At 68.0% G+C, this 447,789-nt stretch carries 418 protein-coding genes, 6 tRNA genes and 3 pseudogenes (1 of these 427 only partly in view); 222 read left to right on the forward strand and 205 right to left on the reverse strand.

Annotated features, from left to right (window positions below):
- The first annotated feature begins 713 nt into the window (after window positions 1-713).
- Entirely contained in the window at window positions 714-2,720 is a 2,007-nt protein-coding gene (locus tag BBX35_RS20100; RefSeq protein ID WP_208979893.1) for a M23 family metallopeptidase, read from the forward strand.
- A 102-nt stretch (window positions 2,721-2,822) separates the two neighbouring features.
- Here BBX35_RS20100 and clpB read toward each other — a convergent pair whose 3' ends face one another.
- The 6 genes from clpB to BBX35_RS20130 form a co-directional block, all read right to left on the reverse strand.
- On the reverse strand, window positions 2,823-5,423 hold the full coding sequence (clpB, locus tag BBX35_RS20105) for an ATP-dependent chaperone ClpB (protein WP_067224744.1): 2,601 nt from the start codon (window positions 5,421-5,423) through the stop codon (window positions 2,823-2,825).
- Between the two features lie 242 nt (window positions 5,424-5,665).
- Window positions 5,666-6,460 carry a DUF4167 domain-containing protein gene (locus BBX35_RS20110; protein ID WP_083206485.1) on the reverse strand — a complete coding sequence of 265 codons (795 nt, stop codon included), beginning with the start codon at window positions 6,458-6,460 and terminating at the stop codon, window positions 5,666-5,668.
- A 405-nt stretch (window positions 6,461-6,865) separates the two neighbouring features.
- The gene (prmC, locus tag BBX35_RS20115) at window positions 6,866-7,747 is read right to left on the reverse strand and encodes a peptide chain release factor N(5)-glutamine methyltransferase (RefSeq protein WP_067224077.1); all 882 of its coding nucleotides are present in this window, start codon (window positions 7,745-7,747) and stop codon (window positions 6,866-6,868) included.
- The gene (prfA, locus tag BBX35_RS20120) at window positions 7,744-8,817 is read right to left on the reverse strand and encodes a peptide chain release factor 1 (protein WP_067224079.1); all 1,074 of its coding nucleotides are present in this window, start codon (window positions 8,815-8,817) and stop codon (window positions 7,744-7,746) included. Before prfA ends, prmC begins: the two co-directional genes overlap by 4 nt.
- Window positions 8,818-8,889: 72 nt before the next feature.
- Complete coding sequence (ptsP, locus tag BBX35_RS20125) at window positions 8,890-11,157, reverse strand: phosphoenolpyruvate--protein phosphotransferase (protein ID WP_067224081.1); 2,268 nt, start codon at window positions 11,155-11,157, stop codon at window positions 8,890-8,892.
- Between the two features lie 85 nt (window positions 11,158-11,242).
- Window positions 11,243-12,493: an aspartate kinase gene (locus BBX35_RS20130; RefSeq protein ID WP_067224082.1), complete on the reverse strand. Its 1,251-nt coding sequence runs from the start codon at window positions 12,491-12,493 to the stop codon at window positions 11,243-11,245.
- Between the two features lie 167 nt (window positions 12,494-12,660).
- Between BBX35_RS20130 and ubiG the strand changes: the two genes are divergently transcribed.
- Both ubiG and BBX35_RS20140 read left to right on the forward strand, forming a co-directional pair.
- A complete protein-coding gene (gene ubiG, locus BBX35_RS20135) occupies window positions 12,661-13,425 on the forward strand; it encodes a bifunctional 2-polyprenyl-6-hydroxyphenol methylase/3-demethylubiquinol 3-O-methyltransferase UbiG (RefSeq protein WP_067224084.1) in 765 nt (254 codons plus the stop codon).
- Window positions 13,426-13,472: 47 nt separating this feature from the next.
- Window positions 13,473-14,168, forward strand: a complete 696-nt coding sequence (locus tag BBX35_RS20140) for an alpha/beta fold hydrolase (protein ID WP_067224086.1) — start codon at window positions 13,473-13,475, stop codon at window positions 14,166-14,168.
- Window positions 14,169-14,184: 16 nt separating this feature from the next.
- Here BBX35_RS20140 and BBX35_RS20145 read toward each other — a convergent pair whose 3' ends face one another.
- From BBX35_RS20145 to BBX35_RS20155, 3 genes are all read right to left on the reverse strand, one after another.
- The gene (locus tag BBX35_RS20145) at window positions 14,185-14,661 is read right to left on the reverse strand and encodes a VOC family protein (RefSeq protein ID WP_067224087.1); all 477 of its coding nucleotides are present in this window, start codon (window positions 14,659-14,661) and stop codon (window positions 14,185-14,187) included.
- Between the two features lie 82 nt (window positions 14,662-14,743).
- Window positions 14,744-15,097 (reverse strand): DUF1428 domain-containing protein, encoded by a 354-nt coding sequence (locus tag BBX35_RS20150; protein ID WP_067224089.1) that lies wholly within the window; start codon window positions 15,095-15,097, stop codon window positions 14,744-14,746.
- 70 nt (window positions 15,098-15,167) lie between these two features.
- The gene (locus BBX35_RS20155; protein WP_341871226.1) at window positions 15,168-15,569 is read right to left on the reverse strand and encodes a VOC family protein; all 402 of its coding nucleotides are present in this window, start codon (window positions 15,567-15,569) and stop codon (window positions 15,168-15,170) included.
- Window positions 15,570-15,712: 143 nt separating this feature from the next.
- Here BBX35_RS20155 and BBX35_RS20160 point away from each other — a divergent pair, with 143 nt between their 5' ends.
- Window positions 15,713-16,162: a MarR family winged helix-turn-helix transcriptional regulator gene (locus BBX35_RS20160; RefSeq protein ID WP_067224092.1), complete on the forward strand. Its 450-nt coding sequence runs from the start codon at window positions 15,713-15,715 to the stop codon at window positions 16,160-16,162.
- A 22-nt stretch (window positions 16,163-16,184) separates the two neighbouring features.
- Here the strand turns inward: BBX35_RS20160 and BBX35_RS20165 are convergent, their stop codons facing one another.
- From BBX35_RS20165 to BBX35_RS20180, 4 genes are all read right to left on the reverse strand, one after another.
- Window positions 16,185-16,685, reverse strand: a complete 501-nt coding sequence (locus BBX35_RS20165; RefSeq protein ID WP_067224093.1) for a DUF1178 family protein — start codon at window positions 16,683-16,685, stop codon at window positions 16,185-16,187.
- Entirely contained in the window at window positions 16,682-17,548 is an 867-nt protein-coding gene (locus tag BBX35_RS20170) for a carbon-nitrogen hydrolase family protein (RefSeq protein ID WP_067224095.1), read from the reverse strand. The genes BBX35_RS20165 and BBX35_RS20170 overlap by 4 nt, the downstream gene beginning before the upstream one ends.
- Before the next feature lie 48 nt (window positions 17,549-17,596).
- On the reverse strand, window positions 17,597-17,866 hold the full coding sequence (gene grxC / locus BBX35_RS20175; protein WP_067224747.1) for a glutaredoxin 3: 270 nt from the start codon (window positions 17,864-17,866) through the stop codon (window positions 17,597-17,599).
- A 103-nt stretch (window positions 17,867-17,969) separates the two neighbouring features.
- A complete protein-coding gene (locus BBX35_RS20180; protein ID WP_067224097.1) occupies window positions 17,970-18,797 on the reverse strand; it encodes a ComF family protein in 828 nt (275 codons plus the stop codon).
- Window positions 18,798-18,994: 197 nt separating this feature from the next.
- On the opposite strand from BBX35_RS20180, the gene BBX35_RS20185 reads away from it, so the two are divergent.
- Entirely contained in the window at window positions 18,995-19,921 is a 927-nt protein-coding gene (locus BBX35_RS20185) for a methyltransferase domain-containing protein (protein WP_171901500.1), read from the forward strand.
- 61 nt (window positions 19,922-19,982) lie between these two features.
- Here BBX35_RS20185 and BBX35_RS20190 read toward each other — a convergent pair whose 3' ends face one another.
- The 5 genes from BBX35_RS20190 to BBX35_RS20210 all read right to left on the reverse strand — a co-directional run bounded on the left by BBX35_RS20190 (window position 19,983) and on the right by BBX35_RS20210 (window position 23,119).
- Window positions 19,983-20,198 carry a Flp family type IVb pilin gene (locus tag BBX35_RS20190; RefSeq protein WP_067224099.1) on the reverse strand — a complete coding sequence of 72 codons (216 nt, stop codon included), beginning with the start codon at window positions 20,196-20,198 and terminating at the stop codon, window positions 19,983-19,985.
- A gap of 55 nt (window positions 20,199-20,253) precedes the next feature.
- Window positions 20,254-20,652 (reverse strand): 8-oxo-dGTP diphosphatase MutT, encoded by a 399-nt coding sequence (gene mutT, locus BBX35_RS20195; RefSeq protein WP_067224101.1) that lies wholly within the window; start codon window positions 20,650-20,652, stop codon window positions 20,254-20,256.
- The gene (locus BBX35_RS20200; RefSeq protein ID WP_067224103.1) at window positions 20,649-21,509 is read right to left on the reverse strand and encodes a GNAT family N-acetyltransferase; all 861 of its coding nucleotides are present in this window, start codon (window positions 21,507-21,509) and stop codon (window positions 20,649-20,651) included. The genes mutT and BBX35_RS20200 overlap by 4 nt, the downstream gene beginning before the upstream one ends.
- A gap of 13 nt (window positions 21,510-21,522) precedes the next feature.
- On the reverse strand, window positions 21,523-22,755 hold the full coding sequence (gene argJ, locus BBX35_RS20205) for a bifunctional glutamate N-acetyltransferase/amino-acid acetyltransferase ArgJ (RefSeq protein ID WP_067224104.1): 1,233 nt from the start codon (window positions 22,753-22,755) through the stop codon (window positions 21,523-21,525).
- Between the two features lie 73 nt (window positions 22,756-22,828).
- On the reverse strand, window positions 22,829-23,119 hold the full coding sequence (locus BBX35_RS20210) for a putative antibiotic biosynthesis monooxygenase (protein ID WP_244271682.1): 291 nt from the start codon (window positions 23,117-23,119) through the stop codon (window positions 22,829-22,831).
- A gap of 272 nt (window positions 23,120-23,391) precedes the next feature.
- On the opposite strand from BBX35_RS20210, the gene BBX35_RS20215 reads away from it, so the two are divergent.
- Window positions 23,392-24,042 carry a TetR/AcrR family transcriptional regulator gene (locus BBX35_RS20215; protein WP_067224106.1) on the forward strand — a complete coding sequence of 217 codons (651 nt, stop codon included), beginning with the start codon at window positions 23,392-23,394 and terminating at the stop codon, window positions 24,040-24,042.
- 13 nt (window positions 24,043-24,055) lie between these two features.
- Here the strand turns inward: BBX35_RS20215 and BBX35_RS20220 are convergent, their stop codons facing one another.
- Window positions 24,056-24,961: a peptidylprolyl isomerase gene (locus BBX35_RS20220; RefSeq protein ID WP_067224108.1), complete on the reverse strand. Its 906-nt coding sequence runs from the start codon at window positions 24,959-24,961 to the stop codon at window positions 24,056-24,058.
- Window positions 24,962-25,260: 299 nt separating this feature from the next.
- On the opposite strand from BBX35_RS20220, the gene secA reads away from it, so the two are divergent.
- Both secA and BBX35_RS20230 read left to right on the forward strand, forming a co-directional pair.
- On the forward strand, window positions 25,261-28,038 hold the full coding sequence (secA, locus tag BBX35_RS20225) for a preprotein translocase subunit SecA (RefSeq protein ID WP_067224110.1): 2,778 nt from the start codon (window positions 25,261-25,263) through the stop codon (window positions 28,036-28,038).
- Window positions 28,039-28,134: 96 nt separating this feature from the next.
- Entirely contained in the window at window positions 28,135-29,319 is a 1,185-nt protein-coding gene (locus BBX35_RS20230) for an adenylate/guanylate cyclase domain-containing protein (RefSeq protein ID WP_067224112.1), read from the forward strand.
- A gap of 99 nt (window positions 29,320-29,418) precedes the next feature.
- Here BBX35_RS20230 and BBX35_RS20235 read toward each other — a convergent pair whose 3' ends face one another.
- Both BBX35_RS20235 and BBX35_RS20240 read right to left on the reverse strand, forming a co-directional pair.
- Window positions 29,419-30,042, reverse strand: coding sequence for a L,D-transpeptidase (locus tag BBX35_RS20235; protein ID WP_067224114.1), 624 nt, complete (start codon window positions 30,040-30,042; stop codon window positions 29,419-29,421).
- Between the two features lie 76 nt (window positions 30,043-30,118).
- A complete protein-coding gene (locus BBX35_RS20240) occupies window positions 30,119-31,048 on the reverse strand; it encodes a sugar kinase (RefSeq protein WP_083206487.1) in 930 nt (309 codons plus the stop codon).
- Window positions 31,049-31,214: 166 nt separating this feature from the next.
- Between BBX35_RS20240 and BBX35_RS20245 the strand changes: the two genes are divergently transcribed.
- Window positions 31,215-31,997, forward strand: a complete 783-nt coding sequence (locus tag BBX35_RS20245; protein ID WP_067224116.1) for an alpha/beta fold hydrolase — start codon at window positions 31,215-31,217, stop codon at window positions 31,995-31,997.
- An 83-nt stretch (window positions 31,998-32,080) separates the two neighbouring features.
- On the opposite strand, the gene ppa is transcribed toward BBX35_RS20245, so the two are convergent.
- The 4 genes from ppa to BBX35_RS20265 all read right to left on the reverse strand — a co-directional run bounded on the left by ppa (window position 32,081) and on the right by BBX35_RS20265 (window position 35,365).
- Window positions 32,081-32,617: an inorganic diphosphatase gene (gene ppa / locus BBX35_RS20250; protein WP_067224117.1), complete on the reverse strand. Its 537-nt coding sequence runs from the start codon at window positions 32,615-32,617 to the stop codon at window positions 32,081-32,083.
- Between the two features lie 147 nt (window positions 32,618-32,764).
- Complete coding sequence (thpR, locus tag BBX35_RS20255) at window positions 32,765-33,358, reverse strand: RNA 2',3'-cyclic phosphodiesterase (RefSeq protein ID WP_083206488.1); 594 nt, start codon at window positions 33,356-33,358, stop codon at window positions 32,765-32,767.
- Between the two features lie 178 nt (window positions 33,359-33,536).
- Window positions 33,537-34,589: an aldo/keto reductase gene (locus BBX35_RS20260; protein ID WP_067224119.1), complete on the reverse strand. Its 1,053-nt coding sequence runs from the start codon at window positions 34,587-34,589 to the stop codon at window positions 33,537-33,539.
- A 140-nt stretch (window positions 34,590-34,729) separates the two neighbouring features.
- Window positions 34,730-35,365 carry an arylesterase gene (locus tag BBX35_RS20265; RefSeq protein ID WP_067224120.1) on the reverse strand — a complete coding sequence of 212 codons (636 nt, stop codon included), beginning with the start codon at window positions 35,363-35,365 and terminating at the stop codon, window positions 34,730-34,732.
- 101 nt (window positions 35,366-35,466) lie between these two features.
- On the opposite strand from BBX35_RS20265, the gene BBX35_RS20270 reads away from it, so the two are divergent.
- The 4 genes from BBX35_RS20270 (at window position 35,467) to BBX35_RS20285 (ending at window position 42,093) form a co-directional block, all read left to right on the forward strand.
- Window positions 35,467-36,180: an ABC transporter ATP-binding protein gene (locus BBX35_RS20270; RefSeq protein ID WP_067224122.1), complete on the forward strand. Its 714-nt coding sequence runs from the start codon at window positions 35,467-35,469 to the stop codon at window positions 36,178-36,180.
- A gap of 2 nt (window positions 36,181-36,182) precedes the next feature.
- Window positions 36,183-38,765, forward strand: a complete 2,583-nt coding sequence (locus tag BBX35_RS20275) for an ABC transporter permease (RefSeq protein ID WP_067224124.1) — start codon at window positions 36,183-36,185, stop codon at window positions 38,763-38,765.
- A gap of 253 nt (window positions 38,766-39,018) precedes the next feature.
- The gene (locus BBX35_RS20280) at window positions 39,019-39,780 is read left to right on the forward strand and encodes a Bax inhibitor-1/YccA family protein (RefSeq protein ID WP_067224125.1); all 762 of its coding nucleotides are present in this window, start codon (window positions 39,019-39,021) and stop codon (window positions 39,778-39,780) included.
- Between the two features lie 252 nt (window positions 39,781-40,032).
- Window positions 40,033-42,093, forward strand: a complete 2,061-nt coding sequence (locus BBX35_RS20285) for a S8 family peptidase (RefSeq protein WP_083206489.1) — start codon at window positions 40,033-40,035, stop codon at window positions 42,091-42,093.
- A 222-nt stretch (window positions 42,094-42,315) separates the two neighbouring features.
- Here BBX35_RS20285 and BBX35_RS20290 read toward each other — a convergent pair whose 3' ends face one another.
- Window positions 42,316-42,738, reverse strand: coding sequence for a DUF2794 domain-containing protein (locus BBX35_RS20290; protein WP_067224754.1), 423 nt, complete (start codon window positions 42,736-42,738; stop codon window positions 42,316-42,318).
- A gap of 533 nt (window positions 42,739-43,271) precedes the next feature.
- Between BBX35_RS20290 and BBX35_RS20295 the strand changes: the two genes are divergently transcribed.
- Window positions 43,272-43,793, forward strand: a complete 522-nt coding sequence (locus BBX35_RS20295; protein ID WP_067224755.1) for a GNAT family N-acetyltransferase — start codon at window positions 43,272-43,274, stop codon at window positions 43,791-43,793.
- Window positions 43,794-43,823: 30 nt separating this feature from the next.
- Here the strand turns inward: BBX35_RS20295 and BBX35_RS20300 are convergent, their stop codons facing one another.
- Entirely contained in the window at window positions 43,824-44,402 is a 579-nt protein-coding gene (locus BBX35_RS20300) for an NAD(P)H-dependent oxidoreductase (protein ID WP_067224128.1), read from the reverse strand.
- A gap of 99 nt (window positions 44,403-44,501) precedes the next feature.
- Here BBX35_RS20300 and BBX35_RS20305 point away from each other — a divergent pair, with 99 nt between their 5' ends.
- The 6 genes from BBX35_RS20305 (at window position 44,502) to BBX35_RS20330 (ending at window position 49,024) form a co-directional block, all read left to right on the forward strand.
- Entirely contained in the window at window positions 44,502-45,116 is a 615-nt protein-coding gene (locus tag BBX35_RS20305) for a TetR/AcrR family transcriptional regulator (RefSeq protein WP_067224130.1), read from the forward strand.
- A gap of 143 nt (window positions 45,117-45,259) precedes the next feature.
- The gene (locus BBX35_RS20310; protein WP_067224131.1) at window positions 45,260-46,294 is read left to right on the forward strand and encodes a TRAP transporter substrate-binding protein; all 1,035 of its coding nucleotides are present in this window, start codon (window positions 45,260-45,262) and stop codon (window positions 46,292-46,294) included.
- A gap of 20 nt (window positions 46,295-46,314) precedes the next feature.
- Window positions 46,315-46,833, forward strand: a complete 519-nt coding sequence (locus BBX35_RS20315; RefSeq protein WP_083206490.1) for a TRAP transporter small permease — start codon at window positions 46,315-46,317, stop codon at window positions 46,831-46,833.
- Window positions 46,830-48,149, forward strand: coding sequence for a TRAP transporter large permease (locus tag BBX35_RS20320; RefSeq protein ID WP_067224133.1), 1,320 nt, complete (start codon window positions 46,830-46,832; stop codon window positions 48,147-48,149). The genes BBX35_RS20315 and BBX35_RS20320 overlap by 4 nt, the downstream gene beginning before the upstream one ends.
- A gap of 139 nt (window positions 48,150-48,288) precedes the next feature.
- Window positions 48,289-48,594 carry a type II toxin-antitoxin system MqsR family toxin gene (locus tag BBX35_RS20325; RefSeq protein ID WP_067224758.1) on the forward strand — a complete coding sequence of 102 codons (306 nt, stop codon included), beginning with the start codon at window positions 48,289-48,291 and terminating at the stop codon, window positions 48,592-48,594.
- A 1-nt stretch (window position 48,595) separates the two neighbouring features.
- Complete coding sequence (locus BBX35_RS20330) at window positions 48,596-49,024, forward strand: type II toxin-antitoxin system MqsA family antitoxin (RefSeq protein WP_067224135.1); 429 nt, start codon at window positions 48,596-48,598, stop codon at window positions 49,022-49,024.
- A gap of 6 nt (window positions 49,025-49,030) precedes the next feature.
- Here BBX35_RS20330 and BBX35_RS20335 read toward each other — a convergent pair whose 3' ends face one another.
- Window positions 49,031-50,716, reverse strand: a complete 1,686-nt coding sequence (locus tag BBX35_RS20335; RefSeq protein ID WP_083206491.1) for an acyl-CoA dehydrogenase family protein — start codon at window positions 50,714-50,716, stop codon at window positions 49,031-49,033.
- A 204-nt stretch (window positions 50,717-50,920) separates the two neighbouring features.
- Between BBX35_RS20335 and BBX35_RS20340 the strand changes: the two genes are divergently transcribed.
- A complete protein-coding gene (locus tag BBX35_RS20340) occupies window positions 50,921-51,778 on the forward strand; it encodes a YihY/virulence factor BrkB family protein (RefSeq protein WP_067224137.1) in 858 nt (285 codons plus the stop codon).
- Between the two features lie 15 nt (window positions 51,779-51,793).
- On the opposite strand, the gene BBX35_RS20345 is transcribed toward BBX35_RS20340, so the two are convergent.
- A complete protein-coding gene (locus tag BBX35_RS20345; RefSeq protein WP_208979895.1) occupies window positions 51,794-52,690 on the reverse strand; it encodes a DMT family transporter in 897 nt (298 codons plus the stop codon).
- A gap of 225 nt (window positions 52,691-52,915) precedes the next feature.
- Here BBX35_RS20345 and BBX35_RS20350 point away from each other — a divergent pair, with 225 nt between their 5' ends.
- Entirely contained in the window at window positions 52,916-54,877 is a 1,962-nt protein-coding gene (locus tag BBX35_RS20350) for a methyl-accepting chemotaxis protein (protein ID WP_083206492.1), read from the forward strand.
- Window positions 54,878-55,110: 233 nt separating this feature from the next.
- Window positions 55,111-56,295: an NAD(P)/FAD-dependent oxidoreductase gene (locus tag BBX35_RS20355; protein WP_067224140.1), complete on the forward strand. Its 1,185-nt coding sequence runs from the start codon at window positions 55,111-55,113 to the stop codon at window positions 56,293-56,295.
- 39 nt (window positions 56,296-56,334) lie between these two features.
- Here BBX35_RS20355 and BBX35_RS20360 read toward each other — a convergent pair whose 3' ends face one another.
- The 4 genes from BBX35_RS20360 to BBX35_RS20375 are packed head-to-tail and all read right to left on the reverse strand — an operon-like array spanning window position 56,335 to window position 58,162.
- Entirely contained in the window at window positions 56,335-56,772 is a 438-nt protein-coding gene (locus BBX35_RS20360; protein ID WP_067224141.1) for a metallopeptidase family protein, read from the reverse strand.
- Window positions 56,773-56,794: 22 nt separating this feature from the next.
- Window positions 56,795-57,046: a hypothetical protein gene (locus BBX35_RS20365; RefSeq protein ID WP_067224143.1), complete on the reverse strand. Its 252-nt coding sequence runs from the start codon at window positions 57,044-57,046 to the stop codon at window positions 56,795-56,797.
- Window positions 57,043-57,567, reverse strand: coding sequence for a disulfide bond formation protein B (locus tag BBX35_RS20370; RefSeq protein ID WP_067224145.1), 525 nt, complete (start codon window positions 57,565-57,567; stop codon window positions 57,043-57,045). The genes BBX35_RS20365 and BBX35_RS20370 overlap by 4 nt, the downstream gene beginning before the upstream one ends.
- Window positions 57,568-57,583: 16 nt before the next feature.
- Window positions 57,584-58,162: a YqaA family protein gene (locus tag BBX35_RS20375; protein ID WP_067224147.1), complete on the reverse strand. Its 579-nt coding sequence runs from the start codon at window positions 58,160-58,162 to the stop codon at window positions 57,584-57,586.
- A gap of 139 nt (window positions 58,163-58,301) precedes the next feature.
- Between BBX35_RS20375 and BBX35_RS20380 the strand changes: the two genes are divergently transcribed.
- A tRNA-Leu gene (locus tag BBX35_RS20380) sits at window positions 58,302-58,388 on the forward strand.
- A gap of 84 nt (window positions 58,389-58,472) precedes the next feature.
- Window positions 58,473-59,186 (forward strand): class II aldolase/adducin family protein, encoded by a 714-nt coding sequence (locus BBX35_RS20385; RefSeq protein ID WP_067224148.1) that lies wholly within the window; start codon window positions 58,473-58,475, stop codon window positions 59,184-59,186.
- Between the two features lie 2 nt (window positions 59,187-59,188).
- On the opposite strand, the gene BBX35_RS20390 is transcribed toward BBX35_RS20385, so the two are convergent.
- Window positions 59,189-59,737: a hypothetical protein gene (locus BBX35_RS20390; protein ID WP_067224150.1), complete on the reverse strand. Its 549-nt coding sequence runs from the start codon at window positions 59,735-59,737 to the stop codon at window positions 59,189-59,191.
- Between the two features lie 201 nt (window positions 59,738-59,938).
- On the opposite strand from BBX35_RS20390, the gene BBX35_RS20395 reads away from it, so the two are divergent.
- Entirely contained in the window at window positions 59,939-61,543 is a 1,605-nt protein-coding gene (locus BBX35_RS20395) for a CYTH and CHAD domain-containing protein (protein ID WP_067224152.1), read from the forward strand.
- Between the two features lie 51 nt (window positions 61,544-61,594).
- Here the strand turns inward: BBX35_RS20395 and BBX35_RS20400 are convergent, their stop codons facing one another.
- Entirely contained in the window at window positions 61,595-64,627 is a 3,033-nt protein-coding gene (locus BBX35_RS20400) for an AsmA family protein (RefSeq protein ID WP_067224153.1), read from the reverse strand.
- Window positions 64,628-64,799: 172 nt separating this feature from the next.
- Here BBX35_RS20400 and BBX35_RS20405 point away from each other — a divergent pair, with 172 nt between their 5' ends.
- The 3 genes from BBX35_RS20405 to asnB are packed head-to-tail and all read left to right on the forward strand — an operon-like array spanning window position 64,800 to window position 68,106.
- Window positions 64,800-65,288: a tellurite resistance TerB family protein gene (locus BBX35_RS20405; RefSeq protein ID WP_067224155.1), complete on the forward strand. Its 489-nt coding sequence runs from the start codon at window positions 64,800-64,802 to the stop codon at window positions 65,286-65,288.
- 49 nt (window positions 65,289-65,337) lie between these two features.
- Window positions 65,338-66,093 carry a glutamine amidotransferase gene (locus BBX35_RS20410; RefSeq protein ID WP_067224157.1) on the forward strand — a complete coding sequence of 252 codons (756 nt, stop codon included), beginning with the start codon at window positions 65,338-65,340 and terminating at the stop codon, window positions 66,091-66,093.
- A gap of 57 nt (window positions 66,094-66,150) precedes the next feature.
- Window positions 66,151-68,106, forward strand: a complete 1,956-nt coding sequence (gene asnB / locus BBX35_RS20415; protein WP_067224159.1) for an asparagine synthase (glutamine-hydrolyzing) — start codon at window positions 66,151-66,153, stop codon at window positions 68,104-68,106.
- Window positions 68,107-68,420: 314 nt separating this feature from the next.
- On the opposite strand, the gene alc is transcribed toward asnB, so the two are convergent.
- From alc to BBX35_RS20430, 3 genes and pseudogenes are all read right to left on the reverse strand, one after another.
- A complete protein-coding gene (gene alc / locus BBX35_RS20420) occupies window positions 68,421-69,434 on the reverse strand; it encodes an allantoicase (protein WP_067224160.1) in 1,014 nt (337 codons plus the stop codon).
- A gap of 96 nt (window positions 69,435-69,530) precedes the next feature.
- Window positions 69,531-70,061: pseudogene (gene uraD, locus BBX35_RS20425) on the reverse strand (2-oxo-4-hydroxy-4-carboxy-5-ureidoimidazoline decarboxylase); the annotation flags it as partial.
- A gap of 401 nt (window positions 70,062-70,462) precedes the next feature.
- Window positions 70,463-71,383 carry a LysR family transcriptional regulator gene (locus BBX35_RS20430; RefSeq protein ID WP_067224162.1) on the reverse strand — a complete coding sequence of 307 codons (921 nt, stop codon included), beginning with the start codon at window positions 71,381-71,383 and terminating at the stop codon, window positions 70,463-70,465.
- Window positions 71,384-71,615: 232 nt separating this feature from the next.
- Between BBX35_RS20430 and BBX35_RS20435 the strand changes: the two genes are divergently transcribed.
- The 4 genes from BBX35_RS20435 (at window position 71,616) to BBX35_RS20450 (ending at window position 75,766) form a co-directional block, all read left to right on the forward strand.
- Window positions 71,616-72,851, forward strand: a complete 1,236-nt coding sequence (locus BBX35_RS20435) for a urate hydroxylase PuuD (protein WP_067224163.1) — start codon at window positions 71,616-71,618, stop codon at window positions 72,849-72,851.
- A 214-nt stretch (window positions 72,852-73,065) separates the two neighbouring features.
- A complete protein-coding gene (locus BBX35_RS20440) occupies window positions 73,066-74,076 on the forward strand; it encodes a methyltransferase (protein ID WP_067224165.1) in 1,011 nt (336 codons plus the stop codon).
- Window positions 74,077-74,236: 160 nt separating this feature from the next.
- Window positions 74,237-75,064: a MipA/OmpV family protein gene (locus BBX35_RS20445; RefSeq protein ID WP_067224166.1), complete on the forward strand. Its 828-nt coding sequence runs from the start codon at window positions 74,237-74,239 to the stop codon at window positions 75,062-75,064.
- Window positions 75,065-75,103: 39 nt separating this feature from the next.
- The gene (locus BBX35_RS20450; protein ID WP_067224168.1) at window positions 75,104-75,766 is read left to right on the forward strand and encodes a DNA-3-methyladenine glycosylase family protein; all 663 of its coding nucleotides are present in this window, start codon (window positions 75,104-75,106) and stop codon (window positions 75,764-75,766) included.
- On the opposite strand, the gene BBX35_RS20455 is transcribed toward BBX35_RS20450, so the two are convergent.
- The 5 genes from BBX35_RS20455 to htpX all read right to left on the reverse strand — a co-directional run bounded on the left by BBX35_RS20455 (window position 75,767) and on the right by htpX (window position 82,640).
- Entirely contained in the window at window positions 75,767-76,174 is a 408-nt protein-coding gene (locus BBX35_RS20455; protein WP_067224169.1) for a YkvA family protein, read from the reverse strand.
- 184 nt (window positions 76,175-76,358) lie between these two features.
- Window positions 76,359-77,975, reverse strand: a complete 1,617-nt coding sequence (purH, locus tag BBX35_RS20460; protein WP_067224171.1) for a bifunctional phosphoribosylaminoimidazolecarboxamide formyltransferase/IMP cyclohydrolase — start codon at window positions 77,973-77,975, stop codon at window positions 76,359-76,361.
- Window positions 77,976-78,115: 140 nt separating this feature from the next.
- Window positions 78,116-79,855 (reverse strand): heparinase II/III family protein, encoded by a 1,740-nt coding sequence (locus BBX35_RS20465; RefSeq protein WP_208979896.1) that lies wholly within the window; start codon window positions 79,853-79,855, stop codon window positions 78,116-78,118.
- A 171-nt stretch (window positions 79,856-80,026) separates the two neighbouring features.
- The gene (locus BBX35_RS20470; protein WP_083206493.1) at window positions 80,027-81,433 is read right to left on the reverse strand and encodes an RsmB/NOP family class I SAM-dependent RNA methyltransferase; all 1,407 of its coding nucleotides are present in this window, start codon (window positions 81,431-81,433) and stop codon (window positions 80,027-80,029) included.
- Window positions 81,434-81,599: 166 nt separating this feature from the next.
- Window positions 81,600-82,640 (reverse strand): zinc metalloprotease HtpX, encoded by a 1,041-nt coding sequence (gene htpX / locus BBX35_RS20475; protein ID WP_067224174.1) that lies wholly within the window; start codon window positions 82,638-82,640, stop codon window positions 81,600-81,602.
- Window positions 82,641-82,790: 150 nt separating this feature from the next.
- On the opposite strand from htpX, the gene BBX35_RS20480 reads away from it, so the two are divergent.
- The 5 genes from BBX35_RS20480 to BBX35_RS20500 all read left to right on the forward strand — a co-directional run bounded on the left by BBX35_RS20480 (window position 82,791) and on the right by BBX35_RS20500 (window position 89,154).
- Entirely contained in the window at window positions 82,791-83,036 is a 246-nt protein-coding gene (locus tag BBX35_RS20480; RefSeq protein ID WP_083206494.1) for a DUF1674 domain-containing protein, read from the forward strand.
- 213 nt (window positions 83,037-83,249) lie between these two features.
- Window positions 83,250-84,482, forward strand: a complete 1,233-nt coding sequence (locus tag BBX35_RS20485; protein ID WP_067224176.1) for an aminotransferase class I/II-fold pyridoxal phosphate-dependent enzyme — start codon at window positions 83,250-83,252, stop codon at window positions 84,480-84,482.
- 3 nt (window positions 84,483-84,485) lie between these two features.
- Entirely contained in the window at window positions 84,486-87,311 is a 2,826-nt protein-coding gene (locus tag BBX35_RS20490; RefSeq protein ID WP_067224177.1) for an FtsK/SpoIIIE family DNA translocase, read from the forward strand.
- 134 nt (window positions 87,312-87,445) lie between these two features.
- Window positions 87,446-88,090, forward strand: coding sequence for an outer-membrane lipoprotein carrier protein LolA (locus tag BBX35_RS20495; protein ID WP_067224179.1), 645 nt, complete (start codon window positions 87,446-87,448; stop codon window positions 88,088-88,090).
- Between the two features lie 38 nt (window positions 88,091-88,128).
- Entirely contained in the window at window positions 88,129-89,154 is a 1,026-nt protein-coding gene (locus BBX35_RS20500; RefSeq protein ID WP_067224180.1) for a hypothetical protein, read from the forward strand.
- Window positions 89,155-89,717: 563 nt separating this feature from the next.
- Here the strand turns inward: BBX35_RS20500 and acnA are convergent.
- A complete protein-coding gene (gene acnA, locus BBX35_RS20505) occupies window positions 89,718-92,468 on the reverse strand; it encodes an aconitate hydratase AcnA (protein ID WP_067224767.1) in 2,751 nt (916 codons plus the stop codon).
- A gap of 393 nt (window positions 92,469-92,861) precedes the next feature.
- On the opposite strand from acnA, the gene ccmA reads away from it, so the two are divergent.
- From ccmA to BBX35_RS23725, 8 genes are all read left to right on the forward strand, one after another.
- Entirely contained in the window at window positions 92,862-93,512 is a 651-nt protein-coding gene (gene ccmA / locus BBX35_RS20510; RefSeq protein WP_067224182.1) for a heme ABC exporter ATP-binding protein CcmA, read from the forward strand.
- Between the two features lie 26 nt (window positions 93,513-93,538).
- Entirely contained in the window at window positions 93,539-94,198 is a 660-nt protein-coding gene (ccmB, locus tag BBX35_RS20515; RefSeq protein ID WP_067224768.1) for a heme exporter protein CcmB, read from the forward strand.
- Window positions 94,199-94,264: 66 nt separating this feature from the next.
- Entirely contained in the window at window positions 94,265-95,023 is a 759-nt protein-coding gene (locus BBX35_RS20520; protein ID WP_067224183.1) for a heme ABC transporter permease, read from the forward strand.
- Window positions 95,020-95,214 carry a heme exporter protein CcmD gene (gene ccmD, locus BBX35_RS20525; RefSeq protein WP_067224185.1) on the forward strand — a complete coding sequence of 65 codons (195 nt, stop codon included), beginning with the start codon at window positions 95,020-95,022 and terminating at the stop codon, window positions 95,212-95,214. Before BBX35_RS20520 ends, ccmD begins: the two co-directional genes overlap by 4 nt.
- Window positions 95,211-95,843, forward strand: a complete 633-nt coding sequence (locus BBX35_RS20530) for a DsbE family thiol:disulfide interchange protein (protein ID WP_067224186.1) — start codon at window positions 95,211-95,213, stop codon at window positions 95,841-95,843. Before ccmD ends, BBX35_RS20530 begins: the two co-directional genes overlap by 4 nt.
- Before the next feature lie 137 nt (window positions 95,844-95,980).
- Window positions 95,981-96,703 (forward strand): DUF1223 domain-containing protein, encoded by a 723-nt coding sequence (locus tag BBX35_RS20535; RefSeq protein WP_067224188.1) that lies wholly within the window; start codon window positions 95,981-95,983, stop codon window positions 96,701-96,703.
- A gap of 95 nt (window positions 96,704-96,798) precedes the next feature.
- Complete coding sequence (locus BBX35_RS20540) at window positions 96,799-97,686, forward strand: cation diffusion facilitator family transporter (protein WP_067224190.1); 888 nt, start codon at window positions 96,799-96,801, stop codon at window positions 97,684-97,686.
- Window positions 97,687-97,966: 280 nt separating this feature from the next.
- Window positions 97,967-98,773, forward strand: a complete 807-nt coding sequence (locus BBX35_RS23725; protein WP_171901501.1) for a hypothetical protein — start codon at window positions 97,967-97,969, stop codon at window positions 98,771-98,773.
- A gap of 96 nt (window positions 98,774-98,869) precedes the next feature.
- On the opposite strand, the gene BBX35_RS20545 is transcribed toward BBX35_RS23725, so the two are convergent.
- Entirely contained in the window at window positions 98,870-100,081 is a 1,212-nt protein-coding gene (locus BBX35_RS20545) for an ATP-binding response regulator (protein ID WP_067224192.1), read from the reverse strand.
- 126 nt (window positions 100,082-100,207) lie between these two features.
- On the opposite strand from BBX35_RS20545, the gene BBX35_RS20550 reads away from it, so the two are divergent.
- Entirely contained in the window at window positions 100,208-101,161 is a 954-nt protein-coding gene (locus tag BBX35_RS20550) for an AEC family transporter (RefSeq protein WP_067224193.1), read from the forward strand.
- 3 nt (window positions 101,162-101,164) lie between these two features.
- Here BBX35_RS20550 and gluQRS read toward each other — a convergent pair whose 3' ends face one another.
- Window positions 101,165-102,064: a tRNA glutamyl-Q(34) synthetase GluQRS gene (gene gluQRS, locus BBX35_RS20555; protein WP_067224195.1), complete on the reverse strand. Its 900-nt coding sequence runs from the start codon at window positions 102,062-102,064 to the stop codon at window positions 101,165-101,167.
- A 71-nt stretch (window positions 102,065-102,135) separates the two neighbouring features.
- Window positions 102,136-102,999 (reverse strand): pentapeptide repeat-containing protein, encoded by an 864-nt coding sequence (locus tag BBX35_RS20560; protein WP_208979898.1) that lies wholly within the window; start codon window positions 102,997-102,999, stop codon window positions 102,136-102,138.
- Between the two features lie 243 nt (window positions 103,000-103,242).
- On the opposite strand from BBX35_RS20560, the gene BBX35_RS20565 reads away from it, so the two are divergent.
- Entirely contained in the window at window positions 103,243-103,716 is a 474-nt protein-coding gene (locus tag BBX35_RS20565; protein WP_083206495.1) for a L,D-transpeptidase, read from the forward strand.
- Between the two features lie 473 nt (window positions 103,717-104,189).
- On the opposite strand, the gene BBX35_RS20570 is transcribed toward BBX35_RS20565, so the two are convergent.
- The 4 genes from BBX35_RS20570 to BBX35_RS20585 all read right to left on the reverse strand — a co-directional run bounded on the left by BBX35_RS20570 (window position 104,190) and on the right by BBX35_RS20585 (window position 108,031).
- Window positions 104,190-105,206 carry a patatin-like phospholipase family protein gene (locus BBX35_RS20570; RefSeq protein ID WP_067224197.1) on the reverse strand — a complete coding sequence of 339 codons (1,017 nt, stop codon included), beginning with the start codon at window positions 105,204-105,206 and terminating at the stop codon, window positions 104,190-104,192.
- Between the two features lie 93 nt (window positions 105,207-105,299).
- A complete protein-coding gene (locus BBX35_RS20575; RefSeq protein ID WP_067224198.1) occupies window positions 105,300-106,082 on the reverse strand; it encodes a 3-hydroxybutyrate dehydrogenase in 783 nt (260 codons plus the stop codon).
- Window positions 106,083-106,262: 180 nt separating this feature from the next.
- A complete protein-coding gene (locus BBX35_RS20580) occupies window positions 106,263-107,015 on the reverse strand; it encodes a hypothetical protein (protein ID WP_067224200.1) in 753 nt (250 codons plus the stop codon).
- 101 nt (window positions 107,016-107,116) lie between these two features.
- Complete coding sequence (locus tag BBX35_RS20585; RefSeq protein ID WP_067224201.1) at window positions 107,117-108,031, reverse strand: hypothetical protein; 915 nt, start codon at window positions 108,029-108,031, stop codon at window positions 107,117-107,119.
- Between the two features lie 193 nt (window positions 108,032-108,224).
- Between BBX35_RS20585 and ispG the strand changes: the two genes are divergently transcribed.
- From ispG to BBX35_RS20600, 3 genes are read left to right on the forward strand one after another with little or no spacing between them, the layout of a single operon-like run.
- Window positions 108,225-109,493 carry a flavodoxin-dependent (E)-4-hydroxy-3-methylbut-2-enyl-diphosphate synthase gene (gene ispG, locus BBX35_RS20590; protein WP_067224203.1) on the forward strand — a complete coding sequence of 423 codons (1,269 nt, stop codon included), beginning with the start codon at window positions 108,225-108,227 and terminating at the stop codon, window positions 109,491-109,493.
- Window positions 109,490-110,374, forward strand: a complete 885-nt coding sequence (gene pdxY, locus BBX35_RS20595; protein ID WP_067224205.1) for a pyridoxal kinase — start codon at window positions 109,490-109,492, stop codon at window positions 110,372-110,374. The genes ispG and pdxY overlap by 4 nt, the downstream gene beginning before the upstream one ends.
- A 20-nt stretch (window positions 110,375-110,394) precedes the next feature.
- Window positions 110,395-111,123 carry a DUF429 domain-containing protein gene (locus BBX35_RS20600; RefSeq protein ID WP_067224206.1) on the forward strand — a complete coding sequence of 243 codons (729 nt, stop codon included), beginning with the start codon at window positions 110,395-110,397 and terminating at the stop codon, window positions 111,121-111,123.
- A gap of 20 nt (window positions 111,124-111,143) precedes the next feature.
- Here BBX35_RS20600 and BBX35_RS20605 read toward each other — a convergent pair whose 3' ends face one another.
- From BBX35_RS20605 to BBX35_RS20615, 3 genes are all read right to left on the reverse strand, one after another.
- Entirely contained in the window at window positions 111,144-112,397 is a 1,254-nt protein-coding gene (locus BBX35_RS20605; RefSeq protein ID WP_083206496.1) for a L,D-transpeptidase family protein, read from the reverse strand.
- Window positions 112,398-112,681: 284 nt separating this feature from the next.
- On the reverse strand, window positions 112,682-113,635 hold the full coding sequence (locus tag BBX35_RS20610; RefSeq protein ID WP_067224208.1) for an acetyl-CoA carboxylase carboxyltransferase subunit alpha: 954 nt from the start codon (window positions 113,633-113,635) through the stop codon (window positions 112,682-112,684).
- A 205-nt stretch (window positions 113,636-113,840) separates the two neighbouring features.
- Window positions 113,841-114,722 carry a DUF3108 domain-containing protein gene (locus tag BBX35_RS20615; RefSeq protein WP_083206497.1) on the reverse strand — a complete coding sequence of 294 codons (882 nt, stop codon included), beginning with the start codon at window positions 114,720-114,722 and terminating at the stop codon, window positions 113,841-113,843.
- Window positions 114,723-115,324: 602 nt separating this feature from the next.
- Between BBX35_RS20615 and rpmB the strand changes: the two genes are divergently transcribed.
- Window positions 115,325-115,624 (forward strand): 50S ribosomal protein L28, encoded by a 300-nt coding sequence (rpmB, locus tag BBX35_RS20620; RefSeq protein ID WP_067224210.1) that lies wholly within the window; start codon window positions 115,325-115,327, stop codon window positions 115,622-115,624.
- Window positions 115,625-115,796: 172 nt separating this feature from the next.
- A complete protein-coding gene (locus BBX35_RS20625) occupies window positions 115,797-116,474 on the forward strand; it encodes a VUT family protein (RefSeq protein ID WP_067224212.1) in 678 nt (225 codons plus the stop codon).
- A gap of 510 nt (window positions 116,475-116,984) precedes the next feature.
- Here BBX35_RS20625 and folD read toward each other — a convergent pair.
- From folD to BBX35_RS20640, 3 genes are read right to left on the reverse strand one after another with little or no spacing between them, the layout of a single operon-like run.
- Entirely contained in the window at window positions 116,985-117,881 is an 897-nt protein-coding gene (gene folD / locus BBX35_RS20630; RefSeq protein WP_067224213.1) for a bifunctional methylenetetrahydrofolate dehydrogenase/methenyltetrahydrofolate cyclohydrolase FolD, read from the reverse strand.
- 40 nt (window positions 117,882-117,921) lie between these two features.
- The gene (locus BBX35_RS20635) at window positions 117,922-118,272 is read right to left on the reverse strand and encodes a DUF167 family protein (RefSeq protein ID WP_067224215.1); all 351 of its coding nucleotides are present in this window, start codon (window positions 118,270-118,272) and stop codon (window positions 117,922-117,924) included.
- Between the two features lie 21 nt (window positions 118,273-118,293).
- Window positions 118,294-118,584, reverse strand: coding sequence for a YggT family protein (locus BBX35_RS20640; RefSeq protein ID WP_067224216.1), 291 nt, complete (start codon window positions 118,582-118,584; stop codon window positions 118,294-118,296).
- Window positions 118,585-118,780: 196 nt separating this feature from the next.
- Here BBX35_RS20640 and BBX35_RS20645 point away from each other — a divergent pair.
- Window positions 118,781-118,856, forward strand: a tRNA-Ala gene (locus BBX35_RS20645).
- A 145-nt stretch (window positions 118,857-119,001) separates the two neighbouring features.
- On the opposite strand, the gene BBX35_RS20650 is transcribed toward BBX35_RS20645, so the two are convergent.
- Window positions 119,002-119,280: a hypothetical protein gene (locus BBX35_RS20650; protein WP_067224218.1), complete on the reverse strand. Its 279-nt coding sequence runs from the start codon at window positions 119,278-119,280 to the stop codon at window positions 119,002-119,004.
- Window positions 119,281-119,629: 349 nt separating this feature from the next.
- Here BBX35_RS20650 and BBX35_RS20655 point away from each other — a divergent pair, with 349 nt between their 5' ends.
- Window positions 119,630-120,799 (forward strand): GGDEF domain-containing protein, encoded by a 1,170-nt coding sequence (locus BBX35_RS20655; protein ID WP_067224220.1) that lies wholly within the window; start codon window positions 119,630-119,632, stop codon window positions 120,797-120,799.
- On the opposite strand, the gene BBX35_RS20660 is transcribed toward BBX35_RS20655, so the two are convergent.
- The 7 genes from BBX35_RS20660 to BBX35_RS20690 all read right to left on the reverse strand — a co-directional run bounded on the left by BBX35_RS20660 (window position 120,796) and on the right by BBX35_RS20690 (window position 131,845).
- Window positions 120,796-123,441 (reverse strand): hypothetical protein, encoded by a 2,646-nt coding sequence (locus BBX35_RS20660; RefSeq protein ID WP_141687900.1) that lies wholly within the window; start codon window positions 123,439-123,441, stop codon window positions 120,796-120,798. The genes BBX35_RS20655 and BBX35_RS20660 overlap by 4 nt on opposite strands.
- Before the next feature lie 29 nt (window positions 123,442-123,470).
- Complete coding sequence (locus tag BBX35_RS20665; protein ID WP_067224222.1) at window positions 123,471-125,159, reverse strand: carbamoyltransferase family protein; 1,689 nt, start codon at window positions 125,157-125,159, stop codon at window positions 123,471-123,473.
- Complete coding sequence (locus BBX35_RS20670) at window positions 125,159-125,410, reverse strand: acyl carrier protein (protein ID WP_171901502.1); 252 nt, start codon at window positions 125,408-125,410, stop codon at window positions 125,159-125,161. Before BBX35_RS20670 ends, BBX35_RS20665 begins: the two co-directional genes overlap by 1 nt.
- The gene (locus BBX35_RS20675; RefSeq protein WP_067224224.1) at window positions 125,403-127,586 is read right to left on the reverse strand and encodes a cytochrome P450; all 2,184 of its coding nucleotides are present in this window, start codon (window positions 127,584-127,586) and stop codon (window positions 125,403-125,405) included. The genes BBX35_RS20670 and BBX35_RS20675 overlap by 8 nt, the downstream gene beginning before the upstream one ends.
- Complete coding sequence (locus BBX35_RS20680; protein WP_067224226.1) at window positions 127,583-129,274, reverse strand: AMP-binding protein; 1,692 nt, start codon at window positions 129,272-129,274, stop codon at window positions 127,583-127,585. The genes BBX35_RS20675 and BBX35_RS20680 overlap by 4 nt, the downstream gene beginning before the upstream one ends.
- Before the next feature lie 24 nt (window positions 129,275-129,298).
- Window positions 129,299-130,858, reverse strand: coding sequence for a B12-binding domain-containing radical SAM protein (locus BBX35_RS20685; RefSeq protein WP_067224227.1), 1,560 nt, complete (start codon window positions 130,856-130,858; stop codon window positions 129,299-129,301).
- Between the two features lie 114 nt (window positions 130,859-130,972).
- The gene (locus BBX35_RS20690) at window positions 130,973-131,845 is read right to left on the reverse strand and encodes an EamA family transporter (RefSeq protein ID WP_067224228.1); all 873 of its coding nucleotides are present in this window, start codon (window positions 131,843-131,845) and stop codon (window positions 130,973-130,975) included.
- A gap of 309 nt (window positions 131,846-132,154) precedes the next feature.
- Between BBX35_RS20690 and BBX35_RS20695 the strand changes: the two genes are divergently transcribed.
- Window positions 132,155-132,817, forward strand: coding sequence for a hypothetical protein (locus BBX35_RS20695; RefSeq protein ID WP_141687901.1), 663 nt, complete (start codon window positions 132,155-132,157; stop codon window positions 132,815-132,817).
- 272 nt (window positions 132,818-133,089) lie between these two features.
- Here BBX35_RS20695 and BBX35_RS20700 read toward each other — a convergent pair whose 3' ends face one another.
- From BBX35_RS20700 to BBX35_RS20715, 5 genes and pseudogenes are all read right to left on the reverse strand, one after another.
- The gene (locus BBX35_RS20700) at window positions 133,090-134,277 is read right to left on the reverse strand and encodes an ABC transporter substrate-binding protein (protein WP_244271684.1); all 1,188 of its coding nucleotides are present in this window, start codon (window positions 134,275-134,277) and stop codon (window positions 133,090-133,092) included.
- A 160-nt stretch (window positions 134,278-134,437) separates the two neighbouring features.
- Window positions 134,438-135,673 (reverse strand): flavin-dependent oxidoreductase, encoded by a 1,236-nt coding sequence (locus BBX35_RS20705; protein ID WP_067224230.1) that lies wholly within the window; start codon window positions 135,671-135,673, stop codon window positions 134,438-134,440.
- Window positions 135,670-136,128 (reverse strand): cupin domain-containing protein, encoded by a 459-nt coding sequence (locus tag BBX35_RS23145; protein WP_083202380.1) that lies wholly within the window; start codon window positions 136,126-136,128, stop codon window positions 135,670-135,672. Before BBX35_RS23145 ends, BBX35_RS20705 begins: the two co-directional genes overlap by 4 nt.
- Window positions 136,129-136,179: 51 nt before the next feature.
- Window positions 136,180-137,010: pseudogene (locus tag BBX35_RS23150) on the reverse strand (alpha/beta hydrolase); the annotation flags it as partial.
- A 167-nt stretch (window positions 137,011-137,177) separates the two neighbouring features.
- Window positions 137,178-137,618 (reverse strand): cupin domain-containing protein, encoded by a 441-nt coding sequence (locus tag BBX35_RS20715; protein WP_067224233.1) that lies wholly within the window; start codon window positions 137,616-137,618, stop codon window positions 137,178-137,180.
- Between the two features lie 182 nt (window positions 137,619-137,800).
- On the opposite strand from BBX35_RS20715, the gene BBX35_RS20720 reads away from it, so the two are divergent.
- Together BBX35_RS20720 and BBX35_RS20725 are read left to right on the forward strand one after the other, a co-directional pair.
- Window positions 137,801-138,811, forward strand: coding sequence for an AraC family transcriptional regulator (locus tag BBX35_RS20720; RefSeq protein WP_067224234.1), 1,011 nt, complete (start codon window positions 137,801-137,803; stop codon window positions 138,809-138,811).
- Window positions 138,812-139,041: 230 nt separating this feature from the next.
- Window positions 139,042-139,118 (forward strand) — tRNA-Arg (locus BBX35_RS20725).
- Between the two features lies 1 nt (window position 139,119).
- Here BBX35_RS20725 and BBX35_RS20730 read toward each other — a convergent pair.
- Window positions 139,120-140,052 carry a LysR family transcriptional regulator gene (locus BBX35_RS20730; protein ID WP_067224236.1) on the reverse strand — a complete coding sequence of 311 codons (933 nt, stop codon included), beginning with the start codon at window positions 140,050-140,052 and terminating at the stop codon, window positions 139,120-139,122.
- Between the two features lie 129 nt (window positions 140,053-140,181).
- Between BBX35_RS20730 and BBX35_RS20735 the strand changes: the two genes are divergently transcribed.
- The 4 genes from BBX35_RS20735 (at window position 140,182) to BBX35_RS20750 (ending at window position 145,169) form a co-directional block, all read left to right on the forward strand.
- A complete protein-coding gene (locus BBX35_RS20735) occupies window positions 140,182-141,405 on the forward strand; it encodes an MFS transporter (protein WP_067224238.1) in 1,224 nt (407 codons plus the stop codon).
- A 36-nt stretch (window positions 141,406-141,441) separates the two neighbouring features.
- Window positions 141,442-142,122, forward strand: a complete 681-nt coding sequence (locus BBX35_RS20740) for a cupin domain-containing protein (RefSeq protein ID WP_067224239.1) — start codon at window positions 141,442-141,444, stop codon at window positions 142,120-142,122.
- 211 nt (window positions 142,123-142,333) lie between these two features.
- Window positions 142,334-143,749, forward strand: coding sequence for a lipopolysaccharide biosynthesis protein (locus BBX35_RS20745; RefSeq protein ID WP_067224240.1), 1,416 nt, complete (start codon window positions 142,334-142,336; stop codon window positions 143,747-143,749).
- Window positions 143,750-143,906: 157 nt separating this feature from the next.
- Complete coding sequence (locus BBX35_RS20750) at window positions 143,907-145,169, forward strand: GNAT family N-acetyltransferase (protein ID WP_067224241.1); 1,263 nt, start codon at window positions 143,907-143,909, stop codon at window positions 145,167-145,169.
- A gap of 22 nt (window positions 145,170-145,191) precedes the next feature.
- Here the strand turns inward: BBX35_RS20750 and BBX35_RS20755 are convergent, their stop codons facing one another.
- From BBX35_RS20755 to ccrA, 3 genes are all read right to left on the reverse strand, one after another.
- On the reverse strand, window positions 145,192-146,835 hold the full coding sequence (locus BBX35_RS20755) for an acyl-CoA synthetase (RefSeq protein ID WP_067224243.1): 1,644 nt from the start codon (window positions 146,833-146,835) through the stop codon (window positions 145,192-145,194).
- Window positions 146,836-146,848: 13 nt separating this feature from the next.
- The gene (locus BBX35_RS20760; RefSeq protein ID WP_067224245.1) at window positions 146,849-147,367 is read right to left on the reverse strand and encodes a CAP domain-containing protein; all 519 of its coding nucleotides are present in this window, start codon (window positions 147,365-147,367) and stop codon (window positions 146,849-146,851) included.
- A 217-nt stretch (window positions 147,368-147,584) separates the two neighbouring features.
- Window positions 147,585-148,880 carry a crotonyl-CoA carboxylase/reductase gene (gene ccrA / locus BBX35_RS20765; RefSeq protein WP_067224247.1) on the reverse strand — a complete coding sequence of 432 codons (1,296 nt, stop codon included), beginning with the start codon at window positions 148,878-148,880 and terminating at the stop codon, window positions 147,585-147,587.
- 467 nt (window positions 148,881-149,347) lie between these two features.
- On the opposite strand from ccrA, the gene BBX35_RS20770 reads away from it, so the two are divergent.
- Together BBX35_RS20770 and BBX35_RS23495 are read left to right on the forward strand one after the other, a co-directional pair.
- On the forward strand, window positions 149,348-151,384 hold the full coding sequence (locus tag BBX35_RS20770; RefSeq protein WP_083206500.1) for a methylmalonyl-CoA mutase family protein: 2,037 nt from the start codon (window positions 149,348-149,350) through the stop codon (window positions 151,382-151,384).
- A 142-nt stretch (window positions 151,385-151,526) separates the two neighbouring features.
- Window positions 151,527-152,741 carry a hypothetical protein gene (locus tag BBX35_RS23495; RefSeq protein WP_141687902.1) on the forward strand — a complete coding sequence of 405 codons (1,215 nt, stop codon included), beginning with the start codon at window positions 151,527-151,529 and terminating at the stop codon, window positions 152,739-152,741.
- Between the two features lie 70 nt (window positions 152,742-152,811).
- On the opposite strand, the gene BBX35_RS20775 is transcribed toward BBX35_RS23495, so the two are convergent.
- Entirely contained in the window at window positions 152,812-153,531 is a 720-nt protein-coding gene (locus BBX35_RS20775; protein ID WP_067224249.1) for a glycoside hydrolase family 25 protein, read from the reverse strand.
- Window positions 153,532-153,688: 157 nt separating this feature from the next.
- Window positions 153,689-154,126, reverse strand: a complete 438-nt coding sequence (lysM, locus tag BBX35_RS20780; RefSeq protein WP_067224250.1) for a peptidoglycan-binding protein LysM — start codon at window positions 154,124-154,126, stop codon at window positions 153,689-153,691.
- 252 nt (window positions 154,127-154,378) lie between these two features.
- Here lysM and BBX35_RS20785 point away from each other — a divergent pair, with 252 nt between their 5' ends.
- Window positions 154,379-155,182, forward strand: a complete 804-nt coding sequence (locus BBX35_RS20785) for an exodeoxyribonuclease III (protein ID WP_067224252.1) — start codon at window positions 154,379-154,381, stop codon at window positions 155,180-155,182.
- A 27-nt stretch (window positions 155,183-155,209) separates the two neighbouring features.
- Here the strand turns inward: BBX35_RS20785 and BBX35_RS20790 are convergent, their stop codons facing one another.
- The gene (locus BBX35_RS20790) at window positions 155,210-156,184 is read right to left on the reverse strand and encodes an NADPH:quinone oxidoreductase family protein (protein ID WP_067224254.1); all 975 of its coding nucleotides are present in this window, start codon (window positions 156,182-156,184) and stop codon (window positions 155,210-155,212) included.
- Between the two features lie 166 nt (window positions 156,185-156,350).
- On the opposite strand from BBX35_RS20790, the gene BBX35_RS20795 reads away from it, so the two are divergent.
- Complete coding sequence (locus tag BBX35_RS20795; protein WP_067224256.1) at window positions 156,351-156,902, forward strand: RNA methyltransferase; 552 nt, start codon at window positions 156,351-156,353, stop codon at window positions 156,900-156,902.
- A 27-nt stretch (window positions 156,903-156,929) separates the two neighbouring features.
- Here the strand turns inward: BBX35_RS20795 and holA are convergent, their stop codons facing one another.
- The 3 genes from holA to leuS are packed head-to-tail and all read right to left on the reverse strand — an operon-like array spanning window position 156,930 to window position 161,151.
- The gene (gene holA / locus BBX35_RS20800) at window positions 156,930-157,970 is read right to left on the reverse strand and encodes a DNA polymerase III subunit delta (protein WP_067224257.1); all 1,041 of its coding nucleotides are present in this window, start codon (window positions 157,968-157,970) and stop codon (window positions 156,930-156,932) included.
- 6 nt (window positions 157,971-157,976) lie between these two features.
- Entirely contained in the window at window positions 157,977-158,555 is a 579-nt protein-coding gene (gene lptE, locus BBX35_RS20805) for an LPS assembly lipoprotein LptE (protein ID WP_067224259.1), read from the reverse strand.
- Entirely contained in the window at window positions 158,542-161,151 is a 2,610-nt protein-coding gene (gene leuS, locus BBX35_RS20810; RefSeq protein ID WP_067224261.1) for a leucine--tRNA ligase, read from the reverse strand. Before leuS ends, lptE begins: the two co-directional genes overlap by 14 nt.
- 199 nt (window positions 161,152-161,350) lie before the next feature.
- Between leuS and BBX35_RS20815 the strand changes: the two genes are divergently transcribed.
- The 5 genes from BBX35_RS20815 (at window position 161,351) to rimM (ending at window position 165,391) form a co-directional block, all read left to right on the forward strand.
- Entirely contained in the window at window positions 161,351-162,049 is a 699-nt protein-coding gene (locus BBX35_RS20815) for a YggS family pyridoxal phosphate-dependent enzyme (RefSeq protein WP_067224262.1), read from the forward strand.
- Window positions 162,050-162,355: 306 nt separating this feature from the next.
- On the forward strand, window positions 162,356-163,906 hold the full coding sequence (ffh, locus tag BBX35_RS20820) for a signal recognition particle protein (protein WP_067224264.1): 1,551 nt from the start codon (window positions 162,356-162,358) through the stop codon (window positions 163,904-163,906).
- Complete coding sequence (locus BBX35_RS20825; RefSeq protein ID WP_083202341.1) at window positions 163,903-164,220, forward strand: chorismate mutase; 318 nt, start codon at window positions 163,903-163,905, stop codon at window positions 164,218-164,220. The genes ffh and BBX35_RS20825 overlap by 4 nt, the downstream gene beginning before the upstream one ends.
- Window positions 164,221-164,256: 36 nt before the next feature.
- Window positions 164,257-164,652: a 30S ribosomal protein S16 gene (rpsP, locus tag BBX35_RS20830; RefSeq protein WP_067224266.1), complete on the forward strand. Its 396-nt coding sequence runs from the start codon at window positions 164,257-164,259 to the stop codon at window positions 164,650-164,652.
- A gap of 181 nt (window positions 164,653-164,833) precedes the next feature.
- A complete protein-coding gene (gene rimM, locus BBX35_RS20835; RefSeq protein ID WP_244271685.1) occupies window positions 164,834-165,391 on the forward strand; it encodes a ribosome maturation factor RimM in 558 nt (185 codons plus the stop codon).
- On the opposite strand, the gene BBX35_RS20840 is transcribed toward rimM, so the two are convergent.
- Window positions 165,349-165,846, reverse strand: a complete 498-nt coding sequence (locus tag BBX35_RS20840) for a VanZ family protein (protein ID WP_067224269.1) — start codon at window positions 165,844-165,846, stop codon at window positions 165,349-165,351. The genes rimM and BBX35_RS20840 overlap by 43 nt on opposite strands.
- Window positions 165,847-165,952: 106 nt before the next feature.
- Between BBX35_RS20840 and trmD the strand changes: the two genes are divergently transcribed.
- Entirely contained in the window at window positions 165,953-166,648 is a 696-nt protein-coding gene (gene trmD / locus BBX35_RS20845; protein ID WP_067224272.1) for a tRNA (guanosine(37)-N1)-methyltransferase TrmD, read from the forward strand.
- 280 nt (window positions 166,649-166,928) lie between these two features.
- The gene (gene rplS / locus BBX35_RS20850; RefSeq protein ID WP_067224274.1) at window positions 166,929-167,393 is read left to right on the forward strand and encodes a 50S ribosomal protein L19; all 465 of its coding nucleotides are present in this window, start codon (window positions 166,929-166,931) and stop codon (window positions 167,391-167,393) included.
- Between the two features lie 117 nt (window positions 167,394-167,510).
- Here the strand turns inward: rplS and BBX35_RS20855 are convergent, their stop codons facing one another.
- The gene (locus BBX35_RS20855; RefSeq protein ID WP_067224276.1) at window positions 167,511-168,566 is read right to left on the reverse strand and encodes a cell division protein FtsX; all 1,056 of its coding nucleotides are present in this window, start codon (window positions 168,564-168,566) and stop codon (window positions 167,511-167,513) included.
- Window positions 168,559-169,218: a cell division ATP-binding protein FtsE gene (gene ftsE / locus BBX35_RS20860; RefSeq protein WP_067224277.1), complete on the reverse strand. Its 660-nt coding sequence runs from the start codon at window positions 169,216-169,218 to the stop codon at window positions 168,559-168,561. The genes BBX35_RS20855 and ftsE overlap by 8 nt, the downstream gene beginning before the upstream one ends.
- 244 nt (window positions 169,219-169,462) lie before the next feature.
- Here ftsE and BBX35_RS20865 point away from each other — a divergent pair, with 244 nt between their 5' ends.
- Genes BBX35_RS20865 through BBX35_RS20875 form a run of 3 tightly spaced genes read left to right on the forward strand, consistent with a single transcriptional unit; the run spans window position 169,463 to window position 171,474 of the window.
- The gene (locus tag BBX35_RS20865) at window positions 169,463-170,509 is read left to right on the forward strand and encodes an MJ0042-type zinc finger domain-containing protein (RefSeq protein WP_067224279.1); all 1,047 of its coding nucleotides are present in this window, start codon (window positions 169,463-169,465) and stop codon (window positions 170,507-170,509) included.
- Entirely contained in the window at window positions 170,506-171,048 is a 543-nt protein-coding gene (hpt, locus tag BBX35_RS20870; protein ID WP_067224280.1) for a hypoxanthine phosphoribosyltransferase, read from the forward strand. Before BBX35_RS20865 ends, hpt begins: the two co-directional genes overlap by 4 nt.
- A gap of 30 nt (window positions 171,049-171,078) precedes the next feature.
- Window positions 171,079-171,474 (forward strand): response regulator, encoded by a 396-nt coding sequence (locus BBX35_RS20875; protein WP_067224282.1) that lies wholly within the window; start codon window positions 171,079-171,081, stop codon window positions 171,472-171,474.
- A 130-nt stretch (window positions 171,475-171,604) separates the two neighbouring features.
- Here the strand turns inward: BBX35_RS20875 and BBX35_RS20880 are convergent, their stop codons facing one another.
- From BBX35_RS20880 to argH, 4 genes are all read right to left on the reverse strand, one after another.
- A complete protein-coding gene (locus BBX35_RS20880) occupies window positions 171,605-174,208 on the reverse strand; it encodes a TIGR02302 family protein (protein ID WP_067224284.1) in 2,604 nt (867 codons plus the stop codon).
- Window positions 174,209-174,348: 140 nt separating this feature from the next.
- Complete coding sequence (gene lysA, locus BBX35_RS20885; protein ID WP_067224285.1) at window positions 174,349-175,623, reverse strand: diaminopimelate decarboxylase; 1,275 nt, start codon at window positions 175,621-175,623, stop codon at window positions 174,349-174,351.
- Window positions 175,624-175,690: 67 nt separating this feature from the next.
- A complete protein-coding gene (gene lptM / locus BBX35_RS20890) occupies window positions 175,691-175,888 on the reverse strand; it encodes an LPS translocon maturation chaperone LptM (RefSeq protein ID WP_083206501.1) in 198 nt (65 codons plus the stop codon).
- A gap of 141 nt (window positions 175,889-176,029) precedes the next feature.
- Window positions 176,030-177,427, reverse strand: a complete 1,398-nt coding sequence (gene argH, locus BBX35_RS20895; RefSeq protein WP_067224289.1) for an argininosuccinate lyase — start codon at window positions 177,425-177,427, stop codon at window positions 176,030-176,032.
- A gap of 43 nt (window positions 177,428-177,470) precedes the next feature.
- On the opposite strand from argH, the gene tlpA reads away from it, so the two are divergent.
- On the forward strand, window positions 177,471-178,151 hold the full coding sequence (tlpA, locus tag BBX35_RS20900; protein WP_067224290.1) for a thiol:disulfide interchange protein TlpA: 681 nt from the start codon (window positions 177,471-177,473) through the stop codon (window positions 178,149-178,151).
- A gap of 89 nt (window positions 178,152-178,240) precedes the next feature.
- On the opposite strand, the gene BBX35_RS20905 is transcribed toward tlpA, so the two are convergent.
- The 9 genes from BBX35_RS20905 to BBX35_RS20945 form a co-directional block, all read right to left on the reverse strand.
- Window positions 178,241-178,441 (reverse strand): putative motility protein, encoded by a 201-nt coding sequence (locus BBX35_RS20905; RefSeq protein ID WP_067224292.1) that lies wholly within the window; start codon window positions 178,439-178,441, stop codon window positions 178,241-178,243.
- Window positions 178,442-178,533: 92 nt separating this feature from the next.
- On the reverse strand, window positions 178,534-179,415 hold the full coding sequence (locus tag BBX35_RS20910; protein WP_067224294.1) for a 3-hydroxybutyryl-CoA dehydrogenase: 882 nt from the start codon (window positions 179,413-179,415) through the stop codon (window positions 178,534-178,536).
- 218 nt (window positions 179,416-179,633) lie between these two features.
- A complete protein-coding gene (locus tag BBX35_RS20915; RefSeq protein ID WP_067224296.1) occupies window positions 179,634-180,575 on the reverse strand; it encodes an electron transfer flavoprotein subunit alpha/FixB family protein in 942 nt (313 codons plus the stop codon).
- A gap of 25 nt (window positions 180,576-180,600) precedes the next feature.
- A complete protein-coding gene (locus tag BBX35_RS20920) occupies window positions 180,601-181,350 on the reverse strand; it encodes an electron transfer flavoprotein subunit beta/FixA family protein (protein WP_067224298.1) in 750 nt (249 codons plus the stop codon).
- Window positions 181,351-181,559: 209 nt separating this feature from the next.
- Complete coding sequence (locus BBX35_RS20925; protein WP_067224300.1) at window positions 181,560-182,252, reverse strand: rhomboid family intramembrane serine protease; 693 nt, start codon at window positions 182,250-182,252, stop codon at window positions 181,560-181,562.
- Between the two features lie 87 nt (window positions 182,253-182,339).
- Window positions 182,340-182,915: a cob(I)yrinic acid a,c-diamide adenosyltransferase gene (locus BBX35_RS20930; protein ID WP_067224302.1), complete on the reverse strand. Its 576-nt coding sequence runs from the start codon at window positions 182,913-182,915 to the stop codon at window positions 182,340-182,342.
- A gap of 39 nt (window positions 182,916-182,954) precedes the next feature.
- Window positions 182,955-183,152 carry a twin transmembrane helix small protein gene (locus BBX35_RS20935; protein WP_067224303.1) on the reverse strand — a complete coding sequence of 66 codons (198 nt, stop codon included), beginning with the start codon at window positions 183,150-183,152 and terminating at the stop codon, window positions 182,955-182,957.
- A 45-nt stretch (window positions 183,153-183,197) separates the two neighbouring features.
- Entirely contained in the window at window positions 183,198-184,076 is an 879-nt protein-coding gene (locus tag BBX35_RS20940) for an SDR family oxidoreductase (RefSeq protein WP_067224305.1), read from the reverse strand.
- 43 nt (window positions 184,077-184,119) lie between these two features.
- Window positions 184,120-185,349, reverse strand: coding sequence for a ubiquinone biosynthesis hydroxylase (locus BBX35_RS20945; protein ID WP_088946134.1), 1,230 nt, complete (start codon window positions 185,347-185,349; stop codon window positions 184,120-184,122).
- A 119-nt stretch (window positions 185,350-185,468) separates the two neighbouring features.
- Here BBX35_RS20945 and tesB point away from each other — a divergent pair, with 119 nt between their 5' ends.
- Window positions 185,469-186,344, forward strand: coding sequence for an acyl-CoA thioesterase II (gene tesB / locus BBX35_RS20950; RefSeq protein ID WP_067224308.1), 876 nt, complete (start codon window positions 185,469-185,471; stop codon window positions 186,342-186,344).
- Here the strand turns inward: tesB and BBX35_RS20955 are convergent, their stop codons facing one another.
- Window positions 186,345-187,526 carry a CobW family GTP-binding protein gene (locus tag BBX35_RS20955; protein ID WP_067224782.1) on the reverse strand — a complete coding sequence of 394 codons (1,182 nt, stop codon included), beginning with the start codon at window positions 187,524-187,526 and terminating at the stop codon, window positions 186,345-186,347. It abuts the gene before it with no gap.
- Between the two features lie 102 nt (window positions 187,527-187,628).
- Window positions 187,629-189,041: a D-alanyl-D-alanine carboxypeptidase family protein gene (locus tag BBX35_RS20960; protein ID WP_083206502.1), complete on the reverse strand. Its 1,413-nt coding sequence runs from the start codon at window positions 189,039-189,041 to the stop codon at window positions 187,629-187,631.
- Between the two features lie 341 nt (window positions 189,042-189,382).
- Between BBX35_RS20960 and BBX35_RS20965 the strand changes: the two genes are divergently transcribed.
- From BBX35_RS20965 to ureG, 9 genes are read left to right on the forward strand one after another with little or no spacing between them, the layout of a single operon-like run.
- Entirely contained in the window at window positions 189,383-190,231 is an 849-nt protein-coding gene (locus BBX35_RS20965) for an urease accessory protein UreD (protein ID WP_067224310.1), read from the forward strand.
- 40 nt (window positions 190,232-190,271) lie between these two features.
- A complete protein-coding gene (locus BBX35_RS20970; RefSeq protein WP_067224312.1) occupies window positions 190,272-190,574 on the forward strand; it encodes an urease subunit gamma in 303 nt (100 codons plus the stop codon).
- Between the two features lie 11 nt (window positions 190,575-190,585).
- The gene (locus tag BBX35_RS20975; RefSeq protein ID WP_067224313.1) at window positions 190,586-190,891 is read left to right on the forward strand and encodes an urease subunit beta; all 306 of its coding nucleotides are present in this window, start codon (window positions 190,586-190,588) and stop codon (window positions 190,889-190,891) included.
- 29 nt (window positions 190,892-190,920) lie between these two features.
- Window positions 190,921-191,340, forward strand: a complete 420-nt coding sequence (locus tag BBX35_RS20980) for a lysozyme inhibitor LprI family protein (RefSeq protein ID WP_067224785.1) — start codon at window positions 190,921-190,923, stop codon at window positions 191,338-191,340.
- Between the two features lie 37 nt (window positions 191,341-191,377).
- Window positions 191,378-193,090, forward strand: coding sequence for an urease subunit alpha (ureC, locus tag BBX35_RS20985; RefSeq protein WP_067224315.1), 1,713 nt, complete (start codon window positions 191,378-191,380; stop codon window positions 193,088-193,090).
- Window positions 193,091-193,132: 42 nt separating this feature from the next.
- Window positions 193,133-193,741, forward strand: coding sequence for a glutathione S-transferase family protein (locus BBX35_RS20990; RefSeq protein ID WP_067224316.1), 609 nt, complete (start codon window positions 193,133-193,135; stop codon window positions 193,739-193,741).
- Window positions 193,738-194,358: an urease accessory protein UreE gene (locus BBX35_RS20995; RefSeq protein WP_067224318.1), complete on the forward strand. Its 621-nt coding sequence runs from the start codon at window positions 193,738-193,740 to the stop codon at window positions 194,356-194,358. The genes BBX35_RS20990 and BBX35_RS20995 overlap by 4 nt, the downstream gene beginning before the upstream one ends.
- The gene (locus tag BBX35_RS21000; protein ID WP_244271687.1) at window positions 194,348-195,082 is read left to right on the forward strand and encodes an urease accessory protein UreF; all 735 of its coding nucleotides are present in this window, start codon (window positions 194,348-194,350) and stop codon (window positions 195,080-195,082) included. The genes BBX35_RS20995 and BBX35_RS21000 overlap by 11 nt, the downstream gene beginning before the upstream one ends.
- Window positions 195,083-195,116: 34 nt before the next feature.
- Window positions 195,117-195,746, forward strand: a complete 630-nt coding sequence (gene ureG / locus BBX35_RS21005; protein WP_067224321.1) for an urease accessory protein UreG — start codon at window positions 195,117-195,119, stop codon at window positions 195,744-195,746.
- Between the two features lie 9 nt (window positions 195,747-195,755).
- On the opposite strand, the gene BBX35_RS21010 is transcribed toward ureG, so the two are convergent.
- Window positions 195,756-196,307 carry a gamma-glutamylcyclotransferase gene (locus BBX35_RS21010; protein ID WP_067224323.1) on the reverse strand — a complete coding sequence of 184 codons (552 nt, stop codon included), beginning with the start codon at window positions 196,305-196,307 and terminating at the stop codon, window positions 195,756-195,758.
- A 157-nt stretch (window positions 196,308-196,464) separates the two neighbouring features.
- Between BBX35_RS21010 and BBX35_RS21015 the strand changes: the two genes are divergently transcribed.
- Window positions 196,465-197,508, forward strand: coding sequence for a DUF2125 domain-containing protein (locus tag BBX35_RS21015; RefSeq protein ID WP_067224325.1), 1,044 nt, complete (start codon window positions 196,465-196,467; stop codon window positions 197,506-197,508).
- Between the two features lie 40 nt (window positions 197,509-197,548).
- On the opposite strand, the gene BBX35_RS21020 is transcribed toward BBX35_RS21015, so the two are convergent.
- Window positions 197,549-198,007: a GNAT family N-acetyltransferase gene (locus BBX35_RS21020; RefSeq protein WP_067224787.1), complete on the reverse strand. Its 459-nt coding sequence runs from the start codon at window positions 198,005-198,007 to the stop codon at window positions 197,549-197,551.
- Between the two features lie 188 nt (window positions 198,008-198,195).
- On the opposite strand from BBX35_RS21020, the gene yddG reads away from it, so the two are divergent.
- The 4 genes from yddG (at window position 198,196) to BBX35_RS21040 (ending at window position 201,629) form a co-directional block, all read left to right on the forward strand.
- On the forward strand, window positions 198,196-199,125 hold the full coding sequence (gene yddG / locus BBX35_RS21025; protein ID WP_067224326.1) for an aromatic amino acid exporter YddG: 930 nt from the start codon (window positions 198,196-198,198) through the stop codon (window positions 199,123-199,125).
- Window positions 199,126-199,167: 42 nt separating this feature from the next.
- Window positions 199,168-200,061: an HpcH/HpaI aldolase/citrate lyase family protein gene (locus BBX35_RS21030; RefSeq protein ID WP_067224328.1), complete on the forward strand. Its 894-nt coding sequence runs from the start codon at window positions 199,168-199,170 to the stop codon at window positions 200,059-200,061.
- Window positions 200,062-200,087: 26 nt separating this feature from the next.
- Window positions 200,088-200,294 (forward strand): DUF1737 domain-containing protein, encoded by a 207-nt coding sequence (locus BBX35_RS21035; protein ID WP_067224329.1) that lies wholly within the window; start codon window positions 200,088-200,090, stop codon window positions 200,292-200,294.
- Between the two features lie 84 nt (window positions 200,295-200,378).
- Window positions 200,379-201,629 carry an alpha/beta hydrolase family protein gene (locus BBX35_RS21040; protein ID WP_067224331.1) on the forward strand — a complete coding sequence of 417 codons (1,251 nt, stop codon included), beginning with the start codon at window positions 200,379-200,381 and terminating at the stop codon, window positions 201,627-201,629.
- A gap of 67 nt (window positions 201,630-201,696) precedes the next feature.
- On the opposite strand, the gene BBX35_RS21045 is transcribed toward BBX35_RS21040, so the two are convergent.
- The 6 genes from BBX35_RS21045 to BBX35_RS21070 form a co-directional block, all read right to left on the reverse strand.
- Window positions 201,697-202,341: a septation protein A gene (locus BBX35_RS21045; RefSeq protein ID WP_067224332.1), complete on the reverse strand. Its 645-nt coding sequence runs from the start codon at window positions 202,339-202,341 to the stop codon at window positions 201,697-201,699.
- Window positions 202,341-203,777 (reverse strand): signal recognition particle-docking protein FtsY, encoded by a 1,437-nt coding sequence (ftsY, locus tag BBX35_RS21050; protein WP_067224333.1) that lies wholly within the window; start codon window positions 203,775-203,777, stop codon window positions 202,341-202,343. The genes BBX35_RS21045 and ftsY overlap by 1 nt, the downstream gene beginning before the upstream one ends.
- Window positions 203,778-203,781: 4 nt before the next feature.
- A complete protein-coding gene (gene mtaB, locus BBX35_RS21055) occupies window positions 203,782-205,068 on the reverse strand; it encodes a tRNA (N(6)-L-threonylcarbamoyladenosine(37)-C(2))-methylthiotransferase MtaB (protein WP_067224334.1) in 1,287 nt (428 codons plus the stop codon).
- Window positions 205,065-205,973: a diaminopimelate epimerase gene (gene dapF, locus BBX35_RS21060; protein ID WP_067224336.1), complete on the reverse strand. Its 909-nt coding sequence runs from the start codon at window positions 205,971-205,973 to the stop codon at window positions 205,065-205,067. The genes mtaB and dapF overlap by 4 nt, the downstream gene beginning before the upstream one ends.
- Window positions 205,974-206,198: 225 nt before the next feature.
- A complete protein-coding gene (locus BBX35_RS21065; protein ID WP_067224338.1) occupies window positions 206,199-207,116 on the reverse strand; it encodes a pirin family protein in 918 nt (305 codons plus the stop codon).
- Window positions 207,117-207,269: 153 nt separating this feature from the next.
- Window positions 207,270-207,842 carry a L,D-transpeptidase family protein gene (locus BBX35_RS21070; protein WP_083206504.1) on the reverse strand — a complete coding sequence of 191 codons (573 nt, stop codon included), beginning with the start codon at window positions 207,840-207,842 and terminating at the stop codon, window positions 207,270-207,272.
- Between the two features lie 165 nt (window positions 207,843-208,007).
- Here BBX35_RS21070 and BBX35_RS21075 point away from each other — a divergent pair, with 165 nt between their 5' ends.
- Complete coding sequence (locus tag BBX35_RS21075) at window positions 208,008-208,691, forward strand: response regulator transcription factor (RefSeq protein ID WP_067224339.1); 684 nt, start codon at window positions 208,008-208,010, stop codon at window positions 208,689-208,691.
- A 151-nt stretch (window positions 208,692-208,842) separates the two neighbouring features.
- On the forward strand, window positions 208,843-209,352 hold the full coding sequence (locus BBX35_RS21080) for a cyclic nucleotide-binding domain-containing protein (protein WP_208986693.1): 510 nt from the start codon (window positions 208,843-208,845) through the stop codon (window positions 209,350-209,352).
- Window positions 209,353-209,364: 12 nt separating this feature from the next.
- Here the strand turns inward: BBX35_RS21080 and BBX35_RS21085 are convergent, their stop codons facing one another.
- From BBX35_RS21085 to BBX35_RS21105, 5 genes are all read right to left on the reverse strand, one after another.
- Complete coding sequence (locus BBX35_RS21085) at window positions 209,365-209,787, reverse strand: organic hydroperoxide resistance protein (protein WP_067224343.1); 423 nt, start codon at window positions 209,785-209,787, stop codon at window positions 209,365-209,367.
- A gap of 174 nt (window positions 209,788-209,961) precedes the next feature.
- Window positions 209,962-210,858, reverse strand: coding sequence for a protein-methionine-sulfoxide reductase heme-binding subunit MsrQ (locus tag BBX35_RS21090; protein WP_067224345.1), 897 nt, complete (start codon window positions 210,856-210,858; stop codon window positions 209,962-209,964).
- A gap of 646 nt (window positions 210,859-211,504) precedes the next feature.
- Window positions 211,505-212,110 (reverse strand): 3-isopropylmalate dehydratase small subunit, encoded by a 606-nt coding sequence (gene leuD, locus BBX35_RS21095; protein WP_067224346.1) that lies wholly within the window; start codon window positions 212,108-212,110, stop codon window positions 211,505-211,507.
- 29 nt (window positions 212,111-212,139) lie between these two features.
- Window positions 212,140-213,090, reverse strand: coding sequence for an N-acetyl-gamma-glutamyl-phosphate reductase (gene argC, locus BBX35_RS21100; protein ID WP_067224348.1), 951 nt, complete (start codon window positions 213,088-213,090; stop codon window positions 212,140-212,142).
- A 142-nt stretch (window positions 213,091-213,232) separates the two neighbouring features.
- A complete protein-coding gene (locus BBX35_RS21105; RefSeq protein ID WP_067224349.1) occupies window positions 213,233-213,820 on the reverse strand; it encodes a peroxidase-related enzyme in 588 nt (195 codons plus the stop codon).
- A gap of 244 nt (window positions 213,821-214,064) precedes the next feature.
- Here BBX35_RS21105 and BBX35_RS21110 point away from each other — a divergent pair, with 244 nt between their 5' ends.
- Window positions 214,065-218,861, forward strand: coding sequence for an NAD-glutamate dehydrogenase (locus tag BBX35_RS21110; protein WP_067224351.1), 4,797 nt, complete (start codon window positions 214,065-214,067; stop codon window positions 218,859-218,861).
- 140 nt (window positions 218,862-219,001) lie between these two features.
- On the forward strand, window positions 219,002-220,333 hold the full coding sequence (locus BBX35_RS21115; RefSeq protein ID WP_244271688.1) for an MFS transporter: 1,332 nt from the start codon (window positions 219,002-219,004) through the stop codon (window positions 220,331-220,333).
- Window positions 220,334-220,399: 66 nt separating this feature from the next.
- Here the strand turns inward: BBX35_RS21115 and typA are convergent, their stop codons facing one another.
- Window positions 220,400-222,223 carry a translational GTPase TypA gene (gene typA / locus BBX35_RS21120; protein ID WP_067224355.1) on the reverse strand — a complete coding sequence of 608 codons (1,824 nt, stop codon included), beginning with the start codon at window positions 222,221-222,223 and terminating at the stop codon, window positions 220,400-220,402.
- Window positions 222,224-222,392: 169 nt separating this feature from the next.
- On the opposite strand from typA, the gene BBX35_RS21125 reads away from it, so the two are divergent.
- The 4 genes from BBX35_RS21125 (at window position 222,393) to folK (ending at window position 225,852) form a co-directional block, all read left to right on the forward strand.
- Window positions 222,393-222,905 carry a MarR family winged helix-turn-helix transcriptional regulator gene (locus BBX35_RS21125; protein WP_067224357.1) on the forward strand — a complete coding sequence of 171 codons (513 nt, stop codon included), beginning with the start codon at window positions 222,393-222,395 and terminating at the stop codon, window positions 222,903-222,905.
- Between the two features lie 19 nt (window positions 222,906-222,924).
- Complete coding sequence (locus BBX35_RS21130; protein ID WP_208979901.1) at window positions 222,925-224,253, forward strand: multidrug effflux MFS transporter; 1,329 nt, start codon at window positions 222,925-222,927, stop codon at window positions 224,251-224,253.
- 217 nt (window positions 224,254-224,470) lie between these two features.
- Window positions 224,471-225,346, forward strand: a complete 876-nt coding sequence (folP, locus tag BBX35_RS21135) for a dihydropteroate synthase (protein ID WP_208979902.1) — start codon at window positions 224,471-224,473, stop codon at window positions 225,344-225,346.
- Window positions 225,343-225,852, forward strand: a complete 510-nt coding sequence (folK, locus tag BBX35_RS21140) for a 2-amino-4-hydroxy-6-hydroxymethyldihydropteridine diphosphokinase (protein ID WP_067224358.1) — start codon at window positions 225,343-225,345, stop codon at window positions 225,850-225,852. Before folP ends, folK begins: the two co-directional genes overlap by 4 nt.
- Window positions 225,853-225,900: 48 nt before the next feature.
- Here folK and BBX35_RS21145 read toward each other — a convergent pair.
- Window positions 225,901-226,857, reverse strand: a pseudogene (locus BBX35_RS21145) (prephenate/arogenate dehydrogenase family protein); the annotation flags it as partial.
- A gap of 27 nt (window positions 226,858-226,884) precedes the next feature.
- Complete coding sequence (hisC, locus tag BBX35_RS21150) at window positions 226,885-228,006, reverse strand: histidinol-phosphate transaminase (protein WP_067224362.1); 1,122 nt, start codon at window positions 228,004-228,006, stop codon at window positions 226,885-226,887.
- 315 nt (window positions 228,007-228,321) lie between these two features.
- Here hisC and metX point away from each other — a divergent pair, with 315 nt between their 5' ends.
- Together metX and metW are read left to right on the forward strand one after the other, a co-directional pair.
- The gene (metX, locus tag BBX35_RS21155) at window positions 228,322-229,551 is read left to right on the forward strand and encodes a homoserine O-acetyltransferase MetX (RefSeq protein ID WP_067224364.1); all 1,230 of its coding nucleotides are present in this window, start codon (window positions 228,322-228,324) and stop codon (window positions 229,549-229,551) included.
- Between the two features lie 125 nt (window positions 229,552-229,676).
- Complete coding sequence (gene metW / locus BBX35_RS21160; RefSeq protein WP_067224794.1) at window positions 229,677-230,240, forward strand: methionine biosynthesis protein MetW; 564 nt, start codon at window positions 229,677-229,679, stop codon at window positions 230,238-230,240.
- Here metW and BBX35_RS21165 read toward each other — a convergent pair.
- From BBX35_RS21165 to BBX35_RS21175, 3 genes are all read right to left on the reverse strand, one after another.
- Window positions 230,173-231,012: a class I SAM-dependent methyltransferase gene (locus BBX35_RS21165; protein ID WP_067224365.1), complete on the reverse strand. Its 840-nt coding sequence runs from the start codon at window positions 231,010-231,012 to the stop codon at window positions 230,173-230,175. The genes metW and BBX35_RS21165 overlap by 68 nt on opposite strands.
- A gap of 159 nt (window positions 231,013-231,171) precedes the next feature.
- Window positions 231,172-231,711, reverse strand: coding sequence for a MarR family winged helix-turn-helix transcriptional regulator (locus BBX35_RS21170; RefSeq protein WP_171901503.1), 540 nt, complete (start codon window positions 231,709-231,711; stop codon window positions 231,172-231,174).
- A 10-nt stretch (window positions 231,712-231,721) separates the two neighbouring features.
- Entirely contained in the window at window positions 231,722-232,222 is a 501-nt protein-coding gene (locus BBX35_RS21175) for a flavin reductase family protein (protein ID WP_067224798.1), read from the reverse strand.
- Between the two features lie 238 nt (window positions 232,223-232,460).
- Here BBX35_RS21175 and BBX35_RS21180 point away from each other — a divergent pair, with 238 nt between their 5' ends.
- From BBX35_RS21180 to acs, 14 genes are all read left to right on the forward strand, one after another.
- On the forward strand, window positions 232,461-233,507 hold the full coding sequence (locus tag BBX35_RS21180; protein ID WP_067224366.1) for a 2,5-dihydroxypyridine 5,6-dioxygenase NicX family protein: 1,047 nt from the start codon (window positions 232,461-232,463) through the stop codon (window positions 233,505-233,507).
- The gene (locus BBX35_RS21185) at window positions 233,504-234,307 is read left to right on the forward strand and encodes an alpha/beta fold hydrolase (RefSeq protein WP_067224368.1); all 804 of its coding nucleotides are present in this window, start codon (window positions 233,504-233,506) and stop codon (window positions 234,305-234,307) included. The genes BBX35_RS21180 and BBX35_RS21185 overlap by 4 nt, the downstream gene beginning before the upstream one ends.
- Window positions 234,304-235,575: an acyl-CoA dehydrogenase family protein gene (locus BBX35_RS21190; protein ID WP_067224370.1), complete on the forward strand. Its 1,272-nt coding sequence runs from the start codon at window positions 234,304-234,306 to the stop codon at window positions 235,573-235,575. The genes BBX35_RS21185 and BBX35_RS21190 overlap by 4 nt, the downstream gene beginning before the upstream one ends.
- Complete coding sequence (locus tag BBX35_RS21195; RefSeq protein WP_244271689.1) at window positions 235,572-237,110, forward strand: class I adenylate-forming enzyme family protein; 1,539 nt, start codon at window positions 235,572-235,574, stop codon at window positions 237,108-237,110. The genes BBX35_RS21190 and BBX35_RS21195 overlap by 4 nt, the downstream gene beginning before the upstream one ends.
- Window positions 237,111-237,141: 31 nt before the next feature.
- Entirely contained in the window at window positions 237,142-238,155 is a 1,014-nt protein-coding gene (locus BBX35_RS21200; RefSeq protein ID WP_067224372.1) for a TRAP transporter substrate-binding protein, read from the forward strand.
- Window positions 238,152-238,661 (forward strand): TRAP transporter small permease, encoded by a 510-nt coding sequence (locus BBX35_RS21205; protein ID WP_067224373.1) that lies wholly within the window; start codon window positions 238,152-238,154, stop codon window positions 238,659-238,661. The genes BBX35_RS21200 and BBX35_RS21205 overlap by 4 nt, the downstream gene beginning before the upstream one ends.
- Window positions 238,662-238,703: 42 nt before the next feature.
- Window positions 238,704-239,996: a TRAP transporter large permease gene (locus BBX35_RS21210; protein WP_067224375.1), complete on the forward strand. Its 1,293-nt coding sequence runs from the start codon at window positions 238,704-238,706 to the stop codon at window positions 239,994-239,996.
- 573 nt (window positions 239,997-240,569) lie between these two features.
- Window positions 240,570-241,982, forward strand: coding sequence for a 3-isopropylmalate dehydratase large subunit (leuC, locus tag BBX35_RS21215; protein ID WP_067224376.1), 1,413 nt, complete (start codon window positions 240,570-240,572; stop codon window positions 241,980-241,982).
- A 230-nt stretch (window positions 241,983-242,212) separates the two neighbouring features.
- On the forward strand, window positions 242,213-242,770 hold the full coding sequence (locus tag BBX35_RS21220) for an HNH endonuclease (RefSeq protein WP_067224378.1): 558 nt from the start codon (window positions 242,213-242,215) through the stop codon (window positions 242,768-242,770).
- Between the two features lie 208 nt (window positions 242,771-242,978).
- Window positions 242,979-244,379, forward strand: coding sequence for a pilus assembly protein TadG-related protein (locus BBX35_RS21225; protein ID WP_067224380.1), 1,401 nt, complete (start codon window positions 242,979-242,981; stop codon window positions 244,377-244,379).
- 266 nt (window positions 244,380-244,645) lie between these two features.
- Window positions 244,646-244,721 (forward strand) — tRNA-Thr (locus tag BBX35_RS21230).
- Window positions 244,722-244,911: 190 nt separating this feature from the next.
- Window positions 244,912-245,553: a hypothetical protein gene (locus BBX35_RS21235; protein ID WP_067224381.1), complete on the forward strand. Its 642-nt coding sequence runs from the start codon at window positions 244,912-244,914 to the stop codon at window positions 245,551-245,553.
- 30 nt (window positions 245,554-245,583) lie between these two features.
- Window positions 245,584-245,982, forward strand: coding sequence for a DUF1761 domain-containing protein (locus BBX35_RS21240; protein ID WP_067224383.1), 399 nt, complete (start codon window positions 245,584-245,586; stop codon window positions 245,980-245,982).
- Between the two features lie 153 nt (window positions 245,983-246,135).
- A complete protein-coding gene (gene acs, locus BBX35_RS21245; RefSeq protein ID WP_067224385.1) occupies window positions 246,136-248,076 on the forward strand; it encodes an acetate--CoA ligase in 1,941 nt (646 codons plus the stop codon).
- An 84-nt stretch (window positions 248,077-248,160) separates the two neighbouring features.
- Here acs and BBX35_RS21250 read toward each other — a convergent pair whose 3' ends face one another.
- Together BBX35_RS21250 and BBX35_RS21255 are read right to left on the reverse strand one after the other, a co-directional pair.
- Window positions 248,161-249,996 carry a heme biosynthesis protein HemY gene (locus BBX35_RS21250; RefSeq protein WP_067224386.1) on the reverse strand — a complete coding sequence of 612 codons (1,836 nt, stop codon included), beginning with the start codon at window positions 249,994-249,996 and terminating at the stop codon, window positions 248,161-248,163.
- A 61-nt stretch (window positions 249,997-250,057) separates the two neighbouring features.
- A complete protein-coding gene (locus tag BBX35_RS21255) occupies window positions 250,058-251,320 on the reverse strand; it encodes a COG4223 family protein (protein WP_141687904.1) in 1,263 nt (420 codons plus the stop codon).
- Here BBX35_RS21255 and BBX35_RS21260 point away from each other — a divergent pair.
- Window positions 251,289-252,257: a hypothetical protein gene (locus tag BBX35_RS21260; protein ID WP_067224389.1), complete on the forward strand. Its 969-nt coding sequence runs from the start codon at window positions 251,289-251,291 to the stop codon at window positions 252,255-252,257. The genes BBX35_RS21255 and BBX35_RS21260 overlap by 32 nt on opposite strands.
- On the opposite strand, the gene BBX35_RS21265 is transcribed toward BBX35_RS21260, so the two are convergent.
- Together BBX35_RS21265 and hemC are read right to left on the reverse strand one after the other, a co-directional pair.
- Window positions 252,235-252,942, reverse strand: a complete 708-nt coding sequence (locus BBX35_RS21265; RefSeq protein WP_067224391.1) for a uroporphyrinogen-III synthase — start codon at window positions 252,940-252,942, stop codon at window positions 252,235-252,237. The genes BBX35_RS21260 and BBX35_RS21265 overlap by 23 nt on opposite strands.
- Window positions 252,943-252,945: 3 nt before the next feature.
- Complete coding sequence (gene hemC / locus BBX35_RS21270) at window positions 252,946-253,881, reverse strand: hydroxymethylbilane synthase (protein WP_067224392.1); 936 nt, start codon at window positions 253,879-253,881, stop codon at window positions 252,946-252,948.
- A 137-nt stretch (window positions 253,882-254,018) separates the two neighbouring features.
- Between hemC and tsaD the strand changes: the two genes are divergently transcribed.
- From tsaD to leuB, 10 genes are all read left to right on the forward strand, one after another.
- Entirely contained in the window at window positions 254,019-255,110 is a 1,092-nt protein-coding gene (tsaD, locus tag BBX35_RS21275; RefSeq protein ID WP_067224800.1) for a tRNA (adenosine(37)-N6)-threonylcarbamoyltransferase complex transferase subunit TsaD, read from the forward strand.
- Complete coding sequence (locus tag BBX35_RS21280) at window positions 255,107-255,631, forward strand: NUDIX hydrolase (protein WP_244271690.1); 525 nt, start codon at window positions 255,107-255,109, stop codon at window positions 255,629-255,631. Before tsaD ends, BBX35_RS21280 begins: the two co-directional genes overlap by 4 nt.
- Window positions 255,628-256,647 (forward strand): NAD(P)H-dependent glycerol-3-phosphate dehydrogenase, encoded by a 1,020-nt coding sequence (locus BBX35_RS21285; RefSeq protein WP_244271691.1) that lies wholly within the window; start codon window positions 255,628-255,630, stop codon window positions 256,645-256,647. The genes BBX35_RS21280 and BBX35_RS21285 overlap by 4 nt, the downstream gene beginning before the upstream one ends.
- Window positions 256,648-256,761: 114 nt before the next feature.
- A complete protein-coding gene (locus BBX35_RS21290) occupies window positions 256,762-257,049 on the forward strand; it encodes a YciI-like protein (protein ID WP_067224394.1) in 288 nt (95 codons plus the stop codon).
- A gap of 3 nt (window positions 257,050-257,052) precedes the next feature.
- Window positions 257,053-257,475 (forward strand): EVE domain-containing protein, encoded by a 423-nt coding sequence (locus BBX35_RS21295; protein ID WP_067224396.1) that lies wholly within the window; start codon window positions 257,053-257,055, stop codon window positions 257,473-257,475.
- On the forward strand, window positions 257,472-258,137 hold the full coding sequence (locus BBX35_RS21300) for a class I SAM-dependent methyltransferase (protein WP_067224398.1): 666 nt from the start codon (window positions 257,472-257,474) through the stop codon (window positions 258,135-258,137). Before BBX35_RS21295 ends, BBX35_RS21300 begins: the two co-directional genes overlap by 4 nt.
- Window positions 258,138-258,282: 145 nt before the next feature.
- A complete protein-coding gene (locus tag BBX35_RS21305) occupies window positions 258,283-259,452 on the forward strand; it encodes a M20 aminoacylase family protein (RefSeq protein WP_067224399.1) in 1,170 nt (389 codons plus the stop codon).
- A gap of 71 nt (window positions 259,453-259,523) precedes the next feature.
- On the forward strand, window positions 259,524-260,309 hold the full coding sequence (locus tag BBX35_RS21310) for a sulfite exporter TauE/SafE family protein (RefSeq protein WP_208979904.1): 786 nt from the start codon (window positions 259,524-259,526) through the stop codon (window positions 260,307-260,309).
- A 40-nt stretch (window positions 260,310-260,349) separates the two neighbouring features.
- Window positions 260,350-261,309, forward strand: coding sequence for a threonine/serine dehydratase (locus BBX35_RS21315; protein ID WP_067224403.1), 960 nt, complete (start codon window positions 260,350-260,352; stop codon window positions 261,307-261,309).
- 94 nt (window positions 261,310-261,403) lie between these two features.
- Window positions 261,404-262,516 (forward strand): 3-isopropylmalate dehydrogenase, encoded by a 1,113-nt coding sequence (gene leuB / locus BBX35_RS21320; protein ID WP_067224404.1) that lies wholly within the window; start codon window positions 261,404-261,406, stop codon window positions 262,514-262,516.
- A 75-nt stretch (window positions 262,517-262,591) separates the two neighbouring features.
- Here leuB and BBX35_RS21325 read toward each other — a convergent pair whose 3' ends face one another.
- The 4 genes from BBX35_RS21325 to BBX35_RS21340 form a co-directional block, all read right to left on the reverse strand.
- On the reverse strand, window positions 262,592-262,795 hold the full coding sequence (locus BBX35_RS21325) for a Trm112 family protein (RefSeq protein ID WP_067224406.1): 204 nt from the start codon (window positions 262,793-262,795) through the stop codon (window positions 262,592-262,594).
- An 89-nt stretch (window positions 262,796-262,884) separates the two neighbouring features.
- Window positions 262,885-263,565, reverse strand: coding sequence for an LON peptidase substrate-binding domain-containing protein (locus tag BBX35_RS21330; protein ID WP_067224408.1), 681 nt, complete (start codon window positions 263,563-263,565; stop codon window positions 262,885-262,887).
- 148 nt (window positions 263,566-263,713) lie between these two features.
- Entirely contained in the window at window positions 263,714-264,706 is a 993-nt protein-coding gene (gene trxA / locus BBX35_RS21335) for a thioredoxin (protein ID WP_067224410.1), read from the reverse strand.
- 147 nt (window positions 264,707-264,853) lie between these two features.
- Entirely contained in the window at window positions 264,854-265,369 is a 516-nt protein-coding gene (locus BBX35_RS21340; RefSeq protein ID WP_067224412.1) for a prolyl-tRNA synthetase associated domain-containing protein, read from the reverse strand.
- Between the two features lie 258 nt (window positions 265,370-265,627).
- On the opposite strand from BBX35_RS21340, the gene BBX35_RS21345 reads away from it, so the two are divergent.
- Window positions 265,628-265,702 (forward strand) — tRNA-Gly (locus BBX35_RS21345).
- A 117-nt stretch (window positions 265,703-265,819) separates the two neighbouring features.
- Here the strand turns inward: BBX35_RS21345 and BBX35_RS21350 are convergent.
- Complete coding sequence (locus BBX35_RS21350; protein ID WP_067224413.1) at window positions 265,820-268,672, reverse strand: EAL domain-containing protein; 2,853 nt, start codon at window positions 268,670-268,672, stop codon at window positions 265,820-265,822.
- Between the two features lie 510 nt (window positions 268,673-269,182).
- On the opposite strand from BBX35_RS21350, the gene BBX35_RS21355 reads away from it, so the two are divergent.
- From BBX35_RS21355 to BBX35_RS21395, 9 genes are all read left to right on the forward strand, one after another.
- Window positions 269,183-270,337, forward strand: a complete 1,155-nt coding sequence (locus tag BBX35_RS21355; protein WP_067224415.1) for an ABC transporter ATP-binding protein — start codon at window positions 269,183-269,185, stop codon at window positions 270,335-270,337.
- Window positions 270,338-270,370: 33 nt separating this feature from the next.
- The gene (locus BBX35_RS21360) at window positions 270,371-271,507 is read left to right on the forward strand and encodes an ABC transporter substrate-binding protein (protein WP_067224417.1); all 1,137 of its coding nucleotides are present in this window, start codon (window positions 270,371-270,373) and stop codon (window positions 271,505-271,507) included.
- Between the two features lie 58 nt (window positions 271,508-271,565).
- Window positions 271,566-272,387, forward strand: coding sequence for an ABC transporter permease (locus BBX35_RS21365; protein WP_067224418.1), 822 nt, complete (start codon window positions 271,566-271,568; stop codon window positions 272,385-272,387).
- Complete coding sequence (locus BBX35_RS21370) at window positions 272,384-273,238, forward strand: ABC transporter permease (protein WP_083206510.1); 855 nt, start codon at window positions 272,384-272,386, stop codon at window positions 273,236-273,238. The genes BBX35_RS21365 and BBX35_RS21370 overlap by 4 nt, the downstream gene beginning before the upstream one ends.
- A complete protein-coding gene (locus BBX35_RS21375; protein WP_067224420.1) occupies window positions 273,235-274,272 on the forward strand; it encodes a LacI family DNA-binding transcriptional regulator in 1,038 nt (345 codons plus the stop codon). Before BBX35_RS21370 ends, BBX35_RS21375 begins: the two co-directional genes overlap by 4 nt.
- A 91-nt stretch (window positions 274,273-274,363) precedes the next feature.
- A complete protein-coding gene (gene gloB / locus BBX35_RS21380) occupies window positions 274,364-275,161 on the forward strand; it encodes a hydroxyacylglutathione hydrolase (RefSeq protein WP_067224807.1) in 798 nt (265 codons plus the stop codon).
- Between the two features lie 22 nt (window positions 275,162-275,183).
- Entirely contained in the window at window positions 275,184-275,630 is a 447-nt protein-coding gene (locus BBX35_RS21385) for a cupin domain-containing protein (RefSeq protein ID WP_067224421.1), read from the forward strand.
- Between the two features lie 166 nt (window positions 275,631-275,796).
- Window positions 275,797-277,017: an argininosuccinate synthase gene (locus tag BBX35_RS21390; protein ID WP_067224423.1), complete on the forward strand. Its 1,221-nt coding sequence runs from the start codon at window positions 275,797-275,799 to the stop codon at window positions 277,015-277,017.
- Between the two features lie 107 nt (window positions 277,018-277,124).
- Window positions 277,125-277,709, forward strand: a complete 585-nt coding sequence (locus BBX35_RS21395; RefSeq protein WP_208979905.1) for a ferredoxin — start codon at window positions 277,125-277,127, stop codon at window positions 277,707-277,709.
- A gap of 18 nt (window positions 277,710-277,727) precedes the next feature.
- Here BBX35_RS21395 and BBX35_RS21400 read toward each other — a convergent pair whose 3' ends face one another.
- A complete protein-coding gene (locus tag BBX35_RS21400; protein ID WP_067224811.1) occupies window positions 277,728-278,579 on the reverse strand; it encodes a polyprenyl synthetase family protein in 852 nt (283 codons plus the stop codon).
- A 269-nt stretch (window positions 278,580-278,848) separates the two neighbouring features.
- Here BBX35_RS21400 and mtgA point away from each other — a divergent pair, with 269 nt between their 5' ends.
- Window positions 278,849-279,568 carry a monofunctional biosynthetic peptidoglycan transglycosylase gene (mtgA, locus tag BBX35_RS21405; protein WP_067224424.1) on the forward strand — a complete coding sequence of 240 codons (720 nt, stop codon included), beginning with the start codon at window positions 278,849-278,851 and terminating at the stop codon, window positions 279,566-279,568.
- 167 nt (window positions 279,569-279,735) lie between these two features.
- Window positions 279,736-279,921, forward strand: a complete 186-nt coding sequence (gene rpmF, locus BBX35_RS21410; RefSeq protein WP_067224425.1) for a 50S ribosomal protein L32 — start codon at window positions 279,736-279,738, stop codon at window positions 279,919-279,921.
- A gap of 189 nt (window positions 279,922-280,110) precedes the next feature.
- On the opposite strand, the gene phbB is transcribed toward rpmF, so the two are convergent.
- A complete protein-coding gene (gene phbB, locus BBX35_RS21415; protein WP_067224427.1) occupies window positions 280,111-280,839 on the reverse strand; it encodes an acetoacetyl-CoA reductase in 729 nt (242 codons plus the stop codon).
- A 158-nt stretch (window positions 280,840-280,997) separates the two neighbouring features.
- Window positions 280,998-282,179, reverse strand: a complete 1,182-nt coding sequence (locus BBX35_RS21420; protein WP_067224428.1) for an acetyl-CoA C-acetyltransferase — start codon at window positions 282,177-282,179, stop codon at window positions 280,998-281,000.
- 346 nt (window positions 282,180-282,525) lie between these two features.
- On the opposite strand from BBX35_RS21420, the gene phaR reads away from it, so the two are divergent.
- Complete coding sequence (gene phaR / locus BBX35_RS21425) at window positions 282,526-283,125, forward strand: polyhydroxyalkanoate synthesis repressor PhaR (RefSeq protein ID WP_067224430.1); 600 nt, start codon at window positions 282,526-282,528, stop codon at window positions 283,123-283,125.
- Between the two features lie 53 nt (window positions 283,126-283,178).
- On the opposite strand, the gene BBX35_RS21430 is transcribed toward phaR, so the two are convergent.
- Window positions 283,179-283,613, reverse strand: a complete 435-nt coding sequence (locus tag BBX35_RS21430; protein ID WP_067224432.1) for a GlcG/HbpS family heme-binding protein — start codon at window positions 283,611-283,613, stop codon at window positions 283,179-283,181.
- A 208-nt stretch (window positions 283,614-283,821) separates the two neighbouring features.
- Here BBX35_RS21430 and ggt (BBX35_RS21435) point away from each other — a divergent pair, with 208 nt between their 5' ends.
- Entirely contained in the window at window positions 283,822-285,414 is a 1,593-nt protein-coding gene (gene ggt, locus BBX35_RS21435) for a gamma-glutamyltransferase (RefSeq protein ID WP_067224433.1), read from the forward strand.
- 91 nt (window positions 285,415-285,505) lie between these two features.
- On the opposite strand, the gene BBX35_RS21440 is transcribed toward ggt (BBX35_RS21435), so the two are convergent.
- The 5 genes from BBX35_RS21440 to BBX35_RS21465 all read right to left on the reverse strand — a co-directional run bounded on the left by BBX35_RS21440 (window position 285,506) and on the right by BBX35_RS21465 (window position 289,314).
- Window positions 285,506-285,847, reverse strand: coding sequence for a hypothetical protein (locus BBX35_RS21440; RefSeq protein ID WP_083202352.1), 342 nt, complete (start codon window positions 285,845-285,847; stop codon window positions 285,506-285,508).
- Window positions 285,848-286,018: 171 nt separating this feature from the next.
- The gene (locus tag BBX35_RS21445; RefSeq protein ID WP_067224436.1) at window positions 286,019-286,444 is read right to left on the reverse strand and encodes a hypothetical protein; all 426 of its coding nucleotides are present in this window, start codon (window positions 286,442-286,444) and stop codon (window positions 286,019-286,021) included.
- Window positions 286,445-286,689: 245 nt separating this feature from the next.
- Entirely contained in the window at window positions 286,690-288,033 is a 1,344-nt protein-coding gene (locus tag BBX35_RS21455) for an ammonium transporter (RefSeq protein WP_067224440.1), read from the reverse strand.
- Between the two features lie 23 nt (window positions 288,034-288,056).
- Complete coding sequence (locus BBX35_RS21460) at window positions 288,057-288,395, reverse strand: P-II family nitrogen regulator (protein WP_067224442.1); 339 nt, start codon at window positions 288,393-288,395, stop codon at window positions 288,057-288,059.
- 358 nt (window positions 288,396-288,753) lie between these two features.
- Entirely contained in the window at window positions 288,754-289,314 is a 561-nt protein-coding gene (locus tag BBX35_RS21465; protein WP_067224443.1) for a DUF924 family protein, read from the reverse strand.
- A 116-nt stretch (window positions 289,315-289,430) separates the two neighbouring features.
- On the opposite strand from BBX35_RS21465, the gene BBX35_RS21470 reads away from it, so the two are divergent.
- Window positions 289,431-289,664, forward strand: coding sequence for a sulfurtransferase TusA family protein (locus BBX35_RS21470; RefSeq protein WP_067224812.1), 234 nt, complete (start codon window positions 289,431-289,433; stop codon window positions 289,662-289,664).
- 13 nt (window positions 289,665-289,677) lie between these two features.
- Here the strand turns inward: BBX35_RS21470 and BBX35_RS21475 are convergent, their stop codons facing one another.
- Complete coding sequence (locus BBX35_RS21475; protein WP_067224445.1) at window positions 289,678-289,971, reverse strand: 4a-hydroxytetrahydrobiopterin dehydratase; 294 nt, start codon at window positions 289,969-289,971, stop codon at window positions 289,678-289,680.
- Between the two features lie 111 nt (window positions 289,972-290,082).
- Between BBX35_RS21475 and BBX35_RS21480 the strand changes: the two genes are divergently transcribed.
- Window positions 290,083-290,532 (forward strand): low molecular weight protein-tyrosine-phosphatase, encoded by a 450-nt coding sequence (locus BBX35_RS21480; RefSeq protein WP_067224447.1) that lies wholly within the window; start codon window positions 290,083-290,085, stop codon window positions 290,530-290,532.
- Between the two features lie 128 nt (window positions 290,533-290,660).
- Window positions 290,661-291,113, forward strand: a complete 453-nt coding sequence (locus BBX35_RS21485) for a baeRF12 domain-containing protein (RefSeq protein WP_067224448.1) — start codon at window positions 290,661-290,663, stop codon at window positions 291,111-291,113.
- A 30-nt stretch (window positions 291,114-291,143) separates the two neighbouring features.
- Here the strand turns inward: BBX35_RS21485 and BBX35_RS21490 are convergent, their stop codons facing one another.
- Window positions 291,144-292,352, reverse strand: coding sequence for a winged helix-turn-helix domain-containing protein (locus BBX35_RS21490; RefSeq protein WP_067224450.1), 1,209 nt, complete (start codon window positions 292,350-292,352; stop codon window positions 291,144-291,146).
- 7 nt (window positions 292,353-292,359) lie between these two features.
- Window positions 292,360-295,827 (reverse strand): pyruvate carboxylase, encoded by a 3,468-nt coding sequence (gene pyc / locus BBX35_RS21495; RefSeq protein WP_067224451.1) that lies wholly within the window; start codon window positions 295,825-295,827, stop codon window positions 292,360-292,362.
- Window positions 295,828-296,742: 915 nt separating this feature from the next.
- Here pyc and BBX35_RS21500 point away from each other — a divergent pair.
- The 8 genes from BBX35_RS21500 (at window position 296,743) to BBX35_RS21535 (ending at window position 305,926) form a co-directional block, all read left to right on the forward strand.
- Window positions 296,743-299,769 carry a helicase-related protein gene (locus BBX35_RS21500; RefSeq protein WP_067224453.1) on the forward strand — a complete coding sequence of 1,009 codons (3,027 nt, stop codon included), beginning with the start codon at window positions 296,743-296,745 and terminating at the stop codon, window positions 299,767-299,769.
- An 83-nt stretch (window positions 299,770-299,852) separates the two neighbouring features.
- Complete coding sequence (locus BBX35_RS21505; protein ID WP_067224814.1) at window positions 299,853-300,296, forward strand: RNA-binding S4 domain-containing protein; 444 nt, start codon at window positions 299,853-299,855, stop codon at window positions 300,294-300,296.
- 325 nt (window positions 300,297-300,621) lie between these two features.
- The gene (gene fdxA, locus BBX35_RS21510; RefSeq protein ID WP_067224455.1) at window positions 300,622-300,960 is read left to right on the forward strand and encodes a ferredoxin FdxA; all 339 of its coding nucleotides are present in this window, start codon (window positions 300,622-300,624) and stop codon (window positions 300,958-300,960) included.
- A gap of 412 nt (window positions 300,961-301,372) precedes the next feature.
- The gene (locus BBX35_RS21515; protein ID WP_067224457.1) at window positions 301,373-301,954 is read left to right on the forward strand and encodes a CarD family transcriptional regulator; all 582 of its coding nucleotides are present in this window, start codon (window positions 301,373-301,375) and stop codon (window positions 301,952-301,954) included.
- Window positions 301,955-302,294: 340 nt separating this feature from the next.
- Window positions 302,295-303,164: an RNA polymerase factor sigma-32 gene (locus tag BBX35_RS21520; RefSeq protein WP_083206513.1), complete on the forward strand. Its 870-nt coding sequence runs from the start codon at window positions 302,295-302,297 to the stop codon at window positions 303,162-303,164.
- A 154-nt stretch (window positions 303,165-303,318) separates the two neighbouring features.
- The gene (gene gmd, locus BBX35_RS21525) at window positions 303,319-304,398 is read left to right on the forward strand and encodes a GDP-mannose 4,6-dehydratase (RefSeq protein WP_067224460.1); all 1,080 of its coding nucleotides are present in this window, start codon (window positions 303,319-303,321) and stop codon (window positions 304,396-304,398) included.
- A 2-nt stretch (window positions 304,399-304,400) separates the two neighbouring features.
- Window positions 304,401-305,381, forward strand: coding sequence for a GDP-L-fucose synthase family protein (locus tag BBX35_RS21530; protein ID WP_067224462.1), 981 nt, complete (start codon window positions 304,401-304,403; stop codon window positions 305,379-305,381).
- Window positions 305,378-305,926: a class I SAM-dependent methyltransferase gene (locus BBX35_RS21535; protein WP_067224463.1), complete on the forward strand. Its 549-nt coding sequence runs from the start codon at window positions 305,378-305,380 to the stop codon at window positions 305,924-305,926. The genes BBX35_RS21530 and BBX35_RS21535 overlap by 4 nt, the downstream gene beginning before the upstream one ends.
- A 7-nt stretch (window positions 305,927-305,933) precedes the next feature.
- Here BBX35_RS21535 and BBX35_RS21540 read toward each other — a convergent pair whose 3' ends face one another.
- On the reverse strand, window positions 305,934-306,647 hold the full coding sequence (locus tag BBX35_RS21540; RefSeq protein ID WP_067224465.1) for a carbonic anhydrase: 714 nt from the start codon (window positions 306,645-306,647) through the stop codon (window positions 305,934-305,936).
- Window positions 306,648-306,829: 182 nt separating this feature from the next.
- On the opposite strand from BBX35_RS21540, the gene BBX35_RS21545 reads away from it, so the two are divergent.
- Window positions 306,830-307,888 (forward strand): MaoC family dehydratase, encoded by a 1,059-nt coding sequence (locus tag BBX35_RS21545; RefSeq protein ID WP_067224467.1) that lies wholly within the window; start codon window positions 306,830-306,832, stop codon window positions 307,886-307,888.
- Window positions 307,889-307,892: 4 nt separating this feature from the next.
- Here the strand turns inward: BBX35_RS21545 and xerD are convergent, their stop codons facing one another.
- Window positions 307,893-308,828 (reverse strand): site-specific tyrosine recombinase XerD, encoded by a 936-nt coding sequence (xerD, locus tag BBX35_RS21550; RefSeq protein ID WP_067224468.1) that lies wholly within the window; start codon window positions 308,826-308,828, stop codon window positions 307,893-307,895.
- Window positions 308,829-308,845: 17 nt separating this feature from the next.
- Window positions 308,846-308,989, reverse strand: a complete 144-nt coding sequence (locus tag BBX35_RS23730) for a hypothetical protein (RefSeq protein ID WP_171900725.1) — start codon at window positions 308,987-308,989, stop codon at window positions 308,846-308,848.
- A gap of 162 nt (window positions 308,990-309,151) precedes the next feature.
- On the opposite strand from BBX35_RS23730, the gene BBX35_RS21555 reads away from it, so the two are divergent.
- From BBX35_RS21555 to BBX35_RS21565, 3 genes are read left to right on the forward strand one after another with little or no spacing between them, the layout of a single operon-like run.
- Entirely contained in the window at window positions 309,152-309,772 is a 621-nt protein-coding gene (locus BBX35_RS21555) for a shikimate kinase (RefSeq protein WP_067224470.1), read from the forward strand.
- The gene (gene aroB / locus BBX35_RS21560) at window positions 309,769-310,923 is read left to right on the forward strand and encodes a 3-dehydroquinate synthase (protein ID WP_067224472.1); all 1,155 of its coding nucleotides are present in this window, start codon (window positions 309,769-309,771) and stop codon (window positions 310,921-310,923) included. The genes BBX35_RS21555 and aroB overlap by 4 nt, the downstream gene beginning before the upstream one ends.
- A gap of 58 nt (window positions 310,924-310,981) precedes the next feature.
- On the forward strand, window positions 310,982-312,337 hold the full coding sequence (locus tag BBX35_RS21565) for an HlyC/CorC family transporter (RefSeq protein ID WP_067224474.1): 1,356 nt from the start codon (window positions 310,982-310,984) through the stop codon (window positions 312,335-312,337).
- 21 nt (window positions 312,338-312,358) lie between these two features.
- On the opposite strand, the gene BBX35_RS21570 is transcribed toward BBX35_RS21565, so the two are convergent.
- A complete protein-coding gene (locus tag BBX35_RS21570) occupies window positions 312,359-312,661 on the reverse strand; it encodes a BolA family protein (RefSeq protein ID WP_067224816.1) in 303 nt (100 codons plus the stop codon).
- Between the two features lie 134 nt (window positions 312,662-312,795).
- On the opposite strand from BBX35_RS21570, the gene BBX35_RS21575 reads away from it, so the two are divergent.
- The 6 genes from BBX35_RS21575 (at window position 312,796) to ggt (BBX35_RS21600) (ending at window position 320,975) form a co-directional block, all read left to right on the forward strand.
- Window positions 312,796-313,422, forward strand: coding sequence for a J domain-containing protein (locus BBX35_RS21575; protein WP_171900726.1), 627 nt, complete (start codon window positions 312,796-312,798; stop codon window positions 313,420-313,422).
- A 294-nt stretch (window positions 313,423-313,716) separates the two neighbouring features.
- Complete coding sequence (gene cobS, locus BBX35_RS21580; RefSeq protein WP_067224475.1) at window positions 313,717-314,703, forward strand: cobaltochelatase subunit CobS; 987 nt, start codon at window positions 313,717-313,719, stop codon at window positions 314,701-314,703.
- A gap of 11 nt (window positions 314,704-314,714) precedes the next feature.
- Window positions 314,715-316,607, forward strand: coding sequence for a cobaltochelatase subunit CobT (gene cobT, locus BBX35_RS21585; RefSeq protein WP_067224477.1), 1,893 nt, complete (start codon window positions 314,715-314,717; stop codon window positions 316,605-316,607).
- 13 nt (window positions 316,608-316,620) lie between these two features.
- Window positions 316,621-317,673 (forward strand): esterase-like activity of phytase family protein, encoded by a 1,053-nt coding sequence (locus BBX35_RS21590; RefSeq protein ID WP_208979907.1) that lies wholly within the window; start codon window positions 316,621-316,623, stop codon window positions 317,671-317,673.
- Between the two features lie 337 nt (window positions 317,674-318,010).
- Entirely contained in the window at window positions 318,011-319,045 is a 1,035-nt protein-coding gene (locus tag BBX35_RS21595; RefSeq protein WP_067224481.1) for an aspartate-semialdehyde dehydrogenase, read from the forward strand.
- 154 nt (window positions 319,046-319,199) lie between these two features.
- Window positions 319,200-320,975 carry a gamma-glutamyltransferase gene (gene ggt, locus BBX35_RS21600; RefSeq protein ID WP_067224483.1) on the forward strand — a complete coding sequence of 592 codons (1,776 nt, stop codon included), beginning with the start codon at window positions 319,200-319,202 and terminating at the stop codon, window positions 320,973-320,975.
- 21 nt (window positions 320,976-320,996) lie between these two features.
- Here the strand turns inward: ggt (BBX35_RS21600) and BBX35_RS21605 are convergent, their stop codons facing one another.
- Window positions 320,997-322,250, reverse strand: a complete 1,254-nt coding sequence (locus BBX35_RS21605; RefSeq protein ID WP_083206514.1) for an MFS transporter — start codon at window positions 322,248-322,250, stop codon at window positions 320,997-320,999.
- Window positions 322,247-322,843 (reverse strand): GNAT family N-acetyltransferase, encoded by a 597-nt coding sequence (locus BBX35_RS21610; RefSeq protein WP_067224484.1) that lies wholly within the window; start codon window positions 322,841-322,843, stop codon window positions 322,247-322,249. Before BBX35_RS21610 ends, BBX35_RS21605 begins: the two co-directional genes overlap by 4 nt.
- A gap of 189 nt (window positions 322,844-323,032) precedes the next feature.
- On the opposite strand from BBX35_RS21610, the gene BBX35_RS21615 reads away from it, so the two are divergent.
- Entirely contained in the window at window positions 323,033-323,521 is a 489-nt protein-coding gene (locus BBX35_RS21615; RefSeq protein WP_067224486.1) for a hypothetical protein, read from the forward strand.
- 18 nt (window positions 323,522-323,539) lie between these two features.
- On the opposite strand, the gene BBX35_RS21620 is transcribed toward BBX35_RS21615, so the two are convergent.
- Window positions 323,540-323,959, reverse strand: coding sequence for a hypothetical protein (locus BBX35_RS21620; RefSeq protein ID WP_067224488.1), 420 nt, complete (start codon window positions 323,957-323,959; stop codon window positions 323,540-323,542).
- A 141-nt stretch (window positions 323,960-324,100) separates the two neighbouring features.
- Here BBX35_RS21620 and BBX35_RS21625 point away from each other — a divergent pair, with 141 nt between their 5' ends.
- Window positions 324,101-324,808 carry an SDR family oxidoreductase gene (locus BBX35_RS21625; RefSeq protein WP_067224489.1) on the forward strand — a complete coding sequence of 236 codons (708 nt, stop codon included), beginning with the start codon at window positions 324,101-324,103 and terminating at the stop codon, window positions 324,806-324,808.
- A gap of 15 nt (window positions 324,809-324,823) precedes the next feature.
- Here BBX35_RS21625 and BBX35_RS21630 read toward each other — a convergent pair whose 3' ends face one another.
- Window positions 324,824-325,897 carry a YeeE/YedE family protein gene (locus tag BBX35_RS21630; protein WP_067224490.1) on the reverse strand — a complete coding sequence of 358 codons (1,074 nt, stop codon included), beginning with the start codon at window positions 325,895-325,897 and terminating at the stop codon, window positions 324,824-324,826.
- 171 nt (window positions 325,898-326,068) lie between these two features.
- On the opposite strand from BBX35_RS21630, the gene BBX35_RS21635 reads away from it, so the two are divergent.
- The 3 genes from BBX35_RS21635 to BBX35_RS21645 all read left to right on the forward strand — a co-directional run bounded on the left by BBX35_RS21635 (window position 326,069) and on the right by BBX35_RS21645 (window position 328,728).
- Complete coding sequence (locus tag BBX35_RS21635) at window positions 326,069-326,986, forward strand: alpha-1,2-fucosyltransferase (RefSeq protein ID WP_171901505.1); 918 nt, start codon at window positions 326,069-326,071, stop codon at window positions 326,984-326,986.
- 65 nt (window positions 326,987-327,051) lie between these two features.
- Complete coding sequence (locus BBX35_RS21640) at window positions 327,052-328,002, forward strand: glycosyltransferase family 2 protein (protein WP_067224492.1); 951 nt, start codon at window positions 327,052-327,054, stop codon at window positions 328,000-328,002.
- Window positions 328,003-328,029: 27 nt separating this feature from the next.
- On the forward strand, window positions 328,030-328,728 hold the full coding sequence (locus tag BBX35_RS21645; protein ID WP_067224493.1) for an RNA ligase family protein: 699 nt from the start codon (window positions 328,030-328,032) through the stop codon (window positions 328,726-328,728).
- A gap of 74 nt (window positions 328,729-328,802) precedes the next feature.
- On the opposite strand, the gene BBX35_RS21650 is transcribed toward BBX35_RS21645, so the two are convergent.
- From BBX35_RS21650 to BBX35_RS21675, 6 genes are all read right to left on the reverse strand, one after another.
- Entirely contained in the window at window positions 328,803-329,267 is a 465-nt protein-coding gene (locus BBX35_RS21650) for a thiol-disulfide oxidoreductase DCC family protein (RefSeq protein WP_067224495.1), read from the reverse strand.
- Window positions 329,268-329,280: 13 nt separating this feature from the next.
- A complete protein-coding gene (locus BBX35_RS21655) occupies window positions 329,281-329,673 on the reverse strand; it encodes a GFA family protein (RefSeq protein WP_067224497.1) in 393 nt (130 codons plus the stop codon).
- A 34-nt stretch (window positions 329,674-329,707) separates the two neighbouring features.
- A complete protein-coding gene (locus BBX35_RS21660; RefSeq protein ID WP_088941687.1) occupies window positions 329,708-331,201 on the reverse strand; it encodes a M48 family metalloprotease in 1,494 nt (497 codons plus the stop codon).
- Window positions 331,198-332,040: a thermonuclease family protein gene (locus tag BBX35_RS21665; RefSeq protein WP_067224501.1), complete on the reverse strand. Its 843-nt coding sequence runs from the start codon at window positions 332,038-332,040 to the stop codon at window positions 331,198-331,200. The genes BBX35_RS21660 and BBX35_RS21665 overlap by 4 nt, the downstream gene beginning before the upstream one ends.
- A gap of 93 nt (window positions 332,041-332,133) precedes the next feature.
- Window positions 332,134-333,459, reverse strand: a complete 1,326-nt coding sequence (locus BBX35_RS21670) for an aspartate aminotransferase family protein (RefSeq protein WP_067224503.1) — start codon at window positions 333,457-333,459, stop codon at window positions 332,134-332,136.
- A gap of 128 nt (window positions 333,460-333,587) precedes the next feature.
- The gene (locus BBX35_RS21675; RefSeq protein WP_067224504.1) at window positions 333,588-334,199 is read right to left on the reverse strand and encodes a 2-hydroxychromene-2-carboxylate isomerase; all 612 of its coding nucleotides are present in this window, start codon (window positions 334,197-334,199) and stop codon (window positions 333,588-333,590) included.
- Between the two features lie 129 nt (window positions 334,200-334,328).
- On the opposite strand from BBX35_RS21675, the gene BBX35_RS21680 reads away from it, so the two are divergent.
- The 3 genes from BBX35_RS21680 (at window position 334,329) to BBX35_RS21690 (ending at window position 337,053) form a co-directional block, all read left to right on the forward strand.
- On the forward strand, window positions 334,329-335,207 hold the full coding sequence (locus BBX35_RS21680; protein WP_067224506.1) for a phosphatase PAP2 family protein: 879 nt from the start codon (window positions 334,329-334,331) through the stop codon (window positions 335,205-335,207).
- Window positions 335,208-335,477: 270 nt separating this feature from the next.
- Window positions 335,478-336,161: a YdcF family protein gene (locus BBX35_RS21685; protein WP_208979908.1), complete on the forward strand. Its 684-nt coding sequence runs from the start codon at window positions 335,478-335,480 to the stop codon at window positions 336,159-336,161.
- A 106-nt stretch (window positions 336,162-336,267) separates the two neighbouring features.
- Window positions 336,268-337,053 carry a lysophospholipid acyltransferase family protein gene (locus tag BBX35_RS21690; RefSeq protein WP_067224509.1) on the forward strand — a complete coding sequence of 262 codons (786 nt, stop codon included), beginning with the start codon at window positions 336,268-336,270 and terminating at the stop codon, window positions 337,051-337,053.
- Window positions 337,054-337,060: 7 nt separating this feature from the next.
- On the opposite strand, the gene BBX35_RS21695 is transcribed toward BBX35_RS21690, so the two are convergent.
- The 3 genes from BBX35_RS21695 to BBX35_RS21705 all read right to left on the reverse strand — a co-directional run bounded on the left by BBX35_RS21695 (window position 337,061) and on the right by BBX35_RS21705 (window position 339,639).
- Window positions 337,061-337,522, reverse strand: a complete 462-nt coding sequence (locus BBX35_RS21695; RefSeq protein WP_067224512.1) for a hypothetical protein — start codon at window positions 337,520-337,522, stop codon at window positions 337,061-337,063.
- Between the two features lie 3 nt (window positions 337,523-337,525).
- Entirely contained in the window at window positions 337,526-338,776 is a 1,251-nt protein-coding gene (rlmN, locus tag BBX35_RS21700; RefSeq protein WP_083206516.1) for a dual-specificity RNA methyltransferase RlmN, read from the reverse strand.
- Window positions 338,777-339,129: 353 nt separating this feature from the next.
- The gene (locus BBX35_RS21705) at window positions 339,130-339,639 is read right to left on the reverse strand and encodes an invasion associated locus B family protein (protein WP_171900728.1); all 510 of its coding nucleotides are present in this window, start codon (window positions 339,637-339,639) and stop codon (window positions 339,130-339,132) included.
- A 430-nt stretch (window positions 339,640-340,069) separates the two neighbouring features.
- Between BBX35_RS21705 and BBX35_RS21710 the strand changes: the two genes are divergently transcribed.
- Window positions 340,070-340,642, forward strand: coding sequence for a sigma-70 family RNA polymerase sigma factor (locus tag BBX35_RS21710; RefSeq protein ID WP_244271692.1), 573 nt, complete (start codon window positions 340,070-340,072; stop codon window positions 340,640-340,642).
- A gap of 100 nt (window positions 340,643-340,742) precedes the next feature.
- Here the strand turns inward: BBX35_RS21710 and BBX35_RS21715 are convergent, their stop codons facing one another.
- The 5 genes from BBX35_RS21715 to mnmE all read right to left on the reverse strand — a co-directional run bounded on the left by BBX35_RS21715 (window position 340,743) and on the right by mnmE (window position 346,730).
- A complete protein-coding gene (locus tag BBX35_RS21715) occupies window positions 340,743-341,639 on the reverse strand; it encodes a ParB/RepB/Spo0J family partition protein (RefSeq protein ID WP_088946145.1) in 897 nt (298 codons plus the stop codon).
- Window positions 341,640-341,691: 52 nt separating this feature from the next.
- On the reverse strand, window positions 341,692-342,519 hold the full coding sequence (locus tag BBX35_RS21720) for a ParA family protein (RefSeq protein ID WP_067224518.1): 828 nt from the start codon (window positions 342,517-342,519) through the stop codon (window positions 341,692-341,694).
- Window positions 342,516-343,199 (reverse strand): 16S rRNA (guanine(527)-N(7))-methyltransferase RsmG, encoded by a 684-nt coding sequence (gene rsmG, locus BBX35_RS21725; RefSeq protein WP_067224520.1) that lies wholly within the window; start codon window positions 343,197-343,199, stop codon window positions 342,516-342,518. The genes BBX35_RS21720 and rsmG overlap by 4 nt, the downstream gene beginning before the upstream one ends.
- Window positions 343,196-345,115 (reverse strand): tRNA uridine-5-carboxymethylaminomethyl(34) synthesis enzyme MnmG, encoded by a 1,920-nt coding sequence (gene mnmG, locus BBX35_RS21730; protein ID WP_244271693.1) that lies wholly within the window; start codon window positions 345,113-345,115, stop codon window positions 343,196-343,198. The genes rsmG and mnmG overlap by 4 nt, the downstream gene beginning before the upstream one ends.
- Before the next feature lie 244 nt (window positions 345,116-345,359).
- Window positions 345,360-346,730, reverse strand: a complete 1,371-nt coding sequence (mnmE, locus tag BBX35_RS21735) for a tRNA uridine-5-carboxymethylaminomethyl(34) synthesis GTPase MnmE (protein ID WP_067224523.1) — start codon at window positions 346,728-346,730, stop codon at window positions 345,360-345,362.
- A gap of 114 nt (window positions 346,731-346,844) precedes the next feature.
- Here mnmE and BBX35_RS21740 point away from each other — a divergent pair, with 114 nt between their 5' ends.
- Complete coding sequence (locus BBX35_RS21740; protein WP_067224525.1) at window positions 346,845-348,938, forward strand: thioredoxin domain-containing protein; 2,094 nt, start codon at window positions 346,845-346,847, stop codon at window positions 348,936-348,938.
- A gap of 17 nt (window positions 348,939-348,955) precedes the next feature.
- Here BBX35_RS21740 and BBX35_RS21745 read toward each other — a convergent pair whose 3' ends face one another.
- The 4 genes from BBX35_RS21745 to hemE form a co-directional block, all read right to left on the reverse strand.
- Entirely contained in the window at window positions 348,956-349,552 is a 597-nt protein-coding gene (locus BBX35_RS21745) for a GNAT family N-acetyltransferase (RefSeq protein ID WP_067224526.1), read from the reverse strand.
- Window positions 349,553-349,692: 140 nt separating this feature from the next.
- Window positions 349,693-350,958: a transcription termination factor Rho gene (gene rho, locus BBX35_RS21750; protein WP_067224528.1), complete on the reverse strand. Its 1,266-nt coding sequence runs from the start codon at window positions 350,956-350,958 to the stop codon at window positions 349,693-349,695.
- 341 nt (window positions 350,959-351,299) lie between these two features.
- Window positions 351,300-351,725: a protoporphyrinogen oxidase HemJ gene (gene hemJ / locus BBX35_RS21755; RefSeq protein WP_067224530.1), complete on the reverse strand. Its 426-nt coding sequence runs from the start codon at window positions 351,723-351,725 to the stop codon at window positions 351,300-351,302.
- A gap of 51 nt (window positions 351,726-351,776) precedes the next feature.
- Window positions 351,777-352,802 carry a uroporphyrinogen decarboxylase gene (hemE, locus tag BBX35_RS21760; RefSeq protein WP_067224532.1) on the reverse strand — a complete coding sequence of 342 codons (1,026 nt, stop codon included), beginning with the start codon at window positions 352,800-352,802 and terminating at the stop codon, window positions 351,777-351,779.
- A 430-nt stretch (window positions 352,803-353,232) separates the two neighbouring features.
- Between hemE and BBX35_RS21765 the strand changes: the two genes are divergently transcribed.
- The 5 genes from BBX35_RS21765 to dnaQ all read left to right on the forward strand — a co-directional run bounded on the left by BBX35_RS21765 (window position 353,233) and on the right by dnaQ (window position 357,047).
- Window positions 353,233-354,108 carry a pyruvate, water dikinase regulatory protein gene (locus tag BBX35_RS21765; protein WP_083206517.1) on the forward strand — a complete coding sequence of 292 codons (876 nt, stop codon included), beginning with the start codon at window positions 353,233-353,235 and terminating at the stop codon, window positions 354,106-354,108.
- Window positions 354,109-354,148: 40 nt separating this feature from the next.
- Window positions 354,149-354,745 (forward strand): Maf family protein, encoded by a 597-nt coding sequence (locus tag BBX35_RS21770; RefSeq protein WP_067224535.1) that lies wholly within the window; start codon window positions 354,149-354,151, stop codon window positions 354,743-354,745.
- The gene (locus BBX35_RS21775; RefSeq protein WP_067224537.1) at window positions 354,742-355,581 is read left to right on the forward strand and encodes a shikimate dehydrogenase; all 840 of its coding nucleotides are present in this window, start codon (window positions 354,742-354,744) and stop codon (window positions 355,579-355,581) included. Before BBX35_RS21770 ends, BBX35_RS21775 begins: the two co-directional genes overlap by 4 nt.
- A complete protein-coding gene (coaE, locus tag BBX35_RS21780) occupies window positions 355,578-356,165 on the forward strand; it encodes a dephospho-CoA kinase (protein WP_067224539.1) in 588 nt (195 codons plus the stop codon). The genes BBX35_RS21775 and coaE overlap by 4 nt, the downstream gene beginning before the upstream one ends.
- Before the next feature lie 177 nt (window positions 356,166-356,342).
- Window positions 356,343-357,047 carry a DNA polymerase III subunit epsilon gene (dnaQ, locus tag BBX35_RS21785; protein ID WP_067224540.1) on the forward strand — a complete coding sequence of 235 codons (705 nt, stop codon included), beginning with the start codon at window positions 356,343-356,345 and terminating at the stop codon, window positions 357,045-357,047.
- 55 nt (window positions 357,048-357,102) lie between these two features.
- Here the strand turns inward: dnaQ and BBX35_RS21790 are convergent, their stop codons facing one another.
- Window positions 357,103-358,089 (reverse strand): 2-hydroxyacid dehydrogenase, encoded by a 987-nt coding sequence (locus tag BBX35_RS21790; RefSeq protein ID WP_067224542.1) that lies wholly within the window; start codon window positions 358,087-358,089, stop codon window positions 357,103-357,105.
- 262 nt (window positions 358,090-358,351) lie between these two features.
- Here BBX35_RS21790 and BBX35_RS21795 point away from each other — a divergent pair, with 262 nt between their 5' ends.
- Window positions 358,352-358,981, forward strand: a complete 630-nt coding sequence (locus BBX35_RS21795; protein ID WP_083206518.1) for an SH3 domain-containing protein — start codon at window positions 358,352-358,354, stop codon at window positions 358,979-358,981.
- A gap of 106 nt (window positions 358,982-359,087) precedes the next feature.
- Here BBX35_RS21795 and fabI read toward each other — a convergent pair whose 3' ends face one another.
- The 3 genes from fabI to fabA form a co-directional block, all read right to left on the reverse strand.
- On the reverse strand, window positions 359,088-359,924 hold the full coding sequence (gene fabI, locus BBX35_RS21800; protein ID WP_067224544.1) for an enoyl-ACP reductase FabI: 837 nt from the start codon (window positions 359,922-359,924) through the stop codon (window positions 359,088-359,090).
- An 86-nt stretch (window positions 359,925-360,010) separates the two neighbouring features.
- On the reverse strand, window positions 360,011-361,228 hold the full coding sequence (gene fabB, locus BBX35_RS21805; protein ID WP_067224546.1) for a beta-ketoacyl-ACP synthase I: 1,218 nt from the start codon (window positions 361,226-361,228) through the stop codon (window positions 360,011-360,013).
- 187 nt (window positions 361,229-361,415) lie between these two features.
- Complete coding sequence (gene fabA, locus BBX35_RS21810) at window positions 361,416-361,976, reverse strand: 3-hydroxyacyl-[acyl-carrier-protein] dehydratase FabA (RefSeq protein WP_067224548.1); 561 nt, start codon at window positions 361,974-361,976, stop codon at window positions 361,416-361,418.
- Window positions 361,977-362,354: 378 nt separating this feature from the next.
- Between fabA and irrA the strand changes: the two genes are divergently transcribed.
- On the forward strand, window positions 362,355-362,774 hold the full coding sequence (gene irrA / locus BBX35_RS21815; RefSeq protein ID WP_341871105.1) for an iron response transcriptional regulator IrrA: 420 nt from the start codon (window positions 362,355-362,357) through the stop codon (window positions 362,772-362,774).
- An 85-nt stretch (window positions 362,775-362,859) separates the two neighbouring features.
- Here the strand turns inward: irrA and nth are convergent, their stop codons facing one another.
- Entirely contained in the window at window positions 362,860-363,648 is a 789-nt protein-coding gene (gene nth / locus BBX35_RS21820) for an endonuclease III (protein ID WP_067224551.1), read from the reverse strand.
- Between the two features lie 22 nt (window positions 363,649-363,670).
- On the opposite strand from nth, the gene BBX35_RS21825 reads away from it, so the two are divergent.
- A complete protein-coding gene (locus BBX35_RS21825; RefSeq protein WP_083206520.1) occupies window positions 363,671-364,240 on the forward strand; it encodes a DUF2244 domain-containing protein in 570 nt (189 codons plus the stop codon).
- Between the two features lie 43 nt (window positions 364,241-364,283).
- Here the strand turns inward: BBX35_RS21825 and BBX35_RS21830 are convergent, their stop codons facing one another.
- Window positions 364,284-366,122: a VHL beta domain-containing protein gene (locus tag BBX35_RS21830; RefSeq protein ID WP_067224552.1), complete on the reverse strand. Its 1,839-nt coding sequence runs from the start codon at window positions 366,120-366,122 to the stop codon at window positions 364,284-364,286.
- 227 nt (window positions 366,123-366,349) lie between these two features.
- Here BBX35_RS21830 and BBX35_RS21835 point away from each other — a divergent pair, with 227 nt between their 5' ends.
- A complete protein-coding gene (locus BBX35_RS21835) occupies window positions 366,350-367,246 on the forward strand; it encodes a methylated-DNA--[protein]-cysteine S-methyltransferase (RefSeq protein WP_067224831.1) in 897 nt (298 codons plus the stop codon).
- 7 nt (window positions 367,247-367,253) lie between these two features.
- On the opposite strand, the gene mutS is transcribed toward BBX35_RS21835, so the two are convergent.
- Entirely contained in the window at window positions 367,254-369,923 is a 2,670-nt protein-coding gene (gene mutS / locus BBX35_RS21840) for a DNA mismatch repair protein MutS (protein WP_067224554.1), read from the reverse strand.
- 312 nt (window positions 369,924-370,235) lie between these two features.
- Between mutS and BBX35_RS21845 the strand changes: the two genes are divergently transcribed.
- From BBX35_RS21845 to trpB, 3 genes are read left to right on the forward strand one after another with little or no spacing between them, the layout of a single operon-like run.
- Window positions 370,236-372,518, forward strand: a complete 2,283-nt coding sequence (locus BBX35_RS21845) for an NADP-dependent malic enzyme (protein WP_067224556.1) — start codon at window positions 370,236-370,238, stop codon at window positions 372,516-372,518.
- Window positions 372,519-372,532: 14 nt separating this feature from the next.
- Window positions 372,533-373,225, forward strand: a complete 693-nt coding sequence (locus BBX35_RS21850) for a phosphoribosylanthranilate isomerase (protein WP_067224558.1) — start codon at window positions 372,533-372,535, stop codon at window positions 373,223-373,225.
- Window positions 373,222-374,436 carry a tryptophan synthase subunit beta gene (trpB, locus tag BBX35_RS21855; protein WP_067224560.1) on the forward strand — a complete coding sequence of 405 codons (1,215 nt, stop codon included), beginning with the start codon at window positions 373,222-373,224 and terminating at the stop codon, window positions 374,434-374,436. The genes BBX35_RS21850 and trpB overlap by 4 nt, the downstream gene beginning before the upstream one ends.
- Window positions 374,437-374,518: 82 nt before the next feature.
- On the opposite strand, the gene BBX35_RS21860 is transcribed toward trpB, so the two are convergent.
- On the reverse strand, window positions 374,519-375,097 hold the full coding sequence (locus BBX35_RS21860) for a helix-turn-helix domain-containing protein (protein WP_067224833.1): 579 nt from the start codon (window positions 375,095-375,097) through the stop codon (window positions 374,519-374,521).
- A 304-nt stretch (window positions 375,098-375,401) separates the two neighbouring features.
- Here BBX35_RS21860 and BBX35_RS21865 point away from each other — a divergent pair, with 304 nt between their 5' ends.
- The 7 genes from BBX35_RS21865 to BBX35_RS21895 all read left to right on the forward strand — a co-directional run bounded on the left by BBX35_RS21865 (window position 375,402) and on the right by BBX35_RS21895 (window position 380,634).
- Entirely contained in the window at window positions 375,402-376,454 is a 1,053-nt protein-coding gene (locus BBX35_RS21865) for a TRAP transporter substrate-binding protein (protein WP_067224561.1), read from the forward strand.
- A 3-nt stretch (window positions 376,455-376,457) separates the two neighbouring features.
- Window positions 376,458-377,009 carry a TRAP transporter small permease subunit gene (locus BBX35_RS21870; RefSeq protein ID WP_067224562.1) on the forward strand — a complete coding sequence of 184 codons (552 nt, stop codon included), beginning with the start codon at window positions 376,458-376,460 and terminating at the stop codon, window positions 377,007-377,009.
- Window positions 377,006-378,370, forward strand: coding sequence for a TRAP transporter large permease (locus BBX35_RS21875; protein ID WP_244271694.1), 1,365 nt, complete (start codon window positions 377,006-377,008; stop codon window positions 378,368-378,370). The genes BBX35_RS21870 and BBX35_RS21875 overlap by 4 nt, the downstream gene beginning before the upstream one ends.
- Window positions 378,371-378,407: 37 nt before the next feature.
- On the forward strand, window positions 378,408-378,791 hold the full coding sequence (locus BBX35_RS21880) for a RidA family protein (protein WP_067224563.1): 384 nt from the start codon (window positions 378,408-378,410) through the stop codon (window positions 378,789-378,791).
- 8 nt (window positions 378,792-378,799) lie between these two features.
- A complete protein-coding gene (locus BBX35_RS21885) occupies window positions 378,800-379,366 on the forward strand; it encodes an MOSC domain-containing protein (RefSeq protein ID WP_083206522.1) in 567 nt (188 codons plus the stop codon).
- 3 nt (window positions 379,367-379,369) lie between these two features.
- Window positions 379,370-380,332 carry a PDR/VanB family oxidoreductase gene (locus BBX35_RS21890; protein WP_067224564.1) on the forward strand — a complete coding sequence of 321 codons (963 nt, stop codon included), beginning with the start codon at window positions 379,370-379,372 and terminating at the stop codon, window positions 380,330-380,332.
- A 225-nt stretch (window positions 380,333-380,557) separates the two neighbouring features.
- Window positions 380,558-380,634 (forward strand) — tRNA-Arg (locus BBX35_RS21895).
- 97 nt (window positions 380,635-380,731) lie between these two features.
- Here the strand turns inward: BBX35_RS21895 and BBX35_RS23500 are convergent.
- Window positions 380,732-381,052 carry a hypothetical protein gene (locus BBX35_RS23500; protein ID WP_141687905.1) on the reverse strand — a complete coding sequence of 107 codons (321 nt, stop codon included), beginning with the start codon at window positions 381,050-381,052 and terminating at the stop codon, window positions 380,732-380,734.
- 686 nt (window positions 381,053-381,738) lie between these two features.
- Window positions 381,739-383,664: a heavy metal translocating P-type ATPase gene (locus BBX35_RS21900; protein ID WP_208979920.1), complete on the reverse strand. Its 1,926-nt coding sequence runs from the start codon at window positions 383,662-383,664 to the stop codon at window positions 381,739-381,741.
- A 144-nt stretch (window positions 383,665-383,808) separates the two neighbouring features.
- On the opposite strand from BBX35_RS21900, the gene nikR reads away from it, so the two are divergent.
- From nikR to nikE, 6 genes are all read left to right on the forward strand, one after another.
- A complete protein-coding gene (gene nikR / locus BBX35_RS21905; protein WP_067224565.1) occupies window positions 383,809-384,339 on the forward strand; it encodes a nickel-responsive transcriptional regulator NikR in 531 nt (176 codons plus the stop codon).
- A 67-nt stretch (window positions 384,340-384,406) separates the two neighbouring features.
- The gene (nikA, locus tag BBX35_RS21910; RefSeq protein ID WP_067224566.1) at window positions 384,407-386,032 is read left to right on the forward strand and encodes a nickel ABC transporter substrate-binding protein; all 1,626 of its coding nucleotides are present in this window, start codon (window positions 384,407-384,409) and stop codon (window positions 386,030-386,032) included.
- 4 nt (window positions 386,033-386,036) lie between these two features.
- On the forward strand, window positions 386,037-386,981 hold the full coding sequence (nikB, locus tag BBX35_RS21915; protein WP_067224568.1) for a nickel ABC transporter permease subunit NikB: 945 nt from the start codon (window positions 386,037-386,039) through the stop codon (window positions 386,979-386,981).
- Entirely contained in the window at window positions 386,978-387,871 is an 894-nt protein-coding gene (nikC, locus tag BBX35_RS21920; protein ID WP_067224570.1) for a nickel ABC transporter permease subunit NikC, read from the forward strand. Before nikB ends, nikC begins: the two co-directional genes overlap by 4 nt.
- A complete protein-coding gene (nikD, locus tag BBX35_RS21925; protein WP_088946146.1) occupies window positions 387,868-388,680 on the forward strand; it encodes a nickel import ATP-binding protein NikD in 813 nt (270 codons plus the stop codon). The genes nikC and nikD overlap by 4 nt, the downstream gene beginning before the upstream one ends.
- A complete protein-coding gene (nikE, locus tag BBX35_RS21930) occupies window positions 388,677-389,492 on the forward strand; it encodes a nickel import ATP-binding protein NikE (RefSeq protein WP_067224572.1) in 816 nt (271 codons plus the stop codon). Before nikD ends, nikE begins: the two co-directional genes overlap by 4 nt.
- Before the next feature lie 87 nt (window positions 389,493-389,579).
- On the opposite strand, the gene BBX35_RS21935 is transcribed toward nikE, so the two are convergent.
- The 11 genes from BBX35_RS21935 to hmgA form a co-directional block, all read right to left on the reverse strand.
- Window positions 389,580-390,806 carry a lipase family protein gene (locus BBX35_RS21935; protein WP_067224573.1) on the reverse strand — a complete coding sequence of 409 codons (1,227 nt, stop codon included), beginning with the start codon at window positions 390,804-390,806 and terminating at the stop codon, window positions 389,580-389,582.
- A gap of 132 nt (window positions 390,807-390,938) precedes the next feature.
- Window positions 390,939-391,439 carry a hypothetical protein gene (locus BBX35_RS21940; RefSeq protein WP_067224575.1) on the reverse strand — a complete coding sequence of 167 codons (501 nt, stop codon included), beginning with the start codon at window positions 391,437-391,439 and terminating at the stop codon, window positions 390,939-390,941.
- 10 nt (window positions 391,440-391,449) lie between these two features.
- Window positions 391,450-391,836, reverse strand: coding sequence for a DUF6152 family protein (locus tag BBX35_RS21945; protein WP_067224577.1), 387 nt, complete (start codon window positions 391,834-391,836; stop codon window positions 391,450-391,452).
- A gap of 13 nt (window positions 391,837-391,849) precedes the next feature.
- Complete coding sequence (locus tag BBX35_RS21950) at window positions 391,850-392,488, reverse strand: histidine phosphatase family protein (RefSeq protein ID WP_067224840.1); 639 nt, start codon at window positions 392,486-392,488, stop codon at window positions 391,850-391,852.
- A 129-nt stretch (window positions 392,489-392,617) separates the two neighbouring features.
- Window positions 392,618-393,160 carry a VOC family protein gene (locus BBX35_RS21955; protein ID WP_067224842.1) on the reverse strand — a complete coding sequence of 181 codons (543 nt, stop codon included), beginning with the start codon at window positions 393,158-393,160 and terminating at the stop codon, window positions 392,618-392,620.
- Between the two features lie 121 nt (window positions 393,161-393,281).
- Window positions 393,282-393,506 carry a DUF2783 domain-containing protein gene (locus tag BBX35_RS21960; RefSeq protein WP_067224578.1) on the reverse strand — a complete coding sequence of 75 codons (225 nt, stop codon included), beginning with the start codon at window positions 393,504-393,506 and terminating at the stop codon, window positions 393,282-393,284.
- A 34-nt stretch (window positions 393,507-393,540) separates the two neighbouring features.
- The gene (locus BBX35_RS21965) at window positions 393,541-395,169 is read right to left on the reverse strand and encodes an FAD-dependent oxidoreductase (RefSeq protein ID WP_067224580.1); all 1,629 of its coding nucleotides are present in this window, start codon (window positions 395,167-395,169) and stop codon (window positions 393,541-393,543) included.
- A gap of 81 nt (window positions 395,170-395,250) precedes the next feature.
- Window positions 395,251-396,210, reverse strand: a complete 960-nt coding sequence (locus BBX35_RS21970) for an MBL fold metallo-hydrolase (RefSeq protein ID WP_067224581.1) — start codon at window positions 396,208-396,210, stop codon at window positions 395,251-395,253.
- A 68-nt stretch (window positions 396,211-396,278) separates the two neighbouring features.
- Window positions 396,279-396,818 (reverse strand): hypothetical protein, encoded by a 540-nt coding sequence (locus tag BBX35_RS21975; protein ID WP_067224583.1) that lies wholly within the window; start codon window positions 396,816-396,818, stop codon window positions 396,279-396,281.
- 38 nt (window positions 396,819-396,856) lie between these two features.
- Window positions 396,857-397,873 carry a fumarylacetoacetate hydrolase family protein gene (locus tag BBX35_RS21980; RefSeq protein ID WP_067224584.1) on the reverse strand — a complete coding sequence of 339 codons (1,017 nt, stop codon included), beginning with the start codon at window positions 397,871-397,873 and terminating at the stop codon, window positions 396,857-396,859.
- A 3-nt stretch (window positions 397,874-397,876) separates the two neighbouring features.
- On the reverse strand, window positions 397,877-399,202 hold the full coding sequence (hmgA, locus tag BBX35_RS21985; RefSeq protein ID WP_067224586.1) for a homogentisate 1,2-dioxygenase: 1,326 nt from the start codon (window positions 399,200-399,202) through the stop codon (window positions 397,877-397,879).
- 114 nt (window positions 399,203-399,316) lie between these two features.
- On the opposite strand from hmgA, the gene BBX35_RS21990 reads away from it, so the two are divergent.
- The gene (locus tag BBX35_RS21990; protein WP_067224588.1) at window positions 399,317-399,760 is read left to right on the forward strand and encodes a MarR family winged helix-turn-helix transcriptional regulator; all 444 of its coding nucleotides are present in this window, start codon (window positions 399,317-399,319) and stop codon (window positions 399,758-399,760) included.
- A 39-nt stretch (window positions 399,761-399,799) separates the two neighbouring features.
- Here the strand turns inward: BBX35_RS21990 and polA are convergent, their stop codons facing one another.
- The 3 genes from polA to BBX35_RS22005 all read right to left on the reverse strand — a co-directional run bounded on the left by polA (window position 399,800) and on the right by BBX35_RS22005 (window position 404,568).
- Entirely contained in the window at window positions 399,800-402,811 is a 3,012-nt protein-coding gene (gene polA, locus BBX35_RS21995) for a DNA polymerase I (RefSeq protein WP_067224589.1), read from the reverse strand.
- 62 nt (window positions 402,812-402,873) lie between these two features.
- Window positions 402,874-403,935, reverse strand: a complete 1,062-nt coding sequence (locus BBX35_RS22000; protein ID WP_067224591.1) for an acyltransferase family protein — start codon at window positions 403,933-403,935, stop codon at window positions 402,874-402,876.
- Between the two features lie 105 nt (window positions 403,936-404,040).
- On the reverse strand, window positions 404,041-404,568 hold the full coding sequence (locus BBX35_RS22005) for an FxsA family protein (RefSeq protein WP_067224593.1): 528 nt from the start codon (window positions 404,566-404,568) through the stop codon (window positions 404,041-404,043).
- A 333-nt stretch (window positions 404,569-404,901) separates the two neighbouring features.
- Here BBX35_RS22005 and BBX35_RS22010 point away from each other — a divergent pair, with 333 nt between their 5' ends.
- The 10 genes from BBX35_RS22010 to BBX35_RS22055 all read left to right on the forward strand — a co-directional run bounded on the left by BBX35_RS22010 (window position 404,902) and on the right by BBX35_RS22055 (window position 417,360).
- Window positions 404,902-405,615 carry a Tim44/TimA family putative adaptor protein gene (locus tag BBX35_RS22010; RefSeq protein ID WP_067224594.1) on the forward strand — a complete coding sequence of 238 codons (714 nt, stop codon included), beginning with the start codon at window positions 404,902-404,904 and terminating at the stop codon, window positions 405,613-405,615.
- 103 nt (window positions 405,616-405,718) lie between these two features.
- On the forward strand, window positions 405,719-406,780 hold the full coding sequence (mltA, locus tag BBX35_RS22015) for a murein transglycosylase A (RefSeq protein ID WP_067224843.1): 1,062 nt from the start codon (window positions 405,719-405,721) through the stop codon (window positions 406,778-406,780).
- On the forward strand, window positions 406,777-407,364 hold the full coding sequence (locus tag BBX35_RS22020) for a Smr/MutS family protein (RefSeq protein ID WP_067224596.1): 588 nt from the start codon (window positions 406,777-406,779) through the stop codon (window positions 407,362-407,364). Before mltA ends, BBX35_RS22020 begins: the two co-directional genes overlap by 4 nt.
- On the forward strand, window positions 407,361-407,732 hold the full coding sequence (locus tag BBX35_RS22025) for a helix-turn-helix domain-containing protein (protein ID WP_067224598.1): 372 nt from the start codon (window positions 407,361-407,363) through the stop codon (window positions 407,730-407,732). The genes BBX35_RS22020 and BBX35_RS22025 overlap by 4 nt, the downstream gene beginning before the upstream one ends.
- 161 nt (window positions 407,733-407,893) lie before the next feature.
- Entirely contained in the window at window positions 407,894-410,725 is a 2,832-nt protein-coding gene (locus BBX35_RS22030) for a [protein-PII] uridylyltransferase (RefSeq protein WP_067224599.1), read from the forward strand.
- A gap of 77 nt (window positions 410,726-410,802) precedes the next feature.
- Window positions 410,803-412,413 carry a murein biosynthesis integral membrane protein MurJ gene (gene murJ, locus BBX35_RS22035; RefSeq protein ID WP_067224845.1) on the forward strand — a complete coding sequence of 537 codons (1,611 nt, stop codon included), beginning with the start codon at window positions 410,803-410,805 and terminating at the stop codon, window positions 412,411-412,413.
- Window positions 412,414-412,682: 269 nt separating this feature from the next.
- Entirely contained in the window at window positions 412,683-413,687 is a 1,005-nt protein-coding gene (locus BBX35_RS22040) for a BMP family protein (RefSeq protein WP_067224601.1), read from the forward strand.
- Between the two features lie 84 nt (window positions 413,688-413,771).
- Window positions 413,772-415,328, forward strand: a complete 1,557-nt coding sequence (locus BBX35_RS22045) for an ABC transporter ATP-binding protein (protein WP_067224603.1) — start codon at window positions 413,772-413,774, stop codon at window positions 415,326-415,328.
- On the forward strand, window positions 415,325-416,419 hold the full coding sequence (locus BBX35_RS22050) for an ABC transporter permease (RefSeq protein ID WP_067224605.1): 1,095 nt from the start codon (window positions 415,325-415,327) through the stop codon (window positions 416,417-416,419). Before BBX35_RS22045 ends, BBX35_RS22050 begins: the two co-directional genes overlap by 4 nt.
- A complete protein-coding gene (locus BBX35_RS22055; protein ID WP_208979912.1) occupies window positions 416,416-417,360 on the forward strand; it encodes an ABC transporter permease in 945 nt (314 codons plus the stop codon). Before BBX35_RS22050 ends, BBX35_RS22055 begins: the two co-directional genes overlap by 4 nt.
- A 9-nt stretch (window positions 417,361-417,369) precedes the next feature.
- Here BBX35_RS22055 and BBX35_RS22060 read toward each other — a convergent pair whose 3' ends face one another.
- From BBX35_RS22060 to pcaD, 5 genes are read right to left on the reverse strand one after another with little or no spacing between them, the layout of a single operon-like run.
- Entirely contained in the window at window positions 417,370-418,713 is a 1,344-nt protein-coding gene (locus BBX35_RS22060; RefSeq protein WP_067224607.1) for a lyase family protein, read from the reverse strand.
- Between the two features lie 38 nt (window positions 418,714-418,751).
- Complete coding sequence (gene pcaG, locus BBX35_RS22065) at window positions 418,752-419,318, reverse strand: protocatechuate 3,4-dioxygenase subunit alpha (protein ID WP_067224608.1); 567 nt, start codon at window positions 419,316-419,318, stop codon at window positions 418,752-418,754.
- The gene (gene pcaH / locus BBX35_RS22070) at window positions 419,318-420,037 is read right to left on the reverse strand and encodes a protocatechuate 3,4-dioxygenase subunit beta (protein ID WP_067224610.1); all 720 of its coding nucleotides are present in this window, start codon (window positions 420,035-420,037) and stop codon (window positions 419,318-419,320) included. Before pcaH ends, pcaG begins: the two co-directional genes overlap by 1 nt.
- Window positions 420,034-420,444: a 4-carboxymuconolactone decarboxylase gene (pcaC, locus tag BBX35_RS22075; RefSeq protein WP_067224611.1), complete on the reverse strand. Its 411-nt coding sequence runs from the start codon at window positions 420,442-420,444 to the stop codon at window positions 420,034-420,036. Before pcaC ends, pcaH begins: the two co-directional genes overlap by 4 nt.
- Window positions 420,441-421,232, reverse strand: coding sequence for a 3-oxoadipate enol-lactonase (gene pcaD / locus BBX35_RS22080; RefSeq protein WP_067224613.1), 792 nt, complete (start codon window positions 421,230-421,232; stop codon window positions 420,441-420,443). The genes pcaC and pcaD overlap by 4 nt, the downstream gene beginning before the upstream one ends.
- Before the next feature lie 98 nt (window positions 421,233-421,330).
- Between pcaD and pcaQ the strand changes: the two genes are divergently transcribed.
- Complete coding sequence (gene pcaQ, locus BBX35_RS22085; RefSeq protein WP_067224614.1) at window positions 421,331-422,257, forward strand: pca operon transcription factor PcaQ; 927 nt, start codon at window positions 421,331-421,333, stop codon at window positions 422,255-422,257.
- A gap of 11 nt (window positions 422,258-422,268) precedes the next feature.
- On the opposite strand, the gene BBX35_RS22090 is transcribed toward pcaQ, so the two are convergent.
- The gene (locus BBX35_RS22090) at window positions 422,269-423,162 is read right to left on the reverse strand and encodes a MurR/RpiR family transcriptional regulator (protein ID WP_067224616.1); all 894 of its coding nucleotides are present in this window, start codon (window positions 423,160-423,162) and stop codon (window positions 422,269-422,271) included.
- 181 nt (window positions 423,163-423,343) lie between these two features.
- Between BBX35_RS22090 and BBX35_RS22095 the strand changes: the two genes are divergently transcribed.
- The 10 genes from BBX35_RS22095 to BBX35_RS22140 all read left to right on the forward strand — a co-directional run bounded on the left by BBX35_RS22095 (window position 423,344) and on the right by BBX35_RS22140 (window position 434,905).
- Entirely contained in the window at window positions 423,344-424,156 is an 813-nt protein-coding gene (locus BBX35_RS22095; protein ID WP_067224618.1) for an N-formylglutamate amidohydrolase, read from the forward strand.
- Window positions 424,156-424,752, forward strand: a complete 597-nt coding sequence (locus tag BBX35_RS22100) for a TRAP transporter small permease subunit (RefSeq protein ID WP_067224848.1) — start codon at window positions 424,156-424,158, stop codon at window positions 424,750-424,752. Before BBX35_RS22095 ends, BBX35_RS22100 begins: the two co-directional genes overlap by 1 nt.
- Window positions 424,752-426,074, forward strand: coding sequence for a TRAP transporter large permease (locus BBX35_RS22105; protein WP_067224620.1), 1,323 nt, complete (start codon window positions 424,752-424,754; stop codon window positions 426,072-426,074). The genes BBX35_RS22100 and BBX35_RS22105 overlap by 1 nt, the downstream gene beginning before the upstream one ends.
- A gap of 133 nt (window positions 426,075-426,207) precedes the next feature.
- A complete protein-coding gene (gene dctP / locus BBX35_RS22110; RefSeq protein WP_067224621.1) occupies window positions 426,208-427,257 on the forward strand; it encodes a TRAP transporter substrate-binding protein DctP in 1,050 nt (349 codons plus the stop codon).
- Between the two features lie 94 nt (window positions 427,258-427,351).
- A complete protein-coding gene (locus BBX35_RS22115; RefSeq protein WP_067224623.1) occupies window positions 427,352-428,719 on the forward strand; it encodes a glutamine synthetase family protein in 1,368 nt (455 codons plus the stop codon).
- 96 nt (window positions 428,720-428,815) lie between these two features.
- Complete coding sequence (locus BBX35_RS22120) at window positions 428,816-430,204, forward strand: aldehyde dehydrogenase family protein (protein WP_067224624.1); 1,389 nt, start codon at window positions 428,816-428,818, stop codon at window positions 430,202-430,204.
- A 51-nt stretch (window positions 430,205-430,255) separates the two neighbouring features.
- Window positions 430,256-431,419 (forward strand): iron-containing alcohol dehydrogenase, encoded by a 1,164-nt coding sequence (locus BBX35_RS22125; RefSeq protein WP_067224850.1) that lies wholly within the window; start codon window positions 430,256-430,258, stop codon window positions 431,417-431,419.
- A 184-nt stretch (window positions 431,420-431,603) separates the two neighbouring features.
- A complete protein-coding gene (gene trpA / locus BBX35_RS22130) occupies window positions 431,604-432,434 on the forward strand; it encodes a tryptophan synthase subunit alpha (protein ID WP_067224626.1) in 831 nt (276 codons plus the stop codon).
- 55 nt (window positions 432,435-432,489) lie between these two features.
- Window positions 432,490-433,473 (forward strand): acetyl-CoA carboxylase, carboxyltransferase subunit beta, encoded by a 984-nt coding sequence (gene accD / locus BBX35_RS22135; protein ID WP_067224627.1) that lies wholly within the window; start codon window positions 432,490-432,492, stop codon window positions 433,471-433,473.
- Between the two features lie 121 nt (window positions 433,474-433,594).
- A complete protein-coding gene (locus BBX35_RS22140) occupies window positions 433,595-434,905 on the forward strand; it encodes a bifunctional folylpolyglutamate synthase/dihydrofolate synthase (RefSeq protein WP_067224629.1) in 1,311 nt (436 codons plus the stop codon).
- 10 nt (window positions 434,906-434,915) lie between these two features.
- Here the strand turns inward: BBX35_RS22140 and coaA are convergent, their stop codons facing one another.
- From coaA to hisB, 7 genes are all read right to left on the reverse strand, one after another.
- Window positions 434,916-435,890: a type I pantothenate kinase gene (coaA, locus tag BBX35_RS22145; protein WP_244271695.1), complete on the reverse strand. Its 975-nt coding sequence runs from the start codon at window positions 435,888-435,890 to the stop codon at window positions 434,916-434,918.
- A gap of 98 nt (window positions 435,891-435,988) precedes the next feature.
- Complete coding sequence (locus BBX35_RS22150; protein WP_067224631.1) at window positions 435,989-436,312, reverse strand: phosphoribosyl-ATP diphosphatase; 324 nt, start codon at window positions 436,310-436,312, stop codon at window positions 435,989-435,991.
- A 52-nt stretch (window positions 436,313-436,364) separates the two neighbouring features.
- Window positions 436,365-437,144, reverse strand: coding sequence for an imidazole glycerol phosphate synthase subunit HisF (gene hisF, locus BBX35_RS22155; RefSeq protein ID WP_067224633.1), 780 nt, complete (start codon window positions 437,142-437,144; stop codon window positions 436,365-436,367).
- 99 nt (window positions 437,145-437,243) lie between these two features.
- Entirely contained in the window at window positions 437,244-437,975 is a 732-nt protein-coding gene (gene hisA / locus BBX35_RS22160) for a 1-(5-phosphoribosyl)-5-[(5-phosphoribosylamino)methylideneamino]imidazole-4-carboxamide isomerase (protein WP_067224634.1), read from the reverse strand.
- Window positions 437,976-438,006: 31 nt separating this feature from the next.
- Window positions 438,007-438,657: an imidazole glycerol phosphate synthase subunit HisH gene (hisH, locus tag BBX35_RS22165; RefSeq protein WP_067224635.1), complete on the reverse strand. Its 651-nt coding sequence runs from the start codon at window positions 438,655-438,657 to the stop codon at window positions 438,007-438,009.
- A gap of 64 nt (window positions 438,658-438,721) precedes the next feature.
- On the reverse strand, window positions 438,722-439,246 hold the full coding sequence (locus BBX35_RS22170; protein WP_067224637.1) for a DUF2628 domain-containing protein: 525 nt from the start codon (window positions 439,244-439,246) through the stop codon (window positions 438,722-438,724).
- Between the two features lie 21 nt (window positions 439,247-439,267).
- Window positions 439,268-439,861, reverse strand: a complete 594-nt coding sequence (gene hisB / locus BBX35_RS22175) for an imidazoleglycerol-phosphate dehydratase HisB (protein ID WP_067224638.1) — start codon at window positions 439,859-439,861, stop codon at window positions 439,268-439,270.
- Between the two features lie 166 nt (window positions 439,862-440,027).
- On the opposite strand from hisB, the gene pyrF reads away from it, so the two are divergent.
- Window positions 440,028-440,777 carry an orotidine-5'-phosphate decarboxylase gene (gene pyrF / locus BBX35_RS22180; RefSeq protein ID WP_067224640.1) on the forward strand — a complete coding sequence of 250 codons (750 nt, stop codon included), beginning with the start codon at window positions 440,028-440,030 and terminating at the stop codon, window positions 440,775-440,777.
- Between the two features lie 10 nt (window positions 440,778-440,787).
- Here the strand turns inward: pyrF and BBX35_RS22185 are convergent, their stop codons facing one another.
- From BBX35_RS22185 to BBX35_RS22195, 3 genes are all read right to left on the reverse strand, one after another.
- The gene (locus tag BBX35_RS22185; protein ID WP_067224642.1) at window positions 440,788-441,978 is read right to left on the reverse strand and encodes a pyridoxal-phosphate-dependent aminotransferase family protein; all 1,191 of its coding nucleotides are present in this window, start codon (window positions 441,976-441,978) and stop codon (window positions 440,788-440,790) included.
- A gap of 117 nt (window positions 441,979-442,095) precedes the next feature.
- Window positions 442,096-443,277, reverse strand: a complete 1,182-nt coding sequence (locus BBX35_RS22190) for an NAD(P)/FAD-dependent oxidoreductase (RefSeq protein ID WP_083206525.1) — start codon at window positions 443,275-443,277, stop codon at window positions 442,096-442,098.
- Between the two features lie 78 nt (window positions 443,278-443,355).
- Window positions 443,356-444,576 carry an acyl-CoA dehydrogenase gene (locus tag BBX35_RS22195; RefSeq protein ID WP_067224644.1) on the reverse strand — a complete coding sequence of 407 codons (1,221 nt, stop codon included), beginning with the start codon at window positions 444,574-444,576 and terminating at the stop codon, window positions 443,356-443,358.
- 188 nt (window positions 444,577-444,764) lie between these two features.
- On the opposite strand from BBX35_RS22195, the gene BBX35_RS22200 reads away from it, so the two are divergent.
- Window positions 444,765-445,688, forward strand: a complete 924-nt coding sequence (locus BBX35_RS22200) for a LysR substrate-binding domain-containing protein (protein WP_067224646.1) — start codon at window positions 444,765-444,767, stop codon at window positions 445,686-445,688.
- A gap of 267 nt (window positions 445,689-445,955) precedes the next feature.
- On the opposite strand, the gene BBX35_RS22205 is transcribed toward BBX35_RS22200, so the two are convergent.
- Window positions 445,956-446,327 (reverse strand): septal ring lytic transglycosylase RlpA family protein, encoded by a 372-nt coding sequence (locus tag BBX35_RS22205; RefSeq protein WP_067224648.1) that lies wholly within the window; start codon window positions 446,325-446,327, stop codon window positions 445,956-445,958.
- A 213-nt stretch (window positions 446,328-446,540) separates the two neighbouring features.
- On the opposite strand from BBX35_RS22205, the gene BBX35_RS22210 reads away from it, so the two are divergent.
- A protein-coding gene (locus BBX35_RS22210) for a putative bifunctional diguanylate cyclase/phosphodiesterase (protein ID WP_171901506.1) crosses the window boundary here: on the forward strand, window positions 446,541-447,789 show its 5' portion. The gene runs 779 nt beyond the window's last position; the window shows 1,249 of its 2,028 coding nt (coding positions 1-1,249); its start codon is at window positions 446,541-446,543; the stop codon falls past the right edge of the window.

Below are 447,789 nucleotides of genomic sequence, written 5' to 3' on the forward strand. Positions count from 1 at the left end.
CCAGGCAGTCACCGTGGGCGTCATCTAGTGGCTTTTTCCGGCCATTGCCCCCCGCATGCCCTCCCCCGCCACGGGCAAGGACGACGCACGGGCCGCATCGCACCGGCACCTCATCTGCCCGCAAGGCCTCCTCCACTGCGCCGCCCGCCGTCCGCCAGCCGGCCCGATTGGCCTGCAGATCCGGAAGTCGGCAGAGGGAGGCTTTGTCGCCGTCTCCCGGTTCGCAATCCTCAATCGTGCAGCGAGCTTCTATAAGCGCGCGCGTGTACGCGTGGGCGGGCGCCCTCAACGGAGCCCCAGCACAGACATCCAAGCACGGGCGCCCGATATCTTTGCGTGGCCGCGCCAGCGGGCCGGCCGGCAGCCGCCGGCATCCCGGTGCCGAATGCGACACCCCCTCGGCAATTGTGGCAGGGCATGTCACAAATACGCCAGATTGCTCTTGTCCTTCGGGGTTCCTATGATGCCGCCTGCGCCGTAACGGGATATCGGGCGCAGCACCGCTCTCGCCAAAGTGCGAAGTGCCGGTCGCTGCCCTTGCCGGGCGCGGATTCTTTTGAAAGGTTCGGGCTCGCCCGGGAGGTTTCCCGCGGCCCCCCTCAAGGACAGGCATCGCGCCGGGCGCCGGGGCAGGCGTATGGCTGCGAGAAGCAGGGACGGGCCGCAAACGCGACCCGCAAGAAGGAACGTAGCGGCTGCTGCGCCGATGGGCGATGGCGGTGGCTTTCGAGCACGACGAGAAGGACGGAATGCATCTCGGCGCGACACACCGCAACTCTCTGGACCTTGGCGACGAACCGCCCCTCATGGTCCATGACGAGCGCGATCAGCTTCCGGACCGTCGCAGGGTCAGCCTGCGTTGGCTGACCGGCTCGGTCCTGACCGGCCTCACCTCGGTGACCCTGATGGGCGGCGCGCTCTTCGCCGCGCTCGACGGGCAGTACCAGGTCTCGGCCGCCCCCTCGCGTGGCGACCAGCCGGAGGCGACGACCTCCCGCGTCGTCGGCGGCAACGGTTCGGCCAAGGGCGACCGCGTCATTCGCGCCGCCGCCCAGTATTCCAACAGGCACGTCATTCCGGTCTCGACGCTCAATCGCATCGACGGCCGCGATCACATCAAGCTGCGTCCCTACGCGCTGGTGACCGCGACCCTTGCGACCCGCGCATCGCGCGAGGCCTCCGAGGAAATTCCTCCCTTCAATCCGCTGCAGCTCTTCTCCGATGCCAACGTCATTCCGGCCCGCGCCGTCACCGACGCGGTCTATGATGCTCGCGTCGAAGGCGAAGTGACGATCAGCACCCGGGACTTTCCGGTCGACAATCCGCTCGCCACCAACGATGGCGGCTACGAGGAAATGGAGATCGAGCAGTTCGTGCGCCAGTCGGCGCACTTCCTGTCCGGCAATTCGGTGAGCGAGGCCAGCGGTCCGGTCATCGATCCCGGCCGGTTCGACTTCAACCTTGCCCAGCAGCCGGAACTGTCGCGCCTCACCGTGCGGATCACGCCGGAGAACGTCTCCTTCGTTTCCAAGAGCGAAGCATCCGACATCTATGCCGGCATGGAAGAGAAGATCGTTCCGGTCACGGGCGAGGAGAGCTTCCAGGAAGAGTTGATGGCGAATTACGCCACGGAGGAAGAGGCGGCCAGCATCGTCGACGCCTTCGTTCGCGAATTCGGCATCGAAAAGCTCGACACCGGCCAGCGGCTCCGCATCGCGCTTGCCCCGAGCCCCGACGAGACCGGCCGGTTGCAGCCGCAGCGCGTCAGCCTCTATGCCGATACCGAACACCGCGCCACGATCGCCCGCTCGGACACCGGCGAGTTCGTCGCCGCCCAGGCGCCGGACACGTTCCTGGCGGATGCCTTTGCCGAAGCCGACCGCGTCGGCTATGCCGGCACCACGCCGACGATCTACGACAGTCTGTACCAGACGGCTCTGGAACAGGAGATGCAGCCGGAGATGATCTCCGATCTGGTGCGCATCTTCTCCTTCGACGTCGATTTCAAGTCGCGGGTGAAGCCGGGCGATTCCTTCGAGGTCTTCTACGGGCTCGAGCAGGACAGCGACAATGTGCCGGCCGAGATCCTCTACACCGCGCTGACCACCCGCAGCACGGTCCGCCGCTTCTACCGGTTCCGCACGCCGGACGACGGTCTCGTCGACTTCTATGACGAGACCGGCAAGAGCGCGAAGAAGTTCCTGATGCGCAAGCCGCTGTCGGGCGGCCAGTATCGCTCGGGCTTCGGCATGCGCCGCCACCCGATCGTCGGCGTGATGCGCCTGCACAGCGGCGTCGACTGGTCGGCCCAGCGCGGCACGCCGATCATGGCCGCCGGCAATGGCGTCGTGACCAAGGCGCGGTGGGTCTCCGGCTACGGACAGCGCATCGAGATCCAGCACGCCAACGGTTACGAGACCACCTACAGCCACCAGACCAGCTTTGCCGACGGCATCCGCGAGGGCGTCAAGGTGCGCCAGGGCCAGGTGATCGGCTATGTCGGCTCCACCGGCCTGTCGACCGGCCCGCACCTGCACTACGAGGTCAAGGTGAACGGCCGTTTCGTGAACCCGATGCGTATCCGCCTGCCGCGCGGCCGCGTGCTGGAAGGCGACCTGCTGGCTGCCTTCAACCGCGAGCGCGAGCGCATCGACGCCCTGGTCGAGCGCGCCGCCGGCCCCTCGCGCATCGCCTCGGCTTCCGCCGCCGCCATCAACTGATGAGGACGCCGCGCCATCCGGCGCGGCATGTCGAGAACATGAAAAAGGCCCGGGCATCGCTGCCCGGGCCTTTGTCGTTGCGAGTGCGGAAAGTGCGCCCGGTCAGGCCGCGGCGCTTGCCGATCCCGCCACCTGGAAGAGCAGGCGGTCGGATCCGGCGCTCGCTTCCACCGTCTGACCGTCGGCAACGCGCCCGCCCAGGATCATCTCGGCAAGCGGATCCTGCACCTCGCGCTGGATCACCCGCTTCAGCGGCCTTGCGCCATAGGCGGGGTCGTACCCCTTCTCGGCCAGCCAGTCGCGGGCGCTCGCATCCAGCTTCAGGCTGATCTTCCGATCGGCCAGCAGCTTCTCCAGCCGCTTGAGCTGGATGTCGACGATTGCCGCCATCTGCGAGCGCTGCAGGCGATGGAACAGGATCTGATCGTCCAGCCGGTTGAGGAATTCCGGGCGGAACGACGAGCGGACCACGGCCATCACCTGGTCCCGCACCGCCGAGGAGTCCTCGCCTTCCGGCTGGGCCACCAGATATTCGGCACCCAGGTTCGAGGTGAGCACGATCAGCGTGTTGCGGAAGTCGACCGTGCGGCCCTGACCGTCGGTCAGGCGTCCGTCGTCGAGCACCTGCAGCAGCACGTTGAACACGTCGCCATGCGCCTTCTCGATCTCGTCGAACAGCACGACCTGATAGGGCCGCCGCCGCACCGCCTCGGTCAGCGCGCCGCCCTCCTCATAGCCGACATAGCCGGGAGGCGCGCCGATCAGCCGGGAAACCGAGTGCTTCTCCATGTATTCGGACATGTCGAGCCGGACCATCGCCGTCTCGTCGTCGAACAGGAACTCGGCCAGCGCCTTGGTCAGCTCGGTCTTGCCGACGCCGGTCGGCCCCAGGAACAGGAACGAGCCGATCGGCCGGTTCGGGTCCTGCAGGCCGGCGCGCGCCCGGCGCACGGCGGTGGACACCGCATGCACCGCTTCCTGCTGGCCGATGACGCGCCGTGCCAGCTCGTCTTCCATGCGCAGCAGTTTCTCGCGCTCGCCTTCCAGCATCCTGTCGACCGGAATGCCGGTCCAGCGGCAGACGACATGGGCCACATGGTCCGTGGTCACCGCCTCCTCGACCATCGCGCCGTCGGCACCGCCGCGGGCCTCGACCTCGGCAAGCGCCCGTTCGAGCCCCGGGATGACGCCATAGGCAAGCTCGCCCGCCTTGGCGAGATCGCCCTTGCGCTGCGCCTTTTCCAGGTCGATGCGCGCCTGCTCCAGCTGCTCCTTGAGCTTCTGTTCGGACGACAGCTTCTCCTTCTCGCCCTGCCAGCGGGTGGTGAGCGCGTCGGATTCCTCTTCCAGGTCCGCGAGCTCGCCTTCCAGCTTGTCCAACCGGTCGCGGGCCGCCGGGTCGGTCTCCTTCTTGAGAGCCTCGCGCTCGATCTTCAGCTGGATGATCCGCCGGTCGAGCTCGTCCAGTTCCTCCGGCTTGCTGTCGACCTGCATGCGCAGGCGGCTCGCCGCCTCGTCGATGAGGTCGATCGCCTTGTCCGGCAGGAACCGGTCGGTGATGTAGCGGTTCGACAGGGTCGCAGCCGAGACCACGGCCGAATCGGTGATACGCACCCCGTGGTGAAGCTCGTACTTCTCCTTGATGCCGCGCAGGATGGAGATCGTGTCCTCCACCGTCGGCTCGTCGACGAAGACGGGCTGGAAGCGCCGCGCGAGCGCTGCGTCCTTCTCCACATACTTGCGGTACTCGTCGAGGGTCGTGGCGCCGACGCAGTGCAGCTCGCCGCGCGCAAGCGCCGGCTTCAGCAGGTTGGATGCATCCATCGCGCCATCGGCCTTGCCCGCGCCGACCAGCGTGTGCATCTCGTCGATGAACAGGATGATGCCGCCGGCCGCCGACTGGACCTCGGACAGCACGGCCTTCAGCCGCTCCTCGAACTCGCCGCGATACTTCGCACCCGCAATCAGCGACCCCATGTCGAGGGCAAGCAGCTTCTTGTCCTTCAGGCTTTCGGGCACATCGCCATTGACGATGCGCAGCGCCAGCCCTTCGGCGATGGCGGTCTTGCCGACGCCCGGGTCGCCGATCAGCACGGGGTTGTTCTTGGTCCGGCGCGAAAGCACCTGCATGGTGCGGCGGATCTCGTCGTCGCGGCCGATCACCGGGTCGAGCTTGCCGTCCCGCGCGACCTGGGTCAGGTCGCGCGCATACTTCTTCAGCGCGTCGTACTGGCCTTCGGCCGAGGCGCTGTCGGCCTTGCGCCCCTTGCGCAGGTCGTTGATCGCCTCGTTGAGCCGCACGGCCGTGACCCCGCCGTCGGCGAGCGCCTTGCCGGCAGCGCTGTCCTTGATGATCGCCAGCGCGACCAGCAGCCGCTCGACGGTGACATAGGAATCTCCCGCCTTCTCGGCGAGCTTCTCGGCCTGGTCGAAGACCTGCGCCAGCGCCGGCGACAGATACAGCTGCCCGCCCCCGCCGGAGACTTTCGGCAGGGCGGCAAGGGCCTTTTCGGTTGCCGCAAGCACGTCGCGCGAACGACCGCCCGACCGGTCGATCAGACCGGCCGCGAGCCCCTCGGGATCGTCCAGGAGCACTTTCAGAAGATGTTCGGGCGTGAACTGCTGGTGAGACTGTCCCAGCGCCTGGGTCTGCGCCGACTGGACGAAGCCCCTCGCCCGCTCGGTGTATTTTTCGAAATCCATCATGACCTCCAGATCCGGCCGCCCCCCGCAGCGAAGCGGCCTTTTCGGAATGCGGACCCGTCATGGCATCCGCACGGCCCGTCAAGGACCGTACCCAGCATATAGTGTTGCATTTCGAGCACAAAAGAGGGGGAGAGTGCGGATAGGCGCAAGGCCAACGCAAAAGGGGCCGCAGCATCTGCCGCGGCCCCTTCTCGAAACTCTGCTCTGACGTCGAAGCGCCCTGCCGTGCCGGCGAGGGATCAGGCCTCGGACGCGGCCGGCTCGGCTTCCGCCGGCTTGCGGGCGCGCGGAGCGCGCCGGGCCCGCGGCTTCTTCTCTTCCGTCGCTTCGGCCGAAGCCTCGGCCTCGGCTGCCGGCTGGGCGCTGCCGTTCGCGGTCTCTTCGGCGCCATCGCCCTCGCCCTGGGCCGAGCGGCTGCGGCGCAGGCCCCGTCCGCGGGCGCCACGCACCCGGCGGCGGCTGCGGTCGTCGCCTTCGCCCTCGCCCTCGGCGCCGTCATCGTCGCTGTCTGCGCTCTCGCCCGGCAGCGACTTGGTGTTGATCACGGGAATGTCGTCGACAAAGGGCTGCGGAGCATCCACCGGCATCACCGACTTGCCCGAAGGGGCTGCCGCCTCACGATCCCGGTCGCGGCGCTCGCCGCGGTCATGACGCTCTCCGCGCTCGCCCCGCTCGCTGCGGTCATGGCGCTCGGCGCGTTCTGCGCGCTCGTTGCGCTCCTCGATCTCGTCCGCCTCGTCCTCTGCCTCGTCGCCGCGCGGCAGGACCACGGGCTGATGCATGCTCTGCTGAGCTGCGGCGATGATGCGCAGGTAATGCTCGGCGTGCTGGAGATAGTTCTCGGACATCACGCGGTCGCCGGCAGCGGCGGCGTCGCGCGCCAGCTGCTGATACTTCTCGGCGACGTGGTGCGCGGTCCCGCGGATCTTCACATCGGGGCCGTTGGACTCATAGGTCCGCGACAGCGGATTCGGTCCCTTGCGGCCACCACGACCGCGGATGCGCTTGTTGTTGCTCTGATTTCCTGGTCTCATTCTGCCGTTAACTCTCAAGAACGGCGACCGGCAAATCCGGTCAGGAGTCCGGTCCACCATCGGGACCGGCGCCATGAAACGCAACTGCACAAGGCCTGTGTTGCGTGGGCCGATCAAGACAGACCTTCGGCGGGACGCGAGACGACAGTCGCCGCTCATTCCCGCTGGATTTTAAGGGTTCATCTTGAACAGACCGATGCCGAGCAACCCCGGGACCATCTGGTCCACCGGGCATCTTTGCCGACGGTTAGTTCCGTCGTGCGATGCGAGATCTGGCCGGAACGAAAACTATCGTACTGCCTACCCGTGGCTTCGAACGCCACCCCCGTCGGGTCTCGGCGAGGTGAACCTAGCCCTTTCCGCCAGGTTTTCCAAGCGTCTTTTTCACAAGCCCCATATCTGCCGCTATTTTGCAACACATGCCGCGCGCACGACCCGATCCAGTCCGGCAAGATCTTGAAATACTTGCACATCTTCAAGACCTGCAGTTTTTGCCAGTCCGGCAACGGAGGCCGCCTGCGACGCACCGATTTCAAGGAAAAGCGGCGCGAATCGGTCAAGCACTGCACGCGTCTGAGGCAGGATCACCCGATAGGCATCGAGCCCGTCTTCGCCGGCAAACAGGGCCGCACGCGGGTCGTGTTCTCTTACCTCTCGGGAGAGCTGCGATTCTTCCGTAAGGGAAATATAGGGCGGATTCGAGACAAGGAAATCCATCCCCGGCGCAAGCATCGAGGCGAAGTCCCCCTGACACGGCACGAACCGCCCGCCGACGCCGTTGCGCAGGGCGTTGTCCCGCGCCGTCGCCAGCGCGTCCGCTGCCATGTCCGTGGCCACGGCAACCGCATTCGGCAGCTCGCTGAGCAGGGCGATGGCGATCGCTCCGCTTCCCGTGCCCAGATCCGCGAAGCGGTAGGGATGATCGCGCCCCTTCCCCGCGTCGCACCAGTCGAGGACCGCCTCCACCAGGCGTTCGGTATCGGGGCGCGGCTCCAGCACGTCGCGCGACAGGGCGAAGGTCAGACCCCAGAATTCGCGAAGGCCCAGGATGCGGCCGACCGGCTCGCCATCTGCCCGCCGCGCGATATGGCTGAGCGCCCGCGCGATCTCCGCATCGGTCATCTCGCGGTCGGGATCGGTAAGGGGAACGACCGGCTCCACGCCGGCAGCAGCAGCAACCAGAAGCCGCGCGTCCAGCGCCGCCGTCTCCACGCCCGCTGCGGCAAGGCGCGCCCGCGCCGCGCGGCAGAGCGACCCGATCCGCCGCTCGCCCGGCCCCGTGCTCACAGCCCTTCTGCCGCCAGCAGGGTCGCCTGATGGTCGAGCGCCAGCGGCTCGATCACATCGTCCAGCGCCTCGCCGCTGATCACCTCGGGGAGCTTGTAGAGCGTCAGGCCGATCCGGTGGTCGGTCACCCGGCCTTGCGGAAAGTTGTAGGTGCGGATGCGCTCGGACCGGTCGCCCGATCCCACCTGCAGCCGGCGCGCTTCCGTTCGCTCGTTCGCCAGCCTTGCGCGTTCCTCGTCGAAAATGCGGGCGCGCAGCAGCTGCAAGGCCTTGGCCTTGTTCTTGTGCTGCGAGCGCTCGTCCTGGACGGCCACGACGATGCCGGTCGGCATATGGGTGATGCGCACGGCCGAATCTGTGGTGTTGACGTGCTGGCCGCCGGCGCCCGAGGCGCGGAACGTGTCGATGCGCAGGTCCGCGTCGTTGATCTGCACGTCGACGTCCTCGGCCTGCGGCAGCACCGCCACCGTCGCCGCAGAGGTGTGGATGCGCCCCCCCGATTCCGTCTCCGGCACGCGCTGCACCCGATGGACGCCCGATTCGAACTTCAGCCGGGCGAAGACCTGGTCGCCGGTCACCGACGCGATCACTTCCTTGAAGCCGCCGACCTCGCCCTCGCTCGCCGAAACGATCTCGACCTTCCAGCCCTTCAGCTGCGCATAGCGCTGGTACATGCGGAAAAGATCGCCGGCGAAGAGTGCCGCCTCGTCGCCCCCCGTTCCGGCCCGCACTTCCAGGATGACGTTGCGGTCGTCCGCCACATCCTTGGGCAGGAAGCCGATGCGCACCTCCTGCGCCAGCGCCTCGACGCGCTCGCGCAAGGCGTAGAACTCGATCTCGGCAAGCTCGCGCATCTCCGCATCTGCGGACGGGTCAGCCAGCATCGCCTCGACGCCCGCCAGCTCTTCCTCCCCTTTGCGCAGGGCGGTGATGCGCGCGGCCAGCGGTTCGAGTTCGGCATAGTCGCGCGACAGGCGGACATAGGTCTGCGGGTCCGGATTCTGGCTCATCCGGTATTCGAGTTCGGCGACGCGCGTCAGCAGCGCATCGAGTTTTTCCGCCGGGATCATGGCGTTGCGATCCTCAAGGTTCGGGAAAAGACGCCCTCGCGGGCAAGGCGGGCCTTTGGGGAGGCAGCCTCGCTACAAGGCAACGTCCGTGTCGGACGCAAAGGCGCGCAGGAAGCCGCGAATGTCGGCGGCGGCTGCCGGCTCGTCGAGGCGGGGCAGCAGGCGTGTCGCCAGCCGTCCGACATCGAGCGTGCGCACCATCGCCTTGACCGGGCCGAGGGCGGACGCCGACATCGACAGGCTGCGATAGCCGAGCGCGGTGAGCGCCATCGCCTCCAGCGGCCGGCCGGCGATCTCGCCGCACAGCGTCACCGGCGTCGCATAGGCCTTGGCCTTGTCGACGATATGCTTCAGCGCCCGCAGGAAAGCCGGACTCATCGTGTCGAAGCGGCCGGCAACCCGGGTGTTGCCCCGGTCGACCGCGCTGAAGAACTGGAACAGATCGTTCGAGCCGATCGAGACGAAGTCCACCGCCTGGAACAGCTCGTCGAGCTGGTAGAGGAGCGAAGGCACCTCGATCATCACGCCGAGCATCAGTCGCTCGGGAACCGGATAGCCGTGGCGGCGCAGATGCTTCAGCTCGCGCTCGACCACGCCGCGGGCGCGGTGGAACTCGGCGACTTCCGTCACCATCGGGAACATCAGCTTCAAGTCGCGCCCGGCGGCCGCATGCAACAGGGCCCGGACCTGCGTGCGCAGGATCCCCGGACGGTCGAGGCCGAAGCGGATCGCCCGCCAGCCCATGGCCGGGTTCTCTTCCTGGATCGCCCGCAGGTAGGGCAGCACCTTGTCGCCGCCGATATCCAGCGTGCGGAAGGTCACCGGCCGTCCGCCGGCCGCATCCAGCACCTGGCGGTAATAGTCGCGCTGCTCGCTCATCCGCGGAAAGGCGGAGGCGACCATGAACTGCAGCTCGGTGCGGAACAGGCCGACGCCGCTCGCCCCCGATTCGGCAACGGCCGGCAGGTCGACCAGCAGGCCGGCATTCAGCTGCAGCGAGATGTCCACCCCGTCGCGGCTGATCGACGGCTTGTTGCGCAGCCGGCGGTACTGCGCCTGCCGGCGGGCCCGGAAGCGGACCTTCTCCGCATAGGCGTTCTCGATGTCGGGCGCCGGTCGCAGGTGCACCTGGCCGCTCTCGCCGTCGACGATGATCGGATCGCCGGCCTCGGCGAGGCTGACGAGATTGTCGGCAAGTCCCACCGCCGCGATGCCCAGCGCCCTCGCGACGATGGTGACATGGCTGGTCGGACCGCCCTCCTCCAGCGCGATGGCGCGGACCCGGTCGCGGCCATAGTCGAGCAGTTCCGCCGCGCCCATGTTGCGGGCGATGATCACCGCGTCCTGCGGCAGGCTCTCCGACAGCGGGCCGTGCTGGCGGCCCATGAGCTCGCGGATCAGGCGATGGGCGAGATCGTCGAGATCGTGCAGCCGCTCGCGCAGATAGGGGTCGGTCTGGCGCAGCATCCGGGCGCGCGTGTCCGACTGCACCTTCTCCACCGCCGCCTCGGCGGTCAGGCCGTTGTTGATCGCTTCCTCGATCTTCCGGATCCAGCCCCGGTCATGGGCGAACATCCGGTAGGCCTCGAGCACATCGCGATGCTCGCCGTGCTGGGCGAAGTCGCCGGAATTCAGCAGGTCGTCGAGCGAGATGCGCAGCCGGTTGATCGCCCGCTCCAGCCGCTCCAGCTCGGCGCCGGCATCCTCAGCGATGAGATTGGTGACGACGACGCGCGGTTCGTGCAGCACCACATGGCCAAGGCCGACGCCGTCGGACAGGGCAACGCCCTGGAAATGCATGGGACGGGTCAGGTCGAGCCTGGTGCCCTGCTGGACGATGGCTTCCAGTTCGCCGGCGGCAACCATCTCGGCGATCACCATCGCCGTGGTCTGCAGCGCCTCCACCTCGTCCTCGAAATAGGTCCGGTGCGACTGATTCTGGACGACGAGAACGCCCAGCGTCCGCCCGGCGCGCAGGATCGGCACGCCGAGGAAGGAATTGTAGGCCTCTTCCCCCGTTTCCGGGCGATAGGCGAAGGCGGGATGGGCCTGGGCGTTCGGCAGGTTCAGCGGCCGCGCATCGGCGGCGATGAGGCCGACAAGGCCTTCGCCGACCTTCAGGCTGGTCTTGTGGACGGCATCGCGGTTGAGGCCCTCGGTCGCATAGAGCTCGAGGACGCCATCGGCACGCAGGATATAGACCGAGCAGACCTCGGCCACCACGTTGGCCGCGATCAGGACTACGATCTTGTCGAGCCGCTCCTGTGCGTTGATCGGCTCCGCCATGACCTCGCGGAGGCGCCGCAACAGCACGCGCGGCCCGGCGAGAGTGCTCCGCATCACCCGTCAGATCCTTTCCGCACCACCGTCATGGGCCCGCGGGCCCGAAAGCCCGCGTCGCGACGCGGCAGGTGCCGCGGATCGCTTACCCGTCCAGATCGTATAGCGAATGGAGAGTCCGCACCGCAAGCTCGGTATAGGCGGAATCGATGAGAACAGAGATCTTGATCTCCGACGTCGTGATGGCGCGGATGTTGATTCCCTTCTCGGCGAGGCCCTGGAAACAGCGGGCGGCGATGCCCGCATGCGAGCGCATGCCGATGCCGATCACCGACACCTTGACCACGTCGCGCGCGCCCTCGATCGCCTGGTAGCCGATCAGGTCCTTCTTGTCGCGCAGCACCGCGAACGCCCGGTCGTAGTCGCTTTCCGGCACCGTGAAGGTGATGTCGGTGGTGCGCCCGTCCGGCGAAATGTTCTGGACGATCATGTCGACATTGATGTTGGCATCGGCCAGCGAGCCGAAGACGGCGCTGGCGACGCCGGGCTTGTCGGCCACGTTGCGGATGGAAATCTGCGCCTCGTCCTTCGCGAAGGCGATGCCGGTTACGACTTGCTGTTCCACGATCTCGTCCTCGTCGCAGATGAGTGTTCCCGGGGGCAGGCCGCCCGCGCCGAGCTGCGGCGCATCCGGGTCGTCGAAGCTGGAGCGCACGAAGGTGCGAACTCCGTGAACCATGGCCATCTCGACCGAGCGCACCTGCAGCACCTTGGCGCCGAGAGAGGCCATCTCGAGCATTTCCTCGAAGGCGATGCGCTCCAGGCGCCGGGCCTTCGAGACGATGCGCGGGTCGGTGGTGTAGACGCCGTCGACATCCGTGTAGATGTCGCAGCGATCGGCGCGGATGGCGGCGGCCAGCGCAACGGCGCTGGTGTCGGAGCCGCCGCGCCCGAGCGTGGCGATACGGTTGTCGGGCGCAACGCCCTGGAAGCCGGCGACCACCGCGACCTGGCCCTTTTCCAGCCGCTCGATCAGCTTGCTGCCGTCGATGTCGGTGATGCGCGCCGCGCCGTGCTGCGCGTCGGTCTTCAGCGGGATCTGCCAGCCCTGCCAGGAGCGGGCCTCGACGCCCATGTCCTGCAGCACGATGGCCAGAAGGCCGCTCGTCACCTGCTCGCCGGACGACACCACCGCATCGTACTCGCGGGCGTCGTGCAGCAGCGAGGCTTCGCGGCACAGGCCGACCAGCTTGTTGGTCTCGCCCGACATGGCGGAGACGACGACCGCCACCTGATGGCCGGCATCGACCTCCCGTTTCACATGCCGCGCCACATTGCGGATGCGTTCGAGATTTGCGACGGACGTGCCGCCGAACTTGAGAACCAGACGGGCCATGAGCTGTGTTGAGTCGTCTTCGAGAAGGTGAAGGTCGGCCGCCGGGACAGCGGGCCGGATCGGGCGCCATCCATACAGACTGCGGCCCGCCGCCGCAACTGCCACGCTTGACAAAGAGCCTGCGACACTCGACCAAACCTCTTAGGGAAAACCGAAAGGACAGCAGCATGAGCGCCGCAGAAACCGTCGCCGGCGGATCCGGCACCACGATCGACGACGCCGAGGTCGCCCGTTTCTCGGCCATGGCCGCCGAATGGTGGAACCCGGCCGGCAAGTTCCGCCCGCTGCACAAGTTCAATCCGGTGCGCCTCGCCTACATCAAACGGCAGGTCAGCGCCCATTTCGGCCGCGACGAAAAGGCGCCGGATGCCTTCTCCGGTCTGCGCCTGCTCGACATCGGCTGCGGCGGAGGCCTGCTCAGCGAACCGATGGCGCGCCTTGGGGCTTCGGTCACCGGCGCCGACGCCTCGTCGACCAATATCGAGGTGGCGAGAATCCACGCCGCCAGTTCCGGCCTTGCCATCGACTACCGCGCCACAACGGCGGAAGCCCTTGCGGCGGCCGGCGAGAAGTTCGACGTCGTCCTCAACATGGAAGTGGTCGAGCATGTCGCCGACGTGCCGCTCTATCTCGACGCCTGCGCGCAGCTGGTGAAGCCGGGCGGGCTGATGTTCGTCGCGACGATCAACCGCACGCTGAAGGCCTATGCGCTGGCAATCGTCGGGGCGGAGGTCGTCCTGCGCTGGTTGCCGCGCGGCACCCACACCTACGAGAAGCTGGTGCGTCCGCAGGAACTGCTGGAGCCGCTGACTGCGGCCGGCCTGCAGGAGATGGAGCGCTGCGGCGTTTCCTTCGATCCGCTGCGCGACCGCTGGCAGGAAACCTCCGACACCGACGTCAACTACATGATGCTGTTCTCGCGGCCGGCCTGACGCCGCGCCGCAGACCGCACGAACGCCCCGACACAAGGACACCGCCGATGGATCCCCTCGTTCTCGTTCCCGGCCTGCTCTGCACCGAAGCGCTGTTCGCGCCGCAGATCGGCGAGCTGGCCCGCGACGGGGTCCAGGTACAGGTCGCCGATCACCGGCAGGACGAGACGATCGCGGCCATCGCCACGCGGCTGCTGGCGGAGGCACCGCCCCGGTTCGCACTCGCCGGCCTGTCGATGGGCGGCTACATCGCGATGGAGGTGATGCGCCGGGCCCCCGAACGGGTGACGCGGCTGATGCTGCTGGACACCTCGGCGCGGGCCGATACCGCCGAGCAGACGGCGAACCGCCGCCGCCTGATCGGCCTTGCCGAAAGCGGCAAGTTCGACCAGGTGACGCCCTCGCTGTTTCCGCTCTTCGTTCACGAGGACCGGCAGGAGGACGCAGCGCTGCGCCAGCTCGTCATGCAGATGGCGCAAGCCACCGGTCCGGAGGCCTTCGTGCGGCAGGAAAAGGCCATTCTGGCCCGCGAGGATTCACGTCCCTCGCTGGGGAACATCGCCTGCCCGACCACCATCGTCGTCGGAGCAGGCGACCGGCTGACGCCGCCTGAGCTCGCACGCGAGATGCAGGGCCTGATCCCCCGCTCCCGTCTGGAAAGGGTGTTCGGCGCCGGGCACCTGCCGACGGTGGAGGCTCCCGATGCCGTGACCGCCCTGATGCGGACCTGGCTGAGCGCCTGACCGGCCGGACCGGGTCCTATTTGCCCGCGGCGGCAGCTTCCAGCCCGGCAATGTCCATCTTGACCATGGACATCATCGCTTCCGAGACCCGCCTCACGACCGCCTGGTCGGAATCGCTCATCAGTTCGGTCAGCCGGCGCGGCGTGATCTGCCAGTAAAGGCCCCAGCGGTCGCGCAGCCAGCCGCATTGCTGGATTTCGCCGCCCTGCGAGAGCCCCTCCCACAGGCGGTCGATCTCGGCCTGATCCTCGCACTCCACCATCACCGAGAACGTGTGATTGAAGCTCCAGGGCGCCTCCGTCTCGATGGCGCGGTAGCGCTGGTCGCCGAGCCGGAAGGCGGCGATCTTCACGCTGCCGGGCGGGCCCGACGGCGATTCCGCCTGCAGCGCCGATGTCCATTCGACGGCCGAGCCGGGAATGAGCCGGGTGTAGGTTTCGAGTGCCCCGGCCATATCCTCCCGGAACCACAGATGCTGGATGATGGTTGCCATGATCTCCTCCCGATCCTGGATTTGCGATGCCCTCTCGCCCGCACGGCTTCCGCCTGCGGGCGAGAGGCGCTCGTCTTGCCTGTCAGGCGTCGAGAATCGGTGCGAAGCCGCCGAAGATCATCCGCTTGCCGTCGAAGGGCATGGTCTCGCCTATCTCCTTCATCCGCGGGTCGCTCATCATCTTCTGGACCGCGGCGTCGCGGATCTCCTTTGACGGATATTCGATCCAGCTGAACACGACGATTTCGTCTTCCGTCGCCTTCACGGCACCCCGGAAATCCGTGACCTTGCCATCCGGCACGTCGTCGCCCCAGCATTCCACGACGCGGGTAGCACCGAATTCGCGGAACAGCGGGGCGACCTTCGCCGCCAGCTTCAGGTAGCTGTCCTTGTTGGCCGCCGGTACCGCGACCACGAAACCATCGACATACCCCATTGCACTCATGTCCGTGTCTCCCGATCTCTTGCTTGTGGGGGGAAGTCAGTCAGGGCGAACCGTCCGCCGGCTACATCTGCGCCAGTGCGGCCTGATCCATCCAGTAAAGCTCGAAAATATGGCCGTCGGGGTCCTCGCAGCTGCGGCCGTACATGAAGCCGTGATCCTGCACCGGCCCCGGATCTGCCCGGCCTCCGGCCGCGACCCCGGCCGCAACCAGCGCATCGACCTCGTCGCGGCTGCCGACGGACAGGGCGAACAGGCCCTGGACCTGGCTGCGGGCGTCGACGATCGCCTTGCCGGTGAAATCCGAGAACCGCTCATGCGTCAGCAGCATCACCACGATGCTGTCCGAATGGACCATCGCGGCCGACCGCTCGTCGGAAAACCGCATGTCCTGCGTCGCGCCCAGCGCCTTCTGGAAGGCGATGGCGGCATTGAGATCCGATACCGGTAGATTGAGAAACAACATCTTGGTCACGCAAAACTCCTTGGTCTGCCCCCACCCCGCCGCTCGCCCTGTCCCAGCTCGCCATTCTTGCGAAGCTTGTGAACAAGCCCGATCGAACGGCAGGTTCCCGTTGACAAAAAGGTTGATATCAACATATTTAGATCATGTCAAACAGGCTCCCTTTCGAAACGACGCTGGAGGTGCGCGACACCTGTCTGTGCCTGCACGCGCAGCGAGCAGCACGCGCCTTGGCGCGCCGCTTCGACGAGGCTTTGAAGCCCTTCGGCCTCACCAACGGACAGTTTTCGCTGCTGATGTCGCTGAACCGGCCCGATCCGCCGCCGCTCGGCCCGGTGGCGCGCCTTCTGGCCATGGACCGCACGACGTTGACCGCCGCGCTGAAGCCGCTGGAGCGCAACGGCCTGGTCGCCTCCCGTCCCGATCCGAAGGACCGGCGTAGCCGGCTGCTGATCCTCACCGAGAAGGGGCACGAGACCTTGATCGCCGCGGTCCCGGTCTGGCGTTCGGTCCATGCGGAGATCGACGCGGCACTGCCCGGCGACGGGCCGGATCAGGCGCGCAGGCTGCTGGGCGTCCTGGGAAACATCGGATAGGGGGAGAAAGGGCGGAAGAGCGTCAGTTCCGGTCTTCGGGCAGAACCGGCAGCGGCATCACGGCGATGCCTTCTTCCAGCAATTCGCCGACATCCTCGCGCGAGGCGGCGCCATAGATGCCGCGTGCCTCCGCCTCGCCGTAGTGGATCTTGCGCGCCTCTTCCGGAAAGGCCGTGCCGACATCCTCGGCATTGGCGGTCAGCTCCGCCCGCAGCGCCCGCAGCTTCTCCATCAGCGCCACCTGCTCCGGTGTGCGCGGTGCGGCAATCGCCGGCACCTGTGCCGGCTCCGCGGTCTCTCCCGCTCGAGCCTGGCGGACCGATGCCGCCGCCTTTTCGGCCCGCGCCTCCTTGCTGCGCGCGGTGGAGACCGCAGGCGCCATCAACGCCTTGTCGACCTCGCCGGAGCCGCAGGCCGGGCAGGCAAGAAGCCCGCTCGCCTTCTGCGTCTCGAAGTCCTCGAGCCCGCGAAACCAGCCTTCGAACCCGTGGCCGGCCTTGCAGCGCAGCGCGTAGCGGATCACTCGGCGGCCTCCGTGTCACGCAGCCCGGCAAGCGAGAACTCGCGCTGGTTGGCGATGGCGGGGATCCGCCGGCGAGCCTCGTCGGCCTTCGCGAGATCGAGTTCCGCCAGCGCATAGCCGGGCGCGTCGTTGTCGATCTCGGCGATCACCTCGCCCCAGGGCGCGACGATGAGGCTGTGGCCATAGGTCTCGCGCCCGTCCTCGTGGCGGCCTCCTTGCGCGGCCGAGACGACGAAGGCGCCGTTCTCGATGGCCCGCGCCCGCTGCAGCACGTGCCAATGCGCTTCGCCCGTCTGCCGGGTGAAGGCGGCCGGCGCGGTAAGCACGCGCGCGCCCGCGCCCGCCTGGGCCCGGAACAGCGCCGGAAACCGGATGTCGTAGCAGATACCGAGCCCGATCAGCGTGCCGGCGGCCTGCACCACCCGTGCCTCATCCCCCGGCTGGTATGTCGCCGATTCGCGCCAGCTCTCGCCATTCGCCAGATCGACGTCGAACATGTGGATCTTGTCGTAGCGGGCAAGCAGCGCCCCGTCGGTGCCGAACAGGAAGCCGCGATTGGCGGCCTTGTCCGCGCCCGTGCGGATCGCCAGCGAGCCGACATGCAGCACGATCTGCAGTTCGGCGGCCAGCGCCGCGAAGACCGCCACCGAAGGATCTTCCCTCTCGGTACGGATCTTGACGAACAGATCCTCCCGGCTGCGCTCCAGCAGGTTGGTCATTTCCGGCGTCTGGACATAGGTGGCGCCGTCCGCCGCCGCCTGCCGGATCAGCTGCGTTGCCGCGTCGATATTGGCCGCAACGTCCCGGCCGCTGCGCATCTGGATCACAGCCGCGACGAGTGTGCCGTCCGTTGCCTTGCTCATGACGTCCGCCTGTCTTTCCGTAGTCCGCTTGCCGGGCGCCCGTCCGACTCAGTTCGCAGCGAGCAGCGCGTCGAGCCGGCCTTCGCGCTCCAGCGCCATCAGGTCGTCGCAGCCGCCCACATGGGTGTCGCCGATGAAGATCTGCGGAAAGGTCGTGCCGCCGCGCCCGGTGCTGGCCCGCTGGATCATCTCCTTGCGCAGCTCCGGGCTGTAGGTCGCGTCGAACTCGCGAAACGCCACCTCCTTCTTCTGCAGGAGCTGCTTGGCCATGGCGCAATAACCGCACAGCTGCCGCGTATAGATCTCCACTGCCATGATATCCGTCCTGCCGTCCCGAAAGCCCGCACGCCGTCCCTGTCGCGAAGCCGGCGCGATTTCTCTTCCCTGCATATATTGACCATTTCGCCTTCGCCGCAAGTCGTCAGCCGAGCGGGGTATCCGCCCCCGCATGCGCGAAGACCATCACATCCACCGCCGTCGCACCCTCGCGCAGCAGGGCGCGGGTCGCCGCGCCGACCGTCGCCCCCGTCGTGTAGACGTCGTCGACCAGCACCACCCGCCGTCCGGAGATCGCCATCAGCCCCTGCGGCGTCAGCGTGAAGGCGCCGCTGACATTGCGCGCCCGCGCCGCCGCGTCCAGACCGACCTGCTGGCGTGTGCGCTTGCGCCGGATCAGTGCCTGCGGCGCGACCTCCAGCCCCGCGGCCCGGCCCATTTCGCGCGCCAGCAGGCCGGACTGGTTGTAGCGCCGGCCCCACAGCCGCAGGCGATGCAGCGGCACCGGCACGATGACAGGCGGCCCCGCCTCGTCTTCGCGCGGGACAAACAGCTCGCTGCCGGCCCGCGCCATCCACTGCCCCATCGCCCCGGCCATCGACGGCCGGTCGTAATATTTCAGTCGCGACACCAGCACCCGCGCCGGTCCTTCATAGGCGGCAACGGCGCGCAACCTGTCGAAGGCCGGCGGGCGGGCGATCGCCTGCGGCGACAGGGCACCGGGCCCCAGATCGTAGGCAAAGGGCAGGCCGAGACGCTCGCACCAGGGCGGCGCCAGGAACGGCATCCCGTCCCAGCACGCGGGGCAGAGCGTCGCCTCCTGTCCGACGATGGCATCGCAGGCAAGGCAGGTCGGCGGCAGCAGAAGGTCGAGCGCGCGCCGCCCGGCAGCCGCGAAGACGCGCGCCACAGCCTTGCCGCCGACCCGCCTGCCGATCCGGTTGCCGTCTGCTATCGCTTCGCTGCCCGCCATTCTCCCGCCTGCCTTGCCGCCCGAGCTTTTCTGGCACAAGTGAACGCGCAAGTGGCGCGCAATGCAATCGAAACGCGAAACGCCCCTTGGGTGCACCTGCGCGGGCACCCCGCCCCTTGATCCCGCGCCCCTCCCGGCGCTACCTGTGACGCGCCCTCATCGAGCGGCCGCGCACCCCGCACAGGACTGGAACAGACGTGTCACACAGCCAGCGACCCGAGATCTTCGACCGGCGCCTGTTCGCCCGGCGACGCACCCGCGCGCTGGAGCGTCTTGCCGCCACTTCGGGCGATGCGGATTTCCTGCTGGCCAATGCCGCGGCCGATCTCGGCGAGCGGCTGGCCGCGGTCAGCCGCGACTTTCCGCTGGCCGTCGATCTCGGCGGCCATCGCGGGCATGTCTCAGTGGCCCTTGCCGCTTCGGGCCGTGTCGGCACCGTGCTGCGCGCCGATCTCCTGGTCGAGGACCGCTCCGTGCCGGGCGCTACGCTCGTCGCCGACGATGCCTTCCCGCCCTTTGCCGACGCCTCGCTCGATCTCGTCGCCTCGGCCCTGTCGCTGCATCTCGTCAACGACCTGCCCGGCGCACTGATCCAGATCCGCCGGTCCCTGCGCCCGGACGGGCTGTTCCTCGCCAACCTGCTCGGCGGCGACACCCTGTTCGAGCTGAAGGACGCCTTCATGCTGGCGGAGCTGGAGACGCTGGGCGGGGCAACGCCCCATGTCGTTCCCTTCGCCGATACCAGGGCACTCGGCGCGCTGCTGCAGCGGGCGGGCTTCGCCCTGCCGGTGGCCGATGTCGACCGCCTGACGGTGCGCTACGGCGACATGTTCGCCCTCATGCGCGATCTTCGGGCGATGGGCGCGGCCAACATCCTGGCAGACCGCAGCCGCGCGCCGCTGTCGCGTGCAACGCTTGCGCGGGCCGCGGAAATCTATGCCGAGCGCCACGCCGACCCGGACGGCCGGATCCGCGCCACGTTCGATCTCGTCTCGCTGTCGGGATGGGCACCGCACGAAAGCCAGCAGAAGCCGCTGAAGCCGGGCTCGGCCAAGGCGAGCCTTGCCGACGCCCTGTCGGTCATCGATGCGGAGCGGAAAAACAACGACCCGCAGCCGGAGTGACGGCGCGGGTCTTCGGGCAGACTTGTTGGCCGCGCGACATCGCTGCGGCCGGCAATCGTGATCAGATATTGGAGAAGGCGGAGGCGACCACACCGAAGACGTCGTCGCCCAGAACGCCCTGAATGCTCAGCAGCGCACCGATGATCGCGAAGGAGACGAGCCCCATGATGAGGCCGTATTCGATTGCGGTGGCGCCCGCCTCGTCGCGGCGCATGGTGCCTGCGAGGTCGGCGAACTGGTCGCCGCGATCGCGCAACTTGTCGAACTGTCCGTGCATCTGCCGCGTCCCGTACTGACTGCGTCAACGGTGGCGGCTGCGGATCTTCCGCTTGTCAGGCCAGATCGATCAGATGCGGGATCAGGGGCTCGTCCGCAGCCGGCATCGGGTAGTCCCGTAGCCTCACCGCTCGCACCCACTTGATCGCCTGACCTTCCCGGCCCGCCACCGTGCCCGACCATCGTCGGCATACGAAAAGTGGCATCAGCAGGTGAAATTCCTCATAAGCGTGACTGGCGAAAGTGAGCGGTGCGAGGCACTCTTTCTTAACCGTGATGCCGAGCTCTTCCGCCAGTTCGCGGATGAGCGCATCCTCCGGTCGCTCGCCCGGCTCGACCTTGCCGCCGGGAAATTCCCACAAGCCGGCCATCGCCTTGCCCTCGGGTCGCTGGGCGATCAGGACGCGGTTGTCGGCATCGAGCAGCGCGCAGGCCGCGACAAGCAGAAGTTTCATCCGGTTCCCCGTTCCGTTTCGGGACGCTGCTGCAAGGTTTTGCTCACCATGCCGGCAGCTTCCTGCGGCAGGCGGTAGTGATATCCGTAGCCCGGGCGAAACCCGATCCGCCGGTAGAGCGCCCGCGCAGCCGCGTTTTCCGCCGTCACCTGCAGCCAGGCCAGGCGGCAGCCGCGCGCCGCGCCCTCGGCAAGGCAGCGGGTAACGAGCCGCGCACCGAGCCCCTGCCGGCGGGCATCGGGCCGCACCGCCAGGTCGTAGATGCCGAGCATGCCGCGCTCGGCGACCGCCAGCACCACGCCGAGCGGCGCGCCCTCTTCGTCCTCGGCCAGGAAGGTCAGCCGCTTGACGGCAACCCGCCCGAGCGCCTCGGCCAGCCGTTGCAGGGCGAGGATCGTCACCGCCTCCTCCCGCGTCCCGCCTATCGTCCCGAAGGCCGTGATGAAGGTTTCCAGATCGACGGGCCGGATGCCGTCGCTGCCGTCAGCAGCAATGGCCCCGGCCGTCAGGTCGGTCTGCTCGAGCACCCACACATCCGTTTCGCCGGTGCGCGTCCAGCCCTCCGTGTCGGCGATCTCGACAAGCTCCGGCGGCGTCAGGGGCGTATGCCGCAGATGGAACGGCACGCCGTTGCGGGCGAACAGCACCTGCATTTCGGCAAGCCGCTGCCGTGCATCCCGGCCGTCGAGCGGATCCATCACGTTGAGGGAGTTCACCCGCCGGGCCGGATTGCCGGGAGACAGCCGCGCCACCCAGGCCCCGTCGACGACGCTGCGCTCGCTCGGAAAGCCGTTGAGATTGGCTTCCTCGAGCGCCTTCAGCGTCGCGAGATCCAGCGAAGGGGCGTCGTCCGGCATCGGAGGCCGCGCCTCAGGACCGGTAGTCGCCGTTGATCGCGACATATTCCTTGGTGAGATCGCAGGTCCAGACGGTGGCCTTGCCCTCGCCCAGCCCCAGATCGACGCGGATCGCGATCTCCTCCTCGCGCATGGCGGCGGACGCGGCCGCCTCCGAGTAGCTGGGATCGCGCTCGCCGTCGACGGCCACGCGCACGTCGCCGAACCAGATCGCCAGCCGGTCGCGATCGGCCGGTTCGCCGGCCTTGCCCACTGCCATGACGATACGGCCCCAGTTGGCGTCCTCGCCGGCGATCGCGGTCTTCACCAGCGGCGAATTGGCGATGGAAAAGCCGATGCGCTTGGCCGAGGCATCGCTTTCCGCGCCCGTCACGGTGACGGAGACGAACTTGCGTGCGCCCTCGCCGTCCTTGACGATCAGCTGCGCCAGCTCGCGCATCAGCTCGCCGAGCGCCTGGCGGAAACCGGCAAGCCGGGGATCGTCCGCCCGCTCGACGCGCTCGCCGCCGGCCTTGGCCGTCGCGAACAGCAGCACCGTGTCGGAGGTGGAGGTGTCGCCGTCGATGGTGATGGCGTTGAAGGTCCCGCCGACCTGCTCAGACAAGAGCTCCTGCAGGACGGGCGCGGCAATCGGCGCATCGGTGAAGAGGAAGGAGAGCATCGTCGCCATGTCCGGCGCGATCATGCCCGCGCCCTTGGCGATGCCGTTGAGCGTGACGGTCTGGCCGCCGAGATCGATGGTGCGCGAGGCCGCCTTCGGGAAGGTATCCGTCGTCATGATGGCGCGCGCGGCGCCCTGCCAGTCGCCGGCTTCGGCCTCGCTGACCAGGGTGTCGACGACGCCGGCGAACTTCTCCGCCGGCAGCGGCTCGCCGATCACGCCGGTGGACGCGAGGAACACCTCGCCCATGGCGCAGCCGGCAGCTTCCGCCACATAGCGCGCCGAAAGCTCCGTCGCCTCGCGGCCCTTGCGACCGGTGAAGGCGTTGGCATTGCCGGAATTGACCAAGAGCGCACGGGCGCGGCCGCCGGCGAGATTGTCGCGGCACCAGTCGACCGCGGCCGACGGGCAGCGCGACTTGGTGAACACGCCGGCGACATCCGCGCCCTCGTCGAGCAGCACCATCAGGACGTCGGTGCGGCCCTTGTACTTGATCCCGGCCTGCGCCGTTGCGAAGCGCACGCCGGCGACGGCTGGCAGCGCCGGATAGGATTTCGGGGCGAGCGGCGAGACGGCCGTGGACATCGGTCACTCCCTTGAAAAGCGGGCCGGAAAGACTGCCGCGAGCCTTGCCCCATCGCTACCGCTCGCGCAAGTCCTATCCTGCCGCGGGCCCGCGAACCGGGTGCAGGAAGGCGGAAAACCGCCGGTGCAGGAAGGGGATGAGACCCCAGACCATGGTCACGACCACGATCGGCACGATCACCAGCGTCTGCTGCCAGAACGTCCAGCCGCGGGTCAGCGGCGCGACGAGATAAAGCAGCGCGGTCACCAGCGGATAGACCCCGGCGAACACCAGCATCGCGAAACGCGGCCGCGACAGGATGCGCGGGCCCGGCGCGGCGGCAGGGACATCGGAAGCAAGAGCGGAAGCAGCACGGGCGGACATGGATGTGTCTCCTCGTTCGCGGGCCGGCGGAAGTCCCCGGCGGCGAGAGCATGTCAGGTCGCAGCCCCCTTCCCGGAAAGACGCGACCCGAAAGCGTGATTTTCGGCCTCAATATACGAAACGGGCCGTTTCGTTTCGCATTATCTAAACGGGCCGTTTCGTTTAGTCAAGCCCTGTGCTAAGGCTGAACGCAACAAGGAAGCCGCATGGCACGGGCCTCGCGAGAGCATGTGCCGAAGGCGGCAGCAAACCTGGACCTTCGAGGAAACGCGATGCGGGACGACGACACCACGGAAGACGGCGCGGGAGATGCCGCGGCCGCAGCGCCCCTCGCCCGCCCCTCGACCGGGGCGCGGCGTAATCCGGCAAGCGCCGACGCGATCCGCCAGGCCGCGGCCGACATTCTCGCCGAAGACGGCTATGCGCGCTTTTCCATCGAGGCAGTCGCCCGCCGGGCGCGGGCCGGCAAGCCGACGATCTATCGCTGGTGGCCGAGCAAGGCGGCCCTGCTGCTCGACGTCTATCACCGCCAGAAGCACGGCGTCGTCACGCCCGATACGGGTGATCTGGTGGAAGATCTGACCGCCTTCCTCGACTCGCTCTTCCGTCACTGGCGCGACACGCCGACGGGTCCGGTGTTCCGTTCGGTCATTGCCGAGGCCCAGAGCGATGAGAGCGCTGCGGAAGCGCTCGGCGCCTATATGGAAGAGCGCTTCGCCCAGTCGGCGCAGATGGTCGAGCGGGCCCTCCGGCGCGGCGAGATCGCGGCCCATGTCGACCCGCGCCTCGCCATCGAGCTGGTGGTCAGCTTCGCCTGGTGCCGACTGCTGACCGGGCGGCTGGATATGGAAACGGCCGCCGTGAGGGCGGCCGTCTGCCTGTTCGTGGAAGGTTGGCGCGCGGCACCGGCAAGGCCGGCCTGACGCCAGATCCGGCTTACTCGGCCTTCGGCGCCTCGGCCGGGGTCTCGCCGCCTTCTGCCGGAGCGGCACCGGCATCCGCCGGGGCTTCCTCGGCCATCACCTCGATGGTGGTCTTGGCCTTCAGATCCGCCAGCACCTCGGCATAGCGGGCGCGCAGCAGCTGCTGGCGCAGCTGATCGCGCACATCGGCCAGCGCCGGCGCCGGCTGCTTGCGGGCCTCCTCGACCTTGATCACGTGCCAGCCGAACTGGGTCTCCACCGGCTCCTTGGTATAGGCGCCGACTTCCAGCGCGAAGGCCGCGTCCTCGAATTCCTTGACCATGCGGCCGCGGGTGAAATAGCCGAGGTCGCCGCCATTGGGGCCGGACGGACCGGTCGACTTCTCCTTGGCGACTTCCGCGAAGTCGGCGCCGCCGTCGAGCTCGGCGATCACCGCGTCGGCCTCTTCCTTGGTCTTCACCAGGATGTGGCGGGCCTTGCGCTCGTCCTCGCCCTCGAAGTTGGCGAATTCCTTGTCATAGGCTTCCTGGATCGCCTCGTCGGTGATCTTGCCCTCGATCTCGCGGGCGAGATAGGCGTTGCGCAGCGCGCGCATGGTCAGGAACTCGACCTGGCGCTTGAACGCCTCCTCGTCCTGGATGCCGGCTTCGCGCGCCGCATTGGCCAGGACGTTCATGTCGACGACCACGTCGGTGAGGATCTTGCGCCACTGGGTCGGCGGCACCTGGGAGAGCTGATCCGCGAAGTCCTGCGAGGCGAAGGCAATATCCGCCTCGGTCACCTCGGTATCGCCGACCTTGGCTACGACGTCGCCCGGCTCTTGCGCCAGCGCGCCGGAGGCCAGTCCACCAGTCAGGCCGCCGGCCAGAAGCGCGGCGAGCGCGGTGCGGCGCGCCGTTGCGGCAAAAAAGCGTGTCATGCTCTGTTTCCCTGTCATCTTGTGTTTCGGCAACCGCCTCTACGGCAGTCCGCCTGTCGCCGGTTACCTGTGCGCCCGCCGGCAAGCGGTTTGCGCGACGTTGACAACCTCCGGACCCCCTCTTATCTGTCGAGCGTCCCCCTTGGAAGGGCCGGACGCTCCCAGTCGAGCGTGCGTTCGTCTCGCCGCAATGCGGCGGTTGTGAGGCCTGCGCATGTCCGTACCGTCAATCCGATACCCGGGTTGCTGCCAGGACAGGATGCCCCGGCGCGGCCTGACCAAACGATAAGGACCGCCACATGGTCGGCCTCGGCGCACTCGCCAAGAAGCTTTTCGGTTCCGCCAACGACCGCCTGGTCAAGCAGCTGCGGAACCGCGTCACGGCAATCAACGCGCTGGAGGACGAACTCCGGGCCCTCAGCGACGACGACCTGCGCGCACGAACGGAGATGTTCCGCCGCCAGCTCGCCGACGGCGCCAAGCTCGACAGCCTGCTGGAGCCGGCCTTCGCCACGGTGCGCGAGGCGGCCCGCCGCGTTCTCGGCCAGCGCCACTACGATGTGCAGCTGATCGGCGGCATGGTCCTCAACGCCGGCCAGATCTCCGAGATGCGCACCGGCGAGGGCAAGACCCTGGTCGCGACCCTGCCCGTCTATCTCAACGCGCTGACCGGCAAGGGCGTCCACGTCGTCACGGTGAACGACTACCTCGCCAGCCGCGACGCGGAATGGATGGGCCGCGTCTACCGCTTCCTCGGCCTTTCCGTGGGCGTCATCATCCACGGGCTGACCGACGAGGAGCGCAAGGCCGCCTACGCCGCCGACGTGACCTACGGCACCAACAACGAGTTCGGCTTCGACTACCTGCGCGACAACATGAAGTATGAGCGCGGCTCGATGGTCCAGCGCGGCCACAACTACGCGATCGTCGACGAGGTGGACTCGATCCTGATCGACGAGGCGCGCACGCCGCTCATCATCTCCGGCCCGCTCGAGGACCGCAGCGAGTTCTACAACACCGTCGACGCTCTGATCCCGCACCTGACGGCCGAGGACTACGAGCTCGACGAGAAGCAGCGCTCGGCGACCTTCACCGAGTCCGGCAACGAGAAGCTCGAAGGCCTGCTGCGCGACCAGGGCCTGCTCAAGGGCGACAGCCTCTATGACGTGGAAAACGTCTCGGCCGTCCACCACCTGCAGCAGGCGCTGAAGGCGCACAAGCTGTTCCAGCGCGACAAGGACTACATCGTCCGCAACCGCGAAGTCGTCATCATCGACGAGTTCACGGGCCGCATGATGCCGGGCCGCCGCTATTCGGAAGGCCTGCACCAGGCGCTCGAGGCCAAGGAGAAGGTGCAGATCCAGCCCGAGAACCAGACTCTGGCCTCGATCACCTTCCAGAACTACTTCCGCCTCTACACCAAGCTTGCCGGCATGACCGGCACCGCCCAGACCGAGGCCGAGGAATTCGCCAACATCTACGGCCTCGAGGTTGTCGACATCCCGACCAATGTCGGCGTCAAGCGCATCGACGACGACGACGAGGTCTACCGGACCGTCGACGAGAAATACAACGCGATCATCGAGCTGATCGAGGATTGCCGCAAGCGCGCCCAGCCGGTGCTGGTCGGCACCACTTCGATCGAGAAGTCCGAGCTGCTCGCCGCCCGCCTCAAGGCCGCCGGCTACAAGCAGGCCGACGTCTCCTCGCCGGCCGCCTTCGAGCCGCTGTTCGCCGGCACCGGCAATGCCGAGCGCATCTTCACGGTGCTGAACGCCCGCTACCACGAGCAGGAAGCCTCGATCATCGCCCAGGCCGGTCTGCCGGGCGCCGTCACCATCGCCACCAACATGGCCGGCCGCGGCACCGACATCCAGCTCGGCGGCAATGCCGAGATGCGCATCGAGGACGAGCTTGCCGACATGCCTGCCGGTCCCGAGCGCGACGCCCGCGAGGCGGCGATCCGTGCCCAGGTCGAGGAGCGCAAGCAGCAGGCGCTCGCCGCCGGCGGCCTCTACGTCATCGGCACGGAGCGCCACGAGAGCCGGCGCATCGACAACCAGCTGCGCGGCCGTTCCGGCCGTCAGGGCGACCCCGGCCATTCCAAGTTCTTCCTGTCGCTGCAGGACGACCTGATGCGCATCTTCGGGTCCGACCGCATGGACGGCATGATGCAGAAGCTCGGCCTCAAGGAGGGCGAGGCCATCGTCCATCCCTGGATCAACCGGGCACTGGCCAAGGCGCAGCAGAAGGTCGAGGCGCGCAACTTCGACATCCGCAAGAACCTGCTGAAGTTCGACGACGTCATGAACGACCAGCGCAAGGTCGTGTTCGACCAGCGCATCGAGCTGATGGACGGCGAGGCGGTGGCCGAGGCCGTGACCGACATGCGCCACGACGTGATCGAGGATCTCGTCGCCAAGCACATTCCGGAAAAGGCCTATGCCGAGCAGTGGGACACCGAAGGCCTGCAGGCCGAGGTGCGCCGCCTGCTGAACCTCGACCTGCCGGTCGTCGACTGGGCCAAGGAAGAAGGCATCGCCGAGGAAGAGGTGACCGAGCGCCTCAAGAAGGCGGCCGACGAGGCCATGGCCCGCAAGGTCGGACAGTACTCGCCGGACATCATGCGCCAGGTCGAGAAGGCGGTGCTGCTGCAGACGCTCGATCACCTGTGGCGCGAGCACCTGGCCAATCTCGATCACCTGCGTTCGGTGGTCGGCTTCCGCGGCTACGCCCAGCGCGATCCGCTGCAGGAGTACAAGACCGAGGCCTTCACCCTGTTCGAGAGCATGCTGGTCAACCTGCGCCAGGCGACCACCGCGCAGCTGATGCGCGTGGAGCTGGTCCAGGAGCAGCCGCCGAGCCTGCCGGGCGACGGCGACCTGCCGCCGATGCATGCCGAGCACCGCGACCCGCTGACCGGCGAGAACGAGTTCGACGAGGCCTATCAGGCCGTCGCCGCCGGCACGCCGCGCGACCCGCAGAATCCCTCGACCTGGGGCAAGGTCGGTCGCAACGAGGTCTGCCCCTGCGGCTCGGGGAAGAAATACAAGCATTGCCACGGAGCCCTTGCCTGAGGAACTCTGGGCAGGGAACCGGGTGTGAACGCAAGAACGGCGGGCTCCTCGGCCCGCCGTTTTTTGTGGCCAGAAGCCCATCCTGGAGGTGAGGCGTTGAAAACCAATCCGACGCTTGAGGCGATCGAGGACTGGCTGATCCGCGAGGCGCTCGGCCAGCCTGACATCGGCGAGATGTTCTCCGGCTTTTGCGAACGCCTCGTCCACGCCGGCATGCCGGTCGAGCGCGCCATGCTCACCTGGGCGACCCTGCATCCGCTGGTCGAGGCCGAATCCGTCTTCTGGCTCACCGGTCAGGAAGCGCGGCTTTCGCAGTATCGTCACGACGACGAAGAGACCGACGACTGGCTGCGCAGCCCGATCCGCGCGGTGCTGGAAGGGCGCGAGACGCGCCTGCGCCGAAATCTTGCCGGCGCCAATGCCGCCACCGACGACTTCCCGATCCTGACGACGCTGAAGGCGGAGGGCTTCACCGACTATCTCGTGCTGTCGACACCGTTCGACCTGCCGACCTCGAAGGACTTCGGCCCCTCCGGCATGATCGTCACCTGGGCGACCCGCACGGAAGGCGGCTTTTCCGACGAGGCGGTGGAAGGGCTCGACTACCTGCAGATCCGCCTGGCGCTGGCCTGCCGGGCGACCATCCAGTCGCGGATCGCCCGCACCCTGGCCGAGACCTATCTCGGCGCGCGCGCCGGATCGCGGGTGCTGTCCGGCCTGATCCGCCATGGCGACGGCGAGCGCCTCGACGCAGTGATCTTCTATTCGGACCTGCGCGGCTCGACCGCCCTTGCCGACCGGCTGGCGCCGGACGTCTACATGACCCATCTCAACGCCTATTTCGACGCGACGGCGCGCACGGTGATGGCCCATGGCGGCGAGGTGCTGGACTTCATCGGCGACGCGGTTCTTGCCGTCTTTCCCATCGAGGCCGGCGGCTTCGATGCTGCCGCGACCCGCGCCCTGCAGGCCGCCGATGCGGTCCTCGCCCGGCTGGAGCAGGCGCAGGCAGCGACCGAGCACCCGCTTCTGTGCGGCATTGCGCTGTCTTCCGGCGACGTGATGTTCGGCAATATCGGCATTCCCGAGCGGCTGACCTTTTCGGTCATCGGCCGCACGGTAAACGCTGCCGCGCGCATCGAGGCGATGACCAAGACGCTGGGGCGGCCGCTGCTGGTGACCGCGGACATCGCCGCCCGCGCTCCGCAGGCCTTCGCTCCGCTCGGCCGCTTCCGGCTCGCCGGCTTCGGCGAGGAGGTGGAGCTGCACGCGCCGGTGTGAGAGGGCGCGTCGCATGACGAAAAAGGGCGCCGGACCTTTCGGCCACGGCGCCCTTTTGAAGATCATTTCGCAAAGATCGATGCGGCCGGCGAACCGGTCTTACATCACCGTGACCTGTGCCCCGACGGACACCCGCTCGTAGAGATCCTCGACATCCTCGTTGAGCATGCGGATGCAGCCCGACGACACGGCCCGGCCGATCGACCAATCCTCATTGGTGCCGTGGATCCGGTACTCGGTCGCCCCGAGATAAAGCGCGCGCGCGCCCATCGGGTTCTTCGGCCCGCCGGGCATGAAGGCCGGCAGCTTGCGGCCGTTCTTGCGCTCGCGGACGATCATTTCCGCCGGCGGCGTCCAGCCCGGCCACTTGGCCTTGCGCGTCACCTTTTCGGTGCCCGACCAGGAAAAGCCCTCGCGCCCGACGCCGATGCCGTAGCGCACCGCCTTGCCGCCCGGCAGCACGTAGTAGAGATAGCGGTCGTCCGTATCAATGATCACCGAGCCCGGCTTCTTGTCGGTGCGGTAGCGCACCTCGGTGCGCTTGTACTTCTCGCGCACGATCTTGCCGGCGGCCTCCGGCGTGATCCGGTAGGTCTGCCAGCTCCGGCTCACCGGATCGTAGTAGCGCTCCGTCTGCGCCTTGGCCGGGGCACCGCCCGCCACTGCCGCCGCCAGAACCAGCCCGGCCAGTCCCGCGAAAACCCGCCCAGAAAAGATCCGCATGTCGCCTCCCCATGCCGGCAGGACCGCGCCATCCGCGCTGCCGGCTGATTCGAACCGCGGTGAATTTACACGCCCCTCAGGCGCCGCGCTTCTGCTCATTGGCCAGCAGGGCAAGGACGTCGGCGCGATGTGGCAGGGGGGCAACAGCGCCGAACCCGCACACCGCGAGCGCTGCCGCCGCATTGGCGTGGCGCGCCGCCGCCAGCCCGTCGCCGCCGGCGAGGAACTCGGCGAGGAACGCCCCGTCGAACGCATCGCCCGCGCCGGTCGCATCCACCGCCTCGACCGCGTGCGGGGCGATCGTCTCGGTCCCTTCGGGACCTGCATAGAGCACGCCCTTGTCGCCGAGCGTCAGCGCCACCCGCGCGGCGCCCTTCGCCCGGTAGTGGTCGGCGATCTCCTGCGGGCTCTCCAGCCCCGTCAGCTTGCGCGCATCGTCGAGGCCGGGCAGCAGGATGTCGGCCATCGCCGCTGTCGCCTCGACCACCGCCCGTGCCCGCGCCAGCGGCCACAGCGCCAGCCGCAGGTTGGTGTCGTAGGAGATCAGCCCGCCCGTCGCCTTCACTTCCTCGATGGCCGCGAACACCGTGTCGCAGGCACTCGCCGAGATCGCCTGGCTGATCGCCGAGATGTGCAGGATCCTGGCCTTGCGCAGCAGCTCGAGCGGCAGGTCGACCGGGCGCATCAGGCTCGCTGCCGAGCCGGTCCGGCGATAGGAGAACATGTGCCCCGACGGCCCGTGCGTGACGAAATAGATGCCCGTCGGCGCCTGCTCCATCCGCAGCACGCCGGCGGTGTCGACGCCCTCGCCCCGCCACAGCCCGTCGAACAGGTCGCCGAACACGTCGCGCCCCGTCGCGCTGACATAGCCGACGCGCGCCCCCTGCCGGGCCGCGGCAATCGCCGCATTCGACGTGTCGCCGCCGAAGCCTTGCACATAGGGGCCGCCCGGCGCCGTCTGGTTGAACTCGATCATCGGCTCGCCGAGGCAAAGAAGCTCGCTCACTCTGGTGCGCTCCCGTCATTTAAATCGATTAAAGTCCATGCGACGCGACCCCGCGCCTGTCAAGTCCGCGCGGGCCACGGCGGCACCCGCCCAGCGCACCTCCCCTCTCGCATCCTCAGGCTGTGCATGCGAAAAGAGGCGAAAGACCATCAGCGGAGCAACGCCCATGTCCGAATTGCCGCCCTCGATCCTGCCCGTCACCGCCAGCGGCCCGGACAGCCCGGAGCCGGTGGTGCTGCTGCACGGGTTCGGCGGCGACGCGCGCGGTTTCGCAACGCTGCAGGGAGAGCTGTCGCGCAGCCGCCGCACGCTGGCCTTCGACCTGCCCGGCCACGGCCGCGCGCTCGGCTGGCCGAAGATCGGCGGCGCCGTCGTCGCCTCGCGCGCCGTGCTCGGCTCGCTGGAGGCGCTGGGGCTGACCCGCGTCCATCTCGTCGGCCATTCCATGGGCGGGGCGGCCGCCGCCCTCGTCGCACTGAAGGCGCCGGAGCGGGTGGCAAGCCTGACGCTGCTCGGTCCCGGCGGCTTCGGGCGCGAGATCAACTCGACCCTGCTGCGCCGCTATGCGGCGGCGCGCGAGGCGGTCGAGCTGGAGCTTCTGCTGGAACAGTTCTTCGGCCTCGGCTTCGACCTGCCGCGCCTCGTCGTCCGCCAGGCGGTGGAAACGCGCGCCCGTCCCGGCGTCTGCGAGACCCTGGGCGAGATTGTCGAGACCCTGCTCGACGGCAAGGACCAGAAGACCCTGCCGATTGCCGAGATCGCGGCGCTCGGCCCCCCGGTGCGGCTGATCTGGGGTGCCCAGGACCGCGTCCTGCCGGCCACCCACGCCCGCGGCCTGCCCGGCGACATCGCCGTCCAGGTGTTCGACGGTGTCGGCCACATGCCGCATCTGGAGATCCCGCAGCAGGTCGCGCGCGCCATCCGCGCCCAGACCGGCGACAGCGCCTGACACCCGCAAACGCCTGAGGCTTAAAACGCAAAAGGCCGCGTCCTTTCCGGACGCGGCCTTGAATTTTCAAGCCGAAGCGGTGCTCAGGCCTTGGCGGCCTTGGCGCGCTCGATCGATTCCTCGATGATGCGCTTGGCCTCGTCCGGGCCGCCGAAGCCGGTGATCTTCACCCACTTGCCCGGCTCCAGATCCTTGTAGTGCTCGAAGAAGTGCTTGATCTGCTGGATGGTGATGTCCGGCAGGTCCTCGTAGTGCACGACGTTCTCGTAGCGGCGCGTCAGCTTGTTGGACGGAACCGCGATAATCTTCTCGTCCTGCCCCGCCTCGTCTTCCATGAACAGCACGCCGATCGGACGGCAGTTCATGATCGCGCCCGGCACGATCGGGCGCTGGTTGGCCACGATCACGTCGACCGGGTCGCCGTCGCCGCACAGCGTATGGGGAACGAAGCCGTAATTGCCCGGATAGCGCATCGGCGTATAGAGGAAGCGGTCGACGTACATGGCGCCGGCTTCCTTGTCCATTTCGTACTTGATCGGCTCGCCGCCCACCGAGACCTCGATGATGACATTGATGTCCTCGGGCGGGTTCTTTCCGATCGGAACGGCGTCGATACGCATGGATGGGGGCTCCTCTTTGGATGTTGGCGGCTGTATCGCAAGCGCCGTGTCCAAAGGCAAGCCGGAACTTGTTGCACTGCAACTTAAGGCCAAGGGCGCGCCGGTCGCAGGCCCGCCGCTCGCCTCGCCGTCCTCAGCGCGGTGCCGTCAGCGGTACTGTCCGGCGAACTGCGCCGTCCCCTCCGGCAGGCCGTAGCCGCCGCCCTTGCGGTCCAGCGGATAGACCTCCTCCGCCAGGTAGGGACCGCCGCCGACGCTGGCGCGGGAGGAGAACAGCACGAAGCGCGTCGCCGTGAAGGTCTGGGAGTAGAAGTCGCCATGCTCGGCGAGCCAGCGCGCCACGTCCTGATTGCTGCAGGTGCGGCAGCGCGCCAGCGTCACATGCGGCACGTATTTGCGCCGCTCCGCCGGCAGCCGCAGCCGCTGCAGGATGCGTTCCTGTTCGCCCTGCAGCTCCATCAGCTCCGGCGTCGGCTCCACCCTTGCGAAGACCGCGTGCGGCTTGCCGTTGGCGAAGGCGCCGAGCCCCGTCAGCCGGATCTCCACCGGATCCCGGCGCACCCTGTCGAGCGCGTCGACCACCTCGTCGGCCATGCGGTCGTCGATGTCGCCGATGAAGCGCAGGGTGATGTGATAGTTCTCGGGATCTATCCAGCGCACGCCGCGCAGGCCGCCGCGCAACAAGGAGAGCATGAGGCCGGTCTGGGCCGGAATCTCAAGCCCGGTGAACAGTCGAGGCATGGTCCAACCCTCCTCTGTCGCCGAATGCTCTCATCAGGACGGGTTTTTCGCTGCACCGCAAGCAAAAACGGAATGCGCTGATTTGCCAGCGCATTCCGCCTCGTGCCGGCTCGTCTGCCGGGGTGGCCGGCCCGGGCTTCCGCCGCCCGGGCAGCCGGTCGTGATTCGCCTCGCCCCCTTACGGGCAGGGGCTGCCGTGGTGCTGGAACAGCGTGTTGATCCGCCCCTCGATCTCCTCGGTGATGTCGAGGTCGAGCGCGCCCAGATCGTGCTCCAGCTGGCCCAGAGACGTCGCGCCGAGGATCACCGAGGTGGTGAAGCCGCGCGACACTACGAAGGCGATGGCCAGCTGCGAGGGCGACACGCCGAGTTCCTCCGCAAGGTCGAGATAAGCGTTGATCGCCGGCTCGGCGCCCGGCTTCTCGTAGCGCTGCAGCCGGTCGAACAGGGTCTTGCGGGCACCGGCCGGCAGCGCGCCGTTGCGGTACTTGCCGGTCAGGTAGCCCTGGCCCAGCGCCGAATAGGCGAGCAGTCCTACCTGTTCCCGGTGCGTGATCTCGGCAAGACCGCCCTCGAAGGTGCGGTTGACGAGATTGTAGGCGTTCTGGATCGACACCACCCGCGGCCAGCCGTTGCGCTCGGCCAGCTCCAGAAAGCGCATCGTGCCCCAGGGGCTCTCGTTCGACAGGCCCAGCTGGCGGATCTTGCCGGCCTTCGCCAGCCGGTCCATCGCCTCCAGCGTCACCTCGATCGAGGTTTCATCGTCGCAGGGCTTGGGCTCCTTCCAGATCGTCGGATTGGAGCCGAAGCCGGAGACGTTCCGGTCCGGCCAGTGGATCTGGTAGAGGTCGATATAGTCGGTCTGCAGCCGCTTCAGGCTCTTGTCGACGGCTTCCTCGATCTGGGCGCGCGTCAGCCGGCCCTCGCTGCCGTCGTTGCGGAACCAGGTGTTCTCGGTGCGGCCCACGACCTTGGTGGCGATCACCACCTTGTCGCGGTTGCCGCGTGCCTTCAGCCAGGTCCCGATGATTTCCTCGGTGCGCCCCTGGGTCTCGGCCTTGGGCGGGATCGGATAGAGCTCGGCAGCGTCGAAGAGGTTGATGCCGCGGTCGAGCGAGAAGTCGAGCTGGGCATGGCCCTCGGCTTCGGTGTTCTGCTCGCCGAACGTCATCGTGCCGAGCGACAGGCTGGAGACATGAATGTCCGTGCGTCCGAGACGGCGCTTTTCCATGGGCGGATCTTTCTGCTGCGATAACTGTCGAAATTAAGGAGGGTGGCTGGACCTTGACCGCTCGCACGCGCGACGTCAACCGCCTGCGGCCAGGCGCGGGCCGGCAGCGGGCTGCCGCTCCCGACGCGCGCAGATCCGCCTCAGCCGCGCGCCGCGCCGGCCCGCTCGATCAGCTCTTCGACCTTCGGCAGGATGCCCTCGACGATGATGGCAACCCCCTTCTGCGTCGGGTGGATGCCGTCGGGCAGCACCGTCTCCGCCGAGATCGGGATGCCTTCGAGGAAGTTCGGATAGAGGATCGCGTCGTATTCGGCCGCGATCTCCGCATACATGCGCTCGAACTCGGCGACATACTCGTCGCCCATGTTGCGCGGCGCCGCGATGCCGGCGAGCAGCACCGGAATGCCCCGCTCGGACAGGCTCGCGACGATCTTGTCGAGGTTCGCCCGCGCCGAGGCCGTCGGCAGCCCGCGCAGCGCGTCGTTGGCGCCGAGCTCGACGATCACCGCGTCGGCGCCTTCGCCCAGCGACCAGTCGAGACGGGCAAGACCCGCCGCCGTGGTGTCGCCGGAGACGCCCGCATTGATCACGATTACGTCATGACCGCGCGCCTTCAGCGCGGCCTCCAGCTGCACCGGGAACGCCGCCTCGGGAGGCAGCTGATAGCCTGCAGTCAGGCTGTCTCCCAACGCCAGGATGCGCAGCGGTTCGGCCCGTGCGGGCAGCGCCGCAAAAATGCCGGCGAGGGCGATAAAAACTGTAACGAAACGTATCATGTCGGCTGATCCTCTGGACGCTCCCTGCGTAACCTCCCATATCGCGAGGAACGCGTGCAGCGCGGCATGCTGCGAATTCGAAACGTTCATATAGGCAGAGCATGACCGACGGAACAGTCCCGCCCCCCATCGTTTCCCTGTCCGGCGTTCACCTCAGCCTTGGCCACGACGCCGGCCGCGTGCACATTCTCAAGGGCGTGGACCTCGATATCGCCGCCGGTCGCCGGGTCGGCATCATCGGCCCCTCCGGCTCCGGCAAGTCGACGCTCCTGATGGTCATGGCCGGGCTGGAACGGGCCGACAAGGGCTCGGTCACGGTCGGCGGATCGGAGCTGACGGGCATGTCGGAAGACCAGCTCGCGCGCTTCCGCGGCGGCTCGGTCGGCATCATCTTCCAGTCCTTCCACCTCATTCCCAACATGACGGCGCTGGAAAACGTCGCCGTGCCGCTGGAGCTTGCCGGCGTGCCGCGCGCCTTCGAGGCCGCGCGCGAAGAGCTGGCCGCCGTCGGCCTTGCCGAGCGCACCTCGCACTATCCCTCGCAGATGTCGGGCGGCGAGCAGCAGCGCGTCGCCATCGCCCGCGCCCTCGTCACCCGCCCGCCGCTGCTTCTGGCCGACGAACCGACCGGCAATCTCGACGAGACCACCGGCGCCCAGATCGTCGACCTGATGTTCTCCGCCACCCGCGACCGCGGCATGACGCTGGTCATGGTCACCCACGATGCGGCGCTCGCCCGCCGCTGCGACGAGACGATCCGCGTGCGATCCGGCCGGATCGAGACGCTGGAAACCGCTGGCGCCGGGGGAGCGTGAGCATGCACGGTGTCCTGCCTGCCTCCTCGCAGCGCCGCTCCCGCCCGCCCCTCGGACTTGCCTTCCGCTTCGCCCTGCGCGAAATGCGCGGCGGGCTGAAGGGCTTCTACGTCTTCATCGCCTGCATCGCCCTCGGCGTTGCGGCGATTGCCGGCGTTGCCTCGGTCTCGCGCGCCCTTGTCGAGGGCATCGCCGCCGAAGGCACCTCGATCCTCGGCGGCGACATGTCGGTGCGCCTGATCCACCGCACCGCCGACGAGCAGGAACTCGCCTGGCTCGACAGCCTCGGCGACCTCTCGCGCATCGCCACCTTGCGCGCCATGGCGCGGGTGCCGGACAGCGGCGAACAGACCCTCGTCGAGCTGAAGGCCGTCGACAACGCCTACCCGCTCTACGGCCAGATGCAACTTTCCGGCGGCGAGGCGCTGGATACGGCCCTTGCCCAGCAGGACGGGCTTTACGGCGCCGTGGTCGAGCCGGAGCTGCTGGTGCGCCTCGGGCTGGAGAAGGGCGACACGCTGGTGCTCGGCCGCGCCAGCCTGCGCATTGCCGATACCATCGCCGCCGAGCCCGACCGTCTCAGCGACGGCATCAATTTCGGCCCCCGGATGATCGTCTCCGATGCGGCGCTGGAGCAGACCGGCCTCGTCCAGCCGGGAAGCCTCGTTCGCTGGCTCTACCGCATCCGCCTTCCCGAAGGCACCTCCACCGCCGCCATCGAGACCCTGGCGGAGGAGGCCAACCAGCGCTTTCCGCTCGCCGGTTGGCGCGTGCAGTCGCGGGCCAATGCCGCGCCCGGCCTGCAGCGCAACATCGACCGCCTCGCGCAGTTCCTCACCCTTGTCGGCCTGACCGCGCTGGTGGTCGGCGGCGTCGGCGTCGCCAATGCGGTGCGCTCCTATCTCGACACCAAGCGCCCGGTCATCGCGACGTTCCGCTGTGTCGGCGCGGACGGCGATTTCGTCTTCCGCGTCTATCTCATCCAGATCCTCTGCCTTGCCGGGCTCGGCATCGCCGCCGGGCTCGTCATCGGCGCCATCATCCCCTTCGTCGCCGCCGGCTTCATCACCGCGGTGCTGCCGGTCAAGGCCATCGCCTCGATCTATCCGGCCGAGCTCGGCCTCGGCGTGCTCTATGGCGGGCTGACCGCGCTCGCCTTCGCGCTCTGGCCGCTCGGCCGTGCCCACGACGTGCCGCCGAGCCTGCTGTTCCGGGACGATGCCTCCGCCACCCGCACCTGGCCGCGCAAGCGCTACATCGTCGCCACCGCCGCCGCCGTCCTGCTGCTCGCAGGCCTTGCCGTCGTGCTGGCCGGCGACCTGCGCATCTCGCTCACCTATGTCGGCGCGACGGCGGTGGTCTTCGTGCTCCTGATGCTGATCGCCCGCGGCATCATGGCCGCGGCCCGCCGCATGCCGCATCCGCGCGGCGCGGAGCTGCGCCTGGCGCTGGCCAACATCCACCGCCCCGGCGCGCTGACCCCCTCGGTCGTGCTTTCGCTCGGCCTCGGCCTGTCGCTGCTGGTCGCGCTGGCGCTGATCGACGGCAACCTGCGCCGCGAGCTCGGCACCACCATCACCCAGAACGCGCCGAGCTTCTTCTTCCTCGACGTGCAGCAGTCGGAGCGCGAGGCCTTCGACGCCCTGCTCGCCCGCGAGGCGCCGGGCGGCACCATCGACGGCGCGCCGATGCTGCGCGGCCGCATCGCGGCGGTCAACGGCGTGCCGAGCGACCAGATCGTCGCCCCGGAAGGCGGCGGCTGGGTCCTGCGCGGCGATCGCGGCATCACCTATGCCGCAGAAAAGCCCGCCAATGCCGAGTTGACCGAGGGCAGCTGGTGGGCGCCCGACCACAGCGGCACGCCCCTCGTCTCCTTCGAGGCCGATGCCGGCGCCGATCTCGGCCTGAAGATCGGCGACACGATCACCGTCAACGTGCTCGGCCGCGAGCTCACCGCCGAGATCGCCAATTTCCGAAGGGTCGAGTGGGAATCGCTGGCGATCAACTTCGTCATGGTGTTCTCGCCCAACACCTTCGCCGGCGCGCCGCACACCCACTTGCGCACCCTCGCCTATCCCGACGGCGGCAATGAAGCCCGCGAGCTGGCGCTGCTGAAGACCCTCTCGCAGGAGTTCCCGACCGTGACGGCGGTGCGCGTCAAGGACGCCATCCAGCAGGTCAACAGCCTCGTGGAGCAGCTCGCCGTGGCGATCCGCGCCGCCGCCTCCATCACCCTGGTCGCCTCGGTCCTGGTGCTGGGCGGCGCGCTTGCCGCCGGCCACCGCCACCGGGTCTACGACGCGGTGATCCTCAAGACGCTGGGGGCGACGCGCGGCCGGCTGATCGCCAGCTTCTCGATGGAATATGCGATCCTCGGGCTCGTCACCGCCGCCTTCGCGGTGATCGCCGGGGCGCTCGCCGCCTCCTTCGTGCTGGTGGAGATCATGGACGCGAACTTCACCTTCCTGCCCGTGACCGCCTTCGGCGCGGCCCTCGCCGCACTCGTTCTGACGGTCGGCTTCGGCCTGATCGGCACCTGGCAGGTGCTGGGGCGCAAGCCCGCGCCGGTGCTGCGCAACCTCTAGCCGGGTGCCGGCAGCCTGCGTTTTCCGGTTAACCCCCTGCCGGAAAATGACAGAACGGTAATGTTGGCCGGGCCGATTGCATCTTGTGGGTGGCCCGGCTTGTGCCCATATTCGGAGGGACGTGCGTGCGAGCAGCGTGAAACGCGACGTTCGCAAGACGGCACGGGGTTGCGCAAGGGGCAGGTCGTCTCTCGGCGCGGCCGGGAGACCGCCCCGAAAAGGGTAACCGTTTCAAGGGATAGAGAGGATTTCGATGTCGACCTTCGACCGCAATTCCAACATGAGGTACGCTGCGGCCGGCGCAAACGCACAGGCCGGCGTCTATGATGAGGGCCTGCGCGCCTACATGCTGGGCGTCTACAACTACATGGCCCTCGGCCTCGCCATCACCGGCCTTGCCGCGCTGGCGACCGTCTATTTTGCGATCGACCAGACCGCCGGCGGCATGGCGCTGACCTCGTTCGGCCAGGCGATCTACCTCAGCCCGCTTAAGTGGGTGGTGATGCTCGCCCCGCTGGCCATGGTGTTCTTCCTGAGCTTCCGCATCCAGTCGATGAGCGCCTCCACCGCCCAGACGACCTTCTGGGTCTATGCGGCGCTGATGGGCCTGTCGCTGTCCTCGATCTTCCTCGTCTATACGGGCGGATCGATCGCACGGGTGTTCTTCATCACCGCAGCCTCCTTCGGTGCGCTGAGCCTCTACGGCTACACCACCAAGAAGGACCTGTCGGGCTGGGGTTCGTTCCTGTTCATGGGCCTGATCGGCATCGTCATCGCCTCGCTGGTCAACATCTTCCTTGCCTCCTCGGCGCTGCAGTTCGCCATCTCGGTGATCGGCGTGCTGGTCTTCGCGGGCCTGACCGCCTACGACACCCAGCAGATCAAGGAAATGTACTACGCGGGCGACGGCTCCGAGGTTGCCAAGAAGAAGTCGATCATGGGCGCCCTGCGCCTGTACCTGGACTTCATCAACCTCTTCCTGATGCTGCTGCAGCTGTTCGGCAACCGCGAGTAATCGCCAGCCCGACACGCTTCAGTCGGTTCGACGAGGGCGCGGCGCAAGCCGCGCCCTTTTCGTTTGCGCGCCCCCGCCATATCGCCCGATGCCGCCGTGTTTGCAGAGCGTCCGCTCGCGCCTCCACTGCGTCCATTTTTGCAGGATGCAGCCGCAAACCGCTGTTTTTCAACGGTTAGGCCGATTGACGAAACCCGCCTCGTCGCGATTATCTCGCCCCGTTCTGATCTCCCCCCTTACGGAACGGATCTCATGTCCCGCGTTGCCAGAAGACTTGCCCGCGCTGTCCGGGCCTCTACCTGCCTGTCCGTCCTTCCCCTCGCCTTCGCCGCCACCCAGACGGCGGCCATGGCGGACGAATATTCCGCCCAGTGGGGCCTCGGCATGATCGGTGCCCGCATCGCCCACGAGCGCGGCTGGACCGGCCGCGGCGTCACCGTCGGCGTCGTCGACAGCGGCATCATCGCCGGCCATCCGGACCTTGAGCCCAACGTCACGCCGGAATCCTTCAGCGGCCACACCCTCGGCCCGTCCGACGGCGACGCCGTCGGCCACGGCACCCATGTCGCCGGCACCATCGCCGCGCTGGCCAACGGCGTCGGCATGGTCGGCGTCGCGCCGGGCGCGCGGGTGACCTCGATGCAGCTGTCCGGCCCGACCGGCGACATCGACGAGACCCGCCTCGACAGCATTGCCGCCTCGGCCATCTCCTTCGGCCTCGACCGCGGCATCGAGTTCTTCAACAACTCCTGGGGCTCCGACCCGATGATGCCGGCGGGCGGCATCGATCTCGAGACGGTCCGCACCTACTTCCTGAACGAACGCCCGGAAATGATGGCGACCTTCCGCCGCGTCGTCGACCAGGGCGCGGTGCTCGTGTGGGCCAACGGCAATGACGGCTTCCCGAGCGTTGCGCTGGAGCCCGGCCTGCCGCACCTTTTCCCGGAGCTGCAGGCGAACTGGCTGTCGGTCGCGGCGGTCGGGCGCGACGGCACGCTCGCCAACTATTCCAACCGCTGCGGCCTTGCCATGACCTGGTGCCTGTCGGCGCCCGGCGGCGGCGACGACGAGGATGCGGACGGCATCTACTCGACCTCCAACACCGGCGGCTACGTCAACATGTCGGGCACCTCGATGGCCGCCCCCCATGTGACGGCCGCGCTCGCCATCGCCCGCGAGATGTTCCCCAACGCCGCCGCCACCGATCTGGCGCAGCTGGTGCTGGCCACCTCGCGCGACGTCGGCGAAGCCGGCATCGACGCGGAATACGGCTGGGGCCTCCTCGACCTCGCCAACCTGACGGCGACCCGCGAGGGCACCACGGCGTCCGTGTTCAGCCAGTCGCAGGCCGCCCAGGCCTCGACCCTGTCGCAGATCGCCGGCACCATCTCGAACCTCGCCGCGTCGCACGGCTCGGGCAATGCCATGCCCGGCACCGTCAGCCTGTCGAGCCACGGCGCCGCCCCCGGCGAAGCCGCCCGCTACCGGCTGTGGGGCTCGATGCTCGGCAGCTTCTCCAGCACCTCGGCCAGCGCCACTTCGCCCGGCAGCATCAGCCGCACCGGCGGCATGCTGACCGGTATCGACGTCACCCTGGCGGACGGCATCGGCGGCGGCGTCGGCATCGGCTTCACCTCCGGCAACAGCCAGGGCGGCGGCAACACTGCCCGCGCCACCGGCCTGCATGCGGTTGCCTATGGCAGCTACTCGGCCGGCGGCTTCTTCGCCGACGCGGCCGGCGGCCTGACCCGCTTCGAGACGAGCCGCACCCGCAACGCCATCGCCGGCGCCGGCGGTGCCGTCGCCTTCACCGGCTCGAGCAGCGCCGTCGATGTCGGCGCCTGGTCGAATGCCCGCATCGGCATGACCTTCGAGACGGTCGGCGCGACCGTGCAGCCCTATGTGCAGGCCCGCCTCGTGCATCAGTGGCTGGGCAGCTCGACCGAGACCGGAGCCGGCGTCTTCTCGCTCGCCGCCCCGTCCGCCAATGCCAGCCAGTTCGACGCGGGCGCAGGCGTGCGCGTCGCCGCTCCGGCCATGGCGCTCGGCACCGTCGCGACCCTCGCTCCGGTGGTGGACATTGCCTATGCCCGGGCCATCGGCTCGCTCGGCGACAGCCGCAGCGCCACCATGCTGGGGGCTCCGGTCACCGCCACCGGCAACGGGATCGGCCGCGACATCGCCCGCCTGTCGGCCGGCGTCGAGGTCAATTCCGCGACCAGCGGCCTGTCCGGCACGCTCACCTATGCGGGCGAATACCGGGCACGCGCGCGTTCGCACGCGCTCGCTGCACGCATGTCCTACAAGTTCTGACGCTTGAACGGTTCCGTGCTCGCAATCCCTGCGGCACTGCCTTGCGGAGGCCGGCTCGCCGGCCTCCGCCTTTTATTGGCGACTGGGGGCCGGCCTGCCCGGCCTCCTTTTTTATGGGTTATTGGGGCCGTTTTATGGGTTATTGGGGCCGGCTCGCCGGCCTCCGCCTTTTCCTCGTCGGTTGGGACCGGCCTGTCCGGCCTGCGCCTTTTCCTCGCCGGGTCACACCAGGCTGAGGTGACGCTTCTTCTCGAAGACCTTGAGCACCTGGGCGAGATCGCCGCCGCGCTTGAGGATCACCCCGCCCGTGCCGACCACCGCATAGGCGCCCTGCCGCTTGGCGTTGCGCGGCACTTTCTCGACCCGGAACAGCGGCATTTCCGAGCTGCGGCGGAAGATCGAGAACACCGCCCGGTCCTTCATGTGGTCGATGGCGTAGTCGCGCCATTCGCCGGAGGCCACCCGGTGGCCGTAGACCCGCAGGATCAGATCGAGCTCGCGTCGGTGGAAGGAGACCAGCGCTGGTGCTGGTGTGGGTGCCGGAGCAGGGCTGCTCGGTGCGGCCGGGCTGCGGGCAGGCGCGAAACCGGAGATCGCCGCCGGCTCCGCTCCCGGCCTGGATGCCTCTTCATCGAATTCGCTCATCGCGCCGTCCGCCTCGCCGCCCAATGATCCATCTCGTCATCCCGCTGTCATGATGGGCCGCCCTGTCCGCCTTTTGCAAGTCCCGCCCGCCTCCGCAGCCCTCGGCAACGCCCGGCAAACGCCCGCAGCCGCACCTGTCCTCCCTTGATCAAACCCTTGGCAGAAATGACATATTTTGGAAATTCGGACTTGCGCGCCCGGCTTTTTGGCGGGGCCTGTCGATTTCATAGTTTCGCCCCATTGCAGCCCAGACGGTGCCATCTTGGCCGGCGAAATTGTCATCGTTGCATAAGGGACTGACGACAAGGCTTCGGTACGCAACAGCCCCCCAGCCCCCCGGGGTTTTGTCTCAGGCGTTCCCCGGCTCGCAAGGGCCGAGATTGCAACCGGAAGGGCCGGCTCCAATGCCGGCCCTTTTCCGTTTCTGCAGCCCTTTCCCCGCTTCTCCGCGTTTTCCACCCCCTCGGCGTCTCCTGTGACCGGGGCGTGCGCAACGGCTTTTGTCGGCCGGCGAAGGGCGCTATCATGCCTGCATGAGTATCGGCCTGACAGCCCTGCGCCCAGCGCGCCACGACGATGCCGAAGCGCTCGCCACCATCCATGAGGATGCCTGGCGGTCGACCTATCGGGGCATCATCGACGGCCTGGAGCTGGAGCGGATGATCTCCCGCCGCGGCCCGAAATGGTGGCGCACCGCCCTGTCGCGCGGCGTCCAGATCCAGATCCTCGAGGTCGCCGGCCTGCCCGCCGGCTATGCCACCTGGGGCCGCAGCCGCATGCGCGAGCTGCCCTTCGAGGGCGAGATTTACGAGCTCTATGTCCGGCCCGACCATCAGGGCCTCGGCTTCGGCAGCGAGCTGTTCACCGCCACCCGCGCCGCGCTGACCCGCGCCCGTCTCGACGGCCTGGCCATCCGTGTGCTCAAGGACAACGACGATGCGGTCCGCTTCTACCAGCGGCGCGGCGGCCAGATCCTGATGACCAGCCGCGAGCGTATCGCCCAGACGACGCTCGATCTCACCGTCTTCGGCTGGTTCGCCGAAGAGCGGTACTGACCGCCTCGCGCCGAGCGGCGCGACCCGGTGTCACGCCGCCTCCCCGTAGCGCTCCGCCTTGCCGATCCAGCCCTTGCGCTTTTTCTCGTCCGATCCATGCACCGGTGCGAAGGTGCGAAAGCGCACCGGCGAGAAGCCGCAAAACTCCAGGATCTGCTTGCGCATCGCCCGGTAGCCCGGCGTCCGCAGCAGAAAGCGCAGATACCAGGGCGGCGTGTCGGAGGTGACCAGCACCTCGGCCGAGCGCCCCTTCAACAGCTTGGCCGGCACCATCTGCCCCGGCTCGTAGCGGAAGGCGAAGCCCGGCAGCAGCACCCGGTCGATCAGCCCCTTCAGCTTGGCCGGCATCAATCCCCACCACAGCGGATGCACGATCACCAGATGCTCGCACCAGGTGAGTGCCGCCTGCACCTCGGCAAGGCACGGCTCCAGCACCTTTTCCGGCTTGAAGCCCGGCCCCATGTCCGGATCGAACTGCATCTGCGACAGGCGCAGCAGCTTCACATCGTGCCCGGAGCGGGTGGCGCCCCGCACATAGGCGGCGGCCAGCGCGCCGCACAGGCTGTCCGGGCCGGGATGCCCTTCCAGCACGAGAATACGTTTTGCCATTGTCGGCTTTCCTGTTCGGGGGCTAATATTGACCGCGGTCATTAATTGATGCCTCATTTTATGACCATGGTCAATAATTGAATCCGCAAGAAGGCGAAAATGGTCGGACGACCCCAGAAGCGCACGCGCGAAACCCGTGACAAGATCCTCGCCGAGGCGGTCCGCCTGTTCTCGGCCCAGGGCTTCGAGGCGACCAGCGTCGATGCGGTGGCGGAGGCGGCCGGCGTCGCCAAGGCCACCGTCTTCGCCCATTTCGCCGACAAGACCAGCCTGCTCATCGCCGCCCGCACGGCCGACCTGGAGCAGCTGGAGGTCGCCATGCGCGCCCATGTCGCCCGCACGCCGATCGGCGAGACCCGCGACTACATCGCCGGCGTGTTTCGCCCCTGGCTGGCGCTCTACCGCTCGGATCCGGACTTCGCCCGCCTGTACCTTGTCCAGTCGACCCTGCGCGACGGGCCCTGGACGCGGCTGTTTCTCGGCGTCTGCCAGGCGATGGAAGAGTGTGCGCTGGAAGCGTTTGCCCGCCTTGCGCGCGAGGGGCGCCTTGCCCCCGGTGCGGATCCCGATCTCCTCGCCCAGGGCGTGCTCGCCTTTTTCTATCACATGATCGTCGGCCACAGCCTCGGCGCCCTGCCCGGCGAGGACGAACAACTTGCCCTGTTCGACGGGCTGCTTTCCAATTGGCTTTCAGCCGGCGCCAGCGCGCGATAGCCCGGCCCTTTTCGGCCGCAGCTTCGCGTTGCCCGGCCCTCGCCTGCAACCGTCTTGACGTCGCGGCCGTTTCCTGAAAAGTTGCAAACGAAACTAATATCCGGCCGCGGCGACGTCCCCCGGCCGGGACATGGGAGGAAAACATGCGCTTCACGGTGAAATCCGCCGGGTTCGGCCTTGCCGCGCTCGCTTGCGGGCTCGTTGCCGGCCTTGCCGGTGCCCGCGCCGACACCACTCTGGTCATGTCGTCCTGGCTGCCGCCCAAGCACCCGCTGGTCGAGAACGCCATGAAGCCCTGGGCCGACGAAGTCGAGAAGGCGACGGAAGGCCGGGTCAAGGTGCGCGTGCTGGCCAAGCCGCTCGGCGCCCCGCCCGCCCATTACGACATGGCCCGCGACGGCGTTGCAGACATCACCTACGGCCTGCATTCCTTCACCCAGGACGACCGGTTCCTGCGCTCGCGCATCGGCCAGTTCTCCTTCCTCGGCAATGATGCGGTCACCGTCTCGAAGGCCTATTGGAAGGTCTATGCCGGCACGCTCGACGCGGCCGGCGAGCACGAGGGCGTCAAGCTGCTCTCCGTCTTCGCCCATGGCCCCGGCATGATCCACAACAACCAGCGCAAGATCGAAAAGCCGGAGGACTTCGCCGGCCTCAAGCTGCGCACGCCCGGCGGCTACATCGCCGACCTGATGCAGGATCTCGGCGTCGTCACCCAGTTCATGGGCCCGGGCGAGGTCTACGAGAAGCTGTCGCGCGGCGTCATCGACGGCGTCACCTTCCCGATGGAGGCGCTCAAGGCCTTCCGTCTCGCCGACCACCTCTCCTACACGCTCAAGGTCCCCGGCGGCATCTACAACACCTCCTGGTTCCTGGTCATGAACCAGGCCAAGTGGGACGAGATCTCCGACGCCGACAAGGCCGCCATCGAGAAGCTCTCGGGCGCTGCCTTCGCCGAAAAGGCCGGCGCGGTGTGGGATGCGGCCGATGCCGGCGGCGCGGAACTCGTCGCCGAGACCAAGATCGAGGTGCACGAGGCCAACGACGCCGTGCTGGCCGCCATCCGCGAGCATGCGGCCAAGCACGAGGCGACCTGGGCCGAGGCGGTCAAGGCGCAGGGCTTCGACGGCGCTGCCGCCCTTGCCGAGCTGCGCGCCGAGACCGGCATCTCCTTCTGAGCCGACAGGACGCAAGGACCATGTCGCCAACCGCAGACAAGGAGGGCCGGCCGCAACGCCGGCCCTTCGCTCATGGGCTGGAGCGGCTGCTCTCGGCAGCCTCCGGCGCGCTGCTGCTCGCCCTGACCCTCGTCACCTGCATCGACGTGGTCGCCCGCTACTGGTTCAACGCGCCACTGGCCGGCGCCTACGAGCTGACCGAGATCTTCCTCGCCTCGCTCGTCTTCCTCGCCCTGCCGGTGACCACCGGCCGCGGCGAGCATGTCGAGGTCGACCTGCTGGACGCGGTCGCGGGCGGGCGCATCACCCGCGCCGCACGGCCCCTTACCGGCCTGCTGGTCGCCCTCGTCCTTGCGGTCTTTTCCTGGCGGCTGTTCCTGCACGGACAGCGGCTCGCCGAAGATGGCGCTGTCAGCGATTCGCTGTCCCTGCCGCTGGCGCCGGTCGCCTTCCTTGCCGCTGCGGGCTGCGCGCTCGCCTGTCTTGCCGCCGCCTTGCGGGCGCTTCGCCCGGACGTCTCACGACGGGATCCGACATGACGGAATCGCTGATCGGCCTCGCCGTCCTGCTTGTCCTCATCTTCCTCAAGATGCCGGTGGCCTTCGCCATGGCGCTGGTCGGCATGGCCGGTTTCGCCTGGATGCGCGGGCTCGACGCCAGCCTCGCCATGACCGGCACGCTGGTCTTCGACGCCGGCCTTGCCTATTCGCTCTCGGTGGTGCCGCTGTTCATCTTCATGGGCAACGTGCTGGCCCGCTCCGGCGTTGCCCACGGGCTCTACGCGGTCGCCAACCACGCGACGGCGCGCATGCGCGGCGGCCTTGCCATGGCCTCGGTGATCGCCTGCGGCGGCTTTTCCGCCGTCTGCGGCTCCTCGCTCGCCACCGCCGCCACCATGTCGCGGGTGGCCATGCCCTCCATGCGCCGCTTCGGCTATGCCGACAGCCTGGCCGCCGGCTCCATCGCCGCCGGCGGCACGCTCGGCATCCTCATTCCGCCCTCGGTGATCCTGATCATCTACGGGCTGCTGACCGAGTCCGACATCGGCAAGCTGTTCATCGCCGGCGTGGTGCCGGGCATCGTCGGCCTGCTGTTCTATCTCGCCGCCGTTCAGGTCGCCGTGTGGCGCAATCCCGAGCTCGCCCCGCCGGCGACCGAGGCCGAACCGCTGACCCGGCGCGACGTGCTCGGCGTCGTCGCGCTGATCGTCCTGTTCGCCATCATCATGGTCGGCATCTATGGCGGCTTCTTCACCCCGACCGAGGCCGCCGGCATCGGCGCCGGTGCCGCCCTGCCGCTCTCGGCCCTGTTCGGCCGGCTCGGCTGGCGCGCCCTCGGCGAGGCCATCGGCGAAAGCACCCGCGCCACCGCGATGATCTTCGCCCTGATCATCGGCGCCGACATCTTCACCAATTTCGTGAATTTCGCCGGGCTTCCCGACGCGCTCTCCGACATGGTGTCGGATCTCGACGTCAGCCCCTGGCTGGTGATCCTGGCGATCGTCGCCGTCTACATCCTGCTCGGCTGCGTGCTGGAAAGCCTGTCGATGATCCTGCTCACCGTGCCGGTCTTCTATCCGCTGGTGACGACGCTGGACTTCGGCTCGGGCCTCCTCGCCGATCCCGAGCTGGTGCTGATCTGGTTCGCCATCGTCGTTGTGGTGGTGACCGAGATCAGCCTGATCACCCCGCCCGTCGGCCTCAACGTCTTCGTGCTGCGCAGCGTGCTGGAAGACGTCAGCCTGACCACGATCTTCCGGGGCGTCACGCCCTTCTGGATCGCCGACATCTTCCGCCTCGCCCTGCTCGTCGGCGTGCCGTGGATCTCGCTCTGGCTGGTCGTCGCCATGGGGTGAATGCGTCACCAGAAATGCATTTACAACCGAACACACCCTTTGATTGTATCACCACACTCATGACGCTACCCTCCGGCTGCACACAGCCGGGGGCAAGCGCTATGAGCCTTGAAAATACACCATTATGGTGTCATATCTGATGGAGAAACGGCGGCCTGCCTATCGTCTCTCCGCCATTCAGGACGCCTTCGACCGCCCGGATCGGCTGATGGCGACGACAACGGCGCTGAAAGGCGCGGCGGCTCTGGGCATGGGCCGCCAGGACATCGTCGATGTGATCCAGGCCCTTCGGCCGGGCGACTTCTACAAGTCGATGACGTCCCACCACGACCACACGGTCTGGCAGGACGTCTACCACGGACGCAGCTCGGCAGGCCTGGTCTATGTGAAGTTCACGGCCGGGATCGTCACCCAGTTCCTGTTGCTGTCGTTCAAGGAGAAGTGAGATGGAGCCTCTCACCTGCCCGGAAACCGGAAAGCCGATGGTGCGCGGGCTGCGTCCGGTGACGATTTCCTACAAGGGGCTCTCCCGAACCTTCGACATGCCGGGCTGGTATGCGGACGGAGTGGAGGACGGCATCCATTCCGGCGAGGACATGAAGGTGTCCGATCGCGAGCTGAACCGTCTGAAGGCCGAGGCCGAGCACCTGCTGACGCCGGACGAGGTTCGCGCGATCCGCCGCAAGCTGCGCCTGAGCCAGCGCGATGCCGGCCTCGTCATCGGTGGCGGGCCAAGGGCCTTCCAGAAATACGAATCCGGCGAGGTTCTCGTCAGCCGCGGCATCGCCTCGGCCCTGCGGCTGCTGGAGCGGCATCCGGAGGAGATCGCGACCCTGCGCTCGCTCACCCCCGATGCCGCCACCAGCTCTGCCTGACGCGCCTCAGCCGCGCTCTTCCAGCACCCTGCGGGCGATGACCTGCGCCTGGATTTCCGCCGCGCCCTCGAAGATGTTGAGGATGCGCGCGTCGCACAGCACCCGGCTGATCGCGTATTCCAGCGCAAAGCCGTTGCCGCCGTGGATCTGCAGCGCATTGTCCGCCGCCGCCCAGGCAACGCGGGCGCCGAGCAGCTTGGCCATGCCCGCTTCCAGGTCGCAGCGCCGGCCGGAATCCTTTTCCAGCGCCGAGAAATAAGTGAGCTGCCGCGCCGCCATCAGCTCCGCCGCCATCATCGCCAGCTTGTCGGAAACCCGCGGGAAGGCGATCAGCGGCTTGCCGAACTGCACCCGGTCCTGCGCATAGCGCAGCCCCAGGTCGAGCGCCGCCTGCGCGACGCCGAGCGCCCGCGCCGCCGTCTGAATGCGCGCGCCCTCGAAGGTCTGCATCAGCTGCTTGAAGCCCTGCCCCGGCACGCCGCCGAGCAGGTTCTCGTGCGCAACCTCGAACCCGTCGAAGGCGATCTCGTATTCCTTCATGCCGCGATAGCCGAGCACCTCGATCTCGCCGCCCGACATGCCCGGCGCCGGGAACGGATCGGCATCCGTGCCGCGCGGCTTTTGCGCCAGAAACATCGACAGGCCCTTGTAGCCCGGCTCCGACGGATCGGTGCGCGCAAGCAGGGTCATGACGTCGGCGCGCACCGGATGGGTGATCCAGGTCTTGTTGCCGTAGATCTTCCACACCTCGCCCTCGCGCACGGCGCGGGTCTTCAGCGAGGCAAGGTCGGAGCCGGTGTTGGGCTCGGTGAACACCGCCGTCGGCAACACCTCGCCTGAGGCGATCTTCGGCAGCCAGGTCTGCTTCTGCGCGTCCGTGCCCCCGCACAGGATCAGCTCGGCGGCGATCTCCGAGCGAGTGCCGAGCGAGCCGACGCCGATATAGGCCCGGCTCAGTTCCTCGGAGACGACGCACATGCTCTCCTTGCCGAGGCCGAGCCCGCCGTATTCTTCCGGGATCGTCAGGCCGAAGACGCCGAGCTCGGCCATCTCGCCGATCACCTCCAGCGGGATATAGGCGTTCTGCAGGTGCCACTCATGCGCATGCGGCACCACCTTGTCGGCGGCGAAGCGGCGCATTTCCTCGCGCACCTGCTCGTAGGTCTCCTCCAACCCGGAGGCGCCGAAGATCGAGTTGCCCTCCTGCTGGCGGATCAGCTCGGCCAGCCGCGCGCGCAGCGCCGGCGTGTTGCCGGTGGCGATCAGCTCCTCCACCGCCGCGCCGCGGAAGGAGGCGGCCGCCTCCGTCCCGAGCCCGAGATCGGCAAGGCGCACGACCTCGCCCTGGTTCATCGGGATGCCGCCGAAGACCTGCGCCAGATATTCGGCGAAGGCGAGGCGCACCTGGAGCTCCTCCGTCTCGCCGAAGCTGCCTGCATCCTCCAGCCGCCCGGCATAGGCGGCGAGCTGGCGCAGCGCCTCCACATAGGTCGCAAGCCAGGCGAGCCCGTGGGTCGCGCGCTGCTCGGCCTCCAGCTTCTCCCCCGACAGCCGGCCGTCGACCGAGACGCGGGCGCGTACGCTTGCCGCCGCCGCATCGAGCAGGGCACTGAGCGTCTCCACCGCCTCGCCCGTCAGCTCCGTCAGCCGCGTTTCCCGTGTCTCGTGACCGAATTCGCTCGCCAGGGACATGCATTCCTCTCCATTGCCGTTTCCCGCAGGCAGCCCGCCCCTCCCGGCGAGCATGCTGCAGCGCAAACAATATCGCGCCGCGTTCGCGAAGCAATGCTTCTTTTGAAGGAGGCGAAAAGCAATAATATTTCATGGATTTCGCGCCGCAGCATGAAACGCCGGCTGCACCTTGACCCCGGGCGATGCCTCCCGCAAAAGCGGCGGATGAACCCGTTCCGCCCGCTGCGCTCCGCGATCGCCATCATCTACGATGCCGTCATGCACATGACGAACGACGACGGCTTCGCGCTGGCGAGCCATGTCGCGCTGTCCTCGCTGCTGGCGCTGTTCCCGTTCCTGATCTTCGTGGCCGCGCTCACCGGCTTCCTCGGCATGTCGGACATGGCCGACCGCATCGCCACGCTGCTCTTCGACGTCTGGCCGGAAGAGGTCGCCCGGCCCATCGCCAGCGAGATCCACGTGGTGCTGACCCAGCCGCGCGGCGACATCCTCACCTTCGGCATCATCGCCGCGCTGTGGTTCGCCTCCAACGGCGTGGAGGCGCTGCGCGTCGCGCTCAACCGCGCCTATGGCGTCGGCGAGACCCGCAATTACTTCTACCTGCGCGCCCAGGCTCTGCTCCTGGTGCTGTTCGGCACTTTCGTGCTGATCAGCTTCGCGCTGCTGATCGTCTTCGCGCCGCTGGTCTGGCGCGCGGTGGTCGCCCATGCGCCGCTGCTCGAGCCCTTCACCGCCCGGCTCAACGTCTCGCGCTATGTCATCGCCACGCTGCTGACGCTCGGCGGCCTGTTCATCGCCCATGCGGTGCTGCCGGACGGCCGCCGCCGGCTGCTCGACACGCTGCCCGGCGTTGCCGCCACGCTTTTGCTGTGGCTCGCCTCGGGCGTCGCCTTCGGCGCCTGGCTCGCCGGCTTTGCCGACTACGTGTCGACCTATGCCGGCCTTGCCGGCGCCATGACGGCGCTGATCTTCCTCTATCTGATCTCGATCTGCTTCGTCTTCGGCGGAGAGCTCAACGCGGCGATCCTGCGCCGCCGCGCCCGCAAGCTCGCCAGCGCCTGAGCGAGGCGACCGGCCTCAGGCCGGCGTGCGCCGCGTGCCGATCCGCCGCTCGCGGATGATCAGCAGCGCGCCGATCACCAGCGCCGCGCCCAGGACCTGCACCAGCGACAGCGTCTCGCCGAACAGCAGGTAGCCCTCCACGGCGGTCGCCACCGGCGCCAGGTAGAACAGGCTGGACACCCGCGACGCGCTGCCCCGCTTGATCAGCACCATCAACAGCAGCACCGCGCCGATCGACAGCACCAGCACCAGCCAGGTCATGGCGATGATCAACTCGCCGGTCCAGTGGATCTGCCAGCCCTCCAGCATCGACAGCGGCATCACCAGCGCCAGCGCGCCGAAATACTGCACCAGCGTGCCGGGGATCAGGTCGATGCCGACGACGAACCGCTTCTGGTAGATCGTGCCGACGGCAATGCCGGCGGCGGCCGCAAGGCAGGCCAGCACATTGCCGGTCGAAAAGTCCGCCGCATCCGCCCCGCCGATGCGCGGTCCCACCACCAGCAGCAAGCCGAGCGCACCGACGGCAAGCCCCAGCCAGTGGCGCGGCGCCACCTTCTCGCCCAGCACCGGCCCGGCCAGCAGCGCCGTCAGCAGCGGCTGCAGACCCAGGAACAGCGCCGTGATGCCCGCCGGCATGCCGTTGTCGATGGCGTAGAAGATGCCGCCCAGATAGACGCCGTGGATCAGCACGCCCGCGATAAAGCAATGCGCCCACTCCGTCCCGCGCCGCGGCCAGCTCGCGCGCAGCACCATGGCCAGCGCCAGCATCACCGGCAGCACCAGCGAAAACCGGATCGTCAGGAAGACGAAGGGCTCGATATGCGGCGCCCCCAGCTTGGAGCCGATGAAACCGGTCGACCACAGCAGGACGAAGATGCCGGGAACGGCCTTGTCGAAGAACGAGCGCACGGGAGATCCAGTTCAAAACGTTGAGGAAGGCGGCAGTGGCGGGGACGAACCCTGCGGCATTTTATACCGGAGAGCAAAATATGGGCACCGCAGCACTGGCGGGTCAGTGGAATGTTAACTTTGCTGGTGGACTTTTGCGCAAGGTAGGGACGGACGAGTCGAGGTATGCCAGTGCCGCATTTTCGAGGGTTCGCGTCGGTATCGACCTTAGTCGGCCGACTATCCGTGCGCATCAGGATTTTTCTGCTGATCGCCGTCACCATGACGGGCCTCGCCGCCATCGGCGGCGTCTTCTGGTGGAGCCAGGCCAGCGTCGAAAGCGCCTTTGCCCGGTCCGAGGGCTTTTCCGACCTTGCCGGCACCGTCGCGGATCTCTCCACCACCTCGGCCAGCATGCGGGTCACCGAGAAGACCTATCTCGCCGCCCCGTCCGACGCCGCCTATCAGTCTTTCTCCTCGCAGATCGCGGCCGCACGCGGCCAGCTCGGCGCAGTGCGCGGCCTCACCGTCGCCGCGCCCTATTCCGCTGAAATCGACCAGGTCGCCCTTGCCCTCGACGACATCGAGGCGACCTTCCGCGACCTGCACGCGGTGCAGCAGCGGCTCGGCCTTGCCGGCGGAGAGGACGGCGCCCGCGGCGCGCTGACCGCCAATGGCGATGCGCTGGTTGCCGGCGTCCAGAAGCTCGCGCGCTTCCAGCGCGGCCCCGAGACGGAGCGCCTCGCCTTTGCCGGCGTCGACCTGCAGCGCAGCGAAAAGGCCTATCTGCTCGACCGCAGCGACGTGAACCTCGGCAATTTCGAGGTTGCCGCCGCCCGCGTCGAGCGCGCGCTGTCCCGGGCCAAGCTCGAGGAGGCGGCCAGCGCCGAACTCACCGGCTTCCTCGCCGCCTATCGCGAGGCCTTCGACACCTATACCGGCGCCGGCAGCGAGCACACCGCGCTCGTGGAGAAGCTCGAAGCCTTCTTCGACGTGCTGCCGCCCTATCTCGCCCAGCTTCAGGAGGCGGCCGAAAGCGGCCAGTCCGCGGCAGCGAGCGCCCTTGTCGACGGCCGCGCCCTCGCCGCCATGACCATGCTGGCGATCATGGGCCTGACGGTCGCCGTGCTGCTTGTGGCCGGCATCCTCATCGGCGCCTCGATCTCCGCCCCCCTTGCCGCCCTACGCCGCGCCATGGACCGGCTCGCCGCCGGCGAGACCGACATCGACCTGCCGCCGGTGCGCGGCCGCACCGAACTGGATGCCATGGCCGCCAGCGTCGCCGTCTTCCGCGACAACGCGCTGGAGCGCGGCGAGCTTGCCGCGACGCAAGAGGCGGAAAACGCGGCCCGCGACCGCCGCATGCGCCATCTCGACCAGCTGATCTCCGGCTTCGAGGCCACCGTCAGCGACGCGCTCTCCCGCCTCGACGGCGCGGCCGAGGAGCTCGCCGGTGCATCCGGCGCGCTCGACCAGGCGGCCGGACGGGCGGCCGAGGAAGCGGCGACCGCCGGCAATGCGGTACGGGTCGCCGCCGACAGCGTCACCTCGGCGGCCTCCGCCTCCGAGGAGCTCAACGTCTCCATCGCCGAGATCGCCGACCAGGCCAACCGCTCGACCCAGGTCGCGGAAACCGCCGTCGCCAGCGCCCGCGACACCGGCGCCAGCATGAGCGCCCTGTCGCGCACCGCCGACCGCATCGGCGAGGTCATGGGCCTCATCCGCGAGATCGCCAACCAGACCAACCTCCTGGCGCTCAATGCCACCATAGAGGCCGCCCGCGCCGGCGAGCACGGGCGCGGCTTCGCGGTCGTCGCCGCCGAGGTCAAAGACCTTGCCAGCCAGACCGCCCAGGCCACCCAGGACATCGCCCAGCAGGTGGAGGCGATCCAGCAGGCCTCGGCCGATGCGGTCATGGCCATCGGCGATGTCGAGCAGATCATCGTCCAGATGAACGAGATCGCCGGCTCGGTCGCCGCCGCCGTCGGCCAGCAAAGCATCGCCCTGCGCGAGATCACCGAGAATGTCGCCCGCGCCTCGGAGCGCTCCGGCACCGGGGCCGAGGCAATGGGACGGGTGTCCGGCGCCACCGACCATGCCCGCGGCACCGGCGCCATGGTCGGCGAGCTCTCCGGCACGCTCGGCGAGCAGGCCCGCCTGCTGCGCAAGGAGATCGCTTCCTTCCTGGAAGGTGTGCGCGCCGCCTGACGGCGCGCACCCCGCCTCTCCCCCTGACGGCCTCTCTCCCTGACGGCAATCCCCCTATTGCCACCACCGGCAATCTCGCCACATAACGCGTGCAGATCACACGACGGCAAGGGTGGTGAAACCATCGCTCTCGCCTCCCGCCAGCCACGCGCATGGGCCGCCGGCTCCCAGCCGGTCTCCTCGGAAAGCCCTGCCGTCGGCCAGCCGCACGCCAGATTGCCGAAGGAATTCCCATGCAGGACAGCATCGTCATCGTCGGAGCGGGCCAGGCCGGCGCCCAGGCCGTCCATTCGCTGCGCGCGGGCGGCTTCGGCGGCCGCATCGCCCTCGTCGGCGAGGAGCCGCATCCGCCCTACCAGCGCCCGCCCCTGTCCAAGAAGCACCTGTCCGGCGAGATCGACGACGAGGCGCTGCACCTGCGCCCGCTGAGCTTCTACGAGCAGAACGCCATCGACTGCCATTTCGGCAAGGAGGTCGAGGCCATCGACCGCGAGATGCGCGCCGTGCTGCTCGCCGGCGGCGAACAGCTTCCCTACGAGCGGCTGATCATCGCCACCGGCACCCGGCCGCGCGCCCTGCCGATCGCCGGCGCCGACCTGCCCGGCGTCGTGACGCTGCGCAAGATTTCCGATGTCGAGGCGATGCGCCCGCTGCTGCGCGCGCCCGGCCGTGTCGCCATCGTCGGCGGCGGTTATATCGGGCTGGAGGTCGCCGCCGTCGCCCAGACCATGGGCCACGAGGTCACCGTGATCGAGGCGCAGGACCGGGTGATGAAGCGGGTGGTCTCGCCCACCGTCTCCGCCTGGTTCCAGCAGTTGCACGCGGACAAGGGCGTGCGGCTGATGCTCGACACCGGCATCACCGGCTTTTCGGGGAGCGACCGCGTCACCGGCGTGCAGCTTGCCGGCGGCGGCGAGGTTCCCTGCGACATCGCGCTCGTTGCCGTCGGCGCGGTGCCCAACGACGAGCTGGCAGCCGCCTGCGGCCTTGCCACCGGCGACGGCATCCTCGTCGACGATAGCGCCCTCACCTCCGATCCGCTGGTCCATGCGGCCGGCGACTGCACCCGCTTCCATTCCGCGCTCTACGGCCGCTCGATCCGCCTGGAAAGCGTGCAGAACGCCATCGACCAGGCCAAGGCCGTCGCCGCTTCGATCCTCGGCCAGGAGGTGCATTACGATCCGGTGCCGTGGTTCTGGTCCGACCAGTATGCGGTCAAGCTGCAGATCGCCGGCCTGTCGCAGGACCACGACGAGGCGCGCACCTTCGGCGATCCCGCCTCCGGCTCCTTCTACGTCGCCTATCTCGGCGGCGGGCGCCTGCTTGCCGTCGACAGCATCAACCACCCGCGCTCGCACATGATGGCGCGCCGGGCGATCGGCAAGACCTTCGAGGACGGGCTGCTTCCCGCCGCCTGAACCGGATGGGTGTCTGAAACGATAGCGAAGGCCGGCGGCTCAGTCGTCGGCCGCCGCCTCGATGCTCTCCATGTCGTCGTCCGACAGGCCGAAATGGTGGCCGATCTCGTGGATCAGCACATGCGCGATGACGCCGCCCAGCGGCTCGTCATAGGCGCACCAGTAATCGAGGATGGCGCGGCGGTAGAGCCAGACGCGGTTCGGCATGCGGCCGCTGAAGGCCTCCGCCCCGCCCTGCGCCAGTCCGATTCCCTCGAACAGGCCCATCAGCTCGAACGGATCTTCGACGCCGACCGATTCGAGCGCGTCGTCCTCTGCGAAATCCGCCACGCGGATCTCGATCTCGCCGCACAGCTCGCGGAATTCAGGGGGAAGTTCGTCGAAGGCAGCAAGCGCGATCCGCTCGAATTCGGCAAGATCCGGCGCCACCGCGCCCGTCCAGCTGCTGCGTTCGTTCCCGGCCGCGCGTGACCCCATCCTGCCGCCTCACTCCTGATCGTTATGCCGGACCGATCACGTAGGTCCAGATCAGGTAGACCACAAGGCCCAGCGCGAAGACCATGCCGGCGCTGCGGCCGATCTTGCGGCCCAGCCGCTCGATGGGATCGTCTTCGTCGACAGGCGCGCCCGAGCGCTTGTGAGCGCCCTCGAAGGTGGTGCGCAGCACGGTTTCGCTTTCGCGTTCGGCCCGGTCGAGCACAGACTGCGCCTCGCGGCGCCGCTCTTCCTCGCGCGGATCCCTGCCGCTCACGCCGCGCTCCCGCGCCGCCAGATCCAGGCACCGGCCAGCGCCAGCACGGCAACCCCGGCCGAGATCACCGCGTTCCAGCCCGCAAAGGACAGGCCGAACATCCGCCAGCTCGCCTCGGTGCAGCTCACCACGCGGGTGGAGCGCAGCGCGTTCAGCATGTTGGCGGCCGAATCGGGCATTCCCCCGCCGCCGCCGCAATCCGCAGGTCCCGCCCAGAAGCCCCACTCGGCGCCGGCCTGATAGGCCCCGATGCCCGCGCCCCAGGCGAAGACGCCCGCGACCGCCAGCAGCAGCACGGTCACCACCAGCCGTCCCTGCGCGGGCGTTCCGCGCAGCATGACAAGTAGCGCCAGGAGGGCCAGCGGCAGGCCGACATAATAGGGAATGCGCTGTTCGAGACAGAGCTTGCAGGGCACATAGCCGCCGATCAGCTGAAAGCCCCACGCCGTCAGGATCGAGGCCAGGCCTCCTGCGATCAGCAGCAGCACCAGCTGCCGGGACGTTCTTGCGGGGTCGCTCATGGTCGCCGCCTCGGTTTCACAGGAAGCGGAGTAGCGCGAAGCCGCCGACAAGGCCAATCACGAAGATCGTGAACATCAGGCCGAGGCGCTGCTCGATGAAGGTGCGGATCGGCGGGCCGAACAGGTAGAGCAGCCCGGCAACGGCAAAGAAGCGCAGGCCTCGCGCCAGCACGCTCGCCACCATGAACACCGGCAGGCTCAGCCCCGTCGCGCCGCTGGCGATGGTGATGACCTTGTAGGGAAAGGGCGTCACGCCGGCGATGAAGACGATCCAGGCGCCGTAGTCGTTGAAATTGCCGCGAAAGGTCTCGAACTTGTCGAGATAGCCGTAGAAGGCGAGGATCGGCTCGGCCACCTGCAGGAACAGGAAGGCGCCGATGGCGTATCCCGCCGCCCCGCCCAGCACCGAGGTCACCGTGCACAGCGTCGCATATGCGAACGCCTTCGACCGGCGCGCGATCACCATCGGGATCAGCAGGATGTCCGGCGGGATCGGAAAGAACGAGCTTTCGGCAAAGGACACGGCTCCCAGCGCCGCCGGTGCGTGGCGGCCCGAGGCGAGCGACATTGTCCAATCGTAGAGGCGGCGCAACATGTCGCCTCATTAGCCGGAAGCGCGGCCCTTGTCATCCGACTTCCGCTGCGGCGCAGTGACCGCAATCCGGCACGGGACAGACGCCATGTTTCAATTGACGGGCCAAGCGCTGCGGCTATGATCGCGCCGTTTCCCGCGGGCCCCCGTGGCGGAATTGGTAGACGCGACGGATTCAAAATCCGTTTCCCTAACCGGAGTGTCCGTTCGAGTCGGACCGGGGGCACCATTTTCCCTTTCGCACTGCCTTCCGGTTGCCTCGCGAGCCCTTCTTCTGCACCTCTTGCGGGGGGATACCGACGAGGAGGACGCCATGCTTTCCCCCGAAGATCGAAGCAAAGACCTTGCCGCCCGCCGCGCGGTGATCGACGCCTGCCTGGCGATGAACGCCTCCGGCCTCAACCAGGGCACCTCCGGCAATATCAGCCTGCGCCATGGCGACGGGTTCCTGATCACCCCCTCCGGCATTCCCTACGAGGCGATGCAGCCCGAGCAGGTGGTGCAGGTCCACATGGACGAGAGCTATTCCGGCGACTGGCTGCCCTCCTCCGAATGGCGGATGCATTTCGACATCTACGCCACCCGGCCCGAGGCCGGCGCCGTGGTGCACACCCATTCCGTCCATGCCACGGCGCTGTCGTGCCTGCGCCGCGAGATCCCGCCCTTCCACTACATGATCGCCGTCGCGGGCGGCCGCACCCTGCGCACCGCCGATTACGCCACCTTCGGCACGCGCGCCCTGTCGCGCGCCATGCTGGCGGCGCTGGAGGGGCGCAGCGCCTGTCTTCTCGCCAATCACGGGATGATCTGCTTCGGCCCCGGCCTTGCCAAGGCGCTGTGGCTGGCCGGCGAGATCGAGACCCTGTGCCGGCAATACGCGCTCGCGCTGCAGGCCGGCGACCCGGTCATCCTCACCGATACGGAGATGGACGAGGTCATCGCCCGCTTCGCCAGCTACGGCCGCCAGACGGGCGAGCTGGCCGAAGGCGAGGTGCCCGCCGTCGAGGCCCCGCGCCGCCGGGTCTGATCCTACTGCGGTGCCGGCTGTCGCCCCTGCGGAGGCCCGTTCTGCGGCCCGTTCTGCGGACGATGATAGCCCGGCCCCACCGTCAGCGGCCCCTTGGGCGAGACGTCCTCGTCCAGCTCGCTGGTGATGGTCGTGTGCTGCACTTCCATCGGCTCGCGCCCGCCATAGTCGTAGAGCAGCAGATCCACCGCATAGGGCCTGCCCTTAACGATGCCGGTGAGCGGCGGCGTTTCCAGCCCGTAGCGCTGCTCGCCGTGGCGCAGCCGCGTCTCCACCTCCACCGGCGGACCGCCCGACGGGTTCTCGAACCGCGCCACCAGCCGCGATTGCGACGGCGTCGGCTTCTGCACGATCGCCGTGATGCCGGCGCGGATCTCGCCGAGCCGGTAGTAGAACAGGAAGCCGCCGCCGGCGATCCGCACATGGGTCAGCGCCGCCTGCCGCCGCTGGTTGTCGACGACCAGCGCCAGCGCGATGCCCGCCAGCACTACCGCCGTCACCACCGCCGTGATGCGGAACCAGCGCGTCTTCTCGAACTCAAGCACCGCCATCGCCGTCTCCTTTCGGGCCAGCCGGTCCTGCCCCCAACCAGACACCAGAACCCGTCGCTCCTCAAGCTTGCAAGAAGGACTGAGCCGGCAAACAAAGACGCACTGAGCGCGCTTTTGTGGACAGGCACCGGGAAACAAGCTAGTGGCATCGGGAAGGTTGCCGCACACTGGCGACCGCAAGGACACGGCACGGACGAGGCAATGGGCGCGAAACGGGAAGTCGAGCTGAAGCTGGAACTGGCCAGGGGCGGCCAGCAGAAGCTGAAAGGAGCGCCGGCGCCGGAGGGCTTTGCCGCCGAGCGCGCCGCGACGCGCGCCCTGCGCTCGATCTATTTCGACACGCCGGACCGGGCCCTGCGCAAGGCGAAATGGTCGCTGCGGGTCCGCCGGGTCGGGCGCAAATGGGTACAAACGGTCAAGGCCGGCACCGGCGTCACCGGCGGCATGTCGCGCCCGCGCGAGGCGGAAGTGGAGGTCGCCGGCCCCGCGCCCGATCTCACCCTGATCCTCGAACCATTGATGCGCGAAGGCCTGTGGCAGCTGATCGACGGCCAGCCCCTGGCGCCGGTCTTCGAGACCGCCATGCGCCGCACGATCCGCATGTTCACCCGCGAAAGCGACGGCAGCACCATCGAGATGGCGCTGGATGCCGGCGAGATCGTTGCCGGCGAACGGCAGCAACCCCTGTTCGAGGCCGAGCTCGAGCTGAAGTCCGGCGACCCCGCCGCGCTGTTCGAGCTGGCCGGCCGCCTTCCCGCGCTGGCCTGCGCCCGCTTCTCGCGCCTCAGCAAGGCCGGCCGCGGCTACCTGCTCGCCGCGGGCGAACGGGCCGACACCGGCCCGGTCAATGCCACCGAGGCCAGCCTTACGGCCGACACGGCCATCGCCCCGGCCTTCCGTGCCATTCTTCTCTCCTGCATGGACCAGATCGCCGGCAACCGCGGCACGGTGCTCGACAGCGACGATCCCGAAGGCCCGCACCAGCTGCGCGTCGGCCTGCGCCGGCTGCGCAGCGCGCTGAAGGTGCATCACCGCCTGCTGGATCCCGAGATCCGCAAGGAGCTGGATGCCGCCGCCCGGGACCTGGCGCTGGCCGTCGGCGAGCTGCGCGACCTCGACGTTCTGGTGGAGGAGATCGTCGAGCCGGCGATGGCGGTCGCCCGCCTCGGGCCGGACGCGGGTCTGCTCGACGATACCGGGCTCGTCCGCCGGGTCGAGGCCGCACGCCTTGCCGCCCGCAAGTCCCTGCGCGACCAGCTCTCCGGTCCCGCCGTCAACGAGCTGCTGTTCCGCCTCGGCGCGCTGGCGCATGGCACCGGCTGGCGCGAGGACGGCGAGCAGCCGGCAGCGACGACCACCGTCGGCACCTTTGCGGTGGACGCGTTGGAAAAGCGCTGGAAATCGGCGGCCCGGCTGGCCGCGCGCATGGACGAACTGACGCTGGAAGAACGCCACGACCTGCGCAAGGAACTGAAGAAGCTGCGCTATGCAGTGGAGTTCTTCCGCTCCGCCTTCCCGGCGCGCAAGGTCAAGCCGTTCCTCGCCCGTCTCAAGACGCTGCAGGACGTCTTCGGCTATCTCAACGATGTGGTGATGGCGGGCAAGCTCGCCGGCATGGTCGCTGCCGTCGACGCCAAGCCGCCAGTGGGGCCACAAGTGGGGCCAAAGGTGGGGCCGCGGGTGGAAACCGCCCTTGCAGCCGGCTTCGTGCTCGGCTGGCACGAGGCGCGCGCCGCCCACGCCTTCGAGAACGCCCGCACCCTGTGGGACGAGACGAAACGCGCCCGCCGCTTCTGGCGCGACTGACCCTGCCCGGACGGGTTTCCCGCGGCATCCCGCGCCGCGGGATGCCGTAAGTTACTGGATCGGCGCGCCCTGCTGCGGCGTTTCGCCATCCTGCGGGGCCTCGTCCAGCGGCAGCTGCTCTTCCTGCTGCTGGTCCTGCTGGGGCGCGGCCTCCGGCTGCTGCTGGCGGCGGCCGATGCCGAACGAGCCGAGGAAGCCGGACGGCAGGCCGAAGCCCTGCTCCACCGCTTCCAGCACTTCCTTGTCGTCGACCTCGCCGTCCAGCACCTTCTGCACGTCGATATTGGTGTTGCCGCCGGTCGCCCGGTTGATCGCCTCGTTGGCGATGCCGGTCAGCCCCTCTTGCGGGTTGCGCGCCTGCTGCAGCGACTTGAACAGCCCGCCGCCGAGATTTTCCAGCTGCTGCAGCGCCGCCTTCGGGTTCTCCAGGATGCCCTTGATGTCCGGATAGATCTGCGGCCGGTCCCAGGGCCCGCGCACGATCACCGGCACGCCGAGCCCTTCCAGCTCGCGCGCCTCGCCCTTGGCCAGCGGCACCGGCGCGCTGCCTTCCAGGCTCGCCACCACCCGCGGCTCCAGCCGCCAGTCGAGCATCCGCTCCGGCATGTCGACCCGGCCGGTGCCGCTCATGCGCACCAGGGGGCCGATCAGCGCCAGATCCTCCGTCGCGGCGATGCCGCGCGTGATGGTGAAGCTTGCGCCCAGCGCCGAGAAATCCGTCTTCTGCTCCGCGTTCTGCGCCCAGCCCAGCAGCGTGTCGACCGTCAGCCCGCGTACCATGCGCGGGATGTTGATGCCGCGGATCGCACCGTCGGCGAAGTCGAAGCGGGCCGTGCCGTCGAGCCCGGAGATCAGCTCGTACTGGCTGACGCCATGCGCCTTGACGTCGAGCGCCGTCGTCACCCGGCCCTCGATCCAGTCGAAGCCGGCCACCGCCGCCAGGAACGGCCGCGCGCTGAGGTCGGTGAGCGAGAAGCGGCCGGCCAGTTCCGGCACCTGCTGCGACCCGTCGAGCACCAGGAGGCCGTTGCCCTGCCCGCCATAGAGCGACATCTCGGCCAGCTCCGCCGACAGCCGCCCGCCTTCCAGCGTCAGCTCCAGCCGGCTCGGCCCGATCTCCAGCTTGTCGCGGACGATCTGCTTCGCCGACAGCGATAGCTGCGCGTCGACCGCCTTGAGGCCGGAGAGATCGATCGGCACCCGGCTCCACGAGCCGCGCTCCGCGCCCGGCACCCGGGCTTCGCTGCGCCCGTCGCTCGCCCGGTCCGTTTCCACCGCGTAAGGGTCGAGCCCCAGCCGGTCCAGCTCCAGCCGCGCCGTCACCTTCGGCCTTGCGCCGAGGCGCAATTCGCCTTCGCCGCGCCCGGTCGTGTCGTCGAGGCGGATCTCCGCCCCGGTGAAACGCACCGCATCCTCGCCCGCCGCCAGCCGGCCGGAGAAGGAGAAGGGCCCGAGCCCGCCGCCATCGGCCAGCGGCACGCCGAGCCAGCCCGCCAGCGCGCGCAGGTTCTGCGTTTCCAGCACCACGGCGCCGTCGACTGCACCGGCCGGCGACACGCTGCCGTCGTAACCGACTTCGACCCGCGAGCCGGCAAGCCTCAGCTTCAAGGGTGTCGGCATGCCGGCCATCGCCAGCGCCGGCGTCGCCGAACCTTCGATGCGGAAGGCATCGCCGCGCCATTTCAGGCCGCCGCTTACCGAGACCGGGGCGTCCAGCCCGGCGAAGTCGATGGCGACCGCCAGATCCTCGATCCGCCGCGCCGACGCGTCGTCGCCGATCGGCGAAGGCACCGGCAGGCCGGAAATGCCGCCGCCGGCCAGCGACAGCCGGCCTTGCGCGTCCATCGTTCCCATCAGGCTCGCCGCATCCGCGCCGCGCGCCGAAAAGCGCAGCGAGCCGCCCAGCGTTCCCTGCGCCTCCTCGCTGCGTCCGGCCAGCGCCAGCAGCGTTTCCAGCCGCGCATCGGCCAGCTCCAGCTGGCCCGTCACTTCCGGCTCGCCGGTCAGGACCACATTGGCGGTGGAGCGCAGGCTCGCCCCGGCGAGCTGCGCCTCGAGGCCGCGGACCTCCACGGCGCTCTGGCTTGCGGTCACGTCGCCGGTCATGCGGAAGGGGCCGGGCTCGCGCGGCAGGCTGGTGCCGAAGGCGGCCAGCGTCGCGCCCAGTTCCTCGCCTTCCACGGCAATGCGCAGGCGGCTCGCATCCTGCGGCGCCACATCGCCGGTGATCTTGGCGCTCGCCCCGGCGCCGCCCAGCGTCAGGTCGACCGCCGAGCTGCCGCCGCCGGCAAGGCGCATCGGCGCCTCCACCGTGCCGGCGACCGTCACCGCCACGCCGCCGTAGCCGAGCCCGCCCTCCAGCGACAGGGCGCCGGAGAGCGAGGGCAGGCTCAGCACCAGATTGACATTGTCCGCCTCGTGGCGCGTGCCGTCGCGGCGGTCGGAATAGATCAGCCGGCCGTTGGTGATCTCCAGCCGGTCGACGCCGATGCGTGCCAGCGCCATGCCGTCGGCGGCAACGCTTGCCGCCGTCGCCGCACCGTCCGGCGCCTCCGCCGGCACCCGCGCCTGGTCGGCCGCCCCGGCCGCGGGCTGGACGGGCGCCTCGCCGTTGCTGTCGGCGATCGCCTGCGTCGCCGCGCTCCAGCGGTCGGCCGGAAAGCCTGCGGCGGGGTCGTCGTTGGTCGCGATGGACTCGCCCGAGGCAAGGCCCGCGGTCCAGTTCGGCCGGCCGTTCTCGTCGATCTCGACGCTGACCACCGGCGCGTCGAGCCGCAGATAGGTCAGGCGGATGTCGCCGCCGAACAGCCCGCCCCAGGCCAGGCCGAAATCGACCGTTCCCGCGCGCAGGATCTCGCCCGTCTCGCCGGCCGACACGCCGACATTGTCCGCGCTCATCCGGAATCCGGGCAAGAGCGACAGCCCGACCGGCCCGTCGAGGCGCAGCCGCCAGCCGGTCCGCTCCTCGATCTGGCTGATCAGCTCGGCGCGGATCGCGTCCTTCGGCAGGAGCAGCGGCACCACGAAGAGCGCCGCGACGAGGAGGAAGAGCAGGCTGGCAAGGCCCGCGAGTGCGCGTTTCAAACCGTATCTCCAGAAGGACGAATCAGCGCCAGTCTACGCCAAAGCATGTCGACAGGATGGCGCGGGAGGAGCCTTCGCGAAAGCCGCCCCGACCGTCTTTCCGCACAGCAGCATGGACAATCGCGCCCGGATTGCGGATGCTGCCGCGGTTGCGGACGGCACCGGAGGGGATATGTTTTCTGCGTTGAAGCGGTTTCTGCGGACCGCGGTCACGGGCGAGAGCGGCGAATTGAGCTTCGCCGAGGACGACCACCGCCTCGCGGCGGCGGCCCTGCTCGTGCACATCATTTCCGTCGACGGCGTGGTCGACGACGTCGAGCGGGCGGCGCTGACGGAGGTCCTGCGGGCCAATTACAAGCTGACGCCCGAGATGACGGAAGAGCTGATCCGCGAGGCGACCCAGCGCGACAACGAGGCGGTCGACCTCTACGGCTTCACCTCGGTGCTCAAGCGCAGTCTGGAGCTGGACGAGCGGCTCAAGGTCATCGAGATGATGTGGGAGCTCGTCTATGCCGACGGCACCGTCCACGAATTCGAGGACAACACGATCTGGCGCGTCGCCGAGCTGCTCGGCATTTCCTCGCGCGACCGGCTGGCCCTGCGCCGCAAGGTCGCCGGCGAGGCCGCGACAAGCTCCGGCGACGCCCCGGACGAGGCCTGACCGTGCTCACCTCTCGACGTCGTATCGCGTTGCAATATAATCTGGTCCCATGATCCTGGATCCCAAAGAGCTGGCCGACAGGCCCAAGGTTCTCATCGTCCTGCATCAGGAAACCTCGACGCCCGGCCGCGTCGGGCAGGAGCTGGTGCGCCGGGGCTTCGCCCTCGACATCCGCCGCCCGCGCTTCGGCGAGCTGCTGCCCGAGACGCTGGAAGGCCACGCCGGCGCCGTCGTCTTCGGCGGGCCGATGAGCGCCAACGACACCGATGCCTTCATCGCCCGCGAGACCGACTGGCTCGACGTGCCGCTGCGCGAGGAAAAGCCATTCCTCGGCATCTGCCTCGGCGCCCAGATGCTGGCGCGCAATCTCGGCGCCCGCGTCTACGGCCATGACGACGGCCTCGTCGAGATCGGCTATTACGACCTTGCGCCGACCGATGTCGGCCGCGAGCTTATGCCGAAATGGCCCGGCAAGGTCTATCAGTGGCACCGCGAGGGCTTCGACCTGCCGCGCGGCGCCGAGCTGCTGGCCACCGGCGAGACCTATCCCAACCAGGCGATCCGCGTCGGCCCCTGCGCCTACGGCATCCAGTTCCATCCCGAGCTGACCTACCAGATGATGGTCCGCTGGACGACGCGCGGCGCCCCGCGCATGGAGCTGCCCGGCGCCCGCGACCGACGTGATCATTTCGCCGGACGCTTCGCCTTCGACCCGGCGGTGAAGGCCTGGCTCGACGCGTTCCTCGACCGCTGGATCGGCCGCGCCGACCTTGCCGCCTCCGCCGCTGCGGTGGCGGCCGAGTAGCGCGCAAGCCGTCCCCTTCTCGCGACCCTTTCGCGTTTCTCGCTGGAGCGCCTTCCGATGTGCGGAATTGCCGGCATCTATGCCCCTCTCGGCTCGCCCGCCCTCGAGCCTTCCGCGCTTGCCGCCATGGGCGAGGCGATCCGCCATCGCGGTCCCGATGCCGGCGACATCTGGCGCGACGTCGAGGCCGGCATCGGACTCGTCCATCGCCGCCTTGCGATCATCGACCTCAGCCCCGCCGGCGTGCAGCCGATGCACTCGCCCTGCGGGCGCTACGTCATCTCCTACAACGGCGAGATCTACAATTATCTCGAATTGCGCCGCGAGCTGGAGGAGGCCGGCCTTGCGCCCGAGTGGCGCGGCCATTCCGACACCGAGGTGCTGCTTGCCGGCATCCGCGCCTGGGGCATGGCCGAGACCCTGACGCGCACCGCCGGCATGTTCGCCATCGCCCTGTGGGACCGGGAGCGCCGGGTGCTGTCGCTCGCCCGCGACCGTTTCGGCGAAAAGCCGCTGCATGTCGGCCTGTTCGGCGGCGAGATCGCCTTCGCCTCCGAGATCAAGGCGCTGCGCACCCATCCCGCCTGGACCGGCGAGATCGACCGCCAGGCCATCGCCCTGTGCCTGCGCCACGGCTACATCCCCGCCCCGCGCACCGCCTTCACCCAGGCGGTGAAGATCGCACCGGGCACCATCGTCGAGATCGACGAGGGCGCGCTCACCCCCGAGACCTGGCGCGTCACCCCCTGGTGGGACACGCTGGAAGAGGCCCGCATCGCCCGCCGCAACCGCTTTACGGGCAGCGACCAGGAGGCCGTCGACCAGCTCGACGAGCTGCTGCGCGGCTCCGTCGCCCGGCAGATGATCTCCGACGTGCCGCTCGGCGCCTTCCTGTCGGGCGGCATCGATTCCTCCACCATTGCCGCGATGATGCAGTCGCTGAGCGCGGTGCCGATCGAGACCTTCTCCCTCGGCTTCCACGACAAGGCGACCAACGAGGCGGAGTTCGCCCGCGCCGTCGCGGGTCACCTCGGCACCCGCCACAACGAGATCTTCCTCTCCGGCGAGGAGGCGCGCGATCTCGTCGACGAGATGCCGGACGTCTACGACGAGCCCTTCACCGACCAGTCGCAGCTGCCGACCTACATGGTCGCCCGCTTCGCCCGCACGCGCGTCACCGTCAGCCTGTCGGGCGATGCCGCCGACGAATTGTTTGCCGGCTATGGACGCTACCATTCCATCGACCGGCAATGGCAGGGCACCTTGTCCGCGCGCATCGGCCGCGCCGCCCGCCGCGCCTATGTCTCGGCCCAGCTTGCCGGCATCGTCGCCCCGGCCGAGCGGCTCGGCCTGTCGCGGATCGGGCGCAAGAGCCCGGCCGGCCTGCGCCTGCGGCTGGAGGAAAAGCTCGCCAGCCTCACCGCCCGCTCGGCGGTCGCCGCCTATGAGCGCAAGTTCACGCTGATGGACACTGCCCACCGGCTGGTGCCGGGAAGCGCGCGCGAAACCCACCCGCTCGCCGACACGGTGGCGCAGGAAACCGGCTGGAGCGTGCTGGAACAGGCGAGCCTGCTCGACCTCGTCCACTACCTGCCCGACGACATCCTGGTGAAGGTCGACCGCGCCGCCATGGCGCATGCGCTGGAAACCCGCGTGCCCTTTCTCGATCCGGCCGTGGTGCGCTTCGCCCTCGCCCTGCCTGACCGGGTGCGGCTGATGGGCGGCCAGCGCAAGGGCGTGGTCAAGCAGGTGCTCGACCGCTACGTCCCCGCCTCCCTGTGGGACCGGCCGAAGCGCGGCTTCGGCATTCCCTGCGCCGACTGGCTCAAGGGCCCGCTGCGCCCGCTCGCCGAGGACATGTTCTCGCCCGCGCAGATCGCCCGGCTCGGCCTGCTGGACGAGGAGCTGGTGCGCCTGTTCTGGGATGACTTCCTGGCCGGCGACCGCCGCCGCGCCAACATGGTCTGGGCGATGTTCGTGGTGCAGCTCACCCTCTCGCGCCACACGCGCTGAAGGAGCGCGACAACACGCCGGCGGGAAACACGCGCTCCGCTGTCGTCCCGAACGGCTCGAGTGAGTCCCGGCGCTGCCGCGAATGCCCCTCGCCTACCCCCGCACCGCTCCCGACCGACACCACCACCGTGCCTCCCCGGTCCCGGATCTTCGGCCTACGGCCTCGTCCGGGAAGACGCGAGGAGAGGCGGAAGCGACAGCCTCCCGCTCCCGTCATGCCGGACCGCGGGGCGCGACAGCGCCATCGCGTGATCCGGCATCCAGATGTCAGTCGCGGGCGTCAGCCCGCGCCCCTCTCACCCGTCCTCGCCCCCTCAGGCGAGGCGGCCGAACAGCCGCAGCCGGCTGACGCCGCCGTCGGGATGGATGTTGAGGCGGACATGGGTGACCGGGCCGAGCGGCTTGACCGCCTCCTTGCCGATGTCGTGGATCGCGTCGGCGGAAAGTTTCGTGCGCCCGACCAGTTCCTCCCAGAACATCGAGGAGGTGACGATGGCCCGGTCGAGATCGCCGGTCATGCCGGCAAGATCGGCCGCCTGCATCGAGCAGCTTTCCGGGAAATTGCCCTTGTAGAAGGCCGTGTCGACGCTGGCCCGCTCGATGATGCCGCGCGCTCCCAGCTCGACGATGATCCAGTCGTGCCCCGGCTCGCGGCGCCGGCGGGTCTCCCACCCGTCGCCCATGTTGAGCCCGCGTCCCGGCGCCAGCATGCGGTGATAGGCGCCGTAATGCGCATCCGAGAAGGCGACGATCCGCGCGCCGTTCAGCGCCGAGGCAAGGTCCAGCTCCGCCGATCCCGCCGCCTGCCGGTCGAGCTCCGGGCGGCCATAGACGCGAAGGCGCGCAACGCCGCCATCGGGATGGATGTGCAGCCGCACATGGGTCCACACGCCGGCGTCGAGACAAGTGAAATAGTGATGGGCGCTCGGCCCCAGCGGCGACATCGGCAGCAGCTCGGTCCACTGGGTCGCAGCGTCCGGCTCGCCGGTGCAGGAGGCCGCCTCGATGCGGCAGGCCGGCGGGTAATTGCCGGTGAAATGCGAGGTGTCGACGTCGAAGCCGGTGATGCGGCCGCGCACGGCAAGGCGCACCACCGCGATGTCGTGGCCCGGCCCCCGGCGGCGGCGCGATTCCCAGCCGTCCATCCACTTGCCGTTGTCGTCGTAGCGGTCGGGATAGAACACCGCCGCATCGTCCGCGAGCATCCGCGAGACCTCGGCGAAGAAGTCGTCGGTGACCGACACCGCCGCGGCCCCAAGGCCGGCGGAGGCGAGATTGATGTCCTTGCGGGCGAAGTCCGGACGGCTGTCCGGCTGATGAGACGTCATGACAAGGTCCTTCAGGCTAAGGCGCGCAAACAGCGCGCCGGAAAGGGAGACACGGACGCGCGGGCGGCGCGCCGAAAAGGGCGACAGAAACCGGGCTCAGCCGGGAACGAGATCCTTCAGCCGCAGCAGCGCGATCCGCTCCACCTGGGCGCAGGCGGTCGAAAACTCGGCAGCCCGGTCGTTGCCGACGCGCGCCTCGAAAGTCTCCAGGATTTCCGCCTTGCTGCGGCCCTTCACCGCCAGGATGAAGGGAAAGCCGAAGCGGGATGTGTAAGCCTCGTTGAGGGCGGTGAAGCGGGCACGCTCCTCATCGGTCAGCGCGTCGAGCCCGGCGGAGGCCTGCTCTCCGGCGGACTCCGCCGTCAGGCGCTTCGCCGCCGCCAGCTTGCCGGCAAGATCGGGATGCGCCCGCAACACGCCGAGCCGCTCGTCCTCGCTCGCCGCGCGGAACTCCGCAACCAGCCGTGCATGCAGCCCCTCCGCCGTGTCGGCGTCGGGTCCGAGCCCTTTCGCAAGCGCCCGCTCGGCGATCCACGGCGAATGTTCGAAGACCCCGCCGAACCGGGCGAGAAAGGCAGCGCGGTCCATCACTGAGGGACGCGTCGCGGAAGACGGATCGGAATGCTCGCGTGCGGTCACGGATGGATCTCCGGATGGGTTCGTCTATTGGTAATCCAAAACAATGACCATCTCTTTCAAATTTTTCTTGAAAGAGATGTCCGCTCCGTACCGGCTTGCAGGCCTACGCAGGGCGCCCTCGCATTTGTCCCCGTTTGCGCGAAATTGATCAGGGTTTGCGACGGATTTTGCGCAGCATTCTCGAAATCTCGCAAAATCCGTCGCAAACTCGCGCAAATTCCGCCGATCTCCGCACGATTTTCAACCGGATTCCGGTTCTTTTCGGGACGAGCGGGGATAGTTTAGACCCCGATTTGCCCCCTTTCCGGCAGGAAAGCCGTCCGCGCAGCGAATTTGTGCCCGCGCCCTCACCGGTCCGGCATGCAGCCAATCCCCTCTCAGTCCCCTCCTCAGTTTCCGGCAAGGGCGGCATCGACCGCCGCCTTGCAGCGGGAGGTCACGAAGTCGATGAACAGGCGGATCTTCGGGTCCTGGTAGCGCTTGTGCGGGTAAAGGCAGGCGAGCTGCACCGGCAGCGGCGGCGTCGCCCGGCAGACCTCGACCAGCCGCCCGGCGCGCAGGTGATGCGCCACCTCGAACAGCGGCTTGTTGACGATGCCGCAGCCGGCAAGCGCCCAGTCGGTCAGCACGTCGCCGTCGTCCGATTCGAACGGCCCCGACACCTCATGGCGCACCGGCCCGTCCGGACCCTTAAGCGTCCAGTTGAACTCGCTGGTGCCGGGAAAGCGCAGCAGCAGGCAGTGATGGCGGCCGCGCACCAGGTCCTCGCCGCTCTCCGGCGTGCCGTGGGCGGCCAGATAGTCGGGCGCCGCGCACAGCACCCGCGCGCAGTCGACGACGGGGCGCATCTTCAGGGCCGAATCGGCCGGCTGGCCCAGCACGAAGGCGATATCCAGCCCCTCGCCCAGCACGTCGACCTTGCGGTCGGACAGCCGCAGCCGCACGTCGATATCGGGATATTCCGCCTTGAACGCCGGGATCAGCGGCGCCACCAGCCGCCGGCCGAGGCCGAGCGGCGCGGCCACGAAGATCGAGCCACGCGGATGGCGGGCGACATCGGCCACCGCCGCCTCTGCCTCCTCGATGGCGTCGAGGATCTTCACCGCGCCCTTGTAGAAGATCGACCCGTGCTCGGTCGGCGTCAGCTTGCGCGTCGTGCGGTTGAACAGGCGCACGCCCAGGTGTTTTTCCAGCTCGCCGATGCGGCTGGACACCACCGCCGGCGAGACCCGCTGGTCGCGTGCCGCCGCCGACATCGAACCGAGGTCGACAGCCCGCACGAAAACCCGGAGATTGTTCACATAGGACATGGGATGCCCTTATCGCTTTCAAGAAATTCTTGATAGTGATCGAAGCATATCGCGACTTTTTTGCAAATCGCGGATCTGCCAATCTCGCGCGAAATCCGGCAGCGCGGCCCAGAACGACCGGCGGACGGCTGGCCGACGACTGGCACGTTTCGTGATTGGCATTGACGCGGAGCCGGCGGGCGCGAACCCGTCGGGCGTCCGCCGCACCGTGAGTGCCCCAAGGAGGGAGAGAGTGATGGAAGTGGCTATCGCCTGGGACTGGCTGGCCTTCGCCTTGCGCTGGCTGCATGTGGTGACGGCCATCGCCTGGATCGGCTCGTCCTTCTACTTCATCGCCCTCGATCTGGGCTTGCGCAAGGCGCCCGACCTGCCCGCCGGCGCCCATGGCGAGGAATGGCAGGTCCATGGCGGCGGCTTCTACCACATCCGCAAGTATCTGGTGGCGCCGGCCACCCTTCCCGAGCACCTGACCTGGTTCAAGTGGGAGAGCTACGCCACCTGGCTTTCGGGCTTCGCGCTGATGTGCGTCGTCTACTATGCCGGCGCCGATCTCTATATGATCGACCCGTCCGTCATGGAGCTGTCGCGGCTCGGCGCCATTGCGCTCTCCATCGCCTCCATCGCCTTCGGCTGGATCGTCTACGATCTGCTCTGCCGCTCGCCGCTGGGGCGCAGCACCACCGGGCTGATGCTCTTGCTCTACGTCGTGCTGGTCGCCATGGCCTGGGGCTACACCCAGGTCTTCACGGGCCGCGCCGCCTTCCTGCACCTGGGCGCCTTCACCGCGACCATCATGTCGGCCAACGTCTTCATGATCATCATCCCCAACCAGAAGAAGGTGGTCGCCGCGCTTCTGGCCGGTCAGACGCCGGACCCGGCGCTCGGGGCCCAGGCCAAGCAGCGCTCGCTGCACAACAACTACCTCACTCTCCCCGTCGTCTTTTTGATGCTGTCCAATCATTATCCCCTGGCCTTCGCGACGCAGTACAATTGGGCGATCGCCTCGCTGGTTTTCCTGATGGGCGTCACGATCCGGCACTTCTTCAACAGCACCCACGCCCGCAAGGATGCGCCGTGGTGGACCTGGTTCGTCACCGCCGCTCTCTTCCTCGCCGTCGTCTGGCTGTCGACCCTGCGTCCCGGCGACGAAGCCAGCGAAACCGCGCAAAGCTATCGCCGGCTGCCGCCGCAGATCGCCCGCTTCGTCAACGACGAGCATTTCGAGGCGGCCCGCGACACGGTGCTGACGCGCTGCTCCATGTGTCATGCGGCGGAGCCGCTGTGGGAGGGAATGGCGGCGGCGCCCAAGGGCGTGCGGCTGGAAAGCGACGCGGAGATCGCCGAGCATGCCCGCGAGATCTACCTGCAGGCCGGCATCACCCACGCCATGCCGCCGGCCAACGTGACCTATATCGAGCCGGACGAACGCGCCGTTCTTGCTGCCTGGTATCGCAGCGCCACCCGCTGACCGGCCGCCTGCCGGCTGTGCACTTGCCCGAAAGACGAGCAATCTGTCCCCGCCCGGTGGATTGCCGGCCCGTTTCGTATTAAGAAGATCCCATCATCAACAGGGATCCGCTCTGGCCGAAACGTCATCGACGTTCTTCGGCGCGCCGACGTATTTTTCATACGGAATATCGCGATGCGCGGGTCCCGAACCTGACGGGAGGGACGACAGCACGATGACGGTTCTGACAGAGGCCGAGGAAATCTCGGATATCGCCTTCGGCTACATGGGATCGAAGGCGCTGTTCGCCGCGCTCCACTTCGGGGTCTTCACCGAGCTGGACGAAGGCCCGGCCTCCGCCGACGATCTCGCCTTCAGGATCGGCCTGCCGCGCGAACGCTGCCGCACCCTGATGACCGCTCTCACCTCGCTCGGACTGACCGGGATCCGGGACGGGCGCTACGCCAATTCTCCCGCCGCCGAGCGGTTCCTGGTCAAGGGCGCCCGCTACGACTTCGGCGACTATCTGCGCCTTCAGGTCGGCCAGCAGATGTACCCGCTGATGGACCAGATCGAACCGGCGCTGGCCGGCGAGCTGCCGAAGGAGGCGACCGCCTCCTATGACGACTGGTTCTCCGATCCGGACGAGGCAAGGCTGTATTCCGAGAGCCAGCACGCAGGTTCGCTCGGCCCGGCGCGCGGCCTTGCCAAAAGGGTCGACTTGTCGGCGGCGCGCAGCCTGCTCGATGTCGGCGGCGGCACCGGCGCCTTCGCCATCACCCTGTGCAAGGCCTTCCCGCAGCTCTCGGCAACGCTGGTCGAGTTTCCCAATGTGGCGGATATCGGCGAAGGCTTCGTCGCCCGCGCCGGCCTTTCGGAGCGCATCAGCTACCGGCGCGGCAACGCGCTGGAGGCCGACTGGCCGACCGGCCAGGACGCGGTGCTGATGTCCTATCTCCTGTCCGGCGTGCCGGACCATGCACATGACGATCTCTTCGCCCGCGCCTTCGCGCATCTGGCGCCCGGCGGCCAGCTGATGATCCACGACTTCGTCGTCGATGCGGACCGCAAGGGCCCGCGCAACACCGCCCTATGGCAGTTGCAGCACACGGCCTTCACGCCCGAGGCCCGCTCGATCGCCGACGACTGGCTGGCGAAACGTCTCACGGCTGCCGGTTTCGAGGATGTCTCGGTCGAGCCGCTCATCCCCGGCATGACCAAGCTGGCGCTCGGCCTCCGACCCTGATCCTGGGCTCTGCGTCACCCTGCAGGCGATGCAAGCCTGCAACAGGGTGGCGCAAGCCGGTCACATTGCTGCGAAATCGCTTCGCGGTAAGGGATCCGTCAGCTAAACCGGACTATACAAGACCAGACACAGACCGATTTCCGGAGCCGGCTGGACCGCCATGCGCAAGAACACCTTCGTTTCCGCCCTCACTGCCGCCGCCCTCGTGGCCGGCGCGAGCTTCGCTGCCCCGGCAGCCCTCGCCCAGGACGGCATGGCAGCCCCGCAGGACATGCCGCTGCCGTCCCGGCAGTACGTCATCGACCTCGGCGTCGGCGCGCTGGTCTCGCCGAAATACGAAGGCGCGGACAAGATGATGGTCTCGCCGCTGCCGATCATCTCGGTCGGCCGGTTCTATGTGCCGGGCTTCGGCCAGGTCAGCGACGGCGAGAAGACCACTCGCGGCGTGTTCTTCTTCCCCTCGTTCAACTTCGTGGGCGAGCGCAAGGCCTCCGACAGCGTCAAGCTGACCGGCACCAACAAGGTCGACTGGGCACTGGAACTCGGCCTCGGCGCCGGCTTCCGTTACGACTGGTTCAGCGCCTTCGTCGAACTGCGCCAGGGCATCAACGGTCACTCCGGCCAGGTCGGTCAGGTCGGCGCGGATGTCATCCTGAACCCGATGGAGCGGCTCGAGATCGCCTTCGGCCCGCGTGCCGACTTCGCCAGCGGCGACTACATGGGCACGTATTTCGGCGTCACCGCCGCCGAGGCGGCCGCCTCGCTGGGCAACCTGACCGCCTACAAGGCCAGCGGCGGCTTCAAGTCGGTCGGCCTTGCGGCACGCGCCAGCTACGCAGTGACGGACCAGACCGCGCTGCACCTGCAGGCCGGCTGGGACCACTATGTCGGCGATGCCCGCAACAGCCCGATCGTCCGCCGCGGCAACGAGAACCAGTTCACCATCGGAACCGGCATCACCTACCGCTTTTCCTTCGACCTGTTCTGATCGCAGTCGCCGTCGCACGAACAGGCCGGCGGCTTCCGCATGACAGGCGAACAACGCATTCCTGCGCGGATCGACGACGAGCACGACCTCGCCGCCGGTCTCGGCCAACTTCTGGCCATTGCGCCTGATCTCGGCCGCCTTGCCGCGGCCGGCGATCCCCTGCCGCTACGCCGCCATCCCGCGACCTTCGCTGAGCTTGCCCGCATCGTCACCGCACAGCAGGTGTCGCTGGCCAGCGCCGCCGCGATCTACGGCCGGCTTGAAGCGCTGATTTCCCCGTTCAAAGCCAAGACCGTCCTCAGCCTGAGCGATGACCAGCTCGGCCAGGCAGGCCTGTCGCGCGCCAAGATCGCCGCCTTTCGGGCAGTGGCGGAAGCCGTCGCCGATGGCCTCGACCTTGCGGACCTGACGCGCCTGCCGGCGGAGGACGCCCGCGCCCGCCTCGTCTCCTTGCGCGGCATCGGGCCATGGACGGCGGATGTGTTTCTGCTGTTCTGCGCCGGGCACCCGGATGTCTTCCCCGCCGGCGATGTCGCCCTGCAGGAAGCGCTGCGCGATGCCCTTTCGCTGGATGTTCGGCCGAACCCGCGCGAGGCGGAACGGCTGGCCCTGCGCTGGTCGCCCTGGCGCGGCGTCGCGGCGCGGCTTCTGTGGGCGCATTACCGCCGCCTCACCGGGCGCGGCACCGGCCTGCCGGTCTGATCAGGCCGCGCCGGCCTTGCCCGTCTTTCCGTCCTCGGCGTCGGTCTTGCCGAGCGCGGCACGCGCCGCCTCGCGGTGTTCCTCGCGCATGTATCGGCCGATCAGCGCCAGCACACCGAGCAGGATGCTGGCATCGTCCGTGAAGCCGATGCCGATGATGGCGTCGGGGATGATGTCGAAGGGCATGACGAAATAGGCAAGGCCGGCGAAGATCGTGCCGCGCACGCGCACGGGCGTTGCCGGATCGACGGCACAGTAGTAGGCGGCGACCACGTCCTCCATGAAGGGGATCTGCCGCGCTGCCTTGCGCGCCACCTTGAAGAGGCGCGCCCCGACCCGCTCCTCGCGGCCCTTCTCGGGGCCGAGGATTTCCGGATCGATGCCGAGATCGTCGTAACGTGCCGTCATGCCTGCCGTCTCCTTGCCGGACCTTGCAAAGGTCCTGCGGACAGCCCCCGTAACGGGCCGGAAAGGCCCGCTTCACCCCATGTCCGGGCCTGAACGGCCCGCGCCCGCCCCTAATGTGGGGCGGGCGCGGTGTATTTTCAAAGATGCGGCCAGAACGCGCCCGTGCGTGGCGCCATCACAGCCGTCAGTGGCGGAAGTGCCGCATGCCGGTGAAGACCATGGCGAGCCCGGCCTCGTCGGCCGCCGCGATCACTTCCGCATCGCGCATCGAGCCGCCCGGCTGGATCACCGCCGTGGCGCCGGCGGCGGCCGCCGCCAGAAGCCCGTCTGCGAAGGGGAAGAAGGCATCGGACGCCACCACCGAACCGATGGTGTTCGGCCGGGCGGCACCGGCCGCCTCCGCCGCGTCCTCGGCCTTGCGCGCAGCGATGCGGGCGCTGTCGATGCGGCTCATCTGTCCCGCGCCGATACCGGCGGTCGCACCCTCGCGCACATAGACGATGGCGTTCGACTTGACGTGCTTGGCGACGCGGAAGGCGAACTTGAGGTCGGCCATCTCCTGCTCGGTCGGGGCGCGCTTGGTCACCACCTTGAGGTCGAGATCCTCGACCGTACCGGTGTCGCGGTCCTGCACCAGCAGGCCGCCGGCCACCGACTTGACGATCCGCGCGCCGGCGCGCGGATCGGCGAGCCCGCCGGTGATCAAGAGGCGCAGGTTCTTCTTCGCCGCGACGATGGCGAGCGCCTCGTCGCTGGCATCCGGGGCAATGATCACCTCGGTGAAGATCTTGACGATCTCCTCGGCTGCGGCCGCATCCAGCTTGCTGTTGAGCGCGACGATGCCGCCGAAGGCCGAGACCGGATCGCAGGCCAGCGCCTTCAGATAGGCGTCCTTGAGGCTCGCGCCCGTCGCCACGCCGCAGGGGTTGGCGTGCTTGATGATGGCGACCGCCGGCGACACGCCCGGATCGAACTCGCTGACCAGCTCGAACGCGGCATCGGTGTCGTTGATGTTGTTGTAGGACAGCTCCTTGCCCTGCACCTGGCGGGCGGTGGCAACGCCGAAGCGGCGCTCCGGCGTCAGGTAGAACGCCGCCTTCTGATGGGGGTTCTCGCCGTAGCGCATGACCGAGGCAAGACGTCCGCCGAAGGCGACATGGGCCGGCGCATCCTCGCCGATGGCGGCGGCGAACCAGTTGGACACGGCCGCATCATAGGCCGCGGTGCGGGCGAAGGCCTTCTGCGCCAGCCGCTTGCGCAGCGCCAGCGGCACCTGCCCCTCGTGCTCGCCGAGCGCCTCGATCACCTCGGCATAATCGGCCGGATCGCTGACCATCGTCACATAGGCGTGGTTCTTGGCCGCCGCGCGGGTCATTGCCGGGCCGCCGATGTCGATATTCTCGATGGCGAGCGCGAAGTCGGCGCCGGAGGCGACCGTCTCCTCGAACGGGTAGAGATTGACGCAGACGAGGTCGATGCCGGTGATGCCGTGCTCCTTCATCGCCGAAGCGTGCTCGGCGTCGTCGCGGATGGCGAGCAACCCGCCATGCACGGCCGGATGCAGCGTCTTGACGCGCCCGTCCATGACCTCGGGAAAGCCGGTGACTTCCGAAATGTCGAGCACCTTCAGCCCGGCGTCGGCCAGCGTCTTGCGCGTGCCGCCGGTCGAAACCAGCTCGACACCGAGCCCTGCAAGCGCGGTCGCGAACTCGATGAGGCCTGTCTTGTCCGAGACGGAGAGCAGGGCACGCCTGACGGGAACGAGATCGGGAACGGGAATGCGTTTCGACACCACGGCCATTGCGGAGGGTCCTTCGGGTTTTCGGCGGGACAATGATGTGCGTGCGCCTAGCACGAAGCGCGGAAAACCGGAAGTCGAGGAAGGGGGATTGGGTAAAAAATGCGCAAGGCGCACAGGCTGCGCACCGCAGCAGGACGCCCTTAAAGGTCGAGCTCGCTGCTGGCCGTGTCGCTGACGCGGCGGCGTGTCGCCCGCCCCGCCGCGGTGCGGCAGAACTGCCAGGCCGCCTCGCGGCGATGGGTCAGCCGGCCGTAGAGCACGATCTGCTCGCAGCGCCGGTGCCCCGAACTGTCGGAAAGATAGATGGATTCCTCGATGCCCATCTCGCAGCCCGGCGCCGTGAACTCCCACGCCTCGCCGTCCGGCGCCACCAGCAGGATACCGGTGCCCGAGCGGATCGAGCTCGCCTTGATCGCAGGATGCAGATGGAAGCGGATGGCGAATTCGTGGTCGCGGCCGGTGCGCGCGGTCGGGCGGAACCGGTCGATGCCGTCGAGGACGCTGCCGTCCTGCGACAGCGTGATGTCGCGCTCGTGGATCAGGCGCAGATTGTCCTGGTAGCCGTTGTGGCTGGCGACGATGCGCACGCCGGACGGCCCCTCCTCCCGCTCCACCGGCACGCTGGTCGGGCCGGTGAGGATCGGCGCGCCGAGCCAGCCGCCGAAACGGTTTTCCGGCAGGAAGCGGGCAGAGGACGTGTCGTCGATCGTCGCGGTGGAATGGGCCGCCGTTGCCCGCGAGACCGAGCGCCAGGCGCCGCGCTCGCTGTTGGAGACGCCGCAATTGACGACGATGCGGTTGCGCCGCGACGACATCTCGAAGGACAGGCAGCCGGCATGGGCGGTCAGGCTGAGCGCCGGCTCCGGCGGCACGCCCGTATCCATCAGCATCAGGGTGTCGCCGCAGGTGACCCGCTGATAGCCCGAATGCGGCGCATTGCCCGGCGGGCCGCCGCGCGCATCGTCATAGGCAAGGATTGTCGCGACGAGGTCGACCGGAGTCGCCCCCATGCCGTTGAAATGCGCGAAGGTGCCGTCGCCGTGCCGGAAGAAGCGGATCATCGGCATCATCCGGTCGATCGCCTGCATCACGGTCGCCGAGGCCGGCATGCCCTGCACGGTCAGCGCCTGGCGCACCGGCAGCAGGTCGACGAGGATATCCAGCAGGGCGGCCGGGTTGCGCGAGATGTGACCGCCATCGGCGAGGATCTGGCGGGCGAGCTCCTGGTCCAGCCGGCGCAGGCTCTGGCGCACGAAGCGCCCCTGCCCCGACATGGAGACGATGGCCGCGGCAACGGCGATGGCTGCCTGCAGGCGCGGCACCCCGTCCGGCGTCTCGTTCATGGTGCGGCGCAGGTAGCGGACCTGGCGGGCGAGCGAGCGCAGGAAGCGGCGATAGAATTCGCGGTCGCAGCCCTCCAGGATCAGCGGCGACTGCGACAGCCAGGCCAGCACCCGGCGCGCCACCACCTGCTGCTCCCAGGCTGTGTCCTGCCAGTAGCCGCAGCTCCTTATCCAGTCGTCGACCAGCGCCCGCGCGTTCTGGCGCGCCACCACGGTTTCCGCCGCCTTGAGATGGCGCAACCAGCCGAAGCCGTGCAGCGCGCGGGCCCAGTCGGCGGACGGTGCAGGCACCTCGAAGGGGGATTGGCCGGAAGTCTCGACCAGCTGGCCGGCGAACAGGAAGCGCCCGGCATAGATGTCGGCCGCATTGGTGCCGTCGGCGGTGCGCAGATCCTGCGGGGCGATGATCAGGCGGGCGGGCGTGCTGGAAAACAGCCGCCAGCGGAACAGCGGGCCGCCATGCATCCATCTGAGCAGGGACTGCCAGGCGGCCTGCGCGAGGAGACGCCACACCCGTGCCCGTTCGGTCACCGACATTAGCGTCACCTGTGCCACCTTCCCTCCAGCCGCGCTGCCGTCGTGCCGAGCCCTTTCGCGAATCCGCTTCGCCTGCACATTTCAGTTTCCGGCAACAGGGTTAGCGATCCGTTACCGATTTCAGCACGATTCGAGGGATTCACAGCGAATGCAAGACGTCTTGAGGAAGGATCAGCGACGGACGAGGCGGGCGGCGAAGAAGCCGTCCATGCCGCCGTCCTGGCGCGGCTCGTGCGGCAGCGACACCGGCAGGGTCCGCAAGTCGCCCTCGGCCGTGACGAGACCCGCAAAGCCGGTCTCCCCATCGGTGATCGGCAGGCGCGCGAAATCTGGATTGGCGGCGAGGAAGCGCGCGACGACGAGCTCTCCCTCCGCCGGCTCCAGCGAGCAGGTGCAGTAAACGAGGCGCCCGCCCGGCTTCAGCCATCCGCTCACCCGCTCCAACAGGAGCGCCTGCGTGGCGGCAAGGCTCGCCACGTCCTCGGCCCGCCGGTTCCAGGCGACCTCCGGATGGCGGCGGATCGTGCCGGTCGCCGAACACGGCGCATCCAGCAGGATGGCGTCGAACGGCGCGGCGGGCTCGTAGTCGGCAAGATCGGCGGCCACCACCTCGGCGGCGAGGCTCAGCCTTGCAAGGTTCTGCGAGAGCCGCTCCAGGCGGCGGGCGGAAATGTCGATGGCGGTGACGCGGCCGCCGGCCGCGGCCAGCTGCGCGGTCTTGCCGCCGGGCGCCGCGCACAGGTCCGCAACCTGCATGCCCGCGACATCGCCGAGCAGCCGCGCCGGGATCGCGGCGGCCGCGTCCTGGACCCACCAGGCGCCGGCGTCATATCCCTCCAGCGCCTCGATGCGCCCGCCCGGACGGGCGAGCCGCACCGTATTGCCGCCGATGGCCGTCCCGCCGAGCCGTTCGGCCCAGCCTTGCGGGTCATCCTTGACGGTGAGATCGAGATTGGGCTCCAGCAGGTGCATGCCGGCAAGGGCGAGCGCCGTCTCCTCGCCATAGGCCTTCTGCCAGCCGGCGAAAAGCCAGACCGGCGTGTTGCGCCAGGGCTGCGCGGTGGCGGCGAGCAGGTCCTCGCGCTCGGCCACCATCCGCCGCAGCACCGCGTTGACCAGCCCCTTGTAGCGCCGCGAGCGGTTGTCGGCATCGGCCAGCGCCACGGCGATGGCGACCGCTGCCCGGTCCGGCACTTCCATGAACAGCACCTGCGCGGCCGCGACATGCAGGATGTCGAGGACGAAGCCAGTCTTTTCCGGCACCGGACGCTCAAGCAGCCGGTCGATGATCGCGGAGATCTGTCCGCGCCGGCGCAGCGCCGTGCCCAGCATCGCCCGCACCAGGCCCCGGTCGCGGGCGATCAGCGCGGCAAAGCCGGAGTGACCGCCGGTCTCCTTCAACTCGTCGTCGAGCGGCCGGCGGCCGGTCACGACGCGGCCGAGGATTTCCACCGCAACACGGCGCGCCGCCAGGCCCACCGTCGAGTGGTCCGGCTGGTAGCGGGTGCGCACGGGGCTGCCCCCCTGCCCCTTGCGGGGACGGGAATTGCGCTCGCGCTTGTCGGTCTTGTCGCTCACCGGCTCGGGTCGCCTCACGGGGCGGGCCGCGCGCGAAGCGCACGGCACCGCCGCATCAAAGAAAGGAAAGGCGGTATGCCCGCAAACGGCAGGCGACCACAACCCCTAAAGCAGAATGGCTCTAAAGCAGAGTGGCCGACGCTCGAAGGCGCGGCCGCAGCCGGCATCAGCCCCAGGGACCGTTCCGGCCCGAACCTCCATCCGGGCTTCCGCCCGTGCTGCCGTCGTCGCGGCGGCGCGAGCGTCCCCACGGGCCAGGAGGATCGCTGCGCGAGGTCCCCTGGCCGACCGGGCCGCGAGCCTGCGAGGCGCTGGATGCGTAGTCGGCCCCGCTGCTGCGGGAATAGCCGCCGCCCCCGCCGCCCATAGAGCCCGCCATCTCCTGCAGCGCGCGGATGCGGTTCTCGGTGTTGGGGTGGGTGGAGAACAGATTGTCCATCCGCTCGCCCGACAGCGGGTTGATGATGAACATGTGCGCGGTCGCCGGGTTGCGCTCCGCATCCGGATTGTGGACGCGCGCCGCGCCCCCGGCGATCTTGCCCAGCGCCGAGGCGAGCCAGATCGGGTTGCCGCAGATTTCCGCGCCCATGCGGTCGGCCGCGTATTCGCGCGTGCGGCTGATCGCCATCTGCACCAGCATCGCCGCAAGCGGGGCGACGATCATCGCGATCAGCACGCCGATGAAGCCGAGCGGATTGTTGTTCTCCCGGTTGCCGCCGAAGAAGAAGGCGAAATTGGCCAGCATCGAGATCGCACCGGCGATCGTCGCCGTCATGGTCATGATCAGCGTGTCGCGGTTCTTCACATGGGCGAGCTCGTGCGCCATCACGCCGGCGACCTCTTCCCGGGTCAGACTTTCCAGCAGGCCGGTGGTCGCGGCAACCGCCGCATTCTGCGGATTGCGGCCCGTGGCGAAGGCGTTCGGCTGCGGATTGTTGATGAGATAGACCTTCGGCATCGGCAGGTCGGCCCGCTCGGCCAGCTGCCGCACCATGTGGAACAGCTCCGGCGCCTGGCTCTCGTTGGCCTCCACCGCATGGTGCATGCGCAGCACCATCTTGTCGGAGTTCCAGTAGCTGAACAGGTTCATCGCCGCGGCGATGAGGAGCGCGATCATCATGCCCCCCTCGCCGCCGATCAGGAAGCCGACGCCCATGAACAGCGCCGTCATCGCGGCGAGGAGAAGTGCCGTGCGGAAGTAGTTCATCTCACCTGCCTGTGTCGTGGGGCCAGTATGGCGACAGCTGCATCTTTGACCCTATATGTTGGCGGCAGCGCGATTTTCTGCAAGAGAGCAACGCGAGCCCACCGCAGGAAGACGGCCGAAACGGCCGGCCCGGACCGGAGCACGACGACAATGACCGAGACCGAAGACACCGCCATGACCCCGCACGCGGTCGCCGCAAACGACGATACGGCCCCGCAGCGCCGTTTCGAGGACCTGCCGCCGGCCGCCCAGCGGGCGCTTCAGGAAGCCGAGGCGCGCCGCCGCGAGATCGACGCCAAGGTCGATGCCCTGCCGCGCGAGATCGATGGGCGCGGCGGACTGGAGCCGACCCGCTACGAGGACTGGGAAATCAAGGGGATAGCCTGCGACTTCTGACCAGTGCCGGCGCCCGGGCCCGCGCCGCCTGCCGGTCTCGCGCATGATCGCGGCTTGGTTAATGAGGGATTTACCATCGGCGAATAGGCTTGGCGCCACAGCCGGTCCTCCGTCCGCCGTGCCCCACGGGGCGGCGGCACGGTCGACCTGACGTCAACGGGCCGGGAGGGCCGCCGCAGGGCTGGCGGGATCCCGGTGAATGGTTCGAGCCGAATGTCTTCTGACGCCGCCCCCAAGGCCGCAAGGTCCGCTTCCCTGCCCTCCTCGAACCCGTTCGAGCGGCTGGCCGCGCTGATTGCCGATCTCGCACCGGGCATGGACCCGGTCGTGATGACCATCGGCGAGCCGCGCCATGCCGTGCCCGGCTTCGTCGCAGATGTCCTGGCCGGATCCATCGGCGACTTCAGCCGCTACCCCAACATTCGCGGCACCGATGCCTTCCGCGAATCGGTCGGGCGCTGGCTCGACACCCGCTACGGCCTCGGCGGCACGCTGGACATTGCCCGCGGCATCCTGCCGCTGAACGGCTCGCGCGAGGGCCTGACCTTCGCCGCCCTCGGCGCCCGCGATTATCTCGCGAAGGACACTCTCGCCAAGACGGGCGCCCGGCCGGCGGTCCTGATGCCCAATCCGTTCTACCAGACCTATGCCGCCGCGGCCCATGTCGCCGGCGCCGAGCTGGTCGCGCTCGATGCGCGCGCCGAGACCGGCTTCCTGCCCGATCTCGATGCGCTGTCGCCCGAGCTGCTCGACCGCACGGTGGCCTTCTACTACGCCTCGCCGGCCAATCCGCAGGGCGTTGCAGCGGACCTCGCCACCTGGCAACGGGTGATCGCGCTGGCCCGCCGCCACCGCTTCCTGGTGGTCGCCGACGAGTGCTACTCGGAGATCTACCGCGACGCACCGCCCGCCGGTGTTCTTGAGGCCGCCCATGCCATGGGCGAGGGCTTTGCCAATGTCGTCAGCATCAACTCGCTGTCGAAGCGCTCGAACCTCGCAGGCCTGCGCGTCGGCCTTGCCGCCGGCGATCCGGACTTCCTGGAAGCCTGGGCGCGCTTCCGCGGCCTTGCCGCGCCGCAGGTCTCCATGCCGCTGCAGGCGGTTGCTGCCGCCGCCTTTGCCGACGAGGCGCATGTCGCCGAGAACCGCCGGCTCTACAACGCGAAATACGACGTGGCGCAGAGCCTGCTGGCGCCGCTGTTCGGCCAGGTCGTGCCGCAGGCCGGTTTCTTCCTGTGGCTCGACGTCGCCCGCTGGGGTGGCGGCATCGAGGTCACCAGGCGGCTGTGGGCCGAGGCCGGCGTCAAGGTGCTGCCGGGCGCCTATCTGGCGATGGACGGGGCCTGCGGCAATCCGGGCGCGGACTATATCCGCATCGCCCTCGTCGACGACGAGACGACCATCGGACGGGCGCTGTCCCGCGTGGTCGCGACATTGGGAGACTAGAGGATGCGTCGCGCCACTCCCGTGAGAAGCGGCCGGGCCGCCGCGCTCGGCCTCGAGGATACCGAGGCACCGTTCAAGCGCTTCCTCAAGCGCAACGTCATCGGCGCGGCCGGGCTGTCGCTGATCGCCCTGTGCGCGGCGCTCGCCGCAGCGCTGGCCACCTGGTCGACGGGCGACCCGAGCCTCAGCCATGCCACCTCGGCACCGGTGCGCAACGCGCTCGGCCAGCCCGGCGCCATCATCGCCGACATGTTCATGCAGGCCATCGGCCTCGCCTCGGCCGTGTTCCTCATCCCCGTGGTCCTGTGGGGCTGGCGGCTGGTCGCGGCCCGCGCCACCCGCATCGCCACCCGCCGTATCGTCTTCTGGGGCCTCGGCACCCTGCTCGCCGCCGGCGCGCTCGCGGCCCTTCCCGTGCCGTCCGGCTGGCCGCTGCCGACCGGTCTCGGCGGCTTCCTCGGCGATTTCGTCCACCGCCTTCCGGCCCTGCTGACCAGTGAGCTCACCGACGGCATGGCAATGATCGTCGGCACGCTCGGCCTCGGCGTTCCGGCCGCGATCTGCATGCTGCGCGCTGCCGGCTGGCTCGGCCGCGAGCCGGAGCCGGTGCTGGCTCCGCTGCCCGAGCCCTCGCACCACGCCCGCTCCGTCGGCGCGGTGCCGGACTTCGACGAGGACGAGGAAGACGAGGATGCCGGCGAGAGCCGCTTCGGCGCGCTGAGGGGGGCCGTCACCCATTGGGGTCTGCTCGCCCGCGCCAATGCCCGCCGCCTGCTCGGCCGCCGCACCGCCCCGCGCCGCGCCTCCGACCCGTATGACGATGCCTTCATCGACGAGGACGGCGAGGAGTGGGACGAGGAGCGCGGCGCCCGCGCGCAAGGCCCGGCGCAAGACGAGGACGAGGATCCGGTCGGCCGCCGCGGCGGCTTCTCCGCGCTGCGCCGCCGCCTCGCCAGCAAGCTGCTGCCGAGGGAAGACGACGGCCTCGACGCGTTCTACGACACCTCCGCGCCGGCCGAGCCCGCCTTTGCCGACGAGTATGGCGAGGACTACGCGCCGGACGCCCACGACGCCGACGAGGATTATGCGGACGCCTCCGGCGCGACCATCGACGACCTGCCGGATCTCGACGAGGACGGGCCGCTGGACGAGCTGTCGACGCCGCTGCCGCGCGCCATCGCCGGCCCGGTCAGCCGCGGCCCGGCCGCCCAGATCCCGAGCCGCGTCGTGCCGCCCGCCGGCCGGCCCAAGCCCGGCCGCCGCGCCACCGAGGAGGCGCAGCCCTCGTTCCTGCGCAACCCGTCCGTCTACGAGCTGCCGCCGCTGCACCTCCTGTCCGAGCCGAAGGCGGCCGGCAAGCAGACGGCCGTCAACACCGACGCGCTGGAGCAGAACGCCCGCATCCTGGAAGGCGTGCTGGAGGATTTCGGCGTGCGCGGCGAGATCATCGAGGTCCGTCCCGGCCCCGTCGTCACCCTGTATGAGCTGGAGCCGGCGCCCGGCATCAAGTCGAGCCGCGTCATCGGCCTGGCCGATGACATCGCCCGCTCGATGAGCGCCATCTCTGCCCGTGTCGCGGTGATCCCGGGCAAGAACGCCATCGGCATCGAGCTGCCCAACCAGCGCCGCGAGATGGTGTTCCTGCGCGAGCTGCTGGCCGCCAGCGACTACGAGAAGACCAAGGCCAAGCTGGCCTTGACGCTGGGCAAGACCATCGGCGGCGAGCCGGTGATCGCCGACCTTGCCCGCATGCCGCACCTGCTGGTCGCCGGCACCACCGGCTCGGGCAAGTCGGTCGCCATCAACACCATGATCCTGTCGCTGCTCTACCGGCTGGAGCCGGAGCAGTGCAAACTGATCATGATCGATCCCAAGATGCTCGAACTGTCGATCTACGACGGCATCCCGCATCTCCTGACGCCGGTCGTCACCGACCCGAAGAAGGCCGTCGTCGCGCTCAAGTGGACCGTCCGCGAGATGGAAGAGCGCTACAAGAAGATGTCGAAGATGGGCGTGCGCAACATCGACGGCTACAACACCCGCGTCGCCCAGGCGATGGAGAAGGGCGAGGTCTTCACCCGCACGGTGCAAACCGGATTCGACCGCAACACCGGCGAGCCGATCTTCGAGAACGAGGAACTGCCGCTGGAGACGATGCCCTACATCGTCGTCATCGTCGACGAGATGGCCGACCTGATGATGGTCGCCGGCAAGGACATCGAGGGCGCGATCCAGCGTCTGGCGCAGATGGCCCGTGCCGCCGGCATCCATCTGATCATGGCGACGCAGCGCCCGTCGGTGGACGTCATCACCGGCACGATCAAGGCCAACTTCCCGACCCGCATCTCCTTCCAGGTGACGTCGAAGATCGACAGCCGCACCATTCTCGGCGAGCAGGGCGCGGAACAGCTGCTCGGCCAGGGCGACATGCTCTACATGGCCGGCGGCGGCCGCATCCAGCGCGTCCACGGTCCCTTCGTCTCCGACGAGGAGGTGGAGGACATCGTCAGCCACCTGAAGCGCCAGGGCACGCCGCAATATCTCGAGGCGGTGACCGAGGAGGACGAGGGCGGCGACAGCCCCTATGACGCGCTGGCCGGCGGTGGCGGCGGCGACGACGAGGGCAACGACCTCTACGACAAGGCGGTGGCCGTGGTGCTGCGCGACAAGAAGGCCTCGACCTCCTATATCCAGAGGCGTCTGTCGATCGGCTACAACCGGGCCGCCTCGATCATCGAGCGGATGGAGCGCGAGGGGCTGGTGGGCGCCGCCAACCATGCCGGCAAGCGCGAGATCCTGGTGCAGAACGGGGTCGAAGACGACTATTGACGGCGCGAGAAGCGCAGCCCGTGGCCCGTCGCAACTTTGCCACAGCTGCCTGATAGCGCAATTCTGACAATGGACGACAGGCGGCGCGCGCTTCCGCGAGCCGCCTTCCAGACCGAGCCGACGGAGCCGTTTCGATGACCAGCATCGCCCGCCGCACCCTGCTTGCCCTTGCTGCCGCTGCTGCGGTCGGCCTTGCCGGCCTCGCGCCGGCCGGCGCCGCCGCACTGAGCTCGGAACAGAAGACCAAGCTTGCCGAGGTGAATTCCTACTTCAACTCGGTGAAGACCATGCATGGCGACTTCATCCAGTTCGGCCCCAATGGCGAGCGGGCGGAAGGCAAGTTCTATCTCGCCCGCCCGGGCAAGATCCGCTTCTACTACAACCCGCCCTCCAAGGTGGACATCGTCGCCGACGGCAAGTCCGTCTCGGTCAAGGACCGCAAGCTCGCCACCCAGGACATCTGGCCGCTGAAGGAGACGCCGCTGCGCTTCCTGCTGGCGGAACGGATCAACCTGGAAGCGGATGCGGAAGTCGCCAGCGTCTCGGTCGAGCCGGATCTCGTCACCGTGGTGCTTGCCGACAATTCCACCTTCGGCACCGGCAAGCTGACGCTGATCTTCGACGCCTCGACCACCGAGCTGAAGCAGTGGACCGTCACGGACGCGCAGGGCTACGACACGTCGGTGGCGATCTACAACACTGCGGTGAACGGGCCGACCAACCCGAAGCTCTTCACCATCGACTACAACGCCAACCTGATGCAGCGCCGCGGCAACTGACGCCCGGCGCTTGGCCCCTTCCTTCAGGCGCATCCCGCGTGAGCACAGCCGAGGCGACGGCACGACGGCCGGTCTTCGTCGAGATCCTCGAGCGGCTCGCCGCCCGGCGCGGCGCGCGCATCGAGACCGAGCCGCTCTACGGCTATGCCGGGGCGGTGATCGATGCGACCGGCCGGCGGCATTTCTTCAAGGGTACCCATTTCGACATCAACCGGGCGGGCGCGGCAGCGCTTGCCCGCGACAAGGACTATGCCGGCCGCTTCCTGGCGGGTGCAGGGCTCGCGACGCCCCGCGGCGTGCTGCTGCACGGGGCGCGCCGCACCGTCCAGCTCTCCCTCAAGAATCCGTCCGTTGCCGCCCGCCTGCCGGACCGCGCCGCAGCCCACGCGTTCGCCCGTGAGGTCGGCTATCCCCTCTTCGCCAAGCCGAACGAAGGCTCCGAAGGCGACGGGGTAACCCGCGTCGGCGATGCCGCCGCCCTCGACCTTGCGCTCGACACGCTGCTGGCGCTGCACGACCGGGTGCTGGTGCAGCAGGCGGCGAGCGGCGAGGACCTGCGCGTCGTCGTGCTCGACGGACAGGTCAAGGCCGCCTTCGCCCGCCGCCCGCTGTCGGTCACCGGCGACGGCGCCAGCCCGCTTTCCGCGCTGATCGCCGCCCGGCTTGCCGAGTTCGCCAGCGAGGGCAAGGGCGCACGCATCGCCGCCGACGATCCCCGCATCCTCAGCGAGCTCGCCGCCTCGGGCTTCACGCCGGACAGCGTGCCGGCAAGGGGCGCGACAATCGCCCTGCTCGCCAACGCGAACCTCTCTACCGGCGGCAGCGCCAGCGACATCACCGACACGCTCGCTCCCGCCGCGGCCGACGCCGCGATCCGCGCCGCCGCCGCACTCGGCCTGCGCTTTGCCGGCGTCGACCTGCTCGTCGATCCCGCTGCACCGCCGGTCGTGCTGGAGGTCAACGCCGCCCCCGGCCTTGCCTATTTCCACCGCATGGGCGCGCAGGCCGCCACCCGCGTGGAGGCGATCTACGCCGACTTGCTGGACGCACTGCTGGCGTCCTGAGGGCTTTCCCCTTTCCCGCCATGAACGTCATCAGCTCATGGTGTCGAGCCAGCCTCCCGGTTCGGCTTTGAAGAGGGCGACGATCTTTGGCAAGTCGGCGGGGGAAAGCACATCGCCCGCCTCGCCCGCAGAGTGTCGTCCCGGTTTCGGCGCAGCCGAAGACCGGGAACCAGTAACCCCGAACGGTTCGGCTCAGGTCGCGAAGTTGCCGCCGCAAGGCCGCAGGTCGCTGCCTGCGCGCCGTCATCCGCCCCGGCGGATACTGGACGCCTGCCTTCGCAGGCGTGACAGCGCAGGAAGTGGCCAAGGCCGTCTCGCCTCACGCAAGCACGGCCCTCTCCTCTCGTCCTACCGGACGGCGCGAGGAAAGGCATCAACCTCCCCAAAAGCAAAAGGGCCGGCAATGCCGGCCCTTTCTTTTCGGATCACAGTGTCCGGGGAACGCGCTCTGGCGAGCCGGATGGTGTGGTTTTCGAGAACCGGAGCGCAGCGTACGTAAGGTACGTGAGCACCGGAAGCGCAGAAAACCGCACTAGACGGCCGTCAGAGTGCGTTCCTGCAGATCAAGACGTGACGAGGTTGCGCAGCACGTAATGCAGGATGCCGCCGGCGCGAACGTATTCCAGCTCGTCGACCGTATCGATGCGGCACAGCACTTCGATGGTCTTGGTCGTGCCGTCGGCGAACTCGACCAGGATGTCGACCATCTGGCGCGGCTTGAGATCGGCGACGCCCTTGATCGTCACCTTCTCGGTGCCGGTGATGCCGTGCGACTGCCAGCTCTCGCCGTCCTTGAAGGTGAAGGGCAGCACGCCCATGCCGACCAGGTTCGAGCGATGGATACGCTCGAAGGACTGGGCGATCACGGCGCGAACGCCGAGCAGGCGGGTGCCCTTGGCGGCCCAGTCACGCGACGAGCCGGTGCCGTATTCCTTGCCGGCGAAGATGACGAGCGGCGTGCCCGCCTCCTTGTAGTCCATCGCCGCGTCGTAGATCCACTTCTGCTCGCCGTCCTTCATGGTGACGCCGCCTTCGACGCCCGGCACCATCTGGTTCTTGATGCGGATGTTGGCGAAGGTGCCGCGCATCATCACATGGTGGTTGCCGCGACGGGCGCCGTAGGAGTTGAAGTCCTTCTTGGCGACCTGATGCTCGAGCAGATAGACGCCGGCGGGCGCCTCCGCCTTGATCGAGCCGGCCGGCGAGATGTGGTCGGTGGTGATGGAGTCGAGGAACAGGCCCAGGACCGCGGCGCTCTCGATATCCTCGAGCGGCTTCGGCTCCATGGTCATGTCTTCGAAATACGGCGGGTTGGCCACGTAGGTCGAGTTCATCGGCCACTTGTAGGTCATGCCGCCCTCGACCTTGATCCCCTGCCAGTGCTCGTCGCCCTTGAAGACGTCCGAATAGCGCTCGCGGAACATCTCCTCGGTGATCGAGGAGCGGATCAGGTCGGTGATCTCCTGGTTGGTCGGCCAGATGTCCTTCAGGTAGACCGGGTTGCCGTCCTGGTCCTCGCCGAGCGGATCTTCGGCGACGTTGATGTCCATCGAACCGGCAATCGCGTAGGCGACGACCAGCGGCGGCGAGGCGAGGTAGTTCGCCCGCACGTCCGGATTGACGCGGCCCTCGAAGTTGCGGTTGCCCGACAGCACCGAACAGACCACCAGGTCGTTCTCGTTGACCGCCTCGGAAATCGCCGGGTCCAGCGGACCGGAGTTGCCGATACAGGTGGTGCAGCCATAGCCGGCCAGGTTGAAGCCCAGCGCGTCGAGATCGTCCTGCACGCCGGCGCGCTTCAGGTAGTCGGTGACCACCTGCGAGCCGGGAGCCAGCGAGGTCTTCACCCACGGCTTGACCTTCAGGCCCTTCTTCAGCGCGTTGCGGGCGACGAGACCGGCACCGATCAGCACCGACGGGTTCGAGGTGTTGGTGCAGGAGGTAATCGCGGCGATCACCACGTCGCCATCGGCCAGGCCGTGCGACTTGCCGTTCACGTCGTAGCGCTGGCGGGCCTTGCCGGTGACGCCGGTGGCGCCTTCATCGACGAAGCGCGATTCGCCGGTCGAGGCCGGAACGGTCGACGGATCCTTGCCGCCGCCCTTGATCTCGCGCAGTGCGACGGCGAACTTCTCGGCCGCCTCGTCGAGGGCGACGCGGTCCTGCGGACGCTTCGGGCCGGCGAGCGAGGGCACGACGGTGGAGATGTCGAGCTCGAGCGTGTCGGTGAAGACCGGCTCGGCAGCGTCGGAGGTGCGGAACATGCCCTGCGCCTTGGCATAGGCCTCGACCAGCGCGACGCGGTCGGCATCGCGGCCCGTCGAGCGCAGGTATTCCAGCGTGTCCTCGTCGACCGGGAAGAAGCCGCAGGTCGCGCCGTATTCCGGCGCCATGTTGGCGATGGTCGCGGCGTCCTCGAGGCTCAGGTTGTCGAGGCCCGGGCCGTAGAACTCCACGAACTTGCCGACAACGCCCTTCTTGCGCAGCATCTCGACGACGCGCAGCACCAGGTCGGTGGCGGTGATGCCTTCGCTGAGCTTGCCGGTCAGCTTGAAGCCGATGACCTCGGGGATCAGCATGGAGATCGGCTGGCCGAGCATGGCGGCCTCGGCCTCGATGCCGCCGACGCCCCAGCCCAGAACGGCCATGCCGTTGACCATCGTCGTGTGGCTGTCGGTGCCCACCAGCGTGTCCGGATAGGCCAGCGTCTCGCCGTCCTCGTCCTTGGTCCACACGGTCTGGCCGAGATACTCCAGGTTGACCTGGTGGCAGATGCCGGTTCCCGGCGGCACGGCGCGGAAGTTGTCGAAGGCCGACTGACCCCAGCGCAGGAACTCGTAGCGCTCGCCGTTGCGCTGGTACTCCAGCTCGACGTTCTTGGTGAAGGCGTCCTGGGTGCCGAAATAGTCGATCATCACCGAGTGGTCGATGACCAGGTCGACCGGCACCTGCGGGTTGACCTTCTTCGGGTCGCCGCCGAGCTTCACAGCCGCATCGCGCATGGCGGCAAGGTCCACCACGGCCGGAACGCCGGTGAAGTCCTGCATCAGGACGCGCGCCGGACGGTAGGAGATCTCATGCTCGGAGGTGCGGGTGACCAGCCACTTGGCGACGGCGCGGATATCGTCCGCGGTCACCGTGCGGTTGTCCTCGAAGCGCAGGAGGTTCTCCAGCACGACCTTCAGCGAATAGGGGAGCCGGGACACGCCCTCCAGGCCGTTCTTCTCCGCCTCGGGCAGGGAGAAATAGGTGTAGGTCTTGTCTCCGACCTGGAGCGTCTTCCTGGCCTTGAAACTGTCGAGTGATTTGGTCACGCTGGCGGTCCCCTTGTTGTCCTCGGGCGGATGCGGCCCCACGGCCGCCTGTCGCCCGGAGAATTCGCATTCCCGGCGAAAGGCGTCGTCTTGGGATACGCCGCCGGCCGGGTTTGCCGTCTCGCGTCGGCGGACACTCGAGCGTGTCCGCGTGCGGGTTGGCGCCCGTATAGCGAATTTCCGCGCGCGGTGCCAGCGGTTAGCGGTGCGATCCCTCTCGTCAATATGGCGGTATGGCGAACCCTGCCAGGGGCCGGCAGCGACGCATTGCCGCTTGATCGCCGCTGGCCTGCATGCCATGCCTCGTCCTGCCGGACGCACGCGCCGTCCGGACGCGAAAAACCGCAGCAGCCGGCCATCCACCGCCCGGCGCCTGCAGCAGATCCGGGGCCGATGCGTCTTCTTGCCGAACAGCTTGCCTGCGACCGCGGAGGCCGCAGGGTCTTCGCCGGCCTGTCGCTCGCGATCTCCAGCGGCGAGGCCATGGTCGTCACCGGACCGAACGGCGTCGGCAAGTCCAGCCTGCTGCGCGTCCTGGCCGGCCTGGTGCCACCCGCTGAGGGCGCGATCCGGACAGAGGGCGGCGAGGCGGAAGCCGAACCTTTCGAGCACTGCCACTATGCCGGCCATCTCGACGCGGTGAAGCCGGCCTTGTCCGTCGTCGAGAACCTCGCCTTCTGGCGCGATTTCCTCGCCGGCCTGCCCGCCCTCGGCGGCCTGCCCCCGCGCGGCCCCGACGAGGCGCTGGAGTTGCTCGGCATCGGCCACGCGGCGGAGCTGCCGGCAGCCTACCTGTCCGCCGGCCAGCGGCGCCGGCTGGCGCTCGCCCGGCTTCTCACCATTCCCCGTCCCGTCTGGCTGCTCGACGAGCCGACCGCCGCGCTCGATGCCGCCTCGGAGGCGCAACTGACCGGACTGATGCGCGATCATGTCGCCGCCGGCGGCATCGTCATCGCTGCGACGCACCAGCCGCTCGGCCTGGACGGGCTGCTGAAGCTGCATCTCGAGGCGCCGGATGCGATGGCTGCGGAGGTCCCGGCATGAGCGCGGCCGACCGTCCGCGCGGCTGGGTGGCCGCACTGTTCTCCCGCGAGCTGCGCCTGTCGCTGCGCTCGGGCGGCGGCGCGCTGATCGGCGTACTGTTCTTCCTCGCCGTCGTCACGGTCATTCCCTTCGGCGTCGGCCCGGATCTCAACCTGCTCGCCCGCATCGGCCCCGCCGTGCTGTGGATCGGCGCCCTGCTCGCCACCCTGCTCGGCCTCGACCGACTGTTCCAGGCCGACCGCGACGACGGTTCGCTCGACCTTTTGCTGATGGCCGGCCGGCCGCTGGAGATCGTCGTGCTGATCAAGTGCCTCGCCCACTGGGCCGGCACCTGCCTGCCGCTGGTCGCCGCCGCACCTGTCCTGGCGATCTTCCTCAATTTGGAGCCGCTGGCCATCGGCGCAGTGACGCTGACGCTGGCCCTCGGCACCCCGGCGCTGACGCTGATCGGCGCGGTCGGCGCCGCGCTCACCGTCAGCCTGCGCCGCGGCGGGCTGCTGCTCGCCGTCCTCGTCGTGCCCTTCTCCATTCCGGTGCTGATCTTCGGGGTCAGCGCGGCCGGCGCGGCGGTCTCCGAGCCCGCCCCCTTCATGGCGCCGTTCCTCTACCTTTGCGCGGTGACGCTGATCACCGCCGTGGTCGGCCCGTTTGCCGCAGCGGCAGGCCTGCGGTTCTCGGCCGACTGACGCCCGCGCAAAGGTGTCGCATTCTCCCCGATTGAAAGCCGGCCCCTGCGACATTAGAACAGGTCCATGGGATTGATGGATCTTGCCAACCCGACGCGCTTCATGTCGTTCTCCGGCCGGCTTCTGCCGTGGCTGGCGGGCGCCTGCGTGCTCGCCTTCGCCGCCGGGCTCTACATGACCTTCTTCGTCGCGCCCGACGACTACCAGCAGGGCGCCACGGTCAAGATCATGTTCCTGCACGTGCCCGCCGCCTGGCTGGCCATGATGTGCTACTCGATCATGGCGATTTCCGCGCTCGGCACTCTGGTGTGGAAGCATCCGCTCGCCGACGTCTCGGCGCGCGCCGCCGCCCCCATCGGCGCGGCCTTCACCTTCCTGTCGCTGGTCACCGGCTCGCTCTGGGGCAAGCCGATGTGGGGCACGTACTGGGTCTGGGACGCGCGCCTGACCTCGGTTCTGGTGCTCTTCGTCATGTATCTGGGGCTGATCGCCCTGTGGCGGACGATGGAAGACCCGATCCGCGCCGGCAAGGCTGCGGCGGTTCTCACGCTGGTCGGCGCCATCAACCTGCCGATCATCAAGTTCTCCGTCGACTGGTGGAACACGCTGCACCAGCCCGCCAGCGTCATGCGGCTGGACGGCCCGGCCATCCACCCGACGATCCTCTGGCCGCTGCTGACCATGGCGCTGGCCTTCACCCTGCTGTTCCTCGTCATGCACCTGATGGCGATGCGCAACGAGATCCTGCGCCGCCGCCTGCGCACGCTGCAGCTGGGCGCTGCCAGCGCCCGCGTCGCCTCCGCCAGACCCCAGGCCGCCGAATGACCGAGTTTCTCGACCTCGGGCCCCATGCGGGCTTCATCCTCGCCTGCTACGCGATCACGCTGGCGACCATTGCCGGCCTGTTCGTCTGGCTCGCCGCCGACCGCAAGAGCCTGACCGCCTCGCTGGCGAAGCTCGAGGCGGATGGCGTGCGCCGCCGCTCGGGCGCCGCTTCCTCCGGAGAACGCGGATGAGCACCGAAATCGAAACCGGACCCGAAACCGGCGGCCAGCCGGAGGGCGCCGCGCCGCGCCGCCGCATTCCGCTGCTGGCCCTGCTGCCGCTGATCGTCTTCGGCCTGCTCGCCGTGCTGTTCCTGGTGCAGCTGCTCAGCGGCAAGGACACCTCGCAGGTTCCTTCCGCACTGATCGACAAGCCCGCACCGGAGTTCTCGCTGCCTCCGGTTCCCGATCTCGTCGACGGCGGCGCGCCCGTCCCCGGCGTGTCGCGCGCCGACCTGCTCGGCAAGGTCAGCGTCGTCAACATCTTCGCATCCTGGTGCGTGCCCTGCCGCCAGGAGCACCCGCTGCTGGAGGAGCTCGCCCGCTCCGGCAAGGCGCAGATGATCGGCATCAACTACAAGGACAAGGCGGAGAATGCCCGTCGCTTCCTCGGCACGCTCGGCAATCCGTATGAGCGTGTCGGCGCCGACGAGAACGGCCGCGCCGCCATCGAGTGGGGCGTCTACGGCGTTCCGGAGACCTTCATCGTCGATGCCGCCGGCACCATCCGCTACAAGTTCATCGGCCCGCTGTCGGAAGAAAGCTACCGCACCGTCTTCCTGCCGCAGCTCGAACAGGTGCTGGCGAGCCCCAACGGCTGACCGCGCGCACAGCCAATCCCGATTGCGTGATTTCAAGCCCTCGTGAGTGGCCTTCGCCCGCGACGCAACCTATTGTCGGGGCGCTCAGGCTGCGGCGACCGTCGCGGTCCCACTCACGAGAATGGTCAGAATCCCCGATGCGGGCACCGGCACACCTCATCCTGTCTGTTTTCCTGTCGCTCGCCGCGGCGCTTCCGGCCGCGCAGGCGGGCGAGCAGCGCGCCGTCGTCGAGCTGTTCACCAGCCAGGGCTGCTCGTCCTGCCCGCCGGCCGACAAGCTGATGGGCGACCTTGCCCGCCGGGGCGATCTCGTCACCCTCACCTATCCTGTGGACTACTGGGATTATCTCGGCTGGCGCGACACGCTGGCCTCGCCGGATTTCAGCGCCCGCCAGCGCGCCTATGCCGAAGCGCGCGGCGACCGGGCGGTCTACACGCCGCAGATCATCGTCAACGGCAAGGGCCATGTGGTCGGCAGCGACCGCCGTGCCTTGGAAACCGAGCTGGACAAGCAGACGGCGCTGCCGGTCAGCGTCGATCTGGAGATGGCCGGCGACCTGCTGGAGGTCCGCGTCGACGGCCAGCTTCCGGCCTCGGTGAAGATGGCGACCATCTATTTCGTCTTCGTCTCCCGCCCGGTGCAGGTGGAAATCGGCCGCGGCGAAAACAGCGGCCGCAAGGTCACCTATCACCACGTCGTGCGCGGCATCCGCGCCGTCGGCATGTGGGAAGGCGGCCCGGCCACCTACCGCCTTCCGGCCAGCGAAATGCGCAAGATGAAGGCCGGCCACTGCGCCGTTCTGGTGCAGGTGGAGCCCGGCGGCCGTCCGGGCATGATCCTCGGCGCGGCGATGCAGTGAAGGCGCCCCGCGGGTTTGTCTTGAGCGGAAAAAACGGTTAGGGCTTTGCCGCAACCGGGACCTCCCTCCCGCCTGACCTGCGAGGCAGCCCTGCCATGTCCCTTCGTCTGCGCGTCGCGCTCGCCAGCATCTTCGTCGGCATCGCCGTTCTCGGCTTGAAATACCTGGCCTATCGCTGGACCGGGTCCGTCGCGCTGTATTCCGACGCGCTGGAATCGATCGTCAACGTCGCCTCCGCGGTCGCGGCATTTCTCGCGGTCTGGTTCGCGGCAAAGCCCGCCGACAGCAACCACCCCTACGGCCACCACAAGGCCGAATACATGGCCGCCGTCCTCGTCGGCGTGCTGATCGTGCTGGCCGCCCTCTCGATCGCCCACGAGGCGTGGAAGAACTATATCGACCCGCAGCCGGTCGAGTTCACGCCGGAGGGCCTCGGCGTCAACGCACTCGCCACCGTTCTCAACGGCATCTGGGCCACCGTTCTGGTGCGCATCGGCCGCAGCCACCGCTCCCTGGCGCTGGTCGCCGACGGCAAGCATCTCTACACCGACGTCTTTTCCTCGCTCGGCGTGCTCGCCGGCGTCATCCTGGTCATGCTCACCGGCATCCGCGAGCTCGATTCGCTGCTTGCCGGCCTCGTCGCGCTCAACATCCTGTGGTCCGGCTGGAGCTTGATGAAGGAATCGCTCGGCGGACTGATGGACGAGGCCGTCGCCCCGGCCCTCCAGGACCGCATCCGCGAGGTGATCTCCGGCTCCGCCGACGGCGCCATCGAGGCGCACGACCTGCGCACCCGCTCGGCCGGTCATGTCATCTTCGTGGATTTCCACCTCGTCGTGCCGGCCGACATGACGGTCGAGCGCGCCCACGACATCTGCGACCGCATCGAGGCGGCGATCTCCAAGGACGTGCCGGGCGCCCGCACGACGATCCATGTCGAGCCCGAGCACAAGGCCAAGCATACCGGCATCGTGGTGATCTGAAGCGTTGCGCCGGGCGCAGCCGCCGGCTCAGCCCGCCCGCCCGGCGATCGCCCGGTCGAGGGCGGAAAACAGCGCCGCCGGCAGCACCGGCTTTTCCAGCAGCAGCTCGAAGCCCGACAGGCCCTCGCGCTCCTCCGAGGATAGGTTGAGTTGAGACCCGGAGTCTGTGCACTATACAAGCAGCTGTCATCGGCTGCTGTGGGCTTCTTTCACGCGAAAGTGCGAGTATTGGAAATTTTCATTAAATTCCCGTCGAACTAACATCTTCCGGGTACGAAAAATGATTGGAACCTTCGGAAAATATATTTCTATATTGAGTTTGTTCGCATTCTGCTTGGCTCTCCTTTCATGCTTAACAACAGATAATGTCGAGACTGTAGATGGAAATAAATATCAATTACCGACTCAAAAACAGAAAGAATTAAATTCGAAATTGGACTTGAGTTACATTCTCAGCAAATGTTCTGACGACAACAACGGATCCGTATTCGTTCGATTCCGTAGCGGGCGAGCCTTCGCAGCTCCCATAGATCGCATATCGATTTTCAAGCAGGAAATTGTAGAGCCGACCGTGATCCCAGCGAATACCTCCACTCCCCTCGGCTGCAAAAACAATCCACTTTACTTGAAACTAATTAATTTAATAATTAAGAGCGAGGAATTTGGTGACCGTACGGTAATATTATCGGACTCCCCAGGGATATTAATTCTTTACAAATCAACAGCCAGGGGATTTGAGCGCCTCTGCAGAAAATACCCCTCGAACAAGAAAATAATGAAAGGGATTACTGCGTGTTACGGGCCGGGGGAGGGGAATAGATCGGCGGCGTACTATAGGACGGACGTGGCTGTTCACGGTTCAAATTTAAAGCCAATCTATTGGAGTTGCCCTGCTGCTATGCATAAGGATGGCGCAAGGCTCCACTGTACCGTCTGGTACATGTATGATGAATATTTTGGTGTTCGCTATAGATATCATGAGACCAATATAACGCCAGATAAATTCATTGAATTCGACAAATACATTCAGTCGCAAGTTAGATCCATAAGATACCCCGAAATCGACATGACGAAACCACGAGATTAAAATCCTAGATTACACACGCGGAACTAGCAGAACTACGTCCCGGCGGATCATTCCCCGAAACGGACGCCGTTTCCGGCACAATTCTGAGACCGCGACCTAGCCCGCCCGCCCGGCGATCGCCCGGTCGAGGGCGGAAAACAGCGCCGCCGGCAGCACCGGCTTTTCCAGCAGCAGGTCGAAGCCCGACAGCCCCTCGCGCTCGCGCGCCGAGAGCGTCGCGGCGGTGATGCCCAGCACCGGCAGGCGGCCCGCGCCCTCGCGCGCCCGGATTTCCGCCAGCGTCTCGATGCCGTCCATGCCGGGCATGTTGATGTCCAGCAGCACTGCATCCACCTGTTCGCGCGCCAGCAGGTCGAGCGCCTCGCGCCCGCCGCTCGCCAGCAGCGTGTCGCAGCCGAAGGCGCCGAGCATCGCCTCCATCATCCTGCGGTTGGCCTCGTTGTCGTCGACCACCAAAAGCCGCCGGCGCACCAGGCAGCGGATGTTCGGCGCCTCGCGCCAGCTGCGCATCGTGCCACCCGCTCCGCGCACAGCCCCGCCCTCGAACGGGCGCAGCGGCAGGCGCAGGGAAAACCGGCTGCCCTTCGGCGAGCTTTCGGCCAGCTCCAGCCTCCCGCCCTGCGCGACCGCCAGCCGGCTGGCGCTCCACAGGCCGAGCCCGCTGCCCGTCGCCGTGTCGCGGGCGAGCTCCCCGCGCCGCCTGGCGCGGAACAGCAGGGGCCGCTCCTCGTCGGGAATGCCGATACCGGTATCGGCAAGGCTGAGCTCCAGCTCGCGCGCACCGTCTTCTCCCGCCACACGGGCCGTGAGCACCAGCCCGCCCTCGGCGGTGTATTTCAGGGCATTGTCGTAGAGCACCGACAGGATGCGGCGCAGCGCCAGCGGATCGGCCACCTGGTAGCTCGACAGCGCGGCGGCGACGTCGCGCCGCTCGGCAAGGCCGCGCACCCGCGCCTCGGCCGAGAACAGCTCGCACACGGACAGGATGTCGGCGGCCGCATCGCAGGCGTCTTCCCCCTCCGGCGCCTCGCCGGCGAGCCCCTGCGTCGTCATCGACAGCAGGGCGTCTATCGCCATTTCCAGGGTTCGGAGCGCAGAGGCCTGTCGCTGCGTCGTGGGATCGGCGCCGATCATCTCCGCCGCCGTGCGCATGGCCGCCAGCGGTGTGCGCAGGTCGTGCAGCAGCACCGCCACCCTGTCGACCTGCGGCACCTCGCCCGCGGCCGTCCCCGTGCCGTCGCCGGGTGCCGTACGGGTTGCCGATCCGGTGGTGAGCGCCTCGCCCTCCGGTGCGATCGTTCCGACCATGATGCCGAATCTCCTCGCGTCCCCTCGCCTGCCATGGTGCCCGACCTGCCGGGCAAATCAAGCGGACATGGCGGACATGCTTGACTGCGACTTGTCGGCGCACCCTGGGCGTGCGAAAGAGCCTCCATGGTCGACCAGATCCTCTCCATCGTTTTGCCGGTCTTTGCCCTGATCGGCATCGGCTATGCCGCCGCCCGCTTCGGCCTTCTCGATGCGAAGATCGGCGATGCCCTCGGCCAGTTCATCTACGTGATCGCCATTCCGGTGCTGATCTTCCGCACCCTGGCGACCAGCTCGCTCGGCGGCGTGTCGCCCTGGGGGTTGTGGATCTCCTACTTCACCGGCGTCGCCGTGGTCTGGACCATCGGCATGCTGACCGTCCGGCACCTGTTCGGGCGCGAGGCGCGCGCCGGGGTGATCGCCGGCATCAGCGCCGGGTTCGCCAACACGGTTCTCGTCGGCATTCCGCTGATCACCGCGATCTACGGCGACGAGGGGCTGGTGCCGCTCTTCGTGCTGATCTCCATCCACCTGCCGGTGCTGACGGTGGTCTGCGCCGTTCTGATGGAGCGGGCGGCCATGCTCGACGGCACCCAGGAGGCGAAACCGCTGGGCGAACTGCTGATCGGCATCGCCCGCAACCTTGCCACCAACCCGATCGTCATCGGCATCGTCGCCGGCGGCGTCTGGCGCATGACCGGCCTGCCGATCGAGGGCGTCCTTGCCGACGTGCTGTCGCGCATCGCCGGTTCGGCCATTCCCGTCGCCCTGTTCTCCCTCGGCATGAGCATCGTCGCCTACGGCATCCGCGGCAATCTGGTGCCCGGCCTGCTGCTCAGCGTGCTGAAGATCGCCGTCATGCCGGCGGTGGTCTACCTGATGGCGGCGCATGTGGTGCACCTGCCGCCGCTCTGGGTGTCGGTGGCCACCCTCACCGCCGCCTGCCCGACCGGCATCAACGCCTTCCTCTTCGCCAACCGCTACGGCACAGGCCATGCGATGTCGGCGAACTCGATCACCATGACGACGGGCCTTGCCCTCGTCTCCACCGTGCTGTGGATGGCCTTTCTCGGGCTCTGAGGTTCAGGGCGCCAGCCCGACCCGCCGGCGGATCTCCTCCGGCGTCACGCCCTTCGCCCGCAGCTCGGCCAGCGCGGTATCGCCTTGCGACTTCGACAGCTTGCGCCCGTCCTCGCCCGGCACCAGCCGGTGGTGGCGATAGAGCGGCTCGGGCAGGCCGAGCAGCACCTGCAGCAGCCGGTGCACCGCCGTCGCCTCATAGAGATCGCGCCCGCGCACCACATGGGTGATGCCCTGCACCGCGTCGTCGACGACCACGGACAGGTGATAGCTCGTCGGCGTGTCCTTGCGCGCCAGCACCACATCGCCCCAGCGCGCCGGATCGGCGGCAATGCGCGCAGGCGCCTGCCGGCCCTCGTCGTCGGGCAGCTCTTGCCAGGACAGCGGATCGGCACGCAGCCCGGTGCAGCGGGCAAGCGCTGCCGCCATGTCGAGCCGCAGCGCGAACGGCGCGCCTTGCGCCTCGCGCGCGGCGATCTCCTCCGGCCCCAGCACCGCCTCGTCGCCGGGATAAAGCGGCGCCCCGTCGGGATCGCAGGGCCAGGGTGCCCCGCGCTCCTCCTCCAGCTTCGCCACCGCGCGCGCGATCTCGCCGCGGGTCAGGAACGCCTTGCGCACCAGTCCCATGGCGGAAAGACGGTCGAGAGCCGCCGCATAGTCGTTGAAATGCTCGGACTGCCGGCGCACCGGCCGCTCCCAGTCGAGCCCCAGCCAGGCGAGATCCTCCAGCACCCCGGCCTCGAGCTCCGGCGTGCAGCGGGTGCGGTCGATATCCTCGATGCGGATCAGCAGCCGCCCGCCCAGCGATGTCGCCATGCGTGCATTCAGCAGCGCCGACAGGGCATGGCCCAGATGCAGGCGGCCGTTCGGCGAGGGGGCGAAGCGGAGGACGGGTCGGCTCATGCCGTGATCTTGTTGGCGATCCCCGCCGCCGCGTCAATGCGCGGCGCAGGATCGCCTTGCGGCGAACGGCCTCAGCGTTCCTTGTCGTCCATGTCGCTGCAGGTCTTGAGCGTGATGCCTGACGGAAGCTTCGTCGTCGCATCGCCGCAGGCCCCGACCATGCGCGCCCCGTCGAGGCCGCTGGCGCCCGAAAGATCCGCGCCCACCAGCCGTGTGCGGCGCATCAACGCCCCGTCGAGCCGGGCGCCCGACAGGTTCGCGCCGGTCAGGTCGGCGCTGGAGAAATGCGCGCCGGACAAGTCCGCATCGCTGAAGTCGGCCCCGACCGCGCTCACCCGGTCGAAATCGGCATTGGGCAGCCGCGTGCCGACGAATTTCGCCGACATCACGTTGGCGCGCTCCAGGTTCACGCCTTCCATCTTCGCCTTGCTGAAATCGGCGCCCGAGGCGATGGCGCGGATCAGCAGCGCCTGGCGCAGATCGGCGCCCTGCAGGCCGGCCCCCACCAGATTGGTCTCGATCATGTCGGCATTGCGCAGGTCCGCGCCGGCAAGGCTTGCCTCGCTCAGCACCGCCTTTTCCAGATCGACGCCGCGCATCGATCCCTTCGACAGGTTGGCGCCCGTCAGGTCCGTGCGCTCCAGCTCGGTGCGGCGCAGGTCCGCACCCGCAAGGTCGGCACCCACGAGCGAGGCCTCCTTGAGATCCGTCTCGCGCAGGTTCGCCCCTGCCAGCCTGGCATTTTCGACGATCAACCCGCGCAGTTCGGCCAGGCGCAGGTCGCAGCCCGCGCATTCGCCGGTGCGCTTCAGCCGCTCGACATCGCTTTCGGCAAGCACAGGCCCTGCGGCGGCGACAAGCGCGAGCACGGCGAGCGCCGCAACGCGTGTTCCGGCCCGCGCCTTGCGCGAAAAACTGGCAGCGATCATCACCATTTCGAACCTCTCCCGTCGGCCCGGCGCCTCTCCCTGTTTCACAGTTAGGGCCGTGGAGCGGGCAATTTAAGGGCCGCGCGGCGGGAAACGAGCGGAAATCGTAATCCCCTCTCGTCCGTCTTGCAGCTTCGGCCGGATCTGCTGTTAATATCCTGTGGAAAATACGGAGGGCGCGAGAGGACCGGCGCGCAAGTCGGCCGGCCTCGCACGCCCTGACCGACTGCGGGTGAACTGGGGGGTGACATGAACCGTTTCGATATCGCGCTGGCGCCCCGGCGCTGGCGGCAGCTCTTCGCCGCGCTGGCCTGCGCACTCGTCCTAACCCTTTCGCCAAGCCTTGCAAGGCAGGCGGAAGCCGCCGGCATCACCGCCCGCATCGACCTGTCCGACCAGCGCATGCGGGTCTACAGGGACGGCCGGCAGATCCACGACTGGCCGGTTTCCACCGCCCGGCGCGGCTATCGCACGCCCATTGGCACCTTCCGCCCCGGGCGCATGCACCGCCGCTACTTCTCGCGCAAGTATCACGGCGCGCCGATGCCGCATTCGGTGTTCTTCCTCGGCGGCTACGCCATCCACGGCACCAACGACATCCGCAATCTCGGCCGCCCCGCCTCGCATGGCTGCGTGCGGCTGCATCCCGACAATGCCCGCCGCCTGTTCGGTTTGATCAGCGACGGCGGCAAACAGAATGCGCGAATCGTCATCACCCGGTAACCTTTACCGGCGATGGCCGGCCCGGCCGGTTGCGCAAGCGACTGGAAATGGGGAATAATCACCGGACGTTGCCGCCGAGCTCTGCGCCCTGCGCAGCTTTCGGCAGTCGTCATCCGGCGCTTGCAGCATTTGCGGGGCCGGATGAGATGCTGGCGGGACGAAGGAAGACAGCGGGGTCGCATTTGCCGCCTTCCCTCGTCCGCCAATCGCTGACGACGCACAACCTGACTATCAGCGTGCCAATAATGCGGCAAAACCCTTGCCAAATCGTTGGCACGCTGATTTCGCAGATGTGGTGCGCACACCTCTTACAACCGCAAGATACTGGGGTCATTAACGGGTCGCTAACCGCCCCGTAATGCATTCTGCATGGCGAAGCGCAAACCGTGGTTAAGCGGCGTTAACGAAGCCTGCAAAACCCCGCCCGGGCGCGAATCACTTCGGCGAAAAACGAATCACCCGCCGCCCGCGCGTCACAGGAATTCGGCGCGCAGGTCGATGCTCGAACGCGTGCCGACGGCCTCGTAATTCTCGTCGGCCCAGTCCTGCGCCGCCTTGCGGCCGATGTCGCGCAGATGCGTCAGGAAACGCCACTCCGCATTGACCTTCGACGAGGCCTGCAGCGGGTTCAGCTCGGTGGCCGAGATCCGGTGCATGTGGACCTTCTGGTAGTGCCCGGCCTCCAGCTTGCCGTCCTCGATCAGCCGGGTGACGAACTCGATGGCGCGCATTTCGCGCAGGAGCGTCGAGTTGAAGGTGATCTCGTTCAGCCGGTTGAGGATCTCACGCGCCGTGCGCGGCGTCTCCTTGCGCTCCACCGGGTTGATCTGCACCAGCACCGTGTCGCTGCTGCCCGTGGTGCCGAACAGCGGAAACAGCGGCGGATTGCCCATGTAGCCGCCGTCCCAATAGGGCACGCCGTCGATCTCCACCGCCTGGAACACGTGCGGCAGGCAGGCCGAGGCCATCACCGCGTCGAGCGTGATCTCCCCGTCGGAAAACACCTTGATCTTGCCCGATTGCACGTTGGTGGCGCTGATGAAGATCTTCAGCCGGTCGCAGGCGCGCACCGCCTCGAAGTCGACCGTCGCCTCCACCACGTCGCGCAGCGGATTGATGTTGAGCGGGTTGAACTCGTAAGGAGAGGCGAAGCGCGAGGCGATGTCGAAGGCGAGGTAGCTCGGCGACATGTCGAGGCTCCACTGCCCCATGATGATGTCGATGGGCGAGCGCCGCAGCGGGCTCAGCCAGGCCTGGTCGCTGACCGCCTTCCAGAACCTTTCCAGCGCCTCGCGCGCCCCGTCCTCGCCGTCCTTGTGGAAGCCGTCGGCCAGCACCACCGCATTCATCGCCCCGGCGGAGGTGCCGCTGATGCCCTCGATGACGAACCGGCGGCTTTCCAGCATCCAGTCGAGCACGCCCCAGGTGAAGGCGCCGTGCGCACCGCCTCCCTGCAGGGCAAGGTTGATCGGCTTGGGAGCTTTGCTCATGGCTCGCCTCGGCTGTCGTCGGAAATGGGGGGAACGGCATCGCCCGGCGCGACGGCCGGGCGATCCGGATCCGGCGGTGCGGCTGCGGGGCCTTTACTGGGCGACCCAGCCGCCGTCCATCTGCAGCATTGTGCCGGTGATCGAGGTCGCCTGGTCGCCGGCCAGGTACAGGGCCAGCGAGGCCACCTGCTCGACCGTCACGAACTCCTTGGTCGGCTGGGCGGCCAGCAGCACGTCGCGCTTGACCTGCTCCTCGGTCATGCCCCGCGCCTTCATCGTGTCGGGGATCTGGCGCTCGACCAGCGGCGTCCAGACATAGCCCGGACAGATCGCGTTGACGGTGATGCCGCACTGGGCGACTTCCAGCGCGATGGTCTTGGTGAAGCCGGCGATGCCGTGCTTGGCCGCCACATAGGCGCTCTTGAACGGCGAGGCGACCAGCGCATGCGCCGAGCCGGTGTTGATGATGCGGCCCCAACCCCGCGCCTTCATGCCCGGCACCGCCGCGCGCGTCGTGTGGAAGGCGGAGGACAGGTTGATCGCGATGATCGCGTCCCACTTCTCGATGGGAAATTCCTCCACCGGCGAAACGTGCTGGATGCCGGCATTGTTGACCAGGATGTCGAGCGAACCGAACGCCGCCTCGGCCTCCGCCACCATCGCGGCGATCTCGTCCGGCTTGGTCATGTCGGCGGACGAATAGCGGCACTTGACGCCGAACTCGCTCTCGATGCCGGCGCGCTCCTTCTCGATCGCCTCGGCCTCGCCGAACCCGTTGATCGTCACATTGGCGCCGTTCGCCGCATAGATGCGGGCGATGGCAAGGCCGATGCCCGAGGTCGAGCCGGTGACGAGTGCGGACTTGTTGCTGAGCATGCGAAGGGATCTCCTGTCCTGGCGGACGCTGGAAACGGTCCGAAAATCGGTGCCGCCGGCGCCGGACCGGCGCGGCAAGACCACCGTTCGAGGCGGCCCGCCACATAGAACATGAGATCGCGCTGCGCTGCAACAAGGGGCGGGCCGCCGCCCGGGTCACCCTGTCGCAGGCCGTTCGCGTCAGTCGGCCGAAGGTGCCGCCGGCGGCGGCATCTCGCGTTCGCGCAGGATGTAGTAGCCGCCGGACAGGATGCCGATCTGCAGCGCGGTCATGGCGATCTGCAGCGCCAGCGACAGGATCAGCACCGCGATCGCGGCGAACACCGCTCCCCCGCCAATCGTGTTGGCCACGACAGACAGGACCATGTCCAAGGCGCCGATGCACAGGCCGGTGCCGACGGCGGCCAGCGCCATCGGCAGGCCCAGCCCCTCGCCGCGGGCGAAAGCCTCGGCGATGCCCAGCGGCTCGTCCAGCGCCGTTGCCGGCAGGATGAGGAACAGTCGCATCAGGGCCGGCAGGACGAATACGACCACGACGGTCATGGCGATGAAGAGGCTGGTCATGCCGTTCACCATCACGCTCACCAGGGTCACGAATACGAGCAGCGGCACCGCCGCGATCAAAGAAACCAGCAGCGTCTTGCCGAGATAGGCGATCTCGCGCCGGCCGAAGCTGAGGTTCACCGGGCCGGGCCGCTCGCCCAGCAGCAGATTGCGGTGCCAGGCGACGGCGATGGAGGCGGAGGAGCACACCCACACGCCCGCGACCACGAAGATGACGACGACGGAATTGGCGGCGAGCAGCGTGCCGAGCACGCCGAGCACGGCGACCAGCGCATACCAGGCCCAGACGATCCGCAGGAACCCGTCGAAATCGGAAAACAATGCCTTGAACGCACCGGTGAACAGCCGGGCGGTTGTCCTTGCAAACATGGAGCCCCCTTCAAAAGACCTTCCACTTCTGCGACAGGCGGGAGCCCCAGGCAAGCTGTGATCGTGCTGCGGATGCGAAGGAAGGCAGGGAAGATGCGGCCTCAGTCCCGGCGGGAGCGGCTCTCGATGACCGAACGCACCGCCTTGCGGGCCTTATCGCGGCCGGCCTGCGCCCGTCGTTCGGCCGCATGTTCGGCATCCGCGATCTTCAGGCCGACCCTCTCCACGAAGCGCTCGCGCGTCAGGGCATAGGCGGTGGCATGCAGCGAGGCGAACAGCCAGGTGACGATCACCATCACACCCATCGGCACCAGCGCCGAGCGCAGCTCCGCGGCAAGGCCCGTCGCAGGCACGAAGGCTTCGCCGACCAGCCAGACCAGGCCGACCCAAAGCCCCGAGACCAGCCCCGCCACCAGCGCCACGGCCAGGGCTGCGAGAACCAGCGCCCAGCCGATGCCGGCGGTCAGGCGCCAGGAGTCTCCCAGCGACATGCGGTCGTCCAGCGCGGCCGCCGGCAGCACCAGCGACAGACGCTGCACCAGCATCACCGTCAGGAACGGACTGGCCAGCAGCAGCACGAAGCCGGCCGGCGCGATCACCGGCAGCAACAGCCCGGCGACCAAGAGCATCGGCACGAAGAAGACGCCCGACAGCACGCCGAGCAGCAAGAGCTTCCAGGCGACGCGCAGGTTGCGCGCACCGAAGGCGAGCGGAAACGCCCGCTCGCCCAGCAGGATGCGCCGCAGATAGGCAACGGCGATGGAAAAGCCGGTGGCGATGTTGGCGAGCCCCGCCAGGATGCGCAGCGCCCGCTCGCGGTCGCCGCCTGCGGCCGCACCGGCGAGCGGCTCCATCATGTAGGAGCCGGTGGAAAAGCCCGTCGCCGGCATCAGCTGGCCGCTGATCGCAAGATTCAGCGCCAGCAGCAACAGCATGTAGCCCCAGCCGGCGGCGAACAGCGTTCCGAACCGGTCGCGGGCAAGCTCAAAGGTCCGGCTGAGAACGACGAGCAGCATGGGCGGGCTCCCTGCCCCCTTTTCGAGAGAAATGGCGCCCTTGAGATGCGACCTCGTACCGCCCGCGTCAAGCAGGCGCGGCCGCTGCCCCCTGCTGCGGCCTTGCGAAAGCACGTGGCGCGCCCTATTCAATCGGCGGTATCCTTGCAAGGCGGGGGCGCAGGCCTTCCGCAAGATCGGGACGATCGGCGACATGCAGAGCAACAGCCCCATCCGCGAAACGCAGGCCGGACCGGCCGCACGGCGCGTCTCGGTCCCGGTGAAGGTCGGCTCGGTCACCGTCGGCGGCGGCGCCCCGGTCGTCGTCCAGTCGATGACCAACACCGACACTGCCGATATCGACGCCACCGTCGCCCAGGTCTCCGCCCTGGCGCGGGCCGGCTCGGAGATCGTGCGCATCACCGTCGACCGCGACGAGAGCGCCGCCGCCGTGCCGCGCATCCGCGAGCGGCTGGAGCGGATCGGCTTGCATGTGCCGCTGGTCGGCGACTTCCACTATATCGGCCACAAGCTGCTGAACGACCATCCGGCCTGTGCAGAGGCGCTGGAGAAGTATCGCATCAATCCCGGCAATGTCGGCTTTCGCGACAAGCGCGACCGGCAGTTTTCCGAGATCATCGAGATCGCGCTGAAGCACGACAAGCCGGTGCGCATCGGCGTCAACTGGGGCTCGCTCGACCAGGAGCTGCTGACCCACCTGATGGACGAGAACGCCGCCAGCCCCGCGCCCGTCTCGGCCGCGGCGGTGATGCGCGAGGCGATCGTGCGGTCCGGGCTTCTGTCCGCCGCCCGGGCCGAGGAACTCGGCATGGGCCGCGACAAGATCATCCTCTCGGCCAAGGTCAGCCAGGTGCAGGACCTCATCGCCGTCTATGCGGATCTCGCCGCGCGCTGCGACTACGCCCTGCATCTCGGCCTCACCGAGGCCGGCATGGGCACCAAGGGCATCGTCGCCTCTGCCGCCTCCATGGGCATCCTGCTGCAGCAGGGCATCGGCGACACGATCCGCGTCTCGCTGACGCCGGAGCCCGGCGGCGACCGCACCCGCGAGGTGCAGGTGGCGCAGGAGCTGCTGCAGGTGATGGGCTTCCGCGCCTTCATCCCCGTGGTTGCCGCCTGCCCGGGGTGCGGCCGCACCACCTCCACCGTGTTCCAGGAGTTGGCCCGCGACATCCAGGACGACATCCGCCGCTCCATGCCGGTGTGGCGCGAGAAATATCCCGGCGTCGAGGCGCTCAACGTCGCGGTGATGGGCTGCATCGTCAACGGACCGGGCGAGAGCAAGTTCGCCGATATCGGCATCTCCCTGCCCGGCACCGGCGAGGCGCCCTCCGCCCCCGTCTTCGTCGACGGCAAGAAGGTCGCGACCCTGCGCGGCGCCGGCATTGCCGAGGAGTTCAAGGCGATGGTCGACGAGTACATCCGCAACCGCTTCGGCGGCGAACGGTCCGCCGCCGAATGAGCGCGTTTCCGCCCGCCGCGCCCGACGCGCGCGATGTCCTCGTCGTCAATTCGCAGGTGGTGCGCGGTTCCGTCGGCGGCCGCGTCACGCTCTTCGCGCTGGAACGGCTCGGCCACCAGGTCTGGTTCCTGCCCACCATCCTGCTGCCGTGGAACCCCGACGAGGGGCGCGGCCATCGCCATGTTCAGGACGATGCGGGCTTCGACGCCCTCGCCGACGACCTGATCGGGACCGACCGGCTGCCGCGCATCGGCGCGGTCGTTTCCGGCTATCTCGGCAGCCCGGGACAGGCCGCCGCCGTCGCCCGCCTCGTCGCGGCGGTGCGCAAGGCCAATCCGAACGCGCTCTATCTCTGCGACCCGATCAGCGGCGACGACGGCGACCTCTACGTGCCGCAGGAAACCGCCGCCGCCGTGCGCGACACGCTGCTGCCGCTCGCGGATGTGGCGACACCCAACCTCTTCGAGCTGCAATGGATGAGCGGGCGTCGCATCGAGAGCGAGGCCGACACCATCGCCGCCGCCCGCGCGCTCGGGCCGCAGCGCGTGCTGGTCACCTCCGCGCCCGCCATGCGTCGCAACTCCACCTGCAACCTGCTGGTGACGCCCCGCGCCATCATCGCCGCCGAGCACGGGCTGGTGCCCAACGCGCCGCACGGCACCGGCGACCTGATGGCCGCCATGTTCACCGCCGGGCTGATGGCCGGGCTCGACGACGAGGCCGTGCTGAAGCGCTCCGCCGCCACCGTGTTCGAGATGGTCGCCCGCTCGGTCAAGCGCCACGCCCGCGATCTGCTGCTGGCCGACGAGCAGTCCTCGCTGATCAACCCGATGGCGCTCATCTCCTGCCGCCGCGTGCTCGACGCGCCGCTGCGCGCCTGAGCGGCCGGGACCCAGCCGCCATGCTGCGGGTGGCCGGCATCGACGGCTGCCGCTCAGGGTGGATCGCGGTCCTGCGCGAGCGTCAGGCGCCGGATGCCCCGCCGTGCCACACGCTGCTGATGCTGCAGGCCTTCGGCGAGCTCCTCGCCGATCCGGGCATCTCCATCCTTGCCGTCGACATGCCCATCGGCCTGCCGGATCGTGCAGGCCTCGGCGGGCGCGGGCCGGAGCGCTGCGTGCGCCCGCTGCTCGGCCAGCGCCAGTCCTCGGTCTTTTCGGTGCCCTCGCGGGCCGCCGTGTTCTGCCAGGACTATGGCGAGGCATGCAGCACCGCGCTCGCGACCTCAGAGCCGCCGCGCAAGGTCTCCCGCCAGGCCTTCCACCTCTTCCCGAAGATCCGCGAGATCGACGCGCTGATGACCCCGGCGCTGGAGGCGCGGGTCTTCGAGGTCCACCCCGAGCTCGCCTTCTGGCGGCTCAACGGCGAACAGGCGATGAGCCTGCCGAAGAAGGTGAAAAGCGCGGCCAGCATGCCCGGCCTCGACGAGCGCATCGCGCTTCTCGGCCGCCATGGCTACGACGAGGCGTTCCTGCGCCAGCGCCCGCCCTCCGGGGCCGGCCGCGACGATCTGATCGACGCCTGCGTCAACGCGGTGATCGCCGAGCGCATCGCGCAAGGGCGCGCGGCATCCTTCCCGCCCGCGCCGGAGCGCGACGCGAGAGGCCTGCGGATGGCGATCTGGGCATAAACTTACGCTAGATCCAATGATCAGGGCTTGGCGGGGGGCACCGGCGCATCCGGATCCGGCGTGCCGTCGACAGCTTCCGTCTCCTGCGAACCGCCGCCAGAGAACAGCCGGCTGAAGAACCCGCCGGACGACTTCTGCTCCGTCGGGGCGAACGCCGTCTGCTGCGTGGCCGCATCGGCCGTCGCTGCGGGGGCAGCTGCTGCCATTGCCGTTGCCGCCGGAGCGGTTGCGGCGGCTGCCGCAGGCGCTGCACTGGTCGCGGCCACTGCGACGGGCTGGCTGGTGCCGGCCGCAGGAGCCGCCTCGCCCGTTGCCGTCTGCGTGCTCTCGCCGGCCTTGTCCGTCTCGCTGTTGCCGAAGATCGCGGCGATCTGCGCGCGGCGGCGCTCGGAGCGCTCTTCCGCCTCGGCGATCTCGATGATCTTCTGGTCGTCCGTGCGCTGCTTCTTGGCGACCGCCACCTTGATGCCGTCCGGCACGTCGAATTCCGGGCACTTGGCGGTGGCGCGGAACGGCACGCCCTCCACCAGCGGCACGGCGTCGAAGACGTAGCGCTTCTCGCAGACGTCGATCTTCGGCGGCTGCTTGGTGACCTCGAAATGGTCGTAGCCGCTCTTCAGCATCCGCCAGAAGTCGTAATGCTCGGACTTGCGGTGCTTGGCCATGTTCTCCGCGGTCATGCGGAAGGGGAAGGCCTGCACCTGGAACGAGCGCTGGCCGCCCTTGAAGCTCTCGCGCGCCAGGCCGTAGATGTCCTGCACCTGCTGGTCGGTCATCGCGTAGCACCCGCGCGAAGAACACGCGCCATGCACCATCAAATGCGTGCCGGTGCGGTTGTGCGAGCGGTCGAACTTGTTGGGATAGCCGAGGTTGAACGCCAGGTGATAGCTGGAGTTCGGGTTCATCAGGGCCGGGGTGATCTCGTAGAAGCCTTCCGGCGCCTGGCGGTCGCCTTCCTTGATCTTCGGGCCCAGTTCGCCGGACCACTTGCAGATCTCAAAGGTCTCCAGCAGGGCGAAGCGCCCCGAGCGCGTCTGCTTCCAGACCTCGAGCGTCGATTCTTCCTTGAAGATGCGCAGCATGATCGGGCTGGTCATCGACATGTCGAGGCCCGGCATCTTCTGCTTGATGCTGGCGCTGATCTCGCGCAGGTGCTTGGGCCCGGCGGTGATCATCTCGTCGGCCTGACAGCCGGCGAGCGCGCCGGCCAGCGCCAGCGCCACAAGCGTCCTGCGGGTGTTTTTGCGCAACCGCGCGATCCCCTGCACCATCATGCCTGTCTGCCTGAAGTCCTGCTCGAAAACGTGCCCGAAACCTTGTTCGAAATCCCTGCCGCGCGAACCCGTGCACCTGCCGGCCACGGCGTCAGTATCGGCGCGCGCGGCCTGCAAGGCCAGTCACTTGGGAGTTACCCAGCCAGTTCCTGTCCGGCGGCCGCGACCGGGACGCTGACGTCCCCGCGCTCCTGCCCTGCGGACGGATTTCGCAATGCTCGCGCCTTGCTGACGCAAGATTCTGGCGTTTTGGCGGCAGACCGCGGGCGCGTCGCCCGCAAGCCTTACAGCGACCGGCCGATGGCCAGGAACTTGTCGCGGCGATGGGCGCGGATCTCGTCGCCGCTCATGCCGTCGAAACGGGTCAGCGCCTTGTCGATGGCCGCGCCGGCGCGGTCGATGACGATGGCCTTGGCCCGGTGCGCGCCGCCCAGCGGCTCCTCGACGATCTCGTCGATCACCTTCAGCTGGATCAGGTCCTGCGCGGTGATCTTCATGTTGGTGGCCGCGTCCTGCGCCCGGGCGCTGTCGCGCCACAGGATCGAGGCGCCGGCCTCCGGCGAGATCACGCTGTAGATCGCATGCTCCAGCATGGCGACGTGGTTGGCCGTGGCGATGGCGATGGCACCGCCCGAACCGCCTTCGCCGATGATCAGCGCAAGATTCGCCGTGCCGAGCGCCAGGCATGCATCCGTCGAGCGGGCAATGGCCTCGGCCTGGCCGCGCTCCTCGGCGCCGATGCCGGGATAGGCGCCGGCGGTGTCGACGAAGGAGACGACCGGCAGGCCGAACCGCTCGGCCATGTGCATGATGCGCACCGCCTTGCGATAGCCCTCGGGCCGCGCCATGCCGAAATTGTGCTTGAGCCGCGACTGGGTATCGGCGCCCTTCTCCTGGCCGAGGATCGCCACCGAGCGGCCGCGGAACCGGCCGATGCCGGCGATGATCGCCGCATCCTCGGCATAGCCGCGGTCGCCGGCCAGCGGCGTGAAGTCCTCGATCAGCCCGGTGATGTAGTCGGCCGCGTGCGGGCGGTCCGGATGGCGCGCCACCAGCGTCTTCTGCCAGGGCGTCAGCCGCGAATAGAGGTCGCGCAGCGTCTGCTCGGCCTTCTTCTCCAGCCGCTCGATCTCGCCCGATATCTCGACCGCCTCGCCCGAACCCGCGACCGACCGCAACTCATGGACCTTGCCCTGCAGGTCGGCGACGGGTTTTTCGAACTCGAGGAAGCTGTGCATCGGTGTACCGGTCCAGAAAGTCTGCGGCGCGGCCTCATGCCACCGCCGGGTCATTTGCGGCGCGACACTGGCGAGGGAGGCTGCCGCTGTCAAGTTGCCCGCCGCGTCGACATGGCGTGCGCGAGGCGAAAATGCAAGCGCCGGCGGGAGAGATCCGCGCCGGCGCTTGCAAAATTCGGGGATCGACCCGCAGCGGTTTTTCGCCTCAGCGGGCGGCCTGGTCCCGCCCGGCCTTGAAGTCGAGCTGGCGCGGTTCCACCACCAGCGTGCCGCTGTTGGTGCCCATCTCGATGCGGTAGGGCACGAAGACGCGGCCCGAGCCGAGCGGTGCCAGCCAGGCTTCCATGCTGCGGTTCTCGGCCATGTACTTCACCGACTTGGTCGAGGGACGATGGCCGGCGACCGGGATCCAGCGCGCCGAGCAGACCACCACCTTGCCGTCGTAGCCCTTGCCCGACACTTCGCGGATTTCCTTGAAGCCGAGCTGGATGTCGAAGCGCGTCCAGCCGTCGAAGACCGGGATGCGGCGGTCGCAGACCGCGGCGTCCGGCTGGCCCTTGGCGGCCTTCACCGGCATCAGGATGGCGCTGAGCGGGTCGACCACGTTGCGCGTGTGCTTCTTGGTGACCTCGATCCGCTCCGGATTGGGTTTGAACTTCGGCGTCACGCGCATCGAGCGGACCTTGCCGGAGCCCTGCGCCAGGTCGACGAAGAAGTCGCGGTCGGCCGCGCGCGAGGCCATCTTGTAGCTGGACGGCACCACCTTCTTGCCGGACACCCAGCCGGAAGCCTCCGCCCCGCCCTTGCCGGCGGAAAACAGCGTGCCGATGCCGGCCGGCTCCATGCCGACCTTGGCCGAATAGGCATTGGCCTGCAGCACCAGCGACAGCGAGCCGCGGGCGATCTTGAAGCCCGCGACGGAGATATCGTAGACGCCGCCGAGCCGCGCGGTCTCCGCCTTCGCCGCGCCGGCGCCCAGGGGGGCGGCGAGCAGGGCAGCGGCGGCAAGGCCGGCGGGAAGCAGGCGGCGGATCTGGGCCCCGGAAGACGGCTGGGGCCTTGCAGACGAAAGGAAGAGCCTGGACATCGGAACCTCACACACCGCACGGCCGCGGCCGGCAGGACAACACACTCGACTTCGGCTTCGCCCTGTCTTTTCTTTTCCGCCTCTGCGCTCCTCCGTCACCCGGGCCCGCCGGGCGGGACGCGCGATGCTGTCGGGGAAGTGGCCGAGGCCGGATCGGGGCGAATGCCCGTCCCCGTACGGCCCGGCTTTTCTGCCGGGCAGTCCGCACGGGACGGCGAACCGTTCACGCATGCATTTTCAGGGAGCACGGTAACCGCATGGTTAACGGACTGCAAATGTCCTGCATGCCGCTTCGGCACATGAGGCCCGCCGCGTTGCGCCGGCGCCACGCTTGCGCTATCGCCATGCCTGCAGGTCTGCCCGCGCCATCGGCGGGCCGACGCGCAAGGCGCCCTGCCCCGCCGCTTTCGCGCGAATTCGCATGCAAGACGCCTTGACGGCGCGTCGCGCGCCCCGTATAGCAGGCCGACTTTTCGACCATTGCCGGACAATGGGCGCCGGGCCGTGCGGGTCCGCGAACGCCCCGGCAATCTCCAGCAGGGGCATCCGCCCCGTCTTGAAACGATCGGGGCTTGCTCCGAGAAGAAAGAAAAAGGTGTCCCATGGCACGCCGTTGCGAACTCACCGGCAAGGACGTGATGACCGGTAACAACGTCAGCCACGCCAACAACAAGTCGCGCCGCCGGTTCCTGCCGAACCTGTGCAACGTGTCGCTGATTTCCGACGCGCTGGGCGAGACCTACAAGCTGCGCATCTCCGCGCATGCGCTGCGCTCGGTCGAGCATCGCGGCGGCCTCGATGCCTTCCTTCTGAAGGCTGCCGAGAGCGACCTGTCGCCGAAGGCCCGCATCCTGCGCACCGAGATCAAGCGTCGCATGGCCGCTTCGGCTGCTGCGGCCTGATACGCGCGCTCGTCCGGCAGGCCCTGCCCGCCGGACAGGATGCGATCATCGACGATCGAGCTTGCAGGAGGCGCCATGGCGCCTCTTTTCGCGTTTCCCGGTCGCGGTTCCGGCATCGGCCGGGCCCGCACCGCACCCGGCCGGCATGCGGCCGCAGGTCAGGATGAGTGACATGACGCAGCCCCGCTTCGCACCGGCCCCCTTCACCCTCGCGCAGGCCGCCCCCGCGGTCCTTGCCATGGCGGTGGTCGTCGTCGCCTCCAACATTCTCGTCCAGTATCCGCTGGACGCGACGCTGGGCGGGCTGAACCTTGCCGACCTGCTGACCTGGGGCGCCTTCACCTATCCGGCCGCCTTCCTCGTCACCGACCTCACCAATCGCCGCTTCGGCCCGCGCGCTGCACGCAAGGTCGTCCTCGTCGGCTTTGCCCTCGCCGTGCTGCTGTCGATCTGGCTCGCGACCCCGCGCATCGCGGTCGCCTCCGGCTCGGCCTTCCTGATGGCCCACCTGCTCGACATCGCCGTCTTCGACCGACTGCGCCGCTTCACCTGGTGGCTGGCCCCGGCTGTCTCCTCGACGCTGGCCTCGATCCTCGACACGGTTCTGTTCTTCGGCCTCGCCTTCTCGATGGCCGCCACGCCGCTGCTCGGCTATGGCGACGAGTTCGCGACCTCGGCCGCGCCCTTCCTCGGCGTGTTTTCGCTGGAGCTGCCGCGCTGGCTGTCCTGGGCTGCCGGCGATTTCACGGTGAAGCTGCTGGTCGCCGCCGCCCTGCTCGTGCCCTACCGGCTGATGCTCGCGGTTCTGATCCCGGCCCCGACGACCGGCGAAAACGCCAACCGCGCCTGATCGGCGGACTTCCGCATTCAGACAAACAAAAAGCGCGCCCTCCGGCGCGCTTTTTCGTTTTCGGGGTAGTGTTGTTCAGGACGCTGTTTCGGAGCAGCCCCTCCCGTAAGGTCATCCCGATCAAGCGCAACGCAGAACCGGGAACCATTGGCACCCAGAGCGGCGACGAAGGCACGCCAGTGCGCACCCCACACACAAAGTGTCGTCCCGGTTTCGGCGAAGCCGAAGACCGGGATCCAGTAACCCCGTACGGTCGCGACTGAAGTCTCGGCGCTGCCGCCGGAACGCCAGGGGCTGCTGCCTTCGCGCCACCATCGGCCCCGGCGGATACTGGACGCCTGCCTGCGCAGGCGTGACAGCCGTGGAGACTGCGCTGCACCGCGCGCAAGCGCTCTTTCCGCTGACCTCTCCTGCGTCTTCCCGGGCAAGGCGGAGCCGCGACCCGGGACCGGAGAGCCGCCAACCTGTCGTCAGCGCTCACCCGCCTGCGGAGATCTTCGAAGCGCCGTCTTACAGCGCCGGCGCGGGCAGTCCCCGGCGTGCGCAGGCGGCCTGCACCGTGTTCGCCAGCAGGCAGGCAATGGTCATCGGCCCGACCCCGCCCGGCACCGGGGTGATCGCGCCTGCGACCTTCACCGCCTCGTCGAAGGCGACATCGCCGACGAGCCGCGTCTTGCCCTCGCCGCGCTCGGGCGCCGGCACCCGGTTGATGCCGACATCGATCACCGTCGCCCCCGGCTTCACCCAGTCGCCGCGCACCATCTGCGGCCGGCCGACGGCCGCCACCAGAATGTCGGCGCGCCGGCACAGCTCGGCGATGTCGCGCGTGCGCGAATGCGCCATGGTCACCGTGCAGTTGGCGTTCTGCAGCAGCAGGGCCACCGGCTTGCCGACCAGGATCGAACGGCCGAGCACCACCGCGTCGAGGCCGGAGAGATCGCCGCCATGCGCCTCGCTCGCCAGCATCACGCAGCCCTTCGGCGTGCAGGGCACCAGCCCCGGCCGGCCGAGCACGATCCGCCCGGCATTGGTCGGGTGCAGCCCGTCGACATCCTTGGCCGGGTCGATGGCCAGCACCACCTTGTCCGTGTCGATCTGCGACGGCAGCGGCATCTGCACCAGGATGCCGTCGACCTCCGGGTCGGCATTGAGCCGCGCCACCAGGTCGAGCAGCTCCGCCTCGGGCGTGTCCGCCGGCAGCCGGTGCTCGATGGAGCGCATGCCGCATTCCTCGGTCTGGCGCACCTTGTTGGCGACATAGACCTGGCTCGCCGGGTCCTCGCCGACCAGCACCACCGCAAGGCCGGGCGTCACGCCGTGGCCCGCCTTCAGCGCGGACACCGCCTCGCGCACGTCGCCGCGCAGGCGCGCCGCCCGCGCCTTGCCGTCGATCAGCTTTGCAGTCATGGAACCTCCGGGAACGCCGTCAAACTGGGGCAAAGTAGGGTCATTTTAGCTGCCCGCCGCCGGCGATGTCGGCAAGGCGAGCGGCAATCGCTTGCGCATCCGCGTCATCGCGGGCGGCCAGCAGAAACGTCTTGAGCCGGGCCGTCGACCCGGCAACGAGCCGCACATCGCTCTTGGCAAGGCCGAGCCCGGCGGCCAGCACGGCGGCGACGGCCGCATTGGCCGCGCCCTTGTCGGCGACGGCACGCACCCGCACGCAAAGCACGGCGCGCCCGTCGGACAGCCGCATCAGCCCGTCGATGCCGTCGCGCGCGGCGCGCGGCGTTGCCCGCACCGCAAGGCGCACCCCGTCCCGCGCCGTGCTCCAGGCCGTCTCGGCATCGCCGGTCATCGCGGCCACGCCGGCAATGCGTCAGAAGACGTTGGGATAGACGTAATAGGCCAGCACCCGCTGCAGCAGGAAGATGCCGAGCAGCAGGATGATCGGCGACAGGTCGAGCCCGCCCATCGACGGCACGACGCGGCGGATCGGCCGCAGCAGCGGTTCGGTCAGGTTGTAGAGCACCTGTCCGATCATCGCGACGAACTGGTTGCGCGCGTTGATCACGTTGAAGGCATAGAGCCAGGAGAAGATCGCACTGGCGATGATCACCCACGTGTAGAGATTGAGGATGAGGAAGATCACGTCGAGGATGGCGCGCATGGGCGGCGGGTCTCCGGCTAGGACCGACGGGGCTTGATTTCCCCTCATGTAGCCGCCGCACGCGCCCGCCGCAAGGCTCCTCGGGCCCGCGCGCCGGGCCGCGCGCACGGCTTGTCTACAGGCTGTCCCCGCCCGCCGGGGAAATGCTTGACAGCAGCACCTGCCCTCTCCTAAATGCCGCTCACGCTCGAAGAGCGGGGCCGTAGCTCAGATGGGAGAGCGCTGCAATCGCACTGCAGAGGTCAGGGGTTCGATTCCCCTCGGCTCCACCAAATTTTCCCAAACAAACTAAAATTGCGTCGAAGCCAAGACGTTTAGGCACGCCCCGCTATACAGGCGCCCCAGACTGACCGGTCAATAGGCGTCGCTGTGCTGATCGCTGCTGATAATAAGAACCGACAGATCCCGGATTCACACTCAGAGCATGTCAGCGAGAATGAAGCGGTAGTCCTTCGTCAGGGAGGTCTTTCCCTTGAAGGTCATTAATTTGCTTTTCCTCGCAACGCTCGATACGGAGCGGTTAAACCCAATCTGGGCCGCGTCGGTCGCGTATTGCTTCGCGATCTCGAAGACTTCTGCCTTTGACGCCCAGCTCTCGCAGTCGCGACAACCAAACTCTTCGTCATGACTCTCGGTTCGAGCGGTTACTGGCTGCCGACATTTGCCGCAGAGAATAGCGTGCTCCGACGTAGACATGAAAGTTCTCCTTTCGTTCCACTCGAGTAGATTGGGGTAAAACAAGAACAGAGTCGAGTCCTAATTCGTCACTGAGCACGTTCTAGTCATCTCCATCTGCAATGAGATGATTTGCCCGCAAGATCGCCCAATGGGCCCACAGAATCGCCGGAACGAACGCAAGGCTGGCAAAACTTACGGGCAAGATCAAAAATCATGATCCGCACGCGCCAACCGCAGCCATTTCCGGCAGCGTGTGGCACGCTCGCACCCGTTTCGCGTTGCCGGCGCCGATCCGTAAAATTGTAGCGATCCGGTTCAGCCGGCGTTCATCCGCCCTCTCCTACTGGGAGGCAACAGGATGACGCCGATGCCCGCTCTCGATTTCCAGACCCTCTTTATTCTGATCTTCCTCAACTCGCTGGCCGTGTCCGCGATCTGGGCGGGGGTCGCATGGGTGCATCGCCAGCACCTCGCCGCTCGCTGCTGGCTGGCTGGAACGCTGCTGTCGCTGGTCGGCGGCCTGGTTCTGGCGACGCAGGGCAATGCCGGCGCGCTGGTGCCCGCCGTGCTCGGCAACACCATCATCATCTTCGGCTTCTCGCAGTTCTGGATCGGCCTGCGGCGCTTCGCCGGGCAAGGCGGCGGACAGGTCGCAGCGCTCCTCTTCACGCTGGCCGCCGCGGCCGTGATGATCGCCCTGCACGACAGCGGCCGCGGCCGCGCCATCGTCTATGCCTCCGGCCAGTCGCTGGTGATGCTGGCCTGCCTTGCCCAGCTGCTGCGCAGCCGGATTTCCGGCATCGGCGCCATGATTGCCGCCATCGCCTTCGTCGTGGCGCTTTCCGGCCAGCTTCTCGTCGTCGGCTCCAACGGGGCGGTGCTCGCCGGCGCGCTGGACTACGAGGTCTATTACGCGCTCGCCTCCTACGCCCTGCTCTGCACGGTGTTCAGCGCCACCGTCTGGAACCTCGGTTTCGCGCTGATGGCCGTCGACGGTCTCCACCGCGAGCTGAAGGACCTTTCGGAAACCGACGCGCTGACGGGCCTTGCCAACCGGCGCGCCTTCGCCGCCCGCGCCGACCTGCTGCAGAACGAAGCCGGCGCCCGCCCCTGGTGCCTGATCCTGATCGATCTCAACGATTTCAAGCCGCTCAACGACCGTTTCGGCCATCTGGCCGGCGACCGGGCGCTGACGCATTTCGCGAAAATGCTGCAGGCCTGCGCAAGGCCCAGCGATCTGGTGGCGCGCCTCGGCGGCGACGAGTTCGCCCTGCTGCTTCCCGGCACGTCCCTTGCCGAGGCGGAGGCGCTGGCGAAGGCGATCCGCCGCACGGTCGCCGTGTCGCCGCTGCGTCTCGACGGCGAGACCGTGCCGATGTCAGCCGCCATCGGCCTTGCCGGGTCGCAGGAGGGCGAGGCCGGCCACGACCGGCTGTTCACCCTCGCCGACGCGCGGCTTTACGCGGACAAGGCCGCCTCGAAGGACCAGCGCCCGCGCGCCGCGCCCCTGCGGTTCCAGGTCGCCGCGCAAGGCTAGGGCGCTTCCGGCTCCCTCCTGGCGAACCGCAGGTCACTCCTCTTCAGCATGAGATAGCGATACATGACGGACGAGAAGTTCTGGTTGTCCGCCCCCGACGTCATGACGCCCGCAAGCAGGTCGAGATAGTCCTGCGCCCAGCGCGCGGACCATGTCGCGGTATCCTCTTCCGGCAAGGGGCCGGCCATGCGCCGCACGTCGACCCGCACCTTTGTGCCCGAGCGCAGGGCCTGCAGCCAGTAGATCGGCACCCCCAGTGCCTGGGCGACCTTCGGCACGGTGTCGAGCAGCGTGCAGCTCACCCCGAACAGGCTGCCGACCGCCTCGCTGCGAAAGCCGGGCCTGGCATTGGTCTCGGCGGGAAAGTCCGGGGTGGAAAAGACGCTCATCCCGCCTTTCAGGCATTTGACGATCCGCGCCGCCGCCAACCGGTCTGTCGTCCGGATGATCTCGTAGCGGTTGTTCAGCTCCTCGTGGCGGGTCACCGAACTCATCAGGAACGCGGTGTTCCGGAAATAGCTCTCGCGGAAAACCATATTGCCTGGTCCCAGATGCGTTCCGACGATCAGCGTGGGAACGCGCGATCGCATCCGCTCTTCCAGCTCGGCAGCGGCCTCGCTCCACTCGAACCGCAGGTCGATGTCGGGGCGCACATTGCGCGGACCGATGACCCGGTGCAGATAGGTCGCGTGCTGCGCGCGTGCGAGCCACGCTTGCCCGTCGGCGCTCGCCTCGCCCTCGCCCCTGCCTTGGAGATGCCACGCAACGACCCCCGCGGCCGTGGGCAGGCCCGGCTCGGCCTCGCCGCTCTCCGCCGCCGCGAACAGGTCGCGAAGGTCCTCACCGCCCAGCGGGCGGAAGCGCGGATAGGGCGAAGGCGCCTTCCCCGTCGGGTCGTCCTCGTATTGCCGGAAATAGTGCGCCAGCCTCGCGGCGTTGGACCGCTTCGGCTCGCCGTCCCCCGCATGGGCTGCGATCAATCGGGAGAGCCCGGGCGAAGGATCCAGGATCCGGAGGTAGCGCACCATCCAGATCCACCGCTCTTCGGGCAGCGCGCCGGAGCAGACCTGCTCGACGAGAAACGCCGCCCCGCCCTCGGCATCGCCGAACACGAAGAACAGTTCGTGGCGCAGCAACAGCGACGCGACATGGGCCGGATGACGCGCCAGCACGGCGCAGGTCGTCGCCAGCGCCCTGTCGAACCGGCCCGTCTCGAACTCCGCCCGCCCCTTCAGCGCCAACAGCAGCACGTCGCGGGGCGACTGGCCGCAGGCGCGCTCCGCACGCTCCGCCAGCTCCGCCCACGCGCTCGTGCCCATGGCGACATGCGCCCGCAAGACGTCGAGCGTGAATTCTGGAAGCCGGCTTTCGGCCTCGGCCAACAGGTGCTCGAGCCCTGCCATGATTGCCCGCGACGGCGCTGTCCCGAACCCCCATCGCCCGGCCGCCGACACCAGCCGCGTCACGTGGTCGAGGATCGAGGGCGCCTGCCGAGCGTCCTCGATGAGGAGATCGGCGAACGCCTCGACCTCACTGAGCGTCAGCTGCAGATGGGCCAGCACCCGCCTGACAGCCGTGTGCCGCTTCAGCTCATCGGACAGCCCGGCGGCAAAGGCTTTCGCCTCCTCGACGCGCTCGCCGGCAATGAGCCTGTTCAGGACCAGCGCCGCTCCATCGGGCGACGTCCTGTCCCGGTTCCAGTATGCCAGCAGCCGCGCATGGGCTTCCTCGTGGCGGCCCTCGCCCTGCAGCAGACGGATCGCAAGCCGCTGCAGCGCCGGGGTGATCTCCTCCCCTTTCGCGATCTGCGCGTCGAGCCGCTGCCGCGCGCGGTCGAAGCGGCGCAGGTCCAGATCCAGCCCGATCCACAGGTCCGCGTGCCGGTGGCGCGAGGCGGACAGCACCGCCTCGACGCCGCTCATGTCGCCCGCCTGCGTCAGCGTCACCGCCTTCTGCCGAACCAGACCCTCATCGTCCGGCCAGCGGGCCAGCGCCTCGTCGCACAGCAGCAAGGCCGCCGTATGATCGAGGGCGAGGCGCTCCAGCCCGATCGCCTGGAAGACAGCCTCGCGGCTGTCCGGCGCTTCCTCAAGAGCCGCCCGCACAGCCTCGAGCGCGGCCCGTGTCTCGCCAACATCAGTGAGACACCGGGACGCCTCCACCTGCAATTTCGCCCGCGCCTGCGGCGGGAGAGGGTCCGCGCGGGCCAGCACCCGCCCGATGATCTCGCGGGCCTGCTGCGGCTTGCCGGCACGGCGCAGCGCCAGGGCATGGCGCAGCTGCGCCTGCCACTCCGCCGGATAGGCTCGCGCCAGCACGGCTCCGGCAGCAGCCGCCTCCGCGAACGCCTTCATCTGCGTCAGGATCTCGACCCGGGCATAGAGCGCCGGCTTGTGCGCCGGCTCGGCCGCCAGCACCTCGCCGGTCAGGGCCAGACTCTCGGCATGCTCGCCGTTCCAGTGCAGCGACACCGCCAGCTCGTGCCGGATCGCAAGGCTGGCGGGATGCCGCAGCGCGCCATCGCGCAACACACGGATGCTTTCCGCCAGATGCCGGCCTTGCCGCAGCGCAATGCCTTTGCTGAGGACCGAGGCCGGGTCGTCGTCCGGCTCCCGCCCCGCGGTCTCTGACATGTCTGACATGGGCGTCTTCATGGTTTGGCTATCGCAGCTCAGCTCGCCGCGGTCTTCTCGATGAGCAGGTCCTCGATCAGCACCGCGTCGAGCCCCGAGGTCATGAACACCGCCAGCGCATCCTCGACCGAATGGACGATGGGCTTGCCCATGATGTTGAAGCTCGTGTTGAGGACGACGGGAACGCCGGTCCGCTCGCCGAAGCGCCGCACCAGCGTGTGCATCCACGGCGCGCTCGAGGAAGAGACCGTCTGCAGGCGGCCGGTGCCGTCCGCATGCACCACCGCCGGCACCTGCCGGGCCATCGCCTCGCGCCAGTGCAGCGTGATCGACATATACGGCGAAGGCTGGGCACGCTCGAACCAGTCCGCGACATCCTCCTCGCACAGCACCGGCGCGAAGGGGCGATAGGGCTCGCGGCCCTTCACCAGCCGGTTGATGCGGTCCTTCATGTCGGCCGGGCGCGGATCCGCCAGGATCGAACGGTTGCCGAGGGCGCGCGGACCGAACTCGGCCCGCCCGCGCATCACGCCAACGATCTTGCCCTCGGCCAGCAGCGCGGCAACCCGGTCCTCGCTGTTCGCGGAAACATCGCTCACCCGGGCAATGCCGGAGAGATTCTCCAGCCTCGCGAGGGCGTCCTTGCCCGCTACCGATCCGAGATAGGGCGTTGCCGGCAGCGCCGGCACGCGGCTTGTCTTCGCGGTCTCCATCCAGCTCAGCAGCGCCGCGCCGACGGCGTTGCCGTCGTCCGCCGGGGCCGGCGGCACGAACAGCCGGTCGAACGGCATGCGCCCGGCGATCGTGCCGTTGTAGGAGGAGTTCAGCGCGCATCCGCCGCCGAGGACGAGGTTTCCCTCCGACCCGTCGGCGATCCCCGACAGGATCCGGTCGGCAAGGGCCGCGTAGGCCGCCTGTCCGCTGGCGGCAAGGTCCGCCGCGCTCATCAACGGCGCATCCGCCGGGCGGGCGAACTGCCGGATGCGGGCGACGAGATCGGCGAGCCGCTCCTTGTCGGCAAAGCGCAACCGTCCCTCGTCCACCTCCAGCAGCGCGACCAGAGCATCGCGGATCTCGGGCCGGGCCGTCCCGTAGGCGGCGAGCCCCATCACTTTCCACTCTTCGCCGAGCCGCCAGTCGAAGCCGCAGAGCTGCGTCAGCCAGGCATAGAGCGTGCCGAGGCTCCCCGGCCCCCACGAGCGCCAGCGGCGCTGGAGCTCCCGGCCGCGAAGATCGAACATCGAAACGGCCCCCGCCTCCCCCTCGCCGTCGACGATCAGGCAGGAGGCGGTGTCGACGGGGGCGAAGGCGCAGGCCGTCGCCGCGTGGCACAGATGGTGGTCGTAGCGCCGCACCTCGGGCATCTGCTGCACGATGCCGAGCCGCAGCAGCGAGGCGCCGGCATGGGTGTTGATGCCCGCATGCAGTTCCCGCAGCCAGCGGGCATCGGTGACGGGCAGCAACTCGCCCATCAGCTCGACCGGCAGCTCCGCCTTGATCTTCTTCCACGAGGTCGCCACCGCCAGGCTGTCGGAGCCGAAGTCGAACCCGACCTGTTTCAATGCGGCTTCCAGATGCGGCACATGATCGGGGGCAATGCCCCAGGCGCGCTTGTCCTGCAGGAAACGTTCCGTCGCCTCGGCGAAGACGAGCTTGCCGTCGGCATCGACGATCGCCAGCGCCGGATCGTGCCCGGAGGTCGACAGCCCGAGGTGGAACAGCGCCATCAGGCGCCCGCGCGCTTCAGTATCGCACGGGCAAACTCGCCGAGCGTGTCGTGCTCGAAGATATCGGCCGGATCGACCTCGACGCCGAAGCGATCCTCCACCTCGCCGCAGACCAGCACCGCATCGATCGACTGGAGCCCCAGATCCGCGAGCGACATGTCCATGCCGATGGCGTCCGCTTCCGTCTTGGTGCGCTGCGCGACCCTGTCGCGGAGAAAGGAGAAAAACTGGGACTCGTCGATGTCACTCATCATGGAACTCTGTCTTGCTGAACCTGCACGGAAGTGTGCTGAGGGCGACGGTTTCCGACATGGCATGGTGGCGATGCGCCTTGGTGACCAGCGCCATGTCGGGAAAGCGTTGGAAGAGAGCGGGGATGGCGCGCTTGAGGACCATCACCGAAAGGGCCGCGCCGACGCAGCGATGCAACCCCTTGCCGAACGAGACATGCCCGTTGCCGCCGGGGGCCTGCCGGTTCAGCACGCGGATGTTCAGCCGCGCCGTATCCCCGGCCTTCATCGCCATCCCGCCGAGCGAAACGCCGGTGCGGGCGAGGCGATAGATGAATTTCGGGCCGCTGCAACGCGCGACCAGCTCGTCGATATTGGCCTCGGCCCACGCCGGATCGCGCGCCGCCGCCTGCTCCTCCGCCGGGCGCGAGAGGATCGCCAGCAGGGCGTTCGACAGCGTGTGCGAGAGATTGAAGCTGGCGCCGTAGAGCACCAGCACCACCGCCTTGAGATCTGCCTCGTCGAACCCCTCCGGCGCCTCGGTCGCCAGGATCTCGAGCAACGACGGCGGACCGTCGGAGGCGACGGGCACCTCCATCAGCGACAGCGCCTCGGCAAACACCGCCTGAACGCGCCGCAGGTTCCGCATCGACAGCCAGGGCTCCAGCACGTCCTGCAGATGCGGCGCGAGGGCGTCGAACCTTTCCGGATCGCGGCTGGAGATGCCGAGGATGCGCATCATCGTGCGCTTGCGCAGCGGATCGGAATAGCCCGAGACCAGGTCCGGCGCCTCCATCGCCGCGAGCGTCCCCAGCGTCGCGTCCAGCGCGGCATCGACGACGCCCTGCCAGCGCGCCAGCTGCGCGGTGCCGAGGAAGCGCATCAAGGCCTGCTTCAGCACCTCGTGCCGCGGCCCGTCCATGAAGAACAGCGCGTTGCGCGCGATCCGCGTCGCCTCGTCCAGGTCTTCGCCGCTCGCCTGCGACAGCAGCGCCAGGTGGCTTTCCATCGGCGGCGGCGAGAAGGCCTCGTTGTCCCGCAGGATCCGGTGGGCGCTGGCCATGTCGCGGATGTCCCACAGGCGCGCGCTCGCCCGCCGGGAGCGCTTGTCGATGTAGCACGGCAGGGCGGTCGGGGCCTGCATCATCGGCGTGACCACGAAGCGGCATTCGTCGGTTTTCAGCACCAGATCGGGCAGCGCGCGCGCCAGCATCGGGATGGCCGTCTCGACCAGGATCTCGCTGAGAAACACCCCGGGGCAGCGATGCGCACCGCTGCCGAAGCTCATGTGGGCGTGGCGCGTGCCCTCGCCGGCGCGCAGGCAGGCATTGGCCGCCACGATGTCGACGACGGCGGACTGGCCCTGGTGATAGGGGCAGCCGGCGACTTCGGTCGCCTCGCTGGCGACGCGCACCAGCGTGCGGGTCGACTGGTAGAGCCCGAGGATCTCCTGCGTCTGCCGCGCGCCCCATCCGGGCGCGCCGGCATCGGCCCACAGCTGCGCCGGCCCGCTCAGCAATCCGTAGAGCGCGAAGGCCAGCGACTGCGTCGCCGAGTTCGAGCCGACCAGCAGGCCGGCGACGAAATACTCCGGCTCCAGAAACTCCGGCAGCTCGTCCTTGCGGCGGCGCAGACAGGCCAGCAGGGTTTCCGGCCCCTCGTCCTCCCCGCCGTCGCCCTCTCCGACCGCGGGACACGTTGCCACCAGCAGCCGCGCCGCCTCGTTCAGCGCCCTAAGCGTCGGCAGCGACAGATACGGCTCCGTCAGGCGCTGCGCGGTCTCGGCCGCCTCGAAATGCTCCCGCGTCTGCGGCATATCGAGGCCGAGGATCTTCGGCATGATCTTCAGGAACAGCGGCACCGCCGCATGCCGCACGAGATCGGGATCGCTGGCACTTGCCAGGTCCTCGCATATCTCCCGGCAGGCCGCCTCGATCAGCGGCCGCCATGGCGCAAGCCCGGCCTGGCTGAAGAACGGCGCGATCAGGCGGCGGGTCTGCAGGTGCGCCGGCCCGCTCATCGCCACCAGCGTGCTCGCCGACAGGCGCCGCAATGCATCGAGGTCGATGCCCCCGCGCCCGGCGATCTCGTCGAGATAGCGGTCGATGCGCGGCAGGTCGAGGCTGCGCAGCACCGCGGCCGCCATGGCCGGCACCTTCACGAAACTGTCGGGGTCGGACCAGACGTGGCGGCTCACGCGGCGCCCTCCGTCATCCGCGCCATGTCGAGGCAGAGCGCCTGTTCGTGCAGGCGGGCCAGATCGCCCGCCGCCTGCTGCCGCCGGATCTTGCCGCTGCTGGTGCGCGGCAGCGCGCCCCGCGGCAGGAAGGCGATGCGCCCGAGCCGGACGCCGGTGCCGGCGGCAACCGCCTTGCGGATCCGCTCGGCAACTGCATGCGGGTCGGCGATCGGAGCGCATCCGGCCCGCAGCTCGATCAGGAGATCGGCATGGCCGGGCTCGGCCTGCAGGCCGTCGAACGCCGCCGCCGCCGAGGGGCTGAGATCGGCATGTTCGCGCGCCGCCAGCCATTCGACCTCCGCCGCCGCCACATTGCGACCGTTGACGATGATCAGATCCTTTGCCCGCCCGGCGATATAGAGGTGCTCGCCCGCGATGCCGCCGAGATCGCCGGTCCGCAGCCAGCGCACTCCGTCGGGCGCGTCGAAGAAGCTCTCCGCCTCCTCGTCGTCCGCCGCGCCGAGATACCGGTCGCAGACGGAGGGCCCGCTCAGCCAGATCTCGCCCGTCGCCCCGTCGGGCAGCGCCCGGCCGGTCTCCGGCTCGGCGATCCGGATGTGTTTGCGCGTCTCGGCGGAGAGAAGGCAGCCCTCGAAGCCGGCCCACGCCTCGGGTGTCGCCGCAGCCTGCCCCGCGCCTCCCGCCTCGCCGGCCGCGAACAGCGTACATTCCGCCATCCCGTAGCAGGCGAAGACCGCGTCCCTCGCAAGCCCGTTCGCCGCAAAGCGCTGGTGGAACCTTGCCAGCAGGCCGCTCGGCACCGGCTCCGCGCCGCAGAACGCCCTCTCCCACGAGCCGAGGTCGAGCCCTTGCGCCTCCTCCTCGGAGATCCGGTTCAGGCATTCGAGAAAGGCGAAGGTCGGCCCGCCGCTGATCGTGCCGCGCCACTCGGAGACCGCCTCCAGCCAGACGGCCGGCCGGCGGATCATGTCGAACGGGCTCATCTGCACCGAATGCGCGCCCGACAGCAGCGGATAGACGATGCAGCCCATCAGCCCCATGTCGTGATAGTGCGGCAGCCAGTTGACCATGACACTGTCGCGGTTCATGCCCCAGAGCGACTGGATCAGCCCGCAATTGTGGCGGATCTGGTCGGCCGTCACCGGCACCGCCTTGGGAAAGCGCGTCGAGCCGGACGTGTGCTGAATGATCGGAAAGGCGCAAGGCGCCGCCCCGCCGGACGCCGCATCCGGCACCGGTTCAGGATCGTCGACGGCCAGCACCGGACAGGCCGGTTCCTCGCCCTCGCCGATCAGCTGCTGCTCCACGGCTCCGCGGCTGTTGGTGGTGCACAGCACCGCTCTTGCGCCGCAGGTCCGCGCCATGCGCGCCAGCCGTCCCGGCGGGTCGGCGGCGCGGGGCGGGGCGACCGGCACCAGCGTGCCGCCGCCGAGCAGCGTCGCCACCAGCGCGATCAGGAACTCCTCGCCGGCCGGCAGCGCCGCCATCAGCACATGCGGCCCCTCGCCGAGGCATCGATCCCAGAGCGCCTGCATCTCCGTAGCGCGCGCCCCCAGCTCCGCCCCGGTCATCGTGCGATGCCGGCCGCGGCGCCCCAGCACGGTGATCAGCGGCGCGTCGTGGCGCTGCTCGAGCGCTGCCGCGATCTCGCGCTGAAGGCTGGTTTCGGTCGCACGCCTGGTCATCGGGTTGCTTGATCTGGTCGTCGGTCAGGCCGGTTGCGCGATGGGCTGTTCGCGGCTCAGGTGGACCTGCCGGCTGCCCTGCTGCGACAGCCGGTGCAGCGACGTGAAGGAATTGAGAAAGATGGAGAGGGCGAACGACAGGTCCCGCGCGATCTCGGGGCGCTGGTGCGACAGCTCGTTGACGGCGTCGATGACGCGGCGCGCCCGCGGGTCGCTTGCCGCCTGCCGGAAAAGCTTGAAGATTCCGAAAGCGCCCTTGCCCGGCGTCACCTTCCGGTCGCTCGCCCGCAGATGCTCCGGCGGCGGACCGAGGATCGCGGCAAGATGCTCGAAACGCCTGATCGCGTTGTCCGGCTCGTGCAGCGCCTCGACCAGCCAGATGGCGCCCTCGGCCAGCTGGCGGCGGGTCATCTGCCGCGGCTCGATATTGGTCCACAGGTCGCCGCCCGGAAAGCTCGTTTCCGTCCCGTCGGTGAACAGCCGGCCTTCGGCCGCCATCTGCTCGTAAAGCGGCGTGGCGATCGGCGCGACCAGCACCGACACCCGCAGGTTCACCACCGGCAGGGCCATGCCGAATTCGAACTGGCGCTCGAAACATCCCAGGTCGTCATGGTCGAAGCCGACCATCATGCCGCCGGTGACCGTCAGCCCGCCGGCGACGATCCGGCTGATCTCGGTCACGAGGTCCCGCCGCAGGTTCTGCCGCTTCTTGACCTCCTTGAGCGCCTCTTCGTTGCTGGTCTCGATGCCGACGAAGATGTCGCGCACCCCCGCCTGGTTGCACAGCTCGATCAACTCCGCATCCCGCGACAGGTCGATCGAGGCCTGCGTCGCGAACTGGACCGGCTCGCGGCCCTCGCGCCCGTTCCAGCCGGCAAGCCCTTCCAGCAGGACGCGGGATTTCTTGCGGTGGACGGTGAAGTTGTCGTCGGACAGGTTGATGCTGCGATAGCCGAGATCGTAGAGCACCTGCGCTTCGGCCAGCACGTTCTCGATCGGCTTGTGCCGCTGCACCCGGCCGAGATACTGGATCACGTCGCAGAAGCTGCATTCGAACGGGCAGCCGCGGCTGGTCTGGATCACGCCGCTGATCGCCCGGTCGTTGTTGTAGAGGTCCCAGCGCGGCACCGGCGCGCTTGCGAGATCGGCCTGGCCGCACAGGTATCGCGGCTGCAGGGTGTCGGCCAGCAAGTCGCGGCTCAGCGCGCTCGCGACGGTCTCGAACTCGCCGATGATCAGGCTGTCCGCCTCGCCGTCGAAATCGCCGGGCGCCAGCGACACATGCGGGCCGCCCATGATCACCCGCCGCCCCATGGCGCGGAACCGTCGGGCGATCTCGATGCCACGGGAGGCCTGGGCAACGTTCATGCTGATGGCGATGACGTCGGACGGATCGTCGAAATCGACATCCTCGGTCATCTCGTCGCACAGCCGGATGTTGAAATCGCCCTCCAGCAGGGCGGCAACGGTGGTGATCCCCGCCGATGCCATCAGGGCATAGCGCTCGTCGATGTTCAAAATCTTGTCGGCAATGAGGGCTTCGCTGCCGAAATTCGGCAACGGAGCGATAAGATATATGTCCATTCGTCCGATCCTTGCCGCCCCCTCGAGTGGCAGCGCGCACTATACACAACCCGTCCGGATTTCGTTACCGGTCTCAACAGGTTTCTCGCCCCTGCCCGTGCTTTTTTTGGCCCCTCACGAGGCCGAAAGCAGGATCACGCCCGCGATCAGCACCGCGCAGCCGGCCAGCCGCCACGGGCCGACCCTTTCGCGCAGGATCACCATGCCCATCAGGGCGCCGACCATCATCGACATCTCCCGCATGGGCGCGACGAGGCTCAGCGGCGCGCCGTCGCTCAGGGCCGCGAGCACCAGGATATAGGACGCCGGCGCCAGCAGCCCGACCCCGACCGCCGTCCACCAGTGGCCGCGCATCGCCGCCATCGCCTGGCGCGGCCGCGCCAGCACCACGGGCAGCAGCATGAAGAACCGCAACAGGTTCGACACCCATTCCAGCACCACCGGCGCGATGCCGAGCGATTTCACCGCCACCGCGTCGACCACCGTGTAGCCGGCTATGAAACCGCCGGTGACCGTCCCCCAGCGCAGGCCCGCCTGGCCGCCGGGACGGGTGAAGGCGGCGATCTTTCCTTGCGTCGAGATCAGCAGGATGCCGGAAACCACCAGCACCAGCCCGACGACGCCGGTGCCGGTCGGCACCTCGCCCAGCAGCACGAAGGCCCCGAGGCTGGAGAGCATCGGCCCGGTCCCGCGCGCCACCGGATAGACGACCGACAGGTCGGCCACCTGATAGCCGCGCTGCAGGCAGAGGCTATAGGCGAGATGGATCAGGCTGCTCAGCACGATGAAGGCGACGCCCATCGCCGTCCAGGCGATGCCGCCCTCGATCAGCAGGTAGATCACCCAGGGCGCATAGGCGATGCAGGCGACGACGTTGTAGGCGAGGACGAAGGCCGCGCCGGCATGGGCCGCCCGTTTCGCCAGGAGATTCCAGGTGGCATGGATGAAGGATGCGAGAACGACGAGAAGCAGAGAGGCAAGCGTCACTGAGACCCCCTTGCGCGGTGCGCGGTTGATCTCGACGTCTCCTCCCCTGGGCTTTTGTCCCTTGGGTGCAGCCGGGGAACTCCCCCGGTTTCTGCAACGCTCGGTCCTGCGGCGATGTGCCCGGATCCCTAGTTGCCACTCGGTCGATGGCCCATCCTAGCCCCGGCCCGCCCGCCATCGCAACCCGGCTAAGCAGTTTGCCACCGGAAGATGCGCACCCCTTGCAGGAAAGTTCCGGCTGGTTGCACCGATACCCTCTCGTATATGAAGACGGGAAATCTTGCGGACAACGGAAGCGGGAGAGACCTATTGGGCGCGGACGGCGGACACCCAAGGGAGCCGTGCATCTGGCTCGTTCAGGGCCACGGCATAGTGAACGCCCGTGGTTGGGTACCGCACGAAGAATTCGAGAATGGCGGAAAAACGCCGGAACCGATCCTGGAAGCGATGCGGCTGACCAAGGCTGGCTGGTTCCTGCCGCAGGACCGGTTTCCCACGGACAATTATCCGCTCCCGAACAGCTATCCGTCGGCACACGAAGAACGCGTACCGCAAATTTTTACCAACGGATTCATCTTCCTGGCGGGCGAAAGCGCCGAGGTGGTGCAGAGCTCCGACATGGGCGAAGGCGCGCTCTATCCCGTGCGCCTATGGCATCCGGACCGCAAGACCTTGATGCCGGGAGAGTTCTTCTATCTCAGCCAGGGCAACAGGAAGGACGCCTTTCTGCAGGAGCGATCCGACAAAGAGGGCATCGATGCGATGTCGCACGGGAGATGGCTTGTGCGCATCGTCCGCGCCCGGCCGCCGCTGCTGCTCTTCTCGGAAAGCGCGCTCCGCGGGCCGGACATCTGGTGGGACAAGTCGATCTACAAGCACTTCTTCATCAGCGACCGGTTGAAGCGCGCCCTCGATCAGCGACACCTGTCGAGGGACTGGCACCTCGTCCGTTGCCCGGTCGTCTTGGACTGAGACTGCGCTGCGCTGCGCGGGCGGCGGTCCCCCCAAAAAAAACGCGCGCAAGCCCCAGTGTGGTGAATTTGACATACGCCTCAGTCAGGCAGCGCCCACAGAGCGTATGTCAAATTCGAAAACCACACTGGAAACATATGCTTGCCAGTCATCCTGTCGAATCTGAAGTTCGTACGGCGCATGCCGTGAAACTTGACGAACTTCAGATTCGGATGACTGCCAGCTTGCGCGCGCCAGTCGCCATCCCCGCCGGAAGGGCCGGCGGAAGCTGCTTACATCTTGCAGTCCTGGGCCAGGCTGTCCTTGTAGTCCGAGACGACCTTGCGCACGAAGGACGTGGCGTACTTGCCGTCGTCCCGCTTCACCACCGTCAGCATGTGGAAGTCCTGGATCGGATAGTGATTGGTGTTGAAGGAGAACTTGCCGCGCACCGAGGCGAATTCGGCCGCCTCCAGCGCCTTGCGCATGGCCTCCTTGTCGTCCGTATTGCCGCCGGTCTTCTCCAGCGCGCTGGCGATCAGCAGCGCTGCGTCATAGGACTGGGCGGCATAGGAACCCGGCACATAGCCGTATTTCTCCTCGAAGGCGGCGACGAAGGCCTTGTTGGTCTCGTTGTCGAGATCCGGCGCCCAGGACCCGGCGGACAGGAAGCCGACAGCGGCGTCCTGCTGGCCCGGCAGCGTCGATTCGTCCGTGGTGAAGACCGACAGGAACTTCATCTTGTCCGAAAGGCCGGCCGCGTCGAACTGCTTGACCAGCCGCACGCCCATGCCGCCCGGCATGAAGGTGAACAGCGCGTCGGCGCCCGAGGTGGAGATGCGGGCGATCTCGGCCGAGAAGTCCTGATGGCCGAGCGGGGTGTAGACCTCGTCCGCCAGCGTGCCGTCGAAGCCCTGCTTGAAGCCCTCGACATTGTCCTTGCCGGCCTGGTAGTTCGGCACCATGGCGAAGACGTTCTTGAAGCCCTCCTCCGTCGCGATCATGCCGCTGACTTCGGCCGGCTGGTTGTTCAGATAGGAGGTGACGAAGAAATACGGGTTGCAGTTGCGCCCGGCGAAGGTCGAGGGGCCGGCATTCGGGCTGATCAGGAAGGTCTCGGCCTCGACCACCGGCTTGAAGATCGCCTGCAGCATGTTCGAGAACACGGTGCCGACGACGAAGTCGACCTGCTCGCGCTCGATCAGCGAGCGTGCCTTGAGCAGCGCCACGTCCGGCTTCAGCTCGTCGTCCTCGACGATCAGGCTGATCGACTGGCCGCCGAGCTGCCCGCCGTTCTGCTCCAGCGCCAGCTGGAAACCGTCGACGATCTGCTGGCCGAGCGCGGCCGGCGGGCCCGACAGCGTCACCACCATGCCGATCTTGATGTCTTCGGCCAGCGCCGCCGAGCTCATCAATGCGCCCAGCGCGACGCCCGCGGCAAGGCCGGTCAGTTTACGCGTCCACGTGCAAGTCATGGTCATTCCCCTCTTCTCGCCCCTTTGCCGGGGTCGATTTGCCTCTGGCGGCATCAAGGCACCCAGCGCCCCTGCCTGCCGTATCGTCCTGCCGGCCTCCCGTCCGCCGGTCTTCTTCTGTCGTCTCTTCTTGTCTTGTGTCTTCTTGTCGGTTCTGTCTCGTGCCTCAGCCCGCCCTGCGCGCCGCAAAGCCAGCCATCTTGGCATATCCTTCGACGATTGCCTTGCGGTCCTCGTAAGACAGCACATGGTCGATATTGTCGAAGCGGCGCGGGCTCAGCCGCTCCACCTCGTCGATCACCCGCTCCGGCCCGCCGCGCCGGTTGGTGCGCACCACCTCCGCCGTCTTCGGCAGCCGCTCTTCCTCGTAGCGGTACAGCGCCTCGCGCGGGTGCTCGGCCGCCGCCATGTGGTCGGCCAGGCACCGTGCATCGAGGATCGCCTGCGCCGCCCCGTTGGAGCCGACCGGATACATCGGATGCGCCGCATCGCCGAGCAGCGTCACCCGGCCATGGGTCCAGCGCGGCAGCGGGTCGCGGTCCGCCATCGGATATTCGAAGATCGTGCCGCTGGCGCGCACCAGCGCCTCCACGTCGAAGCCGGGAACCGTGAAGCGCCGCGCATAGGGCAGCACCCGCGACAGCGGCGCCTGGCGCGACCAGCTCTCGGGCGGCGGCGGCGACACCGAGCCGTCGGCAACGCGCACATTGACCACCCAGTTCATCAGCTGCCGGCCGTCCTTCGCCGGGGCGATCGGGTAGAGCACCAGCTTGGCGCCGAGACCGCCGGCGATCGCCATCGTCTCGCCGTCCTCCCAGACCGGCCATTCGGCCGCCCCGCGCCACATCACGACGCCGGCCCAGCTCGGCGGGCCCTCGTCGGGGTAGAAGCGCTTGCGCCCCATGCTGTGGATGCCGTCGGCGCAGATCAGCACTTCGCCGCGCAGCGTGCGCGACGTCACGCCCTCGGCCGCATCGGTAAAATGCACCGTGACGCCGGCCTCGTCCTGCACGAAGCCGGACAGCCGCAGGCCGGTCAGCACCGCATCCTTGCCCATCCGCTCCACGGCCGCGTCGTAGAGCACCTTCTGCAGCCGGCCGCGATGGATCGAGAATTGCGGGAACTTGTGGCCGGCATGCAGGCCGCGCAGCTCGCGCCACACTTCCTGGCCCTGGCGGGTCAGGTAGCGCAGCTCGCGGGTCCTCAGGCCCACCTCGTCCAGCCGGTCCAGCAGTCCCAGCCCCGCCAGCTCGGCGATGGAATGCGGCAGCGTGTTGATGCCGACGCCCACCTCGCGCACCTGCGGCGCCTGCTCCACCACCGTGGCCTTGATGCCGCGCTCGTGCAGCATCAACGCGGTGGTGAGCCCGCCGATGCCTGCGCCCGCGATGAGGACGGTCATTGTCCCGCCCCGCTGTCTTCCGGCGGCAGGAAGTCGATGGCATGGGCGGCGGAGACCGCGACGATCTCGGCCGGATCCGCGCCCGGGCCCATGTTGTGCAGCGCCCAGAACAGGTCGTAGAGCTGCAGGGTCGGCGTCACCCAGAACAGCGTCTTGATGGTGCTTTCGGACTTGTTGAAGATCCCGTGCGGGATGCCGCGCGGCAGCTTGACGAGGTCGCCCGGCTCGCCGATCACCTCCTGCCCGTCGAGCAGGAAGGTGAAGCGCCCTTCCAGGATGTAGAGGAACTCGTCCTGGTCCGGGTGGATATGCGGCGGCACGAAGGTGCCGGGCGGCAGCGAGGCATGCCAGGAAAAGCACTCCTCGGTCATCTGCTTGGGCACGTAGGTCTGGCCCAGGATGTTCCAGCGGATCTGGTCCAGGCTCTCGCGGGACTTGACGATTCCGGGCTCCATCGCGGTCTTTCTCCGTTCTGTCTTGCGCGCGCCAGCCGCTCCCGCCGGGGAGCCGACAAAGGCGTCGGTGATCGGCGATGCCGGGTCCTTCAGGGCCTCCAGCACCGTGAAATGATTGTGCTCGCCGTCCACATGGGCGCGCGCCGGCACGTCCAGCCCGCCCCAGATGTCGGCGAGCAGCTTCGCCTGGCGGATGAATTCGGGCCGCTCGCCGCCGCCCACCCAGCAGGTCAGGGGAGCGGCCAGCCCCGGCTCGGCGAGCGCGGCGCTTTCGGCCCGCGCCTCGGCAAGGTCGAGATGCAGCGTGTCGTTCATGGCCGTGTGCAGCAGCGGACGCAGGTCGTGCAGGCCGCTGATCGACAGCGTGTGCTCGATGCGGTTGCGCACGCCCGCCTCCAGCGGGCTGTCGGCGCAGACCATGCGGGTGACCAGATGGCCGCCGGCCGAGTGGCCCGACAGGCGGATCGGCCCGTCGACACGCGCCGCCGCATGGGCGATCGCCCGGGCGATCTGTCCGGTGATCTGCGAGATGCGGGCCTCGGGGGTCAGCGTGTAGCTCGGCAGGCACACGGCCCAGCCGCGCGCCCGCGCCCCTTCGGCAAAGTCGGTCCAGTAGGACTTGTCGAGCCGCATCCAGTAGCCGCCATGGACGAAGACGGCGAGACCGCGCGGCGTCCCTTGCGGCCAGACGATGTCGTAGGTCTCGCGCGGATGCGCGCCGTAGGCGATGTCGAGGTCGAGCCGGTGGCCGGCCGCCTGCATGGCGGCACGGTACTCGGCCGCACGCGCGGACCAGAAGCCGGGCAGCTCGTGCGAATTCGCCACATGGGCCATGTTGGCGAAGGCGTCGTCCCAGTCTCGGGCGGGGGGCAGCAGGGGCATGGGTCTCGCGTCTTGGATCTCGGGTGAAGACTGCGGCGGGCGCGGCGGCACCGCTTCACGCGGGCCGTCTGGCGCCGGGCCGATCAACCTGGCGATGAGGCGGCGCAGCACGCCGCCCGCTTCCCGGCCCGGCGCATCTGTGGTCACGCCAGCCGTCGGGCCTGTGGTCAGGCGCCCTCCGGCGGCGGCAGGAAGTCGACCTCGTGCAGGGCCGACAGGCGCACCAGCTCGGCCGGGTCCTTCACCCCGTCCAGCACGGTGAACAGCTCGTAGAGCTTGCGCGCCGGCGACACGCCGAAGACGCAATGCGCGGTCTTGCCCGAGCGGTTGAAGATGCCATGGGCGATGCCCATCGGCATGCGCACCGTGTCGCCCGGCCCGGCCCGCACCACGTCGGCGCCGAACTCGACCTCCAGGTTGCCGTCGATCAGGTAGATCCACTCGTCCTGGGTCGGATGGATATGCGGCGGCACGAAAGTCCCGTCCGGGATCGTCGCATGCCAGATGAAGGCGTCGTCGCTCTTCAGCTTGGGCACATAGGTGTGCCCCACCACGTTCCAGGAATGTCCGTTGAGGCCGGTCTCGGCCTTTGTGACGCCAGGTTCCATTGTGCAGGCTCCATCTGGATAGGGTTTTATGCGTTCTTGTTGCCCCGAGCCTGCACCCGAACCGCAAAATCCCTTATCCAGAAAACGAACGCGTGTTGCGGCGAACTATTTTAGACTTGAAATATAACGAGGAACTTGCGTTCATCTCCGACCAAGAGGCTTGCACAAGCCCGGGGAACGCCATGACCGCCGAACGGACACTGCCGACGAGGGAGTACTTCGCGAGCCATCCGGTGCTGCGCACCAGCGACCTCGACGAGGCCCGCCATCGGGTCGGCCAGAAATTCTGCGACCACCGGCTGGAGATCGGCAACCGCCGCGCCAGCCTGTCCGTGCGCCACAACGCCGTGCGCGGGCTGAACCTGTCGGTCAACTATCTCTCCTATGGCGCCGAGGTCAGCGTCGATCCGGGCCTGCTCGGCTCCTTCTACCTGTTTCACCTGCCGCTGGCCGGCAGCACCCGCATCCAGCATCGCGGCGAGGAGATGACGGCAACGCCCCGCGCGGCGGCGATCCTCAACCCGGACCGCACCGCCCGGCTGCACTGGAGCGAGGGCTGCAGCAAGGTGCTGGTGCAGATCGACCGCGCCCATCTGGAGACCGTCGCGCGCGATCTCGTCGGCGCGCCGCTGCCCGGCCCCGTCCGCTTCGACATGAAGGTCGACCTGACCTCGCCGCAGGGCCGCCAGCTGCACCGCATGGTCACCGCCTGCGTCGAGGCGGTGGAGAGCGGCCACCTGTTCCAGCGCCCGCTCGGCGGCGGCGACCTGCGCGCCGAGCACGATCTCGCCCACGCGCTCTTGATGCTCCAGCGCAGCAACATCACCCACATCATCGAGCGTGCCGACCATCAGGCGCGGCCGCGGGCGATCCGCCTGGCGCTCGACTACATCCATGCCAATCTCGCCGAGCCGATCACGCTGGCCGACATCGCCCGCGCCGCCGGCATCAATGTCCGCACCCTCCAGAAGGGCTTCCAGCGGGTCTTCGGCTTGTCCCCGATGCAGGTGCTGCGAAATGCCCGCCTCGACACCGCCCATTACCAGCTCCTCGCCCACCGCGACGCGCCCAGCGTCACCGAGGCGGCCTTCTCCTGCGGCTTCTCCCATCTCGGCCGGTTTTCGCGCGACTACAAGGAGCGGTTCGGCCACTCGCCGAGCGACCGGCAGGGCCTGCGCGCCGCCGGCAGCTGAGACCGGCCGTTTCGAGAGGCAAAAATCGAAATTTCGCGAAATTGAGACGGAATTTCGCAAAATCCTGCGCAAAATTCGAGACGGCGTCGACGCGCCCAGGCGCAGGGAAAGGCCCTGCCCTGTCCCCGCCCCTGCCGAAAACGCCCTGTACCAAGGAAATTGATTTTTCACGCCAGTTTGCTATCAAGCCCGGCAGGATGGCGCAGCTGTCCCCGCCGCACAGGCAGCATGGTCCCGTAGCTCAGCAGGATAGAGCATCAGATTCCTAATCTGAGGGTCACAGGTTCGAATCCTGTCGGGATCACCACCTATCCCCGCGCCGCCGTTTCGGCCTGCGGGGATAAGGCCGCCTCGGCCGGGCCGACCCGGCGGGCGATCTCCAGAAAGCCCTGGAGGTAATCGGTCGCAAGCTCGGCCCGCCGCACCCCGATATTGATGCTCTTGCCGAGCCCGTCCCGGCCGATCCCGATCCGGGCAAGGTCCAGACCGACCGCGCTTTCCGCCAGCAGCCAGTCCGGCAGCACCGTCACGCCGCGCCCCGCCATCACCATCTGCAAGGTCAGCTCCACGCTCTCCACCGTCACCCGGCGGCGCGGGCGATAACCCGCGGGAATGAGAAAACGGGTAAAGAGATCAAGGCGTTCGGCCGCAACAGGGACGGTCAGAAGGTCTTCGCCCAGCAGGTCTGCCGGCTCGATGAAGGCGCGCCGGGCGAGCCGGTGGTCTGCCCGCACCGCCAGCTTCAGCTCGTAGTCGAAGACCGGCTCGAACTCCAGGTCCGGCACGTTGACCGGGTCGGGCGTCACCAGCACGTCGATCTCGTGCGCCGCCAGCGCCGCCACGCCGTCGAAGCGGAAGGCCGTGCGGATCTCGATATCCACGTCCGGCCACGCCGCCAGGAACGGTCCCGTCGCCCGCATCAGCCATTTTTCGCAAGGATGGCACTCCATTCCGATGCGCATGGCCCCGCGCCGCCCCTGCGCGATGTCCCCCAGAACCTGCTCCGCATGGTCGAGTTCGGGCAGCAGGCGGTCCGCCAGCCGCAGCAGGTATTCCCCGGCCTGGGTCAGTTGCAGGCTGCGCCCCTTTCGGTGCCAGACCTTTACGCCGTAACGGTTTTCCAGCTTGGCGACCGCATGGCTGATGGCCGACTGGCTGAGGTTCATCCGCTCCGCCGCAGCGGTGACGCTGCCGGCGCGCATGACCTCGCGGATGAATTCGAGATGCTGCCGGTCGAGCATTTATGCGGAGCCTTCATGGACATGTGAAATATCATCATTTCTGTTCATATTCCCGGTCTGCTATGCGATGGTCAACGCCCGGTCCGGCGTTTTTCGTCCCGGACCGGCCCCACCAGTCAGGTTCCCCTCATGTCCGATGCTGCGGCGGCCCAGCCCGCTTCCTCCGAGCCCTCGTCCCTCTACCAGCACGGCCGCAGCAATGTCGTCCGCCTCGCCGTCGTCCAGGCGCTGGCCGGCGCCAACTCCGTCGTGGTCTTCGCCACCGGCGCGATCGTCGGGCATACGCTGGCGCCGACCCCGGCGCTGGCGACGCTGCCGATCACGATTTTCGTCGTCGGCATGGCCGCCTGCACGCTGCCGTCCGGCGCCATCGCCCAGCGTTACGGCCGGCGCGCCGCCTTCCTTGCCGGCACGGTCTGCGGCGTCCTGGTCGGCCTGCTGGCGGCGCTCGCCGTCGTCATCGGCTCGTTCTGGCTGTTTTGCGCGGCGACCTTCTTCGGCGGCGCCTATGCGGCGGTTGTCCTCTCCTTCCGCTTCGCCGCCGCCGACTGCGTGCCGGCCGACAAGCGGCCCCGCGCCCTGTCGCTGGTGATGGCCGGCGGCGTCTTCGCCGGTGTCATCGGCCCGCAGCTGGTCACCCACACCATGTATCTGTGGATGCCCTACATGTTCGCCGCCACCTTCCTGGCGCAGGCGGGCGTGGCGGCGCTTTCCGCACTTATCCTCGCCGGCATCCGCCTGCCCAAGCCGACCGCCGCGGAACGCGCCGGCGGCCGGCCGCTCGGCCTGATCGCCCGCCAGCCGCGCTTCATCGTGGCGGTGGCCTGCGGCGTCGTCTCCTATCTCTTGATGAACTTCCTGATGACCGCCGCCCCGCTCGCCATGCAGCTCTGCGGCCTGTCGCAGGAATCCGCCAATCTCGGCCTGCAATGGCACGTCATCGCCATGTATGCGCCGAGCTTCTTCACCGGCAGCCTGATCACCCGCTACGGCGCCACCACCATCGTCGTCACCGGTCTTGCGCTGATCGGCGCCTCGGCCGTCGTCGGGCTGACCGGCGTCGAGGTGACCCAGTTCTGGGTGACGCTTGTCCTCCTGGGCCTCGGCTGGAACTTCGGCTTCATCGGCGCCTCCGCCATGGTGCTGGAATGCCACCGGCCGGAAGAGAAGACCCGCGTCCAGTCGCTGAACGACTTCGTCGTGTTCGGCACAATGGCCTTCGGCTCGCTGCTCTCCGGCGGCCTGCTCACGGCCTATGGCTGGAGCACGGTTCTGTGGTTATCCTTCGTGCCGCTGACCCTTGCCTTCATCGCCATCGCCGTCTCGCGCAGCTTTTCCCCCGCGCGCGGCTGACCGGAAGGCAAGCCGCCTACGGACAGGAACGACGCGATGCGCCTCAACGACGATCTCGACCGGCCGGTAACGGTCCATTCGGCTGAGCTCGACTGGATCGCCAGTCCCGCCGCCGGCGTCGAGCGCAAGATGCTCTACCGGGTGGGCGGGGAAATCGCCCGCGCCACCTCCCTCGTGCGCTACGCGCCCGGCAGCGCCTTTCCCGCGCATACCCATGACGGCGGCGAAGAGATTCTCGTGCTGGAGGGAACCTTCCAGGACGAGCACGGCGACTATCCGGCCGGCAGCTACTTCCGCAATCCCCCGGGCACCGCGCACAGCCCCGCCTCGGCCGAAGGCTGCGTCATCTTCGTTCGGCTCTGGCAGTTTCGCGGGTCCGACACCGCCCAGATCGTCCACCGCCCCGGCGAGGGCGAGGCCGTGGCACCGCGAAACGGCGCGACATCGGCGCGCCTGCTGTTCGCCGATGCGGCGGAGAAAGTCCTGATCGAGGACTGGCCGGCCGACACGGGCATAACCATCGACAACCGGCAGGGTCTGGAGGTCCTGGTGATATCCGGCAGCCTGCTGATCGATGGCGAACGCCTCGCGACCGGCGGCTGGTGCCGCCTGCCGGCCGGCATGGACCTTGCGGCCACGAGCGGAGCGGACGGCGCGCGCCTGTGGCTCAAGGAAGCCCCGCTGCAGCATGCGGACGTGCTGACCATGCCGGAGTGAGGGTCCCGCCCCTCGCACCTCTCCGATCGCTGTTCCGTTCGCTGGTCCGTTCACCGGCCCGTTCACCGGCCCGTTCACCGGAATGTGATCCCGCGCCTGTCGCGCGCGGCTCCCGTAGCGTCCATACCCTTGCTCCCGCACGCAAACCGCACGGAAAATTAAGCCACTGCGGCTAGTTTCTGACGGTTGACCCGAGAAGGAGCTCCCGGCGTTGCGCCTGTCGCCAGTGACATGGGCCGAAAGGATTCTGCCCGCCGCCCTTTTCGCGCGCGCGCAGCCGTTGCTTGTCCGCTGCGAGCAGATTCTCAACGGCGAGCCGGACGCTTCGCGCGCCCAGCGCATGGCGCTGGCGGTGTTCGCGATCCGCGTGCTCGGCGCCGTGCTCGCCTATGTCATGCAGGTCATCCTTGCCCGGCTGATGGGCGGCCACGAATACGGCATCTACGTCGTCGTGTGGACGCTGGTCGTGGTGCTGGGCATCTTCGCGCCGCTCGGCTTCTCGTCTTCGGTGCTGCGCCTCATCCCCGAATACCGGACGCAAGGCCATCACGGCCGGTTGCGCGCCCTGCTCGTCGGCAGCCGGCTGGCCGGCGGCCTCGCCGCCACCGGCATCGCCCTTGCCGGCATCCTCGCCGTGTGGCTCGCCGGCGACCTGATCGCCTCGCACTACGTCCTCCCGCTGGCGCTCGGCGCCGTCTGCCTGCCGCTCTTCACCATCGGCAGCATCCAGGACGGCATCGCCCGCGCCCACGACTGGCCGCTTCTGGCCATGCTGCCGACCTTCATCTGGCGACCGCTGGCGATCCTCGCCGGCGTGGCCATCGCCATCTGGGCCGGCGTTCCGGCGACCGCGACCAATGCCTGCATCGTCACGATCCTCGCCACCTGGGGCGTGGCGCTGGCGCAGATGCTGGTGCTGTCGCGCTCGCTGCCGCGCGAGCCGGCAAGCCGCCCGCTCAGCGGCGACTGGACCTTTCGCGACTGGCTGCGGATCTCACTGCCGATCCTGCTGGTGGAGGGCTTCTTCCAGCTGATCACCAGCGCCGACGTGGTGATGGTCAGCCTGTGGGAGGACCCGCATCAGGTCGCGATCTACTTCGCCGCGTCCAAGACGCCGGCGCTAGCGCACTTCGTCTATTTCGCGGTGCGCTCCGCCACCGCCCACCGCTATTCCCGCCTCTATCACGCCGGCGCGCGCGATGAGCTCGGCGCCTTCGTCGCCGACACTGCCCGCTGGACCTTCTGGCCGACGCTGGCGATGTGCGCGCTGCTGGTGCCGGTGGGCCCGCTGCTGCTGTCGCTGTTCGGGCCGGACTTCACCAGCGGCTATCCCGCGATGCTGATCCTGCTGGCCGGCGTGCTCGCCCGTGCCTGCGTCGGCCCGGCGGATGCCCTGCTGACCATGGCCGACCAGCAGGGGCGCTGCGCCCGGATCTATGGGCTCGCCTTCGTGCTCAATCTGGCGCTCAACGTGACCCTGATCCCGCTGCTCGGTATCAACGGCGCGGCCATCGCCACGGCCGGCGCGATGATCTTCGAGGCCTGCGCCCTGCGCCATCAGGCCCGCCGCCATCTCGGCGTCGACCCGTTCATTCTCGCCCCTCGCGCGCCGCAGGCCGCGCCGTGACACTGGTCGCACGGCCCGCCGGCGGCCTGCAAAGGTTAACCAAACATCAACGAAACGCGTTCAATTGCCCGCATGCTGTGGCATCTTCCCTGCCTGAAACCGACGGTTGCCCCCGACAGGGATCGGGACCGGCAGGCCGGCGGGCGAAGGAGCCGCAATGGCAATCGCCGAAGACAGCAGGACGGACGATGCAGCCGCCACGGGACGTGCGCCTGAGCTGCGCTCCCGCCGCCGCAAGGATCCGCGCCGGCCGGCCGCCGCTCGCCGCGCCGTCGCTCGACGGGACCGGGCGATGACCGCCCTCGTCTTCCGCGCCGCCGAGGCGGGAGCCCATCTGGCGCAGTGGCACGCGCTCGCCGAGACCGCGGTGGAGCCGAACCCCTTCTTCGGTCCCGACTTCCTGCTGCCCTACCTTGCCCATATGGAAGCCGGCGATGTGCGCATCCTCGCCGTGCGCGATGCGGCCGACGGCAGCTTTCTCGCCCTTGTTCCGTTCCTGCGCCGCCGTGCCGGCCTGGCCGTTCCGGTGGTGAGCGCCTGCGCCGGCGACTACGGCCCGCTCGGCACGCCCCTGCTTGCTCCTTCCGCCGACAGTGCCGTCTTGTCGCTGCTGCTGGACACGGCGGCACGGGAATTCGGCACCCGGACTTTCCTGGTCCCTTATCTGCGCACCGACGGACCGGTCAGTGAGCTGTTCGACGATCTCGCCGAGGACGCCGGCTGGCAGGTCACCCGGACCGCCAGGGCCGTGCGCGCCGGCCATGCAGCGGGACCGACCGGCGAGGAGCAGTTCCGCCTGATCGGCACCCGCCGCCGCAAGGAACTGGACCGTCAGCTGCGCCGGCTGGAGGAGACGAACGCCTCCGCCGGCTTCGACAGCCTGTCGGAGCCGGCTGCGGTCGAGGCCGCCTTCGAGCGGTTCCTGTCGCTGGAGGCCTCCGGGTGGAAGGGCAAGCGCGGCACGGCGCTGGCGAGCAATCCGGAACGCGCGGCCTTTGCCCGCGCCTTCATCGCCTCGCTGGCCGCACGGGGACAAGTGCGCATCGACACCCTGGGCGAGAGCGATACCCCCGCCGCCATGCTGGTGACCGTGCGCGACCGCGACCGGGTATTTTCCTGGAAAATCGCCTATGACGAACAGCTCGCGCGCTTCTCGCCGGGCGCGCAGGTGGCCCGCCAGGCGATGCGCCGCAATCTCGACGAAGCCGGCTTTTCCGACGCCGATTCGCTTGCCATCCCCGACCACCCGATGATCGCGCCGCTGTGGCGCGGCTCGGTGCCCTTTGCCACGCTGGTGGTCTCGAAGGGACCGCGAGGCGCCCTGCACGGCGCGCTGGCCCGGCTCGACATCGCCGCCAACCGCCGGCTTCGCAAACTGGCGCGCGCGCTGCTGGCCAGGGTGCGCAAGGGCCGCGGCTGAACCGCTCGATCGGGAGGGAGGATTACTCCTCGGTCTCCAGGCCGCCGCGCACCGTTTCCTCGCGCAGCAGGCGGCGGATGACCTTGCCCGTCGTGGTCATCGGCAGTTCGTCCACGAAGGCGATTTCGCGGGGATATTCATGCGCCGAAAGCCGCGTGCGGACATGGTCGCGGATTTCCTCTTCGAGCGCGGCATCGGGCGCGACGCCCGTGGTCGGCACGATGAAGGCCTTGACGATTTCCGTGCGCAGCGGGTCCGGCTTGCCGACGACCGCCGCCAGCGCAACCGCCGGATGCGACAGCAGGCAGTCCTCGATCTCTCCCGGGCCGATGCGATAGCCGGCCGAGGTGATGATGTCGTCGTCGCGCCCGACGAAATGGACATAGCCGTCCTCGTCGACCACGCCCTGGTCGCCGGTGGTCATCCAGTCGCCGATGAACTTGCCGAGCGTTGCCTCGTCCTGCCCCCAGTAGCGCAGGAACATCACCGGGTCGGGCCGGCGCACGGCAATCTGCCCCTGCTCGCCCGGCGCCAGCACGCTGCCATCCTCGCCGATCACCGCCACCTCGTGCCCCGGCACCGGCTTGCCGATGGCGCCCGCCCGGCTGACGCCGAGGGTGGCGCAGGAGGCCAGGATCGCGTTGCACTCGGTCTGGCCGTAGAACTCGTTGACGGTGAGGCGAAGATCCTCGCGCGCCCAGTCGTAGGTCTCCCGGCCCAGCGCCTCGCCGGCGGAGCCGACGGTGCGCAGCGCCAGATCGAAGCGCGCGCGCGGATTGGCCACCGCGCGCATCATCTTCAGCGCCGTCGGCGGGATGAAGGCATTGCGCACGGCAAACCGCTCGAGCAGCGCGAAGGCGCGCTCAGGATCGAACTTCTCGAAACGGTAGGAAACGACCGGCACGCCGAGCGTCAAGGCCGGCAACAGCGCGTTGAGCAACCCGCCCGCCCAGGCCCAGTCGGCCGGGGTCCAGAACAGGTCGCCCGGCTGCGGCAGAAACTCGTGCGCCATCTGGATACCGGGCAGATGGCCGGCGAGCACCCGGTGGCCGTGCAGCGCGCCCTTGGGCTGGCCCGTCGTGCCTGAGGTGTAGATCATCATGGCCGGATCGTCCGGCCCGGTCGCTTCGGCCTCAAGGGAGGCCGCGCCTTGCGACACCAGCGTGTCGAAGCACAGGGCGCCGGGCGCCGCGCCGTCCGTCGACACGATCAGCCGCAGCGTGCCGAGCTCGTCGCGGATCTCGCACAGCTTGGCAAGCCCGGCCGCATCGGTGATCACCGCCGCCGCGCCGCTGTCGGCGAGCCGGTAGCGCAGCGCGTCGACGCCGAACAGATTGGCGAGCGGCACCGCGACGGCGCCGAGCTTGTAGACGGCAAGATGGCTGAGCAGCGTCTGCGGCGACTGCGGCAGCAGCAATGCCACCCGCTCGCCGCGGGTGATCCCTTGCGCCTTCAGCGCATTGGCAAGCCGGGAGGACGCCTCGTCGAGCCGGCCATAGGTCCAGCGCTCGATGCTGCCGTCCTCGCGAAGGTGCAGCAGCGCCTCGCGCTCCGGCTCACGGGCGGCGAAGGCGCTGCAGGCGACGTCGGCGATGTTGTAGCGCGCCGGGATCCGCCAGCGGAATCCGGAAACGAGAGCCTCGTAGCTGTCGGCGCACTCCAGCATCGTTCAAGCCGCCTCAGGGCTGCCCGGCCGGCCCGGCAAGCACCAGCGACCAGTAGACCTTGTGACGGGACCCGGGCGCATAGGCCGTGGCGATACCCATGCGGGTCGCCTTGCCGTCGAGCATCACCGCATTGTGCTTGGGCGAATCGCGCCAGCCGGAGAAGGCCTCCGCGACGGTCCGGTAGCCGGCGCTGACATTCTCGACCGCATAGGTCTTTTCCTCGCCGGCGGCGGCAAGACGCACCGCGAGGCTGTTGTCGCGCTGAAGCGAGGCCTGGATGTCCTGGGCGCGGGCCATGGCGAGCGCCTGCTTCTGCGCCACCTGCATCAAGGACGGATCGATGGAGAGCGAGCCTGCGCCGTTGGACTGGCGGTAGCTGGTGATCATCTGCTGCGCCGCGGCCGCATCGACGGAGGCGTCGACCCGGGCGAGGTCCTTGTAATAGGGCGGAACGACATTGCGCTCCGGCATGCAGGCGGCGGCAAGCAGCCCGAGAAGGGCGACACAGCCGATACGAAGCCGAAAGGTCATGGGGATCTCATAGCGTCCCGCGCGGCGCGGGGCGAGGAAAAATGAAAGGGCGGCGGCCGCGCGGCGCCCCTTTGACCATGCTGCCCGGCCCCTGCCGGCCATGGTCGCGGGCGCAAGGATAGGCCTCCTCCCTTGCGAAAGCGTTGATGGCCGGAACGCTTCGACCCCGCCGCGGAAAGCCTCCCGCGGCGGGGCCTGGAATCTCGTTATCGAGAGGTCAGCGTTCGCTTGCCGCCAAAACATCCTCGAAAGTGCGCAGGCCCGTGGTCGGCGCGCAGACCAGCACCGCCATGTTGCCGGGCGCATGCTGGTTCTTCCACATCTTGGTGTGGGCCCGCGGGATGTCCTCCCAGGGGAAAACCTCGCTCATGCACGGATCGATCCGCCGGTCGATGACCGCCTTGTTGGCCTCCGAGGCCTGCTTGAGATGGGCGAAGTGCGAGCCCTGGATGCGCTTCTGCCGCATCCAGACATAGCGGGCGTCAAAAGTCAGGTTGAAGCCGGTCGTGCCGGCGCAGAACACCACCATGCCGCCGCGCTTGACCACCAGGCACGAGACAGGGAAGGTCGCCTCGCCGGGATGCTCGAACACCATGTCGACATCGTTGCCCTTGCCGGTGACCTCCCAGATCGCCTTGCCGAAGCGCCGCGCCTCCTTCAGCCACTCGTTGTATTCGGGCGAGTTGACCTTGGGCATCTGGCCCCAGCAGTTGAAGTCCTTGCGGTTGATCACGCCCTTGGCGCCGAGCGAGAGCACGTAGTCGCGCTTGTCCTCGTCGGAGATGATGCCGATGGCGTTGGCGCCGGCCGCGGCTGCAAGCTGGATGCCGAAGACGCCGAGACCGCCCGAGGCGCCCCACACCAACACGTTCTGGCCCGGGCGCAGCTGGTGCGGCGCGTGGCCGAACAGCATGCGGTAGGCGGTGGCCAGCGTCAGCGTGTAGCAGGCCGCCTCCTCCCAGGTCAGATGCTTGGGACGCGGCATCAGCTGCTGCGACTGCACGCGGCAGAACTGCGAGAACGAGCCGTCCGGCGTCTCATAGCCCCAGATCCGCTGGGTCGGCGAGAACATCGGGTCGCCGCCGTTGCACTCCTCGTCGTCGCCGTCGTCCTGATTGCAGTGAATGACGACCTCGTCGCCGACCTTCCAGCGCTTCACCTTGGAGCCGACCGCCCAGACGATGCCCGAGGCATCGGATCCGGCGATGTGATAGGCCTCGTCATGCACCTTGAAGACCGAGATCGGCTCGCCGAGACCGGCCCAGATGCCGTTGTAGTTGACGCCTGCAGCCATCACGAGGACCAGCACCTCGTTGCTGTCGAGCTCCCAGGTGGGAACCACTTCCAGCTTCATCGCGTCTTCCGGCGGCCCGTGCCGGTCGGGCCGGATGGTCCAGGCATACATCGACTTCGGCACATGGCCGAGCGGCGGGATCTCGCCGATCTCGTAAAGGTCCTTCACCGGGCGATCCTCCGCCTCGCGATTGTCGTTTGCCTGCTGAGCATTGCCCATATCGCGCATGTCCTCCCGTTATGTCGCCGGCAGGTGCAGCAAGGGCCGAGACCGCCGCCGCACCGTCTTTCAGGTTTTCGCCCCCGCGTCCTCTCCGGCGCCCCGTCCGCCCGTCCCTGCGAACCCAAGGCCATGTTGCCGGCGCGAAGGCCGTCGGCCGCCCGTCCCTTGCGGCCGATTGCTGCGACGCATCATTCCGAAAACGGAAGATACGCCCCACTCACGAAACTATCATACCAAAAACAGGCGTTCCGCTATTGGACTATTGCTTAATTGGCGCGTTTGCCCAAGAGTGTTTTTGCATCGCACCTAGAAATAGTGCGTTGCGGGCGCGGGAGGCGCGCTTGATTTCGGGAGGACGGCTCCCCGTCGCAACACGGGGAGCTTGAGGAAAATCAGAAAGATGTCCGATCATGCGGCCCCGTTTGGGTGCCGCCGCGGACACGACGATTGCGAGGAGTGTTTCCATGGGCGACAGAGCGACCCCCGGCACGGAACCGGCGACGAAGAGCGCGGGCGGGGCGGCATCGGCCCGGCGCGACAGGCCCTGGATCTTCCGCACCTATGCCGGCCATTCGAGCGCGCAGGAGTCCAACGAGCTCTACCGCCGCAACCTCGCCAAGGGTCAGACGGGCCTGTCCGTCGCCTTCGACCTGCCGACCCAGACCGGCTACGATCCGGACCACCCGCTGGCGCGCGGCGAGGTCGGCAAGGTCGGCGTGCCGATTGCCCATCTCGGCGACATGCGGGCGCTGTTCGACCGCATCCCGCTGGAACAGATGAACACGTCGATGACGATCAACGCCACGGCCCCCTGGCTGCTGGCGCTCTACGTCGCAGCCGCCGACGAGCAGGGCGCCGACCGGGCCGAACTGGCCGGCACGACGCAGAACGACATCATCAAGGAGTACCTGTCGCGCGGCACCTATGTGTTTCCGCCCGCGCCCTCGCTGCGGCTGACCCGCGACGTCATCGCCTGGACCTACGGCGCCATGCCGAAGTGGAACCCGATGAACGTGTGCTCCTACCACCTGCAGGAAGCCGGGGCGACGCCGGTGCAGGAGCTCTCCTTCGCGCTGGCGACCGCGATCGCCATTCTCGACGAGGTGAAGGCATCGGGGGCGATCCCGCCGGGCGACTTCCCGCAGGCGGCCGGCCGCATCTCCTTCTTCGTCAATGCCGGCATGCGCTTCATCACCGAGATCTGCAAGATGCGCGCCTTCGCCGAGCTGTGGGACGAGATCTGCCTGACCCGCTACGGCGTCGAAGACGAGCGCTACCGCCGCTTCCGCTACGGCGTGCAGGTCAACTCGCTCGGGTTGACCGAGCAGCAGCCGGAAAACAACGTCTACCGCATCCTCATCGAGGCGCTGGCCGTGGTGCTGTCGAAGAACGCCCGCGCCCGCGCGGTGCAGCTGCCGGCCTGGAACGAGGCGCTGGGCCTGCCGCGCCCCTTCGACCAGCAGTGGTCGCTGCGCGTGCAGCAGATCCTTGCCTACGAGACCGACCTGCTGGAGTTCGAGGACATCTTCGACGGCTCCTCGGTGATCGGACAGAGGGTCGAGGCGCTGAAGAGCGAGGCGCGCGAGGAGCTCGCCCGGATCGAGGAGATGGGCGGCGCCGTTGCGGCGGTGGAATCGAGCTACATGAAGCAGGCGCTGGTCGCCTCGAACGCCGCCCGCCTTGCCGCCATCGAAGCGGGCGAGCAGGTGGTGGTCGGCGTCAACCGTTTCACCGAAAGCGAGCCCTCGCCGCTCGCCACCGGCGAGGACGGCGGCATCCTGACCGTGCCCGAGCATGTGGAGGCGGACGCCATTGCCACGCTCAAGGCCTGGCGGGAGGCGCGCGACCAAGGTGCCGTGGCGGGCGCCATTGCCGCGCTGAAGCAGGCGGCAAGCGAGGGCACCAACATCATGGAGCCGTCGATCGCGGCGGCGAAGGCCGGCGTCACCACCGGCGAATGGGGCGCGGCGCTGCGCGAGGTGTTCGGCGAATACCGGGCCCCGACCGGCGTCGGCAAGGCGGCGCGTGCCGACGCGGAGGACCTTGCCCCGGTGCGGGCAGCGGTGGAGAGCGTGTCGGCGAAGCTCGGCCGACGGCTGAAGTTCCTGGTCGGCAAGCCCGGCCTCGACGGCCATTCCAACGGCGCGGAACAGATCGCCGTGCGCGCACGCGACTGCGGCATGGAAGTCGTCTACGAAGGCATCCGCCTGACCCCGGCGCAGATCGTCAACGCCGCGCTGGAGGAGGACGTCCACGTCATCGGCCTGTCGATCCTGTCCGGCTCGCACCTTGCCCTGGTGCGCGACGTGATGGACCGCCTGCGCGCGTCCGGCATCGACGATATCCCGGTGGTCGTCGGCGGCATCATTCCCGAGGAGGACGCGAGCCAATTGCGCGCGATGGGCGTTGCCGCCGTCTACACCCCGAAGAACTTCCAGCTCACCGACATCATGAAGGAAGTGGTGGAGATCGTCGGCTCGCGCGCGGAAGCGGCTGCGTGAGGGGTCTGGGGCACCCCTGCGGTTAAGCCTGTCTGCACTATCTGCAACTGCACGCAAGGGATGTGACACCACACGTCTTGCGCGCATCGCTCCGGCACGGCATGAAGGAAGGAGTTCGCTCCACCGTCAGGCCGCCATGCCCTTGCAAGACAACCAGAAGACCAGACGCCCGCGCCTCGCTCTGCCGCCCCGTACGGTGGCCGCCCTAAGTCTTTCCGCCGTGTTGCTTGGCGCGGCGTGCACGCAGGATGATCCGCGATTTCCTGCCTACTTCCGGTACGCCGTGGATGTGAAAGTCGACGGCGTGCCTGTCACCATCGAGCGCGTCGTGAAATGCACTGGCACCCGTTCGTGGAATACCTCCGCAAACCCGGGAGGCTGGACCCACCACATCTACGTCAATCCTCCTGCAATTGGTCAAATTGTTCGAGGAAGCGACGCGGCCGTATATGTACGAGTGCCATCCGCTTGTGGGTGGGCTGCAGAATTCCAGGGCCGCCACTCGCGGGAGCCACCGCTCCAACCCGGCGACGTCGTGCCTGTGCTCTGGACCAGCAATTGGCGGCGCCTGGAGCAGATCGAGTACTACACAACCCCGACTAGCCTCTCAGGAACAGACAGTCATGTTGTGTTCGGTGGTCTTCAACCGATAACGCGCACTGATCGCAGGGCATTTGAGGCGTCTGAGGCGCGTGCAGCGCACGAAAGTCCCGATTTACGGGCCCTTGTCAATGTAGAAGCGAAAGGAAGCAATGGGGGAATTGCCCCTCCCAGCTGGGTGACAACTCTCTCGCCCCCTGTTGGAACGCGCGGGACAATAGGTTGTCATGCCGTCCTGTCTCTCAAGCGCGAAGACTGGGATCCATGGCCCGAGCTGAAACGGTGGGTAGAAAGCTTGCCGGACGACGGGAAGTTTTATGATGTCCGCTCCGCGCTAAACGATACCGCCACTAGTTTGCTTAGGGAAAGCGCGTTCTCTGCATTTCCAAAAATACTCTCTTATCCCCTCGTCAATAAAGGACTCGATCCCGAGCAGTATGCCAGGGCGATTGAAATGTTGAATTCGTTACATCCAATATTTCCGAGCCCTGGCGGGGCGTACATCGATAATACAAAAAGCGGAATCGCAGGATGCTCCTATGACATTTGGCATTACTCTTCTTCATATGCCTCATCCATTCGCAAGAATGAAGACAGATTAAATTATGAAAAAGAAATAATAATCTATTCAGACGCTAAATTTCACACCCCACTTGTCAATCCGAACAGGAGTGAGGTGAATTTAATTATCCCAATGGGAGGCTCTTATCCACGCTCCAATGAAGCGGTAACTATGAGAACTGTGACTAATTACTGATAATATTCACATCCAGTCCGTTACGGCGCGGGGGAGCAGCCTCTGCCGCCCTCGCCCTGTCCGGTCAGGCCTATTTCTGCAGCTCGCCCTTGAGCCAGCGGCGCCACTGCGAGCGGGTGCCGAAGAAGACGTTGCGGTCGACATTGCCCTTGATGCCGTCGACGCGACCTTCCGCCGTGTACTGCCAGAACACCCAGTTCTGCCGCTTCTCGTATTTGCGGTCCGGATGGCTTGCCACCGAGCGCAGCCAGAAATCGTAGACGTGCTTGGCATCGACCAGGCGGTCGCGGTGGAAGTCGACGGACGAATAGATCACCGGGCGCTTGCCGTAATGCGCTTCCACCCGCTCCAGGAAGTAGCGCATGTCGCGGATGACCTGCTCGCGCGGCGGGCGCTCGCGGCACGACGAATGGCCGTTCCACTCCATGTCCAGCACCGGGGGCAGCGCGTCGGGATCGACCGGCACGTTCTGGATGAACCAGGCGACCTGGTCTTCGACGGGCCGGCAGAAGAAATAGAAGTGATAGGCACCGCGCGGCACGCCTGCGGCCTTGGCCTGCACCCAGTTGTCCATGAACTTCGGATCGAGATAGTCGCCGCCCTCGGTCGCCTTGATCCAGGCGAACTCCGTGCCAGCCCGCTTCACCCGGTGCCAGTCGATATCGCCCTGGTAGCGGGCGACGTCGATGCCATGGATGGCGAAGTCCTCCGGAGTGGGATCCGGAAAATCGAAGGCCGCGCAGGACGCCATGAACAGGGTACAGAACAGGATCAGCACGCGCGCAATCATCGCTCTCTCTTTGGTCCAAAGCCCCCTTTCAACCGGGACTGGACACTATGACCAAAGCGTTAAGGAAGCGCTTAGCAATCGAGCGAAGCGAAAATGAGATGAGGCCGAACCTTACAGTTTGGCCTCACAAGATCGTGATCGAAACGGCCCGAAAGCCTCAGCCGAGCGGCGGGATGCGCAGCACCTGGCCCGGGTAGATCTTGTCCGGGTCCGACAGCATCGGCTTGTTGGCCTCGAAGATGGCGGTGTACTTGGAGCCGTCGCCGTAAGCCTTCTTGGCAACGGCCCAGAGCGTGTCGCCCTTCTCCACCGTGTGGAAGCCGGCCTCCGGCGCGCTGTTCGCGACCGCGATCTCCTCTTCGACCTTGGCGACACCCAGCACGTTGCCGGCGGCCAGGATCAGCTTCTCGCGCGCTTCCTGCGTCGGGGCCGCGCCGGCGATCTTCACCGTGTCTCCGGACACCTCGACCTTGACGTCACCGTCGAGACCGAGCGCCGCCACTTCCTTCTCGATGGCTGCAGCCGCATCGGCCTCCGGCTCGTCGCTGCCCCACAGGGACTTGCCCGCATCCTTCACGAAATCAAAAAAGCCCATGTGACGGCTCCCCTTATATCCTGCCTCGGCACGGCCGATGCCGTGCCCACTCAAACGACACGGCTCCTGCCGTGCCTTTCGACACCAGTGTCGGATGCAGTCCTTACCGCCCGCAAGCGCCAATTCATGTGACAGGCAGCACACAAATCCGCCTCGCGCCCGAAAGCCCGGCCTTGCACGCGGGGTCCGCAACTGGCAATCAGGCAGCAGGCCTCTCGGCCTTGCCCGTCCCTGCCCAGATCCGGATCGCCCATGACCGACCGCCTGACCATCGCCACCTGGAACATCAACTCGGTGCGGCTGCGCCTGCCGATCGTCGAGAAGCTGATCCTCGACCATGCGCCGGACGTGATCTGCCTGCAGGAAACCAAGTGCGCCGACGGCAACTTCCCGCTCTCCGCCTTCCGCAAGCTCGGCTACGAGCATATCGCGATCAAGGGCCAGAAGGGCTATCACGGCGTCGCGACGATCTCCCGCCGCCCCTTCCTCGACGAGGAGCGGATCGACTACTGTACCAAGGGCGACAGCCGGCATCTTTCGACCGGCATTCCCTTTGCCGGCGACCGCTTCACGCTGCAGAACTTCTATGTGCCGGCCGGCGGCGACGAGCCGGACCCGGAGATCAACGACAAGTTCGCCCACAAGCTCGCCTTTCTCGACGAGATGGCCGACCGCTTCGCCTCGATCTCCGGCAACGCCATGGTCGTCGGCGATCTCAACGTGGCGCCTTACGAGCACGATGTGTGGTCGCACAAGCAGTTGCTGAAGATCGTCAGCCACACGCCCATCGAATGCGAGAAGCTGGAGGCGGTGCGCACCGCCGCGGGCCTCACCGACGTGATGCGCGCCTTTGTGCCGCTGGAGGAAAAGCTCTACACCTGGTGGAGCTACCGGGCGAAGGACTGGTCGGCCGCCGACAAGGGCCGCCGGCTCGACCATGTGTGGGCCAACCCGGCATTGGCCGGCCAGGCGGTCTCCATGCAGGTGCTGCGCGATGCCCGCGGCTGGGAGCAGCCGTCCGACCACGCACCGGTGCTGGTGCGGCTGGAGGCGTGAAGCCGCCTCCAGCGCCCGACCTCAGCCTTACGGGCGGATGATCACCTTGCCCTGGACCTTGCGGTCGGCAAGCTCGCGCAGCGCCCTTGCGGTCTCCTCGATCGGATAGACCGCATGCAGGTGCGGCCGGATCCGCCCCTCGCGCATCCAGGCGAGCAGCTGCTCCATGTTGTCGCGATGCGCCTCCGGCTCGCGCACGATGGCATCGCCCCAGAACACGCCGAGCACGTCGCAGCCCTTCAGCATGACCAGGTTGAGCGGCAGCTTCGGGATCTCGCCGGCGGCAAAGCCGATGACCAGATAGCGGCCGCGCCAGCCGGTGGCGCGCAGCGCCGCCTCGGCAAGCTCGCCACCCACCGGATCGTAGACCACGTCGACGCCGCAGCCGTCGGTCAGCTGCTTCAGCCGCGCCTTCAGGTCCTCTTCCGCATAGTTGACCAGGATGTCGGCGCCATGGGCGCGGGCCAGCTCCAGCTTTTCGGCGCTGGAAGCGCAGGCGATCACCCGCGCACCCATCGCCTTGGCGATCTCAACCGCGGCAAGGCCGACGCCGCCCGAAGCGCCGAGCACGGCCACCGTCTCGCCCGCCTCCAGCCGCGCCCGGTCGCGGAACGCATGCAGCGAGGTGCCGTAGGTGACCGAAAGACCGGCCGCCGCCTCGTCGGAGACCTCGTCCGGCAGGGCGACAAGATCGTCCTCCGTGGCGATCACCGCGCCGCGCACCGCGCCCCAGCGGACATAGCCCATCACCCGGTCGCCCGGCTCGAAGGCCTCGATCCCCTCACCCGTCTCCAGCACCCGGCCGGCGAACTCGGCGCCCGGCGAGAACGGCAGCTCCGGGCGGAACTGGTACTTGCCCTGGATGATCAGCGTGTCGAAGAAGTTGAGCGCCGCCGCGCTCACCTCCACCAGCAATTCGCCCGGCCCGGGCGACGGCATCTCGATGTCCCGCAGGACAAGATCCTCGGGCGCGCCGAGGCGTTCGCACAAAACGGCTTTCACACAAGTTTCCCCCAATGTTTCCCCAAGGTTCGCCTAGCACGGGATCGGGGCCCGGGAAAGCCGCCAGGCTCGTCAATCTTGTCAGGGCGGCGCCCAGCCGCTATCTCCGGTCACCTACGGTTGCCCGGCCGTACGCGGGCACAACGACAAGGAGGTCGCAAGGACCATGCGCGGTTACTTCGCCGTCGGGGCGGAAGGCATTTCGAAGCAGATGAACCTGGGCAACCTGATGCGCTCGGCGCATGCCTTCGGAGCAAGCTTCTTCTTCACCGTCGATGCCGACAAGCGGATCCGCAAGGCTCCCGCGTCCGATACCTCCAAGAGCACCGGCCACCTGCCGCTGTTCCACTGGCCCTCCATCGCGGAAATGGACCTGCCGCAGGGCTGCCAGCTGGTCGGCGTCGAGCTGACCGAAGAAGCGGTCGACCTGCCGAGCTTCATGCATCCGCTGCAGGCGGCCTATATCCTCGGCCCCGAGCGCGGCTCGCTCTCGCCGGAATTGCAGGCGGCCTGCCAGCACATCATCAAGATCCCGACGAAGTTCTGCCTGAACATCGCGATTGCCGGCGCCATCGTGCTCTACGACCGTCACCGGGTGCACGGGCAATATGCCGAGCGTCCGCTCACCGCAGGCGGCCCGAAGGCCCCGCGTCCGGCACACAAGCACGGCGGCCCAATCATGCGCACGGGACGCAAGATCCCCGGCCAGACCGGCTGAACCGAACGGAAAAAGAGGGATAGGAGCTCAGCGCCGGGCGCGCGAGCGCGCCACCCGGCCGAGCGTCAGCAGCACGTCGCCGACCAGCGCCTCGGCCAGCGCCGGCGACTTGCGCGCCGCCGCCACCGCATCCGCCAGTCGTTCGCCGGCCTTGGCGAGGTCCTCTCCCGACCACAGCGACAGCTCGCGCGAGACGAGGTCCCGCCGCTTGTAGAAGATCGGCGGGCGCGCCTGCTCGACGACGCGGGCCGGCGGCACGCCGCGGTCGACCTCTGCCCTTGCACGGGCGAGAAACTGGAAATGGCGGAGCGCCGACGAGGCAATCATGTCCGCGCGCTGACCACTGGCCGAAAGGCGCTCCAACCCGTGGTCGAGCTTGCCGAGATCGCCGAGCGCAGCCGCATCGATCAACTCGTCGACGGCAAAGGCCGAGGCATCGCCGATCACCGCCTCGACATCGGCAAGGTCGATGCGCTCGCGGCCATAGGCATAGAGGCAGAGCTTGCGCACCTCGCCGCGGCTCGCCAGCCGGTCGGCGCCGAGCAATCCCATCAGCGCCTGCCGCGCCTCGCGGCTGATCGCAAGGCCGGCCTCGCGCAATTCGCCGTCGACGACGCGCTCCAGATCCCGCGCCTCGTCGCCGTAGCACGGGATCGCCACCGCCTTGCGGTCGCGCTCGAACTTGCCCCGAAGGCCTGTGCCCTTCTTGAGGTCACCCGCCTCGATGACCACCAGCGCACTTTCGGCGCGCTGCTCGCCGAACAGCGGGTCGACGGCCGGCGTCAGGTTCTTGCCCGCCCCGTCGCGCAGCCACACCACGCGGCGCCCACCGAACAGCGGCACGGTGGAGGCTTCGTCGATCAGCCGTGCCGGATCGGAGACCACCTCCCCGGCATCGAGACGGACGAGCGAAAAGGGATCGTCGACGCCGCCGGAGGCGCGGGTCACCAGCGCCTGGGCACGTTCGGACACGAGCCCGGTATCGGGCCCGAAGACGAGGATCAGGGAGACGTCGGCCGGCGGATCGGCGATGAAACGGTCGATCTCGCCGGCCTTGAGCGCCACCATCGCGGATCAGCCGCGGGACGCGAAGAAGCCGGCAAGCCGCGTCTGGATGTCGGCGGCAACCATCTTCGCCGCCCGGTCCTCCGCGTCGCGCTCGGCACGCAGGTTGGCGAAGCGCTGGCTGGAGAAGTCGAAGGAGGCGGAGCCGAAGGCGCGGCCCGTGGTGACCGTCCGGCCGGTGCCGATCTCGCTCAGGACGTAGGACGCGTTGACCGTGACCGTATAGGCGGACGGCACGTCGGCCAGCCGCTCGACACCGACCTCGTTCAGCGGCCGGTCGATCAGGATCCGCAGCCGGTAGCGCGGCTCCCCGCCCTCGCGACCCCGGCGGAAGCCGAAGATCAGCTCGTTGCGCAGCACCTGGCCGACCCGGTCGAGATCTTCCACCGAGGCGGTCTCGACCGTATCGATGTCGATGGCCGCCAGTTCGGTGGTCACGGCCGGCGTCGATCCGCCGGGGCCGCCGATCGTGCCGTAGAGCGGGCGGACCTGACAGGCGCCGGCCAGCAGCGCCGCCCCCATGACGAGAACGGCGAGCGTCCGCCGGCGGGCAGGCTGCTGCGGGTGCTGATGGTCACACGACGACATTCACGATCCTCTGCGGAACCACGATGATCTTGCGGGCGGGCTTGCCGTCCAGCGCGCGCTGCACGGCCTCGAGCTGCAGGGTAGCCGCTTCGACCTCCTCTTTGGAAGCCTCGCGTGAGACGACGAGGTCTGCGCGCTTCTTGCCGTTGACCTGCACCGGCAGGGTGACGGTCGCCTCGACCAGCAGGTCCGCCTCGATCTCCGGCCAGCCCTGCGTCGCCAGCATGCCCTCGTGGCCGAGCGCCTGCCAGCACTCCTCGGCCAGATGCGGTGCCATCGGCGCCATCATCTGCACCAGGAAGGCAGCCGCCTCGCGCTGCGCGAAGCGCATGTCCTCGCCGTGGTCCCCGCCCTGCGCTGCCCGCGACAGGGTGTTGACCAACTCGTAGATGCGGGCGACGGCGCGGTTGAACGACAGGGCCTCGATATCGGCCGAGATCGCCTGACACGCCTTGTGGGTGGCGCGGCGAAGGGCGATGGCCGCCTCGCCGAACGCATCGGGACGCGCCGTCTGCGGCACGCTCTCGCCGATCTCGGAGATCAGGCGCCAGACGCGCTGCATGAAGCGCCAGGCGCCCTGCACGCCGTCCTCGGTCCACTGCACGTCGCGCTCGGGCGGGCTGTCGGACAGCATGAACCAGCGGGCGGTATCGGCGCCGTAGGTCTCGATGATGTCGGTGGGGTCGACGGTGTTCTTCTTCGACTTCGACATCTTCTCGATGGAGCCGATGGCGACCTGATCGCCGCCCTCGATGAGGAACGCCTTGCGCTCCTCGCCATCGCCCTCGATGCGCACCTCGGCCGGCGAGACCCAGCCACCGCCCGGCGCCTTGTAGGTCTCGTGCGTCACCATGCCTTGCGTGAACAGGCCGCGGAACGGCTCCTTCACGCTCAGATGCCCGGTCACGCTCATCGCCCTGGCGAAGAAGCGCGAATAGAGCAGATGCAGGATCGCGTGCTCGATGCCGCCGATATACTGGTCGACCGGCAGCCACGCATCGGCGACGGCCTTGTCGGTCGGCGTCTTGGCGCGCGGATCGGTGAAGCGGGCGAAGTACCACGAGGAATCGACGAACGTGTCCATCGTGTCCGTCTCGCGCCGGGCCGGCTTGCCGCAGGTCGGGCAGGCGACATTGCGCCAGGTCGGGTGACGGTCGAGCGGATTGCCCGGCTTCTCGAAGTCGATGTCGTCAGGTAGCTGCACCGGCAGGTCGGCGACCGGCACCGGCACCACGCCGCAATCGTCGCAATGGATGACCGGGATCGGGCAACCCCAGTAGCGCTGGCGCGAAATGCCCCAGTCACGCAGGCGGTAATTGACCTGGCGCTGCGCCTGCGGCGCCCCGTCCAGCATCTCCGCCTCGAGCCGCGCGGCGACCGCTTCCTTGGCATCGGCGATCGCCATTCCGTCCATGAAGGAGGAATTGTAGATCGTGCCGTCGTCGGTATAGGCCTCGTCGCGGATCTCGAACGTCTCCGGATCCGCCCCGTTCGGCAGCACCACCGGGCGCACCGGCAGGTGATACTTGCGGGCAAAGTCCAGGTCGCGCTGGTCATGCGCCGGGCAGGCGAAGATCGCGCCCGTGCCGTAGTCCATCAGGATGAAGTTGGCGATGTAGACCGGCAGCGTGATCGAGGGATCGAGCGGATGGACGACCGTGAGGCCGGTGTCGACGCCGATCTTCTCGGCCGTCTCGATGGCCTCGGCGGACGTGCCGATGCGGCGGCACTCCTCGATGAAGGCCGCGATCTTCGGATCGCTCTCGGCGAGCTTGCGCGAGATCGGATGGTCCGGCGACAGACCCATGAAAGAGGCACCGAACAGCGTGTCCGGCCGGGTCGTGAAGATCTCCAGCGACGTGTCGCCGGTCGGCGCTGGCGTCGAGAAGGCGAAGCGCACGCGCAGGCCCTCGGACCGGCCGATCCAGTTCTTCTGCATCAGGCGGACCTTGTCCGGCCAGCGGTCCAGCGTATCGAGCGCCGACAGCAGCTCTTCCGACCAGTCGGAGATCTTGAAGAACCACTGGGTCAGCTCGCGCTGCTCGACCAGGGCGCCGGAGCGCCAGCCGCGCCCGTCGATCACCTGCTCGTTGGCCAGCACGGTCATGTCGACCGGGTCCCAGTTGACCTTGGAGTTCTTGCGATAGGCAAGGCCGGCCTTCAGGAAGTCGAGGAACAGGTGCTGCTGCTGGGTGTAGTACTCGACGTCGCAGGTCGCGAATTCGCGCTCCCAGTCGAGCGACAGGCCCATGATCTTCAGCTGGCCGCGCATCGTCGCGATGTTCTGGTAGGTCCAGTCGCGCGGATGCACCTTGTTCTGCATGGCGGCGTTTTCCGCCGGCATGCCAAAGGCGTCCCAGCCCATCGGATGCAGCACGTTGAAGCCGCGCGCCCGCTTGTAGCGCGCCACGACATCGCCCATGGCGTAGTTGCGCACGTGGCCCATGTGGATGCGCCCCGACGGATAGGGGAACATCTCGAGCACGTAATACTTCGGCCGGGGATCCTCGTTGCGGGTGGCAAAAACCTTCGCCTCGTCCCAGACCTTCTGCCAGCGGCTTTCCGCTTCGCGGGCGTTGTAGCGCTCCGTCGCCATGATCTCGTGTGCTTCGCTCGTTGCAGTGAAAAGAAATGATGTGGCGCGACTGTCACCAGAAATCGCCGGCCCGGTCAACCGGCAAGGCCCGCCCTGCGCATCCTGCCGGCCCGCGACCGGTCCGGGACTTGCATTCGCGCGGCGCCCGTCGCATGTCCATGGCAGCAACCCGCCCGCAAAAGCACGAAGAGGCAGCAAGATGTCCCCGCACGCCGCAGAACCGACCCCAACGGATGCCGCCGGACGGATCGCCGGGATCCGCGACAGGATCGCCGCCGCCGAGCAGGACGGCGCGCGCGCGGAAGGCTCCGTCACGCTGATCGCCGTCAGCAAGACCTTCGACGCCGAGGCCATCCGCCCGGTGATCGCCGCCGGCCAGCGCGTCTTCGGCGAGAACCGCGTGCAGGAAGCCCAGGGAAAGTGGCCGGCGCTGCGCGAGGAGTTTCCCGACATCGAGCTGCATCTGATCGGGCCGCTCCAGTCGAACAAGGCGAAGGACGCGGTTGCGCTGTTCGACGTGATCCACACGCTCGACCGGGAGAAGATCGCCCGCGCGCTCGCGGCCGAATGCGCCGAACAGCAACGAGACCTGCGCTTCTTCATCCAGGTGAACACCGGCGAGGAGCCGCAGAAGGCCGGCATCGCCCCCGGCGAGACCGACGATTTCGTCGCCTTCTGCCGGGACGAATTGCACCTCCCGCTGCTCGGCCTGATGTGCATCCCTCCTGTAGACGATACGCCCGGCCCGCATTTCGCGCTGCTGCGCAAGATCGCCGAACGCAACGGCCTTTCCGGCCTGTCGATGGGCATGTCCTCGGACTTCGAGAGCGCCGTGCGCGTCGGCGCCACCCATGTGCGCGTCGGGTCGGCGATCTTCGGCTCGCGCGACTACCCGTGAGCCGTCCTGCCGCGCATGCGACGTTTTGCGCGGGCCTGCCGCGCTTGCGGCGTTTTGCTCAGGAAGGCGCCGGCTCCCTTGACTTTCGCTGGCGTTTGCGGGTATCAGCCCGTCAACTCCGAAAGAGTGACGACAGTACGATCCGCCGCCCGGGACCCGCAAAGGTATAAAGAGATCCCGGAGGTTCACACCCGACAGCGCGATGCGCCCTCGGGTGCCACACCGCTTTGCGGATCGCGCTTCGTCCCGCCCGGGGGACACGGACGCGGCGGCAGCCGCTGCCTCGAAGACAGTTAAGGAGACGGCATGTTCGAAAGTCTGTCAGATCGCCTCAGTGGCATTCTCGACAAGCTGACGCGGCGCGGTGCGCTGTCGGAGGCCGATGTCTCCGAGGCGCTGCGCGAGGTCCGGCGCGCCCTGATCGAGGCCGACGTCGCGCTTCCCGTGGTCAAGTCCTTCACCGACAAGGTGCGGACCCGGGCCGTCGGCCAGGAAGTCCTCAAGTCCGTTACGCCGGGCCAGCAGGTCGTCAAGATCGTCCACGACCAGCTCGTCGAGATGCTGGGCGGTGCGGGCGAGCCGATCGATCTCAACGCGGCCGCGCCCTTCGCCATCATGATGGTCGGCCTGCAGGGCTCGGGCAAGACCACCTCGACCGCCAAGATCGCCCTGCGGCTCACGAAGAACGAGCGCCGCAAGGTGCTCATGGCCTCGCTCGACACCCGCCGCCCGGCGGCGCAGGAACAGCTGAAGGTCCTCGGCGAGCAGACCGGCATCGACACGCTGCCGATCGTCGCCGGCCAGTCGCCGGTGCAGATCGCCTCGCGCGCCATGACCGCGGCGCGGCTCGGCGGCTACGACATTGTCATGCTCGACACGGCCGGCCGCACGCATATCGACGAGCCGCTGATGGTCGAGATGGCCGAGATCAAGGCAGCGACCAATCCGCACGAGATCCTGCTTGTCGCCGACAGCCTGACCGGTCAGGACGCGGTGAACCTGGCGACCTCCTTCGACGAGCGTGTCGGCATCACCGGCATCGTCCTGACCCGTATGGACGGCGACGGCCGCGGCGGCGCGGCGCTGTCCATGCGCGCGGTCACCGGCAAGCCGGTCAAACTGGTCGGCACCGGCGAGAAGTCCGACGCGCTCGAGGAATTCCACCCGGCGCGCATCGCCGACCGCATTCTCGGCATGGGCGACATCGTCTCGCTGGTGGAGAAGGCGGCTCGCGAGCTCGACCAGGAAAAGGCGGCCAAGATGGCCGCCCGCATGCAGAAGGGCAATTTCGACCTCGAGGACCTTGCCGAGCAGCTTCGACAGATGGAGAAGCTCGGCGGCATGTCCGGGATCATGGGCATGATGCCCGGCGTCGGAAAGATGAAGAAGCAGCTCGACGCGGCGAATATCGACGACCGCGTGATCAAGCGCCAGGTCGCGATCATCCAGTCGATGACCCCGCAGGAGCGCCGCAAGCCCGACCTGCTCAAGGCCAGCCGCAAGAAGCGCATCGCCACCGGCTCCGGCGTCGATGTCGCCGACGTCAACAAGCTGCTGAAGATGCACCGGCAGATGGCCGACATGATGAAGCAGATGGGCAAGGGCAAGGGCCTGCTCGGCAAGATGATGGGCGGCATGGGCATGCCCGGCGGCGGCATGCCGAACATCGATCCGAAGGAACTGGAGCGCATGGCCCAGTCCGGTCAGCTGCCGGGACAGATGCCCGGCCAGATGCCGAGCCTGCCGGGCGGGCTGGGCGGTCTGGGTGGCCTTGGCGGCCTCGGCGGACTGGGCGGGGCAAAGCTGCCCGGCGGTCTCGGCGGCCTTCCGGGTCTGGGACGGGGGAAGAAGAAATGACCGACAGCGCCGAGGAAATCCTCGAACCGGCATCTGCCGCGATGGACGAGCTGCTGCGCCTGCGCGGCTCCATCGACAACATCGATGCCGCACTCGTTCACATGCTTGCGGAGCGCTTCAAGTGCACGCAGAAGGTCGGCCTGCTCAAGGCCACCCACAGTCTTCCGCCCGCCGATCCGGCGCGCGAGGAACGGCAGATTGCGCGGCTGCGCGCACTTGCCCGGGACGCCAATCTCGATCCCGATTTTGCGGAGAAATTCCTGAACTTCATCGTCAAGGAAGTGATCCGTCACCATGAAGCCATTCGCCGCTGATCCCGGCGTCGCACTGAAGTACCAAAGGAGACTACCATGGCCCTGAAAATTCGCCTCGCCCGTGGCGGCGCCAAGAAGCGTCCGTTCTACCGCATCGTCGTTGCCGACGTCCGCTCGCCGCGCGACGGCCGCTTCATCGAGAAGGTCGGCCTCTACAACCCGATGCTGCCGAAGGACAATGCCGACCGCATCGTCCTCGACGTCGAGCGCATCCAGCATTGGATGAGCCACGGCGCGCTGCCGACCGACCGCGTCCTGCGCTTCCTGGATGCCGCCGGCGTTCTGAGCCGCGAAGCCCGCAGCAACCCGAAGAAGGCCGAGCCGGGCACCAAGGCCAAGGAGCGCGCCGAAGCCAAGCGCCAGGCTGCCGAGGAGGCCGCTGCGGCCGAGGCCGAGGCTGCTGCCGGCGGCGAGGAAGCTGCTGCCGAGTAATCGGCGCACTGCCTTCATGCACCTTCAGGACCCGCGCCGTCTGCGGTGCGGGTCCGCCGGGTCCGCGTCGTTGCGCGGATCGGCCCGGCACGGGACCGCGGTGCCCTCATGAAGGGCGCCGGTCTCGAATGACATGTATCGGGGACTGCCGCCCCGCCTCCCCCGTCAGGAGCACTGCCGCGTGAGCGAGGATCGCATTCTCATTGCCCGCATCGGCGCCGCCCACGGCGTTCGCGGCGAGGTTCGCGTCAAGCCTTTCGGCGACGATCCCCTGTCCTTCTGCGATTACGGTCCGCTGGAAACCGCCGACGGCAAGCGCCGGCTGGTGGTGAAATCCGCGCGCCTGCAGAAGGCGATGGTCGTCACCCGCTTCGAGGGCGTCGACGACCGCAATGCCGCCGAGGCGCTGAACGGCCTCGATCTCTACATCCCGCGCGACGCATTGCCGGAGCTGGATGACGAGGACGAGTTCTACCACACCGACCTGCTCGGCCTCGAGGCCGTGACGCCGGAGGGGGAAACCCTCGGAAAGATCGTCGCCCTGCCCGACTTCGGTGCCGGCACGCTGGTGGAAATCCGCCCGAACGGTGCGCCGTCCTTCTACGTCCCCTTCACCCGCGAGGCGGTGCCGGAGGTCGATCTGGCCGGCGGCAAGGTGACCGTCGTGGTGCCGGAGAGCACGGGCGAGGAAGCCGATCAGGACGGGCGCGAGCGCCCCGAGGACGACGCGACCGGCTGAGCCTGCGCCGCATCCGCCGTCTCGTCATCCTGTTCGCCGGACGAAGGGCTGCCCGACAGTGCGGCATGCACCTCGAGGCGCAGCAGCATGATCGCGGCTACGACCAGCGTCACGCCGAGCATGTTCGCCGCGATGTCGCCCAGCGAAAACTCGCGATGGGGCACCAATGCCTGCACCAGCTCCGCCGTCAGCCCCAGCCCCGCGGCGATGCCGGCGGAGATGCGCAAGCGGCAGCAGAAGAAGGCGTGGATCGACAGCGTCAACAGGCCGAAGAAGACGAGATGCTGCAGCTTGTCCCAAGGATGGTCCATCCCCGGATTGTAGATGAAGCCGGCGACGATCCCGTAGACGACGAGGACGCAGAGCGGCCAGACGCGCGCCGCCGACAGGTCGAGATAGTGCCGCTGCACCAGGGCGCGGACGAGTTCGGCAAGGCGGGCAACCGGCTGCAACATGAAGATCTCCGGGGATCGGGCCTTCCTTGCTACACGGGAAAGCCTTAAGCGGGGGTTGCGAGAGTGATCCAAAAGGCCGACGGCCTGCCGATTCAGGGAGTATGCGATGACGTTCCGGGCGTCGATCCTCAGCCTTTATCCCGAGATGTTCCCTGGCCCCCTCGGCACGTCGCTGGCCGGGCGGGCGCTCGAGCGCGGCGACTGGGAGTTGGCGCTTCACCAGATCCGCGACCATGCGACAGATCGCCACCGCTCCGTCGACGACACCCCGGCCGGGGGCGGCGCGGGCATGGTCCTGCGCGCCGATATCCTTGCCCTTACCATCGACGCGGCGAGCCCCGCCGACGACACGAGGCCGCGCCTCTTGATGAGCCCGCGCGGCCGTCCGCTCGACCAGGCGCGGGTGCGCGACCTGGCGCAAGGGCCGGGCGCGGTGATCGTCTGCGGCCGGTTCGAGGGCATCGACCAGCGGGTGATCGAGGCGCGCGGCCTCGAGGAAGTCTCCATCGGCGACTACATCCTGTCCGGCGGCGAACTGGCTGCCATGGTGCTGCTCGATGCGGTCGTCCGCCTGCTGCCCGGCGTCATGGGCAATGCCGAGAGCGGAGCTCTGGAAAGCTTCGAGACCGGGTTGCTGGAGCATCCGCATTATACCCGGCCACGCGAGTTCGAGGGGCGCACCATCCCCGACATCCTGACCTCCGGCGACCATGCCCGCATCGACCGATGGCGGCGCGAGGAGGCCGAGCGGCTGACCCGCGAGCGCCGGCCCGACCTGTGGCAGCGCTTCACCGACAGCTGAAGCGCAGGTTTCTGCGCCGAACGGGCGCAAAAGGGCATGACAAACGCGACGAGTTGCGCTAGACAGCGGCCACTCGGGCGCCTGCCGGCGCGAGCCGTGCCGTTTGTCGTTTGCCTTTGCTCCGCTATCGGGCGCAAGCGACCGGCCTCTCGCACGCGGGATGCCTCGACCCGAATTCCGCGGCCGGATGCGTCCGGCCAGGCCAAAAACGCGGTGAATTCGCCCCTACGGCTCGACCGTCAGCGGACGCTCTGACCGACACGAACCAAAAGGTAGTGCCATGAACATCATCGAACAGCTCAACGCCGAGGAAATGGCGAAGGTCGAAGCCCAGCGCAAGCTGCCGAGCTTCTCTCCCGGCGACACGATCCGCGTGAACGTGCGCGTGACGGAAGGCAACCGTACCCGTACCCAGGCGTACGAAGGCGTGTGCATCGCCCGCTCCGGCGGCGGCATCAACGAGAACTTCACCGTCCGCAAGATCTCCTACGGCGAAGGCGTGGAGCGCGTGTTCCCGATCTTCTCGCCGATGCTCGAGGGCGTCGAGGTCGTGCGTCGCGGTAAGGTCCGTCGCGCCAAGCTCTATTACCTGCGCGGCCGTCGCGGCAAGTCCGCCCGTATCGTCGAGGCGACCAACGTTCGCGCCCGTCGCCTGAACGACGAGATCAAGGCCGATCTCGCTGCTGCCAAGGCCGCGAAGGAAGCCGAGCAGCAGGCTGCCGCTGCCAGCCAGAGCGCCGAATAAGACACAGGTCCGGCGCGGCCCCTTCGAGGCCCGCCGCTCCGCACGAAAGAAAAGCCCCGGCCGTCTGGCCGGGGCTTTTTTGTGTCCGATAGGCGTTTGCGGGAAGCCCCGCCCGCCCTATTCGATCCGGCGCAGATGCGCGCGCACCGCAAGGCGCGAGGTCGCGGCCGTCAGCACCGTGACGAGGAAGATGATGGCCAGCACGCCGAGATAGCCGCCGACCCCCACCGACACGCCGCCGAACATGTCCATGGAGCGCGCAAGGCCTTGCAGGCCGGTGCGCTCGTCGGCGAGAAAGCCCAGCACCAGAAACACGAGAATGGCGGCAACGCCACCGGCCAGGCCGCCCTGCAGGCCCAGCAGCAGGAAGTGGCGCTGGAACTCCCGGGCAACGAAACTGTCCTCCGCACCGACGAAATGCAGCACCTCGACCACGTCGCGATTGCCGGCCATCGCTGCCCGCGTCGCGAAGACGACGGACAGGACCATCGAGCCGAGCACCAGCGACAGCACCGCAAGGCCGCCCAGCACCACCGCGTTGGCCATGGCCGCCAGGCGGCTGGTCCACAGGCTGTGATCGTCGACGCTGGCCCGGCTCACCTCAGCGCTGATCGCGGCGCGCAGGTCGGCGAGATCGAAGACCGACGGCTGCGACACCTGCACCTGGATCAGGCGCGGCACCGGCAGGCTTTCCAGCTCCAGCCCCGCGCCGAGCCAGGGCTGCAGCAGCTCGCGCGTCTCCTGGTCGGACAGGGCGCGCACGGCGCCGACGCCGGCCTGCGCCTTTGCGGCGGCCGTCGCCTTCTCGATCTCGCGCAGCATATCGACCCCTTCCGCCGGGCGGATCTGGATCGTCACCTCGCGCAGCAGGTCGTTGGACCAGGCGCTCGCGGCCTCATGGATGATGGTCACCCCGCCCACGGTAAGGCAGGCGAGAAAGCTCATGATCGCCACCACCAGCGTCAGCGCACGCCCGGCGACGGCCTGCGGCGGCACGATCGGCGCCGACGGACGCAGCTCGTCCGGCGCGCCGCGCTTGCGCGTCTTGGCGCCGGCCTTGGGGCGACGGGATGCGGCAGGCCGGCCGCCGGCCGCCGGCCGGGCGCTGCGGCGCCCCTCGCCTCCTGCGCCCCCTGCCGGGCCGGCCCTTTGTGTCCTGTCGTCGTCAGTCATGGATCTGCAACCGTCCTTCGCCCAGTTCCATGCGCCGCGCGTCCACCTGCTCCATCAGGGCAAGGTCATGGGTGGCGATCACCACGGAGGTGCCGAGCCGGTTCAGCTCGATGAACAGCCGCAGCAGGCGCCGCGCCAGCGGCGGATCGACGTTGCCCGTCGGCTCGTCGGCCAGCAGCAGCTCGGGCCGGGTGATCAGCGCCCTCGCAATGGCCGCGCGCTGCTTCTCGCCGCCCGACAGGACCGGCGGCAGCACATGCATGCGCTCGCCGAGGCCCACCCATTTCAGCAGTTCCACCACGTCGGAGCGGTACTGGCTCTCCTCCTGGCCGATGACGCGCAGCGGCAGGGCGACATTCTCGTAGGTGGTCAGGTGCTCGAGCAGGCGGAAGTCCTGGAACACGATGCCGATGCGCCGGCGCAGCGCCGGGATCTGGCTTTTCTTCAGCGCCGATGTGTCCTTGCCGAAGGCGCGGATCAACCCGCGCGTCGGCGTCAGCGACAGGAACAGCAGGCGCATCAGGCTGGTCTTGCCCGCACCGGACGGACCGGTGAGGAACTGGAATGACTGCGGCCTGATCTCGAAGGTCAGGTCGCGCAGGACTTCCGGCCCCATGCCGTAGCGCAGACCGACATTTTCGAATCGGATCACGGCAACCTCTCGTTAACACGTTGGCCGGACACTATCGCTTTGGCATTAACGCTTCATTAACGATATCCGGGCGTCATGGGGTCGAAAACTCCGGCAAGCGGCCGGCGGGACAAAACAATGTCTCGCCGTTTGCGGCGTGTTTACGGTCTCGGGCCGACACTGCCCGTCTCGCGAGCCGGCTTCACCGGATGTCGACCATGCCTTTCCGGCCGGTATTTGTGGGCAAGACGAGGCCGCTTCCACAATGAAGATAACCTGTCCGGATTGCGCAACCGCCTATCGGGTCACCCCTGCGGCCCTTGGGCCGGAAGGCCGTGACGTGAAATGCGCGCGCTGCGGCACCCGCTGGCATGCGGTCCCCACGCCCGACACCGCCTCCATCGAGACCGAGCTGCCCGAGCGCGAGGAAGTCGCGGACCGCGAAGCCGCGCGCGCCAGGGCCCCGGCAATGGCCGAGGCCGGCGAGGCAGCCGGCGCCGATCCCGCCGACGAATGGGAAGACGCGCTGTCGGAGGCTGCCGGCGACGACAGCGAACCGGATGGCGACGAGACCGATACGGCGGAAGAGGACGAGGGCAAGGACGTTTTCTCCTCCATGCTCGACGCCGACGAAGCATCGACGGACGACGGCGACGGGTTTGCGGACGAGGACGCGGCATCGCCCGGCAGTTCGTCCCTGCCCGTGGCCACCGACGCCGCGGCCTCCGCCGAGGCGGACGCGGCCAAGACGATCGACATCGAGAGCCTTGCCCGCAAGCCGAAGATCCATATCAAGCCACGCTCCAGCGAGCCGATCCTTCGACGGATCCTGTCCGCCGCCGGCCAGCAGGTGCGCCGCGTGCGCCCGCGCCGCGTCGTCGGCATGATGATGTTCGCCGGCGCCATCGCCCTGTGCGCGCTGGCCGTCACGTTCCGCACGCCCATCGTCGCGCGCATGCCCGACCTCGCCGGCCTGTTCCAGCTTGCCGGCCTTGACGTCAACCTGCGCGGCCTCGAATTCCGCGACCTGCGCACCTTCCGGGAGATCGAGGACGGCTCGATCGTCCTGGTGATCGAGGGTACGATCGCCAATGTCGAGGGGCAGCCGATGCCCGTGCCCGCCATTCGCCTGGCCCTGCGCAGCGAGGATGCGCAGGAAATCTATGCCTGGACCATGGAACCGCGCTTGCGCCGGCTCGATGTCGGTGGCACGACGCGGTTTCGCACCCGCCTGTCGGCTCCGCCCGACCTGGCGGCGGACATCCAGGTGCGCTTCGTGGAGCGCGAACAACGGCAGGCCAGGCTGAAATGAGCGAAAGCGTCGAGATTCGTACCCTTTACGACGAGGCGGCCATTGCGGCCCGGGTCGAGGAGATCGCCCGGCAGGTTGCCGCCACCGAGCCGCGGCGACTGCTCGTGGTGGCGGTGCTGAAGGGCAGCTTCATGTTCGCCGCCGACCTGGTGCGCGCGATGCACCGGGCGGGTCTTGCCCCGGAGATGGAGTTTATCCATCTGTCCAGTTACGGCGCGGGCACTGAGTCAAGGGAAATCCGCGTTTTGCGCGACGTGGAGAGCGATGTGGCCGGCCGGGATGTGATTCTCGTGGATGACATACTGGAAAGCGGTCGCACACTGGCTTTTGCGCGAGACCGACTCATCGAACGCGGCGCAGGCTCTGTGCGCATCGCCGCCTTGCTCGACAAGCCGATGCGCCGCAAAACCGCCATTTCTGCGGATTATGTCGGGTTCGAGTGTCCCGACAAGTTCGTGGTCGGTTACGGGATGGACATGGGCCACAAGTGGCGCCAGCTCCCGTTCATCGGTCACGTCGTCCAGGACGCCCCGGCCTAGCACGCCGATGCTTGAAGAACGGAGAGGGACATGGCTCGCATTCTGATCGCCGAAGACGACGACGCCGTTCGCAGCTTCGTCAAGCGCGCGCTCGAGCTGGATGGCCATGCCGTGGTCGCCCAGGAAGACGGTGCGGCGGCGGCGGAGACGCTGGCGAAGGAAAAGGGTGCCTTCGATCTCATCCTGTCGGACATCAAGATGCCGGTGATGGATGGCATCGCCTTCGCCCTGATCGCGGCACGCGACCATCCCGAGATCCCGATCCTGCTGATGACGGGCTTTGCCGACCAGCGCGAGCGCGCCAACGGGCTCGACGCGCTGATCCACGACGTGGTGACCAAGCCCTTCTCGCTCGCCGAGATCCGCCGCGCCGTCAGCGACGCGCTGCTCGGCATCTGCCGCGAGGAAACCCGCCGCTACGCCTGACCGCGTGGCGGCGCGCGCCGGCCGCGCTTCGCCCTTCCCCGACATCGATAGCCTGACATGCAAAGGGCCCGCGCCTGTCCCGCGCGAGCCCTGTATCGTATCCGCACGCCCGCAAGGCGCCACGCGGGCGTCAATAGCGGCGCAGCAGCCGCTCGAGATAGTCGAGCTCCAGCATCGGCCGGCTCGGATCGGAGAACCGCCGGCGCAGCTCCTCCAGGATGCGGCGCGCACGCTGCACGTCGATCTCGTCGGGCACGCGCACCCGGTCGCCGAAGTCCGGGCCCTCCGTGCGGCGCGGACGCCCGAGCGGATCCTCGTCCATCGGGCTGCCCTGGCGGCCGGCCATGCCCGGCCCCTCGCCCTGCCCCTGACCCTGGCCGAACATCTGCTCCGCCATGCCTTGCGCGCCCCGGCGCAGCGCCTCGAGCGCATTGCCCTGCTGGCCGACGGCATCGCCCGGCTGCCCCTGGCCGAGACTGTCGCGGGCATTGCCCATCTCCTCGCCGGCCCGTCCCAGCTCCTCGTTCGACGGCATGCCGTTGCGCGCCATCTGGTCGAGCAGCTGCTGCAGCCGCTCGCCGAGCTGGCCCTGCCCTTCCTGCAGCTGCCGCAGCGCCTCGGCCAGCTCTTCCGGCGTCATCTGCCCCTGCTGGCCCTGTTGTCCCTGCTGGCCCTGCTGCTGCTGCCCCTGATCGAACCGGTTGGTCTGGTCCATCAGCTCCTGCTGCCGCTGGATCATCTGGCCGAGCTCGTTGAGCGCCTGCATCATCTCCTGCGTCATGCCGTCCGGCATCTGCTGCGGGCGGCCCGCCTGCAGGTTCTCCAGCATCCGCTGCATCTGGGCGAGAAGCTCGCGGGCGGCATCGCGCGAGCCGTTGCGGGCCAGTTCCTCGATCTGCGACAGCATCTCGTTGAGGTCCTGCGGCCGCAGGTTCTGCGCGTTGGGGTCCATCGGCTGCATGGCCTGCGGGTTCTGCCGCATCTGCTCGGCCAAGGCTTGCATGTATTCGTTGAGCGCCTGTCGCAGCTCCTCGGTCAGCCGGGCGATTTCCTCGTCCGATGCCCCCTCCTCGAGCGCCCGCCGCAAGGCCTCCTGCGCGTCGCGCAGGGCTCGCTCGGCGGTGGAGAGATCGCCGTCCTCGATGTTCAGCGCCAGCTCCCACAGGAGGTCGACCACGGACCGCAGCTCGTCGTCGGTCTGCGCCGCGACCAGCTCGCTGCGGGCAAAGCGCATGCCGAGATAGGTCCGCACCTTCTCGCCGAACACGTCCGGCGCCAGCATCAGGCCGTCCAGCGCATCGAGCACCCGCACCTGCGCATTGGCATCCAGCGCCAGATCCCGGCGCTGCTCGACGATGGCCCGCGCCAGCGGCTTGGCGAAGCGGCGCTGCGGCAGGGTGAAACGATGCGGCTCCGAATAGCCGGTCTGGCCGGCATGGTCGTTGGCGCTGAGCAACAGCTCGACCTCGGACCCGGCCCAGGGATGGCTGGTCAGATCGCGGATCGTCTCGCCGGAACCGGTGCGCCGCTCGCCGGCGGCGAGCGACAGCGGAAAGCTCGGCGCCTCGACCAGAGGGCGGATTTCCGCGCCGCTGTCCTGGTTGAGACGCTGCGCCGGGCGGATGTCGGCCTTCGCGGAGACGATGCCGTAATCGTCCTGCATCAGATAGGTCAGCTTGAGCGCGCCGCTGAGCTGCTCCTCGGGGTCGTCGAGCAGGCGGATGGTCGGCGCCTCGTCCGGCTCCACCGCGATCTGCCAGGCATGCAGCACCGTGTCGCCGTCGCGGATCTCCAGCGCTGCGGACGTCTCCAGCCGGCTGCGCAGCCCGTCGCCCGTGGTGTTTGCGGCAACGCGCGGCGCCTCCGCATCACCCTCGCCCTCAGCCGCTGCAGGCGGCGCGGCAAGGTCCACAGTCTCGTCGGGCGAGACCAGCAGCACGGAAAGGTTATCGACGCCCTGCGCCCGGACGATCACTTCGCTGCCTTCCGGCACGCTGATCGCTTTGCCGGGCTCGCGCAGCTCCGCCGTCGCCCCGGTCAGGAACACCGGCGCCCGGCCGGTATAGACCGGCGGCGTGATCCAGGCGTCGATCCGGGCCGGAACCGCAGCGACCTGCGGCCCCGCGCCTGCCACCGGCGACAGCCGCGTCAGATGGCTGCCCTCGGCGACGAAATAACCGACCACCAGCAGCATCACCGCCAGCACGCGCAGGGCGAAGGGATCGCGGCGGAAGGCCTGCGGGCTCGGCAAATCGGTGCGCACGCTGGCCAGCGCCGCGCTGGCGCGCCGGCGATGCACCTCCCAGAGCGCCCTGGTCTCGGGGGTTTCCCCGCCGCCGTCGAACAGCCGGTCGTCGAGCGCGGCGAGCGGGCGATGGCTCAGCCCCGACACCCGCTCGATCCGCGCCAGCGCCTCCGCCCGGCCAGGCAGGCGCAGATGCACCAGCGGCAGGCCCGCGCGCACGGCCGCCGCGAGGAAGCCGAGCGCGGCGATCACCGACAGCCAGGTCGGCAGCAGCGACCACAAGCCGAGCCAGGACAGGCCGACATACAGCGCGAGAATGATCAGGACGGATTGCAGGAGCGGCCAGGCCTGCTCCCAAAGAAGTGATAGGCGCGTGTGCAGGATCGCGCGCTCGAGGCGCGCCCGTGCGGCAGGGACATCGCCGTCCGGCCGGGACGCATCTTCCCCGGTGCCCCGCCCGGAGCCGGCAGGTTTCCTCGCGTCTGTCACTGTCTGCCTCCGCGGCCCGACCCTTGGGTCACACGCCCCCCGCACTCATCAAGGGTGGGGCGTTTTGCCCGCTTTGGCAAGGCCGGGCCGGGCAAAGGTGCCGGCCCGCCCGCTTCTCCGGCGCCGGCTATCGCCGCGGCTCAGTCCTCGCCGAGCCAGGACGGCAGCCGGTCGAGGCCGAGCAGTTCCTCGTAGGTCGGGCGCGGACGCACCACCGCATGGCGGTCGCCCTTCACCAGCACCTCGGGAACGAGCAGGCGGCTGTTGTAGGTACAGGCCTGCACGGCGCCATAGGCACCGGCCGAATGCACGGCGAGCAGGTCGCCCGGCTCGACCGCCGGCATGTCCCGATCCTGGCCGAGATAGTCGCCGGTCTCGCAGACCGGACCGACCACGTCCGCCTTGATCCGCGGATGGTCGGGCGCCTGACGCACCACCGGGCGGATCTCGTGATAGGCCTCGTAGAGCGTCGGGCGGATCAGGTCGTTCATCGCCGCGTCGACGATGACGAAGGTCTTGGCCGCGCCCTCCTTCACATAGACGACCCGGGTGACGAGGATGCCGGCATTGCCGGCGATCATCCGGCCCGGCTCGAAGATCACCTTGCAGTCGAGATGCTCGACATGCCGGCGCACCACCTGGGCATAGGCCTCCGGGTGCGGGGGCGGCTCGTTGTTGTCCTGGTAGGGGATGCCGAGACCGCCGCCGAGGTCGACGTGATCGATCGTATGGCCGTCGGAGCGCAGGTCCGCGATCAGCCCGCCGAGCCGCGAGAAGGCCGCGTCGAACGGCTCCAGATCGGTGATCTGCGAGCCGATATGCATGTCGATGCCGGAGACCTCGATGCCCGGCAGCGCCGCGGCATGAGCATAGACTTCGCGCGCCCGGCCCCAGGGAATGCCGAACTTGTTCTCGGCCTTGCCCGTCGCGATCTTGGCATGGGTGCGTGCATCGACGTCCGGATTGATGCGGATCGAGACGCGGGCGGTCTTGCCCTTCTCCACCGCCACCTGCGACAGCTGCGCCAGCTCGGGCTCGCTCTCGACATTGAAGCAGAGGATATCCTCGTCGAGTGCGTAGGCCTGTTCCTGCGCGGTCTTGCCGACGCCGGAGAACATGATGCGCTCACCGGGCACGCCGGCCGCGCGCGCACGCCGCAGCTCGCCTTCCGAAACCACATCCATGCCCGCACCGAGCCGCGCCAGCGTCGACAGCACGGCCTGGTTGGAATTCGCCTTCATCGCATAGCAGACGAGGGTCGGAATCCCGGCAAAGGCGTCCTTGAACACCTTGTAGTGCCGCTCCAGCGTCGCGGTGGAATAGCAATAGAACGGGGTCCCGACCTCGGCGGCGATCGTCTCCAGAGGGACGTCCTCGGCGAAGAGCCGGTCATCGACATAGTGGAAGTGGTGCAAGGCCGTATCCTGACCGTGGATGCGGGCGGGAGAGCCGCCCCTTCAGCCGGCGGAAAACCGCGACGGCTCAGATGATGCTGTCGAGAACGAAGGGCCGGTCCGGTTTCGCCGGTGCAGGCTCGGCGGCGGGAGCCGGCTCGCCCGGCGCTACAAGCGCGGGGTCGACGTCGCCCGGGCGGTCGAGCGCGCCGCGACGGCCGCAGCCGGCGAGCGTCAGCGCCAGCACGGCCACGATCAGCACGCCGCCATTCAGGACCCGAGACATGCCAGCTTTCGCCATTGTGAGCGTCGCTCCCCTGGAAGACCGTTCGAAGCGGGCCGGCATCGCCGACCCTTGCCGTTTCCTCGCATGCAGCGACGTTCGCTGCAAGCCTCCTGTCCGCCCTGCCGGCGAGGGCAGCGTGCGTCAGCGCCGCGCCGCCTCGCGCTCCAGCGCCTTCAGCCAGCGCTTGGCCTGCTTGCGGACATTGGCCGGGGCCGTGCCGCCATAGCTGGTGCGCGAACGCACCGACTTGTCGACCGACAGCACGGTAAAGATGTCCTCGGTGATGCGCGGCTCGATCGCCTGCAGGTCTTCCAGCGGCAGCCGGTGCAGCTGCACCCCGCGCTCCACGGCAAGGCCGACGGCGCGCCCGGTGACGTGATGCGCCTCGCGGAACGGCATGCCGATCACGCGCACCAGCCAGTCGGCCAGGTCCGTCGCAGTCGAGTAGCCCGAACCCGCGGCAGCCTTCATGGTCTTGGTGTTGGCGGTCAGGTCGCGGACCATGCCGGTCATCGCGGCGAGCGCCAGCGACAGGCTCGGCAACCCGTCGAAAGCCTGTTCCTTGTCTTCCTGCATGTCCTTGGAATAGGCCAGCGGCAGGCCCTTCATCATCACCAGCAGCGCCGTCAGCGAGCCGTAGATGCGGCCCGTCTTGGCGCGCACCAGCTCGGCCGCATCCGGGTTCTTCTTCTGCGGCATGATCGAGGAGCCGGTCGAGAAGCGGTCGGACAGGGTGACGAAGGCAAACTGCGCCGAACACCAGATCACGATTTCCTCGGCGAGGCGCGACAGGTGCATGGCGCAGATCGAGGCCGCACCCAGCGCCTCGATGATGAAGTCGCGGTCGGACACCGCGTCGAGCGAATTGGCCGTCGGCCGGTCGAAGCCGAGCGCTGCCGCCGTCATCTCCCGGTCGATCGGGAAGGACGTACCGGCCAGCGCGGCCGAGCCGAGCGGGCACTCGTTCATCCGCTTGCGGGCATCGCGCATGCGCGAGCGGTCGCGGGCGAACATCTCCACATAGGCCATCAGGTGGTGGCCGAAGGTCACCGGCTGAGCCGACTGCAGGTGGGTGAAGCCCGGCATGACGTCGCCGGCATGGGCGAGCGCGCGCGCGCTGAGCGCCTGCAGCAGGTCCGTCAGCTGCTCGTCGAGCGTGTCGAGCGTATCGCGCACCCAGATGCGGAAATCGGTCGCGACCTGGTCGTTGCGCGAGCGCGCCGTGTGCAGGCGGCCGGCGGTCGGGCCGATCAGCTCGGCCAGCCGCGCCTCGATGTTCATGTGGATGTCTTCGAGCGCACGCGAGAAGGCGAAGTCGCCCGCCTCGATCTCTGACCGGATCGTGTCTAGACCGTGAGCGATCTTCTCGGCATCGTCGGCGGCGACAATTTCGCGCGCCGCAAGCATGCGGACATGAGCCTTCGAACCCTCTATATCCTGCCGGTAGAGCTTGCGATCGTAGTCGATGGAGGCGTTGATCTCCTCCATGATGGCGTCCGGCCCATCCGAGAACCGGCCTCCCCACATGCGATTGCTCATGAACGTGCCTTTCTGGCGCCCCTAAGGAACGGGTAATGGATCGATGACCAACGGAACCAGGCCTCCCCGGCGCACGCTCCTCGTCGGGATCGCCGCCGTGGCCCTGATGGCAGGACTGGCGGGGATATACGTGATCGGCGGGGCGGATGGCAACCAGCAGCAGGCCGGCTCCTGCAGCGCCGCAGCCAGCCTTGCCTCGCAGATCGCCCCGCTCGCCCGCGGCGAGGTGGCGGCCTTCCTGCCCGCCAAGGCCCCTTCCCAGCTCTCCGAGCTTGCCTTCAGCAACGACGCCGGCGCGCCGCTCACCCTTGGCGACTTCCGCGACAAGGTGGTCCTGGTCAATCTCTGGGCCACCTGGTGCGCGCCCTGCCGCAAGGAAATGCCGGCGCTCGACCAGCTGCAGGCGGAGCTCGGCAGCGACGATTTCGAGGTGGTCGCCGTCAGCGTCGACCAGACCGGCGAGGAAAAGCCCCGCGCCTTCCTGAAGGAGATCGGCGTTTCCAATCTCGCCTTCTATGCCGATCCCACCATGAAGATCTTCCAGGACGTCAGGGCGCGCGGCCGCGCGCCCGGCCTGCCGACCACCCTGCTGGTCGACGGCAAGGGCTGCGAGATCGGCGCGCTCATGGGGCCGGCCGAATGGGCCTCCGAGGATGCCAAGGCGCTGGTGCGCGCGGCCATCGAGGCGCAGCGCAAGACCGCTGCGGCCGGGGCAGGCAGCTAGAGGGCCGGGGCCGAGAGGCCCGCAGAACGACAAAAGCGCCGGGCGGATGCGTCCGGCGCTTTGCGTTTCTGGGCAGCCCTTGAGAGCAATCAGGCGGTGATGTCGACCTTGCCGCCCACACCGGCCGGCGTCGGGGCCTTGGCCACGGCAGCCGCGTAGTCGGCGTTCTGCTCCAGCATGGCCGCGAGGGCGGCCGTCGCATCGGCGTTCTGCTTCATGAAGGTCGCGGCAAGCTGGTTCTGCGTCTGCGCTTGCGACATGCCCACCATGGCGGCGGCAACACTGGACATGGAAGCCTCCTGGTTCGAGCCTTCCCCATCCCTCGCACGACCAGCGTTAACGACAGGTTAACCCGAGCAACCTGCGCGGGTACCCCCCCGCCTCAGCGGGTGGGAACCGGCACGTCGCCACGATAGTCGTAGAAGCCGCGCTGGGTCTTGCGGCCGAGCCAGCCGGCCTCGACATACTTCACCAGCAGCGGGCACGGGCGATACTTGGTGTCGGCCAGGCCCTCGTAGAGTACCTGCATGATCGACAGGCAGGTGTCGAGGCCGATGAAGTCGGCCAGCTGCAGCGGGCCCATCGGATGGTTGGCGCCCAGCTTCATCGCCGTGTCGATGGCCTCGACCGAACCGACGCCCTCGTAGAGCGTGTAGATCGCCTCGTTGATCATCGGCAGCAGGATGCGGTTGACCATGAAGGCCGGGAAGTCCTCGGCGACGGCGATAGTCTTGCCGAGCTTGCGGGTGAACACCCGCGCCGCCTCGAAGGTCTCGTCCTCGGTGGCGATGCCGCGCACCAGCTCCACCAGTTCCATCAGGGGAACCGGGTTCATGAAGTGGATGCCGATGAAGCGCTCCGGCCGGTCGGTGGTCGCCGCCAGGCGCGTGATCGAGATCGACGAGGTGTTGGTGGCGAGGATCGCCTCCGGCTTCAGCAGCGGACACAGCTGGCTGAAGATCTTGCGCTTGATCTGCTCGTTCTCGACGGCGGACTCGATGACCAGGTCGACCTCGCCGAGCTCGTCCATGCTCTCGGCCGCCACGATACGCGACAGGGCGGCGGTCCGCTCCTCCTCGCTCAGCTGGCCCTTGGAGACCTGACGGGCCATGTTGCCGTTGATCGAGGCGAGGCCGGACTGGATCCGGTCCCGGGAAATGTCGTTGAGCTGCACGTCAAAGCCGGCCACGGCGCAGACATGGGCGATGCCGCTGCCCATCTGGCCCGAGCCGATCACGCCGACTTTCTTGATCTCGACCACCATCGTCCGTTCCGATTTCGTTTCGGTGCTGCCGCGTCGGCGCACGCCGGGAAATGTGAGGGGCTATTCATGGCAACTTCGCGAGCCCGCCGCAAGGACCCGCCCGCGCTTTTTCGCAAGGGGGTCACGGCCTGCCGCAAGGCGCTGCCCGCAAAGGGGAAGGGCCCGCGCATGGCGGGCCCTTCGAAAGTGTTCGGCGCACGCCGCAGCGCGCGCCCGTCTCAGCCCTTGGCGGCTTCGACGGCAGCCTTGAACTGCGGCAGGACCTCGAACAGGTCCGCGACGAGGCCGTAATCGGCGACCTGGAAGATCGGCGCTTCCTCGTCCTTGTTGATCGCCACGATCACCTTGCTGTCCTTCATGCCGGCAAGATGCTGGATGGCGCCCGAGATGCCGCAGGCGATGTAGAGGTCCGGCGCCACGACCTTGCCGGTCTGGCCGACCTGCCAGTCGTTCGGCGCGTAGCCCGCATCGACCGCCGCGCGCGAGGCGCCGACAGCGGCACCCAGGGCATCGGCGACCGGCAGCATCACCTCCTCGAACTTCTCCTTGGAGCCGAGCGCACGGCCGCCGGAGATGATCACCTTGGCCGAGGTCAGCTCCGGGCGGTCGGACTTCGACAGTTCCTGGCCGACGAAGCTGGAGAGATCGGACTGCGTCGCCGAGATCTCCTCGATCGAGGCCGAGCCGGTCTCCTCGGCGGCGGCGAAGCTCGCCGTCCGCACGGTCACGACCTTCTTGGGATCGTTCGACTTCACCGTCTGGATGGCGTTGCCGGCATAGATCGGGCGCTCGAAGGTCGACCCGTCGACCACGCCGGTCACGTCGGACAGCTGCATCACGTCGAGCAGCGCGGCGACGCGCGGCAGGATGTTCTTGCCGTTGGCGGTGGCCGGCGCGACGATCGCGTCGTAGCCCTCGGCCAGCGACACGATCAGCTCCGACATCGGCTCGGCCAACTGCTGGGCCAGGCCGTCGCCGTCGGCGAGCAGTACCTTGGCGGCACCGGCGATCTTGGCGGCCTGCTCGGCGGCAGCGCGCGCGCCCTTGCCGGCGACCAGCACATGCACGTCGCCGCCCATGGCGGCAGCGGCGGTCATCGCCTTGTGGGTTGCGTCGTTGACGGCGTCGTTGCTGTGTTCGGCAACAAGAAGGATGGTCATCTTCAGTATCTCCCTGTCGGTCCGATCAAAGCACGCCGGCTTCGTTCTTGAGCTTGGAAACAAGCTCGGCAACGTCGGCGACCTTGACGCCGGCCTGGCGTGCCGGCGGCTCGACGGTCTTCAGCACCTCGAGGCGCGGCGCCACGTCGACGCCGTAGTCCTCCGGGGACTTCTCGTCGATCGGCTTCTTCTTCGCCTTCATGATGTTCGGCAGCGAGGCGTAGCGCGGCTCGTTGAGGCGCAGGTCCGTCGTGACGATGGCGGGCAGCTTCAGCTTCACCGTCTGCAGGCCGCCGTCGACCTCGCGGGTCACGTCGACCGTGCCCTCGCCCAGATCGACCTTCGAGGCGAAGGTGCCCTGGCTCCAGCCGAGCAGCGCGGCGAGCATCTGTCCGGTCTGGTTGCAGTCGTCGTCGATCGCCTGCTTGCCCAGGATCACCAGGCCCGGCTGCTCGTCCTCGACCACCTTCTTCAGGATCTTGGCGACGGCCAGCGGCTCGGTGGTGGCGTCGGTCTTGACCAGGATGCCGCGGTCGGCGCCCATGGCCAGGCCCGTGCGCAGCGTTTCCTGCGCCTGCTGCGGACCGACCGAGACCACGATGATCTCCTCGGCCTTGCCGGCCTCGCGCAGACGGATCGCCTCCTCGACGGCAATCTCGTCGAACGGGTTCATCGACATCTTCACGTTGGCCAGGTCGACGCCCGAACCGTCCGCCTTCACACGCACCTTGACGTTGTAGTCGATCACCCGCTTCACGGGCACAAGGATTTTCATGGGTTTTTCAACCTCCCGCTCACGCGACCGCAAGATTCCGCCGCCGGTCGCCTTTCGTATCCGCAACGTCTCAGGACACCCGGGAACCGCAGCTTTCCGCAGGTTCCTTGTCGTCGGGCCGGGACCGTAATGACGCGCTCGATGGCTGTCAACGCCACGTAAGGGAAGCGGACTGCCGCAAAACCGGCATGCTCCCTTGCACGCGCCGGCTACAGTCTCCTGTCGAACAGCGGCACACCGCGCCGGCGCATCGGCACAACCAGCAAGGCCCCGGCGGCGGCGCCCGCGACATGCGCCCACCAGGCCACCTGATGGTCGCCGATGCCGAAGGCCATCACCACCTGAAAGGCGATCCACGCGCCCAGCACCCAAGACGCCGGCAGGCGCAGCGGCAGCCGGCCGAAGGCCAGCACCCAGACCCGGACCCTGGGATGCAGCACAAGATAGGCGCCGATGACCCCGGCGACCGCGCCCGAGGCGCCGATCAGCGGCACCACCGATCCCGGCTCGGTCAGCGCATGGCCGTAGCCGGCCGCCGCCGCGCAGAGCAGGTAGAAGACGAGGAAGCGGAGGTGGCCCATCGCATCCTCGACATTGTCGCCGAACACCCAGAGGAACAGCATGTTGCCGCCCAGATGCATCCAGCTGCCATGCAGGAAGGCATAGGTGATCAGCGCCGCCGGCTCGGGAAACACCACCAGCTCCGGCGCAAGGTCGCGCACATCGAACAGCACCGCCGGGATCAGCCCGTAGGACAGACTCGAGGCCTGCATCGCCGGATCGGACAGACCGCCCTGCTGGACCAGCAGGAAGATCGCCACATTGGCGACGATCAGCCCCCATGTGACAAATTGCCGCCGCACATGCACCAGCGGCTTGTGGTCGTAGAGCGGGATGAACATGGGGCGAGGCGTCCTGTTGTCTGGGGCAGCTTTCCGGCGGACAAGGCCCCGCGTCAAGTGCGGCGAGAATGCCCGGGGGCCGTGACCCTAACGGTTCTGCCCCGGCACCCACAGCACGTCGGCCGCGCCCTTGTCGTTCGCCCAGCGCGCGGCGACGAAGAAGAAATCGGACAGCCGGTTCATGTAGACCAGCGCCGGCCGGCTGACGGTCTCGCGCGCGGCCAGCTCCGTCATCAGCCGCTCGGCGCGGCGCGACACGGTGCGGGCGAGATGCAGCTGCGCCGCCGCCGGCGAACCGCCCGGCAGCACGAAGGAGCGCAGCGGCGACAGGTCCGCGTTGAACCGGTCGATGGCCGCCTCGATGGCCGAGACCTGGGCATCGGTGACGCGCAGCGGCGGATAGGCCGGCGGCTCGTCGCTCTCGGGCGTCGCAAGGTCCGCGCCCAGGTCGAAGAGATCGTTCTGGATCCGCGCCAGCACCGCGTCGAGCTCGGGATGGGCCGCGGCCGTCGCCTGGCGCGCCAGCCCGACCACCGCATTCGTCTCGTCGACCGTGCCGTAGGCCTCGACCCTGAGATCGTGCTTCGGCCGCCGTTCGCCGGAGGCCAGGGCCGTGGTGCCGGCATCGCCCGTCTTCGTGTAGATCTTGTTCAGCACCACCATGGCATGTCCTTCTCCGCAATCGGTGTCATCTTGCGCGCCTTACGGCCGCGTGCCCGTCAGATAGAGCACCGCCATCACGATGACCACGGCGAGAAACTGCAGCCCGACGCGCCAGCGCATCAGCATCTGCGAACGCGACGAGGGTCCCCCGCGCATCATGTTCCACAAGCCCAGCAGCAGCACGACCGCCACCGCCCCAACGGCAAAGGGGATCGACATGCGCAGGAAGTCGGCCATGGGAAGTCCTTTCTCAGCGACGGCCGCGGCTCATGCCTGCCGGCCCTATTCTTCGGATCGTGCCGCCCGCGACAGCACCCAGTCGAACCCGCGGGTCGGCAGCAGTCGTTTCAGTCCGGCCATCACCGTGGTCGGTATCGTCACCCGGTAGCGCGGGCGCGGGCGCGGTGCCTCCACCGCATGCACCAGATGCTTGACCACCGCCCGCGCCGGCAGCTTGAACAGCGATGGTTCACCGCCCCGCATACGGGCAAGGCGCCGCTCGTAGATCTCCCGATGGGGCGATACGACCGCCCCTTCCTCGCCGATCACCCTTTCGAAATTCGCCATCGCGTTCTGCGTGAAGCGGGTGGAGATCGGTCCCGGCTCGATCAGCGAGACTTGGATGCCGGCGCCGGCGAGCTCCAGCCGCAGCGTGTCGCTATAGCCTTCCAGCGCGAACTTCGACGCGTTGTAGGCCCCGCGATAGGGCATGCCGATGAAGCCGAGGATCGACGAGCACTGGACGATGCGCCCATGCCCCTGCCGGCGCATATGCGGCACCACGGCCCGCGTCAGCGTGTGCCAGCCGAAGAAATTCGCCTCGAACAGCCCGCGCAGCGCATCGGAGGGCATGTCCTCCAGCGCGCCGGGAATGGCATAGGCGCCGTTGTTGAACAGCGCATCGAGCCGGCCGGAGGTCCGCTCGAACAGCTCTGCGGCGCCCTCAAGGATGCTCGCTTCGTCCTGATAGTCGAGCCGGAAGCTCTCGAAGCCCGCGGCCCGCAGCCGCTCGACATCGTCCTGTCGCCGCGCCGTCGCGAACACGCGCCAGTCGCGGCCGCGCAGCGTGTGTGCCGCCGCGGCGCCGATCCCTGAGGAACAACCGGTAATCAGGATGATGCGTTGCGGCCGGACATGTTCGGCTGCCTGTGACCCGGCCATCTATCCGGTCTTCTCCCGTGCCCTGCAGCCCGTCCCGATGCCGTCAGATCGCCTCGCCGACCAAGAGCCGCGGCGACGGACCTTCCAGTCCCGCCGCCTGGCGGATGAAGAACCGCTTCAGCGAGGGCATGCGGTCGACGAGGCCGAGGCCGACGTCGCGGACCGCGCGCACGACATCCATATCGTTCGAAAAGAGCCGGTTCAAGACGTCGGTCACCACCCCCATGCGGAACGTGTCGAACCGCCGCCAGCGCTCGTAGCGCTCCAGCACGTCGAGCGCGCCGATATCCTCGCCGAGCCGCCGCGCCTCCACCAGCACCTCGGCCAGCGCCGCAACGTCCTTGAACCCGAGATTGAGGCCCTGCCCCGCGATCGGGTGGATGCCGTGGGCGGCATCGCCCGCCAGCGCCAGCCGCGGCTGCACGAAGGAGCGCGCCAGCGTCAGCCCCAGCGGGAAGGCATGTCTCGGGCCGTCGAGCGACAGCTTGCCGAGATGGTGGCCGAAGCGGCGCTCCAGCTCCAGTTCGAAGGTGAAGTCGTCGCCCTTCACCAGCCGCTCGGCATCGTCGCGCCGCTCGGTCCACACCAGCGACGAGCGGTTGCCGGTCAGCGGCAGGATGGCGAAGGGGCCTGAAGGCAGGAAATGCTCTTCGGCGCGGCCCTCATGCGGCCGCTCATGGGCAACGGTGGTGACGATGCCCGACTGGTCGTATTCCCAGCGCACCGTGCCGATGCCCGCCAGATCGCGCAGCTTCGAGCGCACGCCGTCGGCGGCGACCAGCAGCTTCGCCTTGCGCACCCCGCCGGAGGCGAGGCGGATCTCGACGTCCGACGAACTGCTGGTGAAGCCCGAGACCGCGTCCGGCGCGATCAGCTCCACGCCGAGCTCCTCGGCCCGGTCGGCGAGTGCGGCGACCATGCGCCCGTTCGGCACCATGTGGGCGAAGGGTTCGCCCGGCTCCACCTCGCCGTCGAAGGTCAGGAACACCGGACGCACCGCATCGCGCAGGCGCGAATCGGTGACGATCATCTCCATCATCGGCTGCGCATGCGGCGCGATCTGCGACCATACGCCGAGCCGATCGAGCATGCGGCTCGCCGCCGCCGCAACGGCCGAGGCGCGCGGATCCTTCGAAATCGCCTCGCGCGGACGCAGGTCCACCACGGCAACGCGGAGGCCGGGATCGGCCTGCTTCAGCGCCACCGCCAGCGAAAGGCCGACATACCCGCCGCCGCCGACCAGAACGTCGAGCTCGTCCATCTGGATGCCCATCCTGTCGCTCCCGTGTTCCTTGCGACCCATGAGGCATGTGCCCCTGGGTCAGTCTTGACATTGCCGCCCCGCGCCCCGAAGGCTCTCGCACCCTTTCCGTTCATGCGAACAGGTGCCGGATGCGCTCAGCCGTCGACGACCTTCTCTCGATACTCGATCTCGAGCCGCTGGAACACAATCTCTTCCGCGGCATGAGCCCGCAGGTCGGCTGGCAGCGCGTCTTCGGCGGCCAGGTGATCGGCCAGGCGCTGGTCGCCGCCTCGCGCACCGTGCCGCAGGAGCGCAGCGTCCACTCGCTGCACGGCTATTTCCTGCGCCCCGGCGATCCGGCCGTGCCGATCATCTACGAGGTCGACCGCATTCGCGACGGCGGCAGCTTCACCACCCGCCGGGTCGTCGCGATCCAGCACGGCAAGCCGATCTTCTCCGTCGCCGCCTCGTTCCAGACCTTCGAGGAAGGCCTCGACCACCAGGCGGTCATGCCCGACGTACCGATGCCCGAGGACCTGCCCGGCGAGGCCGAGCTGAAGGAAAAGTTCCTCGCCCACGCGCCAGAGCCGGTCCGCCGCTACTGGGAGCGCGACCGGCCGATCGAGCTGCGCCCGGTCGACATGACCCACTATTTCAGCCGCAGCAAGCTGACGCCCTCGCAGAATGTCTGGGTCCGCGCCAGCGCCGCCCTGCCGGACGACCCGCGCATCCATTCCTGCGTGCTGGCCTATGCCTCGGACATGACGCTGCTCGACACGTCGCTCTTCGCCCACGGCACCAGCGTGTTCGATCCCAAGCTCCAGGTCGCAAGCATCGACCACGCCATGTGGTTCCATCGCCCCTTCCGCGCCGACGAATGGCTTCTCTACGCGGAGGACAGCCCCTCGGCCTCGGGCGGGCGCGGCTTTACCCGCGGCTCGCTGTTTTCGCGCGACGGCCAGCTGGTCGCCTCCGTGGCACAGGAAGGCCTGATCCGCGTGCGCCGGGACAGCCCGAAAGCCTGATCAGCGAAAGCTGCCGCTGAAGCCGCGGATCGCGAGCGGGTTGTCCGACAGCGCCGCCGCATCCGGCGTATCCGTCGCCGGCGTGCTGGTGAAGGCGTCGAACAGCTTGCGCACGAAGGCTTCCGGCAGGTCGCGGGTGATGAACACCAGCCGGCTGCGATGGTCGTCGTCCGGCCAGGCCGGCAGCGTTGCCGGCGGGTGAAACACGTGCTGCACCCCGTGCAGCACCACCGGCCGGTCCGGATCCTCGGCAATCTGCACCACACCCTTCATCCGCAGCAGCTTCGGCCCATGCGCCGAGCGAAGCAGGTCGAGGAACATCTCCAGCGCCGCCGCCGGCACAGGCCGGTCGGTCGACAGCGAGAAAGCGCGGATCGAATCGCCGTGGCGGTTCACGTCGTGGGAATGGTCATGCCCGTGATGATGGTGATCATGGCCATGCCCGTGGTCATGATCGTGGTGCCCGTGCCCATGACTGTGACTATGACTGTGCCCGTGCGAATGGCCGTGGCCGTCGCGATAGGCTTCCTCGTTGAGCCAGCGCGAAACGTCCGCCGTCTTGGTCGCCGGATCGTAGAGCCCGGTGCCGATCAGCCGTGCAGCGCTCGCCTCGCCATTTGCCGCAATGATCACCGGCGCCGCCGGGTTGAGCCGTGCGATGCGCCGGCGCAGCGGGCTGTCCGGGTCGAGCGCTTCCGCGCCTTCCGCAAGATCGGTCTTGGTCAGCACGATGCGGTCGGCGACCGCCACCTGCTTCACCGCCTCTTCCTGGGCATCGAGCGTCGCAAGGCCGTTGACCGCGTCGACCAGGGTCACCACCCCGTCGAGCTGGTAGCGCATCACCAGATAGGGATGCTGCATCACCGTGTGCAGCACCGGGGCCGGATCGGCGAGCCCCGTCGTCTCGATCACCACCCGCGACAGCCGCTCGGTGCGGCCGTTGTCGAGCCGCCGCAGCAGGTTCTCGAGCGTCGTCACCAGATCGCCGCGAATGGTGCAGCACAGGCACCCGGAGGACAGCTCGACGATGCCTTCCTCGCCGCCTTCGACGAACAGGTGGTCGAGGCCGACTTCGCCGAACTCGTTGATGATCACCGCAGCGTCCGCAAGCGCGGGATCCTTCAGCAGACCGTTCAGCAGCGTCGTCTTGCCGGCGCCGAGAAAGCCGGTGATCACGGTCATCGGTATCGGCGGCTTCGGCCCGCGCGGGCGCTTTCCGGTCTGGTCGGTCTCGGTCACGTCGCTGTCCTCTGGCGGGCGCCGTCCAGGCGACGGCGCACCGGGCTACGGGCGGGGATTGGGGGTGGGCCGCGGCAGGATCACCAGCGGCTGGCCGCGAAAGATCGCGCCCGGCTTGGCTTCGCCTGCCGGCGCCTGCGTCGTGGCGGCCGGCAACAGGGCCGACGACCCCGCGCCCATCACCGCAACCGGCTTTTCCTTCGGCATCGGCACATTGGCGAGCGTTGCGATCTTCGCCTCCGAGGCCGGCGCCCGGCCTTTCGGCACGCCGAGACCGACCTGCACCGCCTGGTCGACGCGCGACCGCGGGCCGATGATCTCGTCCATCACCTTGCCCCAGTCGGTCTTGCCGTCGTCGCGAGTCGGCACGTCGTCGTCATCCGCCGACACCGCCTGCTGCGGCGCCTGGCCGACGATCGGCCGGCGCACGCCGTTGATCGACGGGTCGAGCTGGGCATAGGACAGGGTCGTGGTGCCGCGCAGGCCGCGCGACGTGCCGTAGGTGGCCAGCAGCTCGTCGGCCGTCGGCTTGGTATTGCGCTTGCAGTAGCCGTCGGCCGGCGGTGCGCCGGCAACGCCGGTCATCGCCTCGACATTGCGCCCGGACCGCTGACGAAAGCCGGCATCGACCAGCACCCGCGCCTTGGCGGCCCGTTCCACGCCCGAGGCCGCGCCCAGCACCACCGCCAGCACGGTGCGCCCACCGCGCGTCGCCGAGACGACGACGTTCAGCCCGGAATTGCAGATGTAGCCGGTCTTCATGCCGCTGGCGCCGGGCACCCGGGCCAGGAACTCGCGGTTGGCCGAGCGCAGCGTCTTCTTGCCGACCTTGATCGCCGGCAGGCCGTAATAGGCGTGGTACTGCGGGAATTCGCGCCACAGCACCCGCGCCAGCACCGCGAGATCGCGCGCGGAGGAGACCTGGCGGTTGTCCGGCAGCCCGTGCGGGTTGACGAAATGCGTGGCGCTCATGCCGAGCCGGCGCGCCTCGGCATTCATCATCTCGATGAAGGCAGGCTCCGAACCGGCGAGCGATTCCCCGACCGCAACGGCGATGTCGTTCGCCGACTTGACGATCAGCATCTTCAGCGCGCTGTCGAGCGTCAGCTGCGTGCCGGGCTTGAAGCCCATCTTGCTCGGCGGCTGCGCATGGGCATTGGCGCTGATCGCCACCGCGCTCTCCAGCGTCGCGCGTCCCTCGCGCACCGCCTTGAAGGCGAGATAGGCGGTCATCAGCTTGGTGATCGAGGCGGGATACCACTGGCGCAGCGCGTCCTTGTGGTCCAGCACCGCGCCGGTCTCCGCGTCGATGACGATCCAGGCGGCGACCTCCGCCCGGGCGCTCGCGCCCGTTTGCAGCAGGCCGGCAACGGCAAGGCTGGCCGCGACCGCAAGGCCGCACAGGCGCCCGCCCAGATGGCGTCCGGTAATCTTCAGCACGTCAGAAAGCCTCCGCATGTCCGGCCGCCGCGGCAATCCTGCGGCGATGGCGGACCCTCCCGCGTTGGGGCCGGGGTCCGTCGATGCTCCCCCTATGTAACCGATCCTGCGGGCAGAATGCAAAGCGTGCCCGCAGGCATCCCCTTTCGCAAACTGCCCACCAAGCAGGCAATTGCGCAAGTTTGCGGCAATTGGGTGGCCCGCCGGCGAAGCCGACGTCGCGCCTTTCGGGATCGAACCGACTGGCCCCTCTCTTGCTATGCTGGAGGAAGCAAGGGCGGCGACCCTCGTTCTCTCCCCCAGCCGATCCGGTCCAAACCCCGGATTCCCATCAGCATTCGAGCAAGACCGGAACCGGAATGACCGTTGAACCCGCCGCCCCGGCCACACCGATCCCCGCGATGCAGCGGGTGCGCGGGCATGCGCACGTGTCCTTTGCCCGGCAAGGCGAGACCACCCGGCTGAAGGAGCTTGGCCAGAGCGGCTCCGCCAAGATCCGCTTGCCGAAGACCCACGGCACCCCGCCGGTCGCCGTGTTCCTCAACACCGCCGGCGGCCTGACCGGCGGCGACCGGATCGAATTCGACGCCACCGCCGGCCCCGGCGCCCATGCGGTGCTGACCACCCAGGCGGCCGAGCGCGTCTATCGCAGCATCGACGGCGCGGCCGAGGTGGCGAGCGCCCTGCGCGCCGAAGAGGACGCAGTACTGGAATGGCTGCCGCAGGAAACCATCCTGTTCGACCGGGCCGCCCTGCAGCGCTCGCTTACCGTGGATCTTGCGCCCGGCGCCCGGCTGCTGGCCATCGAGAGCCTGGTGCTCGGGCGCGAGGCGATGGGCGAGGACGTGCATGCCCTCGGCTTCCGCGACCGCTGGCGCATCCGCCGCGAGGGCCGTCTGGTCTTCGCCGACGAGGCCCGTATCCAGGGCGATGCCACCGACATTCTCTCCGGCTCGGCGACCGCCGCCGGCAGCCGCGCCTTCGCCACGCTGGTGGATTGCCGCGAGGGCGTCTCCGGCCTGCTGGACCGGGCGCGCGAGGCAATGAGCCCGCTGCTCGGCGAGCGGCTGCGCGGCGGCGTCAGCGCCCTTCCGGATCTTCTCGTCTTCCGCTTTCTCGCCGACAGCGGCCAGGACCTGCGCGCCGGTCTCGTCTCATTCCTGGAGACCTGGCGCGGGGCGCGCCTGCCGCGCACGTGGTACTGCTGAGCCGGACGAAAGAACCGCAGACCAAGATGAGGACCAGGCCATGAAACTCACCCCGCGGGAAAAGGACAAGCTGCTGATCGCCATGGCAGCCGAAGTCGCCCGCAAGCGGCTCGCCCGCGGCGTCCTGCTGAATTATCCCGAAGCCGTGGCCCTGATCACCGACTTCGTGGTCGAGGGCGCCCGTGACGGGCGCACCGTCGCCGACCTGATGAGCGCCGGCGGCCAGGTGCTGACCCGCGACCAGGTGATGCCCGGCATCGCCGAGATGATCCACGACGTGCAGGTCGAGGCGACCTTTCCCGACGGCACCAAGCTCGTCACCGTCCACCAGCCGATCCGCTGAAGGAGCGCCAGATGATTCCGGGTGAACTGCTGCCCGCCGAGGGCGATATCGAGCTGAATGCCGGCCGCCGCATGCTGGAGATCGAGGTCGCCAACACCGGCGACCGTCCCGTCCAGGTCGGCTCGCACTATCATTTCGCCGAAACCAACCCGGCGCTCGCCTTCGACCGCGCCGCGGCACGCGGCCACCGGCTGGACATTCCCGCCGGCACGGCGATCCGCTTCGAGCCGGGACAAAAGCGCAAGGTCACCCTCGTTCCCTATGTGGGGGATCGCGCGGTCTACGGTTTCAATGGCAAGGTGATGGGCACGCTCTGACCAACCAAGGGAGTTCCCTCGTGACCCGTATTGCCAAACTCGCCGCTTCCGCCGCCCTCATCGCCCTGTGGCTGCCGGCCGCTCCCGCGACCGCCCAGCAGGACCCGGACATCGATTGCGACAACGCCGTCGTCCAGATGGAGCTCACTTACTGCGCCGAGAAGGAGTGGGACGCCGCCGATGCCGAGCTCAACACCGCCTATTCGGCGGCGATGAAGTCGATGCGCGCGATGGACGCCGAGCTGTCCGCCGACCTGAAGGGCGCCGCCGAAGCGCTGAAGGAAGCCCAGCGCGCCTGGATCCCCTACCGCGACAAGGCCTGCGCCGCGGCCGGCTTTCTTGCACGCGGCGGCTCGATGGAGCCGATGCTCATCTATTCGTGCCTTGCCGATCTGACCAGGCAACGCACCCAGCAACTCGAACAACTGACCGAGGGCCTGGGGAACTGATCCCCGCCCCGGTCGCCGCCGCGCCACGGAGACGCCGATGCCCTTCAAGATCAGCCGCGCCGCCTATGCGGACATGTTCGGACCGACCACCGGCGACCGGCTCCGCCTTGCCGACACCGATCTCGTCATCGAGATCGAGAAGGACTTCACCATCTACGGCGAGGAGGTGAAGTTCGGCGGCGGCAAGGTCATCCGCGACGGCATGGGCCAGTCCCAGCGCACGCGGGCGCAAGGGGCCGTCGACACGGTCATCACCAATGCGGTGATCATCGACCATACCGGCATCTACAAGGCCGATATCGGCCTGACCGGCGGGCGCATCTCGGGCATCGGCAAGGCCGGCAACCCGGACATCCAGCCCGGCGTCGACATCGTCATCGGCCCGGGCACCGAGGCCATCGCCGGCGAGGGCAAGATCGTCACCGCCGGCGCCCTCGACATGCATATCCACTTCATCTGCCCGCAGCAGATCGACGAGGCGCTGATGTCGGGCGTCACCACCATGCTGGGCGGCGGCACCGGCCCGGCCACCGGCACCAACGCCACCACCTGCACGCCCGGCCCCTGGCACATGGAGCGCATGCTGCAGGCGGCAGAGGCCTTCCCGATGAACCTCGCCTTCGCCGGCAAGGGCAATGCCGCGCTGCCGGCGGCGCTGGAGGAGCAGATCCTGGCCGGCGCCTGCGCGCTGAAGCTGCACGAGGACTGGGGCACCACGCCCGCGGCCATCGACTGCTGCCTTGCCGTGGCGGACGCCTACGACATCCAGGTGATGATCCACACCGACACGCTCAACGAGAGCGGCTTCGTGGAAAACACCACCGCCGCGTTCAAGGGCCGCACCATCCACGCCTTCCACACGGAAGGCGCCGGCGGCGGCCACGCGCCGGACATCATCAAGCTGTGCGGCGAGGCGAACGTCATCCCGTCCTCCACCAACCCGACGCGGCCCTACACGGTCAACACCATCGACGAGCATCTCGACATGCTGATGGTGTGCCACCACCTCGACAGCTCGATCCCCGAGGACGTCGCCTTCGCCGAAAGCCGCATCCGCCGCGAGACCATCGCGGCGGAGGACATCCTGCACGACATGGGCGCCTTCTCGATCATCGCCTCGGACAGCCAGGCCATGGGCCGGGTCGGCGAGGTGATCATCCGCACCTTCCAGACCGCCCACAAGATGAAGGTCCAGCGCGGCCGTCTGGCCGGCGAGCGCGGCGAGAACGACAATCTGCGCGTCCGCCGCTACATCGCCAAGGTCACCATCAACCCGGCCATCGCCCACGGCATTTCCGAGCATGTCGGCTCGGTCGAGGTCGGCAAGCTGGCAGACCTCGTGCTGTGGGATCCGGCCTTCTTCGGCGTCAAGCCGGAGCTGGTGCTCAAGCTCGGCACCATCGCCGCCGCACCGATGGGCGATCCCAATGCCTCGATCCCGACGCCGCAGCCCGTCCACTACCGCCCGATGTTCGGGGCCTACGGCCGCTCGATGACCGCCTCCAGCGTCACCTTCGTCTCGCAGGCCGCCTACGACGACGGCATCAAGGAGCGGCTCGGCCTCGACCGACTGGTGCTGCCGGTCTCCAACACGCGCTCAGGGATCTCCAAGGCCTCGATGGTGCTGAACGACGCCACCCCGGTGATCGAGGTCGACCCGGAGACCTACGAGGTGCGCGCCGACGGCGAGCTGCTGACCTGCGAACCGGCGGAAGTCCTGCCGATGGCCCAGCGCTATTTCCTGTTCTAGGGTCGGAAGCGGAGGAACCGTTACCGACCGGAGGATTACTGCATGTACACGCTGATCGGCTATCCGCGCACCCGCGCCATGCGCGTCCTGTGGATGCTGGAGGAACTGGGCGAGCCCTACGACTACATCCCGGCGGCGCCGCACGCCGCCGAGGTCAATGCGCTCAACCCGACCGGCAAGGTGCCGGTGTTCAAGGACGGCGACACCGCGCTCACCGATTCCGTCGCCATCTGCCAGTATCTCGCCGACAAGCACGGCAAGCTGACCTATCCCGCCGGCACGCTCGACCGGGCGCGCCAGGACGGGGTGACCCAGTTCACCGTCGACGTGCTGGAAGGCGCGCTGTGGACGGCCGCCAAGAACAGCTTCATCCACCCGGAAGAGCTGCGCGTGCCTGAGGTCAAGCGCGTGTGCGCGGCCGAATTCGCCGAAGGTCTACGCCATCTCGAGCATCTTCTCGGCGAAGGTCCCTTCGTCATGGGGGCGGAATTCACCGTGCCCGACATCCTGATCGCCCACTGCGCCAACTGGGCGAAGCTGGCGAAATTCGACCTGCCGGAGAGCGGCCCCGTCGCCGACTATCTCGAGCGGGTCTTGTCGCGTCCGGCGCTTGCCGCCGCCATGAAACGAGGAGCCGAGGCCATCGCATGATCCGGGTGCAGGAGATCCTCGCCGCCGGCAGCTGGGAAGGCGCGCCGGCCGACAGCGTCGTGCTCGACCGGGAAGACCGGCACCGCCGCCGCGCGGTGCTGGACTGCGCCGGCAGCACGCAGGTGCTGCTCGACCTGCCGCGCGCGGTGCAGCTGCATCACGGCGACGCGCTCCTGCTCGCGGACGGCCGCATCGTCGCGATCCTCGCCGCCGGCGAGGATCTCGTCGACATCGAGGCGGAGACGGCCGACGACCTGCTGCGCATCGCTTGGCATCTCGGCAACCGCCACCTGCCGACCCAGCTCCTGCCCGGCGCGCTGCGCATCCGCCGCGACCACGTGATTGAGGATCTGGTGGCCCGGCTCGGCGGCAAGATGACGCCGCTCGTCGCCCCGTTCGATCCGGAAGGCGGCGCCTACGGCCACGGCACGGTCGAGGGGCATGATCATGCCCATTCGCATCCCCACTCCCATCACGAGCATGGGCACGGGCATTCACACGCGCATTCGCATTCTCATGGCCATTCACACTCCCATGACGCCGGCCACCATCATCATGGCCACTCGCACTCCCACGCGCACGCGCACTCCCATGACACAGCTGCGGATGGCTCCTGAGACCGCCGCCGTTTCCGGCGCGGGACTGCACGCCCTGCTCGCCTGGATGTCGCCGTCCTTTCCGGTCGGCGCCTACACCTACAGCCACGGGCTGGAATGGGCAGTCGAGGACGGCACCTTGCGCGATGCGGCAACGCTGCAGGCCTGGGCCGCCGGCGTTCTGCGCCATGGTGCCGGCTGGAGCGACACACTGATGCTCGTCCATGGCATGCGGACGGCGACCCTCGGCGACGAGGCGGCGTTCCGCGAGCTGCTCGACCTTTCGCTTGCCCTGCAGCCGAGCTCGGAGCGCCGGCTGGAGGCGACCGCCCAGGGCGATGCCTTCATCGCCGCCATCGTCGGCGCCTGGCCGCCGTCCGGCGACACGGCGGCAACGCGCCTCTTCGCCCGCCTGACCCGGGGCGAGGCAGCGCTTGCGCGCGGCGGCTGGACCTATGCGCTGGCGCTTGCCGCATCCGCCGCCGCCTGGGGCCTGCCGGCCGGGCCCGTCGCCACCGCCTTCCTGCATGCCTTCGCCGCCAACCTCGTCTCGGCGGCGGTGCGCGCCGTGCCGCTCGGCCAGACCGACGGCCAGCGGGTCGTCAACGGTCTGGGGCCGGACGTCGTCGCCCTCTCCGCGGCCGCGCTGGAGGCGCCGCTCGACGAGATCGGCGGCTGCGCCTTCGCCGCCGACATCGCCTCCATGAAGCACGAGACCCAGTACACCCGGCTGTTCCGCTCCTGAGCGGCGCCGCAACAGCTTTTCGAAGGAGATCCCCATGCCCTCCCCCAACGGCCCCCTGCGCATCGGCATCGGCGGCCCCGTCGGCTCCGGCAAGACGGCGCTGATGGACGCCCTGTGCAAGCGGCTGCGCGACACCTACGACATCGCCGCCATCACCAACGACATCTACACCCGCGAGGACGCCGAGTTCCTGACCCGCTCCGGCGCGCTGGCGCCCGAGCGCATCCGCGGCGTGGAGACCGGCGGCTGCCCGCATACCGCGATCCGCGAGGATGCCTCGATCAACCTTGCCGCCGTCGCCGAGCTGGAGGCCGCGTTCCCCGCGCTCGACCTGATCCTGATCGAGTCGGGCGGCGACAATCTGGCCGCCACCTTCTCGCCGGAGCTTGCCGACCTGACGATCTACGTCATCGACGTCTCCGCCGGCGACAAGATCCCGCGCAAGGGCGGACCCGGCATCACCCGCTCGGACCTTCTGGTCATCAACAAGACGGATCTCGCCCCGCTGGTCGGTGCCTCGCTGGAAGTAATGGACCGGGACTCCCGCCTGATGCGCAAGGAGCGGCCCTTCGTCTTCACCAACGTGAAGGACGGCAAGGGCGTTTCCGACGTGCTCGATTTCATCGTCGCGCGCGGCGGTTTGGCGGCCTCGGCGGTCGCCTGACGCAGGCTCTCAGCCGGCGGATAGGGCCGGCGCCATCGACTGGCGCAGCCGCTTGCCCAGCGCTTCCAGCCCGTGGTCGCGGATGCCGATCTGCATCAGATGGTCGACCGTGTTGAGGACGTAGTCGGGATTGGCGCCGGACTGGCCGACGGCGCCGCTCACCAGCTCCAGCTGGCGCTCGGTCGTCAGCACGCCGGCATATTGCGGATGGGTGCGGTCGACCACATAGGTCAGCGCCGTTACCTGCCGGTCGGCGCGCCCTTCCAGCCGCACCCGGCGGTGGGCTTCCAGATAGACCATGGTCGCCTGCTCGCGCTCGCGTAAGTAAGCGATCACCTCGTCCCGCCGGCTGGCGGCAACACGATAGGCGACGCCCCGGCAGGCCCCGCCCCTGTCGAGGCCGAGCACCAGGCCGGGCCGCGTCTCGGTGCCGCGATGGACCCAGGAATAGATGCAGAGCGAGCGATGGGCGCCGTGCAGCACGCCTTGCACCGCCTCCTCGAACTCGAAGCCCGGCCGCCACATCAGCGACCCGTAACCGAACACCCAAAGATCCTGCATCGCTCGCATCCGGCCTCGTGTCGTTCCGTCCGGGTCAGAGGACCTAACAATCCTCATCGCCGCTGGCAACAGTGCCGAACGGCCTTGAATCCGCCTCCGGCCCGTGCTTTCAGGCATCACGGCGCCGCTCGGGGCGCAAAACCGCAGGACAGCTGACATGACCGACGACACGCCCCGTTCCCCGCTGATCCCAGGCAAGCCCCCGCGCAAACCCGGGTCGAAGCGCGGCTACATCCTGCTGGCGACGCTGGTGGTTCTGGTGATCGCCCTGTGGAGCGGCTACTGGACTGTTGCCCGCGGCATGGTCTCGGACCTGTTCACCACCATGCGCCTTGCGGCAAAGGCGGAAGGCGGCGAGATCGCCTGCACCGACCAGGATCTCGGCGGCTTCCCCTTCCGCTTCGAGCTGTCGTGCAAGCCGCTCGCCGTGACGGGCCTTGGCGGCGAACGCGCCAGCTTCGAGGGCTTTCGCGCCGTCGCCCTCGCCTACAATCCCTGGCATGTGATCGTCGAGGCCGACAGTCCGGCCGCCGTGGAAACGGACCGCCTGGTCCCTGGCCTCAAGGCCGCCTGGACCACCGCCCGCGCCAGCCTGCGCCTCGGCAACAGCGACCTCGACCGCGGCGACATCGAGATCGTCTCCCCGGTCTTCAGCCTTGCCGACGACAGCCTTTCGGCCTCCGCCGTGCTTGCCAACCTGCATCTGCGCAAGTCGCCGGACGTGGCGGGCGCCGCCGATGCCGCCCTGCGGCTCGACGAGCTCGCCCTGCCGGGAACGGCCGCCCCCGTCGACGTTCTGGCCAATGTCGGGCTTGCCGGCGGCGCGGCCTTGCTTGCCCCGCACGGCGCCGACGTGATCGCCCTGCTGAAAAATGAGGGCGCGCTCACCGTCCGCGAACTGCGCCTTGCCTCGGGCGGGGTCACCCTGTCGGCCAATGGCAGCCTCTGGCTGGACGAGGCCGGACGGCTCAACGGCACGCTGCCGCTCACCGTCGCCGGGGCCGCCGGCCTGCCGCCGCTGCTCGCCCCGTTCTTCCCGCAAGGCTCCAACGTGCCGACCAGCCTTGCCGGGGCGCTCGCCGCCTTCGGTCAGCCGACGACGCTCGACGGAGAGCCGGCGGTCACCGTGCCGCTCGCCTTTGCCGAAGGCACCGCGCGCGTCGGCTTCATTCCCGTCGGCACGCTCCCGCCGCTGCGCTGAGGCTGCGGCGGGCGCTCTTCAGGAAAGACCGGCGGCAGCTTCAGTTGCCGCCGCGGTCGATGGCCAGGATATAGCCCTTCCAGTCCGCCGGCTCGGCGATCTGGTCGTAGAGCGTCACGGCCGGGACATTCTTGCCCGGCACGATCCAGCGCAGCTCGTACCAGCCGCGCCGCGCGCCCTCGCCCACCAGCCACTCGATCATCCGCCGCGCCAGCCCGTTGTTGCGGGCGTCCGGATGCACGTAGATCTCGTCCAGTTGGCCGGTGCGCAGGCCGGAAATGATCTCCGGCAGGTCGAAATAGATGGCAAAGCCGACCAGCCGGCCCTCGAACTCGGCGCCGATCACTTCCGCCGTCCGGTCGCCGAGGATGCGCTCGGCGTAATACTGGTCGGGCCGGCGCGGCGCGCCGCGCTTCAGCGCCTGCGCGTATTCGGCGATCAGCGGGGCCAGCGCCGGCGCGTCTTCCGGGCCGAGCTTCTTGATGGCGATGGTGCTCATGAACACTCCGAGACAATTCAGGACTTGCCGGACGATACCGGACCGGGCCGCCACCTTGCCCCGAATGACGCGGCGATTTCAACTGCCTGATGCGCCGCTTGGTAACACCTCGTACGCGCACGATTGACGCGGTCGCAACCGGCTGCGAATAGTCAACGACCTCCCGTATTCCATCCGGAACCGACCCGATGTCCGAGATCAGCCCCGCAGCCACCGTCCGCCTGCGTGCCACCCTTGTCGGCCTCACCGCCGTCCTGATGTGGTCGACCCTCGGCCTGTTCGGCGCCGCCTCGGGCAAAGTGCCGCCCTTCCTGCTCAACGCCCTGTGCTTCGGCCTGTCCGGCATTGTCGCGACGCTCTGGCTCGGCCTGACCGGCCGCCTTGCGCGGATGCGCCAGCCTGTCGGGGTCCTCGCCTTCGGCACGCTCGGCCTCTTCGGCTTCCACTTCTTCTACTTCACCGCCATCCGCAACGCCCCGCCGGTCGATGCCAACCTGATCAACTACACCTGGCCGCTGCTGATCGTCGTCTTCTCGGCGCTGCTGCCGGGCGAAAGGCTGAAGGCCCATCACGTCCTCGGCACGCTGCTGGGCCTGGCGGGCGCCGCGCTGCTAGTGACAGGCGGCAAGGGGCTGACGCTCGACCCCGCCCATGCGCCCGGCTATCTCGCCGCCTGCGCCTCGGCCCTGTTCTGGTCCAGCTATTCGGTGCTGTCCCGCCGCCTCGGCAAGGTGCCGACGGAAGCGGTCGCCGGCTTCTGCCTCGGCACCTCGGTCCTGTCGCTCGCCGCCCATCTCGCCTTCGAGACCACCGTCTGGCCGGCAAGCCCCAGCGAATGGGGCGCGGTGCTGGCGCTCGCCGCCTTTCCGGTCGGCCTTGCCTTCTTCGTCTGGGACATCGGCGTCAAGCATGGCGATATCCAGGTGCTGGGCGCCGGCGCCTATGCCGCGCCGGTTCTCTCCACGCTGCTGCTGATCGCCTTCGGCTTCGGCGCCTTCACCATGGTGGTGGCGCTCGCCTGCGGCCTCGTCACCCTCGGCGCGGTGGTCGCGGCAAAGGACATGATCTTCCGCACTCCGACGAAAAGACGGCTGGCGAAGACAGAGCCGAGCGCCTAGAGGAAAGGCTCGCCCCGGACACCTACAGCAGACGAGGCCCCGATGACCGCACCTGCCACAATCCGCCCCCGCCGCAGCGTCCTCTACATGCCCGGCTCCAACGCCCGCGCGCTGGACAAGGCCCGCAGCCTCGATGTCGACGCGCTGATCCTGGACCTGGAAGACGCGGTCGCGCCCGACGCCAAGGAGACCGGACGCGAGCAGATCCGCGAGGCGCTGGCGCAGGGCGGCTACGGCCACCGCGAGGTGGTGATCCGCATCAACGGGCTTTCGACGCCCTGGGGCGCGGCCGATCTCGACATGGCGATCGCTGCTCGGCCGGATGCGATCCTGCTGCCCAAGGTGTCCTCCCCGGCCGATCTGGAACGCGTCGCGCACAAGCTCAATGCGGCACGCGTTCCCGGCAGCGTCCGCCTCTGGGCGATGATGGAAACGCCGCTCGCCATGCTGAACGCCGCCGCCATCGCCGCCGCCGCCGCAAATCCCGAGACGCGCCTTTCCTGCTTCGTCATGGGCACCAACGATCTCGCCAAGGAAACCCGGGCCGCCCTGGTGCCGGGCCGCGCGCCGATGCGTCCCTGGCTGATGACCTGCGTTGCCGCCGCCAGGGCCTACGGCATCGACATCGTCGACGGCGTCTACAACACGCTCGACGACGAGGACGGGTTTGTCGCCGAATGCCGCGAGGGCGCGGAAATGGGCATGGACGGCAAGACGCTGATCCACCCGAAGCAGATCGCTCGCTGCAACGCCGCCTTCACTCCGGCGGAGGCCGACATCGCCTGGGCGCGCCGCATCATCGCCGAGTTCGAAAAGCCGGAAAACGCATCGAAGGGTGCAATCCAGGTCGAGGGCCGGATGGTCGAGCGGCTCCACGCCGAAATGGGCGCCCGCCTCGTCGCCATTGCCGACGCCATCGCCTCGCGCAACGCGTGAACATCCCCCTGAAACGGACGAGATCCATGAAACTCTATCGCTTCATCACCGGACCCGACGACAGCGCCTTCTGCCACCGGGTCACCGCCGCCCTCAACAAGGGCTGGCAGCTCCAGGGCTCGCCGCAGCTGTCCTTCGACGCCGTGCGCGGCGTGACGATCTGCGGCCAGGCCGTGGCCAAGGAGGTCGAGGGCGTCGACTACCAGCCGGACATGAAGCTCGGCGACTACTGAGCCCCGCTCGCCTTCAAGACTATTTTCGCACATTCCGTGTACCGATGAGGCGCCCAAAAGAGGCCTCATCGGGGACCGGAAATCATGAAGCTTGCCCGCCTGTTGCCCTGCCGCGCGCTCGCCGTCCTGGCGCTCGTGCTCGCCGGCGCCCTTGCCGCACCCGGAGCCGGTGCCCAGCAATCCGCGGCCGCGCCGCTCGCGCCTCCCGTCGAGATCAGCTCCACCGTCAGCTACCAGCTGGTCGGCCGCCTCGACGTCGACGCGCTCAACACCATCCTCAAAGTCGACACGCCGAAATTCTTCGGCACCGAAGTCGCCTACACGCCGGCGACCAACGCCGTGCGCCTCTACCGCGTCACCTACGCCTCGGTCGTGCCCGAACAGGGCAACCGGCCGACTCGCGCCAGCGGCCTGCTGGCGGTGCCGGAGGTGGAGGCGACCCGCCTGCCGCTGGTCTCCTATCAGCACGGCACGGTCTACGGAAAGGAGCAGGTGCCCTCCTTCGCCGACCAGTCGCCCGAGACGCAGCTGATGATCGCCCAGTTCGCCGGCCAGGGCTATCTGCTGATCGGTGCGGACTACTTCGGTCTCGGCACCTCGGCCGAGCCGGAAGGCTACATGGTCAAGGCCAGCCACCAGCAGGCGACGCAGGACATGCTGGCCGCCGGCCGCACGGTGATCGCCCATCTCGGCCTTGCCGACGACGGGCTCTATCTCGGCGGCTGGTCGCAGGGCGGCTTCGTCACCCTCGCCATGCTGGAGCGGCTGGAGAAGTCCGGCACCCCGGTGAAGGCGACCGCCACCGCCAGCGCGCCGATCGACGTGTTCGCCGCGCTCAACGGCTTCCTCAGCTATCCGCGCGCGAACGACGCCGACTGGGTCAACAGCCTGTTCATCCTCTCCGCCTTCTCGTTCGAGAACTATTACGGCGTGCCGGGCCTTGCCCGTTCGCTGATCAGGGACGAGCACTACGAGATGGCGCGCAAGGCCTACGCCCGCGAGCCCGTCGATCCGACGAAGATCCCGACCGACCTGCACGAACTGCTGAACGCGGAGTATTTCGACGCGCGCTTCTTCACCGCCTCGGCCTATGGCCGGCTGGTCGCCGAAACGCAGGTCTATCGCTGGCTCTACCAGACGCCGGTACGCACCTATTACGGCGAGGCGGACGAAGCCATCGCGACCGGTCTCGGCCGGCTGGCGATGACCTATCAGCAGGCCATGGGCGCCGGAAATGCCAAGGTGGAGGCGGTCACCACCGGCCCCACCTCGCATCGCGGCACCTTCGCCAGCGCCGTGCCGGAATGGAAGATCTGGTTCGACAGCCTGCACTGACGGCAGGCAGAGGCGAAAAAAGGCGCGCCGCCGGTCCTGTTGCAGGCCCCGGCGGCCGTCGCCGTTTTCAGCCGGCGCGGTCCTGCTCGTCCTCCAGCGTGTGACGCTGGATCAGCGGCAGCTGGGACAGGGTGAAGGCGATGGTGATCGGCATGACGCCGAACACCTTGAACGACACCCAGAAGTCGGTGGAGAAGAACCGCCAGACCACCTCGTTGACGATGGCCAGGAAGAAGAAGAACACGCCCCAGCGGAAGGTCAGCTTGCGCCAGCCCTCGTCGTCGAGGCGGAACACGCTGTCGAACACGTAGCCGAGCAGCGACTTGCCGAACAGCAGGCCGCCGAGCAGCACCGAGCCGAACAGCACGTTGACGATGGTCGGCTTGAGCTTGATGAACAGCTCGTCGTGCAGCCACAGGGTCAGCGCGCCGAACACCAGCACCACGACGCCGGAAACGACCGGCATCACCGGCAGGCGCCGCGTCAGCGCATAGGACACGGCCAGCGACGCGGTGATCGCCACCATGAACACGGCGGTGGCGAGAAAGATCGGATCGCCCAGCTCCGCCAGGCCCGGAAAGTGGTCGTAGAGCACTTCGCCGCGCGCGTTGGCGAGGAAGAACAGGCCCAGCGGACCCAGTTCGAGCACCAGCTTGAGGAGCGGCGACAGCTCCTTGCGGTCCGGCGCGTTGGGTCCCTGCTCGAATTCCATCAGTGCTCCGTATGCTTTCCGGCAATGGCGGAGGCGAAATCCTCCGCGGTGAACGGCTCGAGGTCGTCGATGCCCTCGCCGACGCCGATGAAATGCACCGGCAGCGCATGTTTCGCGGCGATGGCGACGAGGATGCCGCCGCGGGCAGTCCCGTCGAGCTTGGTCATCACGAGGCCGGTGACCCCGGCCGTGCGGCCGAAGATCTCGACCTGGTTCATGGCATTCTGGCCGGTGGTCGCATCCAGCGTCAGCAGCACGCTGTGCGGCGCGGAGGGGTCGTGCTTGCGGATGACCCGCACCACCTTCTCCAGCTCCGCCATCAGCTCGGCCCGGTTCTGCAGCCGTCCGGCCGTGTCGATCAGCAGCACGTCGCTGCCGGCATCGCGCGCCGCCTGCATGGCGTCGAACACGAGGCCGGCCGCATCCGCGCCGGTGTCGCGGGCAACGACCGGCGCGCCGGTCCGCGCACCCCAGATCTTCAGCTGCTCCACCGCCGCGGCGCGGAACGTGTCGCCGGCCGCCAGCATCACCTTGCGCCCCTCGGCCGAAAGTTTCGCCGCCAGCTTGCCGATGGTCGTGGTCTTGCCGGTGCCGTTGACGCCGACCACCAGCACCACATGTGGCTTGTGCCCCGTATCGAGCACCAGCGGCTGCGCCACCGGCGCCAGCACCTTGGTCACTTCCTCGGCGAGGATCCGGCGCACCTCGTCCGGCGAGATCTGCTTGTTGAAGCGCCCTTCGGCGATGCGCTCGGTGATCGCCATCGCGGTCTCGACGCCGAGATCGGCCTGGATCAGGAGATCCTCCAGCTCTTCCAGCGTCGCCGCATCGAGCTTGCGCTTGGTGAAGAGCGAGGAAATGCCGCCCGTCAGCGAGGCGGAAGAGCGCGACAGGCCCGCCGTCAGCCGCGATAGCCAGGAGCGGCGCGGCGCGTCCTCGGACGCCGGCTCGCCGGCGGGCTCCGCGGCCAACTCTTCGACGGGTTCTCGGGAAGGCTCTTCGAAAGGCTGCTCGGCCAGTACGTCGGCGGGCGCATCGATAGGTGCCTCTGCCAAAACCTCCTGTGCCGGCACCGGATCGGGCTCGGCAACAGGGGTCTCGGCCGGCTTTGCTTCCAATGTCTCGGGCGCCGTCGGCTCCACGGACAGGCTCGGGACCTTTTCCGGCACCGAGGTCTCGGCCGTCTCGTCGGACGGCTCCGTCTCGGCAGGCGCGTGCCCTGCCGGCTCGCCCTGCGGCGCGCCGCTGTCCGCAGCATCCGTATCCCGGGCGTCCGTGTCCGGCGCGCGGGTCTCTGGCGTCGTCTCGGCTGCTTCAGATGGGTCTGGCGTTTCAGACTTTTCAGGCGTTTCCGGCGTTTCCGGCGTCTCGGGACGCGCCGGGGCCTGCCGGCCCCCGAACAGGCGTCCGAGGAAACCGCGTTTTTGCTCGCTCATGCCGTCATGCCGCCTGTCGACCGGTGGTTACGCCCAGAAGATGCCGCCCGGTATGCCCGGCAATGCGCAGCGTGACAAGGTCGCCGGCCTCCTTGCCGGCCGCGGCCTCGGGCGAGAATTCCACCTGGGTGAACTGTTCGCTGCGGCCGAGACCCTCGCGCTCGATCAGCACCTGGCGCTCGCGGCCCTGCTCGGCTTCCAGATGCGCCAGCAGCGCCGCCTCGCCCTTTTCGCGCAGCCGCGCGGCGCGCTCCTTCACCACCTGGCGCGGCAGCTGCGGCATGCGTGCCGCCGGCGTGCCCTTGCGCGGCGAGAAGGGGAAGACATGCAGATGCGTCAGCCCGCAATCGTCGACGATGGCGAGCGAATTGGCGAACATCGCCTCGGTCTCGGTCGGGAAGCCGGCGATGATGTCGGCGCCGAACACCACGTCCGGGCGCAGCCGGCGCACCTCCTCGCAAAAGCCGATCGTGTCGGCGCGCAGGTGACGTCGCTTCATCCGCTTGAGGATCATGTCGTCGCCGGCCTGCAACGACAGGTGCAGATGCGGCATCAAGCGCTCTTCCTCGGCGATGGCCCGCATCAGGGCCGGGTCCGCCTCGATGGAATCGATGGAGGACAGCCGCAGCCGGTCGAGCCCCGGCACCAGCTTGAGGATCTTGGCGACGAGATCGCCGAGCTTCGGCGTCCCCGGCAGGTCCGAGCCGTAGCTGGTGATGTCGACGCCGGTCAGCACCACTTCGCGGTAGCCGTTCTCCGCCAGCCGTGCGATCTGGTCGACCACGACGCCCATCGGCACCGAGCGCGAATTGCCGCGCCCGAACGGGATGATGCAGAAGGTGCAGCGATGGTCGCAGCCGTTCTGCACCTGGACGAAGGCGCGGGCGCGGCCCTCCAGCCCGTCGATCAGGTGCTCGGCCGTCTCGCGCACGCTCATGATGTCGTTGACGCGGATCTTCTCGCTGTCGTCGAGGCCGAACTGCGCGACACGTCCGTAGGAGGCGCGCTCCAGCTTCTCCGAATTGCCGAGGACGAGGTCCACCTCCTCCATGCCGGCGAAGGTCTCCGCCTCGGTCTGCGCGGCGCAGCCGGTGACGATGATGCGCGCGCCCGGATTGTCGCGCCGCGCCTTGCGGATCGACTGGCGCGCCTGGCGCACCGCCTCCGCCGTCACCGCGCAGGTGTTGATCAGGATCGCGTCCTTGAGGCCGGCAGCCTCCGCCTCGCGCTTCATCACCTCGGATTCGTAGGCATTGAGGCGGCAGCCGAATGTGACGACGTCGATGCTCACCGGACCACCTCGAGGATCGGCCGGTCGCCGGGGGCGGTCTTCTCGAAGGTCAGCGTCTCCGGGTCCAGCAGGCCCTCGAACTCCACCTCGGTGTCGCCGGTCATCAGGATGTGGTCGTCGCTCTCGCGCCACTCGATGTCGAGCGGCCCGCCCGGCAGGTGCACCCGCACCTTGCGCCCCGTGCGCCGGTCGCGCGCGGCGGCAACGCCCACGGCGCAGGCCGCCGTGCCGCAAGCTTCGGTCAGCCCGACGCCGCGCTCCCACACCCGCACCTCGACCTCCTCGTCCGACAGGACATGGGCGAGCGAGATGTTCGCCCGCTCCGGGAACATCGGATGGTTTTCCAGCATCGGCCCGATGCGCGAAAGGTCGTAGGCGTCCAGGTCGCGCACCCAGAAGATCGCGTGCGGATTGCCGACATTGACCACCGAGGGCGTGTGCAGGATCGGCGCGTCGATCGGCCCGATCTGCAGCTCGATCGCCCGCGTGTCGTGGAATTCCTCGGCCAGCGGGATCTCGTTCCAGGCAAAGCGCGGGCGGCCCATGTCCACCGTCACGCGGCGCGGACTGTCCGTCGCCGAGGCCTTCAGCAGCCCGGCATTGGTCTCGATGGTCGCCGCCGCGCTGCCGTTTTCCTCCATCAGGAGCCGGCCGATGCAGCGCGTGGCGTTGCCGCAGGCATCCACCTCGCTGCCGTCGCGGTTGTGGATGCGCATGAAGGCATCCGCCCCGCCGGGGCTGCGTTCCACCGTGATCATCTGGTCGAAGCCGATGCCGCCGTCCCGCGCGCCGATCTGGCGGATCGCGTCAGGGGCGAGGCGCACGGGGGCCTCACGGGCATCCCAGACAACGAAATCGTTGCCCAGCCCGTTCATCTTCAGAAAGGGAATCCTGCGCTCGCTCATCGCGAAAATCGTCCATCTCGCCGCCCGCCGCCTGTCGCGCGGGTCTGGCTGTCTGCGGCGCGCGCCTCGATATCGAGGAAGGCGCGACCGGCCGTTTCCCGACTATATGGCGGAAAAGGGCGTCCGGTTCCAGTGTTCGCGTGTTTTACAGCGCCGACGGGCCGCAGAATGCCGGGACGGGACGGCGGCGCGTCCGGGCGGACCTGCCGCCCGGACGCGCTTCGTTCAGCGCCTGGCGCCTTCGCGGATGAAGGTGCCCTTCTGCAGCTCGGTCACCGCCTGGATCAGCTCCTGGCGGGTGTTCATGACGATGGGCCCGTGCCAGGCGACCGGCTCGCGGATCGGCGCGCCGGAGACCAGCAGGAAGCGGATGCCGTTCGGCCCGGCGGTCACGGTCACCTCGTCGCCGGTGCCGAAGCGCACCAGCGTGCGGTCGCCGCTTTCGTCGCGCACATGCACCTCCTCGCCGTCGACCTCCTTCTCCAGCAGCACGCCGAAGGGCTGCGAGGCGTCGCGGAACGTGCCCGAACCCTCGAAGATATAGGCGAAGGCCTTGCGGTAGGTATCGACCTTGAAGCGCTTGGTGCGCCCGGCCGGCACGAAGATGTCGGCATAGCTGGGATCTGCGGCGATGCCGTCGACCGGCCCGCGCTTGCCCCAGAACTCGCCGCAGATGACGCGCACATGGGTGCCGTCGTCGTCGGTGATTTCCGGAATCTCGGTCGAGGGCACGTCCTGGTAGCGCGGGCTCGTCATCTTCAGCGAGGACGGCAGGTTGGCCCACAGTTGAAAGCCGTGCATCCGCCCCTTGGCGTCGCCCTTCGGCATCTCCTGGTGCATGATGCCGCTGCCGGCGGTCATCCACTGGATGTCGCCCGCCCCCAGCGTGCCCTGGTTGCCGAGGCTGTCGCCGTGGTCGACGGTGCCGGCCAGCACATAGGTGATGGTCTCGATGCCGCGATGCGGGTGCCAGGGAAAGCCGGCCTTGTAGTCCTGCGGCCGCTCGTTGCGGAAATCGTCGAACAGCAGGAACGGATCCAGCGCGGTCGGATCGCCGAAGCCGAAGGCGCGGTGCAGCTTGACGCCGGCACCTTCCAGCGTCGGCTTCGCCGTTTCCAGATGGGTCACGGGTCTGACGGACATGGGATCTTGCCTTTCTCCCGCCGCCAACGGGGCGGGCTGTCGCGCGCTGTCTTGCGCGCCGTTCCGCAAAAGATAAGCGGCCCGCCCCGCCGCACCAAGGCGCGCCGGCTGGACGCAGTGTTCAACGGAGGCCGAACAATCGCGCCCCGACGTTCAGCCGACCTCGATGGCGGCGCCCGGCCCGCAGGCCGCGAGCAGCAGCTCCATGTCCGCCCGCGCCACCGCCACGCAGCCTTCGGTCGGCGTGTAGCCGGGCCGGGCCAGATGGAAGAAGATGGCGCTGCCGAGCCCCGGCACCGCAGGATTGAGGTTGCAGTCGAGCACGACGACGATGTCGTAGAGCGGATCGTCCCGCCACAGCACCTCGTGCGAGGCGGCAAAGGGCAGCGGCACCAGCGTGTTGTAGCGCGGATGGCCGGGCGCATCGCACCAGCCGGCGCGCGGCAGCGGCGCCACCGGCAGGGCCGAGCGCGGCCGCACGCCCCGGTCGGGACGGTAATAGACCTGCAGCAGCTCGAAGCGTCCGGCCGGCGTTGCCCCGTCGCCCTCGCGCTTGAAGCGGGAAATCCCGCCCCGCCCGACCGCACACGCCGCCGTGAAGGAGCCGAGCTGCAGCACGCCGCGCGTCGCCCGGGGCGAAAGCGTGCGAACCGTCAGGGTTTCGCCCCGTTCCTCGCAGAGCGGCAGCGGAGGCCGGCGGCGCGGTGCGACAAGATCCAGCGTCATGGCGGCAGCCTCCTCACCCGGGGCTCAAGGTTGCGTGAGCAAGATTTGTTGGCGCAAGGCGGGCTTTGCGTCAATGCGCCCTCGCGCAATCGTGTCCGCTTGCTTATGTCAGGAAAACCGGTGCAGATTCCACAGCATGCCCTTCGGTAAGGAAAGGACACGACCATGCCAGCACGCAAAATCCTCATCGTCGACGACGACGACGATCTTCGCGAGGCGCTGGTCGAGCAGCTGTCGCTCTACGACGAGTTCGAGACCCAGGAGGCGCCCAACGCCGCCACCGGCATCAAGCTCGCCGAGGAAGGCCACACCGACCTTCTCCTGATGGATGTCGGCCTGCCGGACATCGACGGCCGCGAGGCGGTGAAGCTGCTGCGCAAGAAGGGCTTCAAGGCACCGATCATCATGCTGACCGGCCACGACACCGACAGCGACACGATCCTCGGGCTCGAGGCCGGCGCCAACGACTATGTCGCCAAGCCGTTCAAGTTCGCCGTGCTGCTCGCCCGTCTGCGGGCGCATCTGCGCAGCCACGAGCAGAGCGAGGACGCGGTCTTCACCATCGGCCGCTACTCCTTCCGCCCGGCGCAGAAGCTGATGACCGACGAGACCGGCGCCAAGATCCGCCTGACGGAGAAGGAAACCTCGATCCTGAAGTTCCTCTACCGGGCAGGCGAGAAGCCGGTGACCCGCGATGTGCTGCTGACCAAGGTCTGGGGCTACAATTCGGGCGTCACCACCCACACGCTCGAGACCCACATCTACCGCCTGCGGCAAAAGGTCGAGCGCGACCCGTCCAATGCCGAGCTGCTGGTGACCGAGGCCGGCGGCTACAAGCTGGTTCCCTGATCCGCGCGGGGGCTTGCCGCTCCGGCAGCCCCTGCCCGGCCGGGCGCGCTGTCCACCGGCAGTCCGCCCGCAGGCCCTCGCAAACGGTTTCCGGGCTTGTGCAAATCGCCGGCTTCGGCGTAATGCTCAAGGCATGAGTCTCGTCCGGGATATGGAATTGTTGCGCCAGGTGCCCTTGCTCGCCGAGTTCCCGGAGGAGCAGATGCGCCTGCTCGCCTTCTCGGCCGAGAATGTCACCTATCGCGATGGCGAGGTGCTGTTCATCGCCGGCGAGCGCGCCGATGCCGGCCTGGTGGTCGCCAGCGGCGAGGTGCTGCTGGAAGGCGGCGACGAGGAGCGCAAGGAGCTCGGCACTTTCGGTCCCGGCAGCCTGATCGGCGAAACCGCGCTGCTGGTCGAGACGCGCCGCCCGGCCCGGGCCGTCGCCGTCGGTCCGACCGAGGTGATCCGCATCCGCCGCGCGCTGTTCAAGCGCATGCTGCAGGAATTCCCCGATATCGCCAGCCGTCTGTTCGAATCGCGCGCCAATCGCTTCCGCGCGACCGCCGGGGCGCTTGCCCGTGTCGGCACCGTGCTGGAGCAGCTGGAACGCGAGCACACGGAGTTTCGCCAGTCCCGCCGCCGCGCCGACCCGCAGGACGGCGACAGCGGCGAGAGCTGAGGGCGCCCGGCCTTACTTCACGTTCAGGGTGACCGGGATGTTGCCGCGCGTTGCGTGGGAATAGGGGCATACCACATGCGCCTTTTCCACCAGCGCCTGCGCGTCCGCCTTGTCGAGGCCCGGAATGGTGATGTTCAGCGTCACGGCAATGCCGAAGCCGGTTCCGTCGTCGCGCGGGCCGATGCCCACATCCGCGGCGACCTGCGTCTCTTCCGACAGCTTCAGCTTCTGCTGGCCGGCGACGAACTTCATCGCGCCGAGGAAGCAGGCCGAATAGCCGGCCGCAAACATCTGCTCCGGATTGGTGCCGGCGCCGCCATCGCCGCCGAGTTCCTTCGGCGTCGACAGGGTCACTTCCAGGCGACCGTCGTCTGACTTGGCGTTGCCGGTGCGCCCGCCGGTCGCGGAGGCGTGAGCGGTGTAGAGAATGGCCATGTCGATCTCCTTTGCATGTGCAGTGTCGCGTCGAGCGCCTGTGGCTCGGTGCCGACCCCTATATAGGCGCAAATTAGATCGTGCACAATATAATTGTGTGCGATTTATTTTCATCCGCCTATGGTCCGCACAGCCTCGTCGGTGAAAATGGCGGAAATCTGCCGCTCGAGAGGATCAGCCGCGCCCTGCGGCGCCCTGCGCCACGGCCTCCCGCGCGCGGGAGCCGAGCCTCAGGACCAGCGGCAGGGCGGCAATAGCGAGCATTGTGCCGAAGACCCACCAGGCCGGGCGGATCGAGTAGCGGAAGTCGAGATTGGCGGCGAGCACCCGCTCCGCCGGCACGCCGGTCGCCAGCGCGTACCAGAGATATTCGATGCAGGCAGTGGCAAGGCCGGCTAAGACCGCGATCCCCGCCAGCACCAGCGGCGAGGTGAGCCTCAGGCCGATCTTCTGGACGATGCGGCAGGCGAAAAGCGCCACCAGGAAGCCCGCCATCAGCACGGCCTCGGTGACGTCCGCCTTCGACTGCAGGAAGAAATGGACCGCCGCCAGCACGGCGATCGGATAGGTCAGCCGGTGCAGCCGGTGCCAGTTCGGTCCCATCCGCCGGATCGCCCCGTCCGTCGAGGTCGCGGCAAGCGCCAGCAGGCCGACCAGCGCGACGAAACCGATGGTGAGATAGACGCGCAGCACGATCTCGCTCGCCACCTTGGCAAGGTCGAAGGACTGGTCGACGACATAAAGGGTGAGATGCGCCAGCGCGTATCCCGCCGCCGCAAGGCCGAGCATGCGACGGATGCCGATCAGCTTGCCCCAGCCGGACACCCGCCGCAGCGGGCTCACCAGCAGCGACAGCAGCAGGAAGCGGATTGCCCAGTCGCCGGTCCCGTGCAGCACTTCCGTCACCGGCTTGGCGCCCAGCGTGCCGGCAAGCAGCCCGTAGGCGAGATGCGCGCCGGGCGCGAGGATCGCCAGGAACACCGCAAGCCCCAGCGGCGAGAACCGCCCATTGCGCTCGCGCCACGGGATATAGGCCCGATAGGCCGGGGTCCTGGTTCCGGATGCCTGCATCTGTCCACTCACTCGGTCTGCCCCTTCAGCGCCGCCGTTACCGGACACATAGTCCTTCGCAAGGTGCAGGTCGCGGCACGCCTGTTCAAGCCTTGGTGAAGCCGCCGTGCACCGCCGTGAGGAAAAGCCCCGTTTGCGCCGGTCGAGAAGATCTGCGAGGGGGAGCGCAGGAACGGCGGAAACGGTCCTCCGACGGGACTCCCATCCGCAGGATGTCATCCCGGTTTCGGCAAAGCCGAAGACCGGGAACCAGTAACCCCGAACGGTTCGAGTGACGCTCTGGCGCTGCCGGCGGAATGCCAGTGGCGGCTACCTTCGCGTCACCATCCGCCCCCGGTGGATACTGGACGCCTGCCTGCGCAGGCGTGACAGCGGCGGGAGCAACGACCCCGCATCCCCTCTGTCGTCACCCCGGCCAAGGCGAAGCCGCGCGCCGGGGCCCATTCGCTCCCAGAGCGGAGGTAAGGACACACCACCCTCCCCGCGTTTTCCGGCACTCCGCCCTCTCCCCTCGCCATCCCAGGCAAGCGAAGCGCGACCCGGGACCGGAGAGCCGGGGGCCTCTCGGCAGCGCTCCAGAACACCACCCCAAAAACAAAAGGGCCGGCGCATTCGCCGGCCCTTGTCTCGTGAAAAACGATCCGCCTCAGATCCAGGGGCGCTCGCCGTCGACCTTGGTCTCGAAGGCACCGATCGACGGGGCCTTTTCCATGGTCAGGCCGATGTCGTCGAGGCCGTTGAGCAGGCAGTGCTTGCGGAACGGGTCGATGTCGAAGCTGACGGAACCGCCGTCCGGGCCGCGGATTTCCTGGGCTTCCAGGTCGACCGTCAGCGTCGCATTGGCGCCGCGCTTGGCGTCGTCCATCAGCTTGTCGAGGTCTTCCTGGCTCACCACGATCGGCAGGATGCCGTTCTTGAAGCAGTTATTGTAGAAAATGTCGGCGAAGCTGGTGGAGATCACGCAGCGGATGCCGAAGTCGAGCAGCGCCCACGGCGCGTGCTCGCGGCTCGAGCCGCAGCCGAAATTGTCACCGGCGACCAGGATCTGCGCCTTGCGATAGGCCGGCTGGTTCAGCACGAAATCCGGGTTCTCGGCGCCGTCGTCCAGCGTCCGCATCTCGTGGAACAGCGCGGTGCCGAGGCCGGTGCGCTTGATCGTCTTGAGGAACTGCTTCGGGATGATCATGTCCGTGTCGATGTTGATGATCGGCAGCGGTGCGGCGACCCCGGTCAGCGTGGTGAATTTTTCCATGGGCGTTTCTCCTGCGAAAACGGACGCGATCAGGCGGCGAGGCTCGTGGCGGCGTCGACACCGAGCATCAGGTTGAGATTCTGCACGGCGGCGCCCGAGGCGCCCTTGCCGAGATTGTCGTAGACGGCCATCAGCACCACCTGGGCCCGCGCGTCGTTGGCGAAGACATGCAGGCGCATGCGGTTGGTGCCGTTGAAGGTCTCCGGATCGAGGTCCGGCGCCTTGTCGGAGCCGCTGAGCGGCGCGACATCGACGAAGGAACCCTGCAGCGCGCCGTAATGGGCCTCCAGCGCGCCGTGAATCTCGGCCGCGCTCGGCGCCTTGGCGAGCAGGTCGAGGCGCAGCGGCACCGCCGTCACCATGCCTTGCGCGAAATTGCCGACCGCCGGCACGAAGATCGGCGTTCCGGCAAGCCCGGCAAAGCGCGTCATCTCCGGCAGGTGCTTGTGGTTGAGGCTGAGCGCATACGGCAGGAAGGCCGGCTTGGCGGCTCCTTCAGCCTCGTAGGCCTCGATCATCTGGCGTCCGCCGCCGGAATAGCCGGAGATGGCGTTGACCGTCACCGGATAGTCGGCCGGCAGCAGTCCGGCATCGATCAGCGGCCGCAGGCAGGCGATCACGCCCTGCGGATAGCAGCCCGGATTGGCGACGCGCTTGGAGGCGGCGATCGCCGCGCCCTGCCCGGCCGTCATCTCGGCAAAGCCGTAGTCCCAGCCCTCGGCCACCCGGTGCGCCGTCGAGGCGTCGATCACCCGCGTGGTGTCGTTCTCGATCAGCGCCACGCTCTCGCGCGCCGCATCGTCCGGCAGGCACAGGATCGTCACGTCGCAGGCGTTCAGCAGCTCGGCGCGCGCGCCAAGGTCCTTGCGCCGCTCCGGCGCGATGGACAGGAGTTCCAGGTCGCGGCGACGGGCAAGGCGCTCGCGGATCTGCAGACCCGTGGTGCCGGCTTCGCCGTCGATGAACACTTTCGCGACCATGGCTTGTCTCCGTCAAAAGAAAGACCCTGCCGGCGGGCGAAAACGGCTCCGCCGGCCGGCACGGGCTTGCGTTCTACACCAGGGCGGTGCCCCTTGTCATGTGGCAGGGCGCATCTCCGCGCATTCGCGCGCGCCGCTTGCCTCAGGCCTTGGCGGGCTGGCGCGCCATCGCGTGATATTCCGGATTGGGACGCATGTCGGTCGCCGCCGCCATCCGGTTCGACATGTTGAAGAAGGAAGCGACCGCCGCAATGTCCCAGATGTCCCGCTCGGAAAAGCCGGCATCGCGCAAGGACTGACGGTCGGCCTCCAGGATCTCGGCCGGCCGCTCGGTCAGCTTCACCGAGAAATCGAGCATCGCCCGGTGGCGCGGCGACAGATCGGCGACGCGGTAGTTCATCACCATCAGCTCGCCCAGTTCGGGATCGCCGGACAGCTGCCGCACCGCCGCGCCATGCGCCGTCAGGCAGTAGAAGCAGCGGTTCACCGCCGACACCGCCACGGCGATCATCTCGCGCTCCAGCTTGCTGAGGCCGCTGTCGGCCAGCATCAGGTCGTTGTACATCTGGGTGAAGGCGGAGAGCTTCGCCTCGCTGAACGCATAGGCGGAGAGCACGTTCGGCACCATGCCCAGCTTCTCGCGGCACTTGTCGAAATAGGCGCGCGTCGCCGCGCTGAGCTCGCCCTCGTCCTCGATCGCCAGCGCGATCGGCCGCTCCGTTGCGTTCATGTCATGCTCCTCCCTTAGATCTTGCGTCGCTACCGGTAAGCCCTTCCGAATTCGGACACCTTTGACCGATAGCGGTGAATCCGGTTCGGGAAAGGATTCCCTCGCGCCCCTACTCGCTCTAGCATGCCGTGCAACCGGCGGCGACCGCGGGATGCACCCCGCGCCAGCCATGCCCGGTGCAAACACGAGAACCGGGCGCGATCGAACGAGAACCGATCAACATGACCCGGATGGTGGGGGACCAATGCCCGAAGCACGTGAGCAAGCAAAAGCCCGACTGATCGAAACGGTGGTGGCAGCGCTCGAGCCCGACATCGGGGCCTTTGCCCGCGACCTGTTCGCCCGCGGCGCGGCCGAGGACGTCATCAGCTATCCGGCGGCGGATCTCGTCGCCATTGCCCGTACCGCCTGGGCCGAGATGGCGAGCCATCCGCTCGGCACCCACCGCATCCACATCTACAACCCCGCCGCCACCGGCGAGGGCAGCCGCGCCGACGAGATCACCGTCGTCGAGATCTTCAACGACAACATGCCGTTCCTGGTCGATTCGGTGATGGGCGAGCTGCAGGCGAACGGCCTGGAGGCGCGCCTGGTGCTGCACCCGATCCTCGCGGTCGAGCGCGACGCCGACGGCCGCCTCGTCGCCTGCCACGGCACGGCCAAGGCCAAGACCGAAGGCGCCCGCCGCGAAAGCGTCATCCACATCCATGTCGGGCGGATCGATGCCAGCATCGAGCGCGAGCAGCTCGCCGAGCGGCTCGACGCCGTGATGAAGGACGTGCGCGCCGCCGTCACCGACTGGAAGCCGATGCGCGACCGCCTCGCCGACGCCATCGCAACCTACAAGAACACCCCGCCGCCGGTGCCGGTCGACGAGCTGGCCGAAGCGATCCAGTTCCTGGAATGGCTCGCCGCCGACAACTTCACCCTGCTCGGCATGCGCGAATACTATTTCGAGGGCGGCGTCGCGGAAGGCGAGCTGTCGCATCGCCGCGGCTCGGGCCTCGGCCTGCTCGCCGATCCGGACGTGCGGGTCCTGCGCCGCGGTTCGGAATTCGTCGTCATCACGCCGGAGATCCGCGAATTCCTGATGAAGCCGGAGCCGCTGATCGTCTCCAAGGCCAATGTCAGGAGCCGGGTCCATCGCCGCGTCCACATGGACTATGTCGGCGTCAAGCTGTTCGACGACACAGGCGAACTCGCCGGCGAATTGCGCATCGTCGGCCTGCTCACCGCCACCGCCTATACGCTGTCCACCGGCAGCATCCCGTTCCTGCGCCGCAAGGTCGACAGCGTGCTGGCGCGCGCCGGCTACGATCCGGAGAGCCATTCGGGCCGCGCGCTCACCAACGTGCTGGAGAGCTATCCGCGCGACGAGCTGTTCCAGATCGACCCGGACCTGCTCTACCATTTCGCCCTCGCCATCCTGCAGCTCGACGAGCGCCCGCGCATCCGCGTGCTCGCCCGCCGCGACCGCTTCGACCGGTTCGTGTCGATCCTGTGCTACGTGCCGCGCGACCGCTACACGACCGAGGTGCGCCTGAAGATCGGCGCCTATCTGGCCAAGGTCTATGACGGCCGCCTGTCGGCCTGGTACGTCACCTATCCCGAAGGTCCGCTCGCCCGCGTCCACTTCATCGTCGGCCGCGACAGCGGCGAGACGCCCGATCCCTCCCAGGAGGATCTGGAGCAGGCGGTCGCCGGCATCGTCCGCACCTGGGCCGACGGCTTCCGCGAAGCGCTGCGCGCCGCCTATGGCGGCAACAAGGCGCTGGAACAGGCGACCCGCTATGCCGACGCCTTCCAGGCCGGCTACCGCGAGGTCTATGGCGGCGAGACGGCGCTGGAGGACATCCGCATCGTCGAGAAGCTGAGCGAGGCGTCCGACACCGCCCTCGCCTTCTCGCGCCGGCCGCAGGACGCGCCCAACCGCGTCGTCCTCAAGGTCTATCACCATCTGGTGCCGATCCCGCTGTCGGCCCGCGTGCCGATCCTGGAGAATATCGGCTTCAAGGTGATCAACGAGCGCACCTACCGCATCACCCCGGCCGACCGGCCGCTCGCCTATCTGCACGAGCTGTCGCTGGAGCCGGCGGGCGGCGGCGACATCGACCTCACCGACGACCTGCGCAGCCGGCTGGAGGCGATCTTCCTGGCGATCTGGCGCGGCCAGGCGGAATCCGACGGCTACAACGCATTGGTGCTCACCGCCGGCCTCGCCTGGCGCGACATCGCTATGCTGCGCGCCCTGTCGCGCTACCTGCGCCAGGCCGGCATCCGCTATTCCGAGGACTACATGTGGCGGACGCTGAACCGCTACAGCGATGTGGCCGCCCGGCTGGTGGAGCTGTTCCACCTGCGCTTCGATCCCGATCTCGACGGCGCCGACCGTTCGCTGGGCGCGGCCCGTGTCGAGCAGGAGATCACCGACGCGCTCGACAAGGTCGACAGCCTCGACGACGACCGCATCCTGCGCCGCTTCGGCAATGTCATCGCCGCGATGCTGCGCACCAACTTCTTCCAGCTCGACGCCCATGGCCAGCCGAAGCCGACCTTCGCCTTCAAGCTGGATCCGCAGCGCATCGAGGAGCTGCCGCTGCCGCGGCCGTTCCGCGAGATCTTCGTCTACAGCCCGCGGGTCGAGGGCGTGCACCTGCGCTTCGGCAAGGTGGCGCGCGGCGGCCTGCGCTGGTCCGACCGGGCGCAGGACTTCCGCACCGAGGTGCTGGGCCTCGTCAAGGCGCAGCAGGTGAAGAACGCGGTGATCGTGCCCGTCGGCGCCAAGGGCGGCTTCGTGCCCAAGCTTCTCCCCGAGGGCGGCAGCCGCGACGAGGTCTTCGCCGAGGGCACCAAGGCCTACAAGATCTTCATCTCCTCGCTGCTCGACGTCACCGACAACCTGTCCGGCGACAAGGTCTGGGCGCCCGAGCGCGTCGTGCGCCACGACGAGGACGACCCCTATCTGGTCGTCGCCGCCGACAAGGGCACCGCGACCTTCTCCGACACCGCCAACGGCATCTCCGAGAGCCGCAACTTCTGGCTCGGCGATGCCTTCGCCTCCGGCGGTTCGGCCGGCTACGACCACAAGAAGATGGCGATCACCGCGCGCGGCGCCTGGGAGGCGGTCAAGCGGCACTTCCGCGAGATGAACCGCGACATCCAGAACGAGCCCTTCACCGTGGCCGGCGTCGGCGACATGTCGGGCGACGTCTTCGGCAACGGCATGCTGCTGTCGAAGGAGATCCGCCTGGTCGCCGCCTTCGACCACCGCGACATCTTCCTCGATCCCGACCCGGATGCGGCCGCGAGCTGGGAGGAGCGCAAGCGCGTCTTCGATCTCGGCCGCTCCTCGTGGAACGACTACAACGCCGCACTGATCTCGGAAGGCGGCGGCGTCTTCTCGCGTCAGGCCAAGTCGATCCCGCTGTCGCCGCAGGTGCAGGACATGCTCGGCCTCGCCAAGGCCAAGGCGACACCCCAGGAGGTGATGAACGCCATCCTGAAGATGAAGGTCGACCTGCTGTGGTTCGGCGGCATCGGCACCTATATCCGCTCCGCCGAGGAAAGCGACGCGGATGTCGGCGACCGTGCCAACGACGCGATCCGCGTCACCGCCGGCGAGGTGGGTGCCAAGGTCATCGGCGAGGGCGCCAATCTCGGCATGACCCAGCGCGCCCGCATCGCCTTCAACCGGCGCGGCGGCCGCAGCAACTCCGACGCCATCGACAACTCCGCCGGCGTCAACTCCTCCGACATGGAGGTGAACATCAAGATCGCGCTCGGCGCGGCCGTGCGGGCCAACCGCCTGTCGGTCGCCGACCGCAACGTGCTGCTGGCGGCGATGACCGACGAGGTCGCGGACCTGGTGCTGCGCAACAACTACCTGCAGACGCTGGCGATCAGCCTGACGGAAGCGCGCGGCATGGAGGACTTCGGCTATCAGCGGCGGATGATGCGCCAGCTGGAGCAGGCCGGCCTGCTCGACCGCACCGTCGAGCAGCTGCCCGACGAGGCCGCCCTCGACGAACTCGCGGCCAGCGAGGCCGGGCTCACCCGCGCCGAGATCGGCGTGCTGCTCGCCTATGCCAAGATCACCCTGTTCGACCGGCTGCTCGACAGCTCGGTGCCGGACGACAGCTATCTCGCCCGCGAGCTCTTCCGCTACTTCCCGCCGGAAATGCAGGACGCCTATGCGGCGGAGATCGAGGGCCACCGGCTGCGGCGCGAGATCATCTCGACGATGCTCGCCAACTCGATGATCAACCGCGGCGGGCCGACCTTCCTCACCCGCATCGCCGACCAGACCGGCGCCGATCCGGCGCAGATCGCCCAGGCCTTCGCCGCGGTGCGCGACGCCTACGGCCTCACCGCCCTCAACGGCGAGATCGACGCGCTCGACACCGCGATCGACGGCCAGATCCAGCTCGGCCTCTACCGCGCCGTGCAGGACCTGGTGCTCGAACAGACCGTCTGGTTCCTGCGCAACGTCTCCTTCGAGGGCGGGCTGCAGTCCATCGTCACCCGCTTCGGCACCGGCATCGATACGCTGGCGCCGGTGCTGGCCAGCGTGGTGCAGCCGGCGCTCAAGGCCGAGATCGAGGCGGAGACGCAGCGCCTGTGCAATGCCGGGGTTCCCGATCCGCTGGCCGCCCGCATCGCCCGCCTGCCGGTCGAGGCCGAGCTGCCGGACATCGTGCTGATCGCCGAGCAGACCGGCCGCGATCTCTCCGATGTCGCCGAGGTGTTCTTCCGCGTCGCCGGCCACTTCCGCCTCGGCGCCATGGAAGCCAAGGCGCGCGGCCTGAAGATCTCCGACTACTATGACGGTCTGGCGCTCGACCGGGCACGGGCAACGCTGGCCGGCGCCCATCGCGACGTCACCGGCGAGGCTCTCGCCGCCGGCGGCTTCGATGCCTGGCTTGCCGCCAACGAGGCGCGCGTCGCGCGCACCGCGCGGGCGGCCGGCGAGATCATCGAGGGCGATCTCTCCGTGTCGAAGTTCTCCGTCGCCGCCGGCCTGCTCGCAGAGCTCGCCGGATGACGACACCCGGCGCCGGACATGCCCCGGGGGACATGACACAGACCGGAAACGACAAGGGAGCGCCCGCAACTGCGGGCGCTTTCCCGACGGGCGAGGACGCTTTCGGAGGGGGCCTTTTGCCGCCGCGCCGCGGTGCGGTCATGAGCTGGCTGTTCTTCGACTGGGCAGCCCAGCCCTTCTTCACGCTGGTCACCACCTTCGTCTTCGCCCCCTATTTCGCCTCAACGCTGGCGGCAACGCCGGCGGACGGGCAGGCTCTGTGGGGCTATGCCACCGCCGCCGCCGGGCTTTCCATCGCCCTGCTGGCGCCCGTGCTCGGCGCCATTGCCGACCGCACCGGCGCCCGCAAGCCGTGGATCGCCGCCTTCTCGCTGCCGCTGCTCGTCGGCTCTGCCGCCCTGTGGTTCGCGGCGCCCGGCGAGCCCTGGGCCATCGCCATCGCGCTCGCCGGCTTTGCCGTTGCCACGCTGGGCGCCGAGTTCGCCACCGTATTCACCAACGCCATGATGCCGGACCTGGTGCCCCGCTCGCAGCTCGGCCGCCTGTCGGGCAACGGCTGGGCGCTCGGCTATGCCGGCGGCCTTCTCTCGCTGGTCATCGCCCTCGGCCTGATGGCATCGAACCCGCAGACCGGGCTGACCATGCTGGGGCTCGAGCCGATCTTCGGTCTCGACCCGGCGACCCATGCCGGCGACCGCGCCTCCGGCCCGTTCTCGGCGATCTGGTATCTCGTCTTCGTGCTGCCGCTGTTCCTGCTGGTGCCCGACGTGCCGCGCCGACCCGTCGCGCTCGGCACCGCCGTGCGCCAGGGGCTTGCCGATCTTGCCGCCACCCTGCGCGAGGCACGCTCCGACCGCCGGATGTTGCTCTTTCTCGCCGCCAACATGATCTACAAGGACGGGCTGGTCGCGCTCTTCGCCTTCGGCGGCATCTATGCCGCCGGCGTGCTCGGCTGGTCCTCCATCGAGATCGGCACCTTCGGCATCCTGCTGACCATCACCGGCACGATCGGCGCGGTGATCGGCGGCCGGCTCGACGACCGGCTCGGGCCCAAGCCCGTGATATCGGGTGCCCTGTTCGTGCTGATCCTGTGCGGCCTCGGCCTTGTCTCGGTCGACCGCGACACGGTGTTCTTCATCATTGACACGAGCCCGGCCCAGCCGGGTGCCGGCCTCTTCGCCAGCCTGCCGGAACAGGTCTTCCTGGTGCTCGGCGGCATCCTCGGCGCGGCCGCCGGCCCCCTGCAGGCCGCCTCGCGCACGCTCCTGGTGCATGTCTCTCCGCCCGGCGCGATGACCCGCTATTTCGGCCTCTTCGCGCTTTCGGGCAAGGTCACGAGCTTTCTCGCGCCGCTGCTGGTCGGCCTCGTCACCGCCGCCACCGCCAGCCAGGCGGCCGGCATGGCGGTGATCCTGGTGTTCTTCGCCGCCGGCCTCGCCCTGCTGTCGCGGGTCGGCGACCGGCCCGCCTGATCCCCCAAAAGAAAACGGGCGGGGTTTCCCCCGCCCGCTCAAAAATCAACTCGACATTTCGAGGCGTCAGGCGCTCTGCTTGGTCGCCGCACGCTCCGCGCGCTTGCGGTCATGCGGATCGAGCAGCGCCTTGCGCAGGCGGATGGTCTTCGGCGTCACCTCGACCAGCTCGTCGTCGTTGATGTAGGAGAGCGCCGCTTCCAGCGACAGGCGGATCGGCGTCGTCAGGCGCACCGCCTCGTCCTTGCCGGCCGCGCGCACGTTGGAGAGCTGCTTGCCCTTCAGCACGTTGACCTCGAGGTCGTTGCCGCGCGTGTGCTCGCCGATCAGCATGCCGCGATAGACCTTGACGCCCGGATCGATCAGCATCGGGCCGCGATCTTCCAGGTTGAACAGCGCATAGGCCACCGCCTCGCCGTCGCCGTTGGAGATCAGCACGCCGGTGTGACGGCCGGCGATCTCGCCCTTGTACGGCGCATAGTCGTGGAACAGGCGGTTGAAGATCGCCGTGCCGCGCGTGTCCGACAGAAGCTCCGACTGGTAGCCGATCAGGCCGCGGGTCGGGGCGTGGAACACCAGCCGGGTGCGGCCGGCGCCCGACGGGCGCATTTCCAGCAGGTCGGCCTTGCGCTCCGACAGCTTCTGCACGACGACGCCGGAATGCTCCTCGTCGACGTCGATGATGACTTCCTCGATCGGCTCCAGCCGCTCGCCGTTCTCGCCGGTGCGGAACACCACGCGCGGACGGCCGACGCACAGCTCGAAGCCCTCGCGGCGCATGTTCTCGATCAGGATCGCCAGCTGCAGCTCGCCGCGGCCCGCGACGATGAAGGCATCGGCCTCGGTGCTGTCCTCAATCTTCAGCGCGACGTTGCCCTCGGCCTCGTCCATCAGCCGCTTGCGGATGACGCGCGACTGCACCTTGTCGCCTTCCGTGCCGGCCAGCGGGCCGTCATTGACGCGGAAGGTCATCGACAGGGTCGGCGGGTCGATCGGCTGGGCCGGCAGCGCATCGGTGTATTCCGGCGCGCAGATCGTGTCGGAAACGGTCGCCTCGCTCAGGCCCGAGACGGAGATGATGTCGCCGGCGACGCCCTTCTCGATCGGCTGGCGCTCCAGGCCGCGGAAGGCCAGCACCTTGGAGATGCGGCCGGTCTCGACCAGCTTGCCGTCGCGCGACAGCGCCTTGACCGCCATGTTCGGCACCGCCTCGCCCGAGACGATGCGCCCGGTCAGGATGCGGCCGAGGAACGGGTTGGACTGCACGGTCGTCGCCAGCATGCGGAACGCGCCCGGCTCGGCCTTCGGCGGCTGGATATGGGCGCGCACCAGGTCGAACAGCGGATCCATGGAGTCCTTCGGACCCTCCGGCTCGGTCGCCATCCAGCCCTGCTTGGCCGAACCGTAGAGCACCGGGAAGTCCAGCTGCTCCTCGTTGGCATCGAGCGCGGCGAACAGGTCGAACACCTCGTCCAGAACCTCTTCGGCGCGCTGGTCCGGCTTGTCGATCTTGTTGATCGCGACGATCGGGCGAAGGCCGAGCTTCAGGGCCTTGCCGAGCACGAACTTGGTCTGCGGCATCGGACCTTCGGCCGCGTCGACCAGCAGAACCACGCCGTCGACCATGTGCAGGATACGCTCGACCTCACCGCCGAAATCGGCGTGGCCCGGCGTGTCGACGATGTTGATGCGGGTGTCGCCGTGGGTCAGCGACGTGACCTTGGCGAGAATGGTGATGCCACGCTCCCGCTCCAGGTCGTTGGAATCCATCATCCGCTCTTCCGTGCGCTGATTGTCGCGGAAGGCGCCCGACTGCTTCAGCAGCACGTCGATCAGGGTGGTCTTGCCATGATCGACGTGCGCGATGATGGCGATGTTGCGCAAGTCCATGTTCGGGCTGCTCCGGAAATGACAACGCGGGCCCACCGGGACCCGCGGATTTTCGCGCCCTCTATAACCGCAGACCCCGATTCTTGCAACGCAGCATTACGCAGGGCCGCCTTGACAGATCCGCTGGACGGGCGCATTTGATAAGGCAACCATATTATCTGGAAAGCTTATGGAACCCGATCTTCCGACCCGGCCGATCGGCTTTCTCGTCGGCGATATCGCGCGCCTGTTCCGCCGTCGCTTCGAGAAGGCCCTCAACATTGCCGATACCGGCCTGACCGCCGGCGAGGCCCGCACCCTCGCCTTCGTCGAGCACTATCCCGACCAGCGCCAGGGCGCGCTGGCCGAGCGCTTCGGCGTCGAGCCGATGACCATGTGCGGCTTTCTCGACCGGCTGGAAACCGCCGGCCTCGTTGCGCGCCGCCCCGACCCGTCCGACCGGCGGGCCAAGCTGGTGGCGCTGACGCCCGAGGCCGAGCCGGTGCTCGACCGCATCCATGCCGAGGCGATCTCGATCCGCCGTTCCGCCCTTGCCGGCATGAGCCGCGAGGAGGTGGACACCGTCTACGCCCTGCTGGAGCGCATGCACGCCAACCTTCAGGCGCAGCACGATCCTCCCGCCGGCACGCCTCCCGGCACTGCCGCCGAACCTGCCCTTCTGGACACATCCGACACCCTTTGACGACCCAACCGGAGCGCTTATGAGCAGCACCGCCTCTTCCACCGTTTCCGACGCGATCGACGGCCTCCCGCCGTTCGACCCCGCCCTTGCCCCCGGCGCGCCGCGCTCGCAGACCCGGCGCCCGCCCCCGCCCGAGGGCGGCCCGATCATGAGCGAGATGCGCACCTCCCTGCTGGGCGCCGCGCTGGTGGCCATCGGCCCGATCACCATGGCGCTGTACACCCCGGCCATGCCCGTGCTGGCCGAGGCCTTCGGCACCTCCCAGTCGATGATCAAGCTGACGCTGACCGCCTATTTCGCCGGTTTCGCGCTGACCCAGCTGGTCTGCGGCCCGCTGACCGATGCCTTCGGCCGCCGGCCGGTGACCATGGCCTTCCTGCTGCTCTATCTCGCCTCCACGGTCGTCGCGACCTTCGCCCCCACCATCGAGTGGATGATCGTCGCCCGCACCCTGCAGGGCATCGGCGCCTCGGTCGGCGTCGCCGTCTCGCGCGCCATCGTCCGCGATCAGTTCACCGGCCAGACCTCGGCCCGCATCATGAACACCATCGCCATGATGCTGGCGATCGGCCCGGCGCTCGCCCCCACCATCGGCGGCGTCACGCTGGAACTGTTCGGCTGGCGCGAGATCTTCTGGGCCATGCTGATCTACGGCGTCGTGCTGATCATTGTGACGCAGGTCTGCTTCCGCGAGACCAACCCCTATATCGACCGCGCCAACCTGCGCCCGCGGGTGCTGCTGCACAATTACGCGACGCTGCTGCGCGATCCGCGCTACATGCAGCCCAGCATGCTGGTCGGCTTCGGCATCGGCACCATCTACACCCTCGCCTCGGTGCTGCCCTTCGTCCTGATCGACCATGTCGGCCTGACGCCCAGCCAGTTCGGCTTCGGCATGATGATCCAGTCCGGCTCGTTCATCTCCGGCACCATCGTCACCGGCATCGCCATGCGCCGGGTCGACGCCATGCGCCTCCTGCCCTTCGGCATGACCGGCATGGTCGTCGCCGCCTCCGCCCTGCTCGCCTCGCTGACCCTGATGCCGCCGACCTTCCTCGGGGTGATGCTGCCGGTCGGCCTCTTCGCCTTTTCGCTGGCAACGTCCCTGCCCTCGGTCACCAGCGCCGCGCTGCAGGGTTTCCCGCGCATGGCGGGCGCGGCCTCCGCGCTGATGGGCTTCCTGCAGTTCGGCGCCGGCCTGCTCGGCAGCCTGATCATCGCCGCCCTCGGCAATCCGCTGCTCGGCATCATCCTGGTGCCGCCGGCGATGCTGTTCATCGCGGTCGCCTCCTACCTGCTGCTCGGCCGGGTCAATGCCCGCCGGGCCGCCCCCCTCGGCGAAGGCTGAAATCCCTCGCTACCTTCACGCGATTGGGCCTTGACGCGGCCGGACGAACGGCGCAAGACCGCCACGGATACGGTTGCGCCGCCCGGGATCCTGCCCGGACGGCACGCCTGGGACGGCCCGCGATGTTCGGGCAGCCATTCCTCCGGGTCGGGTCATCGAGGTCGGGACATCCCGCTGGCCTTTCGACCAGACCGGGACACCAGGCCGGGGCAGACGCATGACACCACACCACGGGGACGCACCCCCTTCGCCGGGCCAAGACGCACGGGCGCCGCGCCTTCTGCGCCATAGCCACGGCGTGCTGTCGCTCGAGCGGCCGAAGGTGATGGGCATCCTCAACATCACCCCAGACTCCTTCTCCGACGGCGGCCGCTTTCTCGCCCGCGACGACGCGCTCTCCAGCGCCCGGCGGATGATCGCCCACGGCGTCGACGTGATCGATGTCGGCGCCGAAAGCACCCGCCCGAATGCCGAGCCGGTCCCGGCCGACGAGGAATGGCGGCGCCTCGCGCCCGTGCTTGCCGAGGTGATCGCCCTCGGCGCGCCGGTCTCCATCGACACCTACAAGGCCGACATCGCCGAAAAGGCCTGCGCCCTCGGCGCCGTCATCGTCAACGATGTCTGGGGCCTGCAGAAAGACCCGTCGATGGCCGAGACGGTCGCCGCCAGCGGCGCCGCGGTGATCATGATGCACAACCGCGAGCGCGCGGATCCGGACATCGACATCCTCGCCGACATCGACCGCTCCTTCGAGCGCTCCATGGAGCTTGCCGCCCGCGCCGGCATCCCGGCGGAGCGGCAGATGCTGGATCCGGGCATCGGCTTCGGCAAGACCCAGGACCAGAGCTACCAGGTGGTCAACCGGCTGGAGCACTTCTCCCGCCACGGCTTGCCGCTGCTGGTCGGCGCCTCGCGCAAGCGCCTGATCGGCGCGGTGCTGGACGTCGACACCGAGGACCGGCTCTACGGCTCCCTCGCCCTGCACACCATCGCCTTCATCAAGGGCGCGGCCATGGTCCGCGTCCACAATGTCCAGCCGCATGTCGATGCCGCCCGCATCGCCCATGCCACCATGAGCGAGCACGTGGGATGAGCACCGCACAGAGAAAGACCCTGGTGCGCGCCGCGCTCGGCCTGGGGTCCAATGTCGGCGACACGCTGGCCAATCTCGAAGGAGCGCTCGCCGCGCTTGCGGCCACGCCCGGCATCGTCGTCGTCGCCCGCTCCTCCGACTACCGCACCCCGCCCTGGGGCCCGGTGCCGCAGGACGACTACCGCAATGCCTGCACGGTGATCGAGACCCGGCTGTCGCCGCGCGACCTGCTCGACCGCTGCCTGGAGGTCGAGCGCAGCCTCGGCCGCGTCCGCGACATCCGCTGGGGCCCGCGCGTCATCGATATCGACGTGCTGATCTATGGCGAGGAGCGGATCGAGGAGGACGGCCTGACCATCCCGCATCCGCGCATGGGCGAACGCGCCTTCGTGCTGGTGCCGCTGGCCGAGATCTGGCCGGACGCGCCGGTCGGCGACGGGCGCACGGCCCGCCAGGCGCTGGCCACCTGCCCGGGCCGCGACGAGATCCGCCCCATTCGAGACTGATCCCGGCCGCAACCGATCCCTACACGGGAAACCGCCCGGAAACCCCGCTTATCGCTTGGCGTCGCGGCCGAAGTTCGGCGCGTCGGTCTCCTGCCCCGCCTCGACGATGGACCGGCGGATGCCGCGCGTGCGGGTGAACAGCTCGAACAGCGCCTCGCCGTCGCCCCAGCGCACTGCCCGCTGCAAGGCCGACAGGTCCTCGGAGAAGCGCGACAGCATCTCCAGGATCGCGTCCTTGTTGTGCAGGCAGACGTCGCGCCACATGGTCGGGTCGGAGGCGGCAAGCCGCGTGAAGTCGCGGAAGCCCGAGGCGGAATACTTGATCACCTCGGACTTGGTCACCGTCTCCAGGTCGTCGGCGGTGCCGACGATGTTGTAGGCGATGATGTGCGGCACATGCGAGACGATGGCCAGCACCAGGTCGTGGTGCTCGGCATCCATCGTGTCGACCATCGAGCCGCAGGCCCGCCAGAAGGCGGACAGCCGCTCCAGCGCCGCCGGATCGGTGTCCGGCCCCGGCGTCAGGATGCACCAGCGATTGCGGAACAGCTCGGCAAAGCCCGCATCCGGGCCCGAATGCTCGGTGCCGGCGATCGGGTGGCCGGGGATGAAATGCACACCCTTCGGCAGATGGGGCGCCATCTGGCGCACCACCGAGGCCTTGGTCGAGCCGACATCGGTGACGATGGCGCCGGGCGAAAGCGCCGGGGCGATCCACTTCGCCACCGCCTCGCTCGCGCCCACCGGCACGCACAGGATGACGAGATCGGCACCGTTCACCGCCTCGGCGGCATCCAGGTGATAGCTGTCGCCCAGCCCCAGTTCCTCGGCCCGGCGCAGCGTCTGCTCCGAACGGGTGGAAATGACGATCTCCTCGGCCAGCCCCTCGCGCCGCGCGGCATGCGCGATGGAGGAACCGATGAGGCCGATGCCGATCAGGGCAAGGCGGCGGAATTTCGGATCTGACATGAAACGGCCTGACAAACTGGCAGCGTCCGCGCGCCGTGGCGCGGACGCCGTCGCCGCCGCGCCTCAGCGCCCGGCGAGGAATTCCTTCAGCACCGAGACGACCTCGCGGTTGGCCTCCTCGTTGCCGATCGACATGCGCAGCGCGTTGGGCAGCCCATAGGCCCCCACGGCCCGCAACACGCATCCGCGCGCGCTCAGATAGGCGTCGGCCTCCGCCGCGGTGCGGCCCGGCTCCTCGGGGAAGTGGATCAGCACGAAGTTGCCGACGCTCGGCGTGACCTCAAGGCCCAGCGCCGCCACTTCCTGGCTCACCCATTCCAGCCACTTGTCGTTATGCGCGACGGCGGTCTCCAGGAACGCCCGGTCGCGCACGGCGGCGATGCCGGCGGCCTGCGAGGCGGCGGAGACGTTGAACGGTCCGCGCACCCGGTTCAGCGCGTCGATCACATGCGCCGGGCCGTAGCCCCAGCCGATGCGCAGCGCCGCAAGGCCGTAGATCTTGGAGAAGGTGCGCGTCATCAGCACGTTGTCGGCCGTCGCCGCCAGCTCGATGCCGGCCTCGTAGTCGTTGCGGCGCACATATTCGGCATAGGCCGCATCCAGCACCAGCAGCACGGTAGGCGGCAGGCCGGCATGCAGGCGGCGGATCTCGTCGAACGGCAGGTAGGTGCCGGTCGGATTGTTCGGATTGGCCAGGAACACGACCTTGGTGCGCGGCGTCACCCGGGCCAGCAGCGCATCCACGTCCGTGGTCAGGTTCTGCTCCGGGGCGACGACCGGCGTGCCGCCGGCGGCCAGGATCGCGATCTTGTAGACCAGGAAGCCGTATTCGCTGTAGAGCCCCTCGTCGCCCGGGCCGATATAGGCGCGGGCCACCAGTTCCAGGATCTCGTCCGAGCCGTTGCCGCAGATCATCCGGTCCGGGTTCAGGCCGTAGACGTCGGCGATCGCCTCGCGCAGGCCCGTCGAGCCGCCGTCCGGATAGAGCTCCAGATGGCCGGCGCAGGCGCTGTACGCTTCCACGGCGCGCGGGCTCGGGCCCAGCGGCGTCTCGTTGGAGGACAGCTTGTGGAGCTTCGCGCCGCCGGTCGACTTGGTCCGGCCGGGCACATACGGAGCGATCTCCATGATGCCGGGGCGCGGCTCGGGACGGGACGGGGAACGGGGATCGGCATTCGTCAGCATGGCCGAAATTTCCTGGCTGCAGCGGGCGTGGCCGGCATGTGCCGGCCCGGCGGAGAATGGCGGCCGACACGCATGCCGGCCTTGCGGAAAGACGGCCGGCACCCGCGGAAAACGGGGCGCCGGCCAGCGCATACTCATAGGCAACAGGCCTGTCGAAAGCAAAAGAAAACATTGACGTTGCCCGGACGGGCTCCTACGTCTGCTGGTCCCTGCGAACCGGCCCCTTTCGAGGAAAAACTGGCCGTCGCGAGAGAGTTTGACCCCAGGCGGTGCCGGAAGGCCGTGCCACCGCCGCCAGGAGGATGTCCGGCACAGATGAGCAAGGACACGACCGCCGAGGAGAGCCCGCCCGATCAGAGCCCGCGGGAGCTGCGGGCCGCGCCGGCCAGCGAGGCCGACACCCCGTCGAGCCGCGTCGAGAAGTTCGGCGGCGACAAGGCGCTGCGGCTCGATTCCGGCACCGTGCTCGATCCCTGGCAGATCGCCTACGAGACCTACGGCACGCTGAACGAGGACCGCAGCAACGCGATCCTCGTCTGCCACGCCCTGACCGGCGACCAGTATGTCGCCTCGCCCAATCCGCTGACCGGCAAGCCCGGCTGGTGGTCGCTGCTCGTCGGCCCGGGCAAGCCGGTCGACACCGACCGCTTCTTCGTCATCTGCGCCAATGTGCTCGGCGGCTGCCTCGGCACCACGGGACCGGCCTCCACCAACCCGGCGACCGGCCGGCGCTGGGGCCTCGACCTGCCGCTGGTGACCATCCGCGACATGGTCCGCGCCCAGGCGGTGCTGCTCGACCATCTCGGCATCGAGACGCTGTTTTCCGTGGTCGGCGGCTCCATGGGCGGCATGCAGGTGCTGCAATGGGCGGTGAGCTATCCAGAGCGGGTGTTCTCCGCCGTGCCCATTGCCGCCGCCGCGCGCCATTCCTCCCAGAACATCGCCTTCCACGAGGTCGGCCGCCAGGCGGTGATGGCCGATCCCAACTGGTGCGGCGGGCGCTATTTCGAGCGCGGCGTGCGTCCCTCCAAGGGGCTCGCGGTGGCGCGCATGGCCGCCCACATCACCTATCTTTCGGACCCGGCGCTGCACCGCAAGTTCGGCCGCAACCTGCAGGACCGCGAGGCGATCACCTTCGGCTTCGACGCCGATTTCCAGATCGAGAGCTACCTGCGCCACCAGGGCATGACCTTCGTCGACCGGTTCGACCCCAACTCCTATCTCTATGTCACCCGGGCGATGGACTATTTCGACCTGGCCGCCGATTTCGGCGGCTCGCTGCCGCGCGCCTTCCTGCATTCGCCGACCCGTTTCTGCGTCATGTCCTTCACCTCCGACTGGCTGTTCCCCACGGCCGAGAGCAAGGCCGTGGTCAAGGCGCTGAACGCGGCCGCCGCCAACGTCTCCTTCGTCGAGGTGGAGAGCGACCGCGGCCATGACGCCTTCCTGCTCGACGAGCCGGAAATGTTCCGCACCGTGCTCGGTTTCCTGACCGGCGCGGCGCATGCCCGCGGGATCGCCCCGCCGGCGGGAGGTGCCGCATGAGCGTGACGACCATCACCACACCCGAGGCCGCGGTGGACGCGCCGCCGGTGCCGACGACCGCGCCGCAGGCCGCCGCCCAGCCGGGCAGCGCGCGCGGCGACCACCGTCTCGTCGCCGATCTGGTCATGCCCGGCTCGCGGGTTCTCGACATCGGCTGCGGCGAGGGCGAGCTGCTCGACCTGCTGATCCGCGAGAAGCAGGTGGACGGGCGGGGGCTGGAGCTGTCCCAGGCCGGCGTCAACGCCTGCGTCGCCCGCGGCCTGTCCGTCGTCCAGGGCGATGCCGACCGCGACCTGTCGGACTATCCGGACAACGCCTTCGACTTCGTCATCCTCAGCCAGACCCTGCAGGCGACCTATGCGCCGCGCCGGGTGCTTGAGGAGCTGCTGCGGATCGGCTCCAACGTCATCGTGTCCTTCCCGAATTTCGGCTTCTGGCGCAACCGCCTGCAGCTTCTGTTCGGCGGCCGCATGCCGGTCACCGACTATCTGCCCTATTCCTGGTACGACACGCCGAACATCCACTTCTGCACCATCCGCGACTTCGTGCTCCTGTGCCAGGAGGCCGATGCCCGGATCGTCAAGTCGATGGCGCTGGATGCGGGCGGACGGCCGGTCGGCTTCACCGCCCCCTGGTGGGTCTGGAACCTGATCGGCGAACAGGCCCTGTTCCTGCTGAAGCGCTCGTAAGGCCGGATCGTCCAAGGCCCGGGCCCGTGCGCCCATTAATTCCGGGCGCCGCGCCTTCAGGCACGAAGACCGGCCGCAGCGCCTTCATCAGCCGCGTCTCGCCGCCGGCCGGCGCGCCGCGGAAGATCTGCTTCTCCGCCTCGATCACCAGCAGTCCGGCAAAGGCCGGCCACAGCCTGCGTCCGACCCGGTCCCAGGCCGGCGCGCTGCGCAGCACCAGCCGCGAACGGGTCGGCGGCAGGCACAGCGCCTCGTCGCTTGCCGACGGGCGGAACTGGCAGGCGCGGAGCAGCCCCTCGATCTGTCCGCGCGAGAACGGCCTCCCGTAGCCGAACGGGGATATCTCCGAGCGCGCCCACAATCCCCGCCGGTTGGCGACGACGACGATCATCCGACCGCCCGGCACCAGCACCCGCCAGATCTCGCGCAGCAGCGCTTCCGCGTCGCCGCAATGATCGAGGCAGTGGACCACCAGCGCGTTGTCGAAGACGTGATCGGGGAACGGCAGTTCGGTCTCGTCGACCAGCGTCGCCGAGTTGCGCCCGCCGCGCGGCCAGGCGACCACCCCTTGCGCCGCCGGCATCGCGGCGATGCACCGCTCCGCCTCTTCCAGATAGGGCCGCATGTACGGCGCGGCGTAGCCGACCCCGAGCAGGGCGCGCCCTTTCAGGTCGGGCCAGCGGGCCCGGATCCGCGCACCGACCAGCACCCGCATCATGCGGCCGAGCGGCAGGTCGTAGAAGGTACGCTGGTGCTGGACGTCGAGATACATGCTGACCCGCCTGAGGCAGACCCCGGCGGGGCGTGCGGGCTGATTGAACCCGTTGCGGCGTTTGGATGCAACAACGCAACTTTTCGGCATTTCGAGACGGAATTTTGCAAAATCCGTCTCAATTTCTGCAATAGCCGTCAGCGCATTGAATTTAAAGACCTATTTGCCGGAAAACCCGTCGAAATCGGTGACCGGGGCGCCCGGTCCCGCCCTTTCGATCAGCCGCAGCAGGGCGCGGCGCAGCGTCTCCGTTTCCCCCTCGCCGATCGCCTCGACGAGCCGCGCCTGATGCGCCTTCGCGTCGAGGATAAGCTCGTCGACATGCGCCTCTCCGGCCGGCGTCAGCCGCACCCAGACGCGGCGCCGGTCGTCCGCATCCGTCTGCCGCTCGACCAGCCCCTTGGCGACCAGCTTGTCCACGGTCTTGGAGATCGCCGGCTGGTTGGCAAGACAGCTCTTCGCGAGCTCGCCGACGGTCAGTCCCTCCCCCGTTCCCTTCAGGGAGGCGAGGATGCGCCACACCGCCACCGGCACCCCGCGGGCCCGCACCTGTTCGTGGAATTCCGCGCTTGCGACGCTGGAGGCCCGCGCCAGCAGATAGAGCAGGTAGCCGTCGACGAAGCGTCCGTCCCGGCCTGCGCTCGCGCTCTCCGGCTGGCTGCCGGCGGAGGGGCGGCTGGGTGCCGCGATATCGGTCATTGCACGCCTCTCATTCGGGCAGGACGGCCGCCGCGTCGGCATAGCTCGGGGTCGCGTAGCGCCCCGAATGATAGAGCAACGGCTCGCGGTCCGCATGGTCGAAGGCCTCGACCTTGCCGAGGAAAACCAGATGGTCGCCGCCCTCGACCCGGGTCGCGTTGAGGCACTCGAACACCGCGGTTACCCCCGCCAGCACCGGCACGCCGCATTGCCCCGGCTGCCAGGAAACTCCGGCGAAACGGTCCTCCACCGGCCGCGCGAACCGGTCGGACAGCGCCCGCTGATCGGAGGCCAGAATGTTGACCGCATAGTGCCGGGACCGCTCGAAAACGGCGAGATTCTGCGATTTCCTGGCGAGACTCCACAGCACCATCGGCGGATCGAGCGAGACCGAGTTGAACGAATTGGCCGTCAGCCCGACCGGCCGGCCGGCCTCGTCCAGCGTGGTGACGATGGTGACGCCGGTGACGAACCGCCCGAGGGCGCTGCGGAAGCTGCGGTGATCGCTCATCATGGCCTGTCCTCGTGCCTTCGGCTTGCGGAATGCCGGCGAGCCGCCGCCGGCAACAAGTTCATGCCTAAAAATATTCCTTTTCATACAATAACGAAATTGCTACGCTCCTCCAAGTTCTTTTCGCTTGCTGCGAAAATTGTCCGCCCGGCGCAACAAAACGTCGGACGGCACGGATCGGGCCGTGCCGGACGTCGGCGCGAAGCGATTGGCCGGGGCGGATCGGGAGGAGGATCTGATGCTCGCCGACAGGATCGAGGGAAAGTGGATCGACGCCTTCGCGGCCGTCTTCACCCTCTGCAAGGTGGCGCCGGGGGAGAGTGTCGCAATCCTCTCCGAAACCCAGTCGCGCGCCCTCAACGTCCACATCGCGGAACTTGCCCTGCAGCGCCTCGGCGCCCGGCCTTTCCATGTGGTCGTACCGACGCCCCCGCAAGATGCGCCGGTGCCGGTGCGCTCGACCGGTGCCTCGGCTGCACTGACCGGACAGGACGCGGCGATTGCCGCCCTTGCCGCCAGCGGCCTTGTCGTCGACCTGACGGTCGAAGGCCTGCTGCACGCGCCGGAGCTGCCGCGCGTCATCGCGGGCGGCGCCCGCATGTTGATGATTTCAAACGAACATCCGGACGCGCTCGAGCGCCTTCTGCCGCAGCCGCGTGACAAGGACCGGGTGCGAGAGGCCGTCTCCCGCATTCGTGCGGCCACCGAGATGACCGTCACCTCCGCTGCAGGCACGGATCTCAAGGTCGCCATGAAAGGCGCCTCGACCGTCGGCGTGTGGGGCTGGTGCGACCGCCCGGGTTCCGTCGCCCACTGGCCGGCCGGCCTCGTTGTCAGCTTCCCTGCCGCCCACAGCGTCAACGGCACGTTGGTGCTGGATGCCGGCGACATCAACCTGACCTTCAAGCGCTATCTCGAGCGCCCGGTTCGCCTCACCATCGTCGACGACTACGTGACGGAGATCGAGGGCGAGGGCACCGATGCCGAACTGACCCGCCGCTATCTCGCCGCCTGGGGCGACAAGGAGGCCTATGCGGTCGCCCATGTCGGCTTCGGCATGAATGCCGGGGCACGCTACGAGGCGCTGACCATGTACGACCAGCGCGAGACCAACGGAACGGAAGTGCGCGCCTATTCAGGCAACTTCCTGTTCTCGACCGGGGCCAACGAGTTCGCCGGCCGCTTCACCAAGGGCCATTTCGACATCCCGGTGCGCGGCTGCACCATCGCGCTCGACGGCGAGCCGGTGGTGGTGGACGGCGAGCTGATCGAGGCGCTGCGATGAACGGGACCGACCACATCCGCAGGACCGGGGGCGAGCGCGCCGTCGTGCTGCTACACGGCATCGGCGCCGGTGCGGAGATGTTCGCGCCGCAGATCGAGGGGCTCGGCCGGGATCACGACGCCATCGGCTGGAACCTTCCCGGCTACGGCGGCACCGCGCTGCTGTCGCCGATGACCTTCCCCGCATTGTCGCAGGCCCTGCTCGCCTTTCTCGACCGGCTCGGGCTCGACCAGGTCGACCTGCTCGGCCACTCCATCGGCGGCATGCTGGCCCAGGACTTCGTCGCCCGCCATCCGAGCCGCGTGCGCACCCTGGTCCTGTCCGCCACCACCGCCGCCTTCGGCAGCCGTGACGGCGAGTTCCAGAAGCGCTTCGTCGCCGAGCGGCTGGCCCCGCTCGATGCCGGACGCACGATCCCCGAGCTTGCCCGCGAATTCGTGCCGGATCTCGTCGGACCGGCCTCGGACCCGGCTGCCGTCCCGACGGCCACCGCCGCCATGAGCCGGGTGCCGGAGGCGACCTATCGCGAGGCGATCCGCTGCCTTGCCACCTTCGATGCCCGCGAGACGCTGGCCGATATCGCGGCGCCGGTTCTGCTCGTCGCCGGCGAGGTGGACCGCAACGCACCCGCCCCGACCATGCGCCGGATGAGCGAAAAGCTGCGCGACGCCCGCTACGTGGAACTGCCCGGCACCGGCCATCTGGCCCCGCTGGAATGCCCGCAGGCCTTCGAGGCCGCGCTCCGCGACTTCCTGAACCAGACCGAGACCACACCGCCGCAAGAGGGAGCAGGCCGATGACCGTCGCCGATCTCGAGACGCTCGACATGGACAAGCCGATCTTCGATCCCAAGGCCTTCCGCCTGACCGAGCAGGAGGAGGAACTGACCGCCCTCGCCCGCCGGGTGGCCAAGTCCCGCTTCGCTCCGCGCGCAGAGGCCATCGACCGCGACGCGGTGTTCCCGACCCAGAACTACCGCGACATGCACGAGGCCGGCCTGCTCGGCATCTGCGTGCCCAAGGAGGACGGCGGCCACGGCGCCCCCTTCCGCACCTACATGATGACGGCCGCCGAGATCGGCCGCTATTGCGGTGCGACCGCCCTGACCTGGAACATGCATGTGTGTTCCTGCCTGTGGACCGGCGCGCTGACCGACGACCTGGAAATCGAGGCCGGCGAGCGGGAGCTGCATCGCCAGCGCCGTGCCGTCCACTATAAGCGCATCCTCGAAGACGGGGCCATCTACTCCCAGCCCTTCTCGGAAGGCGGCGCCGCCGCGGCCGGCGCTGCGCCCTTTTCCACCTCCGCCCGCAAGGTCGACGGCGGCTGGATCATCAACGGCAAGAAGATCTTCGCCTCCCTGTCAGGCCATGCCGACTACTACGGTATCCTCTGCGGCGAGATGAAGGAGGGCGAGCGGCCCTCCCGCCGCGACACGATGTATATCGCCGTGCCGGCAACGGCGGAGGGCGTCGAGGTGGTCGGTCCCTGGGACCCGCTCGGCATGCGCGGCACCGTCTCGCGCACCCTGCTGTTCAAGGACGTCTTCGTGCCCGAGGACGAGGCATTGATGCCGCGCGGCGTCTACTATCAGGCCGCCAGCCGCTGGCCGCACATGTTCATGACCCTGTCGCCGACCTACATGGGCATCGCCCAGGCGGCCTTCGACTTCACCATCAAGTATCTGCGCGGCGAATGGCCGGGCCTGCCGCCGGTCAAGCGGCGCATGTTCCCCACCAAGCAGATGGGCGTTGCCCAGATGCACCTGATGCTGGAGCAGACCAAGGCCCTGTGGTTCCAGGCAATCACCGAGGCAGGCCCCGATCCCTCGCGCGAGCAGATGCTGCGCGCCTGGGCGGCCCATTACACGGTGATGGAAAACGCCAACGAGATCTGCCAGCTCGCCATCCGCACCTGCGGCGGTCAGTCCATGCTGAAGTCCCTGCCGCTGGAGCGCCTGTTCCGCGACAGCCGCTGCGGCGCCCTGATGCTGCCCTGGACGGCCGAGATCTGCCTCGACCGGATCGGCCGGGAAAGCCTCTACCTGCCGGGAGAAACCGACGAGTGACGTCGATCGACCACTGGATCGAGGCGCATGCGCGCTTCACCCCGGAGAAGACGGCGCTGGTCTTCGGCGACGAGCGGATCGATTACGCCGCTCTCGCCGCCCGCATCGGCCGTCTGGCCGGTGCCCTTGCCGCCCGCCACGGGATCACCCGCGGCGAGCGGATCGCGTATCTGGGCACCAATTCGCCCGACCAGCTGCTGCTGACCTTCGCCGCGGCCCGGCTCGGTGCCATTCTCGTGCCGCTGAACTGGCGCCTGGCCCCGCCCGAGCTTGCGCACGCCCTCGCCGACAGCGGCGCAAGGCTGCTGGTGTATCAGCCCGACTTCGCGGCAATCCTTGCCGCGATGGCGGCCATCGCCCCGCTTCCCGAGACGCTGGTCGCCGACCCGGCAACGGGCGGTCTCACCCGCCAGACGCTGGATGACGCACCGCTCGGCCATGGCGAGGGAGACGGTGCGGCGCAAGATCCCCTGCTCATCGTCTACACCTCCGGCACGACCGGCCGGCCGAAAGGCGCCGTCCTGACCCAGGCCGCCGTCGAGGTCAACGCGCTGAACGCCCTGCACATGCAGGAGATCACCGCTGCCGACACGGTGCTGACGGTGCTGCCGATGTTCCATGTCGGCGGGCTCAACATCCAGACGACACCGGCGCTCTATGCCGGGGCGACGGTGATCCTGCACGACCGGTTCCACCCCGGCACGACGCTCGCCGCGATCCGCGACCAGCGTCCGGACATCACGGTCCTGGTGCCGGCAACGCTGGCGGCGCTAATCGCCCATCCCGAGTGGAAAACGGCGGACCTTTCCTCCCTGCGCCTTGTCGCGACGGGCTCCTCCGACGTTCCGCACGCCCTGATGCGCGCCTTCGTCGACCGCGGCGTTCCGGTGCTGCAGGTCTATGGCGCGACCGAGACCGGACCGGTCGCGATCTACCAGCGCCGCGAGAATGTCGTCCCGGAATTCGGTGCCATCGGGCGGCCCGGCCTGCATACGAAGGCGCGCATCCGCATCGGCGACCGCGATGCCCGTCCCGGCGAGATCGGCGAGATCGAGCTCAAGGGCGGCAACATCACGCAAGGCTACTGGAACAACGAGACCGCGACCGCCGACACGTTCCGCGGCGGCTGGTTCCGCACCGGGGACCTTGCCCTTTGCGACGAGGCGGGCGTGTTCTGGTTCAAGGACCGGCTGAAGAACGTCATCATCTCCGGCGGCGAGAACATCTATCCGGCCGAGCTGGAGCGCGTACTCGGCGAGATCGCCGACTTGAAGGAAGCCGCCGTGGTCGGCATTGCCGATCCGCGCTGGGGCGAAAGCCCGGTGGCGGTGGTGGTTGCGGAACCAGGCCGGGAGGTCACCGCCGAGGCGGTGCTGGCAGGGTTCGACGGACGTCTGGCGCGTTACAAGCACCCGAAGTCCGTTGTCTTCGCACAGGAACTGCCGCGCAATGCGCTCGGCAAGATCCAGCTGGAAAGGGTCAGGAAAATAGCCGAGGATGCGCTCAATGCATCCGGCAAGAAGCAGAGCGCCTGACCGGAACAAGAACCAGACAGAGGGGACTGAAATGCGGAAATTCATCGGGATGCTGACCGCGGTCGCGGCACTTGGCCTTGCCACTGCCGCCTCCGCCGAGACCACCTTGCGCGTATCCAACTGGCTGCCGCCCTCCCACCCCATCGTCAAGGACATCCTCACCCCCTGGGGCGAGCAGGTGGCCAAGGCGACCGACGGGCGCGTCAAGGTCGAGATCATGGCCGCGCCGATCGGCAAGCCGCCGGCACAGTTCGACCTGATCCGCTCGGGCGCGGCCGATGTCGGCTATGGCGTCCACGGCTACACGCCCGGCCGCTTCAAGCTGACGCCGCTGGTCGAGGGGCCGTTCCTGTCCGACAGCGCCGAGGCGCTGTCCGTCGCCTACTGGAAGGTGCAGGAGGCGATGCTCTCCAAGGCGGACGAGCATGAGGGCGTCAAGCTGCTCACCGTCTTCACCCATGGTCCCGGCGGCATCTACACCACCACCAAGAAAGTCGCCTCGGTCGACGACCTTGCGGGCCTGAAGATGCGCATCGGCGGCGGCATCGTTGCCGAGATCGCCTCGCGGCTCGGCATGGTCGGCGTGCAGGCCCCCTCGCCGCAGGTCTACGAAATCCTCGCCAACGGCGTTGCTGACGGCATCCTGTTCCCGCCGGAGTCCGTGCCCTTCTTCCGCATCGACGAGGTGATCCGCAACGGCGTCTCCGTGCCGGGCGGCCTCTACAACACCTCGTTCTTCGTGGTGATGAATCGCGGCGCCTGGGACAAGCTGTCGGATGAGGACAAGGCCGCCATCGACGGCGTGTCGGGCGAGGCCATGGCCCGCATGGCCGGCCAGGCCTGGGACGCGGCCGACGCGGCCGGCGTCAAGGTGATGGAAGAAAAGGGCGTCGCCCAGACCACCGCCGACGACGCCATGACCGCGGCCATCGCCGAGAAGCTCGCCGGTGTCGAGAAGGGCTTCCTCGATGCGGCTTCCGCCGCCGGCATCGACGGCCAGGCCGCCATCGACATGCTCAAGGCCGAGATCGCCGCAGCGAAATGACCGGCGAAACCCGCGACGGCGCGACCGGCGGGGGCGCAAGCCCCTCCCGGCCGCTCGCCGCGGCGACGCGCCTTCTCCAGCTCGTCGCCGCGCTGCTGCTGCTGGTGATGATGGCGGTGACCTTCGTCGACGTCATCGGTCGCTACGTGTTCAACAGCCCGCTGCCCGGCGCCTTCGAGCTGACCGAGGTGCTGCTGGCGCTCGTCGTCTTCGTCGGCCTGCCGATCGTCACAGCACGGCGGGAGCATGTCACGGTCGACCTCCTGACCGGCCGGCTTCCGGGCCGTCTCCGGCAGGGGCTCGCCCGCGCAGCGCTGGCGGTGACCGCCGGCGTGCTGGCGGTCTTCGCTTGGCGGCTCGCGCTTCTGGGCCGCGACTACAGCTCCTATGGCGATGCCACGGTCTATCTCGGCATCCCGCTGGGGCCGGTCGCCATCGTCATGGCGGTGCTCGCCGGCATCTCGGCGCTCGTCGCCGCCCTGCTGATCCTGCGCCGGCAGCCCTGAACGGCCGCCCCGTCCACTTTCCCGAGGGACTTTCGCAAGACCATGGAAACCTGGCTTCCCGGCCTCGTCATTCTCGTCGTCGTGATGTTCGCCGGCGTACCGATCGCCATCGCCATGGCCGCCGTCGGCGGCCTCGGCCTGACGATGATCCTCGGCTTCGCCCCGGCCATGGCGATGGTCGGACAGACCACCTTCGACACCGGCCTGTCCTACCCGCTGTCGGTGGTGCCGCTGTTCGTGCTGATGGGCAATCTCGTCACCCGGGCGGGCCTGTCCGACGAGCTTTACGCCGCCTGCCACGCCTGGCTCGGCCATCGCCGCGGCGGCCTCGCCATGGCGACCGCCGTCGCCTGCGGCGGGTTCTCCGCCGTCTGCGGCTCCTCTCTGGCCACCGCCGCGACCATGGGCAAGGTCGCCCTGCCGCAGATGCGCCGCTACAAGTACGACGACGGGCTGGCGAGCGGCGTGATCGCCGCCGGCGGCACGCTCGGCATCCTGATCCCCCCGTCGGTGATCCTGGTGCTCTACGGCGTCACCGCCCAGCAAGACATCGCCAAGCTGTTCATCGCCGGCATCATTCCCGGCATTCTCGGCATCATCGGCTACATGGCCGCCGTCTGGCTGGTCTGCTGGCGCCGCCCGGAAGCCGGCCCCCCGGCCGAACGCCTGCCCTATCGCGAGCGCTTCCGCGCCCTTGCCGGCGTTGCCGGCATCACCGCGCTCTTCGTGCTGGTGATCGGCGGCATCTATGCGGGCGTCTTCACCGCCACGGAGGCGGCCGGCATCGGTGCCAGCGGCGCCTTCCTGATCGCGCTCGCCCGCCGCCGGCTGACCCTTGCCACCCTGCTGGAGACGCTGAGCGACACCGCCGCCACCACGACCATGATGTTCATGGTGCTGATCGGCGCGCTGATCTTCTCCAACTTCGTCAACATCGCCGGCCTGCCGGCGGCGCTCTCAGGAATGGCGGCGGCCTCCGACCTGCCGCCCTGGGCGATCCTGCTCGCCGTGCTCGGCGTCTATCTCTGCCTCGGCATGGTGCTGGAAAGCCTCTCCATGGTGCTGCTCACCGTGCCGATCTTCGCGCCGATGATGGCCGCCCTCGGCTATGACCTCGTGTGGTTCGGCATCGTCGTCGTCGTCGTCACGGAAATCAGCCTGATCACCCCCCCGGTCGGCCTCAATGTCTTCGTGCTGAAGACGGTGATGCCGGACGTGCCGCTCGGGCGGATCTTCCGCGGCATCGTGCCGTTCATCCTCGCCGACATCGTCCGACTGGCGCTGATCGTCGCGGTGCCCTCGCTGGTCCTGCTGCTGCCCAACCTGATGCGCTGACCCCGTCCGCTCCGGCCGCTCGGGGCGGCCAGCGCAGGCAATTGCGGCCTTGACCCGGCAAGGCAATCGGCGCAAATGAAAGGGAACGGGCACGACATCGGCAGGCGCGGTTCCATCGAACCGGGCGCCGCCGGCAGCGTGGCCCGTCATCGATCGACATGCCGGCCGCCGCTTCAGGCGGAGAGGGAACCGGCAGCGTCGGAAGCTGGAGCCGCTGGAGACCATGCCGGTCGCATCGTGTGACAGGACGCCCGCGCCAACGCGCGGCAGGACATCGCAGCCGGACGGCACCGTCCGGGGCGCGCTGGACTGTACGCGTCCGCGCCCGACCCGCACCCGCCGCTGGCAGCGTATCGAGATCGGCGACCGCCGCCGCCTGCCTGCGCGCTTTCACGCCCTTTTTGCATCGCCGGGCGATCCCGGCCTTACCACCGGCCTCGCGCCGGCTGGTACCCCCGCCGGCTGAGAGGCCCGCACTTTTCTTCGAAGACCGCCATTCGCCGCGCTCCGTGCGGCACCCGGCCGGAGGCCCGAAGGCCCCGTCCCGGACCTGCAGATTATCAGGAGAGACAGATGAACGCTCCGCGCACGCTCTACGACAAGATCTGGGACGACCACGTCGTCGAGACCCAGGAGGACGGCACCGTCCTGCTCTATATCGACCGCCACCTGGTGCATGAGGTCACCAGCCCGCAGGCCTTCGAGGGCCTGCGCATGACCGGCCGCAAGGTCCGTCAGCCGCAGCGTACGCTGGCCGTGGTCGACCACAACGTGCCGACCACCGACCGCAGCCACGGCATCGACGATCCGGAGTCCGCGCTCCAGGTCGAAACGCTGGCCAAGAACGCCGCCGAGTTCGGCGTCGAGTATTACAGCGAGACGGACCTGCGCCAGGGCATCGTCCACATCGTCGGTCCCGAGCAGGGCTTCACCCTGCCGGGCATGACCATCGTGTGCGGCGACAGCCACACCTCGACACATGGCGCCTTCGGCGCCCTCGCCCATGGCATCGGCACCTCGGAGGTGGAGCATGTGCTCGCCACCCAGACGCTGATCCAGAAGAAGGCGAAGAACATGCGCGTGACCGTCGACGGCATCCTGCCGGACGGCGTCACCGCCAAGGACATCATCCTGGCGATCATCGGCGAGATCGGCACGGCCGGCGGCACCGGCCATGTCATCGAATATGCCGGCGAGGCGATCCGCGCGCTGTCGATGGAAGGCCGCATGACCGTCTGCAACATGTCGATCGAGGGCGGCGCCCGCGCCGGCCTGATCGCCGCCGACGAGAAGACCTTCGACTACATCAAGGGCCGGCCGAAGGCCCCGCAGGGCGCCGACTGGGACAAGGCCGTCGCCTACTGGCAGAAGCTCTTCACCGACGAGGGCGCGCATTTCGACAGCGAACTGCGCCTCGACGCCGCCAACCTGCCGCCGATCGTCACCTGGGGCTCGAGCCCCGAGGACGTGATCTCGGTCACCGGTCGCGTGCCGGATCCGGAGGAGATCGCAGACGAGAACCGCCGCGCCTCCAAGCGCCGCGCGCTGCAGTACATGGGCCTGACCGCCGGCACCCCGATCACCGACATCGCCGTCGACCGGGTGTTCATCGGCTCTTGCACCAACGGCCGCATCGAAGACCTGCGCGCCGCAGCCTCGGTCATCCGCGGCCACAAGGTCCGCGAGAGCGTCAACGCCATGGTCGTGCCTGGCTCGGGCCTGGTGAAGGCGCAGGCCGAGGCCGAAGGCCTCGACAAGGTGTTCCGCGAGGCCGGCTTCGACTGGCGCGAGCCGGGCTGTTCCATGTGCCTTGCCATGAACGCCGACAAGCTGTCGCCGGGCGAGCGCTGCGCCTCCACCTCGAACCGCAATTTCGAGGGCCGCCAGGGCTTCAAGGGCCGCACCCATCTGGTGTCGCCGACCATGGCGGCAGCCGCCGCGATCGCCGGTCATTTCGTCGACATTCGCGAGTGGCCGCGCGGCTGACAGCCGTCGCTCCACGACTGAACACGAAGAGCGCGGGTCCCCCGGGGCCCGCGCTTTTTTCATGCCCGCACGCCGGCACGTCAAAGACCGAGCCATGCGCTTTGTCGGGCTTCACAAGACTGTCACTGTGGCTCTACACTATGGCCGCGTTCGGTCGACCGGCCGGGGAAGCGAATCGCGGTTGCGATGCGCCTTCGCTGGGCCGGCGAGCAGGCATGAGGAGCGAAGGTGTGACACTCGCCGTCTCTCCAGGTGCTCACCCGGCCCTGGTGCTCAATGCTGACTACCGCCCGCTGGCGTATTATCCGCTGTCGCTCTGGGCGTGGCAGGATGCGGTGAAGGCCGTGTTCCTCGACAGGGTCAACATTGTCTCCGAGTACGACATCACGGTCCGAAGTCCGAGCAGCGAGTTCAGACTTCCCAGCGTCGTCTCGTTGAAAAGCTACGTAAAACCGAGCCGCCACCCCGCCTTCACCCGCTTCAACGTCTTCCTGCGCGACCGGTTCCAATGCCAGTATTGCGGCTCGCGGGAGGAACTGACCTTCGATCATCTCGTCCCACGCTCCAAAGGCGGGCAGACCACGTGGGACAATGTCATCACGGCCTGCTCGCCCTGCAACCTCCGCAAAGCCAACAAGTCCTGCGCCGACATCGGCATGTGGCCGATGCACCTGCCCTTCCCCCCGACCGTCCAGGATCTGCACAACAACGGCCGCCTCTTCCCGCCGAACTACCTGCACGAAAGCTGGCTCGACTTCCTCTACTGGGACACCGAGCTGGAGCCCTGAGCCGCCCGATCCCTTTCGTCGCACCTGCAGATCCTGCGCAGGCCCGTTCCTGTGGATGCTGCCTTTCCGCTCGGCAGCTTTACCCTTCGTCAACCGACTCCTCGAAACCCCCGTCTTTACACGATCGGTTTAACCAACCGGTCGCTCCTTCGTGCCACTGTCCGGCCAGAAGGCACGCGCCGCCGTATCGGCGCGGGAGTGGGAAAACATGCTGTCTCGTAAATCAGGCAAGAGGTTTCAGGCCGCGCGGCGCCGGATCCGGCGCTTCGGCGAGGATCGCAGCGGGGCCATCCTGCCGATCTTCGCGATCGTCGTGATCCTCGCCATCGTCGTCGGCGGCACCGGCCTCGACTTCGCCCGCGCCATCAACCAGCGCCAGAGCATTGCCCGCGGCCTCGACGCTGCGATGCTGGCGGTGGCTCGCGAGCTGTCGATCCGCAACATGACCTCGGAAGAGATCCAGTCCTATCTCGACGCCAATTACGAGGCCTATTTTGGCGCCAACACCAAGGGCTCCGGCACGGAAAGCCCGATCGTCATCGATCCGCCGAAGATCGACACCGAAGCGCGGGTGATCGAGGTTTCTGCCCGCTCGCGCGTGCCCACCTACTTCATCCATCTCGCAGGCTTCGGTCCGAAGGAGCTGAATGTCAGCGTCGACGCGGAGGCGGTCTATCCGAAGAGCGTCGAGGCGACCCTCGTGCTCGACGTCACCGGTTCGATGGGCGGCAGCAAGATCTCAGCGCTGCGCAATGCCGCCACCAGCTTCGTCAACACGCTGGTCCCGCCGGACATCGCGCCCACCAACGAGAAGGTGCGGATCGCGGTGGTGCCCTATGCAAGCGGCGTCAACATCGGCACCATGCGTGCCACGCTCGCGACCAAGGGCGCGAACGCCACACGTACGTCCTACACGGATTGCGTGACGGAGCGGACGGGCGCACAGGCCTATACGGACGCCAGTTACATCACCGCCTCGGTAGGACCGGGGACGGCTCAGGCCGGCTACAACAGCGGCTACTACTGGAACGGTTCGCGCGCCTACAGCTCGTCGGGCTTCGTCTGCCCGAATGCCGAAGTGGTGCCCCTGACGCTCGACCCGGGCTCCTCGTCCAAGGCGGGAACGCCGCTCTACACGATCTCCCGCCTGTCGGCGAGCGGCAACACCGCGGGCCAGACCGGCGTGGCCTGGGGCTGGTACACGCTGTCGCCCAACTGGTCGACGATGTGGCCGTCCGAGAGCAAGCCCGCCGCCTATACCGACGAGCGCGTGCTGAAATACATGCTGTTGATGACCGACGGCGACTTCAACACCTGGTTCGACGGTCCCGTAAGGCTGGACAAGACCAACTACGACTGGATCGCGAGGCTCGACCAGAGTTCGAACTCGACCAACCGCGCCATCGAGCTGTGCGACAACATCAAGAAGTCCGGCATCAAGATCATCACCGTCGGTTTCCAGATCGGCAATCTCGCCAGCGCCAAGAAGGTCATGAGCCAGTGTGCCTCATCCTCCGGCGACTACTATCTCGCCGACAACGAGGCCGAACTGAACGCGCGCTTCCAGGCGATCGCCAACCAGATCAAGTCCACCTACCTGTCGCGCTGAGGTCGACGCGAACCGGTGCGGCGAAAGCGGGGACGGCGGGCGCAAACCCTCTTGCGCCCCGCCCGCTTGTCCGCTATCACACCGCCACCTGACGGACCGGTCGTCCGGCATCGCCTTTGTCGTTGTGTGGCCATTGCGGCCTTGTCGGAACGAAACGGCGAAACGGACCGATAGCGTACCGACCGGCAGGCGACCGGCTCGGCTTCCCGCCGCTGGTCAGGCGGGCAACCGCCGAACGCACGGGACGCTCTGTCCCGGTCTGGTACGCCGCTGTAGCTCAGTTGGTAGAGCACGTCATTCGTAATGATGGGGTCGGGGGTTCGAGTCCCTTCAGCGGCACCACTTTTTCTCTGACCTTCCCGAGATCCGCTTTTCTCCTGCCCTTCGAGGCAGAAACTGCGCGCGCCGCATCGCGGCCACGCCCGCTCCCCTTCGCTCGCGATATCTGCCGAGACGCCCGAGCCAATCGTGGCCACCGTATTGCCGCGCATTTGTGCTGGCAGGAGTTCACGATACGTTCTATCATGGCGGCATGACCGGTCCCGTTGCAACCCTGCCGGCCGGCACGCCCGCGGAAGACGGCGGGACTGCCGGAACGGAGCATCGCCCGCCTTCCCTTGCCCGGCCCTCCGCCACGAGGGGCGAAGCAGGTCCGCATGCTGCTGCATCAGCCGATGCGCAGACGGCGGGCAGTCACGCCGGCGAGGCGATCGATCTGCTCACGGCATCGCCCGTCGAAACCCCGATCGTACAGGACGCTCCCGCGCCGGCGGACGAGATCGTTCAGGCGCAGGCAGGTGCCCCGCGCGCGGCCGAGGAGCTTGGCCTTGGCGACCGTTACCGCTATCTCTCCGGGGCCTCTGGCAAACGCTACCTGTTTTCCGGTGTCGACCTCGACGCGCTGGAGGATTTTCGCAACGCGGTCGTGGTGATCGGCCTAGGTGAGGGGGCCAGCGACGGCGGTCACGCCCGCCGCGTCTGGATCGGCGAGATCGACCGCGACGGCGTGCGCCGCGGGCCCGCCCTGCCGCGAGCCCTGTCCCGGGCCGTGGAAGAAGCGCGCGGCGCCGTTCTGGTCCACCTCCTGGCGGGCCGGGCGGCGGAACGGCGCGAGGCGCTGGAGGATCTTGCGGCCGGTCTTGCCCGCGCCGGACTGGAAACGCTGATCGCCTGAGCGGCGGACAAAGAGGGACGGACCCAATTCATGATGTTCGACGGGATCGACCTGCTCGCCGTGCTGGCGGCAGCGGTGGCTTCCTTTGCCACGGGTGCGGCGTGGTACGCAGTGCTCGGCCGCGTGTGGATGCGCGCGGCGCGACTGAGCGAGGCCGACACTCGGCCGCGGCCGTTCCTGTTCATCGCCAGCTTCGCCTGCCAGCTGGTGATGGCATTGATCTTCGCAGGCATCATCTACCATGCCGGCCCGATGACGGTATCCAACGGCATCCTGTCCGCCGTGCTGGTCTGGACCGGTTTTCTCGCCACCACCCTCATCGTCAATCACAGGTTTCAAGGTGCCTCCTGGGCGCTGACCGTCATCGACGGCGGCCACTGGCTGGCGGTCCTTGTGATTCAGGGCGTCGTTCTCGGCCTGTTGGGCTGACGCGGCCAGCGGGCTGACGCAACGTCCTGCCCCGCCTACGAAAGAACGATTGCAGCGAAGTGGACGGCCCGGGCCACGATCCCCATAATGCGCGGCGACAACGAGCGGCACGCCGGCACGATGCGCGCGCCTCGAGATACTGGGAGGATCCGTATGTCCGAAAATCTCTATCCGGTTCCGGCTGCGATCGCCGCATCCGCCCTGATCGACGATGCGAAGTACCAGGAGATGTACGCCGCTTCGGTCTCCGATCCGGAGGCGTTCTGGGGCGAGCACGGCAAGCGGATCGACTGGATCAAGCCGTATGGCAAGGTCAAGAACACCTCCTACGACCCGCATAACGTCTCGATCAAATGGTTCGAGGACGGCACGCTGAACGTCTCGGCCAACTGCGTCGACCGTCACCTGGCGACGCGCGGCGACAAGCCGGCGATCATCTGGGAGGGCGACGACCCGTCCGATCACAAGGTGATCACCTACAGGGAGCTCGCCGGCGAGGTGAACCGCTTCGCCAACGTTCTCAAGGACCTGGGCGTCGCCAAGGGCGACCGGGTGACCATCTACCTGCCGATGATCCCGGAAGCCGCTTATGCGATGCTCGCCTGTGCCCGGCTCGGCGCCATCCATTCGGTCGTTTTCGGCGGCTTCTCTCCCGACAGCCTGTCGCAGCGCATCGCCGGCTGCGAGAGCAAGGTGGTGATCACCGCCGACGAGGGCCTGCGCGGCGGCCGCAAGGTGCCGCTGAAGGCCAATGTCGACAAGGCCGCCGACAAGGCGCCGGTCGACAAGGTACTGGTCGTGCGGCGCACCGGCGGCAATGTCGCCATGAAGGACGGCCGCGACGTTTGGTATCACGAAGCGCGCGAGCGCGTGTCCGACACCTGCCCGCCGGCCGAGGTGAACGCGGAAGACCCGCTCTTCATCCTCTACACCTCCGGCTCGACCGGCCAGCCGAAGGGTGTGCTGCACACCTCCGGCGGCTATCTCGTCTACGCCTCGATGACCCATCAATACGTCTTCGACTGCAAGGACGAGGACATCTACTGGTGCACGGCGGATGTGGGCTGGGTGACCGGCCACTCCTATATCGTCTACGGACCGCTCGCCAATGGCGCGACGACGCTGATGTTCGAGGGCATCCCGACCTATCCGTCCCCGGCCCGCTTCTGGGAGGTGATCGACAAGCACAAGGTGACGATCTTCTACACCGCACCGACGGCGATCCGCTCGCTGATGGGCGCCGGCACCGAGCACGTGAAGAAGACCTCGCGCGCCTCACTGCGGATCCTCGGCTCGGTCGGCGAGCCGATCAATCCGGAAGCCTGGATCTGGTACTACGAGAATGTCGGCGACAGCCGCTGCCCGATCGTCGACACCTGGTGGCAGACCGAGACCGGCGGCATCCTGATCACGCCGCTGCCCGGCGCCACGGCGCTGAAGCCCGGCTCGGCGACACGCCCGTTCTTCGGCGTGCAGCCGGCCCTGGTCGATGCGGAAGGCGCGATCCTGGAGGGCGCGGCCGAAGGCAACCTCGTCATCACCGACAGCTGGCCTGGCCAGATGCGGACGGTCTACGGCGACCACGAGCGCTTCGTGCAGACCTACTTCTCCACCTACAAGGGGATGTATTTCACCGGCGACGGCTGCCGCCGCGATGCCGACGGCTATTACTGGATCACCGGCCGCGTCGACGACGTCATCAACGTCTCCGGCCACCGCATGGGCACGGCCGAGGTGGAATCCGCGCTGGTCGCCCATCCCAAGGTCTCCGAGGCCGCGGTGGTGGGCTATCCGCACGACCTCAAGGGCCAGGGCATCTACGTCTATGTGACGCTGATGGCCGGCGAGCAGCCGAGCGAGGACCTCGCCAAGGAACTGCGCGCGTGGGTGCGCCAGGAGATCGGGCCGATCGCTTCGCCCGACTTGATCCAGTTCGCTCCCGGCCTGCCGAAGACTCGCTCGGGCAAGATCATGCGCCGCATCCTGCGCAAGATCGCCGAGGACAGCTTCGAGAATCTCGGCGACACCTCGACGCTGGCCGATCCGGCCGTAGTCGACGACCTGATCGAGAACCGCCAGAACCGCGGCGCCTGACGCAGACAAGAAGTCCTAGGCAGCAAGACAACAAAAAGGGCGCGGGAGATGATCCCGCGCCCTTTTGCATTCCCGTATCCGCCGTCAATTGAAGAAGCGATAGCCCGGCGTCTTCGGGGGCACCTCGTCGTCGCCCCCGTCCGGTCCCGGATCGTCCGGCATGTGCTTCAGCGGAAACTCGATGGGCCGCGACAGGTCCTTGCCACCCTTGGCGTCCTTGCCGTCCGGTTTCGCATCGCCCTTCGCCGGGGCAACCGGGACCGCAGCTGCAACGGCCGCTGCGGGAGCTGCCGCAGGCTTGGCCTCGCTCTTTTCCGAAAGGTCCTTTTCAGCGGCCGCCGGCTCGACCGGCTTTGTTGCCGGAGCAGGCGCAGGGGCAGGCTTCGCCTCGGCCACAGGCTTTTCCGAGGCCTTCTCGGTCGCCTTCTCCGGAGCCGTCTCCTCGACCTTGGCAACCGCCACTGGGGTGTCGACGGTCTTCGTTTCGGCAGCAGGTGCAGCCGGCGTCATCTCCATGACCGGCCCGTCGTTGAGCGCATCGATCTCGTCCGGCCGGGCCGGAATCGAAGCCGCAACCGCGGGAAGCGCCTCGAACATCGCCTCGTCCAGCGCCTCCAGAGAGGTGTCCTGGTGATCGAGCGCCGCCGGCGGCGAGGTCCACACGAAAGCATCCAGCCTGCCGTCGACCGGAGACACCGGCGCCCAAGCCTCGCTGACGACGCCATCGGCAACCCAGGCCGGATCGGCCGGCGCACGCACGGCGCGGGCGAGCCACTCGCGCACCCGGCCACGGTCGCCGTGCTGGGTTTCCTCCAGCTCCGCCATCAGCAGGAAGGCCCGGCGGGTCGGCTCCAGCGTCATCGCCGCCTTGAGCTGGGCGCGGGCCAGCGTGTAGTCGGAGGCCTCCAGCGCGGCACGTGCCAACGCCAGCGCGCCTTCCGCGTTGTGGGCGCGCAGCGCCGCCAGGGTCTTGATCCGCTTCAGCCGGTCGAGCGCGGAATCGCCGGTGCGCGCATGGGCATAGGCATCCGCCAGATCGGGATGCGGCGAGAGCTTCCAAGTGGTCTCCACCACCTTCAGCGCCTTGCGGATGTCGCCGCGCCGGGTGGCGAGCCGTGCCGCGACCACCGCGGCCGGCACCAGATCGGGCGCCAGCCCGTGCGCCTCCGAGGCCAGGCCCTTGGCCTGATCCGGATCGCGGTCCTCCAGCTCCAGCGCCTGCGCGGTCAGCAGCACCGCCTTGTGGCGACGGAAGGTCTTCTTGTCGACGAGCTTGGCCGCATAGTTGCGCTCCAGCGAACGGATTGCATCGGCCCAGTCGCCGGCAACCGCCTGATAGCCGAGCACAGCGCGTCCGGCCCAGGCAAGACCCGGCACCAGCTTCGCCGCTTCCTCGGCATAGTGCCGTGCGGCGACCGGCTCGCCGACGCGCTCCGCCTCCACGTAGAGCCCGTGCAGGCCCACCGGCTTCATCTGGGGATCCTCCAGCATCGCCTCGAAACGGCCGCGCGCCTCCTCATGACGGCCGGCCAGCTGGGCGCTTTGGGCGAGCAGCAAGGAGGTCGCCGGCTCATGACCGAGCAGCTTGGCCGCCTCGCCGCCATAGCGCGAGGCGCTGCTGGCATCGCCCACGCCCAGCGCCAGCATGCCCTTCGACAGTGCATCGTAGCCGCGGTCGCGGCGGCGACGGCGGAAGAAGCGGCCGACAAGGCCGGGCGAGCGCATCAGGAACAGTGCCAGGTTCCACAGGAAGATGCCGACGGCCAGCAGCGCCGCCAGCGCCACGGCCGCTGTCATCAGCCCGGTCTCGATCCGGTAGCCCTGCCAGTCGAGCGTGACGAGGCCGGGCCGGTCGGCAATCCACGCCATGCCGAGCGCTGCGGCGAAGACCAGGGCGATGAAAATCAGCAAGCGGATCATGTCGTCTCTACTCCCGGCGGCTCGTTACCCGGCGATTGGTGCGCAGCTGGCGCGGCGGTCGTCAGTTCGAGGCGGCCGGCGTCGCCGATCCGCCCATCGATTTCAGCACGTCGCCGGTCACCCGGTCCATCAGCTCGTCGGCGGCAAGCCGGGCCCTGGCATCCGCCACCCAGTCGGCGCCGGCGGCACGCACGGTCTCCGGCAGCTCCTCGTAGGCGGCAAGCGCACCTGCGAGATCGCCGCTGTCGACCCGCGCCTCCATGCGGCCGAGCGCGGCCTCCGGCGTTGCCGCGTCGCTTTCGCCGGGCTGACGAACCGAAACCAGCGAGCGGGCATTGGCCAGCAGGCTGCCGACCAGATCCCCGTCGGCCGGCGCGTCGATCTGTGCGGCCATGGCGCGCGCAGCGGCGGCAAAATCGGCCCGCAACGCAGCGCGGGTCGGAACGCCGCTTTCCGCACGCGCCGCAAGGGCGGAAAGATCCGTCCCCTCCGGCAGCGCCGAAGAGACGGCCGCCAGCTCGGTCGCGTAGGGCTCGCCCCGGTCCATCGCCGCGCGCAGCGACGAGACGGCAACGGCGCGCGCCGCCGTTTCCCGCGCACTGACATCGCCCATCTGCGCCTCGACGGGGGCAAGCCGCTCATCCAGCGCGGAAATGCGACCGGTCAGGCCCGAAAGCTCCTGCTCGAGTTTGGAGGCAAGCGCCGTCTGGCCCCCGGAGAGCGTGTCGAGATCGCCGCGCAGGCCGGACAGCTCCGACTTCAGCCCTTCGAAGTCCTGCCCGAGCGAGGCCGCACGGTCGCGCAACTCGGCAAGGCCGCCGGAAAGCTCCGAGGTGTCGGGAACCTTGGCGGCGAGCTCATCGAGACGCGTGGTCAGCGCCTGCTGGCCTTCCGAGATCTGTTTCAAGGTGGTGTCCAGCGCGCCCTGCGCCTCCTGCAGGCTGGCAAGGCCAGCCGTCTCGCCGGCACCGCCGGAGGACATAAACCGGCGCAGCTCGGCAAGGCCGGTTTCGATCTGGTCGATGCGCGTCGCCGCTTCGTCGGACAGGCTGCTTGCAACCGATCCGGACGAGAGGTCGCGCAAGGATGTTTCGAGGGCGGCGATGCGCTCCTGAACCGCATTCAAGTCTGCGTCGGCCGCCGGAGCCTCGCGCTCGGCGAGCCCTGCGATCTGCGTCTCCAGGCCGGTGATGCGGCTTTGCGCGGCAGCCAGCGCCGACTGCACCTCGCCCGAGGCGCTGCTGGAAGACAGAAGTCCTGCCTGATTAGCACCCCAGACACCGCCGAGGGCGATGGCGCCGCCGAGCAGCGAGGCGGCCAGCAATCCGCCGAACCCCGTCGAGGACTTCGCCTCGCTCGCTGTTGAAGAGGCCGCGGGCTTGTCCGTCTTGGCTTGCGAGGAGGCCGCGGATGACGACGGAGAGGCCGAAGAAGCGGGCTTGGCCGTTGCAGAGCGTGCTGTCCCCGGCGATGCGGAGGTGGAGGATGCCGAGGTGGAGGAAGTGGAAGACGGCGCGGCGGACGGGGAAGCCGCACCAGAGGAAGGTGTTGCCGTTGCCGGCTTGGCGGCCGCCGGACCGGAGGACGACGAGGTCGCCGAAGAGGCAGGCGAAGCACTTGCGCTCCCGGACGACGTGCTGCTCGCGGTCGAGGAGGAGGCCGGCGAGGAGGACCCGCCAGCGGTCGGCTTTGCGCCGGAAGCAGCAGCAGACGGAGAAGACGTGGAACCGGACGTCGAGCTGCTCGTCGAACCGGAGGCAGGGCTGGCGGAGGCAGAGCCCGTCGTCGTGCTGGCTGCCGGCTTGGATGCCGTTCCCGGCGTGGCCGAGGCCGCAGAGGAGGAAGAGGGAGACGACGCCGAAGACGAGGAACTGCCGGAAGACGCCGAAGCGGTCTTCGCAGCGCCAACTTCCTTGGCCTGCAGGTCGATGGTCACCGGCTTGCGCCCGGCGCCGGCCGCGCCCTTGGCGTCGGTCGCTTTCGGATCCCCCGCTTTCGGGTCAGCGGATTTCGAAGCGGTGCTCCTGGGGTCCGGCTTCTTGCTGTCGGCAGCCATGAACGGTCTCTCCCTTGGGTCCTTCACCGGGGCCGGATTTCGGCACGGGGCCAGTATAGCGCGTCCGGCGGCGTCCTTGCCCCTCACCCCTTTGTCTATGTTCGCCGCTCTTGCGGTGCAAAACAAATTTGCCCCCTGGCGGGTTTCGCCGCAGGCGAAAAAATCGTTTCAGCGCCCGCACATCACCCCGGCAGCAAGGCCATGAGGCCGGCTTCGTCCGGAGTTTTCGCGAGCTCTACAGGCCCCAGTCCCGCCAAAGGCTCGCCCGCTTCCGCAGAAATCGCAAGAAAGCGGAAAGCCGGCCGGTCACCCCAGGCGACGAGCGCATCGGCCAGCGCCTGCGCTGACCGGCGGGAATAGACCGGCGCAACGACCGGACCGGAGCCGGCCACGAGCGCGGCACGCACATCCTCCGGCAGGTGCCCCACCGGGTCCATTGCATAGAGCTCGACCAGCCGGCAGCCGATCCCGGCATCCTGCAAGAGCGCCGCGAGGTCGCCCGAGCGATCTCGCGGCGCAAGATGCAGCACCTCGCTTCCGCGCGGAAGCGCCGCCCGCAGGGCCGCGGCAAGGGCGATGAGATCCCCCTCGGCCGCGTGCGTGTCGGCAAAGCCCGCCGCCCGCGCAGCGCGAGCCGTCGCCTCGCCCACCGCATGCAACGGCAGGGCATAATGGGCGGGCGACAGAAACGGCCCCGCCGCCTCGATGCCGCGCGCACTGGTCGCCACAAGCGCCGCAAGACCTTTCGCCGGCGGCAGGGCGCCCGGGCCGGGATCGAGAGGTGCGAAGGCCAGCAGCGGCGCCACATGCACCTCATGCCCGGCCGCGCGGTAGCGGGCGGCGCTACGGTCGGCGGCAGGCGCCGGGCGGGTCACCAGCACACGGGCCATGGCTCAATACGCGAAGAAGTCCGGGCCGCCGCGGCGCTTCAGCTCGGCGCCGGCATCGCGGCCCATCGCTTCCGCCTCGGCCGCCGTGCCCTCGCGCCGGGTCTCGTGCACCGTGCGTCCGTCCGGCGTCAGGATCAGCCCCTCCAGCACCAGCTTGCCGCCGGACAGGCGGGCGAGTCCGCCGATCGGCGTACGGCAGGAGCCGTCGAGTTCACGCAGGAAGGCGCGCTCGGCCACCAGGCAGATCTCCGTTTCCGCGTCGTGAATCGCAGCGATCATCTCCCGCGTTGCCGCATCGTCGGCGCGCGCCTCGATGCAGATCGCCCCCTGCCCCACCGCCGGCAGGAACTCCTCCACCTCCAGCAAGGAGGTGATGACATGGGCGAGGCCGAGACGGCGCAGGCCGGCATTGGCGAGCAGCGTCGCGTCGACCACTCCGTCGGCCAGCTTCTGCAGCCGGCTCTGGACATTGCCGCGATAGGTCACCACCTCGATGTCCGGCCGCAGACGCTTGATCATCGCCTGGCGGCGCAGGCTCGAGGATCCGACCACCGCGCCTTGCGGCAGGTCGGTCAGCCGTGCCGCCTTCGGCGAGATGAAGGCATCGCGCACGTCTTCGCGCGGCAGGAACGCGATGATCTCGAGCCCGTCGGGAAGCACCGTCGGCATGTCCTTGGAGGAATGCACGGCGATGTCGATCTCCCCCTCCAGCATCGCCGTTTCCAGCTCCTTGGTGAAAAGGCCCTTGCCGCCCACCTCGGAGAGCGGGCGGTCGAGGATGCGGTCGCCGGAGGTCTTGATCACGACGATCTCGAAGGCCTCCTGCGGCAGGCCGTGGGCGGCCATCAGCCGGTCGCGGGTCTCGTGCGCCTGGGCAAGCGCCAGGGCGCTGCCGCGCGTGCCGATGCGCAAGGGAAGGCCGGAATGTTTTGTTTGCAAGAAACTCGTCCCTGGTGTTAGGCGGGGTGCGTCCGTTAGGCGGAACCGCGATGATAAGACCTGAAAGCGCTTCGGCCAATGCGGCCGGCTCAAGTTTCCCCCTTGGCAGTCCCGACCCCGGGGGGCCTGCCGGACCGCTGACGGTGCTGGGCATCGAGACCAGCTGCGACGAAACCGCCGCTGCCGTGGTGCGCGTGGCGCCCGATGGCAGCCGGCAGATCCTGTCGGACGTGATCCGTTCGCAGACCGGCGAGCACGAAGCCTTCGGCGGTGTCGTACCCGAGATCGCCGCGCGAGCCCATATCCGCATTCTCGATGGACTGGTGAGCGCAGCGCTCAAGGATGCCGGAGTTGGCTTCGGCGAGCTCGACGCGGTCGCCGCAACCGCAGGCCCCGGCCTGATCGGCGGCGTCATCGTCGGCCTGACCACGGCCAAGGCCATCGCCATGGCCGCCGGCAAACCGCTGGTCGCCGTCAACCATCTGGAAGGCCACGCGCTGACGGCCCGGCTGACCGACGGACTGCCGTTTCCCTACCTTTTGCTGCTGGTGTCGGGCGGACACACCCAGTTCCTGCTGGTCGAAGGCGTCAGCCGGTACCGGCGGCTCGGCTCCACCATCGACGACGCCTTGGGCGAAGCCTTCGACAAGACGGCGAAGCTCCTGCAACTCGGGTTTCCAGGCGGGCCGGCCGTGGAGAAGGCGGCGATGCGCGGCGATCCGTCGCGCTTCCAGCTGCCCCGACCGATGCTCGACCGGCCCGGCATCGACCTCTCGTTCGCCGGGCTGAAGACAGCCCTGCGCACCACCGCCGAGGCGAATGCGCCGCTGTCGCCGCAGGATGTTGCGGACCTGTGCGCCTCGTTCCAGCAGGCTGTGACCGACGTGATCGGCGAAAAGAGCCGGCGGGCTCTCGCCCTCTTTGCCGAAAGCCATCCGCAGACCTCGCCCGCGCTGGTGATCGCCGGGGGCGTCGCCGCCAACACGGCGATCCGGGCGCGGCTGGAGGCGGAGGCAGCAAAGGCTGGCGCGCGTCTCGTCGCCCCTCCGGGCCGGCTTTGCACCGACAACGCCGCGATGATCGCCTGGGCCGGCATCGAACGGCTTGCAGAAGCGCAGGCCGCCGGCAAGTCTCTGGACGAGCGCGACGCCCCGGCACGGCCGCGCTGGCCGCTGGATGCGGAGGCCGCCGCCGTGATCGGATCGGGACGCAAGGGAGCCAAGGCGTGACCGCAGACCCCCGCTTTTTCGAGGGCGTCCTGTGCGACGCCATGCCGGAGCGCTTCGACCGGCTCAAGCACAAGGCCTATATCTACCTGACGGCCGGACGCGAGGTTCTGGTCTTCCGCCAGCCCGACCAGCCGGAGGTCGGCCTGCAGGTCCCCGGCGGCACGGTCGATCCCGGCGAGAGCCATCTCGGCGCCGCCTGCCGCGAGTTTCGCGAGGAAACCGGACTGGAGGTCGCCCGCGCTCTCGATCCGCTTTGCGAGCAGACCGTGCTCTTCGACAATTTTCAGGGGCGCGACATCCATGCCCGCCAGCTCTATCACGGCCGCCTGCGCGGCGACGAGACACGCCGCCCCCGCTGGGAACACTACGAGATGACGCCCTCCGCCGGCGGCGATCCGATCCGCTTCGAGCTGTTCTGGATGGATGTCGGCGAGGCCCTGCGGCTCGGTTCGGAGCGGTTCTTCACCGGCTTCCATGCCCCGCTCGCCGAGCTGGCCCGCCGGCTGGGGATCGCCCCGTGAGCGCTGCGGCCAACAAGCCCGCCGAGATCCGCCGCATCGCCGTGATCGGCGGCGGCGCCTGGGGCAGCGCACTGGCGCTGACCGCAGCGCGGGCCGGACGCGACACGGTGCTGTGGGCCCGCGATGCCGAAACGGTCGCGGCCGTGGCCTCGGGCCGCGGCAATCCGGCCTATCTGCCAGACATTCGCTTCGATGCCCGCGTTGCCGCGACCACGGACCTTGCCGAGGCGCTGGACGGCGCGGACGCGGCGCTGCTGGTGACCCCGGCCCAGACCACGCGCACCATGGGCGCGGCCATCGCGCCGCTTGCCCGGCCGGGTCTGCCGGTGGTGCTGTGCGCCAAGGGCATCGAGCGCGAGACCGGACTGCTGCCGGCGCAGGTGCTGGCCGGAGCCGCCCCCCGCTGCCGGGCGGCGATCCTCTCGGGTCCGAGCTTTGCCGCGGATGTCGCACGCGGCTTGCCGACGGCCGTGACGCTGGCCGCCGAAGACGGCGATCTTGCCGATGCGCTGGCGCTGGCCCTCGCCGGCCGTCAGTTCCGCCCCTATGCCTCGACCGACCCGCTCGGCGCGCAGATCGGCGGCGCCCTGAAGAACGTGCTGGCGATTGCCTGCGGCGCAGTGGCGGGCAAGGGCTGGGGCGCGAGCGCGCTCGCCGCCCTGACCGCACGCGGCTTTGCCGAGCTGAGCCGGCTCGGCCTGACGCTGGGCGCGCGACCCGAAACGCTGACCGGCCTTTCCGGTCTCGGCGATCTGGTCCTGACCTGCTCCTCCGCCCAATCCCGCAACTTCGCCTTCGGCATCGCCCTTGGAGAAGGTCGCACGGTGGCCGAGCTTGCCGCGACCGGGAAGCTGGCGGAAGGCGTGCATTCCGCCGCCGTTGCCGTCGACCTCGCCGCCCGGCACGGGGTCGAGATGCCGATTGCCGCCGCAGTGGCCGACGTGCTGGCCGGCCGGCTCGGTGTCGACGATGCTCTGGAGCGGCTGATGACGCGCCCGCTGCGCCGGGAAACCTGACACGGATCCTCGGCAGCTTGCGGACAGCCGCGAACCGGGTATCTATGCCTCATGATCTCCGGTGCCCGAAAACGGGCCCCGGTACCACCTGAACCGATACGGGAGGCCCCGCCGATGCTTTATGCCCTGATCTGCACCGACAAGCCGGGCGCGCTGCAGACGCGTCTCGACAACCGCGCCGACCACCTCGCCTTCCTCAAGGCGATGGGCGACAAGCTGAAGGCGGCCGGCCCGTTCCTGGACGACGACGGCGGCATGACCGGGTCGCTGGTGGTGATCGAGGCGGCAAACCGCGACGAGGCGCTCGCTGTCGCCTCCGAGGATCCGTATGCCCGTGCGGGCCTCTTCGAGAGCGTCGAGATCCGGCCCTGGAACTGGGTCATCAAGAACCCGGAGGCCTGAAGCATGCGCTACTGGCTGTTCAAGTCCGAGCCGGACAAGTGGTCCTGGGAAAAGCAGAAGGCCAAGGGCGAAGTCGGCGAGCAGTGGGACGGCGTGCGCAACTATCAGGCCCGCAACAACATGCGCGAGATGAAGCTCGGTGACCGCGGCTTCTTCTACCATTCCAATATCGGCAAGGAGGTCGTCGGCATCGTCGAGGTCTGCGCGCTGGCGCATCCCGACAGCACGACCGACGATCCGCGCTGGGAATGCGTCGACATCCGTGCCGTTCGCGACATGCCGAAGCCCGTGACCCTCGCCGACGTCAAGAACGAACCGCGACTGGCCGACATGGCGCTCGTCACCTCCATGCGCCTGTCGGTGCAGCCGGTGACGGAAGAGGAATGGAAGATCGTCTGCGAAATGGGCGGCCTGAAGGACGCATGACCACGACCGTCGATCCGCGCGCTTTCGTGTTGGCGAACACGCGGATCCACCCGGTCCCGCATGCGCCGGAGATCCGCCTGCACCTGGCCGACGAGGCGGTGGCGCTGTGGCAGAAGACCGAGGACGATCTCGGTGCCATCGGCCTGCCGCCGCCGTTCTGGGCTTTTGCCTGGGCCGGCGGTCAGGCGCTCGCCCGCCATATCCTCGACGAGCCCTCGCTGGTCGCGGGCCGCAGCGTCTACGATTTCGCCACCGGCTCGGGCCTGGTCGCCATTGCCGCCGCCCGCTCGGGCGCAGCGCGCGTGACCGCCTGCGACATCGACCGCTTCGCGCTGGCCGCCGCCGGGCTCAACATGGAGCTGAACGAGGTGTCCTTCGCCCTGGAAGGCGAGGATCCGCTCAGTCTTGCGCCGCCCGATGCCGAAGTGATCCTGACCGGCGACGTCTTCTACGAAAAGCCGATGGCCGACCGGGTGCTGGCCTGGGCCGACCAGGCACTCGCCCGCGGTTCGCGCGTGCTGGTCGGGGATCCGGGGCGCGCCTATCTGCCGAGGGAACGGATCCGCCACCTTGCCACCTTCGACGTGCCGGTGAACCGCTCGCTCGAGGATTTCGAGGTCAAGCGCAGCAGCGTCTACGAGTTGCTGCCGCCGGCATCCTGACGCAGCGGCGAGGCGGAGCCTGCAAAAGTCGGCCGGCAAAATGGCGCCGGGACTTGCGCAAGTCCCCGTTTTCGGCGTCAGATACGCGCCTCTCCGCGGCCGCGCCGCAGCCTCGACAGCCTTTCGCCAAAACCAGAGGACCATCATGCCGATCATCAACCGCTTCGCCGATCTCGCCGAGGAGATCACCGAGTGGCGCCGTGACATCCATGCCCATCCGGAGCTGCTTTACGACACGCACCGCACCTCCGAGCTGGTCGCCGACAAGCTGAAGGCCTTCGGCGTCGACGAAGTGGCGACCGGCATCGGCCGCACGGGCGTGGTCGGCGTCATCAAGGGCAAGTCGAACGGCTCCGGCAAGGTGATCGGCCTGCGCGCCGACATGGATGCGCTGCCGCTCGACGAGATCACCGGCAAGCCCTACGCGTCCACCGTGCCGGGCAAGATGCACGCCTGCGGCCATGACGGCCACACCGCCATGCTGCTGGGTGCCGCCAAGTATCTCTCCGAGACCCGCAATTTCGACGGCACCGTGGTGGTCATCTTCCAGCCGGCCGAAGAGGGCGGCGCCGGTGCCAAGGCGATGGTCGACGACGGCCTGATGGACCGGTTCGGCATCCAGGAAGTCTACGGCATGCACAACATGCCGGGCGAGCCGGTGGGCAGCTTCCACATCCGTCCGGGCGCGATGATGGCCGCCGCCGACCGTATCCAGATCGACATCGAGGGTGTCGGCGGCCATGCGGCCAAGCCGCACGAGGTGGTCGACACGCTGCTGGTCGGCGCCCACATCATCCAGGCGGTGCAGTCGATCGCCAGCCGCAACGTCGATCCGCTGAAGTCGGTCGTCGTGTCGATCACCGCGTTCAACGGCGGCTTCACCGACAACGTGATTCCGCAGACCGCCCGTCTGCGCGGCACCGTGCGCACGCTCGACGCCGAGATCCGCGATCTCGCCGAAAAGCGCCTGAAGGAGATCGTCCCGACCATCGCCTCCGCCTTCGGCGCCAAGGCAGAGGTCAACTACCTGCGCGACTATCCGATCACCATCAACCACGCGGAGCAGACCGAGTTTGCCGCCGGCATCGCCCGCAAAATCGCCGGCGACGACAACGTGGTGACGGATGTCGCCCCGACCATGGGCGGCGAGGACTTCTCCTTCATGCTGCTGGAGCGTCCGGGCGCCTTCATCTTCGTCGGCAACGGCGACAGCGCCAACCTCCACCACCCGGCCTACGACTTCAACGACGAGCTGATCCCGGTGGGCTGTTCCTACTGGGTCAAGCTGGTCGAGACGGCAATGCCGTCCAGCTGATACAAGACCGGATGCGGGAGGGTTGAGATCCCCTCCCGCATCCACCTCGTCCCCCACCTGCGGGCCCTTCCTTGACCGCCCTTTTCGACACGCTTCAGCACCTTACTGCCGCTCCCGGCATGTCGGCCGCCTCGCAGATCCTGCTCATCGCCGTCAGCCTCGCCACATCCGCCGTTTCCGCCGCCTTCGGACTGGGCGGCGGCATGATGCTGATCGCCGTGATGGCGCAGGTCATGCCGATCCCGGCGCTCGTCCCGGTCCATGGCGTCGTCCAGATGGGCTCCAACGGTGGCCGGGCGCTGGTGCTGCTGCCGCATGTCAACTGGATCGCCGCCCTGTGGTACGCGCTCGGCGCAGTGGCAGGGGCCGCGCTCGGCGGTGCGCTGGCCGTCAACCTGCCGGCCGAGGTCGTCCGCCTCGCCCTCGGTCTCTTCATCCTCTGGATCGTCTGGGGCCGCATGCCGCGCTTCGAGCGTGCGCCGAAGCGGGCCATGGCCGGCGCCGGTTTCATCGCAACCGGTCTCAGCATGGTGTTCGGCGCCACCGGCCCGATCGGCGCGGCGGTGCTCGCAGCCCTGCGCCTCCCGCGCCAGACCTTCGTCGCCACGCAGGCGGTCACCGCCCTGTCGCTGCATGTGTTCAAGATCGCCGTCTTCGGCGTTCTCGGCTTCGCCTTTGCCCCCTGGACAGGGCTGATCCTGGCGATGATCGCCAGCGGTTTCATCGGCACGCTGATCGGCACGCGCCTGCTTGCCCGCATGTCGGAAGGCGCGTTTCGCTATGGTTTCCGCTTGCTCATGACCGTCCTTGCCGGCGGCCTCGTGCTGCGCGGCCTCGCCGGGTTCTTGCCGGCCTGAACGGCCGCCGCCCCCTCTCACCTCTCCCAAGGAGCCAGCCATGACCGCCCAGGCCGCATCGCCCCTTCCCGTCACCCCCGCCGATATCGAGGCCGCAGCCGCTCGGATCGCGGGACGGGTGCGCCGCACGCCGGTTGTGGAAAGCGGCGCCGGCAGCTTCGGCATCGACGCGTCGCTGTCGATGAAACTGGAGCTCGTCCAGCACACCGGCTCCTTCAAGGCGCGCGGCGCGTTCAACACGCTGCTCTCGTCCGACGTGCCCGCGGCCGGCGTCGCGGCCGCTTCCGGCGGCAATCACGGCGCAGCCGTCGCCTATGCAGCCCGTGCCCTCGGCCACCAGGCAGATATCTTTGTTCCCGAGACGTCGGCCCCGGCCAAGATCGCACGGATTCGTGCCGCCGGCGCGAGGCTGCACGTGGCCGGCACGCGCTATGCCGATGCGGCGGAAGCCTGTGCCCGACACCGCGAAGAAACCGGCGCGATGGACATTCACGCCTATGACGCGCCCGGCACCATCGCCGGACAGGGCACGGTCGCGATGGAATGGCTGGAACAGGTGCCCGATCTCGACACGGTGCTGATCGCCGTCGGCGGCGGCGGGCTGATTTCCGGCTGCGCGCTTTGGCTTGCCGGCAAGGTCCGTGTCGTGGCGGTGGAGCCGGAAGGCTCCTGCGCCCTGCACGCTGCACTCGAGGCAGGCGAGCCGGTCGATGTGCCGGTCGACAGCCTTGCCGCCGACAGCCTCGGCGCCCGGCGCTGCGGCGACCTGGTGCACACGATTTGCGCCGCCCATGTCGACCAGAGCCTGCTGGTGACCGACGAGGCGATCCGCAACGCCCAGACGCGGCTTTGGACGGAGCTGCAGGTGGCGGCCGAGCCCGGCGGGGCAACGGCGCTCGCAGCCCTGACCTCCGGCGTCTACCGTCCTGCGCCCGGCGAGCGGGTTGGCGTGCTCGTCTGCGGCGGCAATGTCGCCCTCGACAGCATCGTGACCGGTTGAGCCGGATGCTTGCCAAGCGACGCACGACGTTCTAGCAGAAACGCGAAAGATCATTCTCTCGGCCTTCCGAAAAACTCACGAGGAAACGCTCCCAATGACGACCTACAAGCTTCTGCTCCTGCCCGGCGACGGCATCGGCCCCGAGACCATGGGCGAAGTGAAGAAGGTGCTCGGCTGGTTCAACGCCCGCGGCACCGCCAGCTTCGAGACCGAGGAAGATCTCGTCGGCGGTTGCGCCTACGACGCCCATGGCAAGGCGATTTCGGACGAGGCGATGGACCGCGCCATGGCCTCCGACGCGGTGCTGTTCGGCGCCGTCGGCGGTCCGAAGTGGGACGGCGTGCCCTATGACGTGCGCCCCGAGGCCGGCCTGCTGCGCCTGCGCAAGGACATGGAGCTGTTCGCCAACCTGCGCCCGGCGATCTGCTACCCGGCGCTGGCCGATGCCTCCTCGCTGAAGCGCGACGTGATCGAGGGCCTCGACATCCTGATCCTGCGCGAGCTGACCGGCGGCGTCTATTTCGGCGAGCCGAAGGAGATCACCGAGCTCGGCAACGGCCAGAAGCGCGCCGTCGACACCCAGGTCTACGAGACCTACGAGATCGACCGCATCGCCCGCGCCGCCTTCGAGCTGGCCCGCACCCGTCGCGGCAAGGTCACCTCGATGGAAAAGCGCAACGTCATGAAGTCCGGCGTGCTCTGGAACGAGGTGGTGAGCCAGGCCCATGCCGACGGCTACCAGGACGTCGAGCTCGAGCACATGCTGGCCGATGCCGGCGGCATGCAGCTGGTACGCTGGCCGAAGCAGTTCGACGTCATCGTCACCGACAACCTGTTCGGCGACATGCTGTCCGACGTCGCGGCGATGCTGACCGGCTCGCTCGGCATGCTGCCTTCGGCCTCGCTCGGCGCTCCGGACCCGGAGACGGGCAAGCGCAAGGCCCTGTACGAGCCCGTGCACGGCTCGGCGCCGGACATCGCCGGCAAGGGCGCGGCCAACCCGATCGCGATGATCGCAAGCTTTGCCATGTGCCTGCGCTACTCCTTCGGCCTCGTCGAGGAAGCGGACCTGCTGGAGAAGGCGATCTCGTCCACGCTGGACAAGGGCCTGCGCACCCGCGACATCGCCGGCAAGGGCGAGAGCGCCATCGGCACCTCGGCCATGGGTGACGCCATCGTCGCCGAGCTCGACGCGCTGAGCGCCTGATCCGCGGCTTTGAAATGCGAAGGGCCGGCCCCGCGGGGCCGGCCCTTCTTGTTTGAAGAGGCGATTACCGCCCGATCAGGCAGCGTCGCTGTCGTCCAGGGGGCGCGCTTCGTCCGGCAGCATGATCGGAATGCCGTCGCGGATCGGATAGGCAAGCTTGGCCGCGCGCGAGATCAGCTCCTGCTTCTCCGCATTGTATTCCAGCGTCGTCTTGGTCAGCGGACAGACCAGCAGCTCCAGAAGCTTGCGGTCGAGTGCATGGGCGGGTTCGCTCGCCATCGCGGTATCTCCGTTCGTCGGCCGGTACCGGCCCTGTATCGCGCAGATTGCTGCCACGGCTGTCCGCGCAAAGCAACACAGGGCTGAAGCTACTGCAGCGTCACCCCGCCCTCGTCCCGGCTGCGCCGCGCCAGGTCGACCTCGGTCAGGGCAACCAGCGTTTCGGCTCGGGTGCGCAGGTCCGGCGCCTCCAGCAGCGCCTGCTTTTCGGCCGGACCATAGGGGCTCATCATCGCCAGCGCATTCACCAGGATCTCTGTCGAGGCACGGTCGATGCTGTCCCAGTCGGCCTCCAGATCGTTGGCATCGAGATAGGCCCGCAGCGTCTTCACCAGCCCGTCGCGGTCGACCTCGTCCTCGCCGAGCCCGGTGCCGAAATCCTCGGCAAAGCCCGCGGAGGCAATGCGCCCGATCCGGTACGGGGTGAGCGTTGCCAGTTCCTCCTCGAGGCGAAAGCGCGCGATGCCCGTCAGCGTCACCAGATAACGGCCGTCGCCGGTTTCCTGCACCGCGATGATGCGGCCGAGACAGCCGATGCCGACCAGCGGCGGCACCGGCTCCTCGGTCTTTCCGGAGGCGAAGTCGGGCTGGATCATGCCGATCACCCGGTCGCTGGCCAGCGCCGCATCGATCATTGCCACATAGCGCGGCTCGAAGATGTTGAGCGGCATCTGCGCCTTGGGCAGCAGCACGGCGCCGGCGAGCGGAAACAGCGGAACCGTCGCCGGCAGGTCTGAAAAGCTGGAATAGGTCGCGTTTCCGGCGCGCATGTCGGATCACCCGTTGGAAAGCGTTGCGGCGGGCTCGAGCCCGCCTTCTCTCTTTCTATATGGGCGCACCAACCGCCCGTGGCCAGCCGGAGGCGGCCACGGGATGAAAAAAGCCCTTCAGCTCAGGCAAATGCCCGGGCCGCAAAGATCAGCGGAACAGCACGGCGGAGAGGCGGCGCCGACCATAGGCGGTCGCCGGATCCTTGTGGCCCCACGCCTCGAAGAACTGCAGCAGCTGCTTGCGCGCGCCGTCCTCGTTCCACTCGCGATCGTGGCGGACGATCTCGAGCAGCTGGTCGACGGCCTCCTGGCGCCGCGCAGCGCTGGAGCCCAGCGCTACGGCCAGATCGAACCGCGCCTGATGATCGGACGGGTTCTCGGCGATGCGTGCCTCAAGACCTGCGAGATCGCCGAGGCTGCTCGCCTGATCGGCAAGGTCGAGCGCGGCGCGGGCGGCGGAAATCGCCGGATCGGAGGCGGTGCCCTCCGGTGCCATGGCCAGGACCTCGCGCGCCTTGTCGAGGGCTTCGGCCGCCACATAGCACTGGGCGAGCCCGCCGATGGCAGCAAGGTTTTCCGGCTCCATCTGCAGGGCGCCGGCATACAGCTGGGCCGCCTGGGCGAGATCGCCGGCCTCGCGCGCGGCATTGGCCTGCGCCAGCACCTGTTCCAGATCGCTCGGCCCGATCGGCCCGGCGATTCGCTCGATGAATGCCTTGACCTGGCTTTCCTGCTGAGCGCCCATGAAACCGTCGACCGGCTGGCCGTTCTTGAACGCAATGACTGCAGGGATCGACTGGATGCCGAGCTGGCCGGCGACTTCCGGATGGTCGTCGATGTTCATCTTGGCGAGGATCACGGCACCACGCGCATCACGCACCGCCTTTTCCAGCACCGGGGTCAGCTGCTTGCAGGGCCCGCACCACGGCGCCCAGAAATCGACCAGCACCGGCTGCTTGCGGGACGCCTCGATCACATCCGCCATGAAGGTCTGCGTGGTGACATCGCGAATGACGTCCGCCGCCGGCGCACCGCCGCCAGCCGGGGCGGCAACGCCTCCCGATGCGGCCGGTGTCCCGTAACCGCTACCGCCGAAGGACCCGCCGAAGCTGCCTCCGACCGAAAAACCGTCGTTGCTCATACCCTGTCGTCCCCGGTTGCGCGAACGGCTGCCACCAGCCTGTCCGCAGCGTGATTCGTCTGGTCACCCATGCTCGTCAGCCGGACGGTCCGGCTGCGGCAGGCTACCTGCATGTTGCGCCTAACATGGGCGCATCGGCGGCAAAATTCAAACCGCGGCTTGCTGTCCTGAAACCGCGATGACCTGCGCTTCGTGACCGCAAGCGCGCGCGAATGCCAACAGCCCTTCGCGCGAGATCGTCGTGGTCGCGGTGTTCTCCAGCGGATGGAAGTTGAGCGGCTCGACCTGCATCATCTCTGCATCGAAAATCGGCGTGACCCTTTGGCCTTCGCGGTCGTTGATCAGGGCGAAGGGCGTCACCGAGCCGGGCAACACGCCCAGCACCTCCATCAGGAGGTCCGGCTTGCCGAAGGAAACCCGCCCCTGCGCCCCGATCAGCTGATGGATCGACTTCAGGTCGATCTCCGCATCGTGCAGCGCGACGACGAGGAAAATGCGTCCCTTCTTGTCCTTCAGGAACAGGTTCTTGGTATGACCGCCTGGAATTTCATCATGAATTTCGGTGGATTCGGCAACCGTGAACACGGGCGGATGATCGCGGGTCGTGACCTCCAGACCGAGGTCTTCGAGAAAGGCGAGAAGGTCCTGGCGACTTGCCGGCATGGGGTCCTGTCCTGATCCTGCGGGCCGGAAGTCCGGCGGGAAGGCTCGACTTTTGCCTCGCAAATCGAGACCACACCGGTCTAACCGACCCGGCTGCCCGTGCACAAGACGGCGCCCGTGCAATGCGCGCAAGCGGCTGGAAATCCACTGCTGATCCACAGGCCGCGGCGCACAAAAAACACTGTTGCAATCCGCATCGCCTTGGTTCATATACAGCCCACCTCAGGCGCCGGTCGCAACCGGTTGCCACAAACTGATGCGGGCGTAGCTCAGGGGTAGAGCACAACCTTGCCAAGGTTGGGGTCGTGGGTTCGAATCCCATCGCCCGCTCCAGTTTCTCGAGGATACGCAAAGCCGTGGTTCGCCGCGGCTTTTGTCGTTTCAGGGCCAGGCGTTGCCGAGCGCCTGTCAACGCGGCTTTCGAAAGCCTCCTGCCAGACCGCAGTCCCGTCAGATGGCAAGCCTGCCGCTTTCGGCCGGTCCGTGCGGAGCCACCGACCACACGGGGTGCGGTGCTGGCCGCCCGATGAAGAAGCCTTGCGCGATATCGCAGCCGAGCTGGGCGAGAAACGCAAGCTGTTCCCCGGTCTCCACCCCTTCCGCGACCGTCGTCATACCGAGACTGTGCGCCAGACCGATGATCGCGCGCACGATGGCCACATCGTCGTCGGACTGGCCGATATTGCGCACGAAAGACTGGTCGATCTTCAGCCGCGACACCGGAAACCGCTTGAGATGGGTAAGCGAGGCATAGCCGGTGCCGAAATCGTCGAGTGCCAGGGAGATGCCGAGCTGCCTCAGCGCTCCTAGTGTTTCGGCGATCCGCTCGGCCGAACGGTCGAGCAGCACGGTTTCCGTCACCTCGAACTCCAGCTGTTGCGGCCGCAATCCGTACCGCGCCAGGGCCTCCGTCACATACTCGGGAAAGTGCGGGTCCTTGAGCTGCGAGGTTGCAAGGTTGATCGCGAGCTGGCCGGCATCGGCGCGCCCGGCAGATGCCTTCGAGAACGTTGCGAAGGCCCGCTCCATGATCGCGCGACCGAGCACGCCGCCGAGGCCGAGATCTTCGGCGATGCCGACGAACTCGAGCGGACTGATCGCCTGCCCCCCATATTGCCAGCGCGCCAGAACCTCGAACCCGACGATGCGGTGATCGCCGAACCCCAGCTGCGGCTGGAAGGCGACATCGATGTCTTCGGCGGAGATCGCGCCGCGCAGTGCATCGCCGAGCTCCTGGCGGCGCTCCAGCCGGCGCCGCAGCTGCGGATTGAACAGGGTCCAGCAGTTCCGACCCTGCGCCTTCGACTGATAGAGCGCGATATCGGCGTTCTTGATGATGTCGGTCGGCGTCTCGCCGTCCGCAGGGAACAGGGTCACGCCCATGGAGATGCCCGGCCGCATCATTCGGTCGCCGAGCCGGGTTCGTGCCGTCAGGGCCTTGTGCAGCTTTTGCGCCATCCGCTCGGCCGCCAGCTCGTCCGCAAGCCCCGTCAGCAGAACGGCGAACTCGTCGCCCCCCAGCCGCGCGACGACATCCCCACGCCGCAACAGCCGGCGCAGCCGCTGAGCCACCACCCGCAGCAGGGCATCGCCTGCGTCGTGGCCGAGCGTATCGTTGATCGACTTGAAGTGATCGAGATCGATGATGATGAAGACGCCGACCTGATCGCGAAGCCGCTTGCCCTGCAGCGCCTTGTCCAACTCCCGCGTCATCACGGAGCGATTGGCCAGTTGCGTCAACCCATCCGTCTCTGCGGTCCGGCGGATGGCCAGCTCTGCCTGCTTCAACGCCGTGATGTCCGCACGCACGCCGACGATTGCGCCGCTGGTCGAGCGCCTCTCGCTGACCTGCAGCCAGCGCCCGTCGGACAGCAACTGGATGCTCGGCTCGCTTGGCGGGTCCCGGTGGATCGCAATCCGGTTCCGGATCCAGGCTTCGCGCTGCTCGGGCGTCGAACCCGGGTCCATATATTGCCCTGCCGCCACGCCGTGGCGCAGGATGTCCTCGAACGGCGTGCCTTCCCGGATCAGCTTCGCCGAAAGCGCGTAGTAGTCGCGATAGGAGCGGTTGAAGAGGATCAACCTGTCCTCGGCATCGAAGGCCGCGATGGCATCCGGGATCGTCTCGATGACATCGTGCAAAAGCGCCCGCGCCTCGACGAGTTCCGTGACATCCGTCTGGACGCCGACGAAGCCCTCCGGTTCCGCGCCCTCTCCTGCGATCGGCCGGATGTCGAGATCGAGCCAGTAACGCCGTCCGGTCCGGGACTGGTTCAACACCTGCACCCGCACAGGCCGCCCTTCGGCGATTGCGGCGCTCATTTCGCGCACCGTCGCCGGATCGGTCTCCGAGCATTGCAGCACTGCGCCGGGTTTCTGACCGAGAACCTCGGCTTGCGTATAGCCGGTCAGGCGCTCGAATGCAGTGTTCACCCAGCGGACCCGTCCCGCCCGGTCGCACACCACCACCGCATTGTTCGTTGCCCGGATGACGATGTCGGACCGCCGCAACTGCTCCGCCATGGTCTCGCGCCGGGTCACGTCGCGCGTCACGCCGCGATAGCCGAGAAACCTGCCGTCAGTCGAAAAGCGCGGCCGACCGTTGACCTCGGTCCACATCGGCTCGCCATCCCCGCGCAGGGTGGAGAAGATGAAGTTGTCGATCGGGGCATGACGGGCCACCGTTTCCGCGTATCCGCGCCACAGCGGATCGGCCACAGGGTCTCCGTTGGCAACCTGCCAGCGGGTCCGGCCGATCCACCCGGCGAAGTCGAGACCGAGCCGCCCTCCGTCGCCGATCACGCTGGTGAAGCGATGTTCTTCATCCGTCTCCCAGACCCAGTCCGAGGACACGGCAACGAATTCCGCCAACCGTTGATGGGCCTCGTTGAGCCGGCGGACCGCATCGGTTCGGGCCGTCTGGTCCACCGAAACACCGACGCCGCCGATGATCACGCCGTCGACCATCACAGGTTCGATCGAGGTTTCGGAGACGACACGACCGCGTGAGGTCTCCATCTCGCGGCTGTAGTGAACGCGCTCTCCCCCGATCACCCTGAGATGCATCTGCGTCCAGGCCTGCCCTTCCTCGGGACCGAGGCCCGCCTCGCTCGGCAGCAGTCCAACGGCACTGCCATGGGTCTCGCGATCGATCCGGTTCTGAAACACATAGCGTCCGCTGCGGTCGAAGATCCACGCGGAATGAGGGAGACAGTCGAGCACGGCGGTCAGACCGCGGGTGCTTTCGAGAATCCCCGTCTCCTGGGCGGAGACGGGATCGGAGGAGAAACCGTCCCGATCCATCATGCTTCCCGTCAGGCGGATGTCGTCGCACCGATTGGAGAACCGGGCTGCAGCCGATCATCCCAATGGCAAGTCCGGCCAAGGTAAATCCGGCGGGCCGACCGCATGCGGCTCCCTCTCCCGAGCCTGGCTTCTGCCCTGCCGCATGCAGGCAGCGACCCGGGTCGGAGCTTGAACATGCCGAAGCGGACCGAAGGCTGGCGGCCAGATATCCGCGAATCGACCACCTGCCAAAAGTTGCATGACCTGCCGATTTCTCAAAGCGGCAAGTGGTGGGTCGCGGCATTGGCTCAGCTCCCAGGAGCCGCCGAAAACGCGACGGAAAGAGAGCTCCGGCGCCGACGTCATCGGACCGTTACACGCACCGCCTATCACTGGGCTTGGAAGTTTTGACGTGTCTGCGGCGTTGCGCCGCACGAAGCCCGAGGCTAACAATATGGAAACGCCGTTTCGTCGGCAGAAGAAAAACAGCGTGTATCTTGCGATGCACAGCTGTGCAAAGGGTGGAAAATGACGCAAGAGGGCTTCCTGAACATCGCGGGCCTGTCCGCGGGCTATGGCGCAACGCGTGTGCTCGAGGGGCTCGACCTCGCCATCGGCAAGGGAGAGTTCGTCGCGCTGCTCGGCTCGTCCGGCTGCGGCAAGACCACCCTGCTGCGCGCCATCGCCGGCTTCGTGAAGCCCTCGGGCGGCAAGATTTCCGTCGACGGCACGGACGTGACGCGCCAGCCGCCGGACAAGCGCGGCATGGCGCTGGTCTTCCAGTCCTACGCCCTGTGGCCGCACATGACGGTGGCGCAGAACATCGGCTACGGACTGAAGCTGCGCGGCCGGCCGAAGGCCGAGATCGCCCGACGCGTCGGTGAGCTCGAGGATCTGCTCGGCCTGTCCGGTCTTGGCGGCCGCAAGCCCGGCGCCCTGTCCGGCGGCCAGCGCCAGCGCGTCGCCCTCGGCCGCGCCCTGGCGATCGACCCGCAGATCCTGCTGCTCGACGAGCCGCTGTCCAATCTCGACGCCCGCATCCGCCTCAAGGTCCGCCACGACATCAGCGCGCTGCAGAAGCGCCTCGGCATCACCGCGGTGCATGTCACCCACGACCGCGAGGAAGCCATGGTGATGGCCGACCGCATCGTCATCCTCGATCGCGGCCGCATCGCCCAGCAGGGCACGCCGCAAGAGCTGTACAACCGTCCCGCCTCCCCCTTCGTCGCCGCCTTCATGGGCGCGGAAAACCGTATCGACCTCACCGGCCGGATCGCTGGCGACAGGGTCATCGTTGCCGCAGGTCCGGCCAATGCGGCAGCCGATCTGGCCGTGGACGGACGGCCGCTGGCCGACGGCCTTCTGGAAGGGCGCTTCCGCGCCGAGGCCGCATCCCTCCTTGCCGGCGAGGGCGACGGGACCGCCACCCGCGACGCGCTGGAATTGCCCGGCCGCGTCGAGGCGGCGAGCTATCCCGGCGGCGCCTGGCGCCATTCCGTGCGGGTCGGCGATGAGACCCTGCTCGTCGACAGTTCCGAACCTTTCGCGCTCGGCGCGGCGGTGCGCATCCGCATCCCCACCGAAGCGCTTTTCCTCTTCGTCCGGCAGGGCTTGCCCGCCGGCCCCGAAGGCTCCTTGAGCGACGGCACCAACGGCCGCGTCCTGGAAGCATCCGAGACCTGATCGTCAATGATGTCTAGAAAGCGGAGTACCGACATGAGGAAACTTCTTTCGGCGACGCTGGTGCTGGGCCTTGCGTCCACGCCGGTGACGGCGGCCGAGCTCACCGTGATCACGGCCGGCGACCAGAACATGGTCGACTACATCAACGAATATCTCGGCCCGATCTTCGAGGAGCAGAACCCGGGTCACACGGTCCGTGCCGTCGGCACCGGCCCCGGCGATGCCGGCTCGCAGAAGATCCTCGAGCGCTTCGAAGCCCAGAAGCAGGCCGGCAGCGAGACCTGGGACACGGACGTTGCCGTGGTTCACGAGAAGTTCGCTGGCCCGATGGTCTCGGGCGGCTATCTCGAGGCCTATCGCGACAACATCTCCTCCGGCAAGCTGGTGACGCGGGCGAATGCCGACATGGCGCTCGGTTCGAACGTCAAGGGCTACGTCATGCCGATGTTCAACAGCCAGACGGCGCTTGCCTACAACCCGGCCCTGCTGCCCAACCCGCCGAAGAGCTACGAGGAGCTCGCCGCCTGGGTGAAGGAGAACCCGAAGCAGTTCGGCTACAACGGCATCAAGGGCGGCGCCTCGGGCGTCAGCTTCGTGATGGGCTGGGTCTATGCCTTCGGCGACGGCGACGCCAACAAGCTGATGAACGGCCCGTTCGAGGAAGCCGAGACCACCAAGTGGGATGCGGCCTTCGACAGCCTGAAGGAATTCACCCAGAACGCCACCTTGACCCCGGGCAATGCCGGCACGCTCGACCTGCTGTCGCGCGGCGAGATCGCCATCGGGCCGGTCTGGGTCGACATGTTCTATTCCTGGCAGGCCAACGGCCAGCTGCCGCCGGAATTCAAGCTGGTGCTGCCGGCCCCCGGCATGCCCGGCCAGCCGATGCACTACGTGATCCCGGCCAAGGCTCCCAACAAGGACCTGGCGGAGAAGTTCGTCGAGCTCGCCACCAGCCCGAAGGTGCAGGCGGAAGGCATCGTAAAGCGCTTCAACTGGTACCCGGGCATCGACGCGCAGCATGTGCAGGCCGAGCTCGATGCCGAGACCTGGAACAAGCTGTTCACGGACGTGACGCCGGAAGACCTCGCCAGCTACGGCAAGCCCTTCCCGATCGCGCCGTACAACAACGCGATCCTGGAAGCCTACGAGGCCAAGGCCGCCAACTGACCTTCACCGCAAAGGCCGCCCGGATTCCCCGGGCGGCCCCCACCGGATCGACGCCACCATGCCACGACGCCTGCTCGGACTGCTTCTCGTCCTGCCCGCCCTGACGGTGATCCTGTTCCTGTTCGTGCTGCCGCTTGCCCTCTCGGTGATCGGCGCGTTCGAGACCGAGGCAGGCTACGGGCTGGGTAACTTCACGAAGTCCTTTGCCCTCTACAGCTCCGACATCCTCTTCACCGTGGTGATCGTCAGCCTGTCGACCTGTTTGATCGGGCTCTTCTCGATCGCCATCGGCGGCTATCTGACCCTTGGCGAGAACCCGCGCGCGGTGGCGATCCTGCGCTGGCTGTACCGCTGGCCGCTGTTCATTCCCTTTATCGTCGTCGGCCAGGTGTTGCGCACCTTCCTCGCCAAGAACGGCTTGATGAACAACATTCTCGTGGGCGCCGGCCTCATCACCCCGCTGCAGGCGGTGAGCTTCCTCGACTGGCGCGGCATCGTCATCGCCTTCGTGTGGAAGCAAACGCCCTTCGTGACGCTTCTGCTCGCCGGCGCCATGGCCTCGGTCGACCGCGGCACCATCGAGGCGGCCCGCAATCTGGGTGCATCGCGGCTGCGCATCCTGATCGAGATCCTGGTGCCGCAGGTCGCCACCACGCTGATGGTCGGGCTGGTCCTGTCCTTCGTCACAATGATGTCGGTGCTCTCGGTGCCGCTTATGATCAACGCCCAGTCGCCGACCATGCTGACCGCCGACATCGCCTTCCGCATCAATGCCTATGGCGATTATGGCGTGGCCAACGCGCTCGGTCTGATCTCGCTCGCCGCGACCGCTTGCGTCGCATGGTTCTACCTGCGCCAGAGCATGAAGGAGCGCGGATGAGCGCCTCGTCGACACCCCTGCCGCACAAGGCCGAGCCCGCGCGCATCCGTCCCGACCTGTGGTGGGTGCCGCGCGCCATCGTGCTCGGCCTCATCGCCTTCATCATCTTCGGCCCGCTGACGAACCTCGTCCTGTGGACTGTCGCGGAGCGCTGGTACTTCCCTCATGCGCTGCCGCTGGAATACGGCTTCAGCTACTGGGAACGGGTGTTCTCGCCGCGCGGCAATGCGATGGAGTCGCTCGCCAACAGCGTCCTGGTCGCGAGCCTGACGGTGGTGCTGGCGATTGCGCTGGCAGTGCCCGCCGGCTATGCGCTGGCGCGCCTGCGACTGCCCTTCCGGGCGCTGATCCTGCTGGCCTTCCTGATCCCCCAGGCCTTTCCGAACCTGCCCGTCTACGTCAACATCGCGCGCCTGTTCTACCAGATCGGCCTCAACGGCACGGTCATCGGCGTCGTGCTGGTGCATGTCACCCACGGGCTGGTCTATGCGGTCTGGATCGCGACGGCTGCCTTTTCCGCCGTCGACAGCGAACTGGAACAGGCCGCCCGCTCGCTCGGGGCCGGCGCTTTCCGTGCGTTCCGGGACGTGACGCTGCCGCTTGCAGCCCCCGGGCTGCTGGCCAGTGCGATCTTCGTCTTCCTGGAATCGCTCGACGAGTTCACCGGCAGCTATTTCGTCGGCGCACCCGACGTGAATCTGTTGCCGCTTCTGCTCTATACAGCGGGTGCTGGCGGAAACTATCAGGTGGCATCGATCACGGCGTTGTTGCTCCTGATACCCTCCATCGCTTTCATGCTCGTCGTCGAGCGTTTCCTCAGATCCGACGTGCTGTCGAAGGTTGGCCATTGAAACGGGACCAGGGCGACAAGACCCCCGCACGGCGCTTCATCAGCGCGCAGCAGGTGGCACAAAAGGCCGGCGTATCGCGCTCGGCGGTCTCGCGCGCGTTCACGCCGGGCGCCAGCATCGCGCCGGAGACCCGCGAGAAGGTCATGCAGGCGGCCGCCGAGCTGGGCTATCAGGTCAATGACCTGGCGCGCGGCCTGCTGGCCAATCGCAGCCGGCTCGTCGGTCTCATCGTCACCCGGCCCGAGGTGGGCTTTCGCGCCCATCTCGTCTCCGCCCTGACCCGGGCGCTGATCCTGCGCGGCAGCGTGCCGCTGATCATCAACACCGGCAGCCTCGAGCAGGAACTGCAGGCCGCACAGAACGCTCTGTTCGGATACCGCGCGGCGGCAACGATCATCCTGTCTGGCTCGCCCCCGGCCTCCTTCGTAGAGCTGGCCCGGCGCAACGGCCAGCCGCTGATCATGATCGGGCGGTCCGAACCCGACTGCGACCACGTGCGCATCGACAACACCGGCGCCGCCCGCACTGCTGCCCGCCTCTTCGTCGAGCGCGGTTTCACCCGCCTTGCAGTCGCCGGCGTCGCCTCGGCGACACCCAGCCTCGTCGAGCGCGAGGAGGCCTTCGCTGACGAGGCCCAGCGCCTCGGCGCGAGCGTGGTCCGCGCTCACGGCCAGGAAGCCAACTATGCCGGCGGCCAGAAAGCGGCCGATGCGCTCCTCGGGGGCGATGCAACAGCCGAACGGCCCCAGGCCGTCTTCTGCGTCAACGATCTCGTGGCCATCGGCCTGATGGACCGGGCGCGCAGCCGTTTCGGCCTCGATCTTCCCCGGGAGCTGGCGATGATCGGCTTCGACGACATCCCCGAAGCGTCGTGGGACGCCTACCGGCTCAGCACATTCCGGCAGGATCCGGAAAAGATGGCCGAAGGCGCCGTCGCCCATCTGGAGCGGCGGTTGACCGACCTGGATGCCCCGCCCTCGACCTTGCGGCTCGAGGCGACCTTCGTGGAGCGTTCGACCACGCCAGGGCGCTGACCGACTTCCAGAACCCGACCGGGTCTGCCACCGAGGGCAGAAAGATGCTACCTCCGGGGAACGCATGCTTCACCACACGGAGGACGACACCATGAGCGCTGACGACCGGCGAGCGATAATCCGCCAGTTCACCTGCCTCGACGACAATTTCGGCGTCCTTGTCCATGTGCCGGAAAGCGCAAGCGGGCCGGGCGGCACCATCGCCATCGACGTGCCCCATGCAGACCCCTACAGGGACGTCCTGAAGGAAACCGGCTGGACGCTGACGGACATTCTCGTCACGCATCATCACTGGGACCATGTCCAGGGGCTCGTGGAGCTGAAGGCCGAGACCGGCGCCCGAGTCACCGGCCCCGCCCTGTCGCGCGACAAGATCGCCGGACTGGATGTCTTCGTGGAGGATGGCGACGAGATCACGGTCGCAGGGGTCGCCTTCAAGGCGATCGGCACGCCCGGCCACACGCTCGACCAGATCTCGTGGTGGGCGCCGGAGCTGTCCTTCGCCCATACCGGCGACACGCTGTTCTCGCTTGGCTGTGGCCGCATCTTCGAGGGCGATCCGGCGATGATGTGGGCCTCGCTGGAAAAGCTCGTCCGCCTGCTGCCGCCGCAGACCTCCATCCATTGCGGCCATGAATATACGCTCTCCAACGCCCGCTTCGCGCTGACCGTCGATCCGGACAACGCCACCTTGAAAGCGCGCGTTGCCGAGGTGGAGAGCCTGCGGGAACAGAGGTTGCCGACGCTGCCGACGACGATGGCGGCGGAGCTCGCCGCAAATCCGTTCCTGCGACCTGGCGATGCCGCCATCCGCAAGCACCTTGGTCTCGAGGGCGCCAGCGACGCGGCGGTCTTTGCCGAGATCCGGCGCCGCAAGGACACGTTCTGACCGCGAGCTGGAGCCGACTGCCATGTTCGACGCCAACCTGACCGCCGCCCAGATCATCTCGATGCTCGGCCTCACCCCCCATCCCGAAGGCGGGCACTACCGGGAGACGTTCCGCGACAGCGAGACGGACGCCGCGGGACGCGCCCGGTCGACCGCCATCTACTACCTGCTGGAAGCGGGCGAGCTCTCCGCCTGGCACCGAGTGGATGCGGTTGAGATCTGGCACTGGCATGCCGGCGGGCCGCTCGCCCTGACCATCTCGGAAAACGGGCACGACGCCCGCGCCCTGCATCTGGGGAACGACCTTGCCGCCGGCCAGCGCCCGCAGGGGATCGTGCCCGCCGGCGCCTGGCAGACGGCCGAAAGCCTTGGCCGCTGGACCCTGGTCGGCTGCACGGTGGCGCCCGGCTTCGAGTTTGCCGGCTTCGAGATGGCGCCTCCCGACTGGCGCCCTGTTCCGCGCAGCTGAATTTCCGCGCGGAACCGCAGCGCTTCAGGGTTTCCCGGCTTGCGCTCCGGCGCCCAAGGGCTACAGTGCGCGCGGATTTCACCCACCGGCAAGCGTTGCCGGCCCATACCGGCGCGCGGATCGCCGCAACCCGCCTCAACCTGCCCAGGACTGGACTACGGACCCCATGGCACACAAAGACATCAAGAAGGTGGTGCTCGCCTATTCCGGCGGCCTCGATACCTCGATCATCCTGAAGTGGCTGCAGACCGAATACGGCTGCGAAGTGGTGACCTTCACCGCCGACCTCGGCCAGGGCGAGGAACTGGAGCCGGCGCGCAAGAAGGCAGAGCTGCTCGGCATCAAGGAAATCCACATCGACGATCTGCGCGAGGAATTCATCCGCGACTTCGTCTTCCCGATGTTCCGTGCCAATGCGGTCTACGAGGGCGTCTACCTGCTCGGCACCTCCATCGCCCGCCCGCTGATCTCTAAGCGGCTGATCGAGATCGCCCACGAGACCGGCGCCGACGCGATCGCCCACGGCGCCACCGGCAAGGGCAACGACCAGGTCCGCTTCGAGCTGTCCGCCTATGCGCTCGACCCGGACATCAAGGTCATCGCGCCGTGGCGCGACTGGACCTTCAAGTCCCGCACCGACCTCATCGAGTTCGCCGAACAGCACCAGATTCCGGTGCCGAAGGACAAGCGCGGCGAAGCGCCGTTCTCGGTCGACGCCAACATGCTGCACTCCTCGTCCGAAGGTAAGGTCCTCGAGGACCCGTGGGAGGAGCCGCCGGCATATGTCTACCAGCGCACCGTCGACCCGATGGAAGCGCCGGACGTCCCGACCGAGATCACTATCGGCTTCGAGAAGGGCGACGCCGTGTCGCTCAACGGCGAGACGCTGTCGCCGGCAACCCTCTTCGCCAAGCTGAACGAGTATGGCCGCGAAAACGGCATCGGCCGCCTCGACCTCGTCGAGAACCGCTTCGTCGGCATGAAGTCGCGCGGCGTCTACGAGACGCCGGGCGGCACGATCCTGCTCACCGCCCACCGGGCGATCGAGTCGATCACTCTCGACCGCGGCGCCAGCCACCTGAAGGACGAGCTGATGCCGCGCTATGCGGAGCTCATCTACAACGGCTTCTGGTTCTCGCCCGAGCGCGAGATGCTGCAGGCCCTGATCGACAAGAGCCAGGAAAAGGTCGCCGGCGAGGTTCGCCTCAAGCTCTACAAGGGCAACGTCATCGTCGTCGGTCGCCAGTCGCCCTACTCGCTCTACTCCGAGGAGCTGGTGACGTTCGAGGACGATCGCGGCGCCTATGACCAGAAGGACGCGGCCGGCTTCATCCGCCTGAACGCTCTGCGCCTGCGGACCCTGGCCAAGCGCGACCGTCTGAAGTGAAACCGCACCCGGCGCGGGATGCAGCCTGGATCGCCGGTCTCGGCGACAGGCTCGCTCGCGCCGGGTTTTGCCTGCTCGGCCGGTTCGCGCCCACCGCGGACGACGCGGTGCCCGACGCAAGAGCCGGACATGCTGCCCGCGCGGTGCTCGTCGTCGGCAGCCTCTCCAATCCACTCTTCGCCATTTTCGGTACCAGTCCGGAAGCAGCCGACGGCCTGCCGGATCCGCTGGACCGCTTCACCCGCCGGGTTCTGACCGGGCTGGCCGAGAGCGAAGGGCTCGGTATCGTCTTTCCCTTCGACGGTCCTCCCTACCATCCCTTTCAGCGCTGGGCTCTGAAGACTGGAGGCTTCTCGCGGTCGCCGATGGGGGTTCTGGCACATCGTGAGTTCGGCCCCTGGGCAGGCCTGCGCGCCGCGCTCCTGTCGCCGGAGCCGATGGCTGTGCCCGAAGCCTTGCCCGAACGAGGCCCCTGCCCGACCTGCCACGACGCACCCTGCATCTCCGCCTGCCCGGCCGGAGCCCTGTCGCAGACAGGATATGACGTACCGCGCTGCCTGGCCCACCTGCGGGCGAACCCTGCCGCACCCTGCCATGCCGGCTGCGTTGCACGGCATGCCTGCCCCTTCGGCCGCGCGCACGCGCAGTCGGAGGAAGCAGGCAGCTTCCACATGCGTGCTTTTCTGGGATGAAATCAGGTCGGCCCTGCCTCAGCGATCGCGGACGGCAACGAAGCGGGCAAGCCCGGCGAGTTCAGCCGCCCGGGCGCCATAGGGAGCCAGCAGCGTCTCCGCCTCGCCGACCAGACGGGACAGCTCCGCGCGCGTCCACTCGGCGCCCTTGAGCGCCACCAGGGTCGCCTTGCCGGCGGCTGCATCCTTGCCGGCCGCCTTGCCGAGCGCGGCCGCATCGCCTTCCACATCGAGCAGGTCGTCGGCGAGCTGGAACGCAAGGCCGATCACCTCGCCGAAGCGGGTCAGCCGCTCGATATCCTGGCTCGACGCCCCGGCAAGCCGCGCGCCGGTGCGCGCCGCATAGCGGATCAGCGCCCCGGTCTTCATCGACTGCAGCAGGCGGATATCCGCTTCGCCGAGCGAGCTGTGCTCGGCCGCCAGATCCAGCATCTGTCCGCCAGCCATGCCACCGACCCCGGCGGCGCGCGCCAGATCGCGCGAGGCCGCAAGCCGGACGCCCGCATCCGCGTGCACGCGAGGATCGGCGACGAGATCGAAGGCCAGTGTCAACAGCGCGTCGCCGGCAAGGATCGCCGTCGCTTCGTCGAACGCACGGTGAACGGTCGGCTGGCCACGACGAAGGTCGTCGTCGTCCATCGCCGGCAGGTCGTCGTGGACGAGCGAATAGCAGTGGATGCACTCAAGGGCGGCGGCTGCGACGAGCACGCCTGCGTCGTCGCGGTCGAACAGCCTCGCAGCCGCGATCATCAGGCCCGGGCGCAGCCGCTTGCCGCCGCCGAGCGCGGCATAGCGCATCGCCTCGATAAGTCGGCCGGGGCGTGCAGGCTCTCCGTCGGCCGGTTGCGAGGCAAGCAGCGTCTCGAGCATTGCCTCGAACCGCCCTGCATCGGCGGCAAGCTGGTCGGCGGCATCGACGGTCACGGGACAGCTCCGGAAAACCTTGAGGAACGGATGCCGGTCGCGATCCGCCGGCACCTCGCCTCAGTGTCGAAAAACCCGGCGAAGGTCAACCACCTCCAGAACGATCGGACGGGTGTAACCCGCCGTCTGTTGTCTCTAGCATCACCAGCCTGTATTCCGGCGCCGCGGTGTGGCACCGTGCGCGACAGGATCGGCACGGCGGACGGCGGGGGCGAATGAGCGAGGGCGAAGTCAGGAGCGAGACGCGGCGGCCGCGCCGATGGCGCTGGCGGCGGATCGTGCTGCGCACGCTTCTGGTCATCCTGCTGCTGCCGCCCGTCCTGACGCTGCTCTGGGCCGTCGTGCCGCCGATCAGCACATTGATGCTGGCCCGCTATGTCCAGGGGCTATGGGTCGAGCGCGACTATGTCTCCCTGGATGCGATCTCCCCTCATCTCGTGCGCTCCGTCGTCGCCTCGGAAGATGCCCGGTTCTGCCAGCATGGCGGCATCGACTGGGAGGCGCTGGAAAGCCAGATCGCCGCCCTGAACGAAGGCGACGGCGTGCGCGGCGCGTCGACCATCACCATGCAGGTCGCCAAGAACCTGTTCCTCTGGAACGACCGCAGCTATGTCCGCAAGGCGGTCGAGTTGCCGCTGGCGCTGATGCTCGACGCCATGCTGACCAAGCGGCGGATCCTGGAAATCTATCTCAACATCGCCGAATGGGGCGAAGGCGTCTTCGGAGCGGAAGCTGCGGCACAGGCTTGGTTCGGCAAGCCGGCCAAGGACCTCAGCCGCACGGAAGCGGCTCGTCTGGCCACCGCTCTGCCCAACCCGCTGGCCCGCAATCCGGCACGCCCGCGCCCCGGCCACGACCGGCTGGCGCGGATCAATCGCGGCCGGGCGGCGGCGATCGAACCGCATCTGGATTGCATCCCCGGTTTCGGCCCGTGATCGCGCGGGAAAGAATCGCCCGGACGCGACAAATTTTCTGACTTTCGGGCTGGCAAAGCGGCAAAAGGTCCGGTATAAGCCCGCCATTCCTGCACACCGTGTAGACCCACGCCCCGGGCTGACCCGGTCCGGGTTTCGCGGGATATTGCACGACGGAGAGTACGACAATGGCCGTTCCGAAGAGAAAAACCACGCGCATGAAGCGCGGCGCGCGTCGCTCCGCGGACGCCCTGAAGCAGCCGACCTATGTCGAGGACAAGGATTCGGGCGAACTTCGCCGCCCGCATCACGTCGACCTGAAGACGGGCATGTACCGGGGCCGCCAGATCCTGGCGGTGAAGGACGACGTGTGATCCTGCGGCGGCCGCAAAACGGCTGCCCGGGAAAACGCGAAAAAGAGGCCGGTGCGCAAGCGCCGGCCTTTTTCGTTTTGCGGTTCTTGAAGACCCGCGGCAGGCAGGCACCGACATGCCGACGCCAACGAAAAGGGCCCCTGTCGGAGACAGGAGCCCTCTCGAAATCCCGTTCGTCCACGCCGGCGATCAGCCGTTCGCGTAGTACTGGCCGCCGTTGATGGTCAGCACGGCGCCGGTCATGAACGCGGCTTCCTTCGAGGCGAGATAGGCGACCGCAGCCGCGATCTCCTCGGCCTGGCCGAGCCGGCCGACCGGAATGCCGGCGATGATCCCCTCCAGAACCTTCTCCGGCACCGCCGCCACCATGTCGGTGTCGATGTAGCCCGGGCAGATGGCGTTGACCGTGATGCCCTTGCGGGCATTCTCGGAGGCAAGCGCCTTGGTGAAACCGATCACGCCGGCCTTCGCGGCCGAGTAGTTGGTCTGGCCGAGCTGGCCCTTCTGTCCGTTTATGGACGAGATGTTGATGATGCGGCCGTGGCCGCGCTCGCGCATGCCGTCGATGACGGGACGGGTCATGGTGAACATGGAATCGAGATTGGTGCGGATCACGGCCGACCACTGCTCGAAATCCATCTTGTGGAACCAGCCGTCACGGGTGATGCCGGCATTGTTGACGAGCACCTCGACGGCACCGAGGTCGGAAACCACCTGCCCGACACCCTGGTTGCAGGCCTCAGCATCGGCCACATCCCACTTGTAGACATGGATGCCCGTCTCGGCCTTGAACGCTTCGGCCTTCTCGGTGTTGCCGGCGTAGGTCGCCGCCACCGTATAGCCGGCCGCCTTCAGGCCCTTGGAGATAGCGGCGCCAATGCCCCGCGTACCACCCGTCACGATTGCCACATTGCTCATTCATTTCCTCCCGTTCAGCTTGCGCTGCCGCGCCAGCCGCCGCTGACTGGCTCGGTCCGCCGGTTGCAGACAGGGTCCGATCCGGCCCTGCCCGCAATCCAGCCGATGACGGCCGCCCGTGCCTTGAGGGGCATCAAACGGCCACCATCAAATCGTAATCAGCGCTCCACGCAGAGCGCCACGCCCATGCCGCCGCCGATGCACAGCGTCGCCAGGCCCTTCTTCGCGTCGCGGCGCGCCATCTCGTGCAGCAGCGTGACGAGCACGCGCGCGCCCGAGGCGCCGATCGGATGGCCGATGGCGATCGCGCCGCCGTTGACGTTGACGATGTCCGGGTTCCAGCCCATGTCCTTGTTCACCGCGCAGGCCTGGGCGGCGAAGGCCTCGTTGGCCTCCACGAGATCGAGGTCCTCGACCTTCCAGCCGGCCTTGGCCAGCGCCTTGCGCGAAGCCGGGATTGGACCCGAGCCCATGATCGTCGGATCGACGCCGGCCGTCGCCCAGGAAGCGACGCGTGCCAGCGGGGTCAGGCCGCGGCGCGCGGCCTCGGCTGCGCTCATCACCACCAGCGCGGCAGCGCCGTCATTGATCCCCGACGCATTGCCCGCCGTCACCGAGCCTTCCTTGGTGAAGGCCGGGCGCAGCTTGGCCATGCTGTCGAGGCTGGCGCCGTGACGGATGTACTCGTCCTCGTCGACGATGCGGTCGCCCTTGCGTTCCTTGATCGTCACCGGGGTGATCTCGTCCTTGAAGCGACCGGCCTTCTGGGCGGCTTCCGCCTTGTTCTGCGAGGCGACGGCAAATTCGTCCTGCTGATCGCGGGAGATCTGCCATTTTTGCGCGACGTTCTCGGCGGTCTGGCCCATGTGGTAGCCGTTGAAGGCGTCCCACAGGCCGTCCTTGATCATCGTGTCGATCATCTTGTAGTCGCCCATCTTGTAGCCGGCGCGCATATGGGCGCAGTGCGGCGACAGGGACATGTTCTCCTGGCCGCCGGCAACGATGATGGAGGCATCTCCGGCAGCGATCTGCTGCATGGCGATGGCGACAGTACGCAGGCCCGAACCGCAGACCTGGTTGAGAACCCAGGCCGTCGCGCTGTCGGGAATGCCGGCGAGGATCGCTGCCTGACGGGCCGGGTTCTGGCCCTGGCCTGCGGTCAGCACCTGGCCGAACACGACCTCGTCGACATCGGCGGCGGCGACGGAGGCGCGCTCGAGTGCAGAACGGATCGCCACGGCGCCGAGCTCATGGGCGGGCGTGTTGGCGAAGGCACCATTGAAGGACCCGACAGCAGTGCGCGTTGCGCTGACGATGACGACGTCGGTGGATGCGCTCATTTCATGATCTCCCGAAAAACCGGACCTCCCGTGGCGCGAGCAATCCTCTGGATTGTTGTTTGGCTGCCTGCGCGTTTCCCGCAAACTAGAGACGCCCGCCCGCCAAGTGTCAACCGCAACACCCCGTAGCCCTCGGCGATTTTCCGGCTCACTGCGTCATCCTTTCGGTGCAGTCGGGGCGCTGCCTGACAAGTTTGACAAAACGGTGGTGCGCCCGCCCACGATTGGCTTATCGTGCGTCAGGACAAAGTCGCGGAAGAGGCAGGTTGATCTACCGCCGCGACCCAGGGAGGAATGCCGCAACGGCTTGCGGGCCGGGGCGCGAAGCCGGGATCTGAAAACCGATATGGCTACAAAGACCACCGAGCCGACCATCATTAAAAAATATGCAAACCGGCGTCTCTACAACACCGGGACCAGCACATACGTAACGCTGGAAGACCTCGCCCTGATGGTGAAGGACGAGGAGGATTTCGTCGTCTACGACGCCAAGTCGGGTGACGACATCACCCGCTCCGTGCTCACCCAGATCATCTTCGAGCAGGAGAACAAGGGGCAGAACCTGCTGCCGATCACGTTCCTGCGCCAGCTGATCCGCTTCTACGGCGACAGCATGCAGAACGTGGTGCCGTCCTATCTCGACTTCTCGATGTCCTCGCTGACCAGGGAGCAGGACAAGCTGCGCGAGCAGATGGCAAACGCCTTCGGATCCACCGCCTTCGACGCGATCGAGGACCAGGTGAAGCGCAATGCGGAGATCTTCGACCGCGCCATGCGCATGTTCCTGCCCTTCGGCCCGGGCAAGGATGCGGAGGGGCAGGCACGTCCGGTCGATCCCGCCAAGGGAGCGGGCCCGGCCAGCGCCGACGATCTCGACGCGCTGAAAAAGCAACTCGCCGACATGCAAAAGAAGATCGACGCCATCGCCGGCGGCGGCCGCGAATAACCGCTGCCAGGCAGGGGAAGATGATGGCCGGGCAAAACGCCCGGCCTTTTTGCTCAGCCGCGGTCGGCGCTGAAGCCGGCTCCCTCGATCCCCGCAACCGCGCAGGCCTCGTCATTGTCCGAAGTGTCGCCGCTGATGCCGACGGCGCCGAGGATCTCGCCGCCCTCACCGGCGCGAATCAGCACGCCGCCCGGCACCGGCACGATCGCCCCGCCCGCGACGCCGTTCAGCGCCTGAACGAAATGAGGGCGCGTCTTTGCATTCTCGTCGAGCCAGCGCGAACCGGCACCCACCGCAATAGCCCCGTAGGCCTTGCCGCTGGCCACCTGCGGACGCAGGATCGACGACCCGTCCTGGCGCTTGAGCGCGACCAGATGGCCGCCGGCATCAAGCACGGCGACGGTAAGCGGCTTGAGGCCGAGTTCGCCCCCCTTGGCGAGGGCCGTATCGACGATCTTCTCCGCTGCGGAAAGGGTCAGTTTGCTCATTTTCTATGGTCTCCGTGCCAGCATCCGATAATCTTGCCGAACAATGGCTAGCAGTGCCACCGCTTGCCACCAACGGACAAGAACGACAAGCACTCGTTCCCTGGGGACGAAAATCTTCCCGCCGCCCGGCGGACCTTCCAGAAAGACGCCACCTGCTGCCATGTCCCGCGGGACATGCGCATGAGCGGGACCAGACTGAGGACAGGCGATGCGCGACTTCCATGCACCGGGACGCTCCTGCGTCCATGCCACCACCGCGATGGCGGCAACCTCTCATCCGCTGGCGAGTGCAGCCGCGCTGGAGATGCTGCAGGCGGGAGGCAACGCCGTCGATGCCGCCGTGGCTGCCTCTGCGGTGCTTGCCGTCGTCGAACCGCAGATGACCGGCATTGGCGGCGACTGCTTCGCCATCGTTGCCCGCCCCGACGGTTCGATCCACGGCATCAACGGATCCGGTCCCGCTCCGAAGGCCGCGACACCGGCCCGCCTCGCCGAACTCGGCGTGACCAGCATCGATCCGCAAGGTCCGCATTCGGTCACCGTGCCCGGAGCCATTCGCGCCTGGCACGATCTTCTGTCCGCTCATGGCCGCCGCGGTTTCGCCGAAGTGCTCAAGCGCGCCATTGCCTATGCCAAGGACGGCTATCCGGTGGCGCCGCGCGTCGCGCACGACTGGGCGCAGGCAGTGCCGAAGCTTGCCGCCGATCCGGGTGCGCGAGAAAGCTACCTCTTCGGCGGCACCGCGCCAAAGCCGGGCGACATCGTCCGCCAGCCCGCACTGGCGCGCACCCTGCAGAAGATCGCCTCGGAAGGCCCATCCGGCTTCTACGAAGGGGAGGTTGCGCGCGACATCGTTGACACGCTGGCCGCACGCGGCGGCCTGATGAGCCTCGACGATCTTGCAGGCATGAGCACCCTGCCGATGCCGCCCGTGATCCGCTCCTATCGCGGCATCGACGTTGCCGAGCTGCCGCCCAACGGCCAGGGCTTCATCGCCCTCGTGATGCTCGGCCTTCTGGAGCGCTTCGATCTCGCCTCTCTCGACCCGCTCGGCACCACCCGCTTCCATCTCGAACTGGAGGCCGGCCGCCTCGCCTATTCGGTGCGCGACCTCTTCCTGGCCGATCCGGATCACATGCAGCACGGGCCGGACGCCTTCCTCTCTTCGAGCTATCTCGACAGACTGGCAGCCCGGATTTCGCCGACGGCCCGCATTCCCGAGATCCCGCCCGCCCTGCTGGGCCCCTCGTCCGACACGATCTATCTAACGGTGGTCGACGGCGACGGCATGGCCGTGTCCTTCATCAACTCTGTCTACAAAAGCTTCGGATCCGGCATCTGTGCGCCGAAGAGCGGTGTGATGCTGCAGAACCGCGGCGCCTGCTTCCGCCTGGAGCCCGGGCACCCGAACTGCATCGACGGCGGCAAGCGGCCGTTGCATACCATCATTCCGGCAATGGCGATGAAGGACGGCCGGCCGTATCTCTCGTTCGGCGTGATGGGCGGCGGCTACCAGCCCTGCGGCCATGCCCATGTACTCAGCAACATCGTCGATTTCGGCATGGATCCGCAGGAGGCCATCGACGCTCCGCGCATGTTCTTCGACGAGACCACGCACGTGCTCCAGGCCGAACGCCACGTGCCTCAGGACACCGTCGACGGCCTGCGGAAGCTCGGCCACCAGGTCGACCTCGTCCAGGAGGCCATCGGCGGCGGACAGGCGATCCTCATCGACCGCAGCCGTGGCGTGCTGATCGGCGGTTCCGACCCGCGCAAAGACGGCTGCGCTATCGGCTATTGAGCCGGCAAGCACAAGGCGGACGCAAAAAGGCCCACGCGACACATCGCGCGGGCCTTTTTCTTCAAGGCGCCCGGAATTTCAAAAGCGTGCGTCAGCGGCTGACGGCAAGGACCCGGCCGGGAGCGGCCATCCGAGGCTGGCGCTCGGCGACCCGATAGGCATCGACCGCCTGATCGGGAGCTGCCCGTCGCCGCACCCGCATTTGCGGAACGTGCTCGCGCATGGCGATCAGCTGAGCAAGGAAAGCGGCATTCGGCCGGTAGAGGCGGGCAAAGCGATCGCTGCGCACCTCGCCCACCGGCGCCACCGGGACGATCGCACGGGCAGCGGAGGCGGGCGCAGACGCGCTGCTGCCCGCAGAGGACACCGTGTCGGTGGCCCGCCGGCTTTCCCCCGGTCCTGCCGCGGGACGTCTGCCCTGCTCGATCCGCATTTCCGCCTCCCAGGCGTGCCAATTTGATACATTGGCGTTGTTCCTAGGGAATTTAGCGCAAATGCCGTGCCAGTCGATAACCTTTTGTTAACTTTTGACGGAGGGGAAGGTTGAAACGCGCCTGTGTCCCCGCATTTCGCGGCGAACGGCCGCAAGGAACCAAGCTTCAAATCAGCGGTAGTGATCGCCGTTGGAAACGCCGAAGTCGCGCCGCGCGCCGGTGATGGTGATCGAGAAGCCGGCAATGACATCGACCAGCGAAACGCACATCAGGATGAAGAACACGGATGTGGCCGCCTCGCGCACGGTCAGGAACTCCACAAGGTAGGCGATGAGCACGAGTGTCGAGAAGATGTGGTCGGTCAGGGCCGAGACACCGGTGCGGGTCGCCTTCAGGAGCTCCACGAAAAGCAGCAGCAGGGCGCAGAGGATCATCAGGTCTCCGCCGAGAAGCGAGAAGCTCGCTCCCGACACGAGATCGATGGTCATCACCGGCGTGGTCCAGGGGCTCGCTCCAGCCTCGAACAGGACGAAAGCCAGGACATTGTAGGCGATCAGCGGCACCACGGTGAGCGGGATCGAAGCGATGAGCGGCATGTCAGGTCCTCGTTGTGCCCGCGCGGGGAAATACCACCGGCGCCATCTGGCTGTCCCTTGCGCTGGAGACCAGGCAGGCGAATCGCGCAATCCGGTACCCGTCGAAGATGACCGGCGAGATCCCGCCAGGCAACTGCCCGCATCGGCCGAGCTCGCGCACGAAAAAAGCCCGGGGCACGGAGCCCCGGGCTTCGAGGTGCAACCGTCGGTCACGCCGGCTGCTTCGGGAGATGGGTCGGCAGGGTTCAGACGCGCTGGCTGCCCTGACCGAATTCCGGATAGGCTTCGATGCCGACCTCGGCCTTGTCGAGACCAAGGGCCTCTTCCTCAGCGGAAGCACGGATGCCGATCGTCGACTTCAGGATCAGCCAGACGACCAGGCTGATGACGAAGGCGAACACGCCATAGGCCACGATGCCGATGATCTGCACCGAGTAGGACGCATCGCTGTTGGACAGCGGCACGATCAGCGTGCCCCAGATGCCGGCCACAAGGTGGACCGGGATCGCGCCGACAACGTCGTCGATCTTCAGCTTGTCGAGCAGCGGCACGGTGAAGACCACGATCACGCCACCGACAGCACCGACGAAGACGGCCTGCCACACGGACGGGGCGAGCGGCTCGGCGGTGATGGAGACCAGACCGGCGAGAGCGCCGTTCAGGGCCATCGTCACGTCGACCTTCTTGTACAGAACCTGCGTCAGGATCACTGCCACGACGACACCGGCGGCAGCCGCCATGTTGGTGTTGGCGAAGATGCGCGAGACGTCGGTCACGTCGGCGATGGTGCCCATGGCAAGCTGCGAGGCGCCGTTGAAGCCGAACCAGCCGAGCCACAGGATAAACGTGCCGAGGGTCGCGAGCGGCATGGACGAGCCCGGCATCGGGTGGACGCCATTGGCCGTGTACTTGCCGTTACGGGCGCCGAGCACCAGGGCACCGGCGAGCGCGGCCCAACCGCCGACCGAGTGGACGAGCGTCGAACCGGCGAAGTCGGAGAAGCCCATGCCGTCGAGCCAGCCTGCACCCCACTTCCAGGAGCCGGCGATCGGATAGATGAAGCCGGTCAGGATGACGGTGAAGATCAGGAACGGCCACAGCTTGATGCGCTCGGCCAGCGTACCGGAAACGATCGAGGCCGTGGTGGCGCAGAAGACCATCTGGAAGTACCAGTCGGACGCGGTCGAGTAGCCGGTGTCGAGGGCATTGCCGCCCACCGCATCGAAGGCGTACGGACCGAAGGAGCCGAGGTAGCCGCCGTCGACGCCCGTGTACATCAGGTTGTAGCCGGTGATCCAGAACATCAGGCCGGCGATGGAATACAGCGTGATGTTCTTCAGGCACTGCATGGAAACGTTCTTGGCACGCACCATGCCGGCCTCGAGCATGGCGAAACCGGCCGCCATCCACATGACCAGGAAGCCGCCGATGAGAAACAGCAGCGTGTTGAAGATATAGGCCGTTTCAGAGGCCAGCGCGAACTGCGGAGCTTCGGGAGCCGCTGCCGCCGTATCCTGCGCGAGAGCCGTACCAGCCGCCGCGAGAAGCGCAAGCGAGGCCGTTCCGACAAGCTTCAGAGTTGTTTTCATTGGAATTCCCCTGCTCGAATGGATCAAAGCGCGGTGGCGTCGGTTTCGCCGGTGCGGATGCGCTGAACCTGGTCGAGCGCGTAGACGAAGATCTTGCCGTCGCCGATCTGACCGGTCTTGGCGGCGCTGGCGATCGCCTCCACGACCTTGTCGGCGAGCTCCGAGGTGACCGCGACCTCGATCTTCAGCTTGGGCAGGAAGCTCACGGCATACTCGGTGCCGCGATAGATTTCGGTGTGCCCCTTCTGCCGTCCGTAGCCCTTGACCTCGGTTACCGTCAGTCCCTGAACGCCGATGCTCGTGAGGGCGTCGCGCACCTCGTCGAGCTTGAACGGCTTGATGATGGCCATCACGATTTTCATGCTCGGTTCCGTTCCTTTCCCTGCTTCGCTTCCCCGGCCCGTTGCGGCAGGCGCGTTTCGGCTGGATCTTGGCGGACCGGAGGTTGTCGGCAGGGCCTGGCAACCGGGCGATCCGTTTAACGCCGGTACTCAGGTATCAAGGAGCGTGCCAACTCGTGTTGCGGCGCGAAAAATTGCAGATCAGACGCCGACGAAATTCAGAAATTAATATTTTAAATCAGTGACTTGATAGACATTGCACGAGACCCCTCCGCCCCCCTCGAACGGCTGTTTCAGCCAGCTCGAGACTGCACAAAAAATAGCCACACCCGCAAAGCGAATGTGGCTAAATTGTGTGCACAAGTTTTGAGCAGCGAGATCAGGCGCTGAACCCGCCATCGTCGAGATAGGCTGCCTCTGCCGCCGTCGTCTCGCGGCCCAGAGCGGGATTGCGATGCGGAAAGCGACCGAACCGCCGGATCACGTCCAGATGGATCAGGGCATAGAGATACGCCTGCTCATCGCCGTGCCGACGGAACAGGTCGACGCTGCGCTCCTGGTCGGACATGTCCTCGGAATGCTCGAACGGCAGATAGAAGAACGGGCGAGCCTCCCGGGGAAACGCGCGGTCGAAACCGGCCTCCACCGCCGCCCGGGCGATGCGCCGCGCCCACTCGTCCGACGCAAAGGCCAGGGCATCGCCGCGAAACAGATTGCGCGGGAACTGGTCGAGCAGGAGCAGCAGGGCAAGTGCGCCATGCGATGACTGCGCCCAACCGTCGAGGGCTCCCTCCCGGGCCTGTTCGACGAGTGGAGCGAACTTCTCCCGGATCTTGGCATCGAAGGCATCGTCGCGCGCGAACCACTTCGCGGGCCCCGCCGTCCACCAGAAATCCAGTATGTCGATCGCGCCGGGCTTGCCGCTGCTGGTCACGGGCATATTCTCCTGTCGGGTTGAAGTTCCGTCCATGTGGCCGCAGGCTCTCGATGGACAAGAGGTGGGAAGCGCGCCGACACGGTGCCGGCACGCCCCTTCATATCGGCGGGGAGCGCGAATTGGACAAGGTCGATCTGGAGCTGGACCTCAAGGGGCTGAAATGCCCGCTTCCGGTCCTCAAGACCCGCAAGGCCATCGCCGGCCTTGCGTCCGGCGCGCGGGTCCGCGTGCTGTCGACCGATCCGATGTCCGTGATCGATATCCCCCATTTCTGTCAGGAAGCCGGACACAAGCTGATCGCCCGGGAAACCGACGCGGACGAGGTGCACGTCTTCCTGCTGGAGCGCGGCTGAGGCGCGCATTTCGTCACTCTTGTGCGAAGGCATCCATCTTCCGCGCAAGCCGGATGTCGAGTTCGCTTAGACCGCCCGCATCGTGGGTCGAAAGCACCACGTCGACGGTCCGATAGACGTTGAACCACTCGGGATGGTGGTTCATCTTTTCGGCGACGAGGGCAACCCGTGTCATGAACCCGAAGGCGGCGTTGAAATCCTTGAAGAGGAAACTCCGGGAGATCGCATCGCGTCCGTCCACCTCGCGCCAATCCGGCAATGCGGCAAGGGCTTCGGCCCGGGCATCAGGCGAAAGTTTCTCGGTCATGGCGATCTCCTGTGATCCTGGCAGGCGCCCCCCGGCGACGTTCTCGCCTGCAGGGGACCACGGCTCGGCCGGCATGACAACCACCGCGCACCACTCCCGCATCGAGGCCCCATGACCGCAATCCTGTTCGTCTGTCTCGGCAACATCTGTCGTTCGCCATTGGCCGAGGGCATCTTGCGCCACCGGATCGAGGCTGCCGGCCTTTCCGCTACCATCTCGGTCGACAGCGCCGGCACGGCTTCCTGGCACACCGGCAGGTCTCCCGACCCTCGCTCCATCGCGGTCGCGGCCCGAAACGGCATCGATCTCACGAGCCAGCGCGCCCGGCAGGTGGCGCCGGCCGACTTCACGCGCTTCGACATGATCCTGGCCATGGACGCCGACAATTTGACAGAGCTTCGCGCCCGCTCTCCCGCCGGATCGCGCACGCAGCTCCGCCGCTTTCTCGGTCGTGACGTCCCGGACCCCTACTATGGCGGCCCCGACGGATTCGACCATGTCTTCCGCATGCTGGACGAGGGCTGTGCTGCCCTGGTCTCCGAGCTTTCGGCAAGTCGCTGACCGAAAAGCTATTCAAACCGACGAGTTGCATACCTAAGTGTCTTTTGGGGCGGGGATCCCGTTCGCAGGTCGGCGCACAAGCCGGTCACCGCACGGACGGGCCAACACGTCACGAAAGGAGGCCTGCGATGAGCGGTCTGCGCATCGAGCACGACAGTTGGGTTCTGGTCGGAGATGGCGAGAAGGCACTGTTCTTCCGCAACCAGGGCGACGCGGATTATCCGAACCTCGAGGTCCTGCGGGTCCTGGAGCAGGAGAACCCGCAAACCTCGGATCAGGGAACGGACGCGCCCGGACGGCGCAGCGACGGTCCCGGCCCGCATCGCAGTGCCATGGAGCCCACCGACTGGCATATGATCGAGAAGCATCGCTTTGCCAGCCGCATCGCCGAAACGCTCTACAAGGAGGCGCACAAGGGTCGCTTCTCCAAGCTCGTCGTCGTCGCCCCACCGGTGACGCTCGGCGACCTGCGCAAGGCCTTTCACAAGGAAGTGGCGAGCCGGGTGGTCGCCGAAGTCGACAAGACGCTGACCGGCCATCCGCCCGACGAAATCGAGCGGATACTCTCCACCAAGAACTGATCGAAGGCCTGTAGCGGCAGCGGTGGCGCGTCAGCCCGAGGGCTCGCGCCGCCAGCCGTCTGCGAAGACCACCCGCTCCATGCCGGTGAAGCGGGCCATGCGCTCGAACTCCGCCTCCAGGCGAGCAAGTCGCCCCTCGCCCAGCCGCACGCCCGGCTCCGGCCAGAACGCCGTTACGAGCAACTCTCCTTCCGCGCGCCGGCAGATCATGTCGACCCGCCCGATCATCCGATCCTTCTCCATCACCGGATAAACATAGTACCCGTAGGTGCGCTTCGGCGCGGGCACAAAGACCTCGATCCGGTAGAAGAAGCCGAACAGCCGCTCGGCCCGCTTGCGGTCGCGCAGCACGGGGTCGAACGGGCTCAGGGTGCGAATGCGCGCCGGCGGCTCCGGCGCCTCGGTCAACAGGGTGGCGATATCCGGCCGTGCGACGCTGGCGCGCGTCGGCTGACCGGGCCCGAAATCGATCTCCACCGGCAGGATGGACTTGCCGGTCTCCTGCGCGCACCAGGCTTTCGCCTCTTCCGGCGAAACGAGGTCGTAGAAGGCGGCGATCTCGCCGGACGTGCCGACGCCCAGCCTCTGCAAGGCCTCGCGGCAGGCCCAGTCGACGAAGTCCTCGTGGGCGACTTCCTGCTCGAAATGCTCGCGCGGAATCACCCGCTCCGACAGATCGTAGATCTTTGCGAAATTGTCCCGCGCCGTGACGGCGATCTCACCGGTCCGCCAGAGATATTCCAGCGCCGTCTTGCCCGGCTGCCAGTTCCACCAGCCGGGCTCCTTGCGGGTACGATCCCCATCGAAATCCCGGCCCCGCGAAGGACCGTTCACCCGCACGTGGTCGCGAACCCGGTCGATCTCGCCATGGAAGTCGTGCCCGTGCCAGTTGGTCCAGCGCGCCTTCAGCCGCTCCTTCTGACGCGCGAAGCGGTGGCGCCAATAGGGATAGGCACCGGACGGGATCACCGCTGCATCGTGCGTCCAGTTCTCGAACAATGCCCGGTCCCGCTCCAGCAACCGGGTCAGCTGCGGTTCCCGGTAGGTCTGGTTGCGGGAGAACAGGATCTGGTGATGCGCCCGCGTCACCGTATTGATGCTGTCCACCTGTACGAAGCCGAGCCGGTCGATCAGATCGCACAGCTCCGCCTGCCCGAGGCGCCGCGAGGGTGCTTCGGACAGGCCCTGCAGGTACAGGAAGACCCGGCGCAGGTCGGCAGCGGCGATCTTCAGCACCATTGGCGCATCAGCCCTCCGCCTCGAAGACCACCAGCAGGTCCTTCGCATCGACCTGCTGGCCCGGCGTCGCCAGCACCTCCGCCACCGTTCCCGCGCGGTCGGCATGGAGCGCCGTTTCCATCTTCATCGCCTCGATGGACACCAGCACGTCGCCCGGCGACACGCTTTGTCCCGCCTTCACCGCAACAGTCGAGATGACGCCCGGCATCGGCGCCCCGACATGGGCAGCATTGCCGTCTTCGACCTTGCGCCGCGCTGCGGCCCCGGCCGCTCCATGCGCCCGGTCCGGCACCTTGATGATGCGCGGCTGGCCGTTGAGCTCGAAGAACACCTTGCACTCGCCGTTCTCGTCCGTTTCGCCGATGGCCTGGGTGCGTACGACCAGCGTCTTGCCGGGCTCCAGATCGATCATCATCTCCTCGCCGGCCGGCAGGCCATAGAAGTAGACCGGCGTCGGCAGCACGTTGACCGGGCCGTAGCGATCCCTTGCGGCGGCAAAATCGGTGAAGACCTTCGGATACATCAGGTAGGAGGCGAGATCGGTGTCGGAGATCTCGCCGCCGATCTTTTCCGCCGCTTCCTTGCGGCGGGCGGCAAGATCGTCGGCCGCCAGCAGCGAACCGGGACGCACGGTGATCGGCGTCTCGCCCTTCAGCACCTTGGACTGGATGTCCTTCGGCCACCCGCCGGGCGACTGGCCGAGATCGCCGCGCATCATCTGCACGACGCTGTCGGGGAAGGCGACATCCTTCTCCGGAGCCATCACATCGGCCACCGACAGACCCTGCGCCACCATCATCAGCGCCATGTCGCCGACCACTTTCGACGAGGGGGTCACCTTGACGATGTCGCCGAACATCATGTTGACGTCGTGATAGGCCTGCGCCACCTCGTGCCACCGGGTCTCCAGGCCGAGCGAGCGTGCCTGTTCCTTCAGGTTGGTGAACTGGCCGCCCGGCATCTCGTGCAGATAGACTTCCGAAGCCGGCGCCTTGAGGTCGCTTTCGAAGGCCCGGTACTGCGCCCGCGCCGCCTCCCAGTAGAAGGAGATCTCGCGGATCGCCCGTGCATCGAGCCCGGTGTCGCGCGGCCCGTCGCGCAGGGCTGCGGCAAGCGAGCCCAGCGCCGGCTGCGACGTCAGTCCCGAGAAGGCGTCCATCGCGGCATCCACCGCATCGACGCCCGCCTCCACCGCGGCCAGTACCGTCGCGGCGGAGATGCCGGACGTGTCATGGGTGTGGAAGTGGATCGGCAGGCCGACTTCCTGCTTCAGGGCGGAGAACAGGCGCCGTGCCGCCTCCGGCTTCATCAGGCCGGCCATGTCCTTGACGCCGAGAATGTGGCAACCGGCCCGCTCCAGCTCCTTTGCCAGCTTCACGTAATAGGCAAGGTCGTATTTCGGCCGGGCCGCATCCAGCAGGTCGCCGGTATAGCAGATCGTCCCCTCGCACAGCTTGTCCGCCTCGATCACCGCATCGAGCGAGACGCGCATGTTCTCCACCCAGTTGAGGCAGTCGAAGACGCGGAACAGGTCGATGCCGTTCTCGGCGGCGCGGGCGACGAAATCGCGGACCACATTGTCGGGATAGTTGGCGTAGCCGACGCCGTTCGCACCGCGCAGCAGCATCTGCAGCAGGATGTTGGGTACGCGCTCGCGCACGGCCCTCAGCCGCTCCCAGGGATCCTCGGTGAGAAAGCGCATGGCGACGTCGAACGTGGCCCCGCCCCAGCATTCCAGCGAGAACAGCTGCGGCAGGCCGCGCGCATAGGAGTCCGCCACCGCGACGATGTCGAAGCTGCGCATGCGGGTCGCAAGCAGCGACTGGTGCGCATCGCGCATGGTCGTGTCGGTCACCAGCGCGCGCCGCTCCGCCTTCATCCAGTCGGCAAAGCCCTGCGGGCCGAGCTCGTCGAGAAGCTGCTTGGTGCCCTTGCGAATCTCGCCCTCGTAGACGGGCGCAGCAGGCGCCGGCGCATCCGCGAGGGGCTGCGGCCGGTTGCGGGTCTCCGGATGGCCATTGACCGTGACATCGGCGATGTAGGTGAGCAGCTTGGTGGCCCGGTCCCGGCGGGTGACCTGGTGGAACAGGGCGGGCGTCTCGTCGATGAAGCGCGTCGTGTAGCTGTTGGCCCGGAAATCCGGGTGCCCGATCACGTTCTCCAGAAACACCAGATTGGTCGCCACGCCGCGGATGCGGAATTCGCGCAAGGCGCGGTCCATGCGCTGCGCGGCCTCTTCCGCCGTCGGCGCCCAGGCCGTCACCTTTTCCAGCAAGGGATCGTAGAAGCGGGTGATCACCGCTCCCGAATAGGCGGTGCCGCCATCGAGCCGGATGCCGAAGCCGGTGGCCCCGCGATAGGCGGTGATGCGGCCGTAGTCGGGAATGAAGTTCTGCTCCGGATCCTCGGTGGTGATACGGCACTGGAGCGCGTGGCCGTTCAGCCGGATCTCCTCCTGCACCGGCACCCCGGAGGCCGGCTCGCCGATCATCGCGCCTGCCGCGATGCGTATCTGCGCCTTGACGATGTCGATGCCGGTGACCTCCTCGGTCACCGTGTGCTCGACCTGCACCCGCGGATTCACTTCGATGAAATAGAAGCGGCCAGTGTCGGCATCCATCAGGAACTCGACGGTGCCCGCCCCGCGATAATGCGCCGCCCTGCCGATGCTGAGGCCGTACTCGCTCAGTTCCGCGCGCTGATCCGCATCGAGATAGGGAGCCGGCGCCCGCTCGACGACCTTCTGGTGGCGACGCTGGATCGAGCAATCGCGCTCGAACAGATGCACCAGATTGCCATGCGCATCGCCGAGGATCTGGACTTCGACATGCCGCGCCCGCTCCACCAGCTTCTCGAGATAGATCTCGTCCTTGCCGAAGGCGGCCTTGGCCTCGCGCTTGGCCGCCGCCACATCGCGCAGCAGCGCCTCTTCGTCGCGAATGACACGCATGCCGCGCCCGCCGCCGCCCCAGGACGCCTTGAGCATCACCGGATAACCGATCTCGGCGGCAAGCCGGCGCACCTCGCCCATGTCGTCGGGCAGCGGGTCGGTCGCCGGCATCACCGGCACCCCGGCCTCGATGGCAAGGTTCCGGGCGGCGACCTTGTTGCCGAGCCGGCGCATGGTTTCCGGCGAGGGACCGATGAAGACGATGCCGGCTTCGGCGCAGGCTTCCGCGAATTCCGGGCTTTCCGACAGGAAACCGTAGCCGGGGTGAATGGCATCGGCCCCGGCCGCCTTGGCAACGCGCAGGATTTCCGGGATGGACAGATAGGCCTCGATCGGACCGAGCGGCTCGGGCAGATGCGGCCCCCGGCCGATCTGATATGCCTCGTCAGCCTTGAACCGGTGCAGCGCGAGCTTGTCCTGCTCCGCATAGACGGCAACGGTGCGCATGCCCAGCTCGTTCGCCGCGCGGAAAATCCGGATCGCGATTTCCGAGCGGTTGGCAACGAGAATTTTCCGAATAGCCAAGTCAGCCCCTCCTCCTGATGGACGACCCGCAGGGCCGTCCGTGCCTTAGCGTCACCGCGTTCTAGCTGTTGCACCGCAACAAGGGAAGACGGCAGGGCCAAGAGCTCCGATAGGCCCGACAGATGGCAGCCGGCAAATCGTCCCGGAATGAAACGAAGACGTTAATGCATGTCGGACAGGCTGCGAGGACACGCTCCGCGCATCGTCATCATCCAGTCCATGGCTCGCGCCGAGCCACAACATACATGAGGAACATATCAGGAACAATAACCGGTCAGCGATTCGGACAGGCTTCGTTCGCGGTTTCGTCGAGAGGTAAACTCATACCTTCGAATTTTAATATTCCGATTAACGAAATCGAAAGCCCTGGGCCAATCGGCGCAAATTCGACCGGATCCGAATCGACCGGCACAAATCCTTGAGGGGATTCACGATTTCGTCCCGCCACAGCGCTCTTACACAACATCTCGTAGGGAACGAAACCTGAATCAGCGCGAGTCGTCGATTCGGTCCGGCTTTGTTCAGGACTCGTTCTGTTCACCCTCTTTCGTCCCCCTGTCGGCCTCCATTTCGGAGCCCCTGCGGCGCCTGCCAGGGAGGGCGGCCGGATGCGATTCGCACGCCCTCGCGCCCCATCCGAAAACAGCAGGCGACAGCCGCGCGCGGTCTGTGCTACCTCTCTGTCCCACAGGTTTGCGGTCGCCTGAAGCTCCCACCGCAACACTTATCCGGACCCCGGCGCCTTCCCGCCGCGCGGTCTACTCAGCAACGGATCTCGGCGATTTTCGCCGTGGCACGGATCGCACAGCGCAGCTGCAGGCAATGCTTCATTCCGGACAATCGAGGCCGTTTTCGGCCGGGGGCTCTTCCGCCCCCACCTGGACCACGCTGCCACCGCAGGCGCGGGCCCGTACGGTGACGGCGGTCCTCGGCCCGACCAACACCGGCAAGACCCACCTCGCAATCGAGCGGATGATTGCGCGCGAAACGGGCATCATCGGCCTGCCGCTGCGCCTGCTCGCGCGCGAGGTCTACGGCCGCATCGTCGAGCGGGTCGGCGCCGACAAGGTCGCGCTGGTCACGGGCGAGGAAAAGATCATCCCCGCCGATACCCGCTACTGGGTGTCGACGGTGGAGGCCATGCCGCTCGATCTCGTCGTGGATTTCGTTGCCATCGATGAGGTGCAGCTCGCCGGAGATCTGGAGCGCGGTCACGTTTTCACCGACCGCATCCTCAACATGCGCGGATCGCTGGAGACGCTGCTTCTCGGCTCGGCGACGGCGCGCCCGCTGCTCGAACGCCTGCTGCCGGGCCTCAACGTGGTCACCCGCCCGCGCATGTCGATCCTGGCCTACTCGGGCCAGAAGAAGATCACCCGTCTGCCGGCACGCTCGGCCGTGGTCGCCTTCTCCTCGTCGGAGGTCTATGCGATCGCCGAGCTGATTCGCCGCCAGCACGGCGGCGCCGCCGTCGTTCTCGGCTCGCTCAGCCCGCGCACCCGCAATGCCCAGGTCGAACTGTTCCAGAACGGCGACGTGGAGCACTTGATCGCTACCGACGCGATCGGCATGGGCCTCAATCTCGACGTCGATCACATCGCCTTCGCCGGCATCCGCAAGTTCGACGGCTACCAGTACCGCATGCTGACGCCTGCCGAGATGGGGCAGATCGGCGGACGCGCCGGCCGCCACACCCGCGACGGCACGTTCGGCGTCACCGGACGGGTCGATCCTTTCGACGAGGAACTGGTGGAGGCGCTGGAAAGCCACCGCTTCGACGCGCTCAAGGTTTTCCAGTGGCGCAATCGCGCGCTCGACTTCGCCAGCGTCGAGAGCCTGCGCCGCACGCTGGACGAGCCCCCGCGCGAACAGGGCCTGACACGGGCCCCGCCCTCGGCCGATGAAACCGCTTTCGACCACGCCCTGCGCGACGAGACCATCCGCCGGGTCGCGGCGACGCCGGAGCGGGTTCGCCTGCTCTGGGATGTGTGCCAGGTCCCCGATTACCGCAAGATCGCGCCGGCGAACCATGCCGACCTGATCGCCGGGCTCTATGCCCATCTGACCCGCAACGGGGTCGTTCCCGACGACTGGTTTGCCCGCCAGGTCGCCTTCGCCGACCGGGTCGACGGCGACATCGACACGCTGGCGAACCGCATTGCACATATCCGCACCTGGACCTTCGTCGCCAACCGTGGTGACTGGCTTGCGGATCCCGCCCATTGGCAAGGCGTGACGCGCGGCGTAGAAGACCGTCTGTCCGACGCATTGCACGACAGGCTCACCCAGCGCTTCGTCGACCGGCGGACGAGCGTATTGATGCGACGGCTGAGAGAGAACGCGATGCTTGAAGCGGAAATTACATCGGCAGGGGACGTGCTTGTCGAAGGACAGCATGTCGGACAACTGCAGGGCTTCCGCTTTGCACCGGACCCCTCGGCCGATGGCCCTGACGTCAAGGCCCTGCGTGCGGCTGCCCAGAAGGCCCTGGCGAGTGAGCTCACCCAGCGCGCCGACCGGCTTTCGCGTGCCGCAAACGAGGACTTCGCCCTTGCCTCCGATGGCGCTCTGCGCTGGCAGGGCGAGATCGTCGGCCGCGTGATCGCGGGCGAGACGGTGCTGACCCCGGGTCTCATCGTTTTGTGCGAGGACAGCCTCGATGCCGCCGACCGCGAAAAGGTCGAGGCGCGCCTCGTCCTGTGGCTGCGCGCCCATATCGACACCGTGCTGAAGCCGCTGCGCGACCTGGAAACCGGCGAGGGCCTCGAGGGTCTTGCCCGCGGCATCGCGTTCCGTCTCGTCGAAGCGCTCGGCATTCTGGAGCGCTCGGAGATTTCCGAGGACGTCCGCCAGCTGGACCAGACCATGCGCGCCGGGCTGCGTCGCCTGGGCGTGCGCTTCGGTGCCTACCACATCTTCGTGCCGGCGCTGCTGAAGCCGGCCCCGAGCCGCCTGATCGCCCAGCTCTGGGCGCTCAAGCATGGCGAGCCGGACATGCCGGGCCTGTCCGAGCTGCCGCAGCTTTCGGCCTCGGGCCGGACCTCGATCACGGTCGATCCCGAGATTTCCAAGGCGCTGTACAAGGTCGTCGGCTTCCGTGTCTGCGGACCGCGCGCCGTGCGCATCGACATTCTCGAGCGCCTGGCCGACCTGATCCGCCCGCTTCTGGCCTGGAAGCCGCTGGACGCGGAAGTATCCCCGCCCGAGGGCGCGGTTGCCGAAGGCGGCGGCTTCACCGTAACGGTGGCGATGACCTCCCTGCTCGGCTGTGCCGGTGAGGACTTCTCCGCCGTGCTGAAATCGCTGGGCTATCGCTCCGAGACCCGTGAAGTCACCCGCCCGGTCGCCCCGACCGCGGAAGCTGCAGCGCCGGAAGCACCTGTAGTGGAGGCTGCTGCAACCGAGACGCCGGCAGAGGCGGAGGCGGAAGCGCCTGCGGCAGACGAGCAGTCGGCGGCTCCGGCAGAGGTCGAGACGGACACGGCAGAGACCGACGAGGCCCCCACCGAGACCACGACTGAAGCCCCCGCCGCGATGGCGGACGAAGCGGCAACGGAGCCGTCCGCGGTCGAAGCTTCGACGGAAACCGTCACCATCGAGATCTGGCGTCCCGGCCGGCGCGATCGGCGCCCTCAGGGTGCCCAGCGCGGTGGCCGGCGTCAGGATGCGGCAGGCGGCGAAGCGACCGAGGGACAGGGCCAGAAGCAGCGGACCAAGGGCCGCGGCTTCGGCAAGGGCGGCAACCGCCAGCAGGGCCAACAGGGTCGCCCCGACCAGCCGCGCGGCGGCGGAGGCAAGGGTCGGAACGAAGGCGCACGCGCCGACAACCAGCGTCCGCGCGGAGCCCGGCCGGACCGTCCGGCCCGCGAGATGGATCCGGATTCGCCCTTCGCGAAACTGGCGGCCCTCAAGGCCGATCTGGAGAAGAAGCCACGGTCCTGACCGGCGACGTTCGGGACTGACGGAGGATAGCGGCAAGGGTGAGCGACACCACGACCACCGGATCGACCACGCTGCCTGCGGACATGACGCCGCAGCGGCTCGACAAGTGGCTCTGGTTTGCCCGGATCGTGAAATCGCGCAGCCTTGCCCAAAAGCTGGTGAACGGTGGCCATGTGCGGGTGAACCGCGACAAGGCCCAAGCACCGGCCAAGGCGATCCGACACGGCGACGTCCTGACCATCGCCGTGGCAAACCGGATCCTCGTGCTGAAGGTGGTCGCGCCCGGCACGCGGCGCGGGCCGGCACCCGAAGCCCGCCTTCTCTATGAGGATCTGGCTCCCTCACCGGATCTTGCGCCCCTTTCCGCAGACGGCGACGACCCGGAGGAGGCCACCGGCACGCCGGGCGCTGCCACGGCGGCTCCGGCCGGCCGCGATGGTCCGGCGCCTGGCCGGCGCGAGCGCGGCAGCGGCCGCCCGACCAAGCGCCAGCGGCGCCAGATCGACCGGCTCACGGACAAGGCCTGAGCCGGCTCAGACGCTTGCATGCATCGCCCTGCGACACATGGTCCGCTCGCGCACCGCTTCCGGCAGAGAGAAAAATCTTCTCCGGGAGCTATCATCGGCAACATATTCCGAACTTGAAGCCCATCGCCAAACCCGGTACGCAGGCAGCAAGAACCGCCCGCACACCGGCCGGTGCCCTCCCGGCCTTGCGTCGGGGCCGGAGCCGGACCCCCGCATCGGACTGCTTCCGCGGAAACGGAGACCGGGCCTCGATCTGAAGGGCCGCGACACGGCAGCGGCATTGCCCGCCGGTCGGCGGCAGGAATGGCGCCGCGAGAGGATTGCGATGACCTATATCGTCACGGACAACTGCATCAAGTGCAAGTACACCGACTGTGTCGAAGTCTGTCCGGTCGACTGCTTCTATGAAGGCGAGAACATGCTCGTCATTCACCCGGACGAGTGCATCGATTGCGGTGTCTGCGAGCCGGAATGCCCGGCGGATGCGATCAAGCCGGATACCGAGCCGGGCCTCGAAAAGTGGCTGGAGCTGAACACGGAATACGCGTCCAAGTGGCCGAACCTGACGGTCAAGAAGGACGCGCTTCCCGAGGCCGAGGAGTTCGACGGCAAGCCGAACAAGCTCGAGGCCTATTTCTCGCCGGAGCCGGGCTCGGGCGACTGAGACGCAAAGGGCGTACCGTGTCCCTTGACATGGACCAATGCCCGGCCAGGCACGCCTGCGCCAAGCAACTGCGGACGACGACGGCGCCGGAATCTTCCGGCTGCCGGGTCGCGTTTTGAAATCCACAAGTTTTGTGATATAGTCTTTTCCTCAGTAGTCGAACCAGTGGTCTCCCCCTCCCACTCGGAGGTTTCTTATGGTTGCGAACCCTTCGCCGCATGCGAAGGGGGGCGGCATCCCTCCTAGAACTGATCCGGGACCAGAGTTCGGTCGGCTGATCATCGAATAACGAACTCCGGCGGGTTGTGGCGAGCCACAAGCTCGGTGGACGTGCGTTTTCTCCATGGACGGGCGACGTTTCACGCGCCGCCCCCGGCTTCTGGCCGCAACTGCGCAGGAGTAGCATAGGCGTATGGCAACAACGATGAAGAAGACCGCGCAGAGACAGGGTTTCAAGACTGGTGAGTTCATTGTCTATCCCGCCCATGGCGTCGGACAGATCACCGCGATCGAGGAACAGAATGTCGCGGGATATGCGCTTGAACTTCTGGTGATCAATTTCGAGCAGGACAAGATGACGCTGCGCGTCCCGGTCGCGAAGATCGCATCCGTTGGCATGCGCAAGCTGGCCGATGCTCCTGCCGTGAAGAAGGCGTTGGAGACCGTGCGTGGCCGGCCGCGCGTCAAGCGCACCATGTGGAGCCGCCGCGCCCAGGAATACGAGGCGAAGATCAATTCCGGCGATCTGATCGCCATTGCCGAGGTGGTTCGCGACCTCTACCGGTCCGAGAGCCAGCCCGAGCAGTCCTACTCCGAGCGTCAGCTCTACGAGGCCGCTCTCGACCGCATGTCGCGTGAGATCGCTGCGGTCAACAAGTGCTCGGACACCGAGGCGATCCGCCAGATCGAACAGAACCTCGCAAAGTCGGCCAGCCGCAAGGCCGCCGCCGCTGCGACCGAGGACGAAGACGGGGAACAGACCGAAGCCGCCTGATGGCGACAACGGACCCGTTCGATGCTTCGACGCCCGGCGCTCCCCAGCGCCGGGCGTTTTCTTTTGGCCCGCAGTCTTGCGCAGTCTGCCGCCATGAGGCCGACCTCCAATCAGGTAAACTTATCGCGATCTCGAGGAACTTCTATTGGTCCTGATCGTATGCAGGAGTCATGCTTGGACCAACCCACGCTGCTTCACTCGCTGATGCCGGCAGGATGAACCGAAATCGGTGTGGCAGCGTATCATATGACGATAGCAGACCAGGGCACCGACGTGGCGGCCGCATCGCCACTTGGGGCCCGGCCTCCGGATCAGGAGGCGGGACGCGGAGGGACACACCGTGAGTTATCTTTCGGGCAACCGGCGTCAGATTGTCAGGGCCGCGATGAACGCGCCCTATCTCAGCCGTGAAGAAGAACAGCAGCTTGCCATCGCCTGGCGCGATCAGGGCGATCAGGCCGCGCTCGACCGCCTCAGCCTGGCGCATATGCGCCTCGTCATCGCAGTGGCGGCGAAATACCGAAACTTCGGACTGTCGATGAGCGATCTCATCCAGGAAGGTCATATCGGCCTGCTGGAAGCCGCCTCCCGGTTCGAACCGGAACGCGAGGTCCGCTTCTCCACCTACGCCACCTGGTGGATCCGCGCTTCGATCCAGGACTACATCCTGCGCAACTGGTCCATCGTCCGCGGCGGCACCTCGTCGACGCAGAAGGCCCTCTTCTTCAACCTCCGCCGCCTGCGGGCGAAACTCTCCAGCGGCACGACGCGCATCAGCGAAGACGAGCTGGTGGAGAAGATCGCCGAGACGATGGGCGTAAAGGTGCAGGACGTGGCCACCATGAGTGCCCGGCTGTCGGGCCCCGACACCTCGCTCAATGCACCGGTGCTCGAGGTTGACGGATCCGGCGCCGACCGTCAGGATTTCCTGGTCAGCGAAGACCCCTTGCCGGAGGAGACCGTCGGCGGCGTCATCGACACCGAACGGCGTACGCGCTGGCTGGAGACCGCACTCGGGGTCTTGAGCGAACGCGAGCTGCGCATCGTCCGCGAGCGCCGGCTCAGCGAAGAAGGCGAGACGCTCGAGGCGCTCGGCCAGAAGCTCGGCATCTCCAAGGAACGCGTTCGCCAGATCGAAAGCCGCGCGCTCGACAAGCTGCGCGACGCGCTTCTGAAGGTCCAGCCGGACAAGCTCGCCTATTGCGGCTGACGCAACCGCGTCGCGCCATAGCGCTCATCGCCAGGGCCCTTCCGCCGCCGCACATCCCGCAAGGGAAGTCGGCGGCGGTTGCCCTTGTCCCTCGCGTGCAGTAGGAGGAACGACCGACAAGCCCGTTCTTCAGGCATCCGCACAGGGACTTCACATGACCGCACCCCGCGCGCTCATCACCGGCGTGACCGGCCAGGACGGCGCCTATCTCGCCCGCATCCTGCTCGACAAGGGCTACGAGGTGCATGGTCTGAAGCGCCGCTCCTCCTCGTTCAACACCGGCCGGATCGATCCCCTGATCCACGACCGGCACGAGGAAGGCGGCCGTTTCTTCCTTCACTACGGCGACCTTACCGACAGCTCCTCGCTGATCCGCCTCGTGTCCGAGATCCAGCCGGTCGAGATCTACAATCTCGCCGCCCAGAGCCATGTGATGGTCAGCTTCGAGACCCCGGAATACACGGCGAATGCCGACGCGACCGGCGTGTTGCGCCTGCTGGAGGCCCTGCGCATCCTCGGCATGGAGAAGTCCTGCCGCTTCTACCAGGCCTCCACCTCCGAGCTTTACGGCAAGGTTCGCGAGACGCCACAGAGCGAAACGACGCCGTTCTATCCGCGCTCTCCCTATGCCGTCGCCAAGCTCTATGGCTACTGGATCGCAGTGAACTACCGCGAGGCCTACGGCATCCACGCCAGCAACGGCATCCTGTTCAATCACGAGAGCCCGCTGCGCGGCGAGACCTTCGTCACCCGCAAGATCACCCGCGCGGTCGCCGCCATCGAGCTCGGCCTGCAGAAGCAGCTCTACCTCGGCAATCTCGACGCACGGCGCGACTGGGGCCATGCCCGCGACTATGCCGAAGGCATGTGGCGCATCCTGCAGCAGCCGGAGCCGGACGACTATGTGCTGGCGACCGGCGAGACCCACACGGTCCGCGAGTTCGTCGAGCGCGCCTTTGCGCGCGTCGGCCGAGAGATCGTCTGGTCCGGCAAGGACGAAGAAGAGATCGGCCGCGACCGGGCGAGCGGCGAGACGCTTGTCGCCATCGACCCCGCCTATTTCCGGCCGACCGAGGTCGACCTCCTGCTCGGCGACCCGACCAAGGCGCGCGAACGGCTCGGCTGGACCCACACGACCGGCTTCACCGAACTGGTCGACGAGATGGTCGATGCGGATCTCGAGCTGCTGCGTGTCGAACGCCATGCCCGCCGCGCCTATGGTCGCGAGGACTGACGATGACCGCTGAGAGCAGCACCGGCCCAGCGCGCCGGATCTTCGTCGCCGGCCATCGCGGCATGGTCGGCTCGGCGATCTGTCGCCGCCTTGCGCGGGAAAAGGCCGAGATCATCACCCGCACCCGGGCGGAACTGGACCTGACCGACCAGCGCGCCGTTGCAGGGTTCTTCGCTAGCGAACGGCCGGATGCGGTGATCCTGGCGGCCGCGCGTGTCGGCGGCATTCTCGCCAACGACCGCCAGCCGGTCGACTTCCTGCAGGACAACCTGCAGATCCAGACCAACGTGATCGCGGCCGCTGCCGATCACGGCGTCCGCCGCCTCGTCTTCCTCGGCTCGTCCTGCATCTATCCGAAGTTCGCAGATCAGCCGATCCGCGAGGATGCGCTGATGACGGGCGCGCTGGAGCCGACCAACCAGTGGTACGCGATCGCAAAGATCGCCGGCGTCTATCTGTGCCAGGCCTATCGCCGCCAGCACGGGCTGTCCTACGTCTCGGCGATGCCGACCAACCTCTACGGGCCGAACGACAATTTCGATCTCGCAACCAGCCATGTCTTGCCGGCCCTGATCCGCAAGTTCGTCGAGGCGCGCGAGACCGGCGCCGAGGCGGTGGAGATCTGGGGCAGCGGCACACCGCTGCGCGAGTTCATGCATGTCGACGACCTCGCCGATGCGATCGTCTTCCTGCTCGAGACTTATGACGGCGACGAGCCGATCAACGTGGGCTCCGGCCAGGAAGTCTCGATCCGCGATCTCGCCACGCTGATCGCCCGCGAGGCGGGTTTCGCCGGTGAGCTGCGCTTCGACGCAACCAAGCCGGACGGCACCCCGCGCAAGCTGATGGACTCCGAACGGCTACACGCGCTCGGCTGGCGCCCCCACGTGGCGCTCGAAGACGGCATCCGGCAGACGATCCGCTGGTATTTGGACAACCGCGCCGCTCTCGGCGCCGACGGCAGAACGGGCAGCACCCAATGAAAATCGAGAAACTCCACCTCGGCTGCGGCGTGAAGCACATTCCCGGCTTCTACCATGTCGATGCGCTCGACTATCCGCATGTCGACCGCATCGGGCCGGTCGAGGACCTGTCCTTCATCGCCGACGGCACCGTCGAGCTGATCTATGCCTGCCACGTGCTGGAGCATTTCGGCCGCAAGGAGTACCGCGACGTGCTCGCCGAGTGGTGCCGCGTGCTGGCTCCCGGCGGCGTGTTGCGGATCGCCGTGCCGGACTTCCGGGCGGCCGCCGAGCTCTATCTCGACACGTCGAACGACTTAGCCCTGCCGCAGGTTCTCGGCCTTCTGGTCGGCGGCCAGCGCGACCAGTACGACTATCACAAGATGGTCTTCGACGAGGAAACCCTGTCGGCGGCGCTGATCGAGGTCGGCTTCTCCTCCACCCGCCGCTGGGACTGGCGCACGACGGAGCATAGCGGCCTAGACGACTATTCGCAGGCCTACCTGCCGCATATGGCGAAGGACACCGGCCGTCTCGTCAGCCTGAACCTGGAAGGCGTGAAGTAGGCGGCCCTCAGCCTCCGGATGCAAATCCGGAGGCGAAGATGGTGGGCGCCGCGACGAAGCGCTCGCTTGCCGGGTCCAGCACCCGCAATTCGCCTGAGCCGATGTCGAACCAGGCGCCGTGCAGGGCAAGGCGCCCCCGCTCTTCCAGGATCTGCACGCAAGGGAAACTGCGCAGGTTCACCAGCGACTGGCGAATGCCGGCATATTCCATCGCCAGCTGCGGATCCTCGTCGCGCTCCAGCTTCAGGCACTGGAACTCGGCCGCCGGCTCGAGCAGCGTCATCCACTTGCCGATGAAGTCGCCCGGCGACAGCGGCACCGCATCCTGGTTCAGGAACGCCTTGACGCCGCCGCACTGGCCGTGGCCTAGCACGACGATATGCCGGACCTTGAGAGCCTGAACGGCGAACTCGAGCGCCGCGCTGGTCGAGTGGTAATCGTTGTCCGGCGCATAGGGCGGGACAAGATTGGCGACGTTGCGCACCACGAAAAGCTCGCCCGGTCCAGCAGCGAAGATGCCCTCCGGCGTGACGCGGCTGTCGCAGCACGAAATCACCATCACCTCGGGCTGCTGCCCGTAGATTGCCAGGCGCTCGTAATCGGTACGGTGCGGCCTGTGCGAATGTTCACGGTAGCTGCGATATCCAGCCAGCAACTCCCGCGGGAAATTGGGAAGGATTTCCGGCCTGCCGGCGCCCGGCTCCTGCTGCTCGTCTGCCATGATCTGGTCCCTCTGCTTTGCGGCGCCGGAAACATGGCTTCCGGGAGCGTCAGCCTTGTTAAGCCCTTGCGGCCGCCCCGGCAACCTGATCGTGAGCCTCGCACGCACCCAAGGTCGTGCTTGCGCAGCCTCCGTCCAGCCTGTCTTATTGCACCGCGAAAGGCGGATAGGGAGGACAAGGCATGAGCAACACCAAGACCAGCCCGGGCAACTGTTTCGAGGATTTCCGCATCGGCCAGGTCCTGCGCCACGCTACGCCGCGCACCGTGACCCGGGGCGACATCTCCCTTTACAACGCTCTCTACGGCTCTCGGTTCGCGGTGCAGTCCTCCGACGATTTCGCCGAGCGCATCCGCTATCCCGAAGCGCCGGTCGACGACCTGCTGGTCTTCCACATCGTCTTCGGCAAGACCGTCCCGGACATCTCGCTCAACGCGGTCGCCAATCTCGGCTATGCCGGCGGTCGTTTCCTCGCCCCCGTCTATGCCGGCGACACGCTCTCCGCGGTCTCCGAGGTGATCGGCCTCAAGGAGAACTCGAACGGGCGCACCGGCGTCGTCTATGTCCGCTCCACCGGCTACAATCAGGACGGCACCGAGGTGCTGGACTATGTCCGCTGGGTGATGGTCAACAAGCGCGACCCCGCCAGCCCGGCGCCGGAGACTGTGGTGCCGGAATTGCCCGAGGCGATCGCGCCGGACGCTCTTGGCGATGCCTGCCCCCTGATCGACGCCGAAGCCTGGGACAACGAGCTTGCCGGCTCCCCGCATCGCTTCGACGACTACGAGGTCGGCGAGCGCATCGACCATGTCGACGGAATGACCGTCGAGGAGGCCGAGCACCAGATCGCCACGCGCCTCTACCAGAACACCGCCCGGGTCCATTTCAACCAGTTCACGGAAGGCCAGGGCCGCTTCGGCCGGCGGCTGATCTATGGCGGCCACGTGATCTCGCTGGCACGCGCGCTGTCCTTCAACGGGCTGGGCAATGCCTTCCACATCGCCGGCATAAATGCCGGGCGCCATGTCGCGCCGCTGTTTGCCGGAGAGACCGTGTTCGCCTGGTCGCAGGTGGTGGAGAAGGCCGAGATTTCCGGCCGGCACGATGTCGGCGCCCTGCGCCTGCGGATGATCGCGACGAAAGACCGCCCCTGTCACGACTTCCCGCTCGCCGGCCCGGACGGGGCCTATGACCCGAGCGTCATTCTCGACTTCGACATGTGGGTGCTGATGCCGCGCTGAGACGTCAGTCGCGCCGCGACAACGGGTGGTGATTTTCGACAAGGGCCGCCAGCCGCTCGTCGAGCACGTGGGTGTAGATCTGCGTCGTGGAGATGTCGGCATGGCCGAGCAGCTGCTGCACGACGCGCAGATCCGCGCCGTTCTGCAGCAGGTGCGAGGCGAAGGCGTGCCGCAGCACATGCGGCGAGAGCGCTGAGGGATCGAGCCCAGCCGACACCGCAAGGTCCTTGAGATCGCGGGCGAAAGCCTGGCGGGTGAAATGCCCGCTCTCTCCATGCGAGGGAAAAAGCCAGCGGCTGGCCGGATAGACGCCCTCCGCCCGCCGGCACGCCACATAGGCGCGCATCGCCTCGCGCGCCGCCGGGCCGAGCGGCACCAGCCGCTCCTTGTTGCCCTTGCCCGTGACTGCGATCAGCCGCTCGTCGCGCAGGGCTGCCGAGAGCGGCAAGGACACCAGTTCGGAGACGCGCAGGCCCGTCGCATACAGCACTTCCAGCAGGGCATGCATGCGCAGCGCCCTGAGCCGCGCGGCCGCGGACAGGCCCTCGACCTCGCTCGCCTCGCGCGCAGCGGCAAGCAACCGGTCGACCTCCTCCTCGCCGAGCACCTTCGGAAGGGCGGCCCGCCGCTTGGGGGTAGAGATCGTCCGCGTCGGGTCGTCCGCCCGCAGCCCGTCGGCAAACAGATGCCGGTAGAACTGGCGCAGGGCGGACAGGCGCCGGGCCTGCGAGCTCGCCGCATAGCCGCGCCGGGTGAGGTCGGAGAGATAGGCGGCGACGTCCTCGCGCGACGCGGTAGACGCCGCAGCCTTGCGGGCGGCCAGGAAGCCGGCGAAGTCGTCGAGATCGCGGCGGTAGCTTTCCAGCGTGTTGTCTGCGGCGCCGCGTTCGGCCGACAACATCTCCAGGAAGCTCTCGATCAGCAGCGCGTCGCTGGCCATGCCGTCCTCCCGTCGACCTAGCGGCCGAAGCCGTCCATCGGTAGGCGCACCGTGATCTCGTGCGGTTCCGGCTCGATGAATGTGCCCAGCGCGAAGACCGTGCCGGCGACCGCGCCGGTCAGCACCAGAAGGACGAACAGCAGTCGGAAGATCGTGGGCATCGGCGTCGTATCGGACTGTGGAACGGCCAGCGGATGGGTTCCTTATCGGCCAGTCCCCGTCCGCGATGCAAGTGCCCGATGGTACGAGGCGCCGCAAGCGGACTTGACTAGGCAGGCAGGACAAGGGCAAAGCGATGGGTCACAAGGGGAGAGTGCCATCACATGTCCGTCCTGCCGAATCTCGTCGAGGAAGAGCGCGCCGCCCGCCTCGTGACCGGACTTGGCACGCGCTCCATCGTGCTGGTCGGGATCATGGGCTGCGGCAAGTCGAGCGTCGGCCGCCGCCTCGCCCAGACCCTCTCTCTGCCGTTCGTCGATGCGGACACGGAGATCGAGGCGGCTGCGAACCTGACGATCCCGGAGATCTTCGCCCAGCATGGCGAAGCCTATTTCCGCGCCGGCGAGCAGCGGGTCATCGCCCGCCTTCTGAAGAACGGCCCGCAGATCCTGGCGACCGGCGGCGGCGCCTACATGAACGCCGAGACCCGCGCGGCAGTGCGCGAGATGGGTTTGTCGATCTGGCTGAAGGCCGATTTCGCGCTGGTGATGAACCGGGTGCGCCGCAAGCCGAACCGGCCGCTGCTCAACGACCCGGATCCCGAGGGGGTGATGCGCCGGCTTTTGGCGGAGCGCGAACCGGTCTATGCGGAAGCCGAACTCACCATCCAGTCGCGCGACGTGCCGCATGAGGCCGTGGTCGCCGACATCGTTGCCGCGCTCGAAGCGCATTTCGGGTTCGCTCCCGCCGTGAGCGACCAGGCTGAAGGAGCATCACGCCCATGACACACCAGACCGCGACGGCCGAGACCGAGACTGGGGCCCCGTTGCGCGTTCCGGTCGCTCTCGGCGAACGCTCCTACGACATCCTGATCGGTCGCGGGCTGGTGGAAGACGCCGGCGCGCGCATTGCGGAGCGACTGCCGCGGTCCCGCGTCGCCATCGTCAGCGACGAGACGGTCGCCACGCATCACCTGGAACGCCTGCAGGCCTCGCTCGAGGCCGCCGGGGTCGGCTTTGCCACCATCCTGCTGCCACCCGGCGAGGCGAGCAAGCGCTTCAGCGTCTACGAGACGGTCTGCGACCGGGTGCTGGAAGCCCGGCTGGAGCGCAACGACGCCATCGTCGCGCTCGGCGGCGGAGTGGTCGGCGATCTTGCCGGCTTCGTCGCGGCCAGCGTCCGGCGCGGTATGCCCTTCGTCCAGATGCCGACGACACTGCTCTCCCAGGTGGATTCCTCCGTCGGCGGCAAGACCGGTATCAACGTGCGCCACGGCAAGAACCTGATCGGCGCCTTCCACCAGCCCGCACTGGTGCTGGCCGACACGGCGACGCTGGACACGCTGCCGCTGCGCGAATTCCGCGCCGGCTACGCCGAAACCGTCAAATACGGCCTGCTCGGCGATGCGAGCTTTTTCGCCTGGCTGGAGGAAAACCATGCCGCGGTGTTCGCCGGCGGGGCGGAGCGCGAGGAGGCCATTGCCGTTTCCTGCCGCGCCAAGGCCGCCATCGTCGCGGAAGACGAGTTCGAGACGGGCGCCCGGGCGCTGCTCAATCTCGGCCACACTTTCGGCCATGCGCTGGAGGCCATCGTCGCCTATGACGGCACGCGCCTCGTTCATGGCGAGGGTGTCGCCATCGGCATGCGCCTCGCCTTCGACTTCTCGGTTCGCCTCGGCCTGTGCCCGCCACAGGACCGCGATCGCGTCGCTGCGCATCTTGCCAGTGTCGGCCTGCCCACCCATATCAGCGATATCCCGGGACAGATGCCGCCGGCCGAGAGCTTCCTCGACATCATGGCGCAGGACAAGAAGGTGAGCCGCGGAGCTCTGACCTTCATTCTGGTTCGCGGCATCGGCGACGCCTTCATCGAGCGCGGTGTCGATCCCGCAGCGCTGCGCGACTTCCTGACGGACGAACTGGCGAGCCGGTCCTGATCGCCGGCGGCCCTTTCGGCCGCGAACCCGACGCCAACACGAGCGAGACGACAACAGAATGAGCGACGCAAGCCTCTGGCTTTCCATCCTCGCAATCATTGTCCTGCTGGTCATGTCCGGTTTCTTCTCGGGCTCCGAGACCGCACTGACCGCCGCCTCGCGGGCGCGCATGCTGCAGCTCGAAAAGACCGGCGACCGGCGCGCCACCGTCGTCAGCCGCCTGATCATGGTCCGCGAACGGCTGATCGGCGCGCTCCTGCTCGGCAACAACCTGGTCAACATTCTCGCCTCGGCGCTCGCCACCAATGTGCTGCTGAGCCTGTTCGGCGATGCCGGCGTCGTCTACGCCACGCTGGTGATGACCGCCCTGGTGCTGATCTTCTCCGAAGTGCTGCCGAAGACCTGGGCAATTTCCAATCCGGACGGCTTCGCCATCGCCGTCTCGCCGGTGGTCCGCGTCGTCGTGATCGTTTTCGGCCCGGTCGTCAGCGCCGTCGAGATGATCGTGCGTGCCCTGCTCCGTCTGTTCGGCGTCGATGTGTCGGAGAACCGCAACGTGCTCTCGGCCCACGAGGAGCTGCGCGGCACCGTCGACCTGCAGCATCTGGAAGGCGGCCTCGTCAAGGCGGAGCGCGACCGCATCGGCGGCCTGCTCGATCTTGCCGATCTGGAAGTGTCGGACGTGATGGTCCACCGCACCAAGATGAACACGCTGAACGCGGACGAGCCGGTCGACAGGCTGATCCAGGACGCGCTGGCGAGCCCCCACACCCGACTGCCGCTGTGGCGCGGGCAGACCGACAACTATATCGGCGTCCTGCATGCCAAGGACCTGCTGCGTGCGCTCGCCGCGGCCGGCGGCGACGCCTCGAGCATAGACATTGAGCAGATCGTCTCCCCGCCCTGGTTCGTGCCGGATACGACGAGCCTGCAGGACCAGCTCAACGCCTTCCTCAAGCGCAAGGCACATTTCGCCCTCGTCATCGACGAGTATGGCGAGGTGATGGGCCTGGTGACGCTGGAAGACATCCTGGAGGAGATCGTCGGCGAGATTTCCGACGAGCACGACGTGGAACTGGCGGGCGTCCGCCCCCAGCCCGACGGCTCGATCATCGTCGACGGCGGCGTGCCGATCCGCGATCTCAACCGCGCCGTCGACTGGCGTCTGCCGGACGACGAGGCGACCACCATTGCCGGCCTGGTGATTCACGAGGCGCGCATGATCCCCGAAGAGCGGCAGGCCTTCACCTTCCACGGCTACCGGTTCACGGTGCTGAAGCGCGAGAAGAACCGCGTGACGCGCCTGAAGATCACGCCGCTCTCGAAGGAGGTGGCCGGATCGGTCAAGGCCGTGTTCGCCGGTCAGGCAGCCGCGACCGCGCAGGCCCCTGCCCCCACGGTGCAGCCCGGCTGACCGGGCGAAGCGGAAGCGAATTCAGGAAAGAGAGGCCGGCCCGCCGCCGCGCGGGTCGCGCTCGTCGGGCGTGCGCACCTCGATTGCCAGCGCATGAAGACCGGCGTCGAACGCGGGCTTCAGGCAATCGTTGACGGCCCTGTGGCGCGCCACGCGGCTTTGGCCGGCAAGCGTGTCCGCCACCATGCGGATTCGGAAGTGGGTTTCGCCGCCCTCGCGCCAGCCGCCATGTCCGCGGTGCCGCTCGGATTCGTCGATCACTTCGAGGCTCTGCGGGGCAAAGGCCTCTCGCAGGCGCTGTTCGATCAGGTCCCGGATGCTCATGCCTTCCATGTGACAGACTTTTCGCCGCCGTCAAGACCTTGCCGAAGGCGGCCCCCTCCCCCTATTTATGCGGATCGCCGCGGCAAGAGTCGCGCATTCCCGCCCCGCAGATCACGGAAACTGGACCAGGACCGGTGGCTTCGGACATCTTCGACCGCATCCGCATCAGCCCGAAGCGCAGCCGCGCTGCGGAGGAGGAGTTCGTGTGCGAGCGGGCCTGCGACTGGGAAGGGTGCGACGAGCCCGGCACCCACCGGGCGCCGAAGGGGCGCCATGCCGACGGCCAGTACCATCATTTCTGCCTCGCCCATGTGCGGGAGTACAACAAGTCCTACAACTATTTCGCCGGGATGGACGACAACGAGACGCGCGCCTATCAGCGCGACGCCCTGACCGGCCACCGCCCCACGTGGAAGATGGGCGTCAATGCAAAGGCCGCGGGCGACGGCGCCCATGCCTGGTCCGACGTCGACCCGCGCCAGGCGGCCAAGGCCCGCGCAGAAGCCCGCCGGCGCACCGGCCCTGGCGGACGCACGGCAGGAAGCGGCGCCCGCGCGCCCAAGCTGAAGCAGCTGGAAGCGCGCGCCTTCGACACGCTCGGCCTGCCGCACCATGCCCGCGACGCCGAGATCAAGGCCCGCTACAAGGAGCTGGTGAAGCGGCTGCACCCGGACGCGAATGGCGGCGACAGGTCGCTGGAAGACCGGTTACGCGAGATCATCAACGCCTATTCGCTGCTGAAAAAGGCCGGCTTCTGCTGAAGCCGCTTGGCTGCCTTGTCCTTAAGCAGGCTTGCCAGTTGGTCCGGATAGGCTATGAAATCGTAGACCTCCCGGTTTTGACGACCGCATCCGGCCACCGCCGGCCTGCGGTCTCCCGTCGCAGGGAGATCCCTTTCCCGGCGCAATTCGCGCCAGCGCCGCCAGCGACGAGGCGTTTTCACTTGGCCGAACGGGGCTCTGGCAATAGGGTCTGGTTCGAATTTCGCGCCGTGGCGGCATCACGGTGCAGTGCGACATCGCGGATCCCGCCGCCGGCGGGCCAGCGGAGGAAAGATGACTGACAAGACCCTGCCCGTCGAAAACCTGCCGGATACCACCGTGTCCGTGCGCGAGACCTTCGGCATCGACAGCGACCTGACGGTTCCCGCCTACAAGGAGCCGACCTCGCATACGCCCGATCTCGATCCCGACTACCTCTTCGACCGGCAGACCACCCTGGCGATCCTCGCCGGCTTCGCCCACAACCGCCGCGTCATGGTCACCGGCTATCACGGCACCGGCAAGTCGACCCATATCGAGCAGGTCGCGGCGCGGCTGAACTGGCCCTGCGTGCGCGTCAACCTCGACAGCCACATCTCGCGTATCGATCTGGTCGGCAAGGACGCCATCGTCATCAAGGACGGTCGCCAGATCACCGAGTTCCGGGACGGCATCCTGCCCTGGGCGCTGCAGAACAACATCGCTCTGGTCTTCGACGAGTATGACGCCGGCCGTCCGGACGTGATGTTCGTCATCCAGCGCGTGCTGGAGGTCTCCGGCCGCCTGACCCTGCTCGACCAGAACCGGGTGATTCGCCCGCATCCGGCCTTCCGCCTGTTCGCCACCACCAACACGGTCGGCCTCGGCGACACCTCGGGCCTCTATCACGGCACGCAGCAGATCAACCAGGGCCAGATGGACCGCTGGTCGATCGTCACCACGCTGAACTACCTGCCGCACGACAACGAGGTCGAGATCGTTCTGGCGAAGTCCAAGCACTACCAGAACGAGGAAGGCCGCAAGACGGTGTCGCGCATGGTCCGCCTTGCCGACATGACCCGCAACGCCTTCATCAACGGCGACCTGTCGACCGTGATGAGCCCGCGTACGGTAATCACCTGGGCCGAGAACACCGACATCTTCAAGGATCTCGGCTTCGCCTTCCGCGTCACCTTCCTCAACAAGTGCGACGAGATGGAGCGCACGCTGGTGGCCGAGTTCTACCAGCGCTGCTTCGGCGAGGAGCTGCCCGAGTCCGCCGCCAACGTGGTGATGAGCTGACCGGCAGTCCCATGCGCAATCCGCCTTCCGAGAAGAGCAAGCCCTCGAGCGAACCGCTGAAGCGGGCGATCGGCGACACGATGCGCGCCATCGCCGCCGACGCCGAGCTCGAGGTGCTGTTCTCCTCCGACAAGCCGTCGCTGTCGGGCCACACGGCCCGCCTGCCGGAGCCCTCGCGCCGCCTTACCGCCGACGAGATCGCCGTCACCCGCGGTCTCGGCGACGCCATGGCGCTCAAGCTCGCCTGCCATGACCCCGGCCTGCACCGCAAGCTGGTGCCGCAGGGCGAGACGGCCCGCGCCATCTTCGACGCGGTCGAGCAGGCGCGTTGCGAGGCGGTCGGCGCCAACCGCATGCCCGGCGTTTCCGACAATCTCTCCGCCATGCTGGAAGAGCGCAGCCGCAAGGCCGCCTATGCGGACGTCGCCAGCCGCGAGGATGCACCGCTGGAAGAGGCGATCGCCTACATGGTGCGCGAGCGCCTGACCGGCCGGCCGGCGCCCAGGAGCGCCGAACCGATGATCGCCCAGTGGCGCGGCTGGATCGAGGAGAAGGCGGGCGACGCGCTCGACCTGCTCGCCGACCGGATCGAGGATCAGCAGGACTTCGCCAAGCGCCTGCGCAAGGTGCTCACCTCTCTCGAGATGGACGAGGACATCGGCCAGGAGAGCGAGGACGAGAACGGCGAGAACGAGGACGCCGAAGGCCGCAACGAGCGCGGCGAGACCTCCGCCGACGGCGAGGAGGAAAGCGGCGAGGACGAGGGCGCGCCGCAGGAGATGGAGCTCTCCGGCGAGGAGACCGAGGCGGGCGAGACCGAAGGCCTCGATGGCGACCTTCAGGAGCTCACCCAGGACGACCAGGCGGACCAGGCCGAGGAGCCGGGCGAAAGCCGGCGCCGCGAGCTGCCGTTCTCCAACCTGCCGCCGACCTCGGACTACAAGTTCTTCACCAGCCGCTTCGACGAGACGGTCCCGGCCGAGGAGCTCTGCGACACCGCCGAGCTCGACCGCCTGCGCAGCCATCTCGACAAGCAGCTGGTCAACCTGCAGGGCGCCGTCGCCCGGCTGGCCAACCGGCTGCAGCGCAAGCTGCTGGCCCAGCAGAACCGCTCCTGGTCGTTCGACCTGGAGGAAGGCATGCTGGACACGGCCCGCCTCACGCGCGTCGTCACCGACCCGATGCAGCCGCTCGCCTTCAAGCAGGAAAGCGACACTAATTTCCGCGACACGGTCGTCACGCTGCTGCTGGACAATTCCGGCTCCATGCGCGGCCGCCCGATCACCGTCGCCGCGACCTGTGCCGACATCCTTGCCCGCACGCTGGAGCGCTGCGGCGTGAAGGTCGAGATCCTCGGCTTCACCACCCGCGCCTGGAAGGGCGGGCAGTCGCGCGAGGCGTGGCTCGCCGCCGGCAAACCGGCCCAGCCGGGACGCCTCAACGACCTGCGCCACATTATCTACAAGTCCGCAGACGCGCCCTGGCGCCGCGCCCGACGCAATCTCGGACTGATGATGCGCGAGGGCCTGCTGAAGGAAAACATCGACGGCGAGGCGCTCGACTGGGCGCACAAGCGCCTTCTCGGCCGGCCCGAGGCGCGCAAGATCCTGATGATGATCTCCGACGGCGCCCCCGTCGACGACTGCACGCTGTCGGTGAACCCGGGCAACTATCTCGAGCGTCACCTGCGCTACATCATCGAGGAAATCGAGACCCGCTCGCCGGTGGAGCTCATCGCCATCGGCATCGGCCACGACGTCACGCGCTACTACCGCCGTGCCGTCACGATCGTCGATGCGGAGGAACTGGCCGGCGCAATGACGGACCAGCTCGCCGATCTCTTCGACGAACAGACGCAGGCATCGTCGCGCGGTAGCCGCGGACGGCGCCGCGCGGCCCGCTGACACCATGATCCGCGTGCCGGGACTTCGGCCTTCCGCACGGCGCGGCGTCGCGCTGGCGGCGTCCCTGATCGCGGCCGTGATATTGATGGCGCCGGCTCCCGCCCGCGCCCTCATGGACGTTCCCCCGCAGGACGTGACCATCCGCAGCAAGCAGATCGACGCGTTCCGCATCGGCCGCGCCGACGAGCCGCGCTTCGGCGCACTGACGTTTCTCGGCGGGCTGGAGCTGCTGTCGGGCAACCGCCACATGGGCGGCCTTTCCGGACTGGTGGTCAGCCCGGACGGCAGCGAGATGATCGCCATCGCCGACAACGGCCTGTGGCTCACCGCGACTATCGAAGCGGAGCCCGGCGGGCGCCCGCTCGCCATTCGCGACGCCCGCCTCGGCGCGATCGTCGGCCCCGACGGACGGCCGCTGATGGATCGCGACCGCGGCGATGCGGAGGCCCTGACCCTGCGCCGCAATCCGGACGGCACCGGCGAGCTCTACATGGCGACCGAGCGCTATCACGCGATCTACGCCTTCCCCTATCCGCTCGCCGATCTGCGCGCGCGGGGCCGCGAACTCGACCTGCCGGTCTCGATGACCAGCAACCTGCGGCACAACAAGGGCATGGAAGCGGTTGCCTTCGCCAATTCCGGCCCGCTTGCCGGCACGCTCGTCGTGGTGTCGGAACGCGGCAAGACCTTCAACTCGGACCTGCCGGGCTATTTGCTCGGCGGACCGACGCCGGGTACCTTCACCGTTCAGCGGCAAGAGTCCTACGACGCCACCGACGCTGCCTTCCTCGACACTGGAGACATGGTGCTGCTGGAGCGCCGCTTCACCTTGCGCCATGGCATCGGCATGCGGGTTCGCCTGCTGCCGGCAGCGGAGCTGAAGCCCGGTGCCATGGTCGTCGGCCGCGTGCTGCTGGCGGCCGGCTATTCCGAGCAGATCGACAATATGGAAGGCGTCGCCGTGCACCGGAATGCCGCCGGCGAGACCATCCTGACCATCATCTCCGACGACAACCGCTCGATCCTGCAGCGCACGCTGCTGCTGCGCTTCCGCATCGACGGCTGACCCCGCCGCGACGCGCATCCGCAAGGCCATGTTGACAATGGCCGCGCATGACGGCATCTAGACGCCGTCGAGGTCCGGGCAGCACCGTCCGGATCCGCGAGGGATCCCATGCCGAAGCCGTGCGCCCTTTTCAACGCCCCGTTCACCGCGACGAAAGCCGCGAACGGTGTCGCGTGCGCCGGCACGACCACGACGACGACGACCCGCAAAACGACCGCCTGACGGCCCTCTCGACCCGCGCTCCCCCGGGTCTGACGGGGGACCGAACGGACCTGAGGCTCCCGCAGGGATGGCGGCTTCGGGTTGGCGGGGAGCGGCAAGAGAGGACTGAATACCAATGGCTTACAAGATCGCAGTGGTCGGCGCGACCGGCAATGTCGGCCGCGAGATGCTCGACATTCTGGACGAGCGCGGCTTTCCGGCGCGCGAAGTCGTGCCTGTCGCCTCCCGCCGTTCGCAGGGTGTCGACGTCTCCTTCGGCGACCGGACGCTGACCTGCCAGGCCATCGACCATTTCGACTTCTCGGACGTCGACATCTGCCTGATGTCCGCCGGCGGGACCGTGTCCAAGGAGTGGTCGCCGAAGATTGCCGCCAAGGGCTGCGTTGTCATCGACAACTCCTCGGCCTGGCGCTACGACGCCGACGTGCCGCTGATCGTTCCGGAAGTGAATGCCGATGCCATCACCGGCTTCACCAGGAAGAACATCATCGCCAACCCGAACTGCTCGACCGCCCAGCTCGTCGTCGCGCTGAAGCCGCTGCACGATGCGGCCACCATCCGCCGCGTCGTCGTGTCGACCTACCAGTCGGTGTCCGGCGCGGGCAAGGACGGCATGGACGAGCTGTTCAACCAGACCCGCTCGATCTTCGTGAACGATCCGATCACCCCGGAGAAGTTCACCAAGCGCATCGCCTTCAACGTCATCCCCCATATCGATGTCTTCATGGAGGACGGCTACACCAAGGAAGAGTGGAAGGTGCTGGCCGAGACCAAGAAGATGCTCGACCCGAAGATCAAGGTCACTTGCACCGCCGTGCGCGTGCCGGTGTTCATCGGTCACTCAGAGAGCGTCAACATCGAGTTCGAGCGCCCGATCACCGCCGAAGAAGCACGCGACATCCTGCGCGAGGCGCCGGGCGTGCTCGTCGTCGACAAGCACGAGGACGGCGGCTACGTCACGCCTTACGAGAGCGCCGGCGAGGATGCGACCTATGTCAGCCGCATTCGCGAGGACGCCACGATCGAGAACGGCCTCAACATGTGGGTCGTCGCGGACAACCTGCGCAAGGGCGCGGCTCTCAACGCCGTGCAGATCGCCGAGGTCCTGGTCAATCGCGGCCTGATCACCCCGAAGAAGGTCGCCGCCTGAGGCATCCCTTCTTCCGATCCGTTCTCCGCGCGGCGCGGCCCCCCGGGCCGCGCCGTTTTGCATTCACTCCCGGCAATCCTGACAGGGCTGGCCCCGCCGGACAAAAGCCGACAGACTGCCCGTCCAGAACACCATACGGGGAGTGAGTGAGACGATGAACAGGACACCGCCACCGGCATCGGCGCGCAGGATCGCCGGCGCCGCCCTTGCCGCGTGTCTGCTTTGGGCAGGGCCCGGCCTTGCCCAGACGGCAGCCCCCTCCGCGCCGCAGCCCGCGCCGATCCTCTCCGGCTCGGACCGTTTCCACCCCGTACTCGCCCGCAGCGGCATGGTCGCCAGCCAGGAGGCGACGGCGACCCGCGTCGGCCGCGACATTCTCGCCGCCGGCGGCAATGCGGTGGATGCGGCGGTGGCGGTCGGCTTCGCCCTCGCCGTGACCCTGCCGCGTGCCGGCAATATCGGCGGCGGCGGTTTCATGCTGGTCCACATGGCCGACAGCGGCGAGACGCAGGCCCTCGACTATCGCGAGCTTGCCCCCGCCGCAGCCAGCCGGGACATGTTCCTCGATGCGGACGGCAATGCGGACAGCGAGAAATCCCGCTACTCGGGCCTCGCCGTCGGCGTTCCCGGCACCGTTGCCGGCTTCCACGCCGCCCATGCCCGCCATGGCAGCGGCCGCTTCAGCTTCGCAGACCTGATCGCGCCTGCCATCGCCCTCGCCCGCGACGGCTTCCCCGTTTCCGACGATCTCTCCGGGTCGCTGAAGCAGGCCCATCCGCGCCTGTCGAAGGATCCGGCCGCGCTCGCGACCTTCTACAAGCCCGACGGCGGCTTCTACGAGCCCGGCGAGACCCTGCGCCAGCCGCAGCTCGCCGAGACGCTGCAGAAGATCGCCGACGAAGGCCCGGACGGCTTCTACAAAGGGCCGGTCGCGGAGGCGATCGCGGCACGTGTCCGCGAGGGCGGCGGCGACATGACCGCCGACGACCTTGCCGCCTACGAGGCGAAATGGCGCACGCCTGTCTCGGGTACCTATCGCGGCTATGAGGTCGTCTCCATGCCGCCCCCCTCCTCCGGCGGCGTGCATCTCGTGGAGATCCTCAACATGCTGGAGCCCTTCGACCTTGCCGCATCCGGCTCCGGTTCGGCGGTAACGCTCCATGTCATGGCCGAGGCGATGAAGCGGGCCTATGCGGACCGCTCGGAGTTTCTCGGCGATCCGGACTTCGTCGACATTCCGGTGAAGGGCCTGACCTCCAAGACCTACGCCGCCTCGCGGATGGAGGGTTTCGACCCGGAGAAGGCGACGCCTGCCGACGGGCTCGCCCCGGGCAAGCCCGCACCTTACGAGAGCGAGGAAACCACGCACTATTCGGTGGTGGACGGCCAGGGCAATGCGGTGTCGAACACCTACACGCTCAACTTCTCCTACGGCGTCGGCATGATGGCCGGCGACACCGGCATCCTGCTCAACAACGAGCTCGACGACTTCTCCGCCAAGCCGGGCGTGCCGAACGCCTACGGTCTCATCGGCGGCGATGCCAATGCCGTCGCTCCGCGCAAGCGGCCGCTGTCCTCGATGAGCCCGACGCTGGTGTTCCGCGACGGCCGGCTGGTGCTGGCCACCGGCTCGCCCGGCGGCAGCCGCATCATCACCACCGTGCTGCAGATCATCCTCAACGTGGTCGACCACGGCATGAACATCGCGGAGGCGACCGCCGCTCCGCGCATGCACCATCAGTGGCTGCCGGACGAGATCCGCATCGAGGAAGGCTTCTCGCCCGACACGCTGGCGATCCTGCGCGAGCGCGGCCACACGGTCGAGGAACGCGCCACCATGGGCTCCACCCAGTCGGTGATGGCGGTCGAGAACGGCCTGGCCGGCGCCTCGGACCCGCGGGTCCAGGGCGCGCTGGCGGCCGGATACTGACCCCGGAAAGCGCCGGCGGGGTCAGCCCCGCCGGCGCGCCAGCGTCGCCGCCAGCAGCAGCACATAGACGCCGCCGAGCAGCAACGGCAGTCCGGTAAGGCCCACCATGTCGATGGCGAGGCCGGAGAGAGCCGGCCCGGTGAAACCGCCCACACCCCACATCACCGCAAAGCCGGCATTGCCGGCGATCAGCATGGCGCCGGTGAAGCGGCGGCCGAGCTCCATCAGCGCGATGGTGTAGACGCCATAGGCCGAGGATCCCCAGACGAACAGCATGGCCCAGAGCGGCCACCTGGTGTCGATCAGCACCGGCAACAGCATCGCGCCTGCGATGGTCAGCAGGCACAGCACCACCATGACCAGGCGCGGCCCCCAGCGGTCGGCAAGGGTCCCGATCGGCACCTGGAAGACGATATTGCCGACGATCAGAACGGCAAGGGCCGTTGCCACCGCGGCCTCGTCGAGGCCATGCCCGAGCCCGTAGACAGGGAACAGCGTCAGGATCGCCTGGTCGAAGGCCGCAGCGATGCCGGTGACGACCAGCAGGAACGGGATCAGCGGCGCGACGCTGCGGATCGAGCCGCTTTCTCCTGCGGCAAAGCGTGGCAGCCGATAGCGGATCGAGGTGATCAGCACCGCGCAGATCAGGCAGACCGCAATGCAGAGGAAGAACGGCGCAAGCGTCCGCGTTCCGGTGACCGCAAGCGTTGCCGGGCCGAGCGCGAAGCCGCCGGCCAGCGCCGTTGCATAAAGCCCCAGCATGCGCCCGCGGATCCGGTCCGGCGCCAGCTGGTTCACCCAGGTCTCGCTCGAGATGTAGAGCCCGTTGATGCCGACGCCAAGCAGGAAGCGCGCCGGAAACCACAGCCATAGCGCCTGGACCGTGCCGATCAGCGCGAACAGGACCGCCAGCAGCAAGGCGCTGGCGATCGCCAGCCGTGCCGCGCCGAAGCGGATCGCCAGCTGCGGCACGAGGGGGGCCGACAGGATCAGGCCCAGCGCCATCATCGCCGCATTGCTGCCGATCAGCCAGGCGGGCGTACCTTGCCGCTCCAGGATGAAGGACAGCAGCGGATAGGTCAGCCCCTGCGCGAGACCGAACACACCGACGAGCAACAGCACCACGGCAATCGCCGCGCGGTCGATCTCCTGCGGCGCGCCGGGCACATGCTCTGCCACCTCCGCCACCTGCGGCCGGTCGGGCACGGGCGCGGTCGGTGCCGGCAGCACGCCCGCCTCCGCCCTCTCGGCGGACGTGTCGTCGACCTCGCTCATGCGCCCGCTGCCGTACCGCCGAGGTGGTGGCGCATGGTGGTGACGGTGTTGAAGCCGAAGACGGGCCGCAACAGGTCGAGCCGCCGCTGTCCCTCCTCCACAAAGCCGCAGCGCAGGTAAAGCGCCTTTGCCCGCGGGTTGGTGTCGATCACGTCGAGACGCACGGCTCGTTTCCCGGCGCGCCTGGCGATCGCCAGGATCTCGGCGAGCAAGGCACGGCCGACGCCGGCCCCGCGCGCCTCCTGCGTCACCGCGATCCCGTCCATCGCCATCACGTCCTCGTCTTCCTCTTTCTCCAGAAGCGCCAGCCCTGCAACCCGGATCGCCGTGCCGAGCACGCTGAAACGCTCGCGGAAATGCCGCCATTTCGGCTCGAACAGCCCATGCCCGTCCAGCCGATAGCCGGCAATGCCGACGATCCTGTCACCGATCACCGCGCTGACGCCGCGGTCCCGCTGGAGATGCGGCGCGAGGAACTCCGCCGCCGCATCCGCCGTGCCAAAGAAGGGTCTCAGTTTCTGGATCAGCGCCTCGGCATAAATCCGCGTCGCCGAAAGCTCATCGCCGGGTCGCACATGGGAAAGCACGTTCATCGCCAGCTCCTTCGCCTCGCCGTAATTTCACCCTGAGGTTGATCGGACAATTCGAGACGTAATCGCCCTGCCGGGCCTTGCAAGGAAAATCGCCCCCGAAGCCGCGAAACCGAAAGGCTTGCGTCCCGCATTAACGAGAATCAGGCTATCGGGGAAAGACGACACCCGTTTGCGAAAGTGCTTCGCCACATGCCGGATATCGCCCCGCTCCTCGAATTTCTTGCCAGATCGCAGCTTGCCCGCGCCATGGCCGGCTCGGCAGACCTGCGCGAGGCCGCGGCGGCCACGCATCTGTTCGGAACATTGATGCTGGTCGGTGCGGTGTTGCCGCTCAATCTGCGGCTGATCGGATTCTGGCGTTCCGCCCCGCTTGCGGACCTTGCACGCGTGCTTGGCCAGACGGCGTTTGTCGGCCTTTTGCTGGCGCTTGCCAGCGGCATCGCGCTGATGTCGACACGGCCCATGGCGATTGCCGGCGACCCGGCCTTCCAGGCGAAGGCCGTCCTTCTCGCCGCGCTCGCCGTCAATGCGCTGCTGCTGCGGCTGGTCCCGGCCTGGCGCCTGCTGGACCAGGTCGACTCGCGCGGAACCATCTCGCGTTTCCGCCTTGCGGGCGTTCTGTCTCTGGTTCTCTGGGGCGGCGTGCTGGCGCTGATGCGCTGGCCCGGCCTGATCTGACGGCGTGAAAAGCCGGCCTTACTGGGCGCGGCGATAGATGCCGGTGTTCACCACCGAACCCTGCCCCGGCACCTCGACGCTCTGCTCCACTTCCAGGCTCTGCCCGTCGTCGGACAGGCGTCGCCGCGCCGTCATCAGGGTGAGATTGCCGCGCTTGGCCTCCGAGGTCAGCGTCTGCTCGTCCTCGAAATAGAGCAGCAGCCGGTCGGCGAGACCGCTTTCCGACAGCCGCGCCCCCGGCGCGCCCGGCACGCCGGTGATCTCGCCGGAGATTTCCTCGCCGCTCGCCGAGATGATCGACATGCGGATCGTCACCAGGCCGAATTCCTCGTCGATCCGGCAGGTCGCCGCCTGCGGCAGGTCGCTCTGGTCGAACTCGCTCTCGTCCAGATCGAGGATCCAGGTTCCGAGAAAAGGGCCAATCTGCTCGCTGCTCATCGCTGCATTCCGCTTTTTGACATTCGTGCCGGGATCGTGACCCGGCAGCCGCTTGCGCGACCTTGTAGCCGCGTTTACCACCCCTGTCATCGCCCCGCCCCTCCTCCGCCGCAGCGGAGCCTCTCCAGCCGGAGCCGTCCCATGACCTCGTCCGCCACCTCCACGCTCGTGCTTACCGGTGCCAATCGCGGCATCGGGCTGGAACTCGCCCGCCGTTTCCTCGCCGCGGGCGGATGGCGCATCCATGCCGGCTGCCGCGACCCGGAAAACGCCGATGCGCTTGCAGAGCTCGCCCGCACTCATCCGGACCGTCTGACCGTCCATCCTCTCGAGGTGACGGACGCCGCGTCGGTCTCCGCCTTCGCGCAGGCGCTCGGCGACACGCCGGTCGATCTGCTGCTCAACAATGCCGGCATGCTCAATCCGCACCAGACGCTCGACGATCTCGATTTCGACGCCTGGGAGCGCGAGCTTCAGGTGAACACGCTCGCCCCCATGCGCATGGCGCTGGCGCTGCGCCCGCAGCTGCGGCGCGCCGCCAACCCGCGCATCGTCACGATTTCCAGTCAGATGGGCTCCCTCGCTCGTCCGAGGAGCGGCAGCTACGCCTATCGCAGCTCCAAGGCTGCGGTGAACAAGGCCATGCAGGGGCTCGCGCTCGACCTTCACGGCGAAGGCATCTGCGTCGTCGTGATGCATCCGGGCTGGGTCCGCACGGATATGGGCGGCAGCAGCGCCGAGATCGATCCGCCGGAGAGCGCCGCCGGCATCTTTTCGGTCGCGACCAGGCTCACCCTGGCCGATACCGGCCGCTTCCTGCAGTGGAACGGCGAGGAGCACCCCTGGTAAGGCGGCCGGGCCGGCTCAGGCGGCGGCCGTCGCCTGCCGCTCCGCCATCCGGTCGACGACGAGATCCGTCAGGCCCGCCGCGGCCCACATGGCGAACAGCGTCGCCCAGGCGGTCAGCGCGAAGATCGATCCGCCGGTGACGCCCGCCCCCACGGCGCAGCCGCCGGCCAGCATGCCGCCGAACCCCATGAGGACGGCCCCGACGATATAGCGGCGCATCGAGTGGCCGTCATGGAAACCCTGCAGCCGCCATTCGCCGGCCAGCAGCGCGGCCAGCGCCGCCCCCGCAAAGACGCCCGGCACGAGGCCCGTATCGAAGTCGAGCGCCTCGCCCGGAGGCGTCAGCACCAGCATCAACGTGTCGGCGGACGGCCCGGTAAAGGTCATGCTCTTCACCGTCATCGGCTCGAAGGCCTGTCCCGCGAGCTGGTAGGTGAACCACCAGCCGGCCGCCACCGTTGCCCCCACCCCGGCCGCCCCGATCCAACCCGAGAGCGGCAGGCGGGCGCGAAAGGCGAAGACCGTCGTCCCGGCGATGAACAGCAGGCCGATCCACAGCCCCGCGTCCTGCGGCAACCTCAGCAGCAGCAGGAGATCAAGCGCCTCGCGCCCGCTGACGGTCCACATCCCGGCGACCTGCTCGCGCAGCGGCGAGAGGATGCCGTGGATCGAGGCTTCCGCCGCAACCGCGAAGATCAGCCCCGACAGCAGCGCCCGGAGGTTGCCGGTCGCCGACAGCACCAGCAGCCGGCTGGCACAGCCCCGCGCGAGCACCATACCGATCCCGAACAGCGCCCCGCCTGCGATCGCACCCGACAACGAGCCCCGCGCCGCGAACTGCCGCGCCTCGGAGACATCGAGCGCACCGGAAAAGATCAGCCACTGGGTTAGCAGGACCGCGCAGGAGAAGGTCACCAGCCACGTCGCGACCTTGATGCCGATGCTGCCGCGGGCGAACTCCACGGCCGCCGCCCGCAGGCAGAACCGGCTGCGCTGCGCAAAGGCACCGAAAGCCATCCCGATCAGCAGCCCGCCGAGCGCCGAGGTCTCCGCCTCGCCGAGGGTCTCCAGCACGCCGGTCATGTCCATTGCCGCATCTCCAGGTCGTCCGGACATCCGCCCGGCCTCTCCATATTCACATCAATGAATACATCGGCCGCGCCTCTCCCACCTTGACCTTACTCAAGCTTTCGCGCGCCGCGCTTGTCCGTTCCGGCGATGCCGACTAACAAGAGCGGATCAGCAAGGGCGGGGCGCGACATGGCAGCCGGACACGGGCAGCAGGCGGAAACGGGCAAGGCAGGCGGCGGCGATCCGGTCTGCATGCGCATCTGGGGCGGACTCGGCAACCAGATGTTCCAGTATGCCGCCGGCCATGCGTTGGCGAAGCGCCTCGGTGTCGAGCTGCTCGTCGACCCTCTCGACCTCGACTTCGCCCATGCCGCCTTCGGCCTCGACCTGTTCGGCCTGTCCCCGCGCATCTGGCAGCCGGACACCGGCTCGCTGAAGGCGCGCCTCCTAGGCGCACTCGGGCGCGGCGAAGGCAAGAAACGGCGGAAGCTCTGGCAGGGCCCGAGCTATTTCCAGAAGGACTTCTGCCACGGCGACGAGGTGTTCTCGCTCGGGGCCGGCACCTATCTTGCCGGCTATTTCCAGTCGGAACAGTTCTTCGCCGACTGCCGCGAAGAGATCCGTTCCCTGTTCTCGCTCGACCACGTCGCCGCGACCATCGACCCTGCCCGCCTGGCCCTTGCCGACGCCCCCACCAGCGTCTCGCTGCATGTGCGGCGCGGCGACTATGCCGCCAACGCCAAGACCACCGCCACTCACGGCCTGCTCGGCGCGGAGCATTACATGCGAGCGGCCGGACTGATGGCGCAGCTGGTGCCAGACGCGACGTGGCTGGTCTTTTCCGACGACATCGCGGCGGCCGACGAGCTGACGCGCGCCCTGCCCCGCCGCACCCTGGTCGAGGGGCAGAGCCGCGAGCAGGATCTGCACCTGATGAGCCGCTGCGCCCACCACGTCATCGCCAATTCCAGCTTCAGCTGGTGGGGCGCCTGGCTCGGCCGCAACCCGGACCGCCATGTCATCGCGCCGCGAAAGTGGTTCGCCCGCGACGAGCTACGCCGGGTCTATGTCGACGAACTCTTCCCCTCCGGCTGGATTCTCGTCTGAGAAACAGGTACTCCCCTCACGGAAACAGGCCTCTTGCGGGCCAGGATACGGGGACCTGCGCGCTCATGAAACTCTGCGTCGCCATCTGCACGAGAGAACGGCCGAAGATGCTGCGGGCGTGCCTTGCCTCCGTCTGCGCGCAGTCGGTTCCGGATTGGGTGCAGGCAGAGATCGTCGTGGTGGAGAACCACGACCGCGAGACCTCGCGCCATGTGGCGGAAGAGGTGGCGGCGGAGACCGGCTGGGCCATCCACTACGTGCTGGAACCCGAGCTCGGCATCCCCTTCGCCCGCGACCGCTGCGGCACCTTTGCCGAGAGCGCCGGTTTCGACCGGGTGCTCTATATCGACGACGACGAGATCGCCCATGCCGGCTGGCTGGAGACCATGGTCGAGGCGACCCGCGCGCTCCCCGCAGAGGTCCACTACGGCCGCGTTCTCTACACCTGGCCGCCCGAGACCCCCTCGTGGATGGTCCCCGAACAGGTCAACAAGCGCCCGTCCGGCACCGTTCTGACCAAGGCCGAGGGGCACAACACGCTGGTCGAGACGAAGGTGTTCCGCGCGCGAGAGGCCGGTGGCTTCGGCCTGCATTTCGACGGCTCGATGCGCTTTACCGGCGGCAGCGACACGGATTTCTTCACCCGCGTCCACGATGCGGGCGGGCGCATCGTCTGGATCCCGGATGCGCTGGTGGAGGAGCTTGTTCCGGTCAACCGCACGACCCTGCGCTGGCAGCTGAACCGCACCTTCCGCGTCGCCGGCAACATCTCGCGCCTGCATGAAAAGCGCGCCGGCAAGCGGAAAGCCGCCCTGCGCAGCCTGCTGAAGGGCCTCGGCCGCATCGTCGGTGGCACCGTCCTGTTCCTGCCTGCCGCGGCCAGCTTCGCCGTCTCGCCCGAGGGCGGGCGCCGTCGCGCCTTCAAGGCAGCCAAGCAGATCGCCTCCGGCCTCGGTTCCCTCGCCTATCTCGCCGGCCACCAGCAACAGCCCTACGCCAAGGTCGACGGCGGCTGACGCCACCACCGAAGACAAACCCCGGCCATGAGCGACTTCTTCCGTTTCCCTTCCACTCCGCACCTCGCATGGCTGGGCGACGCGAACGCGCTCCGCGATGACAAGCTGCTGAGTCCGGAGCAGGCGAATGCGCTGCTCTCCGGGCGTGTTGTCGTGGAGGAGAAGCTTGACGGCGCCAATCTCGGCCTGTCCCTGGATGCAGACGGCAACCTGCGCGCCCAGAACCGCGGTCAGTATCTCGCCGAGCCCTATGGAGGACAGTTCTCCCGCCTTCCGGCCTGGCTCGGGCAGCACGGCCAGGCTCTAAGGAGCGTCCTGAAACCGGATTTGATATTGTTCGGCGAATGGTGTGCGGCGCGGCACTCGCTCGACTACGGCGCATTGCCCGACTGGTTCCTCGCCTTCGATGTCTATGACAATGCCAACGGAACCTTCTGGAGCACGGAGCAGCGAAATTCGCTGGCTGCGGAAGCCGGGCTGACCGTCGTTCCTCGCGTCTTTGAAGGGCACACCTCGCTGTCCGACCTGCTACGCCTCGTCTCCGAGACCCCAAGCCGCTACCGAACCGGTCGGCCGCTCGAGGGGGTGGTGGTCCGACGGGAAACGGCGCTGATCTGCGAAGCAAGAGCCAAGCTGGTGCGAGCCGATTTCACCCAGGCTATCGACGAGCATTGGCGCAGTCGCGCCATCGAGTGGAACTCGGTCGACTATACCCTGCGCGATTGAAGCGACCGCCTGAGCAGCGATACGACCGTTTCGCTGGCACATCAGCCGACGGACAGCCGTCCGCAGGATCTTTCCTACCCCAACAGCCGCTTTCGAAACGCGGAATCCTGCAGGGCACACATGTCGCCGCGGCCGAACAGGGCATAGCGGTTGCGGGCCAGCCATCCATAGAGCCGGTCGCGCAGCGGCCGCGGCAGCACAAGGAAAACCGCCGTCAGCCGGCCCCAGCCACCGAAGCTGCGACCGGCATGGATGATGGCGTCGAAGTCCGCATGCGCGATGCCGCGATCGATGAAAAGCCATGTCGAGGGATCGTCGGGCGCGAGCCCGTAATGCTCCAGCAGGGCCGCGCCGAGCGGGGTCTGGACCGGGCAGATGCGAACCCGTCCCGAACGGTCGAGCCGGTGGATCATCCGTGCGCCCCAGCTGCAGACGGCGCATTCACCGTCCATCACCGCCAGCGGCACCGTATCGTCGAACGGTGGTACGCGAGGGTCGCTTCGGAAGGAAAACGGCTCTTTCGCCTCTCGCACCGTCATCCTCCGTACCCTGCTAGTCCTCGGTGCGGCGTTCGTCCGGGCGGTCGTGCTCGTAGCGGTGTTTCAGCGGAAACTCCGGCAACCAGGCTTCCCGGCGCACGGTCCACAATTCGTAGGTCGGCGCGAACTGGTCCGGCGCATCGAGCGCGCCGATATTGATCATCACCTCGTCGTCGCTGCGTCCGAAGACCGGCGATCCGCAACTCGGGCAGAAGAACCGGCCCTGATAGTCGCGGGCTTCGCCCTCGGTGGTCACCGCATCGGCCGGAAAGATCGCCGAGGCATGAAACAGCGTGCCGTGGTTCTTGCGACAGTCGAGACAGTGGCAGAGGCCGACGCGATAGGGGCGCCCCCTTGCCACGAACCGCAGGTCGCCGCAAAGGCATCCGCCGGTATGCTGTTCCATCGCCGTCTCCCGTGGTCTGCTCCGCGCGGGTTTTCTAGTCGACCACCAGCTTCAGCGGCGTGCCGGCCGGAATGACCTGGCCCGGAGGCGTCTGGTTGAGGATCGAGAACAGCTCCAGCCGGCGGGCCGGCTCCACCCCGCTCATGCCGACGGCCAGCCGTTCCGGCGTATCGCCCGCATCCGCGCGGATCACCTTGATCCGCAGCGGCCGCAACCGGGCGATCTCCGTCGGCGTCAGCTGGCGGAAGCTCTTCACCGTCGCCTCGTAGTCGCGGGTGAACTCCTCGCCGCCCGAGCGGGACGCGAAGATGAAGCGGTAGCCGGTGCGGCCGATGCGCACCACCGCGATGCGGAAGGACCAGCCCTCAGTCACGGCGGAGGCCGTGACCGCCGCCAGTCCGTTCACCGTCTCCTCGCGCACGCTGTCGCGGATGAGCCCGTTGATCCATCCGCTGGTCATGTAGGCGGTCAGCGAGGCGAAATCGGTCAGATCGGCGCCGTCGAAGCGCAGCGCCGTGCCGTTCGGATTGCTGGCGAGAACCGCTTCCGGAGAATTCTCCAGGATATAGCCCGGAGGCGCGGTGAAGCTGATGCCCAGCGCCTTGTGCAGGAACGACCGGCCGCGAATATAGCCCTCCAGCGGATCGTCGCCGTAGAGCATGCCGTCGATCTTGGTCAGATACGCGTCGCGGTCGCGCTCTCCGAGACCGGGCGCGCCGATCTGCCGTGCGGCCCGCACCGCCGTCTGCACGCGTTCCGGCGTCGTCGGGTGCGAGGACAGGAAGTCGGGGGCGCCCTTGCCCGCGCCTTGCGCGGACTGGAAGGCGGCGAACTGGCCCATGGCGGTCAGGAACCGCGCGGCGGCGAAGGGATCGTAGCGCGCCTTGGCGAGGGTCCGCACGCCGACGGCATCCGCTTCCAGCTCCTGGATCTGCGAGAAGCGCGCGAAGGACAGCTGCGAGGAGACGATGGCCGCCCGCTGCTGGTCCGGGTCGCGCACCACATTGCCCAGCACCCGGCCGGCAAGCTCCGTCGCCTCGGCCCGCTGCTGGCGCTTGATCGCGTGGCTCGCGGTGACATGCGCCATTTCGTGCGCCAGCACCGCCGCCACCTCGGACGTATCGGTCGCCAGCGCCAGCAGGCCGCGTGTCACATAGAGATAACCGCCCGGCAAGGCGAAGGCGTTGACCGCCGGCGAGTTCAGGATGGTGATGCGATAGCTCTGCGAGGGATCGTCGGACGCCTCGACCAACCGGCCGACCACCTGCGCCACGGCGCGTTCCGCGCCGCGATCCTCATAGACGCCGCCATAGGTCGCCACCACGCGCGGATGCTCGCGCGCGCCCAGATCGTTGGAGATGCCGGGCCGCAGCGTGCCGGGAGCCGGGGTGCCGATCTCGATCGGCGACGACCCGGAAAACTGGCAAGCGGAAACGACCAGCGCCGCGGCGAAGACCGCCGCCAGCCGGAGAGGACGCGCCGTCCGGCGCAGAACCGGACGCGCTGCTGTTCTGGACAAGCTCTTCACCGCTGATCGCCATTCCTGTCGAGCCGCTCGATCTGCGCGGGATGCACGAGTTCGATGGACGGTCCGCCCGCCTGCCGCACCATGCCGCGCAGGCGAATAGCTGCCCCGTCAAGGGACGTGACGTCAAGCCCGGCATCCGCGAAGGCTGCCTTGCGCTCGGCGCTGATCGTCGCAGTGAAGTCGCGGCTCCAGCGGCCGCCGAAATTCAGGTAGACCATCGAGCGGGTCTCTCCGACAGAAATCACCCGGCCGACCACCAGCGTGTAGCGTCCGGTGCGCTCGGACAGCGCATCCGGGTCGTGCGCCGACCACACCCGCTCCTGCGCCCAAAGGCCGGCCTTGCGCTGGCGCGCCCGGGTCTCTTCCTTCAAGAGGTGGGCAAGGCAGTCGGCTGCCGCAAGCCTAGGAGCGACGATCGCCTGCCCCTGTCGCACCAGCTCGCGGGCCAGCCAGCGATCGCCGGGCGACAGCATCACGTGTCCGGGACGGCGCTCCCAGCGGTCCGCCTCCTCGCCCAACGCCACGAACCGCACATCCGCAACGCCTGTATCGGCGTCAGCAGGACTGTCGGCAGGCAGCGACACCAGCTCGGCCTGGCGCAGCAACCCGCCGGTCGCGGTGCGCCACACATGCGGCTCGCCCGGCTCGGCGCGCGCCTGGAGGCGCTCCGCTTGCGCCGCGTTCAGGCAGGTTTCGGGAATCCCACTCTCACCGGCAGCGGCCGGCCTTGCGCTTGCCGGCAACCCGGCGAGCACCGCCAGCATCAGGACGCAGAAAACCCCTCCCGCGCCGTGAGGCGCGAGCCATGTCGCCATTGCACTGTCGGTGCGCGTCACCATGGTTGCGGGGCGTGTCCTCCCGAGGGTCGGTTCCGTTTGCGGGCTGGTTTCATCTTGCCGCAAATGGTGGCGGGAAAATGTCGCAGGCGCGTCTCACGCCGCCAGCGCATCGTCCAGGGCACCGGACAGCTTGTCGACGATCTCGCCGATCTGGGCGTCCTCCAGGATAAAGGGCGGCGCCAGCAGCACATGGTCGCCCTGCCGGCCATCCAGCGTCCCGCCCATCGGGTAGCAGACGAGGCCGCGCGCGAAGGCAGCCTTCTTCAGCACCGCGTTCAGTCGCCGCTCGGGCGCAAACGGCGTCTTGCTCTCCCGGTCCTCGACCAGCTCGAGACCGAGGAACAAGCCGCGGCCGCGAATGTCGCCGACATGCGGATGCTGACCGAACCGGTCGACCAGAGCGTCCATCAGCCGCTCGCCCATCTCGGCCGACCGTGCGACGAGCCCCCGGTCGACCAGCGCGCTGACCACCGCGTGACCCGCCGCGGCGGCGGCCGGATGGCCGATATAGGTGTGGCCGTGCTGGAAGAAGCCGGAGCCCTCCTCGATGGCGCGGTAGATGCGCCCGCTCGCCAGCATCGCACCGATCGGCTGGTAACCGGCACCGAGCCCCTTGGCGATGCACAGGATGTCCGGCGCCACCCCGTCGGCGTCGCAGGCGAACAGATGCCCTGTGCGGCCCATGCCGCACATCACCTCGTCGAGGATGAGAAGCACGCCGTACCGGTCACAGATCTCACGGATGCGGCGGAAGTAGCCCGGGACAGCAGGAACCGCGCCGAGCGTCGCGCCCACCACCGGCTCGGCGATGAAGGCTGCCACCGTCTCGGGACCGCGGGCCAGGATCTCGGCCTCCAGCTCGTCGGCGACGCGCAGGCCGTAGGCCTCTTCGCTCTCCCCTTCCTGCTGGCCGCGATAGGCGTAGCAGGGCGAGATATGCGACATGTCGACCAGCAGCGGCGCGAAAGGCTCCCGGCGCCACATGTTGCCGCCGGCAGACAGCGCGCCGAGCGTGTTGCCGTGATAGCTCTGCCGGCGGGCGATGATGCGCGCCCGCGACGGCTCGCCGTTCTCGATATGGAACTGCCGCGCCAGCTTGATCGCCGCTTCCGTCGCCTCCGACCCGCCGGAGACGAGATAGACCCGCTCCAGACCGGCCGGCGCATGGGCGATCAGCAGATCGGCGAGCTTCTCCGCCGGCTCGCTGGTGAAGAAGCCGGTATGCGCGAAGGCGATGGCATCGAGCTGCGCCTTCACCGCCTCCGTCACCTCCCGGTCCGAATGCCCGAGGCACGAGACCGCCGCCCCGCCCGAGGCGTCGAGATAGCGCTTGCCGGTCTCGTCGATGATGTAGCAACCGTCGCCGGCAACGGCGCGGGGCGGACGCATGGCGGTGTGGCGCGGAAAAATATGAGACATGGCAAGGCGTTCCCGACGGATCTATCCCGAATGCGGTCCGGCTGCCTGGCCCGTATCGAGACCGGCCGCGACCGTGTCACGACAATAGGAAGCCCGCATCGCCTTGGCCAGCCATTCCGACTGCCCAGTCACTGCGGTATGTGGGTCGCCAATGCGTGATCCATCGCCTGCTCCAGCCGGTCGTTGCCCCAGAACAGCTCGCCATCGGCACAGGTGACGCTCGGCGCCCCGAAGATGCCGAGCGCCTTCGCTTCCTCGACGCTGGCGCGCAGGCGCGCCTTCGCCTCGTCGCCCGCCGACAGTGTCAGGATTTCCTCCGCATTCGCCCCCGCGCGGGTGATCAGCGTCGCCAGCATCTTCTCGTCGTCGATCCGCCAGCCCTCGCCGAACTCGGCCAGATAGACGGCGCGCGAGAACAGCGGCACCTGCTCGGGGGCCAGCGCGGTGGCAATGCGCGCGGCCTTGAGGCCGTTCTGCGGAAACGGATCCGGCCGCGTGAACGGCAGGCCGGAGCTCGCGCAGATCCGCTCCAGATCGCGCCACATATAGGCGCCCTTCACCGGCAGCAGATTGAAGGGCGACGTCGTCCAGCCGGCCTCCGCAAAGATCGGCCCCAGCAGGAACGGTCTCCAGCGCAGCTCGACGCCGCGGCGCTCCGCCAGATCCTCGATCCGCATGGCCGCCGGATAGCTGTAGGTGGAGGCGAATTCGTACCAGAACTGGACGACCGGACGCGACATGGCGGTTTCCTCTCCTGAACGCGGCTGCGACCGGCAGCCGCACGCATGGGCCCCGACCCTTGGACTGCCGGGGCCGGATCGCTATAACCCCTCAACCGGCACCGGAAGACAACCGCAAACGCAGGTTCGATGACAGATACGCCCCCCTCGCCTGCGCCCTCCCCGGCTCCCTCGTCTCACGCAAAGCATGCGGGCTTCGCCGCGCGGCTCGCACGCGGAGAGAGCCGCGCTCTCGCCCTTGCTGCGACCGGCTGCCTGATCATCCTGTCGCTGTTCTTCCTCGCCTTTCCCGCTGTCGACATCGCCGCCTCGCGTCTTTTCCACGATCCGGCAAACGGCTTCGTCCTGTCGCAGAACCCGTTCCTGCAGCGGCTGCGCGAGCTGGGGCCCTTCCTGGTCAAGCTGGTCGCGGTCCTTTGCGTCCTGGTCCTCTTGTGGCCCTTCGTCGTTGCGCCCCTGTCGCGCCGCCTGTCGCTGCGCGCGCCGGTCTTCCTGCTGTCGACGCTGATCCTCGGGCCAGGTGTTCTGGTCAACGCGGTGCTGAAGAACAATTGGGGCCGCCCCCGCCCCAATGCGGTGGACCTATTCGGCGGCGATGCCCCTTACGTCCGCGTCTGGCAGATGACGAACCACTGCGACACCAACTGCTCCTTCGTCTCGGGCGAGGCCTCCTCCAGCCTGTGGCTGGTGACGCTGGCCTTTCTGGCCCCGCCGAGCTGGCGCCGCGCCATCCTCGCCGTCGTCCTGCCGCTCGCGGTGATCCTGTCGGCCAACCGCGTCGCCTTCGGCGGCCATTTCCTCTCCGACACGCTGATTTCCTGGTGCCTGACGCTGCTGGTGATCCTCGGCGTCCACCATCTTCTCTGGGGGACGAAGGGCGCGGAGACGCGCGCTGTCCGCTGGAGAGAAGGCTACGATCGCGTCGCCGATGCCGTCCGCGCCCACGCGGTCAGCCTGCGGCAGCGAATTGCCGCATCGCTGCGCACTTTCGCCGCGATGATGCGCTGACACCTGCCTCCCACACCCGGCCGCCCTCGGCGACGCCGCGTTTCCAACATCTTGCTGCCGCGAAGCTCTGGCATGGCAGTCTCACGGTACCGACCGGCCCGAACTCCGCCCTCCAGCCCGGCACCCGCCGATGCGCGCGGGGGTGGAAAATCCGGCCGGCTTGCGCCTTAGTTATCCGAGAGATGCATGCAAGCGATTCGCCCTCTTGCATCCGCCCGCCAGGCGGATACCAGACCGTGTGAAAGGAAGGCCGAGGGGCAGGCTCAGCCGATGACTTCGCAGGACGACCAGCACACCGCGGCCGAAGGAACGGCCGGGGCCGACCGGCCGATGTCCGGGCGGTCCCGTTCGCGCGGCCGCCGTCTGCTGCGCATCCTGGTTTCCGGGCTGCTCGTCGCCGGTCTCGCCTTCTATGCCGGCTCGTTCCTGCGGTTTGCTGCCACCGTCGCCGGCTACCAGAACAACGACGCTGCCCGTGCCGACGCCATCGTCGTCCTGACCGGCGGCAGCGAGCGCGTGAAGCACGCCCTGACCTTGCTGCAGGCCGGCAATGCCGAGCGCCTGCTGATCTCCGGCGTCCATCCCGAGACCACACCGCAGCAGATCGTCATTTCCACCGCCAGCAACCTGTCGCTGTTTTCCTGCTGCGTCGATCTCGACCGCAACGCCAACAACACGCTGGAAAACGCATCGGAAACCGCGAAATGGGCGCGGGAGAACGATTTCTCCCGTCTTCTCGTGGTCACCAGCGCCTACCACATGCCGCGCGCCCTGCTCGAGCTGAACTCGACCATGGCGGATTTCGATCTGGTCCCCGTGCCGGTGCAGACGGCGGATCTCGCCTTCGATCGCTGGTTCGAAGACCCCCGCACGACGCTGCTGCTGGCCCGCGAGCACCTGAAATATCTGCTTGCCTGGGCGCGTATCGCGGTTATGGAAACGTCGGCGCCCTGACGGCACCGGCCTCGCGGCTTGCCAGCGAAGCGGTCCGCGCGGCACCATGGCCGCAAGGCGCCCGCCTGCGGGCCCGGCCAGCCCGCCCCGCAACCGGTTGAGATCGATGCTGCTTCTTCGCTCGCTTGTGTTCCAGGTCCTGTTCTACCTCAGCACCTTCGTCCTGATGATCCTCGGCTCGCCGGTGTTCCTGCTGCCGCGCCGCCTCGGCTGGCCGCTGGTGCCGTTCTGGGCCCGGGTCGAGCTGTTCCTGCTGAAATGGATCGTCGGCATGAAGGTCGAGTATCGCGGGCTGGAGAACATCCCGCAGGGCGGCTACATCGTCGCGGCCAAGCACCAGTCGGCCTGGGAGACCTTCGCCCTGCTGCCGCTGTTCCCCTCGCCCACCTATGTCCTGAAGCGGGAGCTGCGCTACATCCCGATCTTCGGCTGGTACACGGCGAAGTTCCGCCAGATCCCGGTCGACCGGGGCAAGCGCTCGGCCGCACTGGCAGCGATGACGGAACGCGCCCGCGAGGCCGTCGCCGAGAACCGGCAAATCCTGATCTTTCCCGAAGGAACCCGCAGGGGTGCGGGCGAAGAGCCGCGCTACAAATACGGCGTCGCCCATCTCTACCGTTCGCTCGGGGCGCCGGTCCTGCCGGTCGCGCTGAACTCCGGCATCTTGTGGCCCCGTCGCGGCTGGTGCCTCTATCCGGGGACGGTGGTGGTGGAATTCCTGCCGCCGATCGCGCCGGGCCTCGACATCGAGACGTTCCATGCCCGGCTGGTCGAGGAGGTGGAGACCGCCACCGACCGGCTGATCGACGAAGCCGCCGCCGCAGCGCCGGCCTCGCCGGTGGTGCGCCGGGCGCTTCAGCGCCGCGCCGACCGCGATCTGCAATCTGCGTGAAGAATGATCAGGAGCGGGTCGAGGCGCCGGAAGACGGCGGCACGCGCCAGCATCCGGACTGGCGTCCGGCGATCAGCCAGTAGACGAAGCCGGCCATGAAGCCGGTCGCCGCGGCGATCAGCGTGCCGGGCCGGATATCCGCCTGCGGGCCCCCCAGGCCTTCGCCCGACCACCACAGAAAGATGGCGATGGCACCGCCCGCCGCCAGGTGGAAGACGATCCCGCGCAGCTGCATCAGCTCAGCGACGGCAATGGCAACCAGCGCCGGCACGAAGGCCAGGCCGCCGATCACGCTCGCACCCACCAGCGACCAGCCGAAGGTCATGCCGACCACCACCGGATCTCCGGACGGATCCGCGAGCCCGCGCAGCAGGCCGAAGGCAACGAAGGCCGCCGCCGCCAGAAAGGCGAGGATCAGCCCCAGCACGATGCGAATGGACTGGGCCAGCAGCTGCCCGCCGTCGACCATCGCCTAGCTCGCCGCCGCAGCGGTTTCGGCTGCGGCCCGGTCGCGGGCACGCATGCGCTCGGATTCCGACTTGAGCTGGCCGCAGGCCGCGAAGATGTCGCGGCCGCGCGGCGTGCGGATCGGCGAGGCATAGCCCGCCCTGTTGACCACTTCGGCAAAGGCCTCGATCTGCTCCCAGTCGGAGCATTCGTAGGGAGAGCCCGGCCAGGGATTGAACGGGATGAGGTTGATCTTCGCCGGAATGCCCTTGAGCAGGCGCACCAGCTCGCGCGCGTCCGCAAGGCTGTCGTTGACGCCCTTCAGCATCACGTATTCGAAGGTGATGCGGCGGGCATTGTTCAGCCCCGGATAGGCCCGGCACGCGTCCAGCAGCTCGGCGATGTTCCACTTCTTGTTGATCGGCACCAGCTCGTCGCGCAGCTCGTCGCGCACCGCATGCAGCGAGATCGCCAGCATGCAGCCGATCTCCGCGCCCGTGCGCTCGATCATCGGCACCACGCCGGAGGTCGACAGGGTGATGCGGCGCTTCGACAGCGACAGGCCCTCGCCGTCCGAGGCGATCAGCAGCGCCTTCTTGACGTTGTCGAAATTGTAGAGCGGCTCGCCCATGCCCATCATCACGATGTTGGTGACGAGGCGCCCCTCGCTCGGCACGGCGGCCCCTGCCGGCGTCTCGCCCTTCGGGAAGTCGCCGAGCCGGTCGCGGGCGACCAGGATCTGCGCGAGGATCTCTTCCGCCGTCAGGTTGCGCACCAGGCGCTGCGTGCCCGTATGGCAGAAGGTGCAGGTCAGCGTGCAGCCGACCTGCGAGGAGACGCAGAGCGTGCCGCGCCCCTCCTCGGGAATGTAGACGGTCTCGATCTCGACCGGACGGCCGGCGCCGCGCGGCGGAAAGCGGAACAGCCACTTGCGTGTACCGTCGCTGGAGATCTGCTCCGACACCATCTCCGGGCGGCGGATGCTGAAGGCCTCGGCCATCTTGGCGCGCAGGTCCTTGGCGATGTTCGTCATGTCCGCGAAATCGGACGCGCCGCGCACATAAAGCCAGTGCCACAGCTGGGCGACGCGCATGCGCAGCTGCCGCTCGGGCACGCCGATGCCGGCCAGCGCCTCGGCCAGCTCCGTGCGGTCGAGGCCGATCAGGACCGGCTTGTCGGCGGGAGCTTGCGCCACGGGGCGCGCCGCCGTGTCCGCGGACGCTGCCGGGGCGCTCTCGGGCGTGCTGGTTGCGGTATCGTGCTGCATCAGGCTCATGTCGTCGGTCCGTGATGACGTGGGTTCGCGGCGACGCCCTGCGGGATTGCGGCCTGCCGCCGTGTTTCCCTGCAAACGCCGAAAAGGCGGCGCCGATCTGGCTGCCGCCGGTGCTGTCCGGTCCTGACCTGCTTCCGTTCCCTGAGGGAGCCGAAGACCGCAGTCCGGAAACGCCCGAACCGTCCCGCCCCTTACCAGGGCGAGACGGTTCGCGTTTCGGGGGTCTTATACAGCAAGCCGGGACGTTTGTGAGCCCCAAAGCGCATGCACCCCGCGCGGAGCGGGGTCGCTCCGGAGGGCAGGCTGGCTGGGGCCATCCGGCTGCGGCCGGACGTCCTGGCTTGCCTCGAGTGCTACTGGCAGGCCCTGTCCGCGGCGGTGACCGCAGCGGTGATGCCCGACAGGGAGAACTCGTAGGTGGTCTGCGTACCGCGCGCCGAGACGCCGGTAACGACCATGCCACGACCGGCCTTCATCGCGGCGACGAGCTGACGCTCTTCGGTCGCGTTGGCCATCCAGGCGCCGTCGTTCTTCGTGAACATCGTGAACTTCTGACCGTCCACGTCGACGGAGACCGACGACTGTTCCTTGAAGGCGTAACCGACGATCACGCTGGGTTCGTTGTTGACGTTCTCGCCGGGCCGGTTCGACACGAAGAAGAACACATCTCCGTGATTACGATCGCTCGGCGCGAGCTTTGTCGGCTTGGACAAGGCATAGCAAACCTTGCCCTTGGATCCGCCATAGGAGTAGGCGTCCCAATTGTTGTGCTGACTGACAAGGGTCGGCGTCTGAGCGTGCGCCGTCGCGCCCGTGAGGACGAGTGCCAGAAGAGCCGGGAAGAGCGTTCTTGCTTGCATCATCTCCTAAACCGCTACTGCTAACTATCCGGAATGGATCGAATTTGCTGAGCAATCGTCACCTTGTCTTAAGGTTATCGCCCAGCAGGTTACGAAAGGGTTGATAAACTCGAAAAGCCGACAGGCGGCTTCGCAAACCCGCTACGATCACTGGATGGCGCACGCTGGCCGCACAAATCGGGCAAGAGTGTGACAGTTTTGCCAAGCCGGCCTTACTCCTTCCGGGGATTGACGAAACCACCCTGCCCGGTCTGATGTTAGGAGATGGCTCCGACCGGCTTATGCGCATCGACGGGATGCCTTACATCCGCTATTTGGACAGTAGCTACCCGAACACCCTGTCACAGCACCCAGATCCGGACGAAGAAAGACAGATGAGTCAGGCCAGACCGACATGGCGGATGCGTTTCTGCCGGATGGCGACGGGAGTAGCTTGAGCGTGGCTGCAGAGGACCGCTTTTCCCGGCTCATCGCCAAGGTTGCGCAGGATCGCGACCGTCAGGCCTTCGAAGACCTGTTCGATCATTTCGCGCCGCGCCTGAAGGCGTATCTGATGCGGCTCGGCTCCGATGCCGCGACCGCCGAGGAGCTCGCGCAGGAGGTGATGATCACCCTGTGGCGCAAGGCGGGACTTTTTGACGCAACCCGCGCCACCGCGGCCACCTGGCTGTTCCGCATCGCCCGCAATCGCCGGATCGATTCCCTCCGCCGCGACCGCTCAGCCCTTCTCGACGCCGAGGATCCCAGCCTGCGCCCGCCCGCGCCGGAAGATCAGGACGACGAGCTGGATGCCCGCATGCGCGAGGAGCGGGTGCGCGAGGCCATGAAGGAGCTGCCCGAGGAGCAGGCGGACCTGATCCGCCGCGCGTTCTTCTCCGGCCTCTCCCACAGCCAGATCGCCGACGAGACGGGCCTGCCGCTGGGCACGGTGAAGTCGCGCATCCGTCTCGCCTTCACCCGGCTGCGCCGTATTCTGGAAGCCGACGACGCGGTCGATACAGACTGACCTCGCGCACTGCTGCGCGAATCCTGTTTTTATGTAATGATATCAATTAGTTAGTCTGGATTAAGCTCTCCGGGCCCGGATCGGTACGTTGCCGAATCGATCAGCTCTGCACGCCGAGCAACCGGCAGATCTCGTCGAGCTGTTCGAGCGAGGCGTATTTGATCTTCAACTCGCCCGCGCCCTTCTCCTGCTTGTGGGCAATGGCGATCTTCAGGCCCAGCGTGTCGGTCAGCCGCTTTTCCAGCGCCTTGGTGTCGGCGTCCTTCTCCGGCTTTGCCGCCTTGCCGGCGGTGTTGCGGGTCAGGGCCTGCGGATCCTGCGCCAGCTTCTCCGCCTCACGGACGTTCAGCCCCTTCTCGACGATCAGCTCGGCAAGGGCGGCCGGATCATCGGCGGTGATCAGCGCGCGTGCATGGCCCGCCGTCAGCAGGCCTTCGGCGAGGTAGTCCTTGACGGAGTTCGGCAGCTTCAGCAGGCGCAGCGTGTTCGCCACATGGCTGCGGCTCTTGCCGATGACCTTCGCCAGCTCGCTCTGGCTGTAGGAGAACTCCTGCACCAGCTGGTCGTAGCCGAGCCCTTCCTCGATGGGGTTCAGATCGGCGCGTTGGACGTTCTCGATGATCGCCAGCTCGAGTGCTTCCTGGTCGGTAACCTCGCGCACCACCACCGGCACCATGTGCAAGCCGGCGCGCTGCGCGGCCCGCCAACGGCGCTCGCCGGCGATGATTTCATAGGCATTGTCGCGGCCCGCCACCGGGCGCACCAGGAGCGGCTGCACGATGCCCTTCTCGCGCACCGAGCTGGTCAGGTCTTCCAGGTCGCTCTCGGTGAACGTCTTGCGCGGGTTGCGCGGATTGGCGGTCAGGAACTCGATCGGCACGCGGCGCGTGTCGCGGGGCGGACGCGGATCCGCCGGCGGCTCCGTTCCCACTTCGCCGATCAGCGCGGCGAGCCCCCGGCCCAGCCGCTTCTTCTTTCCGCCGTCGTCATCCGCCATCGTCATTGCCTGTTCTTGTTGATCGCTGCCGAACCGTTGCGCATCCGAATCGTCATGCGGCAACGCCGCGCAGCGTACGCTCGCGCTGGATGATTTCCGAGGCCAGACGCAGATAGGCCTGGCTGCCCGAACATTTCAGATCGTAGAGCAGCGCCGGCTTGCCATAGGACGGCGCCTCGGACACCCGTACGTTGCGCGGGATGATCGTGTCGTAGACCGCATCGCCCATGGTCTCGCGCACGTCGGCGACCACCTGAGCCGAGAGGTTGTTGCGGCTGTCATACATGGTCAGGACGATGCCGTGGATCGACAGTTCCGGGTTCAGCGCCGCCTTCACCTGCTCCACCGTGCTGAGCAGCTGGCTGAGACCCTCCAGCGCGAAGAACTCGCATTGCAGCGGCACCAGGATCGAGTGGCTCGCAGACAGCGCGTTGATGGTCAGGAGGTTGAGCGAGGGCGGGCAATCGATCAGCACATAGGTGAAATCCGCGGGCGCTGCCTGGCGCCCCTGCCCTGCCAGCTCGGAGATCGCCTTGCGCAGCCGGTGGGCGCGGTCGGAGCGGCTGGCGATTTCCAGCTCGACGCCGAGCAGGTCCATCGTCGACGGCGCCACCCACAGCCGCGGCACCGCCGTGTCCTGGATCGTTTCGGCCAGCGAACAATCGCCGGTCAGCACGTCGTAGGTGGAAAGGTCGCGGTTGCGCCGGTCGATGCCGAGGCCGGTCGAGGCGTTGCCCTGGGGATCGAGATCGATCACCAGCACCCGCTCGCCGATGGCCGCAAGCGCCGTTCCCAGATTGATGGCCGTGGTCGTCTTGCCGACCCCGCCCTTCTGGTTGGCAAGCGCGAGGACGCGTGGAGACTGAGGAAGCATGCTCATCCGGTCTGGCCTTTCCCTGTCGCGCCGCGCGGCCGGAGCCCCGAGATCTTGAGGAGCCGGCTGTCGGGATCGATGAGGCTCTCCCTTTCTACCAGATCGAACTCCCAAGCGTGAGCGGCACGCGCGACCTCGTCGCGGAAATTTTTTCCTTTGTGGAAAATCGCAGGCGCGCCGTGATTCTGGAAGGGCTCCGTATAGGCCAGCAGCTCGGAAAGATCGGCCAGCGCCCGTGCCGACACCGCATCGATCTCGCCGGCCAGCTCTCCCGACACGTCCTCGATCCGCTCAGCATGCACCGTCGCCGGGCAGCCGGTCTCGCGGATCACCGTGCGCAGGAACGCGGCCTTGCGGCTGTTGCTCTCGATCAGGTGGACATGCGCCCCGGGCAGACGTTCCATCTGCACCATCGCCGTTACCAGCCCGGGAAAGCCGGCGCCGCTGCCCAGATCCGCCCAACGCGCTGCGTCGGGCACCATGGCCACCACCTGCAAACTGTCGGCCACATGCCGCCGCCAGGCCTCCGGCAGGGTCGAGGGCGCCACCAGGTTCTGCGCCTTCTGCCAGTGCAGGAGCAAATTCACGTAGGTGGTCAAGCGCTCCACTGTTTCACGTGAAACTTCGAAAATTCCGTGAAGCACTTCCGGGCCGTCCTCGACGGCGAGCCGCGCCGGCCGGCTCATGCCACGGCCTCCCGGCCACCGGCGCGCGACACCGCTTTCTCCGCCTTGCGCACATGCGACAGCAGCAGCGTCAGCGCTGCCGGCGTCACCCCGTCGATCCGCGCCGCCTGCCCCAGCGTCTCGGGCCGCGCAGCCTCCAGCTTCTGCCGCGCCTCATTGGACAGGCCCTTGACCAGCGCATAGTCGAGGCCCGCCGGCAGCATCAGGTCTTCATCCCGGCGCAGCGCATCGATGTCGGCCTCCTGCCGCTTGAGATAGACCGCATAGAGCGCGTCGATCGCCACCTGCGCGGCGATCTTCGGATCCAGCGCCCCGATCTCCTGCGGCCACACGCCGGCCAGCTTGTCGAGGTCGATATCGGGGTAGGACAGCAGCTCGAAGGCCGAGCGGCGCACGCCGTCCTGGTTGATCGGCAGGCCCGCGCGCCTCCCCTCTTCCGGGGTCACCACCAGACTGGAGAGCACCTCGCGCGCCCGCGCAAGATCCTTGCACTTCGCCTCGAAGCGCGATGCCCGCTCGGCTGACACGCAGCCGATCTCCATCCCCATCGGGGTCAGACGCTGATCGGCATTGTCCGCGCGCAGCGACAGCCGATACTCGGCGCGCGAAGTGAACATGCGGTACGGCTCGTTGACGCCGCAGGTCACGAGATCGTCGATCATCACGCCGAGATAGCCCTTGTCCCGGCCGAAGACGAGCGGCGCCTTGCCGCCGGCCTTCAAGGCCGCGTTCAGCCCGGCAACGAGGCCTTGCGCCGCCGCTTCCTCATAGCCCGTAGTGCCGTTGATCTGGCCGGCCAGGAACAGGCCGCCAACCCGGCGCGTCTCGAGCGTGCGGCCCAGCTCGCGCGGATCGATGTGATCGTATTCGATGGCGTAGCCCGGCCGCAGCACGGCGACATCCTCGAGCCCGGGGATGGTCCGCAGGAAGGCAAGCTGCGCGTCCTCCGGCAGCGAGGTCGAGATGCCGTTGGGATAGACCGTCGGGTCGTCCAGCCCTTCCGGCTCCAGGAAGACCTGATGGCCGTCGCGGTCGCCGAACCGCACCACCTTGTCCTCGATGGACGGACAGTAGCGCGGTCCCCGTCCGACGATCTCGCCGGAATACATCGCCGAGCGATGCAGGTTCTCGCGGATGATCTCGTGGGTGCGCAGCGTCGTGCGGGTGATATGGCACGAGACCTGCGGCGTGGTGATGGCCTCGGTCAGCTCCGAAAATGGTTCCGGATCCGAATCGCCCTTCTGCTCTTCCAGCCGGTCCCAATGGATCGTGCGCCCGTCGAGACGTGCCGGCGTGCCGGTCTTGAGCCGCCCCAGCTCGAACCCGTGCGAGAGCAGCGAGGCAGACAGCAGGTTCGAGGGCGCCTCGTCGGCCCGGCCGGCAGCGATCTTGCGCTCGCCGATATGAATGACACCGCGCAGGAAGGTGCCCGTGGTCAGCACCACGGCGCCAGCGAGGAGCCGTCGCCCGTCCGCCAGCACCACCCCGCCGACATGCCCGCCGGCCGTGGTCAGCTCGGCCGCCTCCCCTTCGACGACCTCCAGATTGGCGGTCTCGCGGATCGCCTCCTGCATCGCCTCGCGATAGAGCTTGCGGTCGGCCTGAGCTCGCGGCCCGCGCACGGCAGGTCCCTTGCGCCGGTTGAGCAGGCGGAACTGGATGCCGGCGCGATCGGCCACCCGGCCCATCAGCCCGTCCAGTGCATCGACCTCGCGCACCAGATGCCCCTTGCCCAGACCGCCGATAGCCGGATTGCAGGACATCACGCCGATTGTGGAGAAGCTGTGAGTGACCAGCGCCGTACGTGCGCCCATCCGTGCGCTCGCGCTCGCGGCCTCGCAGCCGGCATGACCGCCGCCGATGACGATCACATCGAAGACAGGCTCGGCGGCGGATCCGCCCTTCATCCTGGTCATGTATCTTGGCCTCTGCCCGAGCCGGAAAAAAATCGGGCCCGGGATTTCAGGGCGGCAGCGGAGAAGAAGGCCCGCGACCTCGCCCTTGCGTGGATAACTCGTGAGGCTGGTGATACCCGAAAACCGGCGTGCCGGTCAAAGACAAGCAGCGATGCAAGCTCCCTCCGGCCATCCGTTTCGGATGAGTCTTCATTACGGTTTTGAATCGATCCTCGATTCCTGCTGTTTCACGTGAAACGCTCGTTTACTTTCCGATACAAAATTCGCGGAAAATCACGTCCAGCAGATCCTCCACACCGACGCGACCGGCAATCCGACCGAGCGACTCCCCCGCCCGGCGCAGGTCCTCAGCGCGGATTTCCAGCGACCGCCGCTCGACCAGCGCGTCGGCCAAGGCCGCCAGACACGCCTCCAGATGGCGCCGGTGCCGCTCGCGTGCTGCCAGTGGCTCATCCAACCCACCTACATGGTCGGCTGCGAAAGCTGCCAGCGCGGACATCAATGCGTCGACCCCTTGGCCGCTGCGAACCGACAGGCGGAAGGCCTGCTCCTCGGTTCCGGCGTCCGGCCAGATCTCTCCCGCATCGGCCTTGGTCTCGATCCGCCACAGCTCGGTCGAGCCTTCCGGCGAACCCGTCACCGTATCCGCCGCATCCGTGTGCGGCGCCACCAGCCACAGCACCAGGTCGGCGTCACCGGCACGGGCCAGTGCCCGGCGGATGCCCTCGCGCTCGACCAGACCCGCCTCCTCGCGCAGGCCCGCCGTGTCGACCAGCGTCACCGGATAGCCGTCGAGGTCCATGTGCACCTCGATGACGTCGCGAGTCGTGCCTGCTTCCTCGGTGACGATGGCAACGTCCCTGCGCGCCAGCGCGTTCAGCAGGCTCGACTTGCCGGCATTCGGCGCGCCGAGCAGCACCACCTGCACGCCGCTGCGCAGCCGCTCGGCCCGCTGCGACCGCTCCAGGTGCCGCGCGATCTCGGCCCGCAGGCGCGCGACCTCTTCCCACACCGCGGCCGAAACATCGTCGGGCACATCGTCCTCGTCGGCGAAATCGAACTCCGCCTCGATCAGGGCCCGCGCCCGGGTCAGCCGGTCCCGCCAGCCGTCATAGATCGCTGCCAGCGCGCCGCCCGCCTGGCTCATCGCCAGACGCCGCTGGGCCTCCGTCTCGGCTGCAATCAGATCGGCAAGCCCCTCCACCTCCAGGAGATCCATGCGGTCATTGTCGAAGGCCCGGCGGGTAAACTCCCCCTGCTCCGCCATCCGGCATCCCGGCACCATGGCCAGCATCTCGAGAACGGCGGCAACCACCGCCCGTCCGCCATGGCAATGGAGCTCGGCAACGTCCTCACCGGTAAAGCTCGCCGGTCCGGGGAACCAGAGCACGAGCGCCCGGTCGACCACCGCGCCGTCCGCCGGTCGCCGGAGGTCGCGCAAGGATGCCCGGCGCGGGGGCGGACAGGTACCGCAGATCGTTTCGAGGACGAATCGTGTGCGCGAGCCGGAAAGCCGGATGACCGCGACGCCGGCCGGCACCGGCCCGCTGGACAGGGCGAAGATCGTATCCCCGCCCGCCCCGCTTCCAAGGGTTCGAATCCCTGCCTCATCCATCGGCTTTTCCTTGGCTCCCGGCATCGACTGACCTAGCTTTCCAGACAACGAGATGGCGAGTGCGCGTTAGACGTCCCGACGCGTCACCCTCATGCCCTGATATCGGAGAGGTCCATGACCGACAACCGTTTGGCCGACGCCACCAGCCCCTATCTGCTCCAGCACAAGGACAATCCCGTCGCCTGGCGGCCCTGGGGACCGGATGCGCTGGCCGAGGCCCGCGCCGCCGACAAGCCGATCCTCCTCTCCGTCGGCTATGCCGCCTGCCACTGGTGCCATGTCATGGCACATGAGAGCTTCGAGGATCCGCAAGTGGCGGAGGTGATGAACCGCCTCTTCGTCAACATCAAGGTCGACCGGGAGGAGCGCCCGGACATCGACCAGATCTACATGAGCGCCCTGCATGCCCTCGGCGAACAGGGCGGTTGGCCCCTCACCATGTTCCTGACCAGCGAGGCCGAACCCTTCTGGGGCGGCACCTATTTCCCCAAGACGGCGCGCTGGGGCCGGCCCGGTTTCGTCGACGTCCTGGAATCCATCGCCGGCATGTACCGAACGGACCGGGGGCGAATCGACACCAACCGCAAGGCCCTGATGGAGCATCTCGGCAAGGCGCCGACTGCGGGCGCCGGCCAGCTTCCGCCCGACCTGCCCGTCACCGCCGGACAGCGCCTTGCCGGTCTCTACGACAAGACCCATGGCGGCATTCGCGGAGCACCGAAGTTTCCCCAGGCCTGCGTCAGCGAGCTCGTCTGGCGCACCGCCTTGCGCACCGGCAGCGCCGACACCTTGCGCACCTGCCTCCTGACGCTGGAGCGCATGAGCAATGGCGGCATCTACGATCATATCGGCGGCGGCCTTGCCCGCTACTCCGTCGACGAGCGCTGGCTGGTGCCGCATTTCGAGAAGATGCTCTACGACAACGCGCAATACATCTCCCACCTCGCTCGGGCCCTCGCCCTCCCCGGCCTTGCTCCCGAGATTGCCGAACTGTTCCGGACCCGACTCGACGAGACCGTCGGCTGGCTCGAGCGGGAGATGATGAATGGCGCCGCCTTCGCCGCGAGCCTCGATGCCGACAGCGAGGGCGAGGAGGGCCGCTTCTACGTCTGGACGCCGGACACCGTCATCGAGGCTCTGGGCGAGACGGTGGAGTGCCTGCTCTTCTGCGAGGCCTACGACATCACCGTGCCGGGCAATTTCGAAGGCGCCAGCATTCCCAACCGCCTGATGCCGCCGGAGGACGATCCGGGCGACGCCCTTTCCCGCTTCGCCGAGACCCGCCGCACCCTGCTGGCGGCGCGGGAGACGCGCGTGCGGCCGGGTCGCGACGACAAGGTGCTGGCCGACTGGAACGGGTTGATGATCGCCGCCCTCGCCGAGGCGGAGTACATCTTCCGCATCGCCGGTGTTTCACGTGAATCGTGGCGCCGCCTCGCGCTCGGCGCCTACCGCTTCATCATGGACGAGATGCGTGACGAGACCGGCCGCATGGCCCATGCCTGGCGCGACGGCCGGTCCACCCGCCCCGGCTTCGCCAGCGATCTTGCCTCAATGATGAAGGCCGCGATCGCCCTCGCCGAAACCTCACCCTCCATATCGGAGGCGAATCGGTTCCTTGCAGATGCCGGAGAACTCGCCAGCCAACTGGAGCAGGACTTCGCGGCGGACGGCGGCGGGTATCACCTGACCTCCCGCGAAGCGAGCGACGTCATCCTGCGGCCCCTCTCCCCGATGGACGAGGCCGTGCCGAATGCCAACGGCGTGGCAGCGGAGGCGCTCCAGAGGCTTTGGCACCTGACCGGCGATGCCGATGCCGACGCACGGTCCCGCGCCATCATCACCCGCTTCGGATCGGAGATCGTCGGCAACGTCTTCGGCACGGCGAGCCTGCTCAGCGCCATGGACACCGGCGTCAATGCGCTGCTGGCCGTCCTGGTGGTGCCTGTCGAAGGCGATACATCGGATGCCTCCATGGCCCTGCGCCGCGCCGTCGCGAGCCTTGCCGATCCCGCTGTCATCCGCCTGGAAGTTCCGGCCGGACACGCCTTCCCCGACGCTCATCCCATGCAGGGCAAAACCGCGAAGGACGGCCGACCTGCGCTTTATCTTTGCCGTCAGGGCGCCTGCAGCGCGCCGGTCACCGACCCGGCAGGTGTCGAGGCCGCCCTGGTGCAGCTCATTGGGCGTGCTCCCGGCACGATCTAGGGCGGATCGCAGGGCAATCAGCTTGCCGTCTGCATCCGCCGCCAGTGCTCCGCCTTGAGCCGATAGAGGACATGGCGAACGAGCGGGTGCTCCGGGTCGAGAGCGGGATGATCGAAATCGCCCGCCTCGTCCCGCTCCATGCCGATCCGCTCCATCACACGCCGGGAGGGCGTGTTCGTCACGGTCGTGAACGAGACGATCTCCTCAAGCCCCAGGGTTTCGAAACCGAATCGAAGCCAGGCCCGCGCCGCCTCGCTGGCATAGCCGTGTCCCCAGGCATCGCGCGAGAGCCGCCAACCCACTTCCACGCAAGGCGCGAAGGGCAGCGCGTGTCGCGGCCGGTTGAGGCCGACAAAGCCGATGAACCTGCCGCTCTCCTTGATCGCAGCAGGCTGGAAGCAGAACCCGTCCTCCAGCACGCGCTGACGCGCGGTCTCGACCATCGCATCACTCTCCGCCCGCTCGAGCACGGACGGAAAGTAGCGCATCACCTGGGGGTCGCCGTTGAGCGCGGCAAAGGGTTCGCGATCCTCATCCGCCCACGGCCTGAGGATCAGACGCTCGGTCTCGATCACCGGCGCGCCCTCGCCCGCCCGCTCTATCGTGCCATTCATGATCGTTGCATCTCCGAATCGACCTGATTCACGTGAAACATCCAGCCTACGAAAAGCAACACCCGCGGACGCTGTTCGGCATCCGCGGGTGTTTCACGTGAATCTTCCAGGACAGAGCGAGGAAAGCCCTCGCCCCTCCGTCAGGTGTTCATGCTGTCGAAGAAATCGTCGTTCGACTTGGTCTGCCGTAGCTTGTCGAGCAGGAACTCGATGGCATCGACGGTCCCCATCGGATTGAGGATACGGCGCAGGACGAACATCTTCTTCAGGTTCACCGGCTCGACAAGGAGCTCCTCCTTGCGGGTGCCCGAACGCTGGATGTCGATGGCCGGGAACACGCGCTTGTCGGAGATCTTGCGGTCGAGAATGATCTCCGAGTTGCCGGTGCCCTTGAACTCTTCGAAGATGACCTCGTCCATGCGGCTGCCGGTATCGATCAGCGCGGTCGCGATGATCGTCAGCGAGCCGCCCTCCTCGATGTTACGGGCCGCGCCGAAGAAGCGCTTCGGGCGCTGCAGCGCGTTGGCGTCGACACCGCCGGTCAGCACCTTGCCCGAGGACGGGACGACGGTGTTGTAGGCGCGGCCGAGACGAGTGATCGAGTCCAGCAGGATGACCACGTCCCGGCCGTGCTCGACCAGGCGCTTGGCCTTCTCGATGACCATCTCCGCCACCTGAACGTGACGCACCGCCGGTTCGTCGAACGTGGACGACACCACTTCGCCGTTCACCGTACGCTGCATGTCCGTCACTTCCTCCGGCCGCTCGTCGATGAGCAGCACGATCAGGTAGCATTCGGGATGGTTGGTGGTGATGGACTTGGCGATGTTCTGCAGGAACACCGTCTTGCCGGTCCGCGGCGGCGCGGTGATCAGCGCGCGCTGGCCCTTGCCGAGCGGGGCGACCAGATCGATCACGCGCGAGGAGAAGTCCTTGCTGGTCGGGTTCTCGACTTCCATCTTCAGCCGTTCGTCGGGATAGAGCGGCGTCAGGTTGTCGAAATGGACCTTGTGGCGCGCCTTCTCGGGGTCTTCGAAATTGATCTTGTTGACCTTGAGAAGCGCGAAATAGCGTTCGCCTTCCTTGGGGCTGCGGATCTCGCCCTCGACCGTGTCGCCTGTCCGCAGCGAGAAGCGGCGGATCTGCGACGGCGAGATATAGATGTCGTCCGGGCCCGGCAGGTAGTTCGCATCCGGCGAACGCAGGAAACCGAAACCGTCCTGCAGCACTTCGACGACGCCCTCGCCGATAATGTCGACGTCCTGGGCAGCCAGCTGCTTGAGGATGGCGAACATCAGCTCCTGCTTGCGCATGGTGCTGGCGTTCTCGACCTCGTGTTCCTCGGCAAACGCGAGCAGCTCGGTCGGTGTCTTGATCTTCAGATCTGAGAGTTTCATTTCCCGCATGGGCAATGGATGGTCTTCTGCTAGAGGGGTGGAGAGGTAGATGCGTGTGATCCCGCGCCGCATATGGGCAACCCGGATCATCAGGAAAAGGGAATGGCTGCGGGTCGACAATCGGAGCTGTCGTTCCGACCTGGTGCTTCTCCAGTTCCGGTTTCGCACGCGGGTCAAGACCGCCGCTCCGGAACTTCGCCAACACCATGCCCGCAGGATGTGAGGTTGACGGAATCTACATTTTTAAATTCGTCAGGGCAAGCACCATTCGTCGAGTGCTCGCAATATTGTCACGTCGGGCGCAAGACTAACCCTCTCCGCCCGACGCAGGGTTATCACAGCTTAACCGCTCAAAACGGCTTGATCACCACCAGAATCACGATCAGCACCATAAGTACGGTCGGCACTTCGTTGACGATCCGATAGTGGCGAGAGCTGTGCGTGTTGGCATCCGCGGCAAATTGGCGCACGCAGCGCGCAAGGTAACCGTGCAATCCGCTCATCACGAAAACCAGCATCAGCTTGGCATGCAGCCAGCCCGACGAGAAGAACCCGCCCTCATAGGCAACCCACAGGCCGAAGATCCAGGACGAGATCATTGCCGGCGTCATGATCGCCTTGAGAAGGCGCCGTTCCATGACCTTGAAGGTCTCGCTCTGCGGCGTGCCCGGCACTGTCTCCGCGTGATAGACGAAAAGCCGCGGCAGGTAGAACATCGCGGCCATCCACGCGATGACCGAGATGATGTGCAGAGCTTTCAGCCAGAGATAGAGCATCGATCATCCGTTTCCAGAGGGAATTCTGCCAGGGCCAGGCCCTGGCAGCCGTCAGGACGCTTCGAGAGGATCGGGAGCCTGACGCACGCGTTCGATCATGCGCGCGACGTTCTCCGGATCCGCGTCCGGTGTCACTCCATGCCCCAGATTGAAGATGAGCGGACCCTGTCCAAGTGTCGCAAGCACCTGGTCGACGCCCTCGTCCAGCGCCCGGCCACCGGCCACGAGCCGCATCGGGTCGAGATTTCCCTGCACCGGAACCAGCTTCTGGATCTCGCGGGCAAGCCCGCCCGGCACGGTCCAGTCGAGGCCGACCGCGTCGACGCCCGTTCCCGCGATGTAATCCGCCAGCCGCGAGCTTGAGGCTTTCGGGAAGCCGATGATCTTGGCACCCGGCACCGCGGCACGAACGCCGTCGACGATGGCGCGCGTCGGGGCGATCGACCAGCGGCGGAAACCGGCATCGTCGAGAACGCCGGCCCAGGTATCGAAGATCTGCACCGCATCGGCGCCGGCCTTCAGCTGGCGCACCAGATAATCGATGGAGGCGGTGACCAGCTGATCGATGAACGCCTGCATCAGCTCCGGATTGCGATACGCGCCGATCCTGGCGGCGGTCTGCTCCTGGGTGGTGTGACCGGCCACGGAATAGCAGGCGACCGTCCAGGGGGCTCCGCAGAAGCCCAGCAGCGTCACCTCTTCAGGGAGCTCCCGGCGCAGCCGCGACACGATCTCGATGACGGGGTCGAGATGGCCGACCGCACGCTTCTGATCGAGATTGCCGACAAGCTTGTCGCTGAGCGGTTCCAGCACCGGACCGCGCCCTTCCTCGAAGCGGACGGGATACCCGAGCGCATCGGGAACCACGAAGATATCCGAGAAGAGAATCGATGCGTCGAAGCCGTAGCGCCGGATGGGCTGCAAAGTGACTTCAGTTGCAAGCTCTACGTTGTAACAAAATTCAAGAAAGTTAACTCTTTTTGAACGGGTGGCGCGGTACTCGGGGAGATACCGTCCGGCCTGTCTCATCATCCAGACCGGAGGCGGCCACAGCCTTTCGCCGGCCAGCACCTGCATGATCCGTCGCGACGCCGTCTGAGACACGAGACCCCCTTTAAAAAGAAAAGAATCCTTGAAAGAGGATTCTGTTGTTTTTGTTTGTCACTGGACAGCCGGGATTATCGGTTGTCGACACGGCTCCACATGACCTGTTCGACCCCGGGCTGTCGAGGGGTTTCGGGCATAAGCCCTTTTACCCATCGTGGTGATAACCCGAATTCGCGAGCGGAAACAGGCGCCTGGAGTTTTGTTAACCATCTGTTAACCTTTAAGGCGCGGTCGAACAATCTGGGGACGGGCGAAGAACAATCCGGTTTTCCCCGCAATCGGCGATCCTTCCGTCTCCGGCTCGTGCCCGCCTGTGTGGTGTTGATTGTTTTTGCGCTTCGGGCATGGTTTTGCCGGCTTGGCCCTCAAAGGGCCGATTTGACCACACTAACCCGCGCAAATGCCGCCGCCAGGGGATAACAGCTTGGGAAAGACTCGTAACTTCTTCCACCTGCACATGGTTTCGGACTCCACCGGCGAAACTTTGATGACGGTGGCGCGCGCCGCGACGGCCCAGTACGAGGACGTGCAGGCGATCGAGCATGTCTATCCGCTGGTGCGTTCGACGCGGCAGCTCGACCATGCGCTCGATGAGATCGAGCATGCGCCGGGCATCATTCTCTATACGCTCGTCGATCCGGAACTGGCCGGCCGGCTGGAGCAGGCGGCGCGTGCTGCCGGCGTTCCCTGCGTCAACATCCTCTCGCCGGTCTTTGCGGTCTTCCAGTCCTATCTCAATGTCCGCCTGACCGGCCGTATCGGCGGCCAGCACGCGCTCGATGCCGACTATTTCCATCGCATCGAGGCGCTGAATTTCACCATGCTGCATGACGACGGGCAGATCCCGGACAATCTCGACGAGGCGGATGTGGTGCTTCTGGGCGTCAGCCGCACCTCGAAGACGCCGACCTGCATCTATCTGGCCAATCGCGGCATCAAGGCGGCGAACATTCCCATCGTTCCGGACATCCCCCTGCCCCGCCAGCTCGGTGAGCTGCGCCGCGCGATGGTGGTTGCCGTTGTCGCCTCGGTGGAGCGCATCCAGCAGGTGCGGCAGAACCGTATTCTCACGCTGAACGCGGGCGGCTTCGAGAACGAGACCTATGTCGACCGCCGGGTGATCGCCCGCGAGATCGCGGTGACGCGCAAGATCTGCGCCGAACACGGCTGGCCGCTGATCGATGTCACCCGCCGGTCCATCGAGGAAACCGCCGCGGAAATCATGAGCTTGTACCGGGCCCACAAGAGCGCTCTGGCAAACGGCGGCGCGGCCTGATATCGCCTGAAGCGGCCTTCAACAGCTTGCGGATGGGTTCATGACCGACATCATTCTCGCCAGCGGCAGCCGGATCAGGGCCGAGCTGCTCGCCAATGCCGGCCTCGCGTTCCGGGTCGACCCGGCTCAGGTGGACGAGCGCGCCGTCGAGGCGCCGTTGCTGGAGGCCGGCTTTCCTCCGGAGGACATCGCCCGCGTTCTCGCCGAGGCGAAAGCGCAGGAAACCAGCGCGCGCAATCCCGGCGCCCTTGTCATCGGCGCCGACCAGGTGCTCGAGTTCGACGGCCGCCGCCTGACCAAGCCCGAGGACATGGAGGCGGCCCGCCGTCAGCTGCTCGCCATGTCCGGAAAGCGCCACCAGCTGCATTCCTCGGCCGCGATCGCCCGCAACGGCGAGACCGTGTGGTGCGGCACCGCGACCGTGCACATGAAGATGTGGCCTTTCGGCCCGGAATTCGTCGGCCGTTATCTTGCCGCCGCCGGCGATGTGGTGCTGTCGAGCGTCGGCGCCTACCAGCTCGAGGGACGCGGCGTGCAGCTCTTCGAGGCGATCGAGGGCGACTATTTCACCGTGCTCGGCCTTCCGCTGCTGCCGCTTCTGAAGCAGCTGCGCGAAATGGGGGCCATCGAGACATGACGCGGCGCGCCGCCATCACCGGCTATCCCGTCAGTCATTCCCGCTCGCCGCTGATCCACAATCACTGGCTCGCCCTGCACGGCATCGACGGCAGCTACGAGCGCATCGCCGTGGCGCCGGACGAGGCGCATTGCTTCTACGAGTCCTTAGGTGACCAGGGCCTCGTCGGCTGCAACGTGACGGTGCCCAACAAGGAAGTGGCGGCCGAGGTCTGCGCGACGCTCGACGAAGCAGCCCGTGCCATGGGCGCGGTCAACCTGTTGTGGGTGGAGGGAGACGGCCGTGTGCACGGCGCCAACACCGACGGGTTCGGCTTTCTCGGCAATCTCGACCAGATGGCGCCCGGTTGGGACAACGGCCTGCGCGAGGCCGTGGTCCTGGGCGCCGGAGGGGCGGCGCGCGCGATCGTCTGGGCCTTGCTGACGCGCGGTGTGAAAACCGTGACCATCGTCAACCGAACCCGGTCGAAAGCGGAAGAACTCTGCGCCCGTTTCGGGTCCGACTCGAAAGCTGCCGACTGGGGAGAAGTTGCGGGTCTTCTGGGGAGCGCCGGGCTGCTCGTCAACACCACTTCGCTCGGCATGCAGGGCCAGCCGCCGCTGGAGATCGACCTCTCCGCGCTCCCCGTCTCCGCGCTAGTGACGGATGCGGTCTATGCGCCGCTGGAAACGCCTCTGCTCGCCGCAGCGCGCGCTCGGGGCAATCCGGTGATTGACGGGCTCGGCATGCTGCTGCACCAGGCGGTGCCCTCCTTCGAGCGCTGGTTCGGCGTGCGCCCGCAGGTCACCGAGGATCTGCGCAATCTCCTTCTGGCCGATCTCGGGGTGGCTGCGTGATCGTCCTCGGCCTCACCGGCTCCATCGGCATGGGCAAGAGCACCACGGCGCGCATGTTCGCCAAGGCCGGTGCTGCGGTCTACGACGCCGATGCCGCCGTGCACCGGCTCTATTCCGGCAAGGCGGCGCCTCTGATCGAGGCCGGCTTTCCCGGCACCGTCGTGGACGGCACCGTCGACCGTGCCCGGCTCGGCGAACGGGTGATCGGCAAGCCGGAGGAGATGAAGCGGCTGGAGGCCATCGTCCATCCGCTGGTGCGCGAGGCGGAAAACGCCTTCCTGGCGGAGGCGGCCAGCCGTGGCTGCCGTGTCGCCGTGCTCGACATTCCGCTGCTGTTCGAGACGGGCGGCGAGCGCCGCGTGCGTGCTGCCGTCGTTGTCACCGCCTCGGCCGAGGTCCAGCGCGAGCGGGTGCTCGCCCGTCCCGGCATGAGCGAGGCGCGCTTTGAGGGCATCCTCGCCAAGCAGATGCCGGACGCGGAAAAGCGCCGCCGGGCACATTTCCTGGTCGATACGGGGCGGGGCCTGGAGCCTGCACGCCGCGCGGTCGGCGCGATCCTGCGCGCCGTTGCCGCCCTCGCCTGAGGAAAAGCCTGCAGACATCTTGCGCAAAATCGGTTCATAGATCTCGGATCAGTTGGGGAAAACCGGTGGGTGACGGTCTGTCACCACGCGCCTTGCTGTCGTCGCCGGACCTGATCTGAGAGACTGAAGACCGGCTGGCGGATCTGTCGGCCGGCACGCCAAACGGGGACCTCGACCTTGCGGGAAATCGCTTTCGATACGGAAACGACCGGCCTTGATCCCAGGAACGGCGACCGCCTTGTGGAAATCGGCGGCGTCGAGCTGATCAACCACGTGCCGACGGGCCGCACCTATCACGTCTACATCAATCCCGAGCGCGACGTGCCGATCGAGGCGTTCAACGTGCACGGCCTGTCGAGCGAGTTTCTGGCCGACAAGCCGAAATTCGCCGAGGTCGCGCAGGAGTTCCTCGATTTCGTCGGCGATGCGGTGCTGGTGATCCACAACGCCTCGTTCGACATGGGCTTCATCAACATGGAGCTCGCGCGCGTCGGCATGGGGCCGATCCCGCCCGCGCAGGTGCTCGACACGCTGGCGATTGCCCGGCGCAAGCATCCCGGCTCGCCCGCCTCGCTGGATGCGCTGTGCTCGCGCTACGGCATCGACAATTCGCGCCGCACCAAGCACGGCGCGCTGCTCGATTCCGAGATCCTGGCAGAGGTCTATATCGAGCTGATCGGCGGCAAGCAGGCCGGCCTTGCCTTCAGCGCCGAGGAAGAGACGACGACCGTCGAGGTCGTGCAGCAGCGCAGCCGCGCCCTGCCGCGCCCCGTGCCGTTGCCTGCGCGCCTCACGGCGGCCGAGATCGAGGCGCACGCCGCGTTCATCTCCGGCATGGGCGACAAGGCCCTTTGGAAGCGCTACGAGCCGGGCGAAGCCTGAGCACAGGGCAATCGGGCGGGAAATCGGGAGCGGGGACGGATCCCCGTCTCCTCCCTTACAGCATCGACGGCAGCACGCGATCCGGCGGACGGTGACCGTCCATGAAGGTCTTGATGTTGATGATGACCTTCTCGCCCATGTCGACGCGGCCCTCGACCGTCGCCGATCCCATATGCGGCAGCAGCACCACCTTGTTGGAGGCGACCAGCTTCGGGTTGACCGCCGGCTCGTGCTCGAACACGTCGAGACCGGCACCGGCCAGCTGTCCCGCATCGAGCTGACGGATGAGGGCGGCCTCGTCGATCACCTCGCCGCGCGCGGTGTTGACGATATAGGCCTCCGGCTTCATCAGCTTCAGGCGGCGGGCCGACAGCAGGTGATAGGTCGCCGGGGTATGCGGGCAGTGGATGGACACGACATCCATGCGCGCCAGCATCTGGTCGAGGCTTTCCCAGTAGGTCGCCTCGAGCGACTCTTCCACCGCCTCGGAGACCCTGCGGCGGTTGTGGTAGTGGATCGACATGCCGAAGGCCTTGGCGCGCCGGGCGACGGCCTGGCCGATGCGGCCCATGCCGATGATGCCGAGCCGCTTGCCCCAGATCCGCCGGCCGAGCATCCAGGTCGGCGACCAGCCGCCCCACTCGCCATGCTCCAGCACCTTGATGCCTTCGGCGATGCGGCGCGGCACGCCGAGCATCAGCGCCATGGTCATGTCGGCCGTGTCCTCGGTCAGCACGCCCGGCGTGTTGGTGACCGTGATGCCGCGATTGTTGGCGGTGATGACGTCGATATTGTCGACGCCGTTGCCGAAGTTGGCGATCAGCTTGAGATTGGGTCCGGCCTGGGACAGGACGGCGGAGTCGATCCGGTCGGTGACCGTCGGCACGACGACGTCGGCGGTTTTCACCGCCTCCACCAGTTCGGCCTGGCTCAGCGGCCTGTCGGCCTCGTTGAGGCGCGTCTCGAACAGCTCGCGCATCCGCGTCTCGACGACGTCGGGCAGTTTGCGTGTCACGACGACCAGTGGCTTCTTCCTGGGCATGCTCCTCGCCTTTTCGCGCTCTGTTGAGGGCTCCTTAACCCTACCTGTCCGAAATTGCGTCGTCGTCGCCGCAGCGGCCGGGCCGACGCTTCAGTTCTCATTACCAGATGGTCCGGTCAAAACAAGGGACCGAAGCGCGCGATGGCGCCGGATGGCAGGCTCAAGGCGAGCCTGCCTTGAAAATGTGCGATTCTCGGTCTTTCGCTGAACCCGCCGCGCGGGCAGCGGCGATATTGATCTTGCGGGAAAGGACAGGGACCCCATGCGAGGACTGGCAAGGCGGTGCAGCGATCACGACAGGCACCCGGCGGGCAACGCCGGCCGGTCGCACGCGCGCCCTGCGCCGACCCGCATCCGCAGGCCCCTCGCCCGCGCGCTTGCCGCCGCCGGCCTCTGCCTCCTGCTGTTGCTGCAGACCTTTGCCGGCCTCGGCACCGCCCTCGCCCAGAGCACCACGAAGGGCCCGAGCGGCTTTCCGGTGCCGCGTTTCGTCAGCCTCAAGTCCGAGCGCGTCAATGTGCGCATCGGGCCGACGCTCGAGCACCGCATCGGCTGGACCTATGTGCGCGCCGGACTGCCGGTGGAGATCGTCCAGGAATTCGAGAACTGGCGCCGCATCCGCGACTGGCAGGGCGAGGAGGGCTGGGTCTTCCATTCGCTGCTCAGCGGCCGTCGCACGGCGCTGGTGACCCCCTGGGAGCAGTCCGGCACCACGCCGCTGCGTGCCGAGCCGCGCTCCGACGCGCGCCTCGTTGCCGAGCTGGGGCCGAACGTGCTGGCCAATGTCGGCAGCTGCCGCGAAGGCTGGTGCCGGATCAGCGGCGAGAAATTCGCCGGCTGGATCGACCAGACCCGCCTGTTCGGCGTCTATCCGGACGAAACGGTCGAGTGACCGAAGCTTCTTCAACTATCTGATATATAAAGCAAAAACGGCGGTCGCACCTGTGTGCGGCCGCCGTTTGCGTCTTGTGCTGCGAAAGAGCGGGAGAGAGCCTGTCTCAGACTTCCTCGATCTGGCGTGCGACCTCGGCCTCGGCTTCCTGTGTCTTCAGCGCGTCGAGGCGCGGCATCGACACGGTGTTGTAGCCGCTGTCGACGAAATGCACCTCGCCGGTGACGCCGGACGACAGGTCCGACAGCAGGTACAGCGCTGAGCCGCCGACCTCGTCGATGGTCACGGTGCGGCCGAGCGGCGAGTGCTGCTTCTGGTAGTTGAACATGACGCGGGCATCGGAGACGCCCGAGCCGGCCAGCGTGCGCACCGGGCCGGCCGAGATGGCGTTCACCCGGACGTTCTGCAGGCCGTAATCCATGGCGAGATAGCGCACGGAGGATTCCAGCGCCGCCTTGGCCACGCCCATCACGTTGTAGTTCGGCATCACCTTGGTCGAGCCGCCATAGGTCAGCGTCACGATCGAGCCGCCATTCGGCATCAGCTCGGCCGCCCGCTTGGCGATCTCCGTGAAGGAGAAGCACGAGATCAGCATCGTGCGGGTGAAGTTCTCCCGCGTCGTGTCGGCATAGCGGCCGCGCAGCTCCGACTTGTCGGAGAAGGCGATGGCATGCACCAGGAAGTCGATGCTGCCCCACTCGGCCTTCAGCGTCTCGAACACCTGGTCGACCGTCGAAATGTCCTCGACGTCGCAGGGGATCAGCAGGTTTGCACCGACGCTCTGGGCCAGCGGCCGCACGCGGCGGCCGAAAGCCTCGCCCTGATAGGTGAAGGCGAGCTCCGCCCCCTGTGCCGCGAGCGCCTTGGCGATCCCCCACGCGATGGAGTGATCGTTCGCAACGCCCATGACCAGACCGCGCTTGCCCTTCATAAGCCCGCTCATTCCCAACTCCTTCAGAGAAGCGGAAGGGGCACCGTCCCGTTCCGCCCGGTCCAGCCGTTGCCGGCCGGATGTGATTTGCGTGAAGATCAGCCGTTGTAGCGGCGGAAGACGAGCGTGGCGTTGGTGCCGCCGAAGCCGAAGCCGTTGGACATGATGGTGTTCAGGCCCGCATTGTCGATGCGCTCGCGCACGATCGGCACATCGGCGAAGACCGGATCGAGTTCCTCGATATGGGCCGACGGCGCGATGAAGTCGTGCTGCATCATCAGCAGAGAGTAGATCGCCTCATGCACGCCGGCCGCGCCCAGCGAGTGGCCGGAGATCGACTTGGTGCCCGAGATCCGCGGCAGGTCCTTGCCGAACACGCTGCGCATCGCTTCCACTTCGCGCTCGTCGCCGACCGGCGTCGAGGTCGCGTGCGGATTGATGTAGTCGATCGGCTCGCCGACATTGGCCATCGCCAGCTTCATGCAACGGGCTGCGCCCTCGCCCGACGGGGCGACCATGTCGTAGCCGTCGGAGGTCGCGCCATAGCCGACGACCTCGGCATAGATGGTCGCGCCGCGCGCCTTGGCATGCTCCAGCTCCTCGAGCACCAGCACGCCGCCGCCGCCGGCGATCACGAAGCCGTCGCGGTTCTTGTCGAACGGACGGGACGCGTTGTAGGCGGTGTCGTTGTACTTGCTCGACATGGCGCCCATGGCGTCGAACAGGTTCGACATGGTCCAGTCGAGATCCTCGCCGCCGCCGGCGAAGACGACGTCCTGCTTGCCCCACTGGATCAGCTCGGCGGCATGGCCGATGCAGATGTTGGTGGTCGCGCAGGCCGCGGAGATCGAATAGTTGACGCCGTGGATCTTGAACGGGGTCGCCAGCGTCGCCGAGGTGGTGGAGCTCATCGCCTTGGGAACCGCGGTCGGTCCGATGCGGCGCGGGCCCTTGTCGCGGGTGATGTCGGCCGCCTCGACGATGGTGCGGGTCGACGGTCCGCCCGAGCCCATGACGATGCCGGTGCGCTCGTTGCTGATGTCGCTCTCCTCGAGACCGGCATCGGCGATCGCCTGCTGCATCGACATGTAGGTCCAGGCCGCGCCCGGGCCCATGAAACGGGTCGTGCGGCGGTCGAGCACCTCGAACGGATCGACGGTCGGGGCGCCGTGGACCTGGCAGCGGAAGCCGAGCCGCGCATAGTCCTCGGCCGGAACGATGCCGGACTTGCCCTCGCGCAGGCTCGCCGTCACTTCCTGGGTGGTGCCGCCCAGCGACGACACGATGCCCATTCCGGTTATCACCACCCGCCTCATCGCGGTCTCCCATGCTGTCTTCGGAGCCGGTCGCATGGCCGGTCCGCTATCGTTCGAAATCTTCGCGGCTCCGCGCAAGGATGCCGCGCGGGTCTGCCGTCCGGGGACGTTCCGGCCGCCTGTGCGGCCGGACATGCCCTCACCAGATAGGCGCTGGAGCGCCGGCGATCAATCGTGGCGCCGGGTCTCAGTCGGTCTTGAACAGGCCGACCTTGAGGTCCTTGGCCTGGTAGATCGTCTCGCCGTCGGCCTTCAGCCAGCCGTCGGCGATGCCGAGCACGAGGCGGCCGCGCCGCACGCGCTTCAGGTCGACGCCGTATTCGACCAGCTTGGTTTCCGGGGTGACCATCTTCGAGAACTTGATCTCGCCGGTGGAGATCGCCCGCCCGCGGCCCGGCTCGCCGAGCCAGCCGAGGAAGAAGCCGGTCATCTGCCACAGCGCGTCGAGGCCGAGGCAGCCCGGCATGACGGGATCGCCCTGGAAGTGGCAGGGGAAGAACCAGAGGTCGTCGCGGATGTCGAGCTCGGCGCGAACCTGACCCTGGCCGTGTTCGCCGCCATCCTCGGAGATCGAGGTGATGCGGTTGAACATCAGCATGGGCGGAAGCGGCAGCTGCGCATTTCCGGGGCCAAACAGCTCGCCGCGTCCGCAGGCAAGCAATTCATCGTAGGAGTAGCTCGATTGCCGCACGTTCTTCCCATTCCCGCAGGTTGATCGGTTGTCCCGTATTCGCAAGGCGGCCGCCATGGCCGTCCTGCCGGACCGGGATCTGGTTCTGCCGCGCTTAGTAACATAGCACCTTGCGCTCCGGAAACCCGTGAAGTGGCCGCCGGAATGAGCTTTTTCGCACTTCTTTAAGTCGTGCTGCCACATTTTGTGCCTCACACGGGCGTTCGGGCCGTCATTTTGACGCGTTTTCTCGCCACCTTGGCGGGTACGGGCCGGGCGAAGCTTGCAAATCAGGCGCGATCCGTGGCAGAAAACTGCCATGGATCTTGCAGGCCGAAGGGGGTAATCCCCACATCGAGGCCGGGCAATGAGGTCCGGCGAGGGTCGCGAAGGCGGCCGCAACAGCGGTCCCCGGCGGGCCGGACGGCAACGAGAACGGAAAGCGAGCGGGAAGACGTGGGCGAACTGCACCGGCATCGTGAGGTACAGGAAATGCTTCGTTCGGCCGGTCTAAGGCCGACCCGACAGCGCGTTGCGCTGGCCGAACTCCTGTATTCCAGGGGCAACCGGCACATCTCCGCCGAACTCCTGCACGAGGAGGCCGAGGCCGCCAACGTGCCGGTCTCGCTGGCCACCGTCTACAACACGCTGCACCAGTTCACCGAGGCCGGCCTCCTGCGCGAGGTCGCGGTCGAGGGCACCAAGACCTATTTCGACACCAACACCGACGACCACCACCACTTCTTCATCGAAGGCGACAACAAGGTGGTCGACATTCCCGGGTCCGGCGTGTCGATGGCCCGCTTGCCCGAGGCGCCGGAAGGCATGGAGATCGTCCGCGTCGACGTGGTGATCCGCCTGCGCCGCAAGGACTGAGCCGCGCGCGTTTCGGTCTATCCTGAAATTCTTGCCGCATGAGAAGACGCGGGCAGTCCTGCCCGCGTGATGCGCTGTGCGCCGATCACGCCGCCTGGCGGCGCGTGTTTTCCGGGCTCTTGCACAGATCGGCGATCAGGCATTTCTCGCAGTCCGGCTTGCGGGCCTTGCAGATGTAGCGGCCATGCAGGATCAGCCAGTGATGGGCGTGCAGCAGGAACTCCCGCGGCACCGCCTTTTCCAGCGCCTTCTCCACCTCCAGCGGCGTCTTGCCCGGCGCCACGCCGATGCGGTTGCCCAGACGGAAGAGATGCGTGTCGACCGCGATGGTCGGCTGGCCGAAGGCGATGTTCAGCACCACGTTTGCAGTCTTGCGTCCCACCCCCGGCAGCGTTTCCAGCGCCTCGCGGTCCTGCGGCACCTCGCCGCCGAACCGGTCGATCAGCAGCTGCGACAGGGCGATGACATTCTTCGCCTTGTTGCGGAAGAGCCCGATCGTCTTGATCGCCTCGCGCAGCCGGTCCTCGCCGAGCTCGACCATCTTCTGCGGCGTGTCGACGGTCTCGAACAGCGGCCGCGTCGCCTTGTTGACGCCGACATCCGTCGCCTGCGCCGACAGGGCCACCGCCACCAGCAGCGTGTAGGGATTGACGTAGTGCAGCTCGCCGGTCGGCTCGGGATTGGCCGCGTGGAAGCGCGCGAAGATCGCGTAGAGCTCGTCCTTGCTGTAGCGCGGGCGGGCCGCGCGGCGGGGCTTCGCCGCCTTCGGCTTGGCGGCGGTCTTGGTCGCCTTCGCGGCCTTCGCGGCAGCCGCTTTGGCGGCCGGTGCGGCAGGCTTGCGCGACTTGCGGGGATCGGGCTGGTTCGCGGTCATTCCTCCTCTATAATCACCGCTCATGACGAGCGGCAATCCGAAAACCGAGCGGCCCGATCCGCACGCGCTTTCTTCCGACCCGGTGCAGGCGGATCCGGATGCGCCCTTCTTTGCGGCCCTGCTGACGCCCTATCGCTCGCTCGGGCCGTCGGGCTTCCGCATCCTCATGCTCGTCGTCTGCGCCATCTGCCTGACCGCCGGCCTGTTGTTCCTGTCGCTCGGCGCCTGGCCGGTCTTCGGCTTCCTCGGCCTCGATATCCTGCTGATTTTCTTCGCCTTCCGCTGGAACTACCGGGCGGCGCGGGCTTTCGAGGAGGTGCAGGTCTCGCGCACGGAGATCCGCATCCGCAAGGTGCTGGCCTCCGGTCGCGAGCAGCTCTACTCCTGCAACCCGTTCTGGGCGCGCCTCGACGTGCGCGAGGAGGAGGACGAGGGCGTCGTGCGCATCACGCTAACCGCCCGCGGCATGTCGGTCGACATCGGCGGCTTCCTCAATCCGGAAGACCGCACCAGCTTCGCCGGGGCCCTGCGACGCGCGGTCGCACTGGCCAAGGCCGGCGGGCCGCAGCCGGACCTGCCGGCGACGGCCTGAGCCTCGCAACCCCTTCTTCGCTGCAGCGACGCGCGCTGCCGGATCAGAAGATCCGGCAGAACTGCGGCGGCATGCCCGGCCGCTGCCAGGTGACCGTGTTGCCGCTGCCGGTCAGCGCATAGCCGCGCCCGACATAGTTCAGCTCGCCGCCGCCGCCCGAGCGGTCGGGCAGCGTCACCGGCGTCAGGCCGCGCTCGCGCACCGTCGCGGTGCGGCGGGCATTGTCGATCGTCACGTCCAGATAGGCGCCGCTGTCGCAATCGTAGGAGAGCGGCAGTACGTCGCCGGACGGAAGCGGTTCGGGGGGCAGATATTGCGGCGGCGGTGCCGGCTGGTAGACCGGACCGGGCTCCGCATCCGCGCGGCCCGGCAGGATCGTGACCGTGCGCGTGCCCCCGCCAGCCAGATAGATGCCGAGGCAGCGCCCGCGCAGGTTCGAGACCAGCCAGGGGTGGCCGGCCAGCGTGTCCTGGATCATCCGCCCGCCCGGCGGCACTTCCGCTTGGGTCTGGCGCAGCCCGTCGAAGTCGAGCCAATGCACGATCACCGGGTGGTTGCGGTCGTTGACGAAGATCATCCGCGCCGGCTGGTCGCTCGGCACCGAGGTGATCTCGCCCTCCTCGAAGCAGCTGAGGCTGCCGGCCCCGCCCGCCACCGGCAGGCCGCGGGTCATCTCCGGGGCCGGCGTTGCCACCACCGGTGCCGGGGTGGCGCAGGCCTGCTGGAAGCTGCGCACCGGCTGGGCGCTGCCGGACAGCGACACCCGGTAACGCCAACCGCCGGCGACGCCGACATCCAGCGTTTCGCCGCGGATCATGCCGGTCCAGATCGGATCGTCGGCCGCCAGCGTCACCACCGGCTCGGACTGGCCGGCCTCGTTGTTGGCGCTCGACCCGCGCCCGGTATAGCTGCGCGACACGTCGCGGGCCGACAGCTGGACGGAAACCTGCTGGTTCTCGACGAGCGGATCGGCGGTCGCGGCGAGCTGCATCTCGATCCGGTTGGAGCCGCGCCGGCAGCTGGCCCTCAGCGCCCGGTCGTCGGTCTGGCGCAGGCCGTAGACCAGCTGCAGCTCGTCGCCGCCGAGATCCTCGACATACCAGTTGCGCCCCTCGAACAGCGGCAGCCCCTGCGGCACGCCGGCCTGGCTCTGCAGCGGCTGGGCGTTGCGCGCCTCCTCGGCGTTGCGGGCTTCGACGTCCCGGGCTTCATCGGTGCGGGCCGTTGCCGCGGCCTCGTCCTGCCGTGTCTGCGCATTCTCGGCCGCAGGTGCCGGAGGCGACGGGCGGGTGGCGGTTTGCGCCTCGTCGCGGCTGCCGCGCAAGCCGTCCTCGCTGCCCGCATCGACGGACGGACGCCGCACGCCGCCGGCCCGCGGCGGCGTGCTCGGCCCGGCGCCCGACGGCACGGCCTGGCGCACGCCGCGCCCGCCGGCATCGGCCTGTCGGGAGGTGGCGCCCTTGGCGGCCATCGTCACCTTCCAGTCGCCGCAGATGTCGACGTCGTCATTCAGGATCCGCCCGTCGGCGAGCACCAGCCGCAGCGAGCGGCGGCAGTCGATTTGCCCGTCGTTCTTGGCATCGCCCTCCACTTCCACGAAGACGCGCGCCTCCGCCCGTCGGCGCACCTGCATCGCCTTGCCGTCCATCTGCACTTCGCGGATCGCGGTGTCGTCGTCGGTCTGGATCATCACCAGACGGCGCTGCACGCGCGGGGTCGAGCCGCTGCCCGCCGTCTCGCCGCTTCCCTGCGCTTGGGCCGGCAGCGGCGGCAGCGCGGTCGCGAACAGCAGCGTCAGGCCTGCGGCAAGGACAGCCAGACGCCGGGGTGCGGGCAGGCAGCGGGTCGCGGGCAGGTCGAAAACGGGGCGAAACTGGTGCATCGGCAGGTCCGTGTTCTTCGCAATCGGCGCGAATGCGCCATTCAGCGCCGCACAGTGGCGCGCGTTTTTGACCGAAGCAAGACGGCGCAGCCCCGGCGGGGTGCCGTCGCAAATCGGGTGGCGATGCGGGTCTCCCGCGACTAGGCTCCCGGGTTCATGACGAGGGTCGCACGAGCGGCCGGACAGCGAGCGTGACGGGAGATCCGGCAATGACGGTGATGCGCAACATGGACGAGGCCCTGCCGGCGGTGCCTGCGGCCAGCCTGCCCGAGGCGGCGAAGGACTACGACACCGTCCGCCGCACCCTCAAGGTGATCACCGAGACCTGGCGCGACCAGCCGGCGCTGGAGACGCTCGCCGCGGAAGCGGGCCTCGACCCGATCCAGCTGCAGCGGGTGTTCTCGCGCTGGGCCGGCATCACGCCGAAACAGTTCATCCAGGCGATCACCCTCGACCATGCCCGCGCCCTGCTGCGGGAGTCCGCGACCGTGCTCGACACCAGCTACGAGGTCGGCCTGTCGGGCCCGGCGCGCCTGCACGATCTCTTCGTCACCCACGAGGCGATGACCCCCGGCGTCTACCGGGCGCGGGGCGAGGGCGTCGAGATCCGCTACGGCTTTCACCCCTCGCCCTTCGGCCTGGCGCTGGTCATGGCGACGGAGCACGGCCTTGCCGGCCTGGCCTTCGCCGATCCGGGCGAGGAGCGCGCCGCGCTGGAGGACATGACCGGCCGCTGGCCGCGCGCCGCCTATGTCGAGGACACGGCCTTCACCGCGCCGATGGCGCAGCGCATCTTCGCCCCCTCGCAATGGTCGGCGGAACAGCCCTTGCGGGTGGTGCTGATCGGTACGGATTTCGAGATCCGCGTCTGGGAGACCCTGCTGCGCATTCCGCTCGGCCGCGCCACCACCTATCGCGACATTGCCGAGCGGCTGGGCAAGCCGACCGCCTCGCGCGCCGTCGGCCGGGCGGTCGGGCGCAATCCGATCTCCTTCGTGGTGCCCTGCCACCGGGTGCTCGGCAGCACCGGAAAGCTTTGCGGCTACCATTGGGGCCTGACGCGCAAGCGCGCGATCCTCGGCTGGGAGGCCGGGCTCGCCGGTCCCGTGCTGGAAAGCCTGTAAAGGCGGCTCAGGTCTTTTTGCGCGCCTGCTTCAGCTTGTAGAGCGCCTCCAGCGCCGCGCGCGGCGTCAGGTCGTCCGGGTCGATGGCGTCCAGCGCCTCCAGCACCGGATCGGGCGCGGCTTTCGCGGCCGGCGCGCTCGTCCTCGGCGCTGCCGCGGCGAACAGCGGCAGGTCGTCGATCAGCTGCTCTCCCGGCGCGCGCCGGTCCTGCTCCTCCAGCTGCGCCAGAACCGCCCTCGCCCGTTCGATCACCGCCGGCGGCAGGCCGGCGAGCTTCGCCACCTGGATGCCGTAGGACCGGTCGGCGGCACCGGCGACGATCTCGTGCAGGAACACCACGTCCCCCTGCCATTCGCGCACCCGCACCGTGGCATTGGTCAGCCGCGGCAGCCGGCCCGACAGGGCGGTCAGCTCGTGATAATGGGTGGCGAACAGCGCCCGCGAGCGGTTCATCTCGTGCAGGTGCTCGATCGCCGCCCAGGCGATGGACAGCCCGTCGAAGGTCGATGTGCCGCGGCCGATCTCGTCGAGGATCACCAGCGCCCGCGCGCCCGCCTGGTTGAGGATCGCCGCCGTCTCGACCATCTCCACCATGAAGGTCGAGCGTCCGCGCGCCAGGTCGTCCGCCGCGCCGACGCGCGAGAACAGCCGGTCGACCACGCCGATATGCGCCGAGGCCGCCGGCACGAAGGCGCCCATCTGCGCCAGGATGGCGATCAGCGCGTTCTGCCGCAGGAAGGTCGATTTACCGGCCATGTTGGGGCCGGTGATCAGCCAGATGCGGCCGCCCGCCTCGCCCTCGCTTGGCCCCAGATCCGCGTCGTTGGCGACGAAGCTTCCCGCCCCCTCGCGCTTCAAGGCCTGCTCGACGACCGGATGCCGGCCGCCGCGAATGTCGAAGGCCAGGCTGTCGTCGACCACCGGCCGGCACTGGTTCTCCGCCTCCGCCAGATGCGCAAGGCCCGCCGCGACGTCCAGCACCGACAGCCCGTCGGCGGCGCCCTTGATGGCGTTGCCCGCCTCGATCACCGCCTCGCACAGCCGGCGGAACACTTCGCTTTCCAGCGCCAGCGCCCGCCCGGCCGCATTGGCGATGCGGCTTTCAAGATCGGCGAGTTCGGTGGTGGTGAAGCGCATCGCCCCGGCCATCGTCTGCCGGTGGATGAAGCGCGCCGGATCGGCGGTCAGCTTCTCCGCATGGGTCGCCGGCACCTCGATGAACCAGCCGAGCACGTTGTTGTGCTTGATCTTCAGCGCCCGGATCGCCAGCTCGTCGGTCAAGGCGCCCTGCAGCTGGGCGATCACCTTGCGGCTGTCGTCGCGCAGCCGCCGCACCTCGTCGAGATCGGCAAGATAGCCCTCGGCAACGAACCCGCCGTCGCGGGCAAGCAGCGGCGGCTCGTCCACCAGCGCCCGCTCCAGCTCGCCGGCAAGCTCCGCCGGCGCCGCCGCGATCCGCGCCAGCGCCGAGCCCAGCTCCTCGCCCTCGCCGCTTGCATCAGGGAATAGGCCGGCGATATCGCGTGCCGCACCAAGGCCGCTGGCGATGGCCAGCAGGTCGCGCGGCCCGCCGCGCTGCATGGCGATGCGCGACAACGCGCGGGCCATGTCCGGCACGGCCCTGAGCCTCTCGCGCAGCCGCTCGCGCAGATAGGTGTCGCCGACCAGCCGCGCCACCGCGTCCTGCCGCTTGCGGATCTCCTCCACCTCGGTCAGCGGTCCGGCCAGCCGGGCGGCGAGCAGCCGCGAGCCGGGACCCGAGACGGTGCAGTCGATCACCGACAGCAGCGATCCGGCGCGCTCGCCGGACAGGGTTCGCATCAGCTCCAGGTTCGCCCGCGTCGCCGGGTCGATCAGCATCCGCCGCGAGGTCGCCTCGTGCGAGGGCGGGTCGAGCGGCGGGCGTTCGCCGTATTGCGTGCGCTCCACATAGGCGATGGCCGCCGCCGCCGCGGTCATCTCCAGCCGCGAGAAGCTGCCGAAGGCCTCCGGCGTCGCAACGCCGTAGTAGCGGGCCAGCCGGTCGCTGGCGGTCGCCCCGTCGAACAGGCTGCGCGGCACCGGAGACAGCGCCGCCCCGGTCTCGGCGAGCTGCCGGCGCAGCTCCGCATCGTCGAGCAGCACGTCCGCGACGATGATCTCGCGCGGGTCGATGCGGGCAAGATCGCCGGCCAGCTGCCGCGCATCGCTGGTGGCGACGCGGAAGGCGCCGGTGGAAATGTCGACCCAGGCGAGGCCGTAGTTCGCCTCGTCCTCCAGCGATCCGGTGCGTGCCCGCGCCAGCGTCAGCAGGAAGTTGTTGCGCGCCGCCTCCAGCAACCGGTCTTCGGTCAGCGTGCCCGGCGTCACCAGCCGCACCACTTCCCGCCGCACCACGGACTTGGAGCCGCGCTTCTTCGCCTCCGCCGGGTCCTCGGTCTGCTCGCAGACCGCGACGCGGAATCCGAGCGAGATCAGCTTCTGCAGATAGTCGTCGGCCGCATGCACCGGCACGCCGCACATGGGTATGTCCTCGCCCAGGTGCTTGCCGCGCTTGGTCAGCGTGATGCCCAGCGCCCGCGAGGCCTCTTCCGCGTCCTGGAAGAACAGCTCGTAGAAATCGCCCATGCGGTAGAACAGCAGGCAGTCCGGATTGGCCGTCTTGATCTCCACATATTGCGCCATCATCGGCGTCATGGCGGAGAAGTCCGGTGCCGGTGTCGCCGCGCCGGATCGCTCCGGCAAGGGAGCTGTTGCGCCGGCGTTGTCCGGCGCGGGGGCGTCCTCGCCCTCGCGGAGCTGCGCTGTACTGGGGGATATCTGCATGTCGTCGGCCATGCGGCAGACCCTAATGCGGCGGCGTGCGGGACGGAAGAGCCCGCACGCGCCCCTGCGCCGATCCTCCCCGGTTTCGTTGGTCCCTCGGCCCACCCGGCTTGAGCCTTGAATTCTCCGGGGATATGGTCTCCGTCCGCCGCCGTGACGGCGCAATGATTTGGAGGAAACCGCATGCCGACGACGGACAAATCGGGCAAGAGCAACGTCAGTTTTACCGATCAGGAGGCATTGCAGTTTCACCAGCAGGGCCGTCCGGGCAAGCTGGAAGTCACCCCGACCAAGCCGATGGCGACCCAGCGCGACCTGTCGCTCGCCTATTCGCCCGGCGTTGCCGTTCCCGTGCGTGCCATCGCCGAGGACCCCTCGCGCGCCTTCGACTACACCACGCGCGGCAATCTGGTGGCGGTGATCACCAACGGTACCGCGATCCTCGGCCTCGGCAATCTCGGCGCGCTCGCCTCCAAGCCGGTGATGGAAGGCAAGGCGGTGCTGTTCAAGCGCTTCGCCGACGTCGACAGCATCGACCTTGAGATCGACACGGAGGAGGTCGACGCCTTCGTCAACGCCGTGCGCTATCTCGGCCCGTCCTTCGGCGGCATCAACCTGGAAGACATCAAGGCGCCGGACTGCTTCATCATCGAGCAGCGCCTTCGCGAGCTGATGGACATTCCGGTCTTCCACGACGACCAGCACGGCACCGCGATCATCGCCGCCGCCGGCCTGATCAACGCGCTGCACCTGACGGGCCGCGAGCTCGCCAGCACCCGCGTGGTGTGCAACGGCGCCGGCGCCGCCGGCATCGCCTGCATCGAGCTGATCAAGGCGCTGGGCGTGCCGCATGAGAACGTCATCCTCTGCGACACCAAGGGCGTGATCTACAAGGGCCGCACGGAAGGGATGAACCAGTGGAAGTCCGCCCACGCGGTCGAGACGGAGGCGCGCAGCCTCTACGACGCGATGAAGGGCGCCGACGTCTTCCTCGGCGTGTCGGTCAAGGGCGCGCTGACAGAGGACATGCTGCGGGCGATGGCGCCCAACCCGATCATCTTCGCCATGGCCAACCCGGATCCGGAGGTCACTCCGGAAGAGGCCCATTCCGTGCGTGACGACGCCATCGTCGCGACGGGCCGCTCCGACTATCCCAACCAGGTCAACAACGTCCTCGGCTTCCCCTACATCTTCCGCGGCGCGCTCGACGTGCAGGCGACGACGATCAACGACGAGATGAAGGTCGCCTGCGCCCATGCGCTGGCCGCGCTGGCGCGCGAGGAAGTGCCGGACGAGGTCGCCGCCGCCTATCGCGGCAACCGTCCGAAGTTCGGCCCCGAATACATCATTCCGGTGCCCTTCGATCCGCGCCTGATCTCCACCATCCCGCCGGCGGTCGCCCAGGCGGCGATGGACACCGGCGTCGCCCGCCGGCCGATCGTCGACATGGAGGCCTACCGCCACCAGCTCTCGGCCCGGCGCGACCCGGTCGCCGGCACCCTGCAGCGGATCTTCTCCAAGGTGCGCCAGCAGCCCAAGCGCGTCGTCTTCGCCGAAGGCGAGGAGGAGCCGGTGATCCGCGCGGCGGCGAGCTTCGTCGCGCAAGGGCTCGGCGAGGCGATCCTGATCGGCCGCGAGGACGAGGTGCGCGAGGTCGCGGCCAGCGCCGGCGTCGACCTGGAGCGCGGCGGCATCCGCATCCTCAATGCGCGCCTGTCGACCCGCAATTCCGATTATGCCGAGTATCTCTACGCGCGCCTGCAGCGCCGCGGCTACCTGCTGCGCGACTGCCAGCGTCTGGTCAACAACGACCGCAACTACTGGGGCGCCATCATGGTGGCGCGGGGCGATGCCGATGCCATGGTCACCGGCCTCACCCGCAACTACTCGGTCGCCCTCGACACGGTCCGCAGCGTCATCGACACCAAGCCCGGCCACCGGGTGATCGGCGTGTCGCTGGCCCTGTGCCGCGGTCGCACCGTGCTGGTCGCCGACACGGCGGTGATCGACATGCCGACCTCCGAGGAACTGGCCGACATCGCCGAGGAAGCGGCCCATGTCGCCCGCCGTCTCGGCTACGAGCCGCGCGTCGCCATGCTGGCCTATTCCACCTTCGGCCATCCGCGCGGCGAGCGCTCGGAAAAGGTCATCGAGGCGGTGAAGATCCTCGACCGGCGCCGCGTCGACTTCGAATATGACGGCGAGATGGGCGCCGATGTCGCGCTCAACATGGACAAGATGGCGGCCTATCCGTTCTGCCGCCTCAGCGGCCCGGCCAATGTCCTGGTCATGCCGGCGTTCCACTCGGCCTCGATCTCGACCAAGATGCTGCAGGAGCTCGGCGGCTCGACGGTGATCGGCCCGCTGCTCGTCGGCCTCGACAAGCCGGTGCAGATCCTGCCCATCGGCGCCAAGGACAGCGACATCGTCAACATGGCGGCCATCGCCGCCTACAACGTGACGTGAGCGGGGTCGACGCCATGACAACGCGCGGCCTCGTCAAGATCTGCGGTCTGTCGACCGAAGAGACGCTCGATGCCGCGCTTGAGGCCGGGGCCGACATGATCGGCCTCGTCTTCTTCGAAAAGAGCCCGCGCAACGTGTCGCTCGAGGCCGCATCGCGGCTTGCGGCGCGCGCGCGGGGCCGGGCGGAAATCGTGGTTCTGAGCGTCGATGCGGACGATGCGCTGGTGGAGGCCATCGTCTCGGCCGTGCGGCCCGACTGGCTGCAGCTGCACGGGCACGAAAGCCCGGCGCGCTGCGCGGAGCTGAAGGCGCGGCACGGCATCAGGATCATGAAGGCGCTGGGCATCTCGGCGGCTGAGGACATTGCCACTGCGGCGCCCTATGTCGCCCATGTCGACCGGCTGCTCTTCGATGCCAAGCCGCCGAAGGGGGCGGTGCTGCCGGGCGGCAACGGCGTCAGCTTCGACTGGCGCCTGCTCAAGGGCCTTGACCTCGGCGTTCCGCTCATGCTTTCCGGTGGGCTGGATGCCGCGACGGTCGGCGAGGCGGTCCGCATCGGCGGGATCCGCGACGTCGACGTCTCCTCGGGCGTGGAAAGCGCGCGGGGCGTCAAGGACACGGAACTCATCAGGGCGTTCGTCGCGGCTGCACGCCGGGCGGTGCCGGGCGCGGCGTCTGACGCCGCCGAACAGGGACGCAGCGCATGACGATCCAGCAGAACACCTTCCGCTCCGGTCCGGACGAGCGCGGCCATTTCGGCATTTTCGGCGGCCGCTACGTCGCCGAGACCTTGATGCCGCTGATCCTCGATCTCGAGCAGGCCTACAAGGACGCCAAGGCCGATCCCGCCTTCCAGGCCGAGATCGACAATCTCAACACCCATTACACCGGCCGGCCCTCGCCGCTCTATTTCGCCGAGCGCCTGACGGCGGAGCTCGGCGGCGCGAAGATCTATTTCAAGCGCGACGAGCTCAACCACACCGGCAGCCACAAGATCAACAACTGCCTGGGTCAGATCCTGCTGGCGCGTCGCATGGGCAAGACCCGCATCATCGCCGAGACCGGCGCCGGCCAGCACGGCGTCGCCACCGCCACCGTCTGCGCCCGCTTCGGCCTGCCCTGCGTCGTCTACATGGGCGCCACCGACGTCGAGCGGCAAAAGCCCAACGTCTTCCGCATGAAGCTGCTCGGCGCGGAGATCGTTCCGGTCACCGCCGGCGCCGGCACGCTGAAGGACGCGATGAACGAGGCGCTGCGCGACTGGGTGACCAATGTCGCCGACACCTACTACCTGATCGGCACGGCCGCCGGTCCCCATCCCTATCCGGAGATGGTGCGCGACTTCCAGTCGGTGATCGGCACGGAAACCCGCGAGCAGATCATGCAGGCCGAAGGCCGCCTGCCGGATGCCATCGTCGCGGCCGTCGGCGGCGGCTCCAATGCCATCGGCCTCTTCCATCCCTTCCTCGACGATCCGCAGGTCGCCATCTACGGCGTCGAGGCGGGCGGCAAGGGGCTGGAGGGCGAGGAGCACTGCGCCTCGCTCAACGCCGGCAAGCCCGGCGTGCTGCATGGCAACCGCACCTATCTGCTGCAGGACGACGACGGCCAGATCCTCGAGGGCCATTCGATCTCGGCCGGCCTCGACTATCCGGGGATCGGGCCGGAGCATTCCTGGCTGCGCGACACCGGCCGCGTCACCTATGTGCCGGCGACCGACAATGAGGCGATGGAGGCCTTCCAGCTGCTGACCCGCGTCGAGGGCATCATCCCGGCGCTGGAGCCGGCCCATGCGCTGGCCCAGGTGATGAAGCTGGCCCCGACCATGGACAAGGACCAGATCATCGTCATGAACCTGTGCGGGCGCGGCGACAAGGACGTGTTCACGGTCGGCAAGCTGCTCGGCTTCGACCTGTAAGCCCTCTTGGGCGACCCTTGAAAAAAGGCCCCGGCGATCTCCTCGCCGGGGCCTTTTGCATGTCCGCTCGGTTGGCGCCTTCTCAGGGACCGCTGACGGCGATCAGCACGCAGGTGTTTTCCTCCAGCCGCCGCACCTGGTGGCGCAGCGGGCCGGGAAACTGCACCGAGTCTCCCTTGCCCAGCACGATGTTTTCCTCCGGGAAGGAGATCTCCACCCGCCCCGAGACGACGAACAGCAGCTCCTCGCCGCGATGCTCGGCATCCGGCTCCTCGCGCAGCTCGTCCGGCGGATACATCAGGAACACTTCCAGCCCCGAGCTGCCATGGCCCTGGGTCAGCAGCCGCATGTGATAGCTGTCGTCGCGGGCGGTCAGCTCCTCGCGCGCATCGGCGCGGGTGACGAAGACCAGCTTGTGCTCCTCCGCTGCGCCGAAAAGCTGGGCAACGGAGACGTCCAGCGCCGCCGCGATGCGCAGGATGATGGCGATGGACGGCACCTTGAGGCCCCGTTCGACCCGCGACAGGTAGCCCTTGTCCAGCGTCGCATCGAGCGCCAGCTGCGACAGCGACAGGTCCTTCTCCTGCCGCAACGTCCTGATCGCCCTGCCGAGACCGATCCCGGTCGGCAGGGTCAGCTTCTCCGCCGCTTCGCGTGCCATCGAAAACGTCATCCTCTCCTGCCGGGCGCCGCCGCCTCCTCGCGGGGGCAGCCCCGGCCCGGTCACTATACTTGCACCCGGCCGGGAAAACAGACGCAGCGGTTTGCGCGCGAGGCCGGGCAAAATCACGAGCTTTGTCCTATAGGCAACGATGCCCGGGGCGTCCAGAGGGCGCTTCCCGGTAAATCTGGCATGTCCCTTGCTCATATTGCCGCATCGGCCGTGAAAACGCCCGGCGGTCGATTTTCTGGTTGCCTATTAGGCAACGTTGTCTACAAATCGGGCATGCAGGGGAACAACCCAAATGAAGATCACTGGACTTCTGCGTGGAGCCGCGATCGCGCTTCTGGCGACGACCGCATTCGTGACCGGGGCAAAGGCCGAGGATGCCAAGGTCAAATGGAAGATGGCAGGCACCTTCTCCAGCTCGTTGCCGCAGCTCGGCACGCTCGGCAAGCGGCTGGAGGCACAGATCGCCAAGGTCTCCGGCGGCAGCATCGAGATCCGCTTCTTCGAGCCCAGCGCCCTGGTGCCGCCGCTCGAGACTTTCGACGCGGTCTCCGTCGGCGCCATCGACGCGGCCTTCTCCACCCCCGGCTTCTGGGGCGGCAAGGTGCCCGCGCTCCAGGTCTTCGCGGCCCTGCCCTTCGGCCCGTCCTCGCCCGAATACATGGCCTGGTTCTATTTCGGCGGCGGCAAGGAGATCTTCGACGAGATCTACGCGAAATACGGCATCAAGTCGGTGATGTGCGGCATGCTGGCGCCCGAGGGCTCCGGCTGGTTCCGCAACGAGGTCAAGAGCGTGGAGGACCTTGCGGGCCTCAAGCTGCGCTTCTTCGGTCTCGGCGCCAAGGCGCTGGAGAAGTTCGGCGTGTCGGCCCAGCTGCTGGCGGCTCCCGACGTCTATCCGGCGCTCGATCGCGGCGTCATCGACGGCCTGGAATTCGTGCAGCCGGCCATCGACCTCAACATGGGCTTCTGGCAGATCGCCAAGCACTACTACTTCCCCGGCTGGCACCAGCAGTCGACCTTCTTCGACCTGATGATCAACAAGGACCGCTGGGACGCCCTGAGCGAGACCCAGCAGGCCCAGATCGAGGCGGTGTGCGGCGACAACGTGCGCTACGGCATCGCCGAGGGCGAGGCGATCCAGCTGCCGGCGCTCAAGGAGCTGCAGGAGAAGGGCGTGCAGCTGCACCGCTGGTCGGACGAGGACCTGGCCAAGCTGAAGGCGGCGTCCGAAGAGGTCATCGCCGAGCAGGTCGCGGCCGATCCCGACTTCAAGCGGGCCTACGAGAGCTTCTCCAGCTTCCGGGCGGACTACGCCACCTGGAAGGAGCTGGGGTACCTCAAGTAAGCCATGACCCTCCTTCTGGCTTCGGCCCAATTCCTGAAGGCGTTCGCGCGGCGGTTGGGACAGGCGGCGGCGTGGTTCGTCGTCCTCCTGATCCTGACCGTCGTCGTGGATGTGATCACGCGCCGCTTCGTGGTGCTCGGCTCGACCAAGCTGCAAGACTTGGAGTGGCATTTCCATGCCGCTCTGTTCCTCTTCTCCCTCGGCTATGCCTATGTCGAGGGCGAGCATGTGCGCATCGACGTCCTGCACACCCGCTTCGGCGAGACGACCGTCGCGGTCATCGAGCTGATCGGCGCGCTGCTCTTCGTCGTGCCGTTCTGCGTGATCGTCCTCTATTACGGCTGGACCTTCGTGGAGCGCTCCTACCTGCTCGGCGAAGCCTCGGCCTCGCAGACGGGCCTCACCCATCGCTGGATCATCAAGTCGGCTCTGCTCATCGGTTTCGCCACGCTGCTCTCCGCAGCGCTGGGTGTCATCGCCGAGCAGATCGCCCGGCTGATGGGGGCCGCACCCCCGCCGGCACCTCCCTCCCGGCACGAGGAGGTGGGCCTGTGAGCACGTTCGAAGTCGTTCTGCCGCTGACCATGCTCGGCGGCTTGGTGCTGATCCTGTTCTCCGGCTTTCCGGTCGCCTTCTGCCTTGCCGGTGTCGGCCTTGCCTTCGCTGCCCTCGGCGCCGCGCTCGACATGTTCTACCCCATGCAGCTGTTCCTCATCGTCAGCCGCATCTGGGGGTCGATCGCGGAGAACCTCGTCCTCGTCGCGATCCCCATGTTCATCTTCATGGGGATCATGCTGGAAAAGAGCGGCGTCGCCCGCCACCTGCTGGAGATCCTCTCGGTGCTGATGCGCCGGGTGCCCGGCGGCCTGGCCCTCGCCGTCGTCCTGATGGGCACCATCATGGCGGCGACGACCGGCATCGTCGGCGCCTCGGTGGTGATGCTGGCCATGCTCGCCCTGCCGGTGATGGTCGACCGTGGCTACGACAAGGGCATGACCTCCGGCGTCATCGCCGCCTCCGGCACGCTCGGCATCCTCATCCCGCCCTCGATCATGCTGGTGGTGATGGGCGACATGCTGGCGATCCCGGTCGGCGACCTGTTCGCCGGCGCGGTCATCCCCGGCCTGCTGCTGTCCGGCCTCTACCTGGTCTTCATCGTCGTCATGGCGTTGATCCGGCCGGACCGCATGCCCAGGATGGCCAGGCCGGGGGACGAGGCCGCCGCCGACATCTGGATGCTGGTGCTCAAGGGCTTCGTGCCGCCCACCCTGCTGGTGGTCTTCGTGCTCGGCTCCATCGTCGGCGGCCTCGCCACCCCGACGGAGGCCGCCGGCATCGGCGCCTTCGGGGCAACGCTGCTGGCCCTGTTCAACGGCCGGCTGTCCTTCGGCCTCCTGCGCGAGGTGGCACGCGGCACCGCGCTCACCAATGCGATGATCTTCGGCATCTTCTGCGGTGCGACGCTGTTTTCCTACGTCTTCCGCGAGCTCGGCGGCGACGATGCCATCATCCATGTGATCGACCTGCTCGACCTGCATGACTGGACGCTCGTCGTCCTGCTGATGGCGATCATCTTCCTGCTCGGCTTCTTCTTCGACTGGCTGGAGATCACGCTGATCATCCTGCCCGTCTTCCGCCCCATCGTCCTGTCGCTGGACCTCGGCGACACGGTGCCCTCCGACCAGCTGCTGCTGTGGTTCGCCATCGTCGTCGCGGTCAACCTGCAGACCTCCTACCTCACCCCTCCCTTCGGGCCGGCGCTGTTCTACCTTCGGCAGGCAGGCCACGCCCATCTCACCCTGGGAGACATCTACAAGGGGGTGATCCCCTTCACGCTTCTCCAGCTCACCGGCCTCGGGCTCTGCCTGCTGTTCCCGGCGCTGGTTCTCTGGCTGCCCGGCGCCCTCGGTTACTGATCCCGCGCCGGGCCCCGCCCAACCCGAAAGGAAACGCATGTCCCGTACTGTCATCGCCCCTCCCTCCGTCACCGTTCCCGGCGTGCCGCTGTCGCCGGCCGTCGCCTATGGCGATCTCGTCTTCGTCTCCGGCCAGCTGCCCATCGACCCGGCGACCGGCCAGCTGGTGGAGGGCGTCGAGGCGCAGACCCAGGCCTCGCTCGACAACCTCAAGACCGTGCTGGAAGCCGCCGGCGCCTCGCTCGCCTCGGTGCTCAAGACGACGGTGTTCCTGAAGAACATGGACGATTTCGCCGCCATGAACGGCGTCTATGCCAAGGCCTTCCCGAGCGAGCCGCCCGCCCGCTCCGCGATCGAGGTCGCGCGCCTGCCCAAGGATGCGCTGGTCGAGATCGAAGCCGTCGCCGTCCGGGTGAAGTGAGGTCCGCCATGGCAAGCGAAGCACCCGAAATGATGGAAGCCTTCAGCCATCCGGCCGCCATCGATGCGCTGGGCCGGCAGGGCGGCGTCACCGGCTGGACCGGCGAGCTGCTGCACATCCACATCGCGCCGGAAGCCAGCTTCGAGATGGAGGAGCTGGACGAGGCGGTCTGCGTTGCCGGCCGCGGCATCGAGGGCGACCGCTACTTCCTCGGCACCGGCACCTATTCCGCCCGTCCCGACGTGCGCGAGGTGACCTTGATCGAGCAGGAGGCGCTGGATGCGCTCGCCCGCAACGATCCCCCGCTCCAGTCCGGCCAGGTGGTGCTGGAGCCGGTCGACCACCGGCGCAATCTCACGGTGCGCGGCGTGCCGCTGAATCATCTGGTCGGCCGGCGCTTCCGCGTCGGCGAGGTGATCCTGCGCGGCGGCCGGCTCAACTTCCCGTGCAAGTATCTGGAGACGCTGCTGGGCATGGAGGTCTTCCTGCCGCTCTACAACCGCTCCGGCCTCAATTGCGGCATCGAGAAGGGCGGCACCATCCGCCCCGGCGACACCATCGAGATGCTGGACTGAGCCATGGTCGCGAGGCTTGTCATGAAGCTCCGGGTCGCGGAGCTGCGCCGGGATGCGGGCGATGTCCTCGCGATCCGTCTCGAGCATCCGCGCCGGCCGCAATTGCCGGCGTGGACCGCCGGGGCGCATGTCGATGTGCATGTGCCCGGCCTCGGCGTGCGGCACTATTCGCTCTGGGGCGACCCGGACGACCGCAGCCACTACCTCATCGCCGTGCGGCGGGAGGAGGACGGGCGCGGCGGCTCCGCCTGGCTGCACGCGGCGCTGGCACCGGACGCCTTGCTGACGGTCGCCGCCCCGCGCAACCACTTCGAGCTGCCGGAGGCGCCCCGCCGCACGCTTCTCGTTGCCGGCGGCATCGGCGTCACGCCGCTTCTGGCGATGGCGCGCCGGCTTGCCCACCAAACCGCCCAACAGAACGCCGACTTCGCCTTCCATTATTGCGCAAGGTCGCGCGCCGCGGCCCCGCTGCTGGACGAGGTCGCGGCCGTCTGCGGTTCCCGTCTCGTCACCTGGTTTCCGGAGGAGGGGCGCCGGTTCGATGCGTCCGCCGTGCTGGCGGCCGAACCCGCCGAGGCCGACGTCCTCGTCTGCGGCCCGCCGCGCCTTGCCGAGGCTGTCGAGGCGGCGGTGGCAGCGCGCGGCTGGCCGGCCGAGTGTTTCCATACCGAGCGGTTCGCCGCGCTCGACCCCGGCGATTTCGTGCCCGAGCCCTTCGAGGCGGTGATCGCCTCCACCGGCGCGGTCCTTGCCGTCCCGGCGGAGCGCAGTCTCGTCTCCGTGCTGGCGGAAGCCGGCATCGAGCTGCCGACCTCCTGCGAATCCGGCGTCTGCGGCTCGTGCGAATGCGGCTATCTGCAAGGCGAGGTCGTCCACCGCGACGTGGTGCTCGACGCCAGGCGCCAGAAAACCCGGCTGATGCCCTGCGTCTCCCGCGGCCGCGGCCGTATCGTTCTCGATCTGTGAGGGGACAGGTGGTCCCTGCGGGCCTCAGCCGGCCGTTCTGCCCGGCCACGGCAGCCCGCCTGCCGGCCTCGCCGCTGCCTGCGCGGCGCGGCGGCGTCCCGCCGGCTATCCCTTGCGGCGGGAGGGGCCAATTCGCTGGTTGAAGCGGCTGGCGCGATCCTGTAAGAACGCTTCGCATCCCCGGTGTCGATCAGGCACCGCGTCCGCGGGTCCACCCCGCCGGAAGCACCCGTAGCTCAGCTGGATAGAGCGCTGCCCTCCGAAGGCAGAGGTCACAGGTTCGAATCCTGTCGGGTGCGCCAAACTTTCAAACAGTTAGCTACTTTTGACGACGCCGTGCTTCCTTACAGGATGCGTGGCGAAGGTAAACTCGCATCAAATTGCGCAGCGAAGTAGACGCTATTTATTTTGCGAACCTAATGGCTTCCTACTTGCGAGTGCCCAAACATCATTCTCGCCTTCCGACCCTCGTGCTCCGAGCTCGATGAGCAGGCGAGTGGTGGTCTCGTAGTTGGCGCCGACAATGCGTGAAAGCGTCTGAATGGATCGCCATTCTTTGCCGAGTGGCGGATTCTCAAGCGCTGTCCTGAGCAGGGCTTTTCGCCTTTCGTCAATTCCCTTTTGCTGTTTATTTTCGAGGTGTCGGCGCAGTTGGTCGAGTCCAAATTGAATAGTAGCACCAACAGCCACTCCAACGAGCCCTAACCAAAATTCGCTCATATCTACGCCCTCGACTTGTATCTTTTTCGTGAGCTTCTAATGTGTAATTGTAGCATGCGTTACATTCTAATAATATATATATACATATAGAAAGCGCGGATCCTCGTTTTTATTGGAGCCGCCGTCGTTTAAATCGAAGGAAGTCAGGTCTGAGCGGAGCGCGCGTTTTCCGTGGCGGGCAGAAGCGAAGACTTGCGGCGACTGATTATCCTGTATTCGTTTTTTGTTTGAATCCGATAATTTTCTTGGAAATTGTTGTCATGTGGGAAGAAGATGGGAGAATAAATATGCCTCGCGTAACTACGAAAACCAACTATGTAGACCTCGACGGGGATCATGGAACCGTCGAAGGTGTGGAAGTCATCTGCGATAGATGCGGACGCTCTGAAGAAAGCTATGGCACTGATGAGCCTTCATTGCGTCGTTGTGCATATCTTCTTCGGGAGAACTGTCCTCGTGGCGAAAATAATTTCTACGAAGTAAGCACATGACGGTTGATCCAGCCGCCGCCTTCACCCGAGAGCTGGTCGACCTCGCAAGGCCTGTTGTCGGCCATTACGACGTCGGCGGCGAGTTTCGTCCTTAGATCCGATCGTCCACGAGCGCAAAGTCTCTGCCGCATGGCATAAAAGAAATGCCTCACGCTCCTTCCTTTTTGTCTGGCGGGGTTGGTTAATCGGCGACCCTCACTCCGGCCGAATGCGAAGGGCCCGCAGGGCGTTGAGGATCACCGCGACGTCGATCGCCTCCTGCAGCAGGGCGCCCTGCACCGGCGTCAGGTAGCCGAAGGCGGCGGCGATCATGCCCAGCACCGACAGGCCGATGCCGGCGACGACGCTTTCCAGCGCGATCCGCCGCGCGGCGCGGGCGATCTCCATGCCGGCGCCGAGCCTCTCGATCCGGTCGACCAGCAGCACCACATCCGCCGCCTCGGCCGAGGCCGCCGCCCCGCGCGCGCCCATGGCAACGCCCACATCGGCCGCCGCCAGCGCCGGCGCGTCGTTGACGCCGTCGCCCACCATCATCACCGGGCCGTGCTTGTGTTCGCTCAAGACCAGCAGCACCTTCTGGTCCGGCGACAGCCCGGCGCGCAGCCCGTCGAGGCCGAGACCCTCCGTCACCCGCTCGGCGACGTCCGCCCGGTCGCCGGTCGCCAGCAGGATCCGCTCGATGCCGCCGCGCCGCAGCCCGTCCAGCATCCCGCCGACGCCCTCGCGCAAGGGGTCCGACATCACCAGATGCCCGGCCAGCCGCCCGTCCACCGCCACCGCGACGACCACCGCCCCGGCGGCGGCCTCGGGGAGCGCGCCGCGCGTCTTCTCCGCGCCTTCACCCGCGCCCTCACCTGCGACCTCACCCGTAACGAAACCGTGGCCGCCGACGATCACCGCGCGCCCGGCCACCTGCCCGATCACCCCTTCGCCGGCCCGCTCCGCCACTTGCTGGGGCACTTCGAGCGCAAGGCCCCGCTCGCGCGCGGCGGCGACGATGGCCTGGGCGACCGGGTGTTTCGAGGCCTGGTCCAGCGAGGCGGCAAGGCGCAGCAGCTCCGCTTCGCCCAGGCCATCCTCGGCGTCGATGGCGACGATCTGCGGCCGCCCGTCGGTCAGCGTGCCGGTCTTGTCGAGGATCAGCGTGCGGATGCGCGCCATGGTCTCCAGCGGTCCGGCGCCCTTGATCAGCACGCCGAAATGCGCCGCCCGCGACAGGCCGGCGACCAGCGCCACCGGCACGGCGAGGATCAGCGGGCAGGGTGTTGCCACCACCAGCACCGCGACGGCGCGGATCGGGTCGCCCGTCGCCCACCAGGCGCCCAGCGCGATGACCAGCGTCACCGCCAGAAAGCCCAGCGACCAGCGGTCGGCGAGCCGCGACATCGGCGCCTTGGAGCGTTGCGCCTCCTCCACCAGCCGGACGATGCCGGCATAGGTGCTTTCCGCCGCGCGGCGGGCGGCGGTCATGTCGAACGCCTCGCCCGCATTGGTCGCCCCGCTCATCGCCTCATGGCCCTGCGACAGGCGCTGCGGCAGGGATTCCCCGGTCAGCGCCGAAGTGTCGAGGAAGGCGGTTTCGGAAGCCAGCGTGCCGTCGACCGGCACCACGTCGCCCTGCCGGATCAGCAGCCGGTCGCCGGGCCGGATCTCATCGAGCGGCACATCCTCCAGCGCGCCGCCGCGATAGCGCGTCGCCGTGCGCGGCACCCGCGACAGCAGGTCGTGCATCTCGCGCCGCGCCCGCCCTTCGGCAAAGCTCTCCAGGAAGGTGCCGCCCGAATACATCACCGCGACCACGGCCGCCGCCAGCGTTTCGCCGAAGGCGAGCGCTGTGCTCATCGACAGCGCCGCGACGATGTCGAGGCCGACCTCGCCGCGCCCGATGCTGCGCGCGATCTCGACGACCAGCGCGGCGAGTGCCGGCACCACGCCGGCGAACCAGACGATCCGGGCGATGTCGTCCCGGCCCGCGGCATAAAGGGCGAGGCCCCCGGCCAGTCCGCCGACCGCAAGGATCAGGATCGCCGTCTTGAAACGGTCGCTCGCACTCTTCTCCACATGCACCCCCTGGCTGGCGCGAGGGGCGGCTTTCGCCTCCTCGCGCGTGGCTGGTGGCATCATTGCGCGCGCCGGCGGCTCCGTCGAGGCAGCGCGGCGTCGCAGTGCTGTCGCAGACAGGTCGTTTGCTGACGCCTTCGCGGGGCAGCATCGCCCGTTCGCTTCTGCTATGGTCGCGCCGCTTGGCGGAACGGACAAGGTTTCATGGAACGTATCACGATCACGGTCGACGGGGATTTGTTGCGGCAGATCGATGCCCTCAGCGAGAAGCGCGGCTATGCCAGCCGGTCTGAGATCTTCCGCGACATGGCGCGCGAGGCGCTGGCCCGCGAGGCGATCGGCCCGGACGGGGAGCTGGACAACGACCGCCCCTGTTACGGCGCGCTCACCTATGTCTACGACCACGGCATCCGCGACCTGCCCAACCGGCTGACCGACAACCACCACGCCCATCACGCGCTGTCGGTCGCCACCACCCATGTGCATGTCAGCGCCGAGAACTGCCTGGAAGTGTCGATCCTGGCCGGCACCGCCGGCGATCTGCGCCGCTTCGCCGACAGCGTGACCAGCCAGCGCGGCGTGCGCCACGGCAGCCTGCATGTCTTTCCCGCCGCCCCCGGCGAGACGCTGCTGGTGCGCGGCCACCCGCATTCGCACGACCACGATCATCATCACGGGCACGATCATCCCCATCACGAGGGCGATGGGCCGAAAGACGAGCCGCTGAAGCCTTGACCGCACAGGGCAGTATGATGTTATTGAAATAACTCATACTGTGATCCTCCTGCCCTGAAAGCGACCGATGTTCGAGGTTTTCCGCGGCGTAGCGCGCGTCCTTGCCCGCTCCGCTCTCCTTGCCTGCCTGATTCTCCCCTCGAGCCTGGTTTCCGTCTCGTCGGCGCCTGCCGCCGCGCAGGGTCCGGATCTCGCCTTTTCCTGGCCGCTCAATGTCGGGCCGCTCAATCCGCATCTCTATTCGCCGAACCAGATGTTCGCGCAGGCCATGGTCTACGAGCCGCTGGTGCGCTACCGCGCCGACGGCACGGTCGGGCCCTGGCTCGCCGCCTCCTGGGAGGTGTCGGAGGGCGGGCGCGTCTATACTTTCGCGCTGCGCCAGGACGTGACCTTTTCCAACGGCGAGCCCTTCGATGCCGCCGCCGCCAAGGCGAATTTCGACGCGATCCTCGCCAACCGGCCCCGCCATGCCTGGCTGGAACTCGCCAACCAGATCGTCTCGGCCGAGGTCGCCGGCCCGCATCTTTTGCGGCTCACCCTCAAGGACGCCTATTACCCGGTGCTGCAGGAACTGGCGCTGCCCCGGCCGTTCCGCTTCATCGCGCCCTCGCAATTCGTCGACGGCGGCACCAAGGACGGTATCGCCGCTCCCGTCGGCACCGGCCCCTGGCTACTGAGCGAGAGCTCGCTCGGCGAGCGCGACGTCTTCACCCGCAACGAGGCCTATTGGGGCAAAAAGCCCGCCTATGCCTCGGTCACCGTCAAGGTCATCCCGGATCCCAACACCCGCGCCATCGCCTTCGAGACCGGCGAGATCGACCTGATCTACGGCACCGACGGGCCGATTTCGCCCGACACGTTCGAGCGGTTTCGTGCCATGGGCGAGGCGGCCGGCATCACCGCCGCCCTGTCGGAGCCGCTGGAAAGCCGGGTCCTGGCGCTCAACACCAATCGCGGCGCGACGCGCGATCTTGCCGTGCGCCGGGCGATCAATCACGCGGTCGACAAGGACACGATGATCGCAACCGTGCTCTACGGCACCCAGCGCCGCGCCGACACGCTGTTCGCGCCCAATGTGCCCTATGCCGATATCGGCCTTGCGCCCTACACGTACGATCTCGACGAGGCGCGGCGCCTGCTGGAAGAGGCCGGCTGGACGGCGGCGACCGACGGCGGCATTCGCGAGAAGGACGGCGCGCGGCTCAGCATCGAGCTCTGCTTCGTCGGCACGGATGCGGTGGCCAAGTCGATGGCCGAGATCGTCCAGGCGGACCTGCGCCGCGTCGGCATCGAGGTCCTGCTCACCGGCGAGGAGGAGAGCAGCATCTATGCCCGCCAGCGCGACGGCCGCTTCGGCATGATCTTCAACCGCACCTGGGGCGCGCCCTACGATCCGCATGCCTTTGTCAGCTCCATGCGCCTGCCCTCCCATGCCGATTATCAGGCCCAGCTGGGCCTTGCCGACAAGGCCGAGATCGACGCGATGATCGGTCGGGCGCTGGTCAGCACCGACGAGACGGCGCGGCAGCAGATCTACCGCGATCTCCTCACCCGCCTGCACGATCAGGCGGTCTACCTGCCGCTGACCTATGTCACCGCCATCGCGGTGGCGCGCCGCTCAGTCGGCCCGGTGCCCTTCGGCGCCATGTCGAGCGAGATCCCCTTCGACCGCCTGATCCCGGCGGCGGACTGATCCGATGGCCGGTTTCATTCTCCGCCGCGTTCTCCTCCTGGTGCCGATGCTGCTCGGCGCCTCGCTGGTCATCTTCCTGATGCTGCGGCTGGGGCCGAGCGATCCGGCGATGGACTATCTGCGCCTGTCCAAGGTGCCGCCGACGCCGCAGGCGCTGGAGGACGCGCGGATGATGCTCGGCCTCGACCGGCCGATCATGACCCAGTATCTCGACTGGCTCGGCAGGGCGGTGCGGCTCGATTTCGGCACCTCCTATGCCACCCAGCGCCCGGTTCTGCCGGACCTGCTGCACTTCCTGCCGGCAACGCTGCAGCTGGCCGGCGTCGCGCTGGCGCTCACCATCGGCCTGTCGGTGCCGCTCGGCATCTGGGCGGCCCGCTACCGCGAGCGCTGGCCGGACCATCTGGTGCGGCTCATCGCCTTCGTCGGCGTGTCGATGCCGAATTTCTGGCTCGGCTTCCTGCTGGTGCTGCTGTTCTCGGTCCATCTCGGCTGGCTGCCGGCGATGGGGCGCGGCGGGCTCGCCCATCTGGTGATGCCGGCGCTCGCCATCTCGTTCATGTCGCTTGCCATCAACGCCCGGCTGCTGCGCGCCAGCATGCTGGAGGCTGCCGGCCAGCCGCATGTGCGCTATGCGCGGCTGCGCGGCCTGCCCGAGCGGCGGGTCGAGCGCGCCCATGTGCTGCGCAATGCCTGGCTGCCCGTCATCACCGCCATGGGCATGCATGTCGGCGAGATGATCGGCGGCACCCTGATCATTGAAAGCATCTTCGGCTGGCCCGGCGTCGGCCGCTACGCCGTCTCGGCGATCCTCAACCGCGACTATCCGGTGATCCAGTGCTTCACCCTGGCCATGGTCGCGATCTTCATGCTGTGCAATCTCGTGGTCGACATCGTCTATGCGCTGGCCGACCCGCGCATCCGCCTGTCGGCGGAGGGGGTGGAATGACCGACCTGCCGCTCTCTGCCCCCCCTGCACGCCCCACCAGCCGGCTCCTCTCCCGGCTTTCCGCACCCTTCTCGGGCCGCTGGCCGGTGCGTATTGCCCTTGCCGTCGTTGCCCTGCTGGTGGTCGCGGCCGTGGCCGGTCCCTGGATCTCGCCGCATGACCCCGACGCGATCGACCTGACGGCGCGCCTGCAGGGCGCCGATGCCGTCCACTGGCTCGGCACCGATCATCTCGGCCGCGACATCCTCTCGCGGCTGATCGCCGGCGTGCGCGTCTCGCTCGGCGTCGTCGCGGTCACGCTGGCACTCATTCTCGTGCTCGGCATCGTCGTCGGCGGCGCCTCCGGCTTCATCGGCGGGCGCACGGATCAGCTGATCATGCGCGTCACCGACGTGTTCCTCACCTTCCCCACCCTGGTGCTGGCGCTGTTCATGATCGGCATGCTCGGCACCGGCCTCGTCAACGTGGTCATCGCCATCGCCCTGTCGCACTGGGCCTGGTATGCGCGCATCGTCCGCGGCATCGTCCTGTCGCTGCGCCATCGCGACTACCTGCTGGCCGCCCGCCTTGCCGGGGCCAGCCGGCTGCGCATCTTCGCCGCGCACCTGCTGCCCGCCACCTTGTCGCAGCTCCTGGTGCTCGCCACGCTCGATATCGGCCACATGATGCTGCATGTCTCCGGCCTCTCCTTCCTCGGCCTCGGGGTCGCGCCGCCGACCGCCGAATGGGGCGTGATGATCGGCGATGCGCGCCAGTTCGTCTGGACCGCGCCGCTGCTGATCTTCTGGCCGGGCCTCGCCCTCTTCGTCTCGGTCATGGCGTTCAACATCCTGGGCGATGCGCTGCGCGACCGTCTCGACCCGCATCTGAGGGCGGACCATTGTCACTGAATCTCGCCCCCGCGCCCTCATCCGCCCCCGGCCTCCTCTCCATCGAGGGGCTGACGGTCGCTGCCGGCCGCGACGGCACCGGCCCCGTCCTGGTTCGCGACCTGACGCTGGAGGTCCGGCGCGGCCGCGTGCTGGCGCTGGTCGGCGCCAGCGGCTCGGGCAAGTCGATGACCTGCATGGCCGCGCTCGGCACCCTGCCGCCCGGCGCGCGGACCCTGTCCGGCCGCACTCGTCTCGATGGTGCCGACTGCGCGCCTGCAGCCCTGCGCGGCCGGCAGGTCGCGACGATCCTGCAGAACCCGCGCAGCGCCTTCAATCCGGTCCGCACCATGCGCGATCATGCGCTGGAGACGCTTGCCGCGCTGGGCCTGTCCGGTCCCGATGCCGAAGCCCGCATTACGGCGGCGATGGCCGAGGCCGGGCTCGACGAGCCCGCCCGCATCCTGCCGCTGCATGCCTTCGAGATGAGCGGCGGCATGCTGCAGCGGATGATGATCGCGCTGGCGCTCCTCGCCGACGCGCCGTTCCTCTTCGCCGACGAGCCGACCACCGATCTCGACCTCGTGGTGCAGATGCGCATCCTCGAGCTTCTGGAGCGTCTGGTTGCCGCGCGCGGCCTCGGCGTCCTGCTCGTCACCCACGACATGGGCGTCGTCGCCCGCCTCGCCGACGATGTCGCGGTGCTCGATCAGGGCCGCCTGGTCGAATGCGCCCCGGTCGAAGAGGTGTTTCAGGCGCCGCGCCATCCGGTCACCCGGATGCTGGTTGCGGCGCATCTTGCCCTTTACGGACTGGAGCTTGCCCCATGACGCTGATCCGCGCCGACGGCGTGTCCCGGATCTATCGAAGTGTCTCGCTGGTCGGGACCGGCGCCGCCCGCACGGCGCTGGACGGCGTCTCGCTTTCAGTCGCGGCCGGCGAGACCGTCGCCCTGCTCGGCCGCAGCGGCTGCGGCAAGAGCACGCTGGCGCGCCTGCTCTGCGGGCTGGAGCGGCCCGACGGCGGCACCGTCGCCTTTCGCGGCACGCCGCTGGACCGTCTCGACCGGGCCGGCCTGCGCCGGTTCCGCCGCGAGGTGCAGATGGTGTTCCAGGACGCGCCCGGCGCGGTCAATCCCCGCTTCGACATCCGCTCGATCATCTCTGAGCCGCTGCGGTATCTGACCTCGCTCGATGCTCCGGCCCGCGCCCGCCGGGTCGACGAGCTGCTGGAGATGGTCGAGCTTCCGGCTTCGCTCGCCTCCATGCTGCCGTCGCAGGTCAGCGGCGGCCAGCTGCAGCGCGTGTGCATCGCCCGCGCGCTGGCGCCAGAGCCGGCCCTCGTCGTCCTCGACGAGGCGGTCTCCAATCTCGACCTGCACCTTCAGGCCGCGACGCTGGCGCTGCTCAAGCGGCTTCAGCAGGCCTCCGGCATCGCCTGCCTCTTCGTCACCCACGACCTGCGGCTGGTCGAACGCTTCGCCGACCGCACCATCGTCATGCAGCGGGGAAAAGTCGTCGAGGAGACGGGGACAAGTGTTTTGGCCGAGCTGCGCCACCCCGCCTCGCTGGAGCTCAAGGCGGCGATCCTGCCCCCGCTTCCGGCACGCGTGCGCACCGTGAAGGTCGCCGCCGCCGGCTGATCGGCGAGTTTGAGACGGCGCTCGCAAAATTTCGGGAAATTGAGACGGAATTTCGCAAAATCCGTCTCGAAAATTTCTGAAACTGTTTTACCTTTGAGAACAGGTACTTGACGCAGGTTTTCCCGCGAAACGGTCCTCGGTCCAGGCCAGCAGTTGCGGCGTCAGGGCCGAGCCCGGACCGACCAGGCTGACATGGGTGAGGCCAGGATATTCCCGGTAGTCGATCGCCTGGCCGGCGGCGCAGCGCCGCCCGACATAGCCCTCCTGCAGCTTCGGATCGATCACCTCGTCGGCCAGTCCCTGCGCCAGCAGCACCGGCGCGTCGATGGCCCCGTTCGGGTCGTTCTGCGCCAGCCGTTCCCCGAACGGTCCTTCAGAAATCGGCTTCAGGAACAGCCCCTCATCGGGCAGCAGCCGGGTCAGCGCCAGCGACCAGGCCGCGCGCCAGTCGAGGATGCAGCGGCGGGATATGTCCGTGGCCACCATCGCGTGGAAGCGGCTGATATAGGCCTCGCCGATCTCCGGGTAGAGCCGGTGATAGGCGGTGTAGAGATAGGCCGTGATGATTTCGCCGAAGCTGCTGCGGGCGCCGTAGCCGATCATCGCGGCAAGCTCGGTCGCGGGCGCCATCGCTGCGACCCCGGCGATCTCCAGCTCCGGCGCGTCCGTTCCGGCGCGCATGCCGGTCCACAGTGCCGCGTGGCCGCCCTGGGAGTGGCCCCAGACGACGACGCGCTCGCCGAGCTGCCAGTCCTCCATCTGTCTGGCGGCATTGACGGAATCGAGCACCGAATAGGCGGCGACCTGTCCGAACAGATAGGCGTGATGGCCCGGCGTGCCCATGCCCGCATAATCGGTCGCGACCATCGCCCAGCCGCGCTTGACCACCTCGTCCATGCCCGGCGTCCCGCCGAAGGGCGCCGGCGACAGGGAGGGCGCGCAGCCCCGCGCGATGCCGGTGGTGCCATGGGCCCAGGCGATCACCGGCCGCGGGCCTTGGGCGGGGATATCCGGCAGCACGACGATCGCGCTGGCGACCGTCGGCGAGCCGTCTTCCAGGCGGCTGGTATAGAGGATACGCCAGCCCTTCGCCCCGGCCGGAATGTCGGTGTCGTAGGCTTCGCTGTGCAGCAGGATGCCCGGTTCGGCGGGCGGGCTCGGCGGCGGCGTGTAGAACGCGCCCGGCTCGTCCGGCAGGGTCAGCCACCAGGCTGCAGCCAGCGCGATCACGACCAGCAGGCCGAGCCCGCCCAGCCACCGGCCGACCGCGCGGCCTCGTCCGCCCGTGCGGGCGCCGTTCTTCTCGTCCTGCATCTGTCCCCCTGCCCCGTCCGGGCGCAACGCACCATCTGTGTCACGAGGGCAGGGCTCAAGGCAATTGTCAGTTGCGGCGCTCCCTCGAGGCGGCGGGGATTTCCGGGCGCGGCCGGCCCGGCGCCGGCCGGATCAATCCCCGGTGAAGGCGAGCATCCGCCCGCAGACGAGCGCCGCGGTCCACAGGATCAGCGACAGCGCCCCGGCAAGCCTCAGCCGGGCCGACGAAAGCTGTGCCAGCCGGTCGGCCATGTCGCCGCCCGCCGCACCCTTTGCCGCGGCCCGGTGGGCGAGGAGGGCCGACCCCGCTCCCAGCAGGACGAGGCCGATCTTTGCAAGGAACAGCGGCGCCGCGGCGTAGTCGGCGGGCGCCGAGAGGAACAGCAGCGTGCCGGAGACGAGCGCCAGCACCAGTCCCGTGGCGGCAACCGGCACCAGCGCGCGGGCAAGCGCGGCCAGCGGGATACGGCCCTGCCACAGGCCCAGAAGCCGCAGGTCGAGCGGTACGATTGCGCCGAAAAGCAGCGACAGGCCAATCACATGCAGCGTATTGACGCCGGCGTAGCCCCAGCGCGAGACCCGCATCCACTCGGCCAGCGGCAGCCCCGCCAGCAGGTCCACCAGCCCCTGCATCGCGGCGCGCCTAGTCCCGGCCGGGATAGAGGTCGTAGCTGCGTCCGGAGATGCTGATCCGCTCCGCCTTCATCAACCGGTCCTCGATATTGGCCGAGGGTTCGCCGATGAAGGTCGCCTCGACGCCGGGCGCAAGGTCCGCGTCCTTCAGCCCGGCGCGCTCGTTGCGCCAGGGTTGGCCGACCTCGACCTGCCAGCTTTCGCCCTCCGCATCGACCGTCAGCACGCCATGCGGATTGCCGAGCCGCGCCTCGCGGATCACGCCGGTCAGCTCGATGTTCTTCCCCGTCGTCCAGCGCCAGCCGTGATGGGCGAGCGCGGGGATAGCAAGCGTTGCGGCGACGCCGAGGCAAAGGACGGCAGTCAGGCTGCGCCGGGTCGTGGTGCTCAAGCTCATGGGGTTCTCCTCGTCATGATCCCCCGCCCGGGGCGGGAAGGGCAATGCGGCCGATCACCGTGAACATCTCGCCCTCCGGCCGGCCGACGATGATCTCGCCGGACGAGGGATAAACGCTGGTCAGGGCCGTTATGTTGACCTGATGGGTCACGAGGACAGCGACGGTCCCGTCCGGCAGGCCGCGGATCGCGGCCGCAAGGCGCTGCGTCTGGCTTTCCGCTTCGCGCCTGTCGGCGAAGAAGGAGTTGAGGTCCGGCATCTCCTGCACTTCGCCGAGGCCGAGAAGCGCGGCTGTTTCCCGCGCGCGGCACCACTGCGAGGTCAGGATCTGGTCGACCGCGATGCCGCGTTCGCGAAAGGCGTCGCCGATGGTCCGGGCCTGCGCCCGGCCGCGGTCGTCGAGATTGCGCTGGGTGCTGCAGTCGCCGAGCCGGAAACCGGCGGGATCGCCGGTGCCGGGAGCGAGCGCGTGCCGCATCACGGCGATGGCACCGCGGTTCGAAGAGAGCGCTGCCCAGGCCTCCGCCTCGCCGCTCGCCCGCGCCGCCTCGATGGCGGGGCCGGGCAACGCCAGCAGGGCAAGGAGCGCGAGGACAAGCCGGCGGCGCGGGCCTGTCGCGCGGGAGGTCGCAAACGGGAACAGGTGGAGCATCATCCGGTCCGCTGTCGGTCCGGCGAAGGGGGATACCTTGCGCCAGACCCAGCAGTTAGGGCGCCCGGCGCGCCCGTCAAACCGGACCGCCGTGCAAGGCGGCGATCCGGAGAAAGAGCCGAGTTATCCTCAGGCCTTGCCGAGTTCCTTGGCATGCAGCCAGGCGGCATGCTGCGGCGCTCGCTTGGTCTTCGACCACTCCTCGAGCATCTCCCACTTCACCGCGTCGAGCTTCTCCAGCATCTTTTCCTCGGCCGGATCCGGGCAGGCCAGCTCGATACGGTGGCCGTTCGGATCGAAGAAATAGATCGAATGGAAGATCGAGTGATCGGTGACGCCGAGCACCTCGATGCCGTTTGCCTCCAGTCGCTCCTTGTAGGCGACCAGCGTGTCGCGGTCCTTCACCTTGAAGGCGATGTGCTGCACCCAGACCGGCGTGTTCGGGTCCTTGCCCATCTCCGGCTTGGTGGGCAGTTCGAAGAAGGCGAGAACGTTGCCCGCGCCGGCGTCGAGAAACACGTGCATGTAGGGGTCCGGCTCATGGGTCGAGGGCACCTTGTCCTCGGCGATGGCCAGCACGAAGCCCATGTTCAGGTTGTCGACATACCAGTTCACCGTCTCCTTCGCGTCCTTGCAGCGATAGGCGACGTGGTGGATCCGGTCGATCTTCAGCTCCGGTTGGACAGTCATTGCGGGCACTCCCGTTTTCATCGTTGAAACGGAACGCCCCGTCCGCGTTCGGCAGGGTCGCAGCAGCCACGGGCCCCTCAGCCGCCGGCCGCTGCGGTAAGGCTCAAGTCGTTGGCGCGCCTTGCAGTCTGGCAGCGGCGAAGGCCTCGCGCAGCACCGCGCGGTCGCCAATATGGTTGGCCAGCACCAGCACCAGCCGGGCGTTCAGCGCCTCGCTCTCCTCGCGCGACAGCCCCTCGTGCAGCGCGATCAGTTCGGCATAGAAGCCGTCGGGATCGGGAAGGTTGGGGCCAAGCCGCAGGCCCGTCTCGTGGGTGGTTTCGCTCATCTCGCGTTTCCTTGCGTTCCGGCGGTTCGGGCCGTTATCCCCGCCCGGCGTTTTCGCTTCGGGCGGTGGCGATCCGCAGCGCCTTCGTCACTTCGCCGGCATCGAACGTCTCCCAGCGGGCCGCCACATGCTGGTCCGGGCGCATCAGGTAGACGGCGCTCTTCGCCTCGCCGAGATAGCGCGCGGCCAGCGCACCGGTCGGATCGTCGGCGGCCGACAGCGCCACCCGCTCGACCGGGATGCCGTCGATCGTCAGCGTGCCGGGTGCCTCTACGTCGATGGTCACCAGCTGGAAGCGGTCGCCGAGCCGGTCGATCAGCCAGCCGCCCGCGACCGGCGCATCGCTCGCCGGGGCGCCCGGCCGGGTCCGGGCCGGCATCGCGGCGCAGTCCGGTCCGTTGAGCGGCGAGCCGTCATAGGTCGCCGGCAGCGACAGGCGGCCGGAATTGACCAGCGGCCGCGCGAAGGCGTGGTGCTCGGCCAGCTCCAGCACCGCATCGCGGAACACTCGGCTTGCGTGGCTTTTCGGCGTGATGAAGTCGGTCGAGCGCGACGAGTTGAGGATGTTCTCGTCCGCGGCGTAGACGCGTTCGGCATCGTAACTGTCGAGCAGGGCTTCGGGCGCGGTGCCCTCGACTACGAGCTTCAGCTTCCAGGCCAGGTTATCCGTGTCCTGCAGGCCGGAATTGGCGCCGCGCGCGCCGAAAGGCGAAACCTGATGCGCGCTGTCGCCGGCGAAGATCACCCGGCCGTGGCGGAACTTCTCCATCCGGCGGCACTGGAACGTGTAGATCGACACCCATTCCAGCTCGTACTCGATATCCTCGCCCAGCATCGCCTTCAGCTTCGGCGCGATGCGCTCCGGCTGCTTTTCCGCCTCACGGTCGATGTTCCAGCCGAGCTGCAGGTCGATGCGCCAGACGTCGTCCGGCTGGCGGTGCAGCAGCGCCGACTGGCCGCGGTTGAACGGCGGGTCGAACCAGAACCAGCGTTCGGTGGGAAAGTCCGCCTTCATCACCACGTCGGCGATCAGGAAGTTGTCCTCGAACACCCGGCCGCGGAAGTCGAGATCCAGCATGGCTCGGGTCGGCGAGCCGGCACCGTCGCAGGCGACCAGCCAGTCGGCGATCAGCCGGTACGGCCCCTCGGGCGTCTCCACCGTCAGCTCGACGCCATCGGCAAGTTGCGCGACCGCGCTCACCTTGTTGCCGCCGCGCAGCTCCAGAAGCCCGGTGTCGCGGCCGATTTCCAGCGCCCGCTCGACCAGATACTGCTCGAGATAATACTGCTGCAGGTTGATGAAGGCCGGCCGCTTGTGCCCGTCCTCGGGCAGCAGGTTGAAGTCGTAGACCTTGCGCTCGTCGAAGAAGACCTTGCCGAGCTTCCACACGACGCCCTTGTCGACCATCTTCTGGCCGCAGCCGAGCCGGTCGAGGATCTCCAGCGGCCGCTTGGCGAAGCAGATCGCCCGCGAGCCCCAGCTCACCTTGTCGTTCTCGTCGAGCACTGTGACGGCGATACCCTGCTGGGCAAGGTCGATGGCCAGTGCCAGGCCGACCGGCCCCGCGCCGATCACCACCACCGGTCGGCGTGCGGGCTCGGCAGCGTCCTGGTCGGCGCAGCGGACATAAGGGTAGAGCGGCGTTTCGAAGATCTTCATCATGTGACCTCCCGGGGCGGCCTTGCATCGAAAACGGCCGCCGCGGGTGCGCCCCTCCAGGCGCGCACCCGCGGCGGCGGGTCGTCAGCCCTGCAGGGCTTCCCACATGTCCTTGTCGCGCTGGGCCGTCCAGATGCGCGGCGTGTCGATGCCGAGCGCCTCGTCATAGGCGCGCGCCACGTTGAACGGCAGGCAGTGCTCGTAGATGGCGTAGGACGAGAACTTCGGGTCGCAGGAAGCGCGGGCCGCGTCCCAGGCTTCCTTCAGCGAGCCGCCGCGCGTTGCCACCTGCGCCACCGGACGGAAGGTCGAGGTGACGAAATCGGCGGTCGCGTCGAGCGCCGCGTTGACCATCTCCTTGCCGACCAGCGCATCGCCCCGGCCCGGCGCGATGGCATCGACGTCGAAGGCGCGGATGCGCTCGAGCGTGCCCGGCCAGTCGCGGAAATGCCCGTCGCCGCAATAGCAGGCGGAGTGGTACTCGACGATGTCACCGGTGAACATGACGTTCTGGTCCGGCACGTGGATGACGATATCCCCGGCCGTATGGGCGCGGCCCAGGAAGCTGAGGTCGACGCGGCGCTTGCCGAGGAAGACGCTCATCTTGTCGGTGAAGGTGGTGGTCGGCCAGGTCAGCGGCGGAATGTCGGCGACATTCTCGTAACCCTGGAACAGGCGCGGGAAGCGCATGAACTCGGACTCGCGGTCCTCGGCGCCGCGTTCGGCGACCATCGAGCGGGCCTTGTCGCTCATGATGATCGTCGGTGCCTGATAGGCGGCCGCGCCCAGCACGCGCACGGCGTGGTAGTGGGTCAGCACCAGATGGCTGATCGGCTTGTCGGTGACTTCGCGCACCTTCTCGATCACCTTGCCGGCCAGGCGCGGAGTGGCCTGCGCCTCGACGATCATGACGCTGTCGTCGCCGATGATGACGCCGGTGTTCGGATCGCCCTCGGCGGTGAAGGCCCACAGGCCCTCGCCGATCTCGGTGAAGGAGATCTTCTTCTCGGCCATGTCGCCCTGGGAGGCGAATTTCTTGCTCACGGGGGATGTCCTCTCGTTCTGCAGTTCGGTTCGGCGAAAGCGCTGCGCGCTCCCGCCGGGGGGCGTGTCTATTGGGCGTCGGAGGCGATGGCGTCGAGCTGCGCCTTCAGCGACTGCGCCTCGCCGTCCAGCGGCGTGACGATGTCGTCGATGACGGCCTTGCCGCCTTCCTCGACAACGAGGAAATGCGCTTCCTGGAAGCCCTGGTACTCGGCCTCGGAGCCGAAGCAGGTCAGGGCGCGGAAGCGGGCGACGACGCGGGTCGCCGCACCTTCCTGTCCGGCCGGCTCGACGGAGACGTCCTTCAGCGGGCAGCCGTCCTGCGCGTTGACGACGACGTCCCAGTCGAGCGGGGTGCCCATCTCCTTGGCAAAGGGCGTGTCCGCCGCCTTGCGGTAGCGGGCAGCGAGATCGGCGCTGTAGAGGGTCGCGAGACGCTCGTCGGAGAAGTAGTCCTGATAGTCCTGCGGCGGGTCGGCCCAGTTGGCCTCCGCCGCCGCCATCACCGCGCGCACCGGCGCGGCCATGTCGGCGGCGAGCGCCGGCGTGACCGCTGCCGTGCCGAGGGCCAGAGCGGCAAGCGCCGCCAGCATCCGCACAGTCTTCATCGCGAATTCCCTCCCTCGATCGGCGCCCGCGCGGGGCCTCAGGCCTTCTCGTATTTCTCGACCGTCTGCTCGATGGCGCCGAAGACCGAATGGCCGTCCGCGTCCTGCATCTCGATGCGCACCGTGTCGCCGAAGCGCATGAACGGCGTCTTGGGTGCGCCGGTCTCGATGGTCTCGATCATCCGGATCTCGGCGATGCAGGAATACCCGACGCCGCCTTCGGCCACCGGCTTGCCGGGACCGCCGTCCATCTTGTTCGATACCGTGCCCGAGCCGACGACGGCGCCGGCCGACAGCGGCCGGGTCTTGGCCGCATGGGCGATCAGGGTCGGGAAGTCGAAGGTCATGTCGACACCGGCATTGGCCCGGCCGAAGGGCTGGCCGTTCAGGTCGACGCGCAGCGGCAGGTGCACCTTGCCGCCGTCCCAGGCCTCGCCGAGCTCGTCCGGCGTCACCGCGACCGGCGAGAAGGCGGAGGAGGGCTTGGACTGGAAGAAGCCGAAGCCCTTGCCGAGCTCGGCCGGGATCAGGCCGCGCAGCGACACGTCGTTGACCAGCATCACCAGGCGGATGGCCGCGCGCGCCTCCTCGGGCGTCGCGCCCATCGGCACGTCGCCGGTGATCACGGCAACCTCGCCCTCCATGTCGATGCCGAAGGCCTCGTCGGCCATGCGGATCGGATCGCGCGGGGCGAGGAAGGCGTCGGAGCCGCCCTGATACATCAGCGGATCGGTCCAGAAGCTCGCCGGCATCTCGGCATTGCGCGCCTTGCGGACCAGCTCCACGTGATTGACGTAGGCCGAACCGTCCGCCCACTGGTAGGCGCGCGGCAGCGGCGACAGCGCATCGTGCTCGTGGAAGCGCAGGCTCGGCACCGCGTCGTGCTCGAGGCTTTCGGCGAGCGTCGCCAGCTTCGGTGCGACCTCGTCCCAGTTGTCGAGGGCGGCCTGCAGCGTCGGCGCGATATGGCCGGCCTCGGTGCAGCGGGTCAGCGACTTGTTGACGAGGACGAGCTTGCCGTCGCGGCTGCCGTCGCGAAGTGTTGCGAGTTTCATGGCTTAGTCCCAGTTGCCCTCGGGGGTGCCGTCGAAGCGCTTTTTCAGCTGCGACCAGCAGTCGAGGTAGTTGTCCTGCAGGGTGTCGAGTTCCGCCGCGAAGCGCGTAAGGTGCTGCGGGAAGCGGGTCTCGAACATGAACGCCATGGTGCCCGTCAGCTTCTGCGGCTTCAACTCGGCGCGGCTCGCCTTCTCGAAGCCGTCGGCATCGGGTCCGTGCGGCAGCATCATGTTGTGAAGGCTCATGCCGCCGGGCACGAAACCTTCCTCCTTGGCGTCGTAGCGGCCGTAGATCAGCCCCATGAACTCCGACATGATGTTGCGATGGTACCACGGCGGGCGGAAGGAATGCTCCGCGACCATCCAGCGCTCGGGGAAGATGACGAAGTCGATATTCGCCGTGCCTTCCTCGCCCGACGGGGCGGTCAGCACCGTGAAGATCGACGGATCGGGATGATCGAACAGGATCGCGCCGACCGGCGAGTAGGTGGTGAGGTCGTACTTGTAGGGCGCGTAGTTGCCGTGCCAGGCGACCACGTCCAGCGGCGAGGCCTCGAGCTTCGTCTCGTGGAAGCGGCCGCACCACTTGACCACCAGCCGGCACGGGCCTTCCTTGTCCTCGAACCAGGCGACCGGCGTCTTGAAGTCGCGAGGGTTGGCGAGGCAGTTGGCGCCGATCGGGCCGCGGTCCGGCAGGGTGAACTTGGCGCCGTAGTTCTCGCAGGCATAGCCGCGCGCCTTGCCGTCCAGCAGCTCCACGCGGAACACCATGCCGCGCGGGATCACGCAGATCTCCTTGGGCACCACATCCATCACGCCGAGCTCGGTGGCGATGCGCAGGCCGCCTTCCTGCGGCACGATCAGCAGCTCGCCGTCGGCGTTGAAGAAATACTCGTCCACCATGTCGGCATTGGCGACATAGACATGGCTCGCCATGCCGGCCTGGCCGTTGACGTCGCCGGCCGTGGTCATGGTGCGCATGCCGGTGAGGAAGGTGACCGGCGTCTCGGGGATCGGCACCGGGTCCCAGCGCAGCTGGCCGAGGGCCAGCGAATGGTCGTCGACCGCCGGTGCGCTCTTCCACTCAGGCAGGGAAACGGGCGAGAAGCGGCCCGAATGCTTGACCGACGGGCGGATGCGATAGAGCCAGGACCGCTCGTTGGTGCCGCGCGGGGCGGTGAACGGCGAGCCGGACAGCTGCTCGGCATACAGGCCGTAGGGCGCGCGCTGGGGCGAATTCTGCCCCTGTGGCAGGGCGCCCGGCAGGGCCTCGGTCTCGAAATCGTTGCCGAAGCCCGGCATGTAGGCGGGGGTGTTCGAAAGCGTCATGTCCGATCCCTCCTGATCCAGACAGTTGATAGTTGCGTGTGTAACTGTTTTGTCTGAAACTATCAACGTGCGAAGATACCGCTGTCTGATTTTATCGCAAGGAAGGGCTCGCAAATGACCGGACGCCTGCTGCTGGACGAGTTTCTGCCCTACCGTCTGGTGAGGGCGTCCGAACTGGTCAGCCGGCGTTTTGCCGCCCGCTACCGGGCCGCCTACGGCATCAGCAGGCCGGAATGGCGGACTTTCGCGATCCTCGGCCAGCTCGGCAACACCACGGCGACCGAGATCGGCCGCCGCTCGACCATGCACAAGACCAAGGTGAGCCGCGCGGTGGCGGCGCTGGAAAAGCGCGGCTGGCTGTCGCGCAGCACCGACGAGGCCGACCGTCGCGCCGAGCAGCTGGAGCTGACGGCGGAAGGCGCCAAGGTCTACGGCGAGCTGGTGGCACTCGCCCGCTCGTTCCAGGCCGAACTGCTGCGCGACCTCGGGTTCGAGGCCGCCGACCGGCTGGACGCCGGCCTTTCGGCGGTGGAGAAGCGCTTCATCCGCGAGGAGTGATCCGCGCCCTCAAGGCGGGCGCGGTCGCGTGCCTGGGTGTCAGTGTGCCTCGTCCCAGTTGTCGGCGGCGCGGGCGTCCACATGCAGCGGCACCGACAGGGTGACCGCCGGCTCGGCCGCCGTCTCCATGACCTTGCGCACCAGGGCGATGGTGGGCTCCACCTCCGCTTCCGGCACTTCGAAGATCAGCTCGTCATGCACCTGCAGCAGCATGCGGGCGGCAAGCCTTGAGGCCGACAGCCGGTCCTCCATCCGCACCATCGCCCGGCGCAGGATATCGGCGGCCGACCCCTGGATCGGCGCGTTGATCGCGGCACGCTCATAGAAGGCGCGGTGGTTCGGATTGGAGGTGTTGACCTCCGGATAATGCGCCCGGCGGCCGAAGATCGTCGTCACGTAGCCATTGGCATGAACGAACTTTTTCGTCTCTTCCATGTAGTCGCGAATGCCCGGAAAGCGCTTGAAATAGGTCGAGATGTACTCCGCCGCCTCGCCCCGCGGGATGCCGAGCTGGGCGGCGAGACCAAAGGCGGAGATGCCGTAGATGATGCCGAAATTGATCGCCTTGGCCCGGCGGCGGACCATCGGGTCCATGCCCTCTATCGGCACGCCGAACATTTCCGAGGCGGTCATCCCATGGATGTCCAGCCCTTCGGAAAAGGCCTGCTTGAGCTGGGAGATGTCCGCCATGTGGGCAAGCACGCGCAGCTCGATCTGGCTGTAGTCGGCCGAGACCAGCTTCATGCCCTTTTCGGCGACGAAGGCCTTGCGGATCTTGCGGCCGGCTTCCGTGCGGACCGGGATGTTCTGCAGGTTCGGCTCGGACGAGGACAGGCGGCCGGTCGTCGTCGCCGCCAGCGCGTAGGAGGTGTGCACACGCCCGGTCTGCGGATTGACGAAGCCCGGCAGCGCGTCGGAATAGGTGGACTTGAGCTTGGAAAGCTGCCGCCATTCGACGATGCGCGAGGGCAGCTCGTGCCCTTCGGCGGCCAGGTCGTCGAGCACGGAGACCGAGGTCGACCAAGCGCCGGTCTTGGTCTTCTTGCCGCCGGGCAGGCCCATCTTGCCGAACAGGATGTCGCCGAGCTGCTTGGGGCTGCCGATGTTGAAGCTTTCGCCGGCAAGCTCGTGGATCTCGGATTCCAGCGCCGCCATGCCTTGCGCGAAATCGCCGGACAGGCGCGACAGCATCTGCCGGTCGATGGAGATGCCGCGCTCCTCCATGCGGGCAAGCACCGGCACCATCGGCCGTTCCAGCCGCTCGTAGACGCTGGCCATGTGCTCGGCCGCAAGCCGCGGCTTGAGCACCTGCCACAGGCGCAGGGTGACGTCCGCATCCTCGGCCGCATAGGCGGAGGCCTTGTCGAGCGGCACCTTGTCGAAGGTGATCATCGACTTGCCCGAGCCGGCGACTTCCTTGAACGGGATCGGCGTATGGCCGAGCCAGCGCTCGGACAGCGCGTCCATGCCGTTGCCGCCCTTGCCGGCGTCCAGCGCGTAGGACAGCAGCATCGTGTCGTCGAAGGGAGCGACCTCGATGCCGTAGCGCTTCAGCACCAGCCAGTCGTACTTGAGGTTCTGCGCGATCTTGAGGACGCCGGGATCCTCCAGCAGCGGCTTGAGGACGGCCAGCGCCTCGCTCATCGGGATCTGGCCGGGGATCAGGCCGCCGCCGCCCAGGAGGTCGCCCTCGCCGTCCACATGGCCGAGCGGGATGTAGCAGGCGCGTCCGGGCTGCGTTGACAGCGACACGCCGACGAGATCGGCCTGCATGGCATCGAGCGAGGTGGTTTCCGTGTCGACCGCAACGTGGCCGAGCTCGGTCGCTTCCGCGACCCAGGCCTTGAGCCGGTCGAGATCCATCACCGTCTCGTAGCCGGACGGGTCGACCTTCTGGGCCACGGCCTGTTCGGCAGCGGCCTCCGCAACCGCCTGCGGGCGCCACAGCCCGCCTTCGCTTGCCGCGGCAGCAGCGGGTGCCGGCGCCGACCCGACGGCCGGCGCTGCGCTGACGGCGGCGCCCTCCGGCTGAGCTCCGGGGCCGCCCTCCATCATCCGGCCCTTGCCGTCCGGCTCGTGCCAGCCGCGCACGACGAGGGTGGCCGGCTCGACGCCGGTGATGTCGAGGCCGGTGACCTCGCCGACCCGGCGGGTCAGGGTGGTGAACTCCATCGCCTTGAGGAAGGCGATGGCGCGGGCGCCGTCGAGCCCGTTGACGGTCAGCGTTTCGACCGGGTGCTCGACTGGCACGTCTTCCTTCAGCGTCACCAGCTGTTTTGAGATGCGCGCCTGATCGGCGAAGGCGATGAGGTTCTCGCGGCGCTTGGCCTGCTTGATCGTGTCGGCCTTGGCCAGCAGGGATTCCAGGTCGCCGAACTCGTTGACCAGGAGGGCGGCGGTCTTCAGGCCGATGCCCGGAACGCCGGGCACGTTGTCGACGCTGTCGCCGGCCAGCGCCTGCACCTCGATGACCTTGTCCGGACCGACGCCGAATTTCTCGAACACCTCGGCTTCGCCGAAGATCTTGTTCTTCATCGTGTCGATCATGCCGATGCGCGGACCGATCAGCTGCATCAGGTCCTTGTCGCCGGAGGCGATGGTGACGCGCGCGCCCGCTGCCGCGGCCGCCCGGGCATAGGTGGCGATCAGGTCGTCGGCCTCGAAGCCTTCCTGCTCGATGCAGTGGACCGAAAAGGCGCGGGTCGCCTCGCGGATCAGCCCGAACTGCGGGATCAGGTCCTCCGGCGGCTCCGGGCGCTGGGCCTTGTACTGGGGATAGATCTCGTTGCGGAACGTCTTCGCCGAATGGTCGAAGATCACCGCCATATGGGTCGGCTCGTCGCCCTTCTCGGGCGTCAGCCCCTCCTGCAAGAGCTTCCACAGCATGTTGCAGAAGCCGGAGACGGCGCCGACCGGCAGGCCGTCGGACTTGCGCGTCAACGGCGGCAGCGCGTGATAGGCGCGGAAGATGAAGGTGGAGCCGTCGACCAGGATCAGGTGGTCGTCGGCCGTGAGCTGGGCAGCGGCTTCGTTCGACATGGCGCGGATCATGCCCGCGTTGGCCGCGCGAGAAAAGCCTGCTTCTCGCGCCCTGCCCCGCTTATTTCATCTCGTCACTCGGCCGCCTGGGCGACCGGGCGGCGCGGCGGGTCGCGCTCCAGCCGCGCCCAGCCGGGACGGCGGAACAGGAACCAGCCGTAGCCGGTGCGCTCGATCATCCAAAGCAGCACCAGCGGAGCGATCACGCCGGCGGCGGTGACGATCACCGAAATCGTGCCGATATCGGGAATGATGCCGGTCTTCAGCAGCACGACACGGGTGACCGCCATCGGAAAGAAGAACGCGAGATAGATGACGATGGAGTTGCGCCCGCAATAGGCGAGCGGTGCGCTGGCGCCGGCCTGGGTTAGCAGCGCCGAGGTGACGATCACCGCCAGCGCGCCGGCGGTGCCGAGCGCCAGGCTGACCAGCGGCAGGTCGGCGAGGCCGTTGAATACGAGGACGCCGTTGAGGACGCCCCAGGCCAGCAGGCCGGCGATGCCGGCCGTCATGTGGCGGCGGGCCCAGTCGGCCAGCGTGAAAGCCTGGGTGGCGAAGATGTAGCCGGCGTAGAAATAGACGTAGCGCGAGCAGAACTCGTCGATCAGCACCGAGCCGGTCGAGATCGGGGCGATCTGCAGCACGGCGGCGAGCACGAGCACCAGTTGCCACGGCACGCCGCGGTCGTGCAGCACCTTGGTGATCACGAACATCACCGGCAGCATGTAGATGAACCACAGGGTGCCGAAGGGTTGCACATAGGCGAGGAGATATTCGCTGAAGACGCTGCCCCAGCCGGTTTCGGCGGCCATCGGCGGCGCCTTGACCACGAACTGGATGGTCAGCCAGAGCACGTAGAAATAGGCGAAGTGGACGACCTTGCGGTCGAGATAGCGGCGCCACGGCCGGTCGATGACCAGTGCCAGGAACAGGCCCGAGATCATGAAAAAGTCCGGCATGCGGAACGGGCGGGCGAATTCCACCACCAGTCCCATCCAGCCCTCGGTTCCGGCGGATTTCTCGACGCCCAGCGTCGAATGCATCATCACCACGAAGATGATGCAGAGCCCCTTGGCCGTGTCGACCCAATCGACGCGTCCTGTGGCGCCGGCGATATCCCTCTCCCGACCGGTCATCTCGTCAAGGCTCCCGCTTTTCGTTCCCGAGCGGGCACCTTGCAGACGTCAGGTGTAAGGCGGGTTAACCCGCTCTCACGATTTGGTGAGGGGATGCGCCGGGCGTCAGGGGCGGTCGTTGCGGCCGTCGTCGATCTGCCCCCGCCACGGCGTGGACCCGTCCGGCCCGCGCCCGCTCCTGTCGTTGCCGTCGAGATCGGCCCAGTCGTCCCGGTCGAGATCGACCACGCCTTCGCCCCGGCCCTGTCGCCGGGCGCCGGCCTTCACGACGGTCACCTTGGCATTGCGCACCATGATCCGCGCGATGGCGGCGCGCAGCGGCGGCACGAAAAGCAGCAGGCCGAGCGCGTCGGTGACGAAGCCGGGGATCAGCAGCAGCACGCTGGCGACGACGATCAGCGCGCCTTGCATGATGTCCTCGCCCGGCACCTGGCCGCGGTCCATCTCGGAGCGCACGCGCCGCAACAGCGACAGGCCCTGCAGGCGCAGCATCAGGCTGCCGGCGACCGCCGTCGCAATGGTCAGCAGCACGGTCGGAACCGCGCCGATTTCCGAGCCGACCTCGACGAAGACGAGGATCTCGAGAAGGGGAAGGCCGATGATGGTGAGAAGGATGAACAGTCCGATGGGCATGGCGTGCGCGACAGGGTCCTGTGATGATGCGTGGCTCAGGTCTCTTGTCCCGCCCGGCCCAGGGTGCCGCTGCGGGATCGTCGACCCTCAGTTAGGGACCAAGTGACGCAAATGCGAGCTTTATGTGTTTTCGGATGACGAAAACTGCGTCCGACACTTGTCTTGAAGGCTGGATGTTGGTTCAAGGGGGCTTACATAAGCTACGATGGGCTATGCTGCGGCTTGCCCTGCGGGGCGCCGGTGTCGGCGCGCTGCACAGGCTGCACCAAACCCGACGGGCGGAATGCCGTGACGGCGTCTGCGACGCAACCGGCCGGATGTGAAACGGATCATATGTTCAACGACATCACCACTATCATCTTTCTGGTCCTGGCGGTCGTGATCTTCTTCAGGCTGCGCAGCGTCCTCGGACGGCGCACCGGCAACGAGCGTCCGCCCTTCGATCCCTACTCAGCTCCGGAGCGCGACAATGGCGCCGGCGGTCCCGTGCACGACGACAACGTGATCCCGCTGCCGGGCCAGACGGGCCATCAGGGCGGTCCGACGTCGGCCCCCAGCTCGACAACGCTCGACAAGGTGGCGCCGGAGGGCAGCGCCCTCAACCAGGCGCTCCGGCAGATCCTGTCCGCCGATCGCTCGTTCGAGCCGCAGGGCTTCCTGCAGGGCGCCCGCGCGGCCTACGAGATGATCGTCACGGCCTTCGCCAATGGCGACCGCAAGACACTGAAGAACCTGCTCTCCAAGGAAGTCTACGAGGGCTTCGTCGCAGCGATTTCCGACCGGGAGTCGCGGGGCGAGACGATCGAGTCCACCTTCGTCGGCATCGACAAGGCCGACATCGTCGAGGCGGCACTGAAGGGCAGCACCGCCCAGGTGACCGTCAAGTTCCGCTCGGAGCTGATCTCCGCCACCCGCGACCGCAACGGCGCCATCGTCGACGGCGATCCCAACGCGGTCAGCGAAGTCACCGACATCTGGACCTTCGCCCGCGATACCACGTCGCGGGATCCCAACTGGCGTCTGGTGGCGACCGAATCGGTCGAGTGACTTGCGTGCCGCCGGCCGGATGGCCCTTGTCGCCGGCCTGGCGGCGGCACTGCTTGCCGGCACCGTTGCGACGGGCCCGGCTCAGGTGCGCGGAAAACCCCTCATGCTGTCTGCGCCCCTGACATTCGCGGAGCTGCCCGGCTGGGCCGGCGACGACCACCGTGCCGCGCTGGCCGCATTCCTGCGTCATTGCCGGGAACGGAGGGCGGAGCTGCCCGCCGAGCTGTCGCGGCTCTGCGGTCTGGCCCACGCTGCCTCGGAGAGCCATGAGCTGCTGGCCGCACGCACTTTCCTGGAACAGCATTTCGAGCCGCGCCGCATCCTGTCCGACGGCTTCGTCACGGGCTATTTCGAACCCGAATACGAGGGCTCGCGCCAACTGGGGGGCGGCTACGACACGCCGCTGCTTGCCCGCCCGCCGGAGCTTGTGCCCCTGGCCGGACGTCCGGCGCCGGCCGGACTGCCCAAGGATGCGCCGTTTGCCTTTTTAAACGGCAACGGTCAGCTGATCGCCCCGCCCGACCGGGGGGCGATCATGGACGGCGCGCTGGCCGGCCGCCGGCTCGAGCTCGTCTGGCTGGCCGATCCGGTCGACGCGTTCTACGTCCATGTCCAGGGCTCGGCCCGCATTCGCCTGCGCGAAGGCGGCAGCCTGCGTGTCGGCTATGCCGGCAAGACCGGACACCCCTACAGTGCCATCGGCCGGGTGATGATCGAGCGCGGCCTTGCCGAGCCCGGCACCGTCACCATGCAGGTGCTGCGCAAGTGGCTGGCGGAAAACCCGCACGAGATCGACGGCGTCCTGCGGCGCAACCGCTCCTACATCTTCTTTCGCGAGGTAACGGAGGCCGCCGAGCACGAGGGACCGGTGGGCGCCGCCGGACTGCCGTTGCTGCCCGGCCGAAGCCTTGCCATCGATGCCGCGCACCACGCCTACGGGACGCTGGTCTTCGTTTCCACGGATCTTCCCTCCGGCCCTGGCGGTGCGCGCGAGACGTTCCGCCGGTTGATGATCGCCGACGACACCGGCTCGGCCATCGTCGGGCCTGCGCGAGGCGACATCTTCTTCGGTTCGGGCGAGGAGGCCGGCGAGCGTGCCGGCCGCATCCAGCACCGGGCAGACATGGTGCTTTTGGTGCCGCGCGGGCCGGGGGCGCGGCCATGAGCCGGCGCAGGGGGCGCCAGCCCTCGCCCGAGGAACGCCGCCTGTGGGAGCAGGTGACGGCCGATGTCGACCCGCTCGCCCCGCGCGGACGTGCGCGCGCCGAGGCACCGGACGCGGAGCCGGACGAGACGCCGGCGCCGGTGCCGACTGCGGCCCTGCCGCCCGGGCCTGCCGCATCCGGCGCGTCCGCGCTGCGCCCGCCTGCGCCGCCATCTCCCCCGCCTCTGTCGCCGCTCGAGCCGCGCCAGCGCCGGCGTATCGCCCGCGGCACCCGTGCCATCGACATGCGCATCGACCTGCATGGCCTGACCCAGGCGGAGGCGCATGTGCGGCTGCGCGGGTTCCTGTCCTATGCCCAGTCGAGCGGCGCGGCCGTGGTTCTGGTGATCACCGGCAAGGGCGCGCCCGGCGGCAGCCCGGTGGCCGGCGAGCGCGGCATCCTGCGCCGCGTCGTGCCGCAATGGCTGTCCTTCCCCGAGTTCCGCCCCCTGGTGGTGGGCTTCGAGGAGGCGCATGCCGCTCATGGCGGCGGCGGCGCGCTCTATGTCAGGATCCGCAAGAGCGGAAAATGGGGGGGACGATGACGCCGTTCGGCGCCAAGCTGCGCGAGCTGCGCAAGAAGCGCGGCATCACCCTGTCGGAAATGGCCGAGGCGCTGGGCGTTTCGGCGGCCTATCTGTCGGCGCTCGAGCATGGCAAACGCGGCCGCCCCACCTGGTACACGGTGCAGCGGATCATCGCCTTCTTCAACGTCATCTGGGACGAGGCGGAGGAGCTGCAGCGCCTCGCCGAGATTTCCGACCCCAAGGTTTCCATCGACACGGCGGGCCTGCAGCCCGAGGCGACGGAACTGGCCAACCTGCTGGCGGCGAAGATTTCCGGCCTGTCGCGCGACAGTCTGGCCCATCTGTTGCATCAGTTGCGCGTCGCGGCGGCACGGGACCGCATCTAGGGTCCTCGCCTCAAGGGCCTGCATCGACTTTCGTTCTCTCCCGCGCCCCTTGAGCGGCGCGGGCGGCAGGCGTAGGGTCCCGCAATCGCTGCCGCAGGCAAGTCGCCGCGCGGGCATGGTGCCCGTGCGACGCTGCGGCAAGAAGGACTGCGCTGTACGTGATGACGTCGAAGCCCCCCGCCCGTAGTGCCGATCCCTTCGCCGGGCTGATCGACGCCGACGATCTGCGTCACCGGTTGACGGCGCTGACTGCGGCGACCGACGGCGACGGCTCCGACCTCACCGTGCGCGGCCATGTCCTCAACGAGCTGAAGGCGGCGATGCGCGATGCGCGCATCCGCGTCGAGGAACTGCTGTTCGCCGATGGCGGCGGCACGCTCTGCGCCCAGCGGCTGAGCCATGTGCAGGACGAGATCCTGCGGGTGATCTTCGACTTCGCCATCCACCACGTCTACCGGGTCAAGAACCCGTCCGCTGCCGAGCGCATGTCCATCGTCGCCGTCGGCGGCTACGGCCGCGGCACCCTGGCCCCCGGTTCGGATGTCGACCTGCTGTTCCTGCTGCCCTACAAGCAGACGCCCTGGGGCGAGCAGATCGTTGAATACATTCTTTACATGTTGTGGGACCTCGGCCTGAAGGTCGGCCACGCCACCCGAAACATCGACGAGTGCCTGCGCCTCGCCCGTACCGACATGACGATCCGCACCGCGCTGCTGGAGGCGCGCCACGTGTGGGGCGAGGAGCCGCTGACCGACGAGCTGATCGAGCGGTTCGACAAGAGCGTCGTCGCAGGCAGCGGCCCGGAGTTCATCGCCGCCAAGCTCGCCGAACGCGATGCCCGCCACACCCGGCAGGGCACATCGCGCTATCTCGTCGAGCCGAACGTGAAGGAGGGCAAGGGCGGCCTGCGCGATCTCAACACGCTGTTCTGGATCTCCAAATACTTCTATCGCGTGCGCTCCGGCTCCGGCCTGGTGAAGGCCGGCGTCTTCAGTCGCTCCGACTTCCAGCGCTTCAAGAAGGGCGAGGACTTCCTCTGGGCGGTGCGCTGCCACCTGCATTTCCTGACCGGGCGGGCCGAGGAGCGCCTGTCCTTCGACGTCCAGCGCGAGATCGCCGTGCGCCTCGGCTACACCCAGCATCCGGGCATGAAGGATGTCGAGCGCTTCATGAAGCACTACTTCCTGGTCGCCAAGGATGTCGGCGACCTGACGCGGATCTTCTGCGCCGCGCTCGAGGAGCAGCACGCCAAGGCACCGCAGCCGCTGTCGAAGCTGATCGACCGCATCGCCGCGCGGGCCCGCCGCCGCCAGATCCAGACCGGCTCGCCGGACTTCGTGATCGACAAGGGGCGCCTCAACACGGCCTCGGAGACGGTGTTCGAGAAGGATCCCGTCAACCTGATCCGCCTCTTCGCCATTGCCGACCGCCATGCGGTGATGCTGCATCCGGAAATGCTGAAACTGGTGCGCCGGTCGCTGAAGCTGATCACCACCCAGGTGCGCGAGGACCCGGAGGCGAACCGGCTGTTCCTGCAGGTGCTGACCTCGCGCAACGACCCCGAGACCGTGCTGCGCAAGATGAACGAGACCGGCGTGCTCGGCCGCTTCGTCCCCGACTTCGGCAAGGTCGTGGCGATGATGCAGTTCTCCATGTACCACCACTACACGGTGGACGAGCACCTGATCCGCTCCATCGGCGTGCTGGGCGAGATCGAGCGCGGCGAGGCCGGCGAGGACCATCCGCTCTCCACCGACATCATCAAGACCATCCAGAACCGCAAGGTCCTGTTCGTCGCCATGTTCCTGCACGACATTGCCAAGGGTCGGCCGGAAGACCACTCCATCGCCGGCGCGCGCATCGCCCGCCGCCTGTGCCCGCGTCTCGGCCTGACGCCGTCGGAAACGGAGACCGTGGCCTGGCTGGTCGAGCATCACCTCGACATGAGCACGATTGCCCAGTCGCGCGACCTTGCCGACCGCAAGACGATCGAGGATTTCGCTCGCGAGGTGCAGAGCGTCGAGCGGCTGAAGCTGCTTCTCATCCTCACCGTCGCCGACATCCGCGCCGTCGGGCCGAATGTCTTCAACGGCTGGAAGGGCCAGCTGCTGCGCACGCTCTACTACGAATGCGAGCCGGTGCTGACCGGCGGCCACAGCCTGCTGCCGCACGACATGCGGGTGGAGGCGGCCAAGCGCGAGCTGGCCGGGGCGCTCGGAGCTTGGAGCAAGGACGAGCTGAGCGCCTATCTCGACCGCCACTATCCGGCCTACTGGCTGCGCGTTCCGCTGGAGCGCAAGGTCGCCGATGCCGAGATGATCCGCGCCGCAGACCGGGCCGGAACCGGCTTTTCCTCGCGCGTCGTCACCCATGCCTTCGAGGGGGTGACCGAGATCACCGTGCTGGCGGCCGACCATCCGCGGCTGCTGTCGACCATTGCGGGCGCCTGTTTCGTCGCCGGCGCCAACATCGTCGATGCGCAGATCGACACCACGACGGACGGGTTCGCGCTCGACACGATCTACATTTCCCGTGAGCTGCCGGGCGACGACGACGAGATCCGCCGCGGCGAGCGCGTCTGCCGGCTGATAGAGAAGGCGCTGCGCGGCGAGGAGCGGCTGCCCGACAGCGTCGCCCGCAAGGCGGCGTCGCGCAGCCGGGTGAAGGCCTTCCGCGTCGAGACCGAGGTGCTGGTCAACAACTCCTGGTCCAACCGCTACACGGTGCTGGAAATCTCGTGCCTCGACCGGCCGGGCCTGCTCTACGACCTGACGCGGGCGATCTCCGGCCTCAATCTCAACATCAATTCAGCTCATATCGCGACCTTCGGCGAGCGGGCCGTCGACGTGTTCTACGTCACCGACCTGACCGGCCAGAAGATCGGCAATATCGGCAGGCAGGACGCGATCCGCGAACGCCTGCGCGAGGCGGTCGAGGGGGAGCCGGCGGAAGAGCCGGCCCGCCGCCGGCCGCGCCGCGCAGGGGTGGCCTGACCAAACGCCGGCCGATCCGCGATTGTCGACGTGATGTCCCGCCCTCCTGAACGGAACCCCCGCCCATGGCCGGTTCGATGAGCCTCCTGCGCAACTTCGTCACCGTCGGCGGCGCCACCATGGCGAGCCGCGTCCTCGGTTTCGTGCGCGACGTGATGATCGCTGCCTTCGCCGGCGCCGGACCGGTGGCGGATGCCTTCTTCGTCGCCTTCCGCCTGCCCAATCTGTTCCGGCGCCTGTTCGCGGAAGGCGCGTTCAACTCGGCCTTCGTGCCGCTCTTCGCACGGGCGGTGGAGGAAGGGGGCGACGAGGGCGCGCGGCGCTTTGCCGGCGAGATCATGGCCGCGCTGCTGTGGACGCTGCTGGCGCTGACCGCCATCGCCTTCGTCGCCATGCAGGGGCTGGTCTTCCTGCTGGCTCCCGGCTTTACCGAAGACCCGTCGAAGTTCGACCTTGCCGTGCTGCTGTCGCGCATCACCTTCCCGTATCTTTTGTGCATGTCGCTGGTCGCGTTCCTGTCAGGCATCCTCAACACCTATCGGCGCTTTGCCGCCGCCGCGTTCGCCCCGGTGGTGCTCAACCTGGTGATGATCGCCGTCCTGACGGGCATCTGGTACACGGGGCTGGAGCCGGGTACGGCGCTGGGCGTGGCGCTGGCCAGCGGCGTTGCCGTGGCCGGCTTCGCCCAGCTGGCGCTGCTCGTCGTCGCCGTGCGCCGCATGGGCTTTTCCGTGCCGATCCGCCGTCCGCGCCTGACCGCAGGCGTGCGCCGGCTGTGCAAGCTCGGCGTGCCGGGGGTGCTGGCCGGTGGCATCACCCAGATCAATATCGTCGTCGGCACGGTGATCGCCTCGGCCCAGGCCGGCGCCGTCTCCTATCTCTACTATGCCGACCGCATCTACCAGCTGCCGCTCGGCGTCGTCGGCATCGCCATCGGCGTGGTGCTGCTGCCGGACCTGTCGCGCTCGCTGCGCGCCGGCGAGGACGGGCATGCCAACGGTACGCTGAACCGGGCGATGGAGTTCGCCCTCGCCCTGACCCTGCCGGCAACCATCGCGCTGATCGCGGTGCCCGAGCCCATCGTCTCGGTGCTCTATCAGCGCGGCGAGTTCGGCGCGGAGGCGGCGAGCGCCACAACGACCGCTCTGATCGCCTTCGCCATCGGCCTGCCGGCCTTCGTGCTCAACAAGGTGTTCTCGCCCGGATTCTTCGCCCGCGAGGACACGGTGACGCCGATGTGGTTCGCCGGCATCGGCATGGCGGTCAACGTGGTCGGTGCGCTGGCTCTGGCCCCGATCCTCGGCCATGTCGGCATCGCGCTCGCCACGTCGCTGGCCGGCTGGGTCAATGCCGGCCTGCTCGGCGCGGCCTTGTGGCGCCGCGGCCACTTCCGGATCGACCGCGGCGCCCGCCGCCGCCTGCCGCTGCTGGCGCTCGCCAGCCTGGCGATGGGGGGCGGTTTGCTGCTCGGCGACTGGCTGCTGGCACCGCTGATCGGCGCGCCCTCGGTGCTGGTTCGCTTCGCCGCGCTCGGTCTGTTGGTGCTGGCGGGCATGGTGCTGTTCGCTGCCTTCGTGCAGTTGACCGGCGCGGTCGACCTCAAGGGCTATGTCGCCCGTGCGAGAGCATCGCGGGCCCGTCGCCGCGCGGCCCCTCCGCCGCAGACCCCGGAAGATCCGCTCGGATAGGCTGCAGGCGTCCCGGCGCGGCAAGTCTGGTTTGCAGCGCCCTGCCGCGGAGAAAAGCTTCGTCGGCTCATTTTTTGACCAAACGATCAAACTTTGTCCATTTGTTCAAGAAAGCGCGGGGGCCGGCATCTGCCTCCATTGTGAGCGTGCCTGGAATGTGGTCCAATTTGCCCCGCCGCGCGAAGAGCCGCCGATGCGCCTTCGCCGGTCGATGCACACCGGCCCGTGCCTGTCGCGCATGAGCGCCGCATCCTGCGAGGGGGAGTCAGATGGCAATCAACGATCATTTCGCCTGGACGCGACGGGCCGTCCTCGGACTTGTCGCGTCGCTCGCCGTCATGGCGGGCGGCCTGCCGGCAATCGCCAAGGACAAGCCGCTGAAGGTCGCGGCGATCTACACCGTTCCGGTCGAGCAGCAGTGGGTCGGGCGCATCCACAAGGCGCTGCAGGCGGCGCAGGCGCGCGGCGACGTGACCTATACCTACTCCGAGAACGTCGCCAACACCGACTATGAGCGCGTCATGCGCGAATACGCCGAAGGCGGCATGGACCTGATCATCGGCGAGGCCTTCGCCGTGGAGCGCGCGGCCCGCAGCGTGGCGGCCGAGTATCCCGACATCGCCTTCCTGATGGGCTCGTCCTTCGGTCCGGCACAGCCGAACTTCGCCGTCTTCGACAACTGGATCCACGAGCCGAGCTACCTGACCGGCATGATCGCCGGCAAGGCGACCAAGTCGAACGTCATCGGTATGGTCGGCGGCTACGCGATCCCCGAGGTCAACCGCCTGATGAACGCCTTCATGGAAGGCGCGCTGGCGGTCAACCCGGACGTCAAGTTCCTCGTCACCTTCATCAACTCCTGGTACGACCCGCCGAAGGCCAAGGAGTCGGCCTTCGCGATGATCGACAAGGGCGCGGACATTCTCTACGCCGAGCGCTTCGGCGTCTCCGACGCGGCCAAGGAGAAGGGCATCCTCGCCATCGGCAACGTCATCGACACGGCCGGCGACTATCCCGGCACGATCCTCGCCAGCGCCCTGTGGCACATGGAGCCGACCATCGACCGGGTGATCGAGGCGGTGGCGACCGACAGCTTCGAGCCTTCGGACTACGGCCAGTTCTCCTTCATGTCCTATGGCGGCGGCAGCTTCGTCGTCGACGAGAGCCTGGCCGATGCGGAGTCCGTCAAGGCTGCGCGCGAGAAGGAGAAGGAAATCCTCGACGGCATGTTCCGCGTCAACGTCAACGACGCCGAGCCCAAGTCGACGATGTGATCATCTGATCGCGGCCCGCCCCCTGTTCTCGGCCCGAGATCGGGGGCGGGCCGTCCTTTTGTCCTGCCCTGCCCCGGAGTGGAGATGAGCGACCCGCTGCACGCACGGCCGCACGAGCGCAAGGTCGTGCTGTCGCTTGCCGGCATCACCAAGCGCTTCGGCGCGATGACCGCCAACGAGGCGGTCGATCTCGACCTGCATGCCGGCGAGATCGTCGCGCTGCTCGGCGAGAACGGCGCCGGCAAGACCACGCTCATGAACATCCTGTTCGGCCACTATGTCGCCGACGAGGGGGAGGTGCGCATCGCCGGGCCGGATGGCGGGCTCGTGCCGCTGGAGCCCGGCTCGCCCCATGCGGCGCTCAATGCCGGCATCGGCATGGTGCACCAGCATTTCGCGCTGGCCGAGAATCTCACCGCCTTCGAGAACATCGTGCTCGGCACGAGACCGCTGCTGTCGCCCTCCACCTCCTCGCGCGCCGACCGGCAGCGGCTGGAGGCGTTGATGCGCGACAGCGGGCTGACGGTCGATCTCGACCTTCGCGTCTCGCGCCTGTCGGTCGGCGAGCAGCAGCGGGTGGAAATCCTCAAGGCACTCTATCGCGATGCCCGCGTGCTGGTTCTGGACGAGCCGACTGCCGTGTTGACGCCGCAGGAATCCGAAGGCCTGTTCGCCACCCTGCGACAGCTGGCCGGCAACGGCCTTGCCATCGTCTTCATCTCGCACAAGCTGGCCGAGGTGCTCAGTGCCTCCGACCGGGTGGCGGTGCTGCGCATGGGCCGCAAGGTCGCAGACCTGCCGACCGCCGAGTGCGACCGCCAGAAGCTCGCCGAGCTGATGGTCGGCCATTCGCTCTCCCAGAGCCGGCGAGAGCCGCGCGCCCCTGGCGATGTGCTTCTGGCGCTCGAAGGCGTCTCCGCCGGCTCCGGCCGAGAGGCGGTCAGGGAGATTTCGCTGGCCCTGCGGTCGGGCGAGATCCTCGGCGTTGCCGGTGTTTCCGGCAACGGCCAGACGATGTTCGCACGCCTCGTCTCGGGGCTGGAGCGGGCGACCTCCGGGCGTATCCTGCTCGCCGGAAACGACGTCACGTTGGGTGACGCACGCGCGATGATCGCCGCCGGCATCGCCCGGATCCCGGAGGATCGCCACCGCGACGGCATCGTCGGGGCGATGAGCGTGGCCGAGAATCTGGTGATCGAGGAAATCCGCTCCGAGCGCTACCAGCGCTTCGGCTTCCTCGACTTCTCCGCCATCGCCGCCCGCGCCCGCGAGGCGATCGCCGCCCACGACATCCGCTGTCGGGGTGGCTCCGCGATCTCGCGGCTGCTGTCCGGCGGCAACATCCAGAAGATCGTGCTGGCCCGCACGCTGGACGCCGAGCCGGCAGTGGTACTGGCGGCGCAGCCCTCGCGCGGGCTCGACATCGGCGCCACCGGCGAGGTGCATCGCCGCCTGCTCGCGGCCCGCGCCCGCGGTGCCGGCGTCATCCTGATCTCCGAGGATCTCGACGAGCTCTTCGCCCTGTCCGACCGCATTGCGGTGATCCATCGCGGCCAGCTGAGCGCGGCGCGCGATGCCGATGAGCTCGACCGCGCCACTGTCGGCCTGATGATGGCCGGCCACGCGGAGGAGGCCGCATGATCCGCTTCGAGCCGCGCGAGACCGTCTCGCCTGTCCTGCGCGCCGGCGTACCGGTTGCCGCGGCGCTGGCCGCCCTGGCGCTGGCGGCCCTGCCGATCATGGCGGCGGGTGCGCCTGTGCTGCAGGCCTATGTGCTGATGGCGAAAGGCGCCTTCGGGTCGTTCTTCGCCGTTTCCGAATTGCTGTCGCGGGCGACCCCGCTGATCCTGACCGGCCTTGCCGCCGCCCTCGCCTTCCGCGCGCGGCTGTGGAACATCGGCGGCGAAGGGCAGCTCTATGCCGGCGCGCTGGCCGCCGTCGCCGTCGGCTCCGGCGCGATCTCGGCTCCGCCGGCGGTGATGATCCCGCTTGTGCTGCTGGCCGGGGCGATGGCCGGGGCGATGATGATGCTGGTCCCGGCCTTGTTGAAGCTGCGGCTCGGCGCAGACGAAGTGGTCACCACCCTGCTGCTCAATTTCGTCGTGCTGCTCTTCGTGCAGATGATGCTGGAAGGGCCGATGAAGGATCCGATGGGCATGGGCTGGCCGCAGTCCGAGCCGATGGCGGATGCGGCGATGCTGCCCAAACTGTTCGACCGCATGCGCGTCCATGCCGGGCTGATCGTCGCGCTCGTTGCCGCGCTGCTCGCCCATATCCTGCTGGCGCGCACGGTCTGGGGCTTCGAGATCCGCGCGGTCGGCGAAAACCAGGACGCGGCCCGCCATGCCGGCATTCCGGTCACCGCGACCTTCGTCCGCGTCGCTCTCCTCAGCGGCGCGCTGGCCGGGCTCGCCGGCGTCGGCGAGGTGGCCGGCCTCAAGGGCTATCTCACCGCCGACCTGTCGCCCGGCTTCGGCTATGCCGGCATTGTCGTGGCCATGCTGGCGGGCCTGTCGCCGCTCGGCGTCGTTGTCGCGGCGCTGTTCATCGCCGGCGTCTTCGTCGGTGCCGACAGCATGAGCCGGGCCATCGGCGTTTCCAACTATCTGGCCGATCTCGTGGTCGCCACATCGCTGATCGCGGTGCTCGTTTCCGGCCTCTTCGTGCGCTTCCGCGTGCGGCTGGTCGGACCGGGGCGCAAGGCATCTGCCGGCAAGGACACCGGGGCATGATGGAAATCCTCGACATCCTCGTTTCGGCGAACTTCTGGGCGGCGGCGCTGCGGATCGCCACGCCGCTGATCTTCGGCGTGCTCGGCGCGCTCCTGTGCGAGCGTGCCGGCGTCCTCAATCTCGGTATCGAGGGCATCTTCACCGCCGGTGCCATGGCCGGCTGGATGGCCGCCTGGCTCGGCGCCGGCCTGTGGGGCGGTGTGCTGGTTGCGGCGCTTGCCGGAGCGAGTTTCGGCCTGCTGCATGCGGTGCTCACCGTGCCGCTGGGCCTGTCGCAGCACGTCTCGGGCATCGGCGTGACGCTGTTCGCCACCAGTCTCAGCTACTACGCCTACCGCACGGCGCTGCCGGACGTGACTTCGCCGCCGCGCATCACCGCCTTCCAGCCGCTCGATATCCCGGTCCTGTCCGACCTGCCCTTCCTCGGTACGGTGCTGTTCCAGCAGACGGCGCTGACCATGTTGGCGCTGGCGATGGTCGTGGTGGTCGGCTTCGTGCTCTACCGCACGCCGCTCGGCCTTGCGATCCGCGCTGTCGGCGACAATCCGGCGGCGGTGGAGGCGCAGGGCCTCTCGGTGATGGTGCTGCGCATGGGCACGGTGGTCGCCGGTTCCGCGCTGATGGCGCTGGGCGGGGCGTTCCTGACCATGTCCGCCTTCGACGCGTTCTTCTTCGGCATGGTCAACGGGCGCGGCTGGATCTGCATCGCGCTCACCGTCTTCGCCTCCTGGCGTCCCGGTAAGGCGCTGATCGGCGCGCTGTTGTTCGGTGCGTTCGACGCCTTCCAGGTGAGGCTGCAGACCGAGGTCGGGGCCTTCGTGCCCGGCCAGGTGTTCCTGATGCTGCCCTACCTGCTGTCGATCCTGGCGCTGGTCATGGTCGCCCGCAAGGCGGACTACCCGCGCGCGATGCTGAAGCCTTATTTCAAGGGCCAGCGCTAGGCGAGACCATCAGTCGCCGTGCGCAAGCGCGGCGATCTCGGCCAGCATCTCGTCGGTCATCGCCGCGGCCGCGCCCGAAATGGACGACGGGTCGGCCAGCGCCTGCCAGTCGAGCGGCGCATCGCTCAGCTTCGACAGCGCCTCTGCCAGCGTGCCGCCCTCGGCGCGCACCAGGCCGGCAGCCTTCTTCACCAGATCTTGCGCAGCCGCGCGGCCGACATGGGGCAGCAGGGCGAAGGAAAAGCGCTCGGCGAGCGACAGCCCGCCGCCGCCGGTGGCGGTTGCCGCCATCCGCGCGGCATCGGCCTCCATGCCGGGGGCAAGCGCCTGCGCATGGCGCAGCGCCGCCCCGGTCGCCAGCATCACCTGTGGCAGGACCAGCCACTCGCCCATCCAGGCGGCGCCGTCCCGCTCCTCGCGGTGCAGGGCATCGGCGGACAGCGCGGCCGCCTGTGCGGCGGCAAAGCGTGCGAGCGCCACCAGCGCCTCGGCCCGGACCGGGTTCTGCTTCTGCGGCATGGTCGAGGAGCCGCCGGCCTCGGCAAGCCGGATCTCGCCGATTTCCGAGCGGGCGAGCAGGATCACATCCTCGCCGATCTTGCCGAGCGCCAGCGCGATCTCGCTCGCCTCGCGGGCGATCCGGCGCAGCGGCTCGCGGTCGGTCATCCAGGGAAGGGAGGGCGCAAGGCCGAGCTCGCGGGCAAGGGCCCCGGCCAGCTCCGCCGCACGTCCCGGCACGTCCATCGCGCCGAGGTCGCCGGAGGCTCCGCCGAGCTGCACGACCAGCGCCTCGCGCCGCAGCCGGGCAAGACGCTGCCGCGCCTTGGCCAGCGGCAGGGTCCAGATCGCGACCCGCAGGCCGAAGCTGACGGGCGTCGCGATCTGGCCGCGCGTGCGGCCGGCCATCGGCGTTGCCCGGTGCCGGGTAGCCAGCGCGGAAAGCTGCGCCACGATGTCCGCAAGCCGCGCCTCGAACAGCGCAAGCGTGCGGGCGAGCCGCAGCATCAGGCCGGTATCGACGATGTCCTGCGAGGTCGCGCCGAAATGCAGGTAGTCGGCCGCCGGCCGCGACAGCTTCTGCCGCAGGGCCGCCACCAGTGCGGGTACCGGGACGCCCGCCGCAGCCGTTCCGGCGGCAAGCTCCGCAGGTGTCGGCAGGAGGCCGGAGAGCTCCCGGTCGATGGCGTCGGCTGCGGCTTGCGGGATCAGGCCGGCGCTGCCCTGAAGGCGGGCGAGCGCCCGCTCCACCTCCACCATCGCGGCGATCTCCGCCTCGGCGGAGAACAGGGTTGCAGTTTCGTCGTCGCCGAACAGGCCGGCAAGGAGCGGCGAAACAAGGGGAATGTCGGCCATGATACGCCTGTCCTGTCGCCCTGAAGGGCTTGCGGGGCTCAGATGTCGAAGAACACCGTTTCGTTTTCGCCCTGCAGGCGGATGTCGAAGCGGTAGAGCGGCAGCCCGTCCTCGGTCTTGCCGTCCTCGGTAGCGATCAGCGTTGCCACTGCCTCCGGCTCCAGCCGGCGCATGTCGGGATCCTTGGCCAGCGCCTCGCGGTCTTCGGGAAAATACATGCGCGTGTGCAGGTGGATGTTGATGCCGCGGGCGAAGATCAGCACGGCCACATGCGGGGCGTGGCCCTCGGCATGCCGGCCCGGCCGCACGGTCCTGAAGCGAAAGGTGCCGGTGCCGAAATCCGTCGTCGCGCGGGCGAAGAGGCCGTATTCGCCGACCCGACCCATGCCGTCCGCCTGCCAGATCTCCAGCATCGCGTCGCGCACCGGAGCGCCCGAGCCGTCGCGGACCAGCCCCTCGATGACGATGGCCTCGCCCGTGTTGCTCTCGATCACCGGCCCGGGCTGGTTCGGCAGCGCCGGTCGGCCGATCGCCTGCGGCGCGGTGCCGATATGGACGTAAGGTCCTGCCGTCTGGGAGGGGGTTTCCTTCAGCCGGTCGTTCATCACAGGCCCTCCGTCCGGTTCTCGAAATGGGTTTGCCGCCGCCCGCGCAGCACGATGTCGAACCGGTAGGCGAGGCAGTCGAACGGCTCCTGGTTGCGCAGGTCGAGCCGCGCCACCAGCCGGTCGACCGCGTCCTTGTCCGGGATCGTGTTGACGATCGGACACAGCGGGATCAGCGGATCGCCTTCGAAATAGAGCTGGGTGATCAGCCGCTGGCTGAAGGCCTCGCCGAACACCGACAGGTGGATATGGGCGGGGCGCCAGTCGGAGCCGTTGTTCGGCCACGGATAGGGACCCGGCTTGATGGTGCGGAACAGGTAGCGCCCCTCGGCATCGCTGACGCAGCGCCCGCAGCCGGAAAAATTCGGGTCGAGCGGTGCCAGGTAGCCGTCGCGCACATGGGCGTAGCGCCCCGCAGCATTGGCCTGCCAGATCTCGATCAGCGCGTTCGGCACGGGCCGGGCATTCTCGTCTAGCACCCGTCCGAAGACGTAGATGCGCTCGCCGAGCGCGTCGCCCGTGGTTGCCGCGTTGCGGATCAGGTCATGGTCGAGGGCCCCGAGCGGCGTATGGCCGAGCGCCGGCCCGCTCTGCTCCAGGCTGGTCTGCTCGAGCGCATGCAGCGGGCGGACCGGTGCGCGCAGGACAGTGCTCTTGTAGCCCGGCGACAGCGGCAGCGGCTGTTGCGAGCGGTCGCGCCGGTAGAAGGCGGTGGTCACGGCTTGTCTCCTCCCGCCCCGCTCTGGGGCGTTTCGATTTCGGCGAAGGCGGCACGGGCGATGCGGATCGCCCGGTTGGCGGCCGGCACGCCGGCATAGATTGCCACATGCAGCAGGGCCTCGCAGACATCCTCGCGGCTCGCGCCGGTGCGTGCGGTGGCCCGGCAATGCATCGCCAGCTCCTCGTCGTGGCCGAGCGCGGCAAGCAGCGCGATGGTGATCATCGAGCGCTCTCGCCGGCTGATCGTGTCGCGCGCCCAGACCCCGCCCCAGGCGCCCCGGGTGATCAGGTCCTGGAACGGCCCGTCGAAATCGTCTCTGGCGGCCTCGGCGCGCGCCACATGCGCCTCGCCCAGAACGGCCTTGCGGGTCGCCATGCCCGCCTCGAAGGGATCCTGTCCGCTCATTCCGTCACGCGCTCCACCAGAGTGCTGATCAGGTCCGCCACCCTGTCCGGCACCTCGATGCAGGGCAGGTGGCCGACGCCGGAAATTTCCTCGCAGGTTGCCCCGGGAATGGCGGCGGCAAGCGCACGCAGCGTTTCGGGCGGCGTCGCGCTGTCCTCGCTGCCGGCGATGCACAGGGTCGGCACCGAGATACGGCCTGCGCGGTCGCGGTAATCGGCATCGCGAATGGCGCTGCCAAGCGCGATGTAGCTGTCGGCCGGCGTGTGCACCAGCATCGTCCGCCAGCGCAGCAGCTCCGCCGGGCGCCCCTCGCGGAAGGCGCGGGAGAACCAGCGCTCCATCGTCGCATCGCCGATGGCATTCATGCCGCCTGCGCGGATCGCCTCGGCGCGGCCGTTCCAGATCTCCGGCGTGCCGATCTTCATGCCGGTGTTGGACAGCACCAGCCCGGCGACGCGGTCGCCGTGGCGGATCGCCACCGACTGCGCGATCAGCCCGCCGACCGACAGGCCGACGATCACCGCCTTTTCGATGCCGTAAGTGTCGAGCAGGGCGACAAGATCGTCGCCATGATCGTCGATGCTCATGTCGAGACCGCCCGGCGACAGGCCGTGCCCCGCCGTGTCGTAGCGCAGCAGGCCCCAGTCATCCGGCAGACGTGCGATGAGGTCGTCCCAGATGCGGAAGTCTGTGCCGAGCGAATTGGAGAAGACGAGGACCGGGGCGGCGCCGCGCGCCGGCCGGAAGGCCGTGTTGAGAATGCGCCCGTTTCGTGAGACCGCCTGCACGCCCTGTCCTCCCTGACCGTGTTTCGCTTCAGGATGGACGCGGCAATTGGTAATGTAAAATGAGAATTTTGCCGTTTTGTATAACCGGAGGAATGGGGATGCCTGTCGGAGCGGGGATCAAGCTGCGCCATCTGCAGGCCTTTCTGGAGGTGGCGCGACTGCGCAGCCTGACGGAGGCGGCGAGCGCCCTCAACGTCACCCAGCCGGCCGTTTCCAAGACGCTGAAGGAGCTGGAGGCGCTGGTCGGCGTCAGCCTGATGGAGCGCGGACGCTCGGGAGTGACGCTGACCGCGGAAGGCGAGATCTTCCGCCACTATGCCGGCCTGTCGGTCGCCGCGCTGGGCGAAGGGCTCGACGGCATCGACCAGGTGCGCATGGGCTCGGAGCGGCAACTGCGCATCGGTGCCCTGCCGAGCGTTGCGGCGAGCATCGTGCCGCTGGCCGCCGGGCGCTACCTGGAGCGCGGCCGCGGCGCCACGCTCGATATCGTCACCGGGCCGAACGGCCATCTCCTCGACCAGCTGCGGACCGGGGCGCTGGACGTGGTGATCGGCCGGCTCGGTCAGCCGGACGCCATGCAGGGGCTGGCATTCCAGCAGCTCTACAGCGAGCAGGTGGTGCTGGCCGTGCGTCCCGGCCATCCGTTGATCCGCGACCCGGACCTTGCCCGCCTGCCCGAGTTTCCGGTGCTCTATCCCAACCGCAGCGCCGCGATCCGGCCGCTGGTCGAGCGGCTGATGGTGGCCAACGGCATCGGCCGCCTGCCCCGCCGGATCGAGACGGTGTCGAACGCCTTCGGCCGGGCCTTTACCCGCTCCAGCGATGCGGTATGGATCATCTCCAACGGCGTCGTCGCCAACGATCTTGCGGAAGGGCAGCTGGTGGCGCTCGCCGTCGATACGCGGATCACGCTGGGACCGGTCGGCATCTCGACCCGCGCCGCCGAGGCGCATACGCCCGACCTGCATCTGTTCATGGCCGCGATGCGCGAAGCGGTCGACCAGCGCGGCCTTGCGCGGGGCTGATCCGCAGCCTGTCAGCCGGCTGCCGGGGTCTCGTCTTCCGACGGGCCGGGCCGCTTGCCGTCTTCCTCGTCGCGATAGGCCTCCAGCGCCGACATGCGCCGCTCGCTGCGCTCGGGATCGCGGGCCGTGACGCCTGCGATCAGTGTCTCGGCGATCACCATCAGCGCGGCGGAGGAGTCCCAGGGCGAAGGCACCGAGATGCGCGCAGGCAGGACATGGGTGGCGACGCTGGCGATCGGCGACAGCCAGCTGTCGGTGATCAGCACCACCGTCGCCCCGCGCTTTGCCGCGGCGGTCGCCATGCGGACGAGGTCGGCCTGATAGCGGCGGATGTCGAAGACCACCAGCACGTCGCGCCGCCCGATATCCAGCAGGGCGTCCCGCCAGTTGCCCTCCTGTCCGGCCATATGCATGACGCCGCAACGCAGGATGCGCAGATGCGCGGCCATGTAGCGGGCCAGCGCATCGGTGAAGCGGCCGCCGAGCAGGTAGAGCGTGCGGCGTTCGTCGGACAGCAGCGAGACGACGGCCTCCAGCTCGGCCGCCGGTAGATGGCGGAAGGTCTCGCCGATATTGGCGCGCACCGCCTCGGCGACGGCACCGATCCCCGCCGCGGTGGCCGCACTGCCCGCCTGCGTGCCGTCCTTGGCCTTGGCCAGCGGCGATTTAAGCTGGTCCTCCAGCTCCGTGCGCAGCCGGGTCTGGAGCGCTGCATAGGTGCCGCAGCCCATGCGCGCGGCAAAGCGCAGGATCGTCGGCGAGCTGACACCGGCGGCGCTGGCGAACTGCGCGACCGTGCCCAGTCCCAGCATCGGGTAGTTGGCGAGCAGGGCGAGCGCCGCGCGGCGCTCCGTCGCAGTGCATTCGCCAAGTCTCTCGCGGATTTCTTCGGCAAGGGATGTCATGGTCGTGAGGCCGCCTCCCCGGCCGGGTGCCGCGCCGCCGGGGCGGGCGCTCTCGGAAACCCGATTGACATCGGTCCAGGGTATGTATCAAATCATACAGAATGCGGAATTCAACGCAATTCTGTAACAAATAGAACAGGATTTGCGGTTTTTCGCCAAGGTAACCGGCTGGGGGACAGGGATGGAGCCGACAGCGGCACGCGACGGCGAGCTATTGCCCGGTGACACGGCGCCGGCGGGCACGGTCGTGGTCGCGGAAAATGCCGCAGGCCGCGGCAAGATCGTCCTTCTGTGCGATCATGCCTCGCGCCGCCTGCCGCCGGAATACGGCGACCTCGGCCTCGACGAGGCGGCACGGCGCGCCCACATCGCCTGGGATCCCGGCGCGCTCGGTGTTTCGCAGCACCTCTCCCGCCGCTTCGATGCGCCTCTCGTCTATCCGGACCTGTCGCGACTGGTTCTCGACTGCAACCGCGATATCGCAGCCCACGACCTCATCCCGGCGATCAGCGAGACGACCGAGATTCCCGGCAATCGCGACCTGGGCGCGGCCGAGCGGGCCCGCCGGATCGCCCTTGCCCATACGCCCTTCCATTCGCGCATCGAAACGCTGCTCGACGCGCGCGCAGCCGCCGGCCTCGACAGCGTCGTCGTCTCGGTTCACAGCTTCACCCGGCTCTACAAGGGCTTCGAGCGCCCCTGGCCTGTCGGCATCCTGTCCAATCGCGACCGCAGGGTCGCCGAGGCGATGCTGGCCGATCTTGCGGCACAGGGCATCGCCGATCTCGGCGACAACGAGCCCTATGCGCCCGGCGACGGGGTCTACTACACCGTCGGCCGCCACGGGGAGGCGCGCGGCCTGCCCTGCGTGATGATCGAGGTGCGCAACGACGAGATCGCCGACGCTGCCGGCGAGAGCCTTTGGGCCGACCGTCTCGGCCGTGCGCTCGATGCCGCGCTGGCTCAGCTTGCTGCGGAAGGGAGGGCCGGATGATGACCTCCCTGATGCGCGGCTATGTGAAGGTCGTCGACGCGGTCAACTACCGCCTCGGGCGCGTGGTCATGTACAGCCTCTTCGTCATGGTCGCCGTGCTGTTGTGGTCGTCGATCTCCAAGACGTTCTTCCTGCCGTCCCTGTGGACGCTGGAGGTCGCCCAGTTCGCCATGGTCGCCTACTACATCCTCGGCGGACCCTATTCGATCCAGCTCGGCTCGAACGTGCGCATGGACCTTTTCTATGCCGGCTGGTCGGTGAAGAAGAAGGCCTGGTTCGACGCGTTCACGGTGCTGGTTCTGATCTTCTATCTCGGCGTTCTGCTCTATGGCGGCGTCGGCTCGACCGCCTATTCGCTCGGGCATTTCGGCACCGAGCCCTTCGTCTTCCTGAAGGACCTGGCGGTCGCCTTCGTGACCGGCGGCCCTGACGCCGCCGCCGAGGTGATCGGCCATATAGAGCGCAGCCCGACCGCCTGGCGGCCGGTGATCTGGCCGATCAAGGCCATCATGTGCCTGGGCTTCCTCTTGATGCTGCTGCAGGCCGTCTCCGAGCTCATCAAGGACATCGCGCGCATCCGCGGAGAGGAAATCTGATGTCCTACGAGATGATCGCGCTGTTGATGTTCTCGTCGATGATGCTGATGCTGCTGACCGGTCAGCGCGTCTTCGGCGCCATCGGGGGCGTGGCGGCCGTCGCGGCGCTGGCGCTGTGGGGCACCGGCGGGTCCGACATTCCCTTCGCCTCCGCCATGAAGCTGATGAAGTGGTACCCGCTTCTCACGCTGCCGATGTTCATCTTCATGGGTTATGTCCTGTCGGAATCGAAGATCGCCGACGACCTCTACAAGATGTTCCATGTGTGGATGGGGCCGGTCTCCGGAGGTCTCGCCATCGGCACGATCGGCCTGATGGTGCTGGTCTCGGCGATGAACGGCCTGTCCGTCGCCGGCATGGCCATCGGCGCCACCATCGCCCTGCCCGAGCTGCTGCGCCGCGGCTACGACAAGCGCATGGTCACCGGCGTCATCCAGGCCGGGTCCTCGCTCGGCATCCTGGTGCCGCCGTCGGTGGTGCTGGTGCTGTACGCAATGATTGCGCGTCAGCCGGTCGGCCAGCTCTGGCTCGCCGGCGTGGTGCCGGGCCTGATGATGGCGACGATGTTCGTCGTCTACATCTATGTCCGCTGCCGCATCACGCCCTCGCTCGGCCCGGTCCTGCCGGCAAGCGAGCGCAACGTGTCGCGCGCCGAAAAGATGCGCCTGTTGGGCGCCGGCATCCTGCCGCTGGTGATCTTCGCGGCGATGATGGTGCCCTTCGTCAACGGCTGGACCTCGCTGGTCGAAAGCTCCGCCATCGGCGCCATGACCGCCTTCCTCGCCGCCTTGCTCAAGCGGCGGATGACCTGGACGGTGTTCGAGACCTGCCTGCGCCAGACGCTGGCGATCTCCTGCATGTTCATGTGGATCATCCTTGCGGCGCTCGGCTTCGGCGCGGTGTTCGACGGTCTCGGCGCGGTCAAGGCGATCGAGACGCTCTTCACCGAAAGGCTCGGTCTGTCGCCCTGGATGATCCTGATCCTGATGCAGGTGTCCTTCCTGGTGATGGGCACGTTCCTCGACGACACGGCGATGCTGGTCATCGTCGCGCCGCTCTACGTGCCGCTGGTCGCTGCGCTCGGCTTCGACCTCGTGTGGTACGGCGTGCTCTACACGGTCACCACCCAGATCGCCTACATGACCCCGCCCTTCGGCTACAATCTGTTCCTGATGCGGGCGATGGCGCCTCCGGAAATCACCATGCGGGACATCTACGGCTCGATCGCGCCGTTCGTGCTGGTCATGATCCTCGCATTGGCATTGATAATGGTCTTCCCGCAGATCGCCCTGTGGCTGCCCGACTACATCTACGGCCGCTGATCCGGGAGACCCGAACGAGACGCATCACCGCAGCAGAAAGGAGATCGCCACCGGACACCGACCGCCGCGCCACCACAACAATCAGAACAGGCGCGCCCTGCATCTCTTCAACGAAACCAGAGGGGAATGAGACATGACCAACAGACGCGACTTTCTGAAGAAGGCGGGCCTCGGCACCGTCGCCGCCGCCGGTGCCTCGACGCTGTCCGCCCCCGCCGTGCTCGGCCAGGCGCCGATCAAGTGGCGGTTGCAGACCTATGCGGGCGCCGCGCTCGCCGAGCACGTGATCAAGCCGCATATCGACGCCTTCAACAAGGCGGCCAACGGCCAGATGGAGATCGAGCTGTTCTTCGCCGACCAGCTGGTGCCGACGGGCGAGCTGTTCCGCGCCATGCAGCGCGGCACCATCGACGCGGTGCAGTCGGATGACGATTCCATGGCCTCGCCGACGGAAGTGACCGTGTTCGGCGGCTATTTCCCCTTCGCCAGCCGCTACTCGCTGGACGTGCCGGTGCTGTTCAACCAGTACGGCCTGAAGGAGATCTGGGAAGAGGAATACGCCAAGGTCGGCGTCAAGCACATCTCCGCCGGCGCCTGGGACCCGTGCCACTTCGCCACCAAGGACCCGATCCGCAGCCTTGCCGACCTGAAGGGCAAGCGCGTCTTCACCTTCCCGACCGCCGGCCGCTTCCTGGCCCAGTTCGGCGTGGTGCCGGTGACGCTCCCGTGGGAGGACATCGAGGTTGCCATGCAGACCGGCGAGCTCGACGGCGTCGCCTGGTCGGGCATCACCGAGGACTACACGGTCGGCTGGGCCGACGTGACCAACTACTTCCTGACCAACAACATCTCCGGCGCCTGGGCCGGCTCGTTCTTTGCCAACATGGACAAGTGGAACGAGCTGCCGGATCATCTCAAGACCATGCTGCAGCTGGCCATGGATGCGTCCCACTATTACCGCCAGTGGTGGTACTGGGGCGGCGAGGCGAGCCTTCGCGTCAACGGCACCAAGATGGAGCTGACCTCGATCCCGGATGCCGAGTGGGCCACCGTCGAGGAGGCCGCCGTGAAGTTCTGGGACGAGATCGCGGCCGAGTCCGAGACCAAGGCGAAGGTCGTGGAGATCTTCAAGAAGTACAATTCCGACATGCAGAAGGCCGGGCGGCCCTACCGCTACACCTGATGCCGGCGGGCCGGGGCGGCGTTCGCCGCTCCGGCTCTCCCGTTTCCGACCGCGCCCGCGCTTTCGCCCCGCTTAACCGACAATGATGGTTCCAATGGCTGGCAATCTTTCTTTCGACGCTCTCAAGGCCGCCGTCGCCGACGGTGCCATCGATACGGTGCTGGTCTGCGCCGTCGACATGCAGGGCCGCCTGATGGGCAAGCGCTTTCATGCGCGCAACTTCATCGAACACTCCTTCGAGGAGACCCATTGCTGCAACTACCTGCTGGCGACGGACCTCGAGATGTACACGGTCGAAGGCTATGCCGCGACCAGCTGGGCCGGCGGCTACGGCGATTATGTGATGAAGCCGGACCTTTCGACCCTGCGCCCCGTGCCCTGGCTGGACGGCACGGCGATGGTGCTGTGCGACGTGCTCGACCATCACCACCACGAGGCGGTGCCGCATTCGCCGCGCGCGCTGCTCAAGGGTCAGATCGCCCGTCTCGATGCCATGGGCCTCGAGGCCAAGATGGCAACGGAGCTGGAGTTCTTCCTGTTCGAGAAGAGCTTCGACGACATCCGCCGCTCGGGCTTCCGCGATCTGGAGCCGATCTCCGCCTATAACGAGGATTACCATATCCTCCAGACCACCAAGGAAGAGGAGGTGATGCGCCCGATCCGCAATCACCTCTATGCCGCGGGCATCCCGGTGGAGAATTCCAAGGGCGAGGCCGAGGCCGGCCAGGAGGAGCTGAACATCCGCTATGCGGATCCGCTCGCCTGCGCCGATCACCACACCATCGCCAAGCATGCGACCAAGGAGATCGCCTGGCAGCACGGCCGCGCGGTGACCTTCATGCCGAAATGGCATCATGCCCGCGTCGGTTCCTCGTCCCATGTGCATCAGTCGCTGTGGAAGAAGGACGGCACCAGCGCCTTCTTCGATGCGGATGCCCAGCACGGCATGTCGCAGCTGATGCACCACTACATGGCCGGCCTGATCCGCTACGCTCCGGATTACACCTGGTTCCTGGCGCCCTATGTGAACAGCTACAAGCGGTTCCAGAAGGGCACCTTCGCGCCGACCAAGACCGCATGGTCGGTCGACAACCGCACCGCCGGCTTCCGGCTTTGCGGCGAGAACACGAAGGGCGTGCGCGTCGAATGCCGCATCGGCGGCTCGGACCTCAACCCGTATCTGGCTCTCGCCGTGCAGCTTGCGGCCGGCATCCGGGGCATCGAGGAGAAGCTGGAACTGGAGGCGCCGGTGACCGGTGATCTCTATCAGTCGCGCCGGCTGAAGGAGATCCCGCGCACGTTGCGTGCGGCGACGGAGACCCTGCGCAAGTCGAAGATGCTGCGCGAGGCCTTCGGCGATGCGGTGATCGACCATTACGTCCGTGCGGCGGAATGGGAGCAGGAGGAATTCGACCGCGTGGTGACCGATTACGAGCTGGCCCGCGGCTTCGAGCGCAGTTGAGGACTTCGGCCCGCGACAGCGGGCCGGATCCGCTTGGAATATCTTGCAAACATGCAGAGGCGGGCCGTCTGTGCGGACCTGCCCGAAAGGTGTGACATGTCCGACGTGATCAAGCTGATTTCCCCGGTCGACGGCTCCGTCTATGCGGAGCGTCCCGTGGCGAGTGCTGCCGAGATCGACCAGGCCGTGGCCGAGGCCCGGGCCGCGCAGGCTGCCTGGGCGGCCACTCCGCTCTCCGAGCGCTGTTCGGCTGTGCTGGCCGCCGTTGCCGCGCTCGAGGCGATGAACGACGAGATCGTGCCCGAGCTTGCCTGGCAGATGGGGCGCCCGGTGCGCTATGGCGGCGAGAAGGGCGGCACGCGCGAGCGCACCGACTACATGGTCAAGATCGCCGAGGAGTCGCTCCGGGCCCGCCACCATACGGACCGTCCGGGCTTCACCCGCTACGTGCGGCCGGAGCCGCTCGGCATCGTCATGGTCATCGCGCCGTGGAACTATCCGTTCATGACGGCGATCAACACCATCGTTCCGGCGCTGATCGCCGGCAACGTGGTGGTCCTCAAGCACGCCGCGCAGACGCTGCTGGTCGGCGAGCGGCTCGACAAGGCGTTCAAGGCGGCGGGCCTGCCCAAGGGTGTCTTCCGCAACATCGTGCTGAACCACGGCCAGACCGAGGCGCTGCTCGGTTCGGGCCGCATCGACCACATCAACTTCACCGGCTCGGTCGCCGGCGGCCGCGCCATCGAGAAGGCGGCGGCCGGCACCTTCGCCACGCTCGGCCTGGAGCTCGGCGGCAAGGACCCGGCCTATGTCCGCGAGGACGCCGACGTCGCCTTCGCGGTCGAGAACCTGGCTGATGGCGCCTTCTACAATTCCGGCCAGTGCTGCTGCGGCATCGAGCGCGTCTATGTGCACGAGAAGCACTATGACGCGGTGGTCGAGGGTCTGGCTGCCGCCGCCTCCGCCTACACGCTCGGCAATCCGCTCGACGAGGCGACGACGCTCGGCCCGATGGCACAGGCGCGCTTTGCCGCCCATGTGCGCGAGCAGACCGCCGAGGCGCTGCGCAAGGGCGCGAAAACCCTGGTCGACCGCGCCCGCTTCCCGCAGGACAAGGAAGGCACGCCCTACCTGATGCCGCAGGTGCTGGTCGACGTTGATCACCAGATGTCGGTGATGCGCGAGGAGAGCTTCGGCCCGGTCGTCGGCGTGATGAAGGTGCGCTCCGACGAGGAAGCCATCGCCCTGATGAACGACAGCCCCTACGGCCTGACCGCCTCGGTCTGGACCGCCGACGAAGAGGCCGCCATCGCCATCGGCGACCGCGTGGAGACCGGCACGATCTTCATGAACCGCTGCGACTATCTCGACCCGGCCCTGGTGTGGACCGGCGTCAAGGACACCGGCAAGGGCGCCGCCCTGTCGGAAATCGGATACCTGTCGCTGACGCGGCCGAAGTCCTTCCACCTGCGCGCCCGCTCGTAAGGGCGCGCAGACCTCCCCGCTTCGCTTTCCTTCCTTTCAGGATCCATGGACATGACCACCACCCCGTCCGCCAACTGGAACTACCCGACCTCCGTGCGCTTCGGCGCCGGCCGCATCAAGGAGCTCGGCAAGTGCGCCGCGCTGCTCGGCATGAAGCGTCCGCTGCTGGTCACGGACCCGGGCCTTGCCCGCCTGCCGATGACCGCGAACGCGCTGGAGCTGCTGCGCCAGGCCGGCCTGGAGCCGGACATCTTCAGCGACATCAAGCCGAATCCGACCGCGTCCAACGTCGAGGCAGGCGTTGCCGCCTATCGCGCCGGCGGTCATGACGGCGTCATCGCCTTCGGCGGCGGGTCCGGTCTCGACGCGGGCAAGGTCATCGCCTTCATGGCCGGCCAGACCCGGCCGATGTGGGACTTCGAGGACATCGGCGACTGGTGGACCCGCGCCGATCCGGACGGCATCGCGCCGATCCTCGCCGTGCCGACCACCGCCGGCACCGGTTCCGAGGTCGGCCGCGCCGGCGTCATCACCAACGAGGAAACCCATACCAAGAAGGTCATCTTCCATCCGAAGATGCTGCCCGGCATCGTCATCTGCGATCCCGAGCTGACCGTCGGCATGCCGCGCTACTTCACCGTCGGCACCGGCATGGACGCCCTCGCCCACTGCCTAGAGGCCTATTCCTCCACCTTCTACCACCCGATGGGCGACGGCATCGCCGTCGAGGGCATGCGCCTCGTCTTCGAGAACCTGAAGCGCGTCGCCGAGACGCCGGACGACCTCGTGGCCCGCGGTCACATGATGTCGGCCGCCGCCATGGGCGCGGTCGCCTTCCAGAAGGGCCTCGGCGCCATCCATGCGCTGTCCCATCCGGTCGGCGCCCTGTACGACACCCATCACGGCATGACCAACGCGGTCTTCATGCCCTATGTGCTGGACTTCAACCGCTCGGCCATCGCCACCAAGATCGACCGGCTCGCCGGCTATCTCGGCATTTCCGGCGGCTTCGACGGTTTCCTGCAGGCGGTGCTCGACCTGCGCACCGCGCTGGACGTGCCGCATACGCTGGACGGGCTGAAGGTCGACGGTGCCAAGGCCGCGAAGATCGCCGAAATGGCCATCGTCGATCCGACCGCCGGCGGCAATCCGATCGAGCTGACCCTCGAGGGCGCGGCCGAGATCTTCGACGCGGCGCTGACCGGCCGTCTCTGAAGACGCGCCGCCGGCTGTCGCCGGCGCTTTGCCGATTGGCTTTCGCCAATTGACAGGGGGGCACTCCGCCCCCTACATCCCCACTGGCTTTCGCGGGCATGAACGGCCTGCGGAAGCCGCGAGCGGCCGGCCTCGACGGCAGGCCGGCGCCGGCAAGACAGATGACAGGGTGGGACCGGGCAAGATGAGTGACACGCGGATCGACCGCCGCTTCGCGGCATTGCAGGCGGCGAACCGTCCGGCGCTGGTGACCTTCGTCACCGCTGGCGACCCGGACCTTGCCACCTCCCAGGCGATCCTCGATGCGCTGCCGGCCGCCGGTGCCGACGTCATCGAGCTCGGCATGCCCTTTTCAGATCCCATGGCCGAAGGCATTCCGGTGCAGCTCGCCAACCAGCGCGCGCTGGCTGCCGGACAGACCATGGACAAGACGCTGGACATGGTGCGCGCCTTCCGCCGCCACGACCAGGACACGCCCATCGTGCTGATGGGCTATTACAACCCGATCTACGTGCGCGATCCCGCCGTTTTCGTTAAGACGGCGGTCGAGGCGGGCGTCGACGGGCTGATTATCGTCGATATCCCGCCGGAGGCCGACGACGAGCTTTGCCTGCCGGCCATGGCTGCGGGCCTCAACTTCATCCGCCTGACGACGCCGACCACCGACGACAAGCGCCTGCCGGCCGTTCTCGCCAACACGTCGGGTTTCGTCTATTACGTATCGGTGACCGGCATCACCGGTGCCACCATCGCCAACCGCGACCGGGTGACCGAGGCGGTCCGCCGCATCAAGCGCCATACCGCGCTGCCCGTGGCGGTCGGCTTCGGCGTCAAGACGGCGGAGGATGCCGAGGTGATCGGCCGCGACGCCGATGGCGTCGTCGTCGGATCGGTGCTGGTGGAAGCGGTGCGCACGAGCCTCGACGGCGAGGGCCGGGCGACGGATGCGACGGTCGAGGCGGTGGCCTCGGTGGTGCGTTCGCTCGCCGAGGGTGTTGCCCGGGCCCGCGGCTGAGCCGCATCGGCCGCGTGACGGCCGGGAACATGCAAGACAACGGACGGTATCTGCCTTGAACTGGATCAACAACGTCGTTCGCCCGAAGATTCGTGGCCTGCTGCAGAAGCGGGACGTGCCGGAGAACCTCTGGATCAAGTGCCCCGAGACCGGCGAGATGGTCTTCCATCGCGATCTCGAGGCGAACCAGTGGGTGGTGCCGAATTCGGGTCACCACATGCGGATTTCCGGCACGCGCCGGCTCGAGCTGTTCTTCGACGACGGCTCCTTCGAGAAGGTGAAGACCCCCGAGGTCGTCGCCGACCCGCTAAAGTTCCGCGACGAGAAGCGCTACACCGACCGCATGCGCGATGCCCGGGCAAAGACCGGCCTCGATGATGCCGTGACGGTGGCCACCGGCAAGCTGCGCGGCATGGACATGACCGCCGCGGTGCAGGACTTCGCCTTCATGGGCGGTTCCCTCGGCATGGCTGCCGGCGAGGCGGTGCTTACCGGCATGCAGACCGCCGTGGCGCGCAAGACGCCCTTCGTGCTCTTCGTCGCCTCGGGCGGCGCGCGCATGCAGGAAGGCATCCTGTCCCTGATGCAGATGCCCCGCACCACGGTCGGCGTGCAGATGCTGCGCGATGCGGGCCTGCCCTACATCGTCGTCTTCACCAACCCGACGACCGGCGGCGTGACCGCGTCCTACGCAATGCTGGGCGACGTGCACATGGCCGAGCCGGGCGCGCTGATCGGCTTTGCCGGCCCCCGCGTCATCGAGCAGACCATCCGCGAGAAGCTCCCCGAGGGGTTCCAGCGCTCCGAATACCTGCTCGACCACGGCATGGTCGACATGGTCGTGCATCGTCACAAGCTGCCCGAGACCATCGCCCGCGTCTGCTCGATCCTGATGAAGGCCGAGGTCAGCCTGCCGGACGAGGAAGAGCTGATGGCGTCGCCGCGTGCGGCCGAAGAGGCCAAGGTCTCGCCGGAACTTGTCCATGGCGGCGAAGCCTCTTCCGGCGGCGGTAGCGACAGCGGCGGCGAAAGCCACTAGTCGGGCTGTCGCAGGCGCGACACGGGCGGACGCAGCCGGGGTGCCGCGTCTCGCCAATATCCCGTAACCATGAGGGCTGCTGCAGCCGCGCGACGCTTTGTGCGGCAGGACGGGCAGGACAATGGACCAGATAACCGCGATCCTCGACCGACTTCTGGCGCTGCATCCGCGCGAGATCGACCTGTCGCTCGGCCGCATGGAGCGTCTGCTCGATGCGCTGGGACGGCCGCAGGACCGCCTGCCGCCGCTCGTCCACATCGCCGGCACCAACGGCAAGGGCTCCACCACCGCCTTCATGCGGGCGATCCTGGAGGCCGCAGGCCTCAAGGTGCATGTCTACACCTCCCCGCATCTGGTGTCCTTCAACGAGCGCATCCGCCTTGCCGGCCGCATCGTTTCCGATGCGCGGCTGATCGAGGCGCTGGACACCTGCGAACAGGCGAATGCGGGTGCGGAGATCACCTTCTTCGAGGTCACCACCGCTGCGGCCCTGCTGCTCTTCGCCGAGGAGCCGGCGGACGTGCTGCTGCTCGAGGTCGGCCTTGGCGGGCGGCTCGACGCGACCAATGTCGTCGATGCGCCCCTGGCCGCCACGATCACGCCGCTGTCGATGGATCACGAGCGCTATCTCGGCGAGACGCTGGCCGACATCGCGGCGGAGAAGGCCGGCATCATCAAGCGCGGCTGCCCGGTTGTCATCGCGCCGCAGCCGGACGAGGCGCTGGAGGTGATCTCGCGCATCGCCGCGCGCCTCGGCGCGCCGCTTCAGGTTTTCGGGCAGGATTTCACCGCTTTCGAGGAAAACGGCCGTCTCGTCTACCAGGACGAGGAGGGGCTGATGGACCTGCCGCTGCCGCGCCTGTTCGGCCGGCACCAGATCGTCAATGCGGCCATGGCCATCGCCTCGCTGCGCGCCGCAGGCCGTCTGCCGGCGGTCGAGGCCGTCGAGGCCGGGCTCGTGACGGTCGACTGGCCGGGCCGCATGCAGCCGCTGACGGAGGGTCCGCTCCTTGAGCTGTGCCCGCCGGGCAGCGAGCTCTGGCTCGACGGTGGCCACAACCCGGGCGCCGGGATCACCATTGCCGAGGTGATGGCGGAGCAGGAGGAGCGCCGCCCGCGGCCGCTCTATCTCGTCTCGGGCATGCTCAAGACTAAGGATCCGGTCGGCTTCTTCCGCCCGTTTGCAGGGCTTGCCCGTGAAGTCGCCTGCGTGCCGCTGACGACCACCGATGCCGGCCGCGACCCGTCCTGTCTTGCCGGTTCCGCGCGCGAAGCCGGCCTTGCCGCCGATGCCCATGGCTCGCTCTCGGACGCGCTTGCGCATGTGCGCGAGAAGGCCGCCGGCGACGAGGTGCCGCCGCGCATCCTGATCTGCGGGTCGCTTTATCTTGCCGGAGAGGTTCTGGCCCGCAACGGCATGAAGCCGGTCTAAGGCCGCCTGCTCACAGCTTGCGCAGCCGTACTTCGTTGATGGCGTGGGTATCGGCCTTGCGCAGGATCAGGTCGGCGCGCGGGCGCGTCGGCAGGATGTTTTCCCGCAGGTTCACCAGGTTGATCTCGTTCCACAACCCTTCGGCGATGGCCAGCGCCTCGTCGTCGCCCACCTTCGAATACTTGTTGAAGTAGGAGCCGGGATCGCGGAAGGCGGTCTCGCGCAGCCGCATGAAGCGCGACACGTACCACTCGTGCAGCACGTCCTCCTCCGCGTCGATATAGATCGAGAAGTCGAAGAAGTCGGAAACGAAGGGCACTTCCTTGCCGTCGCGCGGCAGATTGGTCGTCTGCAGGACGTTCAGCCCTTCGAGGATCAGGATGTCCGGCCGGTCGACGGTCACGAACTGCCCCGGCATCACGTCGTAGTAGAAGTGGGAATAGACCGGCGCGCGCACATGCCGCCGCCCCGCCTTCAGATCCGACAGAAACTTCAGCAGCGTCGCGCGGTCGTAGCTCTCGGGAAAGCCCTTGCGCCGCATCAGCCCTTCCGATTCCAGCACCGCATTGGGGTAGAGGAAGCCGTCGGTTGTCACGAGATCGACCTTCGGGCTTGCCGGCCAGCGGGCCAGCAGCGCCTGCAACAGGCGCGCCGTCGTCGACTTGCCGACCGCGACCGAGCCGGCGATGCCGATGACGAAGGGGTTCTTGACGTCGTTTCGACCGAGAAAGCGCGAGGTGGCGCGGTGCAGCTGCTGGGTCGCCTCCACGTAATAGGCAAGCAGCCGAGACAGCGGCAGCAGGATCGATTCCACCTGGCCGATGGAGACCGGGTCGTTGAGCGACTGCAGGCGCCGGACCTCCGTCGCCGTCAGCGTCATCGGTGTATCGGCCCTGAGCTTTGCCCATTCTGCCTCGGTAAAGACCCGGTAGGGCGACAGATCGTCCTCAGTGAACCTGTTGAGGCTGTGTTCCATGGCGACCATGCAATCCTCGATCCCGCCGGATGTCCGGCCGTTCGCTCGGGAGGCCCGGGGATGATCCCGCGGGTCGCGCCGGGCAGTCCGTCGCAAGGCCCGTTCCGTCAGTCGGGCTTCCGCGACGCCTTCTCCTCCAGGCCCGTCTGCGCCGTGCGGCGCTCCAGCTCTGCCATCACGTCGGCCAGCGGCACGCCCCGCGCCTTGAGCAGCACCAGGAGGTGGTAGAGCAGGTCGGCGGCCTCGCCGGTCAGCTCGCGCGCATCGCCTGCCACGGCCGCGATCGCCGTCTCCACCGCCTCCTCGCCCACCTTCTGGGCGATCTTCGCCGTGCCCTTGCCCATCAGCTTGCGGGTATAGGAGCTCTCGTCCTCGCTCCGGGCACGCGCCGCGATGATGCGGTCAAGGTCGGTCAGTGTGAAGCCGGTCATTGGTAGGACGTCTCCTGCGGCCTCGCGCGGGCCGGTGCGGCGGGCCAGGGTGTCAGGCCGCGTCGAGCCGCATGGGGATGCCGGCCCGGGCCATGTGGTCCTTGGCCTCGCGGATCGTGTGGGTTCCGAAATGGAAGATCGAAGCGGCGAGCACCGCCGTCGCATGTCCGTCGCGCACGCCCTCGACCAGATGGTCGAGCGTGCCGACGCCGCCGGAGGCGATCACCGGCACCGGCACCGCATCGGCGATGGCGCGGGTCAGCGCCAGGTTGAAGCCCGTCCGGGTGCCGTCGCGGTCCATCGAGGTGACCAGCAGCTCGCCGGCGCCCAGCTCCACCGCCTTGCGGGCGAACTCGACGGCGTCGATGCCGGCTGGCTCGCGCCCGCCATGGGTGAAAATCTCGAACCGTTCGGCCTCGCCGGGGGCGTTGACCTGCTTGGCGTCGATGGACACGACAATGCACTGGGCGCCGAACTTTTCGGCCGCCTCGCGGATGAAATCGGGGTTCTTCACCGCTGCGGTGTTGATCGACACCTTGTCTGCGCCGGCCACCAGCAGCTTGCGGATGTCCTCGACCCGGCGCACGCCGCCGCCCACGGTCAGCGGCATGAAACAGGCCTCCGCCGTCCGCCGCACCACGTCGAAGATCGTGTCGCGGTTCTCGTGACTTGCGGTGATGTCGAGGAAACAGAGCTCGTCCGCGCCGGCCGCATCATAGGCCTTCGCAGCCTCTACCGGATCGCCGGCATCGACCAGATTGACGAAGTTCACGCCCTTGACGACGCGGCCGTCCTTGACGTCCAGACAGGGAATGACACGTGCTTTCAGCATGTTAGGCGATTACCCGACGTATTTCGCGGTCGCAGCATACAGCTCCCGTACCGCCCTGCAAAGCCGGGAAAGCTTGCAAGGGTGTCGGGATCCGGCGGCTTACCCAGCGGCAAGGACCTTGAGGGCTTCGGTGGGATCGAGACGGCCGTCATAGAGCGCCCGGCCCGAGATCGCGCCTTCCAGCACCGCGCAATCGGGTGCGGCGAGGCGCTTCACGTCCTCGATGGAGGCAAGACCGCCCGAGGCGATCACCGGGATCGAGGTCGCGCCGGCCAGCTCCAGCGTGCCGTCCCAGTTGATGCCGGCGAGCACGCCGTCGCGGTCGATGTCGGTGTAGATGATCGCGGCAACGCCCGCATCCTCGAAGCGGCGGGCCAGTTCGATGGCCGACAGTTCGGAGGTTTCCGCCCAGCCCTCGACCGCCACCTTGCCGCCGCGTGCGTCGATGCCGACGGCAACCCGGCCCGGGAAGGCCTTGCAGGCGGCCTTGACGAGATCGGGATCGCGGACGGCCACGGTGCCGAGGATCACCCGGGCGATGCCCTTGGCGAGCCAGGCTTCCACATGGGCAAGGGTGCGGATGCCGCCGCCCAGCTGCACCGGATTGGTCGTCGCCTTCAGGATCGCGTCGACCGCATCGCCGTTGCGGCTCTCGCCGGCGAAGGCGCCGTCGAGGTCGACCACATGCAGGTACCTGAAGCCCTGCGTCTGGAAGCTGAGGGCCTGGGCGGCCGGATCGTCGTTGAAGACGGTGGCCTGCGCCATGTCGCCGAGCTTCAGGCGGACGCACTGGCCGCCCTTCAGGTCGATGGCGGGAAACAGGATGGGCATGGGTGGTGTTCCGTGTCGTGATGGCGGCCGCTTACGGCGCCCACTCGATGAAGTTGGCGATCAGCGCAAGGCCGAGCCGCTGGCTCTTTTCCGGGTGGAACTGGGTGCCCACCATCGTGTCGCGCCCGATGATCGCGGTGATCGGCCCGCCATAATCGGCCGTCGCGATGACATGCGCCGGATCCGAAGCCTTCAGGTGGAAGGAGTGGACGAAATAGGCGTGCAGACCCTTCTCGCCCGTCTCGATCCCGGCGAGCAGCGGGTGGTCGGCGAGCTGGCGGATCGTGTTCCAGCCCATATGCGGGATCTTCAGCTCCGGATCGTCCGGCATGATCGCGGTAACGTCGCCGGGGATCCAGCCGAAACCCGCGGTGGTCTCGAACTCCAGGCCGCGGCTCGCCATCAGCTGCATGCCGACGCAAATGCCGAGGAACGGGCGGCCCTTTGCCTCCACCGCCTCGATGAGGGCGGCCTCCATGCCGTCGACGGCGCGGATGCCGCGCCGGCAATCGGCAAAGGCGCCGACGCCAGGCAGCACGATCCGGTCGGCACGCGCGACCACATCCGGATCGGCCGTCACCCGGATGGTCGCACCATGGCCGTGCGTGTGTGCTGCCCGCTCGAAGGCCTTCTCGGCCGAGCGCAGGTTGCCGGAGCCGTAGTCGATGATGGCGATCAGCATGGGGTCGTTCCGTCAGGAAGAAATGCGGGAAAGTCGAAAGATGCGGCGCCGCCTCGGCGATGGGTCAGCTTCGATGCGGGGCAACGCTCAGGCCCACGACGCGCTCGGCGCCGATCCGCGGTATGGGGTAGCCGGGTCGATGCGGTGGCGGAGCGTCCGGGCGCGGAGCGCTGCCGCCGGCCTGCAGGTCCTGTGCCTGGCGCTGATGGGCGGCGAGCCGTGCGAAGAAGCGTCGCTCCGCCTCTTCGCGCCCCTGCGCCTCGACGACGGCGACGAAGCGCCAGCCGCGCCGCTCCAGCGTCCAGCGCCACAACCCGCGCGCCTCGAAAGCGAAGAGGATCGACAGCCCCGCCATGGCGATGCCGGGCATGGGGCCGCCGATGAACCGCGAGGCGAGCTCCAGAACGAGGCCAGCAACCAGATAGACGAGCAAAACCAGCCACAGCCGCTTCACCAGCAGCCAGGGGAGGGTGAAGAGCAGCGCCAGCCAGCTGAAGCCGTCGCGGATGAAGACCGTGCGCTGCGCCTCGGTCTCGCCCATCGTCTCGGGCGAGGAACCGGGCGGGATCAGCACCATGTAGATCGCCATCTGTCCCTCCGTCCGGCGGCCTCAGCCGCCGAGCTGGCCCTTGGTCGAGGGCACGCGCCCGGCCTGCCGCGGGTCCGGCTCGATCGCCTTGCGCAGCGACCGTGCCACGGCCTTGAAGCAGGTCTCGGCGATGTGGTGGCAGTTGCTGCCCGTCAGGTTGGCGATATGCAGCGTGATGCCGGCATTCATCGCGAAGGCGCGGAAGAACTCCTCGAAGAGCTCCGTATCGAAATCGCCGACCTTGTCGCGCGGAAAGGTGACGTCCCACACCAGGAAGGGGCGGCCCGACACATCGAGGGCGCAGCGGGTCAGCGCCTCGTCCATGGCCAGGTGGCAGTCGGCGTAGCGGGTGATGCCGGTCATGTCGCCGAGCGACTGGCGCAGCGCCTGTCCGAGCGCGATGCCGACATCCTCGGCCGTGTGATGGAAGTCGATATGGGTGTCGCCGCTGGCGCGGATCGTCATGTCGATCAGCGAATGCCGGGACAGCTGTTCCAGCATGTGGTCGAGAAAGCCGACTCCGGTCTGCACCGAATAGGCGCCGGTCCCGTCGAGGACGATCTCGACGTCGATGTCGGTTTCCTTTGTCTTGCGCGAGATCTTCGCGGTGCGCATGGGCGAGCCTGTCCTTCTGTGGCCGGCCTGCTGCCGGCTGCGAAGCTTTGTAACAGGACGCTTGCCGCAATGAAATACCTGCGCGCGCGGCGCCGCGATCTGGTCAAGATCGCCCTGCACGGGTAAGACGGAAATTCGACACTTGCAACGTTCCGGAGACCTGCCGATGCAAAGCGCTGCCCTTCCGCTGGACGAGGACCCGTCCCCTTTCGCGCCGGCGAGCGCCCGCGACCGCCTGATTGTCGGCCTTGACGTGCCGACGGTGGAGGAGGCCCGCGCCATCGTGCGCGAGACCGCGGGTGCCGTCGGCACCTACAAGATCGGCATGCAGCTGCAGTTCGCCGGCGGCCTGGAGCTGGCCGCAGAGCTGGCCCGCGAGGGCCACAGCATCTTTCTCGACGTCAAGCTTCTCGACATCGACAACACGGTGATGAAGGCGGTGGAGAACATCGCCCGCATGGGCATGCGCTTCGTCACCATCCACGCCTATCCCAAGGCGATGCGCGCGGCCGTTGCCGGGCTTGCCGCGGCCGGCGGCGACGTCTGCCTGCTCGGCGTCACCGTGCTGACCTCGATGGACGAGGACGACCTGCACGATGCCGGCTATGCCGGTGGCGTCGACGACCTGGTGATCGCCCGCGCGGCGGATGCGCGCGCCGCCAACATGGGCGGTATCGTCTGCTCGCCGCTGGAGGTCGCCTCGCTGCGGAACGTGGTCGGCCCGCGCCTCGTCACGGTGACCCCGGGCATCCGTCCGGCAGGGTCCGAGGCGGGCGATCAGAAGCGCATCATGACACCGGCCGATGCGATATCGGCCGGCGCCGACTATCTGGTGGTCGCACGCCCGGTGATCATGGCCCCCAACCGCCGCGCCGCGGCGGAGGCCATCGTCGAGGAAATCGGTCGGGCGCTCTAAAATCGGCCTGTCAGCGGGGCTCTGTGAGCCCTGCCGACAGGCACTCGACCGCGGCCTGAACGCCGCCCGCGCCATGCGGCACGCCGAGCGCCTTCAGCGCCAGCTCCAGCACCCCGAGCGTGCCCAGCACGGTCGGCGCGTTGACATGCCCCATATGGCCGATGCGGATGCCCTTGCCGGCGATCTCGCCGATGGTGCCGCCGACGGTGACGTTGCAGGTCTCCTGGCACCAGCGCCGCAGCGCGGCCGGGTCGAGCCCGGGCGTCAGCACCACGGTGACCGAGTTGGAGCGCTGGGCGTCCTCCAGGATGTTGAGCTCCATCGCCCCGCCCTCGGCCCATTTCGTCACGCAAGCGCGCACCGCTGCTGCCAGCAGCGCATGGCGGCGATGGGCGGCGTCCAGTCCCTCTCCCAGCAGCAGGTCGAGCGCCTGGCGGAAGGCGAAGAGCAGGTGCTCCGGCGGCGTGCCGCAATATTTCTGGTAGTGCTCGCTGCCCTGGCGGAACGTCCAGTCCCAGTAGAACGTCTTCAGGTCGGCCGTCTCGTGCGCGGCGAGCGCTCGGGCATTGGCAGCGACAAAGGCGAGGCCCGGCGGGGTCATCAGCCCTTTTTGCGCGCCGGTGACGGTCACGTCGACGCCCCACTCGTCCATCTTGTAGGGCACGCAGCCGAGCGAGGCGATGGTGTCGACCATGAACAGCGCCGGATGACCTGCCGCATCGATGGCCTTGCGCAGGGCGGCGATGTCGTTGAGCACGCCCGAGGCCGTGTCCACCTGCACCACCAGCACCGCCTTGATCTCATGTGCGGTATCTGCAGCAAGACGGGCGGTTACCGCCGCCGGATCGACAGCGCGGCGCCAGTCGCCCGGCAGCACCTCGACCTCCAGGCCGGTCATCTTCGCCATCTCGCCCCAGCCGCGGGCGAAGCGGCCGGAATCCAGCACCAGCACCCGGTCGCCGCGCGACAGCGTGTTGGTGACCGCCGCTTCCCAGGCGCCATGCCCGTTGGCAGCGTAAAGGAACGCCTTGCCCGTGGTGCCGAAGACCTTCGGCAGGTCGGCGAGCAGGCTGTCCGTCAGTCCGACCAGCGAGCCGGTGTAGATGTCGATTGCCGGGCGGTGCATGGCCCTGAGCACTTCGTCCGGCACGGTGGTCGGTCCGGGGATCATCAGGAATTCGCGGCCGCTGGCGAGCGTCATGGCAGGCTCCGGAGAGGTTGCGCGGCTGGGCAGCCCGGAATGTGAGGGCGAGCCCGCCGCGCGGACGGTGGGATCGATCCTTCCCGGCCGCGCATGACCGGCGCGGCCCGAAGAGGATCAGACCACGTTCTTTTCCAACACCGGGCGCTCTTGTGCAATCCGCTCGTGCGACAGCGCACTGAGATCGAGGCTGCGCCAGGCGCCATGGAGGATCAGTTCGGCAATGCCGCGGCCGACCGCCGGCGACTGCTGCAGCCCATGGCCGGAAAAGCCTGTGGCAAGATAAAGGCCCGGATGGCCGTCGACCGTGCCGAGAATGGCGTTGTGATCGAACAGGTTCATGTCGTAGTGGCCGGCCCAGGCCTGTCCTGGCCGGATCGCCTCGAAGGCCGGAACGCGCGTAGCGAGCACCGGCCAAAGGTACTCGTCGAAGAAATCGTGCTCGACGTCGAAGTCGCGGGTGTCGGGATCGCGCTCCTGTGGCGGGGCGGAGCCGCACAGGAAACCGGTGCCTTCGGGCCGCACATAGGTGCCGGTCGGGTCGATCAGCAGGGGGCAGCCGGCAACGGGTTCGCGGCAGTCGAAGGTGAAGATCATCCGCTTGCGGCTTTCCACCGGCAGGTCAATGCCGAGCTGGCGGGAAAGGCGGGCAGCCCCTTCCGCGCCGGCGGCATTGACCAGCTTTCCGGCAGAGATGGTGCGGCCGTCCGACAGCTGCAGGCGGAACCCCTCGCCTTCGCGCGCAGCGTCCAGCACCTCGGCCGCCAGATAGGGCACGCCGAGCGCGCGTGCCTTCTTGCGGAAGGCCTGCATCAGGCCGTAGCCGTCGAACCAACCTTCGCCGGTCCTGCCCCAGCAGCCGGCGGCGATGTCCTCGACATTGAGCCAAGGAAAGCGGGCGAGAAGCTCGTTCGGCTCCAGGAAGGCGATATCCGCGCCCATGCGGGTCTGCAGGGCGTGGTTTTCCTCCAGAATGTGCCGCTTGTCGGCGGTCGCCAGGAACAGGTAGCCGCCTTCGTGCAGATCGATCGCGGGCCGCTCGTCGCCGACGGCCAGCCGGGTGCCGATCTCGCGCAGGAATTCGATGCCGTAGAGCGAGATGGCGATATTGGTCGGCTCGGAGAACTGCTGGCGGATCGAGGCCGCCGACAGCGCCGAGGCGCAGGTCCGATAGGACGGATCCTTTTCGATGATGACGACCCGGCCGGTGAAGTCCGGGTCCATGGCAAGGTGGCAGGCGATGGAGGAACCCATCACCGCACCGCCGACGATCGCGACGTCGAAAGTCTCAGCGCTCACGTCGATGCCCGTCCTGTGGCAAGCGGTTGGCTCTAAAAAGAGGGCGGGAGCCATCGGCCCCCGCCCTTTTGGGACTGATCAGAAGAACGCCTGCAGGCCGGTCTGGGCGCGGCCGAGGATCAGCGCATGGACGTCATGCGTGCCCTCGTAGGTGTTCACCGTCTCCAGGTTCTGGGCGTGCCGCATGACGTGGTACTCCTCCTGGATGCCGTTGCCGCCGTGCATGTCGCGGGCCTGGCGGGCGATGTCCAGCGCCTTGCCGCAATTGTTGCGCTTGACGATGGAGATCATCTCCGGCGCGACGCGGCCCTCATCGAACAGGCGGCCGACGCGCAGGGAGGCCTGCAGGCCGAGCGCGATCTCGGTCTGCATGTCGGCGAGCTTCTTCTGGAAGAGCTGGGTCTGGGCCAGCGGCTTGTTGAACTGCTTGCGCTCCAGGCCGTAGTTGCGGGCCCGGTGCCAGCAATCCTCGGCCGCACCCAGCGCGCCCCAGGAAATGCCGTAGCGGGCGCGGTTGAGGCAACCGAACGGGCCCTTCAGGCCGGCGACGTTCGGCAGCAGCGCGTCCTCGCCGACTTCGACATTGTCCATGACGATCTCGCCGGTGATCGAGGCGCGCAAGGACAGCTTGCCGCCGATCTTCGGTGCGGACAGGCCCTTCATGCCCTTGTCGAGGACGAAGCCGCGGATCGCCCCGTCATGGGCGTCGGACTTGGCCCAAACGACGAAGACGTCGGCGATCGGGGCGTTGGAGATCCACATCTTGGATCCCTTCAGCCGGTAGCCGCCGTCGATCTTCTCGGCGCGGGTACGCATGCCGGCCGGATCGGAGCCGGCATCCGGCTCGGTCAGGCCGAAGCAGCCGACGAATTCGCCGCTGGCGAGCTTCGGCAGGTACTTCTTGCGCTGCTCCTCGCTGCCATAGGCGTAGATCGGGTACATCACCAGCGAGGACTGCACCGAGTTCATCGAGCGGTAGCCGCTATCGACCCGCTCGATCTCGCGCGCCACGAGGCCGTAGGCGACATAGGAAGCGTCGGCGCAGCCATACTCCTCCGGCAGGGTGATGCCGAGCAGGCCGAGCTCGCCCATCTCGTTGAAGATCTCGCGGTCGGTCTTCTCCTGCGAGTAGGCCTCCAGGACGCGCGGCAGCAGCTTGTCCTGCGCATAGGCGCGGGCCGTCTCCATGATCAGGATCTCGTCCTCGTTCAGCTGGTCGCGCAGCAGGAACGGGTCCTCCCAGGAAAAGCGGCCGCCGCCGGTCGGGTCGGACTTGTGAACGGATGCGTGTGCGGTCATGGGTCTGGTCTCCTCCGGTCCGCCCGCGGTCGATGCCGCCGGCAGAGTGTTTCGTCGTGGGACCGGCACCGGTTCGCGGCGGCCTGGCCCCGGGAAAAGGGGTGAATGTCCGGGCGCGAGTGTCCGGTCTGTCGCTGCCGGCGAAAAGTGATATGTTGTCCCAAGTTCATGAGCGAATGGAATAAGGTTTGAAACGAGGCTTCGTTCCCCATGCCGACAGCCTGATCGCCTTCGAGTGCGCGGCGCGGCACGGCAGCTTCACCCGCGCGGCGGAAGAGCTGCATCTCACCCAGGGTGCGGTCTCCAAGCAGGTGCGCCATCTGGAGACCCGGCTGGGCGTCGAGCTGTTCAAGCGCGTGCGCCAGCGCATCGTGCTGACCGATGCCGGCCGGCTCTATCTCCACGACGTGCGCGGCGCGCTGGAGAGCCTGACCGCCGCCACGCGGCAGGTCATGTCCTTCGCCGGCAACGAGGACGTGCTCAACCTCGCCACCCTGCCCTCCTTCGGCACGCGCTGGCTGGCGCCGCGCCTTGCCGGTTTCATCGCGGCTCACCCCACCGCCAGCCTCAACGTGACGGTGCGGCTGCGGCCCTTCGACTTCGCCAAGGAGCCGTTCGACGTGGCGATCCACTACGGCGATCCGGTCTGGGCGGGGGCGGTCGCCGAACCGCTGTTCCGCGAGGACGTGATCGCGGTCGCCTCGCCGGCCTTTCGCGCCCGCCATCGCATCCGACGGCCGGAGGATCTCGCCCCGCTCCTGCGCCTGCACCAGTCGACGCGGCCGCTCGCCTGGCGACAGTGGTTCGAATGCGCCGGGGTGGAGACGGAGCTCGCCTTCCAGGGGCCGCGCTTCGAGCAGTTCGTGATGATGGCGGAAGCCGCCGCCAACGATCTCGGCGCGGCGCTGGTGCCGCGTTTCTTCGTTGCCGAGGAGCTGGCGTCCGGGCGGCTGGTCCAGCTGTTCGACACGGTGTTGCGCCTGCCCTCCGCCTATCACCTCGTCTACCCGGAAGACCGCTCGCTGCGGCCGGTTGCCGCCCGCTTCCGCGACTGGCTGATGGGTGAGGTCTCGGCCGCCGGCGGCGGCGACAGGCCGGTTCTGCCGGGCTGAATATCGCACTCGGCTGCGGACCGCGGGACGGTCCGCTGAACCCGCGCGTATCGGTGCCGGGCAGGCGGATATCGGGACTACGAGGAAACCGCTACGCAAAATTTCGTGTTTGCAGACTGCGCGAATCCTGTTGCTATCAGGCTGTCTTCGTCAAGGAGATGCGGCGGTCCTGGCCGTGGGGTTCCCCCCTCCCTCCTCACGGTCAGGACCAGTTTTCCTGCCGCTTCGGACCATCCGACAATCGAACCTGCAATGCGGTCCGCGGCCTCAGCCGCAGGACGCGACGGCCTTGCCGGCGACGGTCACCCGCACCCGCGTCACACCCTTGTTGATGAACTTCAGCTCGCGCGCCGCCCGCCGCGAGACGTCGATCACCCGGCCGCGCACGAACGGCCCCCGGTCGACGATGGTCAGCGTGATCTTGCGGCCGTTCGAGAGGTTTTCGACCTGCACGCGGGTGCCGAAGGGCAGTTTGCGATGCGCTGCCGTCAGCGCTTCCGGGTTGGCGCGCGTCCCGCTGGCGGTGCGTCCGGTGAGTTCGTACCAGGAGGCACGGCCGCACTCGGCCAGCGCCGGCGAGGTGCCGAGGCCTGCGCAGGCGAGTGCGATCAGCACAGGGATCCGGGGCTTGCGAATCATGTCCGGCGGTCCATATTTCAACCTTGAAGTTTTTACGAGGGCGCTCGGCGCTCGATCAATTTGTTTACGAGTATGTTCGGCAATGGCCATTTTTCGTGACTTTGTTATGGCAAGCGTCGAGTATTGGCCGCATTGCCGTTACGGATTCTGCGGTGGCGGCGCAGCGGTGCGGGGGCGGACCGGATGACGGCAGGCGATGCGGCACGACCGGAAGTGGCTTGGCCCATTGAGGGGCTGCATGCCGCGATCATCGCTGCCTCCCGGGATCCCATCTATTTCTGCACGCCCGACTACATCATCCGCGAAGCCAACGATCCCTATGTCAGCATCGGCGGCCTGACCCGCGAAGAGGCCATCGGCCGAACGGTCCAGGAAGTCGCCGGTCCCGGCGCCTTTCCGCGCCGCGCGCCCTATCTGGAGACCGCGCTGTCGGGACGCGTTGCCGTGCTGCAGGACTGGGTGGCGGTCCCCGGCCAGGGTCGGCGGTTCTTCCACGTGTGCTATCAGCCGGTGCACGATGGGCAAGGCCGGCTGCTCGGCGTTGCCGCCTATGGACGCGACATAACCGACCTGAAGAAGGCGGAAGAGGTCCTGCGTCTTTACGAAAGCGCCGTCACGCAGATGTCCGACCGCCTGTCGGTGGTCGACCGCGACTACCGCTACATTCTCACCAATGAGAGCAATGCCCGCTGGCACGGCTGCACTGCGGAGAGCTTCCGGGGCCGTTCGCTTGTCGAGGTGGTGGGAGAAGAGCGTTTCGCCTCCGAGATCCGCCCCTGGCTCGACCGCTGCCTTGCCGGCGAGACGGTGGAATACGACTTCCACGATATGGCGCCGGACGGCGCACGCGTGGTGATGGACGCGCGGCTGCAACCCTTCCGCAATGGCGACGGCGAGATCGAGGCAGCCGTGGTCACGCTGCGCGACGTCACCGAGACCCGGCGCCTGTCGGAGCGGCTGGAGCGGCTTGCGCTTCAGGACGATCTGACCGGCATCGCCAACCGCCGGTCTTTCGAGACCGGTCTGGAGCGGCGGGTCGCAGCCTATCGCAAGGGCGGCAGCAAGGGCTTCAGCGTCGTCTTCATCGATCTCGACGGCTTCAAGCTGGTCAACGACACCGCAGGTCACGGCGCCGGCGACCGGTTCCTGCAGGATATCGCCCGGCTGCTGCGCCAGTCGGCAGGCGAAGGCGTGGAGGTCGCCCGCATCGGCGGCGACGAGTTCGGCCTGATCATCGACACCGGCGAGCCGGTCGCCGCCCATGCGATCTGCAGCCGCCTGCTCTCGGCCTTCGAAGGCTACCGGCTGTCCTGGGAGGACATGCAGTTCCGCAGCAGCGCCAGCATCGGCATCGCCTCGGTCGCCGCGGACGACGCCGGTGCGCGCCAGGCGATTACCGTCGGCCGGGTGCTGCAATGGGCGGATTTCGCCTGCATGCAGGCCAAGGCGGCAGGCGGCCACC

Source organism: Stappia indica (assembly GCF_001696535.1).
Classification (GTDB): Bacteria; Pseudomonadota; Alphaproteobacteria; order Rhizobiales; family Stappiaceae; genus Stappia; species Stappia indica.

Excerpts from the sequence above, each read along its gene's own strand:
- BBX35_RS20930 (WP_067224302.1), bottom strand. The coding sequence starts at position 182,915 with ATGGTGGTGCTGAACAAGATCTACACGAAGACGGGCGATGCCGGCACC.
- acs (WP_067224385.1), top strand. The coding sequence starts at position 246,136 with ATGTCCGAAAATCTCTATCCGGTTCCGGCTGCGATCGCCGCATCCGCC.
- BBX35_RS21265 (WP_067224391.1), bottom strand. The coding sequence starts at position 252,942 with ATGGCCCGTGTGCTGGTGACCCGCCCGGCGCCTGCCGCCGACCGTAGC.
- BBX35_RS21845 (WP_067224556.1), top strand. The coding sequence starts at position 370,236 with ATGCCGACGACGGACAAATCGGGCAAGAGCAACGTCAGTTTTACCGAT.
- BBX35_RS20265 (WP_067224120.1), bottom strand. The coding sequence starts at position 35,365 with ATGATACGTTTCGTTACAGTTTTTATCGCCCTCGCCGGCATTTTTGCG.
- ffh (WP_067224264.1), top strand. The coding sequence starts at position 162,356 with ATGTTCGAAAGTCTGTCAGATCGCCTCAGTGGCATTCTCGACAAGCTG.
- BBX35_RS21210 (WP_067224375.1), top strand. The coding sequence starts at position 238,704 with ATGGAAACCTGGCTTCCCGGCCTCGTCATTCTCGTCGTCGTGATGTTC.
- BBX35_RS21365 (WP_067224418.1), top strand. The coding sequence starts at position 271,566 with ATGCCACGACGCCTGCTCGGACTGCTTCTCGTCCTGCCCGCCCTGACG.
- BBX35_RS21860 (WP_067224833.1), bottom strand. The coding sequence starts at position 375,097 with ATGGCACGCGAAGCGGCGGAGAAGCTGACCCTGCCGACCGGGATCGGT.
- BBX35_RS22120 (WP_067224624.1), top strand. The coding sequence starts at position 428,816 with ATGTCCGACGTGATCAAGCTGATTTCCCCGGTCGACGGCTCCGTCTAT.
- BBX35_RS22090 (WP_067224616.1), bottom strand. The coding sequence starts at position 423,162 with ATGACATCCCTTGCCGAAGAAATCCGCGAGAGACTTGGCGAATGCACT.
- BBX35_RS21010 (WP_067224323.1), bottom strand. The coding sequence starts at position 196,307 with ATGCAGGATCTTTGGGTGTTCGGTTACGGGTCGCTGATGTGGCGGCCG.
- BBX35_RS21950 (WP_067224840.1), bottom strand. The coding sequence starts at position 392,488 with ATGCTCCACCTGTTCCCGTTTGCGACCTCCCGCGCGACAGGCCCGCGC.
- trpA (WP_067224626.1), top strand. The coding sequence starts at position 431,604 with ATGAGTGACACGCGGATCGACCGCCGCTTCGCGGCATTGCAGGCGGCG.
- ispG (WP_067224203.1), top strand. The coding sequence starts at position 108,225 with ATGCAGAGCAACAGCCCCATCCGCGAAACGCAGGCCGGACCGGCCGCA.
- BBX35_RS20450 (WP_067224168.1), top strand. The coding sequence starts at position 75,104 with ATGACAGGCGAACAACGCATTCCTGCGCGGATCGACGACGAGCACGAC.
- BBX35_RS20285 (WP_083206489.1), top strand. The coding sequence starts at position 40,033 with ATGTCCCGCGTTGCCAGAAGACTTGCCCGCGCTGTCCGGGCCTCTACC.
- BBX35_RS21000 (WP_244271687.1), top strand. The coding sequence starts at position 194,348 with ATGGCTCCTGAGACCGCCGCCGTTTCCGGCGCGGGACTGCACGCCCTG.
- BBX35_RS20570 (WP_067224197.1), bottom strand. The coding sequence starts at position 105,206 with ATGAGCAAAGCTCCCAAGCCGATCAACCTTGCCCTGCAGGGAGGCGGT.
- asnB (WP_067224159.1), top strand. The coding sequence starts at position 66,151 with ATGTGCGGAATTGCCGGCATCTATGCCCCTCTCGGCTCGCCCGCCCTC.
- BBX35_RS21350 (WP_067224413.1), bottom strand. The coding sequence starts at position 268,672 with ATGGATCGGGACGGTTTCTCCTCCGATCCCGTCTCCGCCCAGGAGACG.
- BBX35_RS20740 (WP_067224239.1), top strand. The coding sequence starts at position 141,442 with ATGCGCCTCAACGACGATCTCGACCGGCCGGTAACGGTCCATTCGGCT.
- hisB (WP_067224638.1), bottom strand. The coding sequence starts at position 439,861 with ATGCGCACCGCGAAGATCTCGCGCAAGACAAAGGAAACCGACATCGAC.
- BBX35_RS21040 (WP_067224331.1), top strand. The coding sequence starts at position 200,379 with ATGAAGCTTGCCCGCCTGTTGCCCTGCCGCGCGCTCGCCGTCCTGGCG.
- BBX35_RS21390 (WP_067224423.1), top strand. The coding sequence starts at position 275,797 with ATGGCACACAAAGACATCAAGAAGGTGGTGCTCGCCTATTCCGGCGGC.
- nikR (WP_067224565.1), top strand. The coding sequence starts at position 383,809 with ATGGAACGTATCACGATCACGGTCGACGGGGATTTGTTGCGGCAGATC.
- BBX35_RS20545 (WP_067224192.1), bottom strand. The coding sequence starts at position 100,081 with ATGGTCGGAACGATCGCACCGGAGGGCGAGGCGCTCACCACCGGATCG.
- BBX35_RS21295 (WP_067224396.1), top strand. The coding sequence starts at position 257,053 with ATGCGCTACTGGCTGTTCAAGTCCGAGCCGGACAAGTGGTCCTGGGAA.
- folP (WP_208979902.1), top strand. The coding sequence starts at position 224,471 with ATGACACCACACCACGGGGACGCACCCCCTTCGCCGGGCCAAGACGCA.
- BBX35_RS20495 (WP_067224179.1), top strand. The coding sequence starts at position 87,446 with ATGACCAGCATCGCCCGCCGCACCCTGCTTGCCCTTGCTGCCGCTGCT.
- folD (WP_067224213.1), bottom strand. The coding sequence starts at position 117,881 with ATGACTGCAAAGCTGATCGACGGCAAGGCGCGGGCGGCGCGCCTGCGC.
- BBX35_RS20670 (WP_171901502.1), bottom strand. The coding sequence starts at position 125,410 with ATGAGTGACATCGACGAGTCCCAGTTTTTCTCCTTTCTCCGCGACAGG.
- BBX35_RS21740 (WP_067224525.1), top strand. The coding sequence starts at position 346,845 with ATGACCGACAACCGTTTGGCCGACGCCACCAGCCCCTATCTGCTCCAG.
- BBX35_RS21540 (WP_067224465.1), bottom strand. The coding sequence starts at position 306,647 with ATGGCAGACGAGCAGCAGGAGCCGGGCGCCGGCAGGCCGGAAATCCTT.
- BBX35_RS20795 (WP_067224256.1), top strand. The coding sequence starts at position 156,351 with ATGCGCGGTTACTTCGCCGTCGGGGCGGAAGGCATTTCGAAGCAGATG.
- ppa (WP_067224117.1), bottom strand. The coding sequence starts at position 32,617 with ATGCGTATCGACGCCGTTCCGATCGGAAAGAACCCGCCCGAGGACATC.
- rpmF (WP_067224425.1), top strand. The coding sequence starts at position 279,736 with ATGGCCGTTCCGAAGAGAAAAACCACGCGCATGAAGCGCGGCGCGCGT.
- BBX35_RS21175 (WP_067224798.1), bottom strand. The coding sequence starts at position 232,222 with ATGAGCGATCACCGCAGCTTCCGCAGCGCCCTCGGGCGGTTCGTCACC.
- BBX35_RS20825 (WP_083202341.1), top strand. The coding sequence starts at position 163,903 with ATGACCGACAGCGCCGAGGAAATCCTCGAACCGGCATCTGCCGCGATG.
- BBX35_RS20170 (WP_067224095.1), bottom strand. The coding sequence starts at position 17,548 with ATGAGCAAGGCAACGGACGGCACACTCGTCGCGGCTGTGATCCAGATG.
- BBX35_RS21705 (WP_171900728.1), bottom strand. The coding sequence starts at position 339,639 with ATGATGCAAGCAAGAACGCTCTTCCCGGCTCTTCTGGCACTCGTCCTC.
- BBX35_RS20395 (WP_067224152.1), top strand. The coding sequence starts at position 59,939 with ATGGGCGCGAAACGGGAAGTCGAGCTGAAGCTGGAACTGGCCAGGGGC.
- BBX35_RS20375 (WP_067224147.1), bottom strand. The coding sequence starts at position 58,162 with ATGTTGCGCCGCCTCTACGATTGGACAATGTCGCTCGCCTCGGGCCGC.
- BBX35_RS20945 (WP_088946134.1), bottom strand. The coding sequence starts at position 185,349 with ATGGGCATCCAGATGGACGAGCTCGACGTTCTGGTCGGCGGCGGCGGG.
- BBX35_RS22050 (WP_067224605.1), top strand. The coding sequence starts at position 415,325 with ATGATCCGCTTCGAGCCGCGCGAGACCGTCTCGCCTGTCCTGCGCGCC.
- BBX35_RS21665 (WP_067224501.1), bottom strand. The coding sequence starts at position 332,040 with ATGGTGACGCGCACCGACAGTGCAATGGCGACATGGCTCGCGCCTCAC.
- prfA (WP_067224079.1), bottom strand. The coding sequence starts at position 8,817 with ATGATCCCGGCGGAAAAACTCGATGCGCTGCTGACGCGCGTCGCCGAA.
- BBX35_RS20440 (WP_067224165.1), top strand. The coding sequence starts at position 73,066 with ATGACGGTTCTGACAGAGGCCGAGGAAATCTCGGATATCGCCTTCGGC.
- BBX35_RS21595 (WP_067224481.1), top strand. The coding sequence starts at position 318,011 with ATGGCTTACAAGATCGCAGTGGTCGGCGCGACCGGCAATGTCGGCCGC.
- BBX35_RS21690 (WP_067224509.1), top strand. The coding sequence starts at position 336,268 with ATGCTGCTTCTTCGCTCGCTTGTGTTCCAGGTCCTGTTCTACCTCAGC.
- BBX35_RS20300 (WP_067224128.1), bottom strand. The coding sequence starts at position 44,402 with ATGGCAAAACGTATTCTCGTGCTGGAAGGGCATCCCGGCCCGGACAGC.
- BBX35_RS20600 (WP_067224206.1), top strand. The coding sequence starts at position 110,395 with ATGCTGCGGGTGGCCGGCATCGACGGCTGCCGCTCAGGGTGGATCGCG.
- BBX35_RS20550 (WP_067224193.1), top strand. The coding sequence starts at position 100,208 with ATGGTCGACCAGATCCTCTCCATCGTTTTGCCGGTCTTTGCCCTGATC.
- BBX35_RS20935 (WP_067224303.1), bottom strand. The coding sequence starts at position 183,152 with ATGGCCGACTTCCTGCGCATGTCGATCCCCTTTGCCGTTGGGGCGGTG.
- BBX35_RS21975 (WP_067224583.1), bottom strand. The coding sequence starts at position 396,818 with ATGAAGACTGTGCGGATGCTGGCGGCGCTTGCCGCTCTGGCCCTCGGC.
- hemE (WP_067224532.1), bottom strand. The coding sequence starts at position 352,802 with ATGCAGGTGCTGGCCGGCGAAAGGCTGTGGCCGCCTCCGGTCTGGATG.
- BBX35_RS21075 (WP_067224339.1), top strand. The coding sequence starts at position 208,008 with ATGCCAGCACGCAAAATCCTCATCGTCGACGACGACGACGATCTTCGC.
- ccmA (WP_067224182.1), top strand. The coding sequence starts at position 92,862 with ATGCGTCTTCTTGCCGAACAGCTTGCCTGCGACCGCGGAGGCCGCAGG.
- BBX35_RS21935 (WP_067224573.1), bottom strand. The coding sequence starts at position 390,806 with ATGCAGGACGAGAAGAACGGCGCCCGCACGGGCGGACGAGGCCGCGCG.
- mnmE (WP_067224523.1), bottom strand. The coding sequence starts at position 346,730 with ATGGATGAGGCAGGGATTCGAACCCTTGGAAGCGGGGCGGGCGGGGAT.
- argH (WP_067224289.1), bottom strand. The coding sequence starts at position 177,427 with ATGAGCAATCGCATGTGGGGAGGCCGGTTCTCGGATGGGCCGGACGCC.
- BBX35_RS21555 (WP_067224470.1), top strand. The coding sequence starts at position 309,152 with ATGTCCGTCCTGCCGAATCTCGTCGAGGAAGAGCGCGCCGCCCGCCTC.
- BBX35_RS21940 (WP_067224575.1), bottom strand. The coding sequence starts at position 391,439 with ATGCAGGGGCTGGTGGACCTGCTGGCGGGGCTGCCGCTGGCCGAGTGG.
- leuD (WP_067224346.1), bottom strand. The coding sequence starts at position 212,110 with ATGGAAAAATTCACCACGCTGACCGGGGTCGCCGCACCGCTGCCGATC.
- BBX35_RS21790 (WP_067224542.1), bottom strand. The coding sequence starts at position 358,089 with ATGCCCAGGAAGAAGCCACTGGTCGTCGTGACACGCAAACTGCCCGAC.
- BBX35_RS20315 (WP_083206490.1), top strand. The coding sequence starts at position 46,315 with ATGTCGCCAACCGCAGACAAGGAGGGCCGGCCGCAACGCCGGCCCTTC.
- BBX35_RS23725 (WP_171901501.1), top strand. The coding sequence starts at position 97,967 with ATGATTGGAACCTTCGGAAAATATATTTCTATATTGAGTTTGTTCGCA.
- BBX35_RS21180 (WP_067224366.1), top strand. The coding sequence starts at position 232,461 with ATGCTCGCCGACAGGATCGAGGGAAAGTGGATCGACGCCTTCGCGGCC.
- ptsP (WP_067224081.1), bottom strand. The coding sequence starts at position 11,157 with ATGCGGAGCACTCTCGCCGGGCCGCGCGTGCTGTTGCGGCGCCTCCGC.
- BBX35_RS20535 (WP_067224188.1), top strand. The coding sequence starts at position 95,981 with ATGCGGGCACCGGCACACCTCATCCTGTCTGTTTTCCTGTCGCTCGCC.
- BBX35_RS21825 (WP_083206520.1), top strand. The coding sequence starts at position 363,671 with ATGACGAGCGGCAATCCGAAAACCGAGCGGCCCGATCCGCACGCGCTT.
- BBX35_RS21015 (WP_067224325.1), top strand. The coding sequence starts at position 196,465 with ATGACCGACGACACGCCCCGTTCCCCGCTGATCCCAGGCAAGCCCCCG.
- ggt (WP_067224483.1), top strand. The coding sequence starts at position 319,200 with ATGAACAGGACACCGCCACCGGCATCGGCGCGCAGGATCGCCGGCGCC.
- BBX35_RS21505 (WP_067224814.1), top strand. The coding sequence starts at position 299,853 with ATGACGCCGCAGCGGCTCGACAAGTGGCTCTGGTTTGCCCGGATCGTG.
- BBX35_RS20705 (WP_067224230.1), bottom strand. The coding sequence starts at position 135,673 with ATGACCGTCCTCATCGCGGGCGCAGGCATCGGCGGGCTCACCACCGCG.
- BBX35_RS22045 (WP_067224603.1), top strand. The coding sequence starts at position 413,772 with ATGAGCGACCCGCTGCACGCACGGCCGCACGAGCGCAAGGTCGTGCTG.
- mutT (WP_067224101.1), bottom strand. The coding sequence starts at position 20,652 with ATGAAACTTCTGCTTGTCGCGGCCTGCGCGCTGCTCGATGCCGACAAC.
- BBX35_RS21225 (WP_067224380.1), top strand. The coding sequence starts at position 242,979 with ATGCTGTCTCGTAAATCAGGCAAGAGGTTTCAGGCCGCGCGGCGCCGG.
- BBX35_RS21745 (WP_067224526.1), bottom strand. The coding sequence starts at position 349,552 with ATGAATGGCACGATAGAGCGGGCGGGCGAGGGCGCGCCGGTGATCGAG.
- BBX35_RS21850 (WP_067224558.1), top strand. The coding sequence starts at position 372,533 with ATGACAACGCGCGGCCTCGTCAAGATCTGCGGTCTGTCGACCGAAGAG.
- BBX35_RS20490 (WP_067224177.1), top strand. The coding sequence starts at position 84,486 with ATGCGTCGCGCCACTCCCGTGAGAAGCGGCCGGGCCGCCGCGCTCGGC.
- fdxA (WP_067224455.1), top strand. The coding sequence starts at position 300,622 with ATGACCTATATCGTCACGGACAACTGCATCAAGTGCAAGTACACCGAC.
- lptM (WP_083206501.1), bottom strand. The coding sequence starts at position 175,888 with ATGTCTCGGGTCCTGAATGGCGGCGTGCTGATCGTGGCCGTGCTGGCG.
- BBX35_RS20210 (WP_244271682.1), bottom strand. The coding sequence starts at position 23,119 with ATGTCCGCCCGTGCTGCTTCCGCTCTTGCTTCCGATGTCCCTGCCGCC.
- BBX35_RS20680 (WP_067224226.1), bottom strand. The coding sequence starts at position 129,274 with ATGACCAGGCGTGCGACCGAAACCAGCCTTCAGCGCGAGATCGCGGCA.
- BBX35_RS21870 (WP_067224562.1), top strand. The coding sequence starts at position 376,458 with ATGACCCTCCTTCTGGCTTCGGCCCAATTCCTGAAGGCGTTCGCGCGG.
- BBX35_RS21515 (WP_067224457.1), top strand. The coding sequence starts at position 301,373 with ATGGCAACAACGATGAAGAAGACCGCGCAGAGACAGGGTTTCAAGACT.
- BBX35_RS22055 (WP_208979912.1), top strand. The coding sequence starts at position 416,416 with ATGATGGAAATCCTCGACATCCTCGTTTCGGCGAACTTCTGGGCGGCG.
- BBX35_RS20485 (WP_067224176.1), top strand. The coding sequence starts at position 83,250 with ATGTCTTCTGACGCCGCCCCCAAGGCCGCAAGGTCCGCTTCCCTGCCC.
- holA (WP_067224257.1), bottom strand. The coding sequence starts at position 157,970 with ATGGTGGCGCTCAAGGCCGGCGAGATCGACCGTTTCATCGCCGATCCG.
- BBX35_RS20295 (WP_067224755.1), top strand. The coding sequence starts at position 43,272 with ATGAGTATCGGCCTGACAGCCCTGCGCCCAGCGCGCCACGACGATGCC.
- fabA (WP_067224548.1), bottom strand. The coding sequence starts at position 361,976 with ATGGCGGCCGCCTTGCGAATACGGGACAACCGATCAACCTGCGGGAAT.
- mltA (WP_067224843.1), top strand. The coding sequence starts at position 405,719 with ATGCTGTCTGCGCCCCTGACATTCGCGGAGCTGCCCGGCTGGGCCGGC.
- pcaC (WP_067224611.1), bottom strand. The coding sequence starts at position 420,444 with ATGAGCGGACAGGATCCCTTCGAGGCGGGCATGGCGACCCGCAAGGCC.
- ccrA (WP_067224247.1), bottom strand. The coding sequence starts at position 148,880 with ATGGGCAATGCTCAGCAGGCAAACGACAATCGCGAGGCGGAGGATCGC.
- BBX35_RS20970 (WP_067224312.1), top strand. The coding sequence starts at position 190,272 with ATGAAACTCACCCCGCGGGAAAAGGACAAGCTGCTGATCGCCATGGCA.
- BBX35_RS22040 (WP_067224601.1), top strand. The coding sequence starts at position 412,683 with ATGGCAATCAACGATCATTTCGCCTGGACGCGACGGGCCGTCCTCGGA.
- trxA (WP_067224410.1), bottom strand. The coding sequence starts at position 264,706 with ATGAGCAACGACGGTTTTTCGGTCGGAGGCAGCTTCGGCGGGTCCTTC.
- BBX35_RS22140 (WP_067224629.1), top strand. The coding sequence starts at position 433,595 with ATGGACCAGATAACCGCGATCCTCGACCGACTTCTGGCGCTGCATCCG.
- BBX35_RS21165 (WP_067224365.1), bottom strand. The coding sequence starts at position 231,012 with ATGTATCTCGACGTCCAGCACCAGCGTACCTTCTACGACCTGCCGCTC.
- BBX35_RS21475 (WP_067224445.1), bottom strand. The coding sequence starts at position 289,971 with ATGACCGAGAAACTTTCGCCTGATGCCCGGGCCGAAGCCCTTGCCGCA.
- xerD (WP_067224468.1), bottom strand. The coding sequence starts at position 308,828 with ATGGCCAGCGACGCGCTGCTGATCGAGAGCTTCCTGGAGATGTTGTCG.
- BBX35_RS21080 (WP_208986693.1), top strand. The coding sequence starts at position 208,843 with ATGGAATTGTTGCGCCAGGTGCCCTTGCTCGCCGAGTTCCCGGAGGAG.
- BBX35_RS21965 (WP_067224580.1), bottom strand. The coding sequence starts at position 395,169 with ATGATGAAGATCTTCGAAACGCCGCTCTACCCTTATGTCCGCTGCGCC.
- BBX35_RS21170 (WP_171901503.1), bottom strand. The coding sequence starts at position 231,711 with ATGACCGATATCGCGGCACCCAGCCGCCCCTCCGCCGGCAGCCAGCCG.
- ureC (WP_067224315.1), top strand. The coding sequence starts at position 191,378 with ATGCCCTTCAAGATCAGCCGCGCCGCCTATGCGGACATGTTCGGACCG.
- BBX35_RS23145 (WP_083202380.1), bottom strand. The coding sequence starts at position 136,128 with ATGGAGCCCGGAATCGTCAAGTCCCGCGAGAGCCTGGACCAGATCCGC.
- BBX35_RS20700 (WP_244271684.1), bottom strand. The coding sequence starts at position 134,277 with ATGACCATGACTTGCACGTGGACGCGTAAACTGACCGGCCTTGCCGCG.
- BBX35_RS21290 (WP_067224394.1), top strand. The coding sequence starts at position 256,762 with ATGCTTTATGCCCTGATCTGCACCGACAAGCCGGGCGCGCTGCAGACG.
- BBX35_RS22095 (WP_067224618.1), top strand. The coding sequence starts at position 423,344 with ATGGAGCCGACAGCGGCACGCGACGGCGAGCTATTGCCCGGTGACACG.
- BBX35_RS20915 (WP_067224296.1), bottom strand. The coding sequence starts at position 180,575 with ATGACCATCCTTCTTGTTGCCGAACACAGCAACGACGCCGTCAACGAC.
- BBX35_RS21765 (WP_083206517.1), top strand. The coding sequence starts at position 353,233 with ATGCCGCCGCCAGGGGATAACAGCTTGGGAAAGACTCGTAACTTCTTC.
- BBX35_RS21240 (WP_067224383.1), top strand. The coding sequence starts at position 245,584 with ATGATGTTCGACGGGATCGACCTGCTCGCCGTGCTGGCGGCAGCGGTG.
- BBX35_RS22000 (WP_067224591.1), bottom strand. The coding sequence starts at position 403,935 with ATGACCGGTCGGGAGAGGGATATCGCCGGCGCCACAGGACGCGTCGAT.
- BBX35_RS22030 (WP_067224599.1), top strand. The coding sequence starts at position 407,894 with ATGACGTCGAAGCCCCCCGCCCGTAGTGCCGATCCCTTCGCCGGGCTG.
- fabB (WP_067224546.1), bottom strand. The coding sequence starts at position 361,228 with ATGAGGCGGGTGGTGATAACCGGAATGGGCATCGTGTCGTCGCTGGGC.
- pcaQ (WP_067224614.1), top strand. The coding sequence starts at position 421,331 with ATGCCTGTCGGAGCGGGGATCAAGCTGCGCCATCTGCAGGCCTTTCTG.
- BBX35_RS22025 (WP_067224598.1), top strand. The coding sequence starts at position 407,361 with ATGACGCCGTTCGGCGCCAAGCTGCGCGAGCTGCGCAAGAAGCGCGGC.
- rlmN (WP_083206516.1), bottom strand. The coding sequence starts at position 338,776 with ATGAGCCTGATGCAGCACGATACCGCAACCAGCACGCCCGAGAGCGCC.
- BBX35_RS20220 (WP_067224108.1), bottom strand. The coding sequence starts at position 24,961 with ATGACACGCTTTTTTGCCGCAACGGCGCGCCGCACCGCGCTCGCCGCG.
- BBX35_RS21235 (WP_067224381.1), top strand. The coding sequence starts at position 244,912 with ATGACCGGTCCCGTTGCAACCCTGCCGGCCGGCACGCCCGCGGAAGAC.
- dapF (WP_067224336.1), bottom strand. The coding sequence starts at position 205,973 with ATGAGCGAGCGCAGGATTCCCTTTCTGAAGATGAACGGGCTGGGCAAC.
- BBX35_RS20995 (WP_067224318.1), top strand. The coding sequence starts at position 193,738 with ATGATCCGGGTGCAGGAGATCCTCGCCGCCGGCAGCTGGGAAGGCGCG.
- coaA (WP_244271695.1), bottom strand. The coding sequence starts at position 435,890 with ATGGTCGCCATGGAACACAGCCTCAACAGGTTCACTGAGGACGATCTG.
- gmd (WP_067224460.1), top strand. The coding sequence starts at position 303,319 with ATGACCGCACCCCGCGCGCTCATCACCGGCGTGACCGGCCAGGACGGC.
- BBX35_RS21205 (WP_067224373.1), top strand. The coding sequence starts at position 238,152 with ATGACCGGCGAAACCCGCGACGGCGCGACCGGCGGGGGCGCAAGCCCC.
- BBX35_RS20275 (WP_067224124.1), top strand. The coding sequence starts at position 36,183 with ATGCACGGTGTCCTGCCTGCCTCCTCGCAGCGCCGCTCCCGCCCGCCC.
- BBX35_RS21650 (WP_067224495.1), bottom strand. The coding sequence starts at position 329,267 with ATGACGGTGCGAGAGGCGAAAGAGCCGTTTTCCTTCCGAAGCGACCCT.
- BBX35_RS20280 (WP_067224125.1), top strand. The coding sequence starts at position 39,019 with ATGTCGACCTTCGACCGCAATTCCAACATGAGGTACGCTGCGGCCGGC.
- BBX35_RS21795 (WP_083206518.1), top strand. The coding sequence starts at position 358,352 with ATGCGAGGACTGGCAAGGCGGTGCAGCGATCACGACAGGCACCCGGCG.
- BBX35_RS21670 (WP_067224503.1), bottom strand. The coding sequence starts at position 333,459 with ATGTCTCATATTTTTCCGCGCCACACCGCCATGCGTCCGCCCCGCGCC.
- BBX35_RS21835 (WP_067224831.1), top strand. The coding sequence starts at position 366,350 with ATGGACGAGGCCCTGCCGGCGGTGCCTGCGGCCAGCCTGCCCGAGGCG.
- BBX35_RS20150 (WP_067224089.1), bottom strand. The coding sequence starts at position 15,097 with ATGGGGTATGTCGATGGTTTCGTGGTCGCGGTACCGGCGGCCAACAAG.
- BBX35_RS21090 (WP_067224345.1), bottom strand. The coding sequence starts at position 210,858 with ATGCAGGCATCCGGAACCAGGACCCCGGCCTATCGGGCCTATATCCCG.
- leuS (WP_067224261.1), bottom strand. The coding sequence starts at position 161,151 with ATGGCGACGGAGCGCTACAACGCCCGCGAAGCGGAAAGCCGCTGGCAG.
- thpR (WP_083206488.1), bottom strand. The coding sequence starts at position 33,358 with ATGCCTCGACTGTTCACCGGGCTTGAGATTCCGGCCCAGACCGGCCTC.
- BBX35_RS21260 (WP_067224389.1), top strand. The coding sequence starts at position 251,289 with ATGGCGCCGCCGAGCAGCGAGGCGGCCAGCAATCCGCCGAACCCCGTC.
- BBX35_RS20130 (WP_067224082.1), bottom strand. The coding sequence starts at position 12,493 with ATGGCCCGTCTGGTTCTCAAGTTCGGCGGCACGTCCGTCGCAAATCTC.
- rho (WP_067224528.1), bottom strand. The coding sequence starts at position 350,958 with ATGCGGGAAATGAAACTCTCAGATCTGAAGATCAAGACACCGACCGAG.
- BBX35_RS21830 (WP_067224552.1), bottom strand. The coding sequence starts at position 366,122 with ATGCACCAGTTTCGCCCCGTTTTCGACCTGCCCGCGACCCGCTGCCTG.
- BBX35_RS21020 (WP_067224787.1), bottom strand. The coding sequence starts at position 198,007 with ATGAGCACCATCGCCATCAAGAAGCTCGGCCCGGAAGACGCGCCGGCG.
- ccmD (WP_067224185.1), top strand. The coding sequence starts at position 95,020 with ATGACCGAGTTTCTCGACCTCGGGCCCCATGCGGGCTTCATCCTCGCC.
- BBX35_RS20580 (WP_067224200.1), bottom strand. The coding sequence starts at position 107,015 with ATGTTTGCAAGGACAACCGCCCGGCTGTTCACCGGTGCGTTCAAGGCA.
- polA (WP_067224589.1), bottom strand. The coding sequence starts at position 402,811 with ATGATCCGCGCCATGTCGAACGAAGCCGCTGCCCAGCTCACGGCCGAC.
- BBX35_RS21485 (WP_067224448.1), top strand. The coding sequence starts at position 290,661 with ATGAGCGGTCTGCGCATCGAGCACGACAGTTGGGTTCTGGTCGGAGAT.
- BBX35_RS21675 (WP_067224504.1), bottom strand. The coding sequence starts at position 334,199 with ATGTCGCGTCCGGTCGTCCAGTTCTGGTACGAATTCGCCTCCACCTAC.
- BBX35_RS21545 (WP_067224467.1), top strand. The coding sequence starts at position 306,830 with ATGAGCAACACCAAGACCAGCCCGGGCAACTGTTTCGAGGATTTCCGC.
- BBX35_RS21115 (WP_244271688.1), top strand. The coding sequence starts at position 219,002 with ATGAGCTGGCTGTTCTTCGACTGGGCAGCCCAGCCCTTCTTCACGCTG.
- rplS (WP_067224274.1), top strand. The coding sequence starts at position 166,929 with ATGAACATCATCGAACAGCTCAACGCCGAGGAAATGGCGAAGGTCGAA.
- BBX35_RS21325 (WP_067224406.1), bottom strand. The coding sequence starts at position 262,795 with ATGGCGAGCGAACCCGCCCATGCACTCGACCGCAAGCTTCTGGAGCTG.
- ftsY (WP_067224333.1), bottom strand. The coding sequence starts at position 203,777 with ATGAGCGAGCAAAAACGCGGTTTCCTCGGACGCCTGTTCGGGGGCCGG.
- pdxY (WP_067224205.1), top strand. The coding sequence starts at position 109,490 with ATGAGCGCGTTTCCGCCCGCCGCGCCCGACGCGCGCGATGTCCTCGTC.
- BBX35_RS23500 (WP_141687905.1), bottom strand. The coding sequence starts at position 381,052 with ATGAGCGAATTTTGGTTAGGGCTCGTTGGAGTGGCTGTTGGTGCTACT.
- BBX35_RS20235 (WP_067224114.1), bottom strand. The coding sequence starts at position 30,042 with ATGCGGATCTTTTCTGGGCGGGTTTTCGCGGGACTGGCCGGGCTGGTT.
- tlpA (WP_067224290.1), top strand. The coding sequence starts at position 177,471 with ATGACCAACGGAACCAGGCCTCCCCGGCGCACGCTCCTCGTCGGGATC.
- BBX35_RS20325 (WP_067224758.1), top strand. The coding sequence starts at position 48,289 with ATGGAGAAACGGCGGCCTGCCTATCGTCTCTCCGCCATTCAGGACGCC.
- BBX35_RS20320 (WP_067224133.1), top strand. The coding sequence starts at position 46,830 with ATGACGGAATCGCTGATCGGCCTCGCCGTCCTGCTTGTCCTCATCTTC.
- BBX35_RS21640 (WP_067224492.1), top strand. The coding sequence starts at position 327,052 with ATGAAACTCTGCGTCGCCATCTGCACGAGAGAACGGCCGAAGATGCTG.
- BBX35_RS21880 (WP_067224563.1), top strand. The coding sequence starts at position 378,408 with ATGTCCCGTACTGTCATCGCCCCTCCCTCCGTCACCGTTCCCGGCGTG.
- BBX35_RS20140 (WP_067224086.1), top strand. The coding sequence starts at position 13,473 with ATGGATCCCCTCGTTCTCGTTCCCGGCCTGCTCTGCACCGAAGCGCTG.
- BBX35_RS20390 (WP_067224150.1), bottom strand. The coding sequence starts at position 59,737 with ATGGCGGTGCTTGAGTTCGAGAAGACGCGCTGGTTCCGCATCACGGCG.
- BBX35_RS20160 (WP_067224092.1), top strand. The coding sequence starts at position 15,713 with ATGTCAAACAGGCTCCCTTTCGAAACGACGCTGGAGGTGCGCGACACC.
- BBX35_RS21775 (WP_067224537.1), top strand. The coding sequence starts at position 354,742 with ATGACGCGGCGCGCCGCCATCACCGGCTATCCCGTCAGTCATTCCCGC.
- BBX35_RS20560 (WP_208979898.1), bottom strand. The coding sequence starts at position 102,999 with ATGGTGATGATCGCTGCCAGTTTTTCGCGCAAGGCGCGGGCCGGAACA.
- fabI (WP_067224544.1), bottom strand. The coding sequence starts at position 359,924 with ATGAGCGGGCTTATGAAGGGCAAGCGCGGTCTGGTCATGGGCGTTGCG.
- BBX35_RS20635 (WP_067224215.1), bottom strand. The coding sequence starts at position 118,272 with ATGACCGGCGATGCCGAGACGGCCTGGAGCACGGCGCGGGACGGGGTG.
- htpX (WP_067224174.1), bottom strand. The coding sequence starts at position 82,640 with ATGAACTACTTCCGCACGGCACTTCTCCTCGCCGCGATGACGGCGCTG.
- BBX35_RS21440 (WP_083202352.1), bottom strand. The coding sequence starts at position 285,847 with ATGCGGATCGAGCAGGGCAGACGTCCCGCGGCAGGACCGGGGGAAAGC.
- BBX35_RS20215 (WP_067224106.1), top strand. The coding sequence starts at position 23,392 with ATGCGGGACGACGACACCACGGAAGACGGCGCGGGAGATGCCGCGGCC.
- ggt (WP_067224433.1), top strand. The coding sequence starts at position 283,822 with ATGCGCGACTTCCATGCACCGGGACGCTCCTGCGTCCATGCCACCACC.
- BBX35_RS22100 (WP_067224848.1), top strand. The coding sequence starts at position 424,156 with ATGACCTCCCTGATGCGCGGCTATGTGAAGGTCGTCGACGCGGTCAAC.
- BBX35_RS21360 (WP_067224417.1), top strand. The coding sequence starts at position 270,371 with ATGAGGAAACTTCTTTCGGCGACGCTGGTGCTGGGCCTTGCGTCCACG.
- BBX35_RS21110 (WP_067224351.1), top strand. The coding sequence starts at position 214,065 with ATGCCCGAAGCACGTGAGCAAGCAAAAGCCCGACTGATCGAAACGGTG.
- BBX35_RS20910 (WP_067224294.1), bottom strand. The coding sequence starts at position 179,415 with ATGGTGGTCGAGATCAAGAAAGTCGGCGTGATCGGCTCGGGCCAGATG.
- BBX35_RS20840 (WP_067224269.1), bottom strand. The coding sequence starts at position 165,846 with ATGTTGCAGCCGGTTGCCCGCCTTGCCGAACTCGTCCGCGCCCTGGTG.
- BBX35_RS20640 (WP_067224216.1), bottom strand. The coding sequence starts at position 118,584 with ATGCGCGCCATCCTCGACGTGATCTTCCTCATCCTCAATCTCTACACG.
- BBX35_RS21610 (WP_067224484.1), bottom strand. The coding sequence starts at position 322,843 with ATGAACGTGCTTTCCCATGTGCGACCCGGCGATGAGCTTTCGGCGACG.
- BBX35_RS21720 (WP_067224518.1), bottom strand. The coding sequence starts at position 342,519 with ATGAGCATGCTTCCTCAGTCTCCACGCGTCCTCGCGCTTGCCAACCAG.
- BBX35_RS23730 (WP_171900725.1), bottom strand. The coding sequence starts at position 308,989 with ATGCCCACGATCTTCCGACTGCTGTTCGTCCTTCTGGTGCTGACCGGC.
- BBX35_RS21385 (WP_067224421.1), top strand. The coding sequence starts at position 275,184 with ATGTTCGACGCCAACCTGACCGCCGCCCAGATCATCTCGATGCTCGGC.
- BBX35_RS21645 (WP_067224493.1), top strand. The coding sequence starts at position 328,030 with ATGAGCGACTTCTTCCGTTTCCCTTCCACTCCGCACCTCGCATGGCTG.
- BBX35_RS22195 (WP_067224644.1), bottom strand. The coding sequence starts at position 444,576 with ATGACCGCACACGCATCCGTTCACAAGTCCGACCCGACCGGCGGCGGC.
- BBX35_RS21770 (WP_067224535.1), top strand. The coding sequence starts at position 354,149 with ATGACCGACATCATTCTCGCCAGCGGCAGCCGGATCAGGGCCGAGCTG.
- BBX35_RS20815 (WP_067224262.1), top strand. The coding sequence starts at position 161,351 with ATGTCCCCGCACGCCGCAGAACCGACCCCAACGGATGCCGCCGGACGG.
- BBX35_RS21945 (WP_067224577.1), bottom strand. The coding sequence starts at position 391,836 with ATGAGCTTGAGCACCACGACCCGGCGCAGCCTGACTGCCGTCCTTTGC.
- BBX35_RS20145 (WP_067224087.1), bottom strand. The coding sequence starts at position 14,661 with ATGGCAACCATCATCCAGCATCTGTGGTTCCGGGAGGATATGGCCGGG.
- rsmG (WP_067224520.1), bottom strand. The coding sequence starts at position 343,199 with ATGAGCCGGCCGGCGCGGCTCGCCGTCGAGGACGGCCCGGAAGTGCTT.
- BBX35_RS20660 (WP_141687900.1), bottom strand. The coding sequence starts at position 123,441 with ATGTCAGACATGTCAGAGACCGCGGGGCGGGAGCCGGACGACGACCCG.
- BBX35_RS20720 (WP_067224234.1), top strand. The coding sequence starts at position 137,801 with ATGACCGCCGAACGGACACTGCCGACGAGGGAGTACTTCGCGAGCCAT.
- BBX35_RS21570 (WP_067224816.1), bottom strand. The coding sequence starts at position 312,661 with ATGAGCATCCGGGACCTGATCGAACAGCGCCTGCGAGAGGCCTTTGCC.
- BBX35_RS22010 (WP_067224594.1), top strand. The coding sequence starts at position 404,902 with ATGTTCAACGACATCACCACTATCATCTTTCTGGTCCTGGCGGTCGTG.
- BBX35_RS21130 (WP_208979901.1), top strand. The coding sequence starts at position 222,925 with ATGAGCAGCACCGCCTCTTCCACCGTTTCCGACGCGATCGACGGCCTC.
- tesB (WP_067224308.1), top strand. The coding sequence starts at position 185,469 with ATGCGCTCAGCCGTCGACGACCTTCTCTCGATACTCGATCTCGAGCCG.
- BBX35_RS22185 (WP_067224642.1), bottom strand. The coding sequence starts at position 441,978 with ATGACGCTCGCCAGCGGCCGCGAATTCCTGATGATCCCCGGACCGACC.
- BBX35_RS20575 (WP_067224198.1), bottom strand. The coding sequence starts at position 106,082 with ATGCTCAGCAACAAGTCCGCACTCGTCACCGGCTCGACCTCGGGCATC.
- BBX35_RS21535 (WP_067224463.1), top strand. The coding sequence starts at position 305,378 with ATGAAAATCGAGAAACTCCACCTCGGCTGCGGCGTGAAGCACATTCCC.
- BBX35_RS20685 (WP_067224227.1), bottom strand. The coding sequence starts at position 130,858 with ATGGACATATATCTTATCGCTCCGTTGCCGAATTTCGGCAGCGAAGCC.
- BBX35_RS21885 (WP_083206522.1), top strand. The coding sequence starts at position 378,800 with ATGGCAAGCGAAGCACCCGAAATGATGGAAGCCTTCAGCCATCCGGCC.
- BBX35_RS20305 (WP_067224130.1), top strand. The coding sequence starts at position 44,502 with ATGGTCGGACGACCCCAGAAGCGCACGCGCGAAACCCGTGACAAGATC.
- BBX35_RS21125 (WP_067224357.1), top strand. The coding sequence starts at position 222,393 with ATGGAACCCGATCTTCCGACCCGGCCGATCGGCTTTCTCGTCGGCGAT.
- BBX35_RS21315 (WP_067224403.1), top strand. The coding sequence starts at position 260,350 with ATGACCGCCCAGGCCGCATCGCCCCTTCCCGTCACCCCCGCCGATATC.
- BBX35_RS21490 (WP_067224450.1), bottom strand. The coding sequence starts at position 292,352 with ATGGTGCTGAAGATCGCCGCTGCCGACCTGCGCCGGGTCTTCCTGTAC.
- nikA (WP_067224566.1), top strand. The coding sequence starts at position 384,407 with ATGTTCGAGGTTTTCCGCGGCGTAGCGCGCGTCCTTGCCCGCTCCGCT.
- BBX35_RS20955 (WP_067224782.1), bottom strand. The coding sequence starts at position 187,526 with ATGACCGTGATCACCGGCTTTCTCGGCGCCGGCAAGACGACGCTGCTG.
- purH (WP_067224171.1), bottom strand. The coding sequence starts at position 77,975 with ATGGCCGTGGTGTCGAAACGCATTCCCGTTCCCGATCTCGTTCCCGTC.
- BBX35_RS20335 (WP_083206491.1), bottom strand. The coding sequence starts at position 50,716 with ATGTCCCTGGCGAGCGAATTCGGTCACGAGACACGGGAAACGCGGCTG.
- BBX35_RS21300 (WP_067224398.1), top strand. The coding sequence starts at position 257,472 with ATGACCACGACCGTCGATCCGCGCGCTTTCGTGTTGGCGAACACGCGG.
- mutS (WP_067224554.1), bottom strand. The coding sequence starts at position 369,923 with ATGACGCCGATGATGGCGCAATATGTGGAGATCAAGACGGCCAATCCG.
- gluQRS (WP_067224195.1), bottom strand. The coding sequence starts at position 102,064 with ATGAGCCGACCCGTCCTCCGCTTCGCCCCCTCGCCGAACGGCCGCCTG.
- BBX35_RS22105 (WP_067224620.1), top strand. The coding sequence starts at position 424,752 with ATGTCCTACGAGATGATCGCGCTGTTGATGTTCTCGTCGATGATGCTG.
- BBX35_RS20585 (WP_067224201.1), bottom strand. The coding sequence starts at position 108,031 with ATGCTGCTCGTCGTTCTCAGCCGGACCTTTGAGCTTGCCCGCGACCGG.
- BBX35_RS21685 (WP_208979908.1), top strand. The coding sequence starts at position 335,478 with ATGACTTCGCAGGACGACCAGCACACCGCGGCCGAAGGAACGGCCGGG.
- BBX35_RS21465 (WP_067224443.1), bottom strand. The coding sequence starts at position 289,314 with ATGCCCGTGACCAGCAGCGGCAAGCCCGGCGCGATCGACATACTGGAT.
- leuB (WP_067224404.1), top strand. The coding sequence starts at position 261,404 with ATGACGACCTACAAGCTTCTGCTCCTGCCCGGCGACGGCATCGGCCCC.
- lptE (WP_067224259.1), bottom strand. The coding sequence starts at position 158,555 with ATGTCGTCGTGTGACCATCAGCACCCGCAGCAGCCTGCCCGCCGGCGG.
- BBX35_RS21085 (WP_067224343.1), bottom strand. The coding sequence starts at position 209,787 with ATGGCCATTCTCTACACCGCTCACGCCTCCGCGACCGGCGGGCGCACC.
- BBX35_RS21680 (WP_067224506.1), top strand. The coding sequence starts at position 334,329 with ATGACAGATACGCCCCCCTCGCCTGCGCCCTCCCCGGCTCCCTCGTCT.
- BBX35_RS20455 (WP_067224169.1), bottom strand. The coding sequence starts at position 76,174 with ATGACGGCACGTTACGACGATCTCGGCATCGATCCGGAAATCCTCGGC.
- BBX35_RS21455 (WP_067224440.1), bottom strand. The coding sequence starts at position 288,033 with ATGAAAACAACTCTGAAGCTTGTCGGAACGGCCTCGCTTGCGCTTCTC.
- BBX35_RS20180 (WP_067224097.1), bottom strand. The coding sequence starts at position 18,797 with ATGGCGGGCAGCGAAGCGATAGCAGACGGCAACCGGATCGGCAGGCGG.
- BBX35_RS21655 (WP_067224497.1), bottom strand. The coding sequence starts at position 329,673 with ATGGAACAGCATACCGGCGGATGCCTTTGCGGCGACCTGCGGTTCGTG.
- alc (WP_067224160.1), bottom strand. The coding sequence starts at position 69,434 with ATGACGTCTCATCAGCCGGACAGCCGTCCGGACTTCGCCCGCAAGGAC.
- BBX35_RS22020 (WP_067224596.1), top strand. The coding sequence starts at position 406,777 with ATGAGCCGGCGCAGGGGGCGCCAGCCCTCGCCCGAGGAACGCCGCCTG.
- BBX35_RS21480 (WP_067224447.1), top strand. The coding sequence starts at position 290,083 with ATGACCGCAATCCTGTTCGTCTGTCTCGGCAACATCTGTCGTTCGCCA.
- BBX35_RS20330 (WP_067224135.1), top strand. The coding sequence starts at position 48,596 with ATGGAGCCTCTCACCTGCCCGGAAACCGGAAAGCCGATGGTGCGCGGG.
- hisA (WP_067224634.1), bottom strand. The coding sequence starts at position 437,975 with ATGCCCATCCTGTTTCCCGCCATCGACCTGAAGGGCGGCCAGTGCGTC.
- hpt (WP_067224280.1), top strand. The coding sequence starts at position 170,506 with ATGAGCGAAAGCGTCGAGATTCGTACCCTTTACGACGAGGCGGCCATT.
- lysM (WP_067224250.1), bottom strand. The coding sequence starts at position 154,126 with ATGGGCTTTTTTGATTTCGTGAAGGATGCGGGCAAGTCCCTGTGGGGC.
- mtgA (WP_067224424.1), top strand. The coding sequence starts at position 278,849 with ATGAGCGAGGGCGAAGTCAGGAGCGAGACGCGGCGGCCGCGCCGATGG.
- BBX35_RS20940 (WP_067224305.1), bottom strand. The coding sequence starts at position 184,076 with ATGGCCGGGTCACAGGCAGCCGAACATGTCCGGCCGCAACGCATCATC.
- nikC (WP_067224570.1), top strand. The coding sequence starts at position 386,978 with ATGACCGACCTGCCGCTCTCTGCCCCCCCTGCACGCCCCACCAGCCGG.
- clpB (WP_067224744.1), bottom strand. The coding sequence starts at position 5,423 with ATGGATTTCGAAAAATACACCGAGCGGGCGAGGGGCTTCGTCCAGTCG.
- metW (WP_067224794.1), top strand. The coding sequence starts at position 229,677 with ATGCCCGGCTCGCGGGTTCTCGACATCGGCTGCGGCGAGGGCGAGCTG.
- BBX35_RS21900 (WP_208979920.1), bottom strand. The coding sequence starts at position 383,664 with ATGCCACCAGCCACGCGCGAGGAGGCGAAAGCCGCCCCTCGCGCCAGC.
- hemJ (WP_067224530.1), bottom strand. The coding sequence starts at position 351,725 with ATGCTCTATCTCTGGCTGAAAGCTCTGCACATCATCTCGGTCATCGCG.
- BBX35_RS20520 (WP_067224183.1), top strand. The coding sequence starts at position 94,265 with ATGGGATTGATGGATCTTGCCAACCCGACGCGCTTCATGTCGTTCTCC.
- BBX35_RS22150 (WP_067224631.1), bottom strand. The coding sequence starts at position 436,312 with ATGACCGGCTTCACACTGACCGACCTTGACCGCATCATCGCGGCGCGT.
- BBX35_RS21990 (WP_067224588.1), top strand. The coding sequence starts at position 399,317 with ATGACCGGACGCCTGCTGCTGGACGAGTTTCTGCCCTACCGTCTGGTG.
- BBX35_RS21065 (WP_067224338.1), bottom strand. The coding sequence starts at position 207,116 with ATGTCCGTCAGACCCGTGACCCATCTGGAAACGGCGAAGCCGACGCTG.
- hisC (WP_067224362.1), bottom strand. The coding sequence starts at position 228,006 with ATGCTGACGAATGCCGATCCCCGTTCCCCGTCCCGTCCCGAGCCGCGC.
- BBX35_RS21190 (WP_067224370.1), top strand. The coding sequence starts at position 234,304 with ATGACCGTCGCCGATCTCGAGACGCTCGACATGGACAAGCCGATCTTC.
- BBX35_RS21695 (WP_067224512.1), bottom strand. The coding sequence starts at position 337,522 with ATGGTCGACGGCGGGCAGCTGCTGGCCCAGTCCATTCGCATCGTGCTG.
- BBX35_RS20760 (WP_067224245.1), bottom strand. The coding sequence starts at position 147,367 with ATGACCTTTCGGCTTCGTATCGGCTGTGTCGCCCTTCTCGGGCTGCTT.
- BBX35_RS20625 (WP_067224212.1), top strand. The coding sequence starts at position 115,797 with ATGACGCAGCCCCGCTTCGCACCGGCCCCCTTCACCCTCGCGCAGGCC.
- argC (WP_067224348.1), bottom strand. The coding sequence starts at position 213,090 with ATGGTCGCGAAAGTGTTCATCGACGGCGAAGCCGGCACCACGGGTCTG.
- ubiG (WP_067224084.1), top strand. The coding sequence starts at position 12,661 with ATGAGCGCCGCAGAAACCGTCGCCGGCGGATCCGGCACCACGATCGAC.
- typA (WP_067224355.1), bottom strand. The coding sequence starts at position 222,223 with ATGGACTTGCGCAACATCGCCATCATCGCGCACGTCGATCATGGCAAG.
- BBX35_RS20405 (WP_067224155.1), top strand. The coding sequence starts at position 64,800 with ATGTTTTCTGCGTTGAAGCGGTTTCTGCGGACCGCGGTCACGGGCGAG.
- BBX35_RS20960 (WP_083206502.1), bottom strand. The coding sequence starts at position 189,041 with ATGCGGAGGCTTTCTGACGTGCTGAAGATTACCGGACGCCATCTGGGC.
- BBX35_RS22005 (WP_067224593.1), bottom strand. The coding sequence starts at position 404,568 with ATGCCCATCGGACTGTTCATCCTTCTCACCATCATCGGCCTTCCCCTT.
- BBX35_RS20430 (WP_067224162.1), bottom strand. The coding sequence starts at position 71,383 with ATGTCCTATGTGAACAATCTCCGGGTTTTCGTGCGGGCTGTCGACCTC.
- BBX35_RS20370 (WP_067224145.1), bottom strand. The coding sequence starts at position 57,567 with ATGAGCGACCCCGCAAGAACGTCCCGGCAGCTGGTGCTGCTGCTGATC.
- BBX35_RS21070 (WP_083206504.1), bottom strand. The coding sequence starts at position 207,842 with ATGACGCTGGATCTTGTCGCACCGCGCCGCCGGCCTCCGCTGCCGCTC.
- mnmG (WP_244271693.1), bottom strand. The coding sequence starts at position 345,115 with ATGACCAGGATGAAGGGCGGATCCGCCGCCGAGCCTGTCTTCGATGTG.
- BBX35_RS20920 (WP_067224298.1), bottom strand. The coding sequence starts at position 181,350 with ATGAAAATCCTTGTGCCCGTGAAGCGGGTGATCGACTACAACGTCAAG.
- BBX35_RS21035 (WP_067224329.1), top strand. The coding sequence starts at position 200,088 with ATGAAACTCTATCGCTTCATCACCGGACCCGACGACAGCGCCTTCTGC.
- BBX35_RS21030 (WP_067224328.1), top strand. The coding sequence starts at position 199,168 with ATGACCGCACCTGCCACAATCCGCCCCCGCCGCAGCGTCCTCTACATG.
- BBX35_RS21620 (WP_067224488.1), bottom strand. The coding sequence starts at position 323,959 with ATGAGCAGCGAGCAGATTGGCCCTTTTCTCGGAACCTGGATCCTCGAT.
- BBX35_RS21200 (WP_067224372.1), top strand. The coding sequence starts at position 237,142 with ATGCGGAAATTCATCGGGATGCTGACCGCGGTCGCGGCACTTGGCCTT.
- BBX35_RS21370 (WP_083206510.1), top strand. The coding sequence starts at position 272,384 with ATGAGCGCCTCGTCGACACCCCTGCCGCACAAGGCCGAGCCCGCGCGC.
- BBX35_RS20445 (WP_067224166.1), top strand. The coding sequence starts at position 74,237 with ATGCGCAAGAACACCTTCGTTTCCGCCCTCACTGCCGCCGCCCTCGTG.
- BBX35_RS20360 (WP_067224141.1), bottom strand. The coding sequence starts at position 56,772 with ATGGGGTCACGCGCGGCCGGGAACGAACGCAGCAGCTGGACGGGCGCG.
- BBX35_RS20480 (WP_083206494.1), top strand. The coding sequence starts at position 82,791 with ATGACCGAGACCGAAGACACCGCCATGACCCCGCACGCGGTCGCCGCA.
- BBX35_RS20650 (WP_067224218.1), bottom strand. The coding sequence starts at position 119,280 with ATGTCTACGTCGGAGCACGCTATTCTCTGCGGCAAATGTCGGCAGCCA.
- BBX35_RS20530 (WP_067224186.1), top strand. The coding sequence starts at position 95,211 with ATGAGCACCGAAATCGAAACCGGACCCGAAACCGGCGGCCAGCCGGAG.
- BBX35_RS20665 (WP_067224222.1), bottom strand. The coding sequence starts at position 125,159 with ATGGCGCTGTTCCACCTCGGGCTGTCGACCTCCGGGCACGATCCGGCG.
- BBX35_RS21980 (WP_067224584.1), bottom strand. The coding sequence starts at position 397,873 with ATGAAACTCGCAACACTTCGCGACGGCAGCCGCGACGGCAAGCTCGTC.
- hmgA (WP_067224586.1), bottom strand. The coding sequence starts at position 399,202 with ATGACGCTTTCGAACACCCCCGCCTACATGCCGGGCTTCGGCAACGAT.
- BBX35_RS20875 (WP_067224282.1), top strand. The coding sequence starts at position 171,079 with ATGGCTCGCATTCTGATCGCCGAAGACGACGACGCCGTTCGCAGCTTC.
- BBX35_RS21625 (WP_067224489.1), top strand. The coding sequence starts at position 324,101 with ATGACCTCGTCCGCCACCTCCACGCTCGTGCTTACCGGTGCCAATCGC.
- BBX35_RS20340 (WP_067224137.1), top strand. The coding sequence starts at position 50,921 with ATGAACCCGTTCCGCCCGCTGCGCTCCGCGATCGCCATCATCTACGAT.
- BBX35_RS20110 (WP_083206485.1), bottom strand. The coding sequence starts at position 6,460 with ATGAGACCAGGAAATCAGAGCAACAACAAGCGCATCCGCGGTCGTGGT.
- BBX35_RS20385 (WP_067224148.1), top strand. The coding sequence starts at position 58,473 with ATGCTTTCCCCCGAAGATCGAAGCAAAGACCTTGCCGCCCGCCGCGCG.
- BBX35_RS21430 (WP_067224432.1), bottom strand. The coding sequence starts at position 283,613 with ATGAGCAAACTGACCCTTTCCGCAGCGGAGAAGATCGTCGATACGGCC.
- BBX35_RS22115 (WP_067224623.1), top strand. The coding sequence starts at position 427,352 with ATGGCTGGCAATCTTTCTTTCGACGCTCTCAAGGCCGCCGTCGCCGAC.
- BBX35_RS20965 (WP_067224310.1), top strand. The coding sequence starts at position 189,383 with ATGACCGTTGAACCCGCCGCCCCGGCCACACCGATCCCCGCGATGCAG.
- BBX35_RS20715 (WP_067224233.1), bottom strand. The coding sequence starts at position 137,618 with ATGGAACCTGGCGTCACAAAGGCCGAGACCGGCCTCAACGGACATTCC.
- BBX35_RS21185 (WP_067224368.1), top strand. The coding sequence starts at position 233,504 with ATGAACGGGACCGACCACATCCGCAGGACCGGGGGCGAGCGCGCCGTC.
- BBX35_RS20750 (WP_067224241.1), top strand. The coding sequence starts at position 143,907 with ATGGCAATCGCCGAAGACAGCAGGACGGACGATGCAGCCGCCACGGGA.
- BBX35_RS21445 (WP_067224436.1), bottom strand. The coding sequence starts at position 286,444 with ATGCCGCTCATCGCTTCGATCCCGCTCACCGTGGTGCCGCTGATCGCC.
- BBX35_RS20540 (WP_067224190.1), top strand. The coding sequence starts at position 96,799 with ATGTCCCTTCGTCTGCGCGTCGCGCTCGCCAGCATCTTCGTCGGCATC.
- BBX35_RS20655 (WP_067224220.1), top strand. The coding sequence starts at position 119,630 with ATGCCCGCTCTCGATTTCCAGACCCTCTTTATTCTGATCTTCCTCAAC.
- BBX35_RS20310 (WP_067224131.1), top strand. The coding sequence starts at position 45,260 with ATGCGCTTCACGGTGAAATCCGCCGGGTTCGGCCTTGCCGCGCTCGCT.
- BBX35_RS20615 (WP_083206497.1), bottom strand. The coding sequence starts at position 114,722 with ATGTCCAGGCTCTTCCTTTCGTCTGCAAGGCCCCAGCCGTCTTCCGGG.
- BBX35_RS20975 (WP_067224313.1), top strand. The coding sequence starts at position 190,586 with ATGATTCCGGGTGAACTGCTGCCCGCCGAGGGCGATATCGAGCTGAAT.
- ureG (WP_067224321.1), top strand. The coding sequence starts at position 195,117 with ATGCCCTCCCCCAACGGCCCCCTGCGCATCGGCATCGGCGGCCCCGTC.
- rpmB (WP_067224210.1), top strand. The coding sequence starts at position 115,325 with ATGGCACGCCGTTGCGAACTCACCGGCAAGGACGTGATGACCGGTAAC.
- BBX35_RS20605 (WP_083206496.1), bottom strand. The coding sequence starts at position 112,397 with ATGATGGTGCAGGGGATCGCGCGGTTGCGCAAAAACACCCGCAGGACG.
- BBX35_RS21420 (WP_067224428.1), bottom strand. The coding sequence starts at position 282,179 with ATGAGCGCATCCACCGACGTCGTCATCGTCAGCGCAACGCGCACTGCT.
- BBX35_RS21865 (WP_067224561.1), top strand. The coding sequence starts at position 375,402 with ATGAAGATCACTGGACTTCTGCGTGGAGCCGCGATCGCGCTTCTGGCG.
- argJ (WP_067224104.1), bottom strand. The coding sequence starts at position 22,755 with ATGTCCACGGCCGTCTCGCCGCTCGCCCCGAAATCCTATCCGGCGCTG.
- BBX35_RS22170 (WP_067224637.1), bottom strand. The coding sequence starts at position 439,246 with ATGGCGATCTACATGGTGCTGATCCCGCCCGGTTCCTCGCCCGAGACG.
- pyrF (WP_067224640.1), top strand. The coding sequence starts at position 440,028 with ATGCAAAGCGCTGCCCTTCCGCTGGACGAGGACCCGTCCCCTTTCGCG.
- BBX35_RS21460 (WP_067224442.1), bottom strand. The coding sequence starts at position 288,395 with ATGAAAATCGTGATGGCCATCATCAAGCCGTTCAAGCTCGACGAGGTG.
- secA (WP_067224110.1), top strand. The coding sequence starts at position 25,261 with ATGGTCGGCCTCGGCGCACTCGCCAAGAAGCTTTTCGGTTCCGCCAAC.
- BBX35_RS21890 (WP_067224564.1), top strand. The coding sequence starts at position 379,370 with ATGGTCGCGAGGCTTGTCATGAAGCTCCGGGTCGCGGAGCTGCGCCGG.
- nth (WP_067224551.1), bottom strand. The coding sequence starts at position 363,648 with ATGACCGCGAACCAGCCCGATCCCCGCAAGTCGCGCAAGCCTGCCGCA.
- BBX35_RS20770 (WP_083206500.1), top strand. The coding sequence starts at position 149,348 with ATGGGCGACAGAGCGACCCCCGGCACGGAACCGGCGACGAAGAGCGCG.
- BBX35_RS21630 (WP_067224490.1), bottom strand. The coding sequence starts at position 325,897 with ATGGACATGACCGGCGTGCTGGAGACCCTCGGCGAGGCGGAGACCTCG.
- BBX35_RS20155 (WP_341871226.1), bottom strand. The coding sequence starts at position 15,569 with ATGTTGTTTCTCAATCTACCGGTATCGGATCTCAATGCCGCCATCGCC.
- gloB (WP_067224807.1), top strand. The coding sequence starts at position 274,364 with ATGAGCGCTGACGACCGGCGAGCGATAATCCGCCAGTTCACCTGCCTC.
- BBX35_RS21305 (WP_067224399.1), top strand. The coding sequence starts at position 258,283 with ATGCCGATCATCAACCGCTTCGCCGATCTCGCCGAGGAGATCACCGAG.
- BBX35_RS20855 (WP_067224276.1), bottom strand. The coding sequence starts at position 168,566 with ATGACTGACGACGACAGGACACAAAGGGCCGGCCCGGCAGGGGGCGCA.
- BBX35_RS20735 (WP_067224238.1), top strand. The coding sequence starts at position 140,182 with ATGTCCGATGCTGCGGCGGCCCAGCCCGCTTCCTCCGAGCCCTCGTCC.
- BBX35_RS21605 (WP_083206514.1), bottom strand. The coding sequence starts at position 322,250 with ATGAGCGAGGTCGACGACACGTCCGCCGAGAGGGCGGAGGCGGGCGTG.
- hisF (WP_067224633.1), bottom strand. The coding sequence starts at position 437,144 with ATGCTGAAAGCACGTGTCATTCCCTGTCTGGACGTCAAGGACGGCCGC.
- nikE (WP_067224572.1), top strand. The coding sequence starts at position 388,677 with ATGACGCTGATCCGCGCCGACGGCGTGTCCCGGATCTATCGAAGTGTC.
- BBX35_RS21400 (WP_067224811.1), bottom strand. The coding sequence starts at position 278,579 with ATGCTCGAGACGCTGCTTGCCTCGCAACCGGCCGACGGAGAGCCTGCA.
- BBX35_RS20410 (WP_067224157.1), top strand. The coding sequence starts at position 65,338 with ATGATCCTGGATCCCAAAGAGCTGGCCGACAGGCCCAAGGTTCTCATC.
- BBX35_RS20905 (WP_067224292.1), bottom strand. The coding sequence starts at position 178,441 with ATGTCCAGTGTTGCCGCCGCCATGGTGGGCATGTCGCAAGCGCAGACG.
- BBX35_RS20100 (WP_208979893.1), top strand. The coding sequence starts at position 714 with ATGGCGGTGGCTTTCGAGCACGACGAGAAGGACGGAATGCATCTCGGC.
- BBX35_RS20925 (WP_067224300.1), bottom strand. The coding sequence starts at position 182,252 with ATGTTCATCCCGCTCTACGACCACAAGCCGCTGGTGCATGTGCGGCGG.
- trmD (WP_067224272.1), top strand. The coding sequence starts at position 165,953 with ATGACGTTCCGGGCGTCGATCCTCAGCCTTTATCCCGAGATGTTCCCT.
- BBX35_RS20565 (WP_083206495.1), top strand. The coding sequence starts at position 103,243 with ATGAACCGTTTCGATATCGCGCTGGCGCCCCGGCGCTGGCGGCAGCTC.
- BBX35_RS22060 (WP_067224607.1), bottom strand. The coding sequence starts at position 418,713 with ATGGCCGACATTCCCCTTGTTTCGCCGCTCCTTGCCGGCCTGTTCGGC.
- BBX35_RS21960 (WP_067224578.1), bottom strand. The coding sequence starts at position 393,506 with ATGAGCGAAACCACCCACGAGACGGGCCTGCGGCTTGGCCCCAACCTT.
- BBX35_RS21635 (WP_171901505.1), top strand. The coding sequence starts at position 326,069 with ATGGCAGCCGGACACGGGCAGCAGGCGGAAACGGGCAAGGCAGGCGGC.
- trpB (WP_067224560.1), top strand. The coding sequence starts at position 373,222 with ATGACGATCCAGCAGAACACCTTCCGCTCCGGTCCGGACGAGCGCGGC.
- yddG (WP_067224326.1), top strand. The coding sequence starts at position 198,196 with ATGTCCGAGATCAGCCCCGCAGCCACCGTCCGCCTGCGTGCCACCCTT.
- BBX35_RS21330 (WP_067224408.1), bottom strand. The coding sequence starts at position 263,565 with ATGCGCGCCGGAAACGCGACCTATTCCAGCTTTTCAGACCTGCCGGCG.
- leuC (WP_067224376.1), top strand. The coding sequence starts at position 240,570 with ATGAACGCTCCGCGCACGCTCTACGACAAGATCTGGGACGACCACGTC.
- hisH (WP_067224635.1), bottom strand. The coding sequence starts at position 438,657 with ATGCTGATCGCCATCATCGACTACGGCTCCGGCAACCTGCGCTCGGCC.
- BBX35_RS20260 (WP_067224119.1), bottom strand. The coding sequence starts at position 34,589 with ATGGAAAAGCGCCGTCTCGGACGCACGGACATTCATGTCTCCAGCCTG.
- phaR (WP_067224430.1), top strand. The coding sequence starts at position 282,526 with ATGGCTACAAAGACCACCGAGCCGACCATCATTAAAAAATATGCAAAC.
- BBX35_RS20730 (WP_067224236.1), bottom strand. The coding sequence starts at position 140,052 with ATGCTCGACCGGCAGCATCTCGAATTCATCCGCGAGGTCATGCGCGCC.
- BBX35_RS20190 (WP_067224099.1), bottom strand. The coding sequence starts at position 20,198 with ATGCACGGACAGTTCGACAAGTTGCGCGATCGCGGCGACCAGTTCGCC.
- BBX35_RS22125 (WP_067224850.1), top strand. The coding sequence starts at position 430,256 with ATGACCACCACCCCGTCCGCCAACTGGAACTACCCGACCTCCGTGCGC.
- dctP (WP_067224621.1), top strand. The coding sequence starts at position 426,208 with ATGACCAACAGACGCGACTTTCTGAAGAAGGCGGGCCTCGGCACCGTC.
- BBX35_RS20990 (WP_067224316.1), top strand. The coding sequence starts at position 193,133 with ATGTACACGCTGATCGGCTATCCGCGCACCCGCGCCATGCGCGTCCTG.
- cobS (WP_067224475.1), top strand. The coding sequence starts at position 313,717 with ATGACTGACAAGACCCTGCCCGTCGAAAACCTGCCGGATACCACCGTG.
- BBX35_RS20270 (WP_067224122.1), top strand. The coding sequence starts at position 35,467 with ATGACCGACGGAACAGTCCCGCCCCCCATCGTTTCCCTGTCCGGCGTT.
- BBX35_RS21530 (WP_067224462.1), top strand. The coding sequence starts at position 304,401 with ATGACCGCTGAGAGCAGCACCGGCCCAGCGCGCCGGATCTTCGTCGCC.
- BBX35_RS20245 (WP_067224116.1), top strand. The coding sequence starts at position 31,215 with ATGTCCGAATTGCCGCCCTCGATCCTGCCCGTCACCGCCAGCGGCCCG.
- BBX35_RS21105 (WP_067224349.1), bottom strand. The coding sequence starts at position 213,820 with ATGAACGCAACGGAGCGGCCGATCGCGCTGGCGATCGAGGACGAGGGC.
- BBX35_RS21565 (WP_067224474.1), top strand. The coding sequence starts at position 310,982 with ATGAGCGACGCAAGCCTCTGGCTTTCCATCCTCGCAATCATTGTCCTG.
- BBX35_RS20290 (WP_067224754.1), bottom strand. The coding sequence starts at position 42,738 with ATGAGCGAATTCGATGAAGAGGCATCCAGGCCGGGAGCGGAGCCGGCG.
- BBX35_RS22205 (WP_067224648.1), bottom strand. The coding sequence starts at position 446,327 with ATGATTCGCAAGCCCCGGATCCCTGTGCTGATCGCACTCGCCTGCGCA.
- BBX35_RS21250 (WP_067224386.1), bottom strand. The coding sequence starts at position 249,996 with ATGATCCGCTTGCTGATTTTCATCGCCCTGGTCTTCGCCGCAGCGCTC.
- metX (WP_067224364.1), top strand. The coding sequence starts at position 228,322 with ATGAGCAAGGACACGACCGCCGAGGAGAGCCCGCCCGATCAGAGCCCG.
- BBX35_RS20785 (WP_067224252.1), top strand. The coding sequence starts at position 154,379 with ATGACCGACCGCCTGACCATCGCCACCTGGAACATCAACTCGGTGCGG.
- folK (WP_067224358.1), top strand. The coding sequence starts at position 225,343 with ATGAGCACCGCACAGAGAAAGACCCTGGTGCGCGCCGCGCTCGGCCTG.
- murJ (WP_067224845.1), top strand. The coding sequence starts at position 410,803 with ATGAGCCTCCTGCGCAACTTCGTCACCGTCGGCGGCGCCACCATGGCG.
- BBX35_RS20200 (WP_067224103.1), bottom strand. The coding sequence starts at position 21,509 with ATGCCGGACGACGCCCCTTCGCTGGATCTCGCGACGCTGAAGGCGCTC.
- rpsP (WP_067224266.1), top strand. The coding sequence starts at position 164,257 with ATGGCCCTGAAAATTCGCCTCGCCCGTGGCGGCGCCAAGAAGCGTCCG.
- BBX35_RS21615 (WP_067224486.1), top strand. The coding sequence starts at position 323,033 with ATGCCGGATATCGCCCCGCTCCTCGAATTTCTTGCCAGATCGCAGCTT.
- nikB (WP_067224568.1), top strand. The coding sequence starts at position 386,037 with ATGGCCGGTTTCATTCTCCGCCGCGTTCTCCTCCTGGTGCCGATGCTG.
- BBX35_RS20610 (WP_067224208.1), bottom strand. The coding sequence starts at position 113,635 with ATGCACAGCTTCCTCGAGTTCGAAAAACCCGTCGCCGACCTGCAGGGC.
- BBX35_RS21340 (WP_067224412.1), bottom strand. The coding sequence starts at position 265,369 with ATGCCGGCAAGTCGCCAGGACCTTCTCGCCTTTCTCGAAGACCTCGGT.
- BBX35_RS20865 (WP_067224279.1), top strand. The coding sequence starts at position 169,463 with ATGAAGATAACCTGTCCGGATTGCGCAACCGCCTATCGGGTCACCCCT.
- BBX35_RS20755 (WP_067224243.1), bottom strand. The coding sequence starts at position 146,835 with ATGCTGGAGTGCGCCGACAGCTACGAGGCTCTCGTTTCCGGATTCCGC.
- BBX35_RS20775 (WP_067224249.1), bottom strand. The coding sequence starts at position 153,531 with ATGATTGCGCGCGTGCTGATCCTGTTCTGTACCCTGTTCATGGCGTCC.
- phbB (WP_067224427.1), bottom strand. The coding sequence starts at position 280,839 with ATGAGCAATGTGGCAATCGTGACGGGTGGTACGCGGGGCATTGGCGCC.
- BBX35_RS21715 (WP_088946145.1), bottom strand. The coding sequence starts at position 341,639 with ATGGCGGATGACGACGGCGGAAAGAAGAAGCGGCTGGGCCGGGGGCTC.
- BBX35_RS20355 (WP_067224140.1), top strand. The coding sequence starts at position 55,111 with ATGCAGGACAGCATCGTCATCGTCGGAGCGGGCCAGGCCGGCGCCCAG.
- pcaG (WP_067224608.1), bottom strand. The coding sequence starts at position 419,318 with ATGAACGACCGGCTGAAGGAAACCCCCTCCCAGACGGCAGGACCTTAC.
- BBX35_RS21355 (WP_067224415.1), top strand. The coding sequence starts at position 269,183 with ATGACGCAAGAGGGCTTCCTGAACATCGCGGGCCTGTCCGCGGGCTAT.
- BBX35_RS21045 (WP_067224332.1), bottom strand. The coding sequence starts at position 202,341 with ATGGAATTCGAGCAGGGACCCAACGCGCCGGACCGCAAGGAGCTGTCG.
- aroB (WP_067224472.1), top strand. The coding sequence starts at position 309,769 with ATGACACACCAGACCGCGACGGCCGAGACCGAGACTGGGGCCCCGTTG.
- BBX35_RS20465 (WP_208979896.1), bottom strand. The coding sequence starts at position 79,855 with ATGTCGGTGACCGAACGGGCACGGGTGTGGCGTCTCCTCGCGCAGGCC.
- cobT (WP_067224477.1), top strand. The coding sequence starts at position 314,715 with ATGCGCAATCCGCCTTCCGAGAAGAGCAAGCCCTCGAGCGAACCGCTG.